Below are 461373 nucleotides of genomic sequence, written 5' to 3' on the forward strand. Positions count from 1 at the left end.
GGATTCGTGCTGCTCGTGCGGTTGCTGCCGGGCCAGGTGCCGGAGCAGTTCGTCAAGGCCGCTCCTGCCATGGCAGAGAACTGGCAAGTGCATGTGGTGCGGGTGAGTGCCTGGAAACCGGGGATCGTGCGGATCGTCGTCTCGGCGGCCGACCCGTTGGCCGATCCCCGGATGCCGAAGCAGCGAGGGTCCGGCCACCTGCTCCGCGTGACCGTGGGAGCCCTGGAGACCGGGGCTGCGTGGGTGGTCGACCTGCGACGTGTGCCGCACTGGCTGATCGTCGGGGCCACCCGTTCCGGGAAGTCGACCCTGATCAACGCCCTCGTGGCGGGTCTCGCCCCGCAACCCGTCGCCCTGGTCGGCATCGACTGCAAGGGCGGCATGGAACTGTCCCTCTACGAACCACGGCTGTCCGCCTTCGCGACGAACCGAGAGCAGGCCGTCCGGCTGTTGGCCGCTCTCGTCGACCTGACCCTCGACCGGATGACGCTCTGCCGGGCGGCTCGGGTCCGGAACATCTGGGGCCTCTCCGACAAGGAACGCCCGGTGCCCGTCGTCGTGATCGTCGACGAGATCGCAGAGCTCTTCCTCGTGGCGAGCCGGAACGAGAAGGAGGAAGCACATGCGGCCGGTACGGCGCTGATCCGGCTTGCCCAGCTCGGGGCAGCACTCGGAGTCTTCCTTGTCGTGGCCGGTCAGCGCGTCGGCTCCGACCTCGGACCCGGCGTCACGGCACTGCGGGCGCAACTGGGCGGACGGGTGTGTCACCGCGTGGCCGACCCTGGTACGGCCGAGATGGCGCTTGGCGACCTCAACCCCGACGCGCTGAAAGCGGCGCAAGCCATCGTCCCGGAACAGGCCGGTACAGCCGTCCTCGCCTCCGGTGACGGATGGGAACGGGCCCGGTCCCACCTGATCACGGAAGCAGAGGCGGAAGCAGTCGCCGCCGAGTACGCACACCTGACTCCCCTCCTGTCCGAACTGCACGTCGAAGCGCCGTGAAAGGGGCCTGCCGTGCTGGTGTCCATATCGGCCGTTCTGTTGCTCGGCCTGCTGATCTGGTTCCTCCTGCGTATCCGGTACCTGCGGTGGGCCGACGCGCTGCTCTGCGGAGCCTTCGGCTTCCTGCTCTCCCGGAGTGTCGCCGCGCCCGTGGTTCAGGGCGTCCTCGACGGCGTGAACGGCTTCCTCGGCCAACTCCGCTTCTGAACAACCCCAGCACTCACCAGACAGGGGGACTTCCTGTGTCCGAATACGTCATCCGCTCCGGTGACCGCGCCGCATTCCTGGCCGGTCTGCGGGAGCTGGTCGACTTCCTGACCGCCAATCCGGCTGTCGCCGTCCCGCGTCACGCGTCCGTCGTCGTCCTGGTCGACGCCTTCGGCTCTGCCGCTCGCCGTGCCGGCGTGCAGTCCGTCGCGTCTCCGCTCGGTGTGCCGACGGAGGAGATCGGCCGGGGCTACTTCGACGCACGCCGCGACTTCGGCCCGATCTCGTACGGCGTCGTCGGGATTCCTCCCGAGGAGCGGCAGTGATCGCCCGTACGACGGGCTCCCGACGGGGCGCGAAGTCGCCAAACCCGACCCCGTCAGGAACCCACTCCATCCGCCACATGAGCAGTGAAAGGAGCACTCACACTTTGTCCACCGCGCACCCTTCGCGCAAATCTCCGCTGCCCGACTGCGAACTCAGGCAGCGTGACGCACAGGTCTCGCTCTGCGCCGGACGGGAACAGATCGTCCTCGTCGGCCTCGACGGAACCGAGCAGTGGCTGTGCCCGGCGCATGCCGCCGCGGTCTGGCTCACGAACCCGACACTCCGCTTCAGCGCCAAGACCCGGCCGGAGGGAATCTCGGCCGTGATGGGGCAGGCGTTCGGCGACGGTGGTGGTCGCCGATGACCGCCACCCTTCCGCAAAGCGTCGCCGCACTCGTCGCCAAGGCATCGCAGCCGGAGTTCGGGGCATGGCGCCGGAACGTCGTCCGCCTCGGCGGCTGCACCAACCCGATTCACTTGGTCGGTGCGGCAACGGTCTACGACACGACCACCGGCGCGGCCCTGCTCTCCTACGGTTCGGACGTCAACGGCGGTCGCCTGCTCACCGCGTGCGGCAACCGGCGGGCGTCTGTCTGCCCGGCCTGCTCGGCCCTGTATCGCTCCGACACGTACCAACTCGTCCGTGCGGGTCTCGTCGGCGGCAAGAACGTCCCGGAGGTGGTGAGCGGTCATCCGCGAGTGTTCGCCACGCTCACCGCCCCCGGGTACGGCCCGGTCCACACTCGCCGTGAACGCGACGGACGTGTACGGCCCTGTCGCCCTCGTCACCGAGGAGAGGACCTCTGTCCGCACGGGGCGCCGGCCGGATGTCGTGAGCGGCACTCGGCGGACGATCCTCGACTAGGCGAGCCTCTCTGCCCGCGCTGCTACGACTACGCGGGGGCGGTGCTCTGGCACGCGTTCGCCGGTCGGCTCTGGCACCGGTTCGGGCTGGAGCTGAGGCGGGAAGTCGCACGGCGAGCCGGGCTGTCCCGTACCGAGTTCGGGGAAGTCGCCCGACTCTCGTACGCGAAGGTCGCCGAGTACCAGCGGCGGGGCCTGGTCCACTTCCATGCCGTGATCCGCCTCGACGGTCCGGACGGGCCCGACTCTGCCCCGCCGAGGTGGGCGACCGTTCCACTCCTGGTCGACGCGGTTCAAGCCGTGGTCCGTCGGGTGAGACTGGCAGCTCCCGGCGCGGGCGTCATCGGTCCGCGGGTGCTGCGCTTCGGCGCCCAGGTCGACGTACGCCCGGTCACCTCGTACCGACGGAGCGCGGGGGAGCGGCCTGCCTCCGCGTCCAGCGTGGCGGGTTACATCGCCAAGTACGCCACCAAGGGAGCGGAGTCCGCCGGCGCGGTGGACGGTCGTATTCGTCACGCGCGCGAGATGGTCGTGTTGCCGGTGCGCGCGCATGTGCTCCGCATGATCAGCGCGTGCTGGTGGCTCGGCGGCTTACCGGAGTTCGAGCCGCTCGGCCTGCGGCGCTGGGCTCACATGCTCGGGTACGGCGGTCACTTCTCCACCAAGTCCCGTCGCTACTCGACCACGCTGACCGCCCTCCGGCAGGCCCGTACCGACCACAGGGCGAAGCAGCAGCGGGCGTCCCTCGGCCTCGTCGCCGACCGTCCGACGGTCACGGTCGGCAGGTGGCGCTACGCGGGGCGCGGCTACTCGCCGGAAGCCGCGCTCCTGGCCGCCTCCGTACGGGAGGACGGTGCTTCCCATGGCGCGTGACGTCCGAACGAAGGCGGCCGAGCTGCTCACCGTGCGGCAGGTCCTCGACGAACTGGGCGGCATCTCGCGCCGCACCTTCTACCGCTGGCGGGAACTGCGGCTCGCACCGGCCTGCATCCGCCTCCCGAACGGAGAGCTTAGGGTCCGGCGGGACGTGCTCAACGACTGGTTGGAGGAGCGTGCGGAGGGGGTGGCCTCGTGAAGTCCTACAAGGCTTCCGTGTGGAAGCTGTCGGTCAACAAGACGACCAAGAAGCCGACCTACATCGTGCGCTGGGTGGTCGGCGGCCGGCCCTTCAGCGAGTCGTACAAGACCAAGGCGCTGGCCGACCGCTTTCGCGCCAAGCTCGTGCGGGCACTCGACAAGGGAGAGCCGTTCGACACGGTGACGGGCCTGCCCGACTCCCTGCGAGGTGGAAGAGCGGCGCTGTCCTTCCTCGACCTGGCGGTCAAGTACGTCGATGCCCGGTGGGCGGAGGCATCCGCGAAGCAGCGGGACAGCATGACGGATGCCTTGGCGACGGTCGTTCCTGTCCTGGTCAAGCCGGGACGGGGGCGACCTGCTCCGGAGGTACTGCGCCGGACCCTGCGGTCGTACGTCCTGCCTGTGCCGCGCAGGGAACGGGAGCGGACGGAGGAGATCGCAGATGCGGTGCGGTGGATCGAGAAGGCATCTCTTCCGGTGGGAGAGCTGCAAGAGATCGCCCGTGTGCATGAGCTGATCGACGGCTTGGGACGGAGGCTGGACGGCAAGCCTGCGGCGACTCAGACCTACCGGCGCCGCAGGGCCGTGGTGTTCAACGCGCTCGAATTCGCGGTCGAGCTGGAGCACATCACTTCCAATCCGCTGAGCCGAGTGCGACGGAAGCGGGGCAAGCGTGCGGTGCAGGAGGTTGACCGCCGAGTGGTGGTGAACCCGCGGCAGGCTCGGGAACTGCTGACCGCGCTTACCTACGTGGGCGGCTACGAGCGGGCGAGCGGTCGACGCCTGCGGGCCTTCTTCGGGTGCCTGTACTACGCGGCCATGCGGCCGGGCGAGGCGCTCGGCCTTCGCCGCTCCGACTGCGTGCTGCCGGCGAAAGGCTGGGGCCGCATCGAACTGGCGGAGACACGGCCCACGGCCGGTAAGGCTTGGACCGACTCGGGCGAAGCGCATGATCGACGGGGACTGAAGCAGCGGTCCCAGGGCGAGGTACGCATCGTGCCGATTCCGCCGCCGCTCGTGCGGCTGCTCCGCGACCACCTGAAGGAGTTCGGTACCGCGGAGGACGGGCGGCTGTTCGCCAGTGAGCGGGGCAACGTGATCGCGGCCTCGTCGTACTCGCGAGCCTGGAAGCAAGCCCGTGAACTGGCGCTCGTCCCGCATCAGGTGTCCTCGGTCATGGCATTCCGACCGTACGACCTCCGTCACGCGGGCGTCTCCCAGTGGCTCAACTCGGGAGTGCCGGCACCGGAGGTCGCCGCTCGCGCGGGCCACTCGGTGGACGTCCTCCTGAAGATCTACGCCAAGTGCATCGACGGCCAGGAGCAGGAGATGAACGACCGGATCATGCGAGGGCTGGGGGAGGGGGACGGCCCTGCGGACTGATGCCCGAGCATGAATGGCTGACGGAAGCCCCGGACTGCAGTCGTCCGGGGCTTCATCTGGTCAGAGCCCCGCTGCGGCGAGGCGGAAGGCCGCCGCAGGCGTAGGTCTCGAACGAATAACGTTATTACCTCGCGAGATGGCGGGGCGCAACCCGCCTAGAAGAGCCCTGCAAGCCTTGCCGCAATCAACACGCCTACGAGTGCGGCACCGCATGCGACACCTGCGGTCATCAAGAACACGAGGCGAAGTGTCCCATCACCACTTTTCAACGCCTCGCTAACGATTCGAAGCCAAATTTTGCGCATCAAATTTTTCCTTCCAAAGTCAAAGCCAAGAAGAGTTTACTTAGGTTAACTAACTAATATGAGGCCATGGTCGGCCTCACTCCTTGTTGGGTAGTTTTACCGGCCAACTAGGTGGCCCGTGTGGCAATTTGGGGTTCTTGTTACCGATATGTGATACGTCGGTGTCCGGCCGCCTTGGCTTTGGCTGGTCCGGGCGCACTCTCGTGAGGGTCACGCTGAAGGCAACTTGTGTTGCCTCTCCTTCGCATCCATCCCTCTGCGGGGTGGGCGGACCTTAATGGGCCTTGCGAAGGGACCCGATGATCACGTCGTCGCGCTCGCGCCTCCATGCGGTCCAACCGTCAGCCTGCGAGCCGGCCGCGGCCACCGCTGCGCCAGAAGGGGTTCGGTACGGTCTGCCCTCGAACGAGAGCCAGCCGTTCGGCAGCACCGTTGCCTCGTGCCGGACGCCCAGGCGAGGGCGTGACCAGTAGAGAACCTCGCCAACCTTCAGCTCCCCAGCCTCGATCATGGGCGCCAGCCCTCCCGGCGTTGTCTGGGTTGCGGTGCTGCTGGTCCCTTCGTTCAGGGTGACGTCGATATGCGTGTCGTCGCCGACCGTCCTGGTTGTAACGGTGGCACCAGGGATGTTGATGCGGATGACCACGCCCACAAGGATTCCTCTCAGCTTGGCAGATCTGACACATCTGAGATTAGCGCACCACGACGGGTGGTTTGAACTCACCGACATTTTCGGTGAGTTGTGGATCAAGGGTTGCATCGCGCGAGGCGACGGCTGAGCGTGTGAGTGGCGAAAGGTAGCTGCAACATGCAGGGGTGCCACATGCGGAGGCACTGCCGAGACCGCCTGCCCGGGTCTGTCTATGGATGGTCCACGGGACTACTCTCAAGGGCCTGCGAAACGGCCTCTGACCTGCCGCTCGGCCCTCCATGATCAACACGCTATTGCAACGTGATCACTGACAAACGGCTGCTTCCGGCGGCGTCCGCCTGCACATACGCGAAGACCCCACCCTCAGCGTTTCCGCTGGTGACGGGGTCTTTGGGCACCTCATGCTGGGTGCCCCCGGCAGGATTCGAACCTGCGCACACGGCTCCGGAGGCCGTTGCTCTATCCCCTGAGCTACGGGGGCGTGTCCGTCGCGTTCGGTGTTGCTCGCGGCGACGGGTAGAACACTACCAGCTCGCCCGGGGTGGTCAGGAACGGGTTTTCGCGGGTCGTGACGGGGCCCGTGCGGGGCGTTGTCACCCGCGGGGGGCGGAAGTCGGGAAAACCCGGACGCGGTGGCCGGTCCGGACCTACTCTCGAGTTGTGCCTAGGCCGTCCGGCCGGATTCTTGTTGTGGACGACAACAAGGTCATCCGGCAGCTGATCAGGGTCAACCTCGAGCTGGAGGGCTTCGAGGTCGTGACCGCGGGCGATGGTGCCGAGTGTCTGGAAGTCGTCCATCAGGTGCGGCCCGACGCCGTGACGCTGGACGTGGTCATGCCTCGGCTGGACGGGCTCAGGACCGCCGCCCGGCTGCGTGCCGATCCGCGGACCCGGGACCTCCCGATCGCGATCGTCAGCGCCTGTACGCAGTACGAGGTCGACGCCGGGTTCGCCGCGGGGGCCGACGCCTTTCTCTCCAAGCCCTTCGAGCCCGCCGAGCTGGTGGGGCTGGTACGGCAGTTGGTCGAGCGCAAGGGCAGTGGGTCCGTCGTCAACGGGGCGTCCGGAGCGGGTTCCGGACCGGGCGCCGGTGCCGCGGTTCCGCCGCCGCGGGTGCGTGGGCTCGCCGGGGAGAGCGGGGCGTCCGCGCAGGCGTGAACGGAGATCCGGGTGTAGTCGGGTCTGGTCCGGCCAGGGCTGTGGGCTTGCGTCCATATCCCGGGACCGGTGCAAATCGGTTCGCCTCCCCACCCCCCTCCTCCCATACGCTTGTCCCGTGACACCCGTAGAGCTCTCCCGCACCGTGCTGCACGCGGTGCGTCGCGCCGTCGACGCGGGGGAGCTGAGCGTGGCCGTGCCGACGCGTGCCGTGGTCGCGCCGCCGGGGCCCGGGGGGTGCGGGGACTACGCCACCAGCATCGCCCTCCAGCTGGCCCGCCCGGCCGGGCAGCCGCCCCTGGCGGTCGCCGAGGTGTTGCGGCCCTACCTGGTCGGAACAGACGGGATCACCGACGTCGTCCTCACCGGGCCGGGGTTCCTCAACATCAGTGTCGACCGGGCCGCCTCCGCCGCCGGAGTCGTCGCCGAGATCCTGCGCCGCGGGGACCGGTACGGGTACGCCGGCCAACCGGACGGGCGCGTCGTGCAGCTCCACTGCCCCCACGACCTGCGTGCCGTCGTCGTCGCCGAGGCATCCGCACGGCTGCTCCGCTCCCAGGGGGCCCTCGTCCGCGTGAGAGCCGAGGGGTTCGAGGACGCCTGGACCTCCGTGCTCGGGGTGACGGTGGACGCCGTCGGGGTCGCCCCCGCCGAGCTGCCCGTCAACGTCCGGCCCGTGCCCGCCCACGGGTCCGCCGACCCGATGTCCCTCGGGCGGGACGCCGGACGCTGGGCCCTGCTCCACCCCGCGGCCCACGACCGGCCCCGGGTCGGCGACGAGCACCTCGTCCAGCGTGAGAGCAACCCCCTCTTCCGGGTGCGGTACGCCCACGCCCGTGCCCGTGCCGCCGCTCGGAACGCCGCCGACCTCGGGTTCACCGCAGCCCCCGGCCCCGTCGGCGAGCGTGACCTCCTGGCCGCCCTCGCCGACCACCCCCGCGTCCTCGCCGCCGCCGCGGACCACCGCGCCCCCGACCGGCTCGCCCGGCATCTCGTCACCGTCGCCGACGCCGCGCTGCCGTTCCTGCCCACCGTGCTGCCGCGCGGCGGGGAGAAACCCTCGGCCGCCCACCGTGCCCGGCTGGCGCTCGCCGATGCCGTCGGGGCGGTGCTGGCCGGCGGCCTGGCCCTGCTCGGCATCGACGCACCCGACCACCTCTGAGAGAGCGCAGAAGACGCCATGAGCCGTTCCGCACACCCCGCCGGGCCCCGCCACGCCGATGTCCTGCCCGAAGGGCACTACTCCGCGCCCGCGGACGATCTGAACGCCCTCGACCCCAAGGTCTGGGCCCGCACCGTCGGGCGGGACGCCGACGGGGTCGTCACCGTCGGCGGGATCGCCGTCACCCAGCTCGCCGAGGAGTACGGCACCCCCGCCTACATCCTCGACGAGGACGACTTCCGGGAGCGGGCGCGGGCCTGGCGCACCGCCTTCGGGACGGAGGCCGACGTCTTCTACGCCGGGAAGGCGTTCCTGTCGCGCGCCGTCGTGCGGTGGCTGGACGAGGAAGGGCTCAACCTCGACGTGTGTTCGGGCGGCGAGCTCGCCACCGCCCTCTCCGCCGGGATGCCCGCCGAGCGGATCGCCTTCCACGGGAACAACAAGTCGCCGGAGGAGATCGAGCGGGCCGTGCGCGCCGGGGTGGGGCGGATCGTGCTCGACTCCTTCCAGGAGATCGTGCGGGTCGCGCACATCGCCCAGTCGCTCGGCAGGCGGCAGCGGGTGCAGATCCGGATCACCGTCGGCGTCGAGGCGCACACGCACGAGTTCATCGCCACCGCCCACGAGGACCAGAAGTTCGGGATTCCGCTGGCCGGCGGGCAGGCCGCCGAAGCGGTGCGGCGGGCGCTCCAGCTCGACGGGCTCGAGGTCATCGGGATCCACTCGCACATCGGGTCGCAGATCTTCGACATGTCGGGGTTCGAGGTCGCCGCGCACCGGGTCGTGGGGCTGCTCAAGGACATCCGGGACGAGCACGGCGTCGAGCTGCCCGAGATCGACCTCGGGGGCGGGCTCGGGATCGCGTACACCAGCGACGACGACCCCCGCGAGCCGCACGAGATCGCCAAGGCGCTGACCGAGATCGTGACGCGGGAGTGCGAGGCCGCCCGGCTCGCCACCCCCCGCATCTCCGTCGAGCCCGGGCGGGCCATCGTCGGGCCCACCGCCTTCACGCTGTACGAGGTCGGCACCGTCAAGCCGCTCGACGGGCTGCGGACCTACGTCTCCGTCGACGGCGGGATGTCCGACAACATCCGGACCGCGCTCTACGACGCCGAGTACAGCGTCACCCTCGCCTCCCGCACCTCCGACGCCGAGCCGATGCTCGTGCGCGTCGTCGGCAAGCACTGCGAGAGCGGGGACATCGTGGTCAAGGACGCCTTCCTGCCGGGGGACCTGGCACCCGGTGACCTCATCGCCGTACCGGCGACGGGGGCGTACTGCCGCTCCATGGCCAGCAACTACAACCACGCGCTGCGGCCGCCGGTCGTCGCCGTGCGGGACGGTGCGGCGCGGGTCGTCGTGCGGCGGGAGACCGAGGAGGATCTGCTGCGCCTCGACGTCGGGTGACGCCCGAGGGAGGGAGAGGCGGGGACGGGCGAAGATCTTTCGGTCCGCACCCCCTCCGAAAATGAAATAAACGTCTCACGATCCGGACGAAAGGCAGAAAATCCCGTCCGGTGCGTGAGACTGGTCCAACCGTAGACGGTATGAGGAAACGAGGTCGGATGATGCGTACGCGTCCGCTGAAGGTGGCGCTGCTGGGCTGTGGAGTGGTCGGCTCAGAGGTGGCGCGCATCATGACGACGCACGCCGCCGACCTCGCCGCCCGGATCGGGGCCCCGGTGGAGCTCGCGGGCGTCGCCGTACGACGGCCCGACAAGGTGCGGGAGGGGATCGACCCGGCCCTCGTCACCACCGACGCCACCGCGCTCGTCAAGCGCGGGGACATCGACGTCGTGGTGGAGGTGATCGGGGGGATCGAGCCCGCGCGGACGCTCATCACCACCGCCTTCGCGCACGGCGCCTCCGTGGTCTCCGCCAACAAGGCGCTCATCGCCCAGGACGGCGCCGCCCTGCACGCCGCCGCCGACGAGCACGGCAAGGACCTGTACTACGAGGCCGCCGTCGCCGGTGCCATCCCGCTGATCCGGCCGCTGCGCGAGTCCCTCGCCGGCGACAAGGTCAACCGGGTGCTCGGCATCGTCAACGGGACGACCAACTTCATCCTCGATGCCATGGACTCGACCGGGGCCGGGTACCAGGAGGCGCTGGACGAGGCGACCGCCCTCGGGTACGCCGAGGCCGACCCGACCGCCGACGTCGAGGGCTTCGACGCCGCAGCCAAGGCCGCCATCCTCGCCGGGATCGCCTTCCACACGCGCGTGCGCCTCGACGACGTCTACCGCGAGGGCATGACCGAGGTCACCGCCGCCGACTTCGCCTCCGCCAAGGAGATGGGCTGCACCATCAAGCTGCTCGCCATCTGCGAGCGGGCGGCGGACGGAGGATCGGTCACCGCGCGCGTGCATCCCGCGATGATCCCGCTCAGCCATCCGCTGGCCAATGTGCGCGAGGCGTACAACGCGGTCTTCGTCGAGTCCGACGCCGCCGGACAGCTCATGTTCTACGGGCCCGGCGCCGGCGGCTCGCCGACCGCGTCCGCCGTGCTCGGCGACCTGGTGGCCGTGTGCCGCAACCGGCTGGGCGGAGCGACCGGACCCGGTGAGTCCGCGTACGCCGCCCTGCCCGTCTCCCCGATGGGCGACGTCGTCACGCGCTACCACATCAGCCTCGACGTGGCCGACAAACCGGGCGTGCTCGCCCAGGTCGCGACCGTGTTCGCGGAGCACGGTGTCTCCATCGACACCGTGCGGCAGTCCGGCAAGGACGGCGAGGCATCCCTCGTCGTCGTCACCCATCGCGCGTCCGACGCCGCCCTCGGCGGTACGGTCGAGGCGCTGCGCAAGCTCGACACCGTGCGGGGTGTCGCCAGCATCATGCGGGTTGAAGGAGAGTAACCAGCAATGACTCACCAGTGGCGCGGAATCATCGAGGAGTACCGGGACCGGCTGCCCGTCTCCGACAGCACGCCCGTCGTGACGCTCCGTGAGGGCGGCACCCCGCTCGTGCCCGCGCAGGTGCTCTCCGAGCGCACGGGCTGCGAGGTCCACCTCAAGGTCGAGGGGGCGAACCCGACCGGGTCCTTCAAGGACCGCGGCATGACCATGGCCATCAGCAAGGCGAAGGAGGAGGGCGCGCAGGCCGTCATCTGCGCCTCCACCGGCAACACCTCCGCCTCGGCCGCCGCCTACGGTGTGCGCGCCGGCATGGTGTCCGCCGTGCTCGTGCCGCAGGGCAAGATCGCGCTCGGCAAGATGGGCCAGGCCCTCGTGCACGGCGCGAAGATCCTCCAGGTCGACGGCAACTTCGACGACTGCCTCACGCTGGCCCGTGCGCTCAGCGACAACTACCCGGTGGCACTGGTCAATTCGGTCAACCCGGTGCGTATCGAGGGACAGAAGACGGCCGCCTTCGAGATCGTGGACATGCTCGGCGACGCGCCCGACATACATGTCCTTCCCGTGGGCAACGCGGGCAACATCACCGCGTACTGGAAGGGGTACCGGGAGTACGCCGCCGACGGCGTCAGCACCCGCAAGCCCCGCATGTGGGGGTTCCAGGCCTCCGGCTCCGCCCCGATCGTGCGCGGCGAGGTCGTCAAGGACCCCTCGACCATCGCCACCGCCATCCGGATCGGCAACCCCGCCTCGTGGGACTTCGCGCTCGCCGCGCGGGACGAGTCGGGCGGCGCCATCGACGAGGTGACGGACCGTGAGATCCTGCGCGCCTACCGGCTGTTGGCCTCCCAGGAGGGCGTCTTCGTGGAGCCCGCCTCCGCCGCGTCCGTGGCCGGCCTGCTCAAGGCCGCCGAGCAGGGCAAGGTCGACCCGGGGCAGCGCATCGTGTGCACCGTCACCGGCAACGGGCTGAAGGACCCGGACTGGGCCGTCGCCGGCGCCCCGCAGCCGGTCACCGTTCCGGTCGACGCGGCGACGGCGGCCGAGCGGCTCGGGCTGGTCTGAGCGGCTCGGGCTGGTCTGAGCGCCGCGCCGGTGAAAGGCGCCCGGCGCAGGAGGGCGTAGGCGACGCCCGGCCGGGAAAGTCACTTGCAGGGGGTGCACAGGGGGCTTACGACACGCATCGTGCGCCTCCTGTGCGCCCTATGTCGCCACAGAACCTTCCTTCGATAGGCTGTACCTAACCCGCCTGCCGCATATGCCGCGGTACCGCGCCGTCTCCGCGGTCGCGCCCAGGGTTCTGTACGTCATCGTCGTCGTCATCGAATGTCATTCGACAGTCACGCAGCTCAAGGAGAGTCATCGAGCGATGGCCGGTCCAGCGTTCCGCGCCGCCGCCGTCAGGGTGCGCGTCCCCGCCACCAGCGCCAATCTCGGTCCGGGCTTCGACGCCCTCGGCCTCGCGCTGGGTCTGTACGACGACGTGGTCGTCCGGGTGGCCGACTCCGGGCTGCACATCGACATCGCGGGTGAGGGCAGCGAGACCCTGCCGCGCGACGAGCAGCACCTCCTCGTCCGTTCCCTGCGCACCGCCTTCGACCTGCTCGGCGGACAGCCGCGCGGCCTGGAGATCGTCTGCGCCAACCGCATTCCGCACGGCCGCGGCCTCGGCTCCTCCTCCGCCGCCATCTGCGCCGGCATCGTCGCCGCGCGCGCGGTGACCATAGGCGGCGAGGCCCGCCTCGACGACGCCGCGCTGCTCGACCTCGCCACCGAGATCGAGGGCCACCCCGACAACGTGGCGGCCTGTCTCCTGGGCGGTTTCACCCTCTCCTGGATGGAGTCCGGCGCCGCCCGGGCGATCAGGATGGAGCCCTCCGATTCCATCGTTCCGGTGGTTTTCGTGCCCGGAAAGCCGGTACTGACCCAGACCGCGCGCGGACTGCTCCCGCGCAGCGTCCCGCACGTCGACGCCGCCGCCAACGCCGGCCGCGCCGCGCTGCTCGTCGAGGCCCTCACCCGGCGCCCCGAGCTGCTGCTGCCGGCCACCGAGGACCGCCTGCACCAGGAGTACCGCGCGCCGGCCATGCCGGAGAGCACGGCGCTCGTGGAGCGGCTGCGTGGCGACGGCATCCCCGCGGTGATCTCGGGTGCCGGACCCACGGTGATGGCACTGGCCGACGCCGACACGGCCGACAAGGTCGAGGCGCTGGCCGGAACGGACTGGGCGGCCAACCGGCTCGGCCTGGACCAGCAGGGCGCGACCGTCCTGCCCCTGGCGACCGCCAGCGACACCTGACGCGGACGGTTGCCGGATTTCGAGAGGGGGAATGTTTGTTGGATCCGGTAGTGTTAACCTCAAGTCTGCACCCGACCCCACCATGGCGAGGTGCCTCGTGTCCCCGTCCGGGACAGACATTCTTCCGGGAGCCCCCCAAGCCGCATTCTGCAGTGGATGTCGTACGTGATCAGTGCGACCGACACGGGCATTGAGCGGCCCACCGGTGGGGGTTACCCCCTCTGGGGGAGTTTCGGAACCGGTGCGACCACGCCGCATGACACAGACACCGGGTGCCACGGCTAGGGGAAGCGCCATCACCAGATATCTCTTCCGCCGTTCAGGCGGACCACCGCCCCGGCACGGTTCACACAGCAAGGACCGAAGCCGGACAGCACAACCGGTCGCCGAGCCAGACAGGCCGACGTCCGCTCCAGGGAAGGACCCTTCGTGAGCGACACCACCGATCTGATGGGCGCACGTGTCGAGGAGACCGCTGCCGCGCCCGCCACGGACGCCTCCGCGCCTGCCACCGGTGCCGGCTCCCGGCGGCGCCGCGGTACCGGCCTCGAGGGCATGGTGCTGGCCGAGCTGCAGCAGGTCGCATCCGGCCTCGGCATCAGGGGCACCGCGCGTATGCGCAAGAGCCAGCTGATCGAGGTCATCAAGGAGGCGCAGGCCGCGGGGGGTGCCCCCGCCAAGGCCGCGCCCGCCGCCGCGGACACCGCCGGCGAGACCAAGCCGAAGCGCCGCAGCACCTCCCGGACCCGTACGGGCGACGAGGCACCCGGCGAGAAGGCGGAGAAGGCCGGCAAGGCCGACAAGAAGGCGGACAAGGCGGCCGCCGACCAGGCCGCCGACCAGCAGCAGATCGAGATCCCCGGTCAGCCGTCCCCCAAGGTCAACGCCTCGGCCGAGCAGGCCGCCCCCGCCGCCGACGCCCCCTCCGAGCGCCGTCGTCGCCGGGCCACCTCCGACGCGGGCAGCCCGTCCGCCACCGACACGACGGTGGCCGTCGAGACCCGCGCCGAGCCGAAGGCCGACACGTCGGCCCCGCAGCAGTCGCAGCAGCAGACGCAGGGCCACCAGCAGGGCCAGGCCGACGGCGAGGGCGACGGCCGCCGCCGCGACCGCCGTGACCGCGGTGACCGTGGCGACCGCGGTGACCGTGGCGACCGCGGTGACCGTGGCGACCGCGGTGACCGTGGCGACCGCGGTGACCGTGGTGACCGCGGCGGCCGCGACCGGCGCAACAAGGGCGACGACCAGCAGACCCAGGGCGGCGGTCGCCAGGACCGTCAGCAGCAGGGCGGCGGCGGACGCCAGGACCGTCAGCAGCACGACGACGGTTACGACGACGACGGCAGCGGCCGCCGCGGCCGCCGCGGGCGCTACCGGGACCGCCGGGGCCGTCGCGGGCGCGACGAGATCCAGGAGCCGCAGATCAACGAGGACGACGTCCTCATCCCGGTCGCCGGCATCCTCGACATCCTCGACAACTACGCGTTCATCCGGACCTCCGGCTACCTGCCCGGCCCCAACGACGTGTACGTCTCCCTGGCCCAGGTCCGCAAGAACGGCCTGCGCAAGGGCGACCACATCACCGGTGCCGTGCGCCAGCCCAAGGACGGCGAGCGCCGCGAGAAGTTCAACGCGCTCGTCCGCCTGGACTCCCAGAACGGCATGGCGCCCGAATCCGGGCGCGGACGGCCGGAGTTCAACAAGCTGACGCCGCTGTACCCGCAGGACCGCCTCCGCCTGGAGACGGACCCGGGCGTCCTCACCACCCGCATCATCGACCTGGTCGCGCCGATCGGTAAGGGCCAGCGCGGTCTGATCGTGGCCCCGCCGAAGACCGGCAAGACCATGATCATGCAGGCGATCGCCAACGCGATCACGCACAACAACCCCGAGTGCCACCTGATGGTCGTCCTGGTCGACGAGCGTCCCGAAGAGGTCACCGACATGCAGCGGTCGGTGAAGGGCGAGGTCATCTCCTCGACCTTCGACCGCCCGGCCGAGGACCACACCACGGTCGCCGAGCTGGCCATCGAGCGCGCCAAGCGCCTGGTGGAGCTGGGTCACGACGTCGTCGTGCTGCTCGACTCGATCACGCGTCTGGGCCGTGCGTACAACCTCGCCGCCCCGGCCTCCGGCCGCATCCTGTCCGGTGGTGTCGACTCGACCGCCCTGTACCCGCCGAAGCGCTTCTTCGGTGCGGCCCGCAACATCGAGGACGGCGGCTCGCTGACCATCCTCGCCACCGCCCTGGTGGACACCGGGTCCCGCATGGACGAGGTCATCTTCGAGGAGTTCAAGGGCACCGGCAACGCCGAGCTCAAGCTCGACCGGAAGCTCGCCGACAAGCGCATCTTCCCGGCGGTGGACGTGGACGCGTCCGGCACCCGCAAGGAAGAGATCCTGCTCGGCAGCGACGAGCTCGCCATCACCTGGAAGCTGCGCCGCGTGCTGCACGCGCTCGACCAGCAGCAGGCGATCGAACTGCTCCTCGACAAGATGAAGCAGACGAAGTCGAACGCCGAGTTCCTGATGCAGATCCAGAAGACGACCCCGACGCCCGGCAACGGCGACTGAGTCTCCGCCGCGCACAACAGGGGCCGCCTCCGCCACGGGGGCGGCCCCTTCGTCATGGGCCCGTGCCGGTGCCCGCGGCCGCCACCTGCGACCTTCGCCACACGGACCGGCCCGGACAGCGTCCCGTCGGGTCCGGGCCGGTGCCCGCGGATGCCCAGGTCAGGAAGGCGGAGCAGCGCAGGTCGAACACGCTCAGTCACCTTTTCCGCACCCGTTCGCCACAGACCGTTGTGCAACCCTGTCCCGAGTTCCGCCGTCTGAGCTACGGAGGGACCATGGTGAGGTACCGGCGCCGACCACCGGAGCCGACCGATCCGACCCTGAGCGCAGGGGGTAACCGACCGGACGAACACCGAGGAGCCCATGTCCGCCGAGAGCACGCCGGATCCCGCGATACCCGGCCCCGGCCAGTCCCGCACCCCCGGCCCAGGCCCCGGCCGCCGGGGCAAGGGCCGCCGCCGCAAGCCCACGGCCAAGCGGCGCAAGGCCCTGCTCGTCGCGGCCTGGAGCGCCGCGGGCATCGTGGTCCTCGGCGGCACCGGAGCCGGAGTCCTGTACTTCAAGCTCAACGGCAACCTCACGAGCGTCGACATCGACCAGGCGCTCGGCGCCGACCGGCCCGAGAAGGCCGACAACGGCTCGGAGAACATCCTGGTCCTGGGCTCCGACACCCGCTCCGGCGGCAACAAGAAGCTCGGCGGCGGCACCGACGACGGCACCGCCCGCTCGGACACGGCGATGATCGTGCACGTCTACAAGGGCCACAAGAAGGCCGGCGTGGTCTCCATCCCGCGCGACACCCTCGTCGACCGCCCCGACTGCACCGACACCGACGGCGGCGAACACCCCGCCGCCGACGGCGTGATGTTCAACTCCGCCTACTCCACCGGCGGCGCCGCCTGCGCCGTGAAGACCGTCGAGTCCATCAGCGGCCTGCGCATGGACCACTACCTGGAGGTCGACTTCAGCGGCTTCCAGAACCTCATCGACGACCTCGGCGGCGTCCAGGTCACCACCAGCGAGGACATCAAGGACCCCGACAGCCACCTCGACCTCACGGCCGGCACCCACCGGCTCGACGGCGAGCAGGCCCTCGGCCTGGTCCGCACCCGGCACGGCGTCGGCGACGGCTCCGACCTCGGCCGCATCCAGCTCCAGCAGGCCTTCGTCAAGGCCCTCGTCCACCAGGTCGAGGACATCGGCCTGCTCGGCAACCCCAAGAAGCTGTACGACATCGCCGACACCGCCACCAAGACCGTGACCACCGACTCCGACCTGGGCTCGGTGAACTCCCTGATGTCCTTCGCCGGCGGCCTCAAGGGCATCGGCCCGGACAAGATGCACATGGTCACCATGCCGGTGATCTACGACCCCGCCGACGCCAACCGCGTCCTGGTGGAGAAGGACAAGGCCCAGCAGGTCTGGACGGCCCTGAAGAACGACCGTCCGATCCCGGCGTCGGCCACGCAGGGCACGGCCACCGGTGAGGCCAAGGGCGTCGTCAACACCGGGGAATAGATCACCCCGCACCCCGGTTTTGGGGGATGGCGCCAGTCCTGGCAGACTGGTACGTCGGCTCCGGTTCACGCTCCCGCATCCCGCGGCTGCGACCCGGCGCCCTCCCGGAACACTAGGAGACACCTTGAAGCGCGACATCCACCCCGAGTACGTCGAGACGCAGGTCAGCTGCACCTGTGGCGCGTCGTTCACCACTCGCAGCACCATCCAGTCCGGCACCATCCGGGCCGAGGTCTGCTCCGAGTGCCACCCGTTCTACACGGGCAAGCAGAAGATCCTCGACACCGGTGGCCGCGTGGCCCGCTTCGAGGCCCGGTTCGGCAAGGCTTCCGCCGGCTCCAAGAAGTAGCGAGCCTCCAATCGCCGGTCCACGGCCGCATCCCCTCCCCGGGGAGCGCCGGGACCGGCGTTTTTGGTCGCCCGCCTTCCCCTTCCCAAGCAGTAGCAGGAGCCCAAGATGTTCGAGGCCGTCGAGGAACTCGTCGCCGAGCACGCCGACCTGGAGAAGAAGCTCGCCGACCCGTCGGTCCACTCCGACCAGGCCAACGCGCGCAAGCTGAACAAGCGGTACGCCGAGCTCACCCCGATCGTCGCCACGTTCCGCTCCTGGAAGCAGACGGGCGACGACATGGAGACCGCCCGCGAGTTCGCGGCCGACGACCCCGACTTCGCCGCCGAGGTCAAGGAGCTGGACAAGCAGCGGGACGAGCTCACCGAGAAGCTGCGCCTGCTGCTCGTCCCGCGCGACCCCAGCGACGACAAGGACGTCATCCTCGAGATCAAGGCCGGCGCCGGCGGCGACGAGTCGGCCCTGTTCGCGGGCGACCTGCTGCGCATGTACCTGCGCTACGCCGAGCGGGTCGGCTGGAAGACCGAGATCATCGACGCCACCGAGTCCGAGCTGGGCGGCTACAAGGACGTCCAGGTCGCCGTGAAGACCAAGGGCGGCCAGGGCGCCACCGAGCCCGGGCAGGGCGTCTGGGCCCGGCTGAAGTACGAGGGCGGCGTGCACCGCGTGCAGCGCGTCCCCGCGACCGAGTCCCAGGGCCGCATCCACACCTCCGCGGCCGGCGTCCTCGTGACCCCCGAGGCCGAGGAGATCGACGTCGAGATCAACCCGAACGACCTGCGCATCGACGTCTACCGGTCCTCGGGCCCCGGCGGCCAGTCCGTCAACACCACCGACTCCGCCGTGCGCATCACGCACATCCCGACCGGAGTCGTCGCCTCCTGCCAGAACGAGAAGAGCCAGCTGCAGAACAAGGAGCAGGCGATGCGTATCCTGCGCTCCAGGCTGCTCGCGGCGGCGCAGGAGGAGGCGGAGAAGGAGGCCGCGGACGCCCGGCGCAGCCAGGTCCGCACCGTCGACCGCTCCGAGAAGATCCGTACGTACAACTTCCCGGAGAACCGCATCTCGGACCACCGCGTCGGATTCAAGGCGTACAACCTGGACCAGGTCCTGGACGGCGACCTCGACTCGGTGATCCAGGCCTGCGTCGACGCGGACTCGGCGGCCAAGCTCGCCGCCGCGTAAGCCCCGTAGCCGCACCCGCACCCCCGTACCGGACGACCAGCTCAGCCCCGGAGGACCAGCGTGAACCTGCTGCTCGCGGAGGTGGCCCAGGCCACCCAGCGGCTGGCCGACGCCGGCGTGCCCTCGCCGCGCACCGACGCGGAGGAGCTCGCCGCGTACCTGCACGGCGTCAAGCGGGGCGAGCTGCACACCGTGCCGGACGCGGACTTCGACGCCCGGTACTGGGAGGTCGTCGCCCGCCGCGAGGCGCGCGAGCCGCTCCAGCACATCACCGGCCGCGCCTACTTCCGCTACCTGGAGCTTCAGGTCGGCCCCGGCGTCTTCGTGCCCCGCCCCGAGACCGAGTCGGTCGTCGGCTGGGCCATAGACGCGGTGCGCGCCATGGACGTCGTCGAGCCCTGCATCGTCGACCTGTGCACCGGCTCCGGCGCCATCGCGCTCGCCCTCGCCCAGGAGGTGCCGCGCTCGCGCGTGCACGCCGTGGAGCTGTCCGAGGACGCCCTGAAGTGGACGCGCAGGAACATGGAGGGGTCCAGGGTCGACCTGCGCCAGGGAGACGCCCTGACGGCCTTCCCGGACCTCGACGGCCAGGTCGACCTGGTGGTCTCCAACCCGCCGTACATCCCGCTCACCGAGTGGGAGTACGTCGCCCCCGAGGCCCGCGACCACGATCCCGAGCTGGCCCTGTTCTCCGGCGAGGACGGCCTCGACCTGATCCGCGGCCTGGAACGCACCGCGCACCGCCTGCTGCGCCCCGGCGGCGTGGTCGTCGTCGAGCACGCCGACACCCAGGGCGGCCAGGTGCCGTGGATCTTCACCGAGGAGCGGGGCTGGGCCGACGCGGCCGACCACCCCGACCTCAACAACCGACCTCGTTTCGCGACGGCCCGCAAGGCACTGCCGTGAGCACCCCGACGACCCCCACCCCGCAGTACGTGTACGAGGAGGCCCGCTAAATGGCACGGCGTTACGACACCAACGACGCGACCGACCGAGTGACCGGTCTGCGTGAGGCCGCGTCCGCCGTCCGCCGTGGCGAGCTCGTGGTGCTGCCTACGGACACCGTGTACGGCATCGGCGCCGACGCCTTCACCGCGGAGGCCGTGGGCGACCTGCTGGAGGCCAAGGGACGGGGCCGCAACATGCCCTCCCCGGTGCTCATCGGCTCGCCCAACACCCTGCACGGCCTGGTCACCGATTTCTCCGAGATGGCCTGGGAGCTGGTCGACGCCTTCTGGCCGGGCGCGCTGACGCTGGTCGCCAAGCACCAGCCGTCCCTCCAGTGGGACCTGGGCGAGACCCGGGGCACGGTCGCCGTCCGCATGCCGCTGCACCCGGTCGCCATCGAGCTGCTCACCGAGGTCGGCCCCATGGCCGTCTCCTCCGCCAACCTGACCGGCCACCCGGCGCCCGAGGACTGCGACGCCGCCCAGCAGATGCTCGGCGACTCCGTCTCCGTCTACCTCGACGGCGGCCCCACGCCCGGCATCGTCCCGTCGTCCATCGTCGACGTCACCCGCGAGGTGCCCGTCCTGCTGCGTGCGGGCGCGCTGTCGGCGGAGGAGCTGCGCAAGGTGGTACCCGACCTCGAGGTGGCGAATTGACGGCCCCTGAGACGGGGCGTGGCATAGGCAACGGGGAACGCGCCGCGGAGATCACGACCACGTTCGTCGGCCTCCCGCGCGACAGCTTCCGCATCCTCCACGTCAGCACCGGAAACGTCTGCCGCTCGCCGATCACCGAGCGGCTGACCCGGCACGCGGTGAAGGAGCGGCTCGGCGTGCTGGGCGGCGGCCTGATCGTGGAGAGCGCGGGCACCTGGGGCCACGAGGGCGCGCCCATGGAGGCGAACGCCGAGACGGTCCTCACGGACTTCGGGGCCGACCCCGCCGGGTTCACCGGCCGCGAGCTGCTCGACGAGCATGTGATCCGCGCCGACCTGGTCCTCACCGCGACCCGGGACCACCGGGCCCAGGTCATCTCCATGGGCCACTCGGCGGGCCTGCGCACCTTCACCCTGAAGGAGTTCACCCGCCTGGTGAACGCCATCGACCCGGCGACGCTCCCTCCACTGGAGGACGGCGTGGTCACCCGCGCCCGCGCCCTGGTCCGCGCTGCCGCCGCGCTACGCGGGTGGCTCCTCGCGCCCACGGTCGAGGCGGACGAGGTGTACGACCCGTACGGTGCCCCGCTGACCTTCTTCCGCTCCATCGGCGACGAGATACACCAGGCCCTGGACCCCGTGGTGACGGCGCTGACGGGGGTCCCCGCGCGGGCCTGAGGCGGACCGGGGCGGGACCCGGTCGGTGGAGTCCCCGTGGGGACGGCGCCGTCGGGGGTTCCGGCGCGGATGCGGGGCCCCGCCCCGCGCACACCGGGCGTCTTGGCCGTGGCGGGCCTACATTGGTGCTACGTCACCGTCGACGCATGCCCGGAGCGCATCATGTCGGTCACCCACGACATCATCGAAGCCGATGACAGTTCGGTCGGAGTCCTGTTGCGCCAGGATCCCGAGCTGGCCGAGATCCTGTTCGCCGAAGGCCGTCGGCAGTCGACGACCCTGCAGCTGATCGCCGCCGAGAACTTCACGTCGCCCGCCGTGCTGGCCGCCCTCGGCTCACCGCTGGCCAACAAGTACGCCGAGGGCTACCCGGGCGCCCGGCACCACGGCGGCTGCGAGATCGTCGACGTGGCCGAGCGGCTGGCCGCCCAGCGGGCCCAGGCGCTCTTCGGCGCCGAGCACGCCAACGTGCAGTCCCACTCCGGCTCCTCCGCCGTCCTGGCCGCCTACGCCGCCCTCCTGCGCCCCGGGGACACCGTCCTCGCCCTCGGCCTGCCCTACGGCGGCCACCTCACCCACGGCTCGCCCGCGAACTTCTCCGGCCGCTGGTTCGACTTCGTCGGCTACGGCGTGGACGCGGAGACCGGGCTGATCGACCACGACCAGGTGCGCACCCTGGCCCGCGCCCGCCGGCCCAAGGCGATCGTCTGCGGCTCCATCGCCTACCCCCGCCACCTCGACTACGCCGCCTTCCGCGACATCGCCGACGAGGTGGGCGCCTACCTCATCGCCGACGCCGCCCACCCGATCGGACTCGTCGCCGGGGGAGCGGCGCCCAGCCCGGTGCCGTACGCCGACATCGTGTGCGCCACCACGCACAAGGTGCTGCGCGGACCACGCGGCGGCATGCTCCTGTGCGGAAGCGAACTGGCGGAACGGGTCGACCGGGCCGTCTTCCCGTTCACCCAGGGCGGGGCCCAGATGCACACCATCGCCGCCAAGGCCGTCGCCTTCGGGGAGGCGGCGACCCCCGCCTTCGCCGCCTACGCCCACCAGGTGGTCGCCAACGCCCGCGCGCTCGCGGCCCACCTCGCCGCCGAGGGCCTGGTCGTCACCACCGGCGGTACCGACACCCACCTGCTCACCGCCGACCCCGCCCCGCTCGGCGTCGACGGGAAGGCCGCACGGGGGCGGCTCGCGGCGGCCGGGATCGTCCTGGACTGCTGCGCACTGCCGCACGCGGACGCCCGCGGGCTGCGCCTGGGCACGGCGGCGGTCACCACGCAGGGCATGGGGGAGCGGGAGATGCGGGCGGTGGCCACACTGGTCGCCGGGGTACTGCGGGGGACGACGGACCCGGCCGCGGCACGGTCCGACGTAAGGGATCTGACCGCGGAATTCCCCCCGTACCCGGACTGAGGACGGGTAGGCGTACAGGCGCACACAGCCGGACGTGCAACCATCGTCGCTACCCGGATGTCCTCAACCGTATGCGTGCACCGCCAGGCGCATCGCTAGGGTGTGAGGCTGAGGATGGCCAGCGAGACCTGTGGGGAAGCCCGTGCGTGAATACCTGCTGACGCTCTGCATCACGGCCGCGGTGACGTATCTGCTGACAGGGCCGGTACGGAAGTTCGCGATCGTGGCGGGGGCGATGCCGGAGATCCGGGCACGTGACGTGCACCGGGAACCCACTCCGCGGCTCGGCGGGATCGCGATGTTCTTCGGGCTGTGCGCCGGCCTGCTGGTCGCCGACCACCTCACCAACCTCAGCGAGGTCTTCGAGAAGTCCAACGAGCCGCGCGCCCTGCTCTCGGGGGCCGCCCTGATCTGGCTGATCGGTGTCCTGGACGACAAGTTCGAGATCGACGCCCTGATCAAGCTGGGCGGGCAGATGATCGCCGCCGGTGTGATGGTGGTGCAGGGTCTGACCATCCTGTGGATCCCGGTGCCGGGCGTCGGCACGGTCGCGCTGACCCAGTGGCAGGGCACCCTGCTGACGGTGGCGCTGGTCGTCATCACCATCAACGCGGTCAACTTCGTGGACGGCCTGGACGGACTCGCGGCCGGCATGGTGTGCATCGCGGCGGCGGCGTTCTTCATGTACGCCTACCGGATCTGGTACTCGTACGGCATCGAGGCCGCGGCGCCCGCCTCGCTCTTCGCGGTCATCCTCATGGGCATGTGCCTCGGCTTCCTGCCGCACAACATGCACCCCGCGCGGATCTTCATGGGCGACTCCGGCTCCATGCTGATCGGGCTGGTGCTGGCGGCCGGCGCGATCTCGGTCACCGGACAGGTCGACCCCGACCTGATGAACCTGTTCTCCGGGTCGGAGCGCAACTCGGTGCACCAGATGGTGCCGGTCTACATCCCGCTGGTGATGCCGCTGACCATCATCGCCATCCCGGCCGCCGACCTGATCCTGGCCATCGTGCGCCGCACCTGGCGCGGCCAGTCGCCGTTCGCCGCGGACCGGGGGCACCTGCACCACCGCCTGCTGGAGATCGGCCACTCCCACAGCCGCGCGGTGCTGATCATGTACTTCTTCTCGGCGCTGATCGCCTTCGGCGCGCTCGCCTACTCCGTGAACGCGGCGTCGATGTGGATCGTGCTGAGCGTCGTCTTCCTCAGCGCGATCGGTCTGGTGCTGCTCCTGCTGCCGCGGTTCACCCCGCGCGCCCCGCGCTGGGCCGAGGGCCTGGTGCCGCCGCGCTACCGGCGCCGCAGGGCGGAGTCCGCCGCCACCGAGTCCGAGTCCGGGACCGAGGCGGTCGAGGACGAGGAGCGGGTTCCGGTCACCGTGGGCGTCTCGGGCGTCAACGGGGCGACCGCCGTCGGACACCGTACGCGGGCGAGGTAAGACCGGCGAAATGCCGCATTACCAGACAAGTTGGCGCCGTAGTTGCACAAACGCGCACTGTCACTCTCACGTGTGACAGCAAGCACACCCAGAGGTAAAGACCTCATCAAATAGTTTGTGATACGGTTCACGAGTATCCCCCGGGTAGAGCCCAAGGACCGTAGTGCGACGGTCTCTTGTAAGTGAGGACCTCGTCCGGCTCGGGGCTACGCTCGTCCATGACGACACCTGCCCCCTGTGTGTTGAAAGCGGAGTTGCCGCCATGCCGTCCAATGACGTCCGGATCCTGCTTCAGTCTGCCGTGCCCGCGGCTGCCGTCGGCGCTGTCGCCGTCGTCGTCAGTGCCGTGGTCGCCGGTGGCAAGGGTGCGGTCGGAGCCGTCGTCGCGACCGTGCTCGCGATGCTGTTCATGGGGATCGGCCTCTACGTCCTGCAGCGCACCGCGAAATCGCTTCCGCACCTTTTCCAGGGGATGGGCCTGCTGCTCTACGCGGCGCAGATCCTGCTGCTGTTCGTCTTCCTCGCCGCGTTCAAGAACACGACGTTGTTCAACCCCCGGTCCTTCGCCATCAGTTTGCTCGTCGTCACGCTCGCGTGGATCGGTGCGCAGACGCGGGCGCACATGAAGGCCAAGGTTCTCTACGTCGAGCCCGATTCGTCGAGCGAAAAGTCCGAAAAGACGGGCCACTCGTCGTGAGGGGTAGGGCCGGGATAAAGAGGCATGTGAACTCCTGCTATCGTCCGGTGCCAACTGCGGCATCGCGGGCGCGGGCATCTCGGCTGACGCCTGCTGAATCGCGAGGCGAGATGCCCCACAGCCGCCCCCACACCCGTAACACCAGTCCCGTGCCGAACAGCGGCCCCGCGCCGCGCCGACACAACGAGGTTGCCGTATCCATGCGCCACGCTGAAGGAGCCCGCGGTGAGTGCTGACCCGACGCAGGTGCTCGCCTTCGAGACCGACTGCCACATCTTCGACGGTTGTGGCTTCCCTTCTCCCGGCCTGCACTCGTTCCTGTTCGAGCCCCTGTGGGGCGACCACGACAGCAACTTGTACTTCAACAAGCCGATGCTGCTGGCGCTGCTGGGGTCGATCGTCATCGTCGGGTTCTTCTGGGCGGCCTTCCGCAAGCCGAAGGTCGTCCCCGGCAAGCTCCAGATGGTCGCCGAGGCGGGTTACGACTTCATCCGGCGCGGAGTCGTCTACGAGACCATCGGCAAGAAGGAAGGCGAGAAGTACGTCCCGCTCGTCGTCTCGCTCTTCTTCTTCGTCTGGATGATGAACCTGTGGTCGATCATTCCGGTCGCCCAGTTCCCGGTCACCTCGATCATCGCCTACCCGGCGGTGCTCGCCCTGATCGTCTACGTCACCTGGATCACGCTGACCTTCAAGCGTCAGGGGTTCGTCGGGTTCTTCAAGAACGTCACCGGCTACGACAAGTCGCTCGGCCCGGTGCTGCCGCTGGCCATGCTGATCGAGTTCTTCTCGAACATCCTGATCCGGCCCTTCACCCACGCCGTGCGACTCTTCGCGAACATGTTCGCGGGTCACACCCTGCTGCTCCTGTTCACGATCGCCAGCTGGTACCTGCTGAACGGCGTCGGCATCGCCTACGCGGGCGTCTCGTTCATCATGACCGTGGTGATGACCGCCTTCGAGCTGTTCATCCAGGCTCTGCAGGCGTACGTGTTCGTCCTGCTGACGTGCACCTACATCCAGGGCGCCATGGCCGAGCACCACTGAGCAAGCGCGCCCAGACCTCTCACAGTCGTCCGGTGGCCAACCCCCACCGGTCCGTAAAGAAAAGGAAGAACTGGCATGTCCCAGACCCTTGCTGCCGTCGAAGGTTCCCTCGGTTCCATCGGTTACGGCCTCGCTGCCATCGGCCCCGGCGTCGGCGTCGGCATCATCTTCGGCAACGGCACCCAGGCCCTGGCCCGTCAGCCCGAGGCGGCCGGCCTGATCCGCGCCAACCAGATCCTGGGCTTCGCCTTCTGTGAGGCGCTCGCCCTGATCGGTCTGGTCATGCCGTTCGTCTACGGCTACTGATCGCTGATCCCAGACCAGCCGACTAGACGAAAGGCAAACCCATGAGCCCGATGCTCCAGATCGCGGCAGAGGAGATGGAGAATCCCCTCGTCCCGCCGATCCCCGAGCTCGTCATCGGCCTGATCGCCTTCGTCATCGTCTTCGGCTTCCTCGCCAAGAAGCTCCTCCCGAACATCAACAAGGTTCTGGAAGAGCGTCGCGAGGCCATCGAGGGCGGTATCGAGAAGGCCGAGGCCGCGCAGACCGAGGCCCAGAGCGTCCTCGAGCAGTACAAGGCCCAGCTCGCCGAGGCCCGGCACGAGGCCGCGCGACTGCGCCAGGAGGCGCAGGAGCAGGGCGCCACGCTCATCGCCGAGATGCGCGCGGAAGGCCAGCGGCAGCGTGAGGAGATCATCGCCGCCGGTCACGCCCAGATCCAGGCCGACCGCAAGGCCGCCGCGTCCGCGCTGCGCCAGGACGTCGGCAAGCTGGCCACCGAGCTGGCTGGCAAGCTGGTCGGCGAGTCCCTCGAGGACCACGCCCGCCAGAGCCGGGTGATCGACCGCTTCCTGGACGAACTGGACGACAAGGCGACGACGGCAGAGGCAGCCCGATGAGTGGGATGCACGGAGCGAGTCGCGAGGCCCTGGCCGCCGCACGCGAGCGTCTCGACGTGCTGACGGACTCCACGTCCGTGGACGCCGGCTCGCTCGCCGGCGAGCTGGCCTCCGTCACCGCGCTGCTCCACCGCGAGGTGTCGCTGCGTCGGGTCCTCACCGACCCGGCGCAGGCCGGTGAGGCCAAGGCCGAACTCGCCCAGCGTCTCCTCGGCACCCAGGTCAGCGGCCCGGCCGTCGACCTGGTGGCCGGCATGGTGCGCTCCCGCTGGTCGCAGTCCCGCGACCTGGTGGACGCGCTGGAGGAGCTGGCGAACACCGCCGACCTCACCGACGCCCAGAAGCGGAGCCGCCTCGACAACGTCGAGGACGAGCTGTTCCGGTTCGGCCGGATCATCTCCTCCAACACCGAGCTGCGCGCCGCGCTCACCAACCGGTCGGCCACCACCGCGGCCAAGGGCGAGCTGCTGCGCGACCTGCTCGGCGGCCGGGCGGAGCGGACCACCGAGCGTCTGGTGACGCGCCTTGTCACCGCGCCGCGGGGACGTAGCCTGGAGTCGGGACTCGAGTCCCTGTCCAAGCTCGCCGCCGACCGGCGGGACCGGATGGTCGCCGTGGTCACCTCGGCGGTGCCGCTGAGCGACGCACAGAAGCAGCGCCTTGGCGCGGCCCTCGCGAAGGTCTACGGCCGTCCGATGCACCTGAACCTCGACGTGGACCCCGAGGTCCTCGGCGGAATCCGGGTGCAGGTCGGTGACGAGGTCATCAACGGCTCCATCGCGGACCGTCTGGAGGACGCCGGCCGCCGGCTGGCGAGCTGACGACCACGCGCGACAACAGCAGATGCAGTAGCAGAGCAGAAGCAGTAACAGAGCAGTAGCAGTACGTACTTACGACGGCCCTGGTTGGGCCGTGCAGAGGATTCACCTCTCATTGGGGGGAGTCCCGACTCGTGGAATACCCCCCAAGTGAAACTTCGGGCCCAACAAGGAGAGCAGGGAACTCAGATGGCGGAGCTCACGATCCGGCCGGAGGAGATCCGGGACGCACTGGAGAACTTCGTCCAGTCGTACAAGCCGGACGCGGCCTCGCGCGAGGAGGTCGGTACGGTCACCCTTGCCGGCGACGGCATCGCGAAGGTCGAGGGCCTGCCCTCGGCCATGGCCAACGAACTGCTGAAGTTCGAGGACGGCACCCTCGGCCTCGCCCTCAACCTCGAGGAGCGCGAGATCGGTTGCGTCGTCCTCGGTGAGTTCAGCGGCATCGAGGAGGGGCAGCCGGTCTCGCGTACCGGTGAGGTCCTCTCCGTGGCCGTCGGCGAGGGCTACCTCGGCCGCGTCGTCGACCCCCTCGGCAACCCGATCGACGGCCTCGGCGAGATCGAGACCAGCGGTCGCCGCGCCCTGGAGCTGCAGGCTCCCACGGTCATGCAGCGCAAGTCGGTGCACGAGCCGATGGAGACGGGCTACAAGGCCGTCGACGCCATGACCCCGATCGGCCGCGGTCAGCGTCAGCTGATCATCGGCGACCGTCAGACCGGCAAGACCGCCCTGGCCGTCGACACGATCATCAACCAGCGCGACAACTGGCGCACCGGCGACCCGAACAAGCAGGTCCGCTGCATCTACGTCGCCATCGGCCAGAAGGGCTCCACCATCGCGTCCGTGCGCGGCGCGCTGGAGGAGAACGGCGCGCTGGAGTACACGACCATCGTGGCCGCCCCGGCGTCCGACCCGGCCGGCTTCAAGTACCTCGCGCCGTACACCGGCTCGGCCATCGGCCAGCAGTGGATGTACGAGGGCAAGCACGTCCTGATCATCTTCGACGACCTGTCGAAGCAGGCCGACGCCTACCGCGCCGTGTCGCTGCTGCTGCGCCGCCCGCCGGGCCGCGAGGCCTACCCGGGTGACGTCTTCTACCTGCACTCCCGTCTGCTGGAGCGCTGCGCGAAGCTCTCCGACGCCGAGGGCGCCGGCTCGATGACCGGTCTGCCGATCGTCGAGACCAAGGCCAACGACGTGTCGGCGTTCATCCCGACCAACGTCATCTCCATCACCGACGGCCAGTGCTTCCTGGAGTCCGACCTGTTCAACGCCGGTCAGCGTCCGGCCCTGAACGTCGGTATCTCGGTCTCCCGCGTCGGTGGCTCCGCCCAGCACAAGGCGATGCGCCAGGTCTCCGGCCGACTGCGCGTGGACCTCGCCCAGTTCCGCGAGCTGGAGGCGTTCGCCGCCTTCGGTTCCGACCTGGACGCCGCGTCGAAGGCGCAGCTGGAGCGCGGTCAGCGCATGGTCGAGCTGCTCAAGCAGAACCAGTACCAGCCGATGGCCACCGAGGACCAGGTCGTCTCCGTCTGGGCCGGTACCAACGGCAAGATGGACGAGGTGCCGGTCGCCGACATCAGCCGCTTCGAGAAGGAGCTGCTCGAGTACCTGCACCGCCAGGAGCAGGGCCTGATGACCTCCATCAAGGAGGGCGCCAAGATGTCGAACGACACCATCCAGGCCATCGACGACGCCGTCGCAGCGTTCAAGAAGCAGTTCGAGACCTCGGACGGCAAGCTGCTCGGCGAGGACGCCCCGTCCGCCGCCAAGTGACGTAAGGAAGGGACCTGACTCATGGGAGCCCAGCTCCGGGTCTACAAGCGTCGCATCCGATCCGTCACCGCGACCAAGAAGATCACCAAGGCGATGGAGATGATCGCCGCCTCGCGCGTCGTCAAGGCGCAGCGCAAGGTGGCGGCCTCCACGCCGTACGCGCGGGAGCTCACCCGCGCGGTCACGGCGGTCGGTACCGGGTCGAACACGAAGCACCCGCTCACCACGGAGGCGGACAGCCCGAGCCGTGCCGCGGTCCTGCTCCTCACGAGCGACCGCGGTCTGGCCGGCGCCTTCAACTCCAACGCCATCAAGGCGGCGGAGCAGCTGACCGAGCGCCTCGAGCGCGAGGGCCGGCAGGTCGACACGTACATCGTCGGCCGGCGCGGTCTGGCCCACTACAACTTCCGCGAGCGCAAGGTCGCGGAGTCGTTCTCGGGCTTCACCGACGAGCCGGCGTACGCGGACGCCAAGAAGGTCGCGGCGCCGCTGATCGAGGCCATCGAGAAGGATACGGCCGAGGGCGGCGTGGACGAGCTCCACATCGTCTACACCGAGTTCGTCTCGATGATGACGCAGACGGCGGTCGACTCCCGGCTGCTGCCGCTGAGCCTCGACGAGGTGGCCGCGGAGTCCGGCGCGAAGGACGAGATCCTTCCGCTGTACGACTTCGAGCCTTCGGCGGAGGACGTCCTCGACGCCCTGCTGCCGCGCTACGTCGAGAGCCGCATCTACAACGCGCTGCTGCAGTCGGCTGCCTCCAAGCACGCCGCCACCCGGCGCGCGATGAAGTCGGCCACCGACAACGCGGGCGAGCTGATCAACACGCTCTCCCGTCTTGCCAACGCGGCCCGCCAGGCCGAAATCACCCAGGAAATCAGCGAGATCGTCGGTGGCGCCAGTGCCCTGGCCGACGCGAACGCGGGGAGTGACAACTAATGACCACCACTGTTGAGACCGCGACGGCCACGGGCCGCGTCGCCCGGGTCATCGGCCCGGTCGTCGACGTGGAGTTCCCCGTCGACGCGATGCCGGAGATCTACAACGCGCTGCACGTAGAGGTCGCCGACCCGGCCAAGGAGGGTGAGCTCAAGACGCTGACCCTCGAGGTCGCCCAGCACCTCGGTGACGGCCTGGTCCGCACCATCTCCATGCAGCCCACCGACGGCCTGATCCGTCAGGCCCCGGTGACCGACACGGGCGCGGCCATCTCCGTCCCCGTCGGCGACTTCACCAAGGGCAAGGTGTTCAACACCCTCGGTGAGGTGCTGAACGTCGACGAGAGTTACGACGGTGAGCGCTGGCCGATCCACCGCAAGGCCCCGAACTTCGACGAGCTCGAGTCGAAGACCGAGATGTTCGAGACCGGCGTCAAGGTCATCGACCTGCTGACCCCGTACGTCAAGGGCGGCAAGATCGGTCTGTTCGGCGGCGCGGGCGTCGGCAAGACGGTGCTCATCCAGGAGATGATCTACCGCGTCGCCAACAACCACGACGGTGTCTCCGTGTTCGCCGGTGTCGGTGAGCGCACCCGTGAGGGCAACGACCTCATCGACGAGATGAGCGAGTCGGGCGTCATCGACAAGACCGCGCTGGTCTTCGGTCAGATGGACGAGCCGCCGGGCACCCGTCTGCGCGTCGCGCTGGCCGGCCTGACCATGGCCGAGTACTTCCGCGACGTCCAGAAGCAGGACGTGCTGTTCTTCATCGACAACATCTTCCGCTTCACCCAGGCGGGCTCCGAGGTGTCGACCCTGCTCGGCCGCATGCCCTCCGCGGTGGGCTACCAGCCGAACCTGGCCGACGAGATGGGTCTCCTCCAGGAGCGCATCACCTCGACCCGTGGTCACTCGATCACCTCGATGCAGGCGATCTACGTCCCCGCGGACGACCTGACCGACCCGGCCCCGGCCACCACCTTCGCCCACCTCGACGCGACGACGGTGCTCTCCCGTCCGATCTCCGAGAAGGGCATCTACCCGGCCGTGGACCCGCTGGACTCGACGTCCCGCATCCTCGACCCGCGGTACATCGCGGCGGACCACTACCAGGCCGCGATGCGCGTGAAGAACATCCTGCAGAAGTACAAGGACCTGCAGGACATCATCGCGATCCTCGGTATCGACGAGCTGGGCGAAGAGGACAAGCTCGTCGTCCACCGTGCCCGTCGCGTGGAGCGCTTCCTGTCCCAGAACACCCACGTCGCCAAGCAGTTCACCGGCGTCGACGGGTCGGACGTCCCGCTGGAGGAGTCGATCGCGGCCTTCAACGCGATCTGCGACGGCGAGTACGACCACTTCCCGGAGCAGGCGTTCTTCATGTGCGGTGGCATCGAGGACCTGAAGAACAACGCCAAGGAGCTGGGCGTCTCCTGAGCCTCGGCTCACGGTGAGCCGCACGGCCCACCACCCGGAGGGGGCGGGCGCGTCCCGTCCCCTCCGGCACGCCCCTTAGACTTGTAACCAACACCCGGCTCTCCCGCCGGGTGGTGACCCGAGGAGCCACCTTGGCTGCTGAGCTGCACGTCGCGCTGGTCGCGGCCGACCGAGAGGTCTGGTCCGGCGAGGCCACCCTGGTCGTCGCGCGCACCACGTCCGGCGACATCGGCGTCATGCCCGGTCACCAGCCGCTGCTCGGTGTGCTGGAGTCGGGCCCGGTGACCATTCGTACGAGTGACGGCGGGACGGTCGTCGCCGCGGTGCACGGCGGTTTCATCTCGTTCGCCGACAACAAGCTGTCGCTGCTGGCCGAGGTCGCCGAGCTGTCGGACGAGATCGACGTCCATCGCGCGGAGCGCAAGCTCGAGCGCGCGAAGGCGGAGGGCGACGCCCACGCCGAGCGTCGCGCGGACGTCCGACTGCGCGCGGCGGCGGGACGCTGATCCACAGCACTGTGCGATAGCGTCGTGCCATGACGTCACTCAGCCGCGGCTGGGACCGGAGCCATCCGGACCCGGCCGCGGCTGAGGCAGATCCGGGTGTTTTTTCCGTTCCGTTACCTAGGAGACGAGGAGGTCGGTGTCGATGGCCCTCGCTCTGACTGTGTGCGGAATCGTGGTGGCCGTGGTGGTGATCGGCCTCTTCGTCTTCGGTCTGCGCCGCCGGCTGATCCAGCGCTCGGGCGGCACCTTCGACTGCTCCCTGCGCTGGGACGCCCCCAAGGAGGGCGACACCACCGACGGCAAGGGCTGGGCCTACGGGGTGGCCCGCTACAACGGCGACCGGGTCGAGTGGTACCGCGTCTTCTCGTACTCCCCCCGCCCGCGTCGCGTGCTCGAACGCTCCGCGATCGAGGTGGCCGGCCGCCGGCTGCCGGACGGCGAGGAGGAGCTGGCGTTGCTTTCCGACGCCGTGATCCTGGCCTGTCTCCATCGGGGCACCCGGCTGGAACTGGCGATGAGCGAGGACGCGCTGACCGGATTCCTCGCGTGGCTGGAAGCAGCCCCGCCCGGACAGCGAGTGAATGTGGCGTAGCCGCACTCCCTCTCCCCCTGGACGAAGCCTGAGGGGAGAGCGAATGCGGCTACGGGGTGGTTGTTACTTCAGGCCGCTGTCGATGGCGCTCACCAGTTCGCCGTTCGTGGTGTCGCCGCTGAACTCCCAGAAGAAGGCGCCGCCGAGGCCCTGCTGCTCGGCCCAGTCCATCTTGGACTTGATGGTGGCCGGGGTGTCGTAGGACCACCAGTTGGAGCCGCAGTGGGCGTACGCGGTGCCGGCGATGGTGCCGGTGGCCGGGCAGCTGTTCTTGAGGACCTTGTAGTCCTCGATGCCCGCCTCGTAGGTGCCGGTCGCCGGGCCGGTGGCGGTGCCGCCGGGCGCGGACTGCGTGACGCCGGTCCAGCCGCGGCCGTAGAAGCCGATGCCGATCAGCAGCTTGTCGGCCGGGACGCCCTTGGACTTGAACTTCGCCATCGCGTCGGCGGTGTTGAAGCCCTGCTGCGGGATGCCGTCGTACGCGGTCAGCGGCGAGTGCGGAGCGGTCGGACCGTTCTTCGCCCAGGCGCCGAAGAAGTCGTACGTCATCACGTTGTACCAGTCGATGTACTTCGAGGCCTCGCCGTAGTCGGCGGCGTCGATCTTGCCGCCGTCCGAGCCGTCGGCGGTGACGGCCGCGGTGATCAGGTAGTCCTGGCCGAACTCGGCGCGCATGGCCTTCATCATGCTGCTGAAGGCGTTCGAGGCGCTGGTCTCGTCGCAGCTGAGGCCGCAGGCGTTCGGGTACTCCCAGTCCAGGTCGATGCCGTCGAAGACGTCGGCCCAGCGCGGGTCCTCGACCAGGTCGTGACAGGACTTCGCGAACGCGGCCGGGTTCTTCACGGCGTCGGGGAAGCCGCCGGACCAGGTCCAGCCGCCGAAGGAGTAGAGGATCTTGATGTTCGGGTACTTGGCCTTCAGCTTGCGCAGCTGGTTGAAGTTGCCGCGCAGCGGCTGGTCCCAGGTGTCGGCGACGCCGTCGACGGACTGGTCGGCGGTGTAGGCCTTGTCGTAGTCGGCGTAGGAGTCGCCGATGGTGCACTTGCCGCCCTGGACGTTGCCGAAGGCGTAGTTGATGTGCGTGATCTTGTCGGCGGAGCCGGAGGTGACCAGGTTCTTCACGTGGTAGTTGCGCCCGTAGACGCCCCAGTTGGTGAAGTAGCCCATCTTGACCTCGTCGCCGGTGCCGGGGTTGCCGCCGTCCCCGCCGCCGGTGGTGGTGACCTTCACGGCGCCGCTGGCCGGACCGGTCTGGTCGGCGGTGTCACGGGCCTTGACGCTGTACGAGTAGGCGGTGCCCTTGGTGAGGCCGTTGTCCGTGTAGGTGGTGCCGGTGACGGTGGCCACCTTGGCGCCGTCCCGCAGGACGTCGTAGTTCTTGACGCCCTTGTCGTCGGTCGCCGCCGACCAGGACAGCTTCACCGAGGTGTCGGTGACGTTCGAGGCGGTGGGCGTGCCGGGCGCGGAGGGGGCCTCGTCGCCGGGGACCGAGGTGCCGTCGCAGCTGCCGCCGTTGAGCTTGCAGTTGGACGGGGAGCCGGGCCCGCTGCCGTTGAAGCCGAAGGAGACCGAGGCGCCGGGGGCGAGCGTCCCGTTCCAGCCGACGTTCTTGGCGGTCCAGTGGTCGGCGGAGTTGGTGACGGTGGCGTCCCAGGCCGAGGTGACCTTGGTGCCGGAGGGGAAGTCCCACTCGACGGTCCAGGAGCTGAGGGAGGCGGTGCCGGTGTTCTTCACCGTCCACTTGCCGCCGAATCCCGTGCCCCAGTCCGAGGTCTTCTCGAAGGTGGCCGTCGCTCCCCCACTCTCGACTTCGCTCGAGCGGGGGGACCCCCACGCGGCGGCCTGGGCAGGGCTCGCGAGGCCGACCAGGCCGGCGAGGGGAAGCGCCAGGGTCGCTGCGAGTGCCGCGGCTTTGTGTCTGAAGCGCATGTGCGCCTCCTTATATGGGGATGTTGTCGAGGGCATGACTGAGCCTCATGCCCGCAGTGCGGCGAGAATAGAAAGGTCTGGACCACAGGTCAATAGGTCTGGACCAATGTGGCGGCCAGTGGTTGAACCTGTGATTGACAGGGAAAACTAGATCCCCAACTCCTGCGCCAGCACCGCCGCTTGCACCCGGCTGCGCAGCCCCAACTTCCCCAGCAGTCGGCTGACGTGTGTCTTCACCGTGGCCTCCGCCATGTCGAGGCGCTCGGCGACCGCCGCGTTGGACAGCCCCTCGCCGAGACACGAGAGCACCTCGCGCTCACGCCGCGTCAGCTCCCGCAGCACGGCCGGGTCCGCGGCCGGCTCGCGCACCGGGTTCGCGGCGAACTCGGCGATCAGCCGCCGGGTGACGGCCGGGGCCACGATGCCCTCGCCGCCCGCCACCGTGCGCACGGCCGCGATCAGGTCCTTGGCGTCGGTGTTCTTCAGCAGGAACCCGGCGGCTCCCGCCCGCAGCGCCCCGAAGACGTACTCGTCCAGGTCGAAGGTGGTCAGCACCAGGACGTCGGCGAGTTGCTCCCCGACCACGATCCGGGTCGCCGACACCCCGTCCAGGCGCGGCATCTGCACGTCCATCAGCACCAGGTCGGGACGCAGCTCCCGGGCCAGCGCCACCGCCCGCTCCCCGTCCGCGGCCTCGCCCACCACCTCGATGTCCGGTGCGCTGCCCAGGATCAGCACCAGCCCCGCGCGGACGGCGGACTGGTCCTCGGCGACGAGGACGCGGATCATGCGAGGTCTCCTTCGGTCAGGGGCAGGGTGGCCCGTACGGCCCAGATCTTGGCGCCCGCCGAGCCCGGCTGCGGCACCGCCCCGGCCTCGAACGTGCCGTGCAGCAGTGCGGCCCGCTCCCGCATCCCGACCAGGCCGGCGCCGGAACCGGGCGCGCGTGGGGTGTCCCGGTCGCCGTACGGGCTGGTCACCCGGACCCGCAGGGCGCCCTCGTGCCGGTCGAGCCGGACCCGGACGGTGCCCTTGGAGGCGTGCTTGAGGGCGTTGGTGAGCGACTCCTGCACGATCCGGTACGCGGCCAGCTCGACCGGCGCGGGCAGGTTCTCGCCGGGTGCCGCGTCCAGGGTGACGTCGAGGCCGTTGGCGCGGGCGCCGTCGACCAGCGCGCCGAGCCCGTCGAGGGTGGGGGCGGCGGCCGGCTCGGTGTCCCCGCCCTGGTCCCGCAGGATGCCGATGAGGCGTCGCATCTCGGCCAGTCCCGCCACGCTGTTCTCCCGGATCACGCCGAGCGCCTGCCGGGTGGTCGCGGCGTCGTCCAGGGAGAGCGCGGCGGTGGAGTGGATCGCGATCGCGGAGAGGTGGTTGGCGACCATGTCGTGCAGCTCGCGGGCCATCCGGGAGCGCTCCGCGGTCACCGCCTGCACCCGGTCCATCTCGGCGAGCAGCGCGGTCTGCTCGGCCCGCAGCAGGGCGGCGTCGGCGGTCTCGCGGTGGTTGCGGACGATGAGCCCCGTGGAGGCGGGCGCGAAGGACACGACGCCGACGGCGACACCGATGAGCAGCGCCTCGGGCACCCGCAGCACCGCGTACGGCACCACCGTCCCGGCCACCGTGAGCAGCCCGGTGATCCACGGGATGCGGCGGGCCGAGGCGGGCGGGCCGTACAGCACGGCGGCGTACATCAGGTCGGTGTACATGATCACCGTGACCAGGCTGCCCTGGGTGAGCGTGTCCGCGATCAGCGCGGCGGTGCCGATCAGCAGCCCCGTGCGGGGCGCCGCCCGGCGCAGCAACTCGCAGCCCGCCATGACGGCGAGCGGGACCAGCAGCGGCCAGTGGCCGTCGAACAGCACGATCGGCTCGTCGGCGGGCCGCACGCCCAGGCCGATGCCCCACAGCAGCAGCCCGCCCAGCAGCCCGGCCGACGCGGCGTACACGTCGAAGCGACGCGGGCGGGGGAGTCGTACGGCCATGCCACCATCCAACACGGCCCGCGGCCCGCCCGCCTGATCCCCGGGAACGGTCCCGCGCTGCATCTTTCGATGTACCGGAGGTTCGTCACCGGCGACGACGAACCCGGCGGATTCCGACGGGAGCCTGGAAGGGTGAACGAAGGGAGTGCGTCGTGGTCGTCGCGTTGATCATCGCCTGTGAGGTCGGTTTCTGGGTGCTGCTGGCCCTCGGCCTGGGCGCCCGCTACCTGCTGGAGTGGCGGCGCACCAGCGTGGTCCTGCTGCTGTGCGAGCCCGTGCTGGAACTGGTGCTGTTCGCGGTGACGGCGTGGGACCTGAAGAACGGCGCCGAGCCCGGCTGGGAGCACGGCCTGGCCGCGCTGTACATCGGCTACACCGTCGCCTACGGCCACTACACGATCCGCTGGCTCGACGGCCACGCCGCCCACCGCCTGGGCGGGGGACCGCCGCCGGTCAAGCCCCCGCGCTACGGCATGCCCCGGGCGCGGCACGAGGGCCGGCTGTGGCTGCGCACCCTGCTGGGCGCGGCTGTGGCGTGCGCACTGCTCCAGGGCGCGGTCTGGTACGTCGGCGACGACGGCGACGTCTCGTCGCTGCGGGCCTTCCAGTGGGCGGCGGTACGAGTCCTCGGTATCCACGGCGCGGTGGCCCTCGCGTACCTGATCTGGCCGAAGAAGGCGCCGGCGGGCATGTCGGTGTCAGGGGTCGGCGACAGCGACCCCGAAGGGGCGCGGGGAACTGCGCGACCAGCCACGACGGAGCCGCAGAGGAAGGACGGCACCGGTCCCCGGCATACCCAGCGGAGCGCCTAGCGTTCCCCGCCCGGCACCCACAGCACGTCGCCGACCTCCTTGTTGGCCACCCGGGCCAGGATGAACAGCAGGTCGGAGAGGCGGTTGAGGTAGGTCGCCGTCAGCGGGTTCATCGTGTCGCCGTGGGCCTCCAGCGCCGCCCAGGTGGAGCGCTCGGCCCGGCGGACCACCGTGCACGCCTGGTGCAGCAGGGCCGCGCCGGGAGTGCCGCCGGGGAGGATGAAGGAGCGGAGCTTCTCCACCTCGGCCAGGTAGCGGTCGCAGTCCGCCTCCAGCTTGTCGACGTAGAACTGTTCGACCCGCAGCGGCGGGTACTCCGGGTTCTCCACCACCGGCGTCGACAGGTCCGCGCCCACGTCGAACAGGTCGTTCTGGACGCGGACGAGGACCTTGACGACCTCCTCGGACAGGCCGCCGAGGGCGATGGCGGTACCGATCACCGCGTTCGCCTCGTTGGCGTCGGCGTACGCGGAGATCCTGAGGTCGGTCTTGGGGACCCGGCTCATGTCGCCGAGGGCGGTGGTGCCCTTGTCGCCGGTCCGGGTGTAGATGCGTGTCAGGTTGACCATGGGGCCAGCGTAGTTGGGGCTGCCCGGCGGATCAGGTCGCGGGTGAGTGACGGTGCGTGTTCGACGCTGGTGAGCGGGGTCTGGTGCGTGCAGCCGCAAGGCGGAGGAGGGCGTCGACGCGACGGGGGTCCCCCCGCGCGAGCGAAGTCGAGCGTGGGGGGAGTCGGCAACCGACGACAACGCCGCAGATGTGCGTGCCAGATCCCGCGTCCGCGGCATGATCCGCCGGGCAGCCCCTTACGCGCCCGCCGTTCGGAAGACGCGGGTGCCCACCGTCACGGCCAGCGCGGTGAAGGCCAGGGCGACGAGGACGCCGTACAGCATGTGCGCCGTCGCGTAGGAGCCGACGTAGGCGTCCCGCACCGCGTCCACCAGGTAGCGGAAGGGCATCAGGTGCGACAGCACGTCCAGCCACGCCGGGCCCAGTGTCATCGGCAGCATCAGGCCGGACAGCAGCATCGACGGCATGGTCAGAGCGTTGATCGTGGGCCCGAACTCCTGCGGGGTGCGGACCTTCATCGCCAGCGCGTACGACAGCGAGGCCAGCGAGACCGTGAGCAGCGCGACGAAGGCGAAGCCGATCAGCACGCCGGGCAGCGGCGCGCGCAGGCCCGTCACCACGGCCGCCAGCACCAGCAGCACCGCCTGGAAGGCGAAGACGGTGGCGTCCCGCAGTACCCGGCCCAGGAGCAGTGCCAGGCGGCTGACGGGCGTGACGCGCATCCGCTCGACCACTCCCTGGCCGTTCTCGATGATGATCGAGAACCCGGCGAAGGAGGCGCCGAACAGGCCGAGTTGCAGCAGCAGGCCGGGGACCAGCACCTGCCAGGAGCTGCCCCGCCCGCCGAGCGGCAGATCGGTCAGCAGCGGGCCGAAGAACAGCAGGTACAGCAGCGGCATCAGCACGCCGAACAGCAGCGCGAAGCGGGAGCGCAGGGACTGGCGCAGATAGCGGCCGTAGACGAGGCCGGTGTCGTGGAGCAGCATCGGGTCGGTTCCCAGGGGTGTTAGACGGCTACGGGGGCGGCGTCGGCCGGAGCCGCGCCGCGGCCGGTGACGGCCAGGAAGGTGTCCTGGAGGGTGGCGTCGGGCGAGCCGCCGTACTCCCGCTTCAGGGCGGCGGGAGTGCCCTCGGCGACCACCGTGCCGCCGTCCACGACGACCAGCCGGTCGGAGAGGGCGTCGGCCTCGTCGAGGTAGTGGGTGGTCAGGAAGACCGTCGTGCCCTGCTCGTCGCGCAGCCGGCGGACCAGGTCCCACAGGTCGGCGCGGCTGCCCGGGTCCAGGCCGGTCGTCGGCTCGTCCAGGAAGAGCACCTTGGGGCGGTGCGTGAGCGCCATCGCGATGTCCAGCCGCCGCCGCTGCCCGCCGGAGAGCGCCCCGCACTTGCGGTCGAGCAGCTCGGTCAGGTCCAGGTCGAGGGCCAGCTCCCCGGCGCGTTCGGCGGCCCGCGCCCTGGACAGGCGGTACAGGCGGCCCTGGGTGACCAGCTCCTCCCGGACCGTGATCTGCGGGTCCACCCCGCCCGACTGCGCCACGTACCCGCACGCCGCGCGCACCCCGGCCGGGTCGGTCGCCAGGTCGTGCCCGGCGACGGTGGCCGCGCCGCCGGTGGGGGCGAGCAGGGTGGTGAGCATCCGCAGGGTGGTGGTCTTGCCGGCGCCGTTGGGGCCAAGGAAGCCCAGGATCTCGCCCTCGCGGACGGTGAGGTCGATGCCGCGCACCGCCTCGACCGGACCGCGCTTGGTCGCGAAGGTCCGGGCCAGCCCGGCCGTACTGATGATTGCCATGCGCTCCAGAAAAACAGAGTCACTGAAATTTTGCAATGACACCAAGTTTTCACTCGCCCCAGACTGTGCCGTCGGCGCGGCTAGGATGCGGGCATGGCCGAGGGACTCAGGGAACGGAAGAAGCGGCAGACCCGGCAGTACATCTCGGATGTCGCCACCGGGCTGTTCCTGGAGCGCGGCTTCGAGGCCGTGACGGTGGCGGAGGTCGCGGACGCCGCGAACGTCTCCGTCAACACCGTCTACAACTACTTCCCGGCCAAGGAGGACCTGTTCCTCGACCGGTCCAAGGGCGTGATCGACCGGCTGTCGCGCTGGGTGCGCGGACGGGGCGAGGGGGAGTCGGCCGCTCGGGCCGTGCTGCGGGAACTGCGCGAGGAGGTCGAGTCGGTTTCGCCCCGGATCGGCCTCATGGACGGATACGCGCGCTTCATGGGAGTCATCCACTCCTCACCCGCGCTGCGTTCCCGGCTCTGGGCGATCGGCCAGGAGGTGCAGGACAACCTCGAGCGCACCCTGCGCGAGGAGACCGGCGCCCCGGACGACGACCCCGTCCCCTCGCTGATGGCCGGTCAGATCAACTGGCTGCACGGCACGGTGATGGCCACCATCGGCCGCCGCCTGATGGCCGGCGGGAAACCCGCCGAAGTGTCCCGCGACATCCTCCTGCTGCTGGACGAGATGGAGGACCTGCTGAGCGAGAAGGTGCTCAACTACGCCGTACGAGGCGCGCTGTGACACCCGCACGGCACCCCTCGGTGTGACGTCCGTCATTTGAGACGTGACGCGCGTTACTAACCGGTCACACAGCGCCTCGCGCCCGCTAATCTCCGGCCGAGAGACGAGAATCAGCGCGTATCAGGGGAGTCGCACAGTGGCACGGAAGCTCGCCGTCATCGGAGCCGGTCTCATGGGGTCCGGCATCGCCCAGGTCTCCGCCCAGGCGGGCTGGGAGGTCGTCCTGCGCGACGTCACCGACGAGGCGTTGCGGCGCGGCACCGACGGCATCAGGGCCTCCTACGACAAGTTCGTCGCCAAGGGCAGGCTCGACGCCGACGACGCCGAGGCCGCGCTCGGCCGCATCACCGCGACCACCGACCTGGACGCCGTCGCCGACGCGGACGTCGTCGTCGAGGCCGTCTTCGAGAAGCTGGAAGTCAAGCACGAGATCTTCCGTACCCTGGACAAGCTGGTGAAGGACGGGGCGATCCTCGCGTCCAACACCTCCGCCATCCCGATCACCAAGATCGCGGCCGTGACGCAGCGCCCCGAGCGGGTCGTCGGCACCCACTTCTTCTCGCCGGTGCCGATGATGCAGCTGTGCGAGCTGGTGCGCGGCTACAAGACCAGCGACGAAACGCTCGCCACCGCACGCGAGTTCGCCGAGTCCACCGGCAAGACCTGCATCGTCGTCAACCGCGACGTCGCCGGATTCGTGACCACCCGGCTCATCTCCGCCCTCGTCGTCGAGGCCGCGAAGCTGTACGAGTCGGGCGTCGCCACCGCCGAGGACATCGACCTCGCCTGCAAGCTGGGCTTCGGCCACGCCATGGGACCGCTGGCCACCGCCGACCTGACGGGCGTCGACATCCTGCTGCACGCCACGGGCAACATCTACACCGAGTCCCAGGACGAGAAGTTCGCCCCGCCGGAGCTGATGCGCCGGATGGTGGACGCCGGTGACATCGGCCGCAAGAGCGGGCAGGGCTTCTACAAGCACTGAGGTCACATCAGCCCCGGCAAACGTCACACGCCGGGGTGAATTCGGTATCGGTTCGCTTACAGACGGCAACCTCCGGTCGTTTCGGCCAGTCAGAGGGTGCAGTGCCTGATATCGCCGAGAGACCACAACGCGCGCAACGCAACGCCAAGACGAAGAACAAGACGAAGAAGACGACGAAGAAGACGCACGCCGGGGAGCGCATATGCACATCAGGGGCGACCACGTCGAGCTGGTCGTCGGGGGCCGCCTCGACGTCCGCAGCGCGGCGGACGCCCGTACGGTCCTGCACTCGGCCGTCGACGACGGAGTCGGCGATCTGGTGCTCGACCTGTCAGAGCTGGACTCCTGGGACGCCACCGGACTCGGCGTGATCATGGGAGCCCACCGGCGGGCCGGCCGTTGCGGCCGGCGGCTGGTGCTGCGCGGCGTGCCGCCGCAGATGCAGCGCCTGCTGGTGGCCACCCGGCTGCACCGGATCCTCGCCATCGAGGGTGGTATCGGTGTGGAGACCCTGCCCCGCGTGTAAGTGAAGGTTCACACCTCCGACACACGCAATCCTCACGAGACCGTGACCTCTCGGGCCGTCCGGCACCCCGGACTGTCGGAGATACTGGGCGAAGGTTTAGGGTCTGGCTGCCCGCTGCCTTTGCAAACCCGCCGGCGGGCCCGGACCAGAAGCGACAGCGCGGTGTGCGGCAAGGCCGGGAGGGTGGTCCCTGCCGGGGCCCTGCACACGACGCTTTTGGGGGGCTTGAACCAATGGACCCGAACAACCGGGGCCCTGAGGAGTACGGCCAGGACGGCGACCACCAGGCGCCGCGCCCGCGCCCGCACAGGGACCCCATCACCTCCGACTTCGGACAGCACGCGCCCGCGCTCGCCCGCACGGTGCAGCTGGTGTCCGGCGACTTCCTGCTCACCGTCAACCCCGTCGACGGCAGCGAGATCGAGGTCTGCCCGCCCGCGGAGCGGCCCGCCCGGCCCGAGAAGCTCACCGCGGCCGAACGCGCCGAGGCGGAGCGCGCCGCGAGGCCGCCCGTCCCGCCGGGACCGGTCCGCACCGTCCTCGGCCTGCTGGCCCGCGAGGACGAACGCGAACGTCTGGTGCGGCTGCTCGCCCGCGGCCGCTCCGTCCGCCTCACCGGCCCCGCCAGCTCCGGCCGCACCAGCCTCCTCGACCTCGTCGCCGAGGACTGCGCGGGCCTCGCACCCGACGGCGTGGTCCGGCTCAACGGCCACCACCGCACCGCCGACGACCTGCTCCACGACCTCTTCTACGCCGTCCACCGCGCGCCCCTGCACCGCCCGGACCGGGCGGAACTCCTCGGACACCTGCGCGAGGTGGGCGCGGTCGTCGTCCTGGACGACGTCGAGTTCGGCGGCACCGCCCTCGACGAACTCCTCGACGCCACCCCCGAGTGCGCCTTCCTCATCGGCGCCACCCCGGAGGCGGCCGCACCCTCCGCCGACTCGGCCGTCGAGGAGGTCTTCCTCACCGGCCTGGACCGCTCCGACGGTGTGGAGCTGCTGGAGCGCGCCGCCGGACGGACCCTCACCGAGGAGGAGGCCAACTGGGCCGGAGACCTCTGGTTCGAGTCCGAGGGCCTGCCGCTGCGCTTCGTGCAGGCCGGTGCCCTGCTGCGCCGCCGGGACCGCGAGCGGGCCGGTGCCGACGCCGTCGACGAGTTCGGCGTCTTCGCCGACGCCCGTCCCGCCGACGACACCCCCTACGACGCCGCCGAGGCCGACGACGTACCCCTGCCGTCCCTCGGCGAGGCCGCCGCGCCCGCACCGCTGCTCGCCTCCCGGCTGAGCGCCTCCGCCCGCGCCACCCTGGAGCTCGCCGTCGCGCTCGGCGGCGAGGTGCCGCACCAGGCGCATCTGCCCGCCCTGGTCGGCGACACCCACGCGGACGCCGCCCTCGGCGAGCTGACGGACTGCGGACTGGTCTCCCCGGTCGGCTCCCGCTACCGGCTGGCCGCCGGCGTGCTCACCCAGCTGGAGAGCGCCGGATACGCCGACGCCGTACGGGAGCGGGCGACGGCCGCCGCCCAGCACTACGCCTGGTGGGCCGGGCACCCCTCGGTCACCCCGGAGCGGGTCTGCGCGGAGGCCGACGCCGTGCTGGCCGCCCTCGCCGTGCTGGTGCCCACGACCACCCCGACCGCCGAGGACGAGGAGAGCCCGGCCGTCCAGCTGGCCCGCACCGCGGCGCCCGCGTTCGCCGCCGGGCTGCACTGGAGCGCCTGGGAACGGGCGCTGCGTTCGGGCACCGAGGCCTCCCGGCTCGCCGGTGACGTCGCCGAACAGGCCTACTTCCACCACGAACTGGGCGTCCTCGCGCTGTGCGAGGACCAGCTGGACCGGGCCCGGGCCGAGCTGGAGGCCTCCATCGGGCTGCGCGGCGCGCTCTCCGACAAGCGCGGTGCCGTGGCCGGCCGCCGCGCCCTCGCGCTGGTCGCCGACCGCACCGGCGACACGCCGGGCCTGGGCAGCGGCGCGGGCGCGTTCGCCGCGGCTGCGCCCGCCGCCGGACCCGCTGCCGTCGGCGCCGGACTCGGTCCGACGGTGGGGGAGGAGGTGCCCGACGCCCGCAACGAGGAGTCGGCATCGCCGTCCGCGGGCGTCCCCGCGCCCTTCCCGCCGCTCCAGCCGCGTCCGCAGTCCCCCACCCTCGTCACCCGCCGCGAGCCCGCCGGGGAGCCGTCCCGCACGGTCGCGGGCGGCATCAAGGGCTTCGCACGGCGCAACCTGGTGGCCGCCGGGGCGGGCGCGCTGCTCGTCGCCGTGCTCGGCACGGTGGTGACCCTGGGAGCCACGTCCGAGAACGACGGCGGCGATCCCTCCAACGAGGTCGGCGTCAACCCGTCGGCCAGTCAGGGCGTCGACGACGGCAGCCTGGGCGCGGACCGGCCCTCGGACGACGGTCAGGGCCAGGAGACGCCCGGCCCGACCGACTCCGCCACCCCCGGCACGTCCGAGTCGCCGACGGCCACGGAGTCGGGGGAGCCGTCGCAGGGGCCGAGCAGCACGGGCAGCGCCGACCCCGGTGACGACGAGAGTCCCGACGACCCCGACTCGCCGGACGAGCCGAGCAGGTCGCCGAGTTCGCCGACGACGAAGCCGACGTCGCCGAAGCCGACGGACACCGAGCCGACCGGCCCCGGGACGCCCACCGAGTCCGACGACACGTCACCGACGCCCACCGAGACCGAGACGACCTCGCCGTCCACCCCGGAGACGTCCGACACCGTCAGCGGCGCCGACACGCCCCCGGCCGGCGTCTCGCAGAGCAGCACCGAGAGCACGGAGAGCGCAGCGAGCACCGACACCGGAACGGGAGCCCCGGCCGACTCGGACCCGGCAACCGGTCAGATCATCTGACCCCACCGGGAAGGCGACAGCACAGGAGGGCCGGGTCCGCCACCCGGACCCGGCCCTCCCCACGTCGTACGTGACGTGCCCTCAGAACAGCCGCAGCTTGTCGTCCTCGATGCCCCGCAGCGCGTCGTAGTCCAGCACCTGGCAGCCGATGCCGCGGTCCGTGGCCAGCACGCGGGCCTGCGGCTTGATCTCCTGGGCGGCGAAGACGCCGCGCACCGGCGCGAGATGCGGGTCGCGGTTCAACAGCTCCAGGTAGCGCGTGAGCTGCTCCACTCCGTCGATCTCGCCGCGCCGCTTGATCTCGACCGCGACGGTCCCGCCCTGGGCGTCACGGCACAGGATGTCGACCGGGCCGATGGCGGTCATGTACTCGCGGCGGATGAGGGTGTAGCCCTCGCCCAGGGTGTCGATGCGGTCGGCGAGCAGCTCCTGGAGGTGCGCTTCCACGCCGTCCTTGATCAGGCCGGGATCGACGCCCAGTTCGTGCGAGGAGTCGTGGAGGATCTCCTCCATCGTGATGATGAGCTTCTCGCCCGCCTTGTTGACGACGGTCCAGACGCCCTCCTCCTCGCCCGTGCCCTCCTTCAGGGTGCAGGGCGGCGACATCCAGTTGAGGGGCTTGTAGGCCCGGTCGTCGGCGTGGATCGAGACGCTGCCGTCCGCCTTGACCAGGATCAGCCGGGGGGCCGAGGGCAGGTGGGCGGTGAGCCGTCCGGCGTAGTCGACGGAGCAGCGGGCAATGACGAGACGCATGGTCGGCAACGCTACTCGACCGGCCCGGCCCGACGCGATTCGCCCGGACCCGGGCACCGCGTGCGCTGTCCCACTTCTCCCATTGGCCCCGTCTTGCGCACTGGCCGATTGTGGGCCTACCCGATGGTGTCCATCTGGGCATTCTCCTGGTGCCGTCACGATCGGTTGCTTACGGTATTGAACGGGAGGTCGCGAACTGTGTACGCAGCGTGTTCGGAATCGCGCACTCCCTTAACTGTCCGGCAACCCCTGCTGGTCGGGGGTGCGAGAGGAGAACCCATGTCGCTCGACGTCTCACCGGCCCTACTCGAACAGGCCGAGCGAGGCGAGGTCGACGAAGCAGACTTCGTCGACTGCGTCCGGACCTCCCTGCCCTACGCATGGGAGATGGTCAGCTCCCTGGTGGCACAGCTGAAGGTCGACGGCGGAGCGTTCGCCGACAACCAGACGCCCCCGCCGGACGAGCAGGCGCGCGGTCAGCTCCTGCGTGCGCTCGCGAGTGACGCCATACGCGGTGCACTGCAGCGGCACTTCGGGGTGCGGCTGGCCTTCCAGAACTGCCACCGGGTGGCGGTGTTCCCGTTGGACTCCGCTGTCGACGAGACGCTGACCAAGTTCACCTCGGTGCGCAGCCAGTTGCTGAACCAGTCGCCGGAACTGCGCGACTGCTGACGGCCACGAGAACGCCCGCTTGCCGCTCCGTACGCGGGAGGTGCAGTTCTGTACCGGAGCGGCAAGCTCCCCGCCCGCCGGCTCAGCGGAGCTGGGGGAGTACCTCGGCCCCGAGCCGGCGTACGTTCTCCTCGGTCGCCGCCAGGTCTCCCGAGCCCTCGACGAGCAGGGCGAAGCGGGAGATGCCGGTCCGCTCGCCGGTCGCCGCGAGCCGGTCCGCGCACAGCCGTGGCGTGCCCACCGGGTGCAGCCCGCAGAGCAGTTCGGTGTAGGCGTGCGGGTCGCGCATCTGCCGGGCCCGGCCGTCCACCGTGACATGGGCGCCCAGTCCCTGCCGCAGCCAGCCCGGCATCGCCTTGAGCAGGGTCTCCGCCGCGTCCGTGCGCCGGTCCGCGATCTGGCAGACACCGGCCGAGACATGCGCGGCGCCCTGGATACGTGCCCCCGGAAGCCCGGCCGCGCGCGCGTGGCGCCGCCACAGGGCGACCATCTCGGCCTTCTCCTCGTCGCCGACGTGCATCCCGAGGAGCATCGGCAGCCCCCGCTCGGCCGCCATGCGCACGCTCGACGGCGAGGTGCAGGCGACGACGACCTCCGGGCCCGGCTCCTCCGACAGGGACTCCGACGGGCGCGGCACGACGGGCACCTCGCGGAAACGGTAGCGGTCTCCCGAGGCGCCGACGGCCGGCTCGCGCAGCCAGCGCAGCAGCAGGTCGAGCGACTCCGGAAACCCCTTCTCGTACGCCTGAAGACCCGCGCCGAACACCTCCAGGTCCACCCACGGACCGCCGCGGCCAACCCCCAGCGAGAAGCGGCCGCCGCTCGTGACGTGCAGCAGCGCGGCCTGCTCGCCGAGCGCCACGGGGTGGACGGTGGGCAGCACACTCACCGCGGTGCCGACCCTCAGGCGCCGGGTGCGGCCCAGCAGCAGCGCGGCCAGGGTCACGGCCGACGGACACGTGCCGTACGGCACGAAGTGGTGTTCGGCCAGCCAGGCCGTGTCCAGCCCGGCCTCCTCGGCGACCTCGGCCGAGCGGACCGCGCGGTGCAGCGCCTCCCCCTGACCCTGGCCCGGGAACTGGGCCCCCAACACGAAACTTCCTACGCGCATTGCCTTTTCCTGCTTCCTCGGCCCCGACACGGAGCTCCCCCACAGGGCATAACCGTGTGACACGTGCCGAGGACACGGCCGGACGGATGGATTTGCGGATTGTCTGCAGAATCGGCCGTTGTGGGACGGCGCACGGGCCCGGCCCGGATCCCCCGCGCGGGGGAGTTGCGGTGTTTGGCGCCGTACGCGTACCCGTGTCCGTGCCGCGTAGGCTGGATGCCGCCCTGCTTCCTGTATAGCTCCGTGAGGTGTCCTGTGTCCCCGCGTCGCAACCGACCCAAGGGAGCCGGTTCCCCCGGCCGGAGCGCCGAGGAGGACGGCTCCGGCCGCTACGGCGGCTGGCAGTCCTCGGAGGACTGGCAGGGCGAGGAGTGGAGCGTACGGCACGTGGCGGGCGCGAGCGCGCAGGGCAAGTCGTACCGCTGCCCGGGCTGCGACCAGCTCATTCCGGACGGCGTCCCGCACGTGGTGGCCTGGCCGGCGCACTCGGGAGTCGACGACCGCCGGCACTGGCACAAGGCGTGCTGGAACGCGAAGGACCGCCGCACCACGCGGGTGCAGCGGTCCCGTAACGCGCCGAGGTTCTGAAGCCCCGTTTACACGTCCCGCTTCTCCAGCAGGGCGAAGGCGCCGGCGAACGCGGCCGCCGTCACGCCGAGCACGATCCACAGCGGGTCCCAGCCCGAGGGCCCGGACTCGGAGAGCGAGTTGGCGTAGAAGATGCTCATCTGGTTCGGGATCGAGTACTCGAACAGCGCCTGCTGCACGTCCTTGAGCGACTCCGAGAACATGAACAGCGCGATCACCAGCGGGGCGAGCAGGACGCCGATCATGATGGTGATGGCGCCCGCCGAGTGCCGGATGATCGAGCCCATGGCCAGCGAGAGCAGCCCGAGCAGCGCGACGTAGAGCGAGACGCCGACGGTGCCCTTCAGCCACTCCGCGCCGGTCGGGTTCTCGGCGCCGTTGCCCTCCAGCATGGACACGTGGGCCAGCCCGACCAGCGTCGCGGAGACCAGCGTCACCACGAACGCCACCAGGAAGAACACGATGCCCTTGGCGGCCAGTACCCGGCCGCGGCTGGGGCAGGCGGTCATCGTCGTGCGGATCATGCCGGTGCCGTACTCCGAGGCGGTGGTCAGCACGCCCAGCGTGATCACGCACATGCTGCCCAGCAGCAGCCCGAAGAAGCCGAGGCTCAGCGCGCTCTCGCCGGCCAGGTCGGAGTCCGAGCTCGCCACCACCGCGCCGGTCAGCAGCCCGATGCCGAGGACCAGCAGGACGAACACGCCCAGCGTCCACATCGTCGAGCGCACCGACTTGATCTTCGTCCACTCGGAGGCCAGCGCGTGCACGAGGGTCGTGCGCACCACCGGGATCGGCGACGTGTAGGCCGGGAACGGCGAACCGGGCGCCGCGTGCCAGTCGGGCGCGGCCTGCTGCGTCGGGGGCTGGGGCGTGCTCATCGGACGTCCTCGGGCTTGGTCGGGTCGGTGACGGACGCGTGGCCCGCCGCGGGCGGCGTCGGCGCGCCGGCGGGAGCCTGGGGCATCGGCGGTGCCTGGGGCGCCTGCTGCGCCGCGTACGGGTTGGCCGGCGGACCGCCCGGCACCGCCCCGGGCGCCACCGGGGCGCCGTACGGGCCCGCCGGGGCCTGGCCGGGCGCGCCCTGCGGCGCGGCGAAGGGCTGACCGCCCTGCTGGGGCGACGGCGGCGCGTACCACCCGGGCTGGCCCTGACCGGGCACCGGCATCGGCGGCTGCGCGCCGGGCGGCAGGGGCTGCTGGAGCCCCGCCTTCTGGTCGGCGGTCGACCGGTAGTCCACGGCGCCCTGCGTCATCCGCATGTACGCCTCCTCCAGCGAGGCCTGGTGCGGCGACAGCTCCCACAGCCGTACGTCGGTGTCGTGGGCGATGTCGCTGATGCGCGGGAGGGCGAGCCCGGTCACGCGCAGCGCGCCGTCCTGCTCGGGCAGCACGTGGCCGCCCGCCTCGGTCAGCGCGGAGGTCAGCTTCTCGCGCAGCTGCGGATCGGTGTCCGGGGTCCGTACGCGCGCGAAGTCGGCGGAGTTGGCCGAGATGAAGTCCGTCACGCTCATGTCGGCGAGCAGCTGGCCGCGCCCGATGACGATCAGGTGGTCGGCGGTGAGCGCCATCTCGCTCATCAGGTGCGAGGAGACGAAGACGGTGCGGCCCTCCGCGGCGAGCGCCTTCATCAGGTTGCGCACCCAGTGGATGCCCTCCGGGTCGAGGCCGTTGACCGGCTCGTCGAAGAGCAGCACCTGGGGGTCGCCGAGCAGCGCGGCGGCGATGCCGAGCCGCTGGCCCATGCCGAGGGAGAAGCCCTTGGAGCGCCGCTTGGCGACGTCCTGGAGGCCCACCACGCCGAGCACCTCGTCCACCCGGCGGGCCGGGATCCCGGACAGCTGGGCGAGGCTCAGCAGGTGGTTGCGGGCGGCCCGCCCGCCGTGCACCGCCTTGGCGTCCAGCAGTGCCCCGACATGGCGTGCGGCGTTCGGCAGCCTGCGGTACGGGTGACCGCCGATGGTCACGTGCCCCGCCGTGGGGTTGTCCAGGCCCAGGATCATCCGCATCGTCGTCGACTTGCCGGAGCCGTTGGGCCCCAGGAAGCCGGTGACGGCACCGGGCCGCACCTGGAAGGAGAGGTTGTACACAGCGGTCTTGTCGCCGTATCGCTTGGTCAGGCCGACAGCCTCGATCATGCTCCGCACCCATCGGAAGGTTCAGGGACAGCAGGGCACACGCCCCCGTAAGGGTTAGGAGGATATCCACGCGCTGACGGTTCCGTTCAAGCGCGGGCAAAATCCGACACCGTACGGAGGCGCCCGCCGGGGTTCTGCTCCCAGCGTCTCAGGCGTCCCGCCGCTTCAGCACCGCGTACCCGCCGACGAGCGCCGCGATCACCCACAGTGCCATGATCCCCAGGCCGCCCCACGGCCCGTACGGCACGTCGTCGTCGATCGGCGTGACCACCTGCATGATCTTGCTGCCGGCCTGGTCGGGCAGGAACCGGCCGACCTTCTCCGTCGCCGGGACGTTGCCCAGGATGTTGGAGATCAGGAAGAAGAACGGCATCAGGATGCCCAGCGACAGCATCGGGGAGCGCAGCATCGCGGCCACGCCCATCGAGAACATCGCGATCAGGGTCATGTAGAGGCCGCCGCCGAACACCGCCCGCAGCACGCCCGGGTCGCCGATCGACGCCTTCAGGTCGCCCAGCATCGCCTGCCCGAGGAAGAACGTGGCGAAACTGGTGACCATGGCCACGACCAGCGCGAGGAGGGTGGCCACCGCGATCTTGCTGAACAGGAAGGTGCCGCGCCGGGGCACGGCGGCCAGCGAGGTGCGGATCATGCCGGAGCTGTACTCGTTGCCCACGACCAGCACCCCGAACACGATCATCGCCAGCTGGCCGAGGCTGGTGCCGGCGAAACTGATGAAGGTCGGGTCGAAGGAGAGCTGGTCCCGCCGGCTCATGTCGCCGAACTCGTTCTTCGACAGGGCCGAGATCAGCATGCCGAGGGCGATGGTGACGACCACGGCGAGGCCCAGCGTCCACACCGTGGACGCGACCGACCGGATCTTGGTCCACTCGGACCGGACGACCTGTGTCGCCGCCATGCTCATCCCCTCTTCCAGTCGCTGCCCCACGGCTGCTGCGGAGGCTGCCCCGGTGGCGGTTGCTGCTGCGGCACCGCGCCGGCCGGCTGCCCGTCGTGCGCGTGGTACTCCACGGACTCCGCGGTCAGCTGCATGAACGCCTCCTCCAGGGAGGCGCGCTGCGGGCTCAGCTCGTACAGCACGACCTGGTGGCGTGCCGCCAGCTCGCCGACCGTCTCCGACTTGTCGCCGTCCACCTCCAGGACCCCCTCGCCCGACTCGACGACCGTGACCCCGGCGGCGTGCAGCGCGTCGAGCAGCTGCTCGCGCTGCGGGGTGCGGATCCGCACGTAGCTGCGGGAGTTCTCCGCGATGAACTCGGCCATCGAGGTGTCCGCCAGCAGCCTGCCCTGGCCGATCACCACCAGATGGTCGGCGGTCAGCGCCATCTCGCTCATCAGATGGGAGGAGACGAAGACCGTACGGCCCTGGGAGGCCAGGGTCTTCATCAGGTTGCGGATCCAGTGGATGCCCTCGGGGTCGAGCCCGTTGACCGGCTCGTCGAACATCAGGATCCGCGGGTCGCCCAGCAGCGCGCCCGCGATGCCGAGCCGCTGCCCCATGCCGAGGGAGAAGCCCTTGGTCTTCTTCCGGGCGACCGCCGACAGCCCGACCGTGTCCAGGACCTCGCGCACCCGGCTCGCGGGAATGCCGTTGCTCTGCGCGAGGCACAGCAGGTGGTTGTAGGCGCTGCGCCCGCCGTGCCACGCCTTGGCCTCGAGCAGCGCGCCGATGTACGTCAGCGGGTCCTTCAGCTGGTCGTAGTGCTTGCCGTCGATCCGCACGTCCCCGGCGGTCGGCCGGTCAAGACCCAGCACCATCCGCATGGTCGTCGACTTGCCCGCGCCGTTGGGGCCCAGGAAACCCGTGATGATGCCGGGTCTGACGGTGAAGGAGAGATTGTTGACCGCCACCTTCTCGCCGTACCGCTTGGTCAGCCCCTCGAGCTCGATCATGGCGACCACGCTAGAACGGGACGAGGCCCGCTGCCACCCCAGTGACAGCAGGCCTCGCCCATGTTCGTACGGATTCAGCAGGCGTCCCCCCGCGCGACCGGAACCGCGCGGGCGAACGGGCGTCAGCGGGACTGCTGGGCCGGGACCCCGCGGGAGACCGACTCGTCCTCGACCGACGGAGCGGCCGCCACCGCGGCGCCCGTGAGCGACGCCAGCATCTCGCGCACGTTCGTCAGCTGCGCGTTGATGGAGTCGCGGCGGTTGGTGAGGGCGGCCAGCTCGCGCTCCGACTCCGAACGGATCCGGTCGGCCTTGGCGTTGGCGTCGGCCACGATGTCCTCGGACTGGCGCTGCGCGGTCTCCACGGTCTGGCGGGCCCGGCGCTCGGCGTCCGTGCGCAGCTTCTCCGCCTCCAGGCGCAGCTGCTCCGCGCGGTGCTCGATCTCCGCGAGCCGCTTCTCGGCCTTGGCCTGACGGGAGGCCAGGTCCCGCTCCGACTGCTCGCGGCGCTTGGCGAGGTTCGTCTCGAAGTCGGCGGCGGCCTGCGCGGCCTTCGCGCGGGTCTCCTCGAAGAGCGCGTCGGCCTCGTCGCGCTTCGACTGCGCGTCCTTCTGCGCCTCGGAACGCAGCTGCGAGGCGTCGCCCTTGGCCTTCTCGACGATCCGGACGCCCTCGTCCTCGGCCTTGGCCTTGCGCTCCGCGGCGTACGACTCCGCGTCGTTGCGCACCTGCTGGGCCGAGGACTCGGCCAGCTCGCGGTGCTGCTCGGCCGCGCGCCGGGCCTCCTCGCGCAGGTCCTTCGCCTCTTCCTCGGCGAGCCGCAGGATCTTCTCGACCCGGGCGCCGAGACCGGCGTACGACGGCTCGGCGTCGTTCACCTGGGCCTGGGCGTTCTGGGTCTCGAGGTGGAGCTCCTCGATGCGCTTTTCCAGAGCGGTGATGCGGGCGAGAGCGCTGTCACGGTCGGAGACGAGCTTGGAGATGCGTTCGTCCACCTGAGCGCGGTCGTACCCACGCCGCACAAGCTCGAAGCCGTAGGGGGAAGTGTCGCTCATGGGGTTCCTGTCGAAAGAGACCGGGTGAGGTGATAGAGGGAATCCTAGGCGCCAATGCGGTGTGTCATCGAGCGGATGCACGTTTGATACGGAGAATGACACCTCTTTTGGGTGGCTGACCCGCGGATGGCTTGCCAAAGTTCTGGTGAACGGTCCCGTCGGGACTCGGCCAAAGATCTCCAGCAGACACCGAAACCGCCCCGGACGCTACCCGTCTGACGTCTTGCCACCCGAACGGGGGGCGCCCACCGTCGCTCCGGCCTTCACTCCGTTGTCCTTCGCGCCCCCGGGCGCCTCGAACGACTCCAGCGCCTCCAGCACGTCCTGGACCCGGGAGATCTCCGCGTTGATGTCCTCGCGCCGCCGGACCAGCACCTCCAGCTCGCGCTTGCCCTCGTCGACCGTGTGCCGGGCCTCGCGGACCGCCTCGGCCTTCAGCTCCTCGGCCTCGCGGACCAGGGTGGCCTTCTTCTGCTCGGCCTCCTTGAGCAGCCCCTCGGCCTTCTTGACGGCGGCGATGCGCACCTTGCCGGCCTCGGAGTTGGCCTCCGACACCAGCTCCTTGGCCTTCGCCTCCGCCTTCGAGAGCTGCTCCTCGGCGGCCTTGATGAGCGCGTCGCAGCGGTCGCCGGCCGACTTCATCGTCTCGGCGGCCTCGCGGCGGGCCCGCTCGTGCAGCTCCTCGATCTCGGAGGTGAGCCGCTCGCGCAGCTCCTCCGCGCGCTCCCTTATGGCGGTCGCGTCCCGACGGGCGCCGACCAGCAGCTCGTCCGCGTCCGTACGGGCCTTCTCCACCCGGGAGTTGCCCTCGACCGTCGCCTCCTGGACGATCCGGTCGGCCTCCGAGCGGGCCGCGCCGACCATCGTGTCGGCCTGCGACTCGGCGTCCGCGGTGGTCTTCTGGGCCTGCTGCTGCGCCTCGGTGAGCAGCTTGTCGGCCTCGGCGGTGGTCTCCGTGATGAGCGTGTCGACCTGCTCGGCCGCCTCCGAGCGCCGCTTGTTGGCGCTTTTGCGGGCCTCGTCGAGGGTGCGCTCGGCCTCCTCGCGGGCGGCCGTGGTGACCCGCTCGGCCTCCGCCGCCGCCTCGCGGCGGACCCGGTCCGCCTCGGTGCGGATCCGCTCGGCGTGCTGCTGCGCGGAGCCGACGGTGCCGGCGGCCTCGGCCCGCAGCCGCTCCGCCTCCCCGGTGGCGTCCGAGACCAGCTGCTCGGCCCGGGCGCTCGCCTCGGCCCGTACCCGGTCGGCCTCGGCGATCGTCTCGGTGCGCAGCCGCTCCGCCTCGGTGGCCGCCTCGGTCCTGAGCCGCTCGGACTCGCTCGCCGCCTCGGCGCTGACGCGCTCCGCCTCCGCGAGCGTCTCCGCCCGGAGCCGGTCGGTCTCGGCCGCCGTTTCCGTGGTGAGCCGCTCCGCCTCGGAACGCGCCTCGGTGATCAGTGTGTCCGCCTGCGTCGCCGCGTCGGACCGGATGCGGTTGGCGTCCTCGCGGGCGTCGGCCCGGGTGCGCGACGCGGACTGCTCGGCCTCGGCGATGGCGTCGGAGGCCTCCGTGCGCACACGCTGGGCATGCTCGTTGACGTCCGCGCGGATCCGGTCGGCCTCGGTGATGGCCTCGGACACGGTCCGCTCGGCCAGCGCATTGGCGGCCTCGGTCTCCTCCTGCGCCTCGCGCCTGAGGCGTCCGGCGTCCTCGCTCGCCCGCTCCCGCTCCGCGTAGGCGTCGGCGCGGACCCGGTCCGCCTCCTCCTCGGCCTCGCGCCGGGTGCGCTCGGCCGCGTGCTCGGCGGCACTGCGCAGCCCGGTGATCTCCTCCTGGGCCTGCTCGTGCAGCCCGGCGACCGATTCCCGTACCTGCGCCGCGTGCTGCTCGGCGGCCGACACCATCTCGGTGGCGCGCCGGTCGGCCTCCTCGACCAGCCGGACCGCCTCGGTCTGGGCCTCCTCCACGCGGTTGCGGGCCGAGGCCAGCAGCTCCTCGCTCTGCTCGCGGGCCCGCTCACGCTCCTGGTCGGCCTCCTGCCGGGCCGAGCCGAGCAGTTCCTCCGCCTCGCGGCGGCGCCGGGCGGCCTCCTCCTGGGCGGCGGCCAGCGCCTCGGACGCCTCGGCCGCGATGCGCTCGGCGGCGGTCTGCGCCTCCGCCCGCACCCGGTCGGCGCTCTCCTGCGCCTCCGACTTCAGCCGCTCGGCCTCGCTCGCGGCCTCGGTACGCAGCCGTACGGCCACGGCCTCGCCCTCGGCGCGGGAGGCGGACGCGTCCGCGGCGGCCTCGGTGCGCAGCCGCTCGGCCTCCGTCTCGGCCTGCTGCTGGAGCGTACGGATCCGCTCCGCCGCCTCCGCGCGCAGCCGCTCGCTCTCCTCGGCGGCCTCGCGGCGGATCCGCTCGCCCTCCTCGCGGGCCCCGCTCAGTGCCTCCTCGGCCGCGGTGCGGCGCTCCTCGGCCTCGGTGTGCAGCCGCGTCAGCTCCTCGGCGGCCTCCTCCCGCCGGGCCTCGACGGCGCGCTCGGTCTCCTCGCGCAGCTCGCGGGCGGCCCGCTCGGCATCCGCCTGGAGCTCCTCCACCCGCTCGGCGGCCTCCACGCGGTGCCGCTCGGCCTCCGCGCGGGTGCGCTCCAGGGTCTCCTCGGCCTGCCGACGAAGGGTCGTCGCCCGCTCGATGGCCTCGGTGCGAACCTTCTCGCTGTCCGCCGTCGCGGTCTGCCGCAGCTCGTCCGCGTCCGCCTTGGCTTTGGCGAGCAGCTCCTCGGCGGACTTCGCCGCCTCCTCGATCTGCGCCACGGCCTCCTTGCGGGCCTCGGCGCGGATCTTCTCGCCCTCGGCGACGGCGTCCGCCCGCAGCTGCTCGGCCTCGCCGCGCAGCCGGCGCGCCTCCTCCTGCAGCTCGACCGTCTTGGCGCGGTACTCCTTGGTGTCGTCCTTCGCCGCGCCCTTGAGCTGCTCGGCGATGTCGTGCGCCTCGGCCCGCAGCCGGTCCGCCTCGGCCTCGGCCTCGGTGCGGATCCGCTCGGCCTCCTCGGTGGCGGCCTTCGTGGTGCGCTTGGCGTCCTCCGACGCCTTGTTCAGCACGTCCTCGGCCGTCTTGGCCGCCTTGGACAGCTGGGTGGCCGACTCCTCGGCGGTGATCGTGCGGGCCTTCTCGGCGGCCTCGGCGACGACCCGCTCGGCCTCGGCACGGGCGTCCGCGACCACCTGCTCGGCCTCGGACCTGGTGGACTCGGCGTCCTTGGTGGCCTCGCCGACCAGCCGGGCGACCTGCTCCTTGGCGGTGCGGGTGCGCTGCTCGTTGGTCGCCTCGGCGCTCGACAGGGCCTTGGCCGCGGCCTCCTCGGCCTCGGCGACCACCTTCTCGGCCTCGGCCTGCGCCTTGCGCAGCGCCTCCTCGGCCTCCGACATGCGCCGCTCGGCGGCCCGGCTCAGCTCCTGGACCTCGCGCCGGGTGGACTCCGACTCGGTGGCGGTGGAGCTGCGCAGCTGCTCCGCGTGGTCGGTGGCCTCCTGCGCCTGCGTCGAGGCGGCGTTCAGCAGCCGCTCCGCGTCGGTGCGCGCCCGGCGCAGGATCTGCTCGGCCTCGGCGCGGGCGCTCTCCGCGTCGCTCCGCAGCCGCTGGCGGGCCTCGGCGGTCAGCCGCTCGGCCTCCGCGCGGGCCGCGGTCATGGCCTGCTCGGCCTCGGCCCGGGACTCGTCGAGCAGGCGCCGGGCCTGCTGCTCGGTGCGGGCGCGCAGCTGCTCGGCCCAGGCCACGTTCTCGTTGACGTGCGACTCGACGGTCTGCCGGCGCTCGGCCAGCTCCTGGTCGAGCTGCTGGCGGCGGGTGACCGCCTCCTGGTGCAGCTCCGCCTGGAGCCGGGCGGCCTGCTCGGCGTGCTCCTGGAGGATCCGCTGGGTCTGCGCCCGCGCCTGGCTCAGCTCCCGCTCCGCGTCGGCGCGCAGCTGGTCGGCCTGCGTCTGCGCGTTGCGCAGCAACTGCTCGGCCTGGTACCCGATGTCGCCGCCGTCGAAGGCGGGCCGGGACATGATGGTGCGCCGCGCCTCGTGCAGCTTGGCGCGCAGCACCTCGACCTGGTAGCCGAGGTCCTCGGCGTGCTGGATCGCCTTTTCCCGCTCGGTCTTCAGCCGCTTCATCTCGGCCTCGAACCGAGAGAGGTGGTCGACGTCAGCCGCCGGCTCTCGCTCCTGGCTCTCGTAGCCCCGCACTGCGCGGTCCCATCCGTCCCCTGGTCGCAAATCTTCCCGAACGAGCTCCGTCCGTCCGCCGAACGGGGCCCCCGGGGAATGGTGTCAGATCAACGGCGGAGCATGTGCTGCTGCCCCGTCGCCCGCCCCCCGAAACACGACCCCGGCGGTCCCGGCGCCGGAGACGACAGGACCGGGTCACCCTGGACTGAGCGGCGACCGCACCCAACCCTACCGGCCCATATGTACGAGGGTCAGTGCTCAGGTGACTCAACGGCCGCCGAAGTGACCAGTTCTGTCAGTACGCCATGGCAGTCCTTGGGGTGCAGGAAGGTGATCCGCGACCCCATGGAACCGCGCCGGGGCTCGTCGTACAGAACGCGTACGCCCTTGTCGCGGATGTCCGCGGCGTCCGCGTCCACGTCCGCCGTACCGAACGCGATGTGGTGGACGCCCTCGCCGTTCTTCGCGAGCCACTTGCCGACCGCGGAGTCCTCGCGGGTCGGCTCCAGGAGCTGGAGGTACGAGGCGCCCCCGTCCGACGTATCGTTGATCTTGAGCATGGCCTCCCGGACCCCCTGCTCCTCGTTGACCTCGGTGTGGAACACCTCGAAGCCGTAGGTGGCACGGTAGAACCCGACGGTCGCGTCGAGGTCGTGGCAGGCGATTCCGATGTGGTCGATTCGCGTCAGCATGGTTTCAGTGCAGCGCTCCGGAGGTGGTTACGCAACGTGCGCGCGATCACACCGACAGCCCGGTGACGGGCGGGATACCGCTCAGTACATTCGAGTAAACCCTCGTTCACTCCTCGGCCTGTGCGGGCCGGAAAAGGGGACCGCAGCTCATGTCTTCTGGAACCACTGAAACCTCTGGAACCTCTGGAACGAACGGCACGACCTCTGTCGTCGTCGCGGGTGCCCGCACCCCGATGGGGCGGCTGCTCGGCTCCCTGAAGTCCTTCAGCGGGGCCGACCTCGGCGGATTCGCGATCAAGGCCGCCCTCGACCGCGCCGGGATCGGCGGCGACCAGGTCCAGTACGTGATCATGGGGCAGGTGCTCCAGGCCGGCGCCGGGCAGATCCCCGCCCGCCAGGCCGCCGTCAAGGCCGGCATCCCCATGAGCGTCCCCGCGCTCACGATCAACAAGGTCTGCCTCTCCGGCCTCGACGCCATCGCGCTCGCCGACCAGCTCATTCGCGCGGGTGAATTCGACGTGATCGTCGCGGGCGGCCAGGAGTCCATGACCAACGCCCCGCACCTGCTCCCCAAGTCCCGCGAGGGCTACAAGTACGGCGCGGTCCAGATGATCGACGCCATGGCGTACGACGGCCTGACCGACGCCTTCGAGGACATCGCCATGGGCGAGTCCACGGAGAAGCACAACACCCGGCTCGGCATCGAGCGCGCCGCCCAGGACGAGATCGCCGCCCTGTCCCACCAGCGCGCCGCCGCCGCCCAGAAGAACGGCGTCTTCGAGGCCGAGATCACCCCGGTCGAGATCCCGCAGCGCAAGGGCGACCCGGTGCTGTTCAGCAAGGACGAGGGCATCCGCGGCGACACCACCGCCGAGTCGCTCGGCAGGCTCCGCCCGGCCTTCGCCAAGGACGGCACCATCACCGCGGGCTCCTCCTCGCAGATCTCCGACGGCGCGGCGGCCGTGGTCGTCATGAGCCGGGCCAAGGCCGAGGAACTGGGCTTGGAGTGGATCGCGGAGATCGGCGCCCACGGCAATGTCGCGGGCCCCGACAACTCTTTGCAGTCGCAGCCGTCGAACGCCATCCGGCACGCCCTGAAGAAGGAGGGCCTGGAGGTCGGCGACCTCGACCTCATCGAGATCAACGAGGCCTTCGCGGCCGTCGCCGTGCAGTCAATGAAGGACCTCGGCGTGTCCACCGAAAAGGTGAACGTCAACGGCGGTGCCATCGCCCTCGGGCACCCGATCGGCATGTCCGGAGCCCGGCTGGTGCTGCACCTCGCCCTGGAACTGAAGCGGCGCGGCGGCGGCATCGGCGCGGCGGCGCTGTGCGGCGGCGGCGGTCAGGGCGACGCGCTGATCGTGCGGGTGCCCGGGGCCTGACCCCAAGACCGGGGCCTGACCCCAAGACACGAGATCTCGCCAGAGGTACGAGACCTCACCGCGAGACCTCACCGAACGGAGTTGAACGGAGCTGTGATGCAGGACGTCTCCTCACTGGTGGCCCAGGCCCGAGAAGGCCGGCCGCGGGCCGTGGCCCGGCTGATCTCCCTGGTGGAGGGGGCGTCCCCGCAGCTCAGGGAGGTCATGGAGACGCTCGCGCCGCTCACCGGCAACGCGTACGTCGTCGGCCTGACCGGCTCCCCGGGCGTCGGCAAGTCGACGTCCACCTCGGCGCTGGTCACGGCGTACCGCAAGCAGGGCAGGCGGGTCGGCGTCCTCGCCGTCGACCCGTCCTCCCCCTTCTCCGGCGGCGCCCTGCTCGGCGACCGCGTGCGGATGTCGGAGCACGCCTCCGACCCGGGGGTCTACATCCGCTCCATGGCGACCCGCGGCCACCTCGGCGGGCTCGCCTGGGCCGCACCGCAGGCGATCCGCGTGCTGGACGCGGCCGGCTGCGACGTGATCCTGGTGGAGACGGTGGGCGTCGGCCAGTCGGAGGTCGAGATCGCCTCCCAGGCCGACACCTCCGTCGTCCTGCTCGCCCCCGGCATGGGCGACGGCATCCAGGCGGCCAAGGCCGGAATCCTGGAGATCGGCGACGTCTACGTCGTCAACAAGGCCGACCGCGACGGCGCCGACGCCACCGCCCGCGAGCTGAACCACATGCTGGGCCTCGGCGAGGCCCGCGCCGCAGGCGACTGGCGGCCGCCCATCGTCAAGACGGTCGCCGCGCGCGGCGAGGGCGTCGACGAGGTGGTCGAGGCGCTGGAGAAGCACCGCGCGTGGATGGAGGAACGGGACGTCCTCACCGAACGCCGCCGGGCCCGGGCCGCCCGCGAGGTCGAGACCATCGCCGTCACCACGCTGCGGGAACGCATCGGCGACCTGCACGGGGACCGGCGCCTGGGCACCCTGGCCGAGCGCATCGTCGCCGGGGAACTGGACCCGTACCGGGCGGCGGACGAGCTGGTGGCGGGGCTGACGCGGGGCTGACGGGGGCTGAGCGGTGCGGGGTGGCTTTCTGGCGTACGGCTTCTCTCGCCCCCGCCGCCCCTTCCCATTCCCGTCCCTGGGGGCTGCCGCCCCCAAACCCCCGCTTTCGGCCTGAACGGCCTCGTCCTCAAACGCCGGACAGGCTAGAATCCCCCGCGTGTTCCTCCTCTTGGCCTAGGGCCCGCCCCGCACGCGACCGCCGCATCCGGCCGTCGCGCGCATCGGCGTCCCCCAGTTGCCTCCTGCAGAGGAACCCTTCGCGTGTCCACGCCACTCTCGCGGCCCTCGTACGCCGCTGTACTCCGCGTCCCCCATGCCCGCCGCACGTTCGCGGCCGCCCTCGTCGGGCGGCTGTCGTACGGCACGGTCTCCCTCTCCCTGATGCTCTCCCTGACCCGGTCCACCGGGTCGTACGCCGTGGCCGGGCTGGTCATGGCGCTCTTCGGCGCCACGAGCGTCTTCCTGTCCCCCTACCGTGCGTCCCTCGTCGACCGGCACGGTCCGCGCCGGGCCCTGCTGCCCATGGCCCTGCTCTACGCCGCCCTGCTCTGCGTGCTGGCGGCGGCCTGCCGTCCGGGCACCTCGGAGGCCGTCCTCGCGGTGACCGCCGGGCTCGCGGGCGCCTGCACGCCCCCGCTCGGCCCCACGATGCGCGCGGTGTGGGCCGAACTGCTGCCGAACCGGCGGCTGTTGCAGCGGGCCTACAGCGTGGACGGCGTCGCCGAGGAACTGCTCTTCGTCTCCGGCCCGCTCCTGGTCGGCGGCATCGTCGCCGTCGCCTCGCCGGTGGTCGGCGTCGTGCTCAGCGCGGTGCTGGTGGCGGTCGGCACGCTCGCCTTCGTCACCTCACCGGCGACCGCGGCGCTGCGCCCGGCGGGGCGGGGGAAGAGCGACGGCCCCGCACCCGGGCGGGGCGGCCAGGGGCATGGCCGGGCCCTGTTGCAGCCCGTCGTCGTCGCGGCGGCCGTCGGCGTCTCGGTGAGCGCCGTCGACCTCCTCGTCGTGGCCTTCGCGGGGGAGCGCGGCCTCGGGGACGGCACGGTCGCCTGGGTGCTCGCGGCGCTGTCGGTGGGCTCCGCGGTCGGCGGTCTCGTCAACGGCGCCGTCGCCTGGAGTTCGCCCACCCGGGCGCGGCTCCCGTTCTTCGCGGCCGGGGTCGGCCTCTGCCTCGCCGCCGCGGGCCTCGCGCCCGACCTCGGCACGCTGGTCCTGGCCGTCATGTGCGCGGGCCTGTTCGTGGCCCCGGCGCTGACCACGGCGTACCTGATCGCCGACGAGAGCGTGGCGCCCGGTTTCCGGGTCCGGGCGGGCGCCTGGTGCAACACCGCCGTGAACGCCGGGATGTCGGCAGGCGCCGCTGTGGTGGGGCTGCTGGTGGAACGGCTGCCGCTGCCGGTGTGCTTCGCGGTCGCCGGCGCGGTCGCCGCGGCGGCGGCACTGGTGCCGGGGTACCGCCGCCGTGGTTCCGCCCGGTCGGGCGGGGCCGGTCAGTCGTCGTCGGAGTCGCGCACGTCGTCGGCGTCGTCGGAGCCGTCGGAGTCGTCCGCGTCATGAGCGTCGTCCGCGCGGTCGGCCGTGACCTTGCCGGTCTTCGGGTCGACCCGCCAGTCCTGCTCACCCGTGCCGGAGGCGTGCGTCTCGACCTCCCAGGCGGGCTTGCCGTCGCCGCGGTATCCGTCCTCGTCCAGCTCGACGGAGGTGACGGTCCCGTGTCCCGCCGCAGCCTTCGCCGCCTCGGCGGCGTCCACCGACGCGCCCTTCAGGGCCGCGCGCACCTCGGCGGTGTCGTCCTCGTCGTCGTCCCGCTCCGAACCGAGGATCTTGCCGGTGGCCGGGTCGACCCGGACGCTGTGCCAGGTGCCGTCGCCGGAGAGGACGTCGACCTCCCAGGCCGCGCGCTCCCGGCGGTCGTCGCCGTCGTCGTCCCCTTCGTGGTCGTCGTCCTCGTCGTCCTCGTCGTCCAGCTCGGCTGAGACGGCGGTGCCCGGGGTGTCCGCGAGTGCGGCGGCGACGGCGTCGGCCGCCGTCACCTTCGCGGAGGCGGCACGGACCGCATCGTCGTCACGGTCGTCGGCCTCGTCCCGTACCCCGCCGTCGTCCGACACGCTCACGTCCGCGCGGGGCGCCGCGCCCCGGTCGTCGTCCCCCGTCGTCGCCAGGGCCGTCGCCGTGCCGCCCCCGATCAGTGCGGCGGCGGTGATGGCGGCGATCACGATGTTGCGCTTCATGCGGTTTTCCTCCGAGTCGTCAGAGATCATCCAGAGTCCGGCTGTTTCCGGTGACTTCACTGTCACGGACCGACGCTGAGGCCAGGCTGAAGCCGCCTGAAGGGATCTTCAGCTTGCCTTTGGGACTCTTTACGCATGCGCCCACCCGTCGCCCACCACCACCCTGCCCGAGGCGCTTCGCGCCGCCCCTCTCGATTCTTGATCGTGGAGGACGAGAAGCGCCTCGCCGTGTCGCTCGCCAAGGGCCTCACCGCGGAGGGATACGCCGTGGACGTCGTCCACGACGGCCTGGAGGGACTGCACCGGGCGGGCGAGGGCGTGTACGACCTCGTCATCCTCGACATCATGCTGCCCGGCCTCAACGGCTACCGGGTCTGCGCCGCCCTGCGCGCCGCCGGGCACGACGTGCCCATCCTGATGCTCACCGCCAAGGACGGCGAGTACGACGAGGCAGAGGGCCTGGACACGGGGGCGGACGACTACCTCACCAAGCCCTTCTCCTACGTCGTCCTCGTCGCCCGGGTGAAGGCCCTGCTGCGGCGCCGGGGGCAGGGGGCCGGTGCCTCGCCCGTGCACGTCCACGGCGACCTCAGGGTCGACACCGCCGCCCGCCGGGTCTTCCTCGGCGAGGACGAGGTCACCCTCACCGCCAAGGAGTTCGCCGTGCTGGAGCAGCTCGTGGTGCGGGCCGGGCAGGTGGTCTCCAAGGCGGAGATCCTGGAGCACGTCTGGGACTTCGCCTACGACGGCGACCCCAACATCGTCGAGGTGTACGTCAGCGCGCTGAGGCGCAAGCTGCGCGCCGGGCTCATCCTGACCATGCGCGGCGCCGGCTACCGGCTGGAGACCGGGCGGTGAGCCGCCTCTTCGCCTCGGTGCGGGCCCGTGCCACGCTCGCCGCCACCCTCGTGGTCGCCGTCGCCCTCGTCGCGGCCGGCACCGCCGTCCTGCTCTCCCTGCGCTCCAACCTGCTCGGCGAGGCCGGTACCCAGGCGGAGCGGTCCGCGCGCGACGTCGCGACGGAGCTGGCCTTCGGGACGGCGTACGGCGACCTGTCCCTGGACGTGGACGACCGGCCGGTGCAGGTCGTCGACGACCGGGGCAGGCTGGTCGCCGCCGGCGAGGACCTGGAGCGGATCAGCGGCACCGGCGTCGACGCGGTGAAGCCGCAGCCCGGAGCCTCCCCGAGTGGGGAGGACGACGACGCCGACGACGATGACGACTCCGGCGAGTCCCTCGAACCCGGCGAGATCGGCGGACGGATCACCGTCAGCGACGGCTCGGCGACCATCGACGGGGACACGGAGGACTACCGTTTCGCCGCCGTCCCGGTGAAGACCGACGACCGCGGCACGCTCACCGTCTACGCCGGCGCCCCGCTCTCCGCCGAACACGGGGCCGTGAACACCGCGCTGACGGTGATGCTGATCGGCTTCCCGCTGCTGCTCGCGGTCGTGGCGTGGGTGACCTGGCTGGTCACCCGGCGCGCGCTGCGCCCGGTGGAGGGCATCCGGCGCGAGATGGCCGCGATCACCGCCAGCGAGGACCTGGCCCGGCGCGTCCCGGTGCCGGGCACCCACGACGAGGTGGCCAGGCTCGCCACCACCACCAACGAGACGCTGGCCGCCCTGGAGGCCTCGGTGGAGCGGCAGCGCGGCTTCGTCGCCGACGCCTCGCACGAACTGCGCAGCCCGATCGCGTCGCTGCGCACCCAGCTGGAGGTGGCCGCCGCGCATCCCGAGCTGCTGGATCTGGACGGCGCCGTGGCGGACACCGTACGGCTCCAGCGGCTCGCCGCCGATCTGCTGCTGCTGGCCAGGCTGGACGCGGGGGAGCGGCCCGCCGACGCCCGGGTCGACCTGGCGGCGCTCGCACGGGAGGCGGCCGAGGGGCGGACCGGGGTGCGGGTGCGAGGCGACGAGGATGCCGTGAGCGTGGCCGGATCGCGCGGGCAGCTGGGGCGGGTGCTGGCCAATCTGCTGGACAACGCCGAGCGGCACGCCCGCTCGGCGGTGGAGGTGTCCGTGCGGTGGGACGGGGACGCGGCGGTGGTCGCCGTGGCCGACGACGGCGAAGGCGTGCCGGCGGCCGACCGGGAGCGGATCTTCGAGCGGTTCGTACGGCTCGACGACGCCCGCAGCCGCGACGACGGCGGGGCCGGTCTCGGGCTGGCCATCGCCCGCGACGTCGCCGTACGGCACGGCGGCACGCTCACCGTGCACGACGCACCGGCAGGCGGCGCCCTGTTCGAGCTCCGCCTGCCGGGGGCCCGGGCCCGCACGGCCCGGGACGCATGATCAGGGACTCAGGGTCGTCCCCGCTGCCCGCGCAGGTGTTCCGCGATGGGCTTGAGCGCCTTGTCCAGCTCCGTCAGGTCCTCCGGGGCCAGCAGGTCGATGAAGTGCCTGCGGACGGAGGCCACGTGGTGCGGCGCGACCTTCCGCATCGTCTCCATGCCGTGCTCGGTGAGGACGGCGAAGAGCCCGCGCCGGTCGGACTCGCAGTTCTCCCGCCGGACCAGGTTGGCGTTCTCCATGCGGGTGATCTGGTGGGAGAGGCGGCTCTTGGACTGCATCGTGGCGGTGGCCAGGTCGCTCATCCGCATTCTGTCGCCCTCCGACTCGGAGAGATTCACCAGGATCTCGTAGTCGTTCATTGTCAGGCCGAACGGCTGCAGGTCCTTCTCGAGCTGGTGCGTCAACAGCCTGTTGACCTCCAGGTGGGTGCGCCAAGCACACTGCTCCGTATCGGTCAGCCAGCGAGTGGCCGTCTCGGTCTCCATGAATGAAGTCTACCTAAAATGTTGAAAGGCGAACTAGTGAGGGGTTTTCCGTGACGGTGACGGTGCGCACGCGTTCGATGTCACACTCCGCAGATTACCGCTCACAGCCCGAAGCGGCGCTGGAGGTCCCCCAGCTGTCCGGGAAGTCCCGGTACCCCCGACCGGCCGCCCTGCGCTCCGGAAGCGCCGCCGCCGGGCACGCCGGCCTGCTGCGGCGGAGCCCCCACGGCCTGCTCCGCCATGAGCGCCTCGCTCGATTGAAGCAGCACCGTCCCCGCCCCCACGAACTCGAACTGGTGCTCCTCCCCGGAGGCCCCGCCGAGCCCCGTCATCGCACGTAGACCGCCCAGTAGGCCGGTCATGTACCCGTGGTCGTAGTGGTGGCACGGAGACGGGCAGTCGGCCCAGCCGACCAGGGCCTGCGGGTCCACCCGGACCGGCGGTTCCATGAACACCACCGGACCGTTGGACGCGGCGACGAACTTTCCGGTTCCGATCAGCGTCAGGAAGCCCGGCACGATCGACTGCTTGAGCGCGAGGCTTGGCTGAAAAGCGAGCAGATTGCCCGAGCGAATGGTCAGGTTGCCGTCCTCCAGGTCGAAGGAATTCACGTCGAAGGCCCGGTCGGCGAGGAGCATCTTGCCCGAGCCCTCCGCCACGACCCAGTCGCTCGCGTGCAGAGGCGAATGGAACGACGTGCGCACCAGACGGTCCAGCCGGCCGTGCCCGATCCCGTTGAAGTCGATCGTCCCGTAGTAGGCGATCATCTTCCCCTTCTGCAGGAACCACTGGCTCCCCTTGAGCTCCACGCAGAAGGTGTACGCGTTGACGTTGTCGTCGGCCGGCAGCGTCGCCGGGTCGTGGTGGACCGTGCTCACAGCTTCTCCTCCGACGCCTGGACGAACACCGTGCCGCTGCCGCTCAGCTCCAGCTGGAACGCCTCGCCGGAGCCGCGTCCCACCATGTCCCGCCAGCCCAGGGCCGTGGACAGCTTGTTGCGCACGTCGCCGTGGTGGGCGACGTAGGCCTGCGGGTCGACGCGCACCGGGCGCTGCGGGGTGATGGGCACCTCGAAGACGCCCCCGTGGGCCATCACCGCCACCGAGCCGTGCCCCTTGAGGGACGTGGTGAACAGCCCCTGCCCGCTCACCTGGCCCCGCACCATGCCCATGACGCCGCCCTGCGAGCCCAGGAACACGGTGCTCTGCTCCAGGGTGCCCTCGAAGGCGAGGAGGCGGTCCGCCTCCACGTACAGGGTGTCGCCCGACAGGCTGATCACCTGGACGTGGTGGCCGCCGTGCCCGAAGAACACGGTGCCGCTGCCCTCGACGGTCATCAACGGCGTGTCCTCGTTCGCCACCCGGCGTCCGATCATCGACATCACCCCGCCCTGGCCGCCCCGCAGGTTGGGGGTGAAGGACACCTCTCCCTGGTAGGCGAGCATGGCCCCGCGCTGACTGAACAGCCGCTGCCCGGGCGCGACGGTCGCCCGGACCATCTTGGAATTGATCTCCTCGAAGGCCATCTCACACATCCCCCGCGATCGTGTTCCGCTCGCTCGGCTGCACGTACACCAGTCCGTCGCCCTCGAAGCGGATCTGGAAGGCCTCCCCGCCGCCCTCCCCGAACAGGGTGCGGAAGGTCACACCCGACTGGAAGGACTGCCGCAGGTTCCCCTGGTGCGCGACGTACGCCCCCGGATCGACGGTCAGCGGGTACTGGGAGCTGACCCGCAGCACCACCGCGGGACCGTCGGACATGATCGCCGCCTGCCCGTGCCCCTCGATCGTCGTGGTGAACAGCCCGTTGCCCTGGGAGGCGCCGCGGGTGCCCGTGAAACTGGTGCCGGTGCGCAGCCCGGCGTCGGCCGCCAGGAAGTTGCTCGACTCGACGTACAGCTTGTCGCCCTGGAGACCCACCAGGGTGACCTCCGAGGCCCGGTCCGCGAACCAGCAGGTCCCCTGCCCCCTCACCTCCATCACCGTCATCTGCTCGCCGGTGATCCGCCGGGTCACCATCCCCCGGAGGCCCTCACCGCCGCCGCTCAGCTTCTTGAAGGCCATCTCCCCGTCGTACGCGACCATCGAGCCGTTCTTCGCCTTCACGGCGTCTCCGGTCATGTCGACGGCGAGGACCTTGCTGCCTTGAAGTCGGAACATCGCCACGCTGTGAAAGTAGCCCCGCCACGGGTGGACAGAACAGGGCCCACGGGTGGAGACCGACCCTGAGTCCATCCCTTGGGGCATTGTTTGCCACAATGGGCGAACGATTGTGCTTCCGTTCACAAGGCGGACCGCACACCGCCCGCGCCCGTCGGCGCATCCCTCCCTTCCGAAGGTGACCCGTGGACCTCAAGACCGCCACTGCCCTCCGCCGCCTCCGCCTGGTCTCGGCCCCCGAGGCGATCTCGTTCCTCCTCCTGCTCGTCTGCTCCGTCCTGAAGCGGACCACCGACTTCAACGCGGTGCCGGCGATGGGCATGATCCACGGCGTCCTCTTCGTGCTGTACGTGATCTTCTGGGCCGACGCCTGGAACCGCGCCAAGTGGCCGCTGAAGACCGCCGCCCTCTACTTCGTCCTCTCGGTCCTGCCGACCGGCGGCTTCTTCGCCGAGCGCAAGCTCAAGCGCGAGGCCGAGAGCGCGGTCATCGCCTCCCGCGCCCGCCAGGAAGGGGTCGTCAACGCATGATCGTCGCCTTCTCCGTGACGCCGCTCGGCGTCGGCGAGGACGTGGGGGAGTACGTCGCCGACGCCGTCCGCGTGGTCCGCGAGTCCGGGCTGCCGAACCGCACCGACGCGATGTTCACGTCCGTCGAGGGCGAGTGGGACGAGGTCATGGACGTCGTCCGGCGGGCCGTCGCCGCCGTCGAGGCACGCGCGCCGCGGGTCTCCCTGGTCCTCAAGGCGGACATCCGCCCCGGCGTGACGGACGGCCTCACGTCCAAGGTCGAGACGGTCGAGCGCCACCTCGCGGAATGACGCGACAGCCGTGCGCGGCGGACCGGTGATATCGAAAGGCGAGACGGGGCTGACCGGCATATGACCGGCCGGTATGGTCTGTTGCCGTGCCGAAGCCCCTCAGTCTCTCCTTCGATCCCATCGCCCGAGCCGACGAACTCTGGGCACAGCGCTGGGGCGGTGTGCCCTCCATGGCCGCGATCACCTCGGTCATGCGCGCCCAGCAGATCCTGCTGGGCGAGGTCGACGCCGTGGTCAAGCCGTACGGGCTGACCTTCGCGCGCTACGAGGCGCTGGTGCTGCTCACCTTCTCCAAGTCGGGCGAACTGCCGATGTCCAAGATCGGCGAGCGCCTGATGGTGCACCCCACCTCCGTGACGAACACCGTCGACCGCCTGGTGCGCTCCGGCCTGGTGGCCAAGCGCCCCAACCCCAACGACGGCCGCGGCACGCTGGCCACCATCACCGACAAGGGCCGCGAGGTCGTCGAGGCGGCCACCCGCGACCTGATGGCGATGGACTTCGGCCTGGGCGCGTACGACGCCGAGGAGTGCGGCGAGATCTTCGCGATGCTCCGGCCGCTGCGGGTGGCCGCGGGGGACTTCGACGAGGACTGAGCGGGCGAACCGTGCGGGGCGGGGAGGCCCGGCGAGTCGCCCGACCCGGTCGAAGATCGCGCGAAACGGGCGGTTACGCTCGTAGCCATGAAAAAGAGCGTGCTGACCCGCTACCGGGTCATGGCGTACGTCACCGGTGTGCTGCTGATCGCGCTGTGCCTTGGCATGATCGCGAAGTACGCCCTGGATCTGGGCGGCGCCGCCGACTTCACCCAGGTCGTCAGCATCGCCCACGGCTGGCTGTACGTGATCTACCTGGTCTTCGCCTTCGACCTGGGCTCCAAGGCGAAGTGGCCGGTCAAGAAGCAGCTCTGGGTGCTGCTCGCCGGGACCGTTCCGACCGCGGCGTTCTTCGTGGAGCGCAGGGTCAGCCAGGAGCTGGACGCGAAGGTCGCCGGCGCCGAGGCGCCCGCCCCCGTCAAGGCGTAACCGGCCCCTCACCGGCCCTCCCACCGCCGTACGGACACCCGTACGGCGGTACCCCATCGACATTTACTTGGACGTCCTAGTAAATTCGAGGGTATGGACGCTCACGCCATAGAAGAGGGCCGCCTTCGCTGGCAGGCCCGGTACGACGCGGCGCGCAAGCGCGACGCGGACTTCACCACGCTCTCCGGAGACCCCGTGGAGCCGGTGTACGGGCCCCGCCCGGGGGACGAGTACGAGGGCTTCGAGCGGATCGGCTGGCCGGGCGAGTACCCCTTCACCCGCGGCCTGTATCCGACCGGATACCGGGGGCGTACGTGGACCATCCGGCAGTTCGCCGGGTTCGGCAACGCCGAGCAGACCAACGAGCGCTACAAGATGATCCTCCGCAACGGCGGCGGCGGGCTCTCGGTCGCCTTCGACATGCCGACGCTGATGGGCCGCGACTCCGACGACCCGCGCTCCCTCGGCGAGGTCGGGCACTGCGGGGTGGCCATCGACTCGGCCGCCGACATGGAGGTGCTGTTCAAGGACATCCCGCTCGGGGACGTGACGACCTCCATGACGATCAGCGGGCCCGCCGTGCCCGTGTTCTGCATGTACCTGGTCGCCGCCGAGCGCCAGGGCGTCGACGCGTCCGTGCTCAACGGCACGCTGCAGACCGACATCTTCAAGGAGTACATCGCCCAGAAGGAGTGGCTCTTCCAGCCCGAGCCGCACCTCCGGCTCATCGGCGACCTCATGGAGTACTGCGCGGCCGGCATCCCCGCCTACAAGCCGCTCTCCGTCTCCGGCTACCACATCCGCGAGGCGGGCGCGACGGCCGCGCAGGAGCTGGCGTACACGCTCGCCGACGGCTTCGGATACGTGGAGCTGGGGCTCAGCCGCGGGCTCGACGTGGACGTCTTCGCGCCCGGCCTCTCCTTCTTCTTCGACGCGCACCTCGACTTCTTCGAGGAGATCGCCAAGTTCCGCGCGGCCCGCAGGATCTGGGCCCGCTGGATGCGCGACGTGTACGGGGCGCGGACCGACAAGGCGCAGTGGCTGCGGTTCCACACCCAGACCGCCGGTGTCTCGCTCACCGCGCAGCAGCCGTACAACAACGTCGTGCGGACCGCCGTGGAGGCGCTGGCGGCCGTGCTCGGCGGCACCAACTCGCTGCACACCAACGCGCTCGACGAGACCCTCGCCCTGCCCAGCGAGCAGGCCGCGGAGATCGCCCTGCGCACCCAGCAGGTGCTGATGGAGGAGACCGGCGTCGCCAACGTCGCCGACCCGCTGGGCGGTTCCTGGTTCATCGAGCAGCTGACCGACCGCATCGAGGCCGACGCCGAGAAGATCTTCGACCAGATCAAGGAGCGGGGGCTGCGCGCCCACCCCGACGGTCAGCACCCCGTCGGACCGATCACCTCCGGTCTGCTGCGCGGTATAGAGGACGGCTGGTTCACCGGCGAGATCGCCGAGTCGGCCTTCCGCTACCAGCAGTCCTTGGAGAAGGACGACAAGAAGGTGGTCGGCGTCAACGTCCACACCGGCTCCGTCACCGGCGACCTGGAGATCCTGCGGGTCAGCCACGAGGTCGAGCGCGAGCAGGTGCGGGTCCTGGGCGAGCGCAGGGCCGCCCGCGACGACGCGGCCGTGCGCGGCGCCCTGGACGCCATGCTGGCCGCGGCCCGCTCCGGCGGCAACATGATCGAGCCGATGCTGGACGCGGTGCGCGCGGAGGCGACGCTGGGCGAGATCTGCGGCGTACTGCGCGACGAGTGGGGGGTGTACACGGAGCCGGCGGGGTTCTGAGCGGGGCCGGCACCGCCGGGGCCGGGCCCTTCCTACGACCCCGACGCGCGGAACGTGCGCCGGTACGCCGACGGGGCGACCCCCGCCTCGGCCGCCAGGTGGCGGCGCAGTGAGGTGGCGGTGGCGAAGCCGACCTCGTGGGCGACCCGTTCCACCGGCAGGTCGCTGGACTCCAGCAGGTGCCGGGCCCGCCGCAGCCGCTGCTGGGTCAGCCAGCGGCCGGGACTGAGGCCGGTCTCCTCACGGAAGCGCCGGGCGAAGGTGCGGGCGCTCATCGCCGCGTGCGCGGCCAGCTCGTCCAGGGACAGGGGCCGGTCCAGCCGGCGCAGCGCCCAGTCGCGGGTCGGGCCGGTGCCCGTCCCGCTCGCCGGTGGTACCGGCCGCTCGATGTACTGCGCCTGGCCGCCGTCCCGGTACGGCGGCACGACGCACCGGCGGGCCACCTGGTTGGCCACCTCGCTGCCGTGGTCCTGGCGCACCAGGTGCAGGCAGACGTCGACGCCGCTCGCCGCGCCCGCGGAGGTCAGCACGTCGCCGTGGTCGACGAAGAGCACGTCGGCGTCCAGCTCGACCCGGGGGAACAGTTCCCGGAAGTGGTCGGTGAGCGCCCAGTGGGTGGTGGCCCGGCGTCCGTCCAGCAGACCGGCGGCGGCCAGCAGGAAGGCGCCGGTGCAGATCGACACCAGGCGGGTCCCGGGGCGGACCCGGGCCAGGGCGGCGAGCGCCCGCGGATCCGGCTCGGCGGCGGACGCGGCCGTGACGGCGTACGGCGGCACGATCACGGTGTCCGCCGCGGCCAGCACCTCGGGACCGTGCCCCGGGGTGACGGTCAGGTCCGAGTCGGTGCGCACGGGCCGCCCGTCGACGCTCGCGGACAGCACCTCGTAGCGCCCGTCGGCGGAACCCAGGACGCGGTGCGGGATGCCGAGTTCGAAGGGGTAGACGCCGTCCAGGGCGAGGACGGCGACCTTGTGGGCGCCGGGGCGGGGCGCCGGGCGCATCAGGCGGTCCAGTTCGGCCGCACGGGCGGCGGCGTCGGTGAGCATGGCACAAATGTATCGGAGGATGACCTTCTTGCCATGTTCCGGGCCCGGGCCGGCGGCCAGCATGGGGGCATGACCTCGACGGACACTTCTGCGAACGGCGCTTCCCCGCACGGCGCCCCGACGATGCTCGCCCTGCACCAGACGGCCCTCGGCGGCCCCGACGTGCTGCGGCCCACCGAACTGCCCCGGCCCGAACCGGGACCGGGCGAGATCCTCGTCGCCGTGCACGCGGCCGGGCTGAACCCCACGGACTTCAAGCACCGGGCCGTACGGCTCTTCCTGCCGCCCCCGCCGCTGACCCTCGGCTGGGACGTCTCCGGCACCGTGGTGGAGACCGGTTTCGGCGTCACCCTCTTCCGGCCCGGCGACGAGGTCTTCGGCATGCTGCCCTATCCGCACGGGCACGGCTCGCACGCCGAGTACGTGACCGGACCGGCCCGTGCCTTCGCCGCCAAGCCCGCCGGTATCGACCACGTCCACGCCGCCGCGCTCCCGCTGGCCGCGCTCACCGCCTGGCAGGCCCTCGTCGACACCGCCGGTCTCCGGGCCGGGCAGCGGGTGCTGATCCACGCGGCGGCCGGCGGCGTCGGCCATCTCGCCGTACAGCTCGCCAAGGAGCGTGGCGCGCACGTCACCGGCACCGCGAGCGCGTCCAAGCACGCGTTCCTGCGCGAACTCGGTGCGGACGCCTGCGTCGACTACCGCACCGCGGACTTCGCCGACACCGACGAGCGGTACGACGTCGTCCTCGACACGCTCGGCGGGGAGACCGCCACCCGTTCCGTGGGCGTGCTCCGCCCGGGCGGCGTCGTCGTCTCGCTGCTGCCGGGCGACGCAGACACCGCGGCCGCGGCCGGGCGGGCCGGGGTCCGGGCCGTCGTCCTGCTCGTCGAGCACGACCACGCCGGGATGCGCGCCATCGCCGAACTCGTCGAACGGGGGAGCCTGCGCGCCCACGTGTCCGGCACCTTCCCGCTCGCCGAGGGTGCCCTCGCGCACGCGCAGGGGGAGACCGGCCGCACCACGGGCAAGCTGGTCGTCACCGTGCGCTGAGCGGGCCCGGACCGGCCGCGTCCCACCGGGGCGCGGCCGGTTCCGCGTCGTCCACGCCGGCCGCGTCATCCGTCTCGTCCCTCTCGTCCGGGTCGCCCCCGTCCGCGCCGGCCAGGCCCCACAGCAGTACCTGCGTCAGACCACGCACCCACTCCTCGTCCGCGGACCGGGCGCTGACCAGCGTGCGGTGCACCACCGCGCCCGCCACCACGTCGAAGATGAGGTCCGCCGTGCGGGTGGCCTCGGCCGGGTTGGTCTCGGGCGGCAGCTCGCCGCGGGCCTGGGCCCGCGCCCTGCCCTCCAGCACCAGGCGCTTCTGCCGCTCGACGATCGACGTGCGGATGCGCTCGCGCAGCGCGTCGTCCCGCGTGGACTCCGCGACCACCGCCATCAGACCGCTCCTGGCCTCCGGCCGGGCCAGGATCGCCGCGAACTGGAGCACCACGCCCTCGATGTCGGCGGCGAGAGAGCCGCGGTCGGGCAGTTCGAGCTCGTCGAAGAGCTCCGCCACCGCGTCCACGACCAGCTCGTTCTTGCCCGCCCAGCGGCGGTAGAGCGTCGTCTTGGCAACCCCGGCCCGCGTGGCGACGTCTCCCAGGGTGAGCTTCGACCAGCCGAGATCTACCAGGGCGGCCCGCGTCGCGGCCAGGATCGCGGTGTCCGCCGCGGCACTGCGCGGGCGCCCGGCACGGCCGGCGGGGGAGCTGCTCTGCATCCCCCGACCTTAACCGGCGGGTAACACGCGGCCGGTGGTGAGACAGATCACCGCGACGTGGGCCGGCGGTGGGGTGTTCCGACGGGCCGTCCCGGCATTACGCTACGACTCGTAGCGAAAGCGCGGGTCCGCCCGCGCCCCAGCGACGACCACGGGCGTGGGGTGGGGACCCGGCGCCGAGCAGTACACGGACCGAACAGCACACATCCGGGCGGGCTTTCGACCCGGTTTTCACACGCGCGCGCCGTACGGGGGAGGATAGACCCATGCAGCCACGGAACATGTCCATGAGCGGGGTCGTCGACCTCGCCGCGGTGAAGCAGGCCCAGGAGGCCAAGGCGAAGGCGGAGCAGGCGCGCGCCGAGGCGGCCCGGACCGGCGGCGCGGGCGCCGTCTCCCCGGCCGACCTCGTCATCGACGTCGATGAGGCCGGCTTCGAGAGCGATGTCCTGCAGCGGTCCACCGAGGTCCCGGTCGTCATCGACTTCTGGGCCGAGTGGTGCGAGCCCTGCAAGCAGTTGAGCCCGGTCCTGGAGCGGCTCGCCGTCGAGTACAACGGGCGCTTCCTCCTCGCCAAGATCGACGTCGACGCCAACCAGATGCTGATGCAGCAGTTCGGCGTCCAGGGCATCCCGGCCGTGTTCGCGGTCGTCGCCGGGCAGGCGCTGCCCCTCTTCCAGGGGGCCGCCGGCGAGGCGCAGATCCGTCAGACGCTGGACCAGCTGGTGCAGGTCGGCGAGGAGCGTTTCGGCCTGACCGGTCTCGTCGTCGACCCCGAGGCGGAGCCGGGCGCCGAGCGGCCCGCCGCCCCCGAGCGCCCCGCCGGGCCGCACGACGCGGCCCTGGACGCCGCCGTGCAGGCGATGGACGCGGGCGACCTGGCCGGTGCCGTCCAGGCGTACAAGAAGGTGCTGGCCGAGGAGCCCGGCAACACGGAGGCCAAACTGGGCCTGTCCCAGGCCGAGTTGCTCCAGCGGGTGCAGAACGCCGATCCGCAGAAGGTCCGTCGGGAAGCGGCCGACAGGCCGGGCGACGCCCAGGCGCAGATCGCCGCCGCCGACCTGGACCTGGTGGGCGGCCACGTGGAGGACGCCTTCGGGCGCCTCATCGACACGGTGCGCGTCACGGCGGGCGACGACCGGGACGCCGTACGGCTGCGGTTGCTGGAGCTGTTCGAGGTGGTCGGTGCCGACGATCCGCGGGTGACCGCGGCGCGCCGGGCGCTCGCGCGGGCCCTGTTCTAGGCGGCTTCCGGTCGGCGCTCCCGGATCGGCGTTCTAAACGCCGTCGGCGTGTTGCGTATGTGAAGGAGCTGTCGAAGAGGCGTCACTGCGGCCGCGCTTTACCAAAACTTGGTAATCGCGGCCGCTGTTACTGCCAGTAAGTCGGCAGCGTCGATCTGTCGGACTCTGTCCATCGATCAATAGTTTTGTTCTGCCCATATGGCACACTCAGCGTCGCCGTTCGGGCCCGGTGCGTCGTCCCCCCGTCACACGGCCGCTACTAGCCAGTAACGAACCCCCTTGTGTCGACGGCGAGAATGCACCACGATCGGCGACGCTCGGTCCATTCCCGTACCCCGACAGCCGGTCGGGTGGCGGGGGTTCCTGGGTCCCCACCGAGCAGGGTCGGCGGCAGTGATGCCGGCCCTTGGGCAGGGGGGTCTTCGCTCATCCGGCGAAGCCTGTCCAGCAGGGTTGTGCGTGATGCGTGTCAGGCGCGACCAGTGGTTGTCGCTCGGGGGTGATCGCCGGTTGTTCGGGCGCGTGGTACGTGCCGCCGAGGACAGGCGCTCTCCTTCCCGAGGACGTAGCACTTCTCCCATCCCTGCCGGGCCGAGTCGCCGACTGGCGACGGGGCCGAGGCCAGGAGATGTACGTCCGAGAAGGAGGAAATATGGAGTCCCAGGTGCGTGGCGGGACCAGATGGAAGCGGTTCGCTGTGGTGATGGTGCCCAGCGTCGCCGCCACGGCTGCGATAGGCGTCGCGCTCGCGCAGGGCGCTCTCGCCGCGTCGTTCAGCGTGTCGGGTCAGTCGTTCAAGGTGACGGCCGACGAACTCGTGGGAACCGGCTTCTCACAGTACGGCGCCTACGACAAGGGCGTGGACGGCAACCACGCCGTGGCGGTCTCGGCGTTCGACAAGGCCACCATCACGAACATGTGCCAGTCGGTCGTCACCCCGAACATCCCGCTGATCGGGTCCGTCACGCTGAAGCTGAAGGCGGGCGACAGCGACAAGGAATCGGGCAAGGTCCACGCCAAGCAGCTCTACATCGATGTTCAGGATCTGGAGGCGGACGCCACCTTCACGAACATCGACATCGGCGTGGCTGCCGGGGCCATCAACAAGGGCCCGAGGCAGAAGCAGGGTGAGGTCGAGGGCAAGCAGACCAGCCCGGGCGGCTTCGCTCAGCAGGCCGACAAGGCCGTGCTGACCGACGTGAAGCAGACGGCGTGGGCGACCACGGCCGGCACCTTCCAGCTCAGCGGTCTGAAGATGTCGCTGTCCAAGGGCGTCGACGAGTGCTACTGAGCACTCACTGACGGACGGGGGCCGGTTGCGCCCCCGCCCGTCGGCCCTCCGGCCGCCTCGTGACGGGGCGGCCCACATCACCACCACAGCAACGCTGTACCAGGGAGCTGTTTTCCATGAGCGCCGAGACTCCTGCCGCCGTCGGCCAGTTCACCCGCCGCAGGCTGCAGTTCCGAGGCTGGCGGGGCGCCAGGCCCTTCTGGGCCGGTCTGCTCGTCCTGCTCGGTGGCTTCCCGATCATGTACTTCCCCTACGCGCACTTGCAGTTCGGGAACCTGACGGTGGCGATGGCCACCACGGCCGGCGCCGGATCACTGATCATCGGCGTGCTGCTCGTCGTACTCGGCGTCAGTCTCTGGTTCCAGAAGCACGTACGGGTCTTCGCGGGGATCGCGGCGATTCTGCTCGCCCTGGTGTCCATTCCCGTCGCCAACTTCGGTGGCTTCATCATCGGCTTCATGCTCTCGCTCGTCGGCGGGGCCCTGGCCGTGGCATGGGCGCCCGGGGGGCCGGCCGAGACGGGGCCGGCCAAGGGCGACCAGGGCGAGGGCGGCGCCTCCGAGGGCTCGAGGGGCGACTCGAGTTCCTCGCCGTCCCTGAGCGCACTCGGGGGCGACGATCTGTCAGGAACGAGCCCGGCCAACGGGGCGAACGGGAGGCACAGTGCCGGCTGACGAGGTGGAGCACGGGAGGGACGAGGAAACGTCCCGTGCGAGAACGGGGCCACGTCACGCGGCGCCCAGGAAGCCACTGTTCACCAGGTTTCACGTGCCTACCGGCAAGGCGATAGCCCTGGCGGCGATGCCCACGGCGGTTCTCATGGGGCTGGGGCTCACCCCGACCCTCGCTCTCGCGGACGGCAACGACCAAGGCGCGCCGTCGTCCAACAGCCTGACGGCGGACGAGTACAAGGTCTGCGTCGAGGCGATGGCGGACGCCGAGAAGGACGCGTCCGAGTCGCCCGAGCCGTCGGCCTCCGCGACCGACGACGGCAAGCAGGACGAGACGGAGCCCAGCGGCTCGCCCTCGGCCGGGGACACGGGCAAGAAGCCGGGCACGGACAAGGACGCGTCCTCTTCGTCGGATTCAGGTTCCGACGACAAGGACGACACGGCCGCCGGTGACAAGGCCGCCGACAGCGACAAGTCCGAGCCCGCTCCGAGCCCCTCCGCGTCCGAAGGTAAGGAATCGGCCGGCGCGAGCGCCGCCGAGCCCTCCCCCTCCGAGTCGGAGAAGGGCGGCCTGCTGGAGGGCATCGGCGACGCCATAGAGGGCATCTTCACCGGCGGCGACAAGGCCGAGAAGGCCGAGGAGACCGCGAGCCCGACGCCGACCCCCTCGGCGTCCCAGGGCACCGGCGACACCGCGTCCGACGCCGTGCAGGAGACCACCGACAAGGTCACCGGCACGGTGAAGGACACCGTGGACGGCGCGACCGACGCGGCGTCGAAGGCGGCCGAGGACGCCAAGGACACGGTGGACAAGACCGCCGAGGAGGCCGAGAAGGCCGCGGAGAAGGCGAAGGAGGAGGCGGAGGAGGCGACCGCCTCGCCGAGCCCCAGCCCGTCCGGGAGCGCCGCCGTGGACCCGGAGGACTGCCCGACCGCCACCGACGAGGAGGGCGGGGTCGACAACACCCTGCCCGTCCCGGAGGACCCCTGGTACCTGGAGGCCAGCTCCCTCACCCTGAAGGGCGCCTCCTACAAGGGCGTCGTCGAGGTGAAGACGGCCAGTGGGGCGACGAAGAAGGTCCTGAAGTACGTCATCTCGAACGGCACCGACATCGGCGACCTGCACCAGATCGTCAAGGACGACACGACCGGCAAGACGCACCACGTGCAGGCGGCCAAGGGCTCCACGTCCACGATCCGCGACGGCGAAACGATCATGTACACCGAGAGTATTTCGGGCAATCTGCTCGGGCTGATCCCGATCACCTTCGACCCGGAGCACCCGCCGCCGCTGGACATCCCGCTGATCTACTTCACCAACGTGAAGGTGGTGCAGGCCGGCCAGTTCGGCGGCACCCTGCACGTCCCCGGGCTGCACCAGTACGTCACCGACTGAGACCGCGGCCGCGAGCCACGACCGCCGAGGGCGCCCCCTGTCGCAGGGGGCGCCCTCGGTGCGTACGGCGGGGGAGGGGGCGGTCAGCCGCGCCGCGTCTCGCCCAGGTGGAGGACCCGCACCATGTTGGTGGTGCCGGGCACGCCGGGAGGCGAACCGGCGGTGATCACGACGATGTCGCCGTCGCTGAACCGGCCGAGGCGGGCCGTCTCCTGGTCCACCAGGTCGACCATCTCGTCCGTGGTGTTCACCAGCGGCACCACGTGCGGCTCCACTCCCCAGCTGAGCGCCAGCTGGTTGCGGGTGGACTCGTCGGTGGTGAAGGCGAGGATCGGCTGGGCCGCGCGGTAGCGGGAGAGCCGGCGGGCGGTGTCGCCGGACTGGGTGAACGCCACCAGGCCCTTGCCGCCCAGGAAGTCGGCGATCTCGGCGGCCGCACGGGCCACCGAACCGCCCTGCGTGCGCGGCTTCTTGCCCGGCACCAGCGGCTGGAGGCCCTTGGAGAGCAGCTCCTGCTCGGCGGCGGTGACGATCTTCGACATCGTCTTGACGGTCTCGATCGGGTACGCGCCCACGCTCGACTCGGCGGACAGCATGACCGCGTCGGCGCCGTCCAGGATCGCGTTGGCCACGTCGGAGGCCTCGGCGCGGGTCGGACGGGAGTTGGTGATCATCGACTCCATCATCTGGGTCGCCACGATCACCGGCTTGGCGTTGCGCCGGCACAGCTCGATCAGGCGCTTCTGCACCATGGGAACCTTCTCGAGCGGGTACTCGACGGCCAGGTCGCCGCGGGCGACCATCACGCCGTCGAACGCCATCACGACGTCCTCCATGTTGTCGACCGCCTGGGGCTTCTCCACCTTGGCGATCACCGGGACGCGGCGGCCCTCCTCGTCCATGACGCGGTGCACGTCGGCGACGTCCTTGGCGTCCCGGACGAAGGAGAGGGCGACCAGGTCGCAGCCCATGCGCAGCGCGAAGCGGAGGTCCTCGACGTCCTTCTCGCTCAGCGCGGGGACGTTGACCGCCGCGCCGGGCAGGTTGATGCCCTTGTGGTCGGAGATGACGCCGCCCTCGATGACGATCGTCCTCACCCGGGGGCCCTCGACCTCGGTGACCTTCAGCTCGACGTTGCCGTCGTTGATGAGCACCTGGTCGCCCTTGGTGACGTCACCGGGCAGCCCCTTGTACGTCGTGCCGCAGATCGTCCTGTCCCCCGGCACGTCCTCGGCGGTGATGGTGAACTCGTCACCGCGCACCAGCTCGACGGGACCCTCCGCGAAGGTCTCCAGGCGGATCTTCGGGCCCTGCAGGTCGGCGAGGACACCGATGGCCCGGCCGGTCTCCTTGGCGGCGGCCCGGACCCGGTCGTAACGCCCCTGGTGCTCGGCGTGGGTGCCGTGGCTGAAGTTGAAGCGGGCCACGTTCATGCCGGCTTCGATCAGCGTGACGAGCTGCTCGTGGGAGTCGACCGCGGGGCCGAGAGTACAGACGATTTTCGAACGGCGCATGGGTGCCATCCTATCGGTTTGTTTCGGCGCGGAATATTCCGGCTGGCGGAAAATACAAAAGGGCGGGATGTCGCTCAGGTGAGACGGGGATTCCCCGATTCATTTACCAGCGCGTAGGCCTGTGTCGCGATCTCCATTTCCTCGTCCGTCGGTACCACCGCCACCGCCACCCGCGCCCCCGCGGGCGAGATCAGCCGGGCTCCGTCGCCGCGTACGGCGTTCAGCCCGCCGTCGACCGCCAGGCCGAGCCCCTCCAGTCCGGCCACGGCCGCCTCACGTACCGGCGCCGAGTTCTCCCCGACCCCCGCCGTGAACGCCACGGCGTCCACGCGTCCGAGAACGGCGTAATAGGCGCCGATGTACTTCTTGAGCCGGTGAATGTAGATGTCGAAGGCCAGCCGCGCCCGCTCGTCGCCCGCGTCGACGCGGCGGCGGATCTCCCGCATGTCGTTGTCGCCGCACAGTCCGATCAGACCGCTCCTCTTGTTGAGGAGAGTGTCGATCTCGTCGGCGGACATTTCCCCAACGCGCATCAAATGGAAGATGACGGCCGGATCCATGTCTCCCGAGCGCGTACCCATCACGAGCCCCTCCAAAGGCGTCAGCCCCATGGAGGTGTCCACGCACCGGCCGCCCCGTACGGCCGAGGCGGACGCCCCGTTGCCCAGGTGCAGCACGATCACGTTCACGTCCTCCGGCGCCCTGCCGAGGAGCCGTGCGGTCTCGCGGGAGACGTACGCGTGCGAGGTGCCGTGGAAGCCGTAGCGGCGGATCCGGTGCGCGTCGGCCGTCTCGACGTCGATGGCGTAGCGGGCCGCGGACTCCGGCATCGTCGTGTGGAAGGCCGTGTCGAACACGGCGACCTGCGGCAGATCCGGGCGCAGCGCCTGCGCCGTGCGGATGCCGGTGAGGTTCGCCGGGTTGTGCAGCGGGGCGACCGGGATGAGCCGCTCGATCTCGGCGAGCACGGCGTCGTCGATCACCGTCGGCTCGGTGAAGTGCTTGCCGCCGTGCACCACCCGGTGCCCGATCGCGGCCAGCTCGGAGGAGTCCAGGCCGAGCCCGTCCCTGGCCAGCTCGGCCGCGACCGCCTTCAGCGCCGCCTCGTGGTCCGGAACGGACCCGCTCCACTCGCGGCCGTCGCCGCCCGCCGGCGTGTGCTTCAGCCGTGAGGTCTCCTCACCGATCCGCTCGACCAGGCCCACGGCGAGGCGCTCGCCGCCGCGCATGTCGATCAGCTGGTACTTCACCGACGACGAGCCGGAGTTGAGCACGAGGACACGGGTGCCGGTCACTGGTCGGACGCCTTCTCACTGGGGGACTGCTGGGCCTGGATCGCCGTGATGGCGACGGTGTTGACGATGTCCTGCACGAGCGCGCCCCGGGACAGGTCGTTGACCGGCTTGCGCAGGCCCTGGAGGACCGGGCCGACGGCGATGGCGCCGGCCGAGCGCTGCACCGCCTTGTAGGTGTTGTTGCCGGTGTTCAGGTCGGGGAAGATCAGCACGCTGGCCTGCCCGGCGACCGCCGAACCGGGCAGCTTGGTCGCGGCGACCGACGGCTCGACCGCGGCGTCGTACTGGATCGGCCCCTCGATGCTCAGGTCCGGACGGCGCGAGCGGACCAGCTCGGTGGCCTCGCGCACCTTGTCGACGTCCGCGCCGGAACCGGACGTGCCGGTCGAGTACGACAGCATCGCGATCCGCGGTTCCACCCCGAACCGCGCCGCCGTCGACGCGGACTGGGCGGCGATGTCGGCGAGCTGTTCCGCGTCCGGGTCCGGATTGACCGCGCAGTCGCCGTAGACCAGCACCTTGTCGGCCAGGCACATGAAGAAGACGGAGGAGACGATGGCGGCGTCGGGCTTGGTCTTGATGATCTCGAAGGCGGGCCGGATGGTCGCCGCCGTCGAGTGCACGGACCCCGACACCATGCCGTCGGCGAACCCTTCCTGCACCATCAGCGTGCCGAAGTAGTTCACGTCCGAGACCACGTCGTACGCCAGCTCCACGGTCACGCCCTTGTGGGCGCGCAGGGCGGCGTACTTCTCGGCGAAGGAGTCGCGCAGCTCGCTGGCGGCCGGGTCGATCAGCTCGGCGCCGGCCAGGTCGATGCCCAGGTCGGCGGCCTTCTTGCGGATCTGCTCGACCGGGCCGAGCAGCGTCAGCTCGCACACGCCCCGGCGCAGCAGCACCTCCGCCGCGTGCAGCACCCGCTCCTCGGTGCCCTCCGGCAGAACCACGCGGCGCAGGTCGGAGCGGGCCTGTTCGAGCAGCTTGTGCTCGAACATCATCGGCGTGACGCGGTCGCTGCTGGGCGCCGAGACCCGCTTGTTCAGCTCGGCCGTGTCGACGTACCGCTCGAAGAGGCCGAGGGCGGTCTCCGCCTTGCGCGGGGTGGCCGCGTTGAGCTTGCCCTCCAGGGAGAAGAGCTGCGCCGCGGTGGGGAAGCTGGTGCCCGTCACCGAGAGCACCGGCGTGCCCGGAGCCAGCCGGGCGGCGAGGGTGAGGATGCCCTCGCCGGGCACCTCGTTCAGGGTCAGCAGCACCCCGGCTATCGGCGGGGTGCCGGCGCTGTGCGCGGCCAGCGTGCCGATCACCAGGTCGGCGCGGTCGCCGGGCGTGATCACCAGGCAGCCCGGGGTCAGCGCGGCCAGCAGGTTGGGCAGCATGGCCCCGCCGAAGACGAAGTCCAGCGCGTCGCGGGCGAGCCCGGAGTCGTCGCCGAGGACGATCTCGGCGCCCAGGGCGTGCGCGATCTGGGAGACCGTCGGCGCGGACAGGGCGGACTCGTCCGGCACCACCCAGCAGGGCACCGGCAGCCGGTGCGCGAGCCGCTCGGCGATCTCGTCCCGGTCCTCGCGCGCGACCCGGTTGGTCACCATCGCGAGGACGTCGCAGCCGAGGCCGTCGTAGGCGCGGAAGGCGTTGTGGGTCTCCGCCAGCACCGACTCGGCGCTCTGCTTGCGGCCCCCGACGACGGGGAGGACCGAGGCGCCGAACTCGTTGGCGAGCCGCGCGTTCAGCGACAGCTCGTCCGGGAACTGGGTGTCGGCGTAGTCGGTGCCGAGGACGAGGACGACGTCGTAGTCCCGCGCGACCAGGTGGAAGCGGTCGACCAGCGCGGACACCAGCTCGTCCACGCCCTGTTCGGCCTGGAGGAGCGAGGCCTCCTGGTAGTCCATGCCGTAGACCGTCGCGGAGTCCTGCGAGAGCCGGTAGCGGGCGCGCAGCAGTTCGAAGAGCCGGTCGGGCCCGTCGTGCACCAGGGGACGGAAGACACCGACCCGGTCGACCTGCCGGGTCAGGAGTTCCATCACCCCCAGCTCGACGACCTGGCGGCCGTCGCCGCGGTCGATACCGGTCACGTACACGCTGCGCGTCACGCGTGCTCTCCGTTTCGTAGGGGTGAGCGTTTCGTCGGGCTGAGCGGGTGGGCGGAACCCTCTTGACAGTACCTCTGGCGACGGTTAGGGCGCCCGCCAGCGTCCGCCCGTGGTCCTCCGTCGTCCACCGCCGCCCGGGCCGTGGAACAATTGAACCGGCTCACCGGTGTCAACAGCGAGCAGGAGACACAGCACGATGCGTATCGGAGTTCTCACCGCAGGCGGCGACTGCCCCGGCCTGAACGCAGTGATCCGGTCGGTCGTGCACCGAGCGGTGGACAACTACGGCGACGAGGTCATCGGCTTCGAGGACGGCTACGCGGGGCTGCTGGACAGCCGCTACCGCACCCTCGACCTCAACGCGGTCAGCGGCATCCTCGCCCGCGGCGGCACCATCCTCGGCTCCTCCCGCCTGGAGCGCGACCGGCTCCGCGAGGCCTGCGAGGACGCCTCGGACATGATCCAGAACTTCGGCATCGACGCCCTGATCCCGATCGGCGGCGAGGGCACGCTCACGGCCGCCCGGATGCTGTCCGACGCCGGGCTCCCGGTGGTCGGCGTGCCGAAGACCATCGACAACGACATCTCCTCCACCGACCGCACCTTCGGCTTCGACACCGCCGTCGGCGTCGCGACCGAGGCGATGGACCGCCTCAAGACCACCGCCGAGTCCCACCAGCGCGTCATGGTCGTCGAGGTCATGGGCCGGCACGCCGGCTGGATCGCCCTGGAGTCCGGCATGGCTGCCGGTGCCCACGGCATCTGTCTGCCCGAGCGCCCCTTCGACCCCGCCGACCTGGTCAAGATGGTCGAGGAGCGCTTCTCCCGCGGCAAGAGGTTCGCCGTCGTCTGCGTCGCCGAGGGCGCCCACCCCGCCGAGGGCTCCATGGACTACGGCAAGGGCGCCATCGACAAGTTCGGCCACGAGCGCTTCCAGGGCATCGGCACCGCACTCGCCTTCGAGCTGGAGCGCCGGCTCGGCAAGGAGGCCAAGCCGGTCATCCTGGGCCACGTCCAGCGCGGCGGCGTACCGACCGCGTACGACCGGGTCCTCGCCACCCGCTTCGGCTGGCACGCGGTGGAGGCCGCGCACCGGGGCGACTTCGGCCGGATGACGGCGCTGCGCGGCACCGACGTGGTGATGGTGCCGCTCGCGGAGGCGGTCACCGAGCTGAAGACGGTCCCGAAGGACCGGATGGACGAGGCGGAGTCTGTCTTCTGACCGTCGGACCCGCGCTTCACGGGTGCTTCTGGACCGCCGTCCAGAAGTGGTCCACGATCCGGTCGAGGAAGTCCCGGCCCCCGGCGCTCGAGTCGGGGGCGCCGCCGCCCCAGCTGAGGGTGGCGGCCATCCGCCCCTGGTAGTCCTGGTGCAGCACCTGGAGGACGTTCTCCAGGACACGGCGGTCCAGCGGTGCCAGCTTGGCGATCGGGCGCACACAGCCCTGCCAGCGGGTGGTCACCGCGCTCGTCAGCAGGTCGGCCAGCTTCTCCTCGCGCCCCGTCACGGTCACGAAGTCGGGCAGCGTGAGGCCGAGCACGTCGGCGAGCTGGGCCGACTGACGGTCGGTGCCGCGCCAGTCGTCCGCCTCCTCCATCCGCAGGTAGGCCGGCAGCCCGAGCCCGACCGCACGTGCCACGTCCTCGGGTGCCAGACCGCGGGCGACGCGGTGCTCGCGCAGGGACTGCGGCCGCCCGATCAGCTCACCGGGCGAGCACCACAGCACCCCGGCGAGCGCGGTCAGCTCCGGCCCCTCCGGGAAGGCCGTCCCCCGCTCCCAGGCGACGACGAGGTCGGGCGTGACGTACGGCAGCCCGTACGAGACCCGGATGCCGTGGGCGACGTGCTCGGGCCCCATGTTGAGGGCGGCACGCAGCCGGCGGGCGGCGAGGGCGTTGAACGGAGGGCCCGACTGGCTCGGGCCGGGTGAGGGTCGGCGCACGCGCCACACCGTAGGGGGCCTGGGCGACGCTGACTACGGGCTGTTCGGCCAGCGATACGGATTGTAGGAACGTACGGGGGCGCGCGGACCCGGGTGCGCCCCGTCCCCAGCCCCCGTTGCATACTCCCTGCCTACCCCTTCACCGCCCCGCCCAGCGCGAAGCCGCCGCCCAGGCGCCGGGAGATCAGCACGTACAGCAGCACCACCGGCGTGGAGTAGACGATCGAGAACGCCGCCAGCTGTCCGTACGCCACCATGCCCCGGTTGCCGAAGAAGTCGTTGATGCTGACCGATGCGGGCATCTGGTCCGGGGAGAGCAGCAGCATGAAGGGGACGAAGAAGTTCCCCCACATCATCACGAACGAGAACACCGTCACCACCGCCACCCCCGGCCCCATCAGCGGCAGCACGATCCGCAGCAGCGACTGGAACGACGACGCACCGTCCGTCCACGCCGCCTCCTCCAGTTCCTTCGGCACCCCGTCCATGAAGTTCTTCATCAGCCAGATCGCGAACGGCAGCTGCGAGGCGGCGAAGAAGAAGATCGTCCCCTGCATGGTGTCGATCATGTTCACCCGCACGAACAGGGCGTAGACGGGCACCATGATCGCCGTGATCGGGAGGCTGGTCGCGAACAGGATGGTGAGCAGGAACGGTCGGTTCAGCCGCGACCGGAACCGGGAGAGCGGATACGCCGCGAGGACCGCGCACACCACCGTCAGCAGCGTCGCGCCGCCGCACAGGACCAGGCTGTTGAGCAGCGGCGTGAAAGTGATCTCCGGGGTGAGGATCGCGTCGAAGTTGTCCAGCGTCACCCCGTCGGGGACCTTGACCCGCAGGCTCGCGTGCGGGTCGAGGGCGGACAGCACCACCCAGGCCAGCGGCAGCACGAAGGCCGCGGCCGCCACCAGCAGCCCGGCGTCGGCGGCGGTGCGGCGCCGGTTGCGCCGCGAGGCGGGGGTCGTACGGCGGGCTGTCCGGGACGTCGGGCGGGGCGTGAGCAGGTCCGTCATCTCAGACCTCCGTCCGCAGCAGGCGCAGGTACACGACCGAGAACAAGGAGCCGATCAGCAACAGCAGCAGCGCCACCGCCGTGCCGTACCCGATCAGGCTGTTCTGGAAGGCCTGCTCGTACATGAACAGCGGCAGCGTCTGGCTCTTGCCGCTCGGCCCGCCTCGCGTCATCACCCAGATCAGCCCGAAGACCGACAGGGTCTGCAGCGTGTTGAGCATCAGGTTGGTGCCGATGGAACGCCGGATCATCGGCAGCGTGATGTGCCACATGCGGCGCCAGCCGCTCGCCCCGTCGACCTCGGCGGCCTCGGTGACCTCCTTGGGGATCTCGTTCAGCGCGGCCGAGTACACCAGCATCGAGAACGCCGTGCCCCGCCACACGTTGGCGAAGGACACCGCCAGGATCGGCAGCGTGAACAGCCAGTTCTGCGAGGGCAGGTGGAGCCAGTCCAGGATGGCGTTGAGGGTGCCCTCGCGCCGGAAGAAGGCGTAGAGCAGGAAGCCCGCCACCACCTCCGGCAGCACCCAGGCCGTGACAACGATGCCACCGGTGAGCGTGCGGACCGGCTTCGAGGCCCGCTGCATCAGCGAGGCCAGGGCGAGCCCCAGCGTGTTCTGCCCGATCAGCGACGACAGCACGGTGAACACCAGCGTCAGCCATACGGCGTTGAGGAACGCCTCGTCCTTGAAGGCGCGGGTGAAGTTGTCGAACCCGACGAAGGACTCCTGGGCCTGCCCGGTGAGCTGGAGGTCGGTGAAGGCGATGACGACGCAGTAGACGATCGGACCGGCGAGGAAGAGCAGCAGCAGGACGACGGCGGGGGAGACGGGCAGGGCGCGGAAGAGGGACCGGCGGACGGTGCCGGACCGGGGGCCGGAGGCCGGGGACGCGGGCGCCTTCCGCACCTCCGGCCCGGCGTGCCCCGGCGCGGTGGCCGTCACTTGCTCACCACCTGGTTGCCGGTGGCCCCCTTGAGCGCCTCGTCGTAGCCGCGCGCCGCCTCCTCGACCGACTTGTCACCGGTCGTCACGCCCTCCATGGCCTCCTGGACGGCGACGGACACCTTCGGGTACGCCGGGTAGGCGGGCCGGTAGTGGGTGTCGGCGACGAGGTCGGTGAAGAACTCGATGCCGGGCTGGGCGTCGACGTACGAGGGATCCTTCGCGACGTCCTCGCGGACGGAGATGCCGGAGTTGGCGACGTACCACTTCTGGGCGTTCGCCTTGGTCTGCATCGTCTTGATGAACTCGAAGGCCAGGTCGGGGTTGGCCGCCTTGGCGGGGATGGCCCAGGTCCACCCGCCGGACATGCTCACCCTGCCGGGCGCCTGGCCGTTCTGGGTGGGCATGGCGGCGAGCCCCAGCTCCTTCGACCACTCGGGCCACTCGTGCCCGCTGCCCTCCAGCCAGTCCTGCGGCAGCCAGGAACCGTCGAGCGCGATCCCGAGCTTGCCCTGCGGCAGTAGCTCACCGCGCACCTTGGTGCCGAAGTTGGGGTCGAGCGCGTCGGAGACCTCCGGCCCGAGCTTCTCCTTGTACACCGTCTCGACGAAGCCGAGGGAGTCCTCGAACCCCTGCCCCGCCGTGATCCACTTCTTGCTGCCCTTGTCGTACAGCGGGTCGGCGCCACCGTCCCCCGTGCCGTAGAGCAGCATCTCGAAGCCCTGCATGGTCGCGGCCTCGCCGGCGGGCTTGCCCGTGTAGACGTTCATCGGAGTGACCCCGGGGACCTTCTCCTTGATCGTGCGGGCGGCGTCGAGCACCTCGTCCCAGGTCTTCGGCTGCCAGTCGGCGGGCAGCCCCGCCTTGGCGAACACGTCCTTGCTGAACCACAGTCCCCGGGTGTCCGTGCCGTCCGGCACGCCGTACGTCTTGCCGTCCTCGCCCTTCGCCGCCGCCTTCGCCGTGTCGATGAACTGGTCCCAGTCCTTCCAGCCGGCCAGGTAGTCGTCGATCGGCTTCAGGTACCCGCTGGTGATGTCGGAGTTGATGAGGAACGTGTCCTCGTAGACCAGATCCGGCGCGGTCTTGGGGGAGCGGAGCATCTGCTGGAGCTTGGTGTAGTACTCCGAGTCCGGCGCCTTGATCGGCACCAGCTCGACCTTCTTCCCCGGGTTGGCCTTCTCGAACTGCTTCTTGATGTCGGCCAGATACTCGTCCATCACCTTGATGGAGTTGTCCGTCGACTGCTTGAAGGAGACCTTCACCGTGTCCGGATCGCTGCCGGAGCCGCTTGAGCAGGCGGCGAGCGAGGTGGAGGCGAGCGCGGTGAGGGTGAACAGGGCGGTGAACCGGACGGTGGGACGCACGGGCATGACCTCCTACGGGCACACGACACTGTGGCCTGGACGGCTGCGTGGCGAACGTAAGAGGAATGGTCTAGTCAGGTCAATGAGTGTGCGCGGTATTACCCCTGGAGGAGGTGATCGGCCTTGCCGGCCTTGATGTCGCGGATGAGGGTGCGGAGCGCTTCGCGGGTGTCGGTGAGGTAACGGTCCTCCTGCCCGGCGACGGCGATGTAGGCGTTGCCCTCGGGGTCGGTGCCTATGCGGAAGCAGTTGGCGCCTTCTCCGCAGAACGGGTCTTCCCAGGCGATGTCGTTCACCGCTGTTCTCCTAGAGGTCGTGGGCCAGGGTCTGGACGAAGTCGCGTGAGGCAGGCGGGGCGAGGGCGATTTGCTGCGCGGCGTCCAGCTGGGCGCGGTACTTGGCAAGTTGGTCTCCGTCGCCGATGAACTCCGGGCCGTGGGTGCTGTCGAGTTCCACGGTGTCGAGACGGGGGACAGCCGCCCCGGCGTAGACGACGGACTGCCCGGCCCCCGGGAAGCCACCTGCCTTGAACGGGATGACGCGCAGGTTCACGTTCTCGCCGTCGGAGATGCGCAGCAGGTGCTCCAACTGGCGCCGCGCGACCGCAGGGCCGCCGAACTCCATACGCAGGGCGGCCTCGTGGACGATCACGTCGAGCATCGGGGGATCAGGGCGGTTCAGCACCTGATGCCGGTCGATCCGGTGGGCGACTCGGACGTCGATGTCGTCCGAGGAAAGGCGGGGGATCACCGCCGCGAAGACCGCCCGGGCGTGATCCTCGGTCTGGAGCAGCCCCGGCAGGTGGACGGTGACGGCGATACGTAGGCGGGTGGCGTGCCACTCCATCTCGGCGATGTCCAGGAAACCGTCCCGGAGCCGCCCCCTGTACGCCTCCCACCAGCCCTTCTCGCGCCCGGTGGCCATGACGGCGAGGGCTTCGACGAGTGCCTGGTCCGTGCAGCCGTAGTTTGCCGCGAGGGTGCGTACGCGTTCCGCGCTGATGCCGGAGCGCCCGGACTCCATGTTGGGCACATTGGTGCGCGGGACGTTCAGCAGGGCGGCTGCGCGCTCCGTGGTCATCCCGGCCGCGACACGCAACTTGCGCAACTCGGCACCGAGTCGTCGCTGACGCTCCGTCGGAGCGCTCCTCGGCGGCATTCGTCCTCCCGTTCTGCGGTGTTACGGAGACAGTCTGCCGCTGGTGTGACTGGACGGTCCACTGGGGACTTCACGGGAGAGTAGTACGTGTACTCCCTGAATCCTCTACAGTCGGTGATGAGCCGCTTACGGTCCGACGCCGTTGGAAGTGCATCGCGCGAGCCTGCCCATGCCCTCCTTCCCTGGGAGGGGTGGGCCCGCGCCAGGGAGACAGGCCACCACGGGTCGGACGCCGGCTCGCTGTCGAGTGTCCGCAGTCAGCGAAGGAGTTACCCATGCCCGCGTCCGTAGCCGTCTCCGCCTGTCCTGTCTTCGCCGAGGAGCCGGCCTTTGTGCCGCCCTCGCCCGACACGCTCGCCTACAGCTTCACCCTGCCCGCCGGTCCGACCAGCCCCCGTGTCGCTCGGGTCGCCACAGGGGCCGTGCTTGCCGGGCACGGCCTGGACGACATGACGGACGCGGTGGTGCAGGTGGTGGGGGAACTCGCCGCCTGTGCCTGCCGTTTCACGCCGGGAGACGAGGTGTACGTGTCGCTGCGGTACCGGGAGGGCGCCCTGCGCGTGGTGTTCTACGACGGGCACCGGCGGCACGAGCACCCCCGGCTGGTCGCGGCCTGCGACGCGCGCAGGCGGGCGGCGTTGCGGGTGCTGGGGTGCGTGGTGCGGGCGTGCGAGGGGGAGTGGGGGTTCGGGGAGGCCCGGGAGCCCGGCGGCGGGACGCGGATGTGGGCGGTGGTGCCTCGGGGCGGGGCTGGGCGGTACGTGGGGTGTCGGGCATAGTCATCAGCCACCACCTGAGAGAAGGGAACCGCGTGCCGGAACAGGACGTCACCGTCGGGCAGTTGCTGCTCGCCGAGTACGAGAGCGTGAAGGGCGAGCAGAGGGCGAGGATCGGGTTCCGGGACAATCTCCTCTACGTGACGCTGGCCGTCGTGGCTGCCGTCATCGCCGCCACGGCACAGGCGAAGCAGCCCTCGATGCTGCTGGCGTTGCCGCCGGTGTGTGTCGTCCTCGGGTGGACGTACCTCGTCAACGACGAGAAGATCTCCGCGATCGGGCTCTACGTCCGGGACGATCTGGGACCCCGGCTGGCCGAACTCGCGGGGCGTAGCGGCGGTTTCACGACCTTCGGGTGGGAGGCGTACCACCGCAGGGACACGCGGCGCCGGTCCCGCAAGGCGGTCCAGACCGTCATCGACCTCACCGCGTTCTGTGTCGTACCACTGGCGGCTTTGATCGTCTTCTGGTCGAACGGGGACGCCGGTGGACTGCTCATCGGGCTCTCGGTCCTGGAGGCGCTTGTCGTGGCGGGGCTTGCCGCACAGATCGTCTGGTATACGAAGGCGGCGTGAGCGGTCCCCTCGGCGTACGGTTCACCGCGCCCGCGCCCACCGGTACACCAGCTCCGGCCGCCCCACCTGCCCGTACTGCGGGCTCCGCCCCGCCCGGCCCGCGTCCACCAGGTGTTCCAGGTAACGCCGGGCCGTGATGCGGGAGATGCCCACCGCCTCGGCGACCCCGGCCGCCGTGAGGCCCTCCTCCGAGCCGCGCAGGGCGCCCGTCACCCGCTCCAGGGTCGGGCCGCTCAGGCCCTTGGGCAGGGCCGCCGGGCCGGGGGCACGCAGGGTGGCCAGGGCGCGGTCGACCTCGTCCTGGCCGCTGGCCTCCCCGGCGGTGCCCCGGAACTCCGCGTAGCGGACCAGGCGGTCGCGCAGGGTGGCGAAGGTGAAGGGCTTCAGGACGTACTGGACGACGCCCAGCGACACCCCCTCGCGCACCATCGTCAGGTCCCGCGCCGACGTCACCGCTATCACGTCGGTGTGGTGTCCCGCCGCCCGCAGCGAGCGGGCCAGCTGGAGTCCGTGCACGTCCGGCAGGTGCAGGTCGAGCAGGAGCAGGTCCACCGGCGTGCGGTCCAGCATCCGCCGGGCCTCCGCGCCGGTGTGCGCCTTGCCGACGGCGACGAACCCCGGCACCCGGCCGACGTACATCACGTGCGCGTCGGCGGCGACCGGGTCGTCCTCGACGACCAGGACCCGGATGGGCTGCGAGTCGGCGGTGCTCACACCGCACCCCCGGAGCCCGGTCTGCGGCCCGTCACCGCCGCCGGGGCCGACCCGCCGCCCCCGGCATCCCGCAGCGGCAGCCGGGCCTCGAAGCGGGCGCCGCCGCCCTCCGCCTCCGCCACGGTCAGGGTGCCGCCGTGCCGCCGCACCGCCTGCCGGACCAGGGCGAGCCCCAGGCCGCGTCCGCCCTCCCCGGCCGGCTTGGTCGAGTAGCCCCGCTGGAAGACCAGGTCGGCGTGGGCGGGATCGACCCCGGCGCCGGTGTCCGACACCCGTAGCACCAGCTCGGAGCCGACGGCCCCGGAACCCTCCGTGTACGCCGCCACCGTCACCCGCGACGGCACCGCCCCCTGCGCCGCGTCCACCGCGTTGTCCACCAGGTTGCCCAGGATCGTCACCAGGTCCCGGGCGGGCAGCGACGGCGGCAGCAGTCCGTCGTCCAGTCGGCTGTCCTGCGACACCACCAGCTCCACTCCCCGCTCGTTGGCCTGCGCCGTCTTGCCCAGCAGCAGCGCCGCGAGCACCGGCTCGCCCACCGCCGCCACCACCTGGTCGGTGAGGGCCTGCGCCAGCTCCAGCTCCGCCGTCGCGAACTCCACCGCCTCCTGAGCCCGCCCCAGCTCGATCAGCGAGACGACCGTGTGCAGCCGGTTCGCCGCCTCGTGCGCCTGCGAACGCAGCGCCTGCGTGAAACCGCGCTCCGAGTTCAGCTCGCCGGTCAGCGACTGCAGCTCCGTCACGTCCCGCAGTGTCACCACCGTGCCCCGGCGCTCACCGCCGGAGACCGGTGAAGTGTTGACCACCAGCACCCGGTCCGCCGCCAGGTGCACCTCGTCCACCCGCGGCTCCGAGGCCAGCAGGGCCCCCGTCAGCTGCGACGGCAGCCCCAGGTCCGCGACCGAGGCGCCCACCACGTCACCGCGCACCCCGAGCAGCTCCCGTCCGCCGTCGTTGATCAGCGCGACACGGTACTGCCCGTCCAGCATGAGCAGTCCCTCCCGCACCGCGTGCAGCGCCGCCTGATGGTAGTCGTGCATCCGGCTCAGCTCGTCGGCGTTCATCCCGTGCGTGTGCCGGCGCAGCCGCGCGTTGATCACGTACGTACCGACCGCGCCGAGCAGCAGCGCACCGGCCGCCACCCCCGACAGGGCCGTGAGCTGCTCCTGCGCCCGCTTGCTGATCTCCTCGACCTTGATCCCGGCACTGACCAGACCGACGATCCGGCCGTCGTCCACGATCGGTGTGACCGCCCGGACCGAGGGGCCGAGCGTGCCCGTGTAGGTCTCCGTGAAGGTCTCGCCCCGCTGTGCGCGCCCGATGTGGCCCTGGAAGGGATGGCCGATTTCCTTCGGCTCGGGGTGGGTCCAGCGGATCCCCTCCGGATTCATGATCGTCACGAAGTCCACGTCGGTGTCCCGCATCACCCGCACCGCGTACGGCTGGAGGCGCGCCGTGGGGTCCGGGGTGCGGATGGCCTCCGCCACGGACGGCGAGTCGGCGATCGCCAGCGACACCGCCCTGGCCTGACGCCCGGCCGCCTGCTCCGCCTGCCCCCGGTCGCTGATGTAGCTGAACAGCGCGTACCCGACCACGACGACCGCTATCAGGACGGCCTGCATGGCGAAGAGCTGCCCCGCCAGGCTGCGGGGTCTCGGGACGCGGAGGTGCATGCCGCCAGTCTCCCTCGTGGCTTGATTGTGAACTAAATGAACGCAAGGGTGACCGCGCTCACACGCCGGGAGATAGTCACCGCATCCCCGATACAAACCCCCGGACGTGAGCCGCACGCCGGTGAGTACCGACGACGCCGTCAAGGAGGGCAGCCGTGACCAGCAACGCCGCTACGGCACCTGCCGCACCCAAAGCCAAGCGCGACCGCACGCACTATCTCTACATCGCCGTGATCATCGCGGTCGCCCTCGGTATCGCCGTCGGTCTGATCGCGCCGGACTTCGCCACCGAGCTGAAGCCGCTCGGCACCGGCTTCGTGAACCTCATCAAGATGATGATCTCGCCGATCATCTTCTGCACGATCGTGCTGGGCATCGGCTCGGTCCGCAAGGCCGCCAAGGTCGGCGCGGTCGGCGGTATCGCGCTGGGCTACTTCCTGGTGATGTCGCTGGTGGCCCTCGCCATCGGCCTGATCGTCGGCAACATCCTGGACCCGGGCACGGGCCTCGCGGTCACCGACGCCGTCAAGGAGACCGGCCAGGCACAGGTCGACGCGGAGGCCAAGGGCACCGTCGACTTCCTGATGGGCATCATCCCGACCACGATCGTCTCCGCCTTCACCGCGGGCGAGGTGCTCCAGACCCTGCTGATCGCCCTGCTCTGCGGCTTCGCCCTGCAGGCCATGGGCAACGCCGGGCAGCCCGTCCTGCGCGGTATCGAGCACATCCAGCGGCTGGTCTTCCGCGTCCTGGCCATGATCATGTGGGCCGCCCCGGTGGGTGCCTTCGGCGCCATCGCCGCCGTCACCGGCTCGGCGGGCGTCGACGCCCTCAAGAGCCTGGCCGTGCTGATGCTCGGCTTCTACGCGACCTGCGTCATCTTCCTCTTCGTGGTGCTCGGCACGGTGCTGCGCGTCGTCGCCGGGATCAACGTCTTCTCGCTTTTCAAGTACCTGGGCCGCGAGTTCCTGCTGATCCTTTCCACGTCCTCCTCCGAGTCGGCGCTGCCGCGCCTCATCGCGAAGATGGAGCACCTGGGCGTCAGCAAGCCGGTGGTCGGCATCACCGTCCCGACCGGCTACTCGTTCAACCTCGACGGCACCATGATCTACATGACCATGGCCTCGCTGTTCATCTCGGACGCCATGGGCACGCCGATGTCGATCGGCGAGCAGATCCCGCTGCTGCTCTTCCTGCTGGTGGCCTCCAAGGGCGCCGCCGGTGTCTCCGGCGCCGGTCTCGCCACGCTGGCCGGCGGTCTCCAGTCGCACAAGCCCGCCCTGGTGGACGGCATCGGTCTGATCGTCGGCATCGACCGCTTCATGAGCGAGGCCCGCGCCCTGACCAACTTCGGCGGCAACGCCGTCGCCACCGTCCTCATCGGCACCTGGACCAAGGAGATCGACAAGGACCGGGTGAACGAGGTGCTGGCCGGACGGGCCCCGTTCGACGAGAAGACCCTCCTGGACGACGGCCACGGCGCCGCCGACGACGGCGACAGCGCGGACCTGCCCGGGCAGGGCGGCGAGAAGGAGCTGGCGAAGGCCTGACGGCCGTACGTCGCCCCCCTGCATGCCGGGGCCGCTCCCGCACACGCCGGGCGGCTGAGGTGCTCCCCCCGTTGCTCAGCCGCCCGGTCCCCCGAAGAAGCCCCGCGCCCTCCCCCCGGCGCGGGGCTTCTTGCCTTGACGTCCGCGTCAAGGCTTACGTTCGTCGGTATGCGAATCGGCGAGCTGGCCGCACGGGCCGGGACCACCACGCGGACGCTGCGGTACTACGAGTCGCGGGGTCTGCTGCCCGCGCGGCGGGGCGACAACGGCTACCGGACCTACGACGAGGAGGACCTGAAGCTGCTGCGGCAGATCAGGACCCTCCAGGACTTCGGGTTCGAACTGGAGGAGACCCGCCCCTTCGTGGAGTGCCTGCGCGCCGGGCACCCCGAGGGCGACTCCTGCCCGGCGTCCCTGGTGGTCTACCGGCACAAGCTGGCGGAGCTGGACACGCTGATCGAGCAGCTCACGTCGGTGCGCGGGCAGGTCGCCGCGCAGCTGGCACGGGCGGAGGCGGCGGTTCCGGGGGGTCCGGAGCCCAAGTGCGAACTGGGAGGACGCGGATGAGGACCAGCGGGGTGCCCGAGGTGACGGACGCGGACTTCGCGGCGGAGGTGATCGGCTCAGACCTGCCCGTGCTGGTGGAGTTCACCGCCGACTGGTGCCCGCCGTGCCGGCAGATGGCGCCGGTGCTCAGTGCCCTGGCCGAGGAGGAGGGCGACCGGTTCCGCGTGGTGCAGCTGAACGTCGACCAGAACCCGGCGACCACGAACGCGTACAAGGTGCTGTCGATGCCGACGTTCATGGTGTTCCGCGGAGGCGAGCCGGTGAAGTCGATGGTCGGCTCCCGGCCCAAGCGGCGACTGCTCGAAGAACTGGCCGACGTGGTCTGACCGGCCCGGCATACGAAAAAATCCCCCGAGCAATTGCGCTCGGGGGATTTCTTTGCGTATATTCGATGATTCGTGACTTCAGGGAAATGAGGTCGCGAAGAAGTTCAGTAGGCACAGTATATGTGGCCGGGAGTGGAATTGTCAAACACCGAATTTCCGGACGATGAATTGCTGCACGAGCAGGAATTCATCGACGGACTGTACGCGCGCGTGGACGCGCTGCGTGGCGACGCCGAGGACTCCGTGACCGACGCGCTCGCGCAGGGCAACACCCCCCAGCAGGCCCGCCTGGAGCGGGACATCCTGGTCGCCGAGCGCTCCGGGCTGCTCGCCGCGCTCAACGCCGTGGACGGCTCCCTCTGCTTCGGCCGGATCGACCTCACCTCTGGGGCGGGCCACCACATCGGCCGCATCGGTCTGCGCGCCGACGACGCCGAACGCACCCCCGTCCTCATCGACTGGCGGGCCGGTGTGGCCCGCCCCTTCTACCTGGCCACCGGCCACACCCCGATGGGGCTGCGCCGCCGCCGGCACATCACCAGCGAGGGCCGCACGGTCACCGCGCTGCACGACGAGATCCTCGACCTCGGCGACGAGACCCGCACCGGCCACGAGGACCCGTCCGGCGACGCCGTGCTGCTCGCCGCGCTGAACTCCGCGCGCACCGGCCGCATGGGCGACATCGTCCAGACCATCCAGGCCGACCAGGACCGCATCATCCGCGCCCCGCACCGCGGCGTCCTGGTCGTCGAGGGCGGACCCGGCACCGGCAAGACCGCCGTCGCCCTGCACCGCGCCGCCTACCTCCTCTACGAGCACCGCGAACTGCTCGCCAAGCGTGCCGTCCTCATCGTCGGCCCCAACCCGGCCTTCCTCGGCTACATCGGCGAGGTGCTGCCCTCGCTCGGCGAGACCGGCGTGCTCCTCGCCACCGTCGGCGAGCTGTTCCCCGGCGTGAAGGCCACGGCGACGGACACCCCCGAGGCGGCGGCCGTGAAGGGCCGCGCCGAGATGGCCGACGTCCTCGCCGAGGCGGTCCGCGACCGGCAGGCGCTGCCCGACCCGGTGATCGCGATCGAGCACGACCGCGAGATCCTCATGCTCGACGACGACCTGGTCAACGTCGCCCGCGAGCGCACCCGCGCCGCCAAGCTGCCGCACAACGCGGCCCGCGAGCACTTCGAGGGGCACATCCTCAACACCCTCACCGACATGGTCGCCGAGCGCATCGGCACCGACCCCTACGACGGCAGCAACCTCCTCGACCCCAGCGACATCACCCAGATCCGCGACGAACTCGCCGAGAATCCCGAGGTCTGGGCCGCCATCGACCAGCTGTGGCCCCGGCTCACCCCGCGCCGCCTGGTCGCCGACCTGCTCGCCGCCCCCGAGGCCTTCCTCCCCGCCGAGGACGCCGCCGCCGTCCGCCGCCCGGTCACCCGGCGCTGGACCGTCGCCGACGTGCCCCTGCTGGACGAGGCCGCGGAACTGCTCGGCGTCGACGACCGGGTGGCCCGCTCCCGCGCCGAACGCGAGCGCGAGGAGCAGATCGCCTACGCGCAGGGTGTGCTGGACGTGTCGTACGCGTCCCGGACCTACGAGTTCGAGGACAAGGACGAGGAGGACGCCGAGGTCCTGTCCGCGCACGACATCATCGACGCCGAGCGCTTCGCCGAACGCCATGAGGAGGACGACCACCGCAGTGCCGCCGAGCGCGCCGCGGCCGACCGCACCTGGGCCTTCGGGCACATCATCGTGGACGAGGCGCAGGAGCTGTCCCCGATGGCCTGGCGGCTGCTGATGCGCCGCTGCCCCACCCGCTCCATGACCCTGGTCGGCGACCCGGCGCAGACGGCGGAGGCGGCCGGTGTCGGCTCCTGGTCGAAGATCCTCGCCCCCTACGTCGAGGACCGCTGGGAGCACACCCGCCTGGGCGTCAACTACCGCACCCCGGCGGAGATCATGGACCTCGCCGCGGCCGTCGTCCGCGCCGGCGACCCGGAGTTCACGCCCCCGAGTTCGGTGCGCTCGACCGGCGTACGCCCCTGGGTCCGCGCCACCGGCGACCTCCCGGCCGCCGTGGCCGAGGCGGTCCGGGAGCTGACCCCCGAGGAGGGTCGCCTCGCCGTCATCGCCCCGCGCGAGCTGCACCGGGTCCTCGCGGCCCGCCTGGACGGCGTGACGGCGGACGCCGAGCCCGACCTCACCCAGCGCGTCGTCCTGCTCGACCCGCGCCAGTCCAAGGGCCTGGAGTTCGACTCCGTCCTGGTCGTCGAGCCCGGCCGCTACGGCACCAGCGACCTGTACGTCGCCCTCACCCGCGCCACCCAGCACCTCGCCGTCCTGCACGGCGAGCCGCTGCCGAAGGGGCTGGTGGACGCGGACTGACGGAAGGACGGAAGGGCCGCCCGGCCGGGCCGGTCAGGCCGGACGCAGCCACACCGTCGCCAGGGGCGGCAGGGTCAGCCGGATGCTCGCCGGCCGGCCGTGCCACCCCTGCGCCTCCGGCTTGACCGGGTCCGGGTTCACCACGTCGCCGCCGCCGTACCGGGCGGCGTCGGTGTTGAGCACCTCGTGCCAGGCCGGGACCTCGTCGGGCACGCCGAGGCGGTAGCCGGAGCGGACCACCGGGGCGAAGTTCGACACCGCGAGCAGCGGGGAACCGTCGGCGTCCAGCCGCAGGAACGCCAGGACGTCGTCCTCGGCCGCGTCGCCGACCACCCACGAGAAGCCGGAGGGATGGGTGTCGCGCCGCCACAGCGCGGGCGTGGCCCGGTAGACGGTGTTCAGGTCGCGCACCAGGTCGCGCACGCCCCGGTGGTCCGCCGACGCCCCGTACTCCGGGTCGAGCAGCCACCAGTCGGGGCCGTGCGCCTCCGACCACTCCGCGCCCTGCGCGAACTCCTGCCCCATGAACAGCAGCTGCTTGCCGGGGTGCGCCCACATGAAGCCCAGGTACGTCCGCTCGTTGGCGCGCTGCTGCCACCAGTCGCCGGGCATCTTCGACACCAGGGACCTCTTGCCGTGCACCACCTCGTCGTGGGATATCGGCAACACGTAGTTCTCGCTGTACGCGTACACCATGGAGAAGGTCATCTCCCCGTGGTGGTGCCTGCGGTGGACCGGCTCGTGGCTCATGTAGTCGAGCGAGTCGTGCATCCAGCCCATGTTCCACTTCAGCCCGAAACCGAGCCCGCCGAAGCCGCTCGGGCCCTCGTGGTGCGTGGCCCGCGTGACCCCGTCCCAGGCCGTCGACTCCTCCGCCACCGTCACGACGCCGGGCACCCGCCGGTACAGCGTCGCGTTCATCTCCTGGAGGAACGCCACCGCGTCCAGGTTCTCCCGGCCGCCGTGCTCGTTCGGCGTCCACTGGCCCGGCTCGCGCGAGTAGTCGAGGTACAGCATCGAGGCGACCGCGTCCACGCGCAGCCCGTCGATGTGGAACTCCTCGCACCAGTACACGGCGTTGGCCACCAGGAAGTTGCGCACCTCCCGGCGCCCGAAGTCGAACTCCAGCGTTCCCCAGTCCGGATGCGCCGCCCGCAGCGGATCGGAGTGCTCGTACAGCGGGCGCCCGTCGAACTCGGCCAGCGCCCAGTCGTCGCGCGGGAAATGCGCCGGCACCCAGTCCATCAGCACGCCGATCCCGGCCCGGTGCAGCCGGTCGACCAGGTACTTGAAGTCGTCGGGGACGCCGAGCCGGGCCGTGGGCGCGTAGAAGCCGGTGACCTGGTACCCCCAGGAGCCGCCGAAGGGGTGCTCGGCGACCGGCATCAGCTCGACGTGGGTGAAGCCGAGGTCCGCGACGTAGGCGGGGAGCTGCTCGGCCAGCTCGCGGTAGGTCAGCCCGGGCCGCCAGGAGGGCAGGTGGACCTCGTACACCGACATCGGCGCCTCGTGCGCGGGCGCGTCCGCGCGGTGGGCCAGCCACTCACCGTCGCCCCACGCGTAGTCCGAGGCGTGCACCACGGAGGACGTGGCCGGCGGCACCTCCGTACGACGGGCCAGCGGGTCGGCGCGGAAGGTGCGCGAACCGTCGGGCCGGGTGATCTCGAACTTGTACAGCTCGCCCGCGCCGACGCCCGGCAGGAACAGCTCCCACACCCCGGTCGAGCCGAGGGAGCGCATCGGGTGGCCGGTGCCGTCCCAGAAGTTGAAGCCGCCCGCCACCCGGACCCCGCGCGCGTTCGGCGCCCACACCGCGAACCGGGTGCCCGCCACCCCGTCGTGCGTCGTCGGGTGCGCGCCGAGCGCCCGCCACAGCTCCTCGTGCCGCCCCTCGCCGAGCAGGTGCAGGTCCAGCTCGCCCAGGGTGGGCAGGAAGCGGTACGGGTCCTCGATCTCCTGTTCCGTCCCCTCGTACGCCACGAGGAGCCGGTGGGGCGGGACGTCCTTCAGCGGCACCAGGCCGGAGAAGAAGCCGTCCCCGTCGCCGTGCAGCCCGACCCGCAGCTCCCCGGACAGCACCGTCACGGCCAGGGCGTACGGCCGGAACACCCGGAACGCGACCCCGCCGGGCACCCGATGGGCGCCGAGCACCGCGTGCGGATCGTGGTGCGTGCCGGCCAGCAGCCGCTCCCGGTCGGCGGCCGGCGTGGGGGAGACGGCGACCTCGGTCCCGGGGGAGGCGGTGGCCTCCGGGGGCGTGGCCCGCTTCGTCGCGGTCTTCTTGGGGACGGCCTTCTTCGCGGCCTCGGCCGTCTTCTTCCCGGCCGTCTTCTTCCCGTTCGTTTGCTTCCCGTTCGTTTGCTTTCCGGTCGTCTTCTTCGGGTCGGGACCGCTGGACGAGGGGCGGGGGATCACGGGCGGGGCCTCCTGGGCGCAGTGGGAGCGGGCGGGGACGTCAGGCCGGCTCGGGCAGGGACAGGCGGCGCACCGCCGTCAGGGGCACCTCGAGCCAGTCGGGACGGTGCCGGGCCTCGTACAGGACCTCGTAGACCGCCTTGTCCGTCTCGTAGGCGCGCAGCAGCACCGGGTCGGTGCGCGGGTCGTGGCCGTCCGCCTCCGCGTAGCCGGTGCAGTACGCGGCCCGGCAGGTCTCGGCCCAGCCCGGCACACGTACGTCGGCCGAGTGCGCGGCGTAGTCGAAGGAGCGCAGCATCCCCGCGACGTCCCGCACCGCCGGCTGCGGCAGCCGGCGCTCGGCGAGGGGTTTCGCCGGTTCCCCCTCGAAGTCGATCAGGGACCACTCGCCGTCGGGGGAGCGCAGGCACTGGCCCAGGTGCAGGTCGCCGTGGACGCGCTGCGCCGACCAGGTACGGCCCTCGGAGGCCAGGTCCGCCAACGCGGTGAACGCAGTCCGCAGCGCCGGCGCGTACGACCTCAGCAGGGGCACGGCCCGCGCCGCCTCCGCCAGCCGCCCGATCATGCCGTCGGCGAGCTGCCGCGCCTGGGCGTGGCCGAGGGTGACGGTCGGCAGCGCGCGGGCCAGCGCGCCGTGCACCTCGGCGGTGGCCCGCCCGAGTGCCCGGGCCTCGGCGACGAAGTCCTCGCCCTTGGCCAGCTCGCGCAGCGCCAGGTCCCAGCCGTCGGTCGCGCCCTGCAGATAGGGCTGGAGCACGCCCAGCACCCAGGACCGGCCGGCCAGGTCCGCCACCATCCACCCCACCGGTGCGGGCACCCGGGGGCAGCCCTCGCGGGCCAGGGCCAGCGGCAGTTCCAGGTCGGGGTTGACGCCGGGCACGATCCGCCGCAGCAGCTTGAGGATGAACGTGTCTCCGTACACGACCGACGAGTTCGACTGCTCGGCGGTCGTCAGCCGCGGCACCAGCCCCGTGCGTATGCCGTCGCCCGGTGCCCGCTCGAAACGCAGCCCGCCGATGCGGGCCCGCGTGCGCAGCGCCTCAAGCAGCACCTCGGCGGGACGGGTGTCGTACAGGGCGTCGTACGCGGTGCGCCCGGCCGCCGGGCCCTCGGTCACGTGGCCGATCAGGGCGGGGGCGAGCCGGGGCGGCAGCGCCTCGCGGGTGCCGATCAGGAGCTGGTAGCAGTCGCCCGGCTCCTCCGCCGCGCCTCCGGCCGGGCTGTGCCGCTGATGGGCGCGGACCAGCACGTGGTGGAGGCCGAGACGGGAGTCGGCGGGGAGCAGTTCGGTCGCGGCGACCAGGGAGAAGCCGGTGACCGGGCGGCCCTTGCCGGCGAACCAGCGTTGCCGCGGCAGCCATTCCCGCAGCAGGGGGTCGAGGGATGCGAGGAGTCCCGGCGGGCTCGTATCGGTGCGTATGACGGCTTCCGACATGGCGGCGCGTCCTTTCCCCTAGACCGCGTCCTTGCGCAGCCGGAACCAGTAGAAGCCGTGACCGCCGAGGGTCAGCAGGTACGGCAGGTCGCCGACCGCCGGGAAACGCACCCCGCCGAACAGCTCGACCGGATGGCGTCCGCCGAAGGCACTGAGGTCGAGCTCCGTGGGCTGCGCGAACCGGGAGAAGTTGTGGACGCACAGGACCAGGTCGTCCCCGTGCTCGCGCAGGAAGGCCAGCACTGCCGGGTTGGACGAGGGCAGCTCGGTGTAGGTGCCCAGGCCGAAGGCCACGTTCTGCTTCCGGATCTCGATCATGCGCCGGGTCCAGTGCAGCAGCGAGGAGGGCGAGGCCATCGAGGCCTCGACGTTCGTCACCTGGTAGCCGTGGACCGGGTCCATGATCGTGGGCAGGAACAGGCGGCCCGGGTCGGACGAGGAGAAGCCCGCGTTGCGGTCGGGCGTCCACTGCATGGGGGTGCGCACGGCGTCGCGGTCGCCGAGCCAGATGTTGTCGCCCATGCCGATCTCGTCGCCGTAGTAGAGGATCGGCGAGCCGGGCAGGGACAGCAGCAGGGCCGTGAACAGCTCGATCTGGTTGCGGTCGTTGTCGAGGAGCGGGGCCAGCCGCCGGCGGATGCCGATGTTGGCGCGCATGCGCGGGTCCTTGGCGTACTCCGCGTACATGTAGTCGCGTTCCTCGTCGGTGACCATTTCCAGGGTCAGCTCGTCGTGGTTGCGCAGGAAGATGCCCCACTGGCAGCCGGACGGGATGGCCGGGGTCTTGGCGAGGATCTCGGAGACCGGGTAGCGGGACTCCCTTCTGACCGCCATGAAGATGCGGGGCATCACCGGGAAGTGGAAGGCCATGTGGCACTCGTCGCCGCCCGCCGAGTAGTCGCCGAAGTAGTCGACGACGTCCTCCGGCCACTGGTTGGCCTCGGCCAGCACCACCGTGTCCGGGTACTGCGCGTCGATCTCCTTGCGCACCCGCTTCAGGAAGTCGTGCGTGCGCGGCAGGTTCTCGCAGTTGGTGCCCTCCTCCTGGTAGAGGTACGGCACCGCGTCCAGCCGGAACCCGTCGATGCCCAGGTCCAGCCAGAACTTCAGCCCGGCCAGCATCTCCTCCTGCACGGCCGGGTTCTCGTAGTTGAGGTCCGGCTGGTGGGAGAAGAACCGGTGCCAGTAGTACTGCTTGCGCACCGGATCGTAGGTCCAGTTGGACGCCTCGGTGTCGACGAAGATGATCCGCGCGTCCTGGAACTGCTTGTCGTCGTCGGCCCAGACGTAGTAGTCGCCGTACGGGCCGTCCGGGTTCTTGCGGGACTCCTGGAACCACGGGTGCTGGTCGCTGGTGTGGTTCATGACGAAGTCGATGATCACGCGCATGCCGCGCTGGTGCGCCGCGTCCACGAACTCCACGAAGTCCGCGAGGTCGCCGAACTCCGGCAGGACGGCGGTGTAGTCGGAGACGTCGTAGCCGCCGTCGCGCAGCGGTGACTTGAAGAAGGGCGGGAGCCACAGGCAGTCCACGCCCAGCCATTGCAGGTAGTCCAGCTTGGCGGTCAGGCCCTTGAGGTCACCGACGCCGTCGCCGTTGCTGTCCTGGAAGGAACGGACGAGGACCTCGTAGAAGACGGCTCGTTTGAACCAGTCCGGGTCCCGGTCCTTGGCGGGGGTGTCCTCGAAGGTGTCCGGCACGGGCTCGTTGACGATCATGTGGTGGGTGACCCTCCGATCTGCGGGTGGGACGGTCGCAGAACCGTGCAGACGTGCGCGGGCGTACGGCCCGGCTCCAGGCGCACATAGTTGGCCCTGCCCCAGTGGTAGGTCTCGCCGGTCAGCTCGTCGCGCACCGGCACCGACTCGTGCCAGTCCAGGCCGAGTTGCGGCATGTCCAACGAGACCGTCGCCTCCTGGGTGTGGCGGGGGTCCAGGTTCACGACCACCAGAACCGTGTTCGACCCCTGCCGCTTCGAGTAGGCGATCACCTCCTCCTTGTCCGTGGGGTGGAAGTGCAGATCGCGCAGTTGGCGCAGCGCGGGGTGCTCGCGCCGGATGGTGTTGAGCTTGGTGATGAGGGGGGCGATGGTGGTGCCCTCGCGGGCGGCGGTGGTCCAGTCGCGGGGGGTGAGCTGGTACTTCTCGCTGTCGAGGTATTCCTCGCTGCCTTCGCGCAGGGGGGTGTTCTCGCAGAGTTCGTAGCCGCTGTAGAGGCCCCAGGTGGGGGAGAGGGTGGCGGCGAGGACGGCGCGGACCTCGAAGGCGGGGCGGCCGCCGTGCTGGAGGTAGGCGTGCAGGATGTCGGGGGTGTTGGCGAAGAGGTTGGGCCGCATGTACGCCGCCGCCTCGCCGGACAGCTCCTCCAGGTACTCGGTGAGTTCCTGTTTGGTGTTGCGCCAGGTGAAGTAGGTGTAGGACTGCTGGAAGCCGGTCTGGGCGAGGGTGGCCATCATGGCGGGGCGGGTGAAGGCCTCGGCGAGGAAGATGACGTCGGGGTCGGTGCGGTTGATGTCGGCGATGACGCGTTCCCAGAAGGCGACGGGTTTGGTGTGGGGGTTGTCGACGCGGAAGATGCGTACGCCGTGGTCCATCCAGTGGCGCAGGATCCGTACGGTCTCGGTGTGGAGTCCGTCGGGGTCGGTGTCGAAGGCGATGGGGTAGATGTCCTGGTATTTCTTGGGCGGGTTCTCGGCGTGGGCGATGGTGCCGTCGGGGCGGTGGTGGAACCACTCGGGGTGTTTGTGGACCCAGGGGTGGTCGGGGGAGCACTGGAGGGCGAAGTCCAGGGCGATTTCCATGTCCAGGCGGGCGGCTTCGCGCACGAAGTGGTCGAAGTCGTCGAGGGTGCCGAGGGCGGGGTGGACGGTGTCGTGGCCGCCTTCGGGGGAGCCGATGGCCCAGGGGACGCCGACGTCGTCGGGGGTGGCGGAGAGGGTGTTGTTGCGGCCTTTGCGGTGGGTGGTGCCGATGGGGTGGACCGGGGGGAGGTAGACGACGTCGAAGCCCATGGCGGCGATGGCGGGCAGGCGGCGGGCGGCGGTGCGGAAGGTGCCGTGCGGGGTGTCGGGGGTGCCTTCGGAGCGGGGGAAGAACTCGTACCAGGCGCCGTAGAGGGCGCGTTCGCGTTCGACGAGCAGGGGCAGCGGATCGGAGGAGGTGAGCAGGTCGCGCAGGGGGTGGCGGGCCAGGACCGCGTCCACCTGGGGCGTCAACGCCGCCGCCAGCCTGGACGCGGCCGGCCTGCTCTCGTCCCGCAGCGCGTCGACCGCGGCCAGCAGTTCACGCCGGTCCCGGCGTCCGGGCACGTCGGCGGCGGCCCGCTCGTACAACCGGGCGCCCTCCTCCAGGACCAGGTCGGTGTCCATGCCCGCCGGGATCTTGATCCGGGCGTGGTGCCGCCAGGTGGTGACCGGATCGCCCCACGCCTCCACGGTGTACGACCACATCCCCGTCGCGCCCGCGGTGACGGTGGCGCCCCAGCGGTCGGTGCCGGGGGCCAGCTCCCGCATCGGCGTCCAGGGGCCCGGCCGGCCCCGCGGATCTCTCAGGACGACATTGGCCCCCACCGCGTCGTGCCCCTCCCGGAACACGGTGGCGGAGACCTCGAACGACTCGCCGGTGACGGCCTTGGCCGGCCGGCGGCCGTGCTGGACGACCGGACGGACGTCCAGCACGGGGATGCGCCCGACGACGGTGGCGACGGTGGTGCTCTGTGCGGAGGCTGCTGGCGAGTGGTGCGTGGCGGGCATGACCGCTCCTGTCCGCGTCAACTGGGTGGGCGGATGACTGCTGGGGAGGTGGGTCCTGCGAGGTGCGTGCGGGGCGTACCGCAGGAGCCTTCCCACACTCTTCCGGTGGGCAATCCGGCACTTTGTCAACTACTCGCGCGTATGTCGACATCACGACACACGGTGCGATCTGACCGTCGCTTTCCCGGATGCCGCTCCCGCAATCAGCGTTCGTCGCGACATGTGCAGCTTTCCTTGCGGGCCGAAGCGCCACAAGAAGGCCGACGGGGAAAGATCCGGCCATATCGACACGCCGTGCGCGTCAGTTCCTGTCCGGCGCATCCGGGCGAAGGCCCCAACAAGGGACACATCGCGCGGTAACGTCGTGAGGGTGAAGGCGATCCGTCGACTGACCGTCCGTCCCGTTCTCCCCGACCCCCTCCGGCCGCTCAGTGATCTGGCCCGCAATCTGCGCTGGTCCTGGCACCCGGAGACCCGCGACCTCTTCCAGTCCGTCGACCCCGAGTGCTGGACCGCGTCCGGCCGCGACCCGGTACGGCTGCTCGGCACCGTCCGGCCCGCGCGTCTCGCGGAGCTGGCCGAGGACCGGCGCTTCCTGCGCCGGCTCACCGCGGTGGCCGACGACCTCGACCACTACATGACCGGCGACCGCTGGTACCAGGCCCAGTCCGGCCGACTCCCGGGCGCCGTGGCCTACTTCTCGCCCGAGTTCGGCATCACCGCCGCACTGCCCCAGTACTCCGGCGGCCTCGGCATCCTGGCCGGCGACCACCTCAAGGCGGCCAGCGACCTGGGGGTGCCGCTCGTCGGCGTGGGCCTGCTGTACCGGCACGGCTACTTCCGCCAGTCCCTCTCCCGGGACGGCTGGCAGCAGGAGCACTATCCCGTCCTCGACCCCCACGAGTTGCCCCTCGCGCCCTTTAAGGAGCCCGACGGCACCCCGGCGCACGTCGCCCTCGCGCTGCCCGGCGGCCGGGAGTTGCGGGCCCGTGTCTGGCTGGCCCAGGTCGGCCGGGTGCCGCTGCTGCTGCTCGACTCCGACGTCGAGGAGAACGACCCCGGCGAACGCGGCGTCACCGACCGGCTCTACGGCGGCGGCAGCGAGCACCGGCTCCTCCAGGAGATGCTGCTCGGCATAGGAGGTGTCCGGGCGGTGCGGACGTTCTGCCGGCTCACCGGGCACCCCGCGCCGGAGGTGTTCCACACCAACGAGGGCCACGCCGGCTTCCTCGGCCTGGAACGCATCGCCGAACTGGGCGACGAGGGGCTGGAGTTCGGGCCGGCCCTGGAGGCGGTGCGGGCCGGCACCGTCTTCACCACGCACACCCCGGTCCCGGCCGGCATCGACCGCTTCGACCGCGAGCTGGTCGCCCGCCACTTCGGCCCCGACGCCGAACTTCCGCGCATCGACGTCGAACGCGTCCTCAGGCTCGGCATGGAGACCTACCCGGGCGGCGAGCCCAACCTCTTCAACATGGCCGTGATGGGCCTCAGGCTCGCCCAGCGCGCCAACGGCGTCTCCGTGCTGCACGGCGGCGTCAGCCGGGGGATGTTCGCCGGACTGTGGCCCGGTTTCGACGCCGAGGAGGTGCCCATCACCTCCGTCACCAACGGCGTGCACGCCCCGACCTGGGTGGCGCCCGAGGTGTTCCGGCTCGGCGCCCGGCAGATCGGCGTGCAGCGGGCCGAGGACGCGCTGGCCGTCGGCGGTTCGGACCGCTGGGACTCGGTCGCCGACATTCCCGACCAGGACATCTGGGAGCTGCGCCGCACCCTGCGCGCCCAGCTCGTGGAGGAGGTGCGCGAGCGGCTGCGCGCCTCCTGGCGGCAGCGCGGCGCCGGGACGGCCGAACTGGGCTGGATCGACGACGCCCTCGACCCGGACGTGCTCACCATCGGCTTCGCGCGGCGCGTCCCGTCGTACAAGCGGCTCACGCTGATGCTGCGCGACCGGGAGCGGCTGACGGAGCTGCTGCTGCACCCCGAGCGGCCGATCCAGATCGTCGTCGCGGGCAAGGCGCACCCGGCGGACGACGGCGGCAAGCGGCTGGTGCAGGAGCTGGTGCGGTTCGCGGACGACCCGCGGGTGCGGCACCGCATCGTGTTCCTGCCGGACTACGGCATGGCGATGGCGCAGAAGCTCTACCCGGGCTGCGACATCTGGCTGAACAACCCGCTGCGGCCGCTGGAGGCCTGCGGCACCTCCGGCATGAAGGCGGCGCTCAACGGCTGCCTCAACCTGTCGGTGCTCGACGGCTGGTGGGACGAGTGGTACCAGCCGGACTTCGGCTGGGCCATCCCCACCGCCGACGGCGTCGGCACCGACCCGGACCGCCGCGACGCCATAGAGGCCAACGCCCTCTACGACCTGCTGGAGCAGCGGATCACCCCGCGCTTCTACGAGCGGGGCGCGAGCGGGCTGCCCGACCGGTGGCTGGAGATGGTGCGCAGGACCCTCAGCCTGCTCGGCCCGAAGGTGCTGGCCGGCCGCATGGTCCGCGAGTACGTCGAGCGGCTCTACACCCCTGCCGCCGAGGCGCACCGCGCGATGGACCCGGACTCCGCGCGCGGGCTCGCCGAGTGGAAGACGCGGGTGCGGGCGGCCTGGCCCGGGGTGAGCGTCGACCACGTGGAGACCTCCGCCGCCACCGCCAGCGCCGAACTGGGTACCACGCTCGCGCTGCGGGTGCGGGTGAAGCTCGGCGATCTCGCGCCGGAGGACGTGGAGGTGCAGGCGGTCTCCGGCCGGGTGGACTCCGAGGACCGGATCACCGACGCGGCGAAGGCGCCGCTGAAACCGGTGGGCGGGCCCGACCTGGAGGGCCGCTGGGCCTACGAGGGGCCGCTCGCCCTGGACCGCACCGGCCCCTTCGGCTACACGGTCCGCGTCCTGCCCGCACACCGGCTGCTGGCCTCCGGCGTGGAGACCGGCCTGGTCGCGGAGCCCTCCGGCGACCTGGTGGAGGCGGCGGGCCTGCTGATGCGGTGACCCCCGGAGCAGCCGGGCGGTGGGGCGGGTGACGACGAGGAGGGCTCAGTCCTCCTCGTCGCCACCGCTCAGCCGCCTGAGGACGGTGCCGCAGCGGCGGGCGTAGGCGTGCTGGAAGGCGCGGGTCGCCGGTCCGCCGGCCTTGGCGTACCACTTGGCCGGGCGGCTGAAGGCGTGCACGGTCAGCCAGACCGTGCCGTCACCGGTGCGGTCCACCACGAAGGCCTCCTCGCCGGACTCGGGGTGGCCGGGCAGCGTGCCGTAGGCCCAGCCGGCCCGGCGCGGCTCCTCCAGTGTCCACACCACCCGGCAGGGCGCCTTGATCATGCTGGCGAGGGTGACGGTGACGTCGACGCCGGGCGCGGCACGTTCCGCGCTCGCGTCGATGCCGACGCCCAGCTCCCGGTGCATCTCCCAGGTGAGCACGGCCTCGACCGCCCGCCGGAACACCGGTTCACCCTCCCCGAGGCGGGTGCGTACGTGCATGGGGCGGAAGCCGGGCGGGCAGGCGCCCTGCTCGCGGGTGGCGCCGACGTCGTCGTACGTGAAGGACATGGGCACCAAGACTAGGGCGGCACCCGGGAACCGCTGGTTCCGGGTTCCGCCGGCCGAGTCGGCCGACTCGGTGGGGACGGCCGACTCGGTGGGGACGGTCAGTTCACGTTGATCGCGGTCCAGGCCGCGCCCACCGTCTTGTACTCCGTGCTGTCGGCGCCGTACAGGTCGGACGCCGCGCTCAGGGTCGCCGCGCGGGCGTCGGCGTAGTCGGTCGTCGACGTCATGTACTCGGTCAGCGCCTTGTACCAGATCTGCAGGGCCTTGTCGCGGCCGATGCCGGTGACGGTGGAGCCGTCGTGGGTCGGGGAGTCGTAGTCCACCCCGTCGACCGTCCGCGCCCCGCTGCCCACCGACAGCAGGAAGAAGAAGTGGTTGGCGGGACCGGACGAGTAGTGCACGTCGACGCCGCCGAGACCGGAGTCCCAGTAGTCCTTGGACGCGCCGTCCTTGCTCGGCTCGTCCATGTAGCGCAGCGGGGTGCCGTCGCCGTTGATGTCGATCCGCTCGCCGATGAGGTAGTCGCCCTTGTCGGCGGAGCTGTTCGCGAAGTACTCCACGCCGGTGCCGAAGATGTCCGACGTCGCCTCGTTGAGGCCGCCGGACTCCCCGCTGTAGTTGAGTCCGGCGGTGTTGGAGGTGACGCCGTGGCTCATCTCGTGCCCGGCCACGTCCAGCGAGGTCAGCGGGTTGGTGTTGCCCGTGCCGTCGCCGTACGTCATGCAGAAGCACGCGTCCGACCAGAAGGCGTTGACGTAGTTGCTGCCGTAGTGGACGCGGGAGTAGGCCGCCTTGCCGTCGTTCCTGATGCCGCTGCGGCCGAAACTCTCCTTGTAGAAGTCCCAGGTGACCTGGGCACCGTAGGCGGCGTCGACGGCGGCGGTCTGGTCCTGCGGGTCGCTGGAGGCGGCGCCGGTGCCCCAGGTGTCGTCGGCGTCGGTGAACAGCGTGCCGGTGCCGGAGGTCTTGCGGGCCAGGTTGTACGTCTTGTGGCCGCCGCGCCCGGTGTCGTACAGCTCGTACGACGAGCCCGACTTGGTGGTGCCGAGTTCGACCGTGCCCGAGTAGAGGCTCTTGCCGGAGCCGGTCTCGATGCCCTGGTACTCGTACAGCTTGGCGCCGGTGGCGGCGTCGGTGATGACGTGCAGCTCGTTCGGGGTGCCGTCGTCCTGGAGGCCGCCGACCACGGTCTCGTAGGCGAGGACGGGCTTGCCCTGGGCGGCCCAGATCACCTTGCGGGGCGCGGAGCCGGCCGCGGTCCTCGACGACCCGGCGTCCTTCGCGGCGGACAGCGCCTGCTGCTCGGCCTTGGCCGCCTTCACCTTCGGGGTGACGGTGGCGACCTCGACGGCGGCCTTCGTCGCCTTGGTGACGCCTCTGGTGGCGCCGGACTTCGACTGGTGCACGACGAGGTCGCCGCCGAGGACGGGCAGGCCGTCGTAGGTGCGCTCGTAGCGGGTGTGCACGCTGCCGTCGCGGTCCTTGACCACGTCCTTGACGACCAGTTTCTCCTTGGCGCCGAGGCCCATGGCCCGGGCGGTACCGGCCGCGCCGGCCTGCTGCTCCTGTATGAGCGCGCTGCGGGCGGTGCCCGACAGCAGGACGGGTGCGCCCGGGAGCGCCGACGGCGCGGTGCTGTCGGCGGCGGCGCTGCCCGCGGTCAGGCCGGTGGTGAGCATCGCTCCGGCGGCGACCGCGGTGGCGAGGGCCAGCGTGGTGCGCTTGTGGCGCGCGAAGAGGGAAGACACACAAGCTCCTTCGGTGGGGGGTACCGGACGGCGTGGGGTGTCCGGCCGGTTACTGCGAAGTTGTGCTGTGGGTGACGGAAGACTGACACCGAAGGCGCGTACATGTCAGGAGGGCGCGATGATGTTGGCCGAAAATCGACGTCTGGGTGGCCGTCGCGGGAATGTGAAGGCCGTGTGACCTCGGTCAAGTGGCAACAAGACACGCGTAAGTCCTTGGCAAAAACCGGTAGCCGGCGGGGACATGGAGAGGGCGCCGCCCCGGAGGAGTCGAACCTCCGGAGCGGCGCCCTGACTTGGGGTGGTGCCCCCGTGGGCCGGTGGGCCTACGGGAAGGTGAGCCGCCAGGCGTCGATGTAGCCGGTGTCCGCCGGGCCCTGGTCCTGGACGCGCAGCTTCCAGGTGCCGTTGGCCGTTTCGGAGGAGGCGTTCACCGTGTAGGTCTCGTGCACGTCCTCCGCCGGGTCGTAGCCGCTGTTCTTCAGGCGGTACGTCGACCCGTCGGGCGCGACCAGGTCGATCTGGAGGTCACCGCGCCAGCTGTGCACGATGTCCACGCCCACCTGGAGGTTGCTCGGCGCCTTGCCGGTGCGTCCGGAGACCGTGAGGGACGAGGTCACCGCGGACCCGTAGTCGGGGATGTTCACGTTCGTGCCGCTCTCGAACGTGGTGCCGTCCCCGGGGTCGCCGCCACCGGGCCGCGAGCCGACGTTGATGCCCGCCCACGCGTTCGCCACCGCGGTGTACTCGGCGCTGTCGGTGCCGTACAGCTCACCGGCCGCCGCGAGGGTGCCGGTGCGGGCGCCCGCGTAGTTGGTGGTCGACGTGAACTTGGTGGTCAGCGCGCGGAACCAGATCTTCTCCGCCTTGGCGCGGCCTATGCCGGTCACCGGGAGGCCGTCCGAGGTGGGCGAGTTGTACGTGACACCGTTGATGGTCTTGGTGCCGCTGCCCTCGCTCAGCAGGTAGAAGAAGTGGTTGGCCGGGCCCGACGAGTAGTGCACGTCGGAGTTGCCGATGCCCGAGAACCAGTCGTCGTAGGACGCGCCGTCCTTGCTGGGCTTGTCCATGTAGCGCAGCGGGGTGCCGTCGCCGTTGATGTCGATCTCCTCGCCGATGAGGTAGTCACCGACGTCCTCGGAGTTGTTGGCGTAGAACTCGACCGACGTGCCGAAGATGTCGGACGTGGCCTCGTTCAGGCCGCCGGACTCGCCGCTGTAGTTGAGTCCCGCGGTGTTGGACGTGACGCCGTGGGTCATCTCGTGCCCGGCCACGTCGATGGCGGTCAGCGGGTTCGCGTTGCCCGAGCCGTCGCCGTAGGTCATGCAGAAGCAGCCGTCGGACCAGAAGGCGTTGACGTAGTTGTTGCCGTAGTGGACCCGGCTGTACGCGCCCACACCGTCGCCGCGGATGCCCGAGCGGCCGTGCACGTTCTTGTAGTAGTCCCAGGTCAGCGCGGCCCCGTAGTGCGCGTCGGCGCCGGCGGTCTCCGGGTCGGAGGAGCTGCCGTTGCCCCACACGTCGTCGGAGTTGGTGAACAGCGAACCGGTGCCCGAGGTCCGGCCGTTCAGGTTGTACGTCTTGTGGTTGCCGCGCGCGGTGTCGGTCAGCGTGTACGACGAACCGGACTGCGCGGTGCCCAGCGTGACGGTGCCGCTGTACGTGGTGTGGCCGGTGCCGTTCTCGATGCCCTGGTACTCGTACAGCTTGGCGCCGGTGGCGGCGTCGGTGACGACGTGCAGCTCGTTCGGGGTGCCGTCCTCCTGGAGGCCGCCCACGACGGTCTCGTACGCGAGAACCGGCGTGCCGTTCGCCGCCCAGATCACCTTGCGCGGGGCGCGGTCGGCGTCCGGCCGCTCGGCGCCCGCGGCCTTCGCGGCGGACACCGCCTGGGACTCCGCCTTGGCGGCGGAGATCCTCGGCGTCACGGTGGCCGGCTCGAGCGCCTTCGCCGTGGCCTTCACGACCTGCTCGGTCTTCCCCGCGTCGGAGGCCACCACGAGGTCGCCGCCGAGGACGGGCAGGCCGTCGTAGGTGCGCTCGTAGCGGGTGTGCAGGGTGCCGTCGCGGTCCTTGGCGACGTCCCGGACGACCAGCTTCTCCTTGGCGCCCAGGCCCAGCTCGTCGGCGGTCTTCGCCTTGGTGGCGTTGGCGTCGCGGATCAGCTCGGCGCGCTGGGCCGGGCTGAGCCTGACCAGCTCGTTGCCCTTCGCGGGCGACGGGTCGGGGGCCGCGGTGGCGGTGCCGGACTGGACCGCCGTGGCGATCAGCGCGGCGACACCGGCCAGCGCGACGGCCGCGGCACGCCGGTGCGCGGTACGGCGGGAGGTGGTGTGGGAGGTGCGTCTGTGGGGAGTACTGCTGCTCAACACTGACTCCTTCTGCGTGGCCACGGGTTGCGCGGCCAGGGGAGACCGGCCGGCGGGTGGCCGGCCGGGCGGAACTGTGCGGTACGCAGAAACCTGGTGCTGTGAGCCGGCCGCGGCACAGCGCTCGTGGGGAAGCTGTGGGGGCGCTGTGAAGGGGCCGACGGAAGAGTGGCAGGAGAAAGCGCTACTTGTCAGGAGCGCGTCAGCAAGTTGGCTGGAAATGGTTCGTTGACCGGGCGTTCACGTTCGATAAACGGAATCGTTGCTGTCCCGGTCCGGTTACTGTCCGGTCAGTCAGTAACCGGCGGGCGGTTCCCCGTGCCAGGAGCCCCACAGGGCCGCGTACGCCCCGCCCGCCGCCACCAGCTCGTCGTGCGTGCCCAGCTCCGTCAGCAGACCGTCCTCCATCACCGCGACCCGGTCGGCGTCGTGCGCGGTGTGCAGGCGGTGCGCGATGGCGATGACCGTACGGCCCTTCAGTACGGCGGCCAGCGCCTGCTCCGTGTGCCGGGCCGTCGTCGGGTCCAGCAGGGCCGTGGCCTCGTCCAGGATCAGGGTGTGCGGGTCGGCCAGCACCACCCGGGCCAGGGCCAGTTGCTGGGCCTGCGAGCCGTCCGTGGAGTGTCCCTTCGCGCCCAGCTCGGCGCCGAGGCCCGCGGGCAGCTCCCGCACCCAGCCCTCGGCGCCCACCGCGGCGAGCGCGGCCCACAACTCCTCGTCCGAGGCCGCCGGTTCGGCGATCAGTAGATTGTCGCGGACCGTCCCCAGGAACACATGGTGCTCCTGGGTGACCAGCACCACCTGACGGCGCAGCCGCTCCGGACCCAGGGCGACCACGGGCACCCCGCCCACCGTCACCGAACCCGCCGTCGGCGCGTCGACGCCCGCGAGGAGCCGGCTCAGCGTCGTCTTGCCCGCCCCCGACGGACCGACGACCGCCAGCCGCTCACCCGGCCGCACGGTCAGGTCCACCCCGCGCAGCACCTCCCCGCCCCGGTCGTAGGCGTACCGCACCCCGGACACGTCGATACGGTCGCCGTCCGGAACCGCCGACTCGTCCGCCGTGGCCCGCGGGGCGCGTGCCAGCCCTTCCACCCGGGCGAACGAGGCGGCACCGGCCTGCAGCTGCTCGACCCGCATCAGCACCTCGTCGAGCGGTCCCGCCAGCTGCTGGAGATACACGGCGCAGGACACCACCGCACCGAGGCTCGCCGACCCGTGCGTGTGCAGGACCCCGCCGAGCAGCAGCACACCCGCCACGGGAAGGACGTAGGAGATGTCCACCGCCGGGAAGAACACGCTGCGCAGGAACAGCGTCCGCAACCGGGTGCGCAGCGAGACCTCCAGCGCCCCGCGGTTCGTCGCGACGCGCCGCCCGGCCAGCCCGAACGCCTCGACCGTGCGGGCCCCCGCCACCGTGGCCGCCAGGCTCTCCGCGACGTCCGAGTTGGCCGCGCCCTCGGCGAGGTAGGCCGCCCGGGCCCGGCGCAGGTACCAGCGCAGCGCCACCCAGGCCGGCGTCAGCCCCAGCACCCCGGCCAGGCCGAGCAGCGGGTCGAGCACGAAGACCGCGGCGGTGAGGAACAGTGCCTGCACCGCGTTGACCAGCAGTTCGGGACCGGCGTCGCGCAGCGTGGTGCCGACGGCGGTCACGTCGGCGGTGCCGCGCGTCGTCAGGTCCCCGGACCCCGCCCGCTCCACGACCGACGCGGGCAGCGCCAGCGCCCGTTCCACGTACCGCTCCCGCACCCGGGCGAGCGTCCGCTCCCCGAACCGGTGCCCCACGTACCGCGCCCAGCGGGCCAGCAGCAACTGAGCCAGCGAGCACAGCAGGATGGCGAGGGCCATCCGGTCCACGGCGCCGACCCCGCCCCCGCCGCGCACCTCGTCGACGATCCGGCCCAGCAGCCACGGACCCGCGAGACCGGCCAGCGCGGCCAGCGCGTTGAGACCCAGGACGACGGCGAAGGACCTCCGGTCGGCCCGCACGAGGTCGGTCGCGGCGCGGCGGACGTCGGTGCGCTCGGCGACGGGCAGCTGTGTCATCGGGCCGGCTCCCCTTCGTCGGCGGCCTCGGCGGCCTCGGCGGCCTCGGCGTCCCGCGCGACCAGGGCGCGGTACGCCGGTTCGGAGTCCAGGAGTTCGCGGTGCGTGCCGGTGGCCGCTACCTTGCCGTCGACCAGGTGGTGTACGACGTCCGCGCGGTCGAGGAGCAGCGGCGAGGTGGCGGCAAGGACGGTGGTGCGGCCCTGGCGGGCGTGCTTGAGGCGGTCGGCCACGGTGGCCTCCGTGTGGGCGTCCAGGGCGGAGGTGGGTTCCGCGGCGAGGAGGACCTCGGGGTCGGTCAGGAGGGCACGGGCCAGGCGGACGCGCTGGCGCTGTCCGCCGGAGAGGTCGCGGGACTGGGCCGCGACCTGGGTCTTCAGTCCGTCCGGGAGGGCGCGGACTATGTCTTCGGCGGCGGCCGCGTGGAGGGCTGCGGTGAGTTTTGCCGTCTCGTCCGCCCCGGGCCGTTGTTTCGCGTCCGCGGATTCGTGGTGGCTTGTCGCGCCCACGCGGCGGAGCCGCACATCGACACTGCCCGCGCCCCTGAGGTCAGTGTCCGCAGCGCCCACTACATCGCTCAGGGTGCCCGCGAAAAGGTCGGCTTCCGGGTCCGCGACCAGGATGCGTGCCCGTACCTGTGTCAGCGGGATCTCCGTCAGCGGGACCTCCCCCCAGGTCGCGTCCGACGGGGTGTAGCGGGCCAGGCGGTCCAGGATGTCGGTGGCGTCGGACGGGCGGGACGTGACCAGGGCGGTCAGGCGGCCGGGGGTGATGCGTACGCCCGAGGCCGGGTCGTAGAGCGCCGAGGGTTCCGCGGGGGCGTCCCGGGTGCCTTCGTCCGGGGCCGGTTCCAGGCGCAGGAAGGCGACGACCCGGCGGGCGGCCACCACGCCGCGGCTGAGCTGGTGGCCCATCTCGATGAGGAACGCCACCGGCCAGCCCAGCGCGACGACGTAGCCGTACACCGACACCAGTTCGCCCACACTGATGTGACCCTGCGCGGCCTGCCGGGCGCCCAGCCAGGTCACCAGGGCCAGGAACAGCATCGGCAGTCCCACTCCGAGGGCCTGGATCCAGCTGGTCACCGCGCCGACCCGGTAGCCCTGCTCACGCAGCCGCCCCGAGTCCCGGCGGAACGCGTCCGCGACCAGGCCCTTGCCGCCCAGCCCGTTCAGCACCCGCAGCCCGCCCGCGAGGTCGCCGATCCGCGCGGTCAGGACGGACTGCCGCTCCCGGTACTCCGCCTCCCTGCCCTGGAGCCGTCCCATGAGCGGGCCGAGGAGCACCCCGAGCACCGGGACCCCCAGCAGCACCACCAGGGCGAGCCGCGTCGACACCGACAGCATCAGCCCGCCGACCGCCGCGTAGGCGACGATCGCGCCGACGCCCGGCCCCACGGCCGTCAGGGACGTGCTGATCGTCTGCACGTCGCCCACCCCGATGGTGACGACCTCGCCGGCCCCCACCTGCCCGCGCAGCGCCGCGCCGAGCCGCGTGGCGTGGCCGACGACCACCTTCACCGTGCGGAAGTTGGCGTCCATCCGCACCTTCGTCATCGTGCGGTGCCGCATCATGCCCAGCCACGCGTTGACCCCGCCGACGGCGACCATGGCCCCCGTCCAGCCCGCCAGCGCGCCCATGTCACCGGGCTCCAGGCCATGGTCGACGGCCCGGGCCATCAGGTACGGCGTCGCCGCCAGCAGCACCATCCACACACTGGCGAGCACCGCCCCCGCCAGGCACCGGGGCCACTGCCGCCCGACCAGCCAGCCCAGGTACCGCCAGCCGCCCCCGCGGCCCGGGGCGCCCGGGTCCTCGTACGCGTCGATCCTCACGCCAGACTGTCCCGCCAGGCGCGGTGCAGATCCGCGAACCGGCCCGTACCGGCGATGAGTTCGTCCGGCGCGCCGTCCTCGACGATCCGGCCGTGCTCCATCACCAGCACCCGGTCGGCGATCTCCACGGTGGAGAGCCGGTGCGCGATCACGACCGCCGTACGGCCCTTCAGCACCGTCGTCATCGCCCGCTGCACCGCCCGCTCCCCGGGGATGTCCAGCGAACTGGTCGCCTCGTCCAGGATCAGCACCGCCGGGTCCGCGAGCAGCGCCCGCGCGAACGCCACGAGCTGCCGCTGACCCGCGGAGATACGGCCGCCCCGCTTGCGCACGTCGGTGTCGTAGCCGTCCGGCAGCGCGGCGATGAAGTCGTGGGCGCCGATCGCCTTCGCGGCCCGCTCGATCTCCTCCCGGGTCGCCTCCGGACGGCCGATGGCGATGTTGTCGGCGACCGTGCCGGAGAACAGGAACGCCTCCTGCGTCACCATCACCACCCCGCGCCGCAGCTCCGGCACGGCCAGGTCGCGCACGTCGGTGCCGTCCAGCAGGATCCGCCCGGCGGACGGGTCGTAGAACCGGGCGAGCAGCTTGGCCAGCGTCGACTTGCCCGCGCCGGTGGAGCCCACGACGGCGACCGTCTGACCGGCCGGGAGCGTCAGCTCGAAGCGCGGCAGCACCTCGCCGCCGGTGCGGTAGCCGAAGCTCACCGAGTCGAAGACCACCTCGCGGCCCGGGTGCTCCGACTCCAGCGGCGGCAGCTCCTTCGGCGCGGCCGGCTCCGGCACCGACGGCGTCTGGGCCAGCAGCCCGGCGATCTTCTCCAGCGAGGCCGCCGCCGACTGGTACGAGTTCAGGAACATGCCCAGCCGGTCGATCGGGTCGTACAGGCGGCGCAGGTACAGCACCGCCGCGGCCAGCACACCGAGCGCCAGCGTGCCGTCCGCGACCCGGTAGGCGCCCCACAGCACGATGCCCGCGACGGCCGTGTTCGCGACCAGGCGGGAACCCACCACGTAACGGGCCATCTCCAGCAGCGCGTTGCCGTTGGTCCGCTCGTGGCGGTGGTTCAGGACCGCGAAGTCGGCGTCGTTGACGGCCTCGCGGCGGAAGGCGCGCACCGGCCGGATGCCGTTCATCGTCTCCACGAACTTCACGATCACCGCCGCGATCGCCGTGGACCGCTGCCGGTACACCCGCCCCGCGCGCCGCTGGTAGAGCCGCACCAGCGCGTACAGCGGCACGAACGACGCCACCGCCACGGCGCCGAGACCGAGGTCCAGCCAGAGCAGCAGCGCCGCGATGTAGACGAAGGACAGGATGACCGTCACCAGCTCCTGGAGCCCCTCGTCGAGCAGCTCGCGCAGGGACTCCACGTCCGTGGTGGAACGCGAGATGAGACGGCCCGAGGTGTAGCGCTCGTGGAAGTCGACGCTCAGCGCCTGCGCGTGCCGGAAGATGCGGCCGCGCAGGTCGAGCAGCACGTCCTGGCTGACGCGGGCCGCCGCCGCGATGAAGGCGTACTGGAGTCCGCCCGCCGCCAGCGAGCACAGCAGGTAGCCGGCGCCCACCGCGATCAGCGGTCCGTGGTCGTCGTCCCGCAGGGCCGGCACGGCGTGGTCGATGGCGTACGCCACCAGCAGCGGGCCCGCCTGCACGGCCGCCTGCTGGAGCAGCAGCAGGAGGACGGTGACGGCGACCCGGGCCTTCATGGGCACCAGCAGGGAGCGCAGCAGGGCGCCGGTCGCGCCCGGCGGGCTGGGCAGGACGTCCTGGTCGAAGGCGTCGTCGGCGGCGGTGGTGGTGCGGGTCCCCGCCCCGGCCGGGTCCCCGTGCTCTGGGTGCTCCGGCTGTTCCCTGTCCGGCGCGGTGGCCGTGGGCGCGGTCATCGGCCGTCTCCTTCCTGGGGCCCCTCGGCATCGCCGGGACTGTCGAGCCCGGACATCAGATGGGCGTACTCGGGGCTGGTGCGCAGCAGTTCGTGATGGGTGCCGACGGCGGTGATGCGGCCCTCGGAGAGCAGGGCGACGCGGTCGGCGAGCAGGACGGTGGAGGGGCGGTGGGCCACGATCAGCGCGGTGGTGTCCGCGAGGACCTGCCGCAGGGCGGCCTCCACGGCGGCCTCCGTGTGCACGTCCAGCGCGGACAGCGGGTCGTCCAGGACGAGGAACCTCGGCCGGCCCACCACGGCCCGCGCGAGCGCCAGGCGCTGACGCTGGCCGCCGGAGAGGCTGAGACCCTGCTCGCCGACCTGGGTGCCGGTGCCCTGGGGGAGCGCGTGCGCGAAGTCGGCCTGCGCGACGGCGAGCGCGCGGTCCAGCTCCTCGCCGCCGGCGCCCTCGCCGGCACCCATCAGCACGTTCTCACCGACGGTGGCCGAGAAGAGGGTGGGCTCCTCGAAGGCCACGGCGACCATCGAGCGCAGCTCCTCGCGGGACAGGGCGGCGATGTCCTCGCCGTCCAGCGTGATCCGGCCCTCGGTCACCTCGTGCAGGCGCGGCACGAGCGCGGTCAGCGTCGTCTTCCCACTGCCGGTGGCACCGACCAGGGCCATGGACTCACCGGGGCGGATGTGCAGGTCGACGTCCGCCAGGAGGGGCGGGGAGCCGGGAGGCGCGTCGGGATACCGGAACCGCACGTTCTCGAACCGTAGGCCGCCGCCCCGCTCATCTGCGGGCAATCGTGCCTCCCCCAGTGCCTGAACGGCCGGGGAGGCACCCCGCTCCGCCGGGCCGCGCTCCCCACCCCCTGGCACCGACGCACGGTCACCCGCACTCCCCGGCGACTCGACCTCCGCGTCCATCACCTCGAAGTACCGGTCCGTGGCCGTCGCCGCCTCCTGGCTCATCGCCAGCAGGAAACCGATGGACTCCACCGGCCACCGCAGCGCCAGCGCCGTGGACAGGAAGGCAACCAGCGTCCCCGCCGACAGCGCCCCGTCCGCCACCTGCACCACCCCGACCACCAGCGCCGCCCCGATCGCCACCTCGGGCAGCGTCACGATGACCGCCCAGATCGCCGCAAGCAGCCGCGCCTTGCGCAGCTCCGTGCCCCGCAGCGTGTGCGACAGCTCGTGGAAGGCGCGGGCCTGGCTGCGGTGCCGGCCGAAGCCCTTGACGATCCGGATGCCGAGCACGCTCTCCTCGACCACGGTCGTCAGATCCCCGACCTGGTCCTGCGCGCGCCGCGCCACCGCGGAGTACTTCTTCTCGAAGATCCCGCAGGTGATCATCACGGGAATGGCGGGTCCCAGGATCACCAGCCCGAGCATCCAGTCCTGGACCAGCATGATGCCCACGCCGACCAGGATCGTCACGCCGTTGACCAGCAGGAACGTCAGCGGGAAGGCGAGGAACATGCGGAGCAGCATCAGGTCGGTCGTCCCGCGCGACAGCAACTGCCCCGAGGCCCAGCGGTCGTGGAAGGCCACCGGCAGGCGCTGCAGATGCCGGTAGAGATCCGCCCGCATGCCCGCCTCGACGCCCGCCAGCGGCCTGGCCACCAGCCACCGCCGCAACCCGAACAGCAGCGCCTCCGCCAGCCCGAGGAGCAGCAGGTACAGCGCCCCGAGCCACACGCCCGCCGGATCACCGTCGGCGACCGGCCCGTCCACCATCCACTTCAGGACCAGCGGGATCACCAGACCCACGCAGGAGGCGAGGATCGCTATCACCGCCGCCGTCCCCAACCGCGCGCGCACCGGCCGCACGTAGGGCCACAGCCGCAGCAGGGCACGTACGGTGGAACGCCTCTCGGCGGCGTCCGGGGCGGCGTCCGGGGCGGCGTCCGGGGCGAGATCCGTGGCGGGGGCAGGTTTCGTGGGCATCAGCAGCGAGCCTACGGTTTGCCACTGACACTGCCCACCGAGTTTTCGCGCGCGGCGGGGTCGTACGGAGGCTCTGCCGGGGTCGTACGGAGGCCCCTCCGGGGTCGTAGGGGAGCATCAACCGATCGGCCGATGCGCCTTCGAGCGCGTCGGCCGATGCGCCGGCCCCCCGGCCGCCGGGACGCTGGTGTCATGCCCGTCATCGAAGTCACCGACCTGTGCAAGTCCTACGGCGGCCGTCCCGCCGTCGACGGTGTGTCCTTCGCCGTCGAGGAGGGCGAGATCTTCGGCGTCCTCGGCCCCAACGGCGCCGGCAAGACCACCACCGTGGAGTGTGTCGAGGGACTGCGCGTCCCGGACGCGGGCCGGGTCCGGGTCACCGGCCTCGACCCCGTCGCCGACCACCGGCGGGTCGCCGAGGTCCTCGGGGCACAGCTCCAGCAGAGCGAGATCCAGCCCAAGCTCACCGTCCGCGAAGCCCTGGACCTGTACGCCGCCTTCTACCCGAAACCGGCCGACTGGCGTCCGCTCGCCGAGCGGCTCGGCCTCGGCCCGATGATGGACACCCGCTTCGCCAAGCTCTCCGGCGGCCAGAAGCAGCGCCTGTTCATCGCGCTCGCGCTGGTCGGCGCCCCCCGCGTCGTCGTCCTGGACGAGCTGACCACCGGTCTCGACCCGCGCGCCCGCCGGGAGACCTGGCAGCTCATCGAGGACATCCGCGCGGGCGGCATCACCGTCCTGCTGGTCACCCACTTCATGGAGGAGGCCCAGCGGCTGTGCGACCGGATCGCGGTGATCGACCGGGGCCGTATCGCCGCGCTGGACACCCCCGCCGGGCTGATCCGGCGCTCGGCGGGCGCCACCGTCATCAGCTTCACCCCGTCCGCGCCGCTGGACGAGGCGGACCTGCGCGCGCTGCCCGAACTGTCCTCCGCCGAGTTCAGGGACGGCCGCGTCACCCTGTCCGGCACGGACGAGACCGTCAACGCCGTCATCACGCTGCTCGCCCGCACCCGCGTCACCGCCCACCAGCTCCGGGTCACCGACACCACGCTGGACGACGCCTTCCTCGACCTCACGGAGGCCCCCGCATGACCACCGACGTCTTCGACACCGCCGTACTGAGGACCGAGCTGCGGCTGTTCCGGCGCGAACCGGGCGCCCTGTTCTGGATGCTGGTGTTCCCGACGCTGCTGCTGGTGGTCCTCGGTTCCATCCCGTCCTTCCGCGAGGCCGACGCCTCCTTCGGCGGGCTGCGCCCGGTCGACGCCTACGTGCCGGTGGCCGTGCTGCTCGGCCTGACCGTGGGCGGCCTTCAGGGCATGCCGCAGGTGCTCACCGGCTACCGCGAGCGGGGCATCCTGCGCCGGATGTCCGCCACGCCCGTGCGCCCGGCGGCACTGCTGTCCGCCCAGATGGTGGTGTGCGGCGCGGCCGCCCTGGTCTCGGCGCTGCTCGCGCTCGCGGTCGGGCGGCTCGCCTTCGACGTGGGCCTGCCCGAGCAGCCCCTCGGCTACCTCCTGGCACTGCTCCTCGCCGTGCTCGCCGCGCTCTCCCTGGGCGCCGTCCTGTCCGCGCTGTCCCGCACCACGAAGATCGCCGGTGCGATCGGGTCGGCGGCGCTGTTCCCGGCGATGTTCTGCGCGGGCGTGTGGCTGCCGGTGCAGGCCATGCCGGACGTGCTGGGCCGGATCGTGGGCTGGACCCCCTTCGGCGCCGCCGCGCAGGCCCTCAACGAGGCCGCGGCGGGCGACTGGCCGGGCTGGTCCCACCTGGCGGTGCTGGTGGGCTGGACGGTGCTGCTCACCGCGGCGGCCTCGCGCTGGTTCCGCTGGGAGTGACGGGAGTGACCGGAGCGAGGGGGAGTGTGCGGGGAAGGCGGCCGCGTGTCCGACAATGACGCCATGACGCGGACGGCGGCGGTCGACGAGCGGTGGGCGGCGTTCCACCGCTGGGGCCCGTACGCGCTGCTGGCCGTCGGGACGCTGGTCGCCTGGTCGGCCGCCGACGCCATCGGCATGACGACCGGCGAGCGGCGGGCGAGCGGCGCACTGATCGGCGCGGCCGTCGTGCTGCAACTGTGGTGGAACCGGGCGGCGCGCACCCGCCCCGAGCCGTCCACGGCCGGCACCTGCTACTACGCCGTCCGCTGGGCCATCGGCTTCGCCCTCACCTGGCTGAACCCGCTGTTCGCCTTCTACGCGGTAGTCGGCTACTTCGGCGCCCAGTACCTGCTGCCCCGCAGGCTGTGCCAGGCCGGGCTGTTCGCCACCGCCGTCACCCTCGCGGGTTCGCAGTCCGGCGGGCTGCCGCCGAACGGGGTCATGGGCTGGGTGCTCTTCGGCGCGATCCTGACCGTCAACAGCATGCTGGTGGCCCTCTTCGCGCACTTCGCCGCGCTGGAGGAGGCCCGCAGCCGCGCCCGCGTGGAGACCATCGCCGAACTGGAGCGCACCAACACCGCCCTCCAGCAGGCCCTCGACGAGAACGCCGCCCTCCACGCCCAGCTCCTCGTGCAGGCCCGGGAGGCCGGGGTCGCCGACGAGCGCAGGCGGCTGGCCGCCGAGATCCACGACACCCTCGCCCAGGGCCTGACCGGCATCATCGCCCAGCTCCAGGTCGTGGCGGCCGCCCCGGACCCGGCGCTGGGCCGGGAACACCTGGACCGGGCCCTCGCCCTGGCCCGGCACAGCCTCGGCGAGGCCCGCCGCTCCGTGCACAACCTGTCGCCGGTCGCGCTGGCCGACGACGGACTGCCGGACGCGTTGAAGAAGACGGTCGCCGAGTGGGGCGGGCGCACTGGCGTGCAGGCCCGGTTCACCGTCACCGGCACCGCCGAGCACCTCCACGACGAGGTCGCCGCGACGCTCCTGCGCATCGCCCAGGAGGCCCTGTCCAACACGGCCCGGCACGCCGCCGCCGACCGGGTCGGCGTCACCCTCTCCTACATGGGCGACGAGGTCACCCTCGACATCCGCGACGACGGCCGGGGCTTCGACCCGCTGACCCCGCGCGAGTGCACCCCGGGCGGCGGCTTCGGCCTCGACGGCATGCGGGCCCGCGCCGAGCGCATCGCCGGATCGCTCACGGTGGAGGCGGAACCGGGGCACGGCACGGCCGTCTCGGCTCGCGTACCGTTGGTCCGCCATGACCGATGACGCCACGACCGATGACGCCGCGAGCGACGAGACCGCGAGCGACGAGACCGCGAGCGACGAGACCGCGACTGACGAGACCGCGACCGATGACGCCGTGATCTCCCTCCTCGTCGTCGACGACCACCCCGTCGTCCGCGACGGCCTGCGCGGCATGTTCGAGTCCGCGCCCGGCTTCCGCGTCCTCGGTGAGGCGGCGGGCGGCGCCGAGGCGCTGGAACGGGCCGCCGCGCTCGACCCCGACGTGATCCTCATGGACCTGCGGATGCCGGGCGGTTCGGGCGTGGACGCCATCCGGGAGCTGACCCGGCGCGGCGCCCGCGCGAAGGTCCTCGTGCTCACCACGTACGACACCGACTCCGACACGCTGCCCGCCATCGAGGCCGGCGCGACCGGCTACCTCCTCAAGGACGCGCCCCGCGACGACCTGTTCACCGCGGTCCGCGCGGCGGCCCAGGGGCGCACGGTCCTCTCCCCGGCGGTCGCCTCCCGTCTGGTCTCCGCCGTCCGCGCTCCGAAGACCCCCGGCGCCGAGGCCCTCTCCGCCCGCGAGCGCGAGGTGCTCGCCCTGGTGGCGCGCGGCACCTCCAACAAGGAGGTCGCCCGGGAGCTGTTCATCAGCGAGGCGACCGTGAAGACCCACCTCACCCACCTCTACGCCAAGCTGGGCGTGAACGACCGCGCGGCGGCCGTCGCGACGGCGTACGACCGGGGCATCCTCGGCTGAACCGCCCGCTGCTCGCCGCGGCTCGGGACCCGTCCCCGCTCAACCCGCCCTCAGCAGCAGCACCGTCCGCGCCGGGACCGTGATCTCCGTTTCCGCGGGGTACGCGGTGCCCGGTGCCCCGCCCTGCTCCTCCCTTCCGGTGTCGACGACCACCTCGTACCGCTCCGCCCACGGGGCGCCCGGCAGGACGAAGCCGGCCGGCTCCCCGCCCGCGTGCAGGACGGCCAGGAAGCTGTCGTCGACGACCGGGTCGCCGTGCTCGTCGCGGCCCGGGATGTCCCGCCCGGACAGGTACATGCCGAGGGTGGCGGCGGGGGCGTACCAGTCCCGCTCCGTCATCTCCGTGCCGCCCGCGGTGAACCAGGCCAGGTCGCGCAGGCCGTCCGCGGAGTGCGCCCGGCCGGAGAAGAACGCCCGGCGGCGCAGCACCGGGTGCCGGTGGCGCAGCGCGATCAGCCGCGAGGCCAGCGCGAACAGCGGGCGCCACTCCGGATCGTCCCGCAGGCTCCAGTCCACCCAGCCGGTCTCGTTGTCCTGGCAGTAGGCGTTGTTGTTCCCGCGCTGGGTGCGGCCCATCTCGTCGCCCGCGACCAGCATCGGCACCCCGGTGGACAGCAGCAGTGTGGTCAGCAGGTTGCGCAGCTGGCGGCGCCGCAGCGCGCGCACCTCCGCGTCGTCCGTCTCGCCCTCCGTGCCGCAGTTCCAGGACCGGTTGTCGTCCGTGCCGTCCCGGTTGCCCTCACCGTTGGCCTCGTTGTGCTTGCGCTCGTACGACACGAGGTCGCGCAGCGTGAAACCGTCGTGCGCGGTGACGAAGTTGACCGAGGCGTAGGGCCTGCGCCCGCCCCACGCGTACAGGTCGCTGGAGCCCGACAGGCGGTACCCCATCTCCCGTACGTCCGGCAGCGCGTGCCGCCAGAAGTCCCGGACCGCGCCCCGGTACCGGTCGTTCCACTCCGTCCACAGCGGCGGGAACGCCCCCACCTGGTAGCCGCCCGAGCCCACGTCCCACGGCTCGGCGATCAGCTTCACCCGGCGCAGCACCGGATCCTGCGCGATCACCGCGAGGAACGGCGAGAGCATGTCGACGTCGTGCATCGAGCGGGCCAGCGCCGCCGCCAGGTCGAAGCGGAAGCCGTCCACGCCCATCTCGGTGACCCAGTACCGCAGCGAGTCGGTGATCAGCCGCAGCACGTGCGGCTGGACCACGTGCAGGGTGTTGCCGCAGCCGGTGTAGTCGGCGTACCGGCGGGCGTCGGGCTGGAGGCGGTAGTAGCCGCGGTTGTCGATGCCCTTCAGGGAGAGCGTCGGGCCCAGTTCGCCCGCCTCCGCGGTGTGGTTGTAGACCACGTCGAGGATCACCTCGATGCCGGCCGCGTGCAGTGCGCGCACCATCCGCTTGAACTCGCCGACCTGCTCACCCGTGGTGCCGGAGGCGGCGTAGGCGGCGTGCGGGGCGAAGTAGCCGACCGAGTTGTAGCCCCAGTAGTTCTTCAGGCCGCGCTCCAGCAGATGGCTCTCGTGCGCGAACTGGTGCACCGGCAGCAGCTCCACCGCCGTCACGCCCAGCCGCGTCAGGTGATCGATCGCCGCCGGGTGGGCGAGGCCCGCGTACGTGCCGCGCAGCTCGGGCGGGATGTCCGGGTGGAGCCTGGTGAAGCCGCGCACGTGCAGCTCGTAGATGACCGAGTCCGCCCACGGCGTCTTGGGCCGCCGGTCGTACGTCCATTCGTCGTCGGTGGCGTCGTCGTGGACCACGACGCCCTTGGGGACGTACGGCGCCGAGTCCCGGTCGTCGCGCACGGTGTCCGCGACCCGCTGCTCCGGCCAGTCGCGCACGTGCCCGTACACCTCGGGCGGCAGCACGCCGTAGTCATTCCCCTCGGCGCCGTCCACGGCGCGGGCGTAGGGGTCGAGGAGCAGCTTCGCCGGGTTCCAGCGGGCGCCGGTCCAGGGGTCCCAGCGGCCGTGCACCCGGTAGCCGTAGCGCCGCCCGGGCCGGACGCCCGGCACGAAGCCGTGCCAGATCTCGTGCGTCAGCTCGGTCAGCCGCACCCGGCTCTCCCTGGCGCCGGGTCCCGGCCCGTCGAACAGACACAGCTCCACCGCCTCCGCCCCGCCCGCCCACAGGGCGAAGTTGGTCCCCGCCACCTGGTCCGGGCCGGTCCGGAACCGGGCGCCCAGCGGCACCGGGGTGCCCGGCCGGGCCGGCACGGCGGGCGGCGGAGCGGCGCGCCGCGCGCCATTGACCACGACGGCGGGGTGCCCGTCCGCGGCGGCCCGTTCCCCGGGCACCGCCTCCCGCTCGGCTGCGCTGGACACCTGTCGGCCTCCCACGGCTCGTGGAACGACGTCCGGCAGGAGGGCGCGCGGCGTCCCGGCCGCTGCTCCCCGTCGCGTCGTCCTCCACACAGTTCTGCCCACCGGGTGGCTCGCACTCACGTTTCCCCAGGGTCGACCGGTCGTTACGGGTGGATGTGAGGCACGTACACGGGCGCGCACGGCGCGCGGGCGCGGCTCTGGCCGCCCTACTGACATGGGCAGGACTGCTGGCCGGGGCCGCCGGATGCACCTCGGACGGCGGCGGCATCGGTTCCGGCATCGGCTCGGGCATCGGCGAGATGTTCGGCAAGCAACCCGCCGCCGAGGACGTCATCCGCGTCACCCCGGACGACGGAAGCAAGGCCGTCGCGCCGGAGAAGAAGCTGTCGGTGCGGGTGCCCGACGGGCGCCTGGAGTCGGTGAAGGTCGTCCGGTCGCAGGACGCGCAGGAGACCCCGGTGCCCGGCCGGATCTCCGAGGACGGCCTGAGCTGGCGGCCCGACGACGACCGGCTCGCCCTCGCCGCCAAGTACACCGTCGACGCCGTCGCCCTGGACGGCGGCGGACACCGCTCGGCCCGGCACACCACGTTCACCACCAAGGTCCCCGAGGAACGCTTCATCGCCTACGTCGCCCCCGAGAACCGCTCGGTCGTCGGCACCGGCATGATCGTCTCACTGGAGTTCAACCGGGAGATCACCGACCGCGCCGCCGTCGAACGCGCCGTCACCGTCACCGCGGAGCCCGCCACCGAGATCCGTCCGCACTGGTTCGGCAAGGACCGCCTCGACTTCCGCCCCGAGGAGTACTGGAAGCCCGGCACCGAGGTCACCGTCGACCTGGACCTGCGGGACGTCGAGGGTGCGAAGGGGGTCTACGGGCTCCAGCACAAGAAGGTCTCCTTCACCGTCGGCCGCAGCCAGGTCTCCCGCGTCGACGCGGTCGAGCGGACCATGCAGGTGCGCCGGGACGGCACACTGCTGGCCACCGTGCCGATCACCGCGGGCGCGCCGACGACGCCCACCTACAACGGCCGGATGGTGATCACCGAGATGCTCGAGGTCACCCGCATGAACAGCCGCACGGTCGGCTTCGGCGGCGAGTACGACATCCCCGACGTCCCGCACGCCATCCGGCTGACCAGCTCGGGCACCTTCCTGCACGGCAACTACTGGGCGCCCGCCGACACCTTCGGCCGGGCCAACGTCAGCCACGGCTGCGTCGGACTGCGCGACGACAAGGGCGGCGGTTCCGACACCCCGGCCGGCTGGTTCTTCGACCGCAGCCTCATCGGCGACGTCGTCGAGGTGGTCCACAGCAAGGACAAGACCGTGGCCCCCGACAACGGGCTGGGCGGCTGGAACATGAAGTGGAAGGAATGGAAGGCGGGCAGCGCGGTGAGGTGACGCCGGGGCGTCCTTCGGCGCCCGGCCGCCAACTCGGTACGGAACGGTGACAATTCACCTGACCCTCAACCCCCTGGCCTGCGGTTACGATGCGCCGGTGCGCGCGCGGGCGCACTGGGGCGCGGGCCCGACCAGGCCCGGCGAGGGGAGAACAAGGTGAACGTGCGTCCGATAGCGGGGGCGGTACTCGGGCTGCTGATGCTGACCGTCACCGCATGCGGTGGGGGCGGCTCGGGCTCGGGGGCCGGGGACGGCAAGGGGGACAAGGCCAAGGACGCCACCGCGGCGCAGAGCGAGCAGTCCGAGGCCGTCGTCACCATCGCTCCCGAGAACGGGGCCAAGGCCGTCGACACCAGCGGCGCCCTGAAGGTCGGCGCCGCGAAGGGCAGGCTCACCGAGGTCGTCGTCAAGGACGGCAAGGGCACGAAGGTCGACGGGAGGATAACCGGGGACGGCGCCGCCTGGACGCCGTCCACCCACCTGGCCGCCGCCACCACGTACAGCGTGCACGCGGTCGCCAAGGACTCCGAGGGCCGCACCGCCGCCGAGGACTCCCGCTTCACCACCCTGACGCCGAAGAACACCTTCGTCGGCACCTTCACGCCGGAGGACGGCTCGAAGGTCGGCGTCGGCATGCCGTTCTCGGTCCGCTTCACCCGGGGCATCACCAACCCGGAGGACGTCGAGAAGGCCATCACCGTCAAGACCGAGCCGGCCGTCGAGGTCGAGGGCCACTGGTTCGGCAACGACCGCCTCGACTTCCGCCCCGAGAAGTACTGGAAGGCCGGCACCAAGGTCACCGTCGACCTCAACCTCGACGGCGTCGAGGGCCGCGAGGACGTCTACGGCAAGCAGGCCAAGACCGTCTCCTTCACCGTCGGCCGCAGCCAGGTCTCCGTCGTGGACGCCAAGAAGCACACGATGAAGGTCGTGCGGGACGGCAAGACCCTCAAGACCATTCCCGTCACCACCGGCGCACCGGGCTACGAGACCTGGAACGGCCAGATGGTCATCACCGAGCGGCTCGCGGTGACCCGCATGAACGGCGAGACCGTCGGCTACGGCGGCGAGTACGACATCAAGGACGTGCCGCACGCCATGCGCCTGTCCACCTCCGGCACCTTCATCCACGGCAACTACTGGGGCGGCGACGCCTTCGGCAACCGCAACTCCAGCCACGGCTGCATCGGCCTGCGCGACGTGCGCGGCGGCTGGGACAAGGGTGCGCCGGCCCGCTGGTTCTTCGAGAACTCGATCATCGGCGACGTGGTCGTGGTCAAGAACTCCGAGGACGCCACCATCGCCCCCGACAACGGGCTCAACGGCTGGAACATGTCCTGGGAGAAGTGGAAGGCCTGAGGGGCGGCTGCCGCGGCGAGTGAACGCCCGCTAACCTGCGGGGCATGACCGTACATCTCGAAGTCGCCGAAGGCGTCGGAACGCTGCGCCTGGACCGCCCGCCGATGAACGCGCTGGACGTCGCCACCCAGGACCGGTTGAAGGAGCTGGCCGAGGAGATCACCCGGCGCGAGGACGTGCGCGCCGTGGTGATCCACGGTGGCGAGAAGGTGTTCGCGGCGGGCGCGGACATCAAGGAGATGCAGGTGATGGACCACGCGGCGATGGTCGCGCGGTCCCGCGCCCTCCAGGACTCCTTCACGGCGGTGGCCCGCATCCCCAAGCCGGTGGTCGCGGCGGTGACCGGCTACGCGCTGGGCGGCGGCTGCGAACTCGCCCTGTGCGCCGACTTCCGCATCGCGGGGGAGAACGCCAAGCTGGGCCAGCCCGAGATCCTGCTCGGCCTGATCCCCGGCGCGGGCGGCACCCAGCGGCTGTCCCGGCTGGTCGGCCCCTCCAGGGCCAAGGACCTGATCTTCACCGGCCGCCAGGTGAAGGCCGACGAGGCGCTGGCGCTGGGCCTGGTGGACCGGGTGGTCCCGGCCGCCGAGGTCTACGCGCAGGCGCACGCCTGGGCCGCGCGGCTCGCCAAGGGCCCCGCCATCGCGCTGCGCGCGGCGAAGGAGGCGATCGACACGGGCCTCGAGACGGACATCGAGACCGGCCTCGCCGTCGAGCGCAACTGGTTCGCGGGCCTGTTCGCCACCGAGGACCGCGAGCGCGGGATGCGCAGCTTCGTGGAAGAGGGCCCCGGCAAGGCCAAGTTCCTCTGAACACCCCCGCAAGAAGTACAAGTTTCATCCGAAGTCGCGTTGTACCACTTGCAATTGACGCGATGTCTGATCCGGGTCCCTCGATGGGGCGGTTTATGGCAGCCTTAACGCACCATTAAGCGCGCCTTGTCGAGGGAGTTCGTCGCTTGTCTCCGGCCGAGCCGTTCGCGCAGGTCACCGGGGCCGTTTCCGGCCCCGAACTGCCTGTGGCATATGCCGATCGACCGTCCTCCGGCCGGGCTCCCGCGGAGGCGTATTCCCCGGGAACGGCCCCGGAGGCCCCCGGGGGCGGCCATGATGGGGGCATGGCGGGGCTGGATGGTACGGAACAGCCGCGGGGAGCCGGACGGGCGACCGCGGCGCGCTGGTCGCCGGCGGTCGAGGACGAGCGCGCACTCAAGGCGCTGGACCTGTTCGGCAACCCGACGGAGCGCGAAGTTCCGTTACCCTCCCGGCCCGAGTCCGCCGCCACCGCCCGCAGGCTGGCCCAGGTCGTCGCCCTGCGTCAGTGGCAGCTCGGTCCCAAGGTCACGGAGGATGCCGTCCTGCTCGTCTCCGAACTGGTCGGCAACGCCGTACGCCACACCGGTGCCCGGGTCTTCGGCCTCCACATGCGCCGCCGCCCGGGCTGGATCCGGGTCGAGGTCCGCGACCCCTCCCGGGGGCTGCCCTGCCTGATGCCGGTGCAGGAGACGGACATCAGCGGGCGTGGACTCTTCCTCGTCGACACGCTCTCCGACCGGTGGGGGGTCGATCTGCTGCCGCGCGGGAAGACCACGTGGTTCGAGATGCGGGTCGTGGACCGCTGAGAGCCCATCTGCCCCGGAAAGCAACCCCGTTCACCGGACACGCCACCTACGGGTGAGAATCCGGAACGCACCGCTCCGCAGCCGGGATCGTATCCGCATGATCACCACTCGCCTGCGCCGACGGACCGCCGCCGCCGTCCTGTCGCTCTCCGCGGTCCTCGCCACCACCGCCGCCACCGCCCCCGGTGCCGCCACGGCCCCCTCGGCCGCCCCCGCCAAGGCCGCCCCGGCCTGCCCCCAGTTCGACGACAAGACCAAGGCCGCCGCCGACCGGGGCGTCGACGTCGACCGCATCACGCCCGAGCCGGTCTGGCGCACCACCTGCGGCACCCTCTACCGCAGCGACAGCCGCGGCCCCCAGGTCGTCTTCGAAGAGGGCTTCCACGCCAAGGACGTCGAGAACGGACAGTACGACGTCGAGAAGTACGTCCTGGTCAACCAGCCCTCGCCGTTCGTCTCGACGACCTACGACCACGACCTCTACAAGACCTGGTACAAGTCCGGCTACAACTACTACATCGACGCCCCCGGCGGCATCGACGTCAACAAGACCATCGGCGACACCCACAAGTGGGCCGACCAGGTCGAGGTCGCCTTCCCCGGCGGCATCCAGCGGAAGTACATCATCGGCGTCTGCCCCGTCGACCGGCAGACCAAGACCGAGATCATGAGCGACTGCGAGAGCAATCCGCACTACCAGCCCTGGCACTGACACCGGTCACCCCCGCTCAGGGGCGCAGGAACAGTGCCTCCGACCCCACCGGCCGGTAACCCGCCGCCTGGAACGCCCGCAGACTGCGGGCGTTCCCCGCCGACACCTGCGCCCACACCGGCTCACCCCCGGCCAGCTGCCGCGCCGCCGTCACCAGCAGCCGCCCCAGCCCCCGGTGCCGGGCGCCCTCCGCCACCTCCACGGCGACCTCCAGCCGCCCGCCGACCCCGCGGCCCAGCACCAGCACCCCGCCGTCCGCCGCCCACACCCGCACCCCGTCGCGCCGCCGCCGGGCCGCGACCACCCGGGGATGCCCGGGATCGGCCACCTCCTCCAACGCCACCTCCGGCCGCCCGGGCAGCGGCGCACCGGTCAGCAGCACGTCGATCGTGTCCGTCGTACGCCCCGTGCGGTCCGCGAAGGCCGTCAGGAACCGGGCGTTCATCGTGGCGGCCAGGGGATCGCACCCCAGCGACGCCAGCGTCTTGCGCACCCACCCCTCCTCCACGTCGTCGGTGAAGACGACCGAGTGCGCCGTGAAGGCGAGCACCCCCGCGTCCCGGACGCCGTGCTGCGGCACGACGCTCGTCCCGCCGTCCGCCGGCGGGAACACGCCCCGCGCCGCCGCGTCCAGAATCTCCCGCAGGCTCTCCGCCACACCGCGCTCCTTGAGTCTCCACCCACTGGAAGGCACAGACTCCCAGACATGACCGACGACGGCACCGGCCTCATGACCATCGGCGAACTGGCGCGCACCACCGGACTTCCGGTACGCACCATCCGCTACTGGTCCGACGAGGGCGCCCTGCCCCCGCACGCCCGCTCCGCGGGCGGCTACCGGCTCTACGACGCCGCGTCCGCCGCCCGCCTGGAGCTGATCCGCACCCTGCGCGAACTGGGCCTCGGTCTGGACGCCGTACGCCGTGTGCTGACCGGCGAGACCACGGTCGCGCAGATCGCGGAGGCGCACGTGAGCGCCCTGGACGCGCAGATCAGCGCCCTGAGGGTGACCCGCGCGGTGCTGTCCACCGTGGCGCGACGCGGCTCGACCGCAGAGGAGATGACGCTCATGAACAAGCTGGCGCGACTGTCCACCACCGAACGCCGCCGGATCATCGAGGACTTCATGGCCGAGGTCTTCGCCGGCGTCGACCCCGGTGACCCCGACATCCGCACCCGCCTGCGCTTCGCCGCCGCCGACCTGCCCGACGACCCCACCCCGGAACAGGTGGACGCCTGGGTGGAGCTGGCCGAGCTGATCCAGGACCCGGAGTTCCGGGTCACCATGCGCCGGATGATCGAGTTCAACGCCGCGGACCGGGGAGCGGACGTGCCCACCAGCTCCTCGCTCTGGTTCGTGAGCCGCATGGTCCAGCTCGCCGGTGAGGCGCTGCGCGACGGCGTGGCACCGGACTCGCCGCGGGCCGCCGGCATCGTGCGCGAGCTGATCGGCGACGCCGACCCGGCCGTCGTACTCGAACGCCTGACCGCGGTGACCAACGTCCGGCTCGCCCGCTACCGGGAACTGTCGGCGATCGTGAACGGCCTGGAGCCGCCCTCCGCCCACGAGGAGCAGTTCAGGTGGGTGGTCGCCGCGCTGGGCGCTCGGACGGCCGGTTAATCTGACCTGCGTCAGATGGACCCAATGCACGGAACGAGGGGCGGACCGGTGGCCGACATCGAGGAAGCACGCAAGCAGTTCGAGCGGATCGACACGGACGGTGACGGCCTCATCACCGCGGCCGAGTTCAAGACCGCGCTCGCCCAGGGCGGCGACTGGAACGTCACCGAGTCGGTGGCCGAGGCGATCATCGCCGGCCGCGACCTCGACGGCGACAAGCAGCTGTCGTTCGACGAGTTCTGGGCCCACCTGAACAAGTAGCGGCACGATGAGGGGCGCCCGGCGGTCGTCCGGCGGGCGCCCCTTCGCCGTCCCCGCGGGTTGCTGCGGGGGAGTGAAGGCGGGGCGACGGCGGAATAGCCCGCACGGCTCGGAGGTTGCTGGTTCCCACCAGGAAGACACCACATCCGAAGGGCCAGGGGAGTCAGCATCATGAAGATCGGCATCATCGGCGCGGGCAACATCGGCGGCAACCTCACCCGGCGGCTCACCGCCCTCGGACACGACGTCTCGGTCGCCAACTCGCGCGGGCCGCACACGCTCACCGCGCTGGCCGAGGAGACCGGCGCCACCCCGGTACCGGTGGAGGAGGCGGCGCGGGGCGCCGAGATCGTGGTCGTCACCATCCCGCTGAAGCGGGTCCCGGACCTGCCGTCGGGTGTCCTCGACGGGGCGGCGGAGGGCGTCGCGGTCATCGACACCGGCAACTACTACCCGCAGCAGCGGGACGGCAGGATCGCGGGCATCGAGGACGAGGGCCGCACCGAGAGCCGCTGGACCGAACGCCACCTCGGCCACCCGGTGATCAAGGCCTTCAACGGCACCTACGCCCAGGACATCCTCGACCGGCCCCGTCCGGCCGGCGCGCCCGACCGCCTGGCCCTCCCGGTGGCCGGCGACGACGAGGCGGCCAAGGCGAAGGTCCGCACCCTGATCGACGAACTGGGCTTCGACACCGTCGACGCCGGCGGCATCGACGACTCCTGGCGCCAGCAGCCGGACACCCCGGTCTACGGCCTGCGCGAGGGCGTCGACGGCGTCGCCAGGGCGCTGGCCGAGGCGTCCCCGGAGCGGCCCGCGGCCTTCCGGGGCTGACGCCGCCGTCAGGCGCTCTGGGCCCACTCCTTCAGCGCCGCCCTGCTCGCGAAGTCCGCCACGTTGGTGTCGACCGGGTCGTCGGTGTACTGGTGGAAGCGCCACTTAGCCTGGATGCGCGGCTTGCCCGCCGAGACGTAGTCGGCGATCCAGAGGGCGTCACCGGCGTACGAGGTGCTGTCGACGTTCAGCCAAAAATGCCGGTTGCAGTAGAGGATGACCCGGTTGTCCGGCCGCAACGCCTTCACCTTCCTGATGAAGCTGTCCTTCTCCGCGTTGCTCGGGTGCGTGCCCTCGCCGTTCGTCTCCCAGTCGACGGCGAGGATGTCGCCCTTGCGGTCCGGCGCCTTGGAGACGAAGTACTCGGCCTGGGCGGCCAGGTTGCCCGGCCACAGGAAGTGGTAGAAGCCGACGGCCAGTCCGGCGTCGCGGGCCCGCTCCGTCTGGGCCGCGAGTTTGGGGTTGACGTACGAACGGCCTTCCGTCGCCTTGACGAAGACGAAGGACAGGCCGTCCGTGTCGTAGCTGGAGGACTGGTAGGCGCTGACATCGATGCCACGCAGCATGGGGCCTCCCTGAGAGGCTGTGGGGGGACGGGAGTTGGTTATTCCCCACGATGACACGGGCGATCCCCGCGCGAAGCGGAAATGTCGGCTTCCCTTCCCCCGGGCGCCATTGACGCGCGTAGCGCGGTGCCCCACGCTGGGCTCCGGTTCACGGACGACTCGACGGTCGGGAGGCCGGGATGTTCAGACGCGTGTCACGACTCCTTCTCTCATTTGTCATGCTCATGGCTGGCGCGGTAGTCGGTCTCGGCGCCACCGCCGGCACCGCGCACGCCGACTCCTGCTACAGCTGGAACCGCACCCTCTCCCAGGGCTCCTCCGGCAGCGACGTGACGCAGCTCCAGATCCGCGTCGCCGGCTGGGTCACCTCGGGCGAGCGGCTCTCCTACGACGGCCAGTACGGCGCCCGCACCGCCGCCGCCGTCAAGAAGTTCCAGTCCGCCTACGGGCTGGCCGCGGACGGCGTCGCGGGCCCCGCGACCTTCAGCAAGATCTACGCCCTCCAGGACGCGGACTGCACCCCCGTCCACTTCACCTACGCGGAGCTCAACAAGTGCAACTCCGACTGGTCGGGCGGCGCGGTCTCCGCCGCCACGGCCAAGTCGAACGCGCTGAAGACCATGTGGAAGCTGGAGGCCATGCGGCACGCCCTCGGCGACGTGCCGATCACCATCTCCAGCGGCTTCCGCTCCCGCGCCTGCAACAGCGCGGTCGGCGGCTCGTCCACCAGCCGCCACCTCTACGGCGACGCCGCCGACCTGACCGGCTCGCCCAGCTTCTGCCGGCTCGCCCAGCAGGCCAGGACCCACGGCTTCTCGGAGATCCTCGGCCCGGGCTACCCCGGCCACAACGACCACACCCACGTGGCCTTCGACCCGTCGCCGTACTGGTCGGCCCCGAACTGCGGCATCTGATCCACCGGCCACCCTCGAAACCTCTGAGTTCCGCTCCGTTCGCCTCCCGTTGACAATCCTCGTGCCGCCGGCGCTCCGGCCGGCGGCGCGCACCGGGCCACGGCGCCCTGCCGGGGTCCGGCAGCGGGAGGGGTGCGATGAGTTCGAGGAGCAAGGCGACGGCCGGCCTCGGCGCGGGGGCGGCGATGGCGGCGGACTCTTTCGGAAGTCGGTAGGGGGGCGGACCGTCAGGCACGGTCGAGGCGTTCCCGCTGCTCGGGTTCCAGACGCAGGTCCACAGCGGCGAGCAGTTCGTCGAGTTGCCCGACGGAACTGACGCCTGCAATGGGAATCACCGGAGGGGTGCCGTGGAGAAGCCATGCCAGCACCACCTGGCTGGGCGTGGCACCCAGTTCGGACGCCACCTCGCGCAGCACCGCCAGTCGGGGCGCGGTACCAGGGTGGTCGTAGGCGACCGACAGCGGTTTGTCATCGCGGGTATAGGCGCCGAACAGGAGGGTGGAATAGGCCATGAGCGTCAGATCCGGCTCGCTGCCCACGTAGTCCAGCATCTCCGGCGTCACATGGACGTGGCTGGCTTCGGGCAGGGCGACGTCGAACCGGGGCTGGAGATAGGAGTACCTCTGCTGCACGCAGCTGTAGCTCGCCCAGCCGTTGGCCTCGGCTACGGCTCTGGCCTGCGCGACGCGCCAGGCCGGGTGGTTGGAGGCGCCCAGCACGCCCACGTGGCCCTCGGAGACCAGTGCGTTCAGGGCGCCGAGAGTCTCCTCGAGCGGGACGGTCCGGTCCTCGACGTGCGACCAGTACAGATCGATACGGTCCGTGCCCAGGCGGCGCAGGCTCTCCTGCGCCGCCTTGCGCACCACGGGTGCGGACAGGCCCTCGGCGGTCTCCAGTCCGCTCCCGGGTACGGTGGGGCGCCCGCCGAACTTCGTGGAGATCACCACTTCCTCACGCAGCTTTCGGTCGGCCAGCCATCGGCCCACCGTGGTCTCGCTCTCGTCCCCCGTACTCCCCGGAAGCCAGAAGACGTAGTTGTTCGAGGTGTCGATGAGGCTCCCTCCCGCCTCGACGAAGCGGTCGAGAATGGCGAAGGACGTGCGCTCGTCCACGGTGCTGCCGAAGGGCAGCGTCCCCAGGCAGAGTGCGCTGACCGCGGGACCACTCGGGCCTCCGATACTCCGTCGCAACATGGTGTTTCTCCTTCGGGCCGTACGGGACATGGAGCCTGCGGACCTCTCACGCCGAGCCGCCGGACTGCACTGAAAACCTAGGCGCCAATCGGTATGGAGTCCCAGTCCGATCGCAGGCCGGAAATCCAGGCCAATTGCCCTTGTGGTCCGGCGCCGGTGTTCTGCGCCGGGCGGGTGAGCCCGCGGCAACGCGTCGTGCGCGGCACCGTGGCGACCCGGCCCGACAAGCGGCCCCTCGGAGAAGGCCGCACGACGACTGGGTAAGCGGGACACCCGTCAGCCGCGGGACGTCCCAGTGCCCTTGCCTCGTACGGCTTCTGCCAGTCGGCGTACGGCTTCAGGCACGGAGGCGTCCGACAGATTGCCGTACCCGAGCACCAGGGCGGGCGGGCCCGTGCGTGCGCTCATCCGGTACTGATCCAGGTCCACCAAGCGCAGCCCGAGCCGCGCCGCCCGGCGCACGGCCTGCGCGGCATCGCAATCGTTGAGGTGGAGCAGCAAGTGGAAGCCGGCCGCGGCGCCGGAGATCTCGAGGTCGGGCAGCGTCGATGCCATCTCCGTGAGCAGGAGGTCACGGCGGCCGCGATACCTCAGCCGCGATGCCCGTATATGGCCGTCGTACCAGCCCGCGTCCAGGAACGCCGCGAACGCGAGCTGATCGATGACTGGTGGTGGCGTAACAGCGACCGCCGCGTCGCGAAGCGCCTCGGCCCAGCGCGGCGGGGCAACCACCCAGCCGATCCGAAGAGCCGGGGAAAGCGTTTTACTCAGCGATCCCATGAGTACCACGCGGGCACTGTCCATCCCTTGGACAGTGCCGATGGGACGGCGGTCGTAGCGGAACTCCGCGTCGTAGTCGTCCTCCATCACCAACCCGTCGACCTCACGCGCCCAGCGCAGGAGTTCGGCACGACGGGCGGGAGTCAGTACCGTGCCGGTCGGAAACTGATGGGCGGGCGCCACGATGACCGCCCGCGTCCGAGTGCTCGCCCGCAACCGATCGATGCGCAGACCGTCGCGGTCGACCTCCACGGGGACGGGCGTCAGACCGACGGTGGACACCGCGGACGACAGCCGCGACCATCCCGGATCCTCCACGGCCACATGGGTGTGTCCCGCCGACCGCAGCGCACGACACAGCCGAACGACCCCGTCCAGGGTTCCGTCGCACACGATCACGTTGTCGGCGGAGACGTCCGCTCCCCGCCCCCGCACGAGATATGCGGCCAGCCGCTCACGCAGCCGCGGATGGCCGAAGACATCCGGATAACCGAGATCCGCGGAAGCGATTGATGCGGTCACCTCCCGCACCGCGTCCGCCCACCGCTTTCGAGGAAACGTCCGTAGGTCCGGCATGCCTGGCAGCATCTCGAACTCGACCGGCACGGAGACCTGTGGGTTCGAGCGGGGCCGGCCCTGATTCGGTACCGCCGTGGCACGCACTCTGGTTGCTGAGCCACTGCGGGCCTCGAGATAGCCCTCGGCGATGAGCTGGGCGTATGCCTCGGTGATCACCCAACGGGAACAACCCAGGTCTCCGGCCAGCACTCGACTTGGCGGTAGGGCGCTCCCGGGCAGGATACGGCCGGCGACTACAGCGGAGCGGAGTGCTCCGCATAGCTTGCGGTGCAGGGGCCCCTCGGGCTGGCCGTCGACTTCCAGCAGGGTGCTCCAAGCCAGACTTTTTTGGTCCTGCCGCATGGCGGCTCATGCTACCCGGGTGCCATGTCCCAGCCCTCCTTTCCGCGGACGCCCCGATCGCACGAACTGCCTGGGCAGTTGATCCGGCCACGTGAAAGGAGGGTGTCGACCTGCTGTGCGCACGGGTCAGGGCCCATCCGCCTAGCACTCGATGATGTTCACCGCGAGCCCGCCCCGCGCCGTCTCCTTGTACTTGACCGACATGTCGGCGCCGGTCTCCTTCATGGTCTTGATGACCTTGTCGAGGGAGACCTTGTGGGAGCCGTCGCCGCGCATCGCCATCCGGGCCGCCGTGACGGCCTTGACCGCGGCCATGCCGTTGCGCTCGATGCAGGGGATCTGGACGAGGCCGCCGACCGGGTCGCAGGTGAGGCCGAGGTTGTGCTCCATGCCGATCTCGGCGGCGTTCTCCACCTGTTCCGGGGAGCCGCCCAGGACCTCGGCGAGGGCGCCGGCCGCCATCGAGCAGGCGGAGCCGACCTCGCCCTGGCAGCCGACCTCGGCGCCGGAGATGGAGGCGTTCTCCTTGAAGAGCATGCCGATGGCGCCGGCGGCGAGGAGGAAGCGGACCACGCCGTCCTCGTCGGCGCCGGGCACGAAGTTCACGTAGTAGTGCAGGACCGCGGGGATGATGCCGGCCGCGCCGTTGGTCGGGGCGGTGACGACCCGGCCGCCGGCCGCGTTCTCCTCGTTCACGGCCATCGCGTAGAGCGTGATCCACTCCATGGCCAGGGCCTGCGGGTCGCCCTCGGAGCGCAGCTTGCGCGCGGTGTTGGCGGCCCGGCGGCGGACCTTCAGGCCGCCCGGCAGGATGCCCTCGCGGGTCATGCCGCGCTCGACGCACGCCTGCATCACCCGCCAGATCTCCAGCAGGCCCGCGCGGATCTCGTCCTCGTCGCGCCAGGCACGCTCGTTCTCCAGCATCAGGGCGGAGATGGACAGGCCCGTCTCGCGGGTCAGGCGCAGCAGCTCGTCGCCGGTGCGGAAGGGGTACTTCAGGACGGTGTCGTCGAGGACTATGCGGTCCGCGCCGACCGCGTCCTCGTCGACGACGAAGCCGCCGCCGACCGAGTAGTACGTCTTGGTCAGCACCTCGGCGCCCTCGGCGTCGTACGCCCACAGGGTCATGCCGTTGGCGTGGTACGGGAGGGTCTTGCGGCGGTGCAGGACCATGTCGTCGTCGTAGGAGAAGGCGATCTCGTGCTCGCCGAGGAGGCTGATGCGGCCGGACGTCCTGATCGTCTCGACACGGGCGTCCGCCGTCTCCACGTCCACCGTGCGCGGCGAGTCGCCCTCCAGGCCGAGCAGCACCGCCTTGGGGGTGCCGTGGCCGTGGCCGGTGGCGCCGAGCGAGCCGTACAGCTCGGCGCGGACCGAGGCGACGGAGTCCAGCAGCTCCTCGTTGCGCAGGCGACGGGCGAACATGCGGGCCGCGCGCATCGGGCCGACCGTGTGCGAGCTCGACGGGCCGATGCCGATCGAGAACAGGTCGAAGACCGAGATGGCCACGGGGACTCCTCAGAACGGGGGTGGTGCGGAGGGGGTGCCGAGGGGCGGGGCGCCCGGCCGCTTGTGGCGGATGCGGCGTCCCACCCCTCGGGTGCGGTGTCTACTTGTTCAGACCCGGGTACAGCGGGTGCTTGTCGGCCAGGGTCTTCACCCGGGCCTTGAGGGCCTCCGCGTCGTAGGACGGCTTCAGCGCCTCGGCGATCACGTCCGCGACCTCGGCGAAGTCCTCGGCGGTGAAGCCGCGGGTCGCCAGGGCCGGCGTACCGATGCGCAGACCGGAGGTCACCATCGGCGGACGCGGGTCGTTGGGGACGGCGTTGCGGTTGACCGTGATGCCGACCTCGTGGAGACGGTCCTCGGCCTGCTGCCCGTCCAGCTCGGAGTCGCGCAGGTCCACCAGGACCAGGTGGACGTCCGTGCCGCCGGTCAGGACGGAGACGCCCGCCGCCTTCGCGTCGTCCCGCACCAGGCGCTCGGCGAGGATGCGGGCACCCTCCAGCGTACGGCCCTGGCGCTCCTTGAAGTCCTCGCTCGCGGCGACCTTGAAGGCGACGGCCTTCGCGGCCACCACGTGCTCCAGCGGTCCACCCTGCTGACCGGGGAAGACGGCGGAGTTGATCTTCTTGGCCAGCTCGGCCGTGGAGAGGATCACACCGCCGCGGGGGCCGCCCAGGGTCTTGTGGGTGGTGGTGGTGACCACGTGGGCGTGCGGCACCGGGTTCGGGTGCAGGCCCGCCGCGACCAGACCGGCGAAGTGCGCCATGTCGACCATCAGGTACGCGCCGACCTCGTCCGCGACCTTGCGGAACGCGGCGAAGTCCAGCTGCCGCGGGTAGGCGGACCAGCCCGCCACGATCAGCTTCGGCTTGGTCTCCTTGGCCAGGCGCTCCACCTCGGCCATGTCGACCTGGCCGTCGTCGCCGACGTGGTAGGGGACGACGTTGTAGAGCTTGCCGGAGAAGTTGATCTTCATGCCGTGGGTCAGGTGCCCGCCGTGGGCGAGGTTCAGACCCATGATCGTGTCGCCGGGCTTGAGCAGCGCGAACATCGCGGCCGCGTTGGCCTGGGCGCCCGAGTGCGGCTGCACGTTGGCGTGCTCGGCGCCGAAGAGCGCCTTGACCCGGTCGATGGCGATCTGCTCGATCACGTCGACGTGCTCGCAGCCGCCGTAGTAGCGGCGGCCGGGGTAGCCCTCGGCGTACTTGTTGGTGAGGACCGAGCCCTGGGCCTCCATGACCGCGACCGGGGCGAAGTTCTCGGAGGCGATCATCTCGAGGGTGGACTGCTGGCGGTCCAGCTCGGCGTCGACGGCCGCGGCGACGTCCGGGTCCAGCTCGTGCAGGGGTGTGTTCAGAAGCGACATGCGATCGTGACTCCTCAGGCGCCGGCGAAGGCGGTGTACTCGTCGGCGGAGAGCAGGTCGGCGGGCTCGTCCGTGACCTTCACCTTGAACAGCCAGCCGCCCTCGAAGGGGGCGCTGTTCACCAGCGACGGGTCGTTGACGACGTCCTCGTTGACCTCGGCGATCTCGCCGGAGACGGGGGAGTACAGGTCGGAGACCGACTTGGTCGACTCCAGTTCGCCGCAGGTCTCGCCCGCGGTCACCGTGTCGCCGACCTCGGGAAGCTGCACGAAGACGACGTCACCGAGCGCGTTGGCCGCGTGCTCCGTGATGCCGACCGTCGAGACGCCGTCCTCGGCGCCCGACAGCCACTCGTGCTCCTTGCTGTAGCGCAGCTGCTGGGGGTTGCTCATGGCCTGAATTCTCCTGTACGCGAGGAAGTGGCTGGTGAAGGGGGTGGTGGGGCGGTACGTCGCACGGGGCCGATGCCGCCGGGGACACGGGCGGCCGACGCCGCCGGGGGACACGGGCGGCCGACCCTGCCGGGGACACAGGGGGCCGGTGCCGCCCAGTGTCTACTTCTGGCGCTTGTAGAACGGCAGCGCCACGACCTCGTACGGCTCGTGACTGCCACGGATGTCCACGCCGACGCCCTCGGTCCCCGGGGCCGCGTGCGCCGCGTCGACGTACGCCATGGCGATCGGCTTGCCCAGCGTCGGGGACGGAGCGCCCGAGGTGACCTCGCCGATCACCTCGCCGCCCGCGACGACCCGGTACCCGGAGCGCGGCACCCGGCGGCCCTCGGCGACCAGGCCGACCAGGACGCGGGGCGGGTTCTGCTCCGCGCGGGAAGCGGCCTCGGTCAGCGCGGCGCGCCCGACGAAGTCGCCCTCCTTCTCGAACTTCACCACCCGGCCCAGACCGGCGTCGAACGGGGTCAGCGCGGTCGACAGCTCGTTGCCGTACAGCGGCATGCCCGCCTCCAGGCGGAGCGTGTCCCGGCAGGACAGACCGCACGGGACCAGTCCCGCGCCCTCGCCCGCCTTGGTCAGCGCCTGCCACAGCTCGACCGCGTGCTCCGGCTTCACGAACAGCTCGAAGCCGTCCTCGCCGGTGTAGCCGGTGCGCGCGATCAGCGCCGGGACGCCGGCGACCGTGCCGGGCAGACCGGCGTAGTACTTCAGGCCGTCCAGGTCGGCGTCGGTGAGCGACGCGAGGATGGCCGGGGACTCGGGGCCCTGCACGGCGAGCAGCGCGTAGGCGTCGCGGTCGTCGCGCACCTCGGCGTCGAAGCCGGCCGCCCGCCCGGTCAGCGCGTCCAGCACGACCTGGGCGTTGGAGGCGTTGGCAACGACCATGTATTCGGTCTCACCGAGCCGGTAGACGATCAGGTCGTCCAGGATGCCGCCGTCCTCGCGGCAGATCATGGTGTAGCGGGCCCGGCCCGGCTTCACGGTGCCGATGTTGCCGACCAGCGCGAAGTTCAGCAGCTCGGCCGCCTGCGGGCCGGTGACGGTGATCTCGCCCATGTGCGAGAGGTCGAAGAGACCGGCGCGGGTGCGCACCGCGACGTGCTCCTCGCGCTCGGAGCCGTAGCGCAGGGGCATGTCCCAGCCGGCGAAGTCGGTCATCGTCGCGCCCAGCGCGCGATGCGTGGCATCCAGCGCGGTACGGCGCGGTTCGGTACTGCTCATCGGTCGGTCGTCTCCCAGGACAGGACGGGGCGAGGTCGGTCCTCCCCATCTGTCATCGGAACCTGAGAGGTTCGCCACGGCCACCGGAGTACGGCGATCAGGGCTTGCACCTTGGGTGGGACCGCCGTCGGGGGCGGCCCGCTTTTCAGATGTGCCTCGCCCGCGCGGTAACGGGGCCTGAGAGATTCAAGGGAGGGACTTGCTCCTTCGGCGCCCCGGCGCGGCCGGGGACTCTCCCGCGCGGATTCAAACGGCCGGTATGCAGTTGGCGCCGCCATCATTGCACGCCCGGGCGATCCGTGGCAGACCGTGATCTGTAACCGGCTTGTGGCAGTAAGCGAACGAAAACGCGAGACCCGCGCATTACCTTCTCTTTACACTCGACGGGGAGGTACTCGTGTACCGCCCCAGGGGAGGACGATCACGGTGAACAGGCCCACGGCGTACGCCACGACCTCGGGACTCGCGCTGCCCAAGCAGCCGACCGCCCCGGCCCCCGAGGCATGCGCCCCACTGACCGCACCCGTCGTCCGCGACCTGAGGGACCGCGACGGCCGCAGCCCGCACGCCCTGCTCTTCGGACCCCGGGACCTGGTGGTGATCACCGGCCTGCCCGGCAGCGGCAAGTCCACGCTGATGCGGCGCACCGTGCGCGGTGGCCGCGTCGACTCCCAGGACACCCGCGACCGCTGGGACCGGCGCATGCCGCGCCTCCTGCCGTACACGCTCTACCGCCCCCTCGTCCGCCTCGCCCACTACGCCGGACTGCGCCGCGCGCTGCGCTCCGGCGAGGGCGTCGTCGTGCACGACTGCGGCACCCAGGCCTGGGTGCGCGGCTGGCTGGCCCGCGAGGCCCGCCGCCGGGACGGCACGCTGCACCTGCTGCTCCTCGACGTCGCTCCCGGCGAGGCCCTGGCAGGCCAGCGCGAGCGCGGCCGGGGCGTCTCGCGGTACGCGTTCCTGCGGCACCGCACGGCCAACTCCCGCCTGCTGCGCGCGGTGACCGAAGGCGCCCTGCCCGCGGGCTGCTCCTCGGCGGTCGTCCTCGACCGGGCGGCGGCCGACACCCTGCGGCGGATCGCCTTCACGGGGTGACGCACGGTAGGGCTCCGGGGCCGAACGGGTTAGCCTTTCAGCCACGAACGGCGGTACCAGGCAGCAGGCGGTAGGTAGGCAGATGGACTTCCCGGCACAGACGCACCCCCACCCGCACGGCGGGTGGCCAGGCAACGAGCTGGAGGAGGTGCTGTCCGCCTCCCTCGGCATCCCGTCGGCCGGCGGCCGGATCGTGGAGGTCCTCGGCCGCAGCTTCCTGTGGATCCCCCTGCCGAACGGCGGCGGCCCGCACAGCGGCCCCCTCGACCTGCCGTCGCTGGAGATCGACGGCCAGGCCTACGTGCCGGTGTTCAGCTCGGAGGAACAGCTTCGCCAGGTCGCGGGCGCGCACATGGCGTACACCGTCGCCCCCGCCGCGGAGTTCGCCCGCGGCCTGCCCCCGCAGGTCGGCATCGCGGTGAACCCGGAGGGCGTGGTCGGCATCCCGCTGCCGCCGCCCGCCGTGGCCGAGCTGTGCCGGGCCGGGCGCACCCCGCTGGACGGGCCCTCCTCCGGCGGCCGGGTCCGCCTCTTCGAGCCGGACTGGCAGGACGACCCGGTGGACTTCCTGGCCGCGGCCTCCGCCGAGTTCGCCGCCACCGGCGTCGTACGCAGCGCGCGCCGCTGCCTGGCCGCCGTCGAGACCGCCGACCCGGTCCTGTTCGTCGGCGTCGAACTGACCCACTGGGAGGACGACGCCCGCGCCCTCCCCCTGGACGCCCTCGGCCGAGCCCTCGCCAAGTCCCCCCTGAAATGGCAGGTCAACCTGGTCCTCCTGGAAGCGGCCCAGGACCCGGTCTGCGACTGGATGCGGGAAAGGGTCCGTCCCTTCTACGAGCGGGACTTGTAGACGCCGGTCAGGGTGAGCGCCCCGAAAGGGGCGCGGGGCTGTGACATGTGCGGCTCCGCCGCGTGGGCGCGACAAGCCACGACGCACCTGCACCCGCAAGACGGCAGCACACCCCGAGCTGGAAGGCCCCCCGCACCCGGCGGAGCCTTAAGCTGGTCCCCACACCGGGGGAACTTCTCGAAGGGGCGATACGCGTGAGCGCCAGCGGCACCACGACCGGACAGGTCGAGCACATGCTGCGCCAGGTGACGCCCGGGCGCTACGACGCCTACGAGGCCCTGCTGCGCGCCCTCGCCACCCCCACTTCCGGCCAGGTCTGGATGCTGCTGTGGCACGGCCAGGCCGGCTCCCCGGACGCCCAGTACGGGAACATGGACGTCGAGGGCTACGGCTACGCGCCCTGCGTGACCTCCGCCCAGGAGCTCTCGGCCAGCGGCTGGAACCGTTCGTACGAAGTGGTCGACGGCCTGGAGGTCGCCCGCGCCCTCTACCCGGACCACTACGGCCTGTGGCTCAACCCGCACGCCCCCGGCGGCGGCGTCGGCATCCCCTGGCTCGACCTGCGCCGCATCGCCTCCGGCCTGGACCGCCAGCCCGCCGGGCCCCTGCGGCTGTCCGAACCGGCCATCGAGATCCCCCAGTTCTACGCCCTGCTCGCGCAGAACGCCCACCGCACCCCGGCGGTCCGTGCGCTGCGCCGTGCCTGGGTGCAGCCGGCGCTGGGAGCGCCGTACCTCGCCATCGGCCTGGACGTGTACGACACCTCTCCGCCGGCCGTCGACGCGGTGCGCGCGATGATGCAGCAGTCCGTCGGCGCGGTACCGGACGGGCTGCCGGTGTCGACGGTGGCGATGACCGACGCCCACGACCCGGTCGCCCTGTGGCTGCGCGCCAACGCGCGCCCGTTCTACGACCGTGAGGCCCACGCGGCGGCCCCCGCCCAGGCACCGGCGGGCGGGTACGGATACCCTCCGGCCGGTAGCCGGTACTGACGGCGGCGGGGTCCGTCTTCCCCGTCGGAAGAGGCGATCTTCGCGCGTAGATGGCGACGCAAAGCACCATCTTGTCCTGGATGTCCCAACTCGCCCGTGTCCGGCCCCCGTTACCCACTGTCCGGATAACGGAACACCTCAAACAGCATCACGGTTGCGCATCCATTCCCCGTCAAGTCTGGCTACAGATCGCCAAAGCGTTGAAGACTCCCGCAACAAGGGGTGGATGCTCGCCTCTTTGTACGACGGACTGATCACGCCGCTACAGCGGCAAGTGCGGGCCGGCTACCGCCGGTTGAGAGGGGTCCCTGCCAGATGACGGCACCATTGCACGAGCCGACCGCGGAAGCGGCCCCGAGTGCGGCAGAGGAAGCGGCGGTCGCCGGCGCCGAGGCCAAGTCGGTACAAGGGCGCTCCCTGGGCCGGATCGCCTGGGAGCGCCTGAAGCGGGACAAGCTGGCCCTCGCGGGCGGCATCGTCGTGCTGGTCCTCGTCGTGGTCGCCGTGTTCGCGCCCTTGATCACCTCCCTCTACGGGCAGGACCCCAACGCGTACAACGAGGACATGATCGACCCGCTGTTCGGTACCCCGACGGGTTCCCTGGGCGGCGTCGGCGGCGAGCACTGGCTCGGCGTGGAGCCGGTCAACGGCCGCGACATCTTCGCCCGCATCGTCCACGGCGCACGGATCTCGCTGCTCGTCGGCTTCCTGTCCGCCATGGTCGCCGTGGTCCTCGGCACCGTCCTCGGTGTCCTCGCGGGCTTCTTCGGCGGCTGGGTCGACTCCCTCATCTGCCGCGTCATGGACGGCCTGCTGGCCTTCCCGCAGCTGCTCTTCATCATCGCCCTGGTCTCCGTCATGCCGGACAACATGCTCGGACTGAGCGGCACGGGCGTGCGCCTGCTCATGATGATCGTGGTCATCGGCTTCTTCGGCTGGCCCTACATCGGTCGCGTGGTCCGCGGCCAGACACTCTCGATGCGCGAACGGGAGTACGTCGAGGCGGCCCGGTCGCTGGGGGCCGGACGGTTCTACATCCTCTTCAAGGAACTGCTGCCCAACCTGGTGGCGCCGATCATCGTGTACACGACGATGATGATCCCCACCAACATCCTCACCGAGGCGGCGCTCAGCTTCCTGGGCGTGGGCGTCAAGCCGCCCACGTCGTCCTGGGGGCAGATGCTCTCGAGCGCGATCGACTACTACAAGTCGGACCCCATGTACATGGTGGTCCCCGGTGTGGCGATCTTCATCACCGTTCTTGCCTTCAACCTCTTCGGTGACGGCGTGCGCGACGCGCTGGACCCGAAGGGCTCCCGCTGACCCTGCCGTACCGCAAGGCGACCCGTGGCACCTGCACGGGGTCTCTCATCTAATCCGGAGGATCCGAGATCGTGACTACCCAACGCACCTCAGGGCGGCGCAAGCAGGCTTTGGCCGCTGCCGCAGTGGTCGCCGCGCTGCTGACCACGGCGGCGTGCGGCGGAGGCGGCGACGACGACAACGGCGGCGGTTCGAAGAACGGCGCGGCCGGCTACGACGCAGCCAACAACAAGGTCGCCCAGGCCTCCGAGGCCAAGAAGGGCGGCACGCTGAAGTTCGCCAGCACGCAGGACGCCGACTCGTGGGACACCACGCGCGGCTACTACGGCTTCATGTGGGACTTCTCCCGCTACTACAGCCGCCAGCTGGTCACGAACAAGACCGAGCCGGGTGCCACCGGCGCCGAGACCACCCCCGACCTCGCCACCGACGTCGCCAAGGTCTCGGCAGACGGCAAGACCTACACGTACACCCTGCGTGACGGCGTCACCTGGGAGGACGGCAAGCCGATCACCTCCAAGGACGTCAAGTACGGCATCGAGCGCGTCTGGGCGCAGGACGTGCTGTCCGGCGGCCCGACGTACCTCAAGGAGGTGCTCGACCCCAAGGGCGAGTACCAGGGCCCGTACAAGGACAAGTCCGCGGACAAGCTCGGTCTGAAGTCGATCGAGACGCCGGACGACAAGACCATCGTCTTCCACCTGCCGCAGGCCAACTCGGACTTCGAGGAGATGCTCGCGCTGACCTCGGCGTCCCCGGTCCGCCAGGACAAGGACACCAAGTCCAAGTACGGCCTGCACCCGTTCTCCTCGGGTCCGTACAAGTTCGAGTCCTACAACCCCGGCAAGGACCTGACCCTGGTCCGCAACACCGAGTGGAAGCAGGCCTCGGACCCGGTCCGCAAGGCGTACCCGGACAAGATCACGATCAAGTTCTTCACCAACGCCAACGACATGGACGCCCGCCTCATCGCCGGCGACTACGACATCGACCTGGCGCAGACCGGTCTGTCCCCGCAGGGCCGCACCACCGCCCTGAAGGAGCACAAGGCCAACCTGGACAACCCGGTCTCGGGTTACATCCGGTACGCGGCGTTCCCGCAGAACGTGAAGCCGTTCGACAACATCCACTGCCGCAAGGCCGTGCTCTACGGGGCCGACCACGTCTCGCTGCAGACCGCGCGCGGTGGCCCGGTCGCCGGCGGTGACATCGGCACCAACATGCTGCCGCCCGCCGTTCCGGGCTCCGAGGGCCAGAAGTACGACCCGTACGAGATGTCCGGTGCCAACAAGAAGGGCAACGTCGAGAAGGCCAAGGAAGAGCTGAAGGCCTGCAACAAGCCGGACGGCTTCAAGACCACCATCGCGGTCCGCAACAACAAGCCGGTCGAGGTCGCCACCGCCGAGTCCCTCCAGGCCTCGCTGAAGAAGGTCGGCATCGACGTCGAGATCGACCAGTACGACGGCTCGCAGTACGCCAGCGTCATCGGCAGCCCCTCGAACGTGCAGAAGAAGGGCTACGGCATCATCATCATGGGCTGGGGCCCGGACTTCCCGTCCGTGCAGGGCTACGGTCTGCCGCTGTGGCACAGCGACTACATCCTCGACAGCGCGAACAACAACTTCGCGATGATCGACGACCCGAAGATCGACGGTCTCTTCGCCGACTACCTGACGGCCAAGGACGACGCGGGCAAGAAGCAGATCGCCACGGAGATCAACCACAAGGTGATGGAGGGCGCGTACTACCTGCCCTTCGTCTTCGAGAAGTTCATCAACTGGCGCTCCAGCAACATCGCGAACGTGTACACCACCGACGCCTACAGCGGTATGTACGACTTCGTGAACATCGGTCTGAAGAACCCCAAGAAGTAACCGGTACACCCGCCGTACGGCACGAAAGGCAGGTGAAGGCCGGCGCGGCGTGACCGCGGGCCGTCGGACAACCTCCGGCGGCCCGCGGGACGCAGCGGGCCGCAACCCGTGCTCGCTTACCTCATCAGGCGGCTGTTCGCCGCCGCAGTGATGCTCGTGGTCATCATCCTGGTGGTCTTCTGCATCTTCTTCCTCGTCCCCAAGTGGGCCGGGGTCGACATCGCCCTGAACTTCGTCGGCAAGCAGGCGGACCCCGCCGCCGTCGAGGGTGTGCGGGAGAAGCTGGGTCTGGGCGACCCGGTCTTCGTCCAGGCCTGGGAGTTCTTCAAGGGCATCTTCGCGGGTCGCACCTACGCGGCCGGCGGCGACGTGACCCAATGCGCCGCGCCCTGCTTCGGCTACTCCTTCAAGACCGAGCAGTCGGTCTGGCCGGTGCTGACCGAGCGTTTCCCGGTGACCCTGGCTCTCGCGCTCGGTGCCGCCGTGCTGTGGCTGATCTTCGGCGTGGCCGCCGGTGTGCTCTCCGCCCTCAAGCGCGGCACGTTGTGGGACCGCGGCGCGATGGTCGTCGCCCTGGCGGGTGTCTCCCTCCCCATCTACTTCACCGGTCTGCTGAGCCTGGCGATCTTCTCCTACGGTCTCGGCTGGATCGACGGTGAGTTCGTACCGCTCGAGGACAGTCTCACCGGATGGCTCGGCGGCATGATCCTGCCCTGGATCACCCTGGCCTTCCTGTACGCCGCGATGTACGCCCGGATCACCCGCGCCACCATGCTGGAGATCCTCGGCGAGGACTACATCCGCACCGCGCGGGCCAAGGGCCTCAAGGAACAGGTCGTCATCAGCAAGCACGCGATGCGATCGACCCTGACCCCCCTGCTCACCATGCTCGGCATGGACCTCGGCGCCCTGATGGGCGGCGCTATCCTGACCGAGACCACGTTCAGCCTTCCCGGCCTCGGCCAGAAGGTGCTGGACGCGATCAAGAACCACGACCTGCCCTTCATCCTGGGTGTCGTCCTGATCACGTCCCTCGCGGTGCTGATCGCCAACCTCGTGGTGGACATCCTGTACGCCGTGATCGACCCCCGAGTGAGGCTCGCATGACCGAACTGAGCAAGAGCGGGGCAGCGGTGGGCGAGCCCACCGGCAGCTCGCCCGCGCCGACCGCCTTCCTGGAAGTCCGCGACCTCAAGGTCCACTTCCCGACCGACGACGGCCTGGTCAAGTCCGTGGACGGGCTCTCCTTCCAGTTGGAGAAGGGCAAGACCCTCGGCATCGTGGGCGAGTCCGGCTCCGGCAAGTCGGTGACCTCGCTCGGCATCATGGGCCTGCACACCGCCGGCCAGTACGGCAAGCGCAAGGCGCGGATATCGGGCGAGATCTGGCTGGACGGCACCGAGCTGCTGTCCGCCGACCCCGACCACGTGCGCAAGCTGCGCGGCCGCGAGATGGCGATGATCTTCCAGGATCCGCTGTCCGCGCTGCACCCGTACTTCACGATCGGCCAGCAGATCGTGGAGGCGTACCGCATCCACCACAAGGTGGACAAGAAGACCGCCAAGCGCCGCGCGGTGGAGATGCTCGACCGGGTCGGCATCCCGCAGCCCGACAAGCGGGTGGACAGCTACCCGCACGAGTTCTCCGGCGGTATGCGCCAGCGCGCGATGATCGCGATGTCGTTGGTGAACAACCCCGAGCTGCTCATCGCGGACGAGCCGACCACGGCCCTGGACGTCACCGTCCAGGCGCAGATCCTCGACCTCATCCGGGACCTGCAGAAGGAGTTCGGCTCCGCGGTCATCGTCATCACCCACGACCTGGGCGTCGTCGCCGAGCTGGCCGACGACCTCCTGGTGATGTACGGCGGCCGGTGCGTGGAGCGCGGTCCGGCGGAGAAGGTGTTCTACGAGCCGCGGCACCCCTACACCTGGGGCCTGCTCGGCTCGATGCCGCGGCTCGACCGCGACCAGCAGGAACGCCTCATCCCGGTCAAGGGCTCGCCGCCCTCCCTCATCAACCTCCCGTCCGGCTGCGCCTTCAACCCGCGCTGCCCGTACGCCGACGTGCCCAAGGACGACGTCACCCGCACGGTCCGCCCCGAGCTGACCGAGGTCGGCAGCAAGCACTGGGCCGCCTGCCACATGTCGCAGGAGCAGCGGGAGCGTATCTGGACCGAAGAGATTGCGCCGAAGCTGTGAGCGACGAAGCCAAGGACGAAGCGGTGTCCATCCCCGCGCAGAGCGACGGCACCGAGGACAAGTCCGCCGGGACCGCCACCCTCACCAAGGGTGCGGCCCCCGGCGACACCCTGCTCAAGGTGACCGGGCTGCAGAAGCACTTCCCCATCAGGAAGGGCCTGCTGCAGCGCCAGGTCGGCGCCGTCCGCGCCGTCGACGGCATCGACTTCGAGGTCCGCTCCGGTGAAACCCTCGGCGTCGTGGGCGAGTCCGGCTGCGGCAAGTCGACCATGGGCCGGCTCATCACCCGGCTGCTCGAACCGACCGCGGGCAAGGTCGAGTTCCAGGGCAAGGACATCACCCACCTCGGGGTCGGCGGCATGCGTCCGCTGCGCCGCGACGTGCAGATGATCTTCCAGGACCCGTACTCCTCGCTGAACCCGCGCCACACCATCGGCACGATCGTCAGCGCCCCCTTCAAGCTCCAGGGCGTCCAGCCCGAGGGCGGGGTGAAGAAGGAGGTGCAGCGGCTGCTGTCGGTGGTCGGGCTCAACCCCGAGCACTACAACCGCTACCCGCACGAGTTCTCCGGCGGCCAGCGCCAGCGCATCGGCATCGCCCGCGCGCTCGCGCTCAACCCGAGGCTGGTCGTGGCCGACGAGCCGGTCTCCGCGCTCGACGTGTCGATCCAGGCCCAGGTCGTCAACCTGCTCGACGACCTCCAGAGCGAGCTGGGCCTGACGTACGTGATCATCGCGCACGACCTCTCGGTGGTCCGGCACGTCTCGGACCGCATCGCGGTGATGTACCTCGGCAAGATCATGGAGCTGGCCGACCGCGACCTGCTCTACAAGTCGCCGATGCACCCGTACACCAAGGCGCTGATGTCGGCGGTCCCGATCCCGGACCCGGCGAGGCGCGGTGCGAAGAGCGAGCGCATCCTGCTCAAGGGCGACGTGCCCTCGCCGATCGCCCCGCCGAGCGGCTGCCGTTTCCACACCCGGTGCTGGAAAGCGACGCAGATCTGCACGACCACCGAGCCGCCGCTCAAGGAGCTGCGGCCGGGCCAGCAGGTGGCCTGCCACCACCCGGAGAACTTCGAGGACCAGGCCCCGCAGGACGTCGTCCTGCTCACCGCCGCCAAGGAGGCCGCGGAGCTGGTGTCGGAGGACGCGCTGGCCGAGTCGGCGGCGACCTCGGCGGCGGTGGCCGCGGAGGTCGAGGCTTCGGAGGACACCGCGTCGAAGGGCGCCGCGTCGAAGGACGCCGCGTCGGACGATGCCGTGTCGAAGGACGCCGCGTCGGACGATGCCGTGTCGAAGGACGCCGTGTCTGACGATGCCGCCTCGGACGGCGACGAGCCCGCCGCGGAGAGTGCCGGGAGCACCGACGAGGAGCCTCCCGCCAAGGAGAAGTGACCGCGTTCACTACGCTCTGCCCGGGAGCCCCCGCCTTCGTTTGTAAGGCGGGGGCTCTTCGGCAGGTAAGAATGGAAGGGTGTACGAGCAACTCTTCAGCCCCACCGTCCAGCACACGCTCGACCTGGTCGGCATCTTCGTCTTCGCCATCTCCGGCGCGCTGCTGGCCGTACGCAAGAACTTCGACGTCTTCGGCATCGCCGTCCTCGCCGAGGTCACCGCGCTGGGCGGCGGGCTGTTCCGGGACCTGGTGATCGGCGCGGTGCCGCCCGCCGCCTTCACCGACCTCGGGTACTTCCTCACCCCGCTGCTGGCGACCCTGCTGGTCTTCTTCCTCCACCCCCACGTGGAGCGCCTCCAGACCGGCGTGAACATCTTCGACGCGGCCGGGCTCGGCCTGTTCTGCGTCGCCGGCACCACCAAGGCGTACGACTACGGCCTCGGCCTGACCGCCTCCGCCTGTCTGGGCCTGACCACCGCGGTGGGCGGCGGCGTCCTGCGCGACGTGCTCGCCAACGAGGTGCCCTCACTGCTGCGCTGGGACCGCGACCTGTACGCCGTCCCGGCGATCGTCGGCTCCGCGATGGTCGCCCTGTGCATCCGCTACGAGGCGCTCACCCCGTTCACCAGCGGGCTCGCGGTCGTCACCGCCTTCGTCCTCCGGCTGCTCGCCCTGCGCTTCCACTGGCGGGCACCGCGCGCCTGGAACCGCCGGTCGACGGTGGTGGAGGGGGACTGACCGGGGAACACCCGGGGGCCGGTCGCGGTCGCCGAGGGCGTCGGCCAGGAGCACGGCGAGGAAGAAGAGAAAGCTACCGCTTAGTAGTTTCCTGTTGTACCGTGCAGTCATGCCAGAAGCAGCCTCCGCAGCGGCCGTACGGGCCACCATCGGCGACAGTGAGTTCGACCGGGACACCGCCGTCATCCCGCGCGCGCCCGGCGTCTACGACCTCGACCTCTCGGCCGGCTGGACGATCATCAACGCCGTCAACGGTGGCTACCTGCTGGCCGTCCTGGGCCGGGCCCTCGGTGACGCGCTCCCGCACCCCGACCCGTTCACCATCTCGGCGCACTACCTCACCGCCTCCCGGCCGGGCCCGGCGGTCGTGCGCACCGAGACCGTCCGCACGGGCCGCACCCTCTCCACCGGCCAGGCCTCCCTCTTCCAGTACGACGACGAGGGCAACGAGGTCGAACGCATCCGCGTGCTCGCGTCCTACGGCGACCTCGGCGCCCTGCCCGACGATGTCCGCACCTCGGCGAAGCCGCCCGTGATCCCGCCGATGGACCAGTGCTTCGGCCCGGAGGACGGCCCCGCCCCCGTGGACGGCAGCTCGGCCATCGCCGACCGGCTGATGCTCAAGCTCGACCCCGCCACCCTGGGCTGGGCGCTGGGGCAGCCCTCGGGCCGGGGCGAGATGCGGGCCTGGTTCGGTCTCGCCGACGGCCGCGACGCCGACCCGCTCTCGCTGCTCCTCGCGGTGGACGCACTGCCCCCGACCGCCTTCGAGCTGGGCCTCAAGGGCTGGGTGCCCACGGTCGAGCTGACCGCGCACGTGCGGTGCCGCCCGGCGCCGGGCCCGCTGCGGGTCTCCATCACCACCCGCAACCTCGCCGGCGGCTTCCTGGAGGAGGACGCCGAGGTCTGGGACAGCGCCGACCGCCTGGTCGCCCAGTCCCGCCAGCTGGCCCGGGTCCGGCTCGGCTGACCCCGGGGCTGCTCAGTCCAGCCAGTGCGTGCGGCCGACGCTGATCAGCCGCAGTTGCCGCCGTGCCGTCTCGACGGCCCGGCGGCGCTCCTCTTCCGGGGCGTCCAGCGTCTCCAGGAACAGGGACGCCGTGATCAGCATCTGGTCGACGTAGAGGCCCGCCAGCATGCGCAGGTCGGTCTCGCTCCAGCCCGCCGCCGACGCGTCCGTGGCCAGTTCGGCCCGCACCTCCTCGGCGAACCGCGCCAACTGCTCCCGTATCGCCCGGCGCACCGGCTGCACGCCGCCGTGCCGCTCCCGCGCGATGAAACGGACGTGGGCCGGGTGCGCGGCCACATGACCGGCGATCAACTCGACCGCGCGGGCGATGCGTTCGTCGTCGTCCTCGGCCGGTGACATGGTGGTCCGGATCATCGGGTGCAGGCTGCCCAGCGCCTCCTCGACCAGCGCCACACCGAGATCCGCCGTGGAGTGGAAGTGCCGGTAGAAGGCGGTCGGGGCGACCCCCACGGCACGGGTGACCTCGCGCAGTCCCAGGCTGCTCAGGCTCTGCTCCTCCAGCAGGCCGAGCGCCGCGTCCAGGAGCGCCTGCCGGGTCTTCTGCTTCTGCGCCTGCCGAACGCCGGGGGTGTGACTCATGCCATGCAGTTAACAACTGTTCTCTGGAATTGAAAAGCCGTGCCCCGCGCTAGACTGAGAAGTCAGTGAACAACTGTAACCACAATCGTTCACCGAAGCGTCCGCGCAAGGTTGGGGGATCCGTTCCATGCTGTTTCTCGTCGTCGCACTCCTGCTCCTCGGTGTGCTCCTGGGCGCCGTCGCCCACGCACCGCTGACCTTCTCCGTCGCGGCGGGTCTGGTCATCGCCGTCTGGCTCGGCATCTTCGCGGTCCGCGAGCGGCACGGCCGCCGGCGGAGCACCTCCGCCCACTGACGCACCTCGCACCTCCACCGACGCACGGCAGGGAGAACACCATGCAGCTCACCGCACCGGCCGACCGCACCACCGAAAGCCCCCGCACCACCCGTCGTAGCGGCATCCACGACACCGACGGCATGGCCGTCGCCTCCTTCGTCCTCGGCCTGCTCGGACTGCTCGTCCTCAATGTCTTCCTGGGCCCGATCGCCATCGCCCTGGCGGGCGTCGCCCTGTGGCGCGGCACCGCCCGCCGCGGCCGGGCCCTCCTCGGTCTCGGCCTGGGCGTCGCCGACCTGCTGGTCCTGCTGGCCTTCATGTCCGCGGACAACACGATGTCCTGGAGCCTGTGAACCACCTCACCGTCTCGTCCCGGCTGCTGCCCGACGAGGCCGGCCTTGGTCTGAGGCCGGGCGGAACCGCCCCGTAGAATCGGCCGCACCATGGCTTACCTCGACCACGCCGCGACCACCCCGATGCTTCCCGAGGCGGTCGAGGCGCTTACCGCGCACCTGAGCGCCACCGGCAACGCCTCCTCCCTCCACGCGTCCGGCCGCCGGGCGCGGCGCACCGTCGAGGAGGCCCGGGAGACCCTCGCCGAGGCGCTCGGCGCCCGCCCCAGCGAGGTGGTCCTCACCTCCGGCGGCACCGAGGCCGACAACCTCGCCGTCAAGGGCCTGTACTGGGCACGACGCGACGCCGACCCGGCCCGCACCCGGGTCCTGGCCAGCCCCGTCGAGCACCACGCGGTCCTCGACGCCGTCCACTGGCTCGGCGAGCACGAGGGCGCCACCGTCGAGTACCTGCCGGTCGACGCCCAGGGCCGGGTCCACCCCGAGGCGCTGCGTGAGGCCATCGCCCGCGACCCCGGGGACGTCGCCCTAGCCACCGTCATGTGGGCCAACAACGAGATCGGCACCATCATGCCGGTCCGGGAACTCGCCGACGTGGCCGCCGAGTTCGACGTGCCGCTGCACGCCGACGCGGTCCAGGCCTTCGGCCAGCTCCCGGTCGACTTCGCCGCCTCCGGGCTCGCCGCCATGACCGTTTCCGGCCACAAGATCGGCGGCCCCTACGGCATCGGCGCGCTGCTGCTCGGCCGGGAGTACACCCCGGTCCCCGTCCTGCACGGCGGCGGCCAGGAACGCCACGTGCGCTCCGGCACCCTCGACGTCCCCGCCGTCGCCTCCTTCGCGGTCGCCGGCCGTCTCGCCGCCGAGCAGCGCGAGTGGTTCGCCCGGGAGATCGGCGCCCTGCGCGACGACCTGGTCGACGCCGTCCGCACGGCGGTCCCGGACGCGATCCTCGGCGGCGACCCGGCGCCGGGGGGCCGCCTCCCGGCCAACGCCCACTTCACCTTCCCCGGCTGCGAGGGCGACTCCCTCCTCCTCCTGCTCGACGCCCAGGGCATCGAGTGCTCCACCGGCTCCGCCTGCACCGCGGGCATCGCCCAGCCCAGCCACGTCCTGCTGGCCACCGGAACCGACCCCGACCTGGCCCGCGGCACCCTGCGCTTCTCCCTGGGCCACACCTCGACCCAGGCCGACGTGGAGGCGGTCGCCAAGGCGATCGGCCCCGCGGTGGAACGCGCCCGGGCGGCAGGGCTGTCGTAGGAGCTGTGGTGAGAGAGCTGTGGTGAGAGAGCTGTCGTACGGGCCGCCGTAAGGCTCAGGCCTTGGTCGGCGGCTTCGACGGCGCGCTCGTGGCCGCCCGCCGCACCAGCTTCAGGTACCGGTCCCAGTCCCAGTGCGGCCCCGGGTCGGTGTGGTCGGTGCCCGGCACCTCCACGTGGCCGAGGATGTGCCTGCGGTCCACGGGTATCTCGTACCGCGCGCAGATCCCCGCCGTCAGCCGCGCGGAGGCGGCGTACATCGCGTCGGTGAAGTCCTGCGGACGGTCCACGAAGCCTTCGTGCTCGATGCCGACACTGCGTTCGTTGTAGTCGCGGTTGCCCGCGTGGTAGGCCACGTCCAGCTCGCGGATCATCTGGGTGACGCGCCCGTCCTGCCCGACGATGTAGTGCGCGGCCGCCTTGTGCCCCGGGTCCTGGAAGGCCCGTACCGCACTGTCGAAGCTGCCCTGCGTGACATGGACGATCACCATGTCGATGCCGAAGTCGTCCGGCCGGTCCGCCCGCCGCCAGTTCGCGTCCGACGCCGCCACCCAGCGCGCGCCCGCGTAGTCGACCACGCCGTCCTCGCGGGGCCGCTCGACGCCCGGTATCCGCCACCACAGCCGGGACAGCTCGTCGCGGGCCAGCACACCGGTGCCCACGGCCGCCGCGGCCCCGCCGACGATCAGCGCGCGGCGGCCGATGCGCCGGTCGCCGTCCGCGGACCCGCCGCCGGCCGACCCGCCCGGTGTGGACCCGCTCGTGGATCCCTGCTTCGCCCCCATACGATCTTCAACGCATACTAGCGCGCTCCGGTTCCCGCTTCCCCCGTACTCTGGAGGAGTTATGACTGAGACCCCGCAGCGCACCCGTCCCCTCCGTGTCCTCGCCGCCATGTCGGGCGGAGTCGACTCCGCCGTAGCCGCCGCCCGCGCGGCCGAGGCGGGGCACGACGTGACCGGCGTCCATCTGGCGCTCTCCGCCAACCCGCAGTCCTTCCGCACGGGCGCCCGGGGCTGTTGCACCCTCGAGGACTCGCGGGACGCCCGCCGCGCCGCCGACGTCATCGGCATCCCGTTCTACGTGTGGGACCTCGCCGACCGCTTCCGGGAGGACGTGGTCGAGGACTTCGTCGCCGAGTACGAGGCAGGCCGCACTCCCAACCCGTGCCTGCGCTGCAACGAGAAGATCAAGTTCGCGGCCCTCCTCGACAAGGCCCTCGCGCTCGGCTTCGACGCCGTCTGCACCGGCCACTACGCCCAGGTGATCCGGCGCGAGGACGGCGTCCGCGAGCTGCACCGCGCCTCCGACATGGCCAAGGACCAGAGCTACGTCCTCGGCGTGCTCGACGACCGGCAGCTCGCCCACGCCATGTTCCCGCTCGGCGACACGGTCACCACCAAGGACGAGATCCGCGCGGAGGCCGAGCGCCGGGGCCTCGCGGTGGCCAAGAAGCCCGACTCGCACGACATCTGCTTCATCGCCGACGGCGACACCCAGGGCTTCCTGGCCGACCGGCTGGGCAGGGCCGAGGGCGACATCGTCGACGAGGCGGGCAACCGGCTCGGCACCCACGAGGGCGCCTACGGCTACACCATCGGCCAGCGCAAGGGCCTCAGAATCGGCACCCCGGCCCCCGACGGCAAGCCGCGCTACGTCCTGGACATCTCCCCGGTGAACAACACCGTGACGGTCGGCCCGGCCCAGGCCCTCGACGTCGACGCCCTCCGCGCGATCAAGCCCCGCTGGTGCGGCGCCGCCCCCACCGGCCCCGGCACCTACACCGCCCAGCTCCGCGCCCACGGCGGCGAGACCGAGGTACGGGCCGAACTGGCCGACGGCACCCTGGAGGTGACCTTCACCGAGCCGGTCCGCGGCGTCGCCCCCGGCCAGGCGATCGTGCTGTACGACGGCACCCGCGTGGTGGGCTCGGCGACCATCGCGTCGACGACACGGGCGACGGCCGGCGTGGCCTGAGCCCGGAGGGAGCCGGCTCTCAGCCGTCTCTGGGCCGTCGCCGAGCGGTCCCCGAGGCGCACGGCGGCGCCGGCTCATCCGGCGAGGAACTCCGCCAGCACCGGCGCCAGTACGCCCGGCTCCACCATGTGGGTCTGCCGGTCCACGGTGGCGTAGGTGCCCTCCGGAGCCGCCTCCGCGACGGCGCGGGCGGCCTCGTGCCACCACGCGTCGCTGGCACCGCCCGCGAGGACCAGCAGGGGGCAGCTGATCGCCGCGATCTCGGAGCGGGGCACCCGGCCGTCGCCCAGCACGGCGTCGTCGTAGGCAAGGCTCGGCGCCACCGACTCCATCCCCGCCCACATGGGGGACTGCCGGGCACCCCGGATCATCTCCTCGCCCAGCCCGGTATGGCGCAGGAACAGCTCCACGGCGTCCCCGCGCCTGCCCTGCCCGAGGGCCTCGCCCAGCCGCTCGGTGTACTCGGCCCCGGCCCGCACCGCCGCGTCGTCCATGGCGTACGGCACCTCGTACACGGCGACCCGGCGCACCGGCAGACCGCTCGCCGCCGCCCGGAGCACCAGCGCACCGCCCGACGACATGCCGTACAGCGAGACCTCGCCGCCCAGTGCCTCGATCAGCGCCGCCAGGTCCTCGATCTCGCGTTCCACCGCGTAGGGCGCCGTGTCGCCGCTCTCGCCCCGCCCCCGGCGGTCGTACACGGTGACGTCGAAGCGACCCGACAGCTCGGCGGCCAGGGGCGCCGTCGTGGCCCCCGTCGACATCGCGCCGCTGACGAGCACGACCGCCGGTCCCCGCCCGGAGCGTTCGTAGGCGATGCGGGTGCCGTCACGCGAAACAGTCGTCATCTCCATGCCTGTGCAGACTGCCCTACGGCAGGTGAATCATCGCTCAGGACACCTCGACTTCGTAGAAACAGAGGTGGTCCTTGATCTCCGCGACCTCCGGCTTCGGGTCCGGGTACGCCCAGACCAGATCCGCCGCGTCCGGCAGCGACCAGTAGGACGCGTCGCCCTTGAAGGGGCAGTGGGTCTGCGTGTCGGAGGGGGCCAGCAGGTCGAGGCGCACGTCCCGGGGCGGGATGTAGTACCGCTCGGGCAGGCCCGTCTCCCGCAGTACCAACGCCCCGTCGCTCTCCGCCAGCACCTGCTCGCCGTGCACCACGCGCACGTTCCGGTCACTCGGTTCGACGGTGATGCGGTGTCCCTTGGTCACGATCGTCCTCCTCGGTGGCAGTGGCCTTCGTCACTACAGCGTGCCCGGAGGCCGGGTTCTTCCCGTTCCGGCGGACCGTACGGTGGACGCCATGAACATCTGCGTCTTCCTCTCCGCCGCCGACCTCGACGAGCGCTACACGCGCCCCGCCAAGGAGTTCGCCGAACTGCTCGGCAAGGGCGGGCACACGCTCGTCTGGGGCGGCTCCGACGTCGGTCTGATGAAGGTGGTCGCCGACGGCGTGCAGGAGTCCGGCGGACGACTGCTCGGGGTCTCGGTGGACTTCCTGGCGGCCAAGGCCCGCGAGGGCGCCGACGAGATGGTGATCGCGAAGGACCTGGCCGAGCGCAAGCGGCTGCTGCTGGAGAAGGCCGACGCCGTCGTCATCATGGTGGGCGGCACCGGCACGCTCGACGAGGCCACCGAGATCCTGGAGCTGAAGAAGCACGGGCACACCGACAAGCCGGTCGTCCTGCTCAACACCACCGGCTTCTACGACGGCCTCAAGGAGCAGTTCCGCCGCATGGAGGACGAGGGCTTCCTGCCCCGTCCCCTCACCGAGCTGGTCTTCTTCGCCGAGGAGCCGGTCGGCGCGCTCGCCTACCTGGAGGAGAGCCGGGGCATCGAGTAGCACGCCGGTGGTGCGAGCATGGCGGGCATGGCTACACATGTGATCACCGGAGCGGGCTCCGGCATCGGCGCGGCCGTCGCCCGCCGCCTGCACGAACGCGGTGACGAGGTCGTGCTGCACGCGCGCGACGCGGGCCGCGCCAAGGAACTGGCCGCCGCGCTTCCCGGCGCGAGGACCCTGGTCGGGGACCTCGCCGACCCGGGCAAGCTGTCCTGGGCCCTCTCCCACCAGAGCCTGCCCGACCGGGTGGACTCGCTGCTGCACATCGCGGGGGTCGTCGACCTCGGCCCGGTCGGCGACCTCACCCCGAAGACCTGGATCAACCAGCTCAACGTCAACCTCGTCGCCCCCGCAGAGCTGACCCGCCTGCTGCTGCCCCAGCTCCGCGTCGCCCAGGGCCACGTGCTCTTCGTCAACTCCGGCTCCGGGCTCAACGCCCACGCCGGCTGGGCCGCGTACGGCGCCTCCAAGCACGGCCTGAAGGCCCTCGCCGACGCCCTGCGCCAGGAGGAGCACGCGAACGGAGTCCGGGTCACCTCGGTCTACCCCGGCCGCACCGCCAGCCCCATGCAGGCCAAGGTCCACCAGCAGGAGGGCAAGGAGTACGACCCCGCGAAGTGGATCGACCCCGAGTCCGTCGCCACCACGATCCTGATGGCCCTGGACCTTCCGAGGGACGCGGAGGTCAACGACCTGACGGTACGCCCGGGACGGTGAGCGCCCTTTGGGAACCCCGGACCGGATCACTCAGCCCGTCCGGCGTTTGAGGACGAGGCCGTCCAGGCCGAAGCGGGGGTCCGGGGGCGGCAGCCCCCGGGGACGGGAACGGGAAGGGGCGGCGGGGGCGAAATCAAGCCCCGCACCCCTGCGTACGCTTGCCCCGTGAACGACACCTTCGCCCCCGCCACCGGCATCGGCAGTCTCCCGGGCCACGACGCCCGAGAGGCCGCCAGAACCGCCACCGGCAGCTTCGAGGACTTCCCCTTCCTCCCCGAGCTGCCCGCCCGCGGCCCCGGCGCCGACATGGTCGGCCGCACCGCCGGGATGCTCGTCGAGCTGTACGCGCGCGTGGAGCCCAGCGGCTGGCGACTCGGCGACCGCCCGGGCCGGGACACGAAACGCGCCCGCGCCTGGCTGGGCGAGGACCTCGACGCGCTGGAGGAGTTCACCCAGGGGTACGAGGGCCCGCTCAAGGTCCAGGCCGTCGGCCCGTGGACGCTCGCCGCCGCGCTGGAACTGCGGGGCGGCGAGGCGGTCCTCTCCGACCCCGGCGCCTGCCGCGACCTCGCCGCCTCGCTCGCCGAGGGCCTGCGCCTGCACCTGGCGGAGATCCGGCGCCGCGTCCCGGGAGCCCGCCCCGTCCTCCAGCTCGACGAACCCTCCCTCACCGCCGTGCTGCGCGGCCAGGTGCGCAGCGCCAGCGGCTACCGCACCCACCGCGCCGTCGACCGCCAGGTCGTGGAGGCGGCGCTGCGCGAGGTCTCCGGGGTACACGACGGCGGCCCCGTCGTGGTCCACTCCTGCGCACCGGACGTGCCGTTCGCCCTGCTGCGGCGGGCCGGCGTCGCGGGCGTCTCCTTCGACTTCGCGCTCCTCACCGAGCGTGACGACGACGCGATCGGCGAGGCCGTCGAGGGCGGCACCCGGCTCTTCACCGGTGTCGTGCCGGGCACGGACACCGCATTGTCGGACCCTGCCGGTAGCGTCATGGGTGTCAGAACGCTGTGGCGCAGGCTGGGGCTGCGTCCGGAGCTGCTCGCGGAGTCGGTCACGGTCACTCCGGCGTGCGGACTCGCGGGTGCCTCCCCGGACTACGCCCGGCGCGCGCTCGCCCACTGCGTCCGGGCGGCAAGATCTCTCGCGGACAACCCAGAGTAACGGGAGGACATACGGTGGCCGGCGACAAGCAGGGCGACAAGCAGGCGGAGACGACGAGCGTGCCCGCCGAGGCGCGGGAGCGGCACGCGCGGCTCGCCGAGCAGATCGAGGAGCACCGCTTCCGGTACTACGTGAACGACGCGCCGGTCGTCAGCGACGCGGAGTTCGACCGGCTGCTGCGCACCCTGGAGGAGCTGGAGGAGCGGCACCCGGAGCTGCGCACCCCCGAGTCCCCGACCCAGAAGGTCGCCGGCGCCTACGCGACCGAGTTCACGGCCGTGCAGCACCCCACCCGGATGCTCTCCCTGGACAACACCTTCAACGACGACGAGCTGGCCGCCTGGTTCGACCGCATCGCCCGGGAGCTGGGCGAGCAGGAGTACCACTTCCTGTGCGAGCTGAAGGTCGACGGACTCGCCGTCAACCTCACCTACGAGCGCGGCCGCCTCGTCCGCGCCGCCACCCGCGGCGACGGCCGCACCGGCGAGGACATCACGCCCAACGTCCGCACCATCGCCGAGATCCCCGAGCGCCTGGCGGGCGACAAGGTCCCCGACCTGGTGGAGATCCGGGGCGAGGTCTACTTCCCGATGGAGAAGTTCCAGGAGCTCAACGCCCGGTTGAACGAGGCGGGGGACAAGCCCTTCGCCAACGCGCGCAACGCGGCGGCCGGTTCGCTGCGCCAGAAGGATCCGCGCGTCACCGCCTCCCGCCCGCTGCACATGGTGGTCCACGGCATCGGCATCCTGGAGGGCTACTCGGGCCTGACCCGCCTCTCCCAGGCGTACGACCTGCTGAAGACCTGGGGCCTGCCCACCTCCCCGCACAACCGGGTGGTCGACGGCCTGGACGGCGTACGGGACTTCATCGCGTACTACGGCGAGAACCGGCACTCCGTCGCCCACGAGATCGACGGTGTCGTCGTCAAGCTCGACGAGATCCGCCTCCAGGGCCGGCTCGGGTCCACCGCCCGCGCGCCCCGCTGGGCCATCGCCTACAAGTACGCGCCGGAGGAGGTCAACACCAAGCTCGTCGACATCAAGGTGGGCGTCGGCCGCACCGGCCGTGTCACGCCGTACGCGCAGGTCGAGCCGGTCACGGTGGCGGGCAGCGAGGTGGAGTTCGCCACCCTGCACAACCAGGAGGTCGTCAAGGCCAAGGGCGTGCTCATCGGCGACACCGTGGTGCTGCGCAAGGCCGGTGACGTGATCCCGGAGATCCTCGGACCGGTCGCCGACCTCAGGGACGGCAGCGAGCGGGACTTCGTGATGCCGGCCGAGTGCCCCGAGTGCGGTACGCCGCTGAAGGCGATGAAGGAGGGCGACATCGACCTCCGCTGCCCCAACGCCCGCGCCTGCCCGGCCCAGTTGCGTGAGCGGGTCGCCTACCTCGCCGGCCGGGAGTGCCTGGACATCGAGCACTTCGGCGGGGTGGTGGCCGCCGCGCTGACCGGGCCGCTGGAGCCGTCCGAGCCGCCGCTGGTGGACGAGGGCGACCTCTTCGACCTCACCGTCGACAAGCTGCTGCCCATCAAGGCGTACGTCCTCGACCCGGACAGCGGGCTGCCCAAGCGCGACCCCAAGACCGGCGAGGAGAAGATCGCCACGGTCTTCGCCAACAAGGAGGGCGAGCCGAAGAAGAACACCCTCGCGCTGCTCCAGCACATCGAGGAGGCCAAGACCCGCCCGCTGGCCCGCTTCATCAACGGCCTCTCCATCCGGTACGTCGGGCCGGTCGCCGCCCAGGCCCTCGCCCGCGAGTTCCGCTCCATCGACCGCATCGAGCAGGCCACCGAGGAGGAGCTGGCGAGCACGGACGGGGTGGGCGGCACCATCGCCACCGCCGTCAAGGAGTGGTTCGCCGTGGACTGGCACCGCGAGATCGTCCGCAAGTGGAAGGCGGCCGGCGTCCCGCTGGAGGACCGGTCGACGGGGGAGGACGAAGGGCCGCGCCCGCTCGAAGGACTCACCGTCGTCGTCACCGGCACCCTGGAGAACTACACCCGGGACGGCGCCAAGGACGCCCTGCAGAGCCGTGGCGCGAAAGTGACCGGATCGGTGTCCAAGAAGACGTCGTTCGTCGTGGTCGGTGACAACCCCGGTTCGAAGTACGACAAGGCGATGCAGCTGAAAGTGCCGGTTCTGAACGAGGACGGTTTCGCCGTTCTGCTCGAACAAGGACCCGAAGCGGCGGCGGGCGTCGCGCTTTCGGCTGAGGAATAGCGGTTGAAGGCCACCCGATCGGCGCATATCAGATGCATACGGGTGGCCGGGTGGCATTCGGGCAACCGTCGACGACCAGTGCCCCTGGAAGCCTTCCGCGGCCTACTGTTGAGGTGTGCGCCCGCCGTGCCCAGCTGCGGTCGGCGCACCCCCCTGCCCCGAGTGACAGGGGGAGGGGCCTCCGACGCGGAGCCGTTGAAGGTGGTCGAGGCGGGGGCCGCGTGGCGTGGGCACCGCCGGCTGTGAGAGGGACGGGAATGGAACCGACCGAGAGCGCCGCCGCGGGCTCACGGCTGAGCCTGCGTCGCATGGTGGGCGCGTGGCACGTGAGCCGGTGGCTCGGGCAACGCGATGGTGGCGTCCCGCCTTCCGCGACGGGCACCCGCGTGCCGCAGGCCGTCGGCCACCACCATGGCCACCCGCACGGACACCCCCAGGGTCCCGCCGATCCGGACGGCGAACGGCACCTGTCCTGGCCCGCGTTGCCCGCTGCGGTCGTCACGATCGCCGCCTTCGTCCTGGGCGCCGGTTTCTACCGGGCGTTCAGCGACGGACACGCCCTCTTCCCGTCCGGCACCGTCGGCTGGTCCCTGGCCGTGCTGGCCGGCATCGTCGTCGGCCACCTGGTCATGCTGGGCCGCTCCCGCTGGTGGGGCGGCACCGGCTCGGGCGCCGCCCTCACCCTCGCCGTCCTGCTGCTGTACGGCTGGGTCCCGGCCGGCATGGTCAGCCTCACCGTCGTCGTCCTGGTCGGCATAGCCCGCCGGGGCCGCTGGCGGCAGGGCGTCCTGCACGGCGCGGTGGACATCCTCGGCATCGCCGCGGGTGCCCTGCTCCTCGGCGTCTGCGGCTCCGTACCCTCCGTGGAACACCCCTGGGACCCGGCCACGTGGGGGGTGTACGCGGCCCCCAAGGTGGTGCTCGTGGCCGTCGCCTACCTCGCCGTCACCCGCGCCCTGCTGTGGTATCTCCAGACCCCGCGCCCCGGTCTGCCCACCGTCGCCCGCACCGCCCTGGTCAGACAGGGCCTGGTCGCGGTCGCGCTGCTCGGCATCGCCCCGCTGGTCTGCGTCGTCGCCGTCGCCAAACCGCTGCTGCTGCCGCTGTTCGCCATCCCGCTCATCGCCCTCGACTCCACGCTGTGGATCGCCCGCGCCCGCGCCGAGGAGCAGTTGCGCGACCCGCTCACCGGCCTGCCCAACCGGCAGTGGCTCCTGGAGCGCACCTGGACCGCACTGGACGACGCCGAGCGCATCGGCGCCCGCGCCGCCCTGATGCTGATCGACCTCGACCGTTTCCGGTCGGTCAACGACACGCTCGGGCACCTCGCCGGCGACCGGCTGCTGCTGCAGACCGCCGACCGGCTGCGGCAGGCCCTGCCGCGCGGGGCGGAGGCCGCCCGGCTCGGCGGTGACGAGTTCGCCGTCTTACTGCCCGTCGCCGACTCCACCACGTCGGCGACCCGGATGGCCCGGGGCCTGGTGGCCGAGCTGAGTTCCCCGATGGACCTGGACGGGCTCACCCTGGTCCTGGAGGCCAGCGCGGGCGTCGCCGTCTTCCCCGACCACGCGCTGGACGCCGAGGGACTGCTGCGCCGCGCCGACGTGGCGATGTACCAGGCGAAGCGGGACCGCACCGGCGTGGAGGTCTACGAGTCCAAACGGGACTCCAACACCCCGGACCGGCTCGGCCTCCTCGGCGACCTGCGTCGGGCCCTGGACGCCCACGAGGTCCAGCTGCACTACCAGCCCAAGGTCCGCTTCGACGGGCAGGTGGCGGGCCTGGAGGCCCTGGTGCGCTGGGTGCATCCCGAGCGGGGCAAGGTGCCGCCGGACGAGTTCATAGCCATCGCCGAGTCCTCCGGGCTGATGCCCCACCTCACCGAGTACGTACTGGAGACGGCGCTGGGCCAGGTCGCCCGGTGGCGCGCCCAGGGGCTGTTCGTGCCGGTCGCGGTCAACGTCTCCCCGCGCGACGTCCACACCCCCGGCTTCGCGGGCTCGGTGGCCGCCCGGCTGGCCCGGCACGGAGTCCCCGCGGGAGCGCTCCAACTCGAGATCACGGAGCACGTCCTCCTGGAGGACCCGCAGCGCGCGGCCGACACCCTCAACGCGCTGACCGGACACGGCGTCAAGATGTCCCTGGACGACTTCGGCACCGGCTACTCCTCCCTCGTCCACCTGCGCAGGCTGCCCGTCAGCGAGCTGAAGATCGACCGCTCGTTCGTGGCCCGGCTGGCCATCGACAACGAGGACGCCGAGATCGTGCGCTGCACCGTCGACCTCGCCCACTCGCTCGGCCTGCTCGTCGTCGCCGAGGGCGTGGAGGACGACGAGACCTGGGAGCGCCTGCGGGACCTCGGCTGCGACGCCGTACAGGGCTGGCTGGTCGCGGCCGCGATGCCCCCGGAGGAGACCACCGCCTGGCTGCTCGCCCGCGGCTCCCGAGGCTGGGTCCGGACCGCCGCCGCCCTGCCCGCGGCGGCGAGCGACGAGTGACCCGACCACAACGACCACACCGCGTGACCCGGCCGGCTCCTGGCAGCCCCGTACCGCGCGGCCGCCGCCACGGCCGACTCCAGCGGCGCCAGCCGTTCAGCCGGCGATCTGCTGGCGCCGCTCCTGTCCCTGGCGATGCCAGAAGGGAGCTCTTCGCGGTCTGAGTGCGCCCCATCGTCTTCAGGGGTTCGAGACCCCGGGCGTCGAGCGCTTCTAGTACTGCCGAGCGCTTCCAGTACTTCCGCCACCCCCGAGCATCGCCCTCGGCGAGGCCACCCGGGAGAGCCTGCCGCAGGCCCAGGAGCCGTACGACGACCACTTCCCGGAGCCGTACGACAACCACTTCCCGCGCAGCACGGCCTGGGACGCGCGGCGCCATGGAACCGCCCCGGGGGAAACCGTTTAACGGACACGGGGCCCGGCCCCATAGGATTGGGCCAAACCGATTGGGCCGAATCGACGGGGACAAGCGACTTGTCCCGGCCGAGGTGCCCCGACCACACACTCACCCAGAGGAACGCTGCATGCCTGGCATCACGCGCGAGGAGGTCGCCCACCTCGCCCGGCTGGCGCGTCTGGAGCTGAAGCCCGAAGAGCTCGAGCACTTCGCGGGACAGCTGGACGACATCATCGGCGCGGTCGCCCGCGTCAGCGAGGTCGCCGACCAAGACGTACCGCCGACCTCGCACCCGCTCCCGCTGACGAACGTCATGCGGCCGGACGAGGTCCGTCCGTCGCTCACGCCCGAGCAGGCGCTCTCCGGCGCCCCGGCCCAGGAGCAGCAGCGTTTCAAGGTGCCGCAGATCCTGGGGGAGGAGTAAGCCATGAGCGACATCATCAAGCTCACCGCGGCCGAGATCGCCGCGAAGATCGCCTCCGGCGAGCTGACCGCCGTCCAGGTCACCGAGGCCCACCTGGCCCGCATCGAGGCCGTCGACGAGAAGGTGCACGCCTTCCTGCACGTGGACCGCGAGGGCGCGCTGGCCCAGGCCCGCGCCGTCGACGAGAAGCGCGAGCGCGGGGAGAAGCTCGGCCCGCTGGCCGGCGTCCCCCTCGCGCTCAAGGACATCTTCACCACCGAGGGCATCCCCACCACCGTCGGTTCGAAGATCCTCGAGGGCTGGATCCCGCCGTACGACGCGACCGTCACCAAGCGCCTCAAGGCCGCCGACGTCGTCATCCTCGGCAAGACCAACATGGACGAGTTCGCCATGGGCTCCTCCACCGAGAACAGCGCCTACGGCCCGACCGGCAACCCCTGGGACCTCACCAAGATCCCCGGCGGCTCCGGCGGCGGTTCCTCGGCCGCGCTCGCCGCCTTCCAGGCCCCGCTCGCCATCGGCACCGACACCGGCGGCTCCATCCGCCAGCCCGCGTCCGTCACCGGCACGGTCGGCGTCAAGCCGACCTACGGCGGCGTCTCCCGCTACGGCATGGTGGCCTTCTCCTCCTCCCTCGACCAGGGCGGCCCCTGCGCCCGCACGGTCCTGGACGCGGCCCTGCTGCACGAGGCGATCGCCGGGCACGACCCGATGGACTCCACCTCCATCGACGCCCCGGTCCCCGCGGTCGTCGAGGCCGCCCGCAACGGCAGCGTCGACGGCATGCGCGTCGGCGTCGTCAAGCAGTTCCGCGGCGAGGGCTACCAGGCCGGTGTCGTGCAGCGCTTCGACGAGTCCGTCGAGCTGCTGAAGTCGCTGGGCGCCGAGATCGTCGAGCTGGACTGCCCGTCCTTCGACCTCGCGCTCTCCGCGTACTACCTGATCGCCCCGTCCGAGTGCTCCTCCAACCTGGCCCGCTTCGACGGCCTGCGCTACGGCGCCCGCGTCGGCGACGACGGCACGCACTCCGCCGAGGAGGTCACCTCCCTGACCCGCGAGGCCGGCTTCGGCCCCGAGGTCAAGCGCCGCATCATGCTCGGCACGTACGCCCTGTCGAGCGGGTACTACGACGCCTACTACGGCAGCGCCCAGAAGGTCCGCACCCTCATCAAGCGGGAGTTCGAGCGGGCCTTCGAGCAGGTCGACGTGATCGTCTCCCCGACGACCCCGACCACCGCCTTCGCGATCGGCGAGCGCGCCGACGACCCGATGGCGATGTACCTGGCCGACCTGTGCACCATCCCCACCAACCTGGCGGGCAACGCGGCCATGTCGCTGCCCTGCGGCCTCGCGCCCGAGGACAACCTGCCGGTGGGTCTGCAGATCATCGCCCCCGCCATGAAGGACGACCGGCTCTACAAGGTCGGCGCCGCCGTCGAGGCCGCCTTCGTGGAAAAGTGGGGCCACCCGCTGATCGAGGAGGCACCGTCGCTGTGAGCGCACTGTCCAAGGCCAAGGGCTTCAAGAAGTCCAAGTCCGGTCTGTACGTCTCGATGGCCACCTCGGCGTTCGGCGCCGTGGGTGTCTACAAGCAGATCAAGAAGGCGCGTGGCGAGAGTGACACGCTGCGACTGCTCGACGCCGTCGTGACCGGCGCCGCGGTCGTCACCAACCTCGCCATCCTCTACCGCGAGCTGAAGCGCCTCGGCGACGACGACGTCCTGCTGGGCTGAGAGGGAAGTTTCACCGTGACCACCACGACCGACCTGGTGTCGTACGAGGACGCACTCGCGTCGTACGACCCCGTCATGGGCCTCGAGGTCCATGTCGAACTCGGCACCCACACCAAGATGTTCTGCGGCTGTTCGACCGCGCTCGGTGCCGATCCCAACACCCAGACCTGCCCCGTCTGCCTCGGCATGCCCGGCGCGCTCCCGGTCGTCAACGCGACCGGCGTCGAGTCGGCGATCAAGATCGGTCTCGCGCTGAACTGCGAGATCGCCGAGTGGTGCCGCTTCGCCCGGAAGAACTACTTCTATCCGGACATGCCGAAGAACTTCCAGACCTCCCAGTACGACGAGCCGATCGCCTTCGACGGCTACCTCGACGTGCAGCTGGAGGACGGGGAGACCTTCCGCGTCCAGATCGAGCGCGCCCACATGGAGGAGGACACCGGCAAGTCGCTGCACGTCGGCGGCGCGACGGGCCGCATCCACGGCGCCTCGCACTCCCTGCTCGACTACAACCGCGCCGGTATCCCGCTCATCGAGATCGTCACCAAGCCGATCGAGGGAGCGGGCGAGCGGGCCCCCGAGGTCGCGCGGGCGTACGTCCGCGAGCTGCGCGAACTCATCCGTGCCCTCGGCGTGTCCGAGGCCCGCATGGAGATGGGCCAGATGCGCTGCGACGTCAACCTGTCGCTGCGCCCGCACGGCCGGGAGAAGTTCGGCACCCGCAGCGAGACCAAGAACGTCAACTCGCTGCGCTCCGTCGAGCGCGCCGCCCGCTTCGAGATCCAGCGGCACGCCGCCGTGCTGAACGACGGCGGCACGATCATCCAGGAGACCCGCCACTTCCACGAGGACACGGGGTCCACCACCTCGGGCCGCGTGAAGGAGGAGGCCGAGGACTACCGGTACTTCCCGGAGCCCGACCTGGTGCCCGTGGCCCCGTCCCGCGAGTGGGTCGAGGAGATCCGCTCCGTCCTGCCCGAGCTGCCGCTGGTCCGCCGCAGCCGGCTCCGCGAGGAGTGGGGCATCTCCGGCAACGACATGCAGTCCATCCTCAACGCCGGAGCCCTCGACCCGATCGTCGCCACGATCGACGCCGGTGCCGACGCGGCCTCCGCCCGCAAGTGGTGGATGGGCGAGCTGGCCCGCAGCGCCAACGAGTCGGGCAAGGCGCTCGACGAGCTGGCGATCACGCCGGTCCAGGTCGCCCGCGTCGCCGAGCTGGTGACCAAGGGCGAGCTGAACGACAAGCTGGCCCGCCAGGTCATCCTCGGCGTCCTCGCCGGGGAGGGCACGCCGGACGAGGTCGTCGACAAGCGCGGCCTGAAGGTCGTCTCCGACGAGGGCGCGCTGACCACCGCCGTCGACGAGGCCATCGCCGGCAACCCGGGCATCGCGGACAAGATCCGCGGCGGCAAGGTGGCCGCGGCCGGCGCCCTGGTCGGCGCGGTCATGAAGGCGACCAGGGGCCAGGCGGACGCGGCCCGCGTCAAGGAGCTGATCCTGGAGAAGCTGGGTGTGACCGAGGGCTGAGACCCGATACACCATGAGCCCTGGGGGGACGCGTCGACCGTGACGCGTCCCCCCAGGGCCGTTGTTGTGAATAAGCCCACTAAGTCCGCAAAGGATCACTTCTGTTTGCAAGAGTGATTCCGCATTGCTCATGCGTTCTTTGCGGACTGTTCACACCATGGACGGCCGTTCCCGGCGTTCCCGGCTTCACGGGTGTTTCCGGCAAAGATCCACAATCAGACACCCTGGGAGCACGTTCGTGGCAGCCCTCGCACGCTGGTGTGTTCAACGTCGCCTCGTCACCGTCCTGCTCTGGCTGCTCGCCCTCGGCGGCGTCGCCACGGCCGCCACGGTCGCCGGCTCCGCGTACTCCAACGACTACGGGATCCCCGGCACCGGCTCCGACCGCGCCTCCCGGCTGCTCGAATCCCGCTTCCCCGACCTCGGCGGCGACAGCGACACGATCGTCTGGCACACCACGTCGGGGACCGTCCGCGCGGCCGACGTCGAGCAGACCATGACCCGCACCCTGGACCGCATCGCGGACCTGCCCGGGGTGGCCGCGGTCACCAACCCGTACGTCGACCCCGACTCGCCCCTGATCAGCGAGAACGCCGACACCGCGTACGCGACCGTCACCTTCGCGGCCGCCTCCCAGGACATCGACCCGGGCCAGGCGCGGGCCGTGGTGGACGCCGCCGAGGCGGCCGAGACCGACGGACTCCGCATCGAACTGGGCGGCGGCGCCATAGCGCTCACCGAGTCCGGCGGCAGCCACCTCGCCGAGGCCGTCGGCGTGGCCGTGGCCGCGGTCGTCCTCTTCCTCGCCTTCGGCTCCGTCGCCGCGGCGCTGCTGCCCATCGCCACCGCACTGGTCTCCGTCGGGACCGCCTACGCCGGCATCACCCTCCTCGGCCACGCCATGACCGTCGCCGACTTCGCGCCCATGCTCGGCACCCTCATCGGACTCGGCGTCGGCATCGACTACGCCCTGTTCATCGTCACCAGACACCGGCGCGGACTGAAACGGGGCCTGTCCGTGGCGGACGCCGCCGCCGACGCCGTGGCGACCACCGGACGCGCCGTGGTGTTCGCGGGTGCCACCGTCTGTATCGCCCTGCTGGGCATGCTGATCCTCCGGCTGAGCTTCCTCAACGGCGTCGCCGTCGCCGCCTCGCTGACCGTGCTGCTCACCGTCGCCGCCTCCGTGACGCTGCTGCCCGCCCTGCTGTCGTACATCGGCCCGCGCGCCCTGAGCCGGCGCGAGCGGCGCCGGCTCGCCGAGCACGGCCCCGAACCCGAGGTGCCGACCGGGTTCGCCGCCCGCTGGTCGGCCTTCGTCGAGCGCCACCCGAAACTGCTCGGCGCGCTCGCCCTCGTCGTCATCACCGTCGTCGCCCTGCCCACCCTCGGCCTGCGCCTGGGCACCTCCGACCAGGGCAACGATCCCCAGGCCACCACCACCCGCCAGGCCTACGACCTCCTCGCCGACGGCTTCGGCCCCGGCGTCAACGGCCCGCTCACCCTGGTCACCGAGGTCCGCGGAGCCGAGGACCGCCTCGCCCTGGACAACCTCGACGCCACCCTGCGCACCACCGAGGGCGTCTCCTCGGTGACCCCGGTGATGTACAACTCCGGCGGCAACGCCGCGTACCTCACCGTCGTACCCGAGTCGGCACCGCAGTCCGAGAACACCAGCGACCTGGTCGAGCGGCTGCGCTCCGAGGTGCTGCCGCGCGCCGAGGCCGGCACCGCGCTCGACGTACACGTCGGCGGCGTGACGGCCGGCTACGACGACTTCGCCGACGTCATCGTCGGCAAGCTGCCCCTCTTCGTCGGCGTCGTCATCGGCCTCGGCTGCCTGCTGCTCCTGCTGGCCTTCCGGTCCGTCGGCATCCCCCTCAAGGCCGCCGCCATGAACGTGGCCGCGGTGGCCGCCGCCTTCGGCGTGGTCGTGGCGATCTTCCAGTGGGGCTGGGGCAGCGAACTGCTCGGCCTCGGCAGCGCGGGGCCGATCGAACCCTTCCTGCCCGTGATCATGGTCTCGGTGCTCTTCGGGCTCTCCATGGACTACCAGGTCTTCCTCGTCAGCCGGATGTACGAGGAGTGGCTGGAGACCGGCGACAACCGCCGGGCCGTCCGGGTCGGGCTCGCCGAGACCGGCCGCGTGATCAACTCCGCAGCCGTCATCATGATCTCGGTCTTCCTCGCCTTCGTCCTCAGCGGCGACCGCGTGATCGCCATGTTCGGCATCGCGCTCGCCGCCGCGGTCGCCCTGGACGCCTTCGTCCTGCGCACCCTCCTGGTGCCCGCCCTGATGCACCTGCTCGGCCGGGCCAACTGGTGGCTGCCGCGCCGCCTGGACGCCCTCCTGCCGCGCATCAGCATCGAGCCGCCCGAGTGCCGGGCCGCCCATGAGAGGCTGGCCGCGGCGACGGACGCCGAGGTGGCGGACGTCCTTGCGGAGGAGGAACGGCAGCGGGATGTACGCGATACCACTGGGTGACGACGGAGCCGAACTGCGCCCCCTGGAGACCTGGCACGCCGAGGAGTTCCTGGCCCACCTGGACCGCGGCCGGGACTTCATCACCGAACACATCCCCTTCGGGGCGAAGGCCGTCGACGTCGTCTCCGCGCGCGAGGTGCTCCAGGCCTATGCCGACCGGCACGCCGCCGACAGCGGCTTCCTGCACGGGCTGTGGCTGGACGGCACCCTCGTCGGGGGCCTCCTCTACCGCGTCTTCGACGCCGCCACCGGCGTCTGCGAGATCGGCTGCTGGCTGGAGCCCGCCGGTACGGGCCGCGGCCTGGTCACCCGCGGTGCCCGCGTGCTGATCGACTGGGCCTTCGACGAGCGCGGCATGCACCGCGTGGAGTGGTACGCCTCGACCGCGAACACCCCGAGCGTCAACGCCGCGCGACGACTCGGCATGATGCGTGAGGGCGTGCTGCGCGAGAGCTTTCCCTACCGGGGCACGCGCCAGGACATGGAGGTGTGGGCGGTGCTCGCACCCGAGTGGCGGGCAGCACGGCAAGCACGCGCGCGTGCCGCTCACAAGGATCATTAAGGGACCTCTCAGACAGCGTCCGTACGGTGCGAGGCATGGGAACGAAGACAGTGGACGAGACCGGCGTGAAGACCGACGAGCACAAGACGGACGAGGCGGCCGATGCGGCCGAAGCGACCGAGGCCTCCGAGTCCATTGACGTCACCAAGGCGGCCGAGGCCCCTGAGGCGGCCGAGACCGGCACCCCCGAGGGCGCCGACGCGGCGACGGACGAGGACACGGACGAGGACACGGACGGCACCGAAGGCACCGGGGCGGCCCCCACCGGCGTCGGCCAGGGCGCGGGCGCCGTGGTCTCCGCCGGTCTCGGCATCGTCTCCCTGACCGGCAGCTGGGTCGGCACCGTGGCCTCCGCGCGCGAGTCGCTGATGGGCCAGTTGCAGACGTCCTCGTCGTCGGACGTCGGCACGCTGATCGAGAAGGGCTACGGCAACGCCTGGCAGGCCACCGCGATGTGGGGCGGCATCTTCGCCCTGGTCGCGCTGATCGTCGGCGTCCTCGTGCTGGCCCGCCCCGCGTTCGGCGCGCCCGGCCGCCCGCAGGCCCCGTGGATCAAGTCGGTCGCCTGGGCGGGCGTCGCCCTCGGCGTCATCGGTCTGCTGCTGGCCGTCCTGAAGTACACGGACGTCCTGCTGGGGCTGCCCGCCACCGGCTGACCAGGCATTTCCGAGGGGTCTTAGGACAAACGCCCACCCGTGGCGCGCGCCCTAAGACCCCTCACGCACGTCTAAGGCCCCGTGCGGCGCCGAAGATGCGGAACTTACCCGATGTGGCCCACCCCCCTGGGAGACGAAGGTTGAGGCATCGCAAGCAAGCGAAGCCGAAACCGAAGCGAAGCCGAGGGGCACACCATGTACGAGTACGAGTTCCAGCAGTACCGCTCCGCCGAACTGATCCGCCGCGCCGACGAGTCCCGGCTGGCCCGCGAGGTGATCCGGGCCCGCCGCGCCGCCCGCCGCCAGGCCCGACACGGCGGTGCCGTGGCCGAGAGCCATACGCCGCGCCGACGCGGGCACCGGTTCGCCCGGACCGCGTGAACGGGGGAGCCGGGGAGGGGGGCCGCACGGCCTCCCTCCCCGCCGTCGTTCCCGGCGCCGTCGTCCCCGCCGCTGCCCACCCGCCGAAAACCGGTGACCCGCTGTCGTACCCGCGTGCGATGCTCGCTTCCGTGGAGACCAGGTCCGTCAGTCCCGTGTTCGTCGGCCGCACCGGCGAACTGGACACGTTGAACGACGCGCTCGCCCGCGCCACGGGCAGCGACGCCGCCGGGGCGGCCGCCACCGGCGGGGAGCCGCAGGCACTGCTGCTCGGCGGCGAGGCCGGGGTCGGCAAGACCCGACTCGTCGAGGAGTTCGCCGCCGCGGCGGACCGGCGCGGCGCCGTCGTCGCGCTGGGCGGCTGCGTGGAGATCGGCGCCGACGGGCTGCCCTTCGCGCCCTTCTCCACCGCGCTGCGCGCCCTGCGCCGCCACCTGCCCGAGGAGCTGGCCGCCGCGGCCGCCGGCCAGGAGGAGGAGCTGGCCCGGCTACTGCCCGAACTGGGCGAGGGCGCCCCGGTCACCGGCGGCGGCCGGCACGACGAGGAGAGCATGGCCCGGCTCTTCGAACTCACCGCCCGCCTGCTGGAGCGCGTCGCCGCCCGGCACACCGTCGTCCTCGTCCTGGAGGACCTGCACTGGGCCGACGCCTCCACCCGCCACCTGATCGCCTACCTCTTCCGCACCCTGCGCAGCGGCCGCCTCGTCGTCCTCGCCACCTACCGCTCCGACGACATCCACCGCCGCCACCCACTGCGCCCCCTGCTCGCCGAGCTGGACCGGCTGCGCACCGTCCGCCGCCTCGAACTCGGCCGCTTCACCCGCGACGAGGTGGGCCGCCAGATCGCCGGAATCCTCGCCCACGAGCCCGACCCGCTCCAGGTCGACGAGATCTTCGAACGCTCCGACGGCAACGCCTTCTTCGTCGAGGAACTCGCCGTCGCCTTCCACGAGGGCAGCTGCACCGGCCTCACCGACTCCCTGCGCGACCTGCTCCTGGTCCGCGTCGAAGCCCTGCCCGAGAGCGCCCAGCGGGTCGCCCGGATCGTCGCCGAGGGCGGCTCCACCGTCGAGTACCGGCTGCTCGCCGCCGTCGCCCGGCTCGCCGAGGACGACCTCATCGAGGCGCTGCGCTCCGCGGTGAACGCCAACATCCTGCTCCCCGCGCCCGACGGCGACGGCTACCGCTTCCGGCACTCCCTGGTCCGCGAGGCCGTCGGCGACGATCTGCTCCCCGGCGAACGCTCCCGCCTCAACCGCCGCTACGCCGAAGCCCTGGACGCCGATCCCACGCTGGTGCCCGCCGCCGAGCGCGTGATGCGCCTGGCCAGCTACTGGTACCACGCCCACGCTCCCGCCAAGGCACTGCCCGCCGTCCTGGACGCCTCCGTCGTGGCCCGCCGCCGGCACGCCTACTCCGAGCAGTTGCGGCTGCTGGAGCGCGCGATGGAGCTGTGGGACGCCGCCCCCGACGACGTACGCGCCACCCTGCGCCCCGTCGACTGCGCCGAGGTCTACCCTCCCCCACTGCCTGAACGGCGTGGGGGGACCCCCAGCGGCCGCGACCCCGCCACCACGCCCCTGCGCTACCTGGACCTGATGGCCGAGGCGGCCGTCGCCGGGCGGCTGTGCGGGGAGCGGGAGCGCGCCATGAAGATCATCAAGCGGGCGCTGCACCTCCTGGAGGACGAACAGGACACCGGCACCGGGGCGGGCGCGAACGGCCGGGACCCGCAGCGCGCGGCCTGGTTCTGGACCCAGCGCTCGCTGCTGGTCCAGGCCCAGGGCCGCGGCGACGGCTGGCGGGAACTGGGCATCGCCCAGGAACTGGTCCGCGGCCTGCCGCCCTCCCAGGTGCACGCCGAGGTACTGGCCATGGCCGCCAACTGGTCGATGCTCCACAGCCCCGGCCCCGACGCGATGACCGCGGCCGAACGGGCCGTCGAGTACGCGCGCATGGTGGGCGCCGACGAGATCGAGCTGAACGCCCGGCTCACCCTCGGCGGCCTGATGGTGGACGCCGGGCAGATCGACGTGGGACTCGCCGAGATGTTCCAGGTCAGGGACCTGGTCGTGGCCCAGGACCGGTCCGCCGTGGTGGCCCGCAGCCATGTCAACCTGCCCTCGTCCCTGGAAAGCGTCGGCCGTTCGCGGGACGCGCTCGGCATCCTGCGCGAGGGCGTCGACCTCACCCGGCGGATGGGGCTGCTGGAGTCCGAGGCCTGGGTCTGGGGCAACCTCGCCGAGTCGCTGATCTCCCTGGGCCGCTGGGACGAGGCCCTCGAAGCGGCGGACCGGGCCGGAGCACCGGGCCGCAGCCCCGCACCACGCGGTGGCGCCGCACTCAAACGCGCCGCCGTCGCCCTCGCCCGCGGCGAGCGGGCCGAGGCCGCCCGGCTGCTCGCCGAGGCCCGCGCCGCCTACGGCACGCACGACCCCATGCCGCAGCACCGCCTGCCGCTGGCGGCCCTCACCGTCGGCATCGCCGCGGCGGAGGGCCGCCTCCCGGACGCCCGCGCCGAAGTCGGCCGCGTCCTGGACGCCGGCTTCCCGCCCGGTACGCAGCGCTACGGCTGGCCCCTGCTGCTGTCCGCCGCCGCGGCGGAGGCCGACGCGCGCTCCCTGCCGGCCGCCGAAGAGGGCCGCGCCGCCGTCCTCGACCGCCTCGCCGAGGCCGCGAAGCACCTGACGACGGGCGCCCCGGTCTGGGTCGCCCACGAGCGCTGGGTCCGTGCCGAACTCCACCGCGCCCGGGGCCGCGACACCCCGCGGCTCTGGTCGGAGGCGGTCACCGCCTTCGAATGCCTGGAGCGTCCCTACGACCTGGCCCGCGTCCGGCACCGGCTGGCCGACGCCCTCCTGGCGACCGGCGGCGAGGACGAGCGCGCCCGGGCCACGGAGCTGCTGCGCCTGGCCCGCACCGTCGCCGACCACCTCGGCGCGCGCCCGCTGTCCGACGCGGTCGCCGTACTCGGCCGGCGTGCCCGCCTCACCCTCGGCCGCGGCGCCGAACCCGTAACCGCCTCCGGGCCCGCCGACCCCGCCCACGCCCTCGGTCTCACCGGCCGGGAGCGGGACGTCCTGCGGCTGGTCTCCGACGGCCGCACCAACCGGCAGATAGCCGAGGAGCTCTTCATCTCGCCCAAGACGGCCAGCGTCCACGTCTCCAACATCCTGGCCAAACTCGGCGTCTCCGGCCGCGGCGAGGCCGCGGCGGTGGCCCACCGGCTGGCGCTGTTCCCCGTCGAACGGCTCACGTCCCGTTCGACGGGGTGAGGCTTACGCTGTAAGGGACGCCGACCGACGGAGGCCCGATGTTCAACGCATTCGAGGAACTGTTCTCGCCCGGCCGCAAACACACCAACGACGAACAGAACCGCCTCGAACTGACCCGCGAGGACGTGGGGGACGGCGATCCGAGTCACGGCCCCATAGACCTCACGTCGGGCAAGGTCGTCGTGCACCGCCCGCGTTCCGACGAGGAGACGGCGGACCCGGGGACCCCGTCCCCGGAAGACGAGTAGCCGGCCGCCTACTCCACCTCCAGCTCCAGGATCCGGTCGTCGTCGCCCTTCGCGTCGCCGCGGCCGTCCGTGTTGCTGGTCACCAGCCACAGCTTGTCGCCGCCCGCCGGGGCCACCGTGCGCAGCCGGCCGTACTCGCCCTCCAGGAAGGCCTGCGGGTCGGCCGCGGCCTCCGTGCCCTTCAACGGGATCCGCCACAGCCGCTCACCGCGCAGCCCCGCCATCCACACGGAGCCCTCGGCGTAGGCGATACCGCTGGGGGAGGCCTCGTCGGTGCTCCACTGCGCGAGGGGGTCGTGGAAGCCGGAGCCGCCGCCCTTGCCCTCCGCCTCCGGCCAGCCGTAGTTGTCACCCGGCTTGATCGCGTTCAGCTCGTCCCAGGTGTCCTGACCGAACTCCGAGGCGAACAGCCGCTGCCTGCCGTCCCAGGCCAGCCCCTGCACGTTCCGGTGGCCGTACGAGTACACGGGGGAGTCGGGGAAGGGGTTGCCGGGCGCCGGTTCGCCGTCCGGGGTCATCCGCAGGATCTTGCCGCCGAGGGACTTCTCGTCCTGCGACAGACCCGTGTCGCCGCTCTCGCCGGTGCCCGCGTACAGCATCTTGTCCGGGCCGAAGGCGATCCGCCCGCCGTTGTGGATCACACCCTTGGGGATGCCCCGGAAGACCGTGTCCGGCGCGCCCAGCTGCTCGCCCGACGGCTTCTTCTCGTCGTACAGCATGCGCACGACGCGGTTGTCCGAGGCGGAGGTGAAGTACGCGTAGACCATGTGGTCCGAGGCGTAGTCGGGGGAGAGCGCGATGCCGAGCAGGCCGCCCTCGCCGGACGGGGACACCCCGGGCACCTCGCCCAGCTCGGTCTTCTTGCCAGTCTTCGCGTCGATGCGCGTGATCGTGGCCTCGTCGCGCGAGGACACCAGCAGGTCGCCGCCCGGCAGCGGGGCCAGGCCCCAGGGGCTGTTCAGCCCCGTGGCGACCGTGCGGAGCACCTTGACCGAGCCCTTCGCGGGCGGTGCCTGCTCGGTGGGCGATCCGGCGGGCGAGGACTGCGCCGCCGTACTGGTGGGGGAGGCGCCGCGGTCCGTTCCGGACGGGTCCGCGCCGTCGGAGGAGTCGGCGGAGCAGCCGGCCGTCAGCAGGAGAGCGGCGGTCAGCACGGCCGGCACGGCTCGACGTTGCACGATCTTGGTCCCTTCGACGCGACGGGTTCTCCCTGTCATACACCGCAGGGGCTCCCCAAGTTCCCGATCGCCGAATCCCGAACCCAGAACCCCGACTCCCGACCCCAGAACCCCGACTCCCGACCCCAGAACCCAGAACCCAGAACCCCGACCCTCGAACCCGGAACCCCGACTCCCGATCCCGAACCTCGACCCCTGGACCCCGACCCCTGAACCCCGACCCCCGAGTCCGGCGGCGGTCGGCCGGGCGGGCGTCGTGGGTCTCACTCCCAGGAACCCCGCGCCGGCGGCAGCGCCCGCACCTCCGCCAGGTCCCGCTCGGTCAGCCCCAGCCGGGCCGCCCCCGCGTTCTGCGTCACCCAGCGCTCCCGCTTGGTGCCCGGCACCGGCACCACGTGCCGCCCCTGCGCCAGCACCCAGGCCAGTGCCACCTGCGCCGCGGTGACCCCGTCGCCGTGCCGGGCGGCGATCCGGCGCAGCGCGGCCACGATGGGCTGGTTGGCGGCCATCATCTCGGCGGTGAACCGGGGGTGCCGGGCCCGCAGGTCCTCCGGTTCGAAGCCCTGGCCGGGCGTCAGCGTGCCGGTCAGGTAGCCGTTGCCCAGCGGCATCGCGGCCAGGAAACCGACGCCGCGGGAGACGCACCACGGCAGCAGGGTCCGCAGCGCCTCCGGGGACCACACCGACAGCTCGGCCTCCACCGCGCTCACCGGGAAGACCTGCTGCACCCGCTCCAGTTGACGGATCGTGGCGTCGTGCAGCCGGGCCCCCGGCCGCCGGGCCGAGCGCGCGCCGACCGCGCAGAGGCCGAGCGCCCGCACCTTGCCGGCCCGCACCAGCTCCGCCATCGCGCCCCAGGTCTCCTCGACGGGTATCTCGGGGTCGGCACGGTGCAGTTGGTAGAGATCGATGACATCCGTCTGGAGCCGGCGCAGGGACGCGTCGCAGGCACGTCTCACATAGCCGGGGCGGCCGTTGGCCACGATGTGCTGCTCGCCCACCAGCAGACCGACCTTGGTCGACACGAAGGCCTCGGACCGCCGCTCCTTCAACACCCGCCCCAGCAGCAGCTCGTTGGTGAACGGGCCGTACATGTCCGCCGTGTCCAGCAGGGAGACACCGAGGTCGAGGGCCCGGTGCACCGCCCTGAGCGACTCGTCGCCACGCTGCCGCGAGGCGCTGTACGCCCAGTTCATCGGCATGCACCCCAGTCCGACGGCCCCCACCGCGAGTGCCGTCGCGCCGATCGTCCTGCGCTCCACCGGTCGTGACCCTCCCTTGTCGGACCACCCAACCTAGCCTTTGCCGCTCCGCCCCCTGACATAGCCTCCTGACCATGACTGCTGACGTGTGGCTGCCCATCCCGCCGGACGAGATCGAGGGCCTTCCCGAAGGTCCCGCCTACCGCCACTGGGACGGCCAGGAGACCTATCCCGCCGACCCGGCCGACTGCGCGTTCTACGTCGTCCCCTACATGAAGCCCAGCGGGATCGGCGTACGCCCGCTGCCGGAGATGCGCTCCGTCCAGGTCGTCCAGACCCTCTCCGCGGGCATCGACCACGTCGAATCCGGCCTGAAGCACCTGCCGGCCGGCGTACGGCTGTGCAACGCGCGCGGCGTGCACGAGGCCAGCACCGCGGAACTGACCCTGGCCCTGGTCCTGGCCTCGCTGCGCGGCATCCCGGACTTCGTGCGGGCGCAGGACCGCGGCGAGTGGCTCGGCGGGTTCCGGCCCGCGCTCGCGGACCGTACGGTCCTGATCGTCGGGTACGGGTCGATCGGCGCCGCGATCGAGGACCGGCTCGTGCCGTTCGAGGTCGCGCCGGTAGTGCGCGTCGCGCGCTCCGCCCGCACCACGGAGCGCGGCCCCGTGCACCCGCTCACCGAACTCCCCGCCCTGCTCCCGCAGGCCGATGTGGTCATCCTGTCCACACCGCTCACCGAGGCCACCCGGGGACTGGCCGACGCCGAGTTCCTGGCCCGGATGAAGGACGGTGCCCTGCTCGTCAACGTGGCGCGCGGACCCGTCGTGGACACGAAGGCGTTGCTCGCCGAACTGGAGAGCGGACGCCTCACTGCGGCCCTCGACGTGACCGACCCCGAACCGCTGCCGCCGGGTCACCCCCTGTGGCATGCTCCCGGCATAGTCGTCAGCCCGCACGCAGGCGGTCCGACCTCCGCCTTCCTGCCGCGCGCCGAGCGGCTGCTGGTGGACCAGTTGACCCGGTTCGTGAACCGGGAGCCGTTGCGCAACGTGATCCTGACGACGGGCTCGTAAGCCGTTTCGGGCACCCTCCGCGACTCCCCGGATGCGGTGGGTGCGCGCATATCCGCTGGTCGTCACGGAGCGTAGAGAACCTATGTCCCTGAGTGACGAGACTGGTGTATCGTCCGACAGGGGACGCGCCGCGCACCGTACGGCGCCGGGGATGGACATCTCAGACTGTGAGGGGGGCGACGGGCGATGTACGGCCTATGGACCGACGATCCGACGCGGCGGAGCCGCCGCCGGCGACCCTGGCGCACGACCACGACCGCGCGCCGACGAGGTCGGCACGGCCACCACGGTGGCCGGGCGGCTCCGCGCTGCCCCCACCCACGCCGACCGGGCGACCGCGGAGGGCAGGACCGGCCGGCCCACCGATGCGCGCGGGACGCGGGAGCGGTGCGGACCGGGAGGCCCCGGTGAGTCCGCCCCCCGTGCCCACGCTGGACGGAGCGCTGCACGGCCAGACCACGCCCGGACCGCTGCTGACCCGGCCGTCGGCCGCCACCGGCGGGCCGCCCCTCGTCCGCCAACTCGTGCTCGCCCTGGTCTGCGCGGCCTACGCCGTCGGTGCCGCGCTCGGCTGGGGTTCGCAGTACGTCGCCAAGATCATGGGCGACTTCGGGCTGAGCGCCGCCGCGGCCGCCGCCGCCGTCTCCTGCCTCCTCTACGCCCGCGGACGCCGCGTCCGCTTCCGGCCGGCCTGGCTGCTCTTCGCCCTCTCCTCCGCGATGGCGTCCCTCGGCAACCTGGTCTGGGGGTGGTACGAGGTCGTGCTGCGGGTGCCGGTGCCCAGCCCCAGCTACGCGGACCTGTTCTTCCTGTGCTTCGCCCCGCCCGCCATCGTGGGGCTGCTCGTGCTGGCCAAGCGGCCGGTGACCAAGGCCGGCTGGATCTGCCTGGGCCTGGACGCCTGGCTCATCGGCGGTTCGCTGCTGACCCTGGCCTGGAGCCTGGCGCTCGCCCAGGCGGCCAAGGCCGAGGGCGGGTCCAGCGTGGCGCACGCGGCGCTCTCGGTGGCCTACCCGCTGCTCGACATCGCCCTCGTCAGCATGGTGCTCGCGCTGCACTTCCGGCGGTCGCCCGTCTGTCGATCCGCCGTCAACACCGCCATCGGCGCGCTCGCCCTGACCGTGGTGTGCGACGCCCTGTTCACCTCGCCGCTGCTGCACAACAGCTACCGCTCCGGACAGTTGCTAGACGCGGGCTGGTTCGCCGGCTCCCTGCTGCTCGCGTACGCCCCCTGGGCCGCGTCCCGGCGCGGTCGGGCGACGCCGGACGAGCAGGGGACCGGCGGCCACACCCGCGTGGTGCGCGAGCACGTGCCCGGCCAGCGCGGCAGCGGCCACCAGCCCACGCCCCCCTCCGTGCCGCCCACCGCACCCACCGCCCTGCCCGGACCGGGGCAGGGCGGCGAACGGGGCCGCTACCCGGCCGCCCGCCCCATCGCCGGGTCCCTGGCCGCGCTCACGCCGTACCTCGCGGCCGCCGTCTGCACCCTGGGCATCCTCTACAACGTGCTCAACGGCCGCAGCGTCGACCGCGTGGTCCTGCTGACCGGCGGCACCGTCGTGCTCGCGCTCGTCGTCCGGCAGGGCATCATGCTGCTCGACAACATCGTCCTCACCCAGGAACTGGCCCAGAAGGAGAACCACTTCCGCTCCCTGGTCCAGGGCTCCAGCGACGTCATCATGATCGCCGCGCCCAACGGCATCCTCCGCTACGTCTCCCCGGCCGCCGCCGGGGTCTACGGACGGCCCGCGGAGGAACTGGTGGGCACCGAACTGGCCGGGCTCATCCACCCCGAGGACCTCGGCTGCGTGGTGCACGAGGTGCGCCGGTTCCTGGCCGCCAACCCGGTCGAGGAACCCACCACCCGCATCGAGTGCCGCTTCCGTTCCGGGGGCGGGGGCGGGGGCGGGGGCGGGGGCGGGGGCGGTGGAGCCTGGCTCAACGTCGAGTCCACCGTCAACCGGCACCACGGCGGCCTCATCTTCAACAGCCGGGACGTGACCGAGAGAGTGCGCCTCCAGGCGCAGCTCCAGCACAACGCCGAACACGACCCGCTCACCGACCTGCCCAACCGCGCCCTGTTCACCCGGCGCGTCCAGCAGGCCCTCTCCGGCCGCCGCGCCTCGGACCGGGGTGCCGCCCTGCGCGGTACGGCGGTGCTCTTCATCGACCTCGACGGCTTCAAGGGCGTCAACGACACCATCGGGCACCAGGCCGGTGACGAACTGCTCGTCCAGGCGGCCCGCAGACTCCACGAGGCCGTCCGCAAGGGGGACACCGCCTCCAGACTGGGCGGCGACGAGTTCGCGGCCCTGATCGTCGGGGACGGCGCCCGGGACCGGGCCGCCCGCGAGGGCCACATCCGGGAGCTGGCCGACCGGCTCAGACTGACCCTCTCCCAGCCCTACCTCATCGACGGCAACGAGGTCCGGGTCAACGCCTCCATCGGCGTCGCCTTCGCCGAGCCCGGCCTGGGCGCCGGTGAACTGCTGCGCAACGCCGACCTCGCCATGTACCGGGCCAAGGCGGGCGGCAAGGGACGCGTCGAGCTGTACCGACCACAGATGCAGCAGGACGTCGTGCGCAAGGCCGAGCTGGCAACCCGGCTGCGCGCCGCGCTGCACGACGGGGAGTTCGCCCTGCTGCACCAGCCGGTGGTCTCGCTGACGGACGGCCGGATCACGTCGGTGTGCGCCCAGGCGCGCTGGCGCTCCTCGCAGGGCGTGCTGTTCACCCCCGCCGAGTTCCTGCGGGTGACCGAGGAAGGCGACAGAACCGCCGAACTCGACCGCTGGGTGCTGCGCGAGGCCGTCGAGCAGGCCGCCGAGCGGGCGGCGACCGGGCTGTCCGTGACCGTGGCCATACGCATCGGAGCCCGCCGCCTGCTGGACCGCTCCATGCCACTCGGTTCCGTGGAGGCACTGCTGACCCGCCACGGACTGCCGCCGGGCTCCCTTGTGATCGAGCTGTCGGACATCGACCCACGGGTCGGCCTCGACGAGCTGGACCGTCGGCTGAACGCCCTGCGCAGGGTCGGTGTCCGGATCGCCCTGGACGGCTTCGGCAGCGGCTACGCGGCGATCACGGCGCTGCGGCGGCTGCCCGTGGACGTCCTCAAGCTCGACCGGGGCCTGGTCGAGGGCGTCGTGGAGTCCGCGCGACTGCACAAGATCACCAGTGGTCTGCTGCGCATCGCCACCGACCTCGGACTGAAGTCCGTGGCCGACGGCGTCGACCTGCCCGAGCAGATCGTCACCCTGCGCGCGATGGGCTGTACGCACGGACAGGGCATGGCGTTCTCCGGGGCCCTGGACGAGTACCGGCTGCGCAGAGCGCTGGCGGCCGGCCACTACCCGGTGCCCCACGGACCGGCCGAACCGGCCTTCGCGGGCGGCGGGGCCGGGGTCTACACCAAGAGCGTCGGAGGCCCGGGGCAGGTCACCGGCGGTGTCGCCTCCGCACTGCCGGCCGTTCTGAGTGGTGGCACGGCCCTTCGTTCACATAATGAGACTCCCGTCCCACCCACTTGACAGTGGGTGCGCGCCGGAGGGAAGGTCAGTGCCATGCGCACCCGAATTCTCGTACTTGGAAAGCGCGTCGGCTGAAGCTGGTGACGTCCGGACCGACTCGGACTCCCCGCGACCCACACCCGACGCGCTCCCCTCGCTTGCCTTACGGCACGAGGGGTTTTTTGTTGCACAGGCACCTGCCGAGCAGCAGCACAGATCGTACAAAACTCGCAAAAACCCTCAGCATCGAGAAGAGAATGCCGATGACCGAGCAGGCCACCGGGGCTCACCCGCAGCCCCGGCCCCGATCCGGAGGACAGTCCGCCCCCGAGCACGTCACGGGTGCGCAGTCCCTCATTCGCTCGCTCGAGGAGGTCGGCGCCGACACGGTATTCGGCATTCCCGGTGGCACGATCCTTCCGGCCTACGACCCGCTGATGGACTCCACCAGGGTGCGCCACGTCCTGGTCCGGCACGAGCAGGGCGCGGGTCACGCCGCCACCGGCTACGCCCAGGCCACCGGCAAGGTGGGCGTCTGCATGGCGACCTCGGGACCCGGGGCCACCAACCTGGTCACCCCGATCGCCGACGCCAACATGGACTCCGTGCCGCTGGTCGCGATCACCGGTCAGGTGGTGTCCTCCTCGATCGGCACGGACGCCTTCCAGGAGGCCGACATCGTCGGCATCAGCATGCCGATCACCAAGCACAGCTTCCTGGTCACCAAGGCCGAGGACATCCCCAAGGTGATCGCGCAGGCCTTCCACATCGCCTCCACCGGCCGCCCCGGACCCGTCCTGGTCGACATCCCCAAGGACATCCTCCAGAAGAAGACGACCTTCTCCTGGCCGCCGGTCATGGACCTGCCCGGCTACCGCCCGGTCACCAAGCCGCACGCCAAGCAGATCCGCGAGGCGGCCAAGCTGATCTCCGCCGCGAAGCGCCCCGTGCTCTACGTCGGCGGCGGCGTCCTCAAGGCGAAGGCCACCGCCGAGCTGAAGGTCCTCGCCGAACTCACCGGAGCGCCCGTCACCACCACCCTGATGGCGCTCGGCGCGTTCCCCGACAGCCACCCGCTGCACGTGGGAATGCCGGGCATGCACGGTGCGGTCACCGCCGTCACCGCGCTGCAGAAGGCCGACCTGATCGTCGCCCTCGGAGCCCGCTTCGACGACCGCGTCACCGGCAGGCTGGACAGCTTCGCCCCGTACGCCAAGATCGTCCACGCCGACATCGACCCGGCCGAGATCGGCAAGAACCGCGCCGCCGACGTCCCGATCGTCGGCGACGCCCGCGAGGTCATCGCCGACCTGGTCCAGGCGGTCCAGAAGGAGCACGACGAGGGCAGCAAGGGCGACTACACCGCCTGGTGGAAGGACCTGACCCGCTGGCGCGACACCTACCCCCTCGGCTACGACCAGCCCGAGGACGGTTCGCTCTCCCCGCAGCAGGTCATCGAGCGCATCGGGCAGCTGGCACCCGAGGGCACGATCTTCGCGGCCGGCGTCGGCCAGCACCAGATGTGGGCCGCGCACTTCGTCCAGTACGACAAGCCCGCCACCTGGCTGAACTCCGGCGGCGCCGGGACCATGGGCTACGCCGTCCCGGCCGCCATGGGTGCCCAGGCCGGCATGCCCGAGCGCACCGTCTGGGCGATCGACGGCGACGGCTGCTTCCAGATGACCAACCAGGAACTGACCACCTGCGCCCTGAACAACATCCCGATCAAGGTCGCCGTCATCAACAACGGCGCCCTGGGGATGGTCCGCCAGTGGCAGACCCTGTTCTACAACCAGCGGTACTCCAACACGGTGCTGCACTCCGGCCCCGAGGACGTCAACCCGGACGCCCGCGGTACCCGGGTCCCCGACTTCGTGAAGCTGTCGGAGGCCATGGGCTGCCACGCCATCCGCTGCGAGGACCCCGCCGACCTCGACAAGGTGATCGAGGAGGCGAACGCCATCAACGACCGCCCCGTCGTCGTCGACTTCATCGTCCACGAGGACGCGATGGTCTGGCCGATGGTCGCCGCCGGCACCTCCAACGACGAGATCATGGCCGCCCGGGACGTCCGCCCCGACTTCGGCGACAACGAAGACGACTGAGCGAGAGAGACCGAAGAGACCATGTCCAAGCACACGCTCTCCGTCCTGGTGGAGAACACCCCCGGCGTCCTGGCGCGGATCACCGCCCTCTTCTCCCGGCGCGGCTTCAACATCGACTCGCTCGCCGTCGGCGTCACCGAGCACCCCGACATCTCCCGCATCACCATCGTGGTGAGCGTCGAGGACTTCCCGCTGGAGCAGGTCACCAAGCAGCTCAACAAGCTGGTGAACGTGCTCAAGATCGTCGAGCTGGAGCCCACCCAGGCCGTCCAGCGCGAACTCGTTCTGGTGAAGGTGCGCTCCGACAACGAGACGCGCTCCCAGATCGTCGAGATCGTCCAGCTCTTCCGCGCCAAGACCGTCGACGTCTCCCCGGAGGCCGTCACCATCGAGGCCACCGGCAGCAGCGACAAGCTGTCCGCCATGCTCCGGATGCTGGAACCGTACGGCATCAAGGAACTCGTCCAGTCCGGCACGATCGCCATCGGCCGCGGCGCCCGTTCGATCACGGACCGCTCGCTGCGCGCACTCGACCGGTCCGCATAACGACGGAAACGGGCGGCCGGGGACACCGCCGGCCGCCCGCATTCCGAGACCCCGAAACTTCGCCTCCCCCCACCGGCATACGGTGGGACGCAACACCTGCACACAAGGAGAGAACCCAGTGGCCGAGCTGTTCTACGACGCCGACGCCGACCTGTCCATCATCCAGGGCCGCAAGGTCGCGGTCATCGGGTACGGCAGCCAGGGCCACGCCCACGCCCTGTCGCTGCGCGACTCCGGTGTCGACGTGCGCGTCGGTCTGCACGAGGGCTCCAAGTCCAAGGCCAAGGCCGAGGAGCAGGGCCTGCGCGTGGTGAGCCCGTCCGAGGCCGCCGCCGAGGCCGACGTCATCATGATCCTCGTTCCGGACCCGATCCAGGCCGAGGTCTACGACAAGGACATCAAGGACAACCTGAAGGACGGCGACGCCCTGTTCTTCGGCCACGGCCTGAACATCCGCTACGGCTTCATCAAGCCCCCGGCCGGCGTGGACGTCTGCATGGTCGCCCCCAAGGGCCCGGGCCACCTGGTGCGCCGTCAGTACGAGGAGGGCCGCGGCGTTCCCTGCATCGCCGCCGTCGAGCAGGACGCCACGGGCAACGGCTTCGCGCTGGCCCTGTCGTACGCCAAGGGCATCGGCGGCACCCGCGCCGGCGTCATCAAGACCACCTTCACCGAGGAGACCGAGACCGACCTGTTCGGTGAGCAGGCCGTCCTCTGCGGTGGCACCGCGGCACTGGTGAAGGCGGGCTTCGAGACGCTGACCGAGGCCGGTTACCAGCCGGAGATCGCCTACTTCGAGTGCATGCACGAGCTGAAGCTGATCGTGGACCTCATGTACGAGGGCGGCCTGGAGAAGATGCGCTGGTCGATCTCCGAGACCGCCGAGTGGGGCGACTACGTCACCGGACCGCGGATCATCACCGACGCCACCAAGGCCGAGATGAAGAAGGTCCTCGCCGAGATCCAGGACGGCACCTTCGCCAAGAACTGGATGGACGAGTACCACGGCGGTCTGAAGAAGTACAACGAGTACAAGAAGCAGGACTCCGAGCATCTGCTGGAGACCACCGGCAAGGAGCTGCGCAAGCTCATGAGCTGGGTCGACGAAGAGGCGTAGGTCTTTGCCCCGCGGGGGTGCCGGGCGTGCCGGGCACCCCCGCGGGATCCACTTCCGGGTGATGCTTCCGCAGCGGCGCAGGACACTGCCCGCCACGCCACTAGACTGCTGAACACATACGCGTCAGGCCCACAGCGTCGTGCGTCTTCCACGCGGCTAGCAACCCTCCGCATGCGGCCGTCGGGACGGCCGTCCGCATTGGACTTGTGAGGACTCACGTGAGCTCGAAACCCGTCGTACTCATCGCTGAAGAGCTGTCGCCCGCGACCGTGGACGCGCTCGGCCCCGACTTCGAGATCCGCCAGTGCAACGGCGCGGACCGGGCCGAACTGCTCCCCGCCATCGCCGACGTGGACGCGATCCTGGTCCGCTCCGCCACCAAGGTCGACGCCGAGGCCGTGGCCGCCGCCAAGAAGCTCAAGGTCGTCGCCCGTGCCGGCGTCGGCCTGGACAACGTCGACGTCTCCGCCGCCACCAAGGCCGGCGTGATGGTGGTCAACGCCCCGACCTCCAACATCGTCACGGCCGCCGAGCTGGCCTGCGGCCTGATCGTCGCCACCGCCCGCAACATCCCGCAGGCCAACGCCGCGCTGAAGAACGGCGAGTGGAAGCGCAGCAAGTACACCGGCGTGGAGCTGGCCGAGAAGACCCTCGGCGTCGTCGGCCTCGGCCGCATCGGCGCGCTCGTCGCGCAGCGCATGTCGGCCTTCGGCATGAAGGTCGTCGCCTACGACCCCTACGTGCAGCCCGCGCGGGCCGCGCAGATGGGCGTCAAGGTGCTGTCGCTGGACGAGCTGCTGGAGGTCTCCGACTTCATCACCGTCCACCTGCCCAAGACCCCCGAGACCCTCGGCCTGATCGGCGACGAGGCGCTGCGCAAGGTCAAGCCGAGCGTCCGCATCGTCAACGCCGCCCGCGGCGGCATCGTCGACGAGGAGGCGCTGTACTCGGCGCTCAAGGAGGGCCGCGTCGCCGGCGCCGGCCTCGACGTGTACGCCAAGGAGCCCTGCACCGACTCGCCGCTGTTCGAGTTCGACCAGGTCGTGGCCACCCCGCACCTCGGCGCCTCCACCGACGAGGCCCAGGAGAAGGCCGGCATCGCCGTCGCCAAGTCGGTCCGCCTCGCCCTCGCCGGTGAGCTGGTCCCCGACGCGGTCAACGTCCAGGGCGGCGTCATCGCCGAGGACGTCAAGCCGGGCCTGCCGCTCGCCGAGCGCCTCGGCCGCATCTTCACCGCGCTCGCCGGTGAGGTCGCCGTCCGCCTCGACGTCGAGGTCTACGGCGAGATCACCCAGCACGACGTGAAGGTGCTGGAGCTGTCCGCCCTCAAGGGCGTCTTCGAGGACGTCGTCGACGAGACGGTGTCGTACGTCAACGCCCCGCTGTTCGCCCAGGAGCGCGGTGTCGAGGTCCGGCTGACCACCAGCTCGGAGTCCCCGGAGCACCGCAACGTCGTCATCGTGCGCGGCACCCTCTCGGACGGCGAGGAGGTGTCGGTCTCCGGCACGCTGGCCGGCCCGAAGCACCTCCAGAAGATCGTCGCCATCGGCGAGTACGACGTGGACCTCGCCCTCGCCGACCACATGGTCGTCCTGCGCTACGAGGACCGTCCCGGCGTCGTCGGCACCGTCGGCCGGATCATCGGCGAGGCGGGCCTCAACATCGCCGGCATGCAGGTCGCCCGCGCGACGGTCGGCGGCGAGGCGCTGGCCGTCCTCACCGTCGACGACACGGTGCCCGCCGGGGTTCTGGCGGAGGTCGCGGCGGAGATCGGCGCCACGTCCGCCCGGTCCGTCAACCTCGTCTGAGGCGGCCGTACCCGGGGGGCCGCCGCCCCCCGGGACCCCCGTTCACGGCCCTGAGCGGGCCTCGTCCTCAAACTCCCCCACTGCCTAAAGGGCGTGGGAGGTACCCCCAGACGGGCTGAGTGAGTCAGCCTGTCCGGCGTTTTCCGTGGCCGTGTTCTCGCGCACCCGGATGCCGCGCAGTGCGCGTGCCGCCGGGAGCGCCGCCGCCAACAGCAGCACCGCGCCCGCGATCGCGGCGCCCCGCATGCCGTCGGTGAAGGCCTCCCGCGCCGCCGTCGCCAGGGCCTCTCCCGCGGACCCCGGCAGCCGTGCGGCGACCGACAGCGCGCCGCCCAGGGTTTCCCGAGCCGCGTCCGGTGCCGAGGCCGGCATCTCGTGGTGGTAGACGGCCGTACCCACGGAGCCCAGGACCGCCATGCTCAACGCGCCGCCGAACTCGGTGCCGGTCTCCATCAGGGAGGACGCCGCGCCCGCCTTCTCCACCGGGGCGGCGCTGAGCGCCAGGTCGGTGAGCTGGGACATCACCGCGACGATGCCGCCCGCCATGACGCCGCAGGCCGCCAGCACCAGCCACAGGGAGTCGGTGCCGGCGCAGGCCAGGAGCGCGTAACCGCACGCCGCGACCACGAAACCGCCCGCCACCACGTGCGCCCGCTCCACACCCAGCCGGACCAGCCGCATGGCGAGCGGCGCGGCGAAGCCGATGAAGACCGACGGCAGCAGGGCCCACAGCGCGGCCTCCAGCGCGCTCTTGTCCAGCACGGACTGGAGGTACTGGGTGGTGAAGTAGGAGGACCCCATCATCCCGAAGGCCGACACCAGGTTGAGGACGACGGCCGGGGTGAAGCCGTGCCCGCGGAAGAGGGCGGGCGAGATCATCGGCGAGGCCGAGGTGCGCTGGCGGTGCACGAACAGCGCCGCGAAGAGCAGACCGACGGTGATCGAGACGACGTAGCGGACGTTCCAGCCCTCGGAGGGCAGCTCCTTGAGGCCGTAGACCACGGGCAGGACCGCCGCCATCGACAGCGGGACGCTCAGCAGGTCGAAGCGGCCGGGTGAGGGGTTCGTGGACTCCGGGAGCAGCACCGGGCCGAGGATCAGCAGCAGCGCCATCGCGGGCAGGTTCACCAGGAAGACCGAGCCCCACCAGAAGTGCTCCACGAGGACGCCGCTCATCACCGAGCCGAGCGCGATCCCGGCCGTCATCACCCCGGACCACAGCCCGATCGCCTTCGCCCGCTGGGCGGGGTCGGTGAACATCGTGCGGACCAGCGCCATCGTCGACGGCATCAGGGTGGCGCCGCCGATGCCGAGGACCGCGCGGGCCGCGATCAGGGTCTCGGCGGTGTGCGCGTAGGCCGCGAGCAGGGAAGCCGCGCCGAAGGCCATGGCACCGACGAGCAGCAGCCTGCGACGGCCGATGCGGTCGCCCAGGGAACCCATCGTCATCAGGAGACCGGCCAGTACGAAGCCGTAGATGTCGAAGATCCACAACTGCTGAGTGCCGCTCGGCTCCAGATCGGCGCTGATCTCCGGGATCGCGAAGTACAGGACGGAGACGTCCATCGAGACCAGCAGCAGCGGGAGCATCAGCACGGCGAGCGCCGTCCACTCGCGGCGCCCTGCGCGGGGCGGGTTCGTTGTCATGACGGCGACTGTACGCACGTCTAATACGCGTGTCTAGAACATTGTCTAAGACGTGCGTATGAAGAGGCGGGTAGGGTGGGCGCATGGGACACCGTGAGGATCTGCTCGAGGGCGCCAAGCGCTGCCTGCTGGAGAAGGGCTTCGCGCGCACGACCGCGCGGGACATCGTCAAGGAGTCGGGGACCAACCTGGCGTCCATCGGCTACCACTACGGCTCGAAGGACGTCCTGCTCGCACAGGCGTACATCGAGCTGATCGAGGCGATGGGGGGCGCCTTCGAGGGCGAGGGCCCCGCTCTGGACGACACCGAACCGGGCTCGGTCGAGCGGTTCCGGCAGGTGTGGTCCAACATCATCGGCACCATGCGGGAGCCCGGCTCCATCTGGCGCCTCAGCATGGAAGTGCTGGTCATGGGCGACCGGATGCCCGAGCTGCGCGAGCACCTCGGCCGCGCCCAGCGCGAGGCCGGACGCGGCATCATCCCGCTGCTCATGGGCGGCAGGGAGGAGGACGTCACGGACGGGACGACGGACACCCTGGGCGCCTTCTACGTCACCCTGATGACCGGCCTCATCGCCCAGTGGAACTTCGACCCGAAGAGCGCACCCGACGCCGACGCGCTGACCGAGGGCCTCCGCCGGGTGATCGGGGCCGCTACAGGCGACGCGCCTTGAGCGCCATGTGCAGCAGCAGCCGGTCCTCGCCGTCGTCCAGGTCCAGGCCCGTGAGCTGTTCGACGCGGGACAGCCGGTAGTACAGCGTCTGGCGGTGGACGCCCAGCTCGGCGGCAGTGCGGCCGGCCTGGCCCGCGCAGTCCAGGTACACCTCGGCGGTGCGGGCGAGTTCGCGGTGGGCGGGGGAGAGCAGGGCGCGTACGGCGGGATCGTCGGCGGAGCGCGGGGGCAGCGAGGTCAGCAGGCGGAACGCCCCGATCGACGTCCACTGCGCGACCGGCCCGAACCGCTCCTCCGCCCGCGCCGCCCGGGCCGCCGCCGACGCCTCCGACCAGGCCGTCCCCAGGTCGGCGAGACCCGTGCGCGGTGCGGAGACACCGGCCGCGGCGCCACCCGCCGGGCCGCCCCGGCCCGTGGCCGTCCCCGCCCGCTCCAGCAGCCGCCCCGCCGCCGACGTCGCCGGGGTCTGCACCTCCGCCGAGCGCAGCCGGACCAGCAGCGCCAGCGACACGGCCGAGACCCCCCACGGCACCGTGCACAGTGCCGTGGCGCCCGGGACCGTACGGACCGAGGGCGCGTCATCGGGATCGGCCGAGGGCCAGGGCGCCACGCACACCACCGCGTGCGGGGTGTCGGCCCGGGCGCCCAGCGCGCTGCGCAGCTCCGCCACCGCCATGTCCCGCTGCCAGTCCCGCTCGGCGGTCAGCACCGCCCGCAGCTCCCGGCTCAGGTCCGCGCCGTGCTGTGCCTCGTCGGCGAGCAGTGCGCCGATCCGCGCCGTGACCTCCATGGCCGCCGCCAGCTGCCGCTCGGTCGGCCCCGGGTCGGTGTCCAGGAGCCAGACATAGCCGAGGACCACACCCCGATGGCGTACCGGCAGGCAGGTGCGCCCCCGGTACACCCCCGCCTCGGGGGTCGGCGGGATGCGGACCGGTCCGGTCGCGCGGGTGATGCCGAAGCTCTCGAACCACGCCCGGACCGCGGCGGTGGAGCGCCGGGTGAGGATCGAGCGGGTGCGCACCGGGTCGAGAGCGGAGGGGTCGAGGTCGCCCTCGCTGTCGTAGGCGCCGAAGGCGATCAGCTCGAAGTCGCGGTTCTCCAGGGTCGCGGGCGCGCCCAGCAGCTCGGACAGCTCGTCGACCAGCTCCTGGTAGTCACCACGCGTACCACCCGAGCCTGCGGAACCTCTGGAATCCGACGTCACCCGGGCATTCTGCCGCATATGCGCGCGCCCTTCATACATCTGTCTGAGATCTGCGGCACGGATGCGTGACAGCTGTCGATGGCCGACGATCGGGAGGATCCTTAGATTTCACGGTGGTTCTCCGTGCCGTTCCCCTCTTCGTCGGGCAGCGGCCCCTGTGTTGGTTGGTAAGTGGAGGTGCCCCGTGCTGGGTCCCGTGATTCTGGCCGCGTCGCGCAGCGACCGGATGCGTCGTCTCGTCTCGGCCGCGCCCGTGACCAAGCCGGTCGTCGACCGGTTCATCCCCGGCGAGACGGTCGACCAGATCGTGCCGATCGTCCGGGACCTCACCGATCAGGGCCTGGAACTGACGATGGACGTCGTCGGCGAGGACATCACCACCCCCGCGCAGGCCGAGGCCGCCCGCGACGCGTACCTGGAGCTGATCGACCGGCTCAAGCCGCTCGAGCTCGGTACCCGTGCCGAGATGTCCGTGAAGCTCTCCATGTTCGGCCAGGCCCTCCCGTCGCCCACCACCGCCCTCAACGGAGGGGCCTCCGGCCCCGAAGCCGCATTCCACGGCGGCCACGAGCTGGCCCTCGCCAACGTCCGTCCCGTCGTCGAGGCCGCCGCCGAGATCGGCACCACGGTCACCCTCGACGCCGAGGACCACACCACCCTCGACTCGATGTTCGCCATCCACGAGGAACTGCGGAAGGACTTCCCGCAGACCGGCTGCGTCATCCAGGCCTACCTCTTCCGCACCGAGGCCGACGCGCGCCGCCTCGCCGACAGCGGCTCTCGCGTACGGTTGGTGAAGGGCGCCTACAAGGAGCCCGCAGAGGTCGCCTACCAGCAGCGCCACGAGATCGACAAGGCGTACGTGCGGATCCTGCGCACGCTGATGGAGGGCGAGGGCTACCCGATGATCGGGTCGCACGACCCGCGCCTGATCTCCATCGGACAGGAGCTCGCCCGCACGGCCGGACGCAAGCTCGACGAGTACGAGTTCCAGATGCTGTACGGCATCCGCGGCGACGAGCACCTGCGGCTGGCCGCCGAGGGCCACCGCATGCGCGTCTACACGGCCTACGGCACCGACTGGTACGGCTACTTCATGCGCCGTCTCGCGGAGAAGCCGGCGAACCTCCGGTTCTTCGCCCGCTCGATGGTCAGCAAGGGCTGAGCCCGCACCCGCTCGACCTGCTCGCAAGACCCGCTCAGTAAGGAGTTACGGAACCCATGGACGCTGTGACCCAGGTCCCCACCCCCGTCAACGAGCCGGTGCACGGCTACGCGCCCGGTTCCCCGGAGCGCGCTCGGCTCGAGGAGAAGCTCCGTCACCTCGCCGACAACCCCGTTGATCTGCCCTGCACCATCGGTGGCGAGAAGCGGATGGGCGGCGGTGAGCGCTTCGACGTCGTGCAGCCGCACAACCACAAGTCCCGCCTGGGCACGTACGCCAACGCCACCCAGCAGGACGCCCAGGACGCGATCGACGCCGCCCTGGCCGCCGCCCCCGCGTGGCGCGCGATGTCCTTCGACGACCGCGCGGCGATCATCCTGCGCGCCGCCGAGCTGCTGTCGGGTCCCTGGCGCGAGACCATCGCCGCCTCCACCATGCTCGGTCAGTCCAAGACCGCCCAGCAGGCCGAGATCGACAGCCCCTGCGAGCTGATCGACTTCTGGCGCTTCAACGTCCACTACGCCCGCAACATCCTGGCCGAGCAGCCCCCGGCCAACTCCCCGGGTGTGTGGAACCGCATGGACCACCGCCCGCTGGAGGGCTTCGTCTACGCGATCACGCCGTTCAACTTCAGCGCGATCGCGGCCAACCTGCCCACCGCCCCGGCCCTGATGGGCAACGTGGTGGTCTGGAAGCCGTCCCCGACCCAGACCCACGCCGCCGTGCTGCTCATGCAGCTCCTGGAGGAGGCCGGGCTGCCCAAGGGCGTCATCAACCTGGTCACCGGCGACGGCATCGCGGTCTCCGAGGTCGCCCTGGAGCACCGCGACCTCGCGGGCATCCACTTCACCGGCTCGACCAAGACCTTCCAGCACCTGTGGAAGACGGTCGGCAACAACATCGAGAAGTACCGCACCTACCCGCGCCTGGTCGGCGAGACCGGCGGCAAGGACTTCCTGGTCGCCCACCCGAGCGCCGACCGCGCGGTGCTCAAGACCGCGCTGACCCGCGGTGCCTTCGAGTACCAGGGCCAGAAGTGCAGCGCCACCTCGCGCGCGTACATCCCGGCGTCCATCTGGAACGACGGGTTCAAGGAGGAGTTCGCCGCCGAGGTCGACTACCTCACCATGGGTGACGTCACCGACCTGTCGAACTTCCTCGGCGCCGTCATCGACGAGCGGTCCTTCGCCAAGAACAAGGCCGCCATCGACCGCGCCAAGGAGGACGAGACCTGCACGATCGTCGCGGGCGGCTCCTACGACGACTCGGTCGGCTACTTCGTCCGCCCGACCGTCGTCGAGTGCACCGACCCGGAGAACGAGGTCTTCCGCACCGAGTACTTCGGCCCGTTCCTCGCCGTGCACGTGTACGACGACAGCGCCGACGACGCGTACGACGCGATGCTGACCCAGATGGAGTCGGTGTCGGACTACGCGCTCACCGGTTCGGTCATCTCCAACGACCGTGCGGCGGCCGCGCACACGATGGAGAAGCTGCGCTACGCGGCCGGCAACTTCTACATCAACGACAAGTCGACCGGCGCCGTGGTCGGCCAGCAGCCCTTCGGCGGCGGCCGTGCCTCCGGCACCAACGACAAGGCAGGTGCCCCGCAGAACCTGATGCGCTGGACGCTGACCCGCGCCATCAAGGAGACGCTGGTCGCGCCGACCGACTACGCGTACCCGCACATGGGCTGACGTCCGCGCGCGCATCGCCCGGCGGGGCCAGGTCGACCGACCTGGCCCCGCCGGGCTTTTCCGCAGGTCGCAGCGGTGTGAGCCAAGGCACCGTCTCAGATAGTAGGAAGTCCGAGTAATTGTGGAGACAGATGCGGTGCACTCCCTTAGCTTTGTAGGAGCCGAACGTCCCGCTCGATCGAGCGAATGGCGGTCGTGAGCCCGTGCCCGTGCAGGCAACCCCTGCGGCACCGCGCTCCCCGCCCCTTCCGGCGTCTCTCACCACCCTCGCTTTCCGCGCTCCCTTTTGTGCCGAAGGAGTCGATTCCCATGGCCGAGACGACCGTCCGCCGCCGAGTCCGCCACCTCTCCCGTACCAGCGACTCCGACCGCAAGAACGCCGCGGCCGCCCTCCAGCGCGCCCTCGACCGCCGGGACAACGGCGGCGCCACCGGTCACTGAGTGGCGCGGACGACAGTGGCGTCCGCATGGCGGACGCCTCATGTCATCCCGTGGGACGAGCGATAGGGTGCCGTCATGTCTCGCAGCCTCAATCTCGCAGTGATTCCCGGTGACGGCATCGGCCAGGAGGTCGTGGCCGAGGGTCTCAAGGTCCTCTCCGCCGTCCTTCCGCAGGATGTGAAGCTGGAGACCAAGGAATTCGACTTCGGCGCCCGGCGCTACCACGCCACCGGTGAGACCCTCACCGGCGCCGACCTCGACGCCCTCAAGGGTCACGACGCCATCCTGCTCGGCGCGATCGGCGACCCGTCGGTGCCGTCCGGCGTGCTGGAGCGCGGCTTCCTGCTCAAGCTCCGCTTCGCCTTCGACCACCACGTCAACCTGCGGCCGAGCAAGCTCCTGCCCGGCGTCGCCACCCCGCTCGCCGGCCAGCCCGAGATCGACTTCGTCGTCGTCCGCGAGGGCACCGAGGGCCCGTACACGGGCAACGGCGGCACCATCCGCGAGGGCACCGAGCACGAGGTCGCCACCGAGGTCTCCGTCAACACGGCCTACGGCGTCGAGCGCGTCGTCCGCGACGCCTTCGCCCGCGCCCAGGCCCGCCCCCGCAAGAAGCTCACGCTGGTCCACAAGAACAACGTGCTGACCTTCGCGGGCCACCTGTGGACCAACATCTTCAACAAGGTCGCGGCGGAGTACCCCGAGGTCACCACCGACTACATCCACGTCGACGCCGCGACCATCTTCCTGGTCACCGACCCGGCCCGCTTCGACGTGATCGTCACCGACAACCTCTTCGGCGACATCATCACCGACCTCGCCGCGGCCGTCTCCGGCGGCATCGGCGTCGCCGCCAGCGGGAACATCAACCCGTCCGGCGACTTCCCCTCGATGTTCGAGCCGGTGCACGGCTCCGCGCCCGACATCGCCGGCCAGGGCAAGGCCGACCCCACCGCCACGGTCCTGTCCGTCGCCCTGCTGCTGCGCCACCTCGGGTACGAGGACGAGGCCGCCCGGATCGAGGAAGCCGTCTCCGCCGACCTCGGCGAGCGCGGTGGCCTGCCCGCCCGCTCCACCTCCGAGATCGGCGACGCACTCGCCGTACGAGTAGCCGGCTGACCCCGGCGCACTCGAAACCCAACCTTTCGAAGCCGCCGGGTCCGAAGAACAAGGCACCCGGCGGCTTTCTCCTGCGTCCGCCAGGTGCGACCATCGAATCCTGGGCCGCACTCACCCCGTTTCACCCGTCGCGGGCCGCGCGCGATAATCGAACGCGAAGCCGCGACCTGAGGGAATGCTCGGACGTCCTAGCACCGGCCACCGGCCGTACGGGCGTGACCGCGGCCCGTCACAACCAATACCGGTGAAGGACAGCCATCCATGACGACGCCCACGATCGAGCTCAAGCCCTCCGCCAACCCGCTCTCGGACTCCGAGCGGGCGGCGATTCTGGCCAACCCCGGGTTCGGCCGCCACTTCACCGACCACATGGTGACGATCAAGTGGACCGAGGGCCGCGGCTGGCACGACGGCCAGCTCGTGCCGTACGCCCCGCTCTCCCTCGACCCGGCCACCATGGTCCTGCACTACGCCCAGGAGATCTTCGAGGGGCTGAAGGCCTACCGGCGGCCCGACGGCTCCGTGGCCACCTTCCGCCCCGATAAGAACGGCGCCCGCTTCCAGGCGTCCTCGCGCCGCCTCGGGATGCCCGAGCTTCCGGTGGACACCTTCATCGAGGCCTGCGACGCGCTGGTCGGGCAGGACGAGAAGTGGGTCCCGGCGCACGGCGGCGAGGAGTCCCTCTACCTGCGCCCCTTCATGATCGCCACCGAGGTCGGCCTGGGCGTCAAACCGGCCAACGAGTACCTCTTCCTCGTCATCGCCTCCCCGGCCGGCGCCTACTTCCCGGGCGGCGTCAAGCCCGTCTCCATCTGGGTCTCCGAGGACCGCGTCCGCGCCGTCCCCGGCGGCATGGGCGACGCCAAGACCGGCGGGAACTACGCGGCCTCGCTGCTGGCGCAGGCCGAGGCCGCCACCAAGGGCTGCGACCAGGTCTGCTACCTCGACGCCATCGAGCGCAAGTGGGTCGAGGAACTGGGCGGCATGAACCTGTACTTCGTCTACGGCAACAAGATCGTCACGCCGTCCCTCACCGGCTCCATCCTGGAGGGCGTCACCCGCGACTCCCTCCTCACCGTCGCCCGCGACCTCGGCTACGAGGCGGAGGAGGGCCGTGTCTCGGTCGACCAGTGGCAGCGCGACTCGGAGAACGGCACCCTCACCGAGGTCTTCGCCTGCGGGACCGCCGCCGTGATCACGCCGGTCGGCACGGTCAAGCGGACCGGCGCCGAGTGGCAGCAGAGCGGGGGCGAGACGGGTGAGGTGACGCAGCGGCTGCGGGACGCGCTGCTGGACATCCAGCGCGGGACGGTCGAGGACACACACGGGTGGATGCACACGCTGGCCTGAGCATCGCGACCGTAGACCGGTGAGGGGCCGTCCGTTCGAGGGCGTTCCGGGAGCGGGTGGCCGGGGTTGAGCTACCGCCGGCTGAAACGCCGGGCGGCGGACGCGGGCCACGTGCTGCCGTACTCCACGGCGGCGTCCATGCTCGGCAGGGACCGGTTGCCGCGCGCGGAACTGGTCGCCGCGTTCGTCGCCGCGTGCGGACTACGGGGCGAGGAGGCGGAGGCCTGGCCGGACGCACGCAGCCGCATCGCGTGCGCGGCAGCCCCGAACCGATCGGTTCCGGTCCCGGGCCCGGTGCCGGTACCGGCACCGGGCCCGCGGCGCGGTCCGCGTGCACGGCGCTGGGTGACGGCGGGGGCCGCCGCCCTCCTCGCCGCGCTGCTCGGCGGCACGGCGGCCCTCGGCGTACCCAGCACCGAGGAGGTGCAGGAGACGCGGACGCCGTCGGTAGCGGGCGTTCTCGGCGAGTGAACCGAACGCGCGCCGTTCGCATCCTGAGACGGGCGATGGACAGGGGGACGGAGTGTGCCAGACTGCCCCCGTGCTCTCGTTCGCCATGATTATTGGCAGCAGGCGCGCCGGTCCGCAGTGACCACCACGTACGACCAGGTACGGGTGGACACCGTCGTCCTCGACCCGCGCGCAGACCTCTCGCACCCGCGAGAGGTTTTTCGCTTTCCTGGCCCACCCCGAGCCGGGAAGAGAGCGCGAGGGATCATAGACGGACGGTGGAACCGGTTATTCCGGTAGACCGAGATCCCCAACAGGAGCCTTCAGATCATGACCGCAACCAGCGAACTCGACGATTCGTTCCACGTCTTCGACACCACCCTGCGCGACGGCGCGCAGCGCGAGGGCATCAACCTCACGGTCGCGGACAAGCTGGCCATCGCACGGCACCTGGACGACTTCGGTGTGGGCTTCATCGAGGGCGGCTGGCCCGGCGCCAACCCGCGGGACACCGAGTTCTTCGCCCGCGCCCGGCAGGAGATCGACTTCCAGCACGCCCAGCTGGTCGCCTTCGGCTCCACCCGCCGCGCGGGCGCCACCGCCGCCGAGGACCACCAGGTCAGGGCGCTGCTGGAGTCCGGCGCCGAGGTGATCACCCTGGTCGCCAAGTCGCACGACCGGCACGTCGAACTGGCCCTGCGCACCACGCTGGACGAGAACCTGGCGATGGTCGCCGACACGGTCTCCCACCTCAAGGCGCAGGGCCGCCGGGTCTTCGTCGACTGCGAGCACTTCTTCGACGGCTACCGCGCCAACCCCGAGTACGCGAAGTCCGTCGTACGCACCGCCTCCGAGGCCGGTGCCGACGTCGTCATCCTGTGCGACACCAACGGCGGCATGCTCCCCGCGCAGATCCAGGCCGTGGTCGCCACGGTGCTGGCCGACACCGGCGCCCGGCTCGGCATCCACGCCCAGGACGACACCGGCTGCGCCGTCGCCAACACGCTCGCCGCCGTCGACGCGGGCGCGACGCACGTCCAGTGCACGGCCAACGGCTACGGCGAGCGGGTCGGCAACGCCAACCTGTTCCCGGTCGTGGCCGCCCTGGAGCTGAAGTACGGCAAGCAGGTGCTGCCCGAGGGCCGGCTGCGCGAGATGACCCGCATCTCCCACGCCGTCGCCGAGGTCGTCAACCTCACGCCCTCCACCCACCAGCCCTACGTGGGCGTCTCCGCCTTCGCCCACAAGGCCGGCCTGCACGCCTCCGCGATCAAGGTCGACCCGGACCTCTACCAGCACATCGACCCCGAGCTGGTCGGCAACACCATGCGGATGCTGGTCTCCGACATGGCGGGACGCGCCTCCATCGAGCTGAAGGGCAAGGAACTCGGCATCGACCTCGGCGGCGACCGCGAGCTGGTCGGCCGGGTCGTGGAGCGGGTCAAGGAGCGTGAGCTGGCGGGCTACACGTACGAGGCCGCCGACGCGAGCTTCGAGCTGCTGCTGCGTACCGAGGTCGAGGGCAGGCCGCTGAAGTACTTCGAGGTCGAGTCCTGGCGCGCGATCACCGAGGACCGCCCCGACGGCAGCCACGCCAACGAGGCCACGGTCAAGCTCTGGGCCAAGGGCGAGCGCATCGTCGCCACCGCCGAGGGCAACGGCCCGGTCAACGCCCTGGACCGGTCGCTGCGTGTCGCCCTGGAGAAGATCTACCCGGAGCTGGCCAAGCTCGACCTGGTCGACTACAAGGTCCGCATCCTGGAGGGCGTGCACGGCACCCAGTCCACCACCAGGGTGCTCATCTCCACGTCCGACGGCACGGGGGAGTGGGCCACGGTGGGCGTCGCGGAGAACGTCATCGCCGCCTCGTGGCAGGCCCTGGAGGACGCCTACACGTACGGGCTGCTGCGGGCGGGGGTCGCACCCGCCGAGTGAGCCGGGCACACCAGGTGTCCACGCTTATGTCTGATTGACCTCCATTCGGGTAAGTTCGAACGTATGAAGGGCGTTCGTGCTCGGTTCCTCATACGCCTCCTGGTCGCGCCGGTCGTCGCCGCGCTGGCGGTGCTGCTGGCCGGTGCGCCGGGCGCGCAGGCGCAGACCGGCGTCTCCGAGATCGGCGCGGCCCTGCGCGAGAGTCCGGTGTACGTGGACCCGGCCGCCTCCGACCTGCTGTCCAAGTCGGACGCGGACGCGCTCGCCGACAAGATCGAGGACGCGGGCGAACCCGTCTTCGTGGCGGTCCTCCCGGCCGGCTACCCGACCGAGAACCTCTTCCAGAACCTCCGTACCGAGACCGGCATCACCGGTCTGTACGGCGTCCGCCTCGGCGACCGCTTCGACGCCCGCGCCGACAGCAGCGTGCTGAGCCGCCAGGGCGTGCACAACCTGGTCACCGCCGTCCAGGGCGCGGGCGACCCCAAGGCACAGCTGAACGACTTCGTCGACGACGCGCTGCGCAGCGTGCGCGGCTCCGCCCCCTCGTCCTGGGACTCCGGCGGCGGCTCCGCGCCCACGGGCGCCCTGATCACCGCGGGCGCGGTGGTGGTCATCGGCGGCGCGGGCGTCTACGCGGTCTCCCGGCGCAACCGCCATCGCCGCGAGGCGGAGCAGCGGGCGGCGCTGGAGCGGCTGCGGGTGGTGGTCGACGAGGACATCACCGCGTTCGGCGAGGAGCTGGACCGCCTGGACTTCCACCCGGCCGAACCGGGCGCCGACGACGCCATGCGGGCGGACTACGAACGCGCCCTGGACGCCTACGAGCAGGCGAAGACGTACATGGCCGACGCCCGCAGACCCGAGGACGTGCGCGCCGTCACCCAGGCGGTGGAGGACGGCCGCTTCTCGCTCGCGCAGCTCGCCGCCCGCCGCGAGGGCAGGCCGCTGCCCGAACGCCGTCCGCCCTGCTTCTTCGACCCGCGCCACGGCCCGTCGGTCGCCGACGCCACCTGGACCCCGCCGGGCGGCGCCACCCGCCAGGTCCCGGTCTGCGCCGCCGACCAGGCCCGGCTCTCCGACGGCCTGGACCCGATGATCCGCGAGGTCGACACCGACCAGGGCCGCCGCCCCTACTGGGACGCGGGCCCGGCCTACGGCCCCTGGGCGGGCGGTTACTTCGGCGGCGGCATCCTCCCCGGCCTGCTGGTCGGCACCATGCTGGGCAGCATGATGGCGGGCCCCGCCTACGGAGCCGGGTACGGCACCGGATACGGCGACTTCGGGGGCTACGAGGGCGGCGACGTCTCGGGCGGCGACTTCGACCCCGGTGACTTCGGGGGCGGCTTCGGCGGAGGCGGCGACTTCGGGGGCGGAGGGGACTTCGGCGGCGGCTTCTGAGGCGCGCGGCGGTCGTCAGCGCCCGGCCTCCGTCGGGCTGTCCTCCGTCGGCCTGGCCCCCGTGGGCCTGCCCGCCGCCGGCCCGGCCCCCGCCGGCCCGGCGCTCGTCGGCTTCCCGGCCGCCGGACGGTCCGCGCCGGAGCGCACGGGCCGCCCACGGTACGCCCCGCCCCCGCCCCCGCGCCCGCCCCCGCGCCCGCCCCGGACGACGACCACGGCCGCGAGGCCGACCGCCAGGCCGAGGGCGGTCTGGACGCCGAACGGCTCACCGAACATGAGAGCACCCCACACGGCCGTGACCGGCGCCATGAGGAACATGAGGGTGTTGACCCCGGTGATGCCGGACCGGCGCAGGATCAGCCAGTACAGGCCGTAGCCGCCGAAGGTCGGCAGGACCACCAGCCAGGCGGTCGCCAGCCAGAACGAGGAACCGGCCGGCGGGGCAGCCGCCCCGAGGCCCAGGGCCAGTCCGGAGAAGAGGACGGCGCTGGTCGCACAGTGGATCGTCAGGGCGACGCGGGGCTCGACCGGCACCCGTGTGCGGCCCTCCAGGAACGTGGCCGCCACCAGCGACAGCATGCCGAGGAACGGAACGAGATAGGCCCACCAGGCCACCTCCGCGCCCGCCGCCCCGGCGTCGGCGACCGTCACCGTGGCCACGCCGGACAGCCCCAGCCACAGCCCGAGCCACTGCCCGCGCGAGACGTACTGGCGCAGCAGGGGACCGGCGAGCGCACCGGCGACGAGTGGCTGGACGCCGTCGATCAGGGCGGTGGTGCCGCTGGAGACGCCCAGCTCGATGGCGTAGTAGACGCTGAGCAGGTAGCCGCTCTGCGACAGCGCGCCGATGGCGATCTGCCGCCCGGCGCCCCGCGGTGTCAGGCCCCGCCAGGCAGCCCGGGAAACGGCCGCGGCGGCCACCAGGGCCACGGCGAGTGGCAGGAAACGCCACATCAGGAGGGTGGGTGTGGCCGCCGTCTCCGCGCCGAGCTTGGCGCCGATGAAACCGGAGCTCCAGCACAGGACGAAGGCGGCCGAGAGCAGGACGTTCACGTCGACCACTTCCGGTTCCGCAGTAGACAGATCGGTATACTCGCTTGGAGTGCCCACTATACAGACCGGTATACTCGGGGTCATGGGTCCGGAAGAGAAACCGCGCCGCGTACGCATGACGCCCGGCGCGCGACGGGTGCTGGAGGCCGCCGAGCGGCTGTTCTACGAGCACGGCATCCACGCCGTCGGTGTGGACACCATCGCCGCCGAGGCCGGGGTGACCAAGAAGACGCTGTACGACCGCTTCGGATCGAAGGAGCAGATCGTCGTCGAGTACCTGGCCGGACGCGACGAGCGCTGGCGGGAGCTGCTCGGCGTACGGCTGGTGGCGGCGGGGGAGGGGCCCGCCGCCCGGGTGGTGGCCGTCTTCGAGGCGTCACGCGCGTGGTCGGAGCGGTACGGCGCCAAGGGGTGCAGCATGATCAACGCGCACGCGGAGATCAGCGATCCGGACCATCCGGCGTACCCGGTCATCACCGGGCAGAAGCGGTGGATGCTCGACCTGTTCACCGGCCTGGCCCGGGACATCGACGCGGCCGGCGCCGACCGGCTGGCGCGGACGCTGATGCTGCTGCACGAGGGGGCGCTGGTCTCCCACGGGGTGGGGGTCCTCCCCGACCCCTTCGGTGCCGCCCTCGACCAGGTGCGGGAGCTGTTGGACAGGTGAGACGGACGGTGGGGCGGGCATGGCGCGGCGCCACGGCGAGCGCCTGCGGCCCCCACGGCACTCCTCGTCATCGACCTGCAGAACACCACGGTCGCCATGGCGCACCGGCCCGCGGAGACGGCCGCCGCGATCGCCGGACTGAGCGAACGGGCCCGGGCGGCCGGGTGACCGTTGTGACCGTGCGGCAGCCGGACGCGGGCATGGTGCCCGGGACCGAGGGCCGGCGGGTGGTGCCCGAGCCGGCCCCGCGGGACGGGACCCGGTCGTGGACAAGACGGCCCCCGACAGCCTCCTGGACACCGACCTCGACGCGATCCGCACGGCGCGCGGTGTCACCGAGGTGATCGTGACCGGGTTCACCACGGCCGGCAGGCGCTGAGCCGGGGGTACGACCTGGTCGTCGTCGCCGACGGGCACACCACATCGGTGCGGACCGGGGCGGACACCGACGACCTCGTCCCGGCGGGCCGCTCGACCGCGCAGGGGAACGCCATTCACCGCATGATCGGCCGGCCCGGCCGCCGCATCCGGGTCCGGCCGCCGCCGACGTGGACTTCGGCGCCCCCGTGAGGGCGCGGGACGTCAGGCCTGCCTGATCGCCGAGATGTCGAAGTTCAGCTTGATCTTGTCGGAGACCAGCACGCCGCCCGTCTCCAGGGCGGCGTTCCAGGTGAGCCCCCACTCCGAGCGCTTGATCTCCGCCTTGCCCTCGAAGCCGACGCGCTCGTTGCCGAACGGGTCCTTGGCGGCGCCGTTGAACTCCAGGTCGATGGTGAGCGGCTTGGTAGTGCCGAGGATCGACAGGTCACCGGTGATGCGGTAGTCGTCGCCGCCCAGGGACTCCGCCTCGGTGGAGCGGAAGGTCATCGTCGGGTGCTCGCCCGTGTTGAAGAAGTCCGAGCTCTTCAGGTGTCCGTCACGGTCGGGGGAACCCGTGTCGATGCTGTCCATCGTGATGTCCAGGGACGCCGTGGAGCGGGACGGGTCGGAGCCGTCCAGGTGCAGCGTGCCGGTGAAGTCGAGGAACTTGCCCTTGACGTTCGTGACCATCGCGTGGCGCGCGGTGAAGCCGATCGTCGTGTGGGCGGGGTCGACGGTGTAGTCGCCGGTCAGCGTGGAGAGGTCGGGGGTGGTGGTCATGACGTCCTCCGGGAAGGCTTGAAGTTGAATGTTCAACCAGTCCAACGGATTCGACTCTAGGGCTATTCCGCGGCGCCATCAACCACCCACGCCGCAGATGTCGAGACATCGTTCCCTCCCGCCCCGCGGCGTGATAGACGGCATGAGCATGACCCCACAGCGCCCCACCGCCCCCACCCGCCGCGCGGTCCTGCTCGCGGCGGCCGCGACCGCCGCCCTCACGTCCGTGCCCCGGGCCGCGGCCGCCACCGCCGACCCCTACGACGCCCTCCGCCGGCGCTGGCTCGACATCACCCTCGGCGCCGGCTACGACCCGAGCGCCGAGCCCTACGCCTCCCGCCTCGCCGAGACCGGAGCCCGCGCCCGCGACCACCGCGCCACCATGGCCCCCGCCGCCACCTCCCTGTGGCCCGGCCACCCCTTCGACCCGCCCGCCGGCATCACCTTCGCCTACGGCCGGCTGTGGACGATGACCGAGGCGTACGTGCAGGACGGCACCGGCTCCACCGGCGACCCGGACCTCCTCGCCGACATCCTGCGCGGCCTCGACCATCTCTCGGCCACCGTCTACCACCCCGGCACCACCCGCTACGGCAACTGGTGGGAGTGGCAGATCGGCAGCCCCCGGCTCCTGATGGACATCACGGCAGCCCTCCACGACCACCTCGGCGCCGACCGAGTGGCCGCCGCCTGTGCCGCCGTCGACCACTTCGTCCCCGACGCGATGCTCGGCGACTACACCGGCACCTCCACCGGCGCCAACCGCGTCGACCTGTGCCGCTCCGTCGCGCTGCGCGGCGTCCTGGGCCGGACCCCCGCCAAGCTCGCCCTGGCCCGCGACGCCCTCTCGCCGGTCTTCCCGTACGTCACCGAGGGGGACGGGCTCTACGCCGACGGCTCGTTCGTCCAGCACACCTGGGTCGCCTACTCGGGGACGTACGGCCAGGTCATGCTGGACGGACTGGGCCGGCTGTTCACCCTGCTGGCCGGCTCCGAGTGGGAGGTGACCGACCCGGGCAAGCAGCTCGTCCTCGACAGCGTCGAACGCGCCTACGCACCCCTGATCCACGACGGCCTCGTCATGGACGTCGTCAACGGGCGGGCCATCAGCCGGGGTTACCTCAAGAGCGACGACCTGCACGTCATGCGCAGCGACCACTTCCACGGCCAGCAGCTCGTCGCCGCCATGGCGGTCCTCGCGGGCGGTGCGAGCGACGCCGAGCGAGAGCGCTGGTACGCCCGGATCAAGGGCTGGATCGAACGGGACACCGTCACCCCGATCCTCACCGCGCCCCAGTTCCCGGTCGCCGACCTGGCCCGGCTGCACGCGATCGCCGAGGCCCCGGGTGAGGCCGCCCCCGAACCCGTCGGCCACCACCTCTTCGCGGCCATGGACCGTGCCGTCCACCGCCGGCCCGCCTTCACCGCGGGCCTCGCCATGGCCAGCGACCGCATCGCCCACTACGAGTGCGGCAACGGCGAGAACCCGCGCGGCTGGCACACCGGAGCGGGCATGCTCACCTGGTGGGCGAACGGAACCGGGCCGGACGGGTCGGATCGGTCCGACCAGTACACAGACTGGTTCTGGCCCACCGTCGACTGGTACCGGCTGCCCGGCACCACCGTCTCCACCAAGCGCCTGGCCGACCGGGCGGGCGGCGAGTGGGGCGAACCCAGACCGGACGTGCGCTGGGTCGGCGGCGCGACCGACGGCGAGTACGCGGCCGTGGGCCAGCACCTCAAGGGGCTCGGCTCCACCCTGGAGGCCCGCAAGTCCTGGTTCTTCCTCGACGACGCCGTGGTCTGCCTGGGCGCCGGCATCACGTGCGCGGACGGCGTACCGGTCGAGACGGTCGTGGACAACCGCAACCTGGGGGAGGGCGGCACCCAGGCCCTCGTACGCGGTCGGCACTGGGCCCATCTGGAGGGTCACGGCGGCTGGATCGTGCCCGAGGGCGTCCTGCGGACCCTGCGCGAGGACCGCACCGGCGCCTGGTCCGACATCAACACCACCAGCACGACCGAGCGCCGCACCCGCCGCCGCCAGACCCTCTGGCTCGACCACGGCACCGACCCGGCCGGGGCCGACTACGTCTACACCGTCATGCCGGGCGCCTCGCGGGCGGCCGTCGCCCGCCGCGCCGCGGACCGTCGCCGGCTCACGGTGCTCGCCAACGACGACCGCCGCCAGGCGGTGACCGTCCCCGCCCTCGGTCTGACGGCCGCCAACTTCTGGCGGGCCGGCACCGCGGGCCCGCTCACCGCGACGGCCGGGGCGAGTGTGCTCGTCCGCAGCCGGGGCCGTACCGCTACGCTCTCCGTGAGCGAACCGCCGCGCACGGGAGAGGCCCTGGAGATCGTCTGGGACCGCCCGGTGGGAGCGGTGCTGCGGGCCGACGAGACGGTCGAGATCCTCGGGACGGGCCGCCGACTGCACCTCCGCGTCACTCCAGGGGTGGTATGTACCACCCATGAATGTGAGGTGACTCTCAGCTGACGGCTTTGTGTGACCCCTACAACCCAGGGGCCCCCTGAGCAGTCGAAAAGGCTGCATGGAGTAGGGGTTCTGTTCAGTGCTACCAGGAAAACGGGCCGGAGACTGTACGGAGTCGACGGCTCGCAATCCTTGCTCGGCTTCGTAGAGTCGCTACATGACCGTTTTGGATGAGGCGCCGGGTGAGCCGACGGACGCGCGCGGACGCGTGGCCGAGCTGCACGAGATCCGTGCGCAGGCGCTGGCCGGGCCGAGCGAGAAGGCGACGGCGGCGCAGCACGCCAAGGGCAAGCTGACAGCACGCGAGCGCATCGAGCTGCTTCTGGACCCCGACTCCTTCCGCGAGGTCGAGCAGCTGCGCCGGCACCGGGCGACCGGGTTCGGTCTGGAGGCCAAGAAGCCGTACACCGACGGTGTCATCACCGGCTGGGGCACGGTCGAGGGCCGCACCGTCTTCGTCTACGCCCACGACTTCCGGATCTTCGGCGGCGCGCTGGGCGAGGCCCACGCCACGAAGATCCACAAGATCATGGACATGGCCATCGCGGCCGGTGCCCCGCTGGTGTCGCTGAACGACGGCGCCGGCGCCCGCATCCAGGAGGGCGTCAGCGCGCTCGCCGGGTACGGCGGCATCTTCCAGCGCAACACCAGGGCGTCCGGCGTCATCCCGCAGATCAGCGTGATGCTCGGCCCGTGCGCGGGCGGCGCGGCCTACAGCCCCGCCCTCACCGACTTCGTCTTCATGGTCCGCGACACCTCGCAGATGTTCATCACGGGCCCCGACGTGGTCAAGGCGGTCACCGGCGAGGAGATCACGCAGAACGGCCTGGGCGGCGCCGACGTGCACGCCGAGACGTCCGGCGTCTGCCACTTCGCCTACGACGACGAGGAGACCTGCCTCGCCGAGGTCCGCTACCTCCTCTCCCTCCTCCCGAAGAACAACCGGGAGAACCCGCCCCGCGCCGAGTCCTCCGACCCGGTGGACCGCCGCTCGGACACGCTCCTCGACCTGGTCCCGGCGGACGGCAACCGCCCGTACGACATGACCAAGGTCATCGAGGAACTCGTCGACGAGGGCGAGTACCTGGAGGTCCACGAGCGCTGGGCCCGCAACATCATCTGCGCGCTGGCCCGCCTCGACGGCCAGGTCGTCGGCATCGTCGCCAACCAGCCGCAGGCCCTGGCCGGCGTCCTGGACATCGAGGCGTCGGAGAAGGCCGCCCGCTTCGTCCAGATGTGCGACGCCTTCAACATCCCGATCATCACCCTTCTGGACGTACCCGGCTTCCTGCCCGGCGTCGACCAGGAGCACGGCGGCATCATCCGCCACGGAGCCAAGCTCCTCTACGCCTACTGCAACGCGACCGTGCCCCGGATCTCGCTGATCCTGCGGAAGGCGTACGGAGGTGCTTACATCGTCATGGACAGCCAGTCCATCGGCGCCGACCTCACCTACGCCTGGCCGACCAACGAGATCGCCGTCATGGGCGCGGAAGGTGCCGCCAACGTCATCTTCCGCCGGCAGATCGCCGACGCCGAGGACCCCGAGGCCATGCGGGCGCGCATGGTCAAGGAGTACAAGTCCGAGCTGATGCACCCCTACTACGCGGCCGAACGCGGCCTGGTCGACGACGTCATCGACCCCGCCGAGACCCGCGAGGTGCTGATCAAGTCCCTGGCGATGCTCCACACCAAGCACGCCGACCTGCCCTCCCGCAAGCACGGCAACCCGCCGCAGTGACCCGAGGAGCCACCTCCATGTCCACTTCCGACATCCGCGTCGAGAAGGGCCACGCCGAGCCCGAGGAAGTCGCCGCCATCACGGCCCTCCTCCTGGCCCGCGCCGCCGCCCGCCCCGCCGAGATCGCCCCGGCCCACGGCGGCGGCCGAGCCCGCGCGGGCTGGCGCCGCCTGGAACGCGAGCCGGGCTTCCGCGCCCCGCACAGCTGGCGCTGACCTGAGACACGAGCGAGGCCCCTCCGTCAGGAGGGGCCTCGCTCGTTCAGGGGCGCGGGGAACTGCGCGACCAGCGACGTACTGCCCGCACCCGGCAACGAAACCGCCCCCTGCAGCCCAGTGGCCGCAGGGGGCGTGTCGCAGCCCGGCGCAGCGGGGTGCCGCCTGCGCGTCAGCGCAACCGGGCCATCAGCGCGTGCTCCACGAGAGTGATGAGCGCCGACTTCGCGTCGGCGCGGTGCCGCGCGTCGGTCGTGATGATCGGCGTGTCCGGGCCGATCTGGAGGGCCTCGCGGACCTCGTCCGGCTGGTACGGCTGCTGGCCGTCGAAGCCGTTGAGCGCGATCACGAACGGCAGACCGCTGTTCTCGAAGTAGTCGACGGCCGGGAAGCAGTCGGCCAGCCGCCTCGTGTCGACCAGGACGATCGCCCCGATGGCGCCGCGCACCAGGTCGTCCCACATGAACCAGAACCGGTCCTGGCCGGGCGTCCCGAAGAGGTACAGGATCAGGTCCTGGTCGAGCGTGATGCGGCCGAAGTCCATGGCGACCGTGGTGGTCGTCTTGTCCCCCGTGTGGGTGAGGTCGTCGATGCCCGCCGAAGCGGATGTCATCACGGCCTCGGTGCGCAGCGGGTTGATCTCCGAGACAGCGCCGACGAACGTGGTCTTGCCCACGCCGAAGCCGCCCGCCACCACGATCTTCGCGGAAGTGGTGGAGCGGGAAGGACCGCCGCTAGAGTTTGCGAAGTCCACTGAGCACCCTTTCGAGCAGTGTCACGTCTGGCTGGCCGCCGGCGCTCTCGTCGCCGCCGGGCTGATGGATGGCGACCAGTCCCGCCTCCGCCAAGTCGGCGACGAGGATCCTGGCCACGCCGAGAGGGATCGTCAGAAGGGCCGAGACCTCGGCCACCGACTTGATCTCCCGGCAGAGGTTGCAGATCCGCTGATGCTCGGGCAGCTGGCCCTGCATCTGGTGCGGCTGCGCGGTGGTGTGCACCAGCGCCTCGATGGCGAGCTGGTAGCGGGGCCTGGTGCGGCCGCCCGTCATGGCGTACGGGCGCACCAGGGGGTTGTTCGACGCCCCGGCGGGCGCCGGCTCGGGGGTGCGGCGCTGCGGCTGCACGGGCTGGATGCGCGGAGCGTGCGGCTGGTCGTACGGCGAAGGGCCGGGGCCCTGCGGCGCGTACGGCTGCCGGTGGTTCGGCACGGAGGGGTAGCCGTACCCGTTCGCCGAGCCGTCGCCTCGGCCCTGACCAGGGCCGTACGACCAGTTGCCCGATGACGGACCGCCTGGGGGTGTTGCCACTTTTTCCTCCTCCGACTGTGCCTGGCACCCATCGCTGTGGAGCCGCGTCCCGAAACTTTACGGCCACGGGACGCCAAAACGCACCGTCTGTCCTTTAGTTGAGAAGGCTCCCTTGGAGCTCCGCCCGCAGATCGGGGGTCAAAACCGTGCCGGCACGGTCCACCAGAAGGGCCATCTCGTACCCAATGAGACCGATGTCCGCCTCGGGGTGTGCGAGAACCGCGAGGGACGAGCCGTCGGAGATGGACATGATGAAGAGGAATCCGCGCTCCATCTCCACAACCGTCTGGTTCACGCTGCCGCCCTCGAAGATGCGCGAGGCGCCGGCGGTCAGCGAGGTCAGGCCGGAGGCGACGGCCGCGAGCTGATCGGCTCGGTCGCGAGGGAACCCTTCGGACATCGCCAGAAGGAGTCCGTCGGCGGAGACCACCACCGTGTGGGACACCCCCGGGGTGTTGTCCACGAAGTTGGTGATCAACCAGTTCAGGTTCTGCGCCGCCTGGCTCATCGGGCTCACACTAACGCTCCTGGTTGTAGGTGCTGTCAGGACCACGGTGTTCATTCCTTGTGTCCTGGCCGTTCGATTCACTGCCTGCGTTGCGGCCTCGCTCGACGCCGCGCCGCAGGTTGCTCAGCCTGCCCCGGACGTCCTCCGGAGCGCGGGAGACCTGGGGGCCTCCCTGTGGAGTGGTCTCGGCCGCGCCCTCGACCAGGTTGGCCTTGGGCACCCGGCGCGGCAGACCCGAGGAGGTCACCCCGCCCGCCTTGGGCTTGCGCAGCGACGAGGCCTGCTGCCAGCGGTCGTCGTTGGCCGACCGCCAGGTGTCCTCGCCGCCCGCCCCCGGCGCGGCGGCCGGCGTCTCCTGGCCCAGGTGCCCCGCATCGCCCGCGCCGCCCGCGGTGGATCCGCGGCGGGGAAGACCGGCGTCGGTCAGCTCGTGGGCGGCGGAGGGGGACGGACCCGGACGGTCGAAGCCTACGCGGTCCGCCTCGGTCACGTCAGCGGCCTCGGCGGATCGCGCCTGAGGGGCACCGGTCGGGTACTGGTCCGGATATCCGTTCTGGTATCCGCCCTGCTGCGGCCAGTCGTCCTGGTGGCGCCGCTGCTCGAAGGGCGCGTAGTTCCCGGACTCCGGCACACCGCCGTCCGGCGCGTAGTACTGCTCGTCGTACGACGCCTGCTGCGGTTCCTGGTACGCCTGCTGCGGGTCGGCGTACGCCGACTGCTGGTCGTACGTTGCGTTCGGCGGCTCCTGGTACGCCCCGCTCGGCTGCTGCTGGTAGCCGTCGAGGGACGGGTCGTAGCCCGGCTGCTGCCCGGTGAACTGGTCCTGGAAGCCGGTGGCCCCGCCGTCCCCGGCGCCGCCCTGGTCCGCGGGACCCGGCAGCTCGGGGTGCGACTGGGCCTCGAGGGCCGCGCGGCGCTCCTCGCGCATCAGCGAGCGGCCCACCGGGTCCAGCTCGCGTATGTCGTCGGGGATCTCGGCGTACCGGCTGTCGTCGAAGCCCAGCTCCGCGGCGGTGCGCATGGGCTGGCCGACCTGGCCCACCTGGCCGAAGTTCTCGCCCTGGAAGTTCTGCTCCGGGATGATCTGCGACACGGTGAACTCGTCGCGCTGCTGCTGCTGCTCGCCGCCGCCACCGTGGGTGATGGCGTCCGGGAGCATGACCAGCGAGGTGGTGCCGGCCTGCTCGCCGGAGGGGCGCAGCTGCACGCGGATGCCGTGCCGGTCGGACAGCCGGCCGACCACGAACAGGCCCATGCGCTGCGAGATCGCGGCGTCCACGGTCGGCGGGTTGGCCAGCTTGTGGTTGATGTCCGCGAAGTCCTCGGCGGTCAGGCCGATGCCCTTGTCGTGGATCTCGACCATCACACGGCCGTCGGGCAGCCGGGTCGCGGTGACGCGGACCTTGGTCTGCGGCGAGGAGAAGGTGGTGGCGTTCTCGAGCAGCTCGGCGAGCAGGTGCACGAGGTCGGTCACGGCGCGGCCGTGGATCTCGGCCTCCGGCACACCGGACAGCTCGATGCGCTCGTACTGCTCCACCTCAGAGGAGGCGGCGCGCAGCACGTCGACCAGCGGGACCGGCTGGTCCCAGCGGCGGCCGGGCTCCTCTCCGGCGAGGACCAGGAGGTTCTCGCCGTTGCGGCGCATCCGGGTGGCCAGGTGGTCCAGCCGGAAGAGGTTCTCCAGCTGGTCCGGGTCGGCCTCGTTGTTCTCCAGGTCGGTGATCAGGCTCAGCTGGCCCTCGATCAGCGACTGGTTGCGGCGCGACAGGTTGGTGAAGATCGCGTTGATGTTGCCCCGCAGCAGGGCCTGCTCGGCGGCGAGCCGGACGGCCTCGCGGTGCACCTGGTCGAAGGCGCGGGCGACCTCGCCGATCTCGTCGGTCGAGGTGATCGGGATGGGCTGCACCCGGGTGTCGACCCGGCCGGGGTCGGTGCGGGAGAGCTGGTCGACCAGCATCGGCAGGCGCTGCTCGGCGATGCCGAAGGCGGCGTTGCGCAGCTGGCGCATGGAGCGGCTCATCCCGCGGGCCACCATGCCGGCCAGGACGAAGGCGGCGAGCAGCGCGATCACGACCGTGGCACCCGTGATGTAGGCGTCCCGCTCGGCGTCGTCGGCGATCGTGGACGCCTCGGACACCGCCTTGTCGGCCAGGTCCGACTCGATCTTCTGGTACGCGTCGAACTTGAGGGTGTTGACCGCCCACCAGTTTTCCGGCGTGATGCCCTGCTGGGCCAGCTCCGCGCGGTCACTGGTGTCGGTGGACTCGAGTCCGGCCAGCTCCGAGATCATCGTCGTCGGGTTGGACGGCGGCGGCACGTAGTCCGGGTCCTTGGTCTTGGCCTCCTTGGCCATGGCCGCGCCGTCCGCCTTGAGCTTCGCCTCGGCGTCCTCGAGCTTCTGCGCGTCCGCCTCGGTGCCGCCGCCGATGTACTCCTCGACCGCGATGCGCTCCAGGTAGGCGTACGAGGAGAGCGCGACGCGCTGGCTGGCGAGGTGGCCGGGCTCCGGACCCGGCTTGACCAGCATGTGCATGCCGATGGAGCGCTCCAGGGAGAGCGCGGCCTTGGTCAGGGAGATCGCGTAGACCGTACGCCCGTAGGAGGTGATGTTGCCGGTGCCCAGACCGAGCTCGTTGGCGAACTCCATCAAGGGGTGGGCGACACCGGTGTAGCCCTCCTCGGTCTCCACGCCCTTGAGCTTGGAGGTGTACGCGGCCGCCCGCAGCGTCTGGAGCTTGGGCTCCTGCTCGCGGAACACCTTCAGCCGGCGCTCCAGGCCGGCCTTGCCGGGCATGCCCTGGGCCGCCGCGTCGAAGGTGTCGGCCGCCTCGTCGGTGGCCTGGCGGGCCGCGGCGACGGTGGTGTCCTTCTCACCCTTGCCCTGCAACAGGGGGGCCGCGGTGATGTCGCGCTCGTTGTAGAGGGCGTTGGCGTAGCCGAGGGAGGCGCGCACGAGACGCGCGGTGCTCTCGGCGTCCTCGGCGTCCTGCCAGGTGTCGATCGAGCTCTTCACCTGGAAGCCGCCCATGACGAGGCCGACCAGCACGGGTATGAGCAGGATCGCGTTCAGCCGGGTGGTCACCCGCCAGTTGCGCGGCGTGAAACGGCCACCGCTCGGCGCGGGCGGCTCGGCCTTGGGTTCCGCGGCGGGGGCGGGGGCGGGCGCCGCTGTGCGCGGCGGCGGGGTGAAGTTGCCCCGGGCCGATGGCTCGGGACTGTTCTTGCTTCGCCTCACTCGACCAACAACCTCTCGGCGGTCGGCACCTGTGTCGTGCCGCTGTGTCTCAGAACCCACTCCGTCAGTCATCGAGTACGCGCTACTGCTGAGTACGTCTTAGACCATGGGGCAGTTCTGGCATTCCAGCACGGCGACCAGCGCTCTTCCAAACAGTGGAACGAGGGGGTTACACGTGATGTAAGCCCCACGTAAAACGGTCATAAAGAGCGAGGTCCGTCAAAAGACGGGGCGTTCGTGCGCGCAGCGAGACCAGTTGACCGCGTCGCGTGTCGGTACCACCCGATTCCTCTGCCGAAACGTTATGAACAGCGGAGCCGACCGTGTCAAAGGACACAGTCGGCTCCGAACCGTCTACGACAAGTGCCGTAGACCCCTGCCGACTTGGCTGCGGCGGTCGGTGGACCTACCGCAGACGGGCCATCAGCGCGTGCTCGACCAGCGTGATCAGAGCCGACTTCGCGTCGGCGCGATGCCGGGCGTCGGTCGTGATGATCGGGGTGTCCGGGCCGATCTGCAGCGCCTCGCGCACCTCGTCCGGCGAGTACGGCTGCTGGCCGTCGAAGCCGTTGAGCGCGACGACGAACGGCAGACCGCTGTTCTCGAAGTAGTCGACGGCCGGGAAGCAGTCGGCCAGCCGGCGGGTGTCGCACAGCACGACCGCGCCGATGGCGCCGCGCACCAGGTCGTCCCACATGAACCAGAACCGGTCCTGGCCGGGCGTGCCGAACAGGTACAGGATCAGGTCCTGGTCGAGCGTGATGCGGCCGAAGTCCATGGCGACCGTGGTGGTCGTCTTGTCCCCGGCGTGCGTGAGGTCGTCGATCCCGGCGCTGGCCGAGGTCATCACGGCCTCGGTGCGCAGTGGGTTGATCTCGGAGACGGCGCCCACGAACGTGGTCTTGCCGACGCCGAAGCCGCCGGCCACCACGATCTTCGCGGAGGTGGTCGCCCGCCCTCCGTCAGAGCTTTCGAAGTCCACTGAGCACCCTTTCGAGCAGTGTCACGTCAGGCGCACCGCCGTTGTTCTCGTCTCCGCCAGGCTGGTGAATGGCGACGAGTCCTGCCTCCGCGAGGTCCGCGACCAGGATCCGTGCCACACCGAGCGGCATCGCCAGCAGGGCCGACACCTCGGCCACCGATTTCACCTCGCGGCACAAGTGGCAGATCCGCTGGTGCTCGGGAAGCAGCCCCATGAGCGCTGCCGGGTCGGCCGTCGTACTGATCAGCGCCTCGATGGCGAGCTGGTAGCGCGGCCTGGTCCGGCCACCGGTCATCGCGTAGGGACGTACCAGCGGCTGGTCGCCCTCGTCCTCGTACGGCTCCGCGTACGGATCATGAGAGGCGGTGGGCGGGGTCATGAATCCTCCGGGCGGGACAGCAAGTCGGTCAGTCAAGCCGTCTGACGAGGCCGGTGGGGGGATTGTGGCGGCCGGACGGTGATTTGGTAACACGGGTGGTGCCGGGGCCGATCAGTGGAGCAGACTGCCTTGTAGTTCGGCGCGCAGGTCGGGTGTGAGGACCGCACCCGCGCGGTCGACCAGGAGCGCCATCTCGTAGCCGACGAGGCCGATGTCGCACTCCGGGTGTGCGAGGACGGCCAGGGACGAGCCGTCCGAGACGGACATGAGGAAGAGGAACCCTCGCTCCATCTCCACGACCGTCTGCGCCACGTTGCCGCCCTCGAAGATCCGGGACGCCCCGGCGGTCAGTGAGGTCAGCCCCGAGGCGACGGCCGCGAGCTGGTCGGCGCGGTCGCGAGGGAAGCCCTCGGACATCGCCAGGAGGAGTCCGTCGGCGGACACGACGACGGTGTGGGACACCCCCGGGGTGTTGTCCACGAAATTCGTGATCAACCAGTTGAGGTTCTGTGCCGCCTGGCTCATCGGGCTCAACTAACGCTCCTGCTGGTGAGTGGGCCGCGGGTAGCTGCCGGTCTGGTTGGTACCGGCCTGACGGCCCTGTGCGATTCCCCGACGGAGATTGGTCAGCCGGCCGCGCACGTCGTCGGGCGCACGCGAAACCGCCGGACCGCTCTGGTGCGACTGCTGCTGAGCCGTCCCCGGGACGAGGTTGGCCCGGGGTACCCGGCGCGGAAGGCCGGAGGTGGTGACCCCGCCCGCGGCCGGCTGCCTGACGCGCTCCGCCTGCCGGACGAGATCGTCGTTCGGCGAGCTGCGCCAGGCCGAGGTGGCCGGCCGCTGGGGGGCCGCCGGGGTCTGGGGCTGGGCGGCCTGCGGCTCCGGGGACGCGACCGGGGCGGCCTGCTGCGCCCTCGCCTCGCGGTCACCGTGGAACCAGTTGGTCTCCAGCGTGTCGTACAGCGGCGTACGTCCGTCACCGGGACCGGAGGCCGGGGGCAGGGCCCAGCCGTCTCCGGGTCGCTGCGCGGGAGTTCCGTTGGTGTTCTGACCCGCGGGCTCCTGCGGAACCGGTCGCTGCGGGGCCGGCGGGCGCGGGGCGCCGAAGTCGTTCCCGCCCTGCGTGCCACCCACCTGCGGACGCTCGAACTGTCCCGTGACGGCCGGGTTCTGACGACCCGGCAGGTCGCGCCGCCCGGTCGAGCCGTTGTCGTAGCCCTGGGTGGCGGCGAACCGGTCGGCCGCAGCCTGGCCGTTCGGCGCAGGCTGACCGCCGAAGACGTCCGAGCGGACGAAGGCTCCGCCGTCCTGCTGCGGGGCGGCCGGCTCGGGCCGCGCGAACTGGTCGTTCTGCGGGGCGTCCTGGCCGAACCGAGCCTGGTCGTACTGGTCCTGGCCGGGCGTGGCCTGACCGTACTGGCCCGGTGCGTACTGGTCCTGCCCGTACTGACCCTGCTGCCCGTACTGGTCCTCGTACTCGTTCCGCGCGTCGTACTGGTTCTGGCCGGGCTGGGCGAACTGGCCCGTGTCCTGCGACTCGTCCCGCCGGGGCGCCGGGGCGTCGAAGTCGGGGCGGGCGAACTCGGCCGTGGCGGCGGGGGACTGGGGCTCGCCGAACCGGGGCACGGCCGGCATCTCGGCGGTCGAGCCCGGGCCCTGACGCTCGTCGAGGCGCGGCGTCCGGTCGGTGCGGGAACTGTCCGGCTCGTCGTGACCGCGCGGGGCGTCCAGCGAGGCCCGCGGCACCGGCGGCTGCGCGTTCTCGTCGCTCCAGCTGGGCACCCGCGGCTGCGGGTTCCCGCCGGGCAGTTCGGCCCGCGGACCGCCGCGCGGCGGCAGCTGCGGACGACGGCCCTGCTCGGCGTCGCCGTTGCCGCCCCGCTTGCGCTGCGGAGGCGCGCCGGGAGTGCGGCTGCCGCCGAACATGTCCTGGCCCTGCGAGGCGTTGTTCGCCGGCGCGTTGCCCTGCGGCGCGTTCATGCCCGCGGCCTGCAGGCCCTGCGGAGCACCGGGCGCCTGCTGACCGGCACCGGCACCCGCGCCGGCCGGAGCCGGACGGTTCTGCTGGCCCGGGACCGCGGGGGACTGCGGACCGCGCGCGCCACCCGGCGCACCCGGGCGGCCGCCCGCGTCGCGCCCGGGCAGTGCGGCCCGCGGTCCCTGGCCGGCACCGAGCCGGCCGGCCGGCGCACCGGCGCCGAGGGCACCGCCGCCGCTTCCACCGCCGAAGGCACCGCTGCCCGCGAGGGCACCGCCGCCCTGGCCGCCACGGCGGGCCGCGGCGACACCGGCGGCCGCCTGGGCGGCGGCCGGACCGCCGTTGCCCGCGCCGGGCTGACCCGGCTTGGGCTGCGGCTTGCGGCCGCCCTGGGCGACGTCGACGGGCAGCATGACCAGCGCGGTGGTACCGCCGGAGTCGGAGGGACGCAGCTGGATCCGGATGCCGTGGCGCTGCGAGAGGCGGCCGACCACGAACAGACCCATGCGGCGGGAGACGGAGACGTCCACGGTGGGCGGCGAGGCGAGCCGCTCGTTGATCGCGGCCAGGTCCTCCGGCGAGAGGCCGATGCCGGTGTCGTGGATCTCGATCAGCACCCGGCCGTCGGGCAGCGCGTGACCGGTGACCTTGACCTTGGTCTGCGGGGAGGAGAACGAGGTCGCGTTCTCCAGCAGCTCGGCGAGCAGGTGCACGAGGTCGTTGACCACGCGGCCGGCGACCTCGGTGCTCGGCACCGAGGCGAGCTCGATGCGCTCGTACTGCTCCACCTCGGAGGCGGCGGCACGGAGCACGTCGACCAGCGGCACCGGACGGGTCCAGCGGCGGCCGGGCTCCTCACCCGCGAGGACGAGGAGGTTCTCACCGTTACGGCGCATACGCGTGGCGAGGTGGTCGAGCTTGAACAGCGAGGAGAGCTGGTCCGGGTCGGCCTCGCGGGACTCCAGTTCGGAGATGAGCGAGAGCTGACGCTGGATGAGGCCCTGGGAACGGCGCGAGAGGTTGGTGAACATCGCGTTGACGTTGCCCCGCAGCAGGGCCTGCTCGGCGGCGAGGCGGACCGCCTCGCGGTGCACGTCGTCGAAGGCCGCGGCCACTCGGCCGATCTCGTCCCGGGAGTGCACACCGACCGACTCCACCGAGGTGTCGACGTCCTGCGGGTCGGTCTCGGAGAGCTGCTTGACCAGCTCGGGCAGGCGGTCCTGGGCGACCTTGGTCGCGGTGTCCTCCAGGCGGCGCAGCGAGCGGATCATGGACCGGGCCACGACGAACGCGCCGACCAGGGAGACGCCGAGCACGAGCAGGATGAGGACACCGGAGATGATGGCCTCTTGCTCGGACTCGTTGCGCAGCTCGCGGGCCTGCTGCTCCATGTCCTCCAGCAGCTTCAGCTCGATGTTCTTCATCTGCTGGATCTTGGTGGAGCTGTCGTCCAGCCAGTCCTGGTAGGACCGGGCCTTCAGGCTGGCCAGACCGTCCTTCTTGCCGACGGCGCGGCCGGCGTACTGGTCGGACGCCTCGATCACCGGGTTGCCCTCGGAGATCGGCTTGAGCAGGTCCTCCGCGCCCTCGCCGTAGATGCTGGTGAAGCTGCGGATCTCGGACGTCTGACTCTGCAGCGCGGACTGGGCGTACAGCCGGTCGTTCTCGGCGAGATCGCCCTTGCTGGTGTTGTTCGCGGGGAGGGCCGCGGCGAGGACCGCGCGCTGGATGGACGCGTACTCCTTGGCCGAGGAGAAGGCCGACAGGGCGCGGGTGCGCTGGATCATGTCGGGGTTGCTGGTCGCCTCCGCCATGTCCTGCGAGAGGTCGAGCAGGTGGGTGATCAGGCGGTGGTAGGCCTCGACCGTCTGGGTCGAGTTGTCCTGCGCCGTGTACGCCGTGCTGCGGATCTTGGTCAGGTCGTTCAGGTCGCTCGCGATGCCGACGAGGCTGTCGCGGACGCCGACGAGCTTGCCGTCCTTGCTCGCCGCGTCGATCTGCTCGGACTTGTCGAGGAAGTTCTTCAGGGCCCGGTCGGTCTGCTCACGGTCGCCCTTGACGGCGATCGCGCTGGACTTCGAGCCGTGGGCCAGCGGACCGGCGGACTGGTCGCGCTCCTCCTGGAGCGCGGCGGCCAGCTCCGTGGCCTGCTTGGTCATCTCGGTCAGCAGCTTCATGTTCTCGAGCTGCTGGATGTCGTCCAGCGACTGGTTGATGCGCAGCGCGCCCAGCGAGGTCGCCGCGACCACCGGAAGCGCCAGCAGCGACACCAGACGGGTGGAGATCCGCCAGTTGCGCAGGGCTATTCGCGGGCCGGGGCCGGTCGAGCCCTTGGCCGGCTTGCTGGGCGACTGCTGGCCGGGAGCGGACGGGCCGGCGGCCTGACCGGCGCGCTCCCCGTTGTCGCCGGGCTGGGTCTGGCCCGGGTTCTGGGCGTGCTGGGGCGAGGAGCTGACGGCCTTGGGGCCAGTCCCGCCCTGCGGCTCCGGCTCCGCCGAAGCGCTGCCATCCCTCTTGAAACGTCCCTGCACTAGCGTCGCAACCTCTGGACCAGGCGCCCCTCCGCGTGAACGGCTGGGCACGGTGTCGGCGTCAAAGGGGCGCCCTGAATACGCCCCTGTGTTGGTCGTGAGTGACCGGCGCTGGTTCCCCCTTCTCACCGCCGCTCGGCGCTGGTGTGCGCCCCCTGTGCGCCGGCTCGATCCCGCGGCGGTCCGTGGAATTCCAGCACAGTGCAGGATCTCCAACAAGGCCCGTGGGGCAGGCCGTGAGATACGTGACAGCACGTGAGGGCCGAGTCACCAGACGTAGAAGGTGATCACCCGCAAACCGGACGTATGTCCGCGAGTCGTCGAGGTGCGGAGGGTGTCCCAGTCGACATGATCAGCAGCGGAATGATGCCTTCAGGTGTGCAATGTCGGTTTAGTCGGAGTGCGCTTGCCGTCGCAATTGACCGGTTTGACCCTTGATAAGTGAGCAAACTCACATCCGGATCATGGACTCCTCCACGGTTCACGGGGAATCGCGTGTTTAGCCTGACGCTTTACAGAGAAGGCAAAACCGACAACCCGCGCCCTCGCAGGGGCTTCAGCCGCTCCTCGGGCGCCCGGACACGACAGGGCCACGTACAACCGTGAAGACGACGATGATGTTCCACAAGATCGCCAACCCGCGGCGCACGACGCTGGCGCACCTCCAGGACGCCGACGAACTGCAGACGCCGGAGCAGCCGGAGCACGCCGTCGAGCTCCCCGCCCAGACCGCCAACCCCCGCCGCACGATCCTCATGGAGGCCCCGGTCGCGGCGTCGGTCGCAGAGTAGTACGACACCGGGACGAGGACCGTTCAGCGTCTGCCCGGGCAGGCCCGCCGCGTTAGCCTGGAGCGTCAGACTTCAGCCAGCTCAGTCAAGGGGCCAAGCAACCCGTGCGCATCGCCAGGTTCTCCATCGACGGGAACGTCGCCTTCGGCGCGGTCGAGGGCGACCAGCCGGACCAGCTCGTCCTCGACATCATCAAGGGCATCCCGTTCGCGGACTACGAGCTCTCCGGCACCAAGGTGCCCCTGAGCAAGGTGCGGCTCCTGCCGCCGGTACTCCCCAGCAAGGTCGTCGCCTTCGGCCGCAACTACGCCGAGCACGCCCGTGAACTCGGCAACGAGGTGCCCGACGCGCCGTTCGCCTTCTTCAAGCCGTCCACCTCCGTGATCGGCCCCGGCGACGCCATCCAGTACCCCTCCTTCACCGAGGAACTGCACCACGAGGCCGAACTGGCCGTCGTCATCGGCCGCATGTGCCGCGAGGTCCCGCGCGAGCGCGTCCAGGACGTCATCTTCGGCTACACCTGCGCCAACGACGTCACCGCCCGCGACGTGCAGCGCCGCGAGAAGCAGTGGGCCAGGGCCAAGGGCTTCGACTCCTCCTGCCCGCTCGGCCCCTGGGTGGAGACGGACCTCGACCTCGCGGCCGCGGGCGACCTGACCGTCCAGCTCACGGTCAACGGCGCCCAGCGCCAGCTCGGCCGCACCAGCGAGATGATCCACTCCATCGAGGATCTGATCGTCAACATCTCCGAGGCGATGACGCTGCTCCCCGGCGACGTGATCCTCACGGGCACCCCGGCCGGCGTCGGCCCCCTCAACGTCGGCGACGAGGTCGCCGTCACCATCGAAGGCATCGGCACTCTCACCAACAAGGTTGTCAAGCGTGGCTAGCGCATCCGGCTCCTCCGTACGCGTCCGTTTCTGTCCGTCCCCCACCGGCAACCCCCACGTGGGCCTGGTCCGCACCGCCCTGTTCAACTGGGCCTTCGCGCGCCACCACCAGGGCACCCTGGTCTTCCGCATCGAGGACACCGACGCGGCCCGCGACTCCGAGGAGTCCTACAACCAGCTGCTCGACTCGATGCGCTGGCTGGGCTTCGACTGGGACGAGGGCCCCGAGATCGGCGGCCCGCACGCGCCGTACCGCCAGTCGCAGCGGATGGACATCTACCGGGACGTCGCCGCCAAGCTCCTCGACGCCGGTCACGCCTACCGCTGCTACTGCTCCCAGGAGGAGCTGGACACCCGCCGCGAGGCCGCCCGGGCCGCCGGCAGGCCCTCCGGCTACGACGGCCACTGCCGCGACCTGACCGACGCGCAGGTCGCGGAGTACACGTCCCAGGGCCGCGAGCCCATCGTCCGCTTCCGGATGCCCGACGAGGCGATCACCTTCACGGACCTGGTCCGCGGCGAGATCACCTACCTCCCGGAGAACGTCCCGGACTACGGCATCGTCCGCGCCAACGGGGCGCCCCTCTACACGCTCGTCAACCCGGTCGACGACGCCCTGATGGAGATCACCCACGTCCTGCGCGGCGAGGACCTGCTCTCCTCCACCCCGCGCCAGATCGCCCTGTACAAGGCGCTGATCGAGCTGGGCGTCGCCAAGGAGATCCCCGCCTTCGGCCACCTGCCGTACGTCATGGGCGAGGGCAACAAGAAGCTGTCCAAGCGCGACCCGCAGTCGAGCCTCAACCTCTACCGCGAGCGCGGCTTCCTCCCCGAGGGCCTGCTCAACTACCTCTCCCTCCTCGGCTGGTCGCTCTCCGCCGACCAGGACATCTTCACCATCGAGGAGATGGTCGCCGCCTTCGACGTCTCCGACGTCCAGCCCAACCCGGCGCGGTTCGACCTGAAGAAGTGCGAGGCGATCAACGCCGACCACATCCGCCTGCTGGAGGTCAAGGACTTCGCCGAGCGCTGCCGCCCCTGGCTGAAGGCCCCCGCCGCCCCCTGGGCGCCCGAGGACTTCGACGAGGCCAAGTGGCAGGCGATCGCGCCGCACGCGCAGACCCGCCTCAAGGTCCTCTCCGAGATCACCGACAACGTCGACTTCCTCTTCCTGCCGGAGCCGGTCCTCGACGAGGCGAGCTGGGCCAAGGCGATGAAGGAGGGCTCGGACGCGCTCCTGAGCACGGCCCGCGAGAAGCTCGACGCCGCCGACTGGACGTCCCCCGAGTCCCTCAAGGAGGCCGTCCTGGCCGCCGGCGAGGCTCACGGCCTCAAGCTCGGCAAGGCCCAGGCCCCCGTCCGCGTCGCCGTCACCGGCCGCACGGTCGGCCTGCCCCTCTTCGAGTCCCTGGAGGTCCTGGGCAAGGAGAAGGCGCTGGCCCGGATCGACGCGGCGCTGGCACGGCTCGCGGCATAACCGGCAGTGTGTGTGAAGGGCGGCGTCCGCACGGGCGCCGCCCTTCTTGTACCCCGCCCGGCTCCCTCCGCCCGGCGCCCTCCGCGAGGGGCACGCAGACTGACCGCATGCGCCGCGAGGACATCGACCCACGCTTCTTCGGGGACCGGCCGGCCTACAACCGGGCCGTACTGGTCGAACAGCCCCGGCGCTGGCTCGTGGTCGCCGGGCACGAGGCCCGGGACGACGAGGGCGGCATCGCCGCCGTGGGCGACGTCCGCGGCCAGCTCCGGCTGACCTTCCGGCGCCTGGAGGAGACCCTGGACAAGGCCGGGTTCGCCCTGCGCGACCTCGTCCAGATCCGGATCCTCACCGTCGACATCGAGGCGGTCACGGCCCACTACGACGCCGTACTGGACGAACTGGCCGCCGCGGACTGCCGCCCGGCCAGCCTGCTCGCCGAAGTACGGGCCCTCTCCGACCCGCGGATGCTGGTCGAGATCGAGGGCCTGGCGGCGCAGTAGGCACCGGCCTCGGAGGCTCTCCCGGCCGTCCGCTCCCGCGCCGCGCCGACGCGGCCTAGGCTGGGCCCATGCCGATCAAAGCCGTGGTCTGGGACGTCGACGACACGCTCTTCGACTACACCACGGCCGACCGCGAGGGCATGCGAGCCCACCTGGTCGCCGAAGGGCTCCTCGCCGGGTACGGGTCGGCCGAGGAGGCACTCGTGCGATGGCGGGAGATCACCGACCAGCAGTGGGCGCGCTTCTCCGCGGGCGAGGTGGACTTCGTCACACAGCGGCGCGACCGCACCCGGGTCTTCCTGGGCCGGCCGGAGCTGACGGACGCCGAGGCCGACGACTGGTTCCAGCGGTACGTCACGCACTACGAGGCCGCCTGGTCCCTCTTCCCGGACGTGATGCCCGTCCTGGACGCCCTCGCCGACAGCCACCGGCACGCCGTGCTCTCCAACTCCAGCCTCACCGTCCAGGACCGCAAGCTGCGCGTCCTCGGCGTGCACGACCGCTTCGAGGCCATCCTGTGCGCCGCCGAGCTGGGCGTCTCCAAGCCGGAGGCCGGGGCCTTCCTCGCGGCCTGCGAGGCCCTCGCCCTCGGTCCGGCCGAGGTCGCCTACGTCGGCGACCATCCGGAGATCGACGGACGCGGTGCCGCCGACGCCGGGCTGCTCTCCGTGTGGATCGACCGCGGCGGCGTCTACGCGACCGTCGACCCGCCGGCCGGACCGCGCCGCATCGCCTCGCTCTCCGAACTTCCCGCGCTCCTCGGCGCCGATACCCGTTTTGGAGCCCCGTCCACCTTCGGGTAATGTTCTTCCTGCGCCGCCGGAGAGCGGGCCGAAGGGCCGGAAACCGGAAGCGCAACGCTAGAACAAGAACCCTCCGGGGCTTGCGTTCCAGTGGCCTATGGTGTAATTGGCAGCACGACTGATTCTGGTTCAGTTAGTCTAGGTTCGAGTCCTGGTAGGCCAGCTCGCAGAGCTTATCTGCGCCGCGGAGCACATCCGCAAAGCCCCCGTTGTGTAGCGGCCTAGCACGCCGCCCTCTCAAGGCGGTAGCGCCGGTTCGAATCCGGTCGGGGGTACAGATCCTTCCCGCGAGGACAGCTCGGGTCGCTCCCGCTGTTCACGATGCAGGATCGCTAGGGCCCCCGTTGTGTAGCGGCCTAGCACGCCGCCCTCTCAAGGCGGTAGCGCCGGTTCGAATCCGGTCGGGGGTACGAACTGGTCTAAACCACATTGGTCTATGGTGTAATTGGCAGCACGACTGATTCTGGTTCAGTTAGTCTAGGTTCGAGTCCTGGTAGACCAGCTCGGATCTGCGGCGGAGCAGCACTGAACGCCCGCAAGATCCACGCCCCCGTTGTGTAGCGGCCTAGCACGCCGCCCTCTCAAGGCGGTAGCGCCGGTTCGAATCCGGTCGGGGGTACTCGAAGTCCGAAGGGGGCTTCCGCCGAGGCGGGAGCCCCCTTCGGCGTTCCCCCGACGTCTACTCGATGCCGTAGCGCCGCGCCGACTCCTCCTCCTGTGCCAGCCGGTGCAGGGCCCGCAGCACCGGTTGGAAGAGCACCGCCGCCGCGACCGCCATCTCGACCTGCTCCGCCTCCGAGGCGTGAGTCTCCATGAAGTCCAGGTCCCGCCGGGCCACCTCCATCATCAACTCGCCGTAGGGCGCCATCAGTTCCGCATCCCACGGATAGTCGAGGCGGCGCAGCGCGGCCACCGCCACCACCAGGGAGCGGTGCACGGGGGAGAGCGGCGCCAGCTCCCTGGAGGTCTCCCAGCCCAGCAGGTCCAGCAACCGGTCCACCTCGACGCGCGCGGCGGCCACCGCCGGATCCGCCGCGTCCGGCTCGGCGTCCTGCGGCAGCGCCCACAGGGCCGCCCCCAGCCGGACGGTGCGGCCCAGCGACTCGTCGTCCACGTGCCCCAGCACCTCCCGGGCCGTCGCCACCGGCACCTTGCCGACCTGGATCAGCGCCCGCACCAGCCGCAGCCGGCGCAGATGGCCCTCGTCGTACTCGGCGGTGGTCGCGTTGACCTGCCGGCCCGGCGGCAACAGGCCTTCCCGCAGGTAGTACTTGATCGTCGCGGTGGACACCCCGCTGCGCTTGCTCAGATCGGCCAGTCGCATCCCTTGCGCCCTTCTTCGGATAGCGCCACTATCTAAGCAGTGCTACTTGGACAGTGCAGCTCGCCAACAGGGGGAGGCGTCATGCCGGGCAGGAACGCGACCGCGACCCGCACCACCGCAGCCGCCGAGGGGGACGTGACCGTCCTGCTCATCGGCATGCGGATCAACCACTTCTGGGCCGTGCACCACTGGCTGCCGGTCTTCCTCGCCATGCCGCGCATGCTCCGCGAACTGGCGAAGGACCCGGAGCGCGGGCTCCTGGGCCACGTCCTGCTGACGGCCTCGCCGCGGACGTACTACGTCGTGCAGTACTGGGAGTCCAAGGAGAAGCTCTACCGGTACGCGCACTCGCCCGACATGTTCCACCACCGGGCGTGGGCGATCATCAACCGCAAGGAGCGCAAGGGCAAGGTGCGTGGACACGTGGGACTGTGGCACGAGGCGTACGTCGTGCCCGAGGGCTCGTACGAGTCGATCTACGCCGACATGCCCGCGTTCGGGCTCGCGGCGGCACACGGACAGGTGCCTCTGGAGCGGCGGGGCAAGCGCGCGCGGGACCGCTTCGCATACCGGTCGGAGAAGGGCGCGGAGCAGCGGGTGGAGAAGCGGGTCGTCGCCCGGGGGAAGGCCCCCGACGGGATCTGAGAACGGCGCAGGGCCCGCCGCGGCGTTGAGGCGGGCCCGTGACCGGTCAGAAGTGTCCGGGGATGGTCAGCCGTTGCGGCGCAGCGCCTCGGAGAGGCGGCCCGCGGCGTCGATGATCGCCTGCGCGTGCATACGGCCGGGGTGGCGGGTGAGGCGCTCGATGGGCCCGGAGACGGACACGGCGGCCACCACGCGGTTGGAGGGGCCGCGCACCGGCGCGGAGACGGATGCGACGCCGGGTTCCCGCTCGCCGATGGACTGCGCCCAGCCGCGGCGGCGCACGCCGGACAGCGCCGTCGCCGTGAAGCGGGCGCCCTGGAGGCCGCGGTGGAGGCGCTCCGGCTCCTCCCAGGCCATCAGGATCTGGGCCGAGGAGCCGGCCTTCATGGTGAGCGTGGAGCCGACCGGGACCGTGTCCCTGAGGCCCGACAGACGCTCGGCCGCGGCCACGCAGATACGCATGTCGCCCTGGCGGCGGTAGAGCTGGGCGCTCTCGCCCGTGACGTCGCGCAGGTGGGTGAGGACCGGGCCCGCCGTGGCGAGCAGGCGGTCCTCGCCGGCCGCCGCGGCCAGTTCGGACAGGCGCGGGCCGAGAATGAAACGGCCCTGCATGTCGCGCGCCACCATACGGTGGTGTTCCAGCGCCACGGCCAGGCGGTGGGCCGTGGGTCGTGCCAGTCCGGTCGCGCCGACCAACCCCGCGAGGGTGGCCGGGCCGGACTCCAGAGCGCTCAGGACGAGGGCCGCCTTGTCCAGAACGCCGACGCCGCTACTGTTGTCCATGCAACGATACTCCCGTCTCACTCTGTGAAACGCAAGTTCAATTTTCCGTGGAACCCGCCACTCTGGATGGCACGAAGTCACAACGGCCCGTGACGAGAGGGCCTGGTGGCGGTTGCCCGGAAACACAGGGGTGCGGGCACCGCTTCCCCAAGATCACTAGTTGGGTCGGCGCTTCGTCGCCGACCGAAGGGAAAGCGATGGGTAGGACACTCGCGGAGAAGGTCTGGGACGACCACGTCGTCCGGCGCGCCGAGGGCGAGCCCGACCTCCTCTTCATCGATCTGCACCTGCTGCACGAGGTGACCAGCCCGCAGGCCTTCGACGGCCTCCGCAAGAGCGGCCGCCCGGTGCGGCGGCTCGACCTGACCATCGCCACCGAGGACCACAACACCCCGACGCTCGACATCGACAAGCCCATCGCGGACCCGGTGTCCCGGGCCCAGCTGGAGACCCTGCGCAAGAACTGCGCGGAGTTCGGCGTCCGGCTGCACCCGCTGGGCGACGTCGAACAGGGCGTCGTGCACGTCGTCGGCCCCCAGCTGGGCCTGACCCAGCCCGGCACCACCGTGGTCTGCGGCGACTCGCACACCTCGACGCACGGCGCCTTCGGCGCGCTGGCGTTCGGCATCGGCACCTCCCAGGTCGAGCACGTACTGGCCACCCAGACGCTGCCCCTGGCCCGCCCGAAGACCATGGCGATCACCGTCGACGGCGAACTGCCCGACGGCGTCACGGCCAAGGACCTGATCCTGGCGATCATCGCGAAGATCGGCACCGGCGGCGGCCAGGGGTACATCCTGGAGTACCGCGGCGAGGCCATCGAGAAGCTCTCGATGGAGGCCCGCATGACCATCTGCAACATGTCGATCGAGGCCGGCGCCCGCGCGGGCATGATCGCCCCCGACGAGACCACCTTCGCCTACCTCCAGGGCCGCCCGCACGCCCCCGAGGGCGCCGACTGGGACGCGGCGGTCGCGTACTGGAAGACGCTGCGTACGGACGACGACGCCCAGTTCGACGCCGAGGTCGTCATCGAGGCCGCCGAGCTGGCGCCGTTCGTCACCTGGGGCACCAACCCCGGCCAGGGCGCACCGCTTTCCGCCGCCGTCCCCGACCCGGCTTCCTACGAGGACGTCTCGGCGCGCTTCGCCGCCGAAAAGGCGCTGGAGTACATGGGCTTGGAGGCCGGGCAGCCGCTGCGCTCCATCAAGGTGGACACCGTCTTCGTGGGCTCCTGCACCAACGGCCGCATCGAGGACCTGCGCGCCGCCGCCGAGATCGTCCGGGACCGCAAAGTCGCCGACGGCGTACGCATGCTGGTCGTCCCCGGCTCCGCGCGGGTCGGCCTCCAGGCCGTCTCCGAGGGCCTGGACGTGGTCTTCAAGGAGGCCGGCGCCGAATGGCGGCACGCGGGCTGCTCGATGTGCCTGGGCATGAACCCGGACCAGCTGGCCCCGGGCGAGCGCTCCGCGTCCACCTCCAACCGCAACTTCGAGGGGCGCCAGGGCAAGGGCGGCCGCACCCACCTGGTGTCGCCGCAGGTCGCGGCCGCGACGGCGGTCCTGGGCCACCTGGCCTCCCCGGCCGACCTGTCCGCCGCCGACGTCCCCACGCCCGCTGGAGTCTGAGAGTCATGGAAGCGTTCACCAAGCACACCGGCCGGGCCGTTCCGCTGCGCCGCAGCAACGTCGACACCGACCAGATCATCCCCGCCCACTGGCTCAAGAAGGTGACCCGGGACGGGTTCGAGGACGGGCTCTTCGAGGCCTGGCGCAAGGACCCGGAGTTCGTGCTCAACCGGCCCGAGCGCGCGGGCGCCACCGTCCTGGTCGCTGGTCCCGACTTCGGCACCGGTTCCTCCCGCGAGCACGCCGTCTGGGCCCTGCAGAACTACGGCTTCAAGACCGTGATCTCCTCCCGCTTCGCCGACATCTTCCGCGGCAACTCGCTGAAGAACGGCCTGCTCACGGTGGTCCTCGACCAGCAGACCGTGGACGCGCTGTGGGAGGTGGCGGAGCGGGACCCGCAGGCGGAGATCACCGTGGACCTGGAGGCCCGCGAGGTCCGCGCCGAGGGCGTCACCGCCGCCTTCGAGCTGGACGAGAACTCCCGCTGGCGCCTGCTGAACGGGCTGGACGACATCTCGATCACCCTCCAGAACGAGGCGGACATCGCCGCGTACGAGGCGAAGCGCCCGTCGTTCAAGCCGCAGACCGTCCAGGTCTGAACACCCGGAGCCGCCACGAGCCTCCCCGGGGCTCCACAAGGTCGAGTTTCGGCCACCCAACACACCCGCCGTACCCCCGATCGGCCCGATCGGGGGTACGGCCGTTTTCGGATCCGTCCGCGGCCGCCCGTGACGGACGTGACGCACAACTCCCCACGTTAGAGGCGTGGTTGCCGGGGTACGCAAGGTCCTGAGGACCGGCTCCCGAAGGTGCCAGGAAGGCCGTTCGAGGCGGCAGTTGCCCCCTGCGCAGGCGACAACTCGCCCCAGATGGCACAATCTGTGCATGGAACACGACGGCCAACTCGAGCTCTATACGGCGGTCGCGTCCCGGCTCAAGGAAGCGCACACAAGAGTGCGCGCACTGCAAGTCCCGGAGGGCGTACGGATGGCGCTGACCCGGAAGCTGCTGGTCATTACGGCCGCGGCCAAACACGATCTCGCCGGTGCGGCAAGGCGCCTGGATCGGTTCACCGCCGACCTCGACGCGGGTCGATTCCCCGAAGAGGAAGGCTGAACCGGCCGGGACCGCCCGAGTCCGTTGCGGCACAAGGGTGATTAGCCCGTTTCGTGTTTGATTTGCGGTATATATCTGCCTAACGTGCGAAAAAGCTTGAACACATTCGTTCTGGCGATGTCTCCGAAGGGGAAGACGTGAACAAGGCGCAGCTCGTAGAAGCGATTGCCGACAAGCTGGGCGGCCGGCAGCAGGCCGCCGACGCTGTCGACGCGGTCCTGGACGCCCTCGTCCGTGCCGTCGTCGCGGGCGACCGGGTCTCGGTCACCGGCTTCGGTTCCTTCGAGAAGGTCGACCGCCCGGCCCGTTACGCCCGCAACCCGCAGACGGGCGAGCGGGTTCGGGTCAAGAAGACCTCCGTGCCGCGCTTCCGCGCGGGCCAGGGCTTCAAGGACCTGGTGAGCGGCTCGAAGAAGCTTCCGAAGAACGACATCGCGGTCAAGAAGGCCCCCAAGGGCAGCCTGTCCGGCCCGCCGCCCACCATCTCCAAGGCGGCCGGCAAGAAGGCCGCCGCCAAGAAGGCCACGGGCGCCGCGAAGAAGACCACGGGCGCGGCCAGGAAGACCTCCGCGGCGGCGAAGAAGACGACCGCGAAGAAGACCACCGGAGCGGCGAAGACGACGGCGAAGAAGACCACCGCCAAGAAGTCCGCCGCCAAGAGCACCACGGCGGCGGCGAAGAAGACCGCCGCCAAGAAGGCCCCCGCGAAGAAGGCGACCGCCAAGAAGGCCCCGGCCAAGAAGTCGACGGCCCGCAAGACCACCGCCAAGAAGGCCACCGCCCGCAAGAAGTAGCAGGCGGAAACCCGCGGCAGCGGGCGAACGGGCACAGGGCACACACGCGCCGGGCCGGACTCCCTCTCGGAGTCCGGCCCGCGGCGTGTCCGGGACCCGGTGGGCGGGCCCGGCCGGTCAGAACGTCTGCAGGGTCACCAGCGTGATCCGGCGCTCCGCACCCGGGCCCGTCTCCTCGGTCTCGATCCGCACCCGCTGCCCGGGCCGCAGCAGCCTGAGGCCCCCCGCGTCGAACGCCGCCGCGTCGAAGGGCACGGGCGTACCGTCGTCGAGCAGCACCTGCCCGCTGCGGCTTTCGGGGTCGTACGTGTACGCGGTCGCCTGCATGCCGGCAGCCTACTGCCCGGCGATCAGCAGCCGCGCCGCCACCGCGGCCGTACGGGGACCCACCCCGAGCGCCAGCGCGGAGCGGAGATCACCGCCGGTGTCGACGTCCTGCCGTACGGAATCCACCGCGCCGAGACGTAGTTCCACCGCGCCGGACGCCCGGTGGCGGGCCCGTGAATCCGTACCGAATGCGGGCGCCAATTCCCGGCCCGGCGCCACGGCCAGCAAGGTGGTGCCGATTCGGGCCGCGTCCGCGAGAAAAGCACGCGGGAATTGCGCGGCCGCGGCCAGTACCGCCGCCAATTCGGCCGGCCGCAGCGCGGGAAGATCGGCGTTGAGCGCGGCCACCGGGCTTTCCGGCCGGGCCGCCCGTACCACGGCCGCCCCGTGCGTCAGCGCGGCGTTCAAGCCGCCGCCGGGCTCGTCCGCGACGATGCCCGCGCCGAGCGCCGCCAGTTCCCGTCCGGCCCGTGCGTCGTCCGTGACGACTGCCACATCCGCGACCGCCGGGCAGGCCAGCGCGGCTGCCACGGTGTCCTGTGCGAACGCCAGCGCGAGCCCCGGCCGCACCCCGTCGTCCGCGGTGTCCGACAGCCTGCTCTTGGCCCGGGCAAGGGGCTTCACGGGTACGACCAAGGTCCACTGCACGAGCGTTCCGTCCTTCTCTCGTCGCCGTCATTGTCACCTGCGAGACCTGGCGGTTCACTCTTCGGGGCGTACGGTGTTCTCGACAGACGGGCGGCCCGGGGCGACACTTGTCCGGCCCCAGGCCCTGGAGGAAAGGTGTCAGCGTGCCCCGCCGCAGAATCGGCTTCTGGTACCGCTTGGCCGCGGTGATCTGCAAACCGCCGCTGGTGGTTCTGATCAAGCGGGACTGGCGGGGAATGGAGAACATTCCGGCCGAGGGTGGATTTATCACCGCCGTGAACCACAATTCGCACGTCGACCCCTTCGCGTACGCGCACTACCAGTACAACACCGGACGCGTCCCGCGATTCCTGGCGAAGAGCGGCCTTTTCAAGAAGGGCTTCGTCGGCGCCGCGATGCGGGGGACCGGACAGATCCCCGTCTACCGCGAGAGCACGGACGCGCTGAGCGCCTTCCGCGCCGCGATCGACGCCGTGGAGCGCGGCGAGTGCGTCGCGTTCTACCCCGAGGGCACCCTCACCCGCGACCCGGACGGCTGGCCGATGACCGCCAAGACCGGTGCCGCGCGCGTCGCCCTGCAGACCAAGTGCCCGGTGATCCCGGTCGCCCAGTGGGGCTGCAACGAACTGCTGCCGCCCTACGCCAAGAAGCCCAGCCTCCTGCCGCGCAAGACCCACCAGGTGCTGGCCGGGCCGCCGGTCGACCTGGCGCGCTTCTACGACAAGGAGATGACCACGGAGCTCCTGAAGGAGGCCACCGAGGTCATCATGGCCGCCGTCACCCGCCAGCTGGAGGAGATCCGCGGCGAGAAGGCGCCCGAAACCCCCTACGACCCGCGCCGCGAGCGGATCGAGCAGCGGCGCCGTACCCAGCGGGCGAAGCCGCAGTCGGCGCCCCCGCGCACCCACGGACCGCAGGCAGAAGGGCAGAGCACGTGAGCAAGCCGGTCAAGGCGGCCGTCTTCGGCACCGGATCCTGGGGCACCGCCTTCGGCACGGTCCTCGCCGACGCGGGCTGCGAGGTCACCCTCTGGGGGCGCCGCGCCGCACTCGCCGACGCCGTCAACTCCACCCGCACCAACCCGGACTACCTGCCCGGCGTGGAACTCCCCGAGAACCTGCGGGCCACCACCGACGCCGCCGAGGCCGCGCGGGACGCCGACTTCACCGTCCTCGCCGTCCCCTCCCAGACGCTGCGCACGGGCCTCGCCGACTGGGCGCCCCTGCTGGCGCCCGGCACCGTCCTGGTGTCGCTCATGAAGGGCGTCGAACTCGTCTCCGCGATGCGGATGAGCGAGGTGATCGGGGACGTCGCCAAGGTCGGACCCGAGCGCATCGCCGTGGTCACCGGACCCAACCTGGCCCGCGAGATCGCCGCCCGCATGCCGGCCGCCGCCGTGGTCGCCTGCCCCGACGAGTCCGTCGCCCAGCGCCTCCAGGCGGCCTGCCACACGCCGTACTTCCGCCCCTACACCAACACCGACGTCGTCGGCTGCGAACTGGGCGGCGCCGTGAAGAACGTGATCGGGCTCGCCGTCGGCATCGCGGACGGCATGGGCCTCGGCGACAACGCCAAGGGCTCCCTCATCACCCGCGGCCTCGCCGAGACCACCCGCCTCGGAGTCGCCCTCGGGGCCGACCCGCTGACCTTCTCCGGCCTGGCCGGGCTCGGCGACCTGGTGGCGACCTGCTCCTCGCCGCTGTCCCGCAACCACACGTTCGGCACCAACCTCGGCAAGGGCATGACCCTGGAGGAGACCATCGCGGTCACCAGGCAGACCGCCGAGGGCGTCAAGTCCTGCGAGTCGGTGCTGGACCTGGCCCGCAGGCACGGCGTCGACATGCCGATCACCGAGACGGTCGTCGCCATCGTGCACGAGGGCAAGTCCCCGGTGGTCGCGGTGAAGGAGCTCATGTCGCGCAGCGCGAAGCCCGAGCGACGCTGAGCGACGCCCCCGGAACCCGGCGGGACTCGGGCGCCACGCGGCCTCGCCGACGCTGTCTCGAGGCACTGCGGGCGGGTACTCTCAACGCGATATGAGCACCGAGAACCTCCCCCAGAACCCTGAGCAGAGCCCCCAGCGGCCGCCCCGCAAGCCGCGTGTGGCCGTCGTGTTCGGCGGGCGCAGCTCCGAACACGGGATCTCCGTGGTCACCGCCGGCGCCGTCCTCGCGGCCATCGACCGGACGCGCTACGACGTCCTGCCGATCGGCATCACCAGGGACGGCCGCTGGGCCCTCACCGCCGACGAACCGGAACGCATGGCGATCACCGAACGCCGTACGCCCGACGTCGAGGAACTGGCCGAGTCGACCGAGGGCGGAGTGCTGCTGCCCGTCGACCCCGCCAACCGCGAGGTCGTCTACAGCGAACCGGGCTCGGTGCCCAAGGCGCTGGGCGAGGTCGACGTCGTCTTCCCCGTGCTGCACGGCCCCTACGGCGAGGACGGCACCCTCCAAGGCCTGCTGGAGCTGTCCAGCGTGCCCTACGTCGGCGCGGGCGTCCTCGCCTCCGCCGTCGGCCAGGACAAGGAGTACATGAAGGCGGTCTTCACCTCCTACGGGCTGAAGGTCGGCCCGTACGCGGTGATCCGGCCCCGCGAGTGGGAGCAGGACCGCTCCGGCGCCCGCAAGAAGATCGTCGACTTCGCCGGCGAGCACGGCTGGCCGCTGTTCGTGAAGCCCGCCCGCGCGGGCTCCTCGATCGGCATCACCAAGGTCGACGACCTCTCCGGCCTCGACGAGGCGATCGAGGAGGCCCGGCGCCACGACCCGAAGATCCTCATCGAGGCGGCGCTGCGCGGCCGGGAGATCGAGTGCGGGGTGCTGGAGTTCGAGGACGGCCCCCGCGCCTCCGTCCCCGCCGAGATCCCGCCGCCCTCCGAGCACGCGTACTACGACTTCGAGGCCAAGTACATCGACTCCACCCCCGGCCTCGTGCCGGCCCCGCTGACGGCCGAGGAGACCGCCGAGGTCCAGCGCCTGGCCGTGGCGGCGTTCGACGCGGCCTCCTGCGAGGGGCTGGTGCGGGCGGACTTCTTCCTCACCGAGGACGACGGGTTCGTCATCAACGAGATCAACACCATGCCCGGATTCACGCCGATCTCCATGTACCCGCAGATGTGGCAGGCGAGCGGCGTGAGCTACCCGGAGCTGGTGGACCGGCTGGTCCAGGCGGCGCTGCGGCGCCCCACGGGACTGCGCTGACGCTTTTCGCGCCGTGACCACAGAGAAGGCGACTCCCTCGGGGGTCGCCTTCTCGCAGTATGATCAGCGGGTTTCCTGTCCGGTCCGGGAACCGTCATCGACTTGCCGTCGTCTGCTGAGGAACAGCACGCGGCGGCGATCAACGGGACGGGACCGAGCGGCGGAGAGGGGGCAGGAGCTAGAGATGGACGACCGGACAGGTCAGAGTGCGGGTGATGCCGTCCACTTGCTGGACCTTGGCGACCACCATGCGACCCAGTTCGTCGACGGTGTCCGACTGGGCGCGGACGATGACGTCGTAAGGTCCTGTCACGTCCTCCGCCTGGATCACACCAGGGAGCTTGCTGATCGTCTCGGCGACGGTCGACGCCTTGCCGACCTCCGTCTGGATCAAGATGTACGCCTGTACCACGGAACCTCCAGAGCGGCCACGAGGATCATGTGGGGAAAAGGAACGCCACGGTATCGCGTAGCCGCTCTCCGCGGGGAGACCCGCGGGCCGCGGACCTCGCGCGTCGGGGTGCCGGAAGGACGCGAGTTGACGATCACGCCGACCGTGGCGACGGTCATTCCGACCGTAACGAGGACAGAGATGACGCGCGACCGGGCACGGACACGGGCACGGACAGGGACTGGGACAGAAGGGGAGCCAAGGCGATGAAGGGCACTGTTGGTGAGCTGGGGGAGTTCGGGCTCATCAGGGAGCTCACCTCCCGTCTCACCACCACCCCGGCGGTCCGGGTGGGTCCCGGCGACGACGCCGCGGTGGTGGCCGCGCCCGACCGCAGGGTGGTGGCCAGCACCGACATCCTCGTCGAGGGACGGCACTTCCGCCGTGACTGGTCCACCGCGTACGACGTGGGCCGCAAGGCGGCGGCACAGAACCTGGCCGACATCGCCGCCATGGGCGCCGTACCGACCGCACTGCTGCTCGGCCTGGTCGTGCCCGCCGAGCTGCCGGTGACCTGGGCGACCGAGCTGATGGACGGGCTGCGCGACGAGTGCCAGGTCGCGGGCGCCTCCGTGGTCGGCGGCGACGTGGTGCGCGGCGACACCATCACCGTCTCCATCACCGCCCTCGGCGACCTGCGCAACCAGGAACCCGTCACCCGGGCCGGTGCCCAGCCCGGCGACCTGGTCGCGGTGACCGGCTGGCTGGGCTGGTCCGCCGCCGGGTTCGCCGTCCTCTCCCGCGGCTTCCGCTCACCGCGTGCCTTCGTCGAGGCACACCGCCGCCCCGAGCCTCCGTACCACGCGGGTCCGGCCGCCGCGGGCCTGGGCGCCACCGCCATGTGCGACGTGAGCGACGGCCTGATCGCCGACCTGGGGCACATCGCCGAGGCCAGCAAGGTCAGGATCGACGTGCGCTCCGGGCAGATCGACATCCCGTCCCAGATGAACGACATCGGGCAGGCCGTCGGCGTCGACCCCATGCAGTGGGTGCTCACCGGGGGCGAGGACCACGCGATCGTGGCCACCTTCCCGCCGGACGTGAAGCTGCCCGCCCGCTGGAAGGTCATCGGCGAGGTCCTCAATCCCTCGGCGCTGCCCCAGGTGACGGTCGACGGTGCCCCCTGGACCAGCAAGGGCGGCTGGGACCACTTCGGCGGGGACGTGGAGTCGTGACCCCGCCGGACCCACCCGTGACCCCGCCGGACCCACCCGTGACCCCGCCCCTGGTGCTCACCGTGGCGGGCTCCGACTCCGGCGGCGGCGCCGGGATCCAGGCCGACCTGAAGACGATGCTCGCCCTCGGCACCCACGGCATGAGCGTCCTGACCGCGGTCACCGCGCAGAACTCCCGCGGCGTGCAGGGCGCCTGGGAACTGCCCGTGGAAGCGGTGCGCGCCCAGTACCGCAGCGTCGTGGACGACATCGGCGTGCAGGCGGTCAAGACCGGGATGCTCTCCTCCGCCGAACTCGTCGAGACGGTCGCCGAATTGCTGGCCGGCACCGACGCGCCCGCCGTCGTCGACCCGGTCGGCGTCTCCAAGCACGGGGACGCGCTGCTCGCCGCCTCGGCCCTGGAGTCGGTCCGCACCAGGCTCCTGCCGGTCGCCACCGTCGCCACGCCCAACCTCGACGAGGTCGCGCAACTCACCGGCGTACGCGTCGAGTCCGAAACGGATCTGCGCCGGGCCGCGGATGCCGTCCTCGCGTTCGGGCCGCGCTGGGTGCTGATCAAGGGCGGCCACCTGGCCGGCGACGCCGTCGACCTGCTCACCGACGGTTCCGAGGAGCACTGGCTGCGCGCCCCCCGCCTCGACAACCGGCACACGCACGGCACCGGCTGCACCCTCGCCTCCGCCGTGGCCTGCGGGCTGGCGAAGGGGCAGTCGGTGCCGGAGGCGGTGCGGGCGGCCAAGGAGTACGTCACCGGCGCGATCGCGGCGGGCTTCGCGCTGGGCGACGGCATCGGACCGGTGGACCACGGCTGGGCGCTCAGGCCGGATACTCCCTGAGCTCGATGCCCGTGGCCGCCTTCTCCGTGAGCCGCTTGAAGAAGCCGGCCATCAGGCGGTGGCTGAGCAGCCGGTACATGCGGTCGCGGCTGCGGATACGGCGCCCGGTGGGCGGGGCGAAGAACGGGCCCGCGTTGCCGGAGATCTTCTGGCAGCCCTTGGCGAAGTCCCGGATCCGGGTCTCGTACTCGGCGAACGCGGTGCGGTGGTCGCCACCCGCCAGGGCGAGTTCCCCGGCCAGGACGTGGGCGCCGACAATCGCCACCCCCGTGCCCATGCCTCCCAGGGTGGCGCCGTACCCGGCGTCGCCGAGCAGGGCGACGCGTCCCTTGACGAGGCGGCGCCCACGCACGGCAAAAAGCCGGCCCACACGAGGTGGACCGGCTCCCTACAGCGGACCAGGCAGTGGCCGCGCGCTCAGCTGAGACGCGTCAGCGCGAGACCTTGCCGGCCTTGATGCACGAGGTGCAAGCGTTCACGCGCTTCGGCGTCCCGCCCACCACGGTACGCACACGCTGGATGTTCGGGTTCCAGCGACGGGACGTACGGCGGTGCGAGTGCGAGATGTTGTTGCCGAAGCCCGGCCCCTTGCCACAGACGTCGCAGTTGGCAGCCACGGGTCACTCCAAAGACTTCAGATGCACTTACGGTTGATCCCGGCATGCCGGGATCAAGCTCTCGGACTCGCGAACGGGCCGGGATCTGAGTGGCGGTGCCAGGGGGATGGCCCGATCGGGATCGGGCAACCGGAGCAGCATACAACGGCTGCTCCCGTACAACGAAACTACCACGGCAGCTCAGCGGCCCGCCCCGGCCCTCTTCCGCTGGACAGGCCTGTCAAGGTCTACGCTGCCTGCCACGTCCGCAGCTCAGGGAGGCACAGGTGGCGCAGGTGCCGCAGAGGTTCTTCGACGCTCTGGCGGTGCGTACCTGGTGCGGTCTGTCGCTGCGCGCGCTGGGCCGGGCGCGCGAGGAGATCGACGCGATCAACGTATACCCCGTCGCCGACGGGGACACCGGCACGAACCTCTACCTGACCGTCGAGTCGGCCGTCGCGGCCGTGGAGGCCGTCTTCGCGGCACACGAGCTGAACGCGGACGCCCAAGACGGGAGCGAGGCACCCCGGGACGTGGGCGACCGGCCCTCACTGGCCGACGCCGTCGGCGCCATGGCGCACGGCGCGCTGATCGGCGCGCGGGGCAACTCCGGCACGATCCTCGCGCAGCTGCTGCGCGGCATGGCGCAGGTGCTCGCCGCACCGGGCGACTCCGACCGCGCCGAGGGTTCCGGTCTGCGACGGGCCCTGCGGCACGCCGCCGCGTCCGCCCGGCAGGCCGTGGCCCACCCGGTCGAGGGCACCGTCCTGACCGTCGCCTCGGCCGCCGCCGACGCGGCCGAGGGGGCCGAGGGCGACTGCGCCGAGGTGGCCCGTGCCGCCTACGAGGGTGCCCGCGCGGCACTCGCCGCCACTCCGGGCCAGCTGCCCGCCCTGGAGCGCGCCGGAGTGGTCGACGCGGGCGGCCACGGCCTGGTGACGGTCCTCGCGGCCCTGGTGGAGACCTTCACGGGCCGGGCGCCCCGCCCGGTCGCCGTGCCGCACGCGCGCGTGGAGCGTGGCGGCGAGGGACTCGCAAACGCGCACGTCCCCGCCGGGGAGTGCGCCACGGAGACGGAGGGCGAGGAGAACGGTCCCGCCTTCGAGGTGATCTACCTCCTGGAGGCCGAGGACACGGCCGTGGCCCGGCTGCGGCGGCGGCTCGACGCCCTCGGGGACTCGCTCGTCGTGGTCGGCGGCGACGGCCTGTGGAACGTCCACGTGCACGTCGACGACGCGGGCGCCGCCGTGGAGGCCGGCGTCGAGGCCGGCCGGCCGTACCGGATCCGCATCACCCACTTCGGGCACGGCGACGCACACACCGCGGGGGCCGAGCGCCCGCCCCGGGAACGGGCCCAGCGCGCCGTGGTGGCCGTCGTACCGGGGGAGGGCCTGGCGGGGCTGTACGCGGAGGCAGGCGCGACCACCCTGCTCGCGCGCCCCGGGGAGCCGCCCGCGAGCGGCGAGCTGGTCCAGGCCGTCCGGCGGGCGCACGCGCGCGAAGTGGTGCTGCTGCCCAACGACGCCGAACTGCGCCACACCGCCGCCGCGGCGGCCGAGCAGGCCCGCACCGAGGGCATCCGCGTCGCCCTCATCCCGACCCGTTCCGCGGTCCAGGGCATCGCCGCGCTCGCCGTGCACGAGCCCGAGCGGCGCTTCGACGAGGACGTGGTGGCGATGACCTCGGCGGCCGGCGCCACCCGCCACGCCGAGGTCACCGTCGCCGAACGCCAGTCCTGGACCACGGCCGGCATCTGCCAGGCCGGTGACGTGCTCGGCCTCATCGACGGCGACGTGGCCGTGATCGGCGCGGACGTCTCCCAGGTCGCCGCGACCGTCCTGGACCGCATGCTGTCGGCCGGCGGCGAGCTGGTCACCCTCGTCCTCGGCGACGAGGCGCCGCGGGCCGTCGCCGACCGGCTGGAGGCCCGCGTCCGGGAGGCCTACCTCGCCGTCGACACGGTGGTCTACCGGGGCGGCCGGCAGGGCGCCCTGCTGCTGGTCGGCGTGGAGTAGGCGGAGGAGTACGCGGCCGGTACGGCGCTCCCCCCAAGCCGTTGTCAGTGGCGTGGTGTGCAATGGATCTCGTGCCCGCACTGCAAGAACCCCTGAAGAAGGTGCTCGGCCCCGCCACCGCGAAGGTGATGGCCGAGCACCTCGGCCTGCACACCGTCGGCGACCTCCTCCACCACTACCCCCGGAGATACGAGGAGCGCGGTCAGCTCACCCACCTCGCCGACCTGCCCATGGACGAGCACGTCACGGTGGTCGCCCAGGTCGCCGACGCCCGCCTGCACACCTTCGCCTCGTCGAAGGCACCGCGCGGCAAGGGGCAGCGGCTCGAGGTGACCATCACGGACGGCAGCGGCCGCCTCCAACTGGTCTTCTTCGGCAACGGCGTCCACAAGCCCCACAAGGAACTCCTGCCGGGCACCCGCGCGATGTTCGCCGGCAAGGTCTCCGTCTTCAACCGCCGACTGCAACTTGCCCACCCGGCGTACGAGTTGCTGCGCGGCGGTGACGACGAGGACGAGGCGGCCGAGAGCGTCGAGTCGTGGGCGGGCGCGCTCATCCCCCTCTACCCGGCCACCGCCAAGCTGGAGTCCTGGAAGCTCGCCAAGGCGATCCAGACGGTGCTGCCCAGCGCCCAGGAGGCCGTGGACCCGCTCCCCGGCTCCCTGCGCGAGGGCCGGGGCCTGGTCTCCCTGCCCGAGGCCCTCCTCAAGATCCACCGCCCGCACACCAAGGCCGACATCGAGGACGCCCGCGCCCGCCTGAAGTGGGACGAGGCCTTCGTCCTCCAGGTCGCTCTCGCCCGCCGCCGCCACGCCGAGACCCAACTCCCCGCCGTCCCCAGGAAGCCCGGCGCCGACGGCCTGCTCACCGCCTTCGACGACCGCCTCCCCTTCACCCTCACCGACGGTCAGCAGCAGGTCTCCCGGGAGATCTTCGACGACCTCGCCACCGACCACCCCATGCACCGGCTGCTCCAGGGCGAGGTGGGCAGCGGCAAGACCCTGGTCGCCCTGCGCGCCATGCTCGCCGTCGTCGACTCCGGCGGGCAGGCCGTGATGCTGGCGCCCACCGAGGTGCTCGCCCAGCAGCACCACCGGTCCGTCGTCGAGATGATGGGCGAGCTGGCCGAGGGCGGGATGCTGGGCGGCGCCGAGCACGCCACCAAGGTGGTCCTGCTCACCGGTTCCATGGGCGCCGCCGCCCGCCGCCACGCCCTGCTCGACCTGGCCACCGGCGAGGCGGGCATCGTCATCGGCACCCACGCGCTGATCGAGGACAAGGTCCAGTTCCACGACCTCGGCCTGGTCGTCGTCGACGAGCAGCACCGCTTCGGCGTGGAGCAGCGCGACGCCCTGCGCGGCAAGGGGAAACAGCCCCCGCACCTGCTCGTCATGACCGCCACGCCCATCCCGCGCACCGTCGCCATGACCGTCTTCGGCGACCTGGAGACCTCCGTCCTGGACCAGCTCCCGGCCGGCCGGTCACCGATCGCCAGTCATGTCGTCCCCGCCGCCGACAAACCCCACTTCCTCGCCCGGGCCTGGGAACGGGTCCGTGAGGAGGTGTCGAACGGCCACCAGGCGTACGTCGTCTGCCCCCGCATCGGCGACGAGGACGACGACCCCAAGAAGGGCGCCAAGCAGTCCAAGCAGCCCCCGGAGGGCGACGCCGACAAACGCCCCCCGCTCGCCGTCCTCGACGTCGCCGAAGGCCTCGCCAAGGGGCCGCTCCAAGGGCTCAAGGTGGAGGTCCTGCACGGCCGGATGCAGCCCGACGACAAGGACGCGGTCATGCGCCGCTTCGCCGCCGGGGAGACCGACGTCCTGGTCGCCACCACCGTCATCGAGGTCGGCGTCAACGTCCCCAACGCCACCGCGATGGTGATCATGGACGCCGACCGCTTCGGCGTCTCCCAGCTGCACCAGCTGCGCGGCCGGGTCGGGCGCGGCTCCGCCCCCGGCCTGTGCCTGCTGGTCAGCGAGATGCCCGAGGCGAGCGCGGCCCGCCAGCGGCTGAACGCGGTCGCGAGCACCCGCGACGGCTTCGAGCTCTCCCGCATCGACCTCGAACAGCGCCGCGAGGGCGACGTACTCGGCCAGGCCCAGTCCGGCGCCCGCACCTCCCTGCGCGTCCTCGCCGTCATCGAGGACGAGGAGATCATCGCGGAGGCGAGACAGGAGGCCGCGGCCGTCGTCGCCGCCGACCCCGAGCTGACCGGCCTGCCGGGGCTGCGCACGGCCCTGGAGGCACTGCTGGACGACGAGCGGGAGCAGTACCTGGAGAAGGGCTGAGAGACTGGCAACGGACACCGTCCGTCCACCCGAGCACACCGACAAGGACCCAGAAATGACCCGCGTGATCGCCGGCAAGGCCGGCGGACGTCGACTGGCCGTCCCGCCGGGAACCGGCACCCGTCCCACCTCGGACCGCGCGCGCGAGGGCCTGTTCTCCACCTGGCAGTCCCTGCTCGGCGGCCCGCTGGACGGCGAGCGGGTTCTCGACCTGTACGCGGGTTCCGGCGCCGTCGGCCTGGAGGCGCTGTCCCGCGGCGCGGGGCACGTCCTGCTCGTCGAGGCCGACGCCCGTGCCGCCCGCACGGTCCGGGAGAACGTCACGTCCCTCGGTCTGCCGGGCGCCGAGGTCAGGGCGGGCAAAGCCGAACAGATCATCCGCACCCCGGCCCCGGACGAGCCGTACGACGTCGTCTTCCTGGACCCGCCGTACGCCGTCTCGGACGACGATCTTCGCGAGATCCTGCTCACACTCCGCACGGAGGGGTGGCTCGCGGCCGAAGCGCTCGTCACCGTGGAGCGCAGCACCAGAGGCGGCGAATTCCGCTGGCCGCACGGCTTCGAAGCGATCCGGGCCCGTCGCTACGGCGAGGGAACGTTTTGGTACGGTCGCGCCGCCTCTACGTGCGAAGACGCACGATGACCGGACCGGAGAGCGAGGGAACACAAGTGCGCCGTGCCGTCTGTCCCGGGTCGTTCGACCCGATCACCAACGGACACCTCGACATCATCGCCCGAGCCTCCAGCCTCTACGACGAGGTCTACGTCGCGGTGATGATCAACCAGGCGAAGAAGGGCCTGTTCGAGATCGAGGAGCGGATCGACCTCATCCGCCGGGTCACCGCCGAGTACGGGAACGTCCGCGTGGAGTCCTTTCACGGCCTGCTCGTCGACTTCTGCAAACAGCGCGAGATCCCGGCCATCGTCAAGGGCCTGCGCGCGGTCAGCGACTTCGACTACGAGCTGCAGATGGCCCAGATGAACAACGGCCTCTCCGGTGTGGAGACCCTCTTCATCCCCACCAACCCCACCTACAGCTTCCTGTCGTCCTCCCTGGTCAAAGAGGTCGCGACCTGGGGCGGCGACGTCGCCCACCTGGTGCCGCCGCTGGTCCTCGAAGCCCTCACGGAGCGCCTGAGGAATCGCTGACCGCCCCGTCGCGCCGCCACCGCCACAGCCCACGGAGACTGACAACCCGTCACCCGGTGTCCCCGGGACACCCCGGGGTCGTACAGTCGACCCGTCCGTCTCCAACACAGCTGTAGAGAGTGGCGAGCACACGGTGGACGTGCAGAACAAGCTCGACGAGATCACCGCGATGGTCTCCGGCGCCCGCGCCATGCCCATGTCGGCCTCGTGCGTGGTCAACCGCGCCGAACTGCTCTCGATGCTGGAAGAGCTGCGCGCGGAGCTGCCCGGTTCCCTCGCCCAGGCGCAGGAGCTGATCGGCGACCGCGAGCAGATGGTCGCGCAGGCCCGCCAGGAGGCCGACCGGATCATCGAGGGCGCGCACGCCGAGCGCGGGTCCCTGATCGCCGACACCGAGGTCGCCCGCCGCTCCCAGGCCGAGGCCGACCGGATCCTCGCCGAGGCCCGGCAGGAGGCCGAGGAGGTGCGCGCCGAGGCCGACGACTACGTCGACTCCAAGCTCGCCAACTTCGAGGTCGTGCTCACCAAGACCCTCGGCTCCGTCGGCCGTGGCCGCGAGAAGCTCCTCGGCACCGGACCCGGCCTCGACGAGAACGGCTACGAGGACGAGGACGCCCCCGAGCGCAGCCACGACCCGGAGATCCTGCGCCGCGACGCCGACACCTACGTCGACACCAAGCTCGGCGCCTTCGAGGCCGTACTGGCCAAGACGCTGGACGCGGTCGGCCGGGGCCGCCAGAAGCTGCACGGCCGGATCGCCACCGACGACCTCGGCGCCCTCGCGGACGACATGACCACCGTCCAGCACTCCAGCGACGCCGACTACCTCGCCGACCTCGCGGGCCTCGCCGACGTCCCCGCCCCCGCCTTCGCCGAGCAGCAGGGGCAGCCCCAGTACGGGGAGCAGCAGCCCGTGGCGGCCCAGGTGCCGGCGCAGGCCATGCCGGAGATGCCGTCCCAGGAACCGGCGTACGGCTACGCACCCCAGCAGCAGCCCGATCCGTACGCGGCGTACCAGCAGACCTACGACGGGGGACAGGACCCGTACGGCTACCAGCAGCAGGGCGCCGACCCGTACGCCTACCAGTACGACGGCGGGCAGCAGGCCTACGACGCACAGCAGGGCTACGCCCAGCCCCCGCAGCAGCCTCCGCACGTCCCGCAGGCCCATCCGCAGGCGCTCGACGAGACCAGCCTCTTCGACACCAGTATGATCAGCGCCGAGCAGCTGCGGGCCTACGAACAGGGCCGCGGGCTCTAGGGGGCGAGGGGGCGCCCCGGGCCGGATTGGGCCGAGAGCGAATGGTCCAGTATCCTGGCTCTTCGGTCGCGTGTACGCCCGCGATCGCCGCTGCCCGGGAACACCGAAGGGCAGCACCCTCAACCCACGAAGACCGAAAGCAGGAATGGTTCTGAACGCGCGCCTCGACCACCGCGACCCCCTCGTGTTCGACACGCACGAGCTGGGACGGCGGCCCGGTGCGCTCCAGCGCCTGACCCGCACGGTCGACGCTCCCAAGGACTTCGGTCTCCAGGGGGTCATCGGAGTGCCGGAAGGCGCCCCGGTGGAACTCGATCTCCGGCTCGAGTCGGTCATGGAAGGGGTGCTCGTCACGGGCACCGCCCGTGCCAGGGCCGAGGGGGAGTGCGTAAGGTGTCTGGAGCCGCTGGAGCAGCAGCTCGAAGCGGACTTCCAGGAGCTGTTCTCGTACCCTGACGCCGACGACCGTGGCCGCCCCGTGGCGGAACCGGCCGACGACGCCGAGGACGACGAGGACAGGTTCTTCGTCGAGGACGGACTGATCGGCCTCGAAGCCGTGCTGCGCGACGCGGTGGTGCTCGCACTGCCGATGCAGCCGGTGTGCCAGGAAGACTGCCAGGGTCTGTGCTCCGAGTGCGGAGTGCGCCTGTCGGACGACCCGGACCACCACCATGACGCCGTCGACATTCGTTGGGCGGCATTGCAGGGACTCGCCGGTTCACTCGGAGACGGCGAGAAGGACGAGATGAGCGGCGACGCGCCAGGTACCGCGGACGCCGCCGAGAAGCAGGAGAAGTAGCCGTGGCTGTTCCGAAGCGGAAGATGTCGCGCAGCAACACGCGCCACCGCCGGTCGCAGTGGAAGGCTGCGGTCCCCACCCTGGTTGCGTGCGAGCGCTGCCACGAGCCCAAGCTGCAGCACATCGCGTGCCCGGCTTGCGGCACTTACAACAAGCGCCAGGTCCTCGAGGTCTGAGCGGCTGGTGAGAGGCACTGTGTCAGTCCCCAAGAAGGCGGAAGACGCCAAGGCGGACCCACCCGCCAAGAAGAAGGCGGACACCCAGGCCTCGTCCCACACGCTTCTGGAAGGGCGGCTCGGCTATCAGCTCGAGTCCGCCCTTCTGGTGCGTGCACTGACCCACCGTTCCTACGCGTACGAGAACGGCGGTCTGCCGACGAACGAGCGGCTGGAGTTCCTCGGGGACTCCGTGCTCGGCCTCGTCGTCACGGACACGCTGTACCGCACCCACCCCGACCTGCCCGAAGGCCAGCTGGCCAAGTTGCGGGCCGCGGTGGTCAACTCGCGTGCGCTGGCGGAGGTGGGCCGCGGGCTCGAACTCGGCTCCTTCATCCGGCTCGGCCGTGGTGAAGAGGGCACGGGCGGCCGGGACAAGGCGTCCATCCTCGCCGACACCCTCGAAGCGGTGATCGGCGCGGTCTATCTCGACCAGGGCCTCGACGCGGCCTCCGAACTGGTGCACCGCCTGTTCGACCCGCTGATCGAGAAGTCCTCGAACCTCGGTGCCGGCCTGGACTGGAAGACCAGTCTCCAGGAGCTCACCGCGACCGAAGGGCTCGGCGTCCCCGAGTACCTGGTCACGGAGACCGGCCCGGACCACGAGAAGACCTTCACTGCTGCCGCCCGCGTCGGAGGCGTCTCGTACGGCACCGGCACCGGCCGCAGCAAGAAGGAGGCGGAGCAGCAGGCCGCGGAATCCGCGTGGCGGTCCATCCGGGCCGCGGCGGACGAGCGTGCCAAGGCGACGGCCGACGCCGTCGACGTGGACCCCGACGAGGCGTCCGCCTCCGCCTGACCCGTCCACCGCACGGTCCGAATGCCCGCCCCTCCGCCGGGGCGGGCGTTCGGCTCGGCACCAGTCCAGGCCCGCTCGAGGGGAAGCCATGCCCGAGTTGCCCGAGGTAGAGGTCGTACGGCGCGGCCTGGAGCGCTGGGTCGCACACCGGACCGTCGCCGACGCCGAGGTGCTGCACTCGCGCGCGGTACGCAGGCACCTCGCGGGCCCCGACGACTTCGCCCATCGCCTCAAGGACCACCGCGTCGGCACACCCAGCCGCCGCGGCAAGTACCTGTGGCTGCCCCTGGAGGACACCGACCAGGCCGTCCTCGCCCACCTCGGCATGAGCGGCCAGCTCCTGGTCCAGCCGCACGAGACACCCGCCGAGAAGCACCTGCGCATCCGGGTCCGCTTCGCCGACGCCCTCGGCACCGAACTCCGCTTCGTCGACCAGCGCACCTTCGGCGGCCTCTCCCTGCACGAGACCACCCCCGACGGACTGCCCGACGTCATCGCGCACATCGCCCGCGACCCGCTGGACCCGCTCTTCGACGACGAGGCGTTCCACCAGGCCCTGCGCCGCAAGCGCACCACGATCAAACGGGCCCTGCTCGACCAGTCCCTGATCAGCGGCGTCGGCAACATCTACGCGGACGAGGCCCTCTGGCGCGCCCGCCTGCACTACGAACGCCCCACGGCGACCCTCACCCGCCCCCGCACCACCGAACTGCTCGGCCACGTCCGGGACGTGATGAACGCCGCCCTCACCGTCGGCGGCACCAGCTTCGACAGCCTCTACGTCAACGTCAACGGCGAGTCCGGCTACTTCGACCGCTCGCTCGACGCCTACGGCCGCGAGGGCCTGCCCTGCCGCCGGTGCGCCACACCGATGCGCCGCCGGCCGTGGATGAACCGCTCCAGCTACTTCTGCCCGAAGTGCCAGCGCGCGCCGAAGGTCACGCCGTAGGCATCCGCTGCGCGTCGTACCGCTCGCGCGAGGCCAGCACGTCGTCCATCCGCCCCTCGACGCACTCGATGAGCGCGAGCAGCCGCCCGGCCACCTCGTGGCCCAGCGCCGTGAGTTCGTAGTCCACCCGGGGCGGGTTGGTCGGCTGGGCCTCGCGATGCACCAGCCCGTCGCGCTCCAGCGCGTGCAGGGTCTGGGCCAGCATCTTCTCGCTGACACCGTCCACCCGGCGGCGCAGCTCGTTGAACCGGAAGGACCCCTTGTACAACGCGCCGAGCGTCAGCGCGCCCCAGCGCCCCGTGACGTGCTCCAGGGTGCCGCGCGAGGGACAGGCCCGGGAGAACACGTCGTACGGCAGATCCTGCTCCGCCGTGCGCTCCTGCGTGGTCGACATGCCTCCAGCGTACGTGAGCACAGCGCTGCGCCGCAGATTGCGCTGAGCGGGGCACAGCGCGGGAGCACTGTCGGGGCAGCACTGCCCGGGGCGGTCAGTAGCCGAAGTCCTGTGTCCACCAGGGGCCGCCGGAGCCGAAGTGGACGCCGACCCCCAGGGTCTGGAAGTCGCAGTTCAGGATGTTGGCCCGGTGGTCGGGGCTGTTCATCCAGGCGTCCATCACGGCCTGGGCGCCGGCCTGGCCGCGGGCTATGTTCTCGCCCCCGAGGCCGGATATGCCCGCTGCCGACGCCCGGTCCCAGGGGGTGGCGCCGCTGGGGTCGGTGTGGTCGAAGAAGCCCTGGGTCGCCATGGCGTGGCTGAAGTCCTCGGCCAGCTCACGCAGGGCGCTGTTCGCGGCCACCGGGCTGCAGCCGACCTTGGCCCGTTCGTCGTTGACCAGCTTGAGCACCTGCGCCTGGGCGACGGCCTCCTGGGAGACGGCGGCGGGCGCGCTGGGCTTCGCGGGATCCTTGGCGGCCGGGTGCGAGGGCGTGGGCCTCGGCTTGGCGCTCGGAGGTGTCTTCTGCTCCTCGGTCCTCGACGGTGTCCCGGCCGGGGCGGCGGGCTTCGAGGCCGGTGGCGAGGTGGAGGGGGCGGCCGAGGACCGCGAGGGGGAGGAGGTGTCCTCCTTGCCCTCCTTCGCGGAGGACTTTCCGGCAGAGGAGTCCTCGGAGGGGGAGGACGGGGCGGACGACGAGGAGCGGTCGGTGCCGCGGCTCGTGGCCGCGTCGCCGCCCCGGCCGGTGTCCGCGCTGCCCGAGGTGCCGCCCAGCTGGGACGGGCTGTTGGTCGGGGCGTCCTGGGCCTGCACCCGGTCGCCCCCGCTGTTGCTGTCGCCCATCCGGTAGTTGTCGAGGCCGGGCACCACGCCCGTGGCCACCGCCACCGTGCCGATGGCGACCGCGGCGGACACGCCGAGCAGGCCGGTGCGGACCGGAGTGGCCGCCTTCTTGCGGCGGCGACGACGTCCTCCGCCGGGCTGCGGGCCGCCCGCGGGCGTGTACCCGTCGCGGGGGAAGGCGACGGTGCGGCCCGCCCGCGGGCCCTCGCCGTCCGGGTCGTCGGCGAAGAGGTAGGCGTCGCTCTTGGCGCGGACCTCTGCGTACGCCTCGGGGTTCAGGTAAGGAGCGATGCCCATCGTGGGGGCCTCGCCCGCGTCCGGAGCGAGCGGATCGCGGCGCCCTCCCGCCGTACCGTCCGGCTGGTGGCCCTCCGCGGCGCGGCCGGCGGCGGAGCGTCGGTGGCGTCCCATGTCCTGGCCTTCCTCGTCCTCGTCCTCGCGCTGGGCGTGCCCTCGCGGTCGACTGTGCTCACGATCAACACGGAACTCACACGATCGAGTGAGTTTCAAGTGAGATTCACTGGGTCGGGACGGTACCGCATGGCGCCAGGGGGTGAAGTGTCCCGCGAGACATTGACTGGTTAGGTTGCAGTCATGAGCGAGGATGTACGGCTGGTCGCGTGGGTGCGCGGACGGGTCCAGGGCGTGGGATTCCGCTGGTTCACGCGGGCCAGGGCCCTGGAACTCGGCGGGATGAGTGGCTTTGCTCTCAATTTGGGCGACGGTCGCGTGCAGGTCGTCGCGGAGGGCCCGCGCGAGCGCTGCGAGGGACTGCTCGAATGGCTGCGCGGTGACGACACGCCCGGACGCGTGGACGGAGTCACCGAGATCTGGGACACACCCCGCGGTGGGTACGACGGCTTCGCCATCCGCTGACGGCCCTCCCCGCGAGGGGCGGCGGGCGCGGGAGGCGACCTCCCCGCAGGGTGGCCTGGGCGAAAACGGGCAGGTGGTTGCCAAGGGTGGTCGCTCGTGGGAGGCTCCGCACGCGAAATGATCGCCACGCCCCGAGGGCCCGCAGGAGTCGCAGCGTCGCCGCTCACCGGCCGCATGCCCCCGGGCGCCCGCCAATACGGGGCGTGATCGTGTTGACCGTCAAACTTTTTGGTGAGACGCTGAAAGCCCCGCGCACCTTAGCTGTTTGGCATGGTTGAACGGCAGTAAAAACTCCAAAGTGCCAAGCACCGCGGGTGCGATTCCCTCACGACCCACACCGCTTCGGTCGGTCACTCATTGTGGAGGACCATCCATCATGGCAAAGGCGCTTCTCGGTTACGTCGGCGGCTCCGACCCTCGACTCCTCGCCGAGATGCGACGGCTCCAGCAGCGCGTCCAGGACCTGGAATCCGAGCTCGGACGAATCCAGGCGGAGAACGACGCGCTTGCGGCTGCCGCTTCTCACGACAGGATCATGGAGAGCATGGAGAGCGTTGACGCACACCAGGCGGAGCCTGCGCTCACCTGATCACTGCATCGCTCCACCACGGCACGGTAGTGGTCGGGCCCGCCCGTACCACCGCTCAGGTGCCAGAGTCTGCAAGGGACGCTTCGGCGTCCCTTCTTTCTTTCCCGCCCCCCGTCTCGCCCGCCGTGTCCGTCCCCGCGCAACCTTTCACCCTCTTCAACGTCTGATGTGCCCTGCACGTTCACCGGTGAAACCGCGTCGGTTCACCGGTTCGTGGAGTGAGACAGACCCGAAAGGTAGAGTCCGACGGCGTGCACCTGAAGGCCCTGACCCTCCGCGGGTTCAAGTCGTTCGCCTCGGCGACCACGCTCCGGTTCGAGCCCGGCATCACCTGTGTCGTCGGCCCGAACGGCTCGGGCAAGTCCAACGTCGTCGACGCGCTCAGCTGGGTCATGGGCGAACAGGGCGCCAAGTCGCTGCGCGGCGGCAAGATGGAGGACGTCATCTTCGCCGGCACCACCGGCCGCCCGCCGCTCGGCCGGGCCGAGGTGTCGCTGACCATCGACAACTCCGACGGGGCCCTGCCCATCGAGTACGCCGAGGTCACCATCACGCGGATCATGTTCCGCAACGGCGGCAGCGAGTACCAGATCAACGGCGACACCTGCCGCCTCCTCGACATCCAGGAACTCCTCTCCGACTCCGGCATTGGCCGCGAGATGCACGTCATCGTCGGCCAGGGCCAGCTCGACTCCGTCCTGCACGCCGACCCGATGGGACGCCGGGCCTTCATCGAGGAGGCCGCCGGCGTCCTCAAGCACCGCAAGCGCAAGGAGAAGGCGCTCAGGAAGCTGGACGCGATGCAGGCCAACCTCGCGCGCGTGCAGGACCTCACCGACGAGCTGCGGCGCCAGCTCAAACCCCTCGGCCGCCAGGCAGCCGTCGCCCGCCGGGCCGCCGTCATCCAGGCCGACCTCCGGGACGCCCGGCTCCGGCTCCTCGCCGACGACCTCGTACGGATGCGCGAGGCACTCCAGGCCGAGATCGCCGACGAGGCCGCCCTCAAGGAACGCAAGGAGAGCGCCGAACAGGAGCTGGGCAGGGCGCTGCGCCGCGAGGCGGACCTGGAGGACGAGGTGCGCCGGCTCACCCCGCGCCTCCAGCGCGCCCAGCAGACCTGGTACGAGCTGTCCCAGCTCGCCGAACGGGTGCGCGGCACGATCTCGCTGGCCGACGCGCGCGTGAAGAGCGCCACCTCCGCACCGCCCGAGGAGCGCCTCGGCCGCGACCCGGAGGAACTGGAGCGCGAGGCCGCCCGCGTCCGCGAGCAGGAGGCCGAACTGGCAGCGGCCCTGGAGGCGGCCGAACACGCCCTGGAGGACACGGCCGCCCACCGCGCCGACCTCGAACGCGAACTGGCCATGGAGGAACGCCGCCTCAAGGACGTCGCCCGCGCCATCGCCGACCGCCGCGAGAACCTCGCCCGGCTCGGCGGCCAGGTCGGCGCCGCCCGGTCCCGCGCCGCCGCCGCCCAGGCCGAGATCGAGCGGCTGGCCCATGCACGGGACGAGTCCGGGGAACGCGCGGCCGCGGCGCAGGAGGAGTACGAGTCACTCCAGGCCGAGGTCGACGGGCTCGACGCCGGCGACCAGGAACTCGCCGAGCGGCACGACGCCGCCAGGCGGGCACTGACCGGGGCGGAGGCCGCGCTGAGCGCCGCGCGTGAGGCGGCCACCGCGGCGGAACGCGAGCGCGCCGCCACGCAGGCCCGGCACGAGGCACTCGCCCTCGGCCTGCGCCGCAAGGACGGCACCGGAGCGCTGCTCGCCGCCAAGGACCGCCTCACCGGGCTGCTCGGCCCCGCCGCCGGACTCCTCACCGTGACGCCGGGCCACGAGGCCGCCCTGGCCACCGCCTTCGGCGCCGCCGCCGACGCCCTCGCCGTGACCTCCCCGGCGGCCGCCGCCGACGCCATCCGCCTGCTGCGCAAGCAGGACGCGGGCCGGGCGGCCCTGCTGCTCGCCGGCGGCCCCGACGACGTACCCCACGAGCCGCGCGGCGACGGACCGCCGCACGCCGCCGACCTGGTGCACGGACCCGCCGACCTGATGCCCGCCGTACGGCGGCTGCTGCGCGGGATCGTCGTCGTCGCCACCCTGGAGGACGCCGAGGACCTCGTCTACGCCCGCCCCGGGCTGACCGCCGTCACCGCCGAGGGGGACCTGCTGGGCGCCCACTTCGCCCAGGGCGGTTCCGCCGGAGCGCCCAGCCTCCTGGAGGTGCAGGCGTCCGTGGACCAGGCCGCCGCCGAGCTGGCGGAGCTGGGCGTGCGCTGCGAGGAGCTGGCCGGGGCGCAGGACGCGACCGCCGCACGGCGCCGGGAGTGCGCCGCGCTCGTCGAGGAGCTGGGGGAGCGGCGCCGGGCCGCCGACCGGGAGAAGTCGTCCGTCGCCCAGCAGCTGGGCCGGCTCGCGGGCCAGGCGCGCGGTGCCGCCGGGGAGGCGGAACGGTCCGCCGCCGCTGCCGCCCGGGCACAGGAGGCGCTGGACAAGGCGCTCATGGAGGTCGAGGAACTGGCCGAGCGGCTCGCCGTCGCCGAGGAAATGCCGACGGAGGAGGAGCCCGACACCGGAGCCCGCGACCGGCTCGCCGCCGACGGTGCCAACGCCCGCCAGACCGAGATGGAGGCCCGCCTCCAGGTCCGTACGCACGAGGAGCGGGTCAAGGGACTGGCCGGACGGGCCGACTCCCTGGACCGGGCCGCCCGCGCCGAACGCGAGGCACGCGCGCGTGCCGAGCAGCGGCGGGCCAGGCTGCGGCACGAGGCGGCCGTCGCCGAGGCGGTCGCCGCCGGCGCCCGGCAGTTGCTCGCCCACGTCGAGGTCTCGCTGACCCGCGCCGACGAGGAGCGCACCCTCGCCGAGGCGGCCAAGGCCCGGCGCGAGCAGGAACTGACCGCCGCGCGCACCGCCGGGCGCGACCTCAAGGCGGAGCTGGACAAGTTGACGGATTCAGTTCACCGGGGCGAGGTACTCGGCGCCGAGAAACGGCTGCGCATCGAGCAGCTGGAGACCAAGGCGCTGGAGGAACTCGGTGTGGAACCGGCGGGGCTCGCGGCCGAGTACGGCCCCCATCAAGAGGTGCCGCCCTCGCCCCCCGCCGAGGGCGAGGAGCTCCCCGCCGACCCGGAGCACCCGCGCAACCGCCCCCGCCCCTTCGTCCGCGCCGAGCAGGAGAAGCGGCTGAAGGCCGCCGAGCGCGCCTACCAGCAGCTCGGGAAGGTCAACCCGCTGGCGCTGGAGGAGTTCGCGGCGCTGGAGGAACGGCACCAGTTCCTCAGCGAGCAGCTGGAGGACCTGAAGAAGACCCGCGCCGACCTGCTCCAGGTCGTCAAGGAGGTCGACGAGCGCGTCGAGCAGGTCTTCACCGAGGCCTTCCGGGACACCGCCCGGGAGTTCGAGGGCGTCTTCAGCCGGCTGTTCCCGGGCGGTGAGGGGCGGCTGATCCTGACCGACCCCGACAACATGCTCACCACCGGCGTGGACGTCGAGGCCCGGCCCCCGGGCAAGAAGGTCAAGCGGCTGTCGCTGCTCTCCGGCGGGGAGCGCTCGCTGACCGCGGTGGCGATGCTGGTGTCGATCTTCAAGGCCCGGCCGAGCCCGTTCTACGTGATGGACGAGGTCGAGGCCGCGCTCGACGACACCAACCTGCAGCGGCTGATCCGGATCATGCAGGAGCTGCAGGAGGCCTCGCAGCTGATCGTCATCACGCACCAGAAGCGCACGATGGAGGTCGCCGACGCGCTCTACGGCGTGTCCATGCAGGGTGACGGTGTGTCGAAGGTCATCAGTCAGCGACTGCGTCAGTCCTGATCACCTGTTCTTCAAGACTTGAACACATAACCCTTCGGTTTCCCCCAAAGTCACAGCTTTCCCGCTCTTGACTTCGACACTTGAAGACATAGTCTCTGCAACGTTGCTTTTACCTTCAGGTTCCTTCGTCGGCGCCTCGAAGGGTGAACCACCCCGGCAGCGTTGCCGGTAGCCCGAGGAGTTTCACGTGGCCAGCACATCGCAGGCGTCCAGTACAGGAGCCGGGACGGCTCATCCCGATCATCTCGGGCACGTCATCTTCATCGCGGCGGCGGCCGCGATGGGCGGTTTCCTGTTCGGCTACGACAGTTCCGTGATCAACGGCGCGGTCGAGGCCATCCGGGACCGCTACGACGTCGGCTCCGCGGTGCTGGCCCAGGTCATCGCCGTCGCTCTGATCGGCTGCGCCATCGGCGCCGCGACCGCGGGCCGTATCGCCGACCGCATCGGCCGCATCCGCTGCATGCAGATCGCGGCGGTCCTCTTCACCGTCAGCGCCGTCGGCTCGGCACTGCCCTTCGCGCTGTGGGACCTCGCCATGTGGCGCGTCATCGGCGGCTTCGCCATCGGCATGGCCTCGGTGATCGGCCCCGCCTACATCGCCGAGGTCTCCCCGCCCGCCTATCGCGGCCGGCTGGGCTCCTTCCAGCAGGCCGCGATCGTCATCGGCATCGCCGTCTCGCAGCTGGTCAACTGGGGACTGCTGAACGCCGCCGGCGGGGACCAGCGCGGCGAGCTGATGGGCCTGGAGGCCTGGCAGGTCATGCTCGGCGTCATGGTGATCCCGGCCGTTCTGTACGGCCTGCTGTCCTTCGCCATCCCCGAGTCGCCCCGCTTCCTGATCTCGGTCGGCAAGCGCGAGCGCGCCAAGAAGATCCTCGAAGAGGTCGAGGGCAAGGACGTGGACTTCGACGCCCGCGTCACCGAGATCGAGCACGCCATGCACAGCGAGGAGAAGTCCTCCTTCAAGGACCTCCTCGGCGGCAGCTTCTTCTTCAGGCCGATCGTCTGGATCGGTATCGGGCTGTCCGTCTTCCAGCAGTTCGTCGGCATCAACGTCGCGTTCTACTACTCCTCGACGCTGTGGCAGTCGGTCGGCGTCAACCCGGCGGACTCGTTCTTCTACTCGTTCACGACGTCGATCATCAACATCATCGGCACCGTGATCGCGATGATCTTCGTGGACCGCGTCGGCCGCAAGCCGCTCGCCCTGATCGGCTCCGTCGGCATGGTGATCGGGCTGGCGCTGGAGGCCTGGGCGTTCTCCTTCGACCTGGTCGACGGCAAGCTCCCGGCCACCCAGGGCTGGGTCGCCCTGATCGCCGCCCACGTCTTCGTGCTCTTCTTCGCCCTGTCGTGGGGTGTGGTCGTCTGGGTCTTCCTCGGTGAGATGTTCCCCAACCGGATCCGTGCCGCGGCCCTCGGCGTGGCCGCCTCCGCGCAGTGGATCGCGAACTGGGCCATCACCGCGAGCTTCCCGTCGCTGGCCGACTGGAACCTCTCCGGCACCTACGTGATCTACACGATCTTCGCAGCCCTCTCCATCCCCTTCGTGCTGAAGTTCGTGAAGGAGACGAAGGGCAAGGCGTTGGAGGAGATGGGCTGACCCGCCCGCCCCGAACCCGGGGAGGAGGGCCAAGTCCCCGCTGCCCCTCTCCCCGTACCGTCCGCCGCCCCGCCCGGTCACCCTCCGGGCGGGGCGGCGGTGTGCCGTGGCCCGGCGTACGTCAGACGGTCACGGCCTCGGGCTGCTCCGCCCGCTCCGCGCGCGCTCCCGGGACGATCAGCGCCGGTTTCGGCAGCACCGCGTACAGCAGGGCGGAGATCACGACCGTGGCCACCCAGCCCAGCCCGTACTCGCCGACGAAGTTGTCCGTGGCGAAGGGGCCGGTGAACCAGTCGGACGTGGTGAACATCAGACCGGCGGCCAGGCCCACCGCCCAGGCGGCGACGGCTGCGGGGGAGAAGCCGCCGCGGTACCAGTAGGCGCTGGTGCGGCCGGTGTCGGCCAGGGCCTCACCGTCGTACTCCCGGCCGCGCAGCATGTCCGCGCCGAACACGCCGACCCAGGCGGAGAAGGCGACCGCGAGCAGCGACAGGAACGCGATGAAGGACCCCATGAAGCTGGTCGCCACCAGCATCAGCACACCGCCGAAGACCAGCGAGATCACGGCGTTGACCGAGACCGCCCAGTGCCGCGGGACCTTGAAGCCCAGGGTCTGCGCGGTGAACCCGGCCGAGTACATCGACATCGAGTTGATCAGCAGCATGCCGATCAGCGCGATCAGCAGGTACGGCACCGCGATCCAGGTCGGCAGGATCTCGCCCAGGAAGGAGACCGGGTCGGCGGCCGAGGCCAGATCCGGCGTGGAGACCGCCATGACCGCGCCCATCAGCACCATCGGCAGGACGACGATGCCCGCACCGCCGACCGTGACCCCCACGATTCCCTTCGAGGAGGCCGTGCGCGGCAGGTACCGGGTGAAGTCCGGCGCCGACGGGATCCAGCTGACGCCGCCCGCCGCGATCAGACCGACACCCGTGATCATCGCGGCCACCGAACCGGCGGACCGGTCGAACACCGCGGACCAGTCGGTGTCGACCACCAGGTAGCCCAGCACCAGTACCGAGAAGGCGCCGAAGAGATACGCCGCGTACTTGTTGCACTTCTGCACGGCGTTGATGCCCAGCCCCGAGATCGCGAACGTCGCCACCACGAAGGCGAGCAGCGTCACCACGTCCAGCACGCTGTTGGCGCGGATGCCGAAGACGATGTCCAGCACGGTGAGCAGCGCATAGGCACCGGTCACCGCGTTGATCGTCTCCCAGCCCCAGCGGGCCACCCAGATCAGCGAACCCGGCAGCAGATTGCCCCGCTGCCCGAACACGGCACGGGACAGCGCCATCCCGGGGGCGCCGCCCCGCTTGCCGGCGATGCCGATCAGCCCGACCAGGCCGTACGACACGACGGGCGCCGCGGCCGCGACGACCAGGGCCTGCCAGAAGTTGAGCCGGTACGCCACGACGAGGCTCGCGCCCATCGTGAGCAGCAGCACGCTGATGTTGGCGCCGACCCAGGTCGGGAACAGCTCGCGGGTCCGGGCGGTGCGCTCGTGGTCGGGCACCTGCTCGATGCCACGGGTTTCCAGGGCGCCTTCGTTCTCGGCGGTCTTGCTCATGTGGGGGGTCCGTGCCTCGATCGTGGGGGAGAAGGGGCGGTCGGGACTCTACGCGCGTCGACGCGGCCTTCTCCATCGTACTTTGCTCCCACTCGCACCCTCCAGGGGCCTTTGTCCTTTGGTGGAAACCACAAGCGGCCGATAGCGGGGGGCCGTGCCGGGGGTCACGCATACTGGTCCCGTTATGGAAATCGTCATCCTTGCTGTAGTCATCGCCGTGGTCGTGATCGGCGCGCTCGGCGGGCTGGTCGTCGGCAGCCGCCGCAAGAAGCAGCTGCCCGAGCCGCCCCCCACCACGCCCGACATCACCGCCCCTCCGGCCGAGCCGCACGTCGGCGACGAGGCCGAGACGCCGCGCGACGAAACGCGCCGGACGATAGAGGAGGTCGACCTCCCGGACGGCGGCACCGCCACCGTCGAGGAGCCGCCCGTCGTCGAAGAGCTCGAGATCCCGCAGATCGAGGTTCCCGAGCCCACCGCCGGCCGACTGGTCCGGCTCCGTGCCCGCCTCTCCCGCTCGCAGAACGCCCTCGGCAAGGGCCTGCTGACCCTGCTGTCCCGGGAGCACCTCGACGACGACACCTGGGAGGAGATCGAGGACACGCTCCTCACCGCCGACGTCGGCGTGCAGCCCACGCAGGAACTGGTCGAGCGCCTCCGCGAACGGGTGAAGGTCCTCGGCACCCGCACGCCCGAGGAGCTGCGCACCCTGCTGCGCGAGGAGCTGATCACCCTGGTCGGCCCCGACATGGACCGCGAGGTCAAGACCGAGCCCGCCACGAGCAAGCCCGGCATCGTGATGGTCGTCGGTGTGAACGGCACCGGCAAGACCACCACCACCGGCAAGCTCGCCCGCGTCCTGGTGGCCGACGGCCGCAGTGTGGTCCTCGGCGCCGCCGACACCTTCCGCGCCGCCGCCGCGGACCAGCTCCAGACCTGGGGCGAGCGGGTCGGCGCCCACACCGTGCGCGGGCCCGAGGGCGGCGACCCGGCCTCCGTCGCCTTCGACGCGGTCAAGGAGGGCAAGGAGATGGGCTCGGACGTCGTGCTCATCGACACCGCCGGCCGCCTGCACACCAAGACCGGCCTCATGGACGAGCTGGGCAAGGTCAAGCGCGTCGTGGAGAAGCACGCGCCGCTGGACGAGGTGCTGCTCGTGCTCGACGCCACCACCGGGCAGAACGGTCTGATCCAGGCCCGGGTCTTCGCCGAGGTCGTGAACATCACCGGCATCGTGCTGACCAAGCTGGACGGCACGGCCAAGGGCGGCATCGTGGTCGCCGTCCAGCGCGAGCTGGGCGTGCCGGTCAAGCTGATCGGACTCGGAGAGGGCGCGGACGACCTGGCGCCGTTCGAGCCCGCGGCCTTCGTGGACGCCCTCATCGGCGAGTGACGCCGCCTGCCGGCGCCCCGTGCCCGCACCCGGGCGAGAAGCGCCCGCCTCCCGAACCGGGAGACGGGCGCTTCGCCGTCGGTGCGGGAGGGCGGCGGGCGGCGGCTCGTGTGCGTACGGAGGTGGGGCGAGTCGTGTCGCCGCCCGGGTCCGCCGAGTGGCGGGCGCCAGGACGCGCGACGTGGGGGTGTGGCAGGGCGCTTCCGGGCGAGGTGAGTGTCTCGGGAGGGCGGCGGAGGCCTACGCCCGCGACCGGTGGGCCACGTAGGCCAGCGTGCCCAGGAGCAGCCGTGCCGCCGGGGGCTTCGTCGCCGAGTCGAGGGCCGGAGGACGCAGCCAGCGCACCGGGCCCCGGCCACCGCGGTCGGAGGGCGGTGCCGTGACGTACGTACCGGGGCCGAGGCCGCGCAGGTCGAGGGCGGACGGGTCGTCCCAGCCCATCCGGTACAGCAGCCGGGGCAGCTCGGCCGCGGCGCCCGGAGCGACGAAGAACTGGGCGCGGCCCTGCGGGGTCGCCGCGACCGGCCCGAGCGGGACGCCCATGCGCTCCAGCCGGGCCAGCGCCCGCAGTCCGGCGGGCTCGGCCACCTCGATCACGTCGAAGGTCCGCCCGACCGCCAGCATCACCGCGGCGCCGGGGAACCGGGCCCACGCCTCGCCCGCCTCGTCCAGGGTCGCCCCGGCGGGCACCCGGGGCGCGAAGTCCAGGGGGTGCGCGCCAGGCGCCGGGCAGTCGGGCAGACCGCACGAGCAGGCGCCCTGGGCGGTCCGGGCACCCGGCACCACGTCCCAGCCCCACAGCCCCGTGAACTCGGCCACGACGGTGCGCTCCGAGGCGCGGCCGCGGCGGCGCGCGCCGGACCGGATCTCGCGCATGCCCCGACTGCTGCCGATGCCGATCGTGAAGCCCATGCCCCCTCCAACGGGTCCGACGCAGCGGCGGTTACGCAGCGGGCGTGAAACGTGACTCTCTGCTTCCAACTCCCCAGTCCGGCGCGGTTCAGACAGCGTCCGGAAGCACTCCGGGGTGGTGCGTCCGGCGGCGCACGCCCCGGTGTGCACCGGTGCACCGACTCCTGGTTGGCCTATGTCAAGTGAATCGCGTCCCGGCCACCGCGAGTTCATTCGAAGGGGTGGCGAATGGTGGCGATTCCGCAATCGCCATGGCTGGACGAGTGATCGTAGGACTACTTTGTGTGCATGGAGCCTTGGGGCACATGCGCTTGTGGGTATGCCGGAGGCAACCCGGCTTTCCGTTCGAAGGGTGCCAACCACCGGACGGAGGGCCGTAACCACCGGCATTCTGATAGGGCTTGGCGCACTCGGCGACAGGTGGTCTCAGGAATGGGGGCGTTCCAGTGAGTGGCAACGGCGGAAGCGGTACGAGCGCGGGGAGCGCGTCACACGCCGACAAGCGCCCGAACGAGCTGCTCACCTCCTGGTTCGCCCGCAGCGGCTGGTCCAAGGGCGAGCTGGCCCGCCAGGTCAACCGCCGGGCCCGCCAGTTGGGCGCCAACCACATCTCCACCGACACCTCACGTGTGCGCCGCTGGCTCGACGGGGAGAATCCGCGCGAGCCGATCCCGCGCATCCTGTCCGAGCTGTTCTCCGAGCGTTTCGGCGTCGTCGTCTCCGTCGAGGACCTGGGCCTGCGTTCCACCCGCCCCACGCCCTCGGCGACGGGCGTCGACCTCCCCTGGACGGGCCCGCAGACCGTGGCCCTGCTCAGCGAGTTCTCGCGCAGCGACCTCATGCTGGCGCGGCGCGGCTTCCTCGGGAGCTCGCTGGCCCTCTCCGCGGGCCCGTCCCTCATCGAACCCATGCAGCGCTGGCTCGTCCCCACGCCCTCCGCAGGCCCGTCGGCGGCCGGAGCCGAGTCCGCGGCACCCACCACCCGCGCGCGTGGCCGTCTGTCCAGGCCGGAGCTGGACCTGCTGGAGTCCACCGCCGTGATGTTCCGCCGCTGGGACGCCCAGTGCGGCGGCGGTCTGCGCCGCAAGGCCGTGGTCGGCCAGCTGCACGAGGTCACCGACCTGCTCCAGGAGCCCCAGACGGAGACCACCCGCGCCAAGCTCTTCAAGGTCGCCGCCGAGCTGGCCGAGCTGGCCGGCTGGATGTCGTACGACGTCGGGCTCCAGCCCACCGCCCAGAAGTACTTCGTGCTCGCTCTGCACGCCGCCAAGGAGGCCGGAGACCGGCCGCTCGGCTCGTACATCCTCTCCAGCATGAGCCGCCAGATGATCCACCTCGGCCGGCCCGACGACGCCCTGGAGCTGATCCACCTCGCCCAGTACGGCAGCCGGGACTGCGCGAGCCCGCGCACCCAGTCGATGCTGTACGCGATGGAGGCCCGCGCCTACGCCAACATGGGGCAGCCCGGCCGCACCAAACGCGCGGTGCGCATGGCGGAGGACATCTTCGCCGAGGCCGACGAGTGGGACGAGCCGGACCCCGACTGGATCCGCTTCTTCTCCGAGGCGGAGCTGTACGGGGAGAACAGCCACTCCTTCCGCGACCTCGCCTACGTGGCCGGCCGCAGCCCCGCCTACGCCTCCCTCGCCGACCCCCTGATGCGCCGGGCCGTGGAGCTGTTCGCCAAGGACGAGGAGCACCAGCGCTCCTACGCGCTGAACCTGATCGGCATGGCCACCGTCCACCTGCTGCGCCGCGAACCCGAGGAGAGCACCGTCCTGGCCATGGAGGCCATGGGCATCGCCAAGAAGGTCCGCTCCGAACGCGTCAACACCCGCATCCGCAAGACCGTCGACACGGCCGTACGCGATTTCGGCGACCTGGGTGAGGTCGTCGACCTGACCCAACGGCTCGCCGTCGAGTTGCCGGAGACCGCCGAAGCGGTCTGAACGCCCACCAGCCCCGGCCGCGGCCGGCCCTCCCGAACTGCCCGACTCGGCTCCCCCATGCCAGGTCATTCGGAGGCCGCCGCGGCCGGCTCGCGTCCCGGTGCGGGCCGCCCGGCCACGATCACGGCCGCGCGGGCCCGCATCCGGCCGTTCACCCACGCGTAACACGCACGGCGCCTTCGTCACGGCGGCGAAACAACGAGGGGCGTCCACCGAAACCGCGCTGCGCCAATCTCATGGCGCATAACCGGCCCACCCCTCACTGCCCGCCCAGGCTTCGCCCGCACGGGGCCGCACCAACGACGAGGAGACGCCGATGGCTCCAGCCATCACGCTCGCCGCAGAGACGGAGCTCTCTGCCGCCAACACAGGCTTCATGCTCATCTGCTCCGCCCTGGTGATGCTCATGACGCCGGCCCTGGCCTTCTTCTACGGAGGCATGGTCCGCGTCAAGAGCACCCTGAACATGCTGATGATGAGCTTCATCAGCCTCGGCATCGTCACCGTCCTGTGGGTGCTGTACGGCTTCTCCATGGCGTTCGGCACCGACTCCGGCGGCGTCGTCGGCTGGAACTCCGACTGGGTCGGACTCAGCAACATCGGCCTGACCGAGCTGTGGGACGGCTACACCATCCCCGTCTTCGTGTTCCTGGTCTTCCAGATGATGTTCGCCGTCATCACCCCCGCCCTGATCAGCGGTGCCCTCGCGGACCGGGTGAAGTTCACGGCCTGGGCACTCTTCATCGCCCTGTGGGCCACGATCGTCTACTTCCCCGTCGCCCACTGGGTGTGGGGCGCGGGCGGCTGGGCCTTCGAACTGGGCGTGATCGACTTCGCCGGCGGTACGGCCGTGCACATCAACGCCGGTGCCGCCGCGCTCGGCGTGATCCTCGTCATCGGCAAGCGGGTCGGCTTCAGGAAGGACCCGATGCGCCCGCACAGCCTCCCGCTGGTCATGCTCGGCGCCGGGCTGCTCTGGTTCGGCTGGTTCGGCTTCAACGCCGGGTCGTGGCTCGGCAACGACGACGGCGTCGGCGCGCTGATGTTCGTCAACACCCAGGTCGCCACCGGCGCCGCCGTCCTCGGCTGGCTCGCCTACGAGAAGATCCGGCACGGCGCCTTCACCACCCTGGGCGCGGCCTCCGGCGCCGTCTCCGGCCTGGTCGCCATCACCCCGGCCGGCGGCGCCGTCTCCCCGCTGGGCGCGATCGCCGTCGGACTGATCGCCGGTGTCGTGTGCGCCATGGCCGTCGGCCTGAAGTACAAGTTCGGCTACGACGACTCCCTCGACGTGGTCGGCGTCCACCTCGTCGGTGGCATCCTCGGTTCGCTGCTCATCGGCTTCTTCGCCAGCGGCAAGGGCCAGTCCGACGTCGAGGGCCTCTTCTACGGCGGCGGCCTCGACCAGTTCTGGAAGCAGTGCGCGGGCGTCTTCGGCGTCCTCGCCTACTCCCTGGTCGTCTCCGCGGTCCTCGCCTTCCTGCTGGACAAGACGATCGGCATGCGGGTATCGGAGGACGTCGAGGTGGCCGGCATCGACCAGGCCGAGCACGCCGAGACCGCATACGACTTCAGCGGCGCCGGCGGCGGTGCCGTCCGCACGACCGCCACGCCGGCCGCCTCCGCGGCGGCGTCGGCCCCGAGCAAGAAGGTGGACGCATGAAGCTCATCACCGCCGTCGTCAAGCCGCACCGGCTCGACGAGATCAAGGAGGCCCTCCAGGCCTTCGGGGTCCACGGCCTGACCGTCACCGAGGCCAGCGGCTACGGCCGCCAGCGCGGACACACCGAGGTCTACCGGGGTGCCGAGTACACGGTCGACCTGGTGCCCAAGATCCGCATCGAGGTCCTCGTCGAGGACGACGACGCCGAGCAGCTGATCGACGTCGTCGTCAAGGCGGCCCGTACCGGCAAGATCGGTGACGGCAAGGTCTGGGCGGTCCCGGTCGACACGGCCGTACGGGTCAGGACCGGCGAGCGCGGCCCCGACGCGCTCTGACACGACGGACGGACGAACGGGAGTCGCCGGGTGACCAGTACGGACGTGACGGAAGAAGCAGAAGGCTCGGGACCCGGCGGCTACGCGGCGGCCCGGCTGCGCCTCCTCACCGAGGGGGCGCGGTCCGGGCCGCCGCGCCGCAGGGCGCTCGCCGAACTGACCGACGGCTGGCTGGCGGGCCTCTTCGGCGCGGCCACCGAGGGACACACCGGGGTCTCGCTCGTCGCGGTCGGCGGCTACGGGCGCGGCGAGCTGTCCCCGCGCAGCGACCTGGACCTGCTCCTGCTGCACGACGGCCGGGACGACAAGGCCGTCGCCGCACTCGCCGACCGCCTCTGGTACCCGGTCTGGGACCTCGGCATCGACCTCGACCACTCCGTACGCACCCCGCAACAGGCCCGGAAGACGGCGGGCGAGGACCTGAAGGTCCACCTCGGACTCCTGGACGCCCGCCACCTGGCCGGAGACCTCGGCCTGACCGCCTCCCTGCGCACGGCCGTCCTCGCCGACTGGCGCAACCAGGCCCCCAAGCGCCTGCCCGAACTCCGCGACCTGTGCGCCGAGCGCGCCGAACGCCAGGGCGAGCTGCAGTTCCTGCTGGAACCCGACCTCAAGGAGGCCCGGGGCGGCCTGCGCGACGCCACCGCGCTGCGTGCCGTCGCCGCCTCCTGGCTCGCCGACGCCCCGCGCGAGGGACTCGCCGACGCCCGGCGCCGCCTGCTCGACGTACGCGACGCCCTCCACCTGGCGACGGGCCGGGCGACCGACCGCCTGGCGTTGCAGGAACAGGACCAGGTGGCGGCCGAACTGGGCCTGCTGGACGCCGACGCGCTGCTGCGACAGGTGTACGAGGCGGCCCGCGTCATCTCCTACGCGGGCGACGTCACCTGGCGCGAGGTGGGCCGCGTGCTCCGCTCGCGTTCCGTACGGCCGCGGCTGCGCGCCATGATGAACGGAAGGAACGGCGGGAAACCGGTCGCCGAGCGCTCCCCGCTCGCCGAGGGCGTCGTGGAGCAGGACGGCGAGGCGGTGCTCGCCCGCACCGCGCGCCCCGAACGCGACCCCGTACTCCCGCTGCGCGCCGCGGCCGCCGCCGCGCAGGCCGGACTCCCGCTCTCCCTGCACGCCGTACGGCGCCTGGCAGCCGCCGCGCGCCCCCTGCCCACGCCCTGGCCCGCCGAGGCGCGTGAGCAGTTGGTGACCCTGCTGGGCTCCGGCCGGCCCACGGTGCAGGTCTGGGAGGCGCTGGAGGCCGAGGGCCTGGTCACCCGGCTGCTGCCCGACTGGGAGCGGGTCCGCTGCCGCCCGCAGCGCAACGCCGTGCACCTGTGGACCGTCGACCGGCACCTGATCGAGACCGCCGTCCGCGCCGCCGGGTTCACCCGCCGGGTGCACCGGCCCGACCTGCTGCTGGTCGCCGCGCTGCTGCACGACATCGGCAAGGGCTGGCCCGGCGACCACTCCCTGGCCGGCGAGACCATCGCCAGGGACGTCGCCGCGCGCATCGGCTTCGACGGCGCGGACACGGCCGTCCTCGCCACCCTCGTACGCCACCACCTCCTGCTCGTGGAGACCGCCACCCGGCGCGACCTGGACGACCCGGCCACCGTGCGCGCGGTCGCCGAGGCCGTCGGCACCGAGCACACGCTGGAGCTGCTGCACGCCCTGACCGAGGCGGACGCGCTGGCCACCGGGCCGGCCGCCTGGTCGTCCTGGCGCGGCTCCCTCGTCGCCGACCTGGTCAAACGGGTCGCCGGAGTGCTGGCCGGGGACCCGCAGCCCGAGGCCGAGACCGCCGCGCCCACCGCCGAACAGGAGCGGCTCGCGGTCGAGGCCTTCCGCACCGGCGGTCCCGTACTGGCGCTGCGGGCCCAGACCGAGCCGCCCGCCGATCCCGCCCCGGCCTCCTCCTCGGCCGACGGCCCCGAGCCCCTCGGTGTGGAACTGCTGATCGCCGTACCCGACCAGGCCGGCGTGCTCCCCGCGGTGGCCGGGGTCCTGGCCATGCACCGGCTGACCGTCCGCACCGCCGAGCTGCGGTCCGTTCCGCTGCCGGACGGCGTCGAGGGCTCCGTCCTGCTCCTCGACTGGCGGGTCGCCGCCCAGTACGGCTCCCTGCCCCAGGCCGCCCGGCTCCGTGCCGACCTGGTCAGGGCCCTGGACGGCACCCTGGACATCGCCGCACGGCTCGCCGAACGGGACGCCGCCCACCCCCGGCGCCGGGGCGTGGAGCCGCCCCCGCCCCGTGTCACCGTCGCCCCGGCCGCGTCCCGGCTGGCCACGGTCATCGAGGTCCGCGCCCAGGACGCGCCGGGACTGCTCTTCCGGCTCGGGCGTGCGCTGGAGGCGGCGGGCGTGCGGGTACGGAGCGCGCACGTGTCGACGCTGGGGGCCAACGCGGTGGACGCGTTCTACGTGACGCGGGGCGGGGGCACGCCGTTGCCCGGGGACGAGGCGGCGTCGGTGGCCCGGGCGCTGGAGGAGTCGCTGCGGGCGTGACCGTCCGCTCTCTGCGGCGGGCAGGGACACTTTGCCTGCCGGGCCGGATACCCTGGAGGGCGACCCACACCAACGCCGACGCGAGGACCTACGCCGCCGTGTTCGATACTCTCTCCGACCGCCTGTCAGCCACCTTTAAATCCCTCCGGGGCAAAGGAAGGCTGACCGAGGCGGACATCGACGCCACGGCCCGCGAGATCCGCATCGCGCTGCTTGAGGCCGACGTGGCGCTGCCCGTCGTGCGCGCCTTCATCAAGAAGGTCAAGGAGCGCTCCCTCGGCGCCGAGGTCTCCAAGGCGCTGAACCCCGCCCAACAGGTCCTCAAGATCGTCAATGAGGAGCTGGTCGGCATCCTCGGCGGCGAGACCCGCCGCCTGCGCTTCGCCAAGCAGCCGCCGACCGTGATCATGCTGGCCGGTCTCCAGGGTGCCGGTAAGACCACCCTCGCGGGCAAGCTCGGCCACTGGCTCAAGGAGCAGGGCCACTCCCCGCTGCTCGTGGCCTGCGACCTCCAGCGCCCCAACGCCGTCAACCAGCTGAGCGTCGTCGCCGAGCGCGCCGGTGTCGCGGTCTACGCCCCCGAGCCGGGCAACGGCGTCGGCGACCCGGTCAAGGTCGCCAAGGACTCCATCGAGTTCGCCAAGGCCAAGGTCCACGACCTGGTCATCGTCGACACCGCCGGCCGCCTGGGCATCGACCAGGAGCTGATGCGGCAGGCCGCGGACATCCGCGACGCCGTCAGCCCCGACGAGATCCTTTTCGTCGTCGACGCGATGATCGGTCAGGACGCGGTCAACACCGCCGAGGCATTCCGCGACGGCGTCGGCTTCGACGGCGTGGTGCTGTCCAAGCTGGACGGAGACGCGCGCGGTGGTGCGGCCCTGTCGATCGCCTCGGTGACCGGCAAGCCGATCATGTTCGCCTCGAACGGCGAGAAGCTCGACGACTTCGACGCCTTCCACCCGGACCGGATGGCCTCCCGCATCCTCGACATGGGTGACCTGCTCACCCTGATCGAGCAGGCGGAGAAGACGTTCAGCCAGGAAGAGGCCGAGAAGATGGCCTCCAAGCTGGCGTCCAAGAAGGGTCAGGACTTCACCCTGGACGACTTCCTGGCCCAGATGGAGCAGGTCCGGAAGATGGGCAGCATCAGCAAGCTGCTCGGCATGCTGCCCGGCATGGGCCAGATGAAGGACCAGATCAACAACCTCGACGAGCGCGACGTCGACCGCACGGCCGCCATCATCAAGTCGATGACCCCGGGCGAGCGCCAGGAGCCGACGATCATCAACGGCTCGCGCCGCGCCCGTATCGCCAAGGGTTCCGGTGTCGAGGTCAGCGCCGTGAAGAACCTGGTCGAGCGGTTCTTCGAGGCCCGCAAGATGATGTCCCGCATGGCCCAGGGCGGCGGCATGCCCGGGATGCCGGGGATGCCCGGCATGGGTGGCGGCCCCGGCCGGCAGAAGAAGCAGCAGAAGAAGGCCAAGGGCAAGCAGCGCTCGGGCAACCCGATGAAGCGCAAGCAGCAGGAGCAGGAGGAGGCCGCCCGCCGGGCCGCCGCCGCGCAGAGCGGGGGCGCGCTGGGGCTGCCGCAGCAGGGCGGGCAGGACTTCGAGCTGCCGGACGAGTTCAAGAAGTTCATGGGCTGACCGCCCGTCCGGGCGTAGCGCGTCACCGGGGCGCCTCCTGTCGCAGGGGGCGCCCCGGCGTCGTACACCCGCATGCCCGCGCGGCTTTCCTGTCGTAGCGTCCGGATATGACCAATCCGTCCCCGCCGCGCAAGGCACCGGAGCCGCCCTGGCGGACCGAGGGCACGCCCGACGAGCCGCCCAAACCGCCGCCCGGTGGCCGGAGGATGCGCGGCGGCTGGTGGAATTTGATCCTGGCCGCGCTGATCGTCTACCTCATCGCCAACCTCGTGCTCTCCTTCTTCAACGAGGGTGACGAGCCGACCATCTCCTACACCGAGTTCAGCAAGCAGGTCGACGAGGGCAACGTCAGCAAGATCTACGCCAAGGGCGACGCGATCCAGGGCCAGCTGAGGAAGGCCCGGGACAATCCCGAGGGCGACGGGACGTACACCAAGTTCACGACCGAGCGGCCGACCTTCGCGGACGACCAGCTCTGGGCCGACCTGACGAAGAACAAGGTCACCGTTACCGCCGAGCCCGTCGTGCAGCACCGCAGCTTCCTGGTCAACCTGCTGATCGCGCTGGCTCCGATGCTGCTCCTGGTGGTGTTGTGGATCTTCATCGCGCGGCGCATGAGGGGTGCCCTGGGCGGCGGGGCGGGCGGGATGCTGGGCCGCAAGGCGCCGCCCAAGCCGGTCGAGCTGGAGGCCGGGAAGCCGCGCACCACCTTCGCCGACGTCGCCGGCATCGACGAGGTGGAGGGCGAGCTGAGCGACGTCGTCGACTTCCTGAAGAACCCGGACGCCTATCGCCGCATGGGTGCCAAGATGCCCCGCGGCGTGCTGCTGACCGGCCCGCCCGGTACGGGAAAGACGCTCCTCGCGCGCGCGGTGGCCGGCGAGGCGGGCGTGCCGTTCTTCTCCGCGTCGGCGTCCGAGTTCATCGAGATGATCGTGGGCGTGGGCGCCTCCCGCGTGCGGGAGCTGTTCGCGGAGGCGCGCAAGGTGGCGCCGTCGATCATCTTCATCGACGAGATCGACACCATCGGCCGGGCCCGCGGCGGCGGCTCCGGCATGGGCGGCCACGACGAGCGCGAGCAGACCCTGAACCAGATCCTCACCGAGATGGACGGCTTCTCCGGCTCCGAGGGCGTGATCGTCATCGCCGCCACCAACCGCGCGGACATCCTGGACGCGGCCCTGACCCGCCCCGGCCGCTTCGACCGGGTGGTCAGCGTCTCGCCGCCGGACCGGAGTGGCCGGAAGGCGATCCTGGAGATCCACACCCGCGAGATTCCGCTCGCCCCGGACGTCGACCTCGCCCAGGTCGCCCGTACGACGCCGGGCATGACCGGCGCCGAGCTCGCCAACCTCGCCAACGAGGCGGCGCTGCTCGCGGTGAAGCGGAAGCAGGAGCGGGTGACGCAGGCCAACCTCTCCGAGGCGCTGGAGAAGGTCCAGCTGGGGGCCGAACGCCCGCTGGTGATGCCCGAGGAGGAGCGCCGGCGCACCGCCTACCACGAAAGCGGGCACGCCCTGCTGGGCATGCTGCGGCCGGGCGCCGACCCCGTCCGCAAGATCACCATCGTGCCGCGCGGGAGGGCGCTCGGGGTGACGCTGTCGACGCCGGACGCGGACAAGTACGCGTACACGGAGGAGTACCTGCGCGGGCGGATCATCGGCGCGCTCGGCGGCATGGCGGCCGAGCACGTCGTGTACGGGGTGATCACGACCGGTTCGGAGAGCGACCTCGAGCAGGTCACCAACATCGCCCGCGGCATGGTGGCGCGCTGGGGCATGAGCGAGCGGGTCGGACGGCTCTCCGCCCTCCCCGGCGACGCCCAGCAGGCCTACGGCCTCGCCGCCGCACCCCAGACGCTCGACGCGATCGACGGTGAGATGCGGCGGGTCGTGGACTCCTGCTACGAGGAGGCCGTGCGCAAGCTGCGCGACCACCGGGGACAGTTGGACGCGCTCGCCGAGTCGCTGCTGGCGAGCGAGACGCTGGACGAGGCGGAGGCGTACCGCATCGCCGGGATCACCCGGCTGACGAAGGACGACCCGGAGGCGTGAGCGCCCTTCGCCGGCCGTTTGCTTCGGCCTGCTTCATCGGCCTGCTTCTTCTGCCTACTTCTGCGGGAACTTCCAGACGTAGGGCTCGCCGTCCTCCTCGGACCAGTGGACCTCGACGCTCGTGGCGCCCGCGGGGATCACGTAGGTCTCGCAGAAGACGTGACTCTCGCCCTGCTTCCAGCTCTCGACGTCGTACGGGTCCTCGCAGCCCGGCGCGTCCTCGGAGGCGCCGATGAGGACGCCGCCGCGCTGCCGGTCCGCGAAGACCGTGGCGCCGTCGTGCACGTCGGAGCCCTCGGTCAGGGCGGGACCGCCCTTGTGCGTGTACTTGATGTGCGCGGTGGCCAGCACCCTGCCCTTGGCGTCCGCGGCGTCCGCGACCGCCTTCGCGGCCTCCGCCTCGGTGCCCACCTCGACCTTCTGCGCCACGACGTCGTACGTGACCTCGCCGGGGTCCTCCGCGACCTTCCCGCTCGCGCTCTCGCCCGGCGCCATGTCGCCGCCCGAGGCGGGCTGTGAGGGCGACGGCGAGGCCTCGGTGGTCGCCTCGGTGGTCGCGCCGCCCTTCGCGTCGGCGCCGGTGTCGTCGTCCCCGCCCCCGCACGCGGTGAGGGCCAGGGCGAGGACGGCGACGGGCGCGGCGAGGCGCAGTGCGGTCTTGCGGTGCGGCACTACAGGCTCCTGTATGCAGATGTGTCCGTTCCCCCGAACGGTGGATCAGCGTAGAGGTCCATGATCCACCGGGGGGAACGGCCGGAGCCCCCGGCCGCCTTCTTCACACCATTCACACCTGCATCGGAAGAAGCCGGTCTGATCCAGTCGTCAGGTGACCCGGGCGATCAGATAACGGAACACGTTTGGCATCCACACGGTCCCGTCGGACCGCTGGTGCGGATGCAGGGCCTCCGTCAGTTCCTTGTCGACCTGCTCCCGGTCGGTCGCCGCGACGGCCGCGTCGAACAGCCCGGTCGACAGCAGCCCTCGCACCGCGCTGCCCATGCCGGCGTAGCCGAACGGGCACGCCACGCGCCCCGAGCCGTCCGGCCTGAGCCCGGCCCGCTGGGCGACCTCCTCCAGGTCGTCGCGCAGGGCGGGGCGCCAGCCGCCCGGGCCGCGCATCGGGTCGGTGAGCTTGGCGGCCACCCGCAGCACCGACGTCGTGGCGCACCGTTCGGGCGGCCCCCAGCCGGCCAGCACCACGGCCGCCCCGCGTGCGGCGAGCGGCGTCGCCCGGGCGAGCAGGTCGCCGATTCCCTCCGTGTCGCCCTGGTGGCAACCGGTGGGTTCGAAGGCGGTCACCAGGGTGAACGCCGGTGCCGTCGGGTCCGCCGCGTCCCCGGGCGGGCCCTCGACGATCCGTGGCGTGTCGGCACGCGTGCGCGTGCTCTCCGCGCCGCCCGTCCCGGGTTCCTCGGACGTCCCGGGCAGCAGGCGCCGACGGGCCAGGTCCAGGAGTTCCGGAGAGCGGGAGTCGACTCCGGTCACCGCCGCACCGCGCGAGGCGGCCATCAGCAGCGCGAGTCCGGAACCGCAGCCCAGGCCCAGCATCCGGGTGTCGCCGCCCACGTCCAGCCGCTCGTAGACGGCCTCGTAGAGCGGTACGAGCATCCGCTCCTGTATCTCGGACCAGTCACGCGCGCGTGCACGCAGGTCCACGTGAGGCGTCGCCTCCGCGTGAGACGAGTGCTGCCGCACGAGCGTAGGTGTCATAGGAAAGTGCCCCAATCGCCGAGTGTTGCCGCCTTGCCCGATTCAGTGGCCCCCGTGCAGTGCGCTCGCACTCCCCCCGTATGCCAGGTAACTCCGGGCTCGCCGTGGCGTCCAGTGGTGGCGGGGCCCGGTTTGCCCGATCCCCGGTGCCCTGGCGAGATTTCACTTCCCGGCAACACGGGCCTGGCCGCGTGGTACCCGGGACGTCCCCGTCCCGCGCCCCGGCCCGGATGGCCGGATCGTGTCGCCGGACGATGACCGTGGGTGGCCGCCGCGTCGACGGCACGGTTCTGGCCAAGGTCGGCCGGGCCGGCGGTCACCGTGCGGCGCCCGGACGCGCCGGGAGGCGGGGCGGTGCCGCACGCCGGTGGCGCACCCGGTAACGTCGCGTCCGTCGACGCGTCCACTCGGACGGCGCCCCTCCGGGGCGACAGCGGCCGAAACGCCCCTTGCGCACGCGCGGGCCCCTCGCACTCCGGCGCGTGGACGGCGGTTACGCGCCGGTGCGTACGTTGGACTACGCACCAGCTTGGTACGAGCTGTGAGGCTTCTCCGCAGATCAGCGCACCCGCCCTCGTCGGGACGCATCAGCGGCAACTGACTGGTACGTGCAAATTATTTGGGATGCCCCGGAATAGGAACACAGCGGCACCCCGGCTCGTTGTCATTACGTGAGCACGACACCACCTGTTCTCGCCGCAGAGCTGGCGCAGGCGTGGGCCGACATTCAGCGGCACCACACCGAGCTGCCCGATCTTGCCGCGCCCGAGTCCCTGATCGGAGAGTCGTCGTCCGCCTGCGGGCACGAGCTCTCCTTCGAGCGACTGCTTCATGAGGCAGTCCACGGCATCGCAGCCGCGCGCGGAGTACGCGACACCTCCCGCGCGGGGCGTTACCACAACCGTCGATTCCTGGCGATCGCCGAGGAGCTGGGCCTTGACCATCCCGAGGAGCCGCATCCCAGCAGCGGCTTCTCGCTGGTCACGCTCACCCCCGAGGCGAAGCGCCGGTACCGTCCGACGATCGAACGCCTCCAGCGCGCGCTGAAGGCCCACACCGTCGCCACCGCGACCGACACGGCCCGCAGCTTCCGCGGTCCGGCCGCCCGGCACGGCTCCTCCGGGGGAGGGGTGCGCGTGAAGGCGGTCTGCGACTGCGGGCGCAACGTCCGCGTCGTCCCGTCGGTGCTGGCCCAGGCGCCGATCATGTGCGGCGGCTGCGGCAAGCCGTTCCGGATCCCGGAGGTGGTCGGCGCGGGAATGAGCTGAGGGTCCGGCTGCTCGTGGCAGCCGGACCCGGGCCGGGTGCCGTCGTCCGGAGGCGAGTGGTCCGCCCCCGGGCGGCCCCGGAGCCCGCCGTCCGACGGGCCTGCCCGCGTGTGGCACAATGGCTAGCTGTACTCGACAGTCGCACAGGACCCCTCTCTCCTCCGGCTGACGCGTCCATCGGGCACTCGGGTACCGCAACCCCACGCGGCTCTCTCGCCGTGCCCACCCACGTCAAATCCAGGAGAACCCACTCCCGTGGCAGTCAAGATCAAGCTGAAGCGTCTGGGCAAGATCCGTTCGCCTCACTACCGCATCGTCGTCGCCGACTCCCGTACCCGCCGTGACGGCCGGGCCATCGAGGAGATCGGCAAGTACCACCCGACGTACAACCCGTCGGTGATGGAGGTCGACGCCGAGCGTGTCGCGTACTGGCTCGGTGTCGGCGCGCAGCCGACCGAGCCCGTGCTCGCCATCCTGAAGAAGACCGGCGACTGGCAGAAGTTCAAGGGCGAGCCCGCCCCGGCTCCGCTGCTGCAGCCGGCCGAGAAGGCGGCCCGCCCGTCCTTCGAGGCGATCGGTGGCGAGGACGAGGGCAAGGGTGAGGCGATCACCCAGAAGAAGAAGGCCGACAAGAAGGACGAGGCCGCCGCCGAGTCCTCCGCGTCCGAGGCCTGAGCATGCTCGAGGAGGCTCTCGAGCACCTCGTGAAGGGCATCGTCGACAACCCCGACGATGTGCAGGTCGCCTCGCGCAACCTGCGCCGCGGGCAGGTGCTCGAGGTCCGGGTCCACCCCGACGACCTCGGCAAGGTGATCGGCCGCAACGGCCGCACCGCCCGCGCGCTGCGCACCGTCGTGGGCGCCATCGGCGGCCGCGGTGTCCGTGTCGACCTCGTCGACGTGGACCACGTCCGCTGACGCCAATCGCAGCACCGGCTCGGGCCGGGGAAGGCCACTGGGCCGTCCCCGGCCCGCAGTCGTACGAGCCCGGAGGCCGTACGGCCGCCGAGCGGCTCGTCCGCAGTTCCGACAGGAGATCAAGCACAGTGCAGCTGGTAGTCGCGCGCATCGGCCGCGCCCACGGAATCAAGGGCGAGGTGACCGTCGAGGTCCGCACGGACGAGCCGGAGCTGAGGCTCGGGCCCGGTGCCGTACTGGCCACCGACCCCGCCGCCACCGGGCCGCTCACCATCGAGTCCGGCCGGGTGCACAGCGGCCGCCTCCTGCTGCGCTTCGCCGGCGTCCACGACCGCACCGGCGCCGAGGCGCTGCGCAACACCCTCCTGATCGCCGACGTCGACCCCGGCGAGCGGCCCGAGGACGAGGACGAGTACTACGACCACCAGCTGATCGACCTCGACGTGGTCACCGAGGACGGCACCGAGGTCGGCCGCATCACCGAGATCTCCCACCTGCCCACCCAGGATTTGTTCGTGGTGGAGCGCCCCGACGGCAGCGAGGTCTATGTGCCGTTCGTCTCGGAGATCGTCACCGGGATCGACCTCGACGAGCAGCGTGCGGTCATCGACCCGCCGCCCGGCCTGATCGACGACCGGGCGGAGGTCGCCTCCTCGCGCGAGGACGCCGGCGGTCCGGGAGAAGACGCCTGATGCGGCTCGACGTCGTCACGATCTTCCCCGAGTACCTGGAACCGCTGAACGTCTCCCTCGTCGGCAAGGCACGCGCGCGCGGACAGCTCGGCGTCCACGTGCACGACCTGCGCGAGTGGACGTACGACCGGCACAACACGGTCGACGACACCCCTTACGGCGGCGGCCCCGGCATGGTCATGAAGACCGAGCCGTGGGGCGACGCCCTGGACACCGTGCTGGCCGACGGCTACGAGACGGGGTCGGGCGAGCCCGCCCTCATCGTGCCCACGCCGAGCGGCCGCCCCTTCACCCAGGAACTCGCCGTCCACCTCTCCGAGCGGCCCTGGCTGATCTTCACCCCGGCCCGCTACGAGGGCATCGACCGCCGTGTCGTCGACGAGTACGCGACCCGGATGCCCGTGTACGAGGTGTCCATCGGCGACTATGTCCTGGCCGGCGGCGAGGCCGCCGTACTCGTCGTCACCGAGGCCGTGGCCCGGCTGCTGCCCGGCGTGCTGGGCAACGCCGAGTCCCACCGGGACGACTCCTTCGCCCCCGGCGCCATGGCCAACCTGCTGGAAGGTCCCGTCCACACCAAGCCGCCGCAGTGGCGCGGGCGCGGCATCCCGGACGTGCTGCTCAGCGGCCACCACGGGAAGATCGCCCGCTGGCGCCGCGACGAGGCCCTGCGCCGCACCACGGCCAACCGGCCCGACCTGATCGAACGGTGCGACCCCGCCGCCTTCGACAAGAAGGACCGCGAGATGCTCTCCATCCTGGGCTGGCAGCCCGACCCGGACGGGGAACCGTACGGCCGATTTTGGCGCAGGACCCCGGGCGTGGAAGAATAGGCGGCTGTTGTGCGTCCGTCCGGAGCGCGCCCCTGCCACAGGGGGAGACGACGCCCGTCCCGACCCGCACGACCCTGATTCCGAAACACCTAGTTTCCGCCGATGACCTGTGGCATCGGCGAGGAAAGCAGACGAAATGTCTCACCTGCTCGACTCCGTCGACGCCGCGTCGCTGCGCAGCGACGTCCCGGCCTTCCGCCCCGGCGACACCGTCAACGTCCACGTGCGCGTCATCGAGGGCAACCGCTCCCGTGTGCAGCAGTTCAAGGGCGTCGTCATCCGCCGTCAGGGCGCCGGCGTGCGCGAGACCTTCACGGTCCGCAAGGTCTCCTTCTCCGTCGGCGTCGAGCGCACCTTCCCGGTGCACACCCCGATCGTGGAGAAGATCGAGCTCGTCACCCGCGGTGACGTCCGCCGCGCCAAGCTGTACTACCTGCGCGAGCTGCGCGGCAAGGCCGCGAAGATCAAGGAGAAGCGCGACAGCTGAGCGCCCTCCGGGGTCCGCGCCGGGGCCGGATAGCATCTGGCCCCGATGGACACCGAAACACAGCACACGGAGCGCGACCGCTCCTCCCGCCCTTCCGACTCCGAGCAGCCCTCGGATCCGGAGGGCCCGGAGGAACGGTCGCGTTCCGCGTTCACGGGGCGGATCAGGGACTGGGTGCCGGGCGGCCGGATCACCGTGACCCTGCTGATCCTCCTGCTGTTCCTGCTGCTGGTCAGCACCTTCGTGCTGCAGCCGTTCCAGATCCCCAGCGGATCGATGGAGCGCGGATTGAGGATCGGTGACCGGGTTCTCGTAAATAAGTTGGCGTACCGTTTCGACGGCCGGCCACGACGGGGAGACGTCGTCGTCTTCGACGGCACCGGGAGCTTCGGGCACGGCGACTACATCAAACGCGTTGTCGGTGTGGGCGGGGACCACGTGGTGTGCTGCGACGAGGAGGGGAGGGTCCGGGTGAACGGGCAGTCGGTCGACGAGTCGGCGTTCCTGTACCCCGGCGACCGCCCGTCCACGGTGCCCTTCGACGTCGTCGTCCCCGACGGCACCCTCTTCGTCCTCGGCGACCACCGGGCCGACTCCAGCGACTCCCGCGACCACCTGGGCTCCCCGGGGGGCGGGATGGTTCCCCTGGACGACGTGATCGGCCGCGCCGACTGGATCGTCTGGCCCTTCGGCCACGCCACCCGCCTCGACCGCCCCGACGCCTACGCGCGCGTGCCGGACGCGGAGGCCGGCGCCGCCGCGCCGCCCGCCGAGGACGCCGATGGGTAGCCGGGGCAAGCCGCGGGGAGCGCCCAGCAGCCCCACGGAGAACCTCCTGCCCACCGGATCGAGGCGTACCGCCGCGCCGTCCGGCGGCCGCTCGCGCGCCGAGCGCCGCAAACTCCAGCGCAAGGTCAAACGGCGGCGCAGACGCGGCGCCGTCAAGGAGATCCCGCTCCTCGTCGGCGTCGCGGTCCTCATAGCGCTGGTGCTGAAGACCTTCCTCGTCCAGGCCTTCGTGATCCCCTCGGGCTCCATGGAGCAGACCATCCGGATCGGCGACCGGGTCCTGGTGGACAAGCTGACCCCCTGGTTCGGGTCCGAGCCGCAGCGCGGGGACGTCGTCGTCTTCCGGGACCCCGGCGGGTGGCTCCAGGGCGAGCAGACCACCAAGAAGGACGACCCCGTCGTCGTCAAACAGGTCAAGGAAGGCCTCGCCTTCATCGGACTGCTGCCGTCCGACGACGAGAAGGACCTCATCAAGCGGGTCGTCGGCGTGGGCGGCGACCACGTCAAGTGCTGCGACAAACAAGGCCGCGTCACCGTCAACGGCGTTCCCCTGAACGAGGACTACCTGTACCCCGGGGACAGCCCGTCCCGGACGCCGTTCGACGTCACCGTCCCCGAGGGGCGGCTGTGGGTGATGGGCGACCACCGGTCCAACTCCGCCGACTCCCGCGCCCACCAGGAGACCGACTTCGGCACCGTGTCCCAGGACGAGGTGGTGGGGCGGGCCATGGTGATCGCGTGGCCGTTCGGTCACTGGACCACCCTGGACGAGCCGAAAACGTACGCGTCCGTGTCCGACGCGGCCACCGGTTCGACCGCCGCTCCCGAGCTGTCGCATAGGGTTGCCCCCTACGATCCGAACGCGATGATGGAACTCCCGACCCCTGCGGAACTCCCGCTCGTTATGGGAGTGGTGGGCCTGCGCCGTATCCGGGGCAGGCGGCGGCAGAGAGTGAGGAGTTGGCGTGGGGGATGTGGCGGTTGGCGCACGGTCCGGTCACGACGGCGAGGAGAACCGCGGACGCCCCGAGGAGAGGTCCGGACCGGCCGCGGTCGGCGCCCCCGACTCCGGATACGGCTCCGGAACCGAGGACGGCAGGGTGACGAACGGACAGCGCGGGCAGGACGGACACAACGGCGGGACCGAGGACGAGGGAGTTGGGGGGACGCCGCCCGCGACCCCTCCCGCGGCCAAGAAGCAGCGCTCCTTCTGGAAGGAACTGCCGATCCTGATCGGCATCGCGCTGGTGCTCGCCCTGCTGATCAAGACGTTCCTGGTGCAGGCGTTCTCGATCCCCTCGTCCTCGATGGAGAACACCCTTCAGATCGGTGACCGGGTCCTGGTCGACAAGCTGACCCCCTGGTTCGGTTCGGAGCCCGAGCGCGGCGAGGTCGTCGTCTTCCACGACCCGGACGACTGGCTGGCGGGCGAGCCGACGCCCGACCCGAACGCCCTGCAGACGGTCCTCAGCTGGATCGGCCTGATGCCGTCCGCCGACGAGAAGGACCTGATCAAGCGGGTCATCGGCGTCGCCGGTGACACGGTCGAGTGCAACAAGACCGGCCCCCTCAAGGTCAACGGCAAGGCGCTGAACGAGCCGTACGTCTACCCGGGCAACACGCCCTGCTCGGACGACGACCAGGGCGGGCGGTTCAAGGTCACGGTCCCCGAGGGCAAGATCTGGGTCATGGGCGACCACCGGCAGAACTCCCGGGACTCCCGCTACCAGCAGTCGGACAAGAACGGCGGCATGGTCCCGGTGGACGAGGTCGTCGGCCGCGCCATCGTGGTCGCCTGGCCGATGAACCGGTGGGGCACCCTGCCGGTCCCGGACACCTTCAGCCAGGACGGCCTGCAGTCCCAGTCCTCGGCCGCCGCCGCGCTGTCGGTCGCGCCCCAGGGCCTGGCCGTCGCCGGTGTGGTCCCGTTCGTCTGGTGGCGCCGTCGCCGCATCGCCCCGGTCGACACCCGCTGAGGTCCGGGGGGACGCGCGGAGTCCGGTTGAGTCCCGCTGAGCCCCCGCGTATGCCGCCGCGGCTCGACAAGCCCCCTTCCGGCCTCCGGGAGGGGGCTGCCCCGTTGGCGTACCGCCGGGTAAGGTGCCGCTCCATGGGTGGCGAGAGCACGACACGTACGGTCCCGCGAGGCGGCGCAGCGAACAAGGGCCCGGCGGGCAGTCGGACCGGACAGCGGCTGTCCGGCATCGCGGTGGCGCTGGGCCTGGTGCTGTTCCTCGGCGGCTTCGCCTGGGGAGCGGTGGTCTACCGGCCCTACACCGTGCCGACCAGCTCGATGACGCCGACGATCGACGCCGGTGACCGGGTCCTGGCGCAGCGCATCGACGGCACCGACGTCCGCCGTGGCGACGTCGTCGTGTTCAAGGACGCGACCTGGGCCAACGCCCCCATGGTCAAGCGGGTCGTCGCCGTCGGCGGGGACACCGTCTCCTGCTGCCAGCAGGGCAAGCTGAAGGTCAACGGCAAGGTGATCGACGAGCCCTACCTGCCCGCCGGCACCCCGGCCGAGGTCAGCGACTTCCAGACCGTGACCGTCCCCGAGGGCCGTCTGTTCCTGCTCGGCGACGAGCGGGACAACTCCGTGGACTCCACCGCCCACCTCGCCGACGCGGTCGCCGGCACCGTGTCGCGCGGCGCCGTGGACGCCCGCGTCGACGCCGTGGCCTGGCCCATGAACGGCATGCTGGAACGGCCGACTGGCTTCGAGACGCTGGGCGACCTCTCCTCGCCGGGTCCGCTGCGGACCGTCGTCGTCCTGGTGATCGCCGGGGCCGTGCTGATCCTGGGCGGCGCGGCCTACGGGCCCCTCGCCAAACGGGCCGCGGCCTTCCGGGCCCGCAAGGGAGCGGAGCCGACCGGTGCCCGCTGAGGTGACCCCGGCCGGACAGGACACCTACGAGGGTGGACTGCGCCGCGTGGCCCGGGTCGTGCTGCTCGACCCCGAGGACCGCATCCTGCTGCTGCACGGCCACGAACCGGACGATCCGGCCGACGACTGGTGGTTCACCCCCGGCGGCGGCGTGGAGGGCGACGAGACCCGTGCGGAGGCCGCCCGGCGCGAGCTGCTGGAGGAGACCGGCATCACGGACGTCGAACTCGGCCCGGTGCTGTGGCGGCGCAGGTGCTCCTTCCCCTTCGCGGGCCGCCGCTGGGACCAGGACGAGTGGTACTACCTGGCCCGCACCGCCCGGACCGCCACCGAGGCGGTCGGCCCCGGCCTCACCGAACTGGAGCGGCGCAGCGTCGCCGGAGCGCGCTGGTGGACGTGTGCGGAACTGACCCGGGCACGTGAGACGGTGTATCCGACCAGACTCGCCGGGCTGCTGCGCACGCTGCTCGACGAAGGTCCCCCGGCCGGCCCGGTGACCCTGGACACCGAAATCGTCTAGGGGCGCCCGGGACTGGCGCACAATGGGGGGACCGCACGGCTGAAGGGGAACATGCCATGAGCGCCGAGGACCTCGAGAAGTACGAGACCGAGATGGAGCTCAAGCTCTACCGGGAGTACCGCGATGTCGTCGGTCTGTTCAAATACGTGATCGAGACCGAGCGGCGTTTCTACCTCACCAATGACTACGAGATGCAGGTGCATTCGGTACAGGGCGAGGTGTTCTTCGAGGTCTCCATGGCGGACGCCTGGGTGTGGGACATGTACCGGCCGGCCCGGTTCGTCAAACAGGTACGCGTGTTGACGTTCAAGGACGTGAACATCGAGGAGCTGAACAAGAGCGACCTGGAGCTTCCGGGCGGGTGACGGAGTTTTCCACAACCGGTGAGTAGTTCACCGTGAGTGACGGGATCGGCCCGTCTGCGTGATCGTTGGCGCCGGAGGTGGTGCCGACATGAACGCACGAGGTGCGATGGGCAGGTACGGCGAGACACTCGCCGCCCGCCGGCTGACCGGGGCCGGAATGACCGTCCTGGAGCGCAACTGGCGCTGCGGCAGGACCGGCGAGATCGACATCGTGGCCCGGGACGGGGACGTCCTGGTCGTCTGCGAGGTCAAGACGCGCGGCGGCGGCTCCTTCGAGCATCCGATGGCCGCCGTGACCCCGGACAAGGCGGAGCGGCTGCGACGGCTCGCGGAGCGCTGGATCCAGACCCACGGAGGAGCGCCGCCCGGCGGTGTCCGGATCGACCTGGTCGGCGTGCTCCTCCCGCAGCGCGGCGCACCGGTCGTCGAGCACGCCAGGGGGGTGGCGTGATGGGGTTCGCACGTACGTGCTCGGTGGCGCTCGTCGGCGTCGAGGGCGTGGTGGTCGAGGTCCAGGCCGACCTGGAGCCGGGCGTGGCGGCCTTCACGCTGGTGGGACTGCCGGACAAGAGCCTCACGGAGAGCCGGGACCGGGTACGGGCGGCCGTGGCGAACTCGGGTGCGGAGTGGCCCCAGAAGAAGCTGACGGTCGGTCTCAGCCCGGCCTCGGTGCCCAAGAGCGGCAGCGGCTTCGACCTCGCCGTCGCCGCGAGCGTCCTGGGCGCGGCGGAGCGGATCGACCCGCGGGTCCTGGCCGACATCGTGATGATCGGAGAGCTGGGTCTCGACGGCCGGGTGCGGCCGGTGCGCGGCATCCTGCCGGCGGTCCTGGCCGCGGCCGAGGCCGGCTACGAACAGGTGGTCGTGCCGGAGTGCGCCGCGGCCGAGGCGTCCCTGGTCCCCGGCGTGTCGGTGCTCGGCGTGCACAGCCTGCGCCAGCTGATCGCCGTCCTCGCCGACGAACCCGTGCCGGAGGAGGAACAGGACCTCCAGGGCCGCCCCGACCCGCTCATGGCCGGTCTGCGCATGCCCGGCACCGGCGCGGCCACCGGAATGCACAGCATGGGAGCGGCACAGCACGACCACGGGCACGACCTCGCCGACGTCGTCGGCCAGGAGTCGGCGCGCACGGCGGTGGAGGTCGCCGCGGCCGGTCGGCACCACCTGTTCCTGGAAGGCCCGCCCGGCGCCGGCAAGACCATGCTCGCCGAGCGGCTGCCCGCCATCCTGCCCCGGCTCTGTCGGGCGGAGTCCCTCGAGGTCACCGCCGTGCACTCGGTGGCGGGCCTGCTGCCGCCGGGCAAGCCCCTGATCGACGTGGCCCCCTACTGCGCTCCCCACCACTCCGCCACGATGCAGGCCCTCGTCGGCGGCGGCCCCGGCATGGCGCGGCCGGGAGCGGTGTCGCTGGCGCACCGGGGCGTCCTGTTCCTGGACGAGACCCCGGAGTTCGGCAGCCACGCGCTCGACGCGCTGCGTCAGCCGCTGGAGGCCGGGCACGTCGTCATCGCGCGCAGTGCGGGCGTGGTGCGCTTCCCCGCGCGGTTCCTGATGGTGCTCGCCGCCAATCCCTGCCCCTGCGGGCGGTTCTCGCGGACCGACGAGCTGTGCGAATGCCCGTCCTCGGCGATCCGCCGCTACCAGGCCAGGCTGTCCGGACCACTGCTCGACCGGGTCGACCTGCGGGTCGAGGTGGAGCGGGTCACCCGCAGCCAGCTGGCCGGTGACGGCACCCGGGGCGACTCCACCCAGGCCGTCGCCGACCGGGTCCGGGCGGCCCGGGACCGGGCGGCCGCACGCCTCGCGGGGACCCCATGGCGGTCGAACAGCGAGGTGCCCGGCCGGGAGCTGCGCAGCCGCTGGCGCGCCGCAGCCGGTGCGCTGGAGGAGGCGGAGCGCAGTCTGGAACGCGGCGTGCTCACCGCCCGAGGACTCGACCGGGTCCTGCGCGTCGCCTGGACCGTCGCGGACCTCGTCGGCCACGACCGCCCCGACGCACGGGACGTCGCCCTGGCACTGCAGCTGCGCACCGGGGTGCCGCGGGGGGTCCCGATGGCCCTGGGAGCACTGGCATGAGCGGGGGCACCAGGCCGGCGCAGGACGCCGTCCCGAGCGGTGACACCGGGGCGAAGGCGAGCGCGACCCTCTTCCCCGACGCCGCCGTGTCCTTCGGCGGCGGAAGCCCGGCCGAGGGCGAGGCGGTGGCCCGGGCACCGCAGGACGCCGCGCTCGGCGGTGACGCCCGCGACGGGAGCGGACCGCGGAGTGAGGCGCCGGGCGACGATGCACTGGACGATGCGGCGCTGGACGAGGCGAGCTTGGACGATGCGGCGCTGGACGAGGCGAGCTTGGACGATGCGGCGCCGGCCGGGCCGGATCTCGCGGTCGGGGGCGATGCCGTGGACGGCGTCGCCGCCGGGCCCCGTTCCGCCGTGGAAAGCCGTTCCGCCGCCGGGCCCGGTGGCGCGGGCCCGGGCGTCGACGGGAGCGGCACGAGCGGTGAGGGACCGGAGGACCGAGAGCTGCTCGGGAGGGTCTTCCTCGCCCGGGTGCTCGAGCCCGGTGACGAGACGGGCGGGCGGTGGGTGCGCGAGCGCGGTGTCCCGGAGGTGGTGCGGCGCCTGCGCGAGGGCGGACGCGCGCTGCCGGGGGCGAGCGAGAAGCGGTGGGCCGGGCTGTGCGCTCGGGCGGGCCGCGCCGACCCCCATCGTGACCTGGCCGATGCCCGGTCCGCGGGGGCGCGGTTCGTGGTCCCCGGCACCGCGGAGTGGCCGGGGCAGCTCGACGACCTCGGCGATGCCCGGCCGCTCGGGCTGTGGGTGCGGGGCGGGCCCAGCCTGCGCATGTGGGCACTCAGGTCGGTCGCCGTCGTCGGCGCCCGCGCCTGCACCGAGTACGGCGCCCACATGGCCGCCACCCTCTCCGCCGGCCTGGCCGAGCGCGGCTGGGTCGTGGTCTCGGGCGGCGCCTACGGAATCGACGGCGCCGCCCACCGCGGTGCCCTCGGGGCCGGCGGCGCCACCGCGGCGGTCCTCGCCTGCGGGGTCGACCGCCCCTACCCTCCCGGGCACACCGCGCTGATCAGCAGGATCGCCGAGCAGGGCCTGGTCGTCGGCGAGCTGCCACCGGGCGATCACCCGACGCCGAGCAGATTCATCCTGCGCAACCGGGTCATCGCCGCGCTCACCAGGGGCACCGTGGTCGTCGAAGCCGCCCACCGCAGCGGTTCGCTGGTCACGGCCCGGGCGGCCCGGCGGCTGGGCCGGCACGTGATGGGAGTGCCGGGACCCGCGACCAGTGCCCTCTCCGCCGGTGTGCACGAGATGCTGCGCGGTGACGCGGTGCTCGTCGGCGACGCCGCCGAGGTGGTCGAGCTGGTCGGCGACATGGGAGAGCTCCCGCCGGAGCGGCGCGGGCCCGTCCTCCCCACCGATCTGCTGGAGCCCCGGACCCGCCAGGTGCTGGCCGGGCTCCCCGGGCGGGGAAGGGCGACGGCGGCGGAGGTGGCGCTCCGCGCCCAGACCACCCAGGACGACGCGGTCGCGAGGCTGTACGAGCTTCGAGCACTCGGTTACGTCGAACGACACGGCGACGGCTGGAAGTTGACACGCCAGGCGATGATCTCGGTTCGCGGTGGTCGCAGCCCGTGCTGACGCACCGTGTTCGGCCGTCCGGGGGAACCCCGACGCCCGTGGGGATTCTGGCAGTTGAGGTATTCGAGTGATCACCCAGAGCGATCATCGTCCCCCCTGTAGAGCGTTCGGCGGAACGTATCTGCGTAGGGTGCCCGCCCGCTCCTTCGCACACCGCGACGGCCCAGTCACGCTACGCTCACGATGACCCCCACGCAGACGGCCGACAGCAGGCGACAACCAGAAAGCAGACCGGCGGCCACAGGCAGATCCACATCACGGCAGAACGGCACTAGGCGACGAATGCCCCAGCACACCTCCGGGTCCGACCGGGCGGCGATCCCCCCAGCCGCCCGCGACGGTGGCAGCGTGCGACCGTCCGCCCCCTCGACGCTCGACGAGCTGTGGCGGTCGTACAAGACGACCGGCGACGAGCGGCTGCGGGAACAGCTGATCCTGCACTACTCGCCCCTCGTGAAATACGTGGCGGGCCGGGTCAGCGTGGGGCTGCCGCCCAACGTCGAGCAGGCCGACTTCGTCTCCTCCGGGGTGTTCGGCCTGATCGACGCCATCGAGAAGTTCGACGTCGACCGGGAGATCAAGTTCGAGACGTACGCGATCACCCGGATCCGGGGCGCGATGATCGACGAACTGCGGGCGCTGGACTGGATCCCGCGGTCGGTGCGGCAGAAGGCGCGCAACGTCGAGCGCGCGTACGCGACGCTGGAGGCACGCCTGCGGCGCACCCCCTCGGAGAGCGAGGTCGCCGTGGAGATGGGGATCGCGGTGGAGGACCTCCACGCGGTCTTCAGCCAGCTGTCGCTGGCCAATGTGGTGGCCCTGGAGGAGCTGCTGCACGCGGGCGGCGAGGGCGGCGGCCGGCTGAGCCTGATGGACACCCTGGAGGACACCGCCGCCGACAACCCGGTGGAGGTCGCCGAGGACCGTGAGCTGCGGCGGCTCCTGGCCCGGGCGATCAACACGCTGCCGGAGCGGGAGAAGACCGTCGTCACGCTGTACTACTACGAGGGCCTCACGCTCGCCGAGATCGGGAACGTGCTGGGTGTGACGGAGAGCAGGGTCAGCCAGATCCACACCAAGTCGGTGTTGCAACTGCGCGCCAAACTGGCGGGCTTCGGCCGCTGACCTGGGCTTGCGGCACGCGGTCGGCCCCGCCTCCGGCCCGGTCGGCGGACGGCTGGCCGGTCGAGTGACTCCCGTACGCGGTGCCGCGTCCGTAAAGTGGTGACGTGCCAAGGATTCGAGCGGCCTCTGTGGCCGAGCACCGGTCGATGCAGCGTGCCGCCCTGCTGGACGCGGCACGCTCCCTGCTGTCCGACGGCGGAACGGAGGCGCTGACCTTCCCCGCCCTCGCCGAACGGACGGGTCTCGCCCGGTCGTCCGTCTACGAGTACTTCCGGTCGCGCGCGGCGGTGGTCGAGGAGCTGTGCGCCGTCGACTTCCCCGTCTGGGCCGCCGAGGTCGAGGCCGCGATGGAGCGCGAGACGGCCCCCGACGCCAAGGTCGAGGCGTATGTGCGCAAGCAGCTCGACCTGGTCGGAGACCGGCGGCACCGTGCCGTCGTGGCCATCTCCGCGAGCGAGCTGGACGCCGCTGCGCGCGAGAAGATCCGGGCGGCGCACGGCGGGCTGATCGCGATGATCGTCGAGGCCCTGGGTGAGATGGGGCACGGCCAGCCGCGGCTGGCGGCGATGCTCCTCCAGGGCGTCGTGGACGCGGCCGTACGGCGGATCGAGCTCGGCGCGGCGGAGGAGCCGGGGGCGATCACGGAGGCGGCGGTCTCCATGGCGTTGCGCGGCGTGCGGGGCTGATCTCCGCGCGGTCGGGCAACGGCACCCCCGCCACCGGCAGCAGCCTCGACGGACCCGCGTCCAGCAGCCACGGCGGGAGCAGGGACAGCGGGTTCAGATAGACCTCGCCCCGCAGCAGGCCCCAGTGCAGACAGGCCGTGCAGTGCGAACCGGCCGGCTGCACCGTGCCGAGCAGCTCGCCGGCCGCGACCTCGTCACCCTTCCTCACGGCCGCCTCGACGGGGGCGAACGTCGTCCGCAAGGGTGGTTCGCCCGTTCTCGTCAGTTCCACCGAGACCACCCCCCGGCCCGCGACCGGCCCCGCGAACGACACTCTTCCCGCGGCCACCGCCCGTACCGGCGCCCCGGTGCCCGCCGCGAGGTCCACGCCCCGGTGTCCCGGTCCGTACGGGGTTGCCGGGGGCTCCCAGCCCCGCAGGACCACGGGCCGGGTGCCGACCGGCCAGGACCTGGCCACGGCCGGAACCGTCGGCGCTGCCGGAACCGTCGGCGGCACCGGATCGGACAGGGCCAGAACGGCGGCCACCGGCGCCGGACCCGGCGGCCCCGAGGCCCGGACGGTCAGGACGGCCACGGTCAGGACGCCCGGCAGCAGTAGCAGTACCAGCCGGGTACACACGCTCACCCATCGCCTCGTTCGCATACGGGCACCGTCCCGCACCAGGGGCGACCGCCGCCCGGCTCTGTGGACCTCGCCCCGGTTGTGGACAGCCGCGTCACCCGGTACCCCGCGGGTCCCGTACACTTCTGGTGGCGATCCGGGTCACCGGGTCGACTTCGCACGCCCCGACACGAGGCCCCACCAGGTTCGTGTCAGCGCCCCTCGGTCCCTAGTGGCAGGCGCGTCGCGGGCGTCAGGCGCGGGAGCCGTCCGGCTCGCGCGGCACAACCGAGAAAACCAAGGAGATACGGCCATGGCCGTCGTCACGATGCGGGAGCTGCTGGAAAGCGGCGTCCACTTCGGTCACCAGACCCGCCGTTGGAACCCGAAGATGAAGCGCTTCATCTTCACCGAGCGCAACGGCATCTACATCATCGACCTGCTCCAGTCGCTGTCGTACATCGACCGCGCCTACGAGTTCGTCAAGGAGACCGTCGCCCACGGCGGCACGGTCATGTTCGTCGGCACGAAGAAGCAGGCGCAGGAGGCCATCGCCGAGCAGGCCACCCGCGTCGGCATGCCCTACGTCAACCAGCGCTGGCTGGGCGGCATGCTCACCAACTTCTCGACCGTCTACAAGCGCCTGCAGCGCCTGAAGGAGCTCGAGCAGATCGACTTCGAGGACGTGGCCGCCTCCGGCCTCACCAAGAAGGAGCTGCTGGTCCTCTCCCGCGAGAAGGCCAAGCTGGAGAAGACCCTCGGCGGTATCCGCGAGATGTCCAAGGTGCCCAGCGCCGTCTGGATCGTGGACACCAAGAAGGAGCACATCGCGGTCGGCGAGGCCCGGAAGCTCAACATCCCGGTCGTCGCCATCCTCGACACCAACTGCGACCCCGACGAGGTCGACTACAAGATCCCGGGCAACGACGACGCGATCCGCTCCGTCACCCTGCTCACCCGTGTGATCGCCGACGCCGTCGCCGAGGGCCTCATCGCCCGTTCCGGCGCTGCCGGTGGCGCCAAGGGCGACAAGGCCGCCGGTGAGCCGCTCGCCGCGTGGGAGCGTGACCTGCTCGAGGGCGAGAAGGCCGAGAAGACGGACGACGCCGAGGCCGCCGAGAAGCCCGCCGAGGCTCCCGCTGCCGAGGCCGCCGAGAAGCCCGCCGAGGACGCCCCTGCCGAGGCCCCCGCCGCCGAGGCGCCGGCCGCCGAGGCCCCGGCCGCGGACGCCGAGCAGGCCTGACCCCTCACCACCTTCGGGTGCCGGACGGCGGGGGCCACACAGCCCCCGCCGTCCGGCCCGTAGATCTTCAGACTTCGAGAGAGATTCCGGAATCATGGCGAACTACACCGCCGCCGACGTCAAGAAGCTCCGCGAGCTCACCGGCGCCGGCATGATGGACTGCAAGAAGGCGCTGGACGAGGCCGAGGGCAACGTCGAGAAGGCCGTCGAGGCGCTCCGCATCAAGGGTCAGAAGGGCGTCGCCAAGCGCGAGGGCCGCTCTGCCGAGAACGGTGCCGTCGTCTCGATCATCGCCGACGACAACACCTCGGGTGTGATCGTCGAGCTGAAGTGCGAGACGGACTTCGTCGCCAAGGGCGAGAAGTTCCAGAACGTCGCGAAGACCATCGCCGAGCACGTCGCCAAGGCCGCCCCGGCCGACCTCGAGGCCCTGCTCGCCTCCGAGATCGAGCCCGGCAAGACCGTCCAGGCGTACGTGGACGAGGCCAACGCCAACCTCGGCGAGAAGATCGTCCTGGACCGCTTCGCGCAGTTCTCCGGCGGCTTCGTGACCGCGTACATGCACCGCACGATGCCCGACCTGCCCCCGCAGATCGGTGTCCTCGTCGAGCTGGACAAGCCCAACGCCGAGATCGCCAAGGGCGTCGCCCAGCACATCGCCGCCTTCGCGCCGAAGTACCTCTCCAAGGAGGACGTCCCGGCCGAGGTCGTCGAGACCGAGCGCCGCGTCGCCGAGGAGACCACCCGCGCCGAGGGCAAGCCCGAGGCCGCCCTGCCGAAGATCGTCGAGGGCCGCCTCAACGGCTTCTTCAAGGACGCCACCCTGCTCGGCCAGCCCTACGCCCTGGACAACAAGAAGTCCGTCCAGAAGGTGCTGGAAGAGGCCGGTGTCAGCCTGAAGCGCTTCTCGCGCATCAAGGTCGGCATCTGAGTCCGTACCGCGACGGACGCGCGACCCCGGTAGGGTCGACGCAAGTCGTCCGCGCCGTATGCGCATGCCGTGGCGCACGCGCGCGCGGCGGCGGACGACAGCAGATCTGACGAGGAGGCCATTGCCGCGTACGGGATGCGAAACACGCCCCCACCGGCAGTGGCCTTCTTCGTGTGTGTGACCCACGTAGAAGAGGCGAGACTCCATGAGCACCAAGGCCGAGAAGAGCGACGACGGCAAAGTAAGCGGCCGCTTCATGCTGAAGCTGTCCGGAGAGGCGTTCTCCGGCGGTGGGGGCCTGGGCGTCGACCCCGACGTGGTGCACGCCATGGCACGCGAGATCGCGGCCGTCGTCCGGGACGGCGCGCAGATCGCGATCGTCATCGGCGGCGGCAACTTCTTCCGCGGCGCCGAGTTGCAGATGCGGGGCATGGACCGCGCCCGCTCCGACTACATGGGCATGCTCGGCACCGTGATGAACTGCCTGGCCCTCCAGGACTTCCTGGAGAAGGAGGGCGTCGACTGCCGCGTGCAGACCGCCATCACCATGGGCCAGGTCGCCGAGCCCTACATCCCGCTGCGCGCCGTGCGCCACCTGGAGAAGGGCCGTGTGGTCATCTTCGGCGCCGGCATGGGCATGCCCTACTTCTCCACCGACACCACCGCCGCCCAGCGCGCCCTCGAGATCGACGCCGAGGCCCTGCTCATGGGCAAGAACGGCGTGGACGGGGTCTACGACTCCGACCCCAAGACCAACCCGGACGCCGTGAAGTTCGACGCGCTCGGCTACGGCGAGGTCATCACCCGCGACCTGAAGGTCGCCGACGCCACGGCCGTCACGCTCTGCCGCGACAACAGCCTCCCGATCGTGGTCTTCGAGCTGCTGAAGGAGGGCAATATCGCCCGCGCCGTCAAGGGTGAGAAGATCGGCACGCTTGTGGGTGACCAGGGCAGCCGGGACTGACCGGAGAACACCCCCCGTCCGCCGACGCCACCTGTCCGGGGGACGGACGGGACGGGGCCGGACCGGGGGATGGACAATGTCCCGCCGGTCGGGAACCGTGCAGGAAGAACGCGACGCAGCCGGCCGCCGCCCGCAGGGAACCGCAGCCGGGCCTACTCAAGACACGCAGGAGCAAGTGGTGATCGAAGAGACCCTCCTCGAGGCCGAGGAGAAGATGGAGAAGGCCGTCGTGGTCGCCAAGGAGGACTTCGCCGCGATCCGCACCGGCCGTGCGCACCCGGCGATGTTCAACAAGATCGTGGCCGACTACTACGGCGCGCCGACGCCGATCAACCAGCTGGCCTCGTTCTCCGTGCCCGAGCCGCGCATGGCCGTGGTGACCCCCTTCGACAAGACGGCCCTGCGCAACATCGAGCAGGCGATCCGTGACTCCGACCTGGGCGTCAACCCGAGCAACGACGGCAACATCATCCGGGTGGTGTTCCCCGAGCTGACCGAGGAGCGCCGCCGCGAGTACATCAAGGTCGCCAAGAGCAAGGGCGAGGACGCCAAGGTCTCGATCCGCTCCGTGCGCCGCAAGGCCAAGGACGCCATCGACAAGATGGTCAAGGACGGCGAGGTCGGCGAGGACGAGGGCCGCCGGGCGGAGAAGGAGCTCGACGACACCACCGCCAAGTACGTCGCACAGGTGGACGAGCTCCTGAAGCACAAGGAAGCGGAGCTGCTCGAGGTCTGATGAACGACTCTTCCTGGGGAGCGCCGCCACAAGCCGGGTACTGGGGGCCGTCCGACCAGGGACCCGTCCAGGGCGCCGGCCCGGCGGGTCCCGCGTACGATGCGCACTACGCGCAGCAGACTCGCCCCATGCCCATCGTGCCCGACGTACCCGAACACGGCGGAGACCAGGACGACGACCAGGGGACCGCTCGGCTGAGCGGTCCCTTGTTCCGGGACGAGCCGCTTCACGACCAGCCCGTTCGCGACGAGCCGTACCGCGACCAGAACCCGTCGGCGCAGCCGTATGCGGCGGTGCCGCAGAATCCGGAGCCCATGCCCGACGCCCCGCAGCCGGCGCAGTCCCAGCCGTCGCCGCAGAAGAAGAGCGCGGGGCGTGACCTGGGTGCGGCGATAGGGGTCGGCGTCGGCCTCGGCGTGGTGATCGTCGCGTCGCTGTTCGTCGTCAAGGCGGTCTTCGTCGGTGTGATCGCGGTCGCCGTCGTGGTGGGTCTGTGGGAGCTGACCAAGCGGCTGGAGGAGCGCAAGGGCATCAAGGCGCCCCTCGTACCGCTCGCGATCGGCGGCGCCGCGATGGTGGTCGCCGGCTACGCGCGCGGCGCCGAGGGCGCGTGGGTCGCCATGGCCCTCACCGCGCTCGCGGTCCTGGTCTGGCGGATGACGGAGCCGCCGGAGGGTTACCTCAAGGACGTCACGGCGGGCCTCTTCGCCGCGTTCTACGTGCCGTTCCTGGCCACGTTCGTCGCCATGATGCTGGCGGCGGACGACGGCGCCTGGCGCGTCCTGGTCTTCCTGATACTGACGGTCGTCAGCGACACCGGGGCCTACGCCGTCGGATGGCGCTTCGGCAGGAAGAAGCTCGCCCCGCGCATCAGCCCCGGCAAGACCCGCGAGGGCCTGCTGGGAGCGGTCGCGTTCGCCATGGCGGCGGGTGCGCTGTGCATGCAGTTCCTGATCGACGACGGCGCCTGGTGGCAGGGCCTGCTGCTCGGCCTCGTGGTCGCCGTCAGCGCCACGCTGGGCGACCTCGGCGAGTCCATGATCAAGCGGGACCTCGGCATCAAGGACATGGGCACCCTCCTGCCGGGCCACGGCGGCATCATGGACCGCCTGGACTCGCTGCTGCCGACGGCACCGGTGGTGTGGCTGCTGCTGGTGATCTTCGTGGGGTCGGGGTGACCGACACGACTTCGGTGAACGGCCTCCGCCTGCACAGGCGGGGGCCGTTCCCATGTGGCCCTGCCCAGTGATCGTCTAAAGTTCCGCCATGGCGCAGGCGAGGCGGGGCGACGACGGCAGATACCACGGCGATCTGCCCTGCGTGTGGTGCCGGGCCCTCCTCGACCAGAAGGGCCGGCGCAGGGTGCGCCGCTACTGCGGTCCGTGGCACCGCACAAAGCAGTACGTCACCACGGTCGTCGCCTTGGTCGCGGGCCTGTTCTGAGCCGCTCGGGTCACCCTTGTCGATCTGCGACACTGGTACAGCCATGCCTAAGCCCGGAGAACTCACATTCGTCGCGCCGCGCGGAGTCAAGAAGCCGCCGCGGCACCTTGCCGACCTCACGCCTGCCGAGCGCAAGGAGGCTGTCGCCGCGATCGGTGAGAAGCCGTTCCGTGCGAAGCAGCTCTCGCAGCACTACTTCGCGCGGTACGCGCACGCCCCCGAGCAGTGGACCGACATCCCCGCCGGTTCGCGCGAGGGGCTGCGGGAAGCGTTGCTGCCCGAGCTGATGACGGTCGTGCGGCACCTGTCGACCGACCAGGGGACCACGCGCAAGACGCTGTGGAAGCTGTTCGACGGGACGCTCGTCGAGTCGGTGCTCATGCGCTACCCGGACCGGGTGACCATGTGCATCAGCTCCCAGGCGGGCTGCGGGATGAACTGCCCGTTCTGCGCCACCGGCCAGGCCGGCCTGGACCGCAACCTGTCGACCGCCGAGATCGTGCACCAGATCGTGGACGGCATGCGGGCGCTCAGGGACGGCGAGGTCCCGGGAGGCCCCGCGCGGCTCAGCAACATCGTGTTCATGGGCATGGGCGAGCCCCTCGCCAACTACAACCGGGTCGTGGGCGCCATCCGCCGGCTCACCGACCCCGAGCCCGACGGGCTGGGGCTCTCCCAGCGCGGCATCACCGTCTCCACGGTCGGTCTCGTCCCCGCGATCCACCGCTTCACCGGCGAGGGCTTCAAGTGCCGGCTCGCCATCTCGCTGCACGCCCCCGACGACGAGCTGCGCGACACCCTCGTCCCCGTCAACACGCGGTGGAAGGTGCGCGAGGTGCTGGACGCCGGGTTCGAGTACGCGGCGAAGTCCGGGCGCCGGCTGTCCATCGAGTACGCCCTGATCCGCGACATCAACGACCAGGCCTGGCGCGGCGACCGGCTCGGGCGGCTGCTCAAGGGCAGGCCCGTGCACGTCAACCTGATCCCGCTCAACCCGACGCCCGGCTCCAAGTGGACCGCGTCCCGGCCCGAGGACGAGAAGGCGTTCGTGGAGGCCATCGCGGCGCACGGTGTGCCGGTGACGATCCGGGACACCCGTGGGCAGGAGATCGACGGGGCGTGTGGTCAGCTCGCCGCGAGCGAGCGGTAACCTGACCGGCGGGAGTATCAGTAGTACATCCAGTACATCGTCAAAGCCATCACATCTTCATATTCCGACAGGGGAGCGCCACAGCGCTGAGAGTGCGGCACCGGCCGCAGACCCTCCGAACCTGGCCCAGGTCATTCTGGGTAGGGAGATCGGTCACCACTCGAGCTGTTGCGCCCTGCCCGGGACCCTCGCCAGGGGTTCCGGGCGGGGCCGCGTCTTCTCCTGGTCACCCAGGAGGAATTCAGTGAGCATCACCAAGAAGGGCGTCACCAAGAAGGGCGTCACCAAGAAGGTCAGTGTCCTGGCCGTCGGGCTCGGCATGGTCGGCACGCTGGCCGCCTGCGGGTCCTCGTCCGACGACGGCGGCGACGGCAGCGGCTCCGGCGGCTCCAAGACCGTGACCCTGGTCAGCCACGACTCGTGGGCCGCGTCCAAGGACGTGATCGCCGCCTTCGAGAAGAACTCCGGCTACAAGGTCAAGGTCCTGGAGGACGGCGACGCCGGACAGGCCGTCAACAAGGCCATCCTCACCAAGGACAACCCGCAGGGCGACGTCTTCTTCGGCGTCGACAACACCCTGCTCTCCCGCGCCCTCGACAACGGCCTGTTCCAGCCGTACGAGGCCAAGGGCTCCGACCTCGTCCTGCCCGAGTACCGGGCCGACCGGGACAAGCACCGGGTCACGCCCGTCGACACCGGCGACATCTGCGTCAACTACGACAAGGCGTACTTCGCCGAGCACGGGCTGACCCCGCCCAAGACCCTCGACGACCTGGTCAAGCCCGAGTACAAGGACCTGCTCGTCACCGAGAACGCGGGCAGCTCCTCGCCCGGCCTCGGCTTCCTGCTCGGCACCGCCGCCAAGTACGGCGACGCGGGCTGGGAGGGCTACTGGAAGAAGCTCAAGTCGAACGGCGTCAAGGTCGTCGACAGCTGGGAGCAGGCGTACAACGAGGAGTTCTCCGGCTCGGCCGGCGGCAAGAAGGCCAAGGGCGACCGTCCGCTCGTCGTGTCCTACGCCTCCTCCCCGCCCGTCGAGGTCGTCTACGCCGACCCGCAGCCGGCCACCGCCCCCACGGGCGTCGCCGACGGCACCTGCTTCCGGCAGGTCGAGTACGCGGGTCTGCTCAGCAACGCGAAGAACCCCGAGGGCGGCAAGGCGCTCCTGGACTTCCTGCTGAGCGAGTCCTTCCAGGAGGACATGCCGCTGAACATGTTTGTCTACCCGGTGCGGGAGGGCGCGCAGGTCCCCGAGGTGTTCTCGAAGTTCGGGCCGCAGGCGAAGGACCCGCAGACCCTCGACCCGGTGAAGATCGCCGACAACCGCGACCAGTGGGTCAAGTCGTGGACCTCGCTCGTACTGAAGTAGGGCACGAAGGGACGCAGCCGGTGAAGCAGGCGGTGCGGCCGGCGCGGACCGCGCGCGGGAGCGTGGCTCGGCTCGGCCTCATGGCCCTGCCCGTCGCGTTCTTCGCGGTCTTCTTCGCCTACCCCGTCGCCGCCATCGTCGCGCGCGGCCTCGAGGTCGACGGGGTCTGGCAGCTCGGTCGGATCGGGGACGTGCTCGCACAGTCCGACGTGCGGCACGTGCTGTGGTTCACCACCTGGCAGGCGCTGGCGTCCACCGGTCTCACGCTGCTGGTCGCGCTGCCCGGCGCGTACGTCTTCGCCCGCTTCGACTTCCCCGGCAAGCAGGTCCTGCGGGCCGTGGTGACCGTGCCGTTCGTGCTGCCGACGGTCGTCGTCGGTACGGCGTTCCTGGCGCTGGTCGGGCGCGGCGGGCTGCTCGACGAGCTGTGGGGTATGCGCCTGGACACCACGGTGTGGGCGATCCTGCTCGCGCACGTCTTCTTCAACTACGCCGTGGTCGTCCGCACCGTCGGCGGACTGTGGTCGCAGCTCGACCCGCGGCAGGAGGAGGCCGCGCGGATGCTCGGCGCCTCCCGGCTGCGGGCCTGGCGGCAGGTCACGCTGCCCGCGCTGGCGCCCGCCGTGGCCGCCGCCGCGCTGATGGTCTTCCTGTTCACGTTCACCTCCTTCGGTGTCGTCCAGATCCTCGGCGGACCCACCTTCTCCACCCTGGAGGTGGAGATCTACCGCCAGACCTCGCAGGTCTTCGACCTGTCCACGGCCGCCGTCCTGACGCTGATCCAGTTCGCGGCGGTCGTCGCCGTCCTCGCCGTGCACGCCTGGACGGTGCGGCGGCGGGAGTCGGCACTGCGGCTCGTGGACGCGGCCACGACCGCGCGCCGGCCGCGCGGAGCGGGTCAGTGGGCGCTGCTCGCCGGCGTCCTGGGCGTCATCGCCGTCCTGCTGGTGCTGCCGCTCGCGGTACTGGTCCAGCGGTCGCTCGGCGCGTCCGGCTTCGGCTACTACCGGGCGCTGACCCGCGAGGACGGCGGCGCCTTCCTCGTCCCGCCGATCGAGGCGATCGGCAACTCCCTCCAGTACGCCGTCGCCGCCACCGCCATCGCCGTGGTGATCGGCGCGCTGGCCGCGACCGCGCTCACCCGGCGCGACGCGGGCCGCTTCGTGCGCGGATTCGACGCGCTGCTGATGCTGCCGCTGGGGGTGTCGGCCGTGACGGTCGGGTTCGGATTCCTGATCGCGCTGGACGAACCGCCGCTGGACCTCAGGGCCTCCTGGATCCTGGTGCCGCTCGCGCAGGCGCTGGTGGGCGTCCCGTTCGTCGTACGGACCATGCTGCCGGTGCTGCGGGCGGTGGACGGACGGCTGCGGGAGGCGGCCGCGGTGCTGGGCGCGTCGCCGTGGCGGGTCTGGCGCGAGGTGGACCTGCCGATGGTGCGGCGGGCGCTGCTGGTGGCGGCCGGGTTCGCCTTCGCGGTGTCGCTGGGCGAGTTCGGCGCGACCGTGTTCATCGCACGGCCCGACAACCCGACGCTGCCGGTGGCCGTGGCGCGCCTGCTGGGCCGGCCCGGGGACATGAACTACGGCCAGGCGATGGCCCTTTCGACGATTCTGATGCTGGTGTGCGCCGTGGCCCTGGTGGTGCTGGAGCGGCTGCGGACCGACCGGAGCGGGGAGTTCTAGACATGCCGCCCAGCCTGTTGAGCCTGGAAGGCGCGACCGTCCGCTTCGGCGGGCGGGCCGTACTCGACGACGTCGGCCTGGGGGTCGCCGAGCACGAGGTGGTGTGCGTGCTCGGGCCCAGCGGCAGCGGCAAGTCGACGCTGCTGCGGGCGGTCGCCGGGCTCCAGCCGCTGGACGCCGGGCGGGTGACGCTGGACGGGCGGGACCAGTCCGGGGTGCCCGCGCACAAGCGCGAGGTCGGGCTGATGTTCCAGGACCACCAGCTGTTCCCACAGCGGGACGTGGCCGGAAACATCGCCTTCGGGCCGCGGATGCGGGGAGCGTCGCGGGCCGAGCAGCAGGCCCGGGTGGGGGAGTTGCTGGAGCTGGTCGGACTGCCGGGCGCCGCCCACCGGTCCGTCGCCGCGCTCTCCGGCGGGGAACAGCAGCGGGTGGCACTGGCCCGCGCGCTCGCGCCCCGGCCCCGGCTGCTGATGCTGGACGAGCCGCTCGGTCAGCTGGACCGCTCGCTGCGGGAGCGCCTCGTGGTGGAACTGAGGGAGCTGTTCGGACGGTTGGGCACCACGGTGCTGGCGGTGACCCACGACCAGGGCGAGGCGTTCGCGCTCGCCGACCGGGTCGTGGTGATGCGGGACGGGCGGATCGCCCAGTCGGGAACGCCCCTGGAGGTGTGGCAGCGGCCGGCGGACGCCTTCGTGGCCCGCTTCCTCGGCTTCGAGAACGTGGCCGAGGCGTCCGTCGCCGGACAGGCCGCGGACACCCCGTGGGGCAAGGTGCCGGTCCCCGAGGACGCCCCGCAGGGCACCCGGACGGTGCTCGTGCGGCCGGCCGGGGTCCGGGTCGTCCCCGCCGACCAGGGCCTGCGCTGCACGGTCACGGCCCGCACCTTCCGCGGCACGCACGTCTCCGTGCACCTCCAGCCCGAGGACGCGCCCCGCCTGGAGGCGGCCTGCGCGCTGCGGGCGGCGCCGGAGGTCGGGGACGCGGTCGGGGTGGAGTTCGACGCGGCGGACGTCGTCGTGCTCGGCCGGTCCGACGCTCCCCGGTGATCATGCCGTTCGTAGGGTGACGTCATGACACTCCTCGCGCACGACCGGTACTGCGACGAAATCGTTCACCAGGTGGCCGGGCTCAGGGCCGTGGTCACCTCCGGCGCGGACCTGTCCGCCACCGTGCCGACCTGCCCGGCCTGGACCCTGGAGGACCTGGTGCGCCACGTGGGCCGGGCCCTGCGCTGGACCGGGCTGATCGTCGCCACCCGCGCCGAGCAGGACGTCCCGGTGGACCGCGCGCCGGGAGCCGAGGGGCCCGCGGCCGGCGGGGACGCGGCGGCGCTGGGCGCGTGGCTGGCGGAGTCCGGCGAGGTGGTCGTCGGCGCCCTGCGGGAGGCCGGTCCGCACGCGCGGGCGTGGTCGTGGGCCGGTGTCGACACGGCGGGGTTCTGGGCGCGCCGGATGACCCACGAACTCGTCGTGCACGGTGCGGACGCGGCACTCGCGACGGGCCGGCCCCGCCGGGCGGTCGCGCCCGAGGTGGCGGCCGACGCGATCGACGAGTGGCTGGACATCGTGCGGTTCGTGCAGCGGGCCCTGCCCGGCGCCGCGGCGAACGAACTGCGCGCTCCCGGCAGCAGCCTCCACCTGCACGCGACGGACGCTCCGGCCGAGCTGGACGCCGAGTGGCTCATCGAGCTCCCCGACGACGGCGTCACCTGGCGCCGCGGGCACGAGAAGGCGACGGTGGCGCTGCGCGGCCCGCTCACGGACGTGCTGCTGGCCTTCTACGGCCGGCTGCCGCTGGACGCGCCGGGGCTCGAGGTGCTCGGGGACCGGGGCCTGCTCGAACTCTGGCTGGAGAAGGCGACGTTCGGCTGACACGACGGTGGCCCGCCCCGGAACGGGACGGGCCACCGCCGTGGACGGGTCGCGCGGGTGTCAGCTGTTGCTGTTCGCTCCGCGACGGCGCAGGCCGAAGAAGACGGCGCCGCCACCGACGACGACCAGGGCCGCCGCGATACCGGCGATCATGCCAGTGTTGGAGTTGGCACCGGTCTCGGCGAGGTTGGAGTCACCGGCCGCCGGGGACGGGGCGTTGTCGTTCGGCACGGCCGCCGGGGCGGTGCTCTCCGACTGCGACGGCGCGGGGGCCGACGTGGACGGCTCGGGCGCCGGAGACTCCGTCTCGTCGGACGGGGTCGAGGAGCTCTCCGACGGGGTCGGGGTCGGGGTGTCCTCGGTCTTGCACGGCGTCGACGGGGTGGTGACGTCCGGCTTGATGTCCTCGTCGACGTACCTGTCGGCCTTCACGTGGATGCGGTACGTCGTGTCCGGCTGCCAGTCCACGGGGAAGGAGACGGTGGTGCCCTCCTTGGAGCCCTTGACCGTCTGCTGGCCGACCTGCTTGTCGCCGTCCTTGAGGTAGACGGTGACAGTGGCCGGGATGCCGGCGGGGTCCACGTCGGTGACAGTGATGACACCGTTGTCGCCGTCGCACTGAGCCTCGGCGGTGAACTCGTTGATGTTGCAGGCGAGGGCGGAGCCGGAGGCGCTGAGCGCCAGGGCCGCGGAGGCGGCGACGACGCCGAGGGCGCGGACGCTACGGCGTGATGCCGTGCGGCTGATTATGGACAGGACTGCCACGTTTGTCCTTTACGGGAGCGCGAATGCGGGGGGTGGTGAGTGTGCCGACACTCGATGACGCGGCATCAGCACACCCATGAGCCTCACTGGTCTATAAGCGGGGCGTAAGAAGTGTCAACGCATATGCCGGACAGGGGCGTTGACTTTGCCGTCTTATTAACCGCCGACACGTTTCAGTGCCTCGGGAGCCTCGTCGATCCGGCCAACCAGTGCGATTCGAGACTCCATCGCCCGGCCCTTCGCGAGCGAGCGCAGCAGTGGCCACGCCGGGAGGGTCTCGGTCCAGTGCTCCCGGTCCACGAGCACCATCGGCGTGGGTTCGCCGCGCGACTCGTAGTAGTTCGGCGTCGCGTTGTCGAAGATCTCCTGCAAGGTGCCGGCCGCGCCCGGCAGGAACACCACGCCCGCCGTGGAGCGGGCCAGCAGGCCGTCCTCGCGTGTGGCGTTGGCGAAGTACTTCGCGATGTGCGCGGCGAAGGCGTTGGGCGGCTCGTGGCCGTAGAACCAGGTCGGGATGCCGATCGAGGCGCCGCCGCCGGGCCAGCGCTCGCGCACCTCGAACGCGGACCGGGCCCAGTCGGCGGTCGACGGCGTGAACGACGGGACCTTGGCGAGCAGCGTCAGGGCGTCGTCCAGCATCCCGTCGTCGAACGGGGCGGCGTACGCGCCGAGGTTCGCCGCCTCCATCGCGCCCGGCCCGCCGCCCGTGGCCACCGTGAGCCCGGCGCGGGCCAGTTCGCGGCCCAGGCGGGCGGCGCCCGCGTACTCCGCGGTGCCGCGGGCCATCGCGTGGCCGCCCATGACGCCCACCACCCGGGTACCGGCGACGAGCTCGTCCAGCGCGTCCGACACGGCGTCGTCGTGGATCGCGCGGAGCATGGAGGCGAACACGTCACCGTCGGCCTTGGTCTGCTGGAACCAGTCGTAGGCGAGGGCGTCCGGTGTCACCCCGTAGTCCTCGTCGAGGCGCGCGTAGAGCTCGTCGGGGGAGTAGACGCTCCCCCGGTAGGGGTCGAAGGGCAGTCCCGGTATCGGCGGGAAGACCAGGGCGCCGGCGGCGCGCACCCTGGCGGCGGCGCCCGGGTCCATGGGGCAGCCGAGGAAGACGGCGCCCGTGGGATCGGCGGCGAGCAGGGCGTCCGTACGGTCCGTCAGGTCGACGGCCTGGACGCGGTGATGGGCGAGGGAGCCGGGCGTCGAGGCGACGCGGTCGAACTCGTCGAGGCTCTCGATCTCCCGGTCGTGGGAGGCGTGGTGGGACTGCAACTGTGACAGTGACGGTGACCCGTGCGGTGACCGGGCCTTGCGCTGGGCGGGTGTCTGATCGGGTGTCGGATCCACCCGCCCATGCTAGGCACGCGCCCGGATCAGCCCTGAACCGCTGCCGGGTCCATCCACACGACCTCGAAGGTGTGGCCGTCGACGTCGTCGAAGGCCCGGCCGTACATGAAGCCGTGGTCCTGGGTCTCGCCGGAGACCGCGCCACCGGCCGCGACCGCCTTCTCCACCAGCTCGTCGACCTTCTCGCGGCTCTCGGCGCTCAGCGCGATCAGCACCTCGCTGGACTTCGCCGAGTCGGCGATCTCCTTCTTCGTGAACTCGCGGTACTTCTGCGGGGTGTGCACCATCACGACGATGGTGTCGCTCACCGGGAACGAGGCGGTGCTCTCGTCGCTGAACTGGGCGTTGATCTGCCATCCCAGCCCGGCGAAGAACTTCTTGGAGGCGTCGAGATCGTTGGTGGCCAGGTTCACGAAGATCATCTGCTGGTACATGGGGGCCTCTCCCGTCGGTGCGCCGCTGCCGGAGCGCGGTGCGTGTGCCGTGCCGTGCCGTTCGAAGGGGTAGACGGGAGCCGGCCCCGGAACTCATCGCCGGTGCGCGGACTTTCTCGAAAAGGTCTCCGCCGGTCAGTGGTCCAGCGGCAGCGCCGCCAGCACCGCGACGACCAGGACGAGTGGACCGAACAGGACGAGCAGGGCGGCGGCGCGTACCGCGGCGGCGGCGCGCAGGGTCGCCGGGGGCGCGCCGAGTCGCAGCAGGGCGTCCGTGGTGTCGGCACGGGCGTGCCTGGCCTCCACGGCCGCGGTGAGCAGGGTGGCCACCGTGCAGCCCGCGACCAGGAGGGCGCCCAGGGCACTGAGCGGGCCGAAGGCCGGTCCGTCGCCGTCGTACACCGTCGTGGTCACGTAGGCCGCGGCGGCGACGGCGGTCACGACGCCGAGGGGGCGGCCGACGCGCTGCGACTCCTCCATGAGGACGCGGCCGGCCAGGAGACGCAGGGCGCCGGGCCGGGCCGCCTGGAGCAGGCGGCCGCACAGGTGGGTGAGGCCCGGCCCGGCCAGGGCGAGGCCCAGGGCGGTGAGCGCCCAGCCGATCAGGACGCCGGCGGAGGGGGCGGTGCCGGGGGCGGGGGCGCCGGCCGCGTTGCCGGTGTAGGTCTCGACGGTGAGGCCGGCGGTGAGGACGGCGATGCCCCAGGGGAGGGCGGTGGTGTTCTGGGGGCGGGGGGCCGGCTCGGGCTGTGCGTCGGGGGAGGTGTCCGGTGTCTGCGGGGTGGCGTCCGCCGATGGCGAGGGGTGGGCATCACTTGCCTGCCTTCGCAGGGTGCCGCCTGCGCCCACCCTCTCCCACTCTTCGCTTCGCTCGACGATCGAGGGGACCCCCACCGCCCCAGCGGCACGACTGCCCGCAGCACCGGCTGCAGCGGTGCGGGCGCCGAAGCGGCCGTAGGCGCCGAAGGTCTCGCGGGCCTTGCCCCAGCCGTACGCGCCGAAGCGGCCGTAACCGCGGGGGGCGGTCGCCGCGGCGGGCCGGGGATCGCGGGGCCGCAGCGTGTGGGCGACCGCGGCCGAGGCGAGGGCGGGTACCAGGACCAGCAGGGTCAGGACGGCCGGGGCGGGGAGGGACTGGCCGACGGCCAGGGCGTCGGCCGCCACGCGGTCGGAGGGCGGGCGCCCGGTCAGGCCGCCGCGCAGGTACAGGAAGGCGAGCAGGGCCGCCGCCGACCCGAGCGCGGCGGACAGGGCCGTGGTCGTCGCCGAGACGGCCATCAGCCGCCCCGGCCCCAGGCCGATCGCCGACAGTCCCGAGCGGGGCCGCGTCCCGGGATCGGTGCGGGCCACGGCGACCGCGAGGTACACCGCGGCGGCCAGCGGCGCCGCGCACCAGGCCAGGCGGAGGGCGGAGGCACCGGGCGTGCCGGGGTGGCTCAGCGCGTGGCCGAGGGCGCACAGCAGCAGGAAGCCCGTGCCCGCCGAGGCCACCGCGACCAGCAGTCGGCGCAGGTGGACGGCGAGGTGGGCGCTGCGGGTCAGGCGGAGAGCGAGCACGCCGCCCGGCCTTCCGTTCCGGGAGTCCCGGTGGCACCCGTTGCCACCGTGGTCTCGGCGAGCGGCGGCAGGTGCACGGTCCGCACCCGTCGTCCGTCCAGGAGTGCCACCGTGCGGTCCGCCAGGGCGGCGGTCTGCGCGTCGTGCGTGGCGAGCAGGACGGTGATGCCGTGCGAGCGGGCCGCCGTGGTGAGCGTCCGCAGGACGTGGGCGCGGTCGGCGCGGTGCAGGGGGGCCGTCGGCTCGTCGGCGAAGAGCACCGCCGGGGTGACGGCGAGAGCGCGGGCGATGCAGACGCGCTGCCGCTCGGCCTGCTGGAGTTCGTGCGGGCGCCTGCGCGCCGTGCCGCCGACGTCGAGGCGGTCCAGCCACTCCAGGGCGGCGGTCTTGGCCCGGCGCCGGCCGGTGCCGCGCAGCATGAGGGGGAGCGCGGCGTTCTCCCAGGCGTTGAGCTCCGGGACGAGCGCCGGGGCGGGGTCGATCCAGCCGAAGCGGTCGCGGCGCAGCCGTTCGCGGCCGAGGGGCCCCATGGTGTGCACCGGCACGCTGTTGAACCACACCTCGCCGTCCTGCGGCTTGACCAGTCCGGACAGGCACCGCAGCAGGGTGGTCTTGCCGCTGCCGCGCGGGCCGCTCACGGCGAGGATCTCGCCCTCGCGCACGCCGAGCGACACTCCTTGCAGCGCGGGGGAGCCGTCGTGGTGCTGGAAGTGCAGGGCACGGGCCCAGAGCACGTCGTTGTCCGGCGGGGCCTCCATGGGCGTACACCTCGGTTCTGATCCGTATTTCCCCGGTCATGTCCCCCTTCCGGGGGAACGAAGGCGGGGCCGATCGGTCACTGGGCACCGTAAGGAGTCGCCGCGGAGGAAGCCGGACAGCACGCGGCCCCGGGCCGCCGTTCTCACTCGAACGGACCGCTCCGGGGCCGGTGATGATCACCTCAGCGGATGATCGGGACGATCAGAGCTTCGTCCACGCCTCCGTCAGCGTGGCCCGCAGGATCTGCTCGATCTCGTCGAAGGTCTCCTGGTTGGAGATCAGCGGCGGGGCGAGCTGGATGACCGGGTCGCCGCGGTCGTCGGCCCGGCAGTACAGGCCGTTCTCGAAGAGCTTCTTGGAGAGGAAGCCGTACAGGACCCGCTCGGTCTCCTCCTCGTCGAAGGACTCCTTGGTGGCCTTGTCCTTGACCAGCTCGATGCCGTAGAAGAAGCCGTTGCCGCGGACGTCGCCGACGATCGGCAGGTCGTGCAGCTTCTCCAGGGTGGCGCGGAAGGCGCCCTCGTTGTCCAGCACGTGCTGGTTGAGGCCCTCGCGCTCGAACAGGTCGAGGTTGGCGATGCCGACCGCGGCGGAGACCGGGTGGCCGCCGAAGGTGTAGCCGTGCAGGAAGGTGTTGTCGCCCTTGTAGAACGGCTCGGCCAGGCGGTCGGAGATGACGCACGCGCCGATCGGGGAGTAGCCCGAGGTCATGCCCTTGGCGCAGGTGATCATGTCCGGGACGTAGCCGAACTTGTCGCAGGCGAAGGTCGTGCCGAGGCGGCCGAAGGCGCAGATGACCTCGTCCGAGACGAGCAGCACGTCGTACTGGTCGCAGATCTCGCGCACCCGCTGGAAGTAGCCGGGCGGGGGCGGGAAGCAGCCGCCGGCGTTCTGCACGGGCTCCAGGAAGACCGCGGCGACCGTGTCCGGGCCCTCGAAGAGGATCTGCTGCTCGATCTGGTCGGCGGCCCAGCGGCCGAAGGCCTCGGGGTCGTCGCCGAAGAGCGGGGCGCGGTAGATGTTGGTGTTCGGCACCTTGTGCGCGCCGGGGACCAGCGGCTCGAAGGGGGCCTTGAGGGCCGGCAGGCCGGTGATGGACAGGGCGCCCTGCGGGGTGCCGTGGTAGGCCACCGCGCGGGAGATCACCTTGTACTTGGTGGGCTTGCCGGTCAGCTTGAAGTACTGCTTGGCGAGCTTCCAGGCGGTCTCGACCGCCTCGCCGCCGCCGGTGGTGAAGAAGACCTTGTTGAGGTCGCCGGGGGCCTCGTTCGCCAGGCGCTCGGCCAGCTCGACGGCCTTGGGGTGGGCGTAGGACCAGACCGGGAAGAAGGCGAGCTCCTGCGCCTGCTTCGAGGCGGTCTCCGCGAGCTCCTGGCGGCCGTGTCCGGCCTGGACCACGAACAGGCCGGCGAGACCGTCGAGGTAGCGCCTGCCCTTGTCGTCGTAGATGTGGGTGCCCTCACCGCGGACGATGGTGGGGACGGGGGCGTTCTCGTACGACGACATGCGGGTGAAGTGCATCCACAGGTGGTCGTACGCGGCCTTGCTGAGGTCCTTGGGGCTGTCGGTGCTCACGATTATCGGGTTCCCCACATATAGGTCTGCTTCTTGAGCTTGAGGTAGACGAAGCTCTCGGTGGAGCGCACGCCGGGGACGGCCCGGATGCGTCGGTTGATGACCTCCAGGAGGTGGTCGTCGTCCTCGCAGACGACCTCCACCATCAGGTCGAAGGAGCCCGCGGTCATCACCACGTACTCGCACTCGGACATGGCCGACAGCGCCTCGGCCACCGACTCCACGTCGCCCTCGACGTTGACGCCGACCATCGCCTGGCGCCGGAAGCCCACCGTGAGCGGGTCCGTGACGGCGACGATCTGCATCACGCCCTGGTCGAGCAGCTTCTGGACGCGCTGGCGCACGGCCGCCTCCGACAGGCCCACGGCCTTGCCGATGGCGGCGTACGGCCGGCGGCCGTCCTCCTGGAGCTGCTCGATGATGGCGAGGGAGACGGCGTCCAACTGGGGACCGCCGTTCCGGGACTCGCGGGAGTCCTTCTGGTCTGCGCTTCGACTGGCCACGGCTTCACTGTGCACGACGTATCGACAGTTTCGCAAGGTCGTATCAATGAAATTCGTTGTTTGACTCGCTTCAATCTGCGGATATCGCAACCCTGAGGGTGGTGGGGGTGTTGAAAACGTCGGGACTCCGTCTAGGGTGGGTGTCTCAGTCACTGGACACCGAACTTGGAGGGCCGGCAGTGAGCACCGAGCTGCGTCGTCTGCGCAATTACATCGACGGTGAGTTCCGGGACGCCGCCGACGGACGGACCACGGACGTGGTCAACCCCGCCACGGGCGAGGCGTACGCGACCGCCCCCCTGTCCGGGCAGGCGGACGTGGACGCCGCCATGACGGCCGCCGCGGCGGCCTTCCCGGCCTGGCGGGACCTGGTCCCGGCCGAGCGGCAGAAGGCCCTGCTGAAGATCGCGGACGCGTTCGAGGAGCGGGCCGAGGAGCTGATCGCGGCCGAGGTGGAGAACACCGGCAAGCCGATCGGGCTGACCCGCTCCGAGGAGATCCCGCCGATGGTGGACCAGATCCGCTTCTTCGCGGGCGCGGCGCGGATGCTGGAGGGCCGCGGCGCCGGCGAGTACATGGAGGGGCTGACCTCCTTCGTGCGCCGCGAGCCCATCGGCGTCTGCGCGCAGGTCGCGCCGTGGAACTACCCGATGATGATGGCCGTGTGGAAGTTCGCCCCGGCCCTCGCCGCGGGCAACACGGTCGTCCTCAAGCCCTCGGACACCACCCCCGCCTCCACGGCCCTGATGGCCGACATCATCGGCTCGATCGTGCCCAAGGGCGTCTTCAACGTCGTCTGCGGCGACCGCGACACCGGCCGCCTGATGGTCGAGCACGAGACCCCGGCGATGGCCTCGATCACCGGCTCGGTGCGGGCCGGCATGTCGGTCGCCGAGTCGGCGTCGAAGGACCTCAAGCGGGTCCACCTGGAGCTGGGCGGCAAGGCCCCTGTCGTGGTCTTCGAGGACACCGACATCCCCAAGGCCGTCGGGGGCATCTCGGAGGCGGGCTACTTCAACGCCGGGCAGGACTGCACGGCGGCCACCCGTGTGCTGGTCCACGAGTCGATCCACGACGAGTTCGTCAGCGCGCTCGCCAAGGCCGCGTCCGAGATCAAGACCGGACAGCCGGACGACGAGGACGTGCTCTACGGCCCGCTCAACAACCCCAACCAGCTCAAGCAGGTCTCCGGGTTCATCGAGCGCCTGCCCGCCCACGCCAAGGTCGAGGCGGGCGGTCACCGGGTCGGCGACAAGGGCTACTTCTACGCCCCGACGGTCGTCTCCGGCCTCAAGCAGGACGACGAGATCATCCAGCAGGAGGTCTTCGGCCCGGTCATCACCGTCCAGTCCTTCCGCGACGAGGACCAGGCCGTCGAGTGGGCCAACGGCGTGGAGTACGCGCTCGCCTCCTCGGTGTGGACCAAGGACCACGGCCGCGCGATGCGGATGTCCAAGAAGCTGGACTTCGGCTGCGTGTGGATCAACACCCACATCCCGCTGGTCGCCGAGATGCCGCACGGCGGCTTCAAGAAGTCCGGTTACGGCAAGGACCTGTCGGGCTACGGCTTCGACGACTACACGCGGATCAAGCACGTGATGACGTCGCTGGACATGTGACCCCACACATGTGACCCCACACATGTGACCCGACACATGTGACCCCACGCCGTGTGCGCGGCCCCGGACGGACCTCCCCGAGTCTCCGTCCGGGGCCGCGCCGCGTGTGTGCCGGGGGGTGAACTCCCCGCGCTCGACGGCGTGCCGGGCCTGGCCGGGCCCGCTCGACGCAGCGTCGAGCGTCCCGGTGGGCGCGGGGCCGGATCCTCGTGCCGCGCCCCTGCTCCCGAAGACGCCCTCGCTCTCCCGTCGTACCCGGCCGCGCGGCCCGGGCGGCTCCGCCGCGCCGGGTGCGCTCGGCGCCCCGGCCGGGGACCGCTGATCCTCCCGGACGAGGCGATGCGCGAACGGCTGCGATCGCACGGGACGTCGCGGCGGGAGAGCGGACGGAGTCCGCGAAGCGGTGGAACGGGACGGTCGGGGTGTAGCAGACTGATCATGTGATGAATTCATCGGTTGATGAAGGGGTCGAGGGCGCGGTCACGCTGGGACTGCTGGCCGCCTGGGTCCTGCACGACCTCGAAGAGCTGGCGACCGTGCCGGGCTGGTGGCGGCGCAACCTCCCCGCCCTGCGCGAGCGGTACCCGACCGTGCCGGAGGCCGTGTGGCGGCGGGCCGGGTCGGTCGACGGGCGGGAGTTCGCGGTGGCGGTGGGCGCGATGGCCGCGGTCGTGGCCTCCGCGTCCGTCGCCGGACGGCTGACCGGCGGCCGCTCGGCCACGTACCAGGCCGCGCTCAACGCCTTCGGCCTGCACGGCCTGGTCCACCTCGCGCAGTCGGGGCTGGTACGCGGCTACACGCCCGGGTCGGCGACCTCGCCGCTGATCGTCGTCCCGTTCACCCTCTGGGCCCGCCGTCGCCTGCGCCGCGCCGGTGTCCTGCGTGCCACCCGCCCGCGCGACCTCGCCGTGGGGCTGGGCTTCGCGGCGGCGGCGACCGTCGCGTCGCACGCGGTGGCGCGACGGCTGACGAGGGGCTGACGGGTCGCCCGGCTACTTCGGCGCGGGCGCGGTGAGGGGGGATCTCGCCGCGGCCGTGCCCCGGTCGCGCAGCGCGCACAGCACGTCGATGCGGTTGGTGGTGATCGAGTCGACGCCCACGGCACGCAGCCGGCGCATGGTGCGCCGGGTGTCGGGGGTCCAGACGGAGAGCAGGAAGCCGTCCCGGTGGACGCGCTCGGCCAGGGCCCGGTCCACCAGTCCGAAGCGGTAGTTGAGCCACCGGGGCCGGACCGCCGCCAGCAGCGCGGGCCGGGGCGGGGCCGCCGTGGTCCAGGTCATGGCGATCTCGGCGGCGGGGTCGGCGGCCCGCACGGCGAGCATGGCGGCGGCGCCCGCGGTGTAGTACACCCGGTCCCGTGCGCCGTACTCACGGACCACGTCCACGATGCGCCGCACGGCCCGCTCGCCCGGACCGCCCGGCAGGTCCAGCATCAGCCGGCTGCCGTCGGTCGCGGCCAGCGCCTCGGCGAGCGTCGGCACGCCGCCCGCCGTCAGCCCGCGCACCTCCTCGGCCGACAGGGAGCGCAGCGGCCGGTCCAGCTGCCACAGGCGCTTCAGCGTCTCGTCGTGCAGCAGCACCGGCACCCCGTCCCGGGTGAGGCGTACGTCGGTCTCGACCGCGTCCGCGCCGCGGTCCAGGGCGGAGCGCAGCGAGCCGAGCGTGTTCTCGCGGAGCCGGTAGGGGTCGCCGCGGTGGGCGACGGCGGTCAGGGCGCGCGGGGTGTCCATGGTGGGGGCAACTCTCGGTGGGCGTGGTTCTCAGGAGGCGAGCCAGGCGGCGGTGTACGTGTCGATCTCGTCGGCGATCCGGGCCTTGCCCGGCGCGTCGAGGAAGGAGGCCTCGACCCCGTTCTTCGCGAGGTCGGCGAGGCCGCGCTCGTCGAGGCCGAGGAGCCGGGCGGCGACGGCGTACTCGTTGTTGAGGTCGGTGCCGAACATCGGCGGGTCGTCGGAGTTGATCGTCACCAGGACGCCGGCGCGGGTGAACTCCTTGATCGGGTGCTCGTCCAGGGTGCGCACCGCGCGGGTGGCGATGTTGGAGGTCGGGCACACCTCCAGCGGGATGCGCCGCTCGGCGAGGTGGGCAAGGAGCTTCGGGTCCTGGGCGGAGCTGGTGCCGTGCCCGATGCGTTCGGCGCGCAGGTCGGTGAGGGCGTCCCACACGGTCTGCGGGCCGGTCGTCTCGCCGGCGTGCGGCACCGAGTGCAGGCCCGCGGCGATCGCGCGGTCGAAGTACGGCTTGAACTGCGGGCGGGCCACCCCGATCTCGGGTCCGCCGAGCCCGAAGGAGACCAGGCCCTCCGGGCGCAGCCGGTCGTCGGTCGCGAGCCGCGCCGTCTCCTCGGCGGACTCCAGACCGGCCTCCCCCGGGATGTCGAAGCACCAGCGCAGCACGGTCCCGAACTCGGCCTCGGCCGCCTTGCGGGCGTCCTCGATGGCGTCCATGAAGGCGCCCTCGTCGATGCCGCGCCGGGTGGAGGAGAACGGTGTGATGGTCAGCTCGGCGTACCGCACCTGCTGGCGGGCCATGTCCCGGGCCACCTCGTAGGTCAGCAGCCGGACGTCCTCCGGGGTGCGGATCAGGTCGACCACGGACAGGTACACGTCGATGAAGTGCGCGAAGTCCGTGAACGTGAAGTAGTCGACCAGGGCCTCCGGGTCGGTGGGGACCTTGGAGTCGGCGTGGCGCGCGGCCAGTTCGGAGACGATGCGCGGGGAGGCGGAGCCGACGTGGTGGACGTGCAGTTCGGCCTTCGGCAGTCCGGCGATGAAGGCGTGCAGGTCGCGCGGGACGTCGGCGTCGACGAGGTGCTCGGTCAAGGGTTCCTCCCCAAGGCGGCGCCCCCGGGCCGCGCGGGGCGGCGGCGGGGCGCGGGTGATCGGCTGATCGGTCGTTCGGGGATCATCGTAGGCCGGTCTCACGCCCGGCGGCCCGGGACCGTAGCATGGCGGGCACGAACGACCCGGGGGGACAGCACATGACGGACGCGATACGGCCGGAGGGGGAATCCTCCGGCGGGCACGACCCCTGGGCGCCCCCGGAGAGCGGGCCGTCCCTGGACAAGGGCCCCGGTGCCGGGCAGCCGCCCCAGCAGTCCCCGCCGCCCGCCTCGGACGCGCCGCCCCCCTGGCAGCCGCCGCCGGGCGTGCACGACCAGGCGACGGTCACGTCGATGCCCGGCCCAGGGTTCACCGGCCCCGAGTCCGCGGTGCCGCCGCCGCCCGTCGCGCCCGGTGGCGCCGGTGTCCCGGGCGGGTACGGCTACCCCGGATACGGCCAGGGCTACGGCTGGCCCGGCATGCAGCTGCCCCCGCAGAACGGGCTCGGCACCGCGTCGATGGTGCTGGGCATCCTCGCCTGCGCGCTGTTCTGCCTGTACGGCGTGGTCTCGGTGGTGCTGGGCATCCTCGCCGTGGTCTTCGGCATCAAGGGCCGCCGGAAGGCGGAGAGCGGCCTGGCCAACAACCACGGTCAGGCGCAGGCCGGGTTCGTCATGGGCATCGTCGGCATCGTGCTCGGTGTCGCCGTGATCGTCCTGATCGCCGTCGGGATCACCGCCGCGATCAACGAGGACTCGGACTACGACGACCCCTACTACGGAGCCTCGCGCCCCGTGCCCGTCTCCGTGACGGCGGAAAGCTGAACTCCTCCCCGCAGGGTTGCCTCTACGATGTCAAGCTCCAACGAGGGGAGAGCAGTTCATGTCGTACTCCAATCCCGGACCCGGGGACTACGGGCCGCCGCCGCAGCCGGGGCAGCCGCCCGCGGGGGGCTACGCGTACCCGCAGTCCGCGCCCGGGTACGGCTATCCGAACCAGGCCGCCGGGTACCCGGCCGCCCCGCCGGTGGGCTACCCGCAGGGGCCCGGCTACGGAATGCCGATGCAGCCGAGCAACGGCATGGGGACCACGGGACTGGTGCTTGGCATCATCGGCGTGGTGTGCAGCCTGACCTTCTTCCTCTGGTTCTTCGGCGTGATCCTGGGCATCCTCGGCATCATCTTCGGCGCGATCGGCCGGGGCAAGGCCACCCGGGGTGAGGCCACCAACAAGGGCTCCGCGACCGCCGGTCTCGTGCTCGGCATCACGGCCACGGTGATCCTGCCGCTGCTCGGCTTCCTTGCCTTCGCGAGCCTGATGAGCGTCGCCTGAGCCAGGCGCCGGTGGGGGCGGCCCGGAGCCGCCCCCTCAGGCTTTTCGGCCGCCGCCCGCGCGCAGCCGCTCCCTGGCCGCCATCAGCGCGAAGCCCAGCAGATTGGGCCCCCGCCAGCGCTCCGGGTCCACCGCGGCCTCGTCGTCCGCGGCCAGGCCGATGCCCCACACCCGGTCCACGGGGCTCGCCTCCACGAGCACTCTCTCGCCCGTGTTCAGCAGGAACGCCCGCAGCGCCGGGTCCGAGGCGAACTTGTGGACGCTGCCCTCCACCACGATCCCGAAGCGCTCCCGCTCCCACACCGCCTCGTCGAAACCGCGCACGAGCCGGCCCGCCTTCTTCGCCCCGGCGGGATGAGCGGCCGCCAGCACCCGCCGCTCGGCCTCCGCGTCCTCGAAGAGCCGGGCCTTGCCCGCCATCATCCAGTGCTCGGCCGTCGCGTACTCCACCCCGGCCACCGTGAACGGCGACGGCCACCACTGGCTCAGACAGCCCGGCCCGAGCCCGCCGTCCGGGAGCGGCCGGTGCCCCCAGAAGCACAGGTACTTGATCCGCGCGCCCGCCCGGACCCTTCCGACCAGCGCCTCCCGGTCGTCCACGCCCCCCACTGCCCCCGCGCTCGTCCGCGCCTCCGGGATCTGCTCCGCCCCCGTGATCTGCTCCGCCCCCGTGATCTTCTCCATGCACGCGAGTGTGGCACGCGCCACTGACACTCCGTCCGGCCTTTTCCGTGGCGACTCGACACCTGGTCGACAGATTCCGTCGCGTAACCAAATGGCAACAACGGAATCACTTGTTGGAGGCCTAGTGCTCTGTCAGGATCGGCACTCACATCGAGCCTGAGCCACGCCGGCCCCCCGCCACGGGGAGACCGAGGAGAGCCGACATGCACAACCCGGGCAACGCCACCACCCCGGACCGATTCCCGGCCCAGGACCGCTTCGCGGACGGGGCCCAGTACATCGCGGGCCGTCTCACGAAGGGCACCTCCGGACGGACGCACACCGTCGTCGACCCGGCCACCGGCGAGGACGTCCTGACCTACGAGCTCGCCGGGCCCGACGACGTCGACGCGGCCGTCGCCGCCGCACGGGCCGCGTTCCCCCGCTGGTCCGGTGCCACCCCCGGCGAGCGCTCCGACGCCCTGCACCGGTTCGCCGCCGTCCTGGCCGAGCGCGCCGAGGACTTCGCCCGCGCGGAGTCCCTGCAGTGCGGCAAGCCGCTGAAGCTGACCCGTGAGTTCGACGTGCCGGGCACGGTCGACAACGCGGCCTTCTTCGCCGGAGCCGCCCGGCAGCTCCAGGGGCAGTCGGCGGGGGAGTACTCCGGCGACCACACCTCGTACGTGCGCCGCGAGCCGATCGGCGTGGTCGGGTCGATCGCGCCGTGGAACTACCCGCTCCAGATGGCCGCCTGGAAGGTCCTCCCGGCGATCGCCGCGGGCAACACCATCGTGCTGAAGCCCGCCGAGATCACCCCGCTGACCTCCCTGATGTTCGCCCAGGCCGCCACCGAGGCCGGTATCCCCGACGGCGTGATCAACATCGTCAGCGGTACCGGACGGGAGGCCGGCGAGCACCTCGTCGCCCACCCCGACGTCGCCATGACCTCCTTCACCGGCTCCACCGCCGTCGGCAAGCGCGTCGCCGAGGTCGCCACCGCCACCGTCAAGCGCCTCCACCTGGAACTCGGCGGCAAGGCCCCCTTCCTCGTCTTCGACGACGCCGACCTCGACGCCGCCGTCCACGGCGCGGTCGCGGGCGCGCTCATCAACACCGGCCAGGACTGCACGGCCGCCACGCGCGCGTACGTGCAGCGCCCCCTCTACGACGCCTTCGTCGAGCAGACCGCCGCCCTCATGGACACCGTCCGCGTCGGCGACCCCTTCGCCCCGGGCACCGACCTCGGCCCGCTGGTCAGCCACGTCCAGCGCGACCGCGTCGCCGCCTTCGTCGACCGGGCCCGCTCCTACGCGCGCGTGGTGACCGGCGGCGAGGCACCGCAGGGCGACCTCAAGGACGGCGCCTACTACCGGCCCACCCTCGTCGCGGACGCCGCGCAGGACAGCGAGGCCGTCCAGTCCGAGATCTTCGGCCCGGTCCTGGTCGTGCTGCCCTTCGACACCGACGACGAGGGCATCCGGCTGGCCAACGACACGCCGTACGGGCTCGCGGCCTCCGCCTGGAGCCGGGACGTGTACCGCGCGAACCGCGCCACCCGGGAGATCAAGGCGGGCTGCGTGTGGATCAACGACCACATCCCGATCATCAGCGAGATGCCGCACGGCGGCTACCGGGCGTCCGGCTTCGGCAAGGACATGTCCGCCTACTCCTTCGAGGAGTACACGCAGGTCAAGCACGTCATGTTCGACAACACCGCGGTGGCGGCCAAGGACTGGCACCGCACCGTCTTCGGGGACCGATAGGACCGACAGCCATCACGCCAGGCCGCCGACCACGGCCGACCCACCCGAAAGGGCAACCACGCGCATGGAGCAGTACGAGCCAGACCGCCTGTCCCCGGCCCAAGTGGCCGCCGTGCGGCGCTCACTCAGGAGCGGCAGGGCCGCCCTCACCCGCCGTTCGCTGCTGCGCGCCTCCACGGGCGGCGCGCTCGCCGTCGGCGGCCTCGGCCTGCTGAGCGGCTGCGGCATCCCGGCGGCCGGCAAGACCGAGGGCGGCGTCTCCGCCGAGGACCACTCCAAGGAGGAGAAGCAGGTCCGCTTCTCCAACTGGACCGAGTACATGGACGTCGACGAGAGCGGCAGGCGGCACCCCACGCTGGAGGCGTTCACCCAACGCACCGGCGTCAAGGTGACGTACACCGAGGACATCAACGACAACAGCGAGTTCTTCGGCAAGATCCAGCCGCAGCTCGCCGCCGGTCAGGAGACCGGCCGCGACATCATCGTCCTCACCGACTGGCTGGCCGCCCGCCTGATCCGCCTCGGCTGGGTCCAGAAGCTGGACCCGGCCAACCTGCCGCACGCCTTCACCAACCTGTCGCCCCAGTTCCGCAACCCCGACTGGGACCCGGGCCGCGCCTACTCCTACCCCTGGCAGGGCATCTCGACCGTCATCGCCTACAACAAGAAGGCACTGGACGGCATCGAGGTCGGGACGGTCTCCGACCTGCTCGACAACCCCAAGCTCAAGGGCCGGGTCGGCTTCCTCACCGAGATGCGCGACACCATGGGCATGACGCTGCTCGACATGGGCAAGGACCCGGCCCGCTTCACCGACGACGACTACGACGCGGGGATCGCCCGGCTCCAGAAGGGCGTCGACCGCGGTCAGATACGCCGCTTCACCGGCAACGACTACACGTCCGACCTCAGCAAGGGCGACTTCGCGGCCTGTCTGGCCTGGGCCGGTGACGTCGTCCAGCTCAAGGCCGACAACCCCGACATCGACTTCGTCATCCCGGACAGCGGCTACGTCACCTCCAGCGACAACATGCTGATCCCCAACAAGGCACGGCACAAGACCAACGCCGAACGGCTCATCGACTACTACTACGAGCCGGGCCCGGCCGCGGAACTCGCCGCCTACATCAACTTCGTCTGCCCCGTCGACGGCGTCAAGGACGACCTGGCCAAGATCGACGAGGACGCGGCGAACAACCCGCTGATCATTCCCGACCAGGCCATGCAGGCCAAGTCGCACTCCTTCCGCTCCCTGAGTTCGAAGGAAGAGACCGCATACGAAGAGCAGTTCGCGAAGCTCACCGGGGCGTGACGACGATGACGACCAACACGACGAAGAACCAGACGGCCGCGCAGGACGGCGGCGGCGACGTCCGCCTCGCCGGCATCAGCAAGACCTACGGCTCCTTCACCGCCGTGCACCCGCTCGACCTGACCGTGCCCCAGGGCTCCTTCTTCGCCCTGCTCGGCGCCTCCGGCTGCGGCAAGACCACCACCCTGCGCATGATCGCCGGACTGGAGGAGCCGAGCGGCGGCACCGTCCACCTCGGCGACCAGGACGTGACCGCCCTGCCGCCCTACAAACGGCCGGTCAACACGGTCTTCCAGTCCTACGCCCTCTTCCCGCACCTCGACATCTACGAGAACGTCGCCTTCGGCCTGCGCCGGCGCGGCATCAAGAGCGTGAAGAAGCAGGTCGGCGAGATGCTCGACCTGGTGCAGCTCGGCGAGCAGGCACGCAAGAAGCCGCACCAGCTCTCCGGCGGCCAGCAGCAGCGCGTCGCCGTCGCCCGCGCCCTGATCAACCACCCCAAGGTGCTGCTCCTCGACGAACCCCTCGGCGCCCTCGACCTCAAACTGCGCCGCCAGATGCAGCTGGAGCTCAAGCGCATCCAGACCGAGGTCGGCATCACCTTCGTGCACGTCACCCACGACCAGGAGGAGGCCATGACGATGGCCGACCAGGTCGCCGTGATGAACGCGGGCCGCGTCGAGCAACTGGGCGCCCCGGCCGACCTGTACGAGAACCCGCGCACCACCTTCGTCGCCAACTTCCTGGGCACCTCCAACCTCATCGAGGCCGAGGTCGACAGCCGCAGCGGCGACGACGTCGTCGTGAAGGCGGCCGGTGACAAGCTCGTCCTGCCGGGCGCCCGGTGTTCCGCCCCGGCGAAGGCGGGCGGCAAGGTCCTGGTCGGGGTCCGCCCCGAGAAGATCAGCCTCACCCACGCGGACGACGCGGGCTCCATACCCGAGGGCCGCAACCGCGTCACCGGCAGGATCGGCAGCACCAGTTTCATCGGCGTCTCCACCCAGTACGTCGTGGACTGCGCCGCCTGCCCCGAGTTCGAGGTCTACGCCCAGAACATCGACCGCGACCCCCGCCTCACGCCCGGCGCCGAGGTCGTCCTGCACTGGAACCCGGCGCACACCTTCGGGCTCGACGCGGCCCAGGCCATCGACGCGGGCGTCGCCGAGGGCGAGGCCGCCTGATGTCCACCCTCACCGAGGCGCCACCGCCGCTCTCCCCGGCCGCGCCCGAGAAGAAGGCCCCGCGCAAACGAGGCCGCTGGACGCCGTACTGGCTGCTGCTGCCCGGCATCCTCTGGCTGGTCGTCTTCTTCGCGGCGCCGATGATCTACCAGGCCTCCACCTCCGTGCAGACGGGGTCGCTGGAGGAGGGCTACAAGGTCACCTGGCACTTCGCCACCTACTGGGACGCGCTGACCGAGTACTGGCCGCAGTTCCTGCGCTCGGTCGCCTACGCCGCCTCCGCGACGGTGCTGTGCCTGCTGCTCGGCTACCCGCTCGCGTACCTCATCGCCTTCCGCGCGGGCCGCTGGCGGAACCTGATCATGATCCTGGTGATCGCGCCGTTCTTCACCAGCTTCCTGATCCGCACCCTGGCCTGGAAGACGATCCTCGCGGACGGCGGGCCGGTGGTCGGCGCCCTGAACACGCTGCACGTCCTGGATGTGACCAGCTGGCTCGGCTGGACCGCCGGCGACCGGGTGCTGGCGACTCCGCTCGCGGTGGTCTGCGGTCTGACGTACAACTTCCTGCCCTTCATGATCCTGCCGCTCTACACCTCCCTGGAGCGCATCGACGGTCGGCTGCACGAGGCGGCGGGCGACCTGTACGCCAAGCCGTCCACCGTCTTCCGCAAGGTCACCTTCCCGCTGTCGATGCCGGGCGTCGTCTCCGGCACGCTGCTGACCTTCATCCCGGCCACCGGCGACTACGTCAACGCCTCCCTGCTGGGCTCGGCCGACACCGGAATGATCGGCAACGTCATCCAGTCGCAGTTCCTCAGGGTGCTGGACTATCCGACGGCGGCAGCGCTCTCCTTCATCCTCATGGCCGCGATTCTCGCCATGGTCACCTTCTACATCCGCAGGTCGGGGACGGAGGATCTGGTTTAGATGGCCTTCGCCAACTGGTTCAAGCGCCATATGGTCGTGATCGCCGGACTGCTGACGCTCGCGTATCTGCTGCTGCCCAATGTCGTCGTCACGGTGTTCTCGTTCAACAAGCCGAACGGACGCTTCAATTACGAGTGGCAGCAGTTCTCCACGGACGCCTGGAAGGATCCGTGCGGGGTCGCCGGACTGTGCGGTTCCCTCTCGCTCAGCCTCCAGATCGCCCTCTGGGCGACGCTGGGCGCCACCGCGCTCGGCACCGCGATCGCCTTCGCGCTGGTCCGCTACCGCTTCCGCGTGCGGGGCGCGATCAACTCGCTGATCTTCCTGCCGATGGCGATGCCCGAGGTCGTGATGGCCGCCTCGCTGCTCACCCTCTTCCTCAACATGGGGGCTCAGCTGGGCTTCTGGACGATCCTGATCGCCCACATCATGTTCTGCCTCAGCTTCGTCGTGACGGCCGTCAAGGCGCGCGTGATGTCGATGGACCCGCGCCTGGAGCAGGCGGCGCAGGACCTGTACGCCGGTCCCTTCCAGACCTTCGTCCGGGTCACCCTGCCGATCGCCGCCCCCGGCATCGCGGCCGGCGCGCTGCTCGCCTTCGCGCTGTCCTTCGACGATTTCATCATCACCAATTTCAACGCGGGTTCGACCGTCACCTTTCCCATGTTCGTGTGGGGATCGGCCCAGCGCGGAACGCCCGTTCAGATCAATGTCGTCGGTACGGCCATGTTCGTCGTCGCCGTACTGTTCGTTCTGTTCTCCATGATCGTCGGTAACCGCCGAAATCGCCGCAAGGCATGAAGCACATCGGTTTGACCCGTAGGGAGTTGAAATCATGGCCCCTGGCGCCATGAGCCGCAGCAACGAATGGACGACATCCCTTTCCGACGCCCAGCCGGTCCCGTACTGGCTGGACGACCCCGGCCGTCCCCGCCCCGAGGCCGCCCTCACCGGCACCGAGACCTGCGACCTGCTGGTCGTGGGCGGCGGCTACAGCGGGCTGTGGACCGCGCTGACCGCCAAGGAGCGCGACCCGGAGCGGGACGTGGTGCTGATCGAGGGCCGCGAGGTGGGCTGGGCCGCCTCCGGCCGCAACGGAGGCTTCTGCGCGGCCTCCCTCACTCACGGGCTGTCCAACGGCCTCACCCGCTGGCCGGACGACATCCACCGGCTGGAGGAGCTGGGCGCCCGCAACCTCGACGCGATCGAGGCGGCGGTCGCCCGCCACGGCCTCGACTGCGACTTCGAGCGCACCGGCGAGATCGACGTCGCCACCGAGCCCTACCAGGCCCGGGAGCTGGAGGAGTGGTATGCGGAGATCCGTGCCAAGGGCCTGGCCGAGGGCGTGGAGTACCTGGACGCCGAGGCCGTACGGGAGCAGGTCGACTCACCCACCTTCCGGGCCGGCCTGTGGGACCGGCGGGGCGTCGCGATGGTCAACCCCGCCAAGCTGGCCTGGGGCCTCAAGCGGGCCTGCCTCGCCCTCGGGGTGCGCGTCCACGAGCACACCCCGGCGCTCACCCTCAAGCCGTACGGCGCCGGCATGGCCGTACGCACCCCGTACGGCGGGGTCCGCGCCCGCACGGTCGCGCTCGGCACCAACGTCTTCCCGAACCTGGTCCGGCGGGTGCGCTCGTACACCGTCCCCGTCTACGACTACGCCCTGATGACCGAGCCGCTCAGCGACGGGCAGCTCGCCTCCGTCGGCTGGAAGAACCGGCAAGGGCTCGGGGACAGCGCCAACCAGTTCCACTACTTCCGCCTCTCCCGCGACAACCGGATCCTGTGGGGCGGCTACGACGCCGTCTACCCCTACGGCGGCCGGGTCCGCGCCGAGTACGACCACCGCCCCGAGACCTACGCCAGGCTCGCCGGGCACTTCTTCACCTGCTTCCCGCAGCTGGAGGGCGTCCGCTTCACGCACGCCTGGGGCGGCGCCATCGACACCTGCTCGCGCTTCTCGGCGTTCTTCGGCACCGCGCACCGGGGCAGGGTGGCGTACGCGGCCGGGTACACCGGCCTCGGTGTGGGCGCGACCCGGTTCGGCGCCGAGGTGATGCTCGATCTGCTGTCGGGGGAGCGCACCGAGCGCACGGAACTGGAGATGGTGCGCACGAAGCCGCTGCCCTTCCCGCCCGAGCCGTTCGCCTGGACCGGCATCGCGCTCACCAAGTGGTCGCTGGCCCGCGCGGACGCGCACGGCGGCCGGCGCAACCTGTGGCTGCGGACGATGGACAGGCTCGGGCTGGGTTTCGACAGTTAGCGACCGCCGCCATGTGACCCGGTTCACCCCAACGAGGTACCGCAACCCGCGTAATGCGGCCGGGAGACCTCCCTCTCCCTCGTGACGCATCCCGCGTCGACGAGTGAAAGGGAGGTTTCACATGCCTGGTGCGAAGACGGCGGTCGCATGGCTGGCATCCGTCGCACCGGATCCCGGGTCCTGCCGCCGGGACTGGGAGCGCGACCCCTCGGGCGTCGCGCTGCTGCCCGCCGGCAAGGCCTGGGACGTGCTCATCCTGCCGAGCAGGCTCGGCTATCCGACCCTGGACGTGCTCTCCCGCGTCCTGGACCAGCCAGGACCGGTGCTCGCCGACTTCGGCGACGCGCGCACGGGCTTCTTCGTGCCGCCCGGCACGGCGGCCCGCTGGCTGGGCACCGGCATCCGGACCGCCGGGCTCGGCACCTGGATCGTGGTGCCGCACCCCGGCGGGCTGTCGTCCGGCGGCACCCGCTGGCTGATCCCGCCCGACGGGACCGGCACCCTCACCGACCCCTCGCTCCTGGAGCTGGCGATGCACGAGGCGGCGGCGGCTCTCGCGGTGGCGGACAACGAGGGGTAGCGACAGGTGCAGGACAGAGGGGTAGCGACAGGTGAAGTACAGGTGAGGTGCGCAAGGGGTTGACAACGGAATTGGTCTGGACCAAATTGGGCGCGCTCCACCCTCCCCATCTCCCCCATGCCCGGAGGTACTTGTGGAACGCGCAGTTGTGCAACGCGCCAGACCTCTCGCCCGCCGCCCCCTCGTCACCCTGCTCACGGCCGCGGCCCTCGCCGCGTCCGGCCTGACCGCGCTCACGTCGGCCGCCCGTGCGGCCGACGCGGACCTCGCCCGCAACGGCGGCTTCGAGTCCGCGCTCGACGGCTGGACCTGTACCGCGGGCACCACCGTGACCTCGCCCGTGCACGGCGGCACGTCGGCCCTGAAGGCCACCCCGGCCGGAGCGGACAACGCCCGCTGCTCGCAGACGGTGTCCGTCAAACCGGACTCGCAGTACACGCTCTCCGGATACGTCCGGGGCACCTACGTGTACCTCGGTGCGAGCGGCACCGGCACCACCGACGTCTCCACCTGGGCCCAGTCCGCCCCCGACTGGCAGCAGCTGACGACCAGCTTCCGCACCGGCCCCTCGACCACCAAGGTCACCATCTACACCCACGGCTGGTACGGCACCGGCGCCTACCACGCCGACGACATCTCCCTCACCGGCCCCGGCGGCGAGACGCAGCAGCCCCCGGCGGTCCCCGGCGGTCTGAAGACCGGCTCGGTGACCTCCTCCTCCGTCGCCCTGTCCTGGTCACCGGTGCCGGGCGCGACGGGCTACGCCGTCTACCGCGACGGCGCCAAGGTCAGCACCGTCACCGGCACCTCCACCACGGTGTCCGGCCTGACCCCGTCGACGGCGTACTCCTTCCAGGTCACGGCGGTCAACGACGCGGGTGAGTCGGCGCGTTCGGCCACGGTCACGGCGACCACCGCCCAGCGCCCGGACGACGGCGGCGGCTCCGCCGACCTCCCGGCCCACGCCCTGGTCGGCTACCTCCACGCCAGCTTCGCCAACGGCTCCGGCTACACGCGCATGGCCGACGTGCCCGACAGCTGGGACGTCATCGACCTGGCCTTCGGCGAGCCCACCTCGGTCACCTCCGGGGACATCCGCTTCGAACGCTGCCCGGATGGGGGCACCTCCCGCTCGAGCGAAGCCGAGAGTGGGGGAGAGTGCCCGAACGTGGAGAGCGACGCCGAGTTCAAGGCGGCGATCAAGGCCAAGCAGGCGGCCGGCAAGAAGGTGCTGATCTCCATCGGCGGCCAGAACGGCCAGGTCCAGCTCACCAGCACCGCCGCCCGCGACAAGTTCGTCTCCTCCGTCTCCGCGATCATCGACGAGTACGGCCTGGACGGTCTCGACATCGACTTCGAGGGCCACTCGCTCTCCCTGAACGCCGACGACACGGACTTCAAGAACCCGAAGACCCCCGTCATCGTCAACCTCGTCTCGGCCGTGAAGACCCTGAAGGCCAAGTACGGCGAGGACTTCGTGCTGACCATGGCGCCCGAGACCTTCTTCGTCCAGCTCGGCTACCAGTACTACGGCACCGGCAAGTGGGGCGGCCAGGACCCGCGGGCCGGGGCCTACCTGCCCGTGATCCACGCCCTGCGCGACGACCTGACCCTGCTGCACGTCCAGGACTACAACTCCGGCTCGATCATGGGCCTCGACAACCAGTACCACTCCATGGGTGGCGCCGACTTCCACATCGCCATGACCGACATGCTGCTCACCGGATTCCCGGTCGCGGGCGACGCGAACAACGTCTTCCCGCCGCTGCGCCCGGACCAGGTCGCGATCGGCATGCCGGCCTCCACCCAGGCGGGCAACGGCCACGTCTCGTCGGCCGAGGTCAACAAGGCGCTCAACTGCCTGACCAAGAAGACCGACTGCGGCTCGTACGCCACCCACGGCACCTGGTCGGACCTGCGCGGCCTGATGACGTGGTCGATCAACTGGGACCGTTACTCGAACTGGGAGTTCCAGAAGAACTTCGACGCGTACTTCGGCTGACGTCGCGCGGGGTCCGGCCGGGTGGAATCCGGCGGTCCACCAGCCGGACCCCGGTCAGCAGCACCACTCCCAGGCACCAGCTCGCCACCACGTCCAGGGGCCAGTGGTAGCCCCGCCGCACCAGCCCGTAGGAGGTGCCGAGCACCAGCAGGGCGCACAGCACGACCAGCGTCCGGCGTACGGCCGGCGCGCGCAGCCGCCCGAGCAGCAGCACCGCCGCCGCGCCGTACGCGACGAGGGCCGTGGCGGTGTGGCCCGAGGGGTAGTAGCCGGTCGCGGGCGGCACCGCCGGGGTGCCGGGGCGGTCGGTCCACTCCTTCAGCGGCGCGACCAAGGCCGGCACCAGCGCCATCGCCAGGACACCTGCCAGGGGCGGCAGCCACCAGAGGTGCACGCCTCCGGCCCGCCCGTGCCACGCCACGTACGCCAGCGCCACGACCAGGACCGGCACCGCCACCTGCACATTGCCGAGGTCGGACAGCAGCTCGGAGAACCGGTCCGGGTGGACGAGCGCCCCGCTCAGCCGCTCGTCCACCCCGACCAGGGGGCCGTCGGCGACGACCTGCCAGGTGATCAGCGCGAAGAGGAGCACGGGAAGTCCGACGAGGGCGGACAGGGCGCGTGGCGGGGCGGAGACCGGCATGACGCCCAGCTTCGCAGGCCCGGCCTCGCGTAGTCTCACCGCCCGTGACGACCATACGAACGGCACGGGACAGTCAGTGGGGAGAAACCTTCGCCCGGCTGAAGACGATGACCAGTGAGGGCAGGTACGAGGAGGTCGAGGCCGAGGCCCGGACGCTGGCCGCGCTCCCGCGGCGCCCCTGGCGCAGGCGTCCGCCGCACTGGGAGGCGAGGGTGCTGGCCACGGGAGCGGCCGTCATGCACGGCCGGATGGCCGAGGCGCTGGACGAACTGGACACGCTGATCGCGGAACTGGAGCCGGTCGGCCTCAACTCGCAGATGCTGCGACTGATCGCCCGCAGCAATCGCGTGGTGGCCCTGTCCGGCCTGCGGCGGTACGCGGAGGCGGAGACCGAGGCGAACGGCGTCCTGCGCGAGCTGAACCGGATCGCCCACCGCGCCCCGGTGGCGGCGCTGGAGATCAACACCCTCGGACACCTGGCCACCGTGCTGTGCGGGCTGGCGCGCCACGAGGAAGCGGAGGCCGTGGCCCGCGGCAACCTGCCCCGGGCGAAGGGACCCGCCGTCGGCGTCCTGCACACCACGCTGGCGCGCAGCCTGAACGGGCAGGGCCGCCACGAGGAGGCGCTGACCGAGGTGCGCCGGAGCCTGCCGCCGCCGCCCCGCTATGCCGCCGGGTACCCGGACCTGGTCGCCGCCGAGGCCCTGCACGGTCTGGGCCGCCGCGCCGAGGCGGAGGACGCCGTACGACGGTCGCTGGCCGACTGCGAGCGGTGGCTGCCCGCGGCGCATCCGCGCACCGGCGAGGCCCGAACCCTGCTGGCCCGCGTCACCGGGGAGGAACCGGGCGAGGAAACCCGAGAAGAACCGGGGGAGTGAACACCGAAGGGCCGGCACAAGGGGGGGAGTGTGCCGGCCCTTCGGTGAACCACCGTCCCGAGTGCCGAGGCGGCCGTCCTGACCGGAACGCCGCGCGCCCCGGGGGGTTTGGGGCGGGCGACCGTCCGATCGGTGAGGAAGCCGGAACCCGTGGGCTCCGGTTGTGTGCGCGAGGCACGACCAGGTCGAAGCTGGGGAAGCCTCGTCCTGATGATCCGCCCACAGTCCCCTGTGGGCGGGTCCATCTCTCATCTGCGTAGAACCTACGGCAGGGGGTGCGCTCAGGACAGGTCCATCGGCGTCCTGACATCCACCCCGCACACCTTCTTCACACGCTCTGCCGTCGGCTCCGCCAGGCGTGCGAAACGTGGCTCGGACGCGCGTTCGGCATCCGTGCTCAGATGCGGGTGAAGGCCTGCTCGATGATGTCGAGACCTTCGGTCAGCAGGTCCTCCCCGATCACCAGCGGGGGCAGGAAACGCAGCACGTTGCCGTAGGTGCCACAGGTCAGGACCAGCAGGCCCTCCTGGTGGCAGGCCTTGGCGAGCGCGGCGGTCGCCTCCGGGTTCGGCTCCTTGGTGTCGCGGTCCTTGACCAGCTCGATGGCGATCATCGCGCCGCGGCCCCGGACGTCGCCGATGACGTCGAACTTCTCGGCCATGGCGGCCAGGCGGGACTTCATGACCGCCTCGATGTCCTTCGCCCGGGCGTTGAGGTCCAGCTCCTTCATCGTCTCGATGGCACCGAGCGCGCCCGCGCACGCCACCGGGTTGCCGCCGTAGGTGCCGCCGAGGCCGCCGGAGTGCGCGGCGTCCATGATCTCGGCGCGGCCGGTGACGGCGGACAGCGGCAGACCGCCCGCGATGCCCTTCGCCGTCGTGATCAGGTCCGGGACGATGCCCTCGTCCTCGCAGGCGAACCACTGACCGGTGCGGCAGAAGCCGGACTGGATCTCGTCCGCGACGAAGACGATGCCGTTGTCCTCGGCGAACCGGCTGATCGCGGGCAGGAAGCCCTTGGCCGGCTCGATGAAGCCGCCCTCACCGAGCACCGGCTCGATGACGATCGCGGCCACGTTCTGAGCGCCGACCTGCTTGGTGATCTGGTCGATCGCCTGCGCGGCGGCCTCCGGACCGGCGTGCTCCGCACCCGTGGGCCACCGGTAGCCGTAGGCGACCGGCACGCGGTACACCTCCGGCGCGAAGGGGCCGAAGCCGTCCTTGTACGGCATGTTCTTGGCGGTCAGCGCCATCGTCAGGTTGGTCCGGCCGTGGTACCCGTGGTCGAAGACGACCACGGCCTGCCGCTTGGTGTACGCCCGCGCGATCTTGACGGCGTTCTCCACGGCCTCGGCGCCACTGTTGAACAGCGCCGACTTCTTCGCGTGGTCGCCCGGCGTCAGCTCGGCCAGCGCCTCGGCGACGGCGACGTAGCCCTCGTACGGCGTCACCATGAAACAGGTGTGGGTGAAGTCGGCGAGCTGCGCGGACGCCCTGCGCACGACGGCCTCGGCGGAGGCGCCGACCGAGGTTACCGCGATGCCGGAACCGAAGTCGATCAGACGGTTGCCGTCCACGTCCTCGACGACACCGCCACCGGCGCGCGCGACGAAGACGGGCAGCGTGGAGCCCACACCCTGCGCGACCACGGCCGTACGGCGGGCCTGCAGCTCCTGCGACTTCGGGCCGGGAATGGCGGTGACGACGCGGCGCTCCTGCGGAACTGCGGTCATGGGGGGCTCCTGGGGTCGTGCGGGCAAACGTTTGACTTCTTTTCTCGCAGGCTAGGACCGGCGCCGTGGGGTGGGCATGCTCCATGTGGGCGTTGTCCGCGCGGCCGGTTGTCCGACATGGACAGGTGTCGGGAACGGCGACATATGGACACGTCGACGCGGGCCCGGCCGCGTAAGCGGTGAACTCCCCTTGGGAGGGCGTTAGATTGGCTCGCTGATGGTGGACGGAGCGGCAGGTCAGGGGGCAAGGGCGATGGACGGCGACGGGACCCGGGACGCGCGGGGCACGCATGCGAATCCGGTGCCGCGTCCGGCGAGTCCCCCGGAGGTGCCCGCGAAGCCCCCCGAGGCACCCGCGGTGCCGCCCCGGCCGGCGCGGGCACCGGGGGCCCCGGACGGTTCGGCCTTCCTGACCTGGCTGCGCACCCCGCGCCCGCAGGCGCTGCCGGGTGTGTGGCGGTTCGGGCACCGGCCGCGGCCCGCGGAGGAGCCCGAGCGGGTGCCGGGCCGACAATTGCTGAGCGGTGCGGTGATCGCGTTCCTGGTCGGCTGGCTGATCTGGTCGCTGCTCTGGAACGGCTACCTGGGCGGCTGGTGGCTGCTGCCCCTCTTCGCGATGATCCCGGACTCCTGGGCCGAGCCGCACAGCTTCGCCTCGGTCGTGGTCGTCTACGCCTACTACGTCCTGATCGCCGGCATCATCATGGTCGGCGTCGGGCGGCTCGGCCGCTGGGGCGAGATCTGGCGGCGCTACGGCCCGCCCGCCTGGCGCCGTGCCGTCCCCGGCGCGGTTCCCGCGCCCGCCCCCGAGGAGGACCCCGCCGCGTGGCCCGCGCTCCGTGCCGCCGGGGCCCAAGACGCCGCCGAGCGGCTCGCCGCCGACGCCCGCTCGGGACTCATGCGGGACGTGGACCACGCCCGCATCGCCCGCGCCTGGCAGGGCGTGCAGCGCGGCCGGCACAGCCTCGCCACCTTCACCGGCGCCGTGCTCAGCCACGGCTCCGCCGCCTGCCCGCACCCCTCCGGCGCCCGCGACCTGCCCGCCCGGCAGGCCCGGCACGACCTCGTCACCGGCCAGGTGCGCATCGGCACGGCCGCCGACGACGCCCGCAACCCCTACGCCTACCGCGGTGCCGGTCTCGCCCTCGGGCCCGACCTGCTGGGCACCTCGCTGCTCGCCGTAGGACCCGCGGGCTCCGGCAAGACCGGCAGCCTGGTGCGTCCGCTCACCGAGTCGCTGTGCCTGCACGCGCTCGCCGGGGGCGCCGCGGTCGTCGTGGTCGGCGCGGCGGGCGCGGACCTCGGCCCGACGGACGCGTACGACGTCGTCGTCCGGATCGGCAACCCGGACTCCGTGTACGACCTGGACCTGTACGGCGGCACCACCGACCCCGACGAGGCCGCCGTCGTACTCGCGGAGGCCCTGGCCGGCGACCTCACCGACCAGCACCAGGGCGGCGACACCCGCCGCTCCACCACCGTCCTCGCCCAGCTGCTCGGCCCCTTCCGCGCGGTCCACGGCCGCTTCCCCGGCGTGCCCGAACTGCGGCAGTTGCTGGACGGCGCGCCCGGACCCCTGGCCGAACTGCGCGAGGGACTGCGGGCGGCCGGTCTGGAGTCCCTGCTGCGCGAGCTGGACGCGCGCGAGCGGCAGCAGGGCCGGCCCGGCGACGTGGGCGGCGTCCTGGCCGACCGGGTGGCGCTCCTTGACCGCCCCGCCTTCGCCCCGTTCTTCGACACCTCCGGACAGTCCCGGCCGTTCTCCCTCAAGGCCCTCGACCACCCGGTGCGGGTCCGCATCGACCTTCCCCAGCGCGGCCACGCCGACGCCTCCCGGATGCTGGCCCGGCTGGTGCTCGCCCAGTTCACCGCGAGCGTCTCGGTGCGGGAGGACCGGTCGCTGTTCGCCTGCCTGGTACTGGACGACGCGAGCGGCGTGGTGACGCCGGAGGCGGTACGGGGCGTGCAGCGGCTGCGCTCGGCCGGGGCCGGCGTGGTCCTGACCCTGCGCACCCTGGACGACGTACCGCGCCCGTTGCGCGGACCGCTGCTCGGGGCCATCGGGTGCCGGATGGCGCTGTCCGGGCTCACCCCCTGGGACGGGCAGGACTTCGCCGAGGTGTGGGGCAAGGAGTGGACCGAGGCCCGCGACGTCACCGACCGGCAGATCATCGCCGAGACCCCGGCGGGCAAGGCCGTGCACATGCTCCGCCGGGTGATCACCGGCAAGGCGCCCACCGCGCGCGCGGTGACCGTCCGCCAGGTCGAGCGGGAACGCTGGTCGGCCTCCGAGCTGGCGCACGCCGTGCCGGCCGGGCACGCGGTGCTGTCGCTGACCAGCGTCAAGGGGGAGCACGCGCCGCCGCTGCTGGTGGATCTGCGCGGGTGAGCCGTGCCGGCCGCGGGCGGGCCCCCGGGACCGTACAGTGAGGCAGAATCGGCACAGGTCGTTCATACGCGGCGGCCAAAAGATCACAGCGACTCCACACCGACTCCGCGACCCCAGCCTCGCCCCCGCACGCAGACCCGAAGGCCAAGGCACCCATGCCCCCGACGCTCGCCTCGCTCGTCCACCACTCGGCGCTCAAGCTGACCGTGCGCGCCGGCGAGGACCGCCTCGACGTGCCGGTGCGCTGGGCCCACGTCAGCGAACTCGCCGACCCCGTGCCCTACATGGAGGGCGGGGAGCTGCTGCTGATCACCGCCCTCAAGCTGGACGCCGAGGACCCCGACGCGATGCACCGGTACGTGAAGCGGCTGGCCGGCGCCGGAGTGGTGGGCCTCGGATTCGCCGTCGGGGTCAACTACGACGACATCCCCGAGGCCTTGGTGGACGCCGCCCGGCAGGAGGGGCTGCCGCTGATCGAGGTGCCGCGCCGCACCCCCTTCCTCGCCATCAGCAAGGCCGTCTCCGCCGCCATCGCCGCCGACCAGTACCGCGCGGTCACGGCGGGCTTCGCCGCCCAGCGGGAGCTGACCCGGCGGACCCTCACCGACGGCCCGGAGGGGCTGCTGGCCGGGCTCGCCGCGCAGGTCGACGGCTGGGCGGCGCTGTACGACGCCTCGGGCGCCGTCGTCGCCACCGCACCGGAGTGGGCGGGGAGGAGGGCCGCCCGGCTCACCGCGGACGTGCGGCGGCTGCGCGAGCGACCCGCACCGGCCTCGTCGGTGGTCGGCGGAGCGGGGAACACCGAGCACTCCGAGAACGCCGACCGGGTCGAGCTGCACTCCCTGGGCACCTCCCGCAGACCCCGCTCCGCGCTCGCCGTCGGCACCGCCGCCGCCCTGGGCACCGCCGAGCGGTACGCCGTCCACTCCGCCATCGCCCTGCTGACCCTCACCACGGAACGCTCCCGCTCCCTGCACGAGGCCGGGCTGCGCATCGACGCGGCCGTGCTGCGCATGCTGCTCGCCGGCGAACCCGACCACGCGCGCACGGTCGCCGGGGACCTGTACGGAGGCCTGCTGGACGCGCCGTTCCGGATGATCGTCGCCGAGTCGGGGGCGGCCAGGAACAGGGCCGCCACGACCGGGCACACCGCCGGTGAGACGGGCGGCGACCCCGGCGGCGACCCGCTCGGCACCCTCGCCGCGCTCGCCGAGGTGGCGGAGTCCGCGGCGGCCCGCTCCGGCGAGGCGGTGCTGGTCGTCCCCGAGGGGGAACGCCTGGTGGTGCTGGCCACCGACGGGGGCGCGGCGGTCGCCGCCTGCGTCGAGCACGCGTCGGCGCTGGAGGCCGCCCGCCCGGCCGCCGAGCCCCTGGCGGGCGGCGACGAGGAGAGCCTGGTCGTCGGTCTTTCGGCACCGTCCGGGCCCATCGCCGCGTCCGCCGCCTACAAGCAGGCCCAGCAGGCCCTTTCGGTGGCCCGCCGGCGCGGCCGCGTCTGTGTGGAGCACGAGCACGTGGCGGCCGGCTCGGTCCTGCCGCTGCTCGCCGACGACGCGGTGCGCGCCTTCGCCGACGGCCTGCTGCGGGCGCTGCACGAGCACGACGCCACCGGCCGGGGCGACCTGGTCGCCTCCCTGCGCGCCTGGCTCTCCCGCCACGGCCAGTGGGACGCGGCCGCCGCCGACCTCGGCGTCCACCGCCACACCCTGCGCTACCGGATGCGCCGGGTCGAGGAGATCCTCGGCCGCTCCCTGGACGACCCGGACGTCCGCATGGAGCTGTGGCTGGCCCTGAAGACAACGGCACCGGAGTAACGCCCTCACCTGGCCACCACGTCGAACACCGCCCACCCACCACTACACCCCGGACAAACACCCGCCGCCCCGCCCCGCCCTACCGTGGAACCCGCACGGCGCACACCCCACCACCCCCAACGCGGAAGGGCCGGGACTCGACAATGACTTCCACCCACGCCTTCTGGCTCGCCGGCCGCCAGGCCACCGGCGAGTCCGACTTCGACGTCACGTCCCCCTGGGACGGCACCACCGTCGGCACGGTGAGCCTCCCCACCGACGCCCAGGTCGAGGAGGCCGTGGCCGCCGCGTACGCCGTACGGGACGAGTTCGCCGCCACCCCGGCCCACGTACGGGCCGCCGCCCTCGACCACGTCAGCCGCCGCCTGGTGGAGCGCACCGAGGAGATCGCCCGCCTGATCTCCGCCGAGAACGGCAAGCCCGTCAAGTGGGCCCGCGGCGAGGTCGGCCGCGCCGTCTCGGTGTTCCGCTTCGCCGCCGAGGAGGCCCGCCGCTTCAACGGCGGCGAGGCCCAGCGCCTGGACACCGACGCCGGCGGCCAGGGGCGCCTCGCGCTCACCCGCCGCTTCCCCAAGGGCGTGGTCCTCGGCATCGCGCCCTTCAACTTCCCCCTCAACCTGTGCGCCCACAAGATCGCCCCCGCGATCGCCGCCGGCGCGCCCCTCATCCTCAAGCCGGCCCCGGCGACGCCCCTGTCCGGCCTGATCCTCGGCGAGCTGCTCGCCGAGACCGACCTGCCCGCCGGCTCCTGGAGCATCCTCCCGGTCCCGAACGACCGCATGCCCGCCCTCGTCCAGGACGAGCGCCTGCCGGTCATCTCCTTCACCGGCTCCGAGACCGTCGGCTACGCGATCATGGACTCGGTGCCGCGCAAGCACTGCACGCTGGAGCTGGGCGGCAACGGTGCGGCCGTCGTCCTCGCCGACTGGGCGAGCGACGAGGACCTGGACCGGGCCGCGGCGCGCATCGCGACCTTCTCCAACTACCAGGGCGGCCAGTCCTGCATCTCCGTGCAGCGCGTGATCGCCGACGCCGCCGTCTACGACCGCCTGCTGCCCCGCATCGTCGCCGCCGTCGAGGCCCAGGTCACCGGCGACCCGAACGACGACGCGACGGACGTCGGCCCGCTGGTCAGCGAGGCCGCCGCCGAGCGCGTGGAGACGTGGGTGCGGGAGGCCGTCGACGCGGGCGCGAAGCTCCTCACCGGCGGCAAGCGCGACGGCGCCTCCTACACCCCGACCGTCCTCACCGAGCTGCCCGCCGACACCACCCTCGCCCGCGAGGAGGTCTTCGGCCCGGTCCTCAGCGTGCGGAAGGTGACCGGCGAGGCCGAGGCGTTCGCCGCCGTCAACGACTCCAAGTACGGCCTCCAGGCAGGCGTGTTCACCCACGACCTGCAGGCCGCCTTCCGCGCCCACCGCGCCCTGGAGGTCGGCGGCGTCGTCATCGGCGACGTCCCCTCCTACCGCGCCGACCAGATGCCCTACGGCGGTGCCAAGCAGTCCGGCGTCGGCCGCGAGGGCGTGAAGTTCGCGATGGACGACTACACCTACGAGCGGGTGCTGGTCCTCACCGGACTCGCCCTCTGACGTCTCGTCTCATCCGGCGTCGAGCTGGTGGTCCGCCCAGACGTACGTCTCGGGCAGCAGGTCGGTGACGGGGACCGCGCGGACGCGGTCGCCGTCACCGACGATCACCTCGAGGCCGGGGAAGTAGTCGAGCAGGACCTGACGGCACCGGCCGCACGGTGGGACGACCCCGCGCTCACGGTCCCCGACCGCGACGATCGTCCGCAGCTCGTACACGCCCTGGGCCGCCGCCGAGCCGACGACGACCAGCTCGGCGCAGGGGCCGCCGGTGAAGTGGTAGGCGTTGACGGCCGTGACGATCCGGCCGTCCCGGGCGCGGGCCGCGGCCGCCATGGTGTGGTTGTCGCCCCGGCAACGGGTGCGGGCCACGTGCGCCGCGGCCTCGATGAGTTCGTGGTCGACGGGGTTCGTCTGCGAGGGCATCGTCTCTGCCTTGTCAGGTGTCGGACGGCGTCGGGCCGGGCCCTCGGCCGGTCCACGGACGCGTAAGTTCCGCTGCTGGTCGTGTGGTGTTGCTCTTCTGTTCGGATGATAGGCACAGCCTCGCGGGAGGGTCGCGCCAAAGCACCCGACGCCAAGGGAACGGATCGTTGGCACACGCCTGGAAAGCCAAGCCCGACGAAGTGCCTCTCGCCTCCCTGGTGCGAAGGGAGGAACGGCAGGCCGAAGCGGCCCCGGCGCCGGGCAACCGGCCCATGTCCACCGACGTTGCCATGAACCTGCAGCGGTCCGCCGGCAACCAGGCCGTGTCCCGCTTGGTCTCCAGCGGCCCGAGCGGCCGGGCGCACCCGGTCCAGCGTGCTTCCCCCGCGGAGCTCGACCACACGGCCGGGCAGGCGGTGCCGCCGAAGAAGACCAAGGACCACGAGATCGACGACGCGGGCGACGTACGGCTGAACCCCCTGTGGGTGCCGCTGGGCGAGTTCAGCGGCCGGGACCTCGACAACAGCCCCGAGGGCGCGAAGTGGCAGTACGCCGTGACGGAGGACGGGGAGATCTCCCTGGGCAGTGAGGATGTCGCCTCGCTCATCCCCAGGGCCCAGCTCGACCGACTGCTCGCCGGAATGCGGACGAAGCAGCCGGGGATGACCGCCGACGACCTGTCCGGCGGCCTGGAGAACATGGGCCACCCCACGATCGCGGCCCATTTCGACCAGGTGACCGGCAGGACCACGCACAACCCCAAGGGCCGCGTCAGCGGCGAGTTGTACCGCATCGGCGGTGTCTGGACGCTCAATGACAAGTCCGGCCGGTTCATGGCCGAGAAGGTGCGGGGCAAGCCGCAGCCCGAGGATCTGGAGCGCTGGCTGTCCGGCGTGGCCCAGCGGATCGGCAGGCAGACGCGTCGGCGTATCAACTACCAGATCATGAAGCACTCCTGACAAGATCCGGAAGCGGAACCGGAACCGGAACCGGAACCGGAACCGGTCCGGGCGGGCGGCGAGTCGGGGGCCCGGTACCGGTGGTCACCGGTGCCGGGCCCCGTCCCCGTGCCGGACTTCTCCGGACCCTCAACCGGAGAAGCCGACGTGCGCGAGCCGCAGAGCGCCGCGCAGCCTGATGCGGAGATCGTGGACGCCCTCGGCGGCGAAGGCGCTCTCCAGCTCCACGTAGTCGTACGGCCCCGCGGTCGGGGCCTGCGGTGACAGCGCCGCCGTCCACGGGCCCCCGCCGAGGGCGACCTCGACCGAGCCCGCACCCGCGACCGACACGGTCACCCCGCTCACCCCGGTGCCGAAGTCGCAGTCCCGGTAGAGCAGTTCGCCCGTTCGTCCGGAGGCCGCCGTCAGCGCGTCGCCCGCGGCCCTCGTCCGGTCGACGATCTCCGTGCCGCTCTGCTCATCGAAGTCGACGGCCGCCAGGCCGCGGACGCCCACCGGGCGCGGTGCCGCGGGCTCGCCGTCGAGGGTCAGGGTCGTCGACAGGCGCACGTCCTCGCTGGAGGCACCCACCAGCAGGGCGTACGGCCCCGGCTCCAGCCGCCACAGGTCGTGCGCGACGTCCCAGAACTCGAGGGCGGACAGCGGCACCTGGAAGGAGACCCGGTCCGACGCCCCCGGGGCCAGGGTGAGCCGGCGGTGGGCCAGCAGTTCCCGGCGCGGGCGCGGCACCGACGGTGCCTCGGCACGGACGTAGAGCTGGGCCACCTCGTCGGCGGACACCTCCCCGGTGTTGGTGACCGTGAAGGACACGGCCACCGTCCCGTCCCGCACCTGCGCCGTCAGGTCCCCGTACCCGAAGGACGCGTAGGACAGGCCGTGCCCGAAGGGGAACAGCGGTGTCCCCTCGAAGTACAGGTAGGTCTGGCGGCCGCCGATCACGTCGTAGTCGAGGAGGCCGGGCAGGTCGGCGTCGTCGGCGTACCAGGTCTGCGGGAGCCGGCCCGCGGGGGAGACGTCCCCGGCGAGGACCCGGGCCAGCGCGGTGCCGGCCGCCTGCCCGCCGTGCGCGGTCCACAGCACCGCCGGGAGCGTCTCGACGTCCACCGCGTACGGGTAGGCGGACACCAGCGCCAGCACGGTCGCCGGGTTGGCGGCGCGGGCCGCGCGCAGCAGCCGTTCCTGGTGGGCGGGCAGCCGCAGCGTCGTACGGTCCTCGGTCTCCCGGCCGTTGATGTGCGGGTCGTTGCCCGCGACCACGACGACCACGTCCGCCCCGGCCGCCACCCGCGTCACCGCGTCCTCGCCGCGCTCGACGACGACCAGCTCGAAGAGCTCGGCGTCCGTGTCGTCCCCGGCGCCCGCGTCCGGCGCGGCAACCTTCACGCCGTCGGCGGCGACCTGGACGGGACGACCCGTTCCCGCGTGCCTCAGGAGGTGACCGTCGTCGTGGGGCTCCAGCCGGAAGGTCTCCTGCACGATCCAGCCCCCGGGCTGGTCGGCGGAGGCGCGCACGAAGCCGTCCTCGGCGACGGACAGGTACCGGCCGTCGGGCGCGCGCAGGGTGAGCACGCCCTCGCCCCAGTCGATGAGCGCCAGTTCGGTGCCGACGGCGTCGGTGGTCAGGGGCGGCAGGTCGGTGCGGCCGGCCAGCAGGGCGGGGTCCAGGGCGCCCTCCGTGCCGCGCGCCTCGGCGGGGGCGTCGTCCGCCGCGAGGACGTGCAGGAACCTGCCGTCGGCCGTGCGCAGCCGTACCCGGTCCACGCCCTCCGCGAAGCTCACGCGGTCGGCGCCGAACCGCTCGTACAGGCCCTCCAGCGGAGTGGAGCGGTGGATGAGCGTGCCACTGTACCAGTCGAGCTTGCACTCGTCGGCGAGCAGTCCGACGACGGCGACGCGGGTGTCGGGGGCCAGCGGCAGCACCCCGTCGTTCCTGAGCAGGACCACCGCCTGCTCGGCCGCCTCCCGGGCGAGTACCCGGTGCTCCGGCGTGTCGAAGTCCCCGGCGGTCTCCGCCGCACTCGCGTACGGATCGTGCTCCGGGTCGAACTCGCCCAGCCGGAAGCGGACCGACAGCTGACGGCGTACCGCCGCGTCCACGTCCGCCTCCGTCAGCAGGCCCGCGTCCAGGGCGCCCCGGACCCGGGCGACGATCCTCGAGGAGTCCGTCCCGTGGTCGGTGAAGCTGTCCACCCCGGCCCGCAGCGCGGCGGCGGTCGCCTCCTCGTGGGTGTCGAAGTAGTGCTCCGAGTCGACCAGGTTGGAGGGCGCGCCCGCGTCCGAGCAGACCAGGAGATCCTCCCGCGTCCAGGTGCGCAGGTGCCGGCCGAGGTACGGGGAGAGGTGGTTGGGGCGGCCGTTGACCAGGTTGTAGGCCGGCATCACCCCGGCCACCGCGCCCGCCTCGACCGTGTCGCGGAAGGCCCGCAGGTCGTACTCGTGGAGGACGCGCGGACGGACGGAGGCCGAGGAGGTGTCCCGGTCGGTCTCGTTGTTGTGCGCGAGCCAGTGCTTGAGGACGGGTGCGGTGCGCCAGTACGCCGGGTGGTCGCCGCGCAGGCCCCGGGTGTAGGCGGTGGCGACGGCGGAGGTGAGCCTCGGGTCCTCGGAGTAGCCCTCCTCGTTGCGGCCCCACAGCGGGTGGCGCAGCAGGTTCACCGTCGGGGACCAGACGTTGAGGCCGACGCGGTCGTCCCGCGCGCGCATCGCCCTGGCCTCCTTGGACACCGCCTCGCCGATCCGCCGCACCAAATCCTCGTTCCAGGTGGCGCCGATCCCCACGGCCTGCGGGAACACGGTCGCCGGGCCCATCCAGGCCACGCCGTGCAGCGCCTCCTGGCCGGTGCGGAAGGCGGCGATGCCGAGCCGCTCGACCGCGGGCCCGAACTGGTGCAGGAAGGCGGTCTTCTCGTCGAGCGTGAGCCGCGACATCAGGTCGTCGACGCGCTTCGCGAACGGCAGTTGCGGATCACGGAACGGCGGCGTGGGTGCGGTCACCTGAGGGTCCCCTTGTGGTGGAGCGGGCAGGACGTCGAAGCGCTTCGATGCTCCGTGCAGCCCTGTGTGGGTGTCAAGACGCGGACCAATCTTGGGAACGACCCTTGTGTGCCCCGAGGGGTTAACTTAACCTCGCTGCAACATCGAAGCGCTTCGACACGAGCTGTTCTCAGTTCCCTCACGACACCGCAGCCGACGGCCACCGTCGGGTGTCCTGGTGTGCCACGAAGGCACGAAGGGTTGACGCACATGACGCCGAACGCCGCCTCCGGTCCCAGCCGGAGAAGTTTCCTCGCCTCCACCGCGGTCGCCACCGCAGCGGTGGCGGGAGGGGTGCCGCTGCTCTCCGCCTGCGGCGGATCCGACGGAGGCTCGCGCGACGGCACCACGTCGGGCAAGGACGCCGAGAAGCTGCTGCCGGCCTACGTGGCGGCGGGCGTGGTCACGCCCGACATCCCGAGCAAGAACGGCTCCGCGGTCGGCTTCACGAGCAAACTCGACCTCGCGGACCTGAAGACCTCGGTCCCCGAGAAGCTCGGCAAGGGTGGCCGGGTCACCGTCATGTCGCCGTTCTGGGGGTCCCCGCCCAAGGACGACAACGCCTACTACAAGGCGATGAACGACCTCATCGGCGTCGACGTGGCCTGGCAGAACCAGGACGGCAACACCTACGACCAGAAGCTCGGCGCGGTCCTCGCCTCCAGCGAGGTGCCCGACGTCGTGGTCGTCCCCGGCTGGAACATGACCGGCAAGATACCCAGCGCCATCATCGGCAAGTTCGCCGACCTCGGTCCCTACCTCTCCGGCGACGCGGTCAAGGAGTACCCGAACCTCGCCGCGATCCCCACCGACGCCTGGCAGCGCTCCATCTTCGGCGGCAAGCTGCTCGGCCTGCCGATGCCGTCCTCGTACGTGTCCGGCATCCTGCCGCTGTACCGGCAGGACATCTTCGAGAAGGAGGGCTACGAAGTCCCCCGGTCCTGCGACGAGTTCATGGCGATGGCCAAGGACGCCACCAACGCCAGGGCCAAGCGCTGGGCCTGCCTGGACATGAAGTGGACCGCCTTCAACGCCTTCGGTGTGCTCTCCGGCAACGAGAAGTCGCTCGGCTGGAACCAGGCCGACGGCAAGCTGATCTACCGCGCCGAGACCGACGAGTACCTCGAGGCGCTGGAGTGGACGCGCAAGCTGTTCGCCGCCGGGGTCGTGCACCCCGACGCCAAACTCGGCAAGTCCAACGCCGCAGACCCCGGACCCAAGTTCGCCGCCGGCGAGTTCCTCGTCTACAACCAGGACATCTCCCAGTGGTGGAGCCGCACCGCGGAACAGGCCATCCAGAACCCCGAGTTCAAGATCTGGGGCATGGACTTCTTCGGGCACGACGGCGGTGCGCCCACGCTGTGGGCGCAGAACCCGGCCAGCATCTTCGCCTTCGTCAACAAGAAGGCGTCCAAGTCCGTGATCCGCGACGTGCTGGCCGTCGCCAACGTCACCGCCGCGCCGTACGGCACCAAGGAGTACATGGCCACCAACTACGGCGTCGAGGGCACCCACTACACCGTCGAGGACGGCGTGCCCACCAAGACCGACCAGGGCAACATCGACGTGATGAACGCCTACGTGATGGTCGCGAGCCCCGCGGCGACCATCGCCCACCCCGACTTCCCCGAGGTCGCCAAGGGGCAGGTCGAGTGGCAGCAACGGACGGGCGCCGTCACCAAGAAGCCCACGTTCTACGGCATGCAGATCGTCGAGCCCGCCCGCTACACCAACCTCTCCAACGACTTCGAGCAGCTGGAGGACGACATCGTCCGCGGCCGCAAGAAGATCGGCGACATGCAGCAGGCCGTCTCCGACTGGAAGAGCAAGGGCGGGGACAAGCTGCGCGACTGGTACCAGAAGATCCTCGACGAGAACGGTCCGGCGGCCGGCTGACCAGGTACCGAGGCAAGGAGAACCACCGTGTCCCACAGCACGGTGCCTCGGACCAGGACCGAGGCCGATGCGACGAAGAAGACCCCGGTGGCGTCCGGCGACGCCACCGGTCCCCGGGGGAAGAAGCGGCACCCGGGGAAGCTGAGCCTGCGGCTGCGGCTGCGCCGTGACCGCCTGCTCCTGCTGATGACGCTGCCGGCCGTGCTGCTGGTACTGCTCTTCAACTACGTGCCGATCCTGGGAAACGTCGTCGCCTTCCAGGAGTACGACCCCTACATCAGCGACAACGGGATCGTCTCCATCCTGCACAGCCCCTGGGTGGGCCTGGAGAACTTCCAGCGGATCTTCGAGGACTCCGCCTTCTGGAACTCGGTGCGCAACACGCTCGTGCTCTTCCTGCTCCAGCTCGTGCTCTACTTCCCGATCCCCATCGCGCTCGCGCTGCTCATCAACAGCGTGGTCAGGCCCCGGGTGCGGGCCATCTCGCAGGCCATCCTCTACCTGCCGCACTTCTTCTCGTGGGTGCTGGTCATCGCCGTCTTCCAGCAGCTGCTCGGCGGCGCCGGGCTGCTGTCCCAGCTGCTGCGCGACCACGGGTACGACGGGCTCGGCGTCATGACCGACCCGGACACCTTCAAGTTCCTGGTCACCGCGCAGAGCGTGTGGAAGGACGCCGGCTGGGGGATCATCGTCTTCCTCGCCGCCCTCGCCTCGGTCAGTCCCGACCTGTACGAGGCCGCCGCGATGGACGGCGCGAACCGCTGGCGCCGCATGTGGCACGTCACGCTGCCCGCGCTGCGCCCGGTGATCGCCCTGCTGCTGGTGCTGCGCGTCGGCGACGCCCTGACGGTCGGCTTCGAACAGATCCTGCTGCAACGCGACGCCGTGGGACCGGGCGCGGCCGAGGTCCTCGACACCTTCGTGTGGTGGAACGGCGTACGCAACCAGGACTTCGGCTACGCGGCCGCCGCGGGGCTCGTCAAGGGCGTCATCAGCCTCGGCCTGGTCCTGGTGGCCAACAAGGTGGCCCACCTCATGGGCGAGCAGGGGGTGTACAAGAAGTGACTGCCGTACCCGAAGCGACGGCCGTACGGGACACGACCGCCGCGAGCGATCCGCCCGCACCGAGGCCCCGCCGCCCGTGGGCGGCCCCGCCCCGCCCCGTGTGGGAGGAGGAGCCCAGCCGGGCCGGACTCGCCGGCAAGGGGCTCGTGCTGCTCCTGGCCTGCCTGGGCATCCTCTTCCCGCTGTGGATCGTCGTCGTCACCAGCCTGTCCAGCCGCAGGTCCATCGACGAGGCGGGCGGCCTCGTGATGATCCCCAAGGACATCACCTTCGTCGCCTACCAGGAGCTGCTCAGCGGCGGCCAGGTCACCCGCGCCGCCCTCGTCAGCATCGGCGTCACACTCGTCGGCACCCTGTTCTCCATGGCGGTGTCCGTACTGTGCGCCTACGGGCTCTCCCGCACCGGCTCGCTGGGCCACCGCTGGATCCTCATGGTGCTGCTCGCCACGATGTTCTTCAGCGCGGGCCTCATCCCCACCTACCTGCTGGTGCAGTCCCTGGGCCTGACCGACAGCTACCTCGCGCTGATCCTGCCGAGCGCGATCAGCGTCTTCAACATCCTGGTGCTGCGCGGCTTCTTCATGGGTATCTCCCAGGAACTGATCGACAGCGCCCGCATCGACGGCGCCGGGGACCTGCGCATCCTGTGGCAGATCGTCCTGCCGCTGTCCCGCGCGGTCGTCGCGGTGATCACCCTCTTCTACGCCGTCGGCTACTGGAGCGCCTGGTTCAACGCCTCCCTCTACCTGAACGACCAGGACATGCTGCCCCTGCAGAACGTCATGATCCAGCTGGTGCAGAAGCAGGAGGCGCCCGTCGGCCTCGGCCAGGCCATCAAGACCGGTGAACTGTCCGGACTGGCCGTCCAGATGGCCGTCATGGTCATGGCCCTGCTGCCGGTCGCCGTCCTGTCGCCCTTCGTCCAGCGCCACTTCAGGAAGGGCATGCTCACCGGGGCGGTGAAGGGCTGATGCCGAACCTCTCCGACGCCACCGGCCGCCGCATCCTCTACGGCGGCGACTACAACCCCGAGCAGTGGCCCGAGGAGACCTGGCCCGAAGACATACGCCTGATGAGGGCCGCGGGCGTCAACTCCGTCACCCTCGGCGTCTTCTCCTGGTCGAAACTCGAACCACGGCCCGGCGTCCACGACTTCGGCTGGCTGGACCGGCTCATGGACCTGCTGCACGAGGCCGGCGTCGGCGTCGTCCTCGCCACCCCCACCGCCTCGCCCCCGCCCTGGCTGGGCCACCTCCACCCCGACACCCTGCCCCGCGACGCCGACGGCCGCACCGAGTGGTGGGGCGGACGGCAGCACTTCTCGCACTCCAGCACCACCTACCGCCACCACGCCGCCGCCGTCACCGAGGCGCTGGCCGCGCGGTACGGGAGCCACCCCGCGCTCACCATGTGGCACATCAACAACGAGTACTGCACCTACGACCACGGCGACGAGGCCGCCACCCGCTTCCGCCGCTGGCTCCAGGACCGCTACGGCACCCTGGACGCCCTCAACACCGCCTGGGGCACCGCCTTCTGGAGCCAGGGCTACGGCGACTGGGCCGAGGTCGCCCCGCCCCGCCGCGCCCATTACCTGAGGAACCCCACCCAGGTCCTGGACTTCCGGCGCTTCACCTCCGACATGCTCCTGGAGTGTTACACCGCCGAGCGTGACATCGTCCGCCGCCACACCCCGCACATCCCGGTCACCACCAACTTCATGCCGCTGTGGTCCGGCCAGGACGCCTGGCGCTGGGCCGAGGAGGAGGACGTCGTCTCCGTCGACCTCTACCCCGACCCGCGCGACCCGTTCGGCGCCCAGGAGGGTGCCCTCGTCCAGGACATGACCCGCTCCCAGGCCCGCGGCCCGTGGATGCTGATGGAACAGGCCGCCGGTCCGGTCAACTGGCGCGGCGTGAACCACCCCAAGCCGCACGGCCTCAACCGCCTCTGGTCGCTCCAGGCGGTGGCCCGCGGCGCCGACGCCGTCTGCTACTTCCAATGGCGCCAGTCGCGGCAGGGCGCCGAGAAGTTCCACTCCGGGATGGTCTCCCACGCGGGGGAGCGGGGGCGTACCTTCCAGGAGATCAAGCAGCTCGGCGCGGATCTGGCCCGGATCGCCCCGCACGTCAGCGGCGGCGCGGTCGCCGCCGACGTCGCCGTCCTGCACGACTGGGACTCCTGGTGGGCCGGCGACCAGGAGGCCCGGCCCTCCCGCGAGGTCGACTACCCGGACGTGCTCCGCGCCTGGCACCGCGCGCTCTGGCAGGCCGGTCTCACCACCGACTTCGCCCACCCCTCCCACGACCTGACCGGCTACCGGCTCGTGGTCGTCCCGCAGCTCTACCTCCTCACCGACGCGGCCGTCGACAACTTCCTCGCCCAGGTGCGTCGGGGCGCCACCCTCGTCTGCGGCTTCCTGACCGGTGTCGCCGACCAGGACGACCGGATCCGGCCCGGCGCCATGGACGTACGGCTGCGCGAGCTGTTCGGGATCCGCACCGTGCACGAGTGGTGGCCGCTCCGGCCGGGTGGGACAGCCGAGTGCGAGGGCGGCCTGCGCGGCACCCTGTGGTCCGAGGAACTCGAGCCCGACGGCACCGCCGACGAGACCATCGCCTACCAGGGCGGGGAACTCGACGGACTGCCGGCCGTCCTGCGCAAGGGCCGTGCCTGGTACCTCTCCACGCTCCCCGAGCCGGACCCGCTGCGCGCGCTGCTGGCCCGCGCCGCCGCCGACGCGGGCGTCCGGCCGGTGCTCGACGGACTCCGGGACGGCGTCGAGGCGGTCCGGCGCGGTGACCTGCTGTTCCTGCTCAACCACGGCCGCGAACCGGTCACCGTCGACCTCCCGGGCACCCACCACGACCTGCTGACCGAGACGACGGCCACCGACCGGATCACCCTCGGCCGCTACGGCGCGGCGGTGCTGAAGCCATGAGCGCCACGCCCGTCCACGGCACCTGGGAGCCGGAGCCCGCCGCCCGCTGGGAGGACGCCTTCCTGAGCGGCAACGGCCGTCACGGCGCCCTCGTGTTCGGCGATCCGGACACCGACCGGGTCGTCGTCACCCACCACACCCTCGTCCGCCCCGACGGCGACGACGAACACCGCCGCCCGCCCGCGCTGGCCGCCGGGCTCCCCGCCCTCCAGGACCGCCTGCTGGCCGGGGACACCACCGCCGCCGAGGACTTCACCGACGGCCGCCCGCTGCAATGGGTGCGCCCCTTCCACCCGGCCTTCCAACTGCGCCTGAACCGACCACCGGGCACCGACACCCAGCACACCCACCACACCCACGCCCCCTACCGCCGCGCCGTCGACTTCACCACCGGCGAGATCACGGCCACCCGCGGCGACTGGACCAGCAGCGTCTTCGTCTCCCGCGCCGACGACGTGATCGTCCAGCGCGTCACCGCTCGGCACCTCACCCTCGACCTGTCCCTCGACCCCCGTCTCCCCGGCGCCCCCGCCGGGCTCCGCATCGGCCACGGCGCCGTCCTCGCCCCCGAGGGCGCCCTGCTCACCCTGCGTGCCCGCTATCCCGGCAGCGGCCTCGCCTACACCGGTGTCGCCCTCGCCGCCGTCAACGGCGGCACCGTGAGGCTCGTACCGCCCGGCGTCCTCGTCGAGGCCGCCACCGAGGTGCTGCTGCTCACCCGGGTGCACCGCCACACCGGCGAGCTGGACACGGTCGCCGAGAGCCGCGCCCTGCGCGACCTGCTGGACGGCACCTCGTCCGCGGCCTCCTACGACGGCCTCCTCGCCCGGCACCTGACCCGGCACCGCACCGCCTACGACCGCGTCACCCTCGACCTCGCCGCCGACCCCGCCGAACGCGCCCTGCCGGGCTCGGAACTGCTCGCCCGGCCCGGCGGCCCCGCCCTCCTGGAACGCCTCTTCGCCGCCGGCCGCTACCACCTGCTCTCGGCGAGCGGCCTGCTCCCGCCCCGCCTCACCGGCCTGTGGACCGGCGACTGGAACACCGCATGGTCCGGCGCCTTCACCACCAACGCCAACCTCAACCTCCAGACCGCCTCCGCCGCGGCCGCCGCCCTCCCCGAGGTCACCGAGGCCCACGCCGCGCTGGTCCACCGGCAACTGCCCGACTGGCGGGACAACGCCCGAGAGATCTTCGGCGCCAGGGGCGTGGTCGCGCCCTCGCACACCGACGGCGCGTGCGGCCACACGTACCACTTCAGTCGCGAGTACCCGCTGCATCTGTGGACCGCGGGCGCCGACTGGCTGCTCAAGCCCCTCCTCGACCACGACGAGACCCATGGCACCGACGACCCCCGGACCACCGCCGTGCTGGCCGAAGTCGCCCTCTTCTACGAGGACTTCCTCCAGCGCAGCGACGAGCACGGCCGGCTGGTCGTCGTCCCCTCCTACTCGCCCGAGAACCGTCCCGCGGGCGCGAGCTGGGGCGCCCTCAACGCGGCCATGGACCTCTCCGCCGCCCGGCACGCCCTGCTGGCCGCCGCCGACCGCCACCCCGAGCACGCCGACCGCTGGCGCGCCCTCGCCGACCGCCTCCCGGCGCACCGGGTCAACGCCGACGGCGCCCTCGCCGAGTGGGCGTGGCCCGGCCTGGCGGACACCTACGACCACCGCCACCTCAGCCACCTCTACGGCGTCTGGCCGCTGGACGAGATCAACCCGTACGACACCCCGGGCCTCGCCCAGGCGGCCCACCGCGCCCTCACCCTGCGCGGCGCCGAGAACGACTCCGCCCACGGGCACCTCCACCACGCGCTGATCGCGGCCCGCCTCCGGGACGGAGCCGGGGTCGCGCACGCCCTGGGACAGGTGCTCGGCGGCGACTACTTCCACGCGTCCCTCATGAGCGCGCACTACCCCCACCGCGACGTCTACAACGCGGACGCAGCACACGCCCTGCCCGCCGTGCTCGTCGAGATGCTCGTGCACTCCACCCCCGGCCGGCTGGTCCTGCTCCCGGCCCTCCCCGCCTCCTGCCCGCAGGGCGAACTCAGGGGCGTACGCACGCGGTTCGGGGCCGTGCTCGACCTCACCTGGGAGCGCGACGGCAGCGCGACGGCCGTCCTGCACCCTGCCCGCACCCGCCGCATCGAACTCCGGACCCCCTCCGGCGCCGAACCGCTCGACCTCGTCGCCGGGGAGGACCGCGTCATCAGCGTCAAGGCGCGGTAGCACCAGCGCACCTCCCCCCACCCATGGAAGGAAACGCCATGGCACCACGCACGCGCCCCACCCGCACCCGCGCCCGCACGCGCACCCTGACCGCTCTCCTCGCCCCGGCCCTCGCGCTCGGCGCCACCGTCGGCCTCGCCGCCGCCCCCGCCCAGGCCGCCGTCTGGAACTCCTGCGACCAGTGGGGCAACACGAGCCTGAACGGCTACACCCTCTACAACAACATCTGGGGCTCCGGGGCCGGCAGCCAGTGCGTCTGGGCCAACTCCGGTACGAACTGGGGCGTCTGGGCGGACCACCCCAACACCGGCGGCATCAAGTCCTACCCGAACGCCAAGAAGGTGATCAACAAGCCGATCACCTCGCTCGGTTCACTCAGCAGCAGCTACAGCGTCACGGTCCCGTCCTCCGGCGCGTACAACACCTCGTACGACATCTGGGACACGGACTACGACTACGAGATCATGCTCTGGGTCAACCACAACGGCGCGGTCGGCCCCCTCGGCACCGCGCAGGGGACCGTCAGCCTCGGCGGCCACACCTGGAACGTCTACAAGGGGGACAACGGTGCCAACGAGGTCTTCTCGTTCCTGCGCACCTCGGACTCGAACTCCGGCACCGTGAACATCCTCCCGATCCTGAAGTGGATCAAGGACACCAAGGGCTGGATGGGCAACGAGACCATCGGCGACGTGCAGTTCGGCTACGAGATCACCTCGTCCGCCGGCGGCCTCGACTTCCGCACCGACCACCTGACGGTCAGCGGCGGCTGACCACCGCGCCCGCACGCCACGGCGCGGGGGCCGGTCCCGGGACCGGCCCCCGCGCTCTCCGAACGACACCCCTAGGGCCGGACGGGCGCCGGCCCCGAGCTGGCCCGGACGGTCAGCTCCGGTGCGAGCAGCACGACCTCGTCACTGCCGCGGCCCTCGAGCTTGGCGACCAGCTGTTCCACGGCCCGCCGGCCCATCTCCTGCGCGGGCAGCGCGACCGAGGTGAGCCGCACCGAGGCCTGGGTGGCGACCTGCTCCGGGCAGACCGCGACCACCGACACGTCCTCCGGCACCGCCCGGCCCTGCTGGCGCAGCAGGGCGAGCAACGGCTCGACCGCCGACTCGTTCTGCACGACGAAGCCCGTGGTGTCCGGGCGTTCGTCGAAGATGCGGGCCAGCGTCGCGGCCATCGCGTCGTACCCGCCCTCGCAGGGCCGGTGCAGCAGCCGCAGGCCCAGCTCACGGGCGCGCGTGCGCAGCCCGTCGAGGGTGCGCTCGGCGAATCCGGTGTGCCGTTCGTAGACGGCGGCTGCCTCGCCGATGACGGCGACATCGCGGTGCCCCAGCTGCGCCAGGTGCTCCACGCACAGCGCGCCGGTCGCCCGGAAGTCCAAGTCGACGCAGGTGAGACCCTCGGTGTCGGCGGGGAGGCCGATCAGGACGGACGGCTGGTCGGTGCCGCGCAGCAGGGGGAGCCGCTCGTCGTCGAGCTCGACGTCCATCAGGATCATCGCGTCGGCGAGCCCGCTGCCGGTGACGCGGCGCACCGCGTCGGGGCCCTCCTCACCGGTGAGCAGCAGGATGTCGTACCCGTGGGTGCGCGCGCCGGCCGCGACCGCGATGGCGATCTCCATCATCACCGGCACGTACATGTCGGTGCGCAGCGGGATCATGAGGGCGATGATGTTCGACCGGCTGCTGGCCAGTGCGCGGGCGCCGGCGTTCGGGTGGTAGCCGAGCTTCCGGATGCTCTCCTCGACCCGCTGCCGGGTGGTGGTGGAGATGGACCGCTTGCCGCTGAGGACATAGCTCACCGTGCTCGCCGAGACTCCGGCGTGCTGGGCGACCTCGGCGAGGGTGACCATCCAGCTCTCCAAGCTTTGTGAAGCGCTTCGACAGCGCGTGCGGCCAGTAGGGGTGGGGCGAGAGTGGTTCGACAGTAGCCGCAGTGCGGATGGGTGTCCATAGTCCGTCGAAGCGCTTCGACTCGTTTGTCTTCCGCGTTCCCCTCTCCCGGCCTCCCCCCGCAGTATCGGCCGAACGGCCGCACGAAGGGTGGCTGGGTCGCCCCGGATCGGGTACATACGATCGGGTAGCACCGACTAGTAACGTACGTCCGCAAGTTCGTGCAGGACGAATCGTGGCGAGGTGAGCCTCATGTCCGCACCACCCACCCCCTCTTCTGCTTCTCCCTCTCGGCCAACCGTCACCGAACGTGAGGCCCGCCAGGTCGCGGAGGCGGCCCGGGAACAGGACTGGCGCAAGCCCAGCTTCGCCAAGGAGCTGTTCCTCGGCCGCTTCCGTCTCGACCTCCTCCACCCCCACCCGCTCCCGGCCGACCAGGACGTACAGCGCGGCGAGGAGTTCCTCGCCAAGCTGCGCGACTTCTGCGAGACGAAGATCGACGGGGCGGTGATCGAGCGCGACGCACGGATCCCCGACGACGTGATCACCGGGCTGAAGGAGCTGGGCGCCTTCGGCATGAAGATCGACACCAAGTACGGCGGTCTCGGCCTGACCCAGGTCTACTACAACAAGGCCCTGGCCCTGGTCGGATCCGCGAACCCCGCGATCGGCGCGCTGCTCTCCGCCCACCAGTCGATCGGCGTGCCGCAGCCGCTGAAGATGTTCGGCACCCAGGAGCAGCAGGACACGTTCCTGCCGCGCTGCGCGCGCACCGACATCTCGGCGTTCCTGCTGACCGAGCCGGACGTCGGCTCCGACCCGGCGCGACTGGCCACCACGGCCGTCCGGGACGGCGACGACTACGTCCTCGACGGCGTGAAACTGTGGACCACCAACGGTGTCGTGGCCGACCTGCTCGTGGTCATGGCCCGCGTCCCGAAGCCGGAGGGCGGCAAGGACGCGGAGGGCGGCAGGGGCGGCATCACCGCGTTCGTGGTCGAGGCGGCCTCCGAGGGCATCACGGTGGAGAACCGCAACGCCTTCATGGGCCTGCGCGGCCTGGAGAACGGCGTCACCCGCTTCCACCGCGTCCGCGTCCCGGCGGCCCACCGCATCGGCCCCGAGGGTGCCGGCCTGAAGATCGCCCTGACCACCCTCAACACCGGCCGCCTCTCCCTCCCCGCGATGTGCGTCGGCGCCGGCAAGTGGTGCCTGAAGATCGCCCGCGAGTGGTCGGCGGTGCGCGAGCAGTGGGGCAGGCCGGTCGCGCTGCACGAGGCGGTCGGCGCCAAGATCTCCTTCATCGCGGCGACGACCTTCGCCCTGGAGGCAGTCCTGGACCTCTCCTCCCAGATGGCCGACGAGGACCGCAACGACATCCGCATCGAGGCCGCCCTCGCCAAGCTCTACGGCTCGGAGATGGCCTGCCTGATGGCCGACGAACTGGTCCAGATCCGCGGCGGCCGGGGCTTCGAGACCGCGGCCTCCCTCGAAGCCCGGGGCGAACGCGCGGTCCCCGCCGAGCAACTCCTGCGGGACCTGCGCATCAACCGCATCTTCGAGGGCTCCACCGAGATCATGCACCTGCTGATCGCGCGCGAGGCGGTCGACGCCCACCTCTCGGTCGCCGGCGACCTGATCGACCCCGACAAGACCCTCTCCGACAAGGCGAGGGCGGGCGCGCAGGCCGGCGTCTTCTACGCCAAGTGGCTGCCGAAGCTCGTCGCGGGCCCCGGCCAGCTTCCCCGCTCCTACGCGGACTTCCACCCCTCCGGCCACCGGGACCTCTCCGGGCACCTGCGCTACGTCGAACGCACCGCCCGCAAGCTCGCCCGCTCCACCTTCTACGCCATGTCCCGCTGGCAGGGCCGGATGGAGACCAAGCAGGGCTTCCTTGGCCGGATCGTCGACATCGGAGCGGAGCTGTTCGCGATGAGCGCCGCGTGCGTACGCGCCGAGCACCTGCGCGCCAAGGACGACCACGGCCGCGAGGCCTACCAGCTCGCCGACGCCTTCTGCCGCCAGTCCCGCATCCGCGTCGAGGAACTCTTCGGCCGCCTGTGGAGCAACACCGACGACCTGGACCGCAAGGTCGTCAAGGGCGTGCTGGGCGGCGCGTACGAGTGGCTGGAGCAGGGCGTCGTCGACCCGTCGGGCAACGGCCCGTGGATCGCGGACGCGACACCGGGCCCGTCCCAGCGGGAGAACGTCCGCCGCGCCGTCGGCTGAGCCACGGGCCGCCCGGGCCGCGGGACCGGGCGCCCCGCCGCTCGCGCCGGAGTGGCCGAGGCGGGGCACCGGACACCGGCCCCGGGCGAGGACCGGCGCCCCGCGCCCGGGTGGTGGTGCGCACCGGCCGGGATCCGCCCCGCGCAGCCGGTGCTCACCCACCCGCGCGGATCCCTGTGACACGGCGGCGTCCGCAGGCGCGGGCGCCGTCAGTGACGCTGCGTCCGGTGGGGCAGAGGCGAGCGGTCCGGGCGGTCCGGGCGGCCCGCGGTGGCGGAAGTCGGCCGGAGCTACGCCGGCAGAAGCGGGACGGAGACCCGAGACGGCGGGCCCTCCCGCGGGCGCGCGACACCCGACCGAGGGACGCGCTGTCCTCCTGGAGGGCCGTTGCGGACACAATGGGGGGATGAGCGACAGTCCAGCCCCCCTCGCCGACCCCCACCTCGTCTACGACCCGGTGGCGGGCGACGGCCCGAAGGACGTGGTGATCCTCGGGTCCACCGGGTCGATCGGGACCCAGGCCATCGACCTCGTGCTGCGCAACCCGGACCGCTTCCGGGTCACCGCCCTGTCCGCCAACGGCGGCCGGGTCGCCCTCCTCGCCGAGCAGGCGTACCGGCTGAAGGCGCGGACCGTCGCCGTCGCCCGCGAGGACGTCGTACCGGCGCTCCGGGAGGCGCTCACCGCCCAGTACGGGACGGGCGAGCCGCTCCCCGAGATCCTCGCCGGACCGGAGGCGGCCACCCGGCTCGCCGCCTCCGACTGCCACACCGTGCTCAACGGCATCACCGGCTCCATCGGACTCGCGCCCACCCTCGCCGCCCTGGAGGCGGGCCGCACCCTCGCGCTGGCCAACAAGGAGTCGCTCATCGTCGGCGGCCCGCTGGTCAAGGCGCTGGCCAAGCCGGGCCAGATCATCCCGGTCGACTCCGAGCACGCCGCCCTCTTCCAGGCGCTGGCCGCCGGCACCCGCGCCGACGTGCGCAAGCTGGTCGTCACCGCGTCCGGCGGCCCGTTCCGGGGCCGTACCAGGGACGAGCTGGCGGCGGTCACCGTCGAGGACGCGCTCGCCCACCCCACCTGGGCCATGGGCCCGGTGATCACGATCAACTCCGCGACCCTCGTCAACAAGGGCCTGGAGGTGATCGAGGCCCACCTGCTCTACGACATTCCCTTCGACCGCATTGAGGTGGTCGTGCACCCGCAGTCGTATGTCCACTCGATGGTTGAGTACACGGACGGATCGACGCTGGCCCACGCCACGCCCCCCGACATGGGCGGGCCCATCGCCGTGGGCCTCGGCTGGCCCGAACGCGTCCCCGACGCAGCGCCCGCCTTCGACTGGAGCAAGGCCTCGACCTGGGAGTTCTTCCCGCTGGACAACGAGGCGTTCCCCTCCGTCGACCTGGCCCGGCACGTCGGACGGCTCGCGGGCACGGCCCCGGCGGTGTTCAATGCCGCCAATGAGGAGTGCGTCGAGGCGTTCCGCTCCGGCGCGCTGCCGTTTCTCGGGATCATGGAGACCGTCACGCGGGTGGTCGAGGAGCACGGCTCCCCCGGTACGGGAACCTCGCTCACCGTCGCGGACGTCCTCGAAGCGGAGACCTGGGCACGCGCCCGGGCCCGGCAACTGGCGGCACAGACGGCGGAGGCCCGTGCATGACGACCCTGATGTTCATCCTCGGCATAGTCCTCTTCGCCGTCGGTCTGCTCTTCTCCATCGCCTGGCACGAGCTGGGCCACCTGTCCACGGCCAAGATGTTCGGCATCCGGGTGCCGCAGTACATGGTGGGCTTCGGACCGACGCTCTTCTCCAGGAAGAAGGGCGACACCGAGTACGGGGTCAAGGCCATCCCCTTCGGCGGCTACATCCGCATGATCGGCATGTTCCCGCCCGGCCCCGACGGCCGCATGGAGGCACGCTCCACCTCGCCCTGGCGCGGGATGATAGAGGACGCCCGCTCGGCCGCCTTCGAGGAACTGCAGCCCGGTGACGAGAAGCGCCTCTTCTACACGCGCAAGCCGTGGAAGCGCGTCATCGTGATGTTCGCCGGCCCGTTCATGAACCTGATCCTCGCCGTGGTGCTCTTCCTCACGGTGCTGATGGGCTTCGGTATCTCCCAGCAGACCACCACCGTCAGCTCGGTCTCCCAGTGCGTCATCTCGCAGAGCGAGAACCGCGACGACTGCGCCAAGTCCGACCCGGCCTCCCCGGCCGCGGCGGCGGGCCTGCGGGCCGGGGACAAGATCCTCGCCTTCGACGGCGTACGCACCGACGACTGGGACAGGCTGTCCGACCTGATCCGCGCCAACCCGGGCGAGGACGTGCCGGTCGTCGTCGAGCGCAAGGGCGAGGAGATCACCCTCCACGCGACCATCGCCACCAACAAGGTTGCCAAGAAGGACTCCAACGGACAGATCGTCCAGGGCGAGTACGTCACCGCGGGATTCCTCGGCTTCAGCTCCGCCACCGGCGTGGTGAAACAGGACTTCGGCCAGTCCGTGACCTGGATGGGCGACCGGATCGGCGACGCCGTCGACAACCTCGCCGCCCTGCCCGCCAAGATCCCCGCCCTGTGGGACGCGGCCTTCGGCGACGGACCCCGCGAGGCCGACTCCCCGATGGGCGTCGTCGGCGCGGCCCGCGTCGGCGGCGAGATCGCCACCCTCGACATCCCGCCCACCCAGCAGCTCGCCATGTTCGTCATGCTGGTGGCCGGCTTCAACCTCTCCCTGTTCCTCTTCAACATGCTTCCGCTGCTGCCGCTCGACGGCGGCCACATCGCGGGCGCCCTGTGGGAGTCGCTGCGCCGCGGTACGGCGAAGGTGCTGCGCAGGCCCGACCCCGGGCCCTTCGACGTGGCGAAGCTGATGCCGGTGGCCTACGTGGTGGCGGGCGTCTTCGTCTGCTTCACGCTGCTCGTGCTGGTGGCGGACGTCGTCAACCCGGTCCGCATAACCTGACCACCGGACCGTCCGCCGCACCGCTGCCCGGTCACCCGGTCCACGGACCGTCCGCCGCATCGCGGCCCGGTCACCCGGTCCACGGACCGTCCGACTGATCCGAAGAGAAGCCCGATCCGGAGAGCATGTCCCTCCGGACCGGGCTTCACTCGCCTCACGCCGCAGATGGACGCCATAGGGTGCATCTCCCGTACGCCGCGTACCCGGCGTTCATGTCGGTGCCGTAATCTCGAAGGCCGGAGCCCGCCGCTGAACGGGGCCGGACCTTGATCCACGACTTGGGGTTGCACAGCAGATGACTGCGATTTCTCTCGGCATGCCGGACGTTCCGACCAGGCTCGCGGAGCGCCGCAAGAGCCGGCAGATCCAGGTCGGACCCGTGGCGGTGGGCGGCGACGCCCCCGTGTCGGTGCAGTCCATGACCACCACCCGCACCTCCGACATCGGCGCCACCCTCCAGCAGATCGCCGAGCTGACGGCGTCGGGCTGCCAGATCGTCCGGGTGGCCTGCCCCACCCAGGACGACGCCGACGCGCTGCCCGTCATCGCGAAGAAGTCGCAGATCCCGGTGATCGCGGACATCCACTTCCAGCCCAAGTACGTCTTCGCCGCGATCGAGGCCGGCTGCGCGGCGGTCCGCGTGAACCCGGGCAACATCAAGCAGTTCGACGACAAGGTCAAGGAGATCGCCAAGGCGGCGAAGGACCACGGCACGCCCATCCGCATCGGCGTGAACGCGGGCTCGCTGGACCGCCGCCTGCTCCAGAAGTACGGCAGGGCGACCCCGGAGGCGCTGGCCGAGTCCGCCCTCTGGGAGGCGTCGCTCTTCGAGGAGCACGACTTCCGGGACATCAAGATCTCGGTCAAGCACAACGACCCGGTCGTGATGGTCGAGGCGTACCGCCAGCTCGCCGCCCAGTGCGACTACCCCCTCCACCTCGGCGTGACCGAGGCGGGCCCGGCGTTCCAGGGCACCATCAAGTCGGCGGTCGCCTTCGGCGCGCTCCTCTCCCAGGGCATCGGCGACACCATCCGCGTCTCCCTCTCCGCCCCGCCGGTCGAGGAGATCAAGGTCGGCATCCAGATCCTGGAGTCGCTGAACCTGCGCCAGCGCGGCCTGGAGATCGTCTCCTGCCCGTCCTGCGGCCGCGCCCAGGTCGACGTCTACAAGCTGGCCGAAGAGGTCACCGCCGGTCTGGAAGGCATGGAGGTGCCGCTGCGCGTCGCCGTCATGGGCTGCGTCGTCAACGGCCCCGGCGAGGCCCGCGAGGCCGACCTCGGCGTCGCCTCCGGCAACGGCAAGGGCCAGATCTTCGTCAAGGGCGAGGTCGTCAAGACCGTCCCCGAGTCCAAGATCGTGGAGACCCTCATCGACGAGGCCATGAAGATCGCCGAGCAGATGGAGAAGGACGGCGTGGCCTCCGGCGAACCGTCCGTCGCCGTGGCCGGCTGACCCCTCCCACCACTGCCGCGTCGCCCCAGGGGGGCGGCGCGGCATATTCGCGGCAGGTACAGTGCGGGAACCAGCAGATCTCAGGGTGAGGCCCCCGCACGTGTTGACGCAGACCACCTCCCGCGTGCTCGAACCGAGCGACCTGGACGCCGCGCTCGCCATCCTCGACCGCGACCCGGTCGCGAACGCCTTCGTGACCGCCCGCGTCCAGATCGCCGGTCTCGACCCGTGGCGCCTCGGCGGCGAGATGTGGGGCTGGTACGAGCACGGCATGCTCACCTCCCTGTGCTACGCGGGCGCCAACCTCGTGCCCATCTGCGCCACCCCGCGCGCCGTCCGCGCCTTCGCCGACCGCGCCCGCCGGGCCGGCCGCCGCTGCTCATCGATCGTCGGCCCGGCCGGTCCGACCGCCCAGCTGTGGCGGCTGCTCGAACCGGGCTGGGGACCGGCCCGCGAGGTCCGCACCCACCAACCCCTCATGGTCGCCGACCGCCTCCCCGACGACCTCGCCCCGGACCCCTATGTCCGCCGCGTCCGCAAGGACGAGGTGGACCGGATCATGCCGGCCTGCGTGGCGATGTTCACCGAGGAGGTCGGCATCTCCCCGATGGCCGGCGACGGCGGCCTGCTCTACCAGGCCCGGGTCGCCGAACTCGTCGGCACCGGCCGCTCCTTCGCCCGCTTCGACGCCGACGGCAGGGTCGTCTTCAAGGCCGAGATCGGCGCCGCCACCGACCGCGCCTGCCAGATCCAGGGCGTGTGGGTGGCCCCCGAGTACCGCGGGAAGGGCCTGGCCGCCCCCGGCATGGCGGCGGTCCTGCGCTACGCCCTCGCGGACATCGCCCCGGTGGCGAGCCTCTACGTGAACGACTTCAACACCGCGGCGCGACGGACGTACCTCCGGGTCGGTTTCCAAGAGGTGGGCGCCTTCATGAGCGTCCTGTTCTGAGCCCCCAGCGCACCACCTGCACCAGGCCCCTCGTCCCCACGCCCCTGTAGGCTCCCCGCCATGGACCTCGTGATCGGCCCACTGGACCTCTCCGCGCACGTGGACGAGGCCTTGGCCGTCCAAGCCGCCGCCTTCGGCCTCGGCCCCGACGAGGTGGCCGTCCGCCGTCAGATCGTCCTGCGCCACATGACCCACCCGGGAGCCAGAGCCCTCGGCGCCACCGTCCGGGGCCGTCTCGTCGGCTTCGTCTACGGCATGCCCAACGACCGCACCCACTGGTGGTCCACCGTCGTCGAGCCGTACCTCCGCGCCCAGGGCACCGACGCCTGGCTCGACGACTCCTTCGTCATCACGGAGCTCCACGTCCACCCGGCGCACCAGAACCGCGGCGCGGGCCGCTCCCTGATCACCACCATCACCGACGCCGCCACCGAGCCCCGCTCGATCCTCTCCGCGATCGACACCGAGAGCCCCGCCCGCGGCCTCTACCGTTCACTCGGCTACCAGGACCTCGCCCGCCGGGTCCTCTTCCCCCGCGCCCGCAAGCCGTACGCGGTCATGGGCGCCACCCTCCCCCTGCTGAGGCGCACCCCCGGTCGATAACCGATTTCCACCCCACCGGACCACCCGGCTAACCTCCTAGCACCACCCTTACGCAGCAGGAGACACGAGAACCATGGCCAACGCACCGGTCCAGCGCATGTCGAAGTTGATGGCGAAGACGCTGCGCGACGACCCGGCGGACGCCGAGGTCCTCAGCCACAAGCTGCTGGTCCGCGCCGGCTACGTGCGCCGCACCGCCGCCGGCCTGTGGAGCTGGCTGCCGCTCGGCAAGAAGGTCCTCGGCAACATCGAGCGCATCGTCCGCGAGGAGATGGACGCCATCGGCGCCCAGGAAGTCCAGCTCCCCGCCCTGCTGCCGCGCGAGCCGTACGAGGCCACCGGCCGCTGGGAGGAGTACGGCCCCGAACTCTTCCGCCTCCAGGACCGCAAGGGCGGCGACTACCTCCTCGGCCCCACCCACGAGGAGATCTTCACCCTCCTCGTCAAGGACCAGGCATCCTCCTACAAGGACCTGCCGGTCATCCTCTACCAGATCCAGAACAAGTACCGCGACGAGGCCCGTCCCCGGGCCGGCATCCTGCGGGGCCGCGAGTTCCTCATGAAGGACTCCTACTCCTTCGACGTGGCCGACGAGGGCCTCGCCGAGTCCTACGCCCTGCACCGCGCCGCCTACCAGCGCATCTTCGAACGCCTGGGCCTCGACTACCGCATCGTCGCGGCCACCGCCGGCGCCATGGGCGGCTCCAAGTCCGAGGAGTTCCTGGCCCCCGCGGAGGCCGGCGAGGACACCTTCGCGGACTGCCCGAACTGCGACTACGCCGCCAATACCGAGGCGATCACCTACACCCTCACCCGCACGGACGCCACCGGCACCCCCGCGGCCGAGGACATCGCGACCCCCGACACCCCCACCATCGAGACCCTGGCCGCCTCCCTCGGCGTCGAGGCCTCCGCCACGCTCAAGAACCTCCTGGTCAAGGTGGACGGCGAGATCGTCGCCGTGGGCGTCCCCGGCGACCGCGAGGTCGACATGGACAAGGTCGAGGCCCACTTCGCGCCGGCCGCCGTCGAACTGGTCACCGCCGAGGACTTCGTCGGCCGCCCCGACCTGGTCCGCGGCTACGTCGGCCCGCAGGGCCTGGGCGAGAAGGTCACATACATCGCCGACCCCCGGGTCGCGCCGGGCACCGCGTGGATCACGGGCGCCAACAAGGCCGACACCCACGCCAAGAACGTCGTGGCGGGCCGCGACTTCGAGGTCGACACCTACGTCGACGTCGTGGTCGTCCGCGAGGGCGACCCCTGCCCCAACTGCGGCACCGGCCTCAGGCTGGACCGCGCCATCGAGATCGGCCACATCTTCCAGCTGGGCCGCAAGTACGCCGACGCCCTCAAGCTCGACGTCCTCGGTCAGAACGGCAAGCCGGCCCGCGTCACCATGGGCTCCTACGGCATCGGCGTCTCCCGCGCGGTGGCCGCCCTCGCCGAACAGCACGCCGACGACAAGGGCCTCGTCTGGTCCAAGGAGGTCGCCCCGGCCGACGTCCACGTGGTCGCCGCGGGCAAGGCGCTGCAGACCGAGCTGGCCCTGGAGGTCTCCGACAAGCTGGCCGCGGCCGGCGTCCGCGTCCTGGTGGACGACCGGGCGGGAGTCTCTCCCGGCGTGAAGTTCACCGACGCCGAACTCATCGGCGTCCCCCAGATCCTGGTGGCCGGCCGCCGCTCCGCCGAGGGCGTCGTCGAACTGAAGGACCGCCGCACGGGCGAGCGCGAGGAAGTAACGGTCGAGGAGGCCCTCACCCGCCTCACGAGCTGACGGGCGGCGGTAGGCGGCCCGGGGTGGGTCGCGCGGTCCCGCGTTCCACCCGATGCCCGGTGCGGGTGCGGGCGCGAGGGGAGCGCGGCCCGGCGCAGCGGGCCGTGCCGCCCCAGCGGCACGACTGCCCGCACCGACGGCCGGCGGCGACGCGGCGGGAGCCGCGTACGGCGGAGTGGCGCGCTGAGAGTGGGCGGGCGGCAGCCGCGTACGGCGAGGAGCGGAACGCGGAGCGTTGGCGGCGGCAGCCGCGTACGGCGAGGAGCGGAACGCGGAGAGTGGGCGGCGGCAGCCGCGTACGGCGAGGAGCGGAACCGGAGCGTTGGCGGCGGCAGCCGCGTACGGCGAGGAGCGGAACCGGAGCGTTGGCGGCGGCAGCCGCGTACGGCGAGGAGCGGAACCGGAGCGTTGGCGGCCGCAGCCGCGTACGGCGGGGTGGGGCGCCGGAGAGTGGGCGGGCGGCAGCCGCGTACGGCGAGGAGGGGTCGTGTCGGGGGGTGTCCGCCCGCAGCGGTTGGCGCGTCAACGGAGTTCGCTTCTGTGGCCGACCGATTCCGCGCCGTTCCGAGGACGGACACCCCCCGGCGCGGCCCCGACCCACCCACCGGACAAACGGCGCTACGCGCACCCCCACCGCACCCGCACAGGCGCCGCAGGCACCCGCCCCTCACAACCAGCCCGCGAACTCCAACAACAGCTCCGCGTCCCGCTCACGCCCCACCCGCCGGGCCCGCACCCCCGACTCCACCGCCCGGAACAGCGTCCACCCGCGCAGCCGCTCCTGATCGACCTCAAGCGACTCCGCGAGCCGCTTGATCCGCCGCCGAGTCGTCGACGCCCCCGACGGCTGGGCGATCAGATCCTCCACCCGGTCCCGCACCAGCCGCGCCAGATCGAACGCACTCTCCCCGACCACCGGATCGGGCCCCACCGCCAGCCATGGCATCCGATCCCCGGCGAGTACCTTGCTCTGCCGGAACGTCCCGTGCAGCAGCCGCTGCTCCGACGGCCCGGCCAACAGTTCCGCCCGCGCCGCGAGCGCCGCGTCCACCAACGGCGCCACCTCGGCATCCGCCGCCGCTCCCGCCCGCATCGCCTCCGCCTGCCGCCCGGTCCGCTCGGCCACCGTCTCGAACGGATGAGAGGCGGGCGGCTCCACCCACAGCCGCCGCAGCGTCCCCGCGGCCTCCAACAACGCCTTCGCCTCCGGCAACGACCGCACCGACACGTCCGGATGCAGCCGCTCGAGCAGCAGCACGCCCTCCTCGGCCCCCTCCTCCCGCACCTGCACGGCACCCAGACCGCCCCAGTGCACGAGCGCGGCCCGCTCGCTCTCCGGCCGCGCCCGGCGCGGGGCGAGCTTCAGCACCGCCGGCGCCCCCTCGGCCGTCCGCACCAGCACCACCAGGCTGCTGCGCCCCCCGGGCACCTGCACCCGCTCCACCGCCAACTCGCGCTGCGCCACCGCCCGCCCCGCCACTTCGGGCAGCTTGGCCAACCAGTCGTCACCCTCCGGCGCCGTCTCGCCGAACGCCCTGACCAAACGCCGCGGCGGTTCGAAAGCCATGCGCGAGCCGTTCCCTTCCCGTACGGAAAGCCGTACGCGTTACGCAGTCGGTGAGGCCGTCGCCGGCGCCGTGTCGGAGGCATCCGGAGCGGCACCCCGCCCGGTCGGCGAGCCGACCCGCTCGGCGAGCCCAGGGAAGGCTACGCTCCCGCCCCGCCACCGCACCGCGCGGACCGCCGCCTCGCGCAGCGCCCCGGCCGCCGAGGCCCGCCCGTCGCCCTCGGCCGCCCGCACCAGGTCGGAGTAGACGCCGGCCACCCGGTCCTCCAGCTCGGCCGCCAGCCGCACCGCCGCCGCCGAGTCCGGCACGGAGAAGGGAAGCGTGTACCCGGCCGCAGCGGCGACCGGTTCGCCGCCCAGGTCCCGCACCTCGCGCGCCAGCGCGTCCCGCCGTGCCCGGTGCGCGTCGTACGCCGTCCGCGCCTCGGTACGCCGCTTCTCACCGATCCGCCCGCCGACGACCCCGTAGCCGTACACGGCCGCGTGCTCCGCGGCCAGCGCCGCCTGCAGGGCGCTCAGCCGCCCGTCCTCCGCCTTGCCCACCCGTCAGCCCTCCGTCAGCAGAAACACGTGCGCCGCCCCGGCCGCCGCGACGGAGGCCAGCAGCCGCGCCGACTCACCCGGCACATCGAGCAGCGTCCGGGCCCGCCGATCGGCCAGCTTCCGCTCGGCCCCGGCGAGCAGGGCCAAGGCCCCCTTCTCGTCCGTCGGCACGACATCGGAGCCACCGGACTCATTCGCCGGCCCGGCAGCCCGGACGGAGGCCGAAGGCGATGCCGCCGTACCCGCCGCCGTCCCCGAAGCCGTCGGAGAGGCCGCCGACACCGCGCCGAACGCCTCCGCGTGCCGCACGACCTCCTCACGCAACGGCCGCAGCCGCTCCGCCAGCCCCGGATGTGCCGCGATCACGGCCGCGTACCTCGCGGCCAGTTCCTCACTGTCCCGGGCCGCACGCGCCTGAGCCCGTTCGACAGCGGAGGGCCCGGCCCCCGCCTCGCCGGAGCCCGACCCTCCGGTACAGCCGGCGAGCAGGGCGGCCCCGGCGGCCGACGCGAGCAGGCTCCTTCTGCGCGGCCCCCGAGGCAGGCGCGGCGATGGGGAAAACGACACGGCAGACGTCCTCGACAGGCTCGTACGGAAATGACGACAAGACGACAAAACGACGAAGAACGAGAAGCGGACCAACGATCAACGACAAGCAGACCATCGACGAACGAGACGGAAACCCGCGATCCCACCCGCCCGTGATCACGGTACCCGTGCCCCGCCCGCCCACCACTCACCGGCACCGCCGGACCCGGGTGGACGGCAACACCCCCCGCGACCGGATACCCTTTGACCAGACACGCGCACCGTCCCACAACAGCACACGCGGCCGAGGAGTCACCCGGATGAGCACCACCCAGAGCGAGAGGCTGCGAGAGCTGCTTGAGCCGCTCGTCGCCTCCCAGGGACTGGACCTCGAAGAGATCGCGGTGGACTCGGTCGGCCGCAGGCGTGTGCTGAGCGTGGTCGTGGACTCCGACACCGGAGCGGACCTGGACCGGATCGCCGACGTGAGCCGCGCGCTCTCGGCGAAGCTCGACGAGACCGACGCGATGGGCGACGGGGAGTACACCCTCGAGGTCGGAACCCCCGGCGCGGAGCGCTCCCTCACCGAGCACCGCCACTACGTGCGCGCCACGGACCGCCTGGTCCGGTTCCAGCTGCACGAGGGCGGCGAACTGGTCGCCCGCATCCTCGCCGTGGACGAGGACGGACTCGACCTCGAAGTACCGGGAGTGAAGGGCCGCAAGGCCACCACCCGCAGACTGCCCTTCGGCGACATCGACAAGGCACGCGTCCAGGTCGAGTTCAACCGCAAGGACGCCAAGGACAGCGACAACAAGAACCACGACAACAACGACGACAACAACGACGACAAGAACGACAACAAGACGGAAGAGGAGGAGGCGTAGCCGTGGACATCGACATGAGCGCCCTGCGGGGCTTGGTACGGGAGAAGGAGATCTCCTTCGACCTGCTGGTCGAAGCGATCGAGTCGGCCCTCCTCATCGCCTACCACCGCACCGAGGGAAGCCGCCGCCACGCGCGCGTGGAGCTCGACCGGAACACCGGCCACGTGACCGTGTGGGCGAAGGAGGACCCCGACGACCTCGAGGAGGGCCAGGCGCCCCGCGAGTTCGACGACACCCCGTCCGACTTCGGCCGCATCGCCGCCACCACCGCCAAGCAGGTCATCCTGCAGCGGCTGCGCGACGCCGAGGACGACGCGACGCTCGGCGAGTACGCCGGCCGTGAGGGCGACATCGTCACCGGCGTGGTCCAGCAGGGCCGCGACCCGAAGAACGTGCTGGTGGACATCGGCAAGCTGGAGGCCATCCTGCCGGTGCAGGAGCAGGTGCCCGGCGAGACGTACCCGCACGGCACGCGCCTGCGCTCGTACGTCGTCCGCGTCGCCAAGGGCGTGCGCGGCCCGTCCGTGACGCTGTCGCGCACGCATCCCAACCTGGTGAAGAAGCTCTTCGCCCTCGAGGTGCCGGAGATCGCCGACGGATCCGTCGAGATCTCCGCGATCGCCCGCGAGGCCGGCCACCGCACCAAGATCGCCGTACGCTCCACGCGCTCGGGCCTGAACGCCAAGGGCGCCTGCATCGGCCCCATGGGCGGCCGGGTACGCAACGTCATGGGCGAGCTGAACGGCGAGAAGATCGACATCGTCGACTGGTCGGACGACCCGGCCGAGATGGTGGCGAACGCGCTCTCCCCGGCCCGCGTCTCCAAGGTGGAGGTCGTGGACCTCGCGGCCCGCTCCGCACGCGTGATCGTGCCCGACTACCAGCTGTCGCTGGCCATCGGCAAGGAGGGCCAGAACGCCCGCCTCGCGGCCCGGCTGACCGGCTGGCGGATCGACATCCGCCCGGACACCGAGCAGCCCTCCGACGCCTCGGAGGAGCAGCCGTCCCGCGGTCGCGGGGAATAGATCCAAGCCGCCCGCCGCTGAGATCACGACAGCTTTGCGTGCGGCACGTGTTCGATTCTTGCCCCGAAAGGGTGAGGTCGATCCGGGGAGGTAGACTTAGGAGTGTCTGGCCGGACACGTACCCGGGCATGCCCCGAGCGCACCTGCGTGGGGTGCCGGGAGCGAGCGGTCAAGAGCGCGCTGCTGCGCACCGTGGCGGTCGAGGGTCATTGCACCCCTGATCCACGCGGTACGCTGCCCGGCCGGGGTGCGTACGTCCACCCCGTACCGGTCTGTGTCGACCAGGCGGTGCGCCGCAAGGCGTTTCCGCGGGCGCTCCGCGTCCCGGGACCGCTCGACGTAAAGGCGTTGCGCCACTACGTCGAGCAGGCAGAAGGTTGCGACAAGGCTGCTGAAAGCAGCATGTGAGCAACGTGGTAAGGAAGACATGCCGCGCGGAACCCCGCGCGGCTTGGTACCTCGCGAGTCGAAAGCAGGTCGAGATTGCGATGAGCACTCGATGAGTACGCGATGAGTACGCCCATGAACTAGCGACGGTCCGGACGCAACCCGGACCTCAGAGGAGCGAAGTGGCTAAGGTCCGGGTCTACGAACTCGCCAAGGAGTTCGGTGTCGAGAGCAAGGTCGTCATGGCCAAGCTCCAGGAACTCGGTGAATTCGTCCGTTCGGCGTCTTCGACCATCGAAGCGCCCGTAGTACGCAAGCTGACAGACGCATTCCAGCAGGGTGGCGGCAACGGCCGTTCCGCCGGCCGCCCCGCGGCCCCGAAGAAGGCCGCCCCCAGGCCGGCGGCGCCGTCGCCGGCTGGTCCCTCCCAGGCCGCCAAGGCAGTGGGGGACCGTCCGGCTGCCCCGCGGCCGCCGGCCGCACCCACGGCGCCGGCTGCCCATCAGCCCGCGGCTCCGTCGGCCCCCGCGCCGGCTCCGTCGCAGGGTCCGCGTCCGACGCCGGGCCCCAAGCCCGCGCCGCGTCCGGCCCCGGCCGCGCCGGAGTTCACCGCTCCGCCGGCGGCTCCGGCCGCTCCGTCCACTCCGGCCCCGGCTGCGTCCGGTCCGAAGCCCGGCGGTGCGCGTCCCGGTGCCCCCAAGCCGGGTGGCGCCCGTCCGTCCGGTCCGGGTCAGGACCGCGGCCAGCAGGGTGGCCAGGGCCGTCCCGGCGGCCAGCGTCCCGGTGCCCCGGCACAGCGTCCCGGCGGCCGCCCCGGCGGTCCGCGTCCGGGTAACAACCCCTTCACCTCCGGCGGCAACGCCGGCATGGCGCGCCCGCAGGCGCCCCGTCCGCAGGGCGGGCCCCGCCCGGGTGGTCCCGGTGGTGCTCCCGGCGGCGGTCCCCGTCCGCAGGGCGCCGGCGGCCAGGGCGGCGGTCCCCGTCCCCAGGCCCCGGGCGGCAACCGTCCGAGCCCGGGCTCGATGCCGCGTCCGCAGGGCGGCGGCGCCGGTCCCCGTCCCGGCGGCGGACCGCGTCCGAACCCCGGCATGATGCCGCAGCGTCCGGCTGCCGGCCCGCGTCCCGGCCCTGGTGGCGGCGGTCGCGGACCCGGCGGTGCCGGTCGTCCCGGCGGTGGCGGTCGCCCCGGTGGCGGCGGCGGCTTCGCCGGTCGTCCCGGCGGTGGCGGCGGTGGCGGTCGTCCCGGTGGCGGCGGCGGCTTCGCCGGTCGTCCCGGCGGTGGCGGCGGCTTCGGCGGCGGCGGTGGCCGTCCCGGCTTCGGCGGTCGTCCCGGCGGTCCCGGTGGCCGTGGTGGCACGCAGGGCGCCTTCGGTCGTCCCGGCGGTCCCGCGCGTCGCGGTCGCAAGTCGAAGCGGCAGAGGCGCCAGGAGTACGAGGCCATGCAGGCCCCGTCGGTCGGCGGCGTGATGCTGCCTCGCGGCAACGGCGAGACCATTCGCCTGTCGCGCGGTGCGTCGCTCACCGACTTCGCGGAGAAGATCAACGCCAACCCGGCGTCGCTCGTCGCGGTCATGATGAACCTCGGCGAGATGGTCACCGCGACCCAGTCCGTCTCCGACGAGACGCTCCAGCTCCTCGCCGGCGAGATGAACTACACGGTTCAGATCGTCAGCCCGGAGGAGGAGGACCGCGAGCTGCTCGAGTCCTTCGACCTGGAGTTCGGCGAGGACGAGGGCTCCGAGGAGGACCTGGTCGTCCGTCCGCCGGTCGTGACCGTCATGGGTCACGTCGACCACGGAAAGACCCGACTGCTCGACGCCATCCGCAAGACGAACGTCATCGCGGGCGAGGCCGGCGGCATCACCCAGCACATCGGTGCCTACCAGGTCGCGACCGAGGTCAACGACGAAGAGCGCAAGATCACCTTCATCGACACCCCGGGTCACGAGGCGTTCACCGCCATGCGTGCCCGTGGTGCCCGGTCGACCGACATCGCGATCCTGGTCGTCGCGGCCAACGACGGCGTCATGCCGCAGACGGTTGAGGCGCTCAACCACGCCAAGGCGGCCGACGTCCCGATCGTCGTCGCGGTCAACAAGATCGACGTCGAGGGCGCCGACCCGACCAAGGTGCGCGGTCAGCTGACCGAGTACGGCCTGGTGGCCGAGGAGTACGGCGGCGACACCATGTTCGTCGACATCTCCGCCAAGCAGGGTCTGCACATCGACTCCCTGCTGGAGGCCGTGGTCCTCACCGCGGACGCCTCGCTCGACCTGCGGGCCAACCCGGTCCAGGACGCGCAGGGCATCTCGATCGAGTCCCGTCTCGATCGCGGCCGCGGTGCCGTGGCGACGGTCCTCGTGCAGCGAGGCACCCTGCGGGTCGGCGACACGATGGTGGTGGGCGACGCCTACGGCCGCGTCCGCGCCATGCTCGACGACAACGGCAACAACGTCGCCGAGGCGGGTCCGTCCACGCCGGTCCAGGTGCTGGGTCTGACCAACGTCCCGGGCGCCGGTGACAACTTCATCGTGGTCGAGGAGGACCGTACGGCCCGCCAGATCGCGGAGAAGCGCGCCGCCCGCGAGCGCAACGCCGCGTTCGCCAAGCGCACGCGCCGCGTGTCGCTGGAGGACCTGGACAAGGTGCTGAAGGCCGGCGAGGTCCAGCAGCTCAACCTGATCATCAAGGGCGACGCGTCCGGATCGGTCGAGGCGCTGGAATCCTCCCTGCTCCAGCTGGACGTCGGCGAAGAGGTCGACATCCGCGTCCTGCACCGCGGCGTCGGTGCGGTCACGGAGTCCGACATCGACCTGGCGATGGGCTCCGACGCCATCGTGATCGGCTTCAACGTGCGCGCCGCCGGGCGTGCCGCGCAGATGGCCGAGCGCGAGGGTGTGGACGTCCGGTACTACTCGGTCATCTACCAGGCGATCGAGGAGATCGAGGCGGCCCTCAAGGGCATGCTCAAGCCGGAGTACGAAGAGGTCGAGCTGGGCACGGCGGAGATCCGCGAGGTCTTCCGCTCCTCCAAGCTGGGCAACATCGCGGGTGTTCTCATCCGCTCCGGCGAGGTCAAGCGCAACACCAAGGCGCGCCTCCTGCGCGATGGCAAGGTCATCGCGGAGAACCTCAACATCGAGGGTCTGCGTCGCTTCAAGGACGACGTCACCGAGATCCGCGAAGGCTTCGAGGGCGGTATCAACCTCGGAAACTTCAACGACATCAAGGTCGACGACGTCATCGCGACGTACGAGATGCGCGAGAAGCCGCGGGTGTAGGTACCGCGTCTTCCGGGAGTGACCGGTCCGGGGCCGGTCGGCGGAGCACAATATCCGTCGATCGGCCCCGGCCGTTCGTTGTACGGTTCTGATGCCCCCGCCCGTGAACGGCGGGGTCATCGATCCCGGACCGGCGGGTGAACCGGTTGTACATGTATGTGGGGACGCTGTCCTTCGACCTCCTCCTCGGCGACGTACATTCGCTGAAGGAGAAGCGCTCCGTCGTCCGCCCGATCGTCGCCGAACTCCAGCGGAAGTACGGGGTGAGCGCGGCGGAGGTGGAGCACATGAACCTCCATCGCCGGGCCGTCGTCGGCCTGGCCCTGGTGTCCGGCGACGCGGGCCACCTGAGCGACGTGCTCGACCGGTGCGAGCGGCTGGTGGCCGGCCGTCCCGAGGTGGAACTGCTGTCGGTGAGGCGGCGCTTCCACGGCGACGACGACTGACCGGATCGGGCAGAAGACCGGATCGACCGGATCGGGCAAGAGAAGCCGGATCGGGCAAGAGAAGAAAGAACGGGAGACGGACCAGTGGCCGACAACGCGCGGGCGAAAAGGCTGGCGGACCTCATCCGAGAGGTGGTGGCCCAGAAGCTGCAGCGCGGGATCAAGGACCCGCGGCTCGGCTCACACGTCACCATCACGGACACGCGGGTCACCGGTGACCTGCGGGAGGCGACCGTCTTCTACACGGTCTACGGGGACGACGAGGAGCGGAAGGCCGCCACGGCGGGCCTGGAGAGCGCCAAGGGCATCCTGCGCTCCGAGGTGGGCAAGGCGGCCGGCGTGAAGTTCACGCCCACCCTGACCTTCGTCATGGACGCCCTTCCGGACACCGCCCGCAACATCGAGGACCTCCTCGACAAGGCGCGGCAGTCCGACGAGAAGGTGCGCGAGGCGTCCGCGGGCGCCGCCTACGCCGGGGAGGCGGACCCGTACCGCAAGCCGGGCGAGGACGAGACCGACACCGAAGGCGCCGTCGAGGCCGACGAGACGGACGACACCGCTAAATGACCGACAAGCACACCACGCCCGACGGCCTTGTCATCGTCGACAAGCCGTCGGGCTTCACTTCGCACGACGTCGTCGCCAAGATGCGGGGCATCGCCCGCACCCGGCGCGTCGGGCACGCCGGCACGCTCGACCCGATGGCGACGGGCGTCCTGGTCCTCGGTGTGGAGCGGGCGACCAAGCTCCTCGGGCACCTCGCCCTCACCGAGAAGGAGTACCTGGGCACGATCAGGCTCGGGCAGACGACGCTGACCGACGACGCCGAGGGCGAGATCACGGGGTCGCGGGACGCCTCGAAGGTCACCCGGGAGGCGATCGACGCCGGTGTCGCCGAGCTGAGCGGCGCCATCATGCAGGTGCCGTCCAAGGTCAGCGCCATCAAGATCAAGGGCGTGCGCTCCTACAAACGGGCCCGCGAGGGCGAGGAGTTCGAGATCCCCGCCCGCCCCGTCACCGTCTCCTCCTTCGCGGTGTACGACGTCCGGGACGCCGTCGCCGACGACGGCACCCCGGTGGTGGACCTGGTGGTCTCGGTGACCTGCTCGTCCGGCACCTACATCCGGGCGCTGGCCCGCGACCTGGGCGCCGGACTCGGCGTCGGCGGGCATCTCACGGCGCTGCGCCGCACCCGCGTCGGGCCGTACAAGCTGGACGGCGCCCGGACCCTGGAGCAGCTCCAGCAGGAGCTCACCGTCATGCCCGTCGCGGACGCGGCGGGCGCCGCCTTCCCGCGCTGGGCGGTGGACGCCAGGCGGGCCAGGCTGCTCACCAACGGCGTACGGCTGGAGATGCCCGAGGAGTACACGGGCGTCGGTGCCGTCGCCGTCTTCGATCCCGAGGGGCGCCTCCTCGCCCTCGTGGAGGAGCACAAGGGCAAGGCGAAGAGCCTGGCCGTCTTCGGCTGAGCCCACACCGTCGGGTCCGCCCGTGGAGCGGCGCACACGGGGACTGCCACTGTCGCCGCTCCACGGTCCCCCCTCGGTTCCCCCACCCCCTAGGTTGTATCCAACCCACCCCTTCTGTTCACCCGTCCGGGCAGGCGCTCGGAGTGAACCGGGGGAGTGGAAGGGGGCGCGTTCGCCGGAGGCTCTGTCCCGCTGATCATCACGCGCCTACCGTCGAACACACAGCACGGGTGTACGGCGGGGAGGTTCGACGATGACGTCGCGGAACCGGTCCCGGGAGGCGACGGGCGGCAGGGCGGGGGAGCGGCCCGGGGACGGCTCCCGGGAGGCGCGAGGCGGGCTCCCGGCCGTCCGGGGGGTTGACCCGGCGGAGCACGCCGCAGCCGACGCCGCCCTGATCCGTGTCCACGACCTCGCCGGCCGCCCACGCGGCACGGGATTCGTCGCCGACCACCACGGCACGGTGCTCACCAGCCACGAAGCGGTGGACGGCCTGTCCCGGCTGGTCCTGAGCACCGCCGGAGGCCGCCGCCGTGTCGTGGCCGCCGCCGACGTCGTCCCGTTGCCCGCCCTCGGCCTGGCCCTCGTGCGCACCGAGGGCCTCGGCGCCGCCCCGCTGCCCCTGAGCACGCGGGACCGCGTCGAGGCCGGGACCTACGTCCGGATCGCCGCCGGGGGCTGGCGCGAGGCCCGGGTCCTGGGCGCCACCGACGTCACCTACACCGCCACCGACCGCTTCCACCTCCTCGGCGACGCCCTCGAGCTGGCCATCGGCACCTGCGGGCGCGACGCGCTGCGGCTGGGCGGGGGAGCGGCCGGCGGGCCCGTGCTCGACGTGGCGACCGGCGCCGTCCTCGGCGTCCTCGGCACCGCCCTCAGCTCCGGCCACAGCGACGTCGGATTCGCCGTGCCGCTGCGCCGCACGGCCACCGGCCCGCTCGCCGACCTCCTCGCCGAGAACGCGGCGACGGTCCCGGCGTACGGCGCCGACCTCAACCTGGCCGGTGTGCTCGCCCTGACGGCGACCTCGGTCACGGAGGCCGGACCCGGCGCCCGCGAACCGGTCGAACGGGCTGGGGTGACGCGCGAGTTCGCCGCCTTCGCCGCGAGCGGCACCCGGATCCTGGGCCTGGTCGGCGCCCCGGGCAGCGGCCGTACGACCGAGCTGGCGGCCCTCGCCGCACGCCGTTCCGGGGGACCCGCAGCGGCCCCCACGCTGTGGCTCCGCGGGGCCGATCTGCACGACGAGGACATGTCGCTGGCGGACGCGGCGCGGCGGACGCTGGCCCGGGCCGCCCGCATCGTCGCCGCCCCGGACCCGGACCGCCCGGGCCCCGTCGGCCTCGGCGACGTCACCCCCGAACGCCTCGCCCACCTGGCCCGCACCGCCGGACGACCCCTCCTGGTCGTCCTGGACGGCCCGGAGGAGATGCCGCCCGTCCTGGCTCACCGCCTCCCCGAGTGGACCGAGGGCACGACCGCCTGGCTGCGGGAGACGGGCACCCGACTCGTGGTGGCCTGCCGCGCGGAGTACTGGGAGCACGCGGGAGCGGAGTTCCCGGGGGAGCTGCTGTACGGACCCGACTCCGGGGTGTCGCCGTCCGGCCCGGCGGGCGCGGCGCGGCCACCCAGGTGGGCGGGGGACGTCCCGTCGCCCAGGGTGTCCACCGGTTCGGGGTCCTGGCCTGGTCCGGGTGGTGCGGTGTGGGCGGCGGACGGTGCGGTGCCGTCCGGGGGAGCGGTCGCCGTGCCGGGGTCGGGGACTGCCGGGGGTGTGCCGACGCCCGGGGCGAGTGGCGGGACGTGTGGGTCGGGGGCGGCCGGTGGCGTCTCTTCGCCCGGGGCGGGTCCGCGGGAGCCGGGGTCGGGGACTGTCGGGGGTGTGCCGACGCCCGGGGTGAGTGGTGGGACGTGTGGGTCGGGGGCGGCCGGTGGCGTCTCTTCGCCCGGGGCGGGTCCGCGGGAGCCGGGGTCGGGGACTGTCGGGGGTGTGCCGACGCCCGGGGTGAGTGGTGGGACGTGTGGGTCGGGGGCGGCCGGTGGCGTCTCTTCGCCCGGGGCGGGTCCGCGGGAGCCGGGGTCGGGGACTGTCGGGGGTGTGCCGACGCCCGGGGTGAGTGGTGGGACGTGTGGGTCGGGGGCGGCCGGTGGCGTCTCTTCGCCCGGGGCGGGTCCGCGGGAGCCGGGGTCGGGGACTGTCGGGGGTGTGCCGAGGCCCGGGGTGAGTGGTGGGACGTGTGGGTCGGGGGCGGCCGGTGGCGTCTCTTCGCCCGGGGCCGGTCCGCGGGAGCCGGGGTCGGGGGCTGTTGGGGGCGGTCCGGCGCTCGGGGCGGGTGGTGGGACGTCCGGCGGGGCGGCTTGGCCGCGTCGCACCGTCGGCACCACCGTCGGCACCACCACCGGCACCACCGTCGGACCGGGCCCGGCGCCCGGGACGGCCGCAAGCCCGGCGCGCGGGACGGCCGCAAGCCCGGCGCCCGCGACGGCCGCAGACCCGTCGGGCGGGACGGAAGCCGTCGAAGGCGGACCGGCGTCCGCCCCGCGGGTGACAGTGGGCGCCCGGGGTCGCGGGTACGCCGGGCTCCCGCCCTGCGTCCGGCTCGGTGACCTGCGCGACGACGAGGCCCGGGAGGCGCGCGCCCGCCACGGCGTGCCGGAAGGCGCCCTGGCGGACCCGGACGCCGGGCACCCCCTCACGATCCGCCTGCTCTCGGAGGTCCAGGCCGCCCTCCCCGACCCCCCGGCCCCCGTGCCCGTCGCCCGGGACGCGGTCTTCACGGCGTACCTGGACCTGATGTGCCTGCGCGTCGCCACCCGCCTGGCCGGGGAGAACGGCCTGCACGGCACCGCCGTACGCCGACTGGCCGCGAAGGTCTCCGGGCAGGTCCACGAGGCCGCCCGGCGCAGTCTCGGACCCGGGCAGGGCGGACTGGACCGGGAGTCCTTCGAGGCGCTGTTCCCGTGCGGACCGGCCCCGGCCCGGCTGGGCGGCGGCACCGGCTGGGCACCGGCCGTGCTCGCCGAGGGCCTCTTCGTACCCGCGGGCAGCGGCTACCGCTTCGCGCACGAGGAGCTCGCCGATTGGATCCAGGGCACCCACCTCGACCTGGACGAGGCCCTGCGCGCCCTCGTCCACCGGCGCGACGCCCCGCTCGGCACCCACACCCTCCCCGTCCCGCACCACCGCATCGGCTCCGTCGTCGAGGCGCTCCTGCTCCTCGCCCGCCAGCACGGCGTCCCCCAGCTGGCCCTGACCCTGGAGGAGCTGGTGCACGCCCTCGACCTCGACCCGCACTCCTGGTGGGCGGCGAGGCTGCTCGCCGAGGCGCTGACCCGCGTACCCGACGCGGCGCCGTACACCGACGTGCTGCGGCTGCTCGCCGACGGCATCGCGGAGCGGGGAGGGGACGGAGAGCCGACCCCCCAGGTCTTCGGGCCCGGTTTCTGGACGGCGCTGCGTGTCCCGGAGGCCACCCGCCTGGACCTGCTGCGCCGCCTCGTTCTCGCGGACGGCCCGCCGCACGCGCCCGGTCCCCGCCACCTGGACACCGTGGCCGCGCTGCTCACCGCCGACCCCACGACCGTACAGCCGCTGCTCGTCCGCTGGTTCGACGACGAACGGCCGCTGCCCGCTACCCCGCACGCCACCGTCGCGACGGCCGCGCAGGCGCTGCTGCACACCCACCGCCACCGCGGCCTGGACGGACTCACCGAGGTGCTCGTCGACTGCACGCACCGACGCGCCGACGAACTGCTCGCCGTCCTGGCCGAGGAGGAGCCGTCCGCGCTCTGCCGCGCGGTGGAGCGGTGGGCGCGCACCGAGCGGCCCGCGCGGCAGCGCGCGGCGGTCACCCACGGCCTGCGCACCGCCCCGCACGCACGTACCGGCGCCGACCGCACCCTGCTCCGCCACGCCGCCCTGGTGCTGCTCGCCGGACCCTCCGACAGCCCGCTGCGCGGCGGTGCACTCGCCCTGCTCGTCCAGGACCCGGACTGCCGCGACCGCCACCTCCCCAGAGCCCTCGACCTCTTCGCCGCCTGCGATCCGTACCTTCCACCCAGCGCGGTGGCCGCCGCCCTGCCGACCCACCCCGAGCCCGTCCTCGAAGCCTTCCGGGCCCGGCTGCTCGGCCCGGACGCCGGTGAGGCGCTGCGCAGGCTCGCCGACGCCACCACGCCCCCGCTGACCCTCCGGGTGGCCGCCCTCGTCGCCCGGACCGTGACCGAGCGCCCCGAGACCGCCGGACACCTGGCCGCCTACGTCGACCGGCGCCTCGACCGGGACCCGGCACCCCGCGCCGTACTCCTCCCCCTGGTCACCCGCCTCCTCGACGACGGCCCCGAGCCGGCGCGGGCCGCGCTCGCCGGAGTCCTCGCCGCCGACGGGGCAACGGCCAGCGCCCCGCTCCGCCGCGAACTGCGGGAACACCTCTTCGCCCACGAACACGAACCCGCCGTCCTGGACGCACTGCTGCACGCCGCCGCCCGGTGCGACGGAGAGGAGCTGCGGGCCCTCGTGCACCGCACCGGGCGGCTCCTCGTCCGCACCCCCGAGGGCGCCACCCGCTTCGACCGCGGCCTCGTCGACCTGGCCCGGCACCTCCCGGGATTCGCCCCCCGGCTGACCGGCTGGCTCACCGACGCGCCCGAGGACTGGGCCGCGCTGGTGGGCCCCAGCACCCGCCGCACGATCGAGCATCTCGCGGGCGCCCGCGTCCCCGCCTGACCCGCCCGCGCGCGGCGTGGGGTGCACCCGGTCACAGCACCGATGCCGATGCCGACCGGAGCCGGACGGCATGGCACCCTTAGACCTGCGTAAGGGTCACCACGGAAACCATGGAAACCACGGAAGCACCGAGGAGCGGACACAGTGCAACGCTGGCGTGGCTTGGAGGACATCCCCGAGGACTGGGGACGCAGCGTCGTCACCATCGGCTCCTACGACGGCGTCCACCGCGGGCACCAGCTGATCATCAGGCACGCCGTGGACCGCGCCCGCGAGCTGGGCGTCCCGGCCGTCGTCGTCACCTTCGACCCGCACCCCAGTGAGGTCGTGCGCCCCGGCAGCCACCCGCCGCTGCTCGCCCCGCACCACCGCCGGGCCGAGCTGATGGCGGACCTGGGCGTGGACGCGGTGCTGATCCTCCCCTTCACCAAGGAGTTCTCGAAGCTCTCCGCGGCCGACTTCGTGGTCAAGGTCCTGGTCGACCGGCTGCGCGCCAAGGCGGTCGTCGAGGGCCCCAACTTCCGCTTCGGCCACAAGGCCGCCGGGAACGTGGACTTCCTCATCGAGCAGGGCAAGGTCTACGACTTCGACGTCGAGGTCGTCGACCTGTACGTCACCGGCGACGCGGGCGGCGGCGAGCCGTTCTCCTCCACCCTGACCCGCCGCCTGGTGGCCGAGGGCGACGTGGCGGGCGCCGCGGAGATCCTGGGCCGCCCGCACCGCGTGGAGGGCGTCGTCGTGCGGGGCGCCCAGCGCGGCCGTGAGATGGGCTTCCCGACGGCCAACGTCGAGACCCTCCCGCACACCGCGATCCCGGCCGACGGCGTCTACGCCGGCTGGCTGCACGCCCAGGGCGAGGCGATGCCGGCCGCGATCTCCGTCGGCACCAACCCGCAGTTCGAGGGCACCGAGCGCACGGTCGAGGCGTATGCCATCGACCGCGTGGACCTCGAGCTGTACGGCCTGCACGTCGCCGTGGACTTCGTGGCCTTCGTACGCGGGCAGGCGAAGTTCGAGACGCTGGACGCGCTCCTCGAGCAGATGGCCGTGGACGTGGACAGGTGCCGAGAGCTCACCGCGACGGACGCCCCCAGGCCCTGAGGGCGTCCTTCCCCAGGCCCTGGGAGCGTCCTTCCCCCGGGGGCCTGAGGGCGTCCTTCCTCCGTCGGCGCCACCCTGCCCGTCGGCGTCAGCCCGCCCGTTCGGCTGCGGGCCGCTCCGCCCGGGCCCAGTGACAGGCGACCTGGGCCTCGTCGCCGCCGCGCAGGATCTCCAGCTCCTGGTTCCGGCAGGCGTCCGCGACTCCGGCCCGTCCGGCCTCGCCGCCCGCCAGCACCGGGCAGCGGAGGTGGAAGCGGCAGCCGCCGGGGATGTACGACGGGTCCGGCGGCTCGCCGGTGAGCACGACCGGGGTGCCCGGCGCCTCCGGCAGCACGGACAGCAGCGCCTGGGTGTAAGGGTGCCGCGGGGCCGTCAGTATCTGCTCCACCGCGCCCGTCTCGACGATCCGGCCGAGATACATCACCGCGACCCGGTCGGCGATGTTCCAGGCCAGACCGAGGTCGTGGGTCACCACCAGCGCGGACAGGCCCAGTTCGGTCCGCAGCCGCAGCAGCAGCGCGAGGATCTCGCCGCGCACCGACGCGTCGAGGGAGGCCACCGGCTCGTCGGCGACGAGGAGTTCCGGTTGCAGGACCAGCGCGCCCGCGATGACGACCCGCTGGCGCTGGCCGCCGGACAGCTCGTGCGGGTAGCGCAGGAAGAACCGCTCCGGCGGACGCAGCCCGGCCCGCGACAGCGCCTCGGCGACCGCCGTCCGCTCGTCCCTGGCGTGTCCGTGGATGCGCAGGCCCTCGGCGACGATGTCGTACACCGTGTGCCGCGGGTTCAGCGAGCCGCTCGGATCCTGCAGGACCAGCTGGGCCCGTCTGCGGTACGCCTTGAGCGCACGGGCGGAGTACCCGAGAGGGGCACCGTCGAAGGTGACGCGGCCCCCGGTGGGCCTCACCAGGCCCAGCAGCGAGCGGGCGAGGGTCGTCTTGCCGCAGCCCGACTCGCCGACCAGCGCGACTATCTCACCCCGCCGGATGTCGAGGTCGACCCCGTCCACGGCCCGCGCGGCAGCCGCCCCGCGTCGGCCGGGAAAGGTGACGTGCAGCCCCTGGACACTCAGCAACGGGGGTGCGGCGCCGGGTGCGCCGCCGGACATGGTGCTGCTCATGGCGCACTGCTCCTCACTCCGTCGTCCTCCGCCGACGCGACCCCGCCCGCGCCGCGTCCAACGCCGCTCCAGCGGCCGTCGGCCGACCCGCGTGCGCCGCCGGGGCTCCCGGCGGGTTCGGTGCCCTCGCCGGTGTCGCGGGTCCCGGCAGGCTTGCCGTCCTCGGTGGCCGCGTTCCCGGCAGGTGTCGCGGCCTCGTTGGGCGTTTCGCTTCCGGCAGGTGTCGCGTCCTCGTTGGGTCTCCCGCCGCCGGCAGGTACGACGCCCCCGTCGGGCGCCCCGCTCCCGGCAGTTGCGCCGTCGCCGCCCGGCGGCACCGTGCCGTTCGGCCCCACGTGCACGCAGGCTGCCCGGCGCCGTGTGCCCGCGTCCCGCAGCGGCTGGTCCTGGGTGGCACAGAGGTGCAGCGCCACCGGGCAGCGCGGATGGAACGCGCACCCGGACGGCACCGCCGCAGGGTCGGGCGGGTCGCCCGGCAGGCCGCGGGGCGCGAACCTCGAGGCCGGGTCCCCGATCGTGGGGAACGCCTCCGACAGCGCCCGGCCGTAGGGATGGCGGGCGTCGTCGTAGACCTGCTGGGCCGGGCCCTCCTCGACCACCCGGCCCGCGTACATCACCGCGAGCCGGTCGCAGGTGTCGGCCAGCACGGCCAGGTCGTGGCTGATCATGATCAGGCCGACGTCCTGCTCGCCCACCAGCCCCTCGATCAGCCGCAGGATCTGCGCCTGGATCATCACGTCGAGCGCAGTGGTCGGCTCGTCGGCGATGATCAGCCGCGGGTCACAGGCCAGCGCCATCGCGATCATCACCCGCTGCCGCTGGCCCCCGGACAGCTCGTGCGGGTAGGCACTCGCCCGCGCCGCCGGAAGACCGACCTGCTCCAGCAGCTCCCCGGCCCGCCTGCGCGCCCCGGCCGGCGTGGCCCGGCGGTGCAGCAGGATCGGCTCGGCGATCTGGTCGCCGATGCGGTGGACCGCGTTCAGGGAGTGCATCGCGCCCTGGAAGACGATCGACGCACCCGCCCAGCGGACCGCCCGCACCCGGCCCCACTTCATCGTGAGCACGTCCTCGCCGTCCAGCAGGATCTCCCCGCCGACCCGCGCACCCGGCGGCAGCAGCCGCAGCAGCGCCAGGGCCAGCGTGGACTTGCCGCAGCCGGACTCGCCCGCGATGCCGAGCTTCTCGCCCGCCGCCAGGGTCAGGTCGACCCCGCGCACGGCGGCCGCACCGCCGGGATACGTCACCTTCAGGTCCCGCACCTCGAGCAGACTCAACGGGACACCCCCAGCCTGGGATTGAGAACGGCCTCCACCGCACGCCCGCACAGCGTGAACGCCAGCGCCACCACCGCGATCCCGATGCCCGGCGGCACCAGGTACCACCAGTCGCCGGAACTCACCGACCCCGCCTCCCGCGCGTCCTGCAGCAGCCCGCCCCAGGACACGACCGCCGGGTCCCCGAGCCCGAGGAAGGCCAGCGTCGCCTCGGCCAGGATCGCGGAGGAGATGATCAGCGTGGTCTGCGCGAGGATCAGCGGCATGACGTTGGGCAGCACGTGCCGGGACATGATGTGCCAGTGTCCGCCCCCGAGCGCCTTCGCCCGCTCGATGTACGGCCGTGACTCCACCGCCAGCGTCTGCGCCCGCACCAGCCGGGCCGTGGTCGGCCAGGTGGTCACGCCGATCGCGAGCACGATCGTGCCCAGCGACCGGGACAGCACCGTCGCCAGCACGATCGCCAGCACCAGCGTCGGCATCACCAGGAACCAGTCCGTGATCCGCATCATCACCGTGGCGTACCAGCCGCGGAAGTGGCCGGCCGTGATCCCGATGAGCGCGCCGATCAGCACCGAAAGCACCGCCGCGAGCAGCCCGACCAGGAGCGAGACGCGCGAGCCCCAGATCAGCAGGCCCAGCAGGCTCCGCCCGAACTGGTCGGTGCCCAGCGGGAACCGGCCGCTCGGGCTCTCCAGCGGCTGCCCGGGCGCGTCGGTCACGCTGTCCACGTCCGACCCGACGGTCAGCGGCGCGGTCAGTGCCACGAGCACGAACAGCACCAGCGTGGCCAGCCCGAACACCCCCGCCCGGTGCTTGCGGTACTCCTTCCAGAAGCGCGCGACGGAGGCACGGCGCCGCCGACGGGCGAGCGCCCGCGGACCCGGCAGGCCGGACTTCGCCGGCGGCCCGGACGTGGATTCGGTGGTCTCGGTGGTGTCGGCGCTCATCGGCCCACCCTCGGATCGAGCATCGGATACAACAGGTCGGCCAGGGTGTTCATCAGGATCACCGCGGCGGCGAAGACGAAGAACAGCCCCTGCACCAGTGGCAGATCGGGCACGCTGAGCGCCTGGTAGAACAGCCCGCCGAGACCCGGCCAGGAGAAGACCGTCTCGACGAGGATGACCCCCGCCACGGTCCGCCCCAGATTGACGAAGACCAGCGTCACCGTCGGCAGCAGCGCGTTCGGCACGGCGTGCCGGCGCCGTACGAGATCGTCCCTGAGCCCCTTGGCCCGCGCGGTCGTCAGATAGTCGCTGCCCATCTCGTCCAGCAGCGCCGACCGGGTCACGAGCAGCGTCTGCCCGTACTCCACCGCGACCAGCGTCACCACCGGCAGTACGAGATGGTGCGCGACGTCGAGCACGTGCGCGAAGCCCTCCTCGCGGCCCGACTCCATCCCCCCGGTCGGGAACAGCCCCGGGATCGGGTCCACCCCCACCGACAGCACGATGATGAGCAGCAGCCCCAGCCAGAAGGACGGGATGGAGTAAAGAGTCAGCGCCAGCCCGGTGTTGAGCCGGTCGCCGAGCCCGCCGTGCCGCCACGCCGAGCGGGTGCCGAGGAAAGCGCCCAGCGCGGTGTAGAGCACGAAGGCCGTGCCGGTGAGCAGCAGAGTGTTCGGCAGCGCCTCGGTGATCTTGTCGACGACGGGCGCGTGGAACTGGTACGACGTCCCCAGGTCCCCGCTCAGCGCCTTGACGCAGTAGTCCGTGAACTGCTCCCACAGCGGCAGGTCGAGCCCGAACTCCTCCTTGTACACGGCGAGCTGCTCGGCCGAGACCGGGCGGCCACCGGTCATGAACTTCACCGGATCGCCGGGGATCAGCCGGAAGAGGAAGAAGCTCGTGACGAGCACGGCGAACAGCGAGACGACCGCGCCCGCCAGCTTCCCCGCCACGTACCGCGGATACGCGCTGCGGGTCGGCCCCCGCGGTGTCGCGGCCGCGGGAGCCCGCTTCTCGACGGCGGAGCCGGTAGCGCTACTCACGGTCGTCGGCCGACGCCCGCCGGCGGACGGCGAACAGCACCCCGAGACCCACGAGGACGACGACGCCCGCCGCGATCCCGATCACGGTCCCGGTCGACGACGAACCCCCGGAGGAGTCGCCGGAGTCGGCGGGCACCGCCGACCACCAGCTCCAGTAGCCGTCCTGCCCGTAGATGTTGCCCGCGGCGGACGGCATCGTGGTGATCGACTCGATCTGGTCCGTGCGGTAGGCCTCGACCGCGTTCGGGTACGCCATGACGTTCATGTACCCGGTGTCGTACAGCCGGGACTGCATCTGCTTGACGATCTCCGCCCGCTTGCCGGCGTCGTACTCGCCCAACTGCCGTGCGTACAGGTCGTCGTACTTCTTGTCGCAGATGAAGTTGTCGGTGGCCCCGGTGTCCTTCGGCGTCGCCGGGAGCGCCGCGCAGGTGTGGATGGAGAGCACGAAGTCCGGGTCGGGGTTGACGGACCAGCCGTCGAAGGCGAGGTCGTACTTGCCGGCCAGCCACGGGTCGGTCACGTTGTCCAGGCAGTTGAGGGTGACCGAGATGCCCAGCTCGCCCCACCACTCCTGGAGGTACTTGCCGACCGCCTTGTCGTTCGGGTCGGTGGCGTGGCACAGGATGCGGTAGTCGAGCGGCTTGCCGTCCTTGCCGAGGCGCTTGCCGTCGGAGTCCGTCCGGTAGCCCGCCTGGTCGAGCAACTGGGCCGCCTTCGCGGGATCGTAGGCCAGCTCCTGCTCGGCCGACGGCTCGAAGAAGTACGAGGAGAAGCGCGGCGGGATGTAGCCCGCGCCCTCGACCGCGTGGCCCTGGAACACCTTGTCGACGATCGCCTTGCGGTCCACCGCCATGAACAGCGCGTTGCGCACCCGCTGGTCCAGCAGTGAGGGGTCGCCGTCACCGAACTTCGTCCCGTCCTTCGCCCGCGCGCCCGGGTTGGTGGCCAGGGCGTAGAAGCGGCGGCCGGGGGCGTCGTTGACGCGGATGTTCTCCTCGCTCTTGAGCGAGTCGGCCTGGGCCGGAGTCAGCGACGGCGACCCGGCGACGAACGACACCTCGCCCTTGCGCAGGGCGGCGACGGCGGCGTCCTGGTCCTTGTAGTACCGGAAGACCAGCTCGTCGAACTTCGGTGCGCCGCGCCAGAAGTCCTTGTTGGCCTTCAGCCGCACATAGCTGTCCGGCTTGTAGTCGGTGAGCACGAACGGCCCGTTGCCGACGATCGGAAAGTCCTTGTCGTTGTTGAACTTGGAGAAGTCGTCGACCTTCTCCCACACGTGCTTGGGCACGATGGGCACGTCCAGCGCGGTCATCGTGGCCTGCGGCTTCTTCAGCCGGATCACCAGCTGGGTGGGGCTGGGCGCGGTGACCTCGGCGAAGTTGCCGACGAAGCTGCCGTTGGCGGTGGCGGCGCCCGGGTCGGTCATCATCGTGTTGAACGTCCACGCCGCGTCCTCGGCGGTGGCCTGCTCGCCGTCCGACCACTTGGAGTCGGAACGGATCGTGTACGTCCAGGTCAGCTTGTCCGGCGAGGACTTCCACTCGGTGGCGAGACCCGGTATGACGTGGTTGTCCTTGGCGTCGTAGTTGGTCAGGTACTCGTACGTCAGCCGGTGGATGCTCGTACTGAGCAGCCGTACCGCCAGGAAGGGACTGAGCGAGTCGACGCTCTGCGCCACGGCGACGGTGAGCACCTTGTCGCCGCCGTCGCCCCCGTCGCCCTCCTTCGCCGAGACCGAGGGGGCGACCGCCCCCGACGCGAGGAGCAGCGCACCGGCGCCGGCTGCCGCGAGGAGACGGGTTCGCCACGGCCGGTGGGCGGTACGTCCGCTGCCGTGCTGATCGTGTCTGTTCATGACTACCTGACCTCGCGTCATCGCACGCGCAGACGCCGGGCGTCCTCGCGTGAGGCGGGCTTGAACGGTGGTGAACGCGGAATGAAGTGTGTGTCTACCAGCGGCAGTCTGCGCGCGTCAACGGTATGTCAAACCCCATGTGGCCTGCGGAAACGACGAGTTGACCCATACGTGACCCTCATTGGCGCAGACCACTGGCGCTTGCCTGGTGAGAGCGTGGCGGCTGGGGCGGACGTTGCCGTTCGCACACGCCCGAAGGCCCGCGCCGTCGAGGACGGGGCGGGCCTTCGGAGGTGGTGGGGCTACTGCTGGGGCGGGGGCGGAGGGGGCGTCTGCCCCTGCTGCGGCTGTTGCGGCGGCTGCCCCGGCTGTCCCGGTTGCGGATATCCGTAACCGGGCTGGGCGTAGGGCTGGCCGTAACCGGGCTGGGGATACGGCTGCTGCTGTCCGGGCCCGGGCTGCGGCGGGTACGGCTGGCCCGGCTGCGGCTGCCCGGGCATCGGCTGCCCCGGCTGGCCCTGCTGCGGCGGCATGGGCTGTCCGGGCATGGGCTGTCCGGGCATCTGCTGGCCCGGCATGGGCGGGGCGGCGACCGGCGGCGGATTGCCGTCGGACGTCCACAGGCCGTGCGACTGCTGGTGGCGGACGAAGTCCTCGGCGACCATCGCCGCGAGGTTGAAGTACGCCTCCCGCACCTTCGGCCGCATCATGTCGAGGTCGACCTCGGCACCGGCGGACAGGTGCTCGTCGAACGGGACCACGACGACACCCCGGCAGCGGGTCTGGAAGTGCCCCACGATGTCGTCGACCTTGATCATCTTGCCGGTCTCGCGAACCCCGGAGATGACCGTGATCGACCGCGAGACGAGGTCGGCGTACCCGTGTGCCGACAGCCAGTCCAGGGTCGTACTGGCGCTGCTCGCACCGTCCACGGACGGCGTCGAGATGATGATGAGCTGGTCGGCGAGGTCGAGCACGCCGCGCATGGCGCTGTAGAGGAGACCGGTGCCCGAGTCGGTGAGGATGATCGGGTACTGCTGACCCAGCACGTCGATCGCGCGCCGGTAGTCCTCGTCGTTGAAGGTCGTGGACACGGCCGGGTCGACGTCGTTGGCGATGATCTCCAGACCGGACGAGGCCTGCGAGGTGAACCGCCTGATGTCCATGTACGAGTTGAGATACGGGATCGCCTGGACGAGGTCCCGGATGGTGGCCCCGGTCTCCCGGCGCACCCGTCGGCCGAGCGTGCCGGCGTCCGGGTTGGCGTCGATGGCCAGGATCTTGTCCTGCCGCTCGGTGGCGAGCGTGGAGCCGAGCGCGGTGGTGGTCGTCGTCTTGCCGACGCCGCCCTTGAGGCTGATGACGGCGATGCGGTAGCAGGACAGCACCGGGGTGCGGATCAGGTCCAGCTTGCGCTGCCGCTCGGCCTCCTCCTTCTTCCCGCCCAGCTTGAACCGCGAACCGCCGGCCGCCGGACGGCTGCTCTTCGCCTTCTGCCGCTTGTTGTTCACCAGCCGGTCGGACGACAGCTCCACGGCCGCCGTGTAACCGAGCGGCGCCGCCCCCGGGTTGGTGGCCTGCCGCTGGTCGTGCTGCATCGGCTGCGGCCAGGCGGCCCCGAGACGGGGATCGGCGGGCTGCTGGTACGGCTGCGGCTGCGGCTGCTGCGGCTGCTGTGGCTGGGGTTGCTGTGCCTGCGGCTGGTACTCCGGCTGCTGCGCAGGGGGCGCCTGGGGTGTGTGGGGCGCTGCCTGCGGTGCGTTGGGGGCCTGACCCGGCTGACCGGGCTGGCCGGGCTGAACCGGCTGGGCGGGTGGGGCCTGACCACCGCCCTGAGCCTGCGGCGCCTGCTGCGGCACACCGGGATACGGCTGCTGCTGCGGCGACGGCCCGTGCGGGGTCTGCGGGAAGCCGTATCCGCCGGGCGGCTGGGCGGGGGAGTGGGGCTGCGGCTGCGGCTGGGGGGCCTGCGCACCGGGCTGCGGGAAGCCGTAACCCGGCTGGGGCGCGGGCGGCGGCTCCCACCCGGCGGGCGCCGGCTGCGGAGCCTGCGGCTGGAAGGGAGGCTGCTGCGCCGGTACGCCCGGCTGCTCGGGAGGGGCGGGCGCGGGCTGGGGCTGTGTCTGGGGCTGTGCGGGCCACTGGTGGGCCGCCGCGGGCGCGACCGGCGGGTACGAGGGAGGCAGCGGAGGCATCCCCTCGGGCGCGGGGGGCGTCGCGTCCTGCGGCACGCTGTCGGCCGGCGGCGCGGTGTCGTTGGGCACCGCGTCCGCCGGCACGGCGTCCCAGGGCTCGTCCTCCGCCGGGACGCTGTCCTCGGGCTCGGACTCGGGCTCGGGCTCGGCGACGGCCGCCAGGACGACCGGCTCCGGCTCCGGCTCCGGCTCCGGCTCGGCGTCGGGGACCGACCCACCGAGGCGGGGGTCGGCCACGTCGCCGTGCCCGTCACCGGGCACCGCGTCGGGAGCCTCGTCGGAGACCGACTCGGAGACCGACTCGAAGTCGGACTCCGTGTCGACGTCAGTTTCGGCGTCGGCATCGGCATCGGCATCAGTGAAGCCCGTGCTTACGAAGGGCTCGTCCGGAGTGTCACGGACCTCGTCGGCACCGGCCGCCGGGCCCTCCCCGGTGGTGTCCTGCGAGACGGCCCGCTCGGCGAGCTCACGCTTGAGGGCGACCGAGGAGAAGCGCATGGTCGCGCCGCTTTCCAGGTCGCCGTTGTCGAGGTCGCCGGTGTCGGGCTCGCGGTCGGTTTCAGGTTCGGGCTCGGCCGCTGCCGCGGGCTCCTCGGCGGGCGGGGGCGGCGCGGGAGCCTGGAGCTGGAACCCTCCGGCCGGGAACGACGGCAGGGCCGCGGGAGACGCGAGATCCGCGGCAGGCGCCGGTTCGGCGACGGCCTCCGGTTCCGGCGTCCGAACCTCCGGCTCGGGCTCGGGCTCCGGCGGCGCGGACTGCTGCGACGGTGTCGGCTGCGGCTCGAACCCGCTCCCCACCGGCAACTTGGGTACTCCGGCCGGTCCCCCGCTCGGCGGCGCGGGCGGCGTGAACGGCGCACCCGGCCCCGGCGGCGGAGGCGGCGTGAACGCGGCACCCGGAGCCGGCGCCGGAGGCGTGAAGGGCGCGCCCGGGGCAGGCGCCGGCACGGAGGAAGGCCCATGCGGCGTCGCGTGCGGCGGCGGAGTCAGCCCCGGCAACGGCGGAACCGGACCACGCGGCGCGGGCGGAGCCGTCGGAGCGGAAGGCGGGGGAGGACCGGCCGAACCGGCAGGCGGATCGGCCCCCTCGCCCTCCCCCTGCCCGCCGTCGCCGGACGCGTTCTGCGTGTACCAGGCGGGCGGCGCGTAGTCGATGGTGAACTCGCCGGTGGTCTCGACGGAGGACTCCGCATCGGGTTGGTCATCGCCGGGTGTAGCCCAGCCCCCGCGGATCCCGTCCCGATCGCTGCTCACAGTTCCTCCTGATGTGGTCGAGCACCCTCAAGCCGTGCTGGGGCGACCCTTGCTTGTCCTTCGAAATTGTCCGAGGTCGTCCGATCCACCGGTTCTCCCCCTGAGACGCCGACCCCCGCTCACGGGTTCTGGTGTCGCGCCCGACACCAGCCTAATCACGAGTGACCCACCCCCGTCAGGCCCCCGTACCCCTGCCCACCTCGGTGCCCAACGTCACAACTGACCCAAAAAACATGCGCTTTCACGCTATACCGGACACAATCGGGTGATCCGGCCCACCCGGTTCAGTCAGTCCATCCGCCGGGGCGTACCCAGGAGGCCGGCCTCCACATCGGTCGGCTGTGTCATCACGTACTGCCGGTCCCGTTCCGTACACCACAGGGTGACCCCGTCGGCGAGGGTCGGAAGTGCCTCGTACTCGGAGCGGGGCAGGCCGGTCACCCGGCCGATCTCCACCGCCTCGTCCGGTGATACGCGCTGCACGCCCACCAGGCGCGCCTGACGCATCAACCGAGGCGCGAGCGGACTCAGATACGGCAGCAGCGTCAGCACGGACTGCCAGGGCGCGGAAACCACCCGGCCGCGAGGCGGACGCATGCCGCAGTCCCGGATGACCAGGACCGGTGCCGCCGCCGAGGCTCCCTGCGGAGGGACCCGGCCCACCTCGTGCACGGTCATGCCGGACTGACCGCCACCGACCGCCTGCACCACCTGCGCCCAGTGAGCCGGGCGACCCGTCTCCACGGCCACCCGGGCGCCCGTCGCCGCAACGCGCAGCGCCAGGACCTGCGTGGTCCACAGTCCGCCGATCAGCAGGACGTCGAAGGGCGTCGGGCGGTTCACCCCCAGCACGGCGGGCTGCCCCTCGCCATTGACACCCACCACGACACCGTCGTCCCCGACGGGCAGGCCGAGCGCGTCAACCTGGGCCATGGAGAGCGTGTGCCGCGGATGACGGGGGCCCAGGAGACCGAAGCCGGTGCGCAGACGCGCCCGCGGGCCGGTGACCGGCCGCCCGGAAGCGGCGGCCCCGGGCGTCGGAGCGGTGGACGGCGTAAAGGCCATCAGCGGGCACCTCCGAGGGGCAGGGTGGCGAGCACGCCGGGCAGTTGTTCGCGGTCCAGACGCACGAGACCGGTCCGCGCCTGGCGTGCGACGTTCTCCAGGCCCCGGCGTGCGTCGGCCAGCTCCGTGCTGCTGCGACCGGTGACCCGCACGTGCCCGGTGACCGCCACGTCCTGGTGACCGCTCGGCGCCAGGGTGAGGCTGAACGTGGTCGCCAGCGCGGGCACCGCCGTCAGCTGGGCCACCAACTGGGGCAACCCGACACCCTGACCGCCCAACTGGGGCCAACGGCGTACCCAGTACGTGGTGTGCCGCCGGTTGTCGCAACGCCAGCTGCGGCTGGACTCCTCGGTGCGCCGCCGGGGTGCGTCACCCTGGCCCGACTGGACGGTCACCATCGGGTTGGCGCACATCGAGGTGGCGAGGGCGGACGACACCTCCTCCTCGGTCAGCAGGTTCACCCGGAAGCCGGCTCCCGTCAGCCGGCTGGACAGATGCTCGGCCGAGCGCACCAGGCACTTCTGCGCCCCCGGCAGCCCGCCGCCGCGCGCGGCCACCGCGTCGGGGCACAGTTCGGGATCGAGCTTCAACGCGATCCACATGATGCGGACGGCAGGGGCGGCGATCTCGGACTGCAGCTGCGCGTAGTTGGCCACCACGACCGACTGACGCGGCAGATGGGGCGCGGGCGCGGTCTGTGTGTGCAGGACGATCTGCCCCGACGCCAGACGAATGCCGTCCACGTCGAGCGCGTCCCGGACCAGGGCCAGCGGGACCGGTCTGCGGCCGCGCTCGGCGCGCAGCGCCCCCGCGTCGGCCTCCACCTGAAGCACGGCGGTGAGGAACCCCCCGTCGCCCACCATCCCCACCGGCCGGCGGTCGTGTTCGTCCCGGTGGACGAAGCTGTACGTGCGCAGGCTCGGCTCGCACTCCACCGCCGGGGCCAGACCGGCGTCGATGCCCTGCGGCACCGGCACCTGCGGTGCGCCCCGGCGGCGGGCCCGCAGCGCGAGATGGCTGGCCAGCCACTCAGGCAGCCAGCGCCGACGCCGACGTACTACAGCCAGGAGCACCAGCACCGCGGCAACGGCGACCGACGGCACCGTCGCCACCGGCCCGAGGAGCCAGCCGCACACCGCCAACGCGGCGGCCAACTCCAGCAGCACCAGCCGCTGCAGGGTGGAGGAGCCACCACGTGCCGGACGGGCTTGCAGGTGCGGGGTGACAGAGGACCGGACTGCCGACGCCGTGCGTCCGTTGTCCGGCGGCGCGTCGGTACGACGGGGCGCCGAATGCGTGCGTGACCGGGTCCGCGACGCGGAAGCCATCACTCCAAATCCCCCGAACTCTCACCGAAGACATTGTGCTCAGCACACGGCAGGCTCCGGAAGCCTACCGGTGCCCCGTGCACCGTCCGGCAACAGGCATAGTAGGGGCCGGGTCTGACTCGTACGGGGAGAGAACGAAGACACATGGCATCACGGCGCGATGAACTGAACGCCCACACCTTCGCGAAGCGCCGCACACTCGCGTCTTTCCTGCAGCCTTCGCCGTCCGGTTCGGAGGAAGGCGCCCCCAGGCCGCTGCGCGCGATCGTCCCCGGTGCGGTCGTCGGCATCGTGGTGCTCGCCGTGTTCGGTGCGATCGGTCTGTTCAGCCCGACCGCACCGAAGGGGTGGGACGAGGCCGGCGGGCACGTGATCGTGGCCAGCGACTCCACGACGCGGTACGTCGTCCTGAAGACCGACGGGAAGAAGCAGCTGCATCCGGTCCTCAACATGGCCTCCGCCAAGCTCCTCCTCGACCCCGACAAGGACAGCGTCATCACGGTGGACGAGGGCGTCCTCGACAGCGGCGCCCCACCGCACGGCGCCACCATCGGCATTCCCTACGCCCCCGACCGCCTGCCCGGTCCCGACGACGCCGAGCAGGCCAAGCGCTGGGCCGTCTGCGAACGGCCCGGCCCGGGCGGCCGGGCCATCCAGAAGGCGGCGTTCGTCTTCGCGGAGAAGGACTGGTCCAGGACGGAGGGCAAGAACAGACTCTCCGGTGGCGACCTGATGTACGTCGTCGGACCGGACGGCACATCCCAGTACGTCGTCGACTCGCACGGCTCCGCCTACGCGCTGGCCGATCCGGCCGACAAGGAACTCCTGAAAGCCCTGGACACCCAGGGCCGGGCCCCGCAGCGCGTCTCCCAGGATTGGCTGGACACGCTCCACAAGGGCGACCCGATCGAGATCCCGGAGATCAAGGGCACGCCCGGCGCGGACGCCGGCGCCTCAGACATGCTCGGGCAGTACGACAAGGTGGGCATGGTCATCAAGGCGTACGACGGGCGGCGCATGCAGTACTACGTCGTGCAGAGCGGCGCCGTGGCCCGCGTCTCGGAGTTCACGGCCACGTTGCTGCTCAACAGCGGCGCCCTCGTCGAAGTCGGACAGGCCGGCGAGGCGCGGCAGGTCAGCCCCGGCGCGGTCGTCGACAGCGTCGAGTTCGCGGATCAACGGAACTGGCCGTCGTACCGCCCGAAGACGGTCAACGACGGCACCTCGGCGACCTCCGGCCGCAACACCGTCTGCAGCGTCCTGCGCTCGGTTGACGCGAAGAACGGTGACACCACCCTGTCCACCTGGGCGAGCACCGGCTTCCCCGCCCAACTGCCCACCGGCTCCTCCAGCGCGTACGTGACTCCGGGCTCCGGACAGCTCTACCGTCAGTTCCAGGGCAGCGAGACGAAGGCGGGCGGGGTCTTCCTCGTCACCGACACCGGACTGCGCTACGCCCTGCAGTCCAACAGCGACAGTGCCACCGACGACAAGGGCATCGGTACGTCCGACAAGAAGCGTGAGCAGGAACTGAGCGAGTCCCGCATCGCCCAGACGAGGCTCGGCTACGAGAACGTGGAACCATCACCCGTTCCGGCGAAGTGGTCGACGTTCCTGCCCACCGGCCCACGCCTGTCCGAGGCAGCCGCACGCCAGCCGCAGGGCTCGTGACACCCGTGTCTGCCCGGAAGACCGAAACCATGCAGAAGCAGAAGCCCGCGTGCGGTGTTGGCCGGGTCCGCACGCTGACGACGGCTGTGCTCACCGCTACCTTGCTGGCCGCACCGACCGTACTCACGTTCCTCCCCGCCGCCCCCGCGGCGCGAGCGGCCGACGGCGGGCAGTGCACCTTCCCCTCCGAGAACTACGAGGGCAGGCCATGGGCCCTCCAACGCGTCAACCTGGACGAGCTGTGGGCCCAAACGAAGGGCAAGGGCGTCCAGGTCGCCGTGATCGACACGGGCGTCGACGTGAAACATCCCCAACTCACCGACGCAGTCGACGCGTCCAAGGGCAGGAACTACCTCCCCGAGAAGAACGACAAGGGCGAGAAGATCGACCGGGGCAACGCCCACGGCACCACCGACACCGTCGGCCACGGCACCCGCGTGGCCGGCATCATCGCGGCCCGCCCCGCCAAGGGCACCGGGTTCGTCGGCCTGGCCCCAGCGGCCACGATCATCCCCATCAAGCAGAACGACGCGGAGGGCAACGGCACGGCCGACACCCTCGCGACGTCGATCCGGCACGCCGTGGACGCGGGCGCCGACGTCATCAACATCTCCCAGGACACGGCCAAGGCGGTCAAACCCGCCTCGACCCTGGAGTCGGCCGTCGACTACGCCCTGGACAAGGAGGTCGTGATCGTCGCATCGGCGGGCAACGACGGCCTGGGCGGCAAGGACAAGACGACATACCCGGCCTCCTACGAAGGCGTCCTCGCCGTCGCCTCCTCCGACCGCAACAACGAACGCGCGTCCTTCTCCCAGGCCGGCGAGTTCGTGGGCGTGGCGGCCCCCGGCGTCGACATGATCTCCACCGTCCCCGGGGGCGGCCACTGCTCCGACAACGGCACCAGCTTCTCCGCGCCCTACGTGGCCGCGGTGGCGGCGTTGTTGAAGTCGGCGTACCCCAAATGGACGGCCGAGCAGATCGTCGCCCAGATCGAGCAGACGGCCGAACGCTCCATCCCCGGTCACGACCGCCTCGTCGGCTGGGGCGTGATCGACCCGGTCAAGGCCCTGACGGACGTGGACCCGGCCCACCCGGTGGAATCCCCCGCAGCCGAAAAGCCGGACGTCCAAGCCAAGGCCCCCGAGGTCCCTCCCCTCCACCTCGGCGAAACCGCCGCCGAACGCAACACCCGCCTGGGCACCTACGTGGCCGTCGGCGCCCTGGTCCTGGCAGCGGGCCTCGGCGGGACAGCGGTGGCGGTACGGGACTCACGGCGGCGAAATGGCTGACGGCGCTGACAGAGGTACGAGGCAGGGCTCGGGCAAAGCCGTCAGGCGCTGAGCCGAGCGTGACAGCGCAGGGCGGCCAGACACGTTCCTGGGTCCACGCCGTGAGGCGTCGCCGGTGGCTACGCGGGCTCCGGCACAGGATTCGCGGGGAGCCCGCCGTTGTCCGTACAGCCCAGTTCCTTGGCCATGGCCAGCGAGAAGGAGTGGGCCACGGTCGCGTAGGCGTCCTTCAACGCCTCCACGTTGCCCTCGGGCTCCGTCGGCATGCCCCAGCGCTCCACGCCGACTTCAAGGTGGCCCACTTCTGACGTGCCGGCCACCTTGTCGCTCTTGCACCCGAACTGGACGTATGCCTTGTCCGCTGCCGCAAGGGTCTGCTCCCCCATCTTCAGCATGGTGAACTTGGAGGCGGGAGAGCCTGTCGCGTCGGGGTCCACATGCCTCCAGGTGACCCTGAGGTCGAAATCCGGCGTGCCGAGGGGCGTGTAGATACGGCAGACGTCGCCACGCCGACTGCCCGGCGCGTTGTACATGGTGGCGAGGACCGTCGCCGCCTGCTCGACGCTGTACTCCTCCCCCGAGGCTTCGAACCGTGAAGACCCCGTGATCATCTTCAGTGCTTTGGCCGCGTCGGGGGAGACGGCGTTACCACCGCAGAGTTGCGTCCCCGCAACGACCTTGTAGTCGTCCGGAACGCCGCCCTTGTCCTTCTCCCCACCACAACCCGTGGCTCCGAGAACCAACGAGCCGGCCACGGCTGCAGAGAGGAGTCCCCCGCGTACCGGCCTACGATTGACCACGGACCACATCTTCATGTCTCCTCGGCCGTTCCCCGGCCTCAGCCGGTGTCCGGGTCGTTGCCCTGTTGGTTCTCCCGGTCGTTCCCGACCTCGCGGCAGGTGCGGTGGGGTGAGGAAAGTGGCGATGCATGCGATCCAGGTGGTTGTGGGCCCTCGCTGTGTAAACGCGGTGAGCTGTCACGCACTCAGTTCGGAGGGTGCGTTGCATTTCCCCTTGTCTTGTGCGTACTCGGCGGCGCCCCTCGCCAACTCGATCAACGATTTACGCCTGTCTGTGGCGCTTGCATTTTTTGCATTCTTGAGATGCACCACAACACTAATGTTGTATTGGCCGCCAGGGATATTGCCAGGTGATACGCACGGCATGAAGATGGCGGCTACCGATGGTGAGGCGGCACTCTTCACTTCTCCCAAGAAGGGCGACAGATGCTGCTGGCCCGCCGATTCAGCCACCTCGCTCTCCACCCAGTCCTTCAATGGTTCGTCGCGCATCATCTCGGCTGTGACGGACATGAGCTGATTGCCGTCCCCGGAGACGAAGCAGTCGGAGCGGTAGCTGTCATCACCGTCCGTACGAAGCTGGACCTCGTCGTCGAACGCGTAAGAAGAGGCTTCTGGCAGCACGGAGGTGAGCGCTGTTTTGGCTTTGGACACCGACCCGAGTGACTGACACACCGCGCTCGCGTTGATTTCTCCATGTTCCTCGGAGAACGGAGGGATCTTGAACAGATAGGCGGCGCAGCCCAGAGCTGCGAGCGCGATGGCAGCAACCGCGGTTACATATCCATTCCGTGCGAGCTTCACGATTCAGTCTTCCTTTTCTAGCTGTCGCGGAATGCCTTCACCGTCGAGGGCGTCATGTACATTCTTTCCAGCATTATTGAATCCCTGCTCGGCCGCCGTGACGGCGGCCGAGATAATCAACGGAGAGGGATTACCGGCGTTTTCTCCCGCTTTTTTGGCGGCGGTCTCCATGAGGGTATAAGTGGAATCTTTGGTGCCTTCCAGATCCTGTCCATTGCGGTAGATGACCTCGCCAGAACTGTCCTTCATGGCGCCTTCGGTAATCGCTCCGATGATCTCGTCCGCCGCAGTGCCGGCCACTCCGCCGACAACTACACCTCCTGGCCCGACGAGTGGAGCCGTACCGAGGCCGACACCGATTCCGACAGCGGTGCCTCCCCAGGTTCCGACCTTCTCGATGACGGCGTTGTAGTCGGCGTCCTTCTTGCCGCCCTCAATCTCGCCCTCGTAGGCTCGTCCAGCACCGATGGTGCCCTCGATCTCGCCGCCCACACGGGCGACGTCCTCAATGGTCTTCTTCAGGTTTTCGTCCTGTGAGAAGTTCGGATCGTTCAGGTACATCTCGGGATGCTGGAAGTGGTACTGCATCAGGCTTGTCGTATAGCTGTGCTGGCCAAGGTTGACCGCCGTATAACCCTCAGGATTGCGGCCCACAGAATACAGAAATCGGGTGGTGTCGGTCTCGCTGAGCTGTGCTGCCGAACCTGCGACAGGGAATAGTTTGTCCTCATCCTGAGTGCCGGGGTGCAAAGCGCGATGAATGTCCGGCATGTATTCGGCTGCAATCTGACCCATACTGTCGGACATGTAACTGTTCTTCGTAAGTCGGGAGGGGTCGTCAGCGATGGAAGAGACGGCACTCTGCATAAGCTTGGCCTGGCCATCGTTGTGTGCCGGCGTATCTGCCGTCGGCAGCTCGCCTGCCGGATGGCCTGTGGTCGCCGCCTCCAGCGCCAGTGCCAGATTGTTCTGTCCGGTATGCAGGTCGTCGCCCTTGAGGTTCGACTCCTGCGGCCAGTCCCGTTCTTCGAACAGATACTGGAAGTTGGACAAGGAGACCTTGCCCTTCTTTCCGTCGTCGTCGGTGTCGCGCTCGAAGGGGTTGTCCGGGTCGTCCTTGGACACGTACTGCTGGTTGAAGAAGTCCGTTGCCGCGGCAGGGCTGTTGGACAGTCCCTTCAGGTAACCGGTCAGCGGGTCGGTACCACTGTCCTCCCCGATCCGGTTGAGCCACGAACTGGCGCCACTTACACCCCACATGGGGTTTCGGTGCTCCCCATTCCCCGTGAGCTTCCGCTCGGTCTCCATGAGCTTGGTCCCGTAATCCCTCAGGAACCCGTCGTCGTAGTCGCCGGTCCGCATCAGGTTGCTCATGACCTGGAAGCCCATCGGGCCACCACCACGCTCGCCGTACAGCGGCTTGTCACCGATGTCGATCATCGTGTGCTTCCAGGTGCCCATCGCCGTCGAATCGCTCTGCGTCGCGGTGGCCAGCGTCATGCCAAGACTTCGCTGCAAGTCGTCGAACTTCTCGAGGCGCTCACGCCCCAAGTCCCAGTTCCCCCGCTGCGGATCGCTGATCCCGGTCCAGAACTCCAGGGTCCCCTTGGGGCCGAGCGCGGTGGCGAATCGTTCGGCGAACAGGTCGTCGCCGGCATACTTCTTGAGCCCCGCGTTGAGCTTGTCGAAGTCCTTGACGCTCAGGTCGTCAGGGTTCTTCTTCGCCAGCGCCGCCAGTTCTTCGGCCTTCTTGACGGCCTCGGCGGCGGAGTCCCGGTCGGTGTAGTTGGCGTCGGAGAAGCCCAGCGAACTCTGGTCGGCGATGGCCTGGAGGACGGTCTTGGCCGATTCGTCGCTCTCGGTGGCCTTGTTGAGGATGCCCTGGATCCGGTCCCGCAGCGCAGTGATGTCGGCCTTGTTGTCCTGGTCCATCTTGCTGCGCGCCTCGGGCGGTGCGTTCGTGGTGACAGTGAAACCACCCTCGAAGCCGATGACCGTGAGGTTCTTCTTGCGACCTCCCTCAAGGGCATCGAGAAGCTGCTGATGATAGTCCTTCAGCTCGCCCACGGTGTCATTGAGGATCTTGTAGATGGTCTTCGCCTGGGTATGGGCGTCGGCGAACTCGCCCGCCGTCTTCCCGATGAACTCCTTGGACACCTTGGCATTCACGCCGGCCCAATCGGCCTTGTTGGCGCCCTGATGCAGGTTGTCCTCTGCATCCTTCTTCATCTCGGCGAGACTGCCCACCAGGGTCGACCAGTCCGTGAGGGCATCGTCGACCAGCTTGAAGTTGGCATCGCGCAGCGCTTCGAGTTCCATGGAGCTATTCGTTCCTCGTGAGTCGGGGGAAGGGAGAGAGCCGGGATCGCCCGCCCATCAGCGGGGCGCGGGCGCGTCAGTCCTTCTCCTTCTCCTTCTCCTTGCTCTGCTCGCCGTAGATGTCGTTGTGCTTTCCAGGCGGCCCGACCCGTTCGTCGAAACCTGCGTCCAGCGTCGCGATGCTGCTCATCTGACGCAGGATGTACCCCTCGTCACCGTCATGGGTCTTCTTGGAGACCTGCATGTGGTTGGAGATCTGGGCGCAGGCGTCCATCAAGGACTTCAGCTGCTCGTCCCAACGGGTCGACACATGCTTGAGCCCGGCGCCCAGTGCGAAGCCCTGCTTCGACAGATCGCCTGCGGCGCTGTCGCTGCTGACGACGTGGACACGGGCCTTGTCCCACAGCTGGTTGTACAGAGTGTGGGCGTCCTTGCCGACCTTGGTGAGGGCGTCGTTCTTGACCTTCAGGTCCCCGTACCGGCTCGGCGGTTTGATGGGGCCGCCTCCGTCCAGCTGATTCAACTGCATGTGCGCGGAGCCGCCCTGCTGCCGCTCCAACGCGTCGGCCTTGAGCTGCTCCCACTCGTCCCATGCCATGGACGGCTACCTTCCCCGTGTGCAGGACCGCCGACGCCATCGCGGACCGGAGGGCGCCGTACGATGACCGGACTCTGCCATAACCTAGCAACGGCTGGACTGGGTGACGTAGGTCCTCGGCCAGCCACAGACGTACGCGTCTTCGCAGGCGGAAGGGTGAGAGTCTCCGGCCCACGCCGTCTGCGACGGTGACGCTCGGAGGGGGAAGGTCTTGGCGGTGGGTCAACACGGTGCACGGCAACCACGTCGGACAAGGGCGGGACGGAGATGTCAGAACTGACAGGGCTGACGATCTTCCTGTTCGTGCTCGCTGCCGTGCTGGTTCTCATGGCATGCATCAAGGCCGACCGTGTTCGCTCGTGGCGGGAGTCGCTGAATCCCTCCGCTCCGGACCTCCCGGACGGGGCCTTCGTGGCTGGCCGCATCATCCTGGTCGTCATGGCCGTCACCTGTGTCGTCGTCGGCTTCCAGGGGCTGGCCGTGCAGGACAATGGGGAGTGGAGCGACGACGAACTGACGAGTGCGGTCAAGGGCGCGACGCGAGCCCTTGACGGCAGCTTCAATTACGGCGACCCGCTGGAGGAAGACGCCCCGACCGACTTCGACGGTGAATACGCCAGGAAGGTCGAGCAGGAGGTCGTTGAGCACGGTGGCGGGGACGCCCCCCAACTGGGGGTGGACGCCACGTCGGTCGGCCCGGCGGTCTCCGACCAGGCCCAGTACCGCATCACAGCGAACGGGGCGGACACGGCCTTCTGCATGGACGTCAAGCGTTCCCACGACGGATATATCGAGACGGTGGCGCCCGGGCTCTCCGGCGACGCGGCGGCGGTGAAGCTGCCGAAGTACACATTCACCGTGTCGAGCCGGTCAGGCGACTGTTGAGACGTCCCAGCCCTCTAGGCAGCCCTCTAGATAAGTCAGTTGCTTACATGGCGCATTGTGGCTGACACGACTGGCGCCAGAAGAGCGTGAGGTGCGGATTCGGCCGTAGGAGTGGTGTCGGGCTAGGCCGCAGAGTCGGCGTTGGCTGTGGATGAAGAGTCCAGGGAAGGTAGGGCCGGCGTCGCGGTCGGCCAGCGTGTGCCAGCAAGGAGGCTGGCGCAAATGGCGGTTGGGCATGAGCTACCCGATGACTACAGTGACGATCTCTTGCGGCTACGATCAGTTGCGCGTGCGAGCGGTCCAGACTGGCTCGAGCGATGGATGTACGGGGAAGCGGGGGAGGTAGCAGCATGCTTCCAGCCGAAATGGTGGGAGGGGCGTCCGCCGCCAGGGCGGCCAATCTGGAGGTCACGGGCGAGGCGCTGTCGACGTTCGTGAAGCGGGTGGACAGCGCGCTTCGCAATCTCGAGGGCTCAGCGGGCGATCCGACGCACATCGGCGCACAAAGGATCAAGCCCTCTTCGCTCAACAGCGGCAGCACGAGCGCCTTCCCGGAGGCCCACGCGTTGTACCTGCAGTACAACCGGGTCCACGAAGAGCTCACCAGCCTCTCGAAGACGTTGCACCTTCAAATCGAGGCGATTGGCATCGCGGTCAGGGGTGCGCACGTGGGCTTCGACAACCTTGAGGAGGAGCAGCGCCGCCGCTTCGCGCAGATCCAGACGCAGATCAAGCAGATTGAGGATGACAGCGGCGGCGGTAAGCAACGCACCGAATCGACAGTCAGCGGGGGCTTGTAGACATGTCCGAAAAGCACCACGGGGCGGACTACGACCGAGTCTCTCGGCAGAACACCGCTGCGGACCTGACGCGGAGCCTGGAGGAACGGCCTTCGTTCGGGCTCTTCGGTGGGCTGCTGAAGTCGACAGTCGAATCGACGCCGCTGGGTTCGGCTATGCGAGGCCGGACAAACTTCGAGAACCACGACCTCAACGAGATGGTCGACCTCGTCGAACAGACGAAACCGGAAGACCTGGAGAGCTCCGGTAAGGCGCTGTGGGATGCGCGGGACGCCATCAAGGAGGCCGCCAAGGAGCTGGACGGTCACATCGGCAATGTTCGCTGGGTGGGCGAGGCGGGCGAAGCCTTTCGCAAGTGGGGGCGTTCTCTCGTCACCAGTACGCACGGTCTGAGTGCTTTTGCGGGCGGGGCGGGAGACCAGATCACCGCTGCCGCTGTGGGTTTGGCGAATGTGCGCACGGCCATGCCGGAACGTGACTCGCGGCCGACGAGCAAGGCGCTGCGGCCCGAGCAGCTCCCGACGCCTATGCAGGTCGAGGGCAACAGCGAGTACGTGGAAGCGGTTCGCGTCGAGAAGAATCGCCAAGAGGCGATCAACCAGATGAACCGACTGTCGTCCTATTACGCAGTGTCGGAGGAGTTCCTGGCGGGACTGAAGCCGCCAACGTTCACGAGTATGCCGGACGTCGGGGTTCCGAAGCCCAGTACGAGCCCTGTCGACAGCGGGAATGGAACTCTGCCGACTGTTGGTGTTGAGGGGAGCCGGACTGGAATTCCCTCGGGTGACCGCTCAAGCGCAAGTGTGGAAGGGCCGTCCCAGCCGCAGGACACGGGCGACGGGGTTGTTTCGCCATACGGCAGAACACGACAATTCGTTGACATTGATGTCCCTGTTTCGACGACCATTGACAGTGTTGGCCCGCCCACACTCCCCACAGCTCCCGTTTCCGGTCCCACGTTGTCGACCACGCTGCCCCCAGGCGACGGTGGAGGACCGACTGGCCCGTTCGGTCCGAGTTTCGGCCCTCCGATGCCCCCTGGTCGCCCTGACCGGGTTGATGGTGGACCCGGTCGCACCAGGGCACCGTTCCCGGCCCAGGGACGTGTGACTCCTCCCGGTCAGGGTGGGGGCCCGGGGCCCGGGCGTCCAGGCAACCAGGGGCCCTTCAATCAGGTGGGACGTCCGACTCCTGCCGGGCAGCAGCCCGTGGCGAAGGGGCTCACGTCAGGAGCTAAGCCGTCCCTCATGGGGCCCGGGGTGAGCGGTGGTACACCGCGTCCCAACCCCACGATGGCGCCGAGACCGGCAGGCCCGGTCACCGGAGCCGGCCGGACCGGTGGTGTTGTCGGCGGTCGGCCGACGAGCACCACAGGTGCAACGGGACGGAGTGGACCGAAGCTCCCCCGTGGCACGGTCGTCGGGGCCGACGCCGGGACTCAGTCGGGCAAGGGCCGCTCCACGGCGAAGCCCGGTATCACCGGTGTGCCCACGGGGTCGAGGTCTGCCACGCGTGCCGAACGGAACGGTATGACCCGCGGTGGTGCAGGGCTCGTACGCGGTCCCGGAGGACGTGGGCGCCGTCGCGACGAGCGCAGGGAGGAAGGCGCCGAGCGACCCGACTACCTGGTTGAGGACGAAGAGACACACCTGCCTACGAATCCGCGGCGAGATGTGCCGCCGGTTGTCAACTGAGCGCGAGCGAGGACTCACCCCATCATGAAGTCAGCAACACGTCGTCGGCTGCGAGTACGCGTGGGGGGCGCTGTCGCGAGTGCCCTGGTTGTCGGCGGCGTGAGCTTTGCTCAGGGTGCCACTGCGGCCGATGTGCAGTCGGAGCAGTGGTATCTGGGGCCCATGCAGGCCGAGAAGATGTGGAAGGCCAGCACGGGGGAGGGCATCAAGGTCGCTGTTATCGACACAGGAGTAAACCCTGACACGCCGTCACTCAGAGGTCAGGTCCTGGCTGACGAAGTTCCGAAACAAGTCGCGTACGGTGCCACTGAGGATTACGACGGGCACGGGACGACGATGGCGGAGCTGATCGCCGGCACCGGGGATAACGGGGGCATCCAGGGGCTGGCGCCTGATGCGGAGATCGTGCCGTATCGCATCGTGACGGGGAGCTCGCTCGACGCCGAGGGAGAAAAGCGTGCTCCTACCCCCATGGAAGCGGTGAGGGCCGCAGCGGACAGCGATGCGCGCATCATCAGCATGTCCTTTACCTCTCCCGCCTATGAGCCGGACTTCGAAAAAGCGGTGGAGTACGCAGCGTCCAAGGGGAAGCTGCTGGTCTCGGGTGTGGGGAATGAGGGACGGGACAGCGGGTATATCGGCTACCCCGCTGCCTATCCGTACGTCATCGGTGTGTCGTCCATCGACAAGAAGAGTCACGTTTCGGACTTCGCTCAGTCGGGCAACTACGTTGACTTGGTGGCACCGGGCGAGAACATGCCTGGCTACTGTAGGCCGACCTTCGACCAGTACTGCCACGACATGACCGGCACCAGCTCCGCCACCGCCATCACCTCCGCCGCAGCCGCCCTCATCTGGTCCGCGCACCCGGACTGGACGGCGAACCAGGTCACCCGGGCGCTGATCGACACGGCCGGTCGCAAGTGGCCCAAGGACGAGCCGACCTCGACCGCCGGTTACGGGACCATCCGCCCCCGGTCGGTGCTGGCGGACCCGAACTACGACGCCGGTGAGCCGTACGCCGACCCGCTGCGGAAGGAGAACACGCAGGAGGGGGAGAAGCTGGTCACGGAGATTCCGCCGGCATCCGCCTCAGCGAAGCCTTCCTCGGGCGCAACAGCCCCGTCACAGGGTGCCGCGGGATCTTCCAAGGACAAGCAGGCGGCCGCAGGATCGGACGATGCGAAGACCGCTGCGGCCGACGCGTCGAGCGACAGCGGCAGCACGCTGTGGATCGCACTCGGCGCCGCCGCAGCCGTGGTCGTGATCGGTGGGGGCGTCTTCGCCGTACTGCGGGCCCGGCGCGCGAACTGACACCGGCGTCGTCGGTGTCGTATGGAGAGAAGCAACAGGGAGGGCAGGGGCGGATCATGGCCGTCGACCAGAAGCTCGAAGACGCAGCGGTGGTCAAGCTGCAGAAGGACATGTACGAGAAGTTCGAGAGCATCCGCAAGCGGGTCCACAACCTGCAGGGTGTGATCGACGGTCTCGAGGGTCAGTGGCAGGGCATCGGCCGTGCCGCGTTCGACAAGAAGCAGTACGAGATCAACACGTCGCTGCAGAACATGGGCCGCATCCTCGCGGACGTCGTGGACGCGATGACCGCGACGCGCAACATCAAGGACAGCAAGGAAGACGAAGTCCTCGCTGCCGTGAACAAGATCAACGTCAACGACGGTGCTCCCACGGTGCAGTCGTCGCCCCTCAGCTCCTTCTGAGGCGAGCGGCAGACGTCAGCCACAGCCGCAGCACACTCCGAACGAGATGAGGTAAGCAGAGATGAGCCGTAACGCCGACGGTCTGCAGGTGACATACGACGGGCTCGACTTCGCGGCGACGAACCTCGCCAATGAGGCGAAGCTGCTCGACGAGGACATTCAGCAGCTCACCAAGATGGTGGAAAGCAGCAAGCAGTACTGGGCGGGCAAGGCTCAGGAGGCCTACGCGCTGAAGCTGGAACTCTGGCGCAAGGAAACCACCGACATCCACCAGGCCCTCATGGGCATCGGCCATGTCGTGGGGTCGTCCGGCGGTACGTACATGGAGGGTGACCTGGCGGCGTCCAGGTACCTGCAGTAGACGCGGCGGCAGGATCGCGGCAGTGACGAGGGTGGGCGTGCGCGGGAGACGCCCACCCTCTTGTGTGTCCGGGGAGTCATCCGATGGCGGTCGTCCGGTCCGGGCCGGACCTCGTCACCACCCGCCCCCGTCCTCCACCAACCCCACCTGAACCAGCGGCTTCCCTCGCCGCCGCGACACGAACACGCCCCGGCCCGGCGGCATCGGGCGGGGGCGGACCCCGCCCAGCAGGTCGCCCTCGGCCGGGTCGCCGCTGAGGACGACACCCTGGGCGCCGAGTTCCTTGAGGCGCTGCATGAAGGCCTCGTAGCCGGCCCGGCCCGCGCCCGCGGTCGAGCGGGCGATGATGAAGCGCACGCCGACGTCCCGGGCGAAGGGCAGGAGTTCGGTCAGGCCGGCCAGCGGGTTGCCGCTCGACGTCGCGACGAGATCGAAGTCGTCGATGATGATGTACACCGTCGGCCCCTGCCACCAACTGCGGTCACGCAATTGCTCCGGCGTGACGTCGGCGGTCGGCGTCCGGCGCTGCATCAGCTCGGCCAGCGCGTCCATGTGGTGCTGCATCTGGTTCGACATGGGAACGTACTCGGCCAGGTGCGACGGCGGGGTGACCCCCAGCAGGGAGCGGCGGTTGTCGATGACGAACAGCTTGCAGGAGTCGCCGTCGTAGCGGTCGGACAGACGCCGGATGAGGAGCTTCAGCAGGTTCGACTTGCCGGACTCGCTCTCGCCGAAGACGAGGAAGAACGGGTCCTGCTCGAAGTCCACGAACACCGGTTCCAGGTTGTCCTCGTCGAGTGCGAAAGACACCCCCCGCCGGGGGAACCGGTCGCCCGGGGGAAGCTGGTGCGCCGGGAACTCGCGCGGCAGCAACCGCACCGCGGGCGCCCCCGGCTGCTGCCAGTGCCGGGCGACCTCGGCCCCGAGTGCCTGTGTGGCCTCGGCGAGGTCGGTGTCCGAGGACAGCCCGTCGATGCGCGGGACCGCCGCCATGAAGTGCTGCTTCTGCGGCGTCTGGCCGCGCCCGGGCACACCCGTCGGTACGTTCGCCGCGACCTTGCGGTCGAACTCCGAGTCCATGGTGTCCCCGAGCCGCAACTCGAGGCGGTTCATCAGGTGGTCCTTGAGGTTGCTGCGGACCTCCATGGAGCGGGACGCGGTGAGGATCACGTGGATGCCGTAGCCGAGGCCGCGTGCCGCGATGTCCAGCACGACCGACTCCAGCGCCTCGTAGTCCGCGCGGAAGTTCCCCCACCCGTCGATGACCAGGAAGACGTCGCCCCACGGCTGGTCGGCCACCGTGATGTCACCCCGCGCGCGGCGTGCGCGGAACTCCGCGATCGAGGAGATGCCGGCGGTGCGGAAGTACTCCTCGCGGCGGGTCAGCACGCCGTAGACCTCGGCCGCCGTACGCCGCACCTTCTCGGGGTCGAGGCGCGACGACACGCCGCCGACATGAGGCAGCCCGGCCACTGCCGACAGACCGCCACCACCGAAGTCCAGCGCGTAGAACTGCACTTCGTGCGGAGTGTGGGTGAGCGCGAACGACGCGATGACCGAGCGAAGGAGCGTCGACTTGCCGGACTGCGGTCCGCCCAGGATCTGCATGTGGCCGGCGGCGCCGCCGAAGTTCACCCAGAGCGGGTCCCGCCGCTGCTCGTACGGCTTGTCGACGATGCCGACGGGCACGACGAGCCGACCCGCGCCCTCGTAGCCGGGCTGGGTCAGGCCGCGCCCCGCCACCTGGGCCAGGCCGGGCAGCAGTGTGTCGAGCGACGGCGGGCTGTCCAGCGGCGGCAGCCACACCTGGTGGGCTGCCGGGCCCTGTGCCTCCAGGCGTCGGACGACGACATCGAGCACGGTGTCGGCGAGCGCGTCGTCGCCCGTCCCGTCCGGGGCCTCCTCGCGCTGCGGCGGGACCGGCAGGTACCGGACCGGGACCTCGGCGGCGGTGAACAGCACGGGCCGCCGGTCGACCGGGCGAGGGCCGCCGCGGACCGCCGCCTGCTGCGCACCCGTGCGGTACACGCCCGAGACGTACGCGGCCTTGAAGCGCACCATCTCGTCCGTACCGAACTTCAGGAAACCGGAGCCGGGGACGTTCGGCAGTTCGTACGCGTCCGGCACACCCAGCGCGGACCGGGATTCGGCCGCGGAGAAGGTGCGCAGGCCGATCCGGTACGACAGGTAGGTCTCCAGGCCGCGCAGGCGGCCCTCCTCCAACCGCTGCGAGGCGAGCAGCAGGTGGACGCCCAGCGACCGGCCGATACGGCCGATCTGCACGAACATCTCGATGAAGTCCGGCTTCGCGGTGAGCAGTTCGCTGAACTCGTCGATCACCAGGACGAGTGAGGGGATCGGCTGCAGCGCGGCGCCGGCCGCGCGGGCCTTCTCGTAGTCGTGGATGTTGGCGTAGTTGCCCGCGTCCCGGAGCATCTCCTGACGGCGGTTGAGTTCACCGCGGATCGAGTCGCCCATCCGGTCGACGAGGGTCAGGTCGTCGGCGAGGTTGGTGATCACGGCCGCCACGTGCGGCAGTTGCGCCATACCGGCGAACGTCGCGCCGCCCTTGAAGTCGGCGAGCACGAAGTTGAGCGTCTCGGACGAGTGGGTCACCGCGAGGCCCAGGACCAGGGTGCGCAGCAGTTCCGACTTGCCGGAACCGGTCGCGCCCACGCACAGGCCGTGGGGCCCCATGCCCTCCTGCGCCGCCTCCTTGAGGTCGAGCATCACGGGCCGGCCGTCCTCGCCGACGCCGATCGGCACCCTGAGCCGTTCGGACTGGGAGCGGGGCCGCCAGGTCCGGCGGGTATCGACGGAAGCGGCGTCACCGAGGTTGAGGAGATCCGTGAACTCCAGATTGGCCAGCAGCGGCTCGTCGTCGTCCCCGCCCGTTCCCACACGCAATGGGGCCAGCTGCCTCGCCAGCGCTTCCGCGCTTTCCTGGGAGAGGACGTCGGGAGTGCCCTCGTAGACCGCACCGTGCGCCGCCTCCAGGCGCAACTCCTTCGGCTGCACGACGAGCGAGAGGTCCCCACGTCCGGTGGAGAGGGTGCCGGGGACCACCTCGATGACGGTCACCCCCTGCAGGCCCTCCGGACTCGCCAGCAGTGACGTCGGCGGCAGGGAGACTCCGTCGAGCACGATGACCAGGTGCGGTTGGTCGGGCACCGGCCGGCCGGCCGGATGAAACCTCGGGCGGCCCTCGAGACGGGTGCCGAGCAGTTCTTCGAGGGCCGTCGGGTCGGCCGTCACCAGCCGTCGGGAACCCGCGCCGTCCGCGGCATCGCCCGCCTGCGCGTGCGGGAGCCACTTCGTCCACTCCCATGCGGCCGCCGACTCCCGCCCGGTGGCGACGGCGATCACCAGGTCCTCGGGGGAGTGCAGTGCGGCGAGCGAGGCGGTGACGGCCCGTGCGGTCCCGCGCACGGTGGTCGGTTCGCCGCTGACCGTCACGTGGTAGAACGCCCGCAGGGAGACCGCCATCGGCAGCTCCTCAAGGGTGCTGTGCGTGGCGAGGAAGCGGTGCATGGCGCCCGCGGTCAGCGGCTCCAACTCGTCCACCGGAGCGGTCTGGGGCGGCACCAGGGGAGTGGCCAGGGCCTGCGGGCCGAGACCCACGCGAACCTGGGCGAAGTCCTCGTCGCCCGTACGCCGTTCCCACAGCCGGCTGCCCTCGGCGACCAGCGCCCACAGCTGTTCCGGCGAAGGATGCAGGTAGTACTGCGCGTCACGCTGGGCCTTCGCCGTCTCGTGAGCGGTGCGTCTGGTCTGCGACAGATAGCGGAGGTAGTCCCTGCGGGTGTCGGCCATCTGCCCCTGGTTGCCACGGCGGTAGCGCACCAGCATCGCGATCCCCATGGCGATCGTGGAGGCGATCATCACCATGCCCATGATCTTCATGATGGGCTGGGCCGAGGGATTGAAGAAGAACACCACGGACCCGCCCATGCCGAGCATGGGCAGGAGCTGCATCAGGGCGCCCTCCTGCTGCCCGCGCGGGAGTTCCGGAGGTGATTGCAGGTGGACTTCCTCCGTGGGCACGTTCTTCGGCAGCGCCCGAGGTGGGCGCTTGACGATGATGTGGCTCACTTCGCACCAATTCCCTTGCCGGCCCGACCTGTTCCGCCCGCCGCCCGTCTCCCGGCGTGCGTCGATCGCAAAGGGCGATCCTACTGACACACAGAGGCAGCAGTGGGCGGTAGGGTGCCCGTGAGACGCGTGAGCAGTTGCGAACCCGCCTGGGGCCCTGTGGAACCCCGCGGAGAGCACCACGCTCGATACGAACACCCCCGTGCGCCGCGCAGCGGTGAGGGGTGACGCGGGACAACGGGGCAGTACAGCCACCGACCGGCAGGGCGCGCCGGTGCCGTACCTTGCCGACATCACCTACGAGGGGGAACAACGGGTGAGCATGACGGCCTCCGCGCCGACCGGCGCGCCAGGCGGAGCAGGCACGGGTGCCGGAGGCCCGGCCGCCGCCGGTTCGGGGCTCGGCTTCTGCCGGGTCACGATCGTGGCGCCCGACAGCCGCATCGACGTGGCCCTGCCCGACGACGTGCCCGTCGCCGACCTGTACCCGGAGATCCTGCGGTTCTCCCAGCAGAGCCCGGCAGAGGGCGCGCCGGTCGGCTATCACCTCGTACGTCGTGACGGGACCGTACTCGACAGTGCCCGGTCCTTCGCGGCGCAGCGCATCCTGGACGGCGAGCTGCTCACGCTGCGTCCGTTCGCCGACTCCCTGCCCCCTGCGGTTTTCGACGACGTCTCGGAGGCGGTCGCCTCCGCCGTCGTCCACGACCGCACCCTGTGGGACGGCGCGCTCACCCGTGTGGCCTGCCTGGTCGGAGCGGGTGTGTTTCCCGTTCTGCTGGCGTTCGTGGCCTGGAGTTCCCAGGTCCGCCACGACATGCACAGCGTGCAGGGCATCCTCGCCGCGGTCGCCGGCGTCCTGCTCGTCACCTTCGCGTGCGTGCGCGCGCGGGTGTACAGGGACCGGGGCTCAGCCCTGGCTCTCGGCCTGGGCGCTCTCGCGAACGTCGCGGTGGCGGGCTCAGGGCTGGTCCCGCTCGCTGCGGGACAGGGCATCGGACGCCTCCAGTTCCTCCTGGCCTGCGCGGCGGTCCTGGTCGCCTCCGTCGTACTCACCCTGGTGTCACCGAGCGGCGACAGCGCCTTCGTGGCGTTCGTCTTCTCCTCGGTGGTCGGCCTGCTCGCGACGTTCGTGGCGATGCTGACGGACCTGGAGCCGATGGAGACGGCCGCGGTCTGTGCGGTCCTGTCGGTGTGCGCCCTCGCCTTCCTGCCGGGCCTGTCGCTGCGCTTCGCGCGGCTGCCCATCGGCTTCGAACCGCCCAACCAGCCGCGCGGCTCCTACGCGGCGGACGAGACCGGCGCGCCGGAACCCGTGGACGTCGAGCGCATCGCGGCCCAGGCCCGCCGTGGCCACGAGCTCCTCGCGGGACTGGTCGGCGGCTGCGCGTTGGTCTCCGTGGGGGCGTCGATCGTCCTTGGCTTCACGGGCAACGTGTGGGCGCAGCTCCTGACGCTCGCCACCGGCGTCGCGATGGTGATGCGGGCGCAGCTGTTCCGGTACACCACCCAGGTTGCCGCCACACTGGCCGCCGGGCTGGCCTGCCTGGTCTTCCTCGGTCTGGGACTGGCCATGAACCCGCCGGTGGAGTACGTGCGGGACGCGCTCCAGGGCGACACCACCGCCCTGGACATGCGCAGCGTCTGGCTGGCGGCGGCGGTCGCCGCGGCTGTGGCGCTGGTCACCGCGATCGGCCTGATCACTCCTCGGCGCGGTGTGACGCCCTTCTGGGGACGTTTCATGGAGATCGCCGAAGTCTTCGTGCTCCTGACACTGATCCCCTTGGCTCTCGCCGTGTTCGACGTCTACTCCGCGGCGCGGTCGATGGCAGGCGACTGAGGGGCGGCTCGCGCAGCGTACGGGGAGCGGGGACGCCGCCCCCCGGCCGTCGTGCGCAGCGGGGGAGGGTGTGCGGCACACCCACCCCTTCTACTCGACGTCGCCCCCGGAGCGCTCCGCGGCCGGCTCCAGATCGAACTCCCCGTCCCGCGCACCGAGCACGAACGCCCGCCACTCCGCCTCCGTGTACCGAAGCACGGTGTCGTGGTCGAGCGACGACCGCATGGCGACGGCACCCTCCGGCAGGTAGGCGATCTCGACCCGTTCCTCATGAGCCTCGGTGCCGGGCGCGCTGTGCCATTCGACGCCGGAGATGTCGAGGGCGTAGAGCTCGTCCCGCTCCCGGTCCTTGCGTGCTCGGAGTTCCTTGTCCTCGGCCATCGCGGCTTGGGTCCTTCCTGCTGTGCCAACGAACTGTGCGGTCACCATACTTGCCGTCGTTCGGCCTGGTCAGCGGATCACCGATGTGGTCGCCGGTACGGGGGACGGGCAGAGGTGTCCCTACGGGCTGGTACGCTGTGTGACGGCCGCTTGTGTACGCGCCCCCGGAGCCTCGAGCCCCGGAGGTCGCGCCCGGCGGATCCCCGCCTTCCGAGTTACGGAAGATCCCCCGAGACGTAGACCGGGGGCACTCGGTGGCCAGTCGCAGATCCAGAGGAGTACGCGTGTCGCTCGACGCCGCAGTGAAGAAGCAGATCATCACCGAGTTCGGTACCAAGGAGGGCGACACCGGCTCCCCCGAGGTCCAGGTCGCTCTGCTGTCCCGTCGGATCTCCGACCTGACCGAGCACCTCAAGACCCACAAGCACGACCACCACTCCCGTCGTGGTCTGCTCATCCTGGTCGGCCAGCGCCGCCGCCTGCTGCAGTACCTCGCCAAGAAGGACATCCAGCGCTTCCGTGCGCTGGTCGAGCGCCTCGGCATCCGCCGCGGTGCGGCGGGCGCCCGCTAGCACGCCGTGAAGGGAGCGGTTCCCATCCTGAAGGGGGCCGCTCCCTTTGCTGTACGTGCGCGCTGTCGCCGCCCCTTTGTAGTGTGGTAACAGAAGAACAAGACGTACGAGGAGAAGCGGCCCGCACCGCCGCCGCCGGTCCTCGGTAGTGGCCCCCGGGGGCAGATCCCCGGGTGCTTCGATCGAAGACCGGCCCGCATTGCACGGAACGCTTCTCCGGCACCGTCCCCTCCGCCACACGGGCGGGCGGGACAAAAGACGACAAGCATCGGAGAAACCACTAGTGGAGAACGAGACCCACTACGCCGAAGCCGTGATCGACAACGGCACCTTCGGCACCCGCACCATCCGCTTCGAGACGGGCCGCCTGGCCCGTCAGGCCGCCGGTTCCGCCGTGGCGTACCTGGACGACGACACCATGGTGCTGTCGGCCACCAGCGCCTCCAAGAACCCCAAGGACCAGCTCGACTTCTTCCCGCTCACGGTGGACGTCGAGGAGCGGATGTACGCCGCCGGCAAGATCCCCGGCAGCTTCTTCCGTCGTGAGGGCCGGCCCTCCGAGGACGCGATCCTCACCTGCCGCCTCATCGACCGCCCGCTGCGCCCGTCCTTCAAGAAGGGCCTGCGCAACGAGATCCAGGTCGTCGCGACGATCATGGCCCTCAACCCCGACCACCTGTACGACGTCGTGGCGATCAACGCCGCCTCCGCGTCCACTCAGCTGGCCGGCCTGCCCTTCTCCGGTCCGATCGGCGGCGTCCGCGTCGCGCTGATCCGCGGCCAGTGGGTGGCCTTCCCGACGCACACCGAGCTCGAGGACGCCGTCTTCGACATGGTCGTCGCGGGCCGCGTGCTGGAGGACGGCGACGTCGCGATCATGATGGTCGAGGCCGAGGCCACCGACAAGACCATCAAGCTGGTCGAGGGCGGCGCCGAGGCGCCCACCGAGGAGGTCGTCGCCGCCGGTCTGGACGCCGCGAAGCCCTTCATCAAGGTGCTGTGCCGCGCCCAGGCCGACCTCGCCGCCAAGGCCGCCAAGCCGACCGGCGAGTTCCCGATCTTCCTGGACTTCCAGGACGACGTCCTCGAGGCGCTGACCGGCGCCGTCAAGCCCGAGCTGACGCAGGCGCTCACCATCGCCGGCAAGCAGGAGCGCGAGGCCGAGCTGGACCGCGTCAAGGGGCTCGCCGCCGAGAAGCTCCTCCCGGAGTTCGAGGGCCGCGAGAAGGAGATCTCCGCCGCGTACCGCGCGCTGACCAAGTCCCTGGTGCGCGAGCGCGTCATCAAGGAGAAGAAGCGCATCGACGGCCGCGGTGTCACCGACATCCGCACCCTGGCCGCCGAGGTCGAGGCCATCCCGCGCGTGCACGGTTCCGCCCTGTTCGAGCGTGGCGAGACCCAGATCCTGGGCGTCACCACCCTGAACATGCTCCGCATGGAGCAGCAGCTGGACACCCTCTCCCCGGTGACCCGCAAGCGCTACATGCACAACTACAACTTCCCGCCGTACTCCGTCGGCGAGACCGGCCGCGTCGGCTCCCCGAAGCGCCGCGAGATCGGCCACGGCGCCCTCGCCGAGCGCGCCATCGTGCCGGTGCTGCCGACGCGCGAGGAGTTCCCCTACGCGATCCGCCAGGTGTCCGAGGCCCTCGGCTCCAACGGCTCGACGTCCATGGGCTCGGTCTGCGCCTCCACCATGTCGCTGCTGAACGCCGGTGTGCCGCTGAAGGCCCCCGTCGCCGGCATCGCCATGGGCCTGATCTCCCAGGAGATCAACGGCGAGACGCACTACGTCGCCCTCACCGACATCCTCGGTGCGGAGGACGCCTTCGGCGACATGGACTTCAAGGTCGCCGGCACCAAGGAGTTCGTGACCGCCCTCCAGCTGGACACCAAGCTGGACGGCATCCCCGCCTCCGTCCTGGCCGCCGCCCTCAAGCAGGCCCGTGACGCCCGCCTCCACATCCTCGACGTGATGATGGAAGCGATCGACACGCCGGACGAGATGTCCCCGAACGCGCCGCGGATCATCACCGTGAAGATCCCCGTCGACAAGATCGGTGAGGTCATCGGCCCCAAGGGCAAGATGATCAACCAGATCCAGGAGGACACGGGCGCCGACATCACGATCGAGGACGACGGCACGATCTACATCGGTGCCGCCCAGGGCTCGCAGGCCGAGGCCGCGCGCGCCACGATCAACGGCATCGCCAACCCGACCATGCCCGAGGTCGGCGAGCGCTACCTGGGCACGGTCGTCAAGACGACCACCTTCGGCGCGTTCGTCTCCCTGCTGCCCGGCAAGGACGGTCTGCTGCACATCTCGCAGATCCGCAAGCTGGCCGGCGGCAAGCGCGTGGAGAACGTCGAGGACGTGCTCGGCGTGGGCGCCAAGGTCCAGGTCGAGATCGCCGAGATCGACTCCCGCGGCAAGCTCTCCCTGATCCCCGTGATCGAGGGCGAGGAAGGCAGCGAAGAGAAGAAGGACGACGCCGACAAGTGACGTCCCGTAGCGCCAAGGCGACGGCCCGCACCTCCACGGAGGCGCGGGCCGTCGCCCGTACCCAAACGCTCATCAAGGGCGAGCACGGCATCGGCACGGTCCGCAGGACGACCCTCCCGGGCGGCCTGCGCATCGTCACCGAGACCCTCCCCTCGGTCCGCTCGGCGACCTTCGGCATCTGGGCCCACGTCGGTTCCCGCGACGAGACCCCGGCCCTGAACGGCGCCACCCACTACCTGGAGCACCTGCTCTTCAAGGGCACCCGCAAGCGCAGCGCCCTGGACATCTCCTCCGCCATCGACGCGGTCGGCGGCGAGATGAACGCGTTCACGGCGAAGGAGTACACGTGCTACTACGCGCGCGTACTCGACACCGACCTGCCGCTCGCCGTCGACGTGGTCTGCGACATGCTGACCGGCTCGCTGATCCGGGAGGAGGACGTCGACGTCGAGCGCGGCGCCATCCTCGAGGAGATCGCGATGACCGAGGACGACCCCGGCGACTGCGTGCACGACCTGTTCGCCCACACCATGTTCGGGGACAACGCGCTGGGCCGCCCCGTCCTCGGCACCGTCGACACGGTCAACGCCCTCACCGCCGACCGCATCCGCCGCTTCTACCGGAAGCACTACGACCCCACCCACCTGGTGGTGGCCGCGGCCGGCAACGTCGACCACGACAAGGTCGTACGCCAGGTCCGCGCCGCCTTCGAGAAGGCCGGCGCCCTCAAGGACCCGGCGGCGCAGCCGCTCGCCCCGCGTGACGGCAGGCGTACCGTCCGCGCCGCCGGCCGCGTCGAGCTGATCGGCCGCAAGACCGAGCAGGCCCACGTCATCCTCGGCATGCCGGGCCTGGCCCGCACCGACGAGCGCCGGTGGGCGATGGGCGTGCTCAACACGGCCCTCGGCGGAGGCATGTCCTCGCGCCTCTTCCAGGAGGTCCGGGAGAAGCGCGGCCTGGCCTACAGCGTGTACTCGTACACGTCGGGTTTCGCCGACTGCGGGCTCTTCGGCGTGTACGCGGGCTGCCGGCCCTCCCAGGTGCACGACGTGCTCAAGATCTGCCGCGACGAGCTGGACCACGTCGCCGAGCACGGCCTCACGGACGACGAGATCGGCCGCGCCGTCGGTCAGCTCCAGGGCTCCACGGTCCTCGGCCTGGAGGACACGGGCGCGCTGATGAACCGTATCGGCAAGAGCGAGCTGTGCTGGGGCGAGCAGATGTCCGTCGACGACATGCTGGCCCGGATAGCCTCGGTCACGCCGGACGACGTCCGCGCCGTCGCCCGCGACGTCCTGGGCCGACGGCCGTCCCTGTCGGTCATCGGCCCGCTCAAGGACAAGCAGGCGTCCCGGCTGCACGACGCCGTCGCCTGACGGTCCCGTCCCGAGAAGTTCGAGAAGGAAGCATGTGACATGAGCAAGCTGCGCGTGGCCGTCCTCGGTGCCAAGGGCCGGATCGGCTCCGAGGCGGTACGGGCGGTCGAGGCCGCCGAGGACATGGAGCTGGTCGCCGCCCTCGGCCGGGGCGACAGCCTGGAGGCGCTGGCCGAGTCCGGCGCCCAGGTCGCCGTCGAGCTGACCACTCCCGCCTCGGTGATGGACAACCTCGACTACTGCGTACGCCACGGCATCCACGCCGTCGTCGGCACCACCGGCTGGACCGACGAGCGCCTCGCGCAGCTGAACGCGTGGCTCGACGCCTCCCCGGAGACCGGCGTGCTCATCGCGCCGAACTTCTCCATCGGCGCCGTACTGACCATGAAGTTCGCGCAGATCGCGGCCCCGTACTTCGAGTCCGTCGAGGTCGTCGAGCTGCACCACCCGAACAAGGTGGACGCCCCCAGCGGCACCGCCACCCGCACCGCCCAGCTGATCGCGGCGGCCCGGCAGAAGGCAGGCTCCGCACCGGCGCCCGACGCCACTGCCACCGCCCTGGACGGCGCCCGCGGGGCGGACGTGGACGGGGTCCCGGTGCACGCGATCCGGCTGCGCGGCCTGCTCGCCCACCAGGAGGTGCTGCTCGGCGGCGAGGGCGAGACCCTCACCGTGCGGCACGACTCCCTGCACCACAGCAGCTTCATGCCGGGCATCCTGCTGGGCGCCCGCCGGGTGGTCACCACTCCGGGCCTCACCTTCGGCCTGGAACACTTCCTGGACCTGAACTGAGGCCCTGACCCCCATGCGCGCGAAGATCACCTACCTCGTCACGGCCGCCGTCCTGGTCTTCTACTTCCTCCTGGTCGGCAGCCGCGGCGTGCTGCTCATCAAGACCGGCACCCTCCTCACCGTCACCTTCGGTGTCGCGGTGCTGATCCTGCCGGTGATCGGCCTGTGGTTCCTGTGGAAGAACACCCAGTTCGTCCGCAGGGCCAACCAGCTCGCCGCCGAACTCGACGCCGAGGGCGGACTGCCCGTCGACGAGCTGAAGCGCACCCCCAGCGGTCGGGTCGACCGGGAGTCGGCCGACGCGGTCTTCGCCCTGCGCAGGGCCGAGACCGAGGACGCCCCCGGCGACTGGCGCAGCTGGTTCCGCCTGGCCGTCGCCTACCACGACGCCCGCGACACCCCGCGCGCCCGCAAGGCGATGCAGCGGGCGATCGCCCTGCACGACGGCAAACGGATCGAGGCCGTCTGAGCGGACCGAAGACGCGAAGGCCGGGGCCCGGACCGCACAGCTGCGGTCCGGGCCCCGGCCTTCGGCGCCCTCGTCGGAGGCTCAGCCCCGCCGGTACTCGTCGGCCCACGCCTCCAGCGCGTCGGCCGCCCGGTTGAAGGCGCCGTCGCGGGCGAGGAAGTCGGAGTTGTGCGAGGTCAGCAACGGGGACAGGGGCTCCGTCGACCGGCCCTGGCGCACGAGCAGCAGCGCCTGCCCCTGCACCGTGCGCGGCAGTCCCAGCCAGCGCACCGGCTGCTGCACCGTGCGCAAGCTGGCGACCTGCTGCCAGGCCACCGTGCGCGTGGTGAGGAAGCACACCTGTCGCACTCCGTGCGCGCTCACCCACGCGCCCATCCGCAGCATCCGCAGGGCGCAGAGGATGACGACGACCGCGAGGCCGAAGACCACACCGGCGGAAGACGGCCCGCCCGTGGCCGCGATGATGACGGCCGCGAACAGGACGAACGAGGCGAGCAGCAGCATCAGGGCCGCCGCCCCCACGCGCCATGGCCCCGGCCGGTAGGGCCGGCGCCAGAGGTCGCGGTCGTCGTACGGCAGCGCGACGTCGTCGGCCGTGTCAAAGGCGCGGTCGGCCGTCAGGAAGGGCAGGGGCACGGCTGGTCCTCACTCGTTCCAAGGCAAGTGTTGTGCCCGGTGAGGCTACCGACCTGTGTCTCCGGTCACCACCCTCGGGGGTCCGGACGGAGTCGGGCCGACCGCGCCCGACGCCCCTAGCGCCCCTCGGACGCCTGCGACGGCTGCTTGTGCGAGGAGGGCTGGTCGGCCGACAGGGCGGGCATCCCTATCACGAGGGAGCCCACGAGACCGGCGACGACGGTGACGCCGAGCAGCCAGCGTCCGGCCAGCTGGCCGAAGGACGCGCGCTCACGCGGCGGGGGTGCGACATTGCTGCGGAACCTGTCGGCCTCGGCGACGAAGGCGAACGGCACGGGTTCACGCCGGCGGATCATAGGGACTGCGTCTCCCTTCAGGGACTGGAATGAAGTGCTGTTACTCATACAGACGAACGAACGCCCCTTCAGGTGCCCTGTTTCGCCGACTTCATCGCGGCACGGCACCGATCGCCCCATTCGGCGCCTCTTGACGGGTCGTAGAGTGGCCTCGCCAAGCGCCGAGATTGACTGGGAAGGCCCTCCACACCGTGACCGACATCCCCGCCGACGATCCGAAGATCGAACTCCGCAGTGACATCACCGTCGAGCTGGTCAAGAACGCCGCGACCGACTCCGACGTGCTGTTCGCCGCCCGTGTCTCCACCGCCGGGGAGCAGTCCCTGGACGAGCTGAAGAAGGACCCGGAGCGCTCCAAGGGCCTGATCAACTACCTCATGCGGGACCGGCACGGCAGCCCCTTCGAGCACAACTCGATGACCTTCTTCGTCAGCGCCCCGATCTTCGTCTTCCGCGAGTTCATGCGGCACCGCGTCGGCTGGTCCTACAACGAGGAGTCGGGCCGCTACCGGGAGCTCCAGCCGGTCTTCTACGTCCCGGACACCTCCCGCAAGCTGGTGCAGCAGGGCCGGCCCGGCAAGTACGTGTTCGTCGAGGGCACCCCGGAGCAGCACGAGCTGGTCGGCGGCGCGATGGAGGACTCCTACCGCCAGGCCTACGCGACGTACCAGACGATGCTCGCCGCCGGCGTCGCCCGCGAGGTGGCCCGCGCGGTGCTCCCCGTCGGCCTGTACTCGTCGATGTACGCGACCTGCAACGCCCGCTCGCTGATGCACTTCCTGGGCCTGCGCACCCAGCACGAGCTGGCCAAGGTGCCCTCGTTCCCGCAGCGGGAGATCGAGATGGTCGGCGAGAGGATGGAGGCGGAGTGGGCCCGCCTCATGCCGCTCACCCACGCCGCCTTCAACGCCAACGGCCGCGTGGCGCCGTAACGGGGGCACGGCCTCCGGGCCGGTCCCGACCTCCGGGCCGGTCCCGACCCCCTGGGCGGCCCGGCCGGGCACAGATGTACGCATCAACCATGTGAAGTGTCCGGATTGCGGCGTTTGGAGAAGTTCATCTAGCCTGATCAAAGGGACCCGGCACTGCTTGAACCCCCGAGCAGGCAGTGCCGGGCTCCACTTCCGTTCCGACCTGCCGCCTCCCCCGAGGGCAGACCCCGCCCTGAGCAACGAGTAGCGTGTAACCCATGGCTCCGACCTCCACTCCGCAGACCCCCTTCGGGCGGGTCCTCACCGCCATGGTCACGCCCTTCACGGCGGACGGCGCACTCGACCTCGACGGCGCACAGCGGCTCGCCACCCACCTGGTGGACGCAGGCAACGACGGCCTGATCATCAACGGCACCACCGGCGAGTCCCCCACCACCAGCGACGCGGAGAAAGCGGACCTCGTACGAGCCGTCCTGGAGGCCGTCGGCGACCGGGCACACGTGGTCGCCGGAGTCGGCACCAACAACACCCAGCACAGCATCGAGCTGGCCCGCACCGCCGAGCGCGTCGGCGCCCACGGCCTGCTGCTCGTCACGCCGTACTACAACAAGCCCCCGCAGGAGGGCCTGTACCTGCACTTCACGGCCATCGCCGACGCCGCCGGGCTGCCGGTCATGCTCTACGACATCCCCGGCCGCAGCGGTGTCCCGATCAACACCGAGACCCTGGTCCGCCTCGCGGAGCACCCGCGGATCGTCGCCAACAAGGACGCCAAGGGCGACCTCGGCCGGGCCAGCTGGGCCATCGCGCACTCCGGCCTCGCCTGGTACTCCGGCGACGACATGCTGAACCTGCCGCTGCTCGCCGTGGGCGCGGTCGGCTTCGTCTCCGTCGTCGGCCACGTCGTCACCCCGGAGCTGCGCGCCATGGTGGACGCGCACGTCGCCGGTGACGTACAGAAGGCACTGGAGATCCACCAGAAGCTGCTCCCCGTCTTCACGGGCATGTTCCGCACCCAGGGCGTCATGACCACCAAGGGCGCGCTCGCCCTCCAGGGACTGCCCGCGGGACCGCTGCGCGCCCCCATGGTCGGCCTCACGCCCGAGGAAACCGAGCAGCTCAAGATCGATCTTGCCGCCGGCGGGGTACAGCTCTGACATCAGACTTCGCACCACCGCACGACCGCACGGACTTCACAACTGAATAGGCGGGCCACCGGTGCCCGCACCCATACGACAACTGCTTCTGCACGAACGTCATGCGCGCCACGTGCCCACCGGTACGTGGCGCGTGTGGTGAGGAGAGTCTTTTGAGTCATCCGCATCCTGAACTGGGCCGGCCCCCGGCGCTCCCGAAGGGCGGCCTGCGGGTCACCCCCCTGGGCGGCCTCGGCGAAATCGGCCGCAACATGACGGTCTTCGAATATGGCGGCCGTCTGCTGATCGTCGACTGCGGCGTGCTCTTCCCGGAGGAGGAGCAGCCCGGCATCGACCTGATCCTGCCGGACTTCACGTCCATCCGGGACCGCCTCGACGACATCGAGGGCATCGTCCTGACCCACGGCCACGAGGACCACATCGGCGGCGTCCCCTTCCTCCTCCGCGAGAAGCCGGACATCCCGCTGATCGGCTCCAAGCTGACCCTCGCGCTCATCGAGGCCAAGCTCCAGGAGCACCGCATCCGTCCGTACACCCTCGAGGTGGCGGAAGGACACCGCGAACGCGTCGGCCCCTTCGACTGCGAGTTCGTCGCGGTCAACCACTCCATCCCGGACGCGCTGGCCGTCGCCATCCGCACCCCGGCGGGCATGGTCGTCCACACCGGCGACTTCAAGATGGACCAGCTTCCGCTGGACGGCCGCCTTACGGACCTGCACGCGTTCGCGCGCCTGAGCGAGGAGGGCATCGACCTGCTCCTCGCCGACTCGACCAACGCCGAGGTGCCGGGCTTCGTCCCGCCCGAGCGGGACATCTCGAACGTCCTGCGGCAGGTCTTCGCCAGTGCCCGCAAGCGCATCATCGTGGCGAGCTTCGCCAGCCACGTCCACCGCATCCAGCAGATCCTGGACGCCGCGCACGAGTACGGCCGCCGGGTCGCCTTCGTCGGCCGCTCCATGGTCCGCAACATGGGCATCGCGAGAGACCTCGGCTACCTGAAGGTCCCGCCGGGCCTGGTGGTCGACGTCAAGACGCTGGACGACCTGCCCGACAGCGAGGTGGTCCTGGTCTGCACGGGCTCCCAGGGCGAACCGATGGCCGCCCTGTCCCGCATGGCCAACCGCGACCACCAGATCCGCATCGTCAACGGCGACACGGTGATCCTGGCCTCGTCCCTCATCCCGGGCAACGAGAACGCGGTGTACCGGGTGATCAACGGCCTGACCCGCTGGGGTGCCAACGTCGTCCACAAGGGCAACGCCAAGGTCCACGTCTCGGGCCACGCCTCGGCCGGCGAACTGCTGTACTTCTACAACATCTGCCGCCCGAAGAACCTGATGCCCGTCCACGGCGAATGGCGCCACCTGCGCGCCAACGCCGAGCTGGGCGCCCTGACCGGCGTCCCGCACGACCGCATCGTCATCGCCGAGGACGGCGTGGTCGTCGACATGGTCGAGGGCAAGGCGAAGATCACCGGCAAGGTCCAGGCGGGGTACGTCTACGTCGACGGGCTCTCGGTCGGCGACGTCGGCGAACCGGCCCTCAAGGACCGCAAGATCCTCGGCGACGAGGGCATCATCTCGGTCTTCGTGGTCATGGACTCCTCCACCGGCAAGATCACCGGTGGGCCGCACGTCCAGGCCCGCGGCTCGGGCATCGAGGACTCGGCCTTCGCCGCGGTGCTCCCCAAGATCACCGAGACGCTGGAGCGCTCGGCGCAGGACGGCGTCGTCGAGCCGCACCAGTTGCAGCAACTGATCCGCCGGACCCTCGGCAAGTGGGTCTCGGACACCTACCGGCGCCGGCCGATGATCCTGCCCGTCGTCGTGGAGGTCTGACGGACCGTCGGACCACCGACAGCGCCAACCTGGAGCGGGGCGCCCCGATTTGCATCGGGGCGCCCCGCTCCAGTACGTTTACATCTCCGCTCGGACGGGCACCCGACCACTTCGTGGTTCGGAGCCGCCCCGGGAGGGCGGAAATCCCGACTCAGAATCTCTGATAAAGTCGGAACCGCCGGAAAGGGAAACGCGAAAGCGGGAACCTGGAAAGCACCGAGGAAATCGGGTCGGAAAGATCTGATAGAGTCGGAAACGCAAGACCGAAGGGAAGCGCCCGGAGGAAAGCCCGAGAGGGTGAGTACAAAGGAAGCGTCCGTTCCTTGAGAACTCAACAGCGTGCCAAAAGTCAACGCCAGATATGTTGATACCCCGACCTGATCGGATTTCCGTTCGGGTTGAGGTTCCTTTGAAGTAACACAACAGCGAGGACGCTGTGAACGGTCGGATTATTCCTCCGACTGTTCCGCTCTCGTGGTGTCACCCGATTACGGGTAAGCATTCACGGAGAGTTTGATCCTGGCTCAGGACGAACGCTGGCGGCGTGCTTAACACATGCAAGTCGAACGATGAACCACTTCGGTGGGGATTAGTGGCGAACGGGTGAGTAACACGTGGGCAATCTGCCCTGCACTCTGGGACAAGCCCTGGAAACGGGGTCTAATACCGGATACTGACCCTCGCGGGCATCTGCGAGGTTCGAAAGCTCCGGCGGTGCAGGATGAGCCCGCGGCCTATCAGCTTGTTGGTGAGGTAATGGCTCACCAAGGCGACGACGGGTAGCCGGCCTGAGAGGGCGACCGGCCACACTGGGACTGAGACACGGCCCAGACTCCTACGGGAGGCAGCAGTGGGGAATATTGCACAATGGGCGAAAGCCTGATGCAGCGACGCCGCGTGAGGGATGACGGCCTTCGGGTTGTAAACCTCTTTCAGCAGGGAAGAAGCGAAAGTGACGGTACCTGCAGAAGAAGCGCCGGCTAACTACGTGCCAGCAGCCGCGGTAATACGTAGGGCGCAAGCGTTGTCCGGAATTATTGGGCGTAAAGAGCTCGTAGGCGGCTTGTCACGTCGGTTGTGAAAGCCCGGGGCTTAACCCCGGGTCTGCAGTCGATACGGGCAGGCTAGAGTTCGGTAGGGGAGATCGGAATTCCTGGTGTAGCGGTGAAATGCGCAGATATCAGGAGGAACACCGGTGGCGAAGGCGGATCTCTGGGCCGATACTGACGCTGAGGAGCGAAAGCGTGGGGAGCGAACAGGATTAGATACCCTGGTAGTCCACGCCGTAAACGGTGGGCACTAGGTGTGGGCAACATTCCACGTTGTCCGTGCCGCAGCTAACGCATTAAGTGCCCCGCCTGGGGAGTACGGCCGCAAGGCTAAAACTCAAAGGAATTGACGGGGGCCCGCACAAGCGGCGGAGCATGTGGCTTAATTCGACGCAACGCGAAGAACCTTACCAAGGCTTGACATACACCGGAAAGCATCAGAGATGGTGCCCCCCTTGTGGTCGGTGTACAGGTGGTGCATGGCTGTCGTCAGCTCGTGTCGTGAGATGTTGGGTTAAGTCCCGCAACGAGCGCAACCCTTGTCCCGTGTTGCCAGCAAGCCCTTCGGGGTGTTGGGGACTCACGGGAGACCGCCGGGGTCAACTCGGAGGAAGGTGGGGACGACGTCAAGTCATCATGCCCCTTATGTCTTGGGCTGCACACGTGCTACAATGGCCGGTACAATGAGCTGCGATACCGCAAGGTGGAGCGAATCTCAAAAAGCCGGTCTCAGTTCGGATTGGGGTCTGCAACTCGACCCCATGAAGTCGGAGTCGCTAGTAATCGCAGATCAGCATTGCTGCGGTGAATACGTTCCCGGGCCTTGTACACACCGCCCGTCACGTCACGAAAGTCGGTAACACCCGAAGCCGGTGGCCCAACCCCTTGTGGGAGGGAGCTGTCGAAGGTGGGACTGGCGATTGGGACGAAGTCGTAACAAGGTAGCCGTACCGGAAGGTGCGGCTGGATCACCTCCTTTCTAAGGAGCACATGGCCGACTGCAGACAAATGTTCTGCACGGTTGCTCATGGGTGGAACGTTGACTACTCGGCACACTTGACCGGCTTGAATTCCTAGTACTGCTTCGGCGTGGAACGGAAGGAAGAGCGGCGAGGGTGTCGGGCACGCTGTTGGGTATCTGAGGGAATGAATTTCCTTCAGTTGCCGGCCCCAGTGCACTCGGGATGTAGGTTCCGGGGTGATGGGTGGTTGGTCGTTGTTTGAGAACTGCACAGTGGACGCGAGCATCTGTGGCCAAGTTTTTAAGGGCGCACGGTGGATGCCTTGGCACCAGGAACCGATGAAGGACGTGGGAGGCCACGATAGGCCCCGGGGAGTCGTCAACCAGGCTTTGATCCGGGGGTGTCCGAATGGGGAAACCCGGCAGTCGTCATGGGCTGTCACCCGCTGCTGAACACATAGGCAGTGTGGAGGGAACGCGGGGAAGTGAAACATCTCAGTACCCGCAGGAAGAGAAAACAACCGTGATTCCGGGAGTAGTGGCGAGCGAAACCGGATGAGGCCAAACCGTATACGTGTGAGACCCGGCAGGGGTTGCGTGTGCGGGGTTGTGGGATCTCTCTTTTACGGTCTGCCGGCCGTGAGACGAGTCAGAAACCGTTGATGTAGGCGAAGGACATGCGAAAGGTCCGGCGTAGAGGGTAAGACCCCCGTAGTCGAAACATTAGCGGCTCGTTTGAGAGACACCCAAGTAGCACGGGGCCCGAGAAATCCCGTGTGAATCTGGCGGGACCACCCGTTAAGCCTAAATATTCCCTGGTGACCGATAGCGGATAGTACCGTGAGGGAATGGTGAAAAGTACCGCGGGAGCGGAGTGAAATAGTACCTGAAACCGTGTGCCTACAAGCCGTGGGAGCGTCGGGGTGGAGCTTGCTCCATCCTCGTGACTGCGTGCCTTTTGAAGAATGAGCCTGCGAGTTTGCGGTGTGTTGCGAGGTTAACCCGGGTGGGGAAGCCGTAGCGAAAGCGAGTCCGAACAGGGCGGTTCAGTAGCACGCTCAAGACCCGAAGCGGAGTGATCTAGCCATGGGCAGGTTGAAGCGGCTGTAAGAGGTCGTGGAGGACCGAACCCACCAGGGTTGAAAACCTGGGGGATGACCTGTGGTTAGGGGTGAAAGGCCAATCAAACTCCGTGATAGCTGGTTCTCCCCGAAATGCATTTAGGTGCAGCGTCGTGTGTTTCTTGCCGGAGGTAGAGCACTGGATAGGCGATGGGCCCTACCGGGTTACTGACCTTAGCCAAACTCCGAATGCCGGTAAGTGAGAGCGCGGCAGTGAGACTGTGGGGGATAAGCTCCATGGTCGAGAGGGAAACAGCCCAGAGCATCGACTAAGGCCCCTAAGCGTACGCTAAGTGGGAAAGGATGTGGAGTCGCACAGACAACCAGGAGGTTGGCTTAGAAGCAGCCACCCTTGAAAGAGTGCGTAATAGCTCACTGGTCTAGTGATTCCGCGCCGACAATGTAGCGGGGCTCAAGCGTACCGCCGAAGTCGTGTCATTGCAGCATATACGGCCAACGCCGGCTGTGATGGGTAGGGGAGCGTCGTGTGCCGGGTGAAGCAGCCGCGGAAGCGAGTTGTGGACGGTTCACGAGTGAGAATGCAGGCATGAGTAGCGATACAAACGTGAGAAACGTTTGCGCCGATTGACTAAGGGTTCCTGGGTCAAGCTGATCTGCCCAGGGTAAGTCGGGACCTAAGGCGAGGCCGACAGGCGTAGTCGATGGATAACCGGTTGATATTCCGGTACCCGCTGTGAAGCGTCAAACATCGAGCATCGTGATGCTAAGGCCGTGAAGCCGCCCTGATCTCTTCGGAGTTGAGGGGAGTGGTGGAGCCGCCGAACCAAGCGGTTAGTAGGTGAGTGATGGGGTGACGCAGGAAGGTAGTCCATCCCGGGCGGTGGTTGTCCCGGGGTAAGGGTGTAGGCCGTGCGGTAGGTAAATCCGTCGCACACATGGCTGAGACCTGATGCCGAGCCGATTGTGGTGAAGTGGATGATCCTATGCTGTCGAGAAAAGCCTCTAGCGAGTTTCATGGCGGCCCGTACCCTAAACCGACTCAGGTGGTCAGGTAGAGAATACCGAGGCGTTCGGGTGAACTATGGTTAAGGAACTCGGCAAAATGCCCCCGTAACTTCGGGAGAAGGGGGGCCACACTCGGTGACCGGATTTACTCCGTGAGCTGGGGGTGGCCGCAGAGACCAGCGAGAAGCGACTGTTTACTAAAAACACAGGTCCGTGCGAAGCCGTAAGGCGATGTATACGGACTGACGCCTGCCCGGTGCTGGAACGTTAAGGGGACCGGTTAGCTCCATTTCGGTGGGGCGAAGCTGAGAACTTAAGCGCCAGTAAACGGCGGTGGTAACTATAACCATCCTAAGGTAGCGAAATTCCTTGTCGGGTAAGTTCCGACCTGCACGAATGGCGTAACGACTTCTCGACTGTCTCAACCATAGGCCCGGTGAAATTGCACTACGAGTAAAGATGCTCGTTTCGCGCAGCAGGACGGAAAGACCCCGGGACCTTTACTACAGTTTGATATTGGTGTTCGGTTCGGCTTGTGTAGGATAGCTGGGAGACTTTGAAGCTCGCACGCCAGTGTGGGTGGAGTCGTCGTTGAAATACCAGTCTGGTCGTGCTGGATGTCTAACCTGGGTCCGTGATCCGGATCAGGGACAGTGTCTGATGGGTAGTTTAACTGGGGCGGTTGCCTCCTAAAGAGTAACGGAGGCGCCCAAAGGTTCCCTCAGCCTGGTTGGCAATCAGGTGTTGAGTGTAAGTGCACAAGGGAGCTTGACTGTGAGACCGACGGGTCGAGCAGGGACGAAAGTCGGGACTAGTGATCCGGCGGTGGCTTGTGGAAGCGCCGTCGCTCAACGGATAAAAGGTACCCCGGGGATAACAGGCTGATCTTCCCCAAGAGTCCATATCGACGGGATGGTTTGGCACCTCGATGTCGGCTCGTCGCATCCTGGGGCTGGAGTCGGTCCCAAGGGTTGGGCTGTTCGCCCATTAAAGCGGTACGCGAGCTGGGTTTAGAACGTCGTGAGACAGTTCGGTCCCTATCCGCTGTGCGCGTAGGAGTCTTGAGAAGGGCTGTCCCTAGTACGAGAGGACCGGGACGGACGAACCTCTGGTGTGCCAGTTGTCCTGCCAAGGGCATGGCTGGTTGGCTACGTTCGGGAGGGATAACCGCTGAAAGCATCTAAGCGGGAAGCCTGCTTCGAGATGAGGACTCCCACCCCCTTGAGGGGTTAAGGCTCCCAGTAGACGACTGGGTTGATAGGCCGGATCTGGAAGCACCGTGAGGTGTGGAGGTGACCGGTACTAATAGGCCGAGGGCTTGTCCTCAGTTGCTCGCGTCCACTGTGTTGGTTCTGAAACCACGAACAACCCCACGTCCACAGCGTGGTGCGGTTGAGTGTTTCATAGTGTTTCGGTGGTCATAGCGTAGGGGAAACGCCCGGTTACATTTCGAACCCGGAAGCTAAGCCTTACAGCGCCGATGGTACTGCAGGGGGGACCCTGTGGGAGAGTAGGACGCCGCCGAACAATTATTAGAAGAGGGTTGGTCCCGGAACTTCGGTTCCGAGACCAACCCTTTTTTGCTTTCCGTCACTTCGTGTTCACGTTGCGCCCCGACCATCTGCCGTATGGGTACTGCAGCAATGCTCAGGGCCGCCGGCGTGGGCGTCGGTGACGAGGTCGTCGTACCTGCCTTCGGGAACGCGGAGGTCGCCGAGGCCGTGGCCATGGCGGGCGCGTTGCCGGTGTTCGCCGACATAGATCCGGCCACGTACTGCCTGGACGCCTCTCTGGTGGAGGCTGCGCTGACGCCCCGGACCGCGGCGGTGGTCGTCGTGCACCGGTTCGGGCGGCCGGCGGACATGGGCTCTCTGCACCGGCTCGGGGAGCGGCACCGGCTGCTCGTACTGGAGCGGGGCGAGTCCGAGGCGCCGTACGACGAGATAGCGCGGCGCAGGCAGCGGGCGGCCTATCTCGACGGGAAGTTGAGGGGTGTGCGGACCCCCGACGGGGGCGACGGGCACACCTATCAGCAGTACGTGGTGCGGGTTCCGGGAAACGGCCGGCCGGATCGTGACGCGTTCGCCCGCGCGCTGCGGGGGAGGGGCGTCGAATGCCGGGTGCCGGTGAGGACACCCGTGCACCGCATGCCTGGATTCCGGCGGTGTGTGTCGCTGCCGGAGACGGAGCGGGCCGTCGACGAGACGCTGGCGCTGCCCGTCGAAGCGGCGTTGACCAAGCGGGACATGCAGCGGGTCGTGTCCGCCTGCAATGCGCTCGGTGGACTGCTGCAGCCCGCGCATTGAAGGCAAGTCCGTGGTTGGGAGCACCGGCCTGTCCGGGGTATGATCTATTCCGTTGCCGCGAGGGGAACCTCGAAAAGCAACAGGCCCCTATAGCTCAGTCGGTAGAGCGTCTCCATGGTAAGGAGAAGGTCAACGGTTCGATTCCGTTTGGGGGCTCCAGAACAAAGGCCCCGCCCATTCGGGCGGGGCCTTTCGCATGCCCTGGCTCAGTCCGTGTGGGGCTCCGGGACGCGCATCGCGAGGATCGCCATGTCGTCGGACGGGGCGTCGGAGGCGAAGCGCTCCACCGCGCGCATGATGCGGGCGGCCACCGCGCCCGCCGTCAGGCCCGTGCAGGTAGTGAGCACGTCGGCGAGGCCGTCGTCGCCCAGCATGCGGGTGCCCTCGCGGCGTTCGGTGACGCCGTCGGTGACGCAGAGAAGGACGTCGCCCGGATCGAGGGTGACCGTCTGCTCGTACAGCTCCAGGTCCTCGATGACGCCGAGGAGGGGCTGGGGTTCGGCGGCAGGCTCGACCGTGCCGTCCTGGCGGAGACGCAGGGGGAGCGGGTGGCCGGCACAGACCACCTTGAGCTCCGCGCTGCCGTCCTCCTGCGGGCGCATCTCGCCGTACAGCAGCGTGAGGAAGCGGCTGCGGGCGCCCTCGTCGAGGATGGCGGAGTTGAGGCGCTCCAGGACCGCAGGGCCGCTCAGCCCCTCCCGGGCGAGCAGGCGCAGGGCGTGTCGGGCGAGGCCGGTGACGGCGGCCGCGTTGGGGCCCGTACCGCAGACGTCGCCGATGGCGAAGCCGTACGCGTCGTCGCTGATGGGGAAGAGGTCGTAGAAGTCGCCGCCGACCTCGTTGCCCTCGCCGGCCGCGCGGTAGATGACCTCCACCTCGACGCCGTCGATGACGGGCAGCTCCGGGGGCAGGAGGCTGCGCTGGAGGGACTGGCTGATGGCCGTGCGCTCCGAGTACAGCCGGGCGTTGTCCAGGGCCAGGGCGGCGCGGCGGGACAGGTCCTCGGCGAGTTCGAGGATCTCCTGGCGGAAGTGGTCGTCGGTGGGCTTGCCCAGGGTCAGCATGCCGATGACGCGGTTGCGGGCGACCAGGGGCAGGACGACGGTCTCGCCGCCGACCGCGGAGGCGGTGGCGAGGGTCGGACCGATGCCGGTGCTCAACTGCGGGGTCGGGCCGCCGCTGAGGCCGAGGTCCCGCATGGAGGTGCGCAGCGCCGCCTGGTGGGCCATCTCGGCGGGGGCCGTCCACACGCGGGCGCCCGGGGTGGGCACCGGGTCGGGCGGGGCGATCTTCGACAGCAGGGACTTGATGCCGTCGATGAGCTCCTCGTCCTCGTGCAGGACGTAGGAGAGGTACGGGTCCGAGGCCTGGTCGGCGATCGTGTAGACCGCGCACCAGGTGGCCAGGGTCGGGACCGTCATCTGGGCCATCAGGGCCAGCGTCTGGTCGCGGTCGAGGGTGCCGGCGAGGAGGTCGGAGGCCTCGACGAGGAAGCTGAGCGAGCCGCGGCGCAGCCGCTCCAGCTCGCCGAGGCGCGCCGACTCGACGGCCAGCGCGATGCGGTCGGCCGCGAACTGGAGGCGCAGCGCCTCCTCGTTGGAGTACCGGCCGGGGGCCTCGGCGGCGACGCCGAGCGAGCCGGTGAGACGGCCCTCGACCTTGAGCGGGACGGTGACGACCGAGCGCATGCCCGTGCTGTTGAGCAGCGGGACCGCGCCGGGGACCGCCTCCAGGTCGTCGTGGACGGCGGGCATGCGCGCCGAGCCGTAGCGGCCGGGTCCGGCCTCGACGGGGACGCGGGCGAAACGCTGACGTGCGGAGGGCAGGCCGGTGGAGGCGCGGACCTCCAACTCCGTTTCGTCGTCGGTCGCCAGGAGCAGGAAGGCGGCGTCGGCGTCGAGCATGTCGCGGGCGCGTTCGACCGTGCGCTGGAGGAGTCCGTCGAGGTCGTCCGGCGCGGGGGAGCCGATGAACACCTCGAAGGGGTCCGCGCTCTGCCCTTCGGAGGACGGGGAGTCGGCGGCCGGCACGCGCAACGGGGTCTGCAGTACCGCGCGTTCGTGGTCGCGCACGAGGAGGCAGACCGTGGAGGGCTCGCCGTCGGCGTCGCGGACGCGCAGGTGGGAGGCGTAGACCGGGGTCACCCGGCCGTTGGCGCCCCGCATGCCGTAGCTGCCCTCCCAGCGGGAGAGCTGGAGTGCCTCGGCGATTCCGGTGCTGGTGCCGGGGGTGTGCGGCCAGGCGGCGAGGTCGGTGAGCGGCTTGCCGGTGACCTGGTCGCCGGAGTAGCCGAAGAGGTCCTCGGCGTCCTCGTTCCACGACGTGACGGCGCCGGTGCGGTCGATCTGGACGACGGCGACGCGGACCCGGCCGTCCGCGAGCGGCAGCAGGGCGGCCGGCAGGGCGGGACCGGCGGCGCGGGTGCCGACCGGACGCTCGGGCAGATGGAGGTGGAACCAGACGTTCTTCAGGGTGGGCGTGTACTCCACGCCCCAGCGGTCGGCCAGGGCCGCGCACAGCTGGAGGCCGCGGCCGCCCTCGCGGTCGAGGCTGCCCATGTTGGCGGGAGAGCCCTGGAGGGGGACCTCGCGCTCCGGATAGTGGTCGGCGACCTCGATCCGTACGCCGTCGTCACTGCGCAGGCAGACCACGTCGGCGGTGGTGCCGGCGTGGACCACGGCATTGGTCACCAGTTCACTGGTGAGCACCACGGCGTCGTCGACGATGTCCGCATGGCCCCAGCCCTGGAGCGTGTCGCGGACGAAAGACCGGGCGCTCGCCACGGATCGTCCGACGGGCTCGAAGCTGGCGGCCGCGCGCGCGGTGATCACAGAACTCCTCGACCCTCTCTCCCCGTGCACGGCCTCATGGCCGACCGGCTCGTGCCGCTGCTGCGGCAGCCCACCCGTCGGCCCGGGATCCGGGGGCTGCTCCCCCGGGATCAGTCCGGTGGTCATTCCGGCCGCCCCTCCGATGCCCGCTCGTCTCCGTGCCACCGCCCAGACCGGACGGACCGGTTTGGCTGGACAGCCGTATGCAAGGTTACTTACCTTCGCCGTCCATCCGAATGCCGGTCTGCAGTGTTTCCGCCCAGAGGGTGTGCGGACGATGTGCGAAGCTGCCGAACTGTTATGGCCTGGTTCGGCCGGGGTGAAACACTGGGCAAGCTGCTTATGAAGGTCCGGGCAGGTGAATGCGCGCCGAGTCGCGTGGGCAGCAGCCCTGGAAGCGGTCCGGCGTGCCGGACCGGATCGCCCGGCAGTGCGGGAAGTCCCGGCAGTACGGGAAGTCCCGGCAGTACGGGAAGTAAGCGGCAGGAACCGGTCCGCCGAGTGTGGGCGGCCGGGCACAGCGGTATCGGTCGACCCCTGCGGGAGGGACACAGTGGAGTCTGGCGCAGCGACGCGGACCACGAAGACGCGCGCGAAAGGCGGACAGTCCCTGAGTAACCAGGGCAAATCGCGGGGTGGCGGCGCACGGAGCGGCAGTACGACGGTGGACACGGCCGCGCTGAACCGGCTGCTCGCGGCGCTGGTGTCCATGCGCGAGGGGAACTTCCGCAGGCGGCTCACGGTGTCCGGCGACGGCGTGATGTCGGAGATCGCCGCGGTCTTCAACGAGGTGGCCGACCGCAATCTGCACCTCACGGGTGAGCTGGCCCGGGTGCGGCGCGTGGTCGGACGTGAGGGAAAACTCACGGAGCGGCTGGAGACCGGCGCCTGCGAGGGGTCCTGGGCGGCCGCGATCGACCACTCGAACGCGCTGGTGGACGACCTCGTACGGCCCGTCTCCGAGGTCAGCCGGGTGCTGTCGGCGGTGGCGGACGGCGACCTGTCGCCGCGCATGGAGCTGCGCACGCAGAACGACGAGGGCACCGGGCAGCCGCTGCGCGGTGAGTTCCTGAAGGTCGGCCGGACCGTGAACAACCTGGTCGACCAGCTGTCGACGTTCACGGACGAGGTCACCCGGGTGGCCAGCGAGGTCGGCACCGAGGGCAAGCTGGGCGGTCAGGCCCGGGTGCGCGGAATGTCCGGGTCGTGGAAGGACCTGACGGACTCCGTCAACACGATGGCGTACCGGCTCACCGCCCAGGTGCGGGACATCGCGCTGGTCACGACGGCGGTGGCCAAGGGCGACCTGTCCCGGAAGGTCACGGTGCACGTGGCCGGCGAGATGCTGGAGCTGAAGAACACCGTCAACACGATGGTGGACCAGCTCTCCGCGTTCTCGTCCGAGGTGACGCGCGTCGCCCGCGAGGTGGGCACGGAGGGCGCCCTGGGCGGGCAGGCGCAGGTGCCGGGCGTGGCCGGGGTGTGGAAGGAGCTGACCGACTCCGTCAACACCATGGCCGGGAACCTGACGGCCCAGGTGCGGGAGATCTCGCACGTGACGACGGCGGTCGCCAACGGCGACCTGTCGAAGAAGGTGACGGTCCCGGCCCGGGGCGAGGTCGCGCAGCTCGCCGAGACGATCAACCAGATGACCGAGACGCTGCGGATCTTCGCGGACGAGGTCACGCGCGTGGCGAACGAGACCGGTGGCGAGGGGCAGCTCGGCGGGCAGGCGAACGTGCCGGGCGCGGCCGGCATCTGGAAGGACCTGACGGACTCCGTCAACACGGTCTTCCGGAACCTGACCACGCAGGTGCGGGACATCGCGGCGGTGACGACGGCGGTGGCCAGCGGTGACCTGTCGCAGAAGGTCACGGTGGACGTGGCCGGCGAGATGCTGGAGCTGAAGAACACCGTCAACACGATGGTGGACCAGCTCTCCGCGTTCGGTGCCGAGGTCACGCGGGTGGCCCGGGAGGTCGGTGTCGAGGGTGAGCTGGGCGGCCAGGCGCAGGTGCCGGGGGCGGCGGGGACGTGGAAGGACCTGACGGACTCCGTCAACACCGCGTTCCGCAACCTCACCGGTCAGGTGCGGAACATCGCCCAGGTGACGACGGCGGTGGCCAACGGCGACCTGTCGCAGAAGGTCACGGTGGACGTCTCCGGCGAGATGCTCCAGCTGAAGAACACCGTGAACACGATGGTGGACCAGCTCTCCAGCTTCGCCGACCAGGTGACGCGGATGGCCCGGGACGTGGGCACGGAGGGGCGCCTGGGCGGTCAGGCACGGGTCGACGGCGTGTCGGGGACCTGGAAGGAGCTGACGGACTCCGTCAACTCCATGGCCGGCAATCTGACCTCCCAGGTCCGCAACATCGCCCAGGTGACGACGGCCGTGGCGCGCGGCGACCTGTCCCAGAAGATCGACGTCGACGCGCGCGGCGAGATCCTGGAGCTGAAGAACACCATCAACACGATGGTCGACCAGCTCTCCAGCTTCGCCGAGCAGGTCACCCGGGTCGCCCGTGAGGTAGGCACGGAGGGCCGCCTCGGCGGTCAGGCGCAGGTGCCCGGGGTCGCCGGTGTGTGGCGGGACCTGACCGACTCGGTGAACGGCATGGCCGGCAATCTCACCGCGCAGGTCCGCAACATCGCGCAGGTCGCGACAGCGGTGGCCCGCGGTGACCTGTCCCAGAAGATCACCGTGGACGCGCGCGGGGAGATCCTGGAGCTGAAGAACACCCTGAACACGATGGTGGACCAGCTGTCGTCGTTCGCCCAGGAGGTCACGCGCGTCGCGCGCGAGGTGGGCACCGAGGGCATCCTTGGCGGCCAGGCGGAGGTGCAGGGCGTCTCCGGTACCTGGAAGGACCTCACGCAGTCCGTGAACGGCATGGCCAACAACCTGACCATGCAGGTGCGCAACATCGCCGAGGTGACGACCGCGGTCGCCAAGGGTGACCTGTCGAAGAAGATCACCGTCGACGCCAAGGGCGAGATCCTCGAACTGGTCACCACCGTCAACACGATGGTGGACCAGCTGTCGTCCTTCGCCGAGCAGGTCACGCGGGTGGCCCGCGAGGTGGGTACGGAGGGCATCCTGGGCGGCCAGGCGAGCGTGCCCGGTGTCGTGGGCATCTGGAAGGACCTCAACGACAACGTCAACCTGATGGCCAAGAACCTCACGGTCCAGGTGCGGAACATCTCCCAGGTGGCCGCGGCCGTCGCCAACGGAGACCTGACGCGGACGGTGACGATCGAGGCGCGCGGCGAGGTGGCGCAGCTCGCCGACACGTTCAACACCATGGTGCGGACGCTGCGGTCCTTCGCCGACCAGGTGACCAAGGTGGCCCGCGAGGTGGGCACCGACGGCATCCTGGGCGGCCAGGCGCAGGTGCCGGGCGTGTCGGGGACGTGGAAGGACCTCACCGAGTCGGTGAACCAGATGGCGTCGAATCTGACCGGCCAGGTGCGCAACATCGCCATGGTCACCACGGCGATCGCGAAGGGCGACCTGACCAAGAAGATCGACATCGACGCACGCGGCGAGATCCTGGAGCTGAAGACGACCATCAACACGATGGTGGACCAGCTGTCGTCCTTCGCCGAGGAGGTCACCCGCGTCGCCCGTGAGGTGGGCACGGAGGGGCAGCTCGGCGGTCAGGCACGCGTGCGGGACGTCGACGGCACCTGGCGCGACCTGACGGAGTCCGTGAACGAGATGGCCGGGAACCTCACCCGGCAGGTGCGGGCCATCGCGCGCGTGGCGACCGCGGTGACCCGCGGCGACCTGAACCTGAAGATCGACGTGGACGCCTCGGGTGAGATCTCCGAGCTGCAGGACTACATCAACAAGATGATCGCCAACCTGCGCGACACCACGATCGCCAACAAGGAGCAGGACTGGCTGAAGGGCAATCTGGCCCGGATCTCCGGCCTCATGCAGGGCCGCCGCGACCTCCAGGACGTGGCCTCGCTGATCATGAGCGAGCTGACGCCGGTGGTCTCCGCCCAGCACGGGGCGTTCTTCCTCGCGATGCCCCTGGTGGACGGGCAGGAGCAGGCGGGCGCCGAGGGCGACGCGTACGAGCTGCGCATGCTGGGGTCGTACGGCTACTCGATGGGGTCCATGCCCACCTCGTTCCGGCCGGGCGAGGCGCTGGTCGGCACGGCCGCCCAGGAGAAGCGCACGATCCTCGTGGAGAACGCGCCGAGCGGTTACCTGAAGATCTCCTCCGGGCTCGGCGAGGCGCCGCCCGCGCAGGTGATCGTGCTGCCGGTGCTGTTCGAGGGGCAGGTGCTCGGTGTCATCGAGCTGGCGTCCTTCACGCCGTTCACGCACATCCAGAAGGACTTCCTGAACCAGATCGCCGAAATGATCGCGACCAGCGTCAACACCATCTCCGTGAACACCAAGACGGAGGTGCTGCTGAGCCAGTCGCAGGAGCTGACCGAGCAACTGCGGGAGCGGTCGGAGGAGTTGGAGCAGCGGCAGAAGGCGCTCCAGTCGTCCAACGCCGAACTGGAGGAGAAGGCCGAGCTGTTGGCGCAGCAGAACCGCGACATCGAGGTGAAGAACACCGAGATCGAGGAGGCGCGGCAGGTCCTGGAGGAGCGTGCCGAGCAGCTCGCGGTCTCCATGCGGTACAAGAGCGAGTTCCTGGCCAACATGTCGCACGAGCTGCGCACACCGCTCAACTCGCTGCTGATTCTGGCCAAGTTGCTCGCGGACAACGCCGACGCGAACCTGACCCCGAAGCAGGTCGAGTTCGCCGAGACGATCCACGGCGCCGGCTCCGACCTGCTCCAGCTCATCAACGACATCCTCGACCTGTCGAAGGTCGACGCGGGGAAGATGGACGTCTCCCCGACGCGCATCGCGCTCGTCCAGCTCGTGGACTACGTGGAGGCCACCTTCCGGCCGCTGAGCGCGGAGAAGGGCCTGGACCTGTCGGTGCGGGTGTCGCCGGGCCTGCCCGCCACCATGCACACCGACGAGCAGCGGCTGCTCCAGGTGCTGCGCAACCTGCTGTCCAACGCGGTGAAGTTCACCGACTCGGGCTCCGTCGAGCTGGTCATCCGGCCGGCCCGGGACGAGGTCCCGAAGGCCATCCGGGAGCAGTTGCTCGAGGCCGGCTCGATGAACGACCCGGACGCCGAGCTGATCGCGTTCTCCGTGAGCGACACGGGCATCGGGATCGCGGCCAGCAAGATGCAGGTGATCTTCGAGGCGTTCAAGCAGGCCGACGGCACCACGAGCCGCAAGTACGGCGGTACGGGCCTCGGGCTGTCCATCTCGCGGGAGATCGCGCAGCTGCTCGGCGGCGAGATCCACGCGCAGAGCGAGCCGGGCCGCGGGTCGACCTTCACGCTCTACCTGCCGCTGCACCCCAGCGAGCTGCCCCCGCACGGCTACCAGCAGCCGCTGCCCTCGGTGGAGGCCGGTGAACTGCCGACGTCCTCGGGTGCCGTGGCCGAGCTGCCCGGTGTCGGGGTCGAGACGCCGGCCGAGGTGAAGTCGTACCAGGACTCGCAGAACGGCGCGGCCGCGCTGTTCCGGCGCCGTCGCAAGCCGGCCGCGGACACCGAGGACCGGCCCGAGGCGCGGGAGCGGCAGCCGGGCGCCGGGCAGGAGACGGTCCCGCAGGGGCACCGGGGGGTCCGGTTCGGCGGGCAGAAGGTGCTGATCGTCGACGACGACATCCGCAACGTCTTCGCCCTCACCAGCGTCCTGGAGCAGCACGGGCTGTCCGTGCTGTACGCGGAGAACGGGCGTGAGGGCATCGAGGTGCTGGAGCAGCACGAGGACGTGGCGGTCGTCCTGATGGACATCATGATGCCCGAGATGGACGGATACGCGACGACCACGGCGATCCGGCGGATGCCCCAGTTCGTCGGCCTGCCCATCATCGCGCTGACCGCGAAGGCGATGAAGGGCGACCGGGAGAAGGCGATCGAGTCGGGCGCCTCCGACTACGTGACCAAGCCGGTCGACCCCGACCACCTGCTGACGGTGATGCAGCAGTGGATGCGCGAGGAGTGAGCCCGGCGAGCCCGGAGAGCCGGGGGGGACCCCGAGCGTCGGGGGAGCCGGAGCGTCGGGGGACCCCGAGCGTCGGGGGAGCCGGTGGCGGCCGCGGGGCCGGGCGGGAAGTGATCGGTACGTCCGGCCCCCGGGCCCGTAGTACGTTCGGGCAGGGTCTCCTCGTACGTACGGGCACCTTCCGTGCGACTCGCTCGGACGGTGTGCGAACGTGGGGTGTGTGTAAACGGCGGGAACCTTCGGGGGCCGCGCGAAGTCGCTGACCCAGCGTGCCCGAAGCCGTGTAGAAGTACGGGATTCGGGGAACCTTCTGGTCTCCCGCAGCGTTTCTGCTATGAGCACAGTGACATCACGGTGACAGGGTGTGGCGACAGGCGGGGTGCGGCTACGATGACCGGCACAAGGACGGGCGGCGCAAGGGAGCCGTCCCCGGAGGCGGCACCCGCCGGTGCCGTGCCAAGTCCTGTGGACAGGGGAGGCCCCACGCCGGGGCGAGGAGGGCGGGCCATGGTGCAGAAGGCCAAGATCCTCCTGGTCGATGACCGGCCGGAGAATCTGCTTGCGCTGGAGGCGATCCTCTCGGCGCTCGATCAGACGCTGGTGCGGGCATCGTCCGGGGAGGAAGCGCTCAAAGCACTGCTCACGGACGACTTCGCGGTCATTCTGCTGGACGTCCAGATGCCGGGCATGGACGGCTTCGAAACCGCCGCGCACATCAAGCGGCGGGAGCGGACCCGGGACATCCCGATCATCTTCCTCACGGCGATCAACCACGGGCCCCACCACACCTTCCGCGGGTACGCGGCAGGCGCCGTGGACTACATCTCCAAGCCGTTCGACCCCTGGGTGCTGCGCGCCAAGGTCTCGGTCTTCGTCGAGCTGTACATGAAGAACTGCCAGCTGCGGGAACAGGCGGCCCTGCTGCGCCTCCAGTTGGAGGGCAACGACAAGGCCGCGGTCGGCGAGGCCAAGGAGCCGGCGGGGCTGCTCGCCGAGCTGTCGGCGCGGCTGGCGGCCGTCGAGGAGCAGGCGGAGGCGCTGTCCAAGCAGCTCGGCGACGAGTCGACGGACGCGGCCGCGGTGGCGACGGCCGCCCACCTGGAGCGCAAGCTCACCGGGCTGCGGCGGGCACTGGACGCCCTGGAGCCGGGCTCGTCCGGCGGTCAGACCGCCGTCAACTGACGTCGCAAGCGCCCCTGCTGTCGCGAGCCTCGTCGCGGCCGCCCGTGCGGCCCCGTCCGTGAAGTGGCCTGTGAGAGGGCCCGTGAGGGCTTGTCAGGGGCTGTACCGGAGGCGTCAGTTCCGCCCCGTGCAGCGGCGACACGAACGGGTGAAGCGGTAGGCACACGTGTCGACCGCCGTCTCCCCCGGTAACCTCACACCCATGGCCTCACGTCCCTCCGCAGCCAAGAAGCAGCCAGCGAAGAAGGCGGCCGCTCCCGCGAAGGGTCCGGCCAAGAAGGCCGCCGCGAAGAAGGCGCCCGCGAAGAAGGCACCCGCCAAGAAGGCCGCGGCGAAGAAACCCGCGCCCAAACCGGCTCCGAACCCCACCGGCGGCGTCTACCGGCTGGTGCGCGCGCTCTGGCTGGGCCTCGCGCACGGAGTGGGCGCCGTCTTCCGCGGCATAGGGCAGGGCGCCAAGAACCTCGACCCCGCCCACCGCAAGGACGGCGTCGCCCTGCTGCTGCTCGGCGTCGCGCTGATCGTCGCCGCGGGCACCTGGGCCGACCTCAAGGGCCCCGTCGGCGACCTCGTCGAGATCCTCGTGACCGGCGCCTTCGGCCGGCTCGACCTGCTCGTGCCGATCCTGCTCGGCGCCATCGCCGTACGCCTCATCCGGCACCCCGAGAAGCCCGAGGCCAACGGACGGATCGTGATCGGCCTGTCCGCGCTCGTCATCGGCGTGCTCGGCCAGGTGCACATCGCCTGCGGGTCACCGGCCCGCAGCGAGGGCATGCAGGCCATAAGGGACGCCGGCGGCCTCATCGGCTGGGGTGCGGCCACTCCGCTGTCGTACACGATGACCGACATGCTGGCCGTGCCGCTGCTCGTGCTGCTCACCGTCTTCGGGCTGCTCGTCGTCACGGCCACCCCGGTCAACGCGATCCCGCAGCGGCTGCGGCAGCTCGGGGTGCGGCTCGGCGTGGTTCACGAGCCGGAGACGGACGAGTTCGCCGACGACGACGAGCGCTACGACGAGCAGTGGCGCGAGGCACTGCCCGCGCGGCCCCGCAAGCGCGCCCAACCGGCCGCAGCCGAGCCGTACGACCCCGACGCGGCCGAGCAGGAGGCGCTCGGCCGGCGCCGCGGCAGGCCCCGGCGGTCCGCCGTGCCGCAGCCCGAGATGAACCGTCCGATGGACGCCGTGGACGTCGCCGCAGCCGCCGCCGCCGCGCTCGACGGCGCCGTACTGCACGGGATGCCGCCCTCCCCGCTGGTCGCCGACCTCACCCAGGGCGTGAGCACCGGGGAGCGCGAGTCCACCACCCCGACGCCCACGCCGGTGCCGGCCGCGCGGCCGCAGCCCGGGAAGCTCAAGAAGGACGCCACGAAGGCGACCGAACGGGAACCGGCGGGCGGTGCGGTCCCCGACCTCACGAAGACGCCGCTGCCCAAGGAGCGGGACCTGCCGCCGCGCGCCGAGCAGCTCCAGCTCTCCGGCGACATCACCTACTCCCTGCCGTCCCTCGACGCCCTCACGCGCGGCGGACCCGGCAAGGCGCGCAGTGCCGCCAACGACGCCATAGTCGCCTCGCTGACCACCGTCTTCACCGAGTTCAAGGTCGACGCCGCCGTCACCGGTTTCACCCGCGGCCCGACGGTCACGCGCTACGAGGTCGAGCTGGGCCCCGCCGTGAAGGTCGAGCGGATCACCGCACTGACCAAGAACATCGCCTACGCCGTCGCCAGTCCCGACGTGCGGATCATCAGCCCGATCCCCGGCAAGTCCGCCGTCGGCATCGAGATCCCCAACACCGACCGGGAGATGGTCAACCTCGGCGACGTACTGCGCCTCGCGGAGTCCGCCGAGGACGACGATCCGATGCTGGTCGCCTTCGGCAAGGACGTTGAGGGCGGCTACGTCATGCACTCGCTGGCGAAGATGCCGCACATGCTGGTCGCCGGTGCCACCGGCTCCGGCAAGTCGTCCTGCATCAACTGCCTGATCACCTCGATCATGATGCGGGCGACCCCGGAGGACGTCCGGATGATCCTGGTCGACCCCAAGCGCGTCGAGCTGACCGCGTACGAGGGCATCCCGCACCTGATCACGCCGATCATCACCAACCCGAAGCGTGCCGCCGAGGCGCTCCAGTGGGTCGTGCGCGAGATGGACCTGCGCTACGACGACCTCGCCGCCTACGGCTACCGGCACATCGACGACTTCAACCGCGCGGTGCGCGAGGGCAAGGTCAAGCCGCCCGAGGGCAGCGAGCGCGAGCTCCAGCCGTACCCGTACCTGCTGGTGATCGTGGACGAACTGGCCGACCTGATGATGGTCGCCCCGCGTGACGTCGAGGACGCGATCGTGCGGATCACGCAGCTCGCGCGCGCGGCCGGCATCCACCTGGTGCTGGCCACCCAGCGGCCCTCCGTGGACGTCGTCACCGGCCTGATCAAGGCCAACGTGCCCTCCCGGCTCGCCTTCGCCACCTCCTCGCTCGCCGACTCCCGGGTCATCCTCGACCAGCCCGGCGCCGAGAAGCTGATCGGCAAGGGCGACGGCCTCTTCCTGCCGATGGGCGCGAACAAGCCGACCCGTATGCAGGGCGCGTTCGTGACCGAGGAGGAGGTCGCGACCGTCGTCCAGCACTGCAAGGACCAGATGGCGCCGGTCTTCCGCGAGGACGTCACGGTCGGCACCAAGCAGAAGAAGGAGATCGACGAGGACATCGGCGACGACCTCGACCTGCTGTGCCAGGCGGCCGAGCTGGTCGTCTCCACCCAGTTCGGGTCCACCTCGATGCTCCAGCGCAAGCTGCGGGTCGGCTTCGCGAAGGCCGGGCGGCTGATGGACCTGATGGAGTCGCGGAGCATCGTCGGACCGAGCGAGGGTTCGAAGGCTCGTGACGTTCTCGTGAAGCCTGACGAGCTGGACGGCGTGCTCGCGGTGATCCGTGGGGAGTCTGAAGGGTAGGGGCGGGTAGGCGGAGGGTTCGCCGACGTTCCTCCGGCGGTGGGGCACGACGGCCGGGCGGCCGATCGTGACTCACCCGTTAGGGATCATTGAGCAACCGTTTCCCCAGGCCCTACGTCAAGTTGAGGGAAGTGACAAACAGGTAGTCCACCATCGGGGTGCCGGGCCATTCCGATGGCGTAAAGGTCGTACCGCCCGGTTGCCCCACCCGTTTGCACCCCCCCTAGACTGAACGCCCAGCACAGGCGGCTAAACGCTCGAAAGGCGCCCCCGTGTCCAACGGCAACTCCCCTGAAGACGAGCGTCCGATCGAAGACGTGTCCCACGACGCCCCTGACGACGTTTCCGAGGAAGCCCGCCCCTCCGTCGGCCACGCCCTCAAGCAGGCCCGGATCGCCGCCGGGCTGACCGTCGACGACATCACCACCGCCACCCGGGTCCGCATCGCCATCGTGCACGCCATCGAGGCGGACGACTTCGCGCCCTGCGGCGGCGACGTCTACGCGCGCGGTCACATCCGCACCCTGGCCAAGGCCGTCGGGCTCGACCCGGCCGAACTGCTCGCGCGGTTCGACGCCGAGCACGGCGGGCGCCCGGCGCCGACCCCCGCCGCGCCCCTGTTCGAGGCGGAGCGCATCCGCCCCGAGCGGCGCGGACCCAACTGGACCGCCGCCATGGTCGCCGCGATCGTCGCCGTGATCGGTTTCGTGGGATTCACGTTCGTCAAGGGCGGCGACGACGGCGGCAACGAGGCGAGCGTCGCCGAGGGGGCCCAACCCTCGTCCGGCGAGTCCGCCTCGTCGAGCGCCAAGCCCAAGAAGCCCGCCGACCCCAAGCCGGAACCGAGCGACAGTGCCATCGCCGCCGCGCCCGCGGACAAGGTGACCGTCAAGGTCAGCGCCACCGAGGGCCGCAGCTGGATCTCCGCCCAGGACCACAATGGCCGGCTGCTCTTCGACGGACTGCTCAAGCAGGGCGACTCCAAGACCTTCCAGGACAACGAGAAGGTCAAACTCGTCCTCGGCGACGCCGGAGCCATCCAGCTCTACGTCAACGGCAAGAAGATCGAGGACGACTTCCGGCCCGGCGCGGTCGAGCGCCTGACGTACACGAAGGGCGACCCGCAGGTCGGATAGGCGACGCGGGGGACGAGTCGACACGGGGTTGGCCGAGATCGGCCAACCCCGTCGACGTGGGCTGTCGGCGGGACGAAGTAGTCTTGAGCCCATGCCTGAAAGCCGTACCGTCGCACTCGTCACCCTTGGCTGCGCCCGTAACGAGGTGGACTCGGAGGAGCTCGCAGGCCGTCTGGAGGCGGACGGCTGGAAGCTCGTCGACGACGCCGAGGAAGCGGACGTCGCCGTCGTGAACACGTGCGGCTTCGTCGAGGCCGCCAAGAAGGACTCCGTGGACGCCCTCCTGGAGGCCAACGACCTCAAGGGCCACGGAAGAACGCAGGCCGTCGTGGCGGTGGGCTGCATGGCCGAGCGCTACGGCAAGGAGCTGGCCGACGCCCTCCCGGAGGCCGACGGCGTCCTCGGCTTCGACGACTACGCCGACATCTCCGACCGCCTGCAGACCATCCTGAACGGCGGCATCCACGCCGCCCACACCCCGCGCGACCGGCGCAAGCTGCTGCCGATCAGCCCCGCCGAGCGGCAGGAGGCCGGCGCCTCGGTCGCCCTGCCGGGGCACGGCCCGACCGACCTGCCCGAGGGTGTCGCCCCCGCCTCGGGGCCCCGTGCGCCGCTGCGCCGCCGGCTGGACGGCTCCCCGGTCGCCTCGGTGAAGCTGGCCTCGGGCTGCGACCGCCGCTGCTCCTTCTGCGCCATCCCGTCCTTCCGCGGCTCCTTCATCTCGCGCCGCCCCAGCGACGTGCTCAACGAGACGCGGTGGCTGGCCGAGCAGGGCGTCAAGGAGATCATGCTGGTCTCCGAGAACAACACCTCCTACGGCAAGGACCTCGGCGACATCCGGCTCCTCGAGTCGCTGCTGCCGAACCTGGCCGAGGTCGACGGCATCGAGCGGGTGCGGGTCAGCTACCTCCAGCCGGCCGAGATGCGCCCCGGCCTGATCGACGTGCTGACCTCCACCGAGAAGGTCGTGCCCTACTTCGACCTCTCCTTCCAGCACTCCGCGCCGAACGTGCTGCGCGCCATGCGCCGCTTCGGCGACACCGACCGCTTCCTGGAACTGCTCGACACCATCCGGAGCAAGGCCCCCGAGGCCGGCGTGCGCTCCAACTTCATCGTCGGCTTCCCCGGCGAGTCCGAGGCGGACCTCGCCGAGCTGGAGCGGTTCCTGAACCACGCCCGTCTCGACGCCATCGGCGTCTTCGGGTACTCCGACGAGGAGGGCACCGAGGCGGCGACCTACGGCGACAAGCTGGACGAGGACGTCGTCGCCGAGCGGCTGGCGCACGTCTCCCGCCTCGCCGAGGAACTGGTCTCGCAGCGGGCCGACGAGCGCGTCGGCGCGACCGTGCGGGTACTCGTCGAGTCCGTGGACCCGGCCGACGACGGGGACGGCGTCCGCGGCCGCGCGGAGCACCAGGCGCCCGAGACGGACGGCCAGGTGCTGCTCACGAGCGGCGCGGGCCTGAGTGTCGGTCGTATGGTCGACGCGAAGGTGGTCGGTACGGAGGGTGTCGACCTGGTGGCCGAACCGCTGCCGGGATCGCCCGAGTGGAGTGAGGAGGCCGGCAGATGACCGGAGTCCCGGCGTCCGCGGCGGGCGGCTCCTCCAGTGCGCGCAGGGCCGGTCCGCGGGGCGCCGCCGGCGCGGCACAGGAACCGGGCGACTGTACGAACCCGGGGGGCGCCGTGGACCGGGGCACGGCGGAACGGGGCGCGACCGAGGGCGGTGCGGCCGGACGCGGTGGCAAGATCGCGGCGGCCGCCGTCAACCAGGCGAGTGTCTGGAACGTCGCCAATCTGCTGACGATGCTCCGGCTGCTCCTGGTGCCGGCCTTCGTCGCGCTCATGCTCGGCAACGGCGGGTACGACCCGGCCTGGCGCTCCTTCGCCTGGGCCGCCTTCGCCATCGCCATGATCACGGACCTCTTCGACGGGCACCTGGCGCGCACCTACAACCTCGTCACCGACTTCGGGAAGATCGCCGACCCCATCGCCGACAAGGCGATCATGGGCGCGGCGCTCATCTGCCTGTCCGCGCTCGGCGACCTGCCGTGGTGGGTGACGGCCGTCATCCTCGGCCGGGAACTCGGGATCACCGTCCTGCGTTTCGTTGTCATCCGGTACGGCGTCATCCCCGCGAGTCGGGGCGGCAAGCTCAAGACGCTCACCCAGGGCATCGCCGTCGGCATGTACGTCCTGGCGCTGACGGGGCCCCTGGCCACCCTGAGGTTCTGGGTGATGGCGGCGGCGGTCGTCCTGACCGTCGCGACCGGCCTGGACTATGTAAAGCAGGCCATTGTGCTGCGCCGCCGGGGAATCGCCGAACGCAGAGCGGCGTTGAAGGGGACGGAAGGTTGAGCTCCACGGCCGCCGACGTGGTGCGACTACTCACGGTCAGGGGCGAGACCCTCGCGGTCGCCGAGTCACTGACGGGTGGAATGGTCGCCGCCGCGCTCACGGCGGTCCCCGGGGCGTCCAAGGCCTTCCGGGGCTCCGTCACCGCGTACGCCACGGAGCTGAAGCGGGAACTGCTCGGCGTCGACGGCGAGCTGCTCACGGCGCGCGGGGCGGTGGATCCGCAGGTCGCCGCCCAGATGGCGGCGGGCGTACGCACGGTGCTGGGCGCCGACTGGGGTATCGCGACCACCGGCGTGGCCGGCCCGGACCCGCAGGACGGGCAGGCCGTGGGGACGGTTTTCGTAGCCGTGGACGGGCCCTCCGGGGCCGAGCAGGGTTGCGCCGATGGCGGAAAAGTGGAGGCGCTGCGGTTGAACGGCGACCGCGCGGAAATTCGTATGGAGAGTGTACGGAGCGTACTCGCACTTCTTTTGAGGGAGCTTGCGAGCGAACAGACCGGGAATGAGCGGGCACAGGATACGGAACGGAACGGGGGGTTTTGATGTTTGCAGCCCTGAGTGAACACGACATCGCTCCCCGCACGGCCGCGGCGCGAGGCGGTACGGTGGGGCGTGAAGGATGCGGTTACACGGTCCGAGGAGGGAGCCACCGATGATTCTGCTCCGTCGCCTGCTGGGTGACGTGCTGCGTCGGCAGCGCCAACGCCAGGGCCGTACTCTGCGCGAAGTCTCCTCGTCCGCCCGAGTCTCACTCGGCTATCTCTCCGAGGTGGAGCGGGGGCAGAAGGAGGCTTCTTCCGAGCTGCTCTCCGCCATCTGCGACGCGCTGGACGTACGGATGTCCGAGCTCATGCGCGAAGTGAGCGACGAACTCGCCCTTGCCGAGCTGGCCCGGTCCGCCGCGGCGACGCCCAGCGAGACCGTACCGGCACCGGTGCGCCCGATGCTGGGTTCCGTCTCGGTGACCGGTGTGCCACCGGAACGCGTGACCATCAAGGCGCCCGCCGAGGCAGTGGACGTCGTCGCCGCCTGAGCGCCCGAGAACGTGTGCGTGTGAGGCCCCGGCCAGGGGTCGCTCCGGAGACCGGAGTGACGAGGCCGGGGTTTTCGCATGTCCGGAGGCGTCCGGCGGGCGGGCGTGAGCGGCCCGGCGGCGTCCGACCTGCGGGCGTGAGCGGCCCGGGCGCTGCTGCCGCCGGTTTGCCGGTCGGTGTGGAGGCGGTCATCGTGGAGGGAGATGGCCGGGGGGCGAACCGACGGAGGCGTGGATGTACGTCGTGAAGAGCCCGTTGTCCGACGCGGACCTGAAGACCGTCTCCGAGGCGTTGCAGGGCGCCCTCGTCGACCTGGTCGACCTGTCCCTGGTGGCGAAGCAGATCCACTGGAACGTGGTCGGCCCGCGCTTCCGCTCCGTACACCTCCAGCTGGACGAACTCGTCGGCACCGCCCGCACGCACTCGGACACCGTGGCGGAACGCGCCTCGGCGCTCGGCGTCTCCCCGGACGGACGGGCCGCGACGGTCGCCGTCGGCAGCGGCATCGACGTGACCCCCGAGGGCTGGGTCGACGACACCACCGCCGTGCAGACCATCGTGGACGCGCTGGGCGCGGTGATCGGGCGGATGCGCGAGCGGATCGCGGCGAGCGATGAGCCCGATCCCGTGAGCCAGGACATCTTCATCCAGATCACGGCCGACCTCGAGAAGCAGCACTGGATGTTCCAGGCCGAAAACGGATGACGCGGGATGGTCTCGGCGCCGACGGCCCGCCGGGCGGCCGCGCTGGGCCTCGGCGTGCTGTGGTGGTGGGCCGTGCTGCGCCTGGCGCTGGAGCCCGGCGCCGGGGTGCTCGAAGGGGCGGTCGCGGTCGGCGGCTGGGGGCTGAGCGTGCTGCCGGTGCACTGTGTGCCACGGCGCCGGGCCGTGGGAGCGCTGGGTGCGGGACGGTGGAGACGGGCCCTGCGCGGGACACGGACGCGGGGACCGGCCCGGACCCGCCCGGACGGGCGCTGACCTTTACGGCGAGTGCCTGGAGGAGTAACGTACAACCAAATGGTTGTAGATAGAGCTGTCGAAGAGGCGGAAGCGGGCACGGACCGCCTGTTCCAGGCCCTGGCCGACCTGACCCGCCGCGACATCCTGCGCCGCTGCGTGCGGGACGGCCTGTCGGTGTCACGGCTGGCCGAGGCCTATCCGATGAGCTTCGCCGCCGTGCACAAGCACGTCGCGGTACTGGAGCGGGCCGGTCTGGTGGTCAAGGAGCGCCGCGGACGGGAGCAGCTCGTGCGGACCGATCCCGACGCCCTGGGCCGGGCCCGCCGTGCCCTGGACGAACTGGAGGCCGCCTGGCGCGGACGGGTGGAGCGGATGTCCGGCCTGCTCGCCGAGGCGCCGGAGGCCGGATCCGAAGCGCAGCAACCCACGGAAGGACAGAACCGATGAGTGTCACCAGCCTGGACAAGGATCTCGACAACCTGACCCTCACCCTGGTCGCCGACTTCACCGCTCCGGTGGAACGGGTGTGGCAGCTGTGGTCCGATCCCCGGCAGCTGGAGCGCTGGTGGGGACCGCCGGCCTACCCGGCGACGGTGGAGGAGCACGACCTGACCCCGGGCGGAGACGTCACGTACTTCATGACCGGCCCGGAAGGCGAGAAGTACCGAGGCTGGTGGCGGGTGGCGACGGTCGACGCCCCGAGGTCGCTGGAGTTCACCGACGGATTCGCCGACGAGGACGGGGTGCCGAACGCCGCGATGCCGACGACCGCGAACCGGGTGACGCTCACCGAGCGCGACGGCGGCACCCGCATGGAGATGCGGGCGGTCTTCGACACCCGGGAGCAGATGGAGCAGCTCGTGACGATGGGCATGGCGGACGGCCTGCGCGAGGCGGCCGGCCAGATGGACGCCCTGCTCGCCGCCTAGGGCAGCCCGACTTCCCGCGGACTCCCGGCACCCTCGCTCAGCGCCGTGTCCGGAAACCCGTGACGCCGCCCGGACGCGGCGCGGGGCCCGCCTGGCAGGTCGGGCACCAGTACGTGGGGCGCTCACGGGAGCCGTCGCCCTGGTCGGCCACCCGGACCGACGTGCCGCAGCGCAGACAGGGGCGGGGCGCCCGGCCGTACACGAACAGGTCCTGGCCGCGCAGGCCCGTCGTGCGGCGGACCGGGCGGTCACGGTTGGCCTCCAGGAGCTTCTTCGCGAGCGTCGGCAGTCGCGCGGCCCGGTCGGCGGGCAGTTCGCCGACCGGCAGCCAGGGCGTGACGCCGAGCAGGAAGCACAGCTCGCTCTTGTAGACGTTGCCGATGCCGGCGAGATTGCGCTGGTCGAGCAGGGCCTCGCCGAGCGCGCGGGACGGGTCCGCGCGAAGGTTGTCCAGGGCCCGCTCCGGGTCCCAGTCGGGGCCCAGCAGATCGGGGCCGAGATGGCCGACGGCGCGCTGCTCGTCGGCGGTGCGCAGGATGTCCAGCACCGGGAGGCGGTAGCCGACGGCCGTGCGGTCGGCGGTGCCGAGGATCACCCTGATCTGGTGCGCCGGGCCGCCGCTCCAGCGCTGACCGGGCGCGAACACCTTCCAGGAGCCGTCCATCCGCAGGTGCGAGTGCACCGTCAGACCGCCCTCGACACGGGTCAGCAGATGCTTGCCGCGCGGGGTGACGTCCAGGACGGTGCGGCCGGTGAGGTCGACCGTGGCGTACCGGGGGACGCGGAAGTCGCTGCGGGTCAGCACCCGGCCCGCGAGGGCGTCGTGCAGCCGTCGCGCCGCCTGCCAGACCGTGTCTCCTTCGGGCATGGCTCAAGGGTGACAGGGTCACGCCCTGATGCGCAGACCGCGCGGGTTGGCGATGAACCCCGCCCCCTCCAGGAGCGGGCCGAACGGGGACGTCAGCGCCGCCGTGCCATTGACCCGCTCCACCGTGACCGTGCCGAGGGAACCGGCGCGGGCGGCCTCCGCGAGCGCTTCGGCCGCGGCTCGCAGCCGTGGGTCCTCGGTGGGCAGCCGGTCGGGGTCGGAGGGCCACAGCAGCAGGGTCTTGCCGCCGCGCTCCATGTAGAGTGCCGGTTCACCCTCGACGAGCACCACCAGGGAGCCCGCCTTGCGACCGGGCTTGTGCGTGGCACCGGCCGGCGGCTCGGGCCAGCCGAGGGCCGCACCGTACGCGTTCGCCGGGTCGGCGGCGGCCAGCACGACGGCCCGCGGACCGACGGCGGTACGGTCGCGACGGCCCGGGAAACCGCTGCCGTACGAGCCGCGCGGGCCCTCGAAACGGGCGTGCGCCCCGCCCCCGCGCGGACCACCGGCGCCCGGCTCGGCGTAGTCGCGCGGTGAGATGTAGTCGCCGCGGGAGGGTGAGCGGCCCAGACGGTCGGGGTCGGCGAAGACGTCGTCGAAGGGCGCCGGGCCTCCGGCCCCACCCTGGCCTCCCGGGCTCCGCGAGTTCCCCGAGCCCCCAGGGCTGTCGGACGTGTAGTCGGCGAAGGGGTCGTGGCGGTCGAAGGGGTCCTGGGCGTCGAAGGGGTTGAGGGAGGAGTCGTCGGCGGGTCCGGCGGAGCCGTCTGAGCCGTCGGTCCCGGGCCGGGCCGCGGAGCCGTCGCGCGGGAAGTCCTCCGGCCCGGCCGGGCCGTCACCGCGCTCGCGTGCGTTCGCCACCGCACGCAATCGGTCCACGGCGCCCTCCATGGCGAACTGCGCCGCCCCGAGCCCCTCCACCACGTAACCGCGCCGGGCCTGGCCGCTCTCCTCGAACGCGGCCAGGATCCGGTACACCGCCGAGAAGCCGCCCTCGATGCCCTCCGCGGCGACGGCGCCGCGGGTCACCACGCCGTGCCGGTCGAGGAGCGTGCGGGCCAGGGCATGGGCCCGCACCGTGCCGTCGGCCTCGCGGTCGGGCAGCAGCGACCAGCGGCCCGCGACCGTCGGCGGCCCGGTGCGGGACGCCGGGCGGGCGGCGGCCGTCAACGAGCCGTACCGGCCGCGGGGCACCGCGCGCTTGGCACGGTGGGCCGTGGAACCCGCGGTGCGCCCCGAACCCAGCAGGGAGCGCAGGGGCGCCAGCGTGTCGTTCGTCAGCCGTCCGGACCAGGCCAGGTCCCACAGCGCGTCGGCCAGCTGCGGGTCGGTGGCCTCCGGGTGGGTGGTGGCGCGGACCTGGTCGGCGATCTGGCGGAAGAACAGGCCGTACCCGCCCGAGAGCGTGTTCAGGACGGACTCGTGCAGAGCGGTCGTCTCCAGGGGATGCGGGGGCGGCAGGAGCAGCGGGGCCGCGTCCGCCAGGTAGAGAGAGACCCAGCCGTCCTTGCCGGGCAGCGAACCCGCCCCGGCCCAGACCACCTCACCGGCGGCCGTCAGCTCGTCCAGCATCGCGGGCTTGTAGTGCGCCACGCGGGAGGGCAGGACCAGCTTCTCCAGGGCGGATGCGGGCACGGAGGCGCCCTGCAACTGCTCGACGGCGCGGACCAGCCCGTCGATGCCGCGCAGCGTGTGCCCCTTGCCGATGTGCTGCCACTGGGGGAGGAACTGGCCGAGCGCGGCCGGTGCCACCGGCTCCAGCTCGTGCCGGAGCGCGGCCAGGGAACGGCGGCGCAGCCTGCGCAGAACGGTCGCGTCGCACCACTCCTGGCCGATGCCGGCCGGATGGAACTCGCCCTGTACGACCCGTCCCGACCCGGCGAGCCGTTGGAGGGCGCCCTCGGTGACCGCGACGCCCAGACCGAAGCGGGCCGCCGCGGTGACCGACGTGAAGGGGCCGTGGGTGCGGGCGTGCCGGGCCAGGAGGTCGCCGAGCGGGTCCTTGACCGGCTCGGTGAAGGCCTCCGGCACACCGACGGGCAGCGCCGTGCCCAGCGCGTCGCGCAGCCGGCCCGCGTCCTCGATCGCCGCCCAGTGGTCGGCGCCGGCGATGCGCACCCTGATCGCGCGGCGGGCTCCGGCCAGCTCGGGCGCCCACTGCGGCTCGGCGCCCCGCTCGGCCAGCTCCGCGTCCGTCAGCGGGCCGAGCACCCGCAACAGGTCGGCGACGCCCTCGGGATCCTTGATGCGACGGTCCTCGGTGAGCCACTGCAGCTCGCGCTCCAGCTCGGTGAGCACCTCCGCGTCGAGCAGCTCGCGCAGCTCCGCCTGGCCGAGCAGCTCGGCCAGCAGCCGCGAGTCCAGGGACAGGGCGGCCGCCCGGCGCTCGGCGAGCGGCGAGTCGCCCTCGTACAGGAACTGGGCGACGTAGCCGAAGAGCAGGGAGCGGGCGAACGGGGAGGGCTCCGGGGTGGTGACCTCGACCAGGCGGACCTTGCGGGCCTCCACGTCGCCCATCAGCTCGACCAGGCCGGGGACGTCGAAGACGTCCTGGAGGCACTCGCGGACCGCCTCCAGGACGATCGGGAACGAGCCGTACTCGCTCGCCACCTCCAGCAGCTGCGCGGCGCGCTGGCGCTGCTGCCACAGCGGGGTGCGCCTGCCGGGGCTGCGGCGCGGCAGCAGCAGCGCGCGGGCGGCGCACTCGCGGAAGCGGGACGCGAACAGGGCCGAGCCGCCCACCTGGTCGGTGACGACCCGGTCGACCTCGCCCTTGTCGAAGACGACGTCGGCCGCGCCGACGGGCGCCTTCTCCGCGTCGTACTCGAGGCCCGGCTTCGCGGGGTCCTGGTCGAGGAAGTCCAGTCCCATCAGGTCGGCGTCCGGCAGGCGCAGCACGATGCCGTCGTCGGCATGCATGACCTGGGCGTCCATGCCGTAGCGCTCGGACAGCCGGGCGCCCAGGGCGAGGGCCCAAGGGGCGTGGACCTGGGCGCCGAAGGGGGAGTGGACCACGACCCGCCAGTCGCCCAGCTCGTCCCGGAAGCGCTCGACGACGATGGTGCGGTCGTCGGGGACGTGGCCGGAGGCCTCGCGCTGCTCGTCGAGGTACGCCAGCACGTTGTCCGCGGCCCAGGCGTCCAGACCCGCGGTGACCAGGCGCAGCCGGGCGTCCTCCTTGGACAGGGCGCCGATCTCGCGCAGGAACGCGCCCAGCGCGCGGCCCAGCTCCAGGGGGCGGCCCAGCTGGTCGCCCTTCCAGAACGGCAGCCTGCCCGGCACGCCCGGTGCGGGGGAGACCAGGACCCGGTCGCGGGTGATGTCCTCGATCCGCCAGGAGCTGGTGCCGAGCGTGAAGACGTCGCCCACGCGGGACTCGTACACCATCTCCTCGTCCAGCTCGCCGACCCGGCCGCCGCCCTTCTTCGGGTCGGCACCGGCGAGGAACACCCCGAAGAGTCCGCGGTCGGGAATCGTGCCCCCGGACGTCACGGCGAGCCGCTGCGCCCCCGGGCGGCCGGTGACGGTGCCGGCGACCCGGTCCCACACGACGCGCGGGCGCAGCTCGGCGAACGCGTCGGACGGGTAGCGGCCCGCGAGCATGTCGAGGACGGCGGTGAAGGCCGACTCCGGCAGCGAGGCGAAGGGTGCGGCGCGGCGGACGGTGGCGAGGAGGTCGTCGACCTGCCAGGTGTCCAGCGCGGTCATCGCCACCAGCTGCTGGGCCAGCACGTCCAGCGGGTTGGCGGGGATCCGCAGGGCCTCGATGGCGCCGCTGCGCATCCGCTCGGTGACCACGGCCGACTGCACCAGGTCGCCGCGGTACTTGGGGAAGACCACGCCCGTGGAGACCGCGCCGACCTGGTGTCCCGCGCGGCCCACGCGCTGGAGGCCGGAGGCGACGGAGGGCGGCGACTCGACCTGGACGACCAGGTCGACGGCGCCCATGTCGATGCCCAGCTCCAGGCTGGAGGTGGCGACCACGGCGGGCAGGCGGCCCGCCTTCAGATCCTCCTCGACGAGGGCGCGCTGCTCCTTGGAGACCGAGCCGTGGTGGGCGCGGGCGATCACGGGCGGCGCGCCCTGGGCGGCGCCCGAGCCGCCCATCAGCTCGGCGGGGGAGTGGTGCTCGCCCAGGGGCTCGCCGGTCGCGCGTTCGTACGCGATCTCGTTGAGCCGGTTGCACAGGCGCTCGGCCAGCCGCCGGGAGTTGGCGAAGACGATCGTCGAACGGTGCGACTGGACCAGGTCGGTGATCCGCTCCTCGACGTGCGGCCAGATCGACGGGCGCTCCGCTCCCTCGTTGCCGTCCGCGACCGGGGAACCGCCCAGCTCGCCGAGGTCCTCTACGGGGACGACGACGGACAGGTCGAACTCCTTGCCCGACTCCGGCTGGACGATCTCGACCCGGCCGCGCGGGGCCAGGAACCGGGCGACCTCGTCCACCGGCCGGACCGTCGCCGACAGGCCGATCCGGCGGGCCGGCTTCGGCAGCAGCTCGTCCAGCCGCTCCAGGGTGAGCGCGAGATGGGCGCCGCGCTTGGTGCCCGCGACCGCGTGCACCTCGTCCAGGATCACCGTATCGATGCCGGTCAGCGCGTCGCGCGTGGCCGACGTCAGCATCAGGAAGAGGGATTCCGGGGTAGTGATCAGGATGTCCGGCGGCCGGGTGGACAGGGCGCGGCGCTCTGCGGCCGGGGTGTCGCCCGAGCGGATGCCGACCTTGACCTCGGGCTCGGGCAGGCCGAGGCGCACGGACTCCTGGCGGATGCCGGTCAGCGGGCTGCGGAGATTGCGCTCGACGTCGACGGCCAGGGCCTTGAGCGGGGAGACGTACAGGACGCGGCAGCGCTTCTTGGGGTCGGCGGGCGGGGGTGTCGAGGTCAGCTGGTCCAGCGCGGCGAGGAAGGCGGCCAGCGTCTTGCCGGATCCCGTGGGGGCGACCACGAGCACGTCCGAGCCCTGCGAGATGGCCTGCCACGCGCCCGCCTGCGCGGAGGTGGGCGCGGAGAAGGCCCCCGTGAACCAGCCGCGGGTCGCGGGTGAGAAGCCGTCCAGTGCTCGGTGTGCGGAGCTGACCATGGCTCCATCGTGCACCCGACCACTGACAATCGGCCCGGGCCGGGCACGGGGGCCCGGCGCCGTCGTCACCGGGCATCCCCCGGTCGCCCGTCGAGACCGCTCGCCCGAGCCAGGGGCAGAACCGCGGCCAGAACTGGGAGGGGCGGGTGTCCGAGCGTGGCCGGCCCGGGCCGTGGCCCGGCCCGGGCCTTGGCGGGCGTCTGAGCCGGGAGTGGGGGCTGCGGCGTGGGTCGGTCGTTCTGGACCGGTTGGGGGGGCAGAGGTCGTCCGAGCGGTGCCCCGGAGGGGGCGTCCCAGCGGGGACCGGGAGCCGGGGTGTCCGAGGGGTGGCCCGGGGCCGGGTGTCCGAGACGTCGGGCGCGCCTGGCGTCCGAGACATCGGACAGAGACATCGGTCATGTTCGTCGTGCGGGGCGGTGGGCGAGGGGTCCGGGGCGTCTGCGGAGTTCGCCGCGGGTGACGGAGAATGGGGGCATGGCGGGATCGGGTGAGCGGGCGCGGCACTGGCGGTACGCGGAGCTGCCCGACGTCGACCTGCTCCGCGCCCAGTACATACGCAAGACCTTCGTGCGCCACACGCACGAGCACTTCGTCATCGCCGCCATCGCCGACGGTGCGGAGGTCTTCCACCACGGCGGGAGCGACCAGTACGCCGCGGCCGGCTCGCTCGCCCTGGTCAACCCGGACACCCCGCACACGGGCCGGGCCGGGGTGCCGGAGGGCTGGCGGTACGGCGCCGTCTACCCGGCGCCCGGGCTGGTGGCCGGGATCGCGGCCGAGACGACGACGCTGCGCGGAACGCCGGGGTTCGTCCGGCCGGTGCTCGACGACCCGTACACCGTCGAGCTGGTGCACCGCGTGCTGCGGGCCGCCGACGACGGGAACGCGCTCGCCGCCGACACCCTGCTGAGGGTGGCCGTGACCCGGCTGCTGCGGCTGAACGGCGGTCCGCTGCCCCGGCGCCAGGTGCGTACCGCCGGGGCCAGGACGGCGGCACGCGCGCGTGCCGTGCTGGAGGAGCGGATGGCCGACCCGCCGAGCCTGGAGCGGCTCGCCGGGGAGCTCGGCAGCAGCCCGTTCGCGCTGTTGCGGGCCTTCAGGGACGCCTATGGGATGCCGCCCCACACCTGGCTGACGGACGCCCGGGTGCGTCGGGCGCGGCGGCTGCTGGACACCGGGACCTCCCCGGCCGAGGCCGCCGTCGCCGTCGGGTTCACCGACCAGCCTCACCTGAACCGGCACTTCGCGCGCATCGTCGGTGTGCCGCCCGGTTCCTACCAGCGCGAGCGCAAGAACGTACAAGACGCGCGGCGGAGGCTGCTCCTACCGTTCGAGACGTGACAGAACAGACAGCCCTCCCAGACGCTCCCGACACGGGTGGCGCCGGTGCCAAGCCGGACGCCGCCGTCGTACGGGACGCCCTCGGGGTCGGAGTCGCCGTCGGACTGTCGGGGTTCGCCTTCGGGGTGACCTCGGCCGGCAGCGGACTCACCCTGGCCCAGACCTGCGCCCTCAGCCTCCTGGTCTTCACCGGGGCGTCCCAGTTCGCGCTCGTCGGCGCGCTCGCGGCCGGCGGCAACCCGCTCACCGCGGCTGCGGGGGCCTTCTTCCTGGGCGTCCGCAACGCCTTCTACGGGCTGCGCCTGTCACAGTTGCTGGCCCTCCCGCGCGCGGTGCGGCCGTTCGCCGCGCAGTGGGTCATCGACGAGACGACGGCCGTGGCGCTCGCGCAGCCCACGCGGCGCGGCGTCCGTATCGGCTTCACCGTCACCGGACTCACCCTGTACGTCCTGTGGAACCTCACCACCCTGCTCGGCGCGCTGGGCGCCGAGGCCATCGGGGACACCGACGCCTGGGGCCTCGACGCGGCCGGTCCGGCGGTCTTCCTCGCTCTGCTCGCGCCGATGCTGAAGGACACCACACAGCGCGCGGTCGCCGCCCTGGCCGTCCTCCTGGGGCTCGGTCTGCTGCCCGTGCTGCCCGCAGGCGTGCCCGTTCTGGTGGCCGCGCTCGCGGCGCCGCTCGTCCTGTGGGCGCGCGGACGCCGCGCGGGTGACGCCGAGGACGGCGCGGTCCGTGGGGCCGCCGAGGGGGAGGGTGAGCGATGAGCGTGTGGATCGCGATCGGCGTGACCGCGGTGGGCTGCTACGCGGTCAAGCTCCTCGGGCTGCTGGTGCCCGCGGGCGCCCTGGAACGGCCCCTGGTCCGGCGGCTCGCCGCGCTGCTGCCCGTCGCCCTTCTCGCGGCGCTCACCGCCCAGCAGACCTTCGCCGACGGGCAGCAGCTCGTGCTGGACGCGCGGGCCGCCGGAGTCGCCGCGGCCGGCGTCGCGCTGCTGCTGCGCGCACCGTTCCTGCTCGTCGTCGCGGCGGCCGTGGTGGTCACCGCGGGCGTCCGGGCCATGGGCGGCTGAGCCGGTCAGTCCAGGGGACGGCCGTACGCCCGGAGCGTGCGCAGGGCCTCGAGCGTCACCCGGCCGCGGGCCTCCAGCGCCGGTACGGGCGCCCACCGGCGTCGGCGCACGGGCCAGCCGCCGTCGTCCTCCTGCCCGGCCGCGAGGAAGTCGAGGGAACGGGCCATCTCGTCGTCGGTGAACCACGCGCGCGCGAGCGAACGCGGATCCCTCGCGTAGTCGTGCGGGAAGTGATGCTCGCCGGGGGCGTGGCCGGGAGGGAGCGGGTACGCGTCGAGATCGTCCGGGTCCAGCACGGCGAGGCGCTGCTCGCGCACCAGGCGGCCCAGCCGGTCGGCAGCGGCCTGCGCACGCGGACGGTCCGGGGCGGTGTCCAGGAAGGCCACGGCGGCCTCCACCTCGTACGGGTGCGGGGATCCCAGCGACTCGGCCGCCTGCCAGCAGAAGTCCGTGGCCCGGAACAGCCAGGCGTGCCAGACCTCGTTGCGGTGCAGCAGGCCGACCACCGGCCCGGTGACGAGCAGCTCGCCGGGAGAGTCGGCCACGACCGGCAGGAAGGGCGCGGCCGGATACCTGTCCCGGCCCGCAAGGGTCACCGGCAGGGCACCGTCCGGGGCGGACACGGCGGTCAGATAGCGGCAGACCCGCTCGGCCCGCTGCCCGCCGCAGCGGCCGACGGCGTCCAGGACGCGCAGCCCGTGCGCGGTGTGCAGCGGCTGACTGACCGGGCCGCGCAGATCGGGCTCCAGCGCGTGGCCGTACCCCCCGTCCTCGTTGCGGTAGGCCTCCAGCGCGGTCTCCACCGGGCCGGGGTCGCCGCCGCGGAAGTGGTACGCGAACAGCCGCTGCTCCAGTACGCGCGCGGTGAGCCAGACGAAGTGCTCCGCGCGCGCGAGCGGTGAGCGCGGACCCGGGGTGCGGGGAGACGCGGACGGTGGGATCGCGGGGAGTGGAGACGCTCCGGTTTCGGCCATGGGACAGACCGTAGGCCGAGAAGCGGTTCCGGCAGGTGGTCCCGGCTCGGGCCCACTCTCAGGGGCGGGATACTGGGGGCATGCGGTTGACGGTCTTCTGGGAGCGGATGACGGATCACTTCGGTCCGGGGTACTCCGACACCTTCGCGCGTGATCATGTGATGGCGGAGCTGGGCGGGCGTACGGTGCACGAGGCGCTGGACGCCGGGTGGGACGCGAAGGACGTGTGGCGGGTGGTGTGCACCGTCATGAACGTGCCGCGGGAGCAGCGGTGACGGTTCACGAAGATCGCCGTATCGCGGTCCCCTGTCGGTGGCGTGGGCGAGACTTGCTCCGTGGCATCCACTGACGAGACCGGGCAGGCCGCCCGGCACGCACCCCCGGCCGGCACCGCGCCGCCCGCCGGCCCCCCGGCCGACGGCTCCGTAGCGGCGCCGGGCGCCCGCATGCCGCGCTGGCTGCCGCGCGCCATGGTGCTGGCCCTCGCGCTCGTCGCCGCCTTCCAGCTGGGCAGCTGGGCCTTCCACCAGCTCACCGGGCTGCTGATCAACGTCCTCATCGCGTTCTTCCTGGCCCTGGCCATCGAACCCGCGGTGAGCTGGATGGCCGGGCGCGGCATGCGCCGGGGATTCGCCACCTTCCTCGTCTTCCTCGCCGTGCTGATCGCCGCCGCGGGGTTCGTCACCCTGCTCGGCTCCATGCTCGCGGGCCAGATCGTCAAGATGGTCGAGGAGTTCCCGGACTACCTCGACTCCGTCATCAACTGGGTCAACGGCCACTTCCACACCGAGCTGAGACGGGTCGACATCCAGGAGGGCCTGCTCCGCTCCGACTGGCTGCGCAACTACGTGCAGAACAGCGCGACGGGCGTCCTGGACGTGTCGGCCCAGGTCCTCGGCGGCCTCTTCCAGCTGCTGACGGTGCTGCTGTTCTCGTTCTACTTCGCCGCCGACGGCCCCCGGCTGCGGCGCGGACTCTGCTCCGTCCTGCCGCCCGCCCGCCAGGCCGAGGTCCTGCGCGCGTGGGAGATCGCCGTGGACAAGACCGGCGGCTACCTGTACTCACGCGGGCTGATGGCGCTGGTCTCCGGCGTCGCGCACTACATCCTCCTGGAGATCCTCGAGGTGCCCTACGCGCCCGCGCTCGCCGTGTGGGTCGGTCTGGTGTCGCAGTTCATCCCGACCATCGGCACCTATCTCGCGGGCGCCCTGCCCATGCTGATCGCGTTCACGGTCAACCCCTGGTACGCGCTGTGGGTGCTGATCTTCGTGGTGATCTACCAGCAGTTCGAGAACTACGTGCTGCAGCCCAAGCTGACGTCCAAGACCGTGGACATCCACCCCGCGGTCGCCTTCGGCTCCGTCATCGCGGGCACCGCCCTCCTCGGCGCCGTCGGCGCGTTGATCGCGATCCCGGCGGTCGCCACGCTGCAGGCGTTCCTCGGGGCGTACGTCAAGCGCTACGACGTCACGGACGATCCCCGCGTCCACGGGCGCCGGGACCGCCGGTCGGTGTCCCGGGCGTCCAGACGTCTGCGCGCACTGTGGGCGCGGCGCCCGGAACAGGAGCCCCCGGGGCCGGAGGGGACGGAGGGCCCGGGGGACGGTGGCCCCTCCTGAGGCGAGGCGCACCCTCATGGGGGACGCTCCGTGGGCTCAGTAGGTGAGACCGGCCCACAGGCCGGCGCCGGCGACGGCAGCCGCGTAGCAGCACACCGCCCCGGTCACCGCCCGCCGCCGTACCGTCTCGCTCCACGGGGTGAGGGCCAGCAGGCGGGCCAGGACCGGCAGTACCAGCACGGCGTGCAGGGACACGCCGTGCAGCGGCTTGAGCCACGCCGTGGAGTGGTAGGCGGCCTCCTGGTGACCGGTACGGGTGAGCACCACACCGCGCGCGATCATCGCGGCGCCCGAGGCGAGCCCGACGAGCAGCACCGCGAACCCGGAGCGCACCGCCAGAGCCATCCCCGCCGGCCCCGTGGGGCGACGGAGGAGGGAGGCGAGGGCGAACGCGGTGAGCAGCACGACCAGGACGCCGCCGCCCACCGCGAGCGTCATGGACACGGCGGTGTCGAAGGGCGTCTCCATGTTGAGGTGCGAGGGCACCTCGCGCCATGCCTGGAGGGTGATCCCGCCCACCTCGACGACGCAGTCGGCCGCGAACACCGCGAGCAGCACGGCGCGCAGCCGAGGCCGGAGGTCCAGGTACGAGGCGACCCAGGTGACCGCGATCAGCGTCACCCCGAAGGACAGCCCGAACGTCACCGGCTTCCGCCAGGACACCGGCCCGTCCCAGGACCCGCCGTCCACCGCGAACACCACCAAGTGCGCGAGGCCGGAGAGGATCAGCACGAGGCCCGTCGCGCGGCACAGGCGCTCTACGGGGGAGCGGTCGGTGGGGGCGGTCTGCATGGGAGCAGCCTGGCAACGGCCGCCCGCCCCGTCGTCGTCCGCCCGGAGGCACCCGCCGTACGCCGACGGGAGCAGGGTCAGCCCTGCGGTTCCTGTGGCTTGGCGTCGATCTCCCGCAGGTTGCGGTCCTTGAACTCGGTGCGGGTCTCGGTGCGGTGACCGCGGGCGATGTAGTCCCGCACCACCGCCTCGACGGCGTCCTGGGGTGAGCCGATACCGGCCAGGACCATCACCTCCACCACGAGTTCGGCGTCGAGATCGACGGTGATCCTGGCCATGGTGTCCCCTCTCCGACCTCTCCCGGTGTCGCATCCGGCATCCAACCACCTGGCTCGCCGACCCGGGGGACGTACGCTCGGAAGTGCCGCGTGGTGCGCTTGACACGAAAATCGAACATCCATTCTTATGGAGGCTCCGGCAGGGCTCGTGACGGGTGATTCGAGTGGGTTCGGGTGGAGGTGCACCCTGGTTATCCACAGGCCGGACCCGCATCGGGGCCCATTGTCAGTGGCAGGCATTAGCGTCTTTGACGTGAAGCGATCGAATCAAGCAAACCGGGTGGAACCCATGGCAGGAACCGACCGCGAGAAGGCCCTCGACGCCGCGCTCGCACAGATTGAACGGCAATTCGGCAAGGGCGCGGTCATGCGCATGGGCGACCGGACCAACGAGCCCATCGAGGTCATCCCGACCGGGTCCACCGCGCTCGACGTGGCCCTCGGCGTCGGAGGCATCCCGCGCGGCCGTGTCGTGGAGGTCTACGGCCCCGAGTCCTCGGGCAAGACGACCCTGACCCTGCACGCGGTGGCGAACGCGCAGAAGGCCGGCGGCCAGGTCGCGTTCGTGGACGCCGAGCACGCCCTCGACCCCGAGTACGCGAAGAAGCTCGGTGTCGACATCGACAACCTGATCCTGTCCCAGCCGGACAACGGCGAGCAGGCTCTGGAGATCGTGGACATGCTGGTCCGCTCCGGCGCCCTCGACCTCATCGTCATCGACTCCGTCGCCGCGCTCGTCCCGCGCGCGGAGATCGAGGGCGAGATGGGCGACAGCCACGTCGGTCTGCAGGCCCGGCTGATGAGCCAGGCCCTGCGGAAGATCACCAGCGCGCTGAACCAGTCCAAGACCACCGCGATCTTCATCAACCAGCTCCGCGAGAAGATCGGCGTGATGTTCGGCTCCCCGGAGACCACGACCGGTGGCCGGGCGCTGAAGTTCTACGCCTCGGTGCGACTCGACATCCGGCGCATCGAAACGCTGAAGGACGGCACCGACGCGGTCGGCAACCGCACCCGCGTCAAGGTCGTCAAGAACAAGGTCGCGCCGCCCTTCAAGCAGGCCGAGTTCGACATCCTCTACGGCCAGGGCATCAGCCGCGAGGGCGGTCTGATCGACATGGGCGTGGAGAACGGCTTCGTCCGCAAGGCCGGCGCCTGGTACACGTACGAGGGCGACCAGCTCGGCCAGGGCAAGGAGAACGCGCGCAACTTCCTGAAGGACAACCCGGACCTGGCCAACGAGATCGAGAAGAAGATCAAGCAGAAGCTGGGCGTCGGCGTGCGCCCCGAGGAGCCGGCCACCGAGCCCGGCGCGGACGCCGCCTCCGCCGCCCCGGCCGACGCCGCACCGGCGGTGCCCGCGCCCACGACCGCCAAGGCCACCAAGTCCAAGGCCGCGGCAGCCAAGAGCTGACCCGTGACCCGACGAACCGACTGGGCCGAGTACACGAGCGGCTCCGCCGGGCCGGGCGACGACGCGTACGGGGCGGCTGCGGCCCCGTACGAGACGGACCCCTCCGCCGTCGGTCCCCGCGAGGGCGCGGCACGCCACGGTGACGGCGAGGTGCGCCGCGGAGGCGGACGGAGCCGTGGAGCGGGCGGCGCGCGCGGGCGACGACGGCGCGAGCGTGTGGAGTCGTCCGCCGAGGACGGAGGTGCCACTTCCTCGTCGAGGGCCGAGAAGGGGGAGCCTCCGCGGGACCCGGTGGAGCAGGCACGGGCGATCTGCCTGCGCCTGCTCACCGGGACCCCGCGCACCCGCAGACAACTGGCCGACGCCCTGCGCAAGCGGGAGATCCCCGACGAGGCCGCGGAGGAGGTGCTGTCCAGGTTCGAGGAGGTCGGCCTGATCAACGACGGCGCCTTCGCCCAGGCCTGGGTGGAGTCCCGGCACCACGGCCGCGGGCTGGCCAGGCGCGCCCTCGTCAGAGAGCTGCGCACCAAGGGCGTCGACGCGCCGCTCATCGACGCGGCGGTGTCCCAACTGGACACCGAGCAGGAGGAGGAGACCGCGCGCGACCTGGTCGACCGCAAGCTGCGCGCCACCCGGGGCCTCGACCGCGACAAGAGACTGCGCCGCCTCGCCGGCATGCTGGCCCGCAAGGGCTACCCGGAGGGCATGGCCCTGCGGGTGGTCCGCCAGGCGCTGGAGGAGGAGGGCGAGGACACGGAACACCTCGGCGACGAGGGGTTCTGAGCGGGCGTCCGGTCCGAGGGCATTCCGGGACCGCCCGGGACAGCCCCGGAAGGCGGGCGGGCGCGGGCTGCGCAGGAATGACTTGCGCGCCCGGACACGGCCCCTGTACTGCCCTGCCGACTTACTGACCCCGTGCGGCCACCGGGAGGCCCGCCGCCCGCCAGGCCTGGAAGCCGCCGATCAGGTCGGTGGCCCGGTGCAGTCCCAGACGGTGCAGTGACTCCGCCGCCAGGCTGGAGGCGTAGCCCTCGTCGCACACCACGACCACCCGCACGTCGTGGTCCGTCGCCTCGGGGAGGCGGTGGCTGCCCAGCGGATCCAGCCGCCATTCCAGTTCGTTGCGCTCGATCACCAGCGCGCCGGGGATCACACCGTCCCGCTCGCGCAGCGCGGCGTACCGGATGTCGACCAGCAGTGCCGTGCCCGCCTCGGCGGCGTCGTACGCCTCGTCCGGCGCGATCCGCCGATACCCGGCACGGACTTGCTCCAGCAGGGCGTCGATTCCGGTGGGCCCGCTCACTGCCAGTCCTGCGGGCGTTCGACCTGCTCCAGGCGCAGGGTCTGTCCGCTGCGGCTGTAGCGGCGGATCTGCGGCAGGGGCGGGTAGTAGGCGTGCACGGACACCGCGTGGCCGTCGGACGACTCGTTGAGAACCTCGTGCACGTGGTGCCGGCCGAAGGCGCGCCCCTCGCCGACGGGCAGCCGGCGCTCCCGGTCCACACCGTCGCTGAGTTCGAGGGTCTTCCAGCCGTCGGTGGGCAGGCGGGCGGCGAGCGCGTTCTCCCTGAGCTCGCCCGAGGCCGTGACGAAGGCGCCCACGGAGTCGGCGTGATCGTGCCAGCCGGTGCCCGTGCCGGGCGGCCAGCCGATCAGCCAGGCCTCGCTGCCACCCGGCCCGGCCAGCCGCATCCAGGTGCGGCCCTCGGGGTCGAGCGGCAGGGAGGCGATCAGTGCGGCGTCGGCCGCCGTCCGCCGTACGAAGTCGAGGAGCTGGGCCTGCGTCGGAGCGGCCGTCGACGCGGACGCCGGAGAGGGGGAGACAGGGGAAACGGTGGGGAGGGCCACGGGTACCGTCCTGGGAGTTCGCGAGGGAGCGCGCGGTGGCACGTCGGATCGGCGGCGCGCGCGGAGGAGAGGGAAGGCGAATTCAGCAGGACGGACGACACACGCAGCCCGCATAGCGGACGAGGTCCATATGGACCCTCCGCCACAGGCGCACACAGGTGTCGGTCACGATCCGGAGTAGACCATGACGGTGCGGGCCGGTCAACTCAGCGTCACCATGCGGACAGTGACCGCGCCCCCCCCGTGGCCGGTCGGGCGGCGGGACCGGCACCCGGCCGACGCGACCGCTCGACGACCGTTCAACGACCGCTCAACGAGAACCGGCCGCCGCTCCCGCCCCCTCCTCGGCCTCGGTCGCCGCCCCGGTCGTCGCCCCGCCCAGTGCGCTCTCGGCAGCCGCGTAGAGGTCGGCCGGACGCACCCCGTTCAGCGCCGTGACCAGGTGGCCGTCAGGACGCACCAGCAGCACCGTGTGGGCGGCCGCACCCGGATAGCTCTCGGCGACCAGCAGCTCGGCGTGGTGGGGCAGCGCCGTCACCGCGGCCGCCAGCCGCGGCATGATCCCGGCCGTCACCCAGTGCTTGCGGTCCCACACCCCGGTGCCCGGCGCGATCAGCACCACCAGCAGCGCCCCGCGCCCCAGCCGGTCGCGCAGCCGTACGAAGGTGCCGTCCTCCGCCGTGACCCGCACATCGGTGACGGGTGTCCCCGGGGGTGTGCCCACGGACACCTCCCCGCCGAGGTCCTCGGGGGCGAGCGGCGAGTCGGCGTACGTCCCCTGCGCGCCCAGCGTGCCGCGGCCGAGGTGACCGTCCGTCAGCAGCGCGTCGTTGCCCCGGGCGGCGCCGGGCACGTAGGAGCGCAGTCCGCCGCCGCCGCGCACCAGCGGGAGCAACTGGTCGGCGGCGCGCAGCCGCGCGGAGATCGCCGCCCGCCGTTCCCGCTGGTAGCTGTCGAGCAGTGCGTCGCGGGGCCCGTGGTGCCAGGCCAGGGCCAGCTTCCAGGCGAGGTTGTCGGCGTCCAGCAGCCCCTCCTCCAGGCCCTGTGTCCCCAGCGCGCCCAGCAGATGCGCCGCGTCCCCGGCCAGCAGCACGCGGCCCACCCGCCAGCGGCGGGCGAGGCGGTGGTGGACCGTGTGGACGCCGGTGTCGAGGAGTTCGTAGGCCGGGGTCGAACCGTCCGCCGCCCATCCGGTGAGGGTCTCGCGGACCCGGTTCACCAGCAGTTCGGGCGTGACCAGGTCCTTGCCGGGCGGCAGCAGCCAGTCCAGGCGCCACACGCCGTCCGGCAGCGGGCGGCCGACCACCTCGCCGGCCGACGGCCCGGTCGTCCGCCACGGCGGCATGCGGTGCAGCAGCGCCTCGTCGGTCCACGGGAGTTCGGTGCGCAGTGCGGCGACGGCGTATCGTTCCACCGCTGTACGCCCGGGGAAGCGGATGTCCTGGAGCTTGCGGACGGTGGAGCGCGGGCCGTCGCAGCCGACCAGGTAGCTTCCGCGCCACCACGTGCCGGCGGGGCCCCGGGTGTGGGCCGTGACACCGGACTTCTCCTGCTCGACGCCGTCCAGTCGGCTGTCCACGGCGGTCTTGACCAGCCGCTCGCGGGCGAGCGCCGCACGCAGGACCCGGGTCAGTTCGTGCTGGGCGATGTGCAGGGGGGCCGGGTCGGCGTCGCCGAACACGACCTCCCGCGTCACCTGCTTGCGCCGCATCGACCGCCATCCGGCCCAACGCGAACCCAGCCCGGTCAGCGGTGTGCCGGTCAGCCGCTCGACGAGTGCGACGGCCTCCTCGCGCAGGACGACGGTGCGCGCGGGGCGCGGTTCGTCCTTGCCCGGTCCCTCGTCGAGGACGACGCAGGGCACCTCCTGCCGCGCCAGCGCCAGGGCGAGCGTGAGCCCGACGGGCCCCGCTCCGGTGATGATCACCGGGTCCACGGTGCGGCGCCCCCTGCCCGTGGCGGTGTCCCGGGGGACGTGGGTGAACAGGACATTGGAGCAGGGTGCACGGTCACAGAACGTATGCAACCTACTGCCGCTGCTTGCGTCAAGCGACGGAGGCCGTGGCGATCACGCCACGGCCTCCGTTGATGGTCATACGAGATGACCGAGTGTCAGGTGTGCTAGACCTTGCCGACGGTTCCGGCGTCGGCGGTCTCCACGTCGTCCGCGCTGAGCACCGCACCGGTCGACTTCTTCGCCCGCCGCAGCCGGCGCTCCAGCCAGCCCGCGAAGGTGGTGAGCGAGAAGTTGAGCGCGATGTAGATCACCGCGACCACGGTGAAGCTGGCGATCACGTTGGCGCCGTAGTAGCCGCTCATCGTGTTGGCCGAGGCGAGCAGCTCCGGGAAGGTGAGGACGGCGCCACCGAGCGCGGTGTCCTTCAGGATCACGACGAGCTGGCTGACGATGGCCGGGAGCATCGTGGTGACCGCCTGCGGCAGCAGGATCAGCCGCATCGACTGCCCCTTGCGCAGCCCGATCGCCATCGCTCCCTCGGCCTGGCCCTTGGGCAGCGCGAGGATGCCCGCACGGACGATCTCCGCGAGGACCGAGGCGTTGTACAGCACCAGACCGGTGACGACGGCGTAGAGCGGACGGTCGTCCGAGCTGACGTTGGTGTACTCGGCGAACAGGGCGAGGCCGAAGATCATCAGCACCAGCACCGGGATGGAGCGGAAGAACTCCACCACGATCGCGACCGGGATCCGTACCCACGCGTGGTCCGACAGCCGGGCGATGCCGAGCACGGCACCGAGCGGCAGGGCGATGACCATCGCGAGGGCCGCTGCCTTGAGGGTGTTCTGCAGACCGGGCCAGATGTACGTCGACCAGGGCTCGCCGCTGGTGAAGAACATCTTCCACTTGTCCCAGTCGAGCTGCCCCTTCTCGTCCAGGGTCGTGAACACCCACCACAGCAGGGCCGCGATGGCCACCACGAAGACGGCCGTGAACACGACGTTGCGTCGCTTGGCGCGTGGCCCCTGCGCGTCGTAGAGAACGGAACTCATCGCTTCACCGCCACCTTCTTGCCCACCCAGCCGAGGATCAGACCGGTCGGCAGCGTCAGGATCACGAAGCCGACGGCGATGATCGCGGAGATCAGCAGCAGCTGCGCCTCGTTCTCGATCATGTCCTTCATCAGCGCGGCGGCTTCGGCAACGCCGATGGCCGCGGCGACCGTGGTGTTCTTGATGAGTGCGATCAGTACGTTCGCCAGCGGGCCGACCGTGGACCGGAACGCCTGCGGCAGCACCACCAGGCGCAGCACCTGACCGAAGCTGAGCCCGATCGCCCGGGCCGCCTCCGCCTGACCGACGGGCACGGTGTTGATGCCGGAGCGCAGGGCCTCACACACGAAGGCCGAGGTGTAGAGGATCAGACCCAGGACGGCGAGCCGGAAGTTGATCGTCTCGAAGTTGTCGCCGCCGCCGA

The 461373-nt window shown here is 71.3% G+C and carries 390 protein-coding genes, 7 tRNA genes, 3 rRNA genes, 3 pseudogenes and 2 riboswitches (2 of these 405 running past the window's edge); of the genes and pseudogenes, 271 read left to right on the forward strand and 132 right to left on the reverse strand.

The annotated features are described in order from the left end of the window. From C4J65_RS23790 to C4J65_RS23820, 7 genes are all read left to right on the forward strand, one after another. Nucleotides 1-1002 carry the 3' portion of an FtsK/SpoIIIE domain-containing protein gene (locus C4J65_RS23790; protein WP_115744213.1) on the forward strand. Its footprint begins 318 nt before the window's first position, so only the last 1002 of its 1320 coding nucleotides appear in the window; the start codon falls outside the window, past its left edge; it ends in the stop codon at nt 1000-1002. Between the two features lie 12 nt (nt 1003-1014). Next, entirely contained in the window at nt 1015-1209 is a 195-nt protein-coding gene (locus C4J65_RS23795) for a hypothetical protein (RefSeq protein ID WP_115744214.1), read from the forward strand. 35 nt (nt 1210-1244) lie between these two features. Next, nucleotides 1245-1535, forward strand: a complete 291-nt coding sequence (locus C4J65_RS23800; protein WP_115744215.1) for a hypothetical protein — start codon at nt 1245-1247, stop codon at nt 1533-1535. A gap of 104 nt (nt 1536-1639) precedes the next feature. Next, on the forward strand, nt 1640-1900 hold the full coding sequence (locus C4J65_RS23805) for a hypothetical protein (RefSeq protein ID WP_115744216.1): 261 nt from the start codon (nt 1640-1642) through the stop codon (nt 1898-1900). Continuing rightward, nucleotides 1897-3273: a replication initiator gene (locus tag C4J65_RS23810; protein ID WP_115744217.1), complete on the forward strand. Its 1377-nt coding sequence runs from the start codon at nt 1897-1899 to the stop codon at nt 3271-3273. The genes C4J65_RS23805 and C4J65_RS23810 overlap by 4 nt, the downstream gene beginning before the upstream one ends. Then, nucleotides 3263-3475 carry a helix-turn-helix domain-containing protein gene (locus C4J65_RS23815; RefSeq protein WP_115744218.1) on the forward strand — a complete coding sequence of 71 codons (213 nt, stop codon included), beginning with the start codon at nt 3263-3265 and terminating at the stop codon, nt 3473-3475. The genes C4J65_RS23810 and C4J65_RS23815 overlap by 11 nt, the downstream gene beginning before the upstream one ends. Then, the gene (locus tag C4J65_RS23820; RefSeq protein ID WP_115744219.1) at nt 3472-4860 is read left to right on the forward strand and encodes a site-specific integrase; all 1389 of its coding nucleotides are present in this window, start codon (nt 3472-3474) and stop codon (nt 4858-4860) included. The genes C4J65_RS23815 and C4J65_RS23820 overlap by 4 nt, the downstream gene beginning before the upstream one ends. Nucleotides 4861-5439: 579 nt before the next feature. On the opposite strand, the gene C4J65_RS23825 is transcribed toward C4J65_RS23820, so the two are convergent. Further along, nucleotides 5440-5811 (reverse strand): hypothetical protein, encoded by a 372-nt coding sequence (locus tag C4J65_RS23825; RefSeq protein ID WP_162833320.1) that lies wholly within the window; start codon nt 5809-5811, stop codon nt 5440-5442. 415 nt (nt 5812-6226) lie between these two features. Next, nucleotides 6227-6298 (reverse strand) — tRNA-Arg (locus C4J65_RS23830). Between the two features lie 179 nt (nt 6299-6477). On the opposite strand from C4J65_RS23830, the gene C4J65_RS23835 reads away from it, so the two are divergent. The 25 genes from C4J65_RS23835 to C4J65_RS23955 all read left to right on the forward strand — a co-directional run bounded on the left by C4J65_RS23835 (nt 6478) and on the right by C4J65_RS23955 (nt 32783). Continuing rightward, a complete protein-coding gene (locus tag C4J65_RS23835) occupies nt 6478-6975 on the forward strand; it encodes a response regulator (RefSeq protein ID WP_115744221.1) in 498 nt (165 codons plus the stop codon). A 118-nt stretch (nt 6976-7093) separates the two neighbouring features. After that, nucleotides 7094-8137 (forward strand): ArgS-related anticodon-binding protein NrtL, encoded by a 1044-nt coding sequence (nrtL, locus tag C4J65_RS23840; RefSeq protein WP_115744222.1) that lies wholly within the window; start codon nt 7094-7096, stop codon nt 8135-8137. Nucleotides 8138-8155: 18 nt separating this feature from the next. Next, nucleotides 8156-9547, forward strand: coding sequence for a diaminopimelate decarboxylase (gene lysA / locus C4J65_RS23845; protein WP_115744223.1), 1392 nt, complete (start codon nt 8156-8158; stop codon nt 9545-9547). Nucleotides 9548-9705: 158 nt separating this feature from the next. Then, on the forward strand, nt 9706-10998 hold the full coding sequence (locus C4J65_RS23850) for a homoserine dehydrogenase (protein WP_016327275.1): 1293 nt from the start codon (nt 9706-9708) through the stop codon (nt 10996-10998). A 6-nt stretch (nt 10999-11004) separates the two neighbouring features. Further along, complete coding sequence (gene thrC / locus C4J65_RS23855) at nt 11005-12063, forward strand: threonine synthase (RefSeq protein ID WP_109033438.1); 1059 nt, start codon at nt 11005-11007, stop codon at nt 12061-12063. Between the two features lie 304 nt (nt 12064-12367). Then, a complete protein-coding gene (gene thrB / locus C4J65_RS23860) occupies nt 12368-13297 on the forward strand; it encodes a homoserine kinase (protein ID WP_115744224.1) in 930 nt (309 codons plus the stop codon). A gap of 429 nt (nt 13298-13726) precedes the next feature. Continuing rightward, nucleotides 13727-15871 (forward strand): transcription termination factor Rho, encoded by a 2145-nt coding sequence (gene rho, locus C4J65_RS23865; RefSeq protein ID WP_115744225.1) that lies wholly within the window; start codon nt 13727-13729, stop codon nt 15869-15871. A gap of 363 nt (nt 15872-16234) precedes the next feature. Further along, nucleotides 16235-17389: an LCP family protein gene (locus tag C4J65_RS23870; RefSeq protein WP_115744226.1), complete on the forward strand. Its 1155-nt coding sequence runs from the start codon at nt 16235-16237 to the stop codon at nt 17387-17389. A 124-nt stretch (nt 17390-17513) separates the two neighbouring features. Continuing rightward, nucleotides 17514-17738: a 50S ribosomal protein L31 gene (gene rpmE / locus C4J65_RS23875; protein WP_007387665.1), complete on the forward strand. Its 225-nt coding sequence runs from the start codon at nt 17514-17516 to the stop codon at nt 17736-17738. A gap of 108 nt (nt 17739-17846) precedes the next feature. After that, nucleotides 17847-18923: a peptide chain release factor 1 gene (gene prfA, locus C4J65_RS23880; protein ID WP_115744227.1), complete on the forward strand. Its 1077-nt coding sequence runs from the start codon at nt 17847-17849 to the stop codon at nt 18921-18923. 60 nt (nt 18924-18983) lie between these two features. Further along, nucleotides 18984-19829, forward strand: coding sequence for a peptide chain release factor N(5)-glutamine methyltransferase (prmC, locus tag C4J65_RS23885; protein WP_003973636.1), 846 nt, complete (start codon nt 18984-18986; stop codon nt 19827-19829). Nucleotides 19830-19879: 50 nt separating this feature from the next. Continuing rightward, the gene (locus C4J65_RS23890; protein ID WP_030187245.1) at nt 19880-20527 is read left to right on the forward strand and encodes an L-threonylcarbamoyladenylate synthase; all 648 of its coding nucleotides are present in this window, start codon (nt 19880-19882) and stop codon (nt 20525-20527) included. After that, a complete protein-coding gene (locus C4J65_RS23895; protein ID WP_109033441.1) occupies nt 20524-21204 on the forward strand; it encodes a protein-tyrosine-phosphatase in 681 nt (226 codons plus the stop codon). Before C4J65_RS23890 ends, C4J65_RS23895 begins: the two co-directional genes overlap by 4 nt. Nucleotides 21205-21366: 162 nt before the next feature. Further along, nucleotides 21367-22623 (forward strand): serine hydroxymethyltransferase, encoded by a 1257-nt coding sequence (gene glyA, locus C4J65_RS23900; RefSeq protein WP_115744228.1) that lies wholly within the window; start codon nt 21367-21369, stop codon nt 22621-22623. 142 nt (nt 22624-22765) lie between these two features. Further along, nucleotides 22766-24067, forward strand: coding sequence for an MraY family glycosyltransferase (locus tag C4J65_RS23905; protein ID WP_115746608.1), 1302 nt, complete (start codon nt 22766-22768; stop codon nt 24065-24067). Between the two features lie 262 nt (nt 24068-24329). Then, nucleotides 24330-24764, forward strand: coding sequence for a hypothetical protein (locus C4J65_RS23910; protein WP_115744229.1), 435 nt, complete (start codon nt 24330-24332; stop codon nt 24762-24764). A gap of 225 nt (nt 24765-24989) precedes the next feature. Next, nucleotides 24990-25811: a F0F1 ATP synthase subunit A gene (gene atpB, locus C4J65_RS23915; protein WP_109033445.1), complete on the forward strand. Its 822-nt coding sequence runs from the start codon at nt 24990-24992 to the stop codon at nt 25809-25811. Nucleotides 25812-25886: 75 nt separating this feature from the next. Further along, nucleotides 25887-26117 (forward strand): ATP synthase F0 subunit C, encoded by a 231-nt coding sequence (gene atpE / locus C4J65_RS23920; protein WP_009321656.1) that lies wholly within the window; start codon nt 25887-25889, stop codon nt 26115-26117. A gap of 41 nt (nt 26118-26158) precedes the next feature. Then, nucleotides 26159-26713 carry a F0F1 ATP synthase subunit B gene (locus C4J65_RS23925; RefSeq protein ID WP_115744230.1) on the forward strand — a complete coding sequence of 185 codons (555 nt, stop codon included), beginning with the start codon at nt 26159-26161 and terminating at the stop codon, nt 26711-26713. Between the two features lie 5 nt (nt 26714-26718). Further along, entirely contained in the window at nt 26719-27534 is an 816-nt protein-coding gene (locus C4J65_RS23930) for a F0F1 ATP synthase subunit delta (protein WP_162833321.1), read from the forward strand. A 186-nt stretch (nt 27535-27720) separates the two neighbouring features. After that, on the forward strand, nt 27721-29310 hold the full coding sequence (gene atpA / locus C4J65_RS23935) for a F0F1 ATP synthase subunit alpha (RefSeq protein WP_115744232.1): 1590 nt from the start codon (nt 27721-27723) through the stop codon (nt 29308-29310). A gap of 21 nt (nt 29311-29331) precedes the next feature. After that, complete coding sequence (locus tag C4J65_RS23940; RefSeq protein ID WP_115744233.1) at nt 29332-30249, forward strand: F0F1 ATP synthase subunit gamma; 918 nt, start codon at nt 29332-29334, stop codon at nt 30247-30249. Further along, entirely contained in the window at nt 30249-31685 is a 1437-nt protein-coding gene (gene atpD / locus C4J65_RS23945) for a F0F1 ATP synthase subunit beta (protein WP_115744234.1), read from the forward strand. The genes C4J65_RS23940 and atpD overlap by 1 nt, the downstream gene beginning before the upstream one ends. A 131-nt stretch (nt 31686-31816) precedes the next feature. Further along, the gene (locus tag C4J65_RS23950; RefSeq protein ID WP_115744235.1) at nt 31817-32191 is read left to right on the forward strand and encodes a F0F1 ATP synthase subunit epsilon; all 375 of its coding nucleotides are present in this window, start codon (nt 31817-31819) and stop codon (nt 32189-32191) included. Between the two features lie 142 nt (nt 32192-32333). Next, a complete protein-coding gene (locus tag C4J65_RS23955; RefSeq protein WP_003973622.1) occupies nt 32334-32783 on the forward strand; it encodes a DUF2550 domain-containing protein in 450 nt (149 codons plus the stop codon). Between the two features lie 63 nt (nt 32784-32846). Here the strand turns inward: C4J65_RS23955 and C4J65_RS23960 are convergent, their stop codons facing one another. From C4J65_RS23960 to C4J65_RS23970, 3 genes are all read right to left on the reverse strand, one after another. Next, nucleotides 32847-34712, reverse strand: coding sequence for a glycoside hydrolase family 18 chitinase (locus tag C4J65_RS23960; protein WP_115744236.1), 1866 nt, complete (start codon nt 34710-34712; stop codon nt 32847-32849). Between the two features lie 147 nt (nt 34713-34859). Further along, nucleotides 34860-35501 (reverse strand): response regulator transcription factor, encoded by a 642-nt coding sequence (locus C4J65_RS23965; RefSeq protein ID WP_115744237.1) that lies wholly within the window; start codon nt 35499-35501, stop codon nt 34860-34862. Then, a complete protein-coding gene (locus C4J65_RS23970; protein ID WP_115744238.1) occupies nt 35498-36694 on the reverse strand; it encodes a histidine kinase in 1197 nt (398 codons plus the stop codon). Before C4J65_RS23970 ends, C4J65_RS23965 begins: the two co-directional genes overlap by 4 nt. Nucleotides 36695-36846: 152 nt before the next feature. Here C4J65_RS23970 and C4J65_RS23975 point away from each other — a divergent pair, with 152 nt between their 5' ends. After that, nucleotides 36847-37506, forward strand: a complete 660-nt coding sequence (locus C4J65_RS23975) for a hypothetical protein (RefSeq protein ID WP_115744239.1) — start codon at nt 36847-36849, stop codon at nt 37504-37506. On the opposite strand, the gene C4J65_RS23980 is transcribed toward C4J65_RS23975, so the two are convergent. From C4J65_RS23980 to C4J65_RS23990, 3 genes are all read right to left on the reverse strand, one after another. Beyond that, complete coding sequence (locus C4J65_RS23980) at nt 37503-38075, reverse strand: cob(I)yrinic acid a,c-diamide adenosyltransferase (RefSeq protein WP_054098995.1); 573 nt, start codon at nt 38073-38075, stop codon at nt 37503-37505. The two genes, C4J65_RS23975 and C4J65_RS23980, sit on opposite strands and share 4 nt — an antisense overlap. 237 nt (nt 38076-38312) lie before the next feature. After that, nucleotides 38313-39062 carry an ABC transporter permease gene (locus C4J65_RS23985; RefSeq protein WP_115744240.1) on the reverse strand — a complete coding sequence of 250 codons (750 nt, stop codon included), beginning with the start codon at nt 39060-39062 and terminating at the stop codon, nt 38313-38315. A gap of 20 nt (nt 39063-39082) precedes the next feature. Next, nucleotides 39083-39865: an ATP-binding cassette domain-containing protein gene (locus tag C4J65_RS23990; protein WP_115744241.1), complete on the reverse strand. Its 783-nt coding sequence runs from the start codon at nt 39863-39865 to the stop codon at nt 39083-39085. A 93-nt stretch (nt 39866-39958) separates the two neighbouring features. On the opposite strand from C4J65_RS23990, the gene C4J65_RS23995 reads away from it, so the two are divergent. From C4J65_RS23995 to C4J65_RS24010, 4 genes are all read left to right on the forward strand, one after another. Continuing rightward, nucleotides 39959-40600, forward strand: coding sequence for a TetR/AcrR family transcriptional regulator (locus tag C4J65_RS23995; protein WP_115744242.1), 642 nt, complete (start codon nt 39959-39961; stop codon nt 40598-40600). A gap of 136 nt (nt 40601-40736) precedes the next feature. Next, the gene (locus C4J65_RS24000; protein WP_115744243.1) at nt 40737-41585 is read left to right on the forward strand and encodes a 3-hydroxyacyl-CoA dehydrogenase family protein; all 849 of its coding nucleotides are present in this window, start codon (nt 40737-40739) and stop codon (nt 41583-41585) included. Nucleotides 41586-41787: 202 nt separating this feature from the next. Beyond that, on the forward strand, nt 41788-42111 hold the full coding sequence (locus C4J65_RS24005) for an STAS domain-containing protein (RefSeq protein ID WP_003973611.1): 324 nt from the start codon (nt 41788-41790) through the stop codon (nt 42109-42111). Between the two features lie 233 nt (nt 42112-42344). Then, on the forward strand, nt 42345-44969 hold the full coding sequence (locus C4J65_RS24010; RefSeq protein ID WP_115744244.1) for an ATP-binding protein: 2625 nt from the start codon (nt 42345-42347) through the stop codon (nt 44967-44969). Between the two features lie 81 nt (nt 44970-45050). Here C4J65_RS24010 and nucS read toward each other — a convergent pair whose 3' ends face one another. After that, the gene (gene nucS / locus C4J65_RS24015; RefSeq protein ID WP_052840652.1) at nt 45051-45722 is read right to left on the reverse strand and encodes an endonuclease NucS; all 672 of its coding nucleotides are present in this window, start codon (nt 45720-45722) and stop codon (nt 45051-45053) included. Nucleotides 45723-46001: 279 nt separating this feature from the next. Here nucS and C4J65_RS24020 point away from each other — a divergent pair, with 279 nt between their 5' ends. Then, nucleotides 46002-46394 carry an SCO5389 family protein gene (locus tag C4J65_RS24020; RefSeq protein WP_115744245.1) on the forward strand — a complete coding sequence of 131 codons (393 nt, stop codon included), beginning with the start codon at nt 46002-46004 and terminating at the stop codon, nt 46392-46394. An 82-nt stretch (nt 46395-46476) separates the two neighbouring features. Here C4J65_RS24020 and C4J65_RS24025 read toward each other — a convergent pair whose 3' ends face one another. Continuing rightward, nucleotides 46477-47505 carry an LLM class flavin-dependent oxidoreductase gene (locus tag C4J65_RS24025; RefSeq protein WP_115744246.1) on the reverse strand — a complete coding sequence of 343 codons (1029 nt, stop codon included), beginning with the start codon at nt 47503-47505 and terminating at the stop codon, nt 46477-46479. 255 nt (nt 47506-47760) lie between these two features. On the opposite strand from C4J65_RS24025, the gene C4J65_RS24030 reads away from it, so the two are divergent. Beyond that, nucleotides 47761-48093 (forward strand): ATP/GTP-binding protein, encoded by a 333-nt coding sequence (locus tag C4J65_RS24030; protein WP_115744247.1) that lies wholly within the window; start codon nt 47761-47763, stop codon nt 48091-48093. Between the two features lie 8 nt (nt 48094-48101). Here C4J65_RS24030 and C4J65_RS24035 read toward each other — a convergent pair whose 3' ends face one another. The 7 genes from C4J65_RS24035 to mce all read right to left on the reverse strand — a co-directional run bounded on the left by C4J65_RS24035 (nt 48102) and on the right by mce (nt 58058). Further along, the gene (locus C4J65_RS24035; protein WP_115744248.1) at nt 48102-48971 is read right to left on the reverse strand and encodes an ABC transporter permease; all 870 of its coding nucleotides are present in this window, start codon (nt 48969-48971) and stop codon (nt 48102-48104) included. Then, complete coding sequence (locus tag C4J65_RS24040; protein ID WP_115744249.1) at nt 48968-50227, reverse strand: ABC transporter ATP-binding protein; 1260 nt, start codon at nt 50225-50227, stop codon at nt 48968-48970. The genes C4J65_RS24035 and C4J65_RS24040 overlap by 4 nt, the downstream gene beginning before the upstream one ends. Nucleotides 50228-50375: 148 nt before the next feature. Further along, nucleotides 50376-51152, reverse strand: coding sequence for an ABC transporter permease (locus tag C4J65_RS24045; RefSeq protein ID WP_115744250.1), 777 nt, complete (start codon nt 51150-51152; stop codon nt 50376-50378). Continuing rightward, on the reverse strand, nt 51149-52141 hold the full coding sequence (locus tag C4J65_RS24050; RefSeq protein WP_162833322.1) for an ABC transporter ATP-binding protein: 993 nt from the start codon (nt 52139-52141) through the stop codon (nt 51149-51151). The genes C4J65_RS24045 and C4J65_RS24050 overlap by 4 nt, the downstream gene beginning before the upstream one ends. Nucleotides 52142-52263: 122 nt before the next feature. Next, entirely contained in the window at nt 52264-53196 is a 933-nt protein-coding gene (locus C4J65_RS24055) for a cellulose-binding protein (RefSeq protein ID WP_003973600.1), read from the reverse strand. 207 nt (nt 53197-53403) lie between these two features. Then, entirely contained in the window at nt 53404-57384 is a 3981-nt protein-coding gene (gene scy, locus C4J65_RS24060) for a polarized growth protein Scy (protein ID WP_115744252.1), read from the reverse strand. A gap of 233 nt (nt 57385-57617) precedes the next feature. After that, the gene (gene mce / locus C4J65_RS24065; RefSeq protein ID WP_115744253.1) at nt 57618-58058 is read right to left on the reverse strand and encodes a methylmalonyl-CoA epimerase; all 441 of its coding nucleotides are present in this window, start codon (nt 58056-58058) and stop codon (nt 57618-57620) included. A 149-nt stretch (nt 58059-58207) separates the two neighbouring features. Here mce and C4J65_RS24070 point away from each other — a divergent pair, with 149 nt between their 5' ends. The 3 genes from C4J65_RS24070 to C4J65_RS24080 all read left to right on the forward strand — a co-directional run bounded on the left by C4J65_RS24070 (nt 58208) and on the right by C4J65_RS24080 (nt 62047). Continuing rightward, on the forward strand, nt 58208-59440 hold the full coding sequence (locus tag C4J65_RS24070; RefSeq protein WP_115744254.1) for an acetyl-CoA C-acetyltransferase: 1233 nt from the start codon (nt 58208-58210) through the stop codon (nt 59438-59440). 96 nt (nt 59441-59536) lie between these two features. Further along, nucleotides 59537-60493, forward strand: coding sequence for a methylmalonyl Co-A mutase-associated GTPase MeaB (meaB, locus tag C4J65_RS24075; protein WP_115744255.1), 957 nt, complete (start codon nt 59537-59539; stop codon nt 60491-60493). 261 nt (nt 60494-60754) lie between these two features. After that, a complete protein-coding gene (locus C4J65_RS24080; protein WP_115744256.1) occupies nt 60755-62047 on the forward strand; it encodes an MFS transporter in 1293 nt (430 codons plus the stop codon). Here C4J65_RS24080 and C4J65_RS24085 read toward each other — a convergent pair. After that, nucleotides 61981-62721 carry a PepSY domain-containing protein gene (locus C4J65_RS24085; protein WP_115744257.1) on the reverse strand — a complete coding sequence of 247 codons (741 nt, stop codon included), beginning with the start codon at nt 62719-62721 and terminating at the stop codon, nt 61981-61983. The two genes, C4J65_RS24080 and C4J65_RS24085, sit on opposite strands and share 67 nt — an antisense overlap. 204 nt (nt 62722-62925) lie before the next feature. On the opposite strand from C4J65_RS24085, the gene C4J65_RS24090 reads away from it, so the two are divergent. Together C4J65_RS24090 and C4J65_RS24095 are read left to right on the forward strand one after the other, a co-directional pair. Beyond that, nucleotides 62926-63579 carry a response regulator transcription factor gene (locus C4J65_RS24090; RefSeq protein ID WP_240330500.1) on the forward strand — a complete coding sequence of 218 codons (654 nt, stop codon included), beginning with the start codon at nt 62926-62928 and terminating at the stop codon, nt 63577-63579. Beyond that, nucleotides 63576-65018: a HAMP domain-containing sensor histidine kinase gene (locus tag C4J65_RS24095; protein ID WP_115744259.1), complete on the forward strand. Its 1443-nt coding sequence runs from the start codon at nt 63576-63578 to the stop codon at nt 65016-65018. The genes C4J65_RS24090 and C4J65_RS24095 overlap by 4 nt, the downstream gene beginning before the upstream one ends. An 8-nt stretch (nt 65019-65026) precedes the next feature. Here C4J65_RS24095 and C4J65_RS24100 read toward each other — a convergent pair whose 3' ends face one another. The 4 genes from C4J65_RS24100 to C4J65_RS24115 all read right to left on the reverse strand — a co-directional run bounded on the left by C4J65_RS24100 (nt 65027) and on the right by C4J65_RS24115 (nt 67662). Continuing rightward, nucleotides 65027-65503, reverse strand: a complete 477-nt coding sequence (locus C4J65_RS24100; protein WP_087807185.1) for a MarR family transcriptional regulator — start codon at nt 65501-65503, stop codon at nt 65027-65029. A gap of 101 nt (nt 65504-65604) precedes the next feature. After that, a complete protein-coding gene (locus C4J65_RS24105; protein ID WP_115744260.1) occupies nt 65605-66381 on the reverse strand; it encodes an AIM24 family protein in 777 nt (258 codons plus the stop codon). Then, nucleotides 66378-67028, reverse strand: coding sequence for an AIM24 family protein (locus C4J65_RS24110; RefSeq protein ID WP_115744261.1), 651 nt, complete (start codon nt 67026-67028; stop codon nt 66378-66380). The genes C4J65_RS24105 and C4J65_RS24110 overlap by 4 nt, the downstream gene beginning before the upstream one ends. A gap of 1 nt (nt 67029) precedes the next feature. Further along, nucleotides 67030-67662, reverse strand: coding sequence for an AIM24 family protein (locus tag C4J65_RS24115; RefSeq protein WP_115744262.1), 633 nt, complete (start codon nt 67660-67662; stop codon nt 67030-67032). Nucleotides 67663-67847: 185 nt separating this feature from the next. On the opposite strand from C4J65_RS24115, the gene C4J65_RS24120 reads away from it, so the two are divergent. The 5 genes from C4J65_RS24120 (at nt 67848) to C4J65_RS24140 (ending at nt 71301) form a co-directional block, all read left to right on the forward strand. Continuing rightward, nucleotides 67848-68192, forward strand: a complete 345-nt coding sequence (locus C4J65_RS24120; RefSeq protein WP_115744263.1) for a DUF3817 domain-containing protein — start codon at nt 67848-67850, stop codon at nt 68190-68192. Then, entirely contained in the window at nt 68189-68482 is a 294-nt protein-coding gene (locus C4J65_RS24125) for an MTH1187 family thiamine-binding protein (protein ID WP_043383196.1), read from the forward strand. Before C4J65_RS24120 ends, C4J65_RS24125 begins: the two co-directional genes overlap by 4 nt. A gap of 86 nt (nt 68483-68568) precedes the next feature. After that, nucleotides 68569-69078 (forward strand): MarR family transcriptional regulator, encoded by a 510-nt coding sequence (locus C4J65_RS24130; RefSeq protein ID WP_115744264.1) that lies wholly within the window; start codon nt 68569-68571, stop codon nt 69076-69078. An 87-nt stretch (nt 69079-69165) separates the two neighbouring features. Next, entirely contained in the window at nt 69166-69507 is a 342-nt protein-coding gene (locus C4J65_RS24135; RefSeq protein ID WP_162833323.1) for a DUF3817 domain-containing protein, read from the forward strand. 93 nt (nt 69508-69600) lie between these two features. After that, nucleotides 69601-71301 carry a methylmalonyl-CoA mutase family protein gene (locus C4J65_RS24140; protein ID WP_115744266.1) on the forward strand — a complete coding sequence of 567 codons (1701 nt, stop codon included), beginning with the start codon at nt 69601-69603 and terminating at the stop codon, nt 71299-71301. Nucleotides 71302-71333: 32 nt separating this feature from the next. On the opposite strand, the gene C4J65_RS24145 is transcribed toward C4J65_RS24140, so the two are convergent. Next, nucleotides 71334-72347, reverse strand: coding sequence for a helix-turn-helix domain-containing protein (locus C4J65_RS24145; RefSeq protein ID WP_115744267.1), 1014 nt, complete (start codon nt 72345-72347; stop codon nt 71334-71336). A gap of 69 nt (nt 72348-72416) precedes the next feature. Here C4J65_RS24145 and C4J65_RS24150 point away from each other — a divergent pair, with 69 nt between their 5' ends. Further along, nucleotides 72417-73400, forward strand: a complete 984-nt coding sequence (locus C4J65_RS24150; protein WP_162833325.1) for an NADP-dependent oxidoreductase — start codon at nt 72417-72419, stop codon at nt 73398-73400. Here C4J65_RS24150 and C4J65_RS24155 read toward each other — a convergent pair. Then, on the reverse strand, nt 73387-74115 hold the full coding sequence (locus C4J65_RS24155; RefSeq protein WP_115744269.1) for a TetR/AcrR family transcriptional regulator: 729 nt from the start codon (nt 74113-74115) through the stop codon (nt 73387-73389). The genes C4J65_RS24150 and C4J65_RS24155 overlap by 14 nt on opposite strands. 266 nt (nt 74116-74381) lie before the next feature. On the opposite strand from C4J65_RS24155, the gene C4J65_RS24160 reads away from it, so the two are divergent. The 4 genes from C4J65_RS24160 (at nt 74382) to C4J65_RS24180 (ending at nt 78717) form a co-directional block, all read left to right on the forward strand. Beyond that, nucleotides 74382-75359, forward strand: coding sequence for a tetratricopeptide repeat protein (locus tag C4J65_RS24160; protein ID WP_162833326.1), 978 nt, complete (start codon nt 74382-74384; stop codon nt 75357-75359). Nucleotides 75360-76011: 652 nt separating this feature from the next. After that, nucleotides 76012-76650 carry a DUF6230 family protein gene (locus C4J65_RS24170; protein ID WP_115744271.1) on the forward strand — a complete coding sequence of 213 codons (639 nt, stop codon included), beginning with the start codon at nt 76012-76014 and terminating at the stop codon, nt 76648-76650. Between the two features lie 116 nt (nt 76651-76766). After that, a complete protein-coding gene (locus tag C4J65_RS24175; protein ID WP_115744272.1) occupies nt 76767-77324 on the forward strand; it encodes a DUF6114 domain-containing protein in 558 nt (185 codons plus the stop codon). After that, the gene (locus tag C4J65_RS24180; RefSeq protein WP_205351055.1) at nt 77314-78717 is read left to right on the forward strand and encodes a hypothetical protein; all 1404 of its coding nucleotides are present in this window, start codon (nt 77314-77316) and stop codon (nt 78715-78717) included. Before C4J65_RS24175 ends, C4J65_RS24180 begins: the two co-directional genes overlap by 11 nt. Nucleotides 78718-78800: 83 nt before the next feature. Here C4J65_RS24180 and pyk read toward each other — a convergent pair whose 3' ends face one another. The 3 genes from pyk to pta all read right to left on the reverse strand — a co-directional run bounded on the left by pyk (nt 78801) and on the right by pta (nt 83616). Further along, a complete protein-coding gene (gene pyk, locus C4J65_RS24185; RefSeq protein ID WP_115744273.1) occupies nt 78801-80231 on the reverse strand; it encodes a pyruvate kinase in 1431 nt (476 codons plus the stop codon). A 74-nt stretch (nt 80232-80305) separates the two neighbouring features. Continuing rightward, entirely contained in the window at nt 80306-81526 is a 1221-nt protein-coding gene (locus tag C4J65_RS24190) for an acetate kinase (RefSeq protein ID WP_115744274.1), read from the reverse strand. After that, entirely contained in the window at nt 81523-83616 is a 2094-nt protein-coding gene (gene pta / locus C4J65_RS24195) for a phosphate acetyltransferase (protein WP_115744275.1), read from the reverse strand. Before pta ends, C4J65_RS24190 begins: the two co-directional genes overlap by 4 nt. 196 nt (nt 83617-83812) lie before the next feature. Between pta and C4J65_RS24200 the strand changes: the two genes are divergently transcribed. Beyond that, a complete protein-coding gene (locus tag C4J65_RS24200; RefSeq protein ID WP_115744276.1) occupies nt 83813-84838 on the forward strand; it encodes an ATP-dependent 6-phosphofructokinase in 1026 nt (341 codons plus the stop codon). A gap of 16 nt (nt 84839-84854) precedes the next feature. Here C4J65_RS24200 and C4J65_RS24205 read toward each other — a convergent pair whose 3' ends face one another. The 6 genes from C4J65_RS24205 to C4J65_RS24230 all read right to left on the reverse strand — a co-directional run bounded on the left by C4J65_RS24205 (nt 84855) and on the right by C4J65_RS24230 (nt 89962). Next, nucleotides 84855-85568 carry a helix-turn-helix transcriptional regulator gene (locus C4J65_RS24205; protein WP_115744277.1) on the reverse strand — a complete coding sequence of 238 codons (714 nt, stop codon included), beginning with the start codon at nt 85566-85568 and terminating at the stop codon, nt 84855-84857. A gap of 122 nt (nt 85569-85690) precedes the next feature. Further along, a complete protein-coding gene (locus C4J65_RS24210) occupies nt 85691-86572 on the reverse strand; it encodes a carbohydrate ABC transporter permease (RefSeq protein ID WP_115744278.1) in 882 nt (293 codons plus the stop codon). A gap of 1 nt (nt 86573) precedes the next feature. Beyond that, entirely contained in the window at nt 86574-87515 is a 942-nt protein-coding gene (locus C4J65_RS24215; protein WP_115744279.1) for a sugar ABC transporter permease, read from the reverse strand. After that, on the reverse strand, nt 87512-88888 hold the full coding sequence (locus C4J65_RS24220; protein WP_205351056.1) for an extracellular solute-binding protein: 1377 nt from the start codon (nt 88886-88888) through the stop codon (nt 87512-87514). The genes C4J65_RS24215 and C4J65_RS24220 overlap by 4 nt, the downstream gene beginning before the upstream one ends. Before the next feature lie 92 nt (nt 88889-88980). Continuing rightward, on the reverse strand, nt 88981-89178 hold the full coding sequence (locus C4J65_RS24225) for a hypothetical protein (RefSeq protein ID WP_115744280.1): 198 nt from the start codon (nt 89176-89178) through the stop codon (nt 88981-88983). 10 nt (nt 89179-89188) lie between these two features. After that, nucleotides 89189-89962 (reverse strand): DUF5753 domain-containing protein, encoded by a 774-nt coding sequence (locus C4J65_RS24230; protein WP_346265884.1) that lies wholly within the window; start codon nt 89960-89962, stop codon nt 89189-89191. A gap of 353 nt (nt 89963-90315) precedes the next feature. Between C4J65_RS24230 and C4J65_RS24235 the strand changes: the two genes are divergently transcribed. Beyond that, complete coding sequence (locus tag C4J65_RS24235; protein ID WP_115744282.1) at nt 90316-90819, forward strand: sensor histidine kinase; 504 nt, start codon at nt 90316-90318, stop codon at nt 90817-90819. A gap of 32 nt (nt 90820-90851) precedes the next feature. Then, a complete protein-coding gene (locus C4J65_RS24240; protein ID WP_115744283.1) occupies nt 90852-91391 on the forward strand; it encodes a hypothetical protein in 540 nt (179 codons plus the stop codon). Nucleotides 91392-91412: 21 nt separating this feature from the next. On the opposite strand, the gene C4J65_RS24245 is transcribed toward C4J65_RS24240, so the two are convergent. Both C4J65_RS24245 and C4J65_RS24250 read right to left on the reverse strand, forming a co-directional pair. After that, nucleotides 91413-92105 (reverse strand): response regulator, encoded by a 693-nt coding sequence (locus tag C4J65_RS24245; RefSeq protein ID WP_115744284.1) that lies wholly within the window; start codon nt 92103-92105, stop codon nt 91413-91415. Beyond that, the gene (locus tag C4J65_RS24250) at nt 92102-93775 is read right to left on the reverse strand and encodes a sensor histidine kinase (protein WP_115744285.1); all 1674 of its coding nucleotides are present in this window, start codon (nt 93773-93775) and stop codon (nt 92102-92104) included. Before C4J65_RS24250 ends, C4J65_RS24245 begins: the two co-directional genes overlap by 4 nt. Before the next feature lie 155 nt (nt 93776-93930). Between C4J65_RS24250 and C4J65_RS24255 the strand changes: the two genes are divergently transcribed. The 4 genes from C4J65_RS24255 (at nt 93931) to C4J65_RS24270 (ending at nt 98606) form a co-directional block, all read left to right on the forward strand. Beyond that, nucleotides 93931-95325 (forward strand): cation:dicarboxylase symporter family transporter, encoded by a 1395-nt coding sequence (locus tag C4J65_RS24255; RefSeq protein ID WP_115744286.1) that lies wholly within the window; start codon nt 93931-93933, stop codon nt 95323-95325. 168 nt (nt 95326-95493) lie between these two features. Beyond that, complete coding sequence (locus tag C4J65_RS24260; RefSeq protein ID WP_115744287.1) at nt 95494-95892, forward strand: MerR family transcriptional regulator; 399 nt, start codon at nt 95494-95496, stop codon at nt 95890-95892. A gap of 11 nt (nt 95893-95903) precedes the next feature. Continuing rightward, nucleotides 95904-96218, forward strand: coding sequence for a thioredoxin (locus tag C4J65_RS24265; protein ID WP_115744288.1), 315 nt, complete (start codon nt 95904-95906; stop codon nt 96216-96218). A 120-nt stretch (nt 96219-96338) separates the two neighbouring features. Then, nucleotides 96339-98606 carry an AAA family ATPase gene (locus C4J65_RS24270; RefSeq protein ID WP_115744289.1) on the forward strand — a complete coding sequence of 756 codons (2268 nt, stop codon included), beginning with the start codon at nt 96339-96341 and terminating at the stop codon, nt 98604-98606. A gap of 33 nt (nt 98607-98639) precedes the next feature. On the opposite strand, the gene glgB is transcribed toward C4J65_RS24270, so the two are convergent. From glgB to C4J65_RS24290, 4 genes are read right to left on the reverse strand one after another with little or no spacing between them, the layout of a single operon-like run. Then, entirely contained in the window at nt 98640-101021 is a 2382-nt protein-coding gene (gene glgB / locus C4J65_RS24275; RefSeq protein WP_162833327.1) for a 1,4-alpha-glucan branching enzyme, read from the reverse strand. A gap of 40 nt (nt 101022-101061) precedes the next feature. Continuing rightward, the gene (locus C4J65_RS24280; protein WP_115744290.1) at nt 101062-102456 is read right to left on the reverse strand and encodes a phosphotransferase; all 1395 of its coding nucleotides are present in this window, start codon (nt 102454-102456) and stop codon (nt 101062-101064) included. An 18-nt stretch (nt 102457-102474) separates the two neighbouring features. After that, complete coding sequence (gene treS, locus C4J65_RS24285; RefSeq protein WP_115744291.1) at nt 102475-104175, reverse strand: maltose alpha-D-glucosyltransferase; 1701 nt, start codon at nt 104173-104175, stop codon at nt 102475-102477. Beyond that, nucleotides 104172-106208: an alpha-1,4-glucan--maltose-1-phosphate maltosyltransferase gene (locus tag C4J65_RS24290; protein WP_115744292.1), complete on the reverse strand. Its 2037-nt coding sequence runs from the start codon at nt 106206-106208 to the stop codon at nt 104172-104174. The genes treS and C4J65_RS24290 overlap by 4 nt, the downstream gene beginning before the upstream one ends. 370 nt (nt 106209-106578) lie before the next feature. Here C4J65_RS24290 and C4J65_RS24295 point away from each other — a divergent pair, with 370 nt between their 5' ends. Further along, the gene (locus C4J65_RS24295; RefSeq protein ID WP_162833328.1) at nt 106579-109197 is read left to right on the forward strand and encodes a glycosyltransferase family 1 protein; all 2619 of its coding nucleotides are present in this window, start codon (nt 106579-106581) and stop codon (nt 109195-109197) included. Between the two features lie 45 nt (nt 109198-109242). Here C4J65_RS24295 and C4J65_RS24300 read toward each other — a convergent pair whose 3' ends face one another. From C4J65_RS24300 to C4J65_RS24330, 7 genes are all read right to left on the reverse strand, one after another. Further along, nucleotides 109243-109752: a DUF1990 domain-containing protein gene (locus C4J65_RS24300; protein ID WP_115746612.1), complete on the reverse strand. Its 510-nt coding sequence runs from the start codon at nt 109750-109752 to the stop codon at nt 109243-109245. 98 nt (nt 109753-109850) lie between these two features. Continuing rightward, entirely contained in the window at nt 109851-111500 is a 1650-nt protein-coding gene (locus C4J65_RS24305; protein ID WP_115744294.1) for a M4 family metallopeptidase, read from the reverse strand. 323 nt (nt 111501-111823) lie between these two features. Further along, nucleotides 111824-113866, reverse strand: a complete 2043-nt coding sequence (locus C4J65_RS24310; protein ID WP_162833329.1) for a M4 family metallopeptidase — start codon at nt 113864-113866, stop codon at nt 111824-111826. Nucleotides 113867-114160: 294 nt separating this feature from the next. Next, nucleotides 114161-115912: an ABC transporter ATP-binding protein gene (locus tag C4J65_RS24315; protein WP_115744296.1), complete on the reverse strand. Its 1752-nt coding sequence runs from the start codon at nt 115910-115912 to the stop codon at nt 114161-114163. Beyond that, nucleotides 115909-117747: an ABC transporter ATP-binding protein gene (locus tag C4J65_RS24320; protein ID WP_115744297.1), complete on the reverse strand. Its 1839-nt coding sequence runs from the start codon at nt 117745-117747 to the stop codon at nt 115909-115911. The genes C4J65_RS24315 and C4J65_RS24320 overlap by 4 nt, the downstream gene beginning before the upstream one ends. Then, nucleotides 117744-119633 carry an ABC transporter ATP-binding protein gene (locus C4J65_RS24325; RefSeq protein WP_115744298.1) on the reverse strand — a complete coding sequence of 630 codons (1890 nt, stop codon included), beginning with the start codon at nt 119631-119633 and terminating at the stop codon, nt 117744-117746. Before C4J65_RS24325 ends, C4J65_RS24320 begins: the two co-directional genes overlap by 4 nt. Beyond that, entirely contained in the window at nt 119630-121570 is a 1941-nt protein-coding gene (locus C4J65_RS24330) for an ABC transporter ATP-binding protein (protein ID WP_115744299.1), read from the reverse strand. Before C4J65_RS24330 ends, C4J65_RS24325 begins: the two co-directional genes overlap by 4 nt. A 192-nt stretch (nt 121571-121762) precedes the next feature. On the opposite strand from C4J65_RS24330, the gene C4J65_RS24335 reads away from it, so the two are divergent. From C4J65_RS24335 to C4J65_RS24350, 4 genes are all read left to right on the forward strand, one after another. Beyond that, nucleotides 121763-122665: an ABC transporter ATP-binding protein gene (locus C4J65_RS24335; RefSeq protein WP_162833330.1), complete on the forward strand. Its 903-nt coding sequence runs from the start codon at nt 121763-121765 to the stop codon at nt 122663-122665. Next, complete coding sequence (locus tag C4J65_RS24340; RefSeq protein WP_115744301.1) at nt 122662-123411, forward strand: ABC transporter permease; 750 nt, start codon at nt 122662-122664, stop codon at nt 123409-123411. Before C4J65_RS24335 ends, C4J65_RS24340 begins: the two co-directional genes overlap by 4 nt. 63 nt (nt 123412-123474) lie before the next feature. Beyond that, a complete protein-coding gene (locus C4J65_RS24345; RefSeq protein ID WP_205351057.1) occupies nt 123475-124728 on the forward strand; it encodes a sensor histidine kinase in 1254 nt (417 codons plus the stop codon). Further along, nucleotides 124718-125452, forward strand: a complete 735-nt coding sequence (locus C4J65_RS24350) for a response regulator transcription factor (RefSeq protein ID WP_275898167.1) — start codon at nt 124718-124720, stop codon at nt 125450-125452. The genes C4J65_RS24345 and C4J65_RS24350 overlap by 11 nt, the downstream gene beginning before the upstream one ends. Nucleotides 125453-125491: 39 nt before the next feature. On the opposite strand, the gene glgX is transcribed toward C4J65_RS24350, so the two are convergent. Then, nucleotides 125492-127774 carry a glycogen debranching protein GlgX gene (gene glgX, locus C4J65_RS24355; protein ID WP_162833331.1) on the reverse strand — a complete coding sequence of 761 codons (2283 nt, stop codon included), beginning with the start codon at nt 127772-127774 and terminating at the stop codon, nt 125492-125494. A 155-nt stretch (nt 127775-127929) separates the two neighbouring features. On the opposite strand from glgX, the gene C4J65_RS24360 reads away from it, so the two are divergent. The 5 genes from C4J65_RS24360 to C4J65_RS24380 all read left to right on the forward strand — a co-directional run bounded on the left by C4J65_RS24360 (nt 127930) and on the right by C4J65_RS24380 (nt 132872). After that, the gene (locus tag C4J65_RS24360; RefSeq protein WP_115744304.1) at nt 127930-129180 is read left to right on the forward strand and encodes an Ig-like domain-containing protein; all 1251 of its coding nucleotides are present in this window, start codon (nt 127930-127932) and stop codon (nt 129178-129180) included. A gap of 198 nt (nt 129181-129378) precedes the next feature. Further along, nucleotides 129379-130539, forward strand: coding sequence for an Ig-like domain-containing protein (locus C4J65_RS24365; protein ID WP_240330645.1), 1161 nt, complete (start codon nt 129379-129381; stop codon nt 130537-130539). Nucleotides 130540-130583: 44 nt separating this feature from the next. After that, nucleotides 130584-131351, forward strand: coding sequence for an enoyl-CoA hydratase-related protein (locus tag C4J65_RS24370; protein WP_115744306.1), 768 nt, complete (start codon nt 130584-130586; stop codon nt 131349-131351). A gap of 305 nt (nt 131352-131656) precedes the next feature. After that, a complete protein-coding gene (locus tag C4J65_RS24375; protein ID WP_162833332.1) occupies nt 131657-132160 on the forward strand; it encodes an ATP-binding protein in 504 nt (167 codons plus the stop codon). Between the two features lie 97 nt (nt 132161-132257). Further along, a complete protein-coding gene (locus C4J65_RS24380) occupies nt 132258-132872 on the forward strand; it encodes an ADP-ribosyltransferase (RefSeq protein ID WP_115744308.1) in 615 nt (204 codons plus the stop codon). Nucleotides 132873-132888: 16 nt separating this feature from the next. On the opposite strand, the gene C4J65_RS24385 is transcribed toward C4J65_RS24380, so the two are convergent. Further along, nucleotides 132889-133530, reverse strand: coding sequence for a GNAT family N-acetyltransferase (locus C4J65_RS24385; RefSeq protein WP_115744309.1), 642 nt, complete (start codon nt 133528-133530; stop codon nt 132889-132891). Between the two features lie 48 nt (nt 133531-133578). Here C4J65_RS24385 and C4J65_RS24390 point away from each other — a divergent pair, with 48 nt between their 5' ends. The 3 genes from C4J65_RS24390 (at nt 133579) to C4J65_RS24400 (ending at nt 135588) form a co-directional block, all read left to right on the forward strand. Beyond that, the gene (locus tag C4J65_RS24390; RefSeq protein ID WP_115744310.1) at nt 133579-134493 is read left to right on the forward strand and encodes a MerR family transcriptional regulator; all 915 of its coding nucleotides are present in this window, start codon (nt 133579-133581) and stop codon (nt 134491-134493) included. A gap of 48 nt (nt 134494-134541) precedes the next feature. Continuing rightward, nucleotides 134542-134754: an EF-hand domain-containing protein gene (locus C4J65_RS24395; RefSeq protein ID WP_003973534.1), complete on the forward strand. Its 213-nt coding sequence runs from the start codon at nt 134542-134544 to the stop codon at nt 134752-134754. 144 nt (nt 134755-134898) lie between these two features. Further along, the gene (locus C4J65_RS24400) at nt 134899-135588 is read left to right on the forward strand and encodes an NAD(P)-binding domain-containing protein (protein ID WP_275898186.1); all 690 of its coding nucleotides are present in this window, start codon (nt 134899-134901) and stop codon (nt 135586-135588) included. Nucleotides 135589-135596: 8 nt separating this feature from the next. On the opposite strand, the gene C4J65_RS24405 is transcribed toward C4J65_RS24400, so the two are convergent. Then, nucleotides 135597-136154 (reverse strand): glycoside hydrolase family 25 protein, encoded by a 558-nt coding sequence (locus C4J65_RS24405; RefSeq protein ID WP_115744312.1) that lies wholly within the window; start codon nt 136152-136154, stop codon nt 135597-135599. Nucleotides 136155-136333: 179 nt separating this feature from the next. Here C4J65_RS24405 and C4J65_RS24410 point away from each other — a divergent pair, with 179 nt between their 5' ends. Further along, nucleotides 136334-137068, forward strand: coding sequence for a D-Ala-D-Ala carboxypeptidase family metallohydrolase (locus tag C4J65_RS24410; protein ID WP_054102043.1), 735 nt, complete (start codon nt 136334-136336; stop codon nt 137066-137068). A 227-nt stretch (nt 137069-137295) separates the two neighbouring features. Here C4J65_RS24410 and C4J65_RS24415 read toward each other — a convergent pair whose 3' ends face one another. The 6 genes from C4J65_RS24415 to gcvT all read right to left on the reverse strand — a co-directional run bounded on the left by C4J65_RS24415 (nt 137296) and on the right by gcvT (nt 144507). Then, nucleotides 137296-138261, reverse strand: coding sequence for an aldo/keto reductase (locus C4J65_RS24415; RefSeq protein WP_115744313.1), 966 nt, complete (start codon nt 138259-138261; stop codon nt 137296-137298). Nucleotides 138262-138537: 276 nt separating this feature from the next. Continuing rightward, nucleotides 138538-139962 carry a PLP-dependent aminotransferase family protein gene (locus C4J65_RS24420; protein ID WP_115744314.1) on the reverse strand — a complete coding sequence of 475 codons (1425 nt, stop codon included), beginning with the start codon at nt 139960-139962 and terminating at the stop codon, nt 138538-138540. A gap of 141 nt (nt 139963-140103) precedes the next feature. Further along, entirely contained in the window at nt 140104-141471 is a 1368-nt protein-coding gene (locus C4J65_RS24425) for an L-serine ammonia-lyase (protein WP_115744315.1), read from the reverse strand. Nucleotides 141472-141571: 100 nt separating this feature from the next. Next, the gene (gene glyA, locus C4J65_RS24430) at nt 141572-142834 is read right to left on the reverse strand and encodes a serine hydroxymethyltransferase (RefSeq protein WP_115744316.1); all 1263 of its coding nucleotides are present in this window, start codon (nt 142832-142834) and stop codon (nt 141572-141574) included. A gap of 14 nt (nt 142835-142848) precedes the next feature. Then, entirely contained in the window at nt 142849-143226 is a 378-nt protein-coding gene (gcvH, locus tag C4J65_RS24435) for a glycine cleavage system protein GcvH (protein WP_115744317.1), read from the reverse strand. Between the two features lie 162 nt (nt 143227-143388). After that, nucleotides 143389-144507, reverse strand: a complete 1119-nt coding sequence (gene gcvT / locus C4J65_RS24440; RefSeq protein ID WP_115744318.1) for a glycine cleavage system aminomethyltransferase GcvT — start codon at nt 144505-144507, stop codon at nt 143389-143391. 155 nt (nt 144508-144662) lie between these two features. Further along, a riboswitch (glycine riboswitch) is annotated at nt 144663-144756 on the reverse strand. A gap of 177 nt (nt 144757-144933) precedes the next feature. Between gcvT and C4J65_RS24445 the strand changes: the two genes are divergently transcribed. The 10 genes from C4J65_RS24445 (at nt 144934) to C4J65_RS24490 (ending at nt 155948) form a co-directional block, all read left to right on the forward strand. After that, complete coding sequence (locus C4J65_RS24445; protein WP_115744319.1) at nt 144934-145602, forward strand: AAA family ATPase; 669 nt, start codon at nt 144934-144936, stop codon at nt 145600-145602. A gap of 82 nt (nt 145603-145684) precedes the next feature. Continuing rightward, nucleotides 145685-146452 carry an enhanced serine sensitivity protein SseB gene (locus tag C4J65_RS24450; RefSeq protein WP_115744320.1) on the forward strand — a complete coding sequence of 256 codons (768 nt, stop codon included), beginning with the start codon at nt 145685-145687 and terminating at the stop codon, nt 146450-146452. A gap of 194 nt (nt 146453-146646) precedes the next feature. After that, nucleotides 146647-147444, forward strand: coding sequence for an enhanced serine sensitivity protein SseB C-terminal domain-containing protein (locus tag C4J65_RS24455; RefSeq protein WP_115744321.1), 798 nt, complete (start codon nt 146647-146649; stop codon nt 147442-147444). A 315-nt stretch (nt 147445-147759) separates the two neighbouring features. Continuing rightward, nucleotides 147760-148767 carry an ABC transporter permease gene (locus C4J65_RS24460; RefSeq protein ID WP_115744322.1) on the forward strand — a complete coding sequence of 336 codons (1008 nt, stop codon included), beginning with the start codon at nt 147760-147762 and terminating at the stop codon, nt 148765-148767. A gap of 71 nt (nt 148768-148838) precedes the next feature. Beyond that, on the forward strand, nt 148839-150641 hold the full coding sequence (locus tag C4J65_RS24465; RefSeq protein ID WP_115744323.1) for an ABC transporter substrate-binding protein: 1803 nt from the start codon (nt 148839-148841) through the stop codon (nt 150639-150641). 108 nt (nt 150642-150749) lie between these two features. After that, nucleotides 150750-151748, forward strand: a complete 999-nt coding sequence (locus C4J65_RS24470) for an ABC transporter permease (protein ID WP_109036255.1) — start codon at nt 150750-150752, stop codon at nt 151746-151748. Beyond that, nucleotides 151745-152842 carry an ABC transporter ATP-binding protein gene (locus tag C4J65_RS24475; RefSeq protein ID WP_115744324.1) on the forward strand — a complete coding sequence of 366 codons (1098 nt, stop codon included), beginning with the start codon at nt 151745-151747 and terminating at the stop codon, nt 152840-152842. The genes C4J65_RS24470 and C4J65_RS24475 overlap by 4 nt, the downstream gene beginning before the upstream one ends. Beyond that, a complete protein-coding gene (locus tag C4J65_RS24480; RefSeq protein ID WP_115744325.1) occupies nt 152839-154239 on the forward strand; it encodes a dipeptide ABC transporter ATP-binding protein in 1401 nt (466 codons plus the stop codon). Before C4J65_RS24475 ends, C4J65_RS24480 begins: the two co-directional genes overlap by 4 nt. A gap of 79 nt (nt 154240-154318) precedes the next feature. Further along, on the forward strand, nt 154319-154978 hold the full coding sequence (locus C4J65_RS24485) for a trimeric intracellular cation channel family protein (protein WP_003973517.1): 660 nt from the start codon (nt 154319-154321) through the stop codon (nt 154976-154978). 109 nt (nt 154979-155087) lie between these two features. Continuing rightward, on the forward strand, nt 155088-155948 hold the full coding sequence (locus C4J65_RS24490) for a thioesterase family protein (protein ID WP_115744326.1): 861 nt from the start codon (nt 155088-155090) through the stop codon (nt 155946-155948). 12 nt (nt 155949-155960) lie between these two features. On the opposite strand, the gene C4J65_RS24495 is transcribed toward C4J65_RS24490, so the two are convergent. Continuing rightward, entirely contained in the window at nt 155961-156587 is a 627-nt protein-coding gene (locus C4J65_RS24495) for a TetR family transcriptional regulator (protein WP_115744327.1), read from the reverse strand. 127 nt (nt 156588-156714) lie between these two features. Here C4J65_RS24495 and C4J65_RS36395 point away from each other — a divergent pair, with 127 nt between their 5' ends. The 3 genes from C4J65_RS36395 (at nt 156715) to C4J65_RS24510 (ending at nt 158477) form a co-directional block, all read left to right on the forward strand. Next, nucleotides 156715-156882 carry a hypothetical protein gene (locus C4J65_RS36395; RefSeq protein WP_115744328.1) on the forward strand — a complete coding sequence of 56 codons (168 nt, stop codon included), beginning with the start codon at nt 156715-156717 and terminating at the stop codon, nt 156880-156882. Between the two features lie 41 nt (nt 156883-156923). Further along, entirely contained in the window at nt 156924-157217 is a 294-nt protein-coding gene (locus C4J65_RS24505) for a DUF4190 domain-containing protein (protein ID WP_115744329.1), read from the forward strand. 90 nt (nt 157218-157307) lie between these two features. Next, the gene (locus C4J65_RS24510; RefSeq protein ID WP_115744330.1) at nt 157308-158477 is read left to right on the forward strand and encodes a cysteine desulfurase family protein; all 1170 of its coding nucleotides are present in this window, start codon (nt 157308-157310) and stop codon (nt 158475-158477) included. A gap of 55 nt (nt 158478-158532) precedes the next feature. On the opposite strand, the gene C4J65_RS24515 is transcribed toward C4J65_RS24510, so the two are convergent. Further along, entirely contained in the window at nt 158533-159261 is a 729-nt protein-coding gene (locus C4J65_RS24515) for an N-acetylmuramoyl-L-alanine amidase (RefSeq protein ID WP_115744331.1), read from the reverse strand. 61 nt (nt 159262-159322) lie between these two features. Between C4J65_RS24515 and mnmA the strand changes: the two genes are divergently transcribed. Further along, nucleotides 159323-160453, forward strand: a complete 1131-nt coding sequence (gene mnmA / locus C4J65_RS24520; protein WP_115744332.1) for a tRNA 2-thiouridine(34) synthase MnmA — start codon at nt 159323-159325, stop codon at nt 160451-160453. 74 nt (nt 160454-160527) lie between these two features. Here mnmA and C4J65_RS24525 read toward each other — a convergent pair whose 3' ends face one another. Further along, the gene (locus tag C4J65_RS24525; protein WP_115744333.1) at nt 160528-161307 is read right to left on the reverse strand and encodes an alpha/beta hydrolase; all 780 of its coding nucleotides are present in this window, start codon (nt 161305-161307) and stop codon (nt 160528-160530) included. A gap of 37 nt (nt 161308-161344) precedes the next feature. Beyond that, nucleotides 161345-161668, reverse strand: coding sequence for a DUF427 domain-containing protein (locus tag C4J65_RS24530; protein WP_115744334.1), 324 nt, complete (start codon nt 161666-161668; stop codon nt 161345-161347). A 91-nt stretch (nt 161669-161759) separates the two neighbouring features. On the opposite strand from C4J65_RS24530, the gene C4J65_RS24535 reads away from it, so the two are divergent. The 15 genes from C4J65_RS24535 (at nt 161760) to C4J65_RS24605 (ending at nt 180588) form a co-directional block, all read left to right on the forward strand. Then, on the forward strand, nt 161760-162299 hold the full coding sequence (locus C4J65_RS24535) for a TIGR00730 family Rossman fold protein (RefSeq protein ID WP_115746614.1): 540 nt from the start codon (nt 161760-161762) through the stop codon (nt 162297-162299). 27 nt (nt 162300-162326) lie between these two features. Beyond that, nucleotides 162327-163016: an SDR family oxidoreductase gene (locus C4J65_RS24540; protein ID WP_162833333.1), complete on the forward strand. Its 690-nt coding sequence runs from the start codon at nt 162327-162329 to the stop codon at nt 163014-163016. A 165-nt stretch (nt 163017-163181) separates the two neighbouring features. After that, complete coding sequence (locus C4J65_RS24545; protein WP_115744336.1) at nt 163182-164177, forward strand: methionine synthase; 996 nt, start codon at nt 163182-163184, stop codon at nt 164175-164177. A gap of 14 nt (nt 164178-164191) precedes the next feature. Further along, nucleotides 164192-166399 (forward strand): NAD-dependent DNA ligase LigA, encoded by a 2208-nt coding sequence (ligA, locus tag C4J65_RS24550; RefSeq protein WP_115744337.1) that lies wholly within the window; start codon nt 164192-164194, stop codon nt 166397-166399. 257 nt (nt 166400-166656) lie between these two features. Further along, entirely contained in the window at nt 166657-168897 is a 2241-nt protein-coding gene (gene rmdB, locus C4J65_RS24555) for a cyclic Di-GMP phosphodiesterase RmdB (RefSeq protein WP_115744338.1), read from the forward strand. A 524-nt stretch (nt 168898-169421) separates the two neighbouring features. Further along, nucleotides 169422-169718: an Asp-tRNA(Asn)/Glu-tRNA(Gln) amidotransferase subunit GatC gene (gene gatC / locus C4J65_RS24560; protein WP_003973500.1), complete on the forward strand. Its 297-nt coding sequence runs from the start codon at nt 169422-169424 to the stop codon at nt 169716-169718. Nucleotides 169719-169721: 3 nt separating this feature from the next. Next, the gene (gene gatA / locus C4J65_RS24565; protein ID WP_115744339.1) at nt 169722-171215 is read left to right on the forward strand and encodes an Asp-tRNA(Asn)/Glu-tRNA(Gln) amidotransferase subunit GatA; all 1494 of its coding nucleotides are present in this window, start codon (nt 169722-169724) and stop codon (nt 171213-171215) included. Then, nucleotides 171212-171451: a hypothetical protein gene (locus C4J65_RS24570; protein ID WP_030188427.1), complete on the forward strand. Its 240-nt coding sequence runs from the start codon at nt 171212-171214 to the stop codon at nt 171449-171451. Before gatA ends, C4J65_RS24570 begins: the two co-directional genes overlap by 4 nt. Before the next feature lie 15 nt (nt 171452-171466). After that, nucleotides 171467-172981 (forward strand): Asp-tRNA(Asn)/Glu-tRNA(Gln) amidotransferase subunit GatB, encoded by a 1515-nt coding sequence (gene gatB, locus C4J65_RS24575; RefSeq protein ID WP_115744340.1) that lies wholly within the window; start codon nt 171467-171469, stop codon nt 172979-172981. Between the two features lie 238 nt (nt 172982-173219). Then, nucleotides 173220-175466, forward strand: a complete 2247-nt coding sequence (locus C4J65_RS24580) for an MMPL family transporter (RefSeq protein ID WP_115744341.1) — start codon at nt 173220-173222, stop codon at nt 175464-175466. After that, nucleotides 175444-176028, forward strand: a complete 585-nt coding sequence (locus C4J65_RS24585; protein ID WP_115744342.1) for a GNAT family protein — start codon at nt 175444-175446, stop codon at nt 176026-176028. The genes C4J65_RS24580 and C4J65_RS24585 overlap by 23 nt, the downstream gene beginning before the upstream one ends. A 35-nt stretch (nt 176029-176063) precedes the next feature. Then, on the forward strand, nt 176064-176684 hold the full coding sequence (locus C4J65_RS24590) for a hypothetical protein (RefSeq protein WP_115744343.1): 621 nt from the start codon (nt 176064-176066) through the stop codon (nt 176682-176684). A 195-nt stretch (nt 176685-176879) separates the two neighbouring features. Then, nucleotides 176880-177065 carry a hypothetical protein gene (locus C4J65_RS24595; protein WP_115744344.1) on the forward strand — a complete coding sequence of 62 codons (186 nt, stop codon included), beginning with the start codon at nt 176880-176882 and terminating at the stop codon, nt 177063-177065. Nucleotides 177066-177184: 119 nt separating this feature from the next. After that, nucleotides 177185-180340: a LuxR family transcriptional regulator gene (locus tag C4J65_RS24600; protein ID WP_162833334.1), complete on the forward strand. Its 3156-nt coding sequence runs from the start codon at nt 177185-177187 to the stop codon at nt 180338-180340. Nucleotides 180341-180378: 38 nt separating this feature from the next. Next, the gene (locus C4J65_RS24605) at nt 180379-180588 is read left to right on the forward strand and encodes a DUF6191 domain-containing protein (RefSeq protein ID WP_115744346.1); all 210 of its coding nucleotides are present in this window, start codon (nt 180379-180381) and stop codon (nt 180586-180588) included. Nucleotides 180589-180596: 8 nt separating this feature from the next. Here the strand turns inward: C4J65_RS24605 and C4J65_RS24610 are convergent, their stop codons facing one another. Together C4J65_RS24610 and C4J65_RS24615 are read right to left on the reverse strand one after the other, a co-directional pair. After that, nucleotides 180597-181805: a PQQ-dependent sugar dehydrogenase gene (locus C4J65_RS24610; protein ID WP_162833335.1), complete on the reverse strand. Its 1209-nt coding sequence runs from the start codon at nt 181803-181805 to the stop codon at nt 180597-180599. Nucleotides 181806-182029: 224 nt separating this feature from the next. After that, on the reverse strand, nt 182030-183028 hold the full coding sequence (locus C4J65_RS24615; protein WP_115744348.1) for an aldo/keto reductase: 999 nt from the start codon (nt 183026-183028) through the stop codon (nt 182030-182032). Between the two features lie 74 nt (nt 183029-183102). On the opposite strand from C4J65_RS24615, the gene C4J65_RS24620 reads away from it, so the two are divergent. The 6 genes from C4J65_RS24620 (at nt 183103) to serA (ending at nt 193129) form a co-directional block, all read left to right on the forward strand. Continuing rightward, a complete protein-coding gene (locus C4J65_RS24620; protein WP_115744349.1) occupies nt 183103-184044 on the forward strand; it encodes a 2-hydroxyacid dehydrogenase in 942 nt (313 codons plus the stop codon). A gap of 407 nt (nt 184045-184451) precedes the next feature. Further along, nucleotides 184452-187574 (forward strand): EAL domain-containing protein, encoded by a 3123-nt coding sequence (locus tag C4J65_RS24625; protein WP_162833336.1) that lies wholly within the window; start codon nt 184452-184454, stop codon nt 187572-187574. Nucleotides 187575-187816: 242 nt separating this feature from the next. Then, nucleotides 187817-189658, forward strand: coding sequence for an acetolactate synthase large subunit (locus C4J65_RS24630; protein ID WP_115744351.1), 1842 nt, complete (start codon nt 187817-187819; stop codon nt 189656-189658). A 21-nt stretch (nt 189659-189679) separates the two neighbouring features. After that, the gene (gene ilvN / locus C4J65_RS24635; RefSeq protein ID WP_019329768.1) at nt 189680-190204 is read left to right on the forward strand and encodes an acetolactate synthase small subunit; all 525 of its coding nucleotides are present in this window, start codon (nt 189680-189682) and stop codon (nt 190202-190204) included. Between the two features lie 118 nt (nt 190205-190322). Next, nucleotides 190323-191321, forward strand: coding sequence for a ketol-acid reductoisomerase (gene ilvC, locus C4J65_RS24640; protein WP_115744352.1), 999 nt, complete (start codon nt 190323-190325; stop codon nt 191319-191321). A 218-nt stretch (nt 191322-191539) separates the two neighbouring features. After that, a complete protein-coding gene (gene serA / locus C4J65_RS24645) occupies nt 191540-193129 on the forward strand; it encodes a phosphoglycerate dehydrogenase (protein ID WP_115744353.1) in 1590 nt (529 codons plus the stop codon). Between the two features lie 84 nt (nt 193130-193213). Here serA and C4J65_RS24650 read toward each other — a convergent pair whose 3' ends face one another. Further along, nucleotides 193214-194776 carry an MFS transporter gene (locus tag C4J65_RS24650; RefSeq protein WP_205351058.1) on the reverse strand — a complete coding sequence of 521 codons (1563 nt, stop codon included), beginning with the start codon at nt 194774-194776 and terminating at the stop codon, nt 193214-193216. 83 nt (nt 194777-194859) lie between these two features. On the opposite strand from C4J65_RS24650, the gene C4J65_RS24655 reads away from it, so the two are divergent. Beyond that, the gene (locus C4J65_RS24655; RefSeq protein WP_115744355.1) at nt 194860-195450 is read left to right on the forward strand and encodes a TetR/AcrR family transcriptional regulator; all 591 of its coding nucleotides are present in this window, start codon (nt 194860-194862) and stop codon (nt 195448-195450) included. Here C4J65_RS24655 and C4J65_RS24660 read toward each other — a convergent pair. Next, the gene (locus tag C4J65_RS24660; protein ID WP_115744356.1) at nt 195431-196672 is read right to left on the reverse strand and encodes a helix-turn-helix domain-containing protein; all 1242 of its coding nucleotides are present in this window, start codon (nt 196670-196672) and stop codon (nt 195431-195433) included. The two genes, C4J65_RS24655 and C4J65_RS24660, sit on opposite strands and share 20 nt — an antisense overlap. 166 nt (nt 196673-196838) lie before the next feature. Here C4J65_RS24660 and C4J65_RS24665 point away from each other — a divergent pair, with 166 nt between their 5' ends. From C4J65_RS24665 to C4J65_RS24700, 8 genes are all read left to right on the forward strand, one after another. After that, entirely contained in the window at nt 196839-197819 is a 981-nt protein-coding gene (locus C4J65_RS24665) for a proline dehydrogenase family protein (RefSeq protein WP_115744357.1), read from the forward strand. Between the two features lie 56 nt (nt 197820-197875). Beyond that, complete coding sequence (gene pruA, locus C4J65_RS24670) at nt 197876-199516, forward strand: L-glutamate gamma-semialdehyde dehydrogenase (protein ID WP_115744358.1); 1641 nt, start codon at nt 197876-197878, stop codon at nt 199514-199516. Nucleotides 199517-199825: 309 nt separating this feature from the next. Further along, entirely contained in the window at nt 199826-199957 is a 132-nt protein-coding gene (locus C4J65_RS37100; RefSeq protein WP_007444772.1) for a hypothetical protein, read from the forward strand. A 75-nt stretch (nt 199958-200032) separates the two neighbouring features. Further along, on the forward strand, nt 200033-201076 hold the full coding sequence (locus tag C4J65_RS24680) for a 3-isopropylmalate dehydrogenase (RefSeq protein ID WP_115744359.1): 1044 nt from the start codon (nt 200033-200035) through the stop codon (nt 201074-201076). A 261-nt stretch (nt 201077-201337) separates the two neighbouring features. After that, complete coding sequence (locus C4J65_RS24685) at nt 201338-202426, forward strand: branched-chain amino acid aminotransferase (protein WP_115744360.1); 1089 nt, start codon at nt 201338-201340, stop codon at nt 202424-202426. Nucleotides 202427-202492: 66 nt separating this feature from the next. Beyond that, nucleotides 202493-202897, forward strand: a complete 405-nt coding sequence (locus C4J65_RS24690) for a hypothetical protein (protein ID WP_115744361.1) — start codon at nt 202493-202495, stop codon at nt 202895-202897. Nucleotides 202898-203206: 309 nt separating this feature from the next. Next, nucleotides 203207-204811, forward strand: coding sequence for a citramalate synthase (gene cimA, locus C4J65_RS24695; RefSeq protein WP_115744362.1), 1605 nt, complete (start codon nt 203207-203209; stop codon nt 204809-204811). 63 nt (nt 204812-204874) lie between these two features. Beyond that, nucleotides 204875-206212, forward strand: coding sequence for a hypothetical protein (locus tag C4J65_RS24700; protein WP_115744363.1), 1338 nt, complete (start codon nt 204875-204877; stop codon nt 206210-206212). 15 nt (nt 206213-206227) lie between these two features. On the opposite strand, the gene C4J65_RS24705 is transcribed toward C4J65_RS24700, so the two are convergent. Further along, nucleotides 206228-207265 carry a DMT family transporter gene (locus tag C4J65_RS24705; RefSeq protein ID WP_115746615.1) on the reverse strand — a complete coding sequence of 346 codons (1038 nt, stop codon included), beginning with the start codon at nt 207263-207265 and terminating at the stop codon, nt 206228-206230. An 82-nt stretch (nt 207266-207347) separates the two neighbouring features. Between C4J65_RS24705 and C4J65_RS24710 the strand changes: the two genes are divergently transcribed. Both C4J65_RS24710 and C4J65_RS37210 read left to right on the forward strand, forming a co-directional pair. Beyond that, the gene (locus tag C4J65_RS24710; RefSeq protein ID WP_115744364.1) at nt 207348-207932 is read left to right on the forward strand and encodes a TetR/AcrR family transcriptional regulator; all 585 of its coding nucleotides are present in this window, start codon (nt 207348-207350) and stop codon (nt 207930-207932) included. Nucleotides 207933-208197: 265 nt separating this feature from the next. Further along, the gene (locus C4J65_RS37210) at nt 208198-208311 is read left to right on the forward strand and encodes a hypothetical protein (RefSeq protein WP_115744365.1); all 114 of its coding nucleotides are present in this window, start codon (nt 208198-208200) and stop codon (nt 208309-208311) included. Between the two features lie 203 nt (nt 208312-208514). Here the strand turns inward: C4J65_RS37210 and C4J65_RS24720 are convergent, their stop codons facing one another. Beyond that, nucleotides 208515-209072, reverse strand: coding sequence for a YceI family protein (locus tag C4J65_RS24720; protein WP_115744366.1), 558 nt, complete (start codon nt 209070-209072; stop codon nt 208515-208517). Between the two features lie 148 nt (nt 209073-209220). Between C4J65_RS24720 and C4J65_RS24725 the strand changes: the two genes are divergently transcribed. The 3 genes from C4J65_RS24725 (at nt 209221) to C4J65_RS24735 (ending at nt 213522) form a co-directional block, all read left to right on the forward strand. Further along, complete coding sequence (locus C4J65_RS24725; RefSeq protein ID WP_115746616.1) at nt 209221-211569, forward strand: polysaccharide lyase 8 family protein; 2349 nt, start codon at nt 209221-209223, stop codon at nt 211567-211569. Between the two features lie 154 nt (nt 211570-211723). After that, nucleotides 211724-213307, forward strand: a complete 1584-nt coding sequence (locus C4J65_RS24730) for an acyl-CoA carboxylase subunit beta (protein ID WP_115744367.1) — start codon at nt 211724-211726, stop codon at nt 213305-213307. Between the two features lie 17 nt (nt 213308-213324). After that, nucleotides 213325-213522 carry an acyl-CoA carboxylase epsilon subunit gene (locus C4J65_RS24735; RefSeq protein WP_115744368.1) on the forward strand — a complete coding sequence of 66 codons (198 nt, stop codon included), beginning with the start codon at nt 213325-213327 and terminating at the stop codon, nt 213520-213522. A gap of 172 nt (nt 213523-213694) precedes the next feature. Here C4J65_RS24735 and C4J65_RS24740 read toward each other — a convergent pair whose 3' ends face one another. The 8 genes from C4J65_RS24740 to C4J65_RS24775 all read right to left on the reverse strand — a co-directional run bounded on the left by C4J65_RS24740 (nt 213695) and on the right by C4J65_RS24775 (nt 224442). Then, nucleotides 213695-214276, reverse strand: coding sequence for an ATP/GTP-binding protein (locus C4J65_RS24740; RefSeq protein ID WP_162833338.1), 582 nt, complete (start codon nt 214274-214276; stop codon nt 213695-213697). Then, on the reverse strand, nt 214257-214829 hold the full coding sequence (locus C4J65_RS24745) for a DUF742 domain-containing protein (protein ID WP_115744369.1): 573 nt from the start codon (nt 214827-214829) through the stop codon (nt 214257-214259). The genes C4J65_RS24740 and C4J65_RS24745 overlap by 20 nt, the downstream gene beginning before the upstream one ends. A 94-nt stretch (nt 214830-214923) precedes the next feature. Then, nucleotides 214924-215337, reverse strand: coding sequence for a roadblock/LC7 domain-containing protein (locus C4J65_RS24750; RefSeq protein WP_004983065.1), 414 nt, complete (start codon nt 215335-215337; stop codon nt 214924-214926). Between the two features lie 10 nt (nt 215338-215347). Beyond that, a complete protein-coding gene (locus C4J65_RS24755) occupies nt 215348-218572 on the reverse strand; it encodes a nitrate- and nitrite sensing domain-containing protein (RefSeq protein WP_162833339.1) in 3225 nt (1074 codons plus the stop codon). Between the two features lie 406 nt (nt 218573-218978). Beyond that, a complete protein-coding gene (locus C4J65_RS24760) occupies nt 218979-219554 on the reverse strand; it encodes an ATP/GTP-binding protein (RefSeq protein ID WP_003973455.1) in 576 nt (191 codons plus the stop codon). After that, nucleotides 219535-219933, reverse strand: coding sequence for a DUF742 domain-containing protein (locus C4J65_RS24765; protein WP_003973454.1), 399 nt, complete (start codon nt 219931-219933; stop codon nt 219535-219537). The genes C4J65_RS24760 and C4J65_RS24765 overlap by 20 nt, the downstream gene beginning before the upstream one ends. A gap of 111 nt (nt 219934-220044) precedes the next feature. Then, nucleotides 220045-220458, reverse strand: coding sequence for a roadblock/LC7 domain-containing protein (locus tag C4J65_RS24770; RefSeq protein ID WP_003973453.1), 414 nt, complete (start codon nt 220456-220458; stop codon nt 220045-220047). A gap of 9 nt (nt 220459-220467) precedes the next feature. After that, a complete protein-coding gene (locus C4J65_RS24775) occupies nt 220468-224442 on the reverse strand; it encodes a nitrate- and nitrite sensing domain-containing protein (RefSeq protein ID WP_115744371.1) in 3975 nt (1324 codons plus the stop codon). Between the two features lie 602 nt (nt 224443-225044). Here C4J65_RS24775 and C4J65_RS24780 point away from each other — a divergent pair. From C4J65_RS24780 to C4J65_RS24825, 10 genes are all read left to right on the forward strand, one after another. Continuing rightward, nucleotides 225045-225233: a hypothetical protein gene (locus tag C4J65_RS24780; protein ID WP_162832949.1), complete on the forward strand. Its 189-nt coding sequence runs from the start codon at nt 225045-225047 to the stop codon at nt 225231-225233. A gap of 104 nt (nt 225234-225337) precedes the next feature. Next, complete coding sequence (locus C4J65_RS24785; RefSeq protein WP_115744373.1) at nt 225338-226123, forward strand: fumarylacetoacetate hydrolase family protein; 786 nt, start codon at nt 225338-225340, stop codon at nt 226121-226123. Next, nucleotides 226116-227600 (forward strand): glutamate--tRNA ligase, encoded by a 1485-nt coding sequence (gltX, locus tag C4J65_RS24790; protein ID WP_115744374.1) that lies wholly within the window; start codon nt 226116-226118, stop codon nt 227598-227600. The genes C4J65_RS24785 and gltX overlap by 8 nt, the downstream gene beginning before the upstream one ends. A 107-nt stretch (nt 227601-227707) precedes the next feature. Further along, the gene (locus tag C4J65_RS24795; protein WP_115744375.1) at nt 227708-228103 is read left to right on the forward strand and encodes a RidA family protein; all 396 of its coding nucleotides are present in this window, start codon (nt 227708-227710) and stop codon (nt 228101-228103) included. Between the two features lie 68 nt (nt 228104-228171). Continuing rightward, nucleotides 228172-228906 (forward strand): HAD family hydrolase, encoded by a 735-nt coding sequence (locus C4J65_RS24800; RefSeq protein WP_115744376.1) that lies wholly within the window; start codon nt 228172-228174, stop codon nt 228904-228906. 91 nt (nt 228907-228997) lie between these two features. Beyond that, a tRNA-Gln gene (locus tag C4J65_RS24805) sits at nt 228998-229069 on the forward strand. Nucleotides 229070-229108: 39 nt separating this feature from the next. Then, nucleotides 229109-229181 (forward strand) — tRNA-Glu (locus C4J65_RS24810). A 62-nt stretch (nt 229182-229243) separates the two neighbouring features. Continuing rightward, nucleotides 229244-229316, forward strand: a tRNA-Glu gene (locus tag C4J65_RS24815). Nucleotides 229317-229336: 20 nt separating this feature from the next. After that, nucleotides 229337-229408: transfer RNA gene (locus tag C4J65_RS24820), tRNA-Gln, on the forward strand. Nucleotides 229409-229452: 44 nt separating this feature from the next. Beyond that, nucleotides 229453-229525 (forward strand) — tRNA-Glu (locus tag C4J65_RS24825). A gap of 60 nt (nt 229526-229585) precedes the next feature. Here the strand turns inward: C4J65_RS24825 and C4J65_RS24830 are convergent. Beyond that, nucleotides 229586-230230 carry a MerR family transcriptional regulator gene (locus tag C4J65_RS24830; RefSeq protein ID WP_115744377.1) on the reverse strand — a complete coding sequence of 215 codons (645 nt, stop codon included), beginning with the start codon at nt 230228-230230 and terminating at the stop codon, nt 229586-229588. 81 nt (nt 230231-230311) lie between these two features. Between C4J65_RS24830 and C4J65_RS24835 the strand changes: the two genes are divergently transcribed. Next, nucleotides 230312-230875 carry a DUF4188 domain-containing protein gene (locus C4J65_RS24835; RefSeq protein WP_115744378.1) on the forward strand — a complete coding sequence of 188 codons (564 nt, stop codon included), beginning with the start codon at nt 230312-230314 and terminating at the stop codon, nt 230873-230875. 66 nt (nt 230876-230941) lie between these two features. Here C4J65_RS24835 and ndgR read toward each other — a convergent pair whose 3' ends face one another. Next, nucleotides 230942-231658: an IclR family transcriptional regulator NdgR gene (gene ndgR / locus C4J65_RS24840; protein WP_115744379.1), complete on the reverse strand. Its 717-nt coding sequence runs from the start codon at nt 231656-231658 to the stop codon at nt 230942-230944. Between the two features lie 197 nt (nt 231659-231855). Here ndgR and leuC point away from each other — a divergent pair, with 197 nt between their 5' ends. The 4 genes from leuC (at nt 231856) to C4J65_RS24860 (ending at nt 235196) form a co-directional block, all read left to right on the forward strand. Further along, nucleotides 231856-233286 carry a 3-isopropylmalate dehydratase large subunit gene (gene leuC, locus C4J65_RS24845; protein WP_115744380.1) on the forward strand — a complete coding sequence of 477 codons (1431 nt, stop codon included), beginning with the start codon at nt 231856-231858 and terminating at the stop codon, nt 233284-233286. Between the two features lie 5 nt (nt 233287-233291). After that, nucleotides 233292-233885, forward strand: a complete 594-nt coding sequence (gene leuD / locus C4J65_RS24850; protein WP_115744381.1) for a 3-isopropylmalate dehydratase small subunit — start codon at nt 233292-233294, stop codon at nt 233883-233885. A gap of 286 nt (nt 233886-234171) precedes the next feature. Next, a complete protein-coding gene (locus C4J65_RS24855) occupies nt 234172-234402 on the forward strand; it encodes a hypothetical protein (protein ID WP_109036119.1) in 231 nt (76 codons plus the stop codon). Nucleotides 234403-234539: 137 nt separating this feature from the next. Further along, nucleotides 234540-235196, forward strand: a complete 657-nt coding sequence (locus C4J65_RS24860; RefSeq protein WP_115744382.1) for an HU family DNA-binding protein — start codon at nt 234540-234542, stop codon at nt 235194-235196. Nucleotides 235197-235313: 117 nt separating this feature from the next. Here C4J65_RS24860 and C4J65_RS24865 read toward each other — a convergent pair whose 3' ends face one another. Further along, on the reverse strand, nt 235314-235523 hold the full coding sequence (locus C4J65_RS24865; protein WP_115744383.1) for a hypothetical protein: 210 nt from the start codon (nt 235521-235523) through the stop codon (nt 235314-235316). A 9-nt stretch (nt 235524-235532) separates the two neighbouring features. Continuing rightward, entirely contained in the window at nt 235533-236171 is a 639-nt protein-coding gene (gene cofC, locus C4J65_RS24870; RefSeq protein ID WP_115744384.1) for a 2-phospho-L-lactate guanylyltransferase, read from the reverse strand. Between the two features lie 143 nt (nt 236172-236314). Here cofC and C4J65_RS24875 point away from each other — a divergent pair, with 143 nt between their 5' ends. The 3 genes from C4J65_RS24875 (at nt 236315) to C4J65_RS24885 (ending at nt 239377) form a co-directional block, all read left to right on the forward strand. Continuing rightward, nucleotides 236315-237109 (forward strand): lysophospholipid acyltransferase family protein, encoded by a 795-nt coding sequence (locus tag C4J65_RS24875; protein WP_115744385.1) that lies wholly within the window; start codon nt 236315-236317, stop codon nt 237107-237109. Then, nucleotides 237106-238116, forward strand: coding sequence for an NAD(P)H-dependent glycerol-3-phosphate dehydrogenase (locus tag C4J65_RS24880; protein WP_115744386.1), 1011 nt, complete (start codon nt 237106-237108; stop codon nt 238114-238116). The genes C4J65_RS24875 and C4J65_RS24880 overlap by 4 nt, the downstream gene beginning before the upstream one ends. A 91-nt stretch (nt 238117-238207) precedes the next feature. Further along, nucleotides 238208-239377: a D-alanine--D-alanine ligase family protein gene (locus tag C4J65_RS24885; RefSeq protein WP_115744387.1), complete on the forward strand. Its 1170-nt coding sequence runs from the start codon at nt 238208-238210 to the stop codon at nt 239375-239377. 178 nt (nt 239378-239555) lie between these two features. On the opposite strand, the gene C4J65_RS24890 is transcribed toward C4J65_RS24885, so the two are convergent. Beyond that, nucleotides 239556-239789, reverse strand: a complete 234-nt coding sequence (locus C4J65_RS24890; RefSeq protein ID WP_003973433.1) for an Lrp/AsnC ligand binding domain-containing protein — start codon at nt 239787-239789, stop codon at nt 239556-239558. A gap of 245 nt (nt 239790-240034) precedes the next feature. On the opposite strand from C4J65_RS24890, the gene C4J65_RS24895 reads away from it, so the two are divergent. Beyond that, entirely contained in the window at nt 240035-241003 is a 969-nt protein-coding gene (locus C4J65_RS24895) for a thiamine-phosphate kinase (protein WP_115744388.1), read from the forward strand. 17 nt (nt 241004-241020) lie between these two features. Then, nucleotides 241021-241839 (forward strand): bifunctional hydroxymethylpyrimidine kinase/phosphomethylpyrimidine kinase, encoded by an 819-nt coding sequence (thiD, locus tag C4J65_RS24900; protein WP_115744389.1) that lies wholly within the window; start codon nt 241021-241023, stop codon nt 241837-241839. On the opposite strand, the pseudogene C4J65_RS24905 reads toward thiD, so the two are convergent. Together C4J65_RS24905 and rpmB are read right to left on the reverse strand one after the other, a co-directional pair. Continuing rightward, nucleotides 241820-242179 (reverse strand): annotated as a pseudogene (locus tag C4J65_RS24905) (FAD-dependent oxidoreductase); the annotation flags it as partial. The gene thiD and the pseudogene C4J65_RS24905 sit on opposite strands and share 20 nt — an antisense overlap. Nucleotides 242180-242270: 91 nt before the next feature. Continuing rightward, a complete protein-coding gene (gene rpmB / locus C4J65_RS24910) occupies nt 242271-242456 on the reverse strand; it encodes a 50S ribosomal protein L28 (protein ID WP_003993230.1) in 186 nt (61 codons plus the stop codon). A gap of 266 nt (nt 242457-242722) precedes the next feature. On the opposite strand from rpmB, the gene C4J65_RS24915 reads away from it, so the two are divergent. The 9 genes from C4J65_RS24915 to mutM all read left to right on the forward strand — a co-directional run bounded on the left by C4J65_RS24915 (nt 242723) and on the right by mutM (nt 251913). Beyond that, nucleotides 242723-244450, forward strand: a complete 1728-nt coding sequence (locus tag C4J65_RS24915) for a DAK2 domain-containing protein (RefSeq protein ID WP_115744390.1) — start codon at nt 242723-242725, stop codon at nt 244448-244450. A gap of 62 nt (nt 244451-244512) precedes the next feature. Next, on the forward strand, nt 244513-246741 hold the full coding sequence (recG, locus tag C4J65_RS24920; protein WP_115744391.1) for an ATP-dependent DNA helicase RecG: 2229 nt from the start codon (nt 244513-244515) through the stop codon (nt 246739-246741). Between the two features lie 55 nt (nt 246742-246796). After that, complete coding sequence (gene rsmD, locus C4J65_RS24925; RefSeq protein ID WP_115744392.1) at nt 246797-247384, forward strand: 16S rRNA (guanine(966)-N(2))-methyltransferase RsmD; 588 nt, start codon at nt 246797-246799, stop codon at nt 247382-247384. Between the two features lie 26 nt (nt 247385-247410). Beyond that, nucleotides 247411-247890, forward strand: coding sequence for a pantetheine-phosphate adenylyltransferase (coaD, locus tag C4J65_RS24930; RefSeq protein WP_003973426.1), 480 nt, complete (start codon nt 247411-247413; stop codon nt 247888-247890). A gap of 133 nt (nt 247891-248023) precedes the next feature. Then, nucleotides 248024-249151, forward strand: a complete 1128-nt coding sequence (locus tag C4J65_RS24935) for a cell division initiation protein (protein ID WP_115744393.1) — start codon at nt 248024-248026, stop codon at nt 249149-249151. A gap of 145 nt (nt 249152-249296) precedes the next feature. After that, entirely contained in the window at nt 249297-249950 is a 654-nt protein-coding gene (locus C4J65_RS24940) for a YceD family protein (RefSeq protein WP_115744394.1), read from the forward strand. Nucleotides 249951-249952: 2 nt separating this feature from the next. Next, on the forward strand, nt 249953-250126 hold the full coding sequence (rpmF, locus tag C4J65_RS24945) for a 50S ribosomal protein L32 (protein ID WP_006139588.1): 174 nt from the start codon (nt 249953-249955) through the stop codon (nt 250124-250126). 7 nt (nt 250127-250133) lie between these two features. After that, entirely contained in the window at nt 250134-250964 is an 831-nt protein-coding gene (rnc, locus tag C4J65_RS24950) for a ribonuclease III (RefSeq protein WP_061442354.1), read from the forward strand. Between the two features lie 88 nt (nt 250965-251052). Further along, nucleotides 251053-251913 (forward strand): bifunctional DNA-formamidopyrimidine glycosylase/DNA-(apurinic or apyrimidinic site) lyase, encoded by an 861-nt coding sequence (gene mutM, locus C4J65_RS24955; protein ID WP_115744395.1) that lies wholly within the window; start codon nt 251053-251055, stop codon nt 251911-251913. Here mutM and C4J65_RS24960 read toward each other — a convergent pair. Next, the gene (locus tag C4J65_RS24960; protein WP_162833340.1) at nt 251903-252307 is read right to left on the reverse strand and encodes a helix-turn-helix domain-containing protein; all 405 of its coding nucleotides are present in this window, start codon (nt 252305-252307) and stop codon (nt 251903-251905) included. The two genes, mutM and C4J65_RS24960, sit on opposite strands and share 11 nt — an antisense overlap. A 94-nt stretch (nt 252308-252401) precedes the next feature. Next, nucleotides 252402-253601, reverse strand: a complete 1200-nt coding sequence (locus C4J65_RS24965) for a CAP domain-containing protein (RefSeq protein WP_115744397.1) — start codon at nt 253599-253601, stop codon at nt 252402-252404. Between the two features lie 183 nt (nt 253602-253784). Here C4J65_RS24965 and C4J65_RS24970 point away from each other — a divergent pair, with 183 nt between their 5' ends. The 4 genes from C4J65_RS24970 to C4J65_RS24985 all read left to right on the forward strand — a co-directional run bounded on the left by C4J65_RS24970 (nt 253785) and on the right by C4J65_RS24985 (nt 260073). Beyond that, complete coding sequence (locus tag C4J65_RS24970; RefSeq protein ID WP_115744398.1) at nt 253785-254066, forward strand: acylphosphatase; 282 nt, start codon at nt 253785-253787, stop codon at nt 254064-254066. Nucleotides 254067-254442: 376 nt separating this feature from the next. After that, the gene (locus tag C4J65_RS24975) at nt 254443-254655 is read left to right on the forward strand and encodes a hypothetical protein (protein WP_003973418.1); all 213 of its coding nucleotides are present in this window, start codon (nt 254443-254445) and stop codon (nt 254653-254655) included. 251 nt (nt 254656-254906) lie between these two features. After that, the gene (smc, locus tag C4J65_RS24980) at nt 254907-258467 is read left to right on the forward strand and encodes a chromosome segregation protein SMC (protein WP_115744399.1); all 3561 of its coding nucleotides are present in this window, start codon (nt 254907-254909) and stop codon (nt 258465-258467) included. A 187-nt stretch (nt 258468-258654) separates the two neighbouring features. Beyond that, the gene (locus tag C4J65_RS24985; RefSeq protein ID WP_115744400.1) at nt 258655-260073 is read left to right on the forward strand and encodes a sugar porter family MFS transporter; all 1419 of its coding nucleotides are present in this window, start codon (nt 258655-258657) and stop codon (nt 260071-260073) included. Between the two features lie 121 nt (nt 260074-260194). On the opposite strand, the gene C4J65_RS24990 is transcribed toward C4J65_RS24985, so the two are convergent. Next, the gene (locus C4J65_RS24990; RefSeq protein ID WP_115744401.1) at nt 260195-261646 is read right to left on the reverse strand and encodes a cytosine permease; all 1452 of its coding nucleotides are present in this window, start codon (nt 261644-261646) and stop codon (nt 260195-260197) included. Nucleotides 261647-261830: 184 nt separating this feature from the next. On the opposite strand from C4J65_RS24990, the gene ftsY reads away from it, so the two are divergent. Next, nucleotides 261831-263039, forward strand: coding sequence for a signal recognition particle-docking protein FtsY (ftsY, locus tag C4J65_RS24995; RefSeq protein WP_016327350.1), 1209 nt, complete (start codon nt 261831-261833; stop codon nt 263037-263039). Nucleotides 263040-263279: 240 nt separating this feature from the next. Here ftsY and C4J65_RS25000 read toward each other — a convergent pair whose 3' ends face one another. Further along, nucleotides 263280-263951 (reverse strand): bifunctional DNA primase/polymerase, encoded by a 672-nt coding sequence (locus C4J65_RS25000; protein WP_115744402.1) that lies wholly within the window; start codon nt 263949-263951, stop codon nt 263280-263282. 446 nt (nt 263952-264397) lie between these two features. On the opposite strand from C4J65_RS25000, the gene C4J65_RS25005 reads away from it, so the two are divergent. From C4J65_RS25005 to ftsH, 6 genes are all read left to right on the forward strand, one after another. After that, on the forward strand, nt 264398-265900 hold the full coding sequence (locus tag C4J65_RS25005; RefSeq protein ID WP_115744403.1) for a hypothetical protein: 1503 nt from the start codon (nt 264398-264400) through the stop codon (nt 265898-265900). A 316-nt stretch (nt 265901-266216) separates the two neighbouring features. After that, nucleotides 266217-267563 (forward strand): ammonium transporter, encoded by a 1347-nt coding sequence (locus C4J65_RS25010; RefSeq protein ID WP_115744404.1) that lies wholly within the window; start codon nt 266217-266219, stop codon nt 267561-267563. After that, on the forward strand, nt 267560-267898 hold the full coding sequence (locus C4J65_RS25015) for a P-II family nitrogen regulator (RefSeq protein WP_003973409.1): 339 nt from the start codon (nt 267560-267562) through the stop codon (nt 267896-267898). Before C4J65_RS25010 ends, C4J65_RS25015 begins: the two co-directional genes overlap by 4 nt. A 30-nt stretch (nt 267899-267928) precedes the next feature. Beyond that, on the forward strand, nt 267929-270397 hold the full coding sequence (locus C4J65_RS25020; RefSeq protein ID WP_162833341.1) for a [protein-PII] uridylyltransferase: 2469 nt from the start codon (nt 267929-267931) through the stop codon (nt 270395-270397). A gap of 98 nt (nt 270398-270495) precedes the next feature. After that, nucleotides 270496-272046, forward strand: a complete 1551-nt coding sequence (gene ffh, locus C4J65_RS25025) for a signal recognition particle protein (RefSeq protein ID WP_115744405.1) — start codon at nt 270496-270498, stop codon at nt 272044-272046. A 107-nt stretch (nt 272047-272153) separates the two neighbouring features. Then, nucleotides 272154-274100 carry an ATP-dependent zinc metalloprotease FtsH gene (ftsH, locus tag C4J65_RS25030; RefSeq protein WP_115744406.1) on the forward strand — a complete coding sequence of 649 codons (1947 nt, stop codon included), beginning with the start codon at nt 272154-272156 and terminating at the stop codon, nt 274098-274100. 54 nt (nt 274101-274154) lie between these two features. Here ftsH and C4J65_RS25035 read toward each other — a convergent pair whose 3' ends face one another. Both C4J65_RS25035 and C4J65_RS25040 read right to left on the reverse strand, forming a co-directional pair. Next, a complete protein-coding gene (locus C4J65_RS25035; RefSeq protein ID WP_115744407.1) occupies nt 274155-274772 on the reverse strand; it encodes a hypothetical protein in 618 nt (205 codons plus the stop codon). A gap of 150 nt (nt 274773-274922) precedes the next feature. After that, nucleotides 274923-275810, reverse strand: coding sequence for an SAM-dependent methyltransferase (locus C4J65_RS25040; protein WP_115744408.1), 888 nt, complete (start codon nt 275808-275810; stop codon nt 274923-274925). 671 nt (nt 275811-276481) lie between these two features. Here C4J65_RS25040 and C4J65_RS25045 point away from each other — a divergent pair. The 17 genes and pseudogenes from C4J65_RS25045 to C4J65_RS25125 all read left to right on the forward strand — a co-directional run bounded on the left by C4J65_RS25045 (nt 276482) and on the right by C4J65_RS25125 (nt 290032). Then, a complete protein-coding gene (locus C4J65_RS25045) occupies nt 276482-277078 on the forward strand; it encodes a hypothetical protein (RefSeq protein ID WP_003973403.1) in 597 nt (198 codons plus the stop codon). Nucleotides 277079-277333: 255 nt separating this feature from the next. Continuing rightward, nucleotides 277334-277753 carry a 30S ribosomal protein S16 gene (gene rpsP, locus C4J65_RS25050; RefSeq protein ID WP_007444852.1) on the forward strand — a complete coding sequence of 140 codons (420 nt, stop codon included), beginning with the start codon at nt 277334-277336 and terminating at the stop codon, nt 277751-277753. 2 nt (nt 277754-277755) lie between these two features. Next, nucleotides 277756-277995, forward strand: a complete 240-nt coding sequence (locus C4J65_RS25055) for an RNA-binding protein (protein ID WP_115744409.1) — start codon at nt 277756-277758, stop codon at nt 277993-277995. 128 nt (nt 277996-278123) lie between these two features. Then, the gene (gene rimM, locus C4J65_RS25060) at nt 278124-278687 is read left to right on the forward strand and encodes a ribosome maturation factor RimM (protein ID WP_115744410.1); all 564 of its coding nucleotides are present in this window, start codon (nt 278124-278126) and stop codon (nt 278685-278687) included. Then, entirely contained in the window at nt 278687-279520 is an 834-nt protein-coding gene (gene trmD / locus C4J65_RS25065; RefSeq protein WP_115744411.1) for a tRNA (guanosine(37)-N1)-methyltransferase TrmD, read from the forward strand. The genes rimM and trmD overlap by 1 nt, the downstream gene beginning before the upstream one ends. A gap of 136 nt (nt 279521-279656) precedes the next feature. Next, on the forward strand, nt 279657-280007 hold the full coding sequence (gene rplS, locus C4J65_RS25070; RefSeq protein ID WP_003973398.1) for a 50S ribosomal protein L19: 351 nt from the start codon (nt 279657-279659) through the stop codon (nt 280005-280007). 45 nt (nt 280008-280052) lie between these two features. Further along, nucleotides 280053-280796 (forward strand): signal peptidase I, encoded by a 744-nt coding sequence (lepB, locus tag C4J65_RS25075; protein ID WP_115744412.1) that lies wholly within the window; start codon nt 280053-280055, stop codon nt 280794-280796. Beyond that, a pseudogene (gene lepB, locus C4J65_RS25080) lies at nt 280789-281868 on the forward strand (signal peptidase I); the annotation flags it as partial. The gene lepB (C4J65_RS25075) and the pseudogene lepB (C4J65_RS25080), both read left to right, overlap by 8 nt. Beyond that, complete coding sequence (lepB, locus tag C4J65_RS25085; RefSeq protein WP_205351059.1) at nt 281762-282772, forward strand: signal peptidase I; 1011 nt, start codon at nt 281762-281764, stop codon at nt 282770-282772. The pseudogene lepB (C4J65_RS25080) and the gene lepB (C4J65_RS25085), both read left to right, overlap by 107 nt. A gap of 134 nt (nt 282773-282906) precedes the next feature. Next, the gene (lepB, locus tag C4J65_RS25090) at nt 282907-283683 is read left to right on the forward strand and encodes a signal peptidase I (RefSeq protein WP_115744415.1); all 777 of its coding nucleotides are present in this window, start codon (nt 282907-282909) and stop codon (nt 283681-283683) included. Then, nucleotides 283673-284203, forward strand: a complete 531-nt coding sequence (locus C4J65_RS25095; RefSeq protein ID WP_162833343.1) for an NUDIX hydrolase — start codon at nt 283673-283675, stop codon at nt 284201-284203. Before lepB (C4J65_RS25090) ends, C4J65_RS25095 begins: the two co-directional genes overlap by 11 nt. A gap of 56 nt (nt 284204-284259) precedes the next feature. After that, complete coding sequence (locus C4J65_RS25100) at nt 284260-284568, forward strand: DUF2469 domain-containing protein (protein WP_003965949.1); 309 nt, start codon at nt 284260-284262, stop codon at nt 284566-284568. 88 nt (nt 284569-284656) lie between these two features. Continuing rightward, nucleotides 284657-285019: a YraN family protein gene (locus C4J65_RS25105; RefSeq protein WP_162833344.1), complete on the forward strand. Its 363-nt coding sequence runs from the start codon at nt 284657-284659 to the stop codon at nt 285017-285019. Then, entirely contained in the window at nt 285019-286644 is a 1626-nt protein-coding gene (locus tag C4J65_RS25110; protein ID WP_115744418.1) for a YifB family Mg chelatase-like AAA ATPase, read from the forward strand. Before C4J65_RS25105 ends, C4J65_RS25110 begins: the two co-directional genes overlap by 1 nt. 446 nt (nt 286645-287090) lie before the next feature. Then, a complete protein-coding gene (gene dprA, locus C4J65_RS25115) occupies nt 287091-288221 on the forward strand; it encodes a DNA-processing protein DprA (RefSeq protein ID WP_205351162.1) in 1131 nt (376 codons plus the stop codon). Between the two features lie 282 nt (nt 288222-288503). Continuing rightward, nucleotides 288504-289346, forward strand: coding sequence for an RNA polymerase sigma factor WhiG (whiG, locus tag C4J65_RS25120; protein ID WP_115744419.1), 843 nt, complete (start codon nt 288504-288506; stop codon nt 289344-289346). A gap of 128 nt (nt 289347-289474) precedes the next feature. Continuing rightward, complete coding sequence (locus C4J65_RS25125) at nt 289475-290032, forward strand: TetR/AcrR family transcriptional regulator (protein ID WP_115744420.1); 558 nt, start codon at nt 289475-289477, stop codon at nt 290030-290032. Here C4J65_RS25125 and C4J65_RS25130 read toward each other — a convergent pair. Continuing rightward, a complete protein-coding gene (locus C4J65_RS25130; RefSeq protein WP_240330646.1) occupies nt 289986-290651 on the reverse strand; it encodes a M23 family metallopeptidase in 666 nt (221 codons plus the stop codon). The genes C4J65_RS25125 and C4J65_RS25130 overlap by 47 nt on opposite strands. 295 nt (nt 290652-290946) lie before the next feature. Here C4J65_RS25130 and rpsB point away from each other — a divergent pair, with 295 nt between their 5' ends. The 11 genes from rpsB (at nt 290947) to C4J65_RS25180 (ending at nt 302025) form a co-directional block, all read left to right on the forward strand. Next, nucleotides 290947-291876 (forward strand): 30S ribosomal protein S2, encoded by a 930-nt coding sequence (gene rpsB / locus C4J65_RS25135; RefSeq protein WP_115744422.1) that lies wholly within the window; start codon nt 290947-290949, stop codon nt 291874-291876. Between the two features lie 94 nt (nt 291877-291970). After that, a complete protein-coding gene (gene tsf / locus C4J65_RS25140; protein ID WP_115744423.1) occupies nt 291971-292807 on the forward strand; it encodes a translation elongation factor Ts in 837 nt (278 codons plus the stop codon). A 205-nt stretch (nt 292808-293012) separates the two neighbouring features. Next, nucleotides 293013-293771: a UMP kinase gene (gene pyrH / locus C4J65_RS25145; RefSeq protein ID WP_115744424.1), complete on the forward strand. Its 759-nt coding sequence runs from the start codon at nt 293013-293015 to the stop codon at nt 293769-293771. Between the two features lie 178 nt (nt 293772-293949). Then, complete coding sequence (gene frr, locus C4J65_RS25150) at nt 293950-294507, forward strand: ribosome recycling factor (protein ID WP_059300879.1); 558 nt, start codon at nt 293950-293952, stop codon at nt 294505-294507. Further along, complete coding sequence (locus tag C4J65_RS25155) at nt 294507-295685, forward strand: phosphatidate cytidylyltransferase (RefSeq protein ID WP_115744425.1); 1179 nt, start codon at nt 294507-294509, stop codon at nt 295683-295685. The genes frr and C4J65_RS25155 overlap by 1 nt, the downstream gene beginning before the upstream one ends. Nucleotides 295686-295773: 88 nt before the next feature. Further along, entirely contained in the window at nt 295774-295950 is a 177-nt protein-coding gene (locus C4J65_RS36155; protein WP_162833345.1) for a hypothetical protein, read from the forward strand. A gap of 43 nt (nt 295951-295993) precedes the next feature. Continuing rightward, complete coding sequence (gene rlmN, locus C4J65_RS25160) at nt 295994-297100, forward strand: 23S rRNA (adenine(2503)-C(2))-methyltransferase RlmN (RefSeq protein ID WP_104632532.1); 1107 nt, start codon at nt 295994-295996, stop codon at nt 297098-297100. 59 nt (nt 297101-297159) lie between these two features. Continuing rightward, nucleotides 297160-297265: riboswitch (TPP riboswitch) on the forward strand. A 154-nt stretch (nt 297266-297419) separates the two neighbouring features. Continuing rightward, nucleotides 297420-298469: a thiamine ABC transporter substrate-binding protein gene (locus tag C4J65_RS25165; protein ID WP_162833623.1), complete on the forward strand. Its 1050-nt coding sequence runs from the start codon at nt 297420-297422 to the stop codon at nt 298467-298469. Between the two features lie 80 nt (nt 298470-298549). Then, nucleotides 298550-300151, forward strand: coding sequence for an iron ABC transporter permease (locus C4J65_RS25170; protein WP_240330501.1), 1602 nt, complete (start codon nt 298550-298552; stop codon nt 300149-300151). Nucleotides 300152-300153: 2 nt separating this feature from the next. Continuing rightward, on the forward strand, nt 300154-301200 hold the full coding sequence (locus C4J65_RS25175; protein ID WP_115744428.1) for an ABC transporter ATP-binding protein: 1047 nt from the start codon (nt 300154-300156) through the stop codon (nt 301198-301200). Nucleotides 301201-301224: 24 nt separating this feature from the next. Then, on the forward strand, nt 301225-302025 hold the full coding sequence (locus C4J65_RS25180) for a maleylpyruvate isomerase family mycothiol-dependent enzyme (protein ID WP_115744429.1): 801 nt from the start codon (nt 301225-301227) through the stop codon (nt 302023-302025). Between the two features lie 60 nt (nt 302026-302085). Here the strand turns inward: C4J65_RS25180 and C4J65_RS25185 are convergent, their stop codons facing one another. The 7 genes from C4J65_RS25185 to C4J65_RS25215 form a co-directional block, all read right to left on the reverse strand. Next, the gene (locus tag C4J65_RS25185; protein ID WP_115744430.1) at nt 302086-302790 is read right to left on the reverse strand and encodes an LAETG motif-containing sortase-dependent surface protein; all 705 of its coding nucleotides are present in this window, start codon (nt 302788-302790) and stop codon (nt 302086-302088) included. Nucleotides 302791-302946: 156 nt separating this feature from the next. Further along, nucleotides 302947-304065: an LOG family protein gene (locus C4J65_RS25190; RefSeq protein ID WP_162833624.1), complete on the reverse strand. Its 1119-nt coding sequence runs from the start codon at nt 304063-304065 to the stop codon at nt 302947-302949. A 92-nt stretch (nt 304066-304157) separates the two neighbouring features. Beyond that, a complete protein-coding gene (locus tag C4J65_RS25195) occupies nt 304158-304565 on the reverse strand; it encodes a VOC family protein (RefSeq protein WP_115744432.1) in 408 nt (135 codons plus the stop codon). A gap of 135 nt (nt 304566-304700) precedes the next feature. Then, the gene (locus C4J65_RS25200; RefSeq protein ID WP_115744433.1) at nt 304701-306122 is read right to left on the reverse strand and encodes a hypothetical protein; all 1422 of its coding nucleotides are present in this window, start codon (nt 306120-306122) and stop codon (nt 304701-304703) included. Next, nucleotides 306104-306880, reverse strand: coding sequence for an ATP-binding cassette domain-containing protein (locus C4J65_RS25205; protein WP_115744434.1), 777 nt, complete (start codon nt 306878-306880; stop codon nt 306104-306106). The genes C4J65_RS25200 and C4J65_RS25205 overlap by 19 nt, the downstream gene beginning before the upstream one ends. A 202-nt stretch (nt 306881-307082) precedes the next feature. Then, nucleotides 307083-308456 (reverse strand): aspartate aminotransferase family protein, encoded by a 1374-nt coding sequence (locus C4J65_RS25210; protein ID WP_115744435.1) that lies wholly within the window; start codon nt 308454-308456, stop codon nt 307083-307085. A gap of 2 nt (nt 308457-308458) precedes the next feature. Further along, nucleotides 308459-308974, reverse strand: a complete 516-nt coding sequence (locus C4J65_RS25215) for an Lrp/AsnC family transcriptional regulator (RefSeq protein ID WP_007444925.1) — start codon at nt 308972-308974, stop codon at nt 308459-308461. A gap of 164 nt (nt 308975-309138) precedes the next feature. Here C4J65_RS25215 and C4J65_RS25220 point away from each other — a divergent pair, with 164 nt between their 5' ends. Further along, nucleotides 309139-310578, forward strand: coding sequence for a gamma-aminobutyraldehyde dehydrogenase (locus tag C4J65_RS25220; protein ID WP_115744436.1), 1440 nt, complete (start codon nt 309139-309141; stop codon nt 310576-310578). Between the two features lie 440 nt (nt 310579-311018). Continuing rightward, nucleotides 311019-311558 carry an HXXEE domain-containing protein gene (locus tag C4J65_RS25225; RefSeq protein WP_115744437.1) on the forward strand — a complete coding sequence of 180 codons (540 nt, stop codon included), beginning with the start codon at nt 311019-311021 and terminating at the stop codon, nt 311556-311558. Between the two features lie 12 nt (nt 311559-311570). Here C4J65_RS25225 and C4J65_RS25230 read toward each other — a convergent pair whose 3' ends face one another. Continuing rightward, entirely contained in the window at nt 311571-312308 is a 738-nt protein-coding gene (locus C4J65_RS25230) for a glycerophosphodiester phosphodiesterase (RefSeq protein ID WP_115744438.1), read from the reverse strand. 30 nt (nt 312309-312338) lie between these two features. Beyond that, the gene (locus C4J65_RS25235; RefSeq protein WP_115744439.1) at nt 312339-313502 is read right to left on the reverse strand and encodes an adenosine deaminase; all 1164 of its coding nucleotides are present in this window, start codon (nt 313500-313502) and stop codon (nt 312339-312341) included. A gap of 56 nt (nt 313503-313558) precedes the next feature. Here C4J65_RS25235 and C4J65_RS25240 point away from each other — a divergent pair, with 56 nt between their 5' ends. Together C4J65_RS25240 and C4J65_RS25245 are read left to right on the forward strand one after the other, a co-directional pair. Then, a complete protein-coding gene (locus tag C4J65_RS25240) occupies nt 313559-314224 on the forward strand; it encodes a DUF4190 domain-containing protein (protein ID WP_115746619.1) in 666 nt (221 codons plus the stop codon). 58 nt (nt 314225-314282) lie between these two features. Continuing rightward, nucleotides 314283-314732, forward strand: a complete 450-nt coding sequence (locus C4J65_RS25245) for a DUF4190 domain-containing protein (RefSeq protein WP_115744440.1) — start codon at nt 314283-314285, stop codon at nt 314730-314732. A gap of 36 nt (nt 314733-314768) precedes the next feature. Here C4J65_RS25245 and C4J65_RS25250 read toward each other — a convergent pair whose 3' ends face one another. Continuing rightward, complete coding sequence (locus C4J65_RS25250; RefSeq protein WP_240330502.1) at nt 314769-315416, reverse strand: NADAR family protein; 648 nt, start codon at nt 315414-315416, stop codon at nt 314769-314771. A gap of 203 nt (nt 315417-315619) precedes the next feature. On the opposite strand from C4J65_RS25250, the gene C4J65_RS25255 reads away from it, so the two are divergent. From C4J65_RS25255 to C4J65_RS25290, 8 genes are all read left to right on the forward strand, one after another. Further along, entirely contained in the window at nt 315620-317158 is a 1539-nt protein-coding gene (locus C4J65_RS25255; protein WP_115744442.1) for a gamma-aminobutyraldehyde dehydrogenase, read from the forward strand. A 64-nt stretch (nt 317159-317222) separates the two neighbouring features. Beyond that, on the forward strand, nt 317223-318470 hold the full coding sequence (locus tag C4J65_RS25260; protein ID WP_115744443.1) for a spermidine/putrescine ABC transporter substrate-binding protein: 1248 nt from the start codon (nt 317223-317225) through the stop codon (nt 318468-318470). 5 nt (nt 318471-318475) lie between these two features. Further along, nucleotides 318476-319651 (forward strand): ABC transporter ATP-binding protein, encoded by a 1176-nt coding sequence (locus C4J65_RS25265; protein ID WP_115746620.1) that lies wholly within the window; start codon nt 318476-318478, stop codon nt 319649-319651. Beyond that, nucleotides 319651-320580 (forward strand): ABC transporter permease, encoded by a 930-nt coding sequence (locus tag C4J65_RS25270; RefSeq protein WP_115744444.1) that lies wholly within the window; start codon nt 319651-319653, stop codon nt 320578-320580. The genes C4J65_RS25265 and C4J65_RS25270 overlap by 1 nt, the downstream gene beginning before the upstream one ends. Then, entirely contained in the window at nt 320581-321381 is an 801-nt protein-coding gene (locus C4J65_RS25275; protein WP_115744445.1) for an ABC transporter permease, read from the forward strand. It abuts the gene before it with no gap. A gap of 34 nt (nt 321382-321415) precedes the next feature. Beyond that, nucleotides 321416-322843, forward strand: coding sequence for an FAD-dependent oxidoreductase (locus C4J65_RS25280; RefSeq protein ID WP_115744446.1), 1428 nt, complete (start codon nt 321416-321418; stop codon nt 322841-322843). Nucleotides 322844-322964: 121 nt separating this feature from the next. Beyond that, nucleotides 322965-323423, forward strand: a complete 459-nt coding sequence (locus tag C4J65_RS25285) for a hypothetical protein (protein ID WP_115744447.1) — start codon at nt 322965-322967, stop codon at nt 323421-323423. A 148-nt stretch (nt 323424-323571) separates the two neighbouring features. Further along, nucleotides 323572-325425: a glycoside hydrolase family 18 protein gene (locus C4J65_RS25290; protein WP_205351060.1), complete on the forward strand. Its 1854-nt coding sequence runs from the start codon at nt 323572-323574 to the stop codon at nt 325423-325425. Here C4J65_RS25290 and C4J65_RS25295 read toward each other — a convergent pair. Further along, complete coding sequence (locus C4J65_RS25295) at nt 325364-326068, reverse strand: phosphatase PAP2 family protein (RefSeq protein ID WP_162833347.1); 705 nt, start codon at nt 326066-326068, stop codon at nt 325364-325366. The genes C4J65_RS25290 and C4J65_RS25295 overlap by 62 nt on opposite strands. Before the next feature lie 44 nt (nt 326069-326112). Between C4J65_RS25295 and C4J65_RS25300 the strand changes: the two genes are divergently transcribed. Next, on the forward strand, nt 326113-326946 hold the full coding sequence (locus tag C4J65_RS25300) for a hypothetical protein (RefSeq protein ID WP_240330503.1): 834 nt from the start codon (nt 326113-326115) through the stop codon (nt 326944-326946). Between the two features lie 397 nt (nt 326947-327343). Here C4J65_RS25300 and gabT read toward each other — a convergent pair whose 3' ends face one another. Then, nucleotides 327344-328678, reverse strand: coding sequence for a 4-aminobutyrate--2-oxoglutarate transaminase (gene gabT / locus C4J65_RS25305; RefSeq protein ID WP_115744451.1), 1335 nt, complete (start codon nt 328676-328678; stop codon nt 327344-327346). Between the two features lie 253 nt (nt 328679-328931). On the opposite strand from gabT, the gene C4J65_RS25310 reads away from it, so the two are divergent. The 3 genes from C4J65_RS25310 to C4J65_RS25320 all read left to right on the forward strand — a co-directional run bounded on the left by C4J65_RS25310 (nt 328932) and on the right by C4J65_RS25320 (nt 334470). Continuing rightward, nucleotides 328932-331067, forward strand: coding sequence for an ATP-binding protein (locus C4J65_RS25310; protein WP_115744452.1), 2136 nt, complete (start codon nt 328932-328934; stop codon nt 331065-331067). 155 nt (nt 331068-331222) lie between these two features. Continuing rightward, nucleotides 331223-332881 carry a PucR family transcriptional regulator gene (locus tag C4J65_RS25315; protein WP_115744453.1) on the forward strand — a complete coding sequence of 553 codons (1659 nt, stop codon included), beginning with the start codon at nt 331223-331225 and terminating at the stop codon, nt 332879-332881. Nucleotides 332882-333024: 143 nt separating this feature from the next. Beyond that, a complete protein-coding gene (locus C4J65_RS25320; protein ID WP_115744454.1) occupies nt 333025-334470 on the forward strand; it encodes an aldehyde dehydrogenase family protein in 1446 nt (481 codons plus the stop codon). A 9-nt stretch (nt 334471-334479) separates the two neighbouring features. Here C4J65_RS25320 and C4J65_RS25325 read toward each other — a convergent pair whose 3' ends face one another. After that, nucleotides 334480-334893 carry a cytidine deaminase gene (locus tag C4J65_RS25325; protein WP_115744455.1) on the reverse strand — a complete coding sequence of 138 codons (414 nt, stop codon included), beginning with the start codon at nt 334891-334893 and terminating at the stop codon, nt 334480-334482. Nucleotides 334894-335165: 272 nt separating this feature from the next. On the opposite strand from C4J65_RS25325, the gene C4J65_RS25330 reads away from it, so the two are divergent. Then, nucleotides 335166-335852 carry a hypothetical protein gene (locus C4J65_RS25330; RefSeq protein WP_162833348.1) on the forward strand — a complete coding sequence of 229 codons (687 nt, stop codon included), beginning with the start codon at nt 335166-335168 and terminating at the stop codon, nt 335850-335852. Nucleotides 335853-335981: 129 nt separating this feature from the next. On the opposite strand, the gene C4J65_RS25335 is transcribed toward C4J65_RS25330, so the two are convergent. Beyond that, complete coding sequence (locus tag C4J65_RS25335; RefSeq protein WP_115744457.1) at nt 335982-338846, reverse strand: glycoside hydrolase family 3 C-terminal domain-containing protein; 2865 nt, start codon at nt 338844-338846, stop codon at nt 335982-335984. Between the two features lie 249 nt (nt 338847-339095). Between C4J65_RS25335 and C4J65_RS25340 the strand changes: the two genes are divergently transcribed. The 6 genes from C4J65_RS25340 (at nt 339096) to C4J65_RS25365 (ending at nt 347791) form a co-directional block, all read left to right on the forward strand. After that, nucleotides 339096-340781 (forward strand): extracellular solute-binding protein, encoded by a 1686-nt coding sequence (locus C4J65_RS25340; RefSeq protein WP_115744458.1) that lies wholly within the window; start codon nt 339096-339098, stop codon nt 340779-340781. Between the two features lie 27 nt (nt 340782-340808). Further along, the gene (locus C4J65_RS25345) at nt 340809-341846 is read left to right on the forward strand and encodes an ABC transporter permease subunit (protein WP_115744459.1); all 1038 of its coding nucleotides are present in this window, start codon (nt 340809-340811) and stop codon (nt 341844-341846) included. 98 nt (nt 341847-341944) lie between these two features. Further along, entirely contained in the window at nt 341945-342817 is an 873-nt protein-coding gene (locus C4J65_RS25350) for a carbohydrate ABC transporter permease (RefSeq protein WP_162833625.1), read from the forward strand. Then, on the forward strand, nt 342817-344787 hold the full coding sequence (locus C4J65_RS25355; RefSeq protein ID WP_115744461.1) for a beta-galactosidase: 1971 nt from the start codon (nt 342817-342819) through the stop codon (nt 344785-344787). The genes C4J65_RS25350 and C4J65_RS25355 overlap by 1 nt, the downstream gene beginning before the upstream one ends. Then, entirely contained in the window at nt 344784-347018 is a 2235-nt protein-coding gene (locus tag C4J65_RS25360) for a glycoside hydrolase N-terminal domain-containing protein (protein WP_115744462.1), read from the forward strand. Before C4J65_RS25355 ends, C4J65_RS25360 begins: the two co-directional genes overlap by 4 nt. A gap of 38 nt (nt 347019-347056) precedes the next feature. Then, nucleotides 347057-347791 carry a hypothetical protein gene (locus tag C4J65_RS25365; RefSeq protein ID WP_115744463.1) on the forward strand — a complete coding sequence of 245 codons (735 nt, stop codon included), beginning with the start codon at nt 347057-347059 and terminating at the stop codon, nt 347789-347791. 71 nt (nt 347792-347862) lie between these two features. Here C4J65_RS25365 and C4J65_RS25370 read toward each other — a convergent pair whose 3' ends face one another. After that, on the reverse strand, nt 347863-348876 hold the full coding sequence (locus C4J65_RS25370) for a LacI family DNA-binding transcriptional regulator (RefSeq protein WP_115744464.1): 1014 nt from the start codon (nt 348874-348876) through the stop codon (nt 347863-347865). Between the two features lie 292 nt (nt 348877-349168). On the opposite strand from C4J65_RS25370, the gene C4J65_RS25375 reads away from it, so the two are divergent. The 7 genes from C4J65_RS25375 to C4J65_RS25405 all read left to right on the forward strand — a co-directional run bounded on the left by C4J65_RS25375 (nt 349169) and on the right by C4J65_RS25405 (nt 358891). Then, nucleotides 349169-351145, forward strand: a complete 1977-nt coding sequence (locus tag C4J65_RS25375) for an acyl-CoA dehydrogenase family protein (protein WP_115744465.1) — start codon at nt 349169-349171, stop codon at nt 351143-351145. Between the two features lie 406 nt (nt 351146-351551). Next, entirely contained in the window at nt 351552-352808 is a 1257-nt protein-coding gene (gene dxr, locus C4J65_RS25380; protein ID WP_115744466.1) for a 1-deoxy-D-xylulose-5-phosphate reductoisomerase, read from the forward strand. 8 nt (nt 352809-352816) lie between these two features. Continuing rightward, nucleotides 352817-354109 (forward strand): site-2 protease family protein, encoded by a 1293-nt coding sequence (locus C4J65_RS25385; RefSeq protein WP_115746621.1) that lies wholly within the window; start codon nt 352817-352819, stop codon nt 354107-354109. Between the two features lie 295 nt (nt 354110-354404). After that, complete coding sequence (gene ispG / locus C4J65_RS25390; protein WP_115744467.1) at nt 354405-355562, forward strand: flavodoxin-dependent (E)-4-hydroxy-3-methylbut-2-enyl-diphosphate synthase; 1158 nt, start codon at nt 354405-354407, stop codon at nt 355560-355562. 100 nt (nt 355563-355662) lie between these two features. Further along, nucleotides 355663-356511 carry a GNAT family N-acetyltransferase gene (locus tag C4J65_RS25395; protein ID WP_162833350.1) on the forward strand — a complete coding sequence of 283 codons (849 nt, stop codon included), beginning with the start codon at nt 355663-355665 and terminating at the stop codon, nt 356509-356511. 60 nt (nt 356512-356571) lie between these two features. After that, nucleotides 356572-357114: a GNAT family N-acetyltransferase gene (locus C4J65_RS25400; RefSeq protein WP_115744469.1), complete on the forward strand. Its 543-nt coding sequence runs from the start codon at nt 356572-356574 to the stop codon at nt 357112-357114. Nucleotides 357115-357187: 73 nt separating this feature from the next. Further along, the gene (locus tag C4J65_RS25405) at nt 357188-358891 is read left to right on the forward strand and encodes a proline--tRNA ligase (RefSeq protein ID WP_115744470.1); all 1704 of its coding nucleotides are present in this window, start codon (nt 357188-357190) and stop codon (nt 358889-358891) included. 667 nt (nt 358892-359558) lie between these two features. On the opposite strand, the gene C4J65_RS25415 is transcribed toward C4J65_RS25405, so the two are convergent. The 3 genes from C4J65_RS25415 to C4J65_RS25425 are packed head-to-tail and all read right to left on the reverse strand — an operon-like array spanning nt 359559 to nt 361568. Further along, a complete protein-coding gene (locus C4J65_RS25415; protein ID WP_115744471.1) occupies nt 359559-360458 on the reverse strand; it encodes an aminoglycoside phosphotransferase family protein in 900 nt (299 codons plus the stop codon). A 39-nt stretch (nt 360459-360497) separates the two neighbouring features. Next, entirely contained in the window at nt 360498-361001 is a 504-nt protein-coding gene (locus C4J65_RS25420) for a ferritin-like domain-containing protein (RefSeq protein ID WP_115744472.1), read from the reverse strand. A gap of 3 nt (nt 361002-361004) precedes the next feature. Beyond that, on the reverse strand, nt 361005-361568 hold the full coding sequence (locus C4J65_RS25425) for a hypothetical protein (protein ID WP_115744473.1): 564 nt from the start codon (nt 361566-361568) through the stop codon (nt 361005-361007). 281 nt (nt 361569-361849) lie between these two features. Between C4J65_RS25425 and rimP the strand changes: the two genes are divergently transcribed. From rimP to C4J65_RS25470, 9 genes are all read left to right on the forward strand, one after another. Beyond that, entirely contained in the window at nt 361850-362416 is a 567-nt protein-coding gene (gene rimP / locus C4J65_RS25430) for a ribosome maturation factor RimP (protein ID WP_115744474.1), read from the forward strand. 2 nt (nt 362417-362418) lie between these two features. Further along, complete coding sequence (gene nusA / locus C4J65_RS25435) at nt 362419-363441, forward strand: transcription termination factor NusA (protein WP_115744475.1); 1023 nt, start codon at nt 362419-362421, stop codon at nt 363439-363441. Between the two features lie 102 nt (nt 363442-363543). Continuing rightward, nucleotides 363544-363849 (forward strand): YlxR family RNase P modulator, encoded by a 306-nt coding sequence (locus tag C4J65_RS25440; protein ID WP_115744476.1) that lies wholly within the window; start codon nt 363544-363546, stop codon nt 363847-363849. 161 nt (nt 363850-364010) lie between these two features. After that, nucleotides 364011-367109, forward strand: coding sequence for a translation initiation factor IF-2 (infB, locus tag C4J65_RS25445; protein WP_115744477.1), 3099 nt, complete (start codon nt 364011-364013; stop codon nt 367107-367109). Nucleotides 367110-367261: 152 nt separating this feature from the next. Then, a complete protein-coding gene (locus C4J65_RS25450) occupies nt 367262-367555 on the forward strand; it encodes a DUF503 domain-containing protein (RefSeq protein WP_115746622.1) in 294 nt (97 codons plus the stop codon). 84 nt (nt 367556-367639) lie between these two features. Continuing rightward, nucleotides 367640-368122 carry a 30S ribosome-binding factor RbfA gene (gene rbfA / locus C4J65_RS25455; protein ID WP_115744478.1) on the forward strand — a complete coding sequence of 161 codons (483 nt, stop codon included), beginning with the start codon at nt 367640-367642 and terminating at the stop codon, nt 368120-368122. Next, nucleotides 368119-369024: a tRNA pseudouridine(55) synthase TruB gene (gene truB, locus C4J65_RS25460; RefSeq protein WP_115744479.1), complete on the forward strand. Its 906-nt coding sequence runs from the start codon at nt 368119-368121 to the stop codon at nt 369022-369024. Before rbfA ends, truB begins: the two co-directional genes overlap by 4 nt. 253 nt (nt 369025-369277) lie before the next feature. Next, nucleotides 369278-373750, forward strand: coding sequence for a hypothetical protein (locus C4J65_RS25465; RefSeq protein WP_162833351.1), 4473 nt, complete (start codon nt 369278-369280; stop codon nt 373748-373750). A 144-nt stretch (nt 373751-373894) separates the two neighbouring features. Next, complete coding sequence (locus tag C4J65_RS25470; RefSeq protein WP_115744480.1) at nt 373895-374851, forward strand: bifunctional riboflavin kinase/FAD synthetase; 957 nt, start codon at nt 373895-373897, stop codon at nt 374849-374851. 88 nt (nt 374852-374939) lie between these two features. Here C4J65_RS25470 and C4J65_RS25475 read toward each other — a convergent pair whose 3' ends face one another. The 8 genes from C4J65_RS25475 to eccE all read right to left on the reverse strand — a co-directional run bounded on the left by C4J65_RS25475 (nt 374940) and on the right by eccE (nt 386938). Continuing rightward, nucleotides 374940-375971, reverse strand: coding sequence for an ABC transporter ATP-binding protein (locus tag C4J65_RS25475; protein ID WP_240330504.1), 1032 nt, complete (start codon nt 375969-375971; stop codon nt 374940-374942). Continuing rightward, nucleotides 375968-377245: an ABC transporter ATP-binding protein gene (locus tag C4J65_RS25480; RefSeq protein ID WP_115744481.1), complete on the reverse strand. Its 1278-nt coding sequence runs from the start codon at nt 377243-377245 to the stop codon at nt 375968-375970. Before C4J65_RS25480 ends, C4J65_RS25475 begins: the two co-directional genes overlap by 4 nt. Further along, nucleotides 377242-378195: an ABC transporter permease gene (locus tag C4J65_RS25485; protein WP_115744482.1), complete on the reverse strand. Its 954-nt coding sequence runs from the start codon at nt 378193-378195 to the stop codon at nt 377242-377244. Before C4J65_RS25485 ends, C4J65_RS25480 begins: the two co-directional genes overlap by 4 nt. Further along, nucleotides 378192-379238 carry an ABC transporter permease gene (locus C4J65_RS25490; RefSeq protein ID WP_115744483.1) on the reverse strand — a complete coding sequence of 349 codons (1047 nt, stop codon included), beginning with the start codon at nt 379236-379238 and terminating at the stop codon, nt 378192-378194. The genes C4J65_RS25485 and C4J65_RS25490 overlap by 4 nt, the downstream gene beginning before the upstream one ends. Continuing rightward, a complete protein-coding gene (locus tag C4J65_RS25495; RefSeq protein WP_115744484.1) occupies nt 379231-381096 on the reverse strand; it encodes an ABC transporter substrate-binding protein in 1866 nt (621 codons plus the stop codon). The genes C4J65_RS25490 and C4J65_RS25495 overlap by 8 nt, the downstream gene beginning before the upstream one ends. Before the next feature lie 302 nt (nt 381097-381398). Continuing rightward, a complete protein-coding gene (locus C4J65_RS25500; RefSeq protein ID WP_115744485.1) occupies nt 381399-384545 on the reverse strand; it encodes an SCO5717 family growth-regulating ATPase in 3147 nt (1048 codons plus the stop codon). A 288-nt stretch (nt 384546-384833) separates the two neighbouring features. Continuing rightward, nucleotides 384834-385610: a hypothetical protein gene (locus C4J65_RS25505; protein WP_115744486.1), complete on the reverse strand. Its 777-nt coding sequence runs from the start codon at nt 385608-385610 to the stop codon at nt 384834-384836. Continuing rightward, nucleotides 385610-386938, reverse strand: a complete 1329-nt coding sequence (gene eccE / locus C4J65_RS25510) for a type VII secretion protein EccE (RefSeq protein WP_240330505.1) — start codon at nt 386936-386938, stop codon at nt 385610-385612. The genes C4J65_RS25505 and eccE overlap by 1 nt, the downstream gene beginning before the upstream one ends. 144 nt (nt 386939-387082) lie before the next feature. Between eccE and eccB the strand changes: the two genes are divergently transcribed. Next, nucleotides 387083-388609 carry a type VII secretion protein EccB gene (gene eccB / locus C4J65_RS25515; protein WP_115744488.1) on the forward strand — a complete coding sequence of 509 codons (1527 nt, stop codon included), beginning with the start codon at nt 387083-387085 and terminating at the stop codon, nt 388607-388609. 29 nt (nt 388610-388638) lie between these two features. Beyond that, entirely contained in the window at nt 388639-389901 is a 1263-nt protein-coding gene (gene mycP, locus C4J65_RS25520; protein WP_115744489.1) for a type VII secretion-associated serine protease mycosin, read from the forward strand. 119 nt (nt 389902-390020) lie between these two features. Here the strand turns inward: mycP and C4J65_RS25525 are convergent, their stop codons facing one another. The 4 genes from C4J65_RS25525 to C4J65_RS25535 all read right to left on the reverse strand — a co-directional run bounded on the left by C4J65_RS25525 (nt 390021) and on the right by C4J65_RS25535 (nt 394422). Beyond that, nucleotides 390021-390710, reverse strand: a complete 690-nt coding sequence (locus C4J65_RS25525; RefSeq protein ID WP_115746625.1) for a hypothetical protein — start codon at nt 390708-390710, stop codon at nt 390021-390023. Between the two features lie 168 nt (nt 390711-390878). Beyond that, nucleotides 390879-391505 carry a hypothetical protein gene (locus C4J65_RS36160; RefSeq protein ID WP_162833352.1) on the reverse strand — a complete coding sequence of 209 codons (627 nt, stop codon included), beginning with the start codon at nt 391503-391505 and terminating at the stop codon, nt 390879-390881. A 3-nt stretch (nt 391506-391508) separates the two neighbouring features. Further along, on the reverse strand, nt 391509-393824 hold the full coding sequence (locus C4J65_RS25530; RefSeq protein WP_115744490.1) for a hypothetical protein: 2316 nt from the start codon (nt 393822-393824) through the stop codon (nt 391509-391511). Nucleotides 393825-393900: 76 nt separating this feature from the next. Further along, nucleotides 393901-394422, reverse strand: coding sequence for a hypothetical protein (locus C4J65_RS25535; RefSeq protein ID WP_115744491.1), 522 nt, complete (start codon nt 394420-394422; stop codon nt 393901-393903). Nucleotides 394423-394689: 267 nt separating this feature from the next. Here C4J65_RS25535 and C4J65_RS25540 point away from each other — a divergent pair, with 267 nt between their 5' ends. From C4J65_RS25540 to C4J65_RS25565, 5 genes are all read left to right on the forward strand, one after another. Next, nucleotides 394690-395307: a hypothetical protein gene (locus tag C4J65_RS25540; protein WP_115744492.1), complete on the forward strand. Its 618-nt coding sequence runs from the start codon at nt 394690-394692 to the stop codon at nt 395305-395307. 350 nt (nt 395308-395657) lie between these two features. Next, nucleotides 395658-396107 carry a hypothetical protein gene (locus C4J65_RS25545; protein ID WP_115744493.1) on the forward strand — a complete coding sequence of 150 codons (450 nt, stop codon included), beginning with the start codon at nt 395658-395660 and terminating at the stop codon, nt 396105-396107. Between the two features lie 1718 nt (nt 396108-397825). Further along, nucleotides 397826-399115, forward strand: a complete 1290-nt coding sequence (locus C4J65_RS25555) for a S8 family serine peptidase (RefSeq protein ID WP_115744495.1) — start codon at nt 397826-397828, stop codon at nt 399113-399115. 56 nt (nt 399116-399171) lie between these two features. Further along, nucleotides 399172-399519, forward strand: a complete 348-nt coding sequence (locus tag C4J65_RS25560) for a WXG100 family type VII secretion target (RefSeq protein ID WP_003973296.1) — start codon at nt 399172-399174, stop codon at nt 399517-399519. A gap of 61 nt (nt 399520-399580) precedes the next feature. Next, nucleotides 399581-399880, forward strand: coding sequence for a WXG100 family type VII secretion target (locus C4J65_RS25565; RefSeq protein ID WP_076976591.1), 300 nt, complete (start codon nt 399581-399583; stop codon nt 399878-399880). A 114-nt stretch (nt 399881-399994) separates the two neighbouring features. On the opposite strand, the gene eccCa is transcribed toward C4J65_RS25565, so the two are convergent. Next, nucleotides 399995-403972, reverse strand: a complete 3978-nt coding sequence (gene eccCa, locus C4J65_RS25570) for a type VII secretion protein EccCa (RefSeq protein ID WP_115744496.1) — start codon at nt 403970-403972, stop codon at nt 399995-399997. A gap of 322 nt (nt 403973-404294) precedes the next feature. Here eccCa and eccD point away from each other — a divergent pair, with 322 nt between their 5' ends. Continuing rightward, nucleotides 404295-405812: a type VII secretion integral membrane protein EccD gene (gene eccD / locus C4J65_RS25575; RefSeq protein ID WP_115746626.1), complete on the forward strand. Its 1518-nt coding sequence runs from the start codon at nt 404295-404297 to the stop codon at nt 405810-405812. Between the two features lie 90 nt (nt 405813-405902). On the opposite strand, the gene C4J65_RS25580 is transcribed toward eccD, so the two are convergent. Continuing rightward, nucleotides 405903-406193: a DUF397 domain-containing protein gene (locus C4J65_RS25580; RefSeq protein ID WP_115744497.1), complete on the reverse strand. Its 291-nt coding sequence runs from the start codon at nt 406191-406193 to the stop codon at nt 405903-405905. A gap of 284 nt (nt 406194-406477) precedes the next feature. Between C4J65_RS25580 and rpsO the strand changes: the two genes are divergently transcribed. From rpsO to C4J65_RS25605, 5 genes are all read left to right on the forward strand, one after another. Further along, nucleotides 406478-406765 carry a 30S ribosomal protein S15 gene (rpsO, locus tag C4J65_RS25585; protein WP_003973291.1) on the forward strand — a complete coding sequence of 96 codons (288 nt, stop codon included), beginning with the start codon at nt 406478-406480 and terminating at the stop codon, nt 406763-406765. A gap of 283 nt (nt 406766-407048) precedes the next feature. Beyond that, nucleotides 407049-409268 (forward strand): polyribonucleotide nucleotidyltransferase, encoded by a 2220-nt coding sequence (locus tag C4J65_RS25590; protein WP_115744498.1) that lies wholly within the window; start codon nt 407049-407051, stop codon nt 409266-409268. Then, nucleotides 409265-410644 carry a pitrilysin family protein gene (locus tag C4J65_RS25595; RefSeq protein WP_115744499.1) on the forward strand — a complete coding sequence of 460 codons (1380 nt, stop codon included), beginning with the start codon at nt 409265-409267 and terminating at the stop codon, nt 410642-410644. Before C4J65_RS25590 ends, C4J65_RS25595 begins: the two co-directional genes overlap by 4 nt. A 39-nt stretch (nt 410645-410683) precedes the next feature. Continuing rightward, entirely contained in the window at nt 410684-411436 is a 753-nt protein-coding gene (gene dapB / locus C4J65_RS25600; RefSeq protein ID WP_115744500.1) for a 4-hydroxy-tetrahydrodipicolinate reductase, read from the forward strand. A 13-nt stretch (nt 411437-411449) separates the two neighbouring features. Continuing rightward, complete coding sequence (locus C4J65_RS25605; protein WP_115744501.1) at nt 411450-411905, forward strand: hypothetical protein; 456 nt, start codon at nt 411450-411452, stop codon at nt 411903-411905. 81 nt (nt 411906-411986) lie between these two features. Here C4J65_RS25605 and C4J65_RS25610 read toward each other — a convergent pair whose 3' ends face one another. Continuing rightward, a complete protein-coding gene (locus C4J65_RS25610; protein ID WP_115744502.1) occupies nt 411987-412541 on the reverse strand; it encodes a hypothetical protein in 555 nt (184 codons plus the stop codon). A gap of 116 nt (nt 412542-412657) precedes the next feature. Next, nucleotides 412658-412897, reverse strand: a complete 240-nt coding sequence (locus C4J65_RS25615) for a hypothetical protein (protein WP_104636076.1) — start codon at nt 412895-412897, stop codon at nt 412658-412660. Nucleotides 412898-413088: 191 nt separating this feature from the next. Between C4J65_RS25615 and thyX the strand changes: the two genes are divergently transcribed. The 8 genes from thyX (at nt 413089) to C4J65_RS25660 (ending at nt 423386) form a co-directional block, all read left to right on the forward strand. Continuing rightward, nucleotides 413089-413829, forward strand: coding sequence for an FAD-dependent thymidylate synthase (gene thyX, locus C4J65_RS25620; RefSeq protein ID WP_115744503.1), 741 nt, complete (start codon nt 413089-413091; stop codon nt 413827-413829). 257 nt (nt 413830-414086) lie between these two features. Then, nucleotides 414087-414986, forward strand: a complete 900-nt coding sequence (dapA, locus tag C4J65_RS25625; protein ID WP_115744504.1) for a 4-hydroxy-tetrahydrodipicolinate synthase — start codon at nt 414087-414089, stop codon at nt 414984-414986. 152 nt (nt 414987-415138) lie between these two features. Beyond that, a complete protein-coding gene (locus tag C4J65_RS25630) occupies nt 415139-416824 on the forward strand; it encodes a ribonuclease J (protein WP_115744505.1) in 1686 nt (561 codons plus the stop codon). A gap of 501 nt (nt 416825-417325) precedes the next feature. After that, a 16S ribosomal RNA gene (locus C4J65_RS25640) occupies nt 417326-418852 on the forward strand. A 273-nt stretch (nt 418853-419125) separates the two neighbouring features. Beyond that, a 23S ribosomal RNA gene (locus C4J65_RS25645) occupies nt 419126-422247 on the forward strand. A gap of 84 nt (nt 422248-422331) precedes the next feature. Further along, nucleotides 422332-422448 (forward strand): 5S ribosomal RNA (rrf, locus tag C4J65_RS25650). The 16S, 23S and 5S rRNA genes sit together here, the layout of an rRNA operon. 53 nt (nt 422449-422501) lie before the next feature. Continuing rightward, entirely contained in the window at nt 422502-423227 is a 726-nt protein-coding gene (locus C4J65_RS25655) for a DegT/DnrJ/EryC1/StrS family aminotransferase (protein WP_240330506.1), read from the forward strand. An 83-nt stretch (nt 423228-423310) separates the two neighbouring features. Further along, nucleotides 423311-423386: transfer RNA gene (locus tag C4J65_RS25660), tRNA-Thr, on the forward strand. A gap of 47 nt (nt 423387-423433) precedes the next feature. On the opposite strand, the gene C4J65_RS25665 is transcribed toward C4J65_RS25660, so the two are convergent. Continuing rightward, nucleotides 423434-426184, reverse strand: a complete 2751-nt coding sequence (locus C4J65_RS25665; RefSeq protein WP_115744507.1) for a SpoIIE family protein phosphatase — start codon at nt 426182-426184, stop codon at nt 423434-423436. Nucleotides 426185-426611: 427 nt separating this feature from the next. Here C4J65_RS25665 and C4J65_RS25675 point away from each other — a divergent pair, with 427 nt between their 5' ends. The 12 genes from C4J65_RS25675 (at nt 426612) to C4J65_RS25730 (ending at nt 442655) form a co-directional block, all read left to right on the forward strand. Continuing rightward, nucleotides 426612-432101, forward strand: coding sequence for a HAMP domain-containing protein (locus tag C4J65_RS25675; RefSeq protein ID WP_115744508.1), 5490 nt, complete (start codon nt 426612-426614; stop codon nt 432099-432101). A 507-nt stretch (nt 432102-432608) separates the two neighbouring features. Next, nucleotides 432609-433283, forward strand: coding sequence for a response regulator (locus C4J65_RS25680; RefSeq protein ID WP_115744509.1), 675 nt, complete (start codon nt 432609-432611; stop codon nt 433281-433283). 202 nt (nt 433284-433485) lie between these two features. Beyond that, nucleotides 433486-436239, forward strand: coding sequence for a DNA translocase FtsK (locus C4J65_RS25685; RefSeq protein ID WP_205351061.1), 2754 nt, complete (start codon nt 433486-433488; stop codon nt 436237-436239). A gap of 272 nt (nt 436240-436511) precedes the next feature. Beyond that, the gene (locus C4J65_RS25690) at nt 436512-437375 is read left to right on the forward strand and encodes a helix-turn-helix domain-containing protein (RefSeq protein WP_115744511.1); all 864 of its coding nucleotides are present in this window, start codon (nt 436512-436514) and stop codon (nt 437373-437375) included. 91 nt (nt 437376-437466) lie between these two features. Beyond that, nucleotides 437467-438948 carry a 30S ribosomal protein S12 methylthiotransferase RimO gene (gene rimO / locus C4J65_RS25695; RefSeq protein WP_115744512.1) on the forward strand — a complete coding sequence of 494 codons (1482 nt, stop codon included), beginning with the start codon at nt 437467-437469 and terminating at the stop codon, nt 438946-438948. Further along, nucleotides 438945-439733, forward strand: a complete 789-nt coding sequence (pgsA, locus tag C4J65_RS25700) for a CDP-diacylglycerol--glycerol-3-phosphate 3-phosphatidyltransferase (protein WP_115744513.1) — start codon at nt 438945-438947, stop codon at nt 439731-439733. The genes rimO and pgsA overlap by 4 nt, the downstream gene beginning before the upstream one ends. After that, nucleotides 439730-440275: a CinA family protein gene (locus C4J65_RS25705; RefSeq protein ID WP_115744514.1), complete on the forward strand. Its 546-nt coding sequence runs from the start codon at nt 439730-439732 to the stop codon at nt 440273-440275. The genes pgsA and C4J65_RS25705 overlap by 4 nt, the downstream gene beginning before the upstream one ends. 109 nt (nt 440276-440384) lie before the next feature. Beyond that, nucleotides 440385-440765 (forward strand): helix-turn-helix transcriptional regulator, encoded by a 381-nt coding sequence (locus tag C4J65_RS25710; RefSeq protein WP_003973269.1) that lies wholly within the window; start codon nt 440385-440387, stop codon nt 440763-440765. Between the two features lie 235 nt (nt 440766-441000). Beyond that, nucleotides 441001-441471, forward strand: coding sequence for a DNA starvation/stationary phase protection protein (locus C4J65_RS25715; protein ID WP_115744515.1), 471 nt, complete (start codon nt 441001-441003; stop codon nt 441469-441471). 6 nt (nt 441472-441477) lie between these two features. Then, nucleotides 441478-441744, forward strand: coding sequence for a hypothetical protein (locus C4J65_RS25720; protein ID WP_115744516.1), 267 nt, complete (start codon nt 441478-441480; stop codon nt 441742-441744). A gap of 39 nt (nt 441745-441783) precedes the next feature. After that, nucleotides 441784-442173 (forward strand): metalloregulator ArsR/SmtB family transcription factor, encoded by a 390-nt coding sequence (locus C4J65_RS25725; RefSeq protein WP_115744517.1) that lies wholly within the window; start codon nt 441784-441786, stop codon nt 442171-442173. After that, entirely contained in the window at nt 442170-442655 is a 486-nt protein-coding gene (locus C4J65_RS25730; RefSeq protein ID WP_115744518.1) for an SRPBCC domain-containing protein, read from the forward strand. The genes C4J65_RS25725 and C4J65_RS25730 overlap by 4 nt, the downstream gene beginning before the upstream one ends. 37 nt (nt 442656-442692) lie before the next feature. On the opposite strand, the gene C4J65_RS25735 is transcribed toward C4J65_RS25730, so the two are convergent. Continuing rightward, nucleotides 442693-443523 (reverse strand): DNA-formamidopyrimidine glycosylase family protein, encoded by an 831-nt coding sequence (locus tag C4J65_RS25735; protein WP_115744519.1) that lies wholly within the window; start codon nt 443521-443523, stop codon nt 442693-442695. Between the two features lie 18 nt (nt 443524-443541). Then, the gene (locus tag C4J65_RS25740) at nt 443542-448602 is read right to left on the reverse strand and encodes an ATP-dependent helicase (protein WP_115744520.1); all 5061 of its coding nucleotides are present in this window, start codon (nt 448600-448602) and stop codon (nt 443542-443544) included. Between the two features lie 474 nt (nt 448603-449076). Here C4J65_RS25740 and C4J65_RS25745 point away from each other — a divergent pair. From C4J65_RS25745 to C4J65_RS25755, 3 genes and pseudogenes are all read left to right on the forward strand, one after another. Further along, nucleotides 449077-449937 (forward strand): annotated as a pseudogene (locus tag C4J65_RS25745) (AraC family transcriptional regulator); the annotation flags it as partial. A gap of 2 nt (nt 449938-449939) precedes the next feature. Then, nucleotides 449940-450710 carry an AzlC family ABC transporter permease gene (locus C4J65_RS25750; RefSeq protein WP_115744522.1) on the forward strand — a complete coding sequence of 257 codons (771 nt, stop codon included), beginning with the start codon at nt 449940-449942 and terminating at the stop codon, nt 450708-450710. Continuing rightward, on the forward strand, nt 450707-451015 hold the full coding sequence (locus C4J65_RS25755; RefSeq protein WP_115744523.1) for an AzlD domain-containing protein: 309 nt from the start codon (nt 450707-450709) through the stop codon (nt 451013-451015). The genes C4J65_RS25750 and C4J65_RS25755 overlap by 4 nt, the downstream gene beginning before the upstream one ends. 5 nt (nt 451016-451020) lie before the next feature. Here the strand turns inward: C4J65_RS25755 and C4J65_RS25760 are convergent, their stop codons facing one another. Further along, nucleotides 451021-451989 carry a hypothetical protein gene (locus tag C4J65_RS25760; RefSeq protein WP_115744524.1) on the reverse strand — a complete coding sequence of 323 codons (969 nt, stop codon included), beginning with the start codon at nt 451987-451989 and terminating at the stop codon, nt 451021-451023. Nucleotides 451990-452069: 80 nt separating this feature from the next. Between C4J65_RS25760 and C4J65_RS25765 the strand changes: the two genes are divergently transcribed. Both C4J65_RS25765 and C4J65_RS25770 read left to right on the forward strand, forming a co-directional pair. Next, nucleotides 452070-452264 carry a DUF3046 domain-containing protein gene (locus C4J65_RS25765; protein ID WP_115744525.1) on the forward strand — a complete coding sequence of 65 codons (195 nt, stop codon included), beginning with the start codon at nt 452070-452072 and terminating at the stop codon, nt 452262-452264. Nucleotides 452265-452324: 60 nt separating this feature from the next. Then, a complete protein-coding gene (locus tag C4J65_RS25770) occupies nt 452325-453608 on the forward strand; it encodes an AI-2E family transporter (RefSeq protein ID WP_205351062.1) in 1284 nt (427 codons plus the stop codon). A gap of 36 nt (nt 453609-453644) precedes the next feature. Here C4J65_RS25770 and C4J65_RS25775 read toward each other — a convergent pair whose 3' ends face one another. Together C4J65_RS25775 and C4J65_RS25780 are read right to left on the reverse strand one after the other, a co-directional pair. Further along, nucleotides 453645-454400: a hypothetical protein gene (locus C4J65_RS25775; protein ID WP_115744526.1), complete on the reverse strand. Its 756-nt coding sequence runs from the start codon at nt 454398-454400 to the stop codon at nt 453645-453647. A gap of 77 nt (nt 454401-454477) precedes the next feature. After that, nucleotides 454478-454678: a type II toxin-antitoxin system VapB family antitoxin gene (locus C4J65_RS25780; RefSeq protein ID WP_115744527.1), complete on the reverse strand. Its 201-nt coding sequence runs from the start codon at nt 454676-454678 to the stop codon at nt 454478-454480. A gap of 289 nt (nt 454679-454967) precedes the next feature. Between C4J65_RS25780 and recA the strand changes: the two genes are divergently transcribed. Both recA and recX read left to right on the forward strand, forming a co-directional pair. Then, nucleotides 454968-456092, forward strand: a complete 1125-nt coding sequence (gene recA, locus C4J65_RS25785) for a recombinase RecA (protein ID WP_115744528.1) — start codon at nt 454968-454970, stop codon at nt 456090-456092. 3 nt (nt 456093-456095) lie between these two features. Continuing rightward, nucleotides 456096-456875: a recombination regulator RecX gene (gene recX, locus C4J65_RS25790; protein ID WP_115744529.1), complete on the forward strand. Its 780-nt coding sequence runs from the start codon at nt 456096-456098 to the stop codon at nt 456873-456875. Nucleotides 456876-456996: 121 nt separating this feature from the next. Here recX and C4J65_RS25795 read toward each other — a convergent pair whose 3' ends face one another. The 5 genes from C4J65_RS25795 to C4J65_RS25815 form a co-directional block, all read right to left on the reverse strand. Beyond that, complete coding sequence (locus C4J65_RS25795) at nt 456997-457395, reverse strand: rhodanese-like domain-containing protein (RefSeq protein WP_115744530.1); 399 nt, start codon at nt 457393-457395, stop codon at nt 456997-456999. After that, a complete protein-coding gene (locus C4J65_RS25800) occupies nt 457392-457940 on the reverse strand; it encodes a cysteine dioxygenase (RefSeq protein WP_115744531.1) in 549 nt (182 codons plus the stop codon). The genes C4J65_RS25795 and C4J65_RS25800 overlap by 4 nt, the downstream gene beginning before the upstream one ends. A 310-nt stretch (nt 457941-458250) precedes the next feature. Then, the gene (locus C4J65_RS25805; RefSeq protein ID WP_115744532.1) at nt 458251-459876 is read right to left on the reverse strand and encodes an FAD-dependent monooxygenase; all 1626 of its coding nucleotides are present in this window, start codon (nt 459874-459876) and stop codon (nt 458251-458253) included. A 185-nt stretch (nt 459877-460061) separates the two neighbouring features. Then, nucleotides 460062-460949, reverse strand: a complete 888-nt coding sequence (locus C4J65_RS25810) for an amino acid ABC transporter permease (protein ID WP_115744533.1) — start codon at nt 460947-460949, stop codon at nt 460062-460064. Further along, nucleotides 460946-461373, reverse strand: the 3' portion of a protein-coding gene (locus C4J65_RS25815) for an amino acid ABC transporter permease (protein WP_054099804.1). The gene runs 241 nt beyond the window's last position; only the last 428 of its 669 coding nucleotides appear in the window; its start codon lies off the right edge, out of view; its stop codon occupies nt 460946-460948. The genes C4J65_RS25810 and C4J65_RS25815 overlap by 4 nt, the downstream gene beginning before the upstream one ends.

This window comes from Streptomyces sp. CB09001, assembly GCF_003369795.1.
GTDB lineage: Bacteria > Actinomycetota > Actinomycetes > Streptomycetales > Streptomycetaceae > Streptomyces.

Excerpts from the sequence above, each read along its gene's own strand:
- C4J65_RS25530 (WP_115744490.1), bottom strand. The coding sequence starts at position 393,824 with ATGGAACTCGAAGCGCTGCGCGATGCCAACTTCAAGCTGGTCGACGAT.
- C4J65_RS24525 (WP_115744333.1), bottom strand. The coding sequence starts at position 161,307 with ATGGAGATGACGACTGTTTCGCGTGACGGCACCCGCATCGCCTACGAA.
- C4J65_RS24750 (WP_004983065.1), bottom strand. The coding sequence starts at position 215,337 with ATGAGCCAGGCGGCGCAGAACCTGAACTGGTTGATCACCAACTTCGTG.
- C4J65_RS25245 (WP_115744440.1), top strand. The coding sequence starts at position 314,283 with ATGTCGTACTCCAATCCCGGACCCGGGGACTACGGGCCGCCGCCGCAG.
- rlmN (WP_104632532.1), top strand. The coding sequence starts at position 295,994 with ATGCCTAAGCCCGGAGAACTCACATTCGTCGCGCCGCGCGGAGTCAAG.
- C4J65_RS23870 (WP_115744226.1), top strand. The coding sequence starts at position 16,235 with ATGTCCGCCGAGAGCACGCCGGATCCCGCGATACCCGGCCCCGGCCAG.
- C4J65_RS25760 (WP_115744524.1), bottom strand. The coding sequence starts at position 451,989 with ATGGCCGAAACCGGAGCGTCTCCACTCCCCGCGATCCCACCGTCCGCG.
- C4J65_RS24290 (WP_115744292.1), bottom strand. The coding sequence starts at position 106,208 with ATGCCCGCCACGCACCACTCGCCAGCAGCCTCCGCACAGAGCACCACC.
- C4J65_RS24735 (WP_115744368.1), top strand. The coding sequence starts at position 213,325 with ATGTCCACTTCCGACATCCGCGTCGAGAAGGGCCACGCCGAGCCCGAG.
- lepB (WP_115744412.1), top strand. The coding sequence starts at position 280,053 with ATGGACACCGAAACACAGCACACGGAGCGCGACCGCTCCTCCCGCCCT.
- C4J65_RS25755 (WP_115744523.1), top strand. The coding sequence starts at position 450,707 with ATGAGCGTGTGGATCGCGATCGGCGTGACCGCGGTGGGCTGCTACGCG.
- C4J65_RS25055 (WP_115744409.1), top strand. The coding sequence starts at position 277,756 with ATGCTCGAGGAGGCTCTCGAGCACCTCGTGAAGGGCATCGTCGACAAC.
- pruA (WP_115744358.1), top strand. The coding sequence starts at position 197,876 with ATGGACGCTGTGACCCAGGTCCCCACCCCCGTCAACGAGCCGGTGCAC.
- gatC (WP_003973500.1), top strand. The coding sequence starts at position 169,422 with ATGCCTGGCATCACGCGCGAGGAGGTCGCCCACCTCGCCCGGCTGGCG.
- C4J65_RS24335 (WP_162833330.1), top strand. The coding sequence starts at position 121,763 with ATGCCCGTCATCGAAGTCACCGACCTGTGCAAGTCCTACGGCGGCCGT.
- C4J65_RS23940 (WP_115744233.1), top strand. The coding sequence starts at position 29,332 with ATGGGAGCCCAGCTCCGGGTCTACAAGCGTCGCATCCGATCCGTCACC.
- ispG (WP_115744467.1), top strand. The coding sequence starts at position 354,405 with ATGACTGCGATTTCTCTCGGCATGCCGGACGTTCCGACCAGGCTCGCG.
- C4J65_RS25010 (WP_115744404.1), top strand. The coding sequence starts at position 266,217 with ATGGCTCCAGCCATCACGCTCGCCGCAGAGACGGAGCTCTCTGCCGCC.
- dapB (WP_115744500.1), top strand. The coding sequence starts at position 410,684 with ATGAGCAAGCTGCGCGTGGCCGTCCTCGGTGCCAAGGGCCGGATCGGC.
- C4J65_RS25580 (WP_115744497.1), bottom strand. The coding sequence starts at position 406,193 with ATGGCCGAGGACAAGGAACTCCGAGCACGCAAGGACCGGGAGCGGGAC.
- C4J65_RS25450 (WP_115746622.1), top strand. The coding sequence starts at position 367,262 with ATGTATGTGGGGACGCTGTCCTTCGACCTCCTCCTCGGCGACGTACAT.
- C4J65_RS23815 (WP_115744218.1), top strand. The coding sequence starts at position 3,263 with ATGGCGCGTGACGTCCGAACGAAGGCGGCCGAGCTGCTCACCGTGCGG.
- gcvH (WP_115744317.1), bottom strand. The coding sequence starts at position 143,226 with ATGAGCAACCCCCAGCAGCTGCGCTACAGCAAGGAGCACGAGTGGCTG.
- C4J65_RS24170 (WP_115744271.1), top strand. The coding sequence starts at position 76,012 with ATGGAGTCCCAGGTGCGTGGCGGGACCAGATGGAAGCGGTTCGCTGTG.
- leuD (WP_115744381.1), top strand. The coding sequence starts at position 233,292 with ATGGAAGCGTTCACCAAGCACACCGGCCGGGCCGTTCCGCTGCGCCGC.
- C4J65_RS25340 (WP_115744458.1), top strand. The coding sequence starts at position 339,096 with ATGACGCCGAACGCCGCCTCCGGTCCCAGCCGGAGAAGTTTCCTCGCC.
- C4J65_RS25535 (WP_115744491.1), bottom strand. The coding sequence starts at position 394,422 with ATGGCATGGGACGAGTGGGAGCAGCTCAAGGCCGACGCGTTGGAGCGG.
- C4J65_RS24010 (WP_115744244.1), top strand. The coding sequence starts at position 42,345 with ATGGACCCGAACAACCGGGGCCCTGAGGAGTACGGCCAGGACGGCGAC.
- C4J65_RS24145 (WP_115744267.1), bottom strand. The coding sequence starts at position 72,347 with ATGCTCACCGACGCCGCCGCCCGTGCGGCCGAACTGGACCGCCTGATG.
- C4J65_RS25545 (WP_115744493.1), top strand. The coding sequence starts at position 395,658 with ATGCTTCCAGCCGAAATGGTGGGAGGGGCGTCCGCCGCCAGGGCGGCC.
- C4J65_RS24540 (WP_162833333.1), top strand. The coding sequence starts at position 162,327 with ATGGCTACACATGTGATCACCGGAGCGGGCTCCGGCATCGGCGCGGCC.
- C4J65_RS25170 (WP_240330501.1), top strand. The coding sequence starts at position 298,550 with ATGGCCCTGCCCGTCGCGTTCTTCGCGGTCTTCTTCGCCTACCCCGTC.
- C4J65_RS24200 (WP_115744276.1), top strand. The coding sequence starts at position 83,813 with ATGCGTATCGGAGTTCTCACCGCAGGCGGCGACTGCCCCGGCCTGAAC.
- C4J65_RS24720 (WP_115744366.1), bottom strand. The coding sequence starts at position 209,072 with ATGACCACCACCCCCGACCTCTCCACGCTGACCGGCGACTACACCGTC.
- C4J65_RS24730 (WP_115744367.1), top strand. The coding sequence starts at position 211,724 with ATGACCGTTTTGGATGAGGCGCCGGGTGAGCCGACGGACGCGCGCGGA.
- C4J65_RS24330 (WP_115744299.1), bottom strand. The coding sequence starts at position 121,570 with ATGCCCACGAAACCTGCCCCCGCCACGGATCTCGCCCCGGACGCCGCC.
- lysA (WP_115744223.1), top strand. The coding sequence starts at position 8,156 with ATGAGCCGTTCCGCACACCCCGCCGGGCCCCGCCACGCCGATGTCCTG.
- rpsB (WP_115744422.1), top strand. The coding sequence starts at position 290,947 with ATGGCCGTCGTCACGATGCGGGAGCTGCTGGAAAGCGGCGTCCACTTC.
- C4J65_RS23965 (WP_115744237.1), bottom strand. The coding sequence starts at position 35,501 with ATGATCCGCGTCCTCGTCGCCGAGGACCAGTCCGCCGTCCGCGCGGGG.
- C4J65_RS24140 (WP_115744266.1), top strand. The coding sequence starts at position 69,601 with ATGGACGCTCACGCCATAGAAGAGGGCCGCCTTCGCTGGCAGGCCCGG.
- eccB (WP_115744488.1), top strand. The coding sequence starts at position 387,083 with ATGGCATCACGGCGCGATGAACTGAACGCCCACACCTTCGCGAAGCGC.
- C4J65_RS24450 (WP_115744320.1), top strand. The coding sequence starts at position 145,685 with ATGGACTTCCCGGCACAGACGCACCCCCACCCGCACGGCGGGTGGCCA.
- C4J65_RS24970 (WP_115744398.1), top strand. The coding sequence starts at position 253,785 with ATGAGCGAGGATGTACGGCTGGTCGCGTGGGTGCGCGGACGGGTCCAG.
- C4J65_RS25485 (WP_115744482.1), bottom strand. The coding sequence starts at position 378,195 with ATGAGCGCCGACACCACCGAGACCACCGAATCCACGTCCGGGCCGCCG.
- C4J65_RS25105 (WP_162833344.1), top strand. The coding sequence starts at position 284,657 with ATGAACGCACGAGGTGCGATGGGCAGGTACGGCGAGACACTCGCCGCC.
- C4J65_RS24420 (WP_115744314.1), bottom strand. The coding sequence starts at position 139,962 with ATGCGGCAGGACCAAAAAAGTCTGGCTTGGAGCACCCTGCTGGAAGTC.
- C4J65_RS24505 (WP_115744329.1), top strand. The coding sequence starts at position 156,924 with ATGCAGCTCACCGCACCGGCCGACCGCACCACCGAAAGCCCCCGCACC.
- gcvT (WP_115744318.1), bottom strand. The coding sequence starts at position 144,507 with ATGAGCAGTACCGAACCGCGCCGTACCGCGCTGGATGCCACGCATCGC.
- C4J65_RS24710 (WP_115744364.1), top strand. The coding sequence starts at position 207,348 with ATGGGTCCGGAAGAGAAACCGCGCCGCGTACGCATGACGCCCGGCGCG.
- C4J65_RS23930 (WP_162833321.1), top strand. The coding sequence starts at position 26,719 with ATGCACGGAGCGAGTCGCGAGGCCCTGGCCGCCGCACGCGAGCGTCTC.
- eccE (WP_240330505.1), bottom strand. The coding sequence starts at position 386,938 with ATGGCTTCCGCGTCGCGGACCCGGTCACGCACGCATTCGGCGCCCCGT.
- C4J65_RS25555 (WP_115744495.1), top strand. The coding sequence starts at position 397,826 with ATGAAGTCAGCAACACGTCGTCGGCTGCGAGTACGCGTGGGGGGCGCT.
- C4J65_RS25680 (WP_115744509.1), top strand. The coding sequence starts at position 432,609 with ATGGTGCAGAAGGCCAAGATCCTCCTGGTCGATGACCGGCCGGAGAAT.
- pyrH (WP_115744424.1), top strand. The coding sequence starts at position 293,013 with ATGAGCACCAAGGCCGAGAAGAGCGACGACGGCAAAGTAAGCGGCCGC.
- C4J65_RS25165 (WP_162833623.1), top strand. The coding sequence starts at position 297,420 with ATGGTCGGCACGCTGGCCGCCTGCGGGTCCTCGTCCGACGACGGCGGC.
- C4J65_RS25665 (WP_115744507.1), bottom strand. The coding sequence starts at position 426,184 with ATGACCACCGGACTGATCCCGGGGGAGCAGCCCCCGGATCCCGGGCCG.
- C4J65_RS25740 (WP_115744520.1), bottom strand. The coding sequence starts at position 448,602 with ATGGTCAGCTCCGCACACCGAGCACTGGACGGCTTCTCACCCGCGACC.
- C4J65_RS24770 (WP_003973453.1), bottom strand. The coding sequence starts at position 220,458 with ATGAGCCAGGCGGCACAGAACCTCAACTGGTTGATCACGAATTTCGTG.
- C4J65_RS25180 (WP_115744429.1), top strand. The coding sequence starts at position 301,225 with ATGACACTCCTCGCGCACGACCGGTACTGCGACGAAATCGTTCACCAG.
- glyA (WP_115744228.1), top strand. The coding sequence starts at position 21,367 with ATGTCGGTCACCCACGACATCATCGAAGCCGATGACAGTTCGGTCGGA.
- lepB (WP_115744415.1), top strand. The coding sequence starts at position 282,907 with ATGGGTGGCGAGAGCACGACACGTACGGTCCCGCGAGGCGGCGCAGCG.
- C4J65_RS25465 (WP_162833351.1), top strand. The coding sequence starts at position 369,278 with ATGACGTCGCGGAACCGGTCCCGGGAGGCGACGGGCGGCAGGGCGGGG.
- C4J65_RS25110 (WP_115744418.1), top strand. The coding sequence starts at position 285,019 with ATGGGGTTCGCACGTACGTGCTCGGTGGCGCTCGTCGGCGTCGAGGGC.
- dapA (WP_115744504.1), top strand. The coding sequence starts at position 414,087 with ATGGCTCCGACCTCCACTCCGCAGACCCCCTTCGGGCGGGTCCTCACC.
- C4J65_RS24685 (WP_115744360.1), top strand. The coding sequence starts at position 201,338 with ATGACGACGCCCACGATCGAGCTCAAGCCCTCCGCCAACCCGCTCTCG.
- C4J65_RS25250 (WP_240330502.1), bottom strand. The coding sequence starts at position 315,416 with ATGGAGAAGATCACGGGGGCGGAGCAGATCACGGGGGCGGAGCAGATC.
- C4J65_RS24055 (WP_003973600.1), bottom strand. The coding sequence starts at position 53,196 with ATGAGCGACACTTCCCCCTACGGCTTCGAGCTTGTGCGGCGTGGGTAC.
- C4J65_RS23890 (WP_030187245.1), top strand. The coding sequence starts at position 19,880 with ATGGCACGGCGTTACGACACCAACGACGCGACCGACCGAGTGACCGGT.
- C4J65_RS24885 (WP_115744387.1), top strand. The coding sequence starts at position 238,208 with ATGAGCACCGAGAACCTCCCCCAGAACCCTGAGCAGAGCCCCCAGCGG.
- C4J65_RS24990 (WP_115744401.1), bottom strand. The coding sequence starts at position 261,646 with ATGAGCAAGACCGCCGAGAACGAAGGCGCCCTGGAAACCCGTGGCATC.
- ftsY (WP_016327350.1), top strand. The coding sequence starts at position 261,831 with ATGGAAATCGTCATCCTTGCTGTAGTCATCGCCGTGGTCGTGATCGGC.
- C4J65_RS23955 (WP_003973622.1), top strand. The coding sequence starts at position 32,334 with ATGGCCCTCGCTCTGACTGTGTGCGGAATCGTGGTGGCCGTGGTGGTG.
- glyA (WP_115744316.1), bottom strand. The coding sequence starts at position 142,834 with ATGTCGCTTCTGAACACACCCCTGCACGAGCTGGACCCGGACGTCGCC.
- C4J65_RS23925 (WP_115744230.1), top strand. The coding sequence starts at position 26,159 with ATGAGCCCGATGCTCCAGATCGCGGCAGAGGAGATGGAGAATCCCCTC.
- C4J65_RS24315 (WP_115744296.1), bottom strand. The coding sequence starts at position 115,912 with ATGACACAGCTGCCCGTCGCCGAGCGCACCGACGTCCGCCGCGCCGCG.
- C4J65_RS25780 (WP_115744527.1), bottom strand. The coding sequence starts at position 454,678 with ATGGCCAGGATCACCGTCGATCTCGACGCCGAACTCGTGGTGGAGGTG.
- C4J65_RS25355 (WP_115744461.1), top strand. The coding sequence starts at position 342,817 with ATGCCGAACCTCTCCGACGCCACCGGCCGCCGCATCCTCTACGGCGGC.
- C4J65_RS24345 (WP_205351057.1), top strand. The coding sequence starts at position 123,475 with ATGACGCGGACGGCGGCGGTCGACGAGCGGTGGGCGGCGTTCCACCGC.
- cimA (WP_115744362.1), top strand. The coding sequence starts at position 203,207 with ATGACCGCAACCAGCGAACTCGACGATTCGTTCCACGTCTTCGACACC.
- C4J65_RS25540 (WP_115744492.1), top strand. The coding sequence starts at position 394,690 with ATGTCAGAACTGACAGGGCTGACGATCTTCCTGTTCGTGCTCGCTGCC.
- rplS (WP_003973398.1), top strand. The coding sequence starts at position 279,657 with ATGTCTCACCTGCTCGACTCCGTCGACGCCGCGTCGCTGCGCAGCGAC.
- C4J65_RS25370 (WP_115744464.1), bottom strand. The coding sequence starts at position 348,876 with ATGGTCACCCTCGCCGAGGTCGCCCAGCACGCCGGAGTCTCGGCGAGC.
- tsf (WP_115744423.1), top strand. The coding sequence starts at position 291,971 with ATGGCGAACTACACCGCCGCCGACGTCAAGAAGCTCCGCGAGCTCACC.
- C4J65_RS24795 (WP_115744375.1), top strand. The coding sequence starts at position 227,708 with ATGCGCCGCGAGGACATCGACCCACGCTTCTTCGGGGACCGGCCGGCC.
- C4J65_RS37100 (WP_007444772.1), top strand. The coding sequence starts at position 199,826 with ATGGCCGAGACGACCGTCCGCCGCCGAGTCCGCCACCTCTCCCGTACC.
- C4J65_RS24600 (WP_162833334.1), top strand. The coding sequence starts at position 177,185 with ATGCTCGCTTCCGTGGAGACCAGGTCCGTCAGTCCCGTGTTCGTCGGC.
- C4J65_RS25385 (WP_115746621.1), top strand. The coding sequence starts at position 352,817 with ATGTTCATCCTCGGCATAGTCCTCTTCGCCGTCGGTCTGCTCTTCTCC.
- C4J65_RS25330 (WP_162833348.1), top strand. The coding sequence starts at position 335,166 with ATGTCCACCGACGTTGCCATGAACCTGCAGCGGTCCGCCGGCAACCAG.
- C4J65_RS24300 (WP_115746612.1), bottom strand. The coding sequence starts at position 109,752 with ATGTCCTTCACGTACGACGACGTCGGCGCCACCCGCGAGCAGGGCGCC.
- C4J65_RS25505 (WP_115744486.1), bottom strand. The coding sequence starts at position 385,610 with ATGGCCTTTACGCCGTCCACCGCTCCGACGCCCGGGGCCGCCGCTTCC.
- C4J65_RS24765 (WP_003973454.1), bottom strand. The coding sequence starts at position 219,933 with ATGACCCCGCCCACCGCCTCTCATGATCCGTACGCGGAGCCGTACGAG.
- C4J65_RS24040 (WP_115744249.1), bottom strand. The coding sequence starts at position 50,227 with ATGATCGAGGCTGTCGGCCTGACCAAGCGATACGGCGACAAGACCGCT.
- atpA (WP_115744232.1), top strand. The coding sequence starts at position 27,721 with ATGGCGGAGCTCACGATCCGGCCGGAGGAGATCCGGGACGCACTGGAG.
- C4J65_RS24085 (WP_115744257.1), bottom strand. The coding sequence starts at position 62,721 with ATGAAGCGCAACATCGTGATCGCCGCCATCACCGCCGCCGCACTGATC.
- C4J65_RS25100 (WP_003965949.1), top strand. The coding sequence starts at position 284,260 with ATGAGCGCCGAGGACCTCGAGAAGTACGAGACCGAGATGGAGCTCAAG.
- C4J65_RS24865 (WP_115744383.1), bottom strand. The coding sequence starts at position 235,523 with ATGCAGGCGACCGCGTACACGTACGACCCCGAAAGCCGCAGCGGGCAG.
- C4J65_RS25495 (WP_115744484.1), bottom strand. The coding sequence starts at position 381,096 with ATGAACAGACACGATCAGCACGGCAGCGGACGTACCGCCCACCGGCCG.
- C4J65_RS24045 (WP_115744250.1), bottom strand. The coding sequence starts at position 51,152 with ATGAGCATGGCGGCGACACAGGTCGTCCGGTCCGAGTGGACCAAGATC.
- C4J65_RS23960 (WP_115744236.1), bottom strand. The coding sequence starts at position 34,712 with ATGCGCTTCAGACACAAAGCCGCGGCACTCGCAGCGACCCTGGCGCTT.
- recA (WP_115744528.1), top strand. The coding sequence starts at position 454,968 with ATGGCAGGAACCGACCGCGAGAAGGCCCTCGACGCCGCGCTCGCACAG.
- C4J65_RS24050 (WP_162833322.1), bottom strand. The coding sequence starts at position 52,141 with ATGATCGAGCTCGAGGGGCTGACCAAGCGGTACGGCGAGAAGGTGGCG.
- C4J65_RS36395 (WP_115744328.1), top strand. The coding sequence starts at position 156,715 with ATGCTGTTTCTCGTCGTCGCACTCCTGCTCCTCGGTGTGCTCCTGGGC.
- C4J65_RS25775 (WP_115744526.1), bottom strand. The coding sequence starts at position 454,400 with ATGCAGACCGCCCCCACCGACCGCTCCCCCGTAGAGCGCCTGTGCCGC.
- C4J65_RS25175 (WP_115744428.1), top strand. The coding sequence starts at position 300,154 with ATGCCGCCCAGCCTGTTGAGCCTGGAAGGCGCGACCGTCCGCTTCGGC.
- C4J65_RS24375 (WP_162833332.1), top strand. The coding sequence starts at position 131,657 with ATGGCGGGGCTGGATGGTACGGAACAGCCGCGGGGAGCCGGACGGGCG.
- C4J65_RS24365 (WP_240330645.1), top strand. The coding sequence starts at position 129,379 with ATGCTGACCGTCACCGCATGCGGTGGGGGCGGCTCGGGCTCGGGGGCC.
- mutM (WP_115744395.1), top strand. The coding sequence starts at position 251,053 with ATGCCCGAGTTGCCCGAGGTAGAGGTCGTACGGCGCGGCCTGGAGCGC.
- C4J65_RS24490 (WP_115744326.1), top strand. The coding sequence starts at position 155,088 with ATGCCAGAAGCAGCCTCCGCAGCGGCCGTACGGGCCACCATCGGCGAC.
- C4J65_RS24150 (WP_162833325.1), top strand. The coding sequence starts at position 72,417 with ATGACCTCGACGGACACTTCTGCGAACGGCGCTTCCCCGCACGGCGCC.
- C4J65_RS24895 (WP_115744388.1), top strand. The coding sequence starts at position 240,035 with ATGAAGGGCACTGTTGGTGAGCTGGGGGAGTTCGGGCTCATCAGGGAG.
- C4J65_RS25040 (WP_115744408.1), bottom strand. The coding sequence starts at position 275,810 with ATGACACCTACGCTCGTGCGGCAGCACTCGTCTCACGCGGAGGCGACG.
- C4J65_RS24975 (WP_003973418.1), top strand. The coding sequence starts at position 254,443 with ATGGCAAAGGCGCTTCTCGGTTACGTCGGCGGCTCCGACCCTCGACTC.
- C4J65_RS23910 (WP_115744229.1), top strand. The coding sequence starts at position 24,330 with ATGCCGTCCAATGACGTCCGGATCCTGCTTCAGTCTGCCGTGCCCGCG.
- C4J65_RS25320 (WP_115744454.1), top strand. The coding sequence starts at position 333,025 with ATGACTTCCACCCACGCCTTCTGGCTCGCCGGCCGCCAGGCCACCGGC.
- C4J65_RS24630 (WP_115744351.1), top strand. The coding sequence starts at position 187,817 with ATGACCGAGCAGGCCACCGGGGCTCACCCGCAGCCCCGGCCCCGATCC.
- C4J65_RS24535 (WP_115746614.1), top strand. The coding sequence starts at position 161,760 with ATGAACATCTGCGTCTTCCTCTCCGCCGCCGACCTCGACGAGCGCTAC.
- C4J65_RS24680 (WP_115744359.1), top strand. The coding sequence starts at position 200,033 with ATGTCTCGCAGCCTCAATCTCGCAGTGATTCCCGGTGACGGCATCGGC.
- C4J65_RS25615 (WP_104636076.1), bottom strand. The coding sequence starts at position 412,897 with ATGATCCGCCGGCGTGAACCCGTGCCGTTCGCCTTCGTCGCCGAGGCC.
- C4J65_RS25295 (WP_162833347.1), bottom strand. The coding sequence starts at position 326,068 with ATGCCGGTCTCCGCCCCGCCACGCGCCCTGTCCGCCCTCGTCGGACTT.
- mce (WP_115744253.1), bottom strand. The coding sequence starts at position 58,058 with ATGCTGACGCGAATCGACCACATCGGAATCGCCTGCCACGACCTCGAC.
- C4J65_RS24325 (WP_115744298.1), bottom strand. The coding sequence starts at position 119,633 with ATGACCGCGCCCACGGCCACCGCGCCGGACAGGGAACAGCCGGAGCAC.
- C4J65_RS24460 (WP_115744322.1), top strand. The coding sequence starts at position 147,760 with ATGACGGCACCATTGCACGAGCCGACCGCGGAAGCGGCCCCGAGTGCG.
- recG (WP_115744391.1), top strand. The coding sequence starts at position 244,513 with ATGGATCTCGTGCCCGCACTGCAAGAACCCCTGAAGAAGGTGCTCGGC.
- C4J65_RS23995 (WP_115744242.1), top strand. The coding sequence starts at position 39,959 with ATGGCCGAGGGACTCAGGGAACGGAAGAAGCGGCAGACCCGGCAGTAC.
- C4J65_RS24370 (WP_115744306.1), top strand. The coding sequence starts at position 130,584 with ATGACCGTACATCTCGAAGTCGCCGAAGGCGTCGGAACGCTGCGCCTG.
- thrC (WP_109033438.1), top strand. The coding sequence starts at position 11,005 with ATGACTCACCAGTGGCGCGGAATCATCGAGGAGTACCGGGACCGGCTG.
- C4J65_RS25195 (WP_115744432.1), bottom strand. The coding sequence starts at position 304,565 with ATGTACCAGCAGATGATCTTCGTGAACCTGGCCACCAACGATCTCGAC.
- C4J65_RS36155 (WP_162833345.1), top strand. The coding sequence starts at position 295,774 with ATGGCGCAGGCGAGGCGGGGCGACGACGGCAGATACCACGGCGATCTG.
- leuC (WP_115744380.1), top strand. The coding sequence starts at position 231,856 with ATGGGTAGGACACTCGCGGAGAAGGTCTGGGACGACCACGTCGTCCGG.
- ftsH (WP_115744406.1), top strand. The coding sequence starts at position 272,154 with ATGACCAATCCGTCCCCGCCGCGCAAGGCACCGGAGCCGCCCTGGCGG.
- C4J65_RS24250 (WP_115744285.1), bottom strand. The coding sequence starts at position 93,775 with ATGCACCTCCGCGTCCCGAGACCCCGCAGCCTGGCGGGGCAGCTCTTC.
- C4J65_RS25375 (WP_115744465.1), top strand. The coding sequence starts at position 349,169 with ATGTCCGCACCACCCACCCCCTCTTCTGCTTCTCCCTCTCGGCCAACC.
- eccD (WP_115746626.1), top strand. The coding sequence starts at position 404,295 with ATGACGGCCTCCGCGCCGACCGGCGCGCCAGGCGGAGCAGGCACGGGT.
- rsmD (WP_115744392.1), top strand. The coding sequence starts at position 246,797 with ATGACCCGCGTGATCGCCGGCAAGGCCGGCGGACGTCGACTGGCCGTC.
- rmdB (WP_115744338.1), top strand. The coding sequence starts at position 166,657 with ATGGAACCGACCGAGAGCGCCGCCGCGGGCTCACGGCTGAGCCTGCGT.
- C4J65_RS25725 (WP_115744517.1), top strand. The coding sequence starts at position 441,784 with ATGGTTGTAGATAGAGCTGTCGAAGAGGCGGAAGCGGGCACGGACCGC.
- C4J65_RS25015 (WP_003973409.1), top strand. The coding sequence starts at position 267,560 with ATGAAGCTCATCACCGCCGTCGTCAAGCCGCACCGGCTCGACGAGATC.
- C4J65_RS24595 (WP_115744344.1), top strand. The coding sequence starts at position 176,880 with ATGTACGAGTACGAGTTCCAGCAGTACCGCTCCGCCGAACTGATCCGC.
- C4J65_RS25360 (WP_115744462.1), top strand. The coding sequence starts at position 344,784 with ATGAGCGCCACGCCCGTCCACGGCACCTGGGAGCCGGAGCCCGCCGCC.
- C4J65_RS23850 (WP_016327275.1), top strand. The coding sequence starts at position 9,706 with ATGATGCGTACGCGTCCGCTGAAGGTGGCGCTGCTGGGCTGTGGAGTG.
- whiG (WP_115744419.1), top strand. The coding sequence starts at position 288,504 with ATGCCCCAGCACACCTCCGGGTCCGACCGGGCGGCGATCCCCCCAGCC.
- C4J65_RS24855 (WP_109036119.1), top strand. The coding sequence starts at position 234,172 with ATGGAACACGACGGCCAACTCGAGCTCTATACGGCGGTCGCGTCCCGG.
- C4J65_RS25525 (WP_115746625.1), bottom strand. The coding sequence starts at position 390,710 with ATGTGGTCCGTGGTCAATCGTAGGCCGGTACGCGGGGGACTCCTCTCT.
- C4J65_RS25810 (WP_115744533.1), bottom strand. The coding sequence starts at position 460,949 with ATGAGTTCCGTTCTCTACGACGCGCAGGGGCCACGCGCCAAGCGACGC.
- C4J65_RS24230 (WP_346265884.1), bottom strand. The coding sequence starts at position 89,962 with ATGACCACGGAGCGCGCAGCCGCCCTGCTGAACGTCCCGCGCACCAAT.
- C4J65_RS24655 (WP_115744355.1), top strand. The coding sequence starts at position 194,860 with ATGGGACACCGTGAGGATCTGCTCGAGGGCGCCAAGCGCTGCCTGCTG.
- C4J65_RS24830 (WP_115744377.1), bottom strand. The coding sequence starts at position 230,230 with ATGCGACTGGCCGATCTGAGCAAGCGCAGCGGGGTGTCCACCGCGACG.
- C4J65_RS24135 (WP_162833323.1), top strand. The coding sequence starts at position 69,166 with ATGAAAAAGAGCGTGCTGACCCGCTACCGGGTCATGGCGTACGTCACC.
- C4J65_RS25415 (WP_115744471.1), bottom strand. The coding sequence starts at position 360,458 with ATGGCTTTCGAACCGCCGCGGCGTTTGGTCAGGGCGTTCGGCGAGACG.
- C4J65_RS24280 (WP_115744290.1), bottom strand. The coding sequence starts at position 102,456 with ATGTCGGAAGCCGTCATACGCACCGATACGAGCCCGCCGGGACTCCTC.
- C4J65_RS24605 (WP_115744346.1), top strand. The coding sequence starts at position 180,379 with ATGTTCAACGCATTCGAGGAACTGTTCTCGCCCGGCCGCAAACACACC.
- dxr (WP_115744466.1), top strand. The coding sequence starts at position 351,552 with ATGAGCGACAGTCCAGCCCCCCTCGCCGACCCCCACCTCGTCTACGAC.
- C4J65_RS23970 (WP_115744238.1), bottom strand. The coding sequence starts at position 36,694 with ATGGCCGTACGACTCCCCCGCCCGCGTCGCTTCGACGTGTACGCCGCG.
- mycP (WP_115744489.1), top strand. The coding sequence starts at position 388,639 with ATGCAGAAGCAGAAGCCCGCGTGCGGTGTTGGCCGGGTCCGCACGCTG.
- C4J65_RS24270 (WP_115744289.1), top strand. The coding sequence starts at position 96,339 with ATGTGGCCGGGAGTGGAATTGTCAAACACCGAATTTCCGGACGATGAA.
- truB (WP_115744479.1), top strand. The coding sequence starts at position 368,119 with ATGACCGACAAGCACACCACGCCCGACGGCCTTGTCATCGTCGACAAG.
- C4J65_RS25365 (WP_115744463.1), top strand. The coding sequence starts at position 347,057 with ATGGCACCACGCACGCGCCCCACCCGCACCCGCGCCCGCACGCGCACC.
- C4J65_RS24110 (WP_115744261.1), bottom strand. The coding sequence starts at position 67,028 with ATGGCCTTCGAGGAGATCAATTCCAAGATGGTCCGGGCGACCGTCGCG.
- C4J65_RS25155 (WP_115744425.1), top strand. The coding sequence starts at position 294,507 with ATGAACGACTCTTCCTGGGGAGCGCCGCCACAAGCCGGGTACTGGGGG.
- thrB (WP_115744224.1), top strand. The coding sequence starts at position 12,368 with ATGGCCGGTCCAGCGTTCCGCGCCGCCGCCGTCAGGGTGCGCGTCCCC.
- C4J65_RS24660 (WP_115744356.1), bottom strand. The coding sequence starts at position 196,672 with ATGCGGCAGAATGCCCGGGTGACGTCGGATTCCAGAGGTTCCGCAGGC.
- nucS (WP_052840652.1), bottom strand. The coding sequence starts at position 45,722 with ATGCGTCTCGTCATTGCCCGCTGCTCCGTCGACTACGCCGGACGGCTC.
- C4J65_RS25400 (WP_115744469.1), top strand. The coding sequence starts at position 356,572 with ATGGACCTCGTGATCGGCCCACTGGACCTCTCCGCGCACGTGGACGAG.
- C4J65_RS24965 (WP_115744397.1), bottom strand. The coding sequence starts at position 253,601 with ATGGGACGCCACCGACGCTCCGCCGCCGGCCGCGCCGCGGAGGGCCAC.
- pgsA (WP_115744513.1), top strand. The coding sequence starts at position 438,945 with ATGACCGGAGTCCCGGCGTCCGCGGCGGGCGGCTCCTCCAGTGCGCGC.
- C4J65_RS25720 (WP_115744516.1), top strand. The coding sequence starts at position 441,478 with ATGGTCTCGGCGCCGACGGCCCGCCGGGCGGCCGCGCTGGGCCTCGGC.
- C4J65_RS24940 (WP_115744394.1), top strand. The coding sequence starts at position 249,297 with ATGGTTCTGAACGCGCGCCTCGACCACCGCGACCCCCTCGTGTTCGAC.
- gatA (WP_115744339.1), top strand. The coding sequence starts at position 169,722 with ATGAGCGACATCATCAAGCTCACCGCGGCCGAGATCGCCGCGAAGATC.
- atpE (WP_009321656.1), top strand. The coding sequence starts at position 25,887 with ATGTCCCAGACCCTTGCTGCCGTCGAAGGTTCCCTCGGTTCCATCGGT.
- C4J65_RS24175 (WP_115744272.1), top strand. The coding sequence starts at position 76,767 with ATGAGCGCCGAGACTCCTGCCGCCGTCGGCCAGTTCACCCGCCGCAGG.
- C4J65_RS24510 (WP_115744330.1), top strand. The coding sequence starts at position 157,308 with ATGGCTTACCTCGACCACGCCGCGACCACCCCGATGCTTCCCGAGGCG.
- C4J65_RS25565 (WP_076976591.1), top strand. The coding sequence starts at position 399,581 with ATGAGCCGTAACGCCGACGGTCTGCAGGTGACATACGACGGGCTCGAC.
- C4J65_RS24410 (WP_054102043.1), top strand. The coding sequence starts at position 136,334 with ATGTTCAGACGCGTGTCACGACTCCTTCTCTCATTTGTCATGCTCATG.
- C4J65_RS24515 (WP_115744331.1), bottom strand. The coding sequence starts at position 159,261 with ATGGGGGCGAAGCAGGGATCCACGAGCGGGTCCACACCGGGCGGGTCG.
- C4J65_RS24415 (WP_115744313.1), bottom strand. The coding sequence starts at position 138,261 with ATGTTGCGACGGAGTATCGGAGGCCCGAGTGGTCCCGCGGTCAGCGCA.
- C4J65_RS25275 (WP_115744445.1), top strand. The coding sequence starts at position 320,581 with ATGGCCTTCGCCAACTGGTTCAAGCGCCATATGGTCGTGATCGCCGGA.
- rimO (WP_115744512.1), top strand. The coding sequence starts at position 437,467 with ATGCCTGAAAGCCGTACCGTCGCACTCGTCACCCTTGGCTGCGCCCGT.
- ndgR (WP_115744379.1), bottom strand. The coding sequence starts at position 231,658 with ATGGACAACAGTAGCGGCGTCGGCGTTCTGGACAAGGCGGCCCTCGTC.
- treS (WP_115744291.1), bottom strand. The coding sequence starts at position 104,175 with ATGATCGTCAACGAGCCCGTGCCGGACACCTTCGAGGACACCCCCGCC.
- rimP (WP_115744474.1), top strand. The coding sequence starts at position 361,850 with ATGAGCACCACCCAGAGCGAGAGGCTGCGAGAGCTGCTTGAGCCGCTC.
- C4J65_RS25205 (WP_115744434.1), bottom strand. The coding sequence starts at position 306,880 with ATGGAGGCCCCGCCGGACAACGACGTGCTCTGGGCCCGTGCCCTGCAC.
- C4J65_RS24005 (WP_003973611.1), top strand. The coding sequence starts at position 41,788 with ATGCACATCAGGGGCGACCACGTCGAGCTGGTCGTCGGGGGCCGCCTC.
- C4J65_RS24070 (WP_115744254.1), top strand. The coding sequence starts at position 58,208 with ATGTCTTCTGGAACCACTGAAACCTCTGGAACCTCTGGAACGAACGGC.
- C4J65_RS23990 (WP_115744241.1), bottom strand. The coding sequence starts at position 39,865 with ATGGCAATCATCAGTACGGCCGGGCTGGCCCGGACCTTCGCGACCAAG.
- C4J65_RS24125 (WP_043383196.1), top strand. The coding sequence starts at position 68,189 with ATGATCGTCGCCTTCTCCGTGACGCCGCTCGGCGTCGGCGAGGACGTG.
- C4J65_RS24700 (WP_115744363.1), top strand. The coding sequence starts at position 204,875 with ATGAAGGGCGTTCGTGCTCGGTTCCTCATACGCCTCCTGGTCGCGCCG.
- C4J65_RS24590 (WP_115744343.1), top strand. The coding sequence starts at position 176,064 with ATGGGAACGAAGACAGTGGACGAGACCGGCGTGAAGACCGACGAGCAC.
- C4J65_RS23810 (WP_115744217.1), top strand. The coding sequence starts at position 1,897 with ATGACCGCCACCCTTCCGCAAAGCGTCGCCGCACTCGTCGCCAAGGCA.
- C4J65_RS24650 (WP_205351058.1), bottom strand. The coding sequence starts at position 194,776 with ATGACAACGAACCCGCCCCGCGCAGGGCGCCGCGAGTGGACGGCGCTC.
- C4J65_RS24115 (WP_115744262.1), bottom strand. The coding sequence starts at position 67,662 with ATGTTCCGACTTCAAGGCAGCAAGGTCCTCGCCGTCGACATGACCGGA.
- C4J65_RS24960 (WP_162833340.1), bottom strand. The coding sequence starts at position 252,307 with ATGTCGACCACGCAGGAGCGCACGGCGGAGCAGGATCTGCCGTACGAC.
- C4J65_RS25735 (WP_115744519.1), bottom strand. The coding sequence starts at position 443,523 with ATGCCCGAAGGAGACACGGTCTGGCAGGCGGCGCGACGGCTGCACGAC.
- C4J65_RS25710 (WP_003973269.1), top strand. The coding sequence starts at position 440,385 with ATGATTCTGCTCCGTCGCCTGCTGGGTGACGTGCTGCGTCGGCAGCGC.
- C4J65_RS25260 (WP_115744443.1), top strand. The coding sequence starts at position 317,223 with ATGGAGCAGTACGAGCCAGACCGCCTGTCCCCGGCCCAAGTGGCCGCC.
- gabT (WP_115744451.1), bottom strand. The coding sequence starts at position 328,678 with ATGACCGCAGTTCCGCAGGAGCGCCGCGTCGTCACCGCCATTCCCGGC.
- C4J65_RS25560 (WP_003973296.1), top strand. The coding sequence starts at position 399,172 with ATGGCCGTCGACCAGAAGCTCGAAGACGCAGCGGTGGTCAAGCTGCAG.
- C4J65_RS25230 (WP_115744438.1), bottom strand. The coding sequence starts at position 312,308 with ATGGACACCCCGCGCGCCCTGACCGCCGTCGCCCACCGCGGCGACCCC.
- C4J65_RS25605 (WP_115744501.1), top strand. The coding sequence starts at position 411,450 with ATGCGCGCGAAGATCACCTACCTCGTCACGGCCGCCGTCCTGGTCTTC.
- C4J65_RS24035 (WP_115744248.1), bottom strand. The coding sequence starts at position 48,971 with ATGAGCACGCCCCAGCCCCCGACGCAGCAGGCCGCGCCCGACTGGCAC.
- C4J65_RS25315 (WP_115744453.1), top strand. The coding sequence starts at position 331,223 with ATGCCCCCGACGCTCGCCTCGCTCGTCCACCACTCGGCGCTCAAGCTG.
- C4J65_RS25285 (WP_115744447.1), top strand. The coding sequence starts at position 322,965 with ATGCCTGGTGCGAAGACGGCGGTCGCATGGCTGGCATCCGTCGCACCG.
- C4J65_RS24340 (WP_115744301.1), top strand. The coding sequence starts at position 122,662 with ATGACCACCGACGTCTTCGACACCGCCGTACTGAGGACCGAGCTGCGG.
- C4J65_RS24585 (WP_115744342.1), top strand. The coding sequence starts at position 175,444 with ATGTACGCGATACCACTGGGTGACGACGGAGCCGAACTGCGCCCCCTG.
- C4J65_RS24725 (WP_115746616.1), top strand. The coding sequence starts at position 209,221 with ATGACCCCACAGCGCCCCACCGCCCCCACCCGCCGCGCGGTCCTGCTC.
- ilvN (WP_019329768.1), top strand. The coding sequence starts at position 189,680 with ATGTCCAAGCACACGCTCTCCGTCCTGGTGGAGAACACCCCCGGCGTC.
- C4J65_RS24155 (WP_115744269.1), bottom strand. The coding sequence starts at position 74,115 with ATGCAGAGCAGCTCCCCCGCCGGCCGTGCCGGGCGCCCGCGCAGTGCC.
- mnmA (WP_115744332.1), top strand. The coding sequence starts at position 159,323 with ATGACTGAGACCCCGCAGCGCACCCGTCCCCTCCGTGTCCTCGCCGCC.
- C4J65_RS25325 (WP_115744455.1), bottom strand. The coding sequence starts at position 334,893 with ATGCCCTCGCAGACGAACCCCGTCGACCACGAACTCATCGAGGCCGCG.
- C4J65_RS24405 (WP_115744312.1), bottom strand. The coding sequence starts at position 136,154 with ATGCTGCGTGGCATCGATGTCAGCGCCTACCAGTCCTCCAGCTACGAC.
- C4J65_RS25685 (WP_205351061.1), top strand. The coding sequence starts at position 433,486 with ATGGCCTCACGTCCCTCCGCAGCCAAGAAGCAGCCAGCGAAGAAGGCG.
- C4J65_RS24835 (WP_115744378.1), top strand. The coding sequence starts at position 230,312 with ATGCCGGGCAGGAACGCGACCGCGACCCGCACCACCGCAGCCGCCGAG.
- C4J65_RS25240 (WP_115746619.1), top strand. The coding sequence starts at position 313,559 with ATGACGGACGCGATACGGCCGGAGGGGGAATCCTCCGGCGGGCACGAC.
- C4J65_RS24100 (WP_087807185.1), bottom strand. The coding sequence starts at position 65,503 with ATGGAGACCGAGACGGCCACTCGCTGGCTGACCGATACGGAGCAGTGT.
- C4J65_RS25265 (WP_115746620.1), top strand. The coding sequence starts at position 318,476 with ATGACGACCAACACGACGAAGAACCAGACGGCCGCGCAGGACGGCGGC.
- C4J65_RS25280 (WP_115744446.1), top strand. The coding sequence starts at position 321,416 with ATGGCCCCTGGCGCCATGAGCCGCAGCAACGAATGGACGACATCCCTT.
- C4J65_RS25270 (WP_115744444.1), top strand. The coding sequence starts at position 319,651 with ATGTCCACCCTCACCGAGGCGCCACCGCCGCTCTCCCCGGCCGCGCCC.
- C4J65_RS25715 (WP_115744515.1), top strand. The coding sequence starts at position 441,001 with ATGTACGTCGTGAAGAGCCCGTTGTCCGACGCGGACCTGAAGACCGTC.
- C4J65_RS25730 (WP_115744518.1), top strand. The coding sequence starts at position 442,170 with ATGAGTGTCACCAGCCTGGACAAGGATCTCGACAACCTGACCCTCACC.
- C4J65_RS25765 (WP_115744525.1), top strand. The coding sequence starts at position 452,070 with ATGCGGTTGACGGTCTTCTGGGAGCGGATGACGGATCACTTCGGTCCG.
- C4J65_RS24260 (WP_115744287.1), top strand. The coding sequence starts at position 95,494 with ATGCGAATCGGCGAGCTGGCCGCACGGGCCGGGACCACCACGCGGACG.
- C4J65_RS25310 (WP_115744452.1), top strand. The coding sequence starts at position 328,932 with ATGGACGGCGACGGGACCCGGGACGCGCGGGGCACGCATGCGAATCCG.
- C4J65_RS24380 (WP_115744308.1), top strand. The coding sequence starts at position 132,258 with ATGATCACCACTCGCCTGCGCCGACGGACCGCCGCCGCCGTCCTGTCG.
- C4J65_RS24800 (WP_115744376.1), top strand. The coding sequence starts at position 228,172 with ATGCCGATCAAAGCCGTGGTCTGGGACGTCGACGACACGCTCTTCGAC.
- C4J65_RS24620 (WP_115744349.1), top strand. The coding sequence starts at position 183,103 with ATGACTGCTGACGTGTGGCTGCCCATCCCGCCGGACGAGATCGAGGGC.
- C4J65_RS24390 (WP_115744310.1), top strand. The coding sequence starts at position 133,579 with ATGACCGACGACGGCACCGGCCTCATGACCATCGGCGAACTGGCGCGC.
- meaB (WP_115744255.1), top strand. The coding sequence starts at position 59,537 with ATGCAGGACGTCTCCTCACTGGTGGCCCAGGCCCGAGAAGGCCGGCCG.
- C4J65_RS23985 (WP_115744240.1), bottom strand. The coding sequence starts at position 39,062 with ATGCTGCTCCACGACACCGGCCTCGTCTACGGCCGCTATCTGCGCCAG.
- C4J65_RS24025 (WP_115744246.1), bottom strand. The coding sequence starts at position 47,505 with ATGCGCGTAGGAAGTTTCGTGTTGGGGGCCCAGTTCCCGGGCCAGGGT.
- C4J65_RS24235 (WP_115744282.1), top strand. The coding sequence starts at position 90,316 with ATGCCCGCGTCCGTAGCCGTCTCCGCCTGTCCTGTCTTCGCCGAGGAG.
- trmD (WP_115744411.1), top strand. The coding sequence starts at position 278,687 with ATGCGGCTCGACGTCGTCACGATCTTCCCCGAGTACCTGGAACCGCTG.
- C4J65_RS25255 (WP_115744442.1), top strand. The coding sequence starts at position 315,620 with ATGCACAACCCGGGCAACGCCACCACCCCGGACCGATTCCCGGCCCAG.
- C4J65_RS24210 (WP_115744278.1), bottom strand. The coding sequence starts at position 86,572 with ATGACGGACCTGCTCACGCCCCGCCCGACGTCCCGGACAGCCCGCCGT.
- C4J65_RS24610 (WP_162833335.1), bottom strand. The coding sequence starts at position 181,805 with ATGACAGGGAGAACCCGTCGCGTCGAAGGGACCAAGATCGTGCAACGT.
- C4J65_RS24220 (WP_205351056.1), bottom strand. The coding sequence starts at position 88,888 with ATGCCCGTGCGTCCCACCGTCCGGTTCACCGCCCTGTTCACCCTCACC.
- atpD (WP_115744234.1), top strand. The coding sequence starts at position 30,249 with ATGACCACCACTGTTGAGACCGCGACGGCCACGGGCCGCGTCGCCCGG.
- C4J65_RS24350 (WP_275898167.1), top strand. The coding sequence starts at position 124,718 with ATGACCGATGACGCCACGACCGATGACGCCGCGAGCGACGAGACCGCG.
- C4J65_RS24020 (WP_115744245.1), top strand. The coding sequence starts at position 46,002 with ATGTCGCTCGACGTCTCACCGGCCCTACTCGAACAGGCCGAGCGAGGC.
- C4J65_RS24160 (WP_162833326.1), top strand. The coding sequence starts at position 74,382 with ATGCAGCCACGGAACATGTCCATGAGCGGGGTCGTCGACCTCGCCGCG.
- C4J65_RS25475 (WP_240330504.1), bottom strand. The coding sequence starts at position 375,971 with ATGAGCAGCACCATGTCCGGCGGCGCACCCGGCGCCGCACCCCCGTTG.
- C4J65_RS23980 (WP_054098995.1), bottom strand. The coding sequence starts at position 38,075 with ATGGTCAACCTGACACGCATCTACACCCGGACCGGCGACAAGGGCACC.
- pyk (WP_115744273.1), bottom strand. The coding sequence starts at position 80,231 with ATGCGCCGTTCGAAAATCGTCTGTACTCTCGGCCCCGCGGTCGACTCC.
- C4J65_RS24475 (WP_115744324.1), top strand. The coding sequence starts at position 151,745 with ATGACCGAACTGAGCAAGAGCGGGGCAGCGGTGGGCGAGCCCACCGGC.
- prfA (WP_115744227.1), top strand. The coding sequence starts at position 17,847 with ATGTTCGAGGCCGTCGAGGAACTCGTCGCCGAGCACGCCGACCTGGAG.
- C4J65_RS25405 (WP_115744470.1), top strand. The coding sequence starts at position 357,188 with ATGGCCAACGCACCGGTCCAGCGCATGTCGAAGTTGATGGCGAAGACG.
- C4J65_RS25000 (WP_115744402.1), bottom strand. The coding sequence starts at position 263,951 with ATGGGCTTCACGATCGGCATCGGCAGCAGTCGGGGCATGCGCGAGATC.
- C4J65_RS24495 (WP_115744327.1), bottom strand. The coding sequence starts at position 156,587 with ATGAGTCACACCCCCGGCGTTCGGCAGGCGCAGAAGCAGAAGACCCGG.